Genomic DNA, 459,916 nt, shown 5'->3' on the forward strand with positions numbered 1-459,916 from the left:
GGACCCTTCACGCCCTGATCGCGACCTTAATGCTGCAAAGCGCCTAGACTCCAGAGTCACCTTGCCAGAGGAGACTGCCCATGCAACTCGAAGGTTCCTGCCATTGCGGCGCCGTGACGTTCAGCCTGACCAGTGCCCATCCCTACCCTTACCAGCGCTGCTATTGCTCGATTTGCCGCAAGACCCAGGGCGGCGGCGGTTACGCAATCAACCTGGCGGGCGACAGCAACAGCCTGAAAGTGCGCGGGCGCAAGCTGATCTCGATCTACCACGCCCGGCTCAAGCCCGAGGGTGCCAGCCGCGCCCATACCAGCAGTGCCGAGCGGCATTTCTGCTCACAATGCGGCAGCGCGCTATGGCTGTTCAGCCCGGAGTGGCCGGAGCTGATCCATCCGTTTGCCTCGGCCATCGACACGCCATTGCCGGTGCCGCCGCAACACACGCACCTGATGCTCGGCTCCAAGGCGCCCTGGGTCGAAGTCAGCGTGCGCAAGGGCGACCTGCAGTTCGATGAATACCCGCAGGAGTCGATCGCGCAGTGGCATGAACGGTTGGGGCTTAGCCGTTAACCGTCCGTGACGGCAGACTCGCAGGCGCGATTTTACCGTTGCGCCCAGCGTTGATCGCCCTCGCATTCCAGAGCGTCAAGCGTCATACGCCCAGCTCATCCGAAACGACGCCCCGCCCCACTCGGAGTCTTGCACTAGCACCTGCCCGCCATGCCATTGGCTGACCCGCTGCACCAGCGCCAGGCCCAGGCCGAAGCCGCCGGTGCGGCGGTCACGGCTGGCGTCGAGGCGTATGAACGGCTGGAAGATCTTCGCCCGGCCCTCCTCGGGTATGCCCGGGCCGTCGTCGCAGACCCGCACCTCATAACCGCTGCCGAACTTGACCAGCGACACTTCTACCCGGCGGTCGGCGTAACGGATGGCGTTACGCAGCAGGTTGATCACCGCGCGCGCCATGAAGCGCGGTTCGATCTGGATAACGTCGACCTCACACCTGCGCAAGGACAACTGCACGCCTTCCGCCTCAGCCTCCAGGGCGACGCTGCCGATCACGCTGTCGAGCCAACTGTGAGCCTCGATAGCCTCCCGCGTGACCTGGGTGGCGCCGCGCTCCAGGCTGGCGTAGGTCAACAGTTCAGAGACCATTTCCTCCAACTCGCAAAGGTCGGCGTACATGTCGGCGATCAGTGCACGGCTCTGCCGGGGATCGGCCTGTTGTTTGAGCTGGTCGAGCTCGAACGACAAGCGCGCGATAGGCGTGCGCAGTTCATGTGAGACCGCGTTGGTCAACTCACGCTGGTTGGCAATCAGGCTTTCGATGCGTTCGGCCATCTGGTTGAAATGCCCGGCCAGTTCGCGCACGGTGGAGCGACGTGGCAACAGGATGCGCGAGCAGAGGTCGTTGTCGCCGAAGCGTTGGGCGGCCAGGCGGATGTGTTCAAGGTCGCGCCAGTGCGGGCGTACCCAAAAGTACAGCACAAGAGCCAGGCACAACCCGAGAAAACCGTAGGCCCACAGGTACAGCCACTTGGGTTCCTCAGGCAGTTTTATTTCCAGCAACTGCGGGCCCGCGTCGATACGGGCGAGGAACTCCTTGAAGTCCCCGCGCACCACCAGCAAGCCGTCGCCCAGGAGTTTTTGTTCGCGCTCGGTCAGTGCCAGGGCGTCCTTTTCCACCAGTTTCAGAGGCAACCCATAGTGGGGTTGCAACTCGGCCAGCCGAGCTTGCCGCGCTTCGCCGAGCAGCGGCCGCAATTGCTCGACCAGGCCGTAGGCCGGGCCACGCAGGGCTTCGCGGTTATAGGTTTCGTTGGCTTCGGGCAGCAACTCATCGAACGTGTAGTTGACCAGCCAGATCGCGCCCGCCAGGCCCAGGGCCAGAATCACATACAGGCGTAGAAACAGGCGCAGCATCTAGACCTCCCACGCAAACGGATTGAACAGATAGCCCTTGCCCCAGATGGTCTTGATGCACACCGGTTCACGGGGGTTGTCGTTGAGCTTGCCGCGCAGTTTGCTGATGTACACGTCGACGCTGCGGTTCAGGCCGTCAAAGGCGATGCCGCGCATGCGGTTGAGGATGTCATCGCGGGAGAGGATCTTGCCGGCGCTGCTGGCAAGCAACCACAGCAGCTCGAATTCCATGGTGGTGAGGTCGATCTTCTCGCCGCCCAGGCTGACCACCCGGCAACTGCGGTCAATCGCCAGCCGCCCGAACTCGATGGCCCCGCGTACCGTCGGCTCCGGCGCCTGGCGACGTTGCAACGCACGCAGGCGGGCCAGCAACACCGGCGGTTTGATCGGTTTGATCACGTAGTCATCGGCGCCGGACTCCAGGCCGAGAATGTGGTCCAGGTCGTCTTCCTTGGCGGTGAGGATCACGATCGGCGTGTCGGACACCGTGCGAATCTCGCGACACACATGCAGGCCACTCTGGCCGGGCAGCATCAGGTCGAGCACGACAATCTTTGGCTTGAAATCGAGGAAGGCCGCCAAGGCTGCATCGCCGCGATGCACCACCCGCACTTCAAAACCGTGCTGTGCCAGAAAGTGCGCGACCAGCCCTGCCAGCTTCTCATCATCCTCAACGAGCAGGACCTTGCCCAGACCCAGGTTTTCCATAAGCTCTCAGTGTGCGACGCAGATTGAAGTGCGCGCAGTATAGAAGGCAAGCTGTCCGGCAACAGCGCTTGGTCGGCCACGCGCGATGAAACTTCATGCTTTTAAGAGTTTTTAACAAATAGCCTGCAATTTTTAACGCCATTACAGGCAGCACTATGCGCAAGGATGACCTGGCGTCGCCGCCGCCTCAGGTCGGTACGCCACTGTGAAAGCGGAACTCGACGTCCGGCGACTCGATCAGCGCCTGCTCGGCCGCCCTCACCCGCTCGATCACCTGGGCAACGTCCTTGGCCTCGCCGTACTGGTACGCCAGCTTCAAGTAACCCTGGTAGTGCCGCGCCTCGCTTTTCAGCAGGCCGAAGTAGAACTTGCCGAGTTCTTCGTCCAAATGCGGCACCAGGGCCTCGAAACGCTCGCAACTGCGCGCCTCGATAAAGGCGCCAACCACCAGGGTGTCCACCAGTTTGACCGGTTCATGGGTGCGCACCACCTTGCGCAGCCCCGAGGCATAACGCCCGGCGTGCAACTGGCGCAGCTCGACCTTGCGCTTCTTCATCAGGCGCATGACCTGTTCGTGGTGGACCAGTTCTTCGCGTGCCAGGCGCGACATCATATTGATCAAGTCAACATGGCTGTGATACTTAGCGATCAGGCTCAAGGCGGTGCTGGCGGCCTTGAATTCACAGTTTTTATGGTCGATCAACAGGGTTTCCTGATCGGCCAGTGCGGCCTGGACCCAGGCGCCAGGGGTGGGGCAGCCGAGGAATTCGTGGATTTCGGGCAGGTTCATCGGGCTCACGGGCAAAGGATCACAATAGGCCGCCGATTATACCGACCGCGCCGCAGACCACCAGCCACTGGCCTTGATGTGTATCAACATGACGTCTGGCGGGCAGCAACTATAGTTGCTCAACGCCCCCTTTCTGGAGAGTCCCGACCATGCAAGCCATCCGCAGCATCCTGGTGGTCCTTGAGCCCGAGCATTCGGAAAGCCTGGCCCTCAAGCGCGCCAAACTGATCGCCGGGGCCACCGGCGCGCATCTGCACCTACTGGTGTGCGACAAAAAGCGTGAGCATTCAGCGCTGTTGAGTCTGCTCAAGTCCGGCCTGACGGAAGACGGCTACAACGTCACGACCGAACAGGCGTGGAGTAACAGCCTGCATGAAACCATCATCGACGTGCAGCAGGCCGAAGGCTGTGGCCTGGTGATCAAGCAGCACTACGCCGACAGCCCACTGAAAAAGGCGCTGCTGACCCCGGCGGACTGGAAGCTGTTGCGCTACTGCCCTGCGCCGGTCCTGCTGGTCAAGACGGCAACCCCATGGAGCGGCGGCGTCATTCTTGCAGCCATCGATGTGGGCAATACCGACGCCGAACACCGCGCGCTGCACCACATGATCGTCGACTACGGCTTCGACATTGCCAGCCTGTCTAAGGCCTCACTGCATGTAATCAGTGCCCATCCATCGCCGATGCTCTCGGCCGGCGACCCGGTGTTTCAGCTCAAGGAAACCATCGAGGCGCGCTATCGCAAGCAGTGCACGGCATTCCAGACCGAATTTGATATAGACGACGCCCACCTGCATATCGAAGAAGGCCCGGCGGATGTGCTGATTCCCCATACCGCCTACACATTGAAAGCGGCAGTGACGATCATCGGCACCGTGGCGCGCACCGGGCTGACCGGGGCGCTGATCGGCAATACGGCGGAAGTGGTGCTGGATGCACTGGAAAGCGATGTGCTGGTGCTCAAGCCGCAGACACTGACGGATCAGCTGGAAAAGCTGGCCAACCAGGCCTGATCGTCAGGCACCCAACACATCCTTGAGAAACCCCGGCGCGATATAGCGCTGGTAATGCGCCTCGGACAGGATAAAAAACTCACGGTCGATGGCATCGCGCAGCTCCGGCAGGCTCCACTCGCGAAACTCCGGCAGCAGCACCATGCCATAGGCCTCCAGGTTGGAAATCACCCGCGCCCCGCGAGCGATCAACTGGTACGCCCAGCAGTACTCTGACTGGTGCGGTACAAAGCGAATCTTGCGTTGTTCCAGTTGGCCGCGCAGGGTCTTGGGGTCGAAAACCTCCAGCTTGCCGGCCATGACCTGCACCAGCAGTTGCTCGAGCCGTAGCCAGACCGCGCGTTTTTCCTCTTCGTTATAGCCATTCCACTGGATCACTTCGTGGTGGAAGCGCTTGCATCCGCGACACACGAGGTCACCGTAAACCGTGGAGCACAGGCCTACGCAGGGGGTCTTGATGGTGTGGTTGGACATGGGTGGCAACACGCAAATCAGCGAAACAGTGCACCATGTTAGCCCTTTGTCTAAGGTTCATCACCCCGCAAACTTGGCTTGGCAACTTACCTTTAGAAATTATTTGCCGTAGAATCAACCGGCCTTATAAGGCGCCAATAATCCGCTGGAAGCTGTTTTCAAAGCGTCACGAGCACAGTCGATCCTTCAGAACGGTATTGGCGATGGTCAATGACCCCGCAGGTCAAGCCAGCGCCAACCCTCATCAGCTCCGTTCTGCAGGCGTAAAACTTTGAAAGCAGCTTCTGTGAGGAATGTCGGCAGCGCAGGCTTTGCGGCCCAAAAGGCCCCCGAGCGCGTGCGTGCCGTTCATTTCTGGATGAGCGTCCCGTGGGACCACTGATGAGGGTAATAACTGTGCTTGAAGCGTATCGCAAACATATCGAAGAGCGTGCAGCCCTGGGTATTGTTCCCCAGCCGCTTAATGCCGAACAAACCGCAGGCCTGGTTGAGCTGCTGAAAAATCCTCCGGCTGGCGAAGAAGAATTCCTCGTTGACCTGATCACCAACCGCATTCCACCAGGTGTTGACGAAGCAGCCTACGTCAAAGCCGGTTTCCTGTCTGCCCTGGCCAAGGGCGAAGCCACTTCTCCCCTGATCGACAAGAAACGCGCCGTTGAACTGCTTGGCACCATGCAAGGCGGCTACAACATCGTGACCCTGGTCGAGCTGCTCGACAACGCCGAACTGGCACCTGTCGCCGCCGCTCAACTCAAGCACACCCTGCTGATGTTCGATGCGTTCCACGACGTGGCTGAAAAAGCCAAGGCTGGCAACGCACACGCCAAAGGCGTGATCCAGTCCTGGGCCGACGGCGAGTGGTTCAAGAACCGTCCGACCCTGGCCGACAAGATCAGCCTGCGCGTGTTCAAGGTCTCCGGCGAAACCAACACCGACGACTTGTCGCCTGCGCCGGACGCCTGGTCCCGCCCTGACATCCCGCTGCACGCCCTGGCCATGCTGAAAATGGCTCGCGACGGCATCGTGCCGGACGAGCAAGGCAAAACCGGCCCGATGAAGCAGATCGAAGAAATGCGCGGCCAAGGCTTCCCGATCGCCTACGTCGGTGACGTGGTCGGTACCGGCTCGTCGCGTAAATCGGCAACCAACTCCGTACTGTGGTTCTTCGGCGACGACGTTCCTTACGTGCCGAACAAGCGCGCCGGTGGCTTCTGCTTCGGCAGCAAGATCGCTCCGATCTTCTACAACACCATGGAAGATGCTGGCGCACTGCCGATCGAGTTCGACGTCACCAACATGAACATGGGCGACGTGATCGACCTGTACCCGCATGCTGGCAAAGTCTGCAAGCACGGTACCGATGAAGTCCTGACCACCTTCGAAATGAAGACCCCGGTGCTGTTGGACGAAGTCCGTGCCGGCGGCCGTATCCCGCTGATCATCGGCCGTGGCCTGACCGAGAAGGCGCGTGCCGAACTCGGCCTGCCACCGTCCGACCTGTTCAAGAAGCCGGAAGCTCCGGCCGAAAGCACCAAGGGTTTCACCCTGGCGCAGAAGATGGTCGGCAAGGCATGCGGCGTGGCTGGCGTTCGTCCAGGCACCTACTGCGAGCCTAAGATGACCACCGTGGGTTCCCAGGACACCACCGGTCCTATGACCCGTGACGAACTGAAAGACCTGGCGTGCCTGGGCTTCTCGACCGATCTGGTGATGCAGTCGTTCTGCCACACCGCGGCTTATCCTAAGCCGATCGACGTGACCACCCACCACACCCTGCCTGACTTCATCATGACCCGTGGCGGCGTGTCGCTGCGCCCAGGCGACGGCATCATCCACAGCTGGCTGAACCGCATGCTGCTGCCGGACACCGTCGGCACCGGTGGTGACTCCCACACCCGTTTCCCGATGGGCATCTCGTTCCCGGCCGGTTCCGGCCTGGTAGCGTTCGCCGCAGCCACTGGCGTAATGCCACTGGACATGCCGGAATCGATCCTGGTGCGCTTCAAAGGCAAAATGCAACCTGGCATCACCCTGCGTGACCTGGTTCATGCCATTCCTTACTACGCGATCCAGGCTGGCCTGCTGACCGTAGAGAAGAAAGGCAAGAAGAACGCCTTCTCCGGCCGCATCCTGGAAATCGAAGGCCTGGACAACCTGAGCATCGAACAAGCCTTCGAGCTGTCCGACGCCTCGGCTGAACGTTCGGCTGCCGGTTGCACCATCAAGCTGTCGAAAGAGTCGATCACCGAGTACCTGAACTCCAACATCACCCTGCTGCGCTGGATGATCGGCGAAGGCTACGGCGATGCACGCACCCTGGAACGTCGCGCCCAAGCGATGGAAGCCTGGGTTGCCAACCCGGAGCTGATGGTGGCCGATGCCGACGCGGAATACGCCGAAATCATCGAGATCGACCTGGCCGACATCAAGGAGCCTGTGCTCTGCGCGCCAAACGATCCGGACGACGCCCGTCTGCTGTCCAGCGTTGCTGGCGAGAAGATCGACGAAGTGTTCATCGGTTCGTGCATGACCAACATCGGTCACTTCCGCGCTGCCGGTAAACTGCTGGATCAGGTCAAGGGTCAGCTGCCAACCCGTCTGTGGCTGTCGCCGCCGACCAAGATGGACGCTCACCAACTGACCGAAGAAGGCTACTACGGCATCTACGGCAAGGCTGGCGCGCGCATGGAAATGCCGGGCTGCTCGCTGTGCATGGGTAACCAGGCACGTGTAGAGCCGAATTCGACCGTTGTGTCGACTTCGACCCGTAACTTCCCGAACCGTCTGGGCGATGGCGCCAACGTCTACCTGGCTTCGGCCGAGCTGGCGTCGGTGGCTTCGATCCTGGGTCGCCTGCCGACCGTCGAGGAGTACATGGAATACGCCGCGAAGATCAACACCATGGCCAGCGATGTGTATCGCTACCTGAGTTTCGATCAGATCGCCGAGTTCCGTGAAAGCGCTGCAAACGCCAACATCCCGGTGCTGCAAGCCTAAGGGTGTGTTGATGTAAAGGACGCCGCGTATCGCAAGATACGCGGCGTTTTTTTATGCCTGTGGATGGGCCCGCAGCGCCAGTTGCACCGCCCCATCGACGCTCAAGCCGCTGAGCAAAACCTCTGGCGCCTGCGCCTCGGGCAGCATCTGCAATACTTCATGGGCATCATGTCGCACCCGTGCCAGCACCAGTTGCTTGCCCTGTGCGCGTACCTGGGCAAAAAACGCGGCCAGCGCTTCGATGCTGGTGCCGTCGAGGTCGTGGGACTCTTCCAGGCTCAACACCACCATCTGCGCGGATGACTGGCGCATCAAGCGCAGGGCAGCGCCGAGGATGCGCTCGGCATTCGCGAAAAACAGCGCTTCGCTCGGCCGTATGATCAATACGCCGGGGATGGTCAGCGCATCGGCATGGTGTAGGCGGTCCACGAAGTCATGAGTGTCGCCCAGCCGCCCAAGCACCTGGATATCGGCTGCCGACATCTGGCGCAACATCAACACCACGCTGATCGCGACCGACAATAACAAGCCATCCAGCACACCGAGCACCAGCACGGCCGCCACCGCGCACACCGCCAGCAAACGGTCGCGCCGCCACAGGAAGTAACGCCCCAGGGGCTGCAAGCTCAAACCGCGGCCCAGGGCATAAATCACCACCGCCGCCAACACCGGCTCCGGCGTGAGCGCAACATACGGCAGCACCGTCAACACAATCGCCAGGATCACCAGCGCCGCGACAATCCCCGCCCAACGCGAATAGGCGCCAGCCGCCTCGTTCGCCGAGGTCGCCGAATACCCGGCGCCCGTCGGCATGCCGTGGAACAAACCGGACACCAGGTTAGCCGCCCCCAGCGCCAGCAAATCACGGTTGGACGACACCCGGTCGCCATGTTTAAGGGCGAACGAACTGATCGAGCCGTAGGACTCTGCATACAAAATCATGACCAGCGCAAACGCCAACTCGCCCAGGCGCAGCCAATCGGCAAACGGCAGCACCGGCAAATGCCCCAGCTCCAGGCGCAGGTCAATCAGGCCGATCAGCGCCACGCCCTGGGCCTGTAGGTTCAGGCTCTGGCCGGCAACAATGCCCAGCACTATCACCACCAACCCGCCGGGCAGGCGCGGAACGCGGTCGCATAGCCACAACACCAGCAATGCCACCGCGGCCACCATGGCGGCGGGCCAGTTCCAGTGCGGCAGTTGCTCCAGCAACTGCGGCAGGAAGCGGATCAGGTTGTTATCGGTCAGGTGAACACCCACCACACCGGCCAGTTGCTTGAGGATGATGGTCAGCGCCAGGCCGAAGGCAAACCCGCGCAACACCGGCTTGGCGATAAACGAGGTGACACCACCGAGCTTGAACAACCCGGCCAAGAGAAAAAACACGCCAATGATCAACACCAGCCCGAAAGCCAGGGACAGCCTCAGCGCCGGATCATCACCCGCCAGGCTGGCCGTTGCCGCCGCCAACACCGCCGCCGACGACGAGGTAGCCGAGACAATCGCGAAGCGGCTGGTGCCGAACAGGCCGTAGCACACCAGCCCGGCAAACAAGGCAATCACACCGGCCTGGGGCGGCAGCGCGGCAATGCTGGAATAGGCCACTGCCTCCGGCAGCAGCAAACCGGCAATCGATAAGCCGGCGAGTATGTCCTGGGTACGCTTCGACGCAGCGACAACGAGCGCATCGGTTTCAGTGTTCAATCGGCCCCACCCATCCTGGCTAAAAAAGTGCTCCAGCTTAGCGCCCATTGCCGTGCGGCGGTTGCGCCGTGTCAGGTTTTACGAGCGTAAAAAAGGGCTGATCCGCCATGTCTGCGAATCAGCCCTGGTTGGTGCAGCGCGCTGTCAGGACATCAGCGAGTAAATCAACGCGGTAATCGCCACCAGGCCAACCGCCGTGACAAACACATTGGACGCCTGCCCACGGTACTTGGCCATCGCCGGCACCTTGCGGATCGCGTACATCGGCATCAGGAACAGGATCGATGCAATGATCGGCCCGCCCAACGTCTCGATCATGCCAAGGATGCTCGGGTTAAGCGTAGCGACAATCCAGCACACCAGCAGCATGAAGGCGGCGGTCATGCGGTCCAGGCTCTTCGGTGCCGGACGGCGGCCGGTTTTCGCGACCAGGCCCTTGAGGCCTTCGCTGGCGCCGATGTAGTGGCCCAGGAACGACTTCGCAATTGCCACGAATGCAATCAACGGCGCGGCGAAGGCGATGGTCGGGTTGTCGAAGTGGTTGGCCAGGTACGACAGGATCGACAGGTTCTGCGCTTTCGCTTCGGCCAGTTGCGCTGGCGACAGGGTCAGCACGCAACTGAACACGAAGAACAGCACCATCACCACCATCAACAGATGCGCGCGCGACAGGATCTGCGAGCTGCGCTCATCGGCGTTCGCGCCGTACTGACGCTTCTGGTCCACGGCAAAGGCCGAGATAATCGGCGAATGGTTGAACGAGAACACCATCACCGGAATCGCCAGCCACAAGGTGCTGAGCAACGCCGAAGGCGCCGGGACCACGCTGGCGGTGCTGAGGATGCCACCATTCCAGTGGGGGATCAGGTACACCGCCAGAAACAGCAAGGCGACGATGAACGGATACACCATCAAGCTCATCGCCTTGACGATCGCCTGCTCACCGCAACGCACCACGGCCAGCAGGCCGAGGATCAGCACAAATGCCAGGATCGCCCGTGGCGGCGGCATGATGTGCAACTGGTGCTCCATGAAACTGCCGACGGTGTTGGTCAGCGCCACGCTGTAGATCAGCAGGATCGGGAAGATCGCAAAGAAGTACAGCAAGGTGATCAGCGCACCGGCCTTGACGCCGAAGTGCTCTTCGACCACGTCGGTGATGTCGGAACCTTCACGACCGGACAGCACAAAACGCGTCAAGCCACGGTGGGCAAAAAACGTCATCGGGAAGGCCAGCAGCGCCAGGACCACCAACGGCCAGAAGCCGCCAAGGCCGGCGTTGATAGGTAGAAACAAAGTGCCAGCACCAATCGCCGTGCCGAATAGCCCAAGCATCCAGGTGGTGTCCTGACGGCTCCAGCTTGTAAGGATTACAGGTGTCGTGACATAGCGTTCGTCGACGCTATTGGCCTGATCATTCATCCGATCGGATCTCCGCATTTCCACAGCAGGGACGAGTCAGAAAAACCTGACAGGCAGCGCCCCAACCATAACAGGGGCGCGATTGTCCGGGATTCTTTTGAATAAGCAAAGGCTTAGCTGAGGAACGGTTAAGCGGTGCAGAGGCTCAAGAGCGAGGTTTTCGGCTATTTTTGGCGCGCTCAGCGTGGAGCGCATCAGGGGCAGTGGCGTATCAGATGAATCCGTCATGAGTGCCAGAAACATCGTTATGCCTTGTAAGAGAATACCTGCGACTGTTGACTGTCAAACGCATGCCCAGCATGATCGGCCTATGAACCTATTTCAGCTACGCCTCACCCGCACCACCACAACGACCGCTTCCGGCGGGTCGTGCGGTTGCCGTGGGGGCTTGAACTAGACACCTCACAGATTCAACCCAAGGCCCCGCCAGCAATGGACGGGGCCTTTTTATTGCGCCTCCATCTGGCACACGCAAGGAGCAACACCATGGCTGACGCCCTGTTGATCATCGATATGCAAACCGGTTTGTACGATGGCCCGGACCAACCCTTCGAACGCGAGCGCGTGCTGGAGACCATTAACCAACTGATCCGTCGCGCCCGCACAGCCGGCGCACCGATCTTCGTCGCCCGTCACACTGGCCCGGCGGGCTCACCGATTGCAGCGGGCAGCCCGTATTGGCAGGTGTGGCACGCACTGGATGTCGATGAGGCTCGTGACCAGTTCTTCAATAAAACCCGCCCCAGTTGTTTCCTCGGTACCGATCTGGCGCAGCGACTGCGCGCGACACAGGTCAATGAACTGGTGATTGTCGGGATGAAAACCCAGTTCTGTATCGATACCACTTGCCGCGTAGCAGTAGAACTGGGGTTCTCGGTGATCCTGCCCGAAGACGGTCATACCTGCATGGACACCGCAACGCTGTCGGCGGCGGCGATCATCGAACATCACAATGCCACATTGGCCGGAGCGTTTGCGCAACGTGTGAGAGCGGCCGAGGTCAGTTTCTGACAACAGTAAATACTGTGGGACCGAGCTTGCTCGTCCCACTTCACACGCCTGCAACATTAAACATAACCTTAAAATTGCCCGACGGTTTTTATAGACCGTGCAATCGCAACCAACCCACCTTTATTTTATTAATTCAAAATATTTGAAAAACCCTTAACACAATCAACAGCGAATTTGTTACAACATTTTCCACCGCATTGAAACACTGCCTCATCACGCCTATATTTTATCCACCGCCGCACCAAACATTACAATCTATAAATAATAACGATAAAAACACCTCACACACCCTGGACCAGGAATTATTTCATGCATAAATACAAAATGATCCTTACAGGCTTTTTTCTGATTGGGTTTCTCTCGCCCCTGGCCAGTCATGGGCAGTCAATGAATACCAAAGCCGATGTCCAGGCGTTGGCCTCATCCCCCCAATGGCTGACCACTAAAGTTTATATAGAAGGCCACCCGGAAGTTGACGTCAAAGACAAGTATCCAGGCGTGGTGGGTATATCCATGTGGGACCCCATGCGCAATCGCTATGAGTTTTTCTACGCCGACACCGGGCAATCAAAGTATGACCATGGCGGCGGCGGTTACTTCCTTGTCACGGGCGATCAAAAAAACCATATCCTGGTGCCTGACAAAGGCCCGATCAGGACCGTCGTGCGGCGGCTGGAGACACTGAATAACGCGGAGTTCACCTATTCGCGGGAAGTGCCCCTAGACATGATCGAGACCAACGAGACTGTCCGTATCTATGTCGTTCATGCACCTTACAAAGGCGCTATAAAAACCGCGACCTCTCACTGAGTTATCCAAATATCAGCTCGATGCCGCCAGGCACTTGAGCCATTCCCTGAATAACCCCGACAACAAAACCAACAAAGAAATGTCCACTTATGAAAACACAACTCAAGTCATTACTGATATCCACCGTATTGCTGTCCACCTTTATATCGGCCGGCGTTAATGCGCAACCTAAAGCCCCGCCTATCGCAAAAGCGCCTGTCGCCACGCCGGACAATGCGATCATGCTGACGGTGTTTCTCAAACATGATCAATCACGCCCACTCAGCGAACTGAGGGCCCAACTCGCCAAACAAGAGTTTTATAAAGTTTTTCCACCGGAGGGGGTAGAAGTTGTCAGTTGGAACATCACCATGGGTATCGGGCAGGTGGTCGTCCTACGCTTACCCGCCTCACGCCTGTCGGCGGTAAACCTCGCATTGGAAAACAGCGCGTGGGGCTCCTACAAAACAGAGTTTTTCCCGACCTATGATTTCAGGGAAATCGCACAGGCAGAAATCAACAAGGTGAGGCAACCCCAGTAACACCCGAGGGCATGCACAGCATCTTCACCTAAGTAGACACCTGCATGTCTCGCCGAAATGCCTGGTGCATCCTCAGCCAAGGTCGTCCTTGATCCCCTTCAGGCGGGGAAATATCTTTCACCCCCAGGCATTTCGGACTACAAAAAAAACGCATAATCCAGGCATCACTCTCCACAGCAAGAGCTGCCCCATGCCCGCCACTGTTCTGGTTCTGGTCGAAACCATCAACGAATACCTGCCCATCATCGAAAGCAATGACTTTCATGTGATCCTGGCGCCAACGCCCGCCGAACGCGCACAGGCCATCAAGGCCCATGGCGGGCAGATCAAAGCCGTACTGACGCGTGGCCCACTGGGTCTGTATGCCGAAGAAATCGCCGCGCTGCCGCTGCTGGAGATCATCTGCGTGATCGGTGCCGGCTATGAGCATGTCGACCTGCAGGCAGCGAGCAATCGCGGGATCGTGGTGACCAACGGTGCCGGCGTGAACGCGCCGTCGGTGGCGGACCACGCTATGGCCTTGTTGCTGTCATTGGTACGCGGCATTCCACAAACGGACGCGGCAGTGCGCCACGGCGAGTGGCCCAAGGTGATGCGCCCTTCCCTGGGCGGCAAGCAACTGGGGATTCTCGGGCTCGGCGCGGTGGGACTGGAGATCGCCAAGCGCGCCGCCCTCGGGTTCGGCATGCAGGTGAGCTACCACAACCGCCAGCCGCGCGATGACGTGGACTACACCTATTGCTCGACCGCCGTGGAGCTGGCGCGCACCTCGGACTTCCTGATCCTGGCCACGCCCGGCGGCCCCAGCACGCGCCACTTGATCGATCGGCATGCCCTGGATGCGTTGGGGCCGAACGGCTACCTGGTGAATATCGGCCGTGGCAGCGTGGTGGTGACCGCCGACCTGATCGCCGCCCTGGAGCAGCGCCGTATCGGCGGCGCGGCACTGGATGTGTTCGACGACGAGCCCAAGGTGCCCGACGCCCTCAAGCGCCTGAGCAATACCGTGCTGACCTCCCATGTGGCCGGGCTGTCGCCGGAAGCCGCCCACGATACGGTGCAACGGGTGGCCGACAACCTGCTGGAGTACTTCGCCGGCCGTCCGGTGCTGACGCCGGTCGCCTTGCCGCCGCCCGAAAAATGACCGATCAGGCACGCTGATCATCATCCAACACGCGAACCTATTAAGCCGCCCCGACCTTGTGGCCGGGCGGCTGGGCGCATTAGATTAGCCAATAGTCCGAGGCCTTTAGAATAAGCAGAAGGGATAAGCATGGCGCTGAACGACCAATCGACCCAGATCCGCCCAGGCGAAGAACTTGATGCCAGCCTGATCGATCCCTACCTCAAGGCCCATATTCCGGGCCTGAGCGGCACGGTCAAGATCAGCCAGTTCCCCGGCGGCGCGTCCAACCTGACCTACCTGCTGGAATACCCGGGCCAGGAGTTCGTGCTGCGCCGCCCGCCGTTCGGGCACAAGGCCAAGTCCGCCCACGACATGGGCCGCGAATTCCGCATTCTCAATCAACTTAAAGACGGCTTTCCCTACTGCCCCAAGGCCTACGTGCATTGCACCGATGAATCGGTGATCGGCGCCGAGTTCTATGTGATGGAGCGCGTCAACGGCATCATCCTGCGCTCCGATCTGCCGGCCGAACTGGGCCTGAACGCGAGCAAGACCGAAGCGCTGTGCAAAAGCTTTATCGACAAGTTCGTCGAACTGCACCAAGTGGACTACAGCGCCTGCGGCCTGGCCGACCTGGGCAAGCCCGAAGGTTACGTGGCGCGCCAGATCCGCGGCTGGAGTGACCGCTACGAAAAAGCCCTGACCCCCGACGCGCCGCGCTGGGAGGCCGTGCGCGCCTGGCTCAACGACAAGATGCCGGCCGACCATCCCACCTCGAGCATCGTGCATAACGACTACCGCTTCGACAACGTGATCCTCGACCCGCACAACCCGATGCAGATCATCGGCGTGCTGGATTGGGAACTGACCACCCTCGGCGACCCGCTGATGGACCTGGGCAACACCCTCGCCTACTGGATCGAAGCCGCCGACCCGGCGCCCGTGCAACTGATGCGCCGCCAGCCGAGCAACGCGCCCGGCATGCTCACGCGCCGCCAGTTCGTCGACTATTACGCCGAGCGCGCCGGCCTTGAGATCGACAATTTCGACTTCTACTACACCTACGGCCTGTTCCGCCTGGCCGGCATCGTGCAGCAGATCTACTACCGTTTTTTCCATGGCCAGACCCAGGACAAACGCTTTGCGCAGTTCATTCAGATGAACAAGCTGCTGGAGCAGATGAGCCTGAATGTCATCGGCAAATCCGCCCTCTGATCGACCGAGCCAAGACCCACAAGGAACCCCCATGTCCAAGACCAACCTGTTCGACCTCGACGGCAAGATCGCTTTTGTCTCCGGCGCCAGCCGTGGCATCGGTGAGGCCATCGCCAAGTTGCTGGCCCAGCAAGGCGCCCATGTGATCGTCTCCAGCCGCAAGCTGGAAGGCTGCCAGCACGTGGCGGATGCGATCATCGCCGACGGCGGCAAGGCCACTGCGGTTGCCTGCCATATCGGTGAAATGGAGCAGATCACCCAGGTCTTCGCCGGCATCCGCGAACAGTTTGGGCGCCTGGACATCCTGGTCAACAATGCCGCGACCAACCCACAATTCTGCAACGTGCTGGACACCGACCTGGGCGCCTTCCAGAAAACCGTGGATGTGAATATTCGCGGCTACTTCTTCATGTCGGTGGAAGCCGGCAAGCTGATGCGCGAAAACGGTGGCGGCAGCATCATCAACGTGGCCTCGATCAACGGCATCTCACCGGGCGTGTTCCAAGGCATTTATTCGATAACCAAGGCCGCCGTGATCAACATGACCAAGGTGTTCGCCAAGGAATGCGCCGAATTCGGCATCCGCTGCAACGCCTTGCTGCCGGGCCTGACCGACACCAAGTTCGCCTCGGCGCTGGTGAAGAACGACGCGATCCTGAAAATGGCCCTGGCGCAGATCCCGCTCAAGCGCGTGGCGGACCCAAGCGAGATGGCCGGCGCGGTGCTGTACCTGGCCAGCGATGCATCGAGCTACACCACCGGTGTGTCGCTGAACGTGGACGGTGGCTTCCTGTCCTAACCACCTAAGCAGCACAATCCCCAGGTGGGAGCTGGCCCGCTCCCACTTTTTTTATCGCGTTGTCCTACCGCCCCTTTGGAGCAAGCGTCACCTGCGAGTAGTCTTGGAGCGATTCAGCCCCTCAGGACAAACATGGAACTGCACGTGATCATCAACGGCCGCAAGGACCTGGCCGAACAGCTCTACCAGCAACTGCGCGAAGCCATCGACTCCGGACGCCTGGCCGCCGGGGCGCAACTGCCGCCCAGCCGTCTGTTGGCCGCGCAACTGGGCGTGTCACGCAAGACCGTGTCCGACACCTACGCCACCCTGACCTACGAAGGCCTGCTGGTGGGCAGGATCGGACGAGGCACGTTCGTCAACGGCCGCACTCCGCCGACCGAACACCTACAAACCGCCACCGACCTGGCCTGCGCCGCCAACCTGGCGAAGTGGCAGGCGCTGCCCTCGCCCATGCATCACCCCACGCGCGACAGCGCCCTGCGCTACGAATTCCTCGGCGGCGCCACCAGCCGCCAGCAATTCCCCCAGGACGAATGGCGGCGCTGCACCCAGGACGCCCTGCGCCGTATTGCCCAGAACAGTGGTCTCTACAGCCAGCCCGAAGGCCTGCCGGCGTTGCGCAGCGCCATCGCCGGGCACATTGCGTTTTCCCGTGGGGTCAAATGCAGCGCCGACGACATTGTGGTCACCAACGGCGCGCAGCAGGCTCTCGACCTGATCGCCCGCGTGGTGCTGGAGCCGGGCAGCATCGTCGCCATGGAAGACCCCGGCTACAGTCCGGCGCGCCAGTTGTTCATGGCGATGGGAGCAAACGTTATCGGGGTGCCCATCGACGATCAGGGTATTCAGGTCGACCAGGTCCCTGACGGCGCGCGGCTGATCTATGTGACGCCGTCCCACCAGTTTCCCCTCGGCATGCCCATGAGCCTGGCGCGCCGCGAAGCCCTGCTGGCCCGCGCGTTCGAGCTGGGGGCGATCATTATCGAAGACGACTACGACAGCGAATTCCGTTACGAAGGCCGCCCCACCGACTCCCTGCAAAGCATGGACACCCGTGGCGTGGTCACTTACGTCGGCACCTTCTCCAAAACCCTGCTGCCGGAGTTGCGCCTGGGCTATGCGGTACTGCCGCCGGCGATTTATGGCGCGGTGCTCAAGGCCAAGCAATTGACTGATCAACACAGCTCCACCCTGCCGCAATGGGCGCTGGCCAAGTTCATCAGCGAAGGCTATCTGCTCAAGCACATTCGCCGCTGCCACAGCGTGTATGCCGGGCGCCGCGAACGCATTCTGCAACGCCTGGCGGGCGACCTGTCGCCGTGGTTCGACGCGGTGCCCACCGTGGCCGGCTTTCATATGGCAGCGCTGTGCAAGGTGGCGGTGGACATCCCGCGGCTGCGGGAACTGGCACGCCAGATGGAAGTGGGCCTGTATCCGCTCGATGTGTTCTTTCACGACACGCCGGTACGCCCGGGTTTGATCATCGGCTTCGGCGCGATCGAAACCCTGGACATCGACCCGGCGCTGGATAAGGTGCGCGACATTCTCCAGCACATTGGCTAACGGGCCTTCCCGCATGATTCAGGGGCGCCTGAACAGGCGGCGGTGGTCTTCGACCCGCTCACGACAGACGCAGCCTTCAAGGTGATCATTGACCATCCCCATCGCCTGCATCAACGCATACATCGTGGTCGGCCCCACGTAGGTCCACCCGCGTTTCTTCAAGGCCTTGGACAAGCGCACCGACGCCGGTGACGTCGGATTGGCCTTCCAGTAAGCCAGGTCCACTACCGCCGGGCGCTCTTCAGGCGCCGGTTCGAATGACCAGAGCCATTTCGCCAGCGAACCGCTCTCCTGCACCAACTCGCATGCCCTGCGCGCATTGTTGAGGGTCGAGATGATCTTCGCGCGGTTGCGCACGATGCCAGGGTCGACCATCAGGCGCTCGATATCCTCTTCGCCGTACTGAGCCACCCGGCGAAAATCAAAACCGTCGAACGCCCGCCGAAAGTGCTCGCGCTTGCGCAGGATGGTGATCCACGCCATCCCCGCCTGAAAACCCTCCAGGCAGATCTTCTCGTACAACTGAATGTCGTCCGCCACCGGCACGCCCCATTCGTGGTCGTGGTAATGCGGATATTCCGGCGCAGCGGTACGCCAACTGCAATGGGTCAGCCCTGCGTCGTTGGTGCTCAGTCCTGGTTTGTCCATCCGTCACCTCGCGTACTCAGCGGCGGATGATAAGCGAAAAAATTTGCGCCCCGCCAACCGCTCAAGCACCGCCCTCGCAAAGCAACTGGTCAGACCGGAACCCGCCAAGCGCGGAATATTTACTTGTGATCGGGAAAAACCCAAGCGTAGACTGGCCACGCACTGGACTTACCGGTATGACCACAATAATTAAGCCCTGGACCCACCAAGGCACCGAATAGAGATCCCTCCCATGTTCAGATGGTGCTCGCGTTCGATTTTCCTGCAAGTCGTGATCGGTCTGATGCTCGGCATCCTCTGCGGCTTGGTCCTTCCCGAATTCTCCTCGCAACTCAAACCCCTGGGTGACGGTTTCATCAAACTGATCAAGATGTTGATTGGCCTGATCGTGTTCTGCGTGGTGGTCAGCGGTATCTCCGGCGCTGGCGACTTGAAAAAGGTCGGACGCATCGGCTTGAAGTCAGTGATTTACTTTGAAGTGCTGACCACCGTCGCGTTGGTGATCGGCCTGATCATGGCCTTCAGCACCGGTATCGGTACTGGCGCGAATATCCACCTGGAGCAATTGTCCTCCGCCGGCTTGCATGAACTGGCCGACAAGGGCCAACACATCAAGGGCACCAGCCAGTTCTTGATGGACCTGATCCCCAACTCGGTGATCGGTGCGTTTGCCGACAACAACGTGCTGCAAGTGCTGCTGTTCTCGGTGCTGTTCGGCAGCGCCTTGAACCTGGTGGGTGAAGCGGCGTCGGGCATTTCGCGGCTGATCAACGAGCTGAGTCACGTGATCTTCCGCATCATGGGCATGATCGTGCGCCTGGCGCCGATCGGCGTGTTCGGCGCAATCGCCTTTACCACCAGCACCTACGGCCTGGACTCACTGCAGCACCTGGGCAGCCTGGTAGGCCTGTTCTACCTGACCTGCTTTATGTTTGTCGGGGTGATCCTCGGCCTGGTGATGCGCCTGTCCGGCCTGCGCATGCTGCCGCTGCTCAAGTACCTGCGCGAAGAACTGCTGATCGTGATGGGCACCGCCTCGTCCGACGCGGTGCTGCCACAGATCATGCGTAAACTGGAACACTTGGGCATCGGCAGTTCCACCGTGGGCCTGGTGATTCCGACAGGCTATTCGTTCAACCTCGACGGCTTCTCGATCTATCTGACCCTGGCCATCGTGTTTATCGCCAACGCTACCGGCACACCGCTGTCGATGACCGACTTGCTGACCATCCTGCTGGTGTCGTTGATCACCTCCAAGGGCGCCCATGGCATTCCGGGCTCGGCGCTGGTGATTCTGGCGGCGACACTCACGGCCATCCCGGCGATTCCGGTGGTCGGCCTGGTGCTGGTGTTGGCCGTGGACTGGTTCATGGGCATCGGCCGCGCATTGACCAACCTGATTGGCAACTGCGTCGCCACCATCGCCATTGCGCGCTGGGAAAAAGACATCGACATCCAGCGCGCCAACAAGGTACTCGCCGGCCAGCAGGGTTATGCGTTCCAGGCTAAAAAGCCGGTAGTGCCCGCGCACCAGGAGTTCTGACCCATTGGCATGAGCGACACAGATCACCTGTGGGAGGGGGCTTGCCCCCGATTGCGCTGGATCAGCCTCATCGCAGGTGACTGATACATTGCTATCTGGGGCAAGCCCGCTCCCACACTTAATCGTCGCCTTTGTGGCAATTGTATTCGCAATATCAAGGAGCCATCGACGTGATCACCCCCTCAACCGTCGTCAATTCAGTCGTAGAAAAACTCCGCGCCGCCCTGGCGCGGGGCCAGTGGCGCCGGGGCGAAATGCTGCCCGGCCAGCGTGAACTGGCCGAACAAATGGGCATCAGCCGCCCAAGCCTGCGTGAAGCCGTGATCGTGCTGGAAACCCTCGGCCTGGTGCGCGCCATGCCCGGCAAGGGCGTAGTGGTGTTGGAAACCAGCGTCAGCGAGCCGCAATCGAGCGACGCCGTGGCCGACGCCAGCCTCGAAGACATCCTGCAACTGCGCTACACCCTGGAGCCGTTCATTGTCGGCCTGGTGGCCCAATCCATCAGCAGCAAGGAAGTCGGCCAACTGCGCCTGACGTTGATGGACATGCGCGAAGCCTTGGACGCCGGCGACGCCGAAGCCGGCATGAACGCCTACATCGGTTTCCACGAAGAACTGTTCGCCCTCACCTCCAACCCAATCTTCCAGAACGTGGTGCAGCAAACCAGCAACGCCCTCAAGCAAAGCGCCCAGGTGCTGCGCAATTCTCCCGAACACCTCGCGGAGCGCCTGCAGGAAAACGACGCCGTGGTGCGCGCCATCCGCAACAAAAACAGCGCCTTGGCCAGTGCCGAGATGCGCCGACACATCCTCCAAGAAGGCCTGCGCATGGGCATTCGCTTGAACATCCCGGACGACCATCTGGGTAGCTGACTTTCTGGAGACCGGCCATGACCGCCCACGCCCTGCAACGCGACCCGATCCTCCCTGCCCTGCGCCTGGTGGCAGGTAAAAAGCCCGCCGTGGACGACATCTACCCTCGGCTGTTCGACGCCATCCTCGAACAACGCATCGGCCCCTCCAGCCGCTTTACCGAAGACGGCCTGGGCGAAACCTTTGGCGTGAGCCGCAGCGTGATTCGCCGGGTACTGGCCAAGCTATCCCAGCAACAAGTGATCATCCTGCGCCCCAACCAGCGTGCCCAAGTGGCTGCGCCAGATGCGCAGCAAACACGCCAGATTCTGGAAGCGCGGCGGATGACGGAGATCACGGTGGTGCAACTGGCCTGTGCCCAGGCAACGCCCGCGCAGATCCGCCAACTGCGCGAGCTGATTGCCCGCGAACGCGAGTGCATCCAGGGCGACCAGCGCGGGCCGGCGATTCGTTTGTCGGGGGAGTTTCACCTGCAATTGGCGGCCATTGCCGGCAATGGGCCGCTGGCACAGTTCCTCAATAGCCTGGTGCCATTGACGTCGTTGATCATTGCGCAGTTTGAAGCGAAAGCCTGCACGTACTGCGCGTGGCAGGAGCATGTGGCAATCGTCGAGGCGGTGGAGCAACAGGATGTCAGCGCAGCCGTGTCGTTGATGACCCAGCACCTGGATCAGCTGGAAACCAAACTACTCAAGCACCACTGATCTCCAGTAAACGCACAAACAAAAAGTGGGAGGGGGCTTGCCCCCTCCCACATTTTTTACCGCTGAATCAAGCCGATTGCAGCACCGGCTGACCACTCAACGCCAAGTCGAGCAACTCACGGTTGGCCACCGCATACATGGCGTAGTCCGTGCCGACCGCAGCACGGATTTCCACCATCATTGCGCGCCAGCGATCGGCCATGTCCTGGTGCTGCTCAAGCCACAGGGCCACGCGGGCTTCCATGTCTTGTGGCGCGTCGGCCATTTGCAGTACGGAAATGGTGATCGCCCGTTGCTGCCAGTCCACGTCGTCGCGGAAGGCTTCGCGGGCCTGGGCCTGCCAGTTGTTGGCTACCGGCAGATCGCTGATCTGCTGCAGGTACCACGGCAAGTCCAGGGCGCTGCCGACGGCGAAGTAGGCCTTGGCCACTTCGGCGGCGTCATGCCCGGTCACGTCGGCGGCTTCGATGATCGGCAGCAAGGTGTACAGGTGGGTAGTGCCTGCAACCATGCGTGCCAACAACTCGGGTACGCCGGCTTCGGTGTAGGCCTGATAGCGGTTCTGCCAACCTTCACGAGTCGGGCCTTCCAGCAGTTCGTCGAGCTTGAGGCCCAGTGCGGCCAGGTGCGGACCGAAGTGCGCGGTGTCACGCCCGGCGTCCTGCTCGTTGCGACGGCTGCGCAGGAACCAGCGCGTGGCACGACGGCCCAGGCGCATCAGCTCGTCCATCAACTCCAGTTGCACGTCGGCAGACACCTGGTGGTCCAGGGCTTCGATCTGACGGAACCAGTGCGGGAGATGGAAAATGTCGCGCACGATCACATAGGCGCCCGCCACGTTGGCCGGGCTCATGCCGGTCGACTCTTTGAGCCGCTGCACGAAGGTGATGCCCATGTGGTTGACCAGGTCGTTGGCGATCTGGGTGCTGACGATCTCACGCTTCAGACGGTGGCGACGCATCGCCTCGCCGAACTTGGCCACCAGGCTCGGTGGGAACGCGGTCTCCATGTCACGGGTCAGGTACTCGTCATCCGGCACCTGCGACTTGAGCAGGGCTTCCTTGAGGTCGATCTTGCTGTAGGAGATCAACACCGAAAGCTCCGGACGGGTCAGCCCCTTGCCGGTGCCGGCTCGCTCGACGAGCTGTTCCTCGGTCGGCAGGTACTCGATGGCGCGGTCCAGCTTGCCACGGCTTTCCAGGTCGCTCATCAGGCGCTTGTACTCGGCGGCACGCTCGTAGGCACGGCGCGCGGCCAGGGACAGGGCCTGGGTTTGCTTGTAGTTGTTGCCCAACACCAGGCTGCCGACTTCGTCGGTCATGCTCGCCAGCAACTGGTTGCGTTGCTTGTCGGTCATGTCGCCGGCCTGCACCACTTCGTTGAGCAGGATCTTGATGTTCACTTCGTGGTCGGAACAGTCCACGCCACCGGCGTTGTCGATGAAGTCGGTGTTCGAACCGCCGCCATTGAGGCCGAATTCCACACGCCCCAGTTGGGTCATGCCGAGGTTACCGCCCTCGCCCACCACCTTGCAGCGCAGCTCGTTGCCGTTGACGCGCAGCGCGTCGTTGGCCTTGTCGCCCACATCGGCATGGCTTTCGGTGCTGGCCTTGACGTAAGTCCCGATCCCGCCGTTCCACAACAGGTCTACCGGCGCCTTGAGCAAGGCGTTCAGCAGTTCGGTCGGGGTCAGCTTGTCGGCCTTGATGTCGAAGCGTTCTTTCATCTGCGCCGAGATGGCAATGCTCTTCGCGCTGCGCGAGAAGATGCCGCCGCCTTCGGACATGATGCTGGTGTCGTAGTCGGTCCACGCCGAACGCGGCAGCTCGAACATGCGCTGACGCTCGACGAAGCTGGTCGCCGGGTTCGGGTTCGGGTCGATGAAGATATGCAGGTGGTTGAAGGCCGCGACCAGTTGCAGTTTGTCGGACATCAACAGGCCGTTACCGAACACGTCACCGGCCATATCGCCGACACCAACCACCGTGATGCTGTCTTCCTGCACGTTGATGCCGCGCTCACGGAAGTGACGCTGCACACCGACCCACGCGCCCTTGGCGGTGATGCCCATTTTCTTGTGGTCGTAACCGGCCGAACCACCGGAAGCGAACGCGTCGCCCAGCCAGAAGCCGTAGTCGATGGCGATGCCGTTGGCGATATCGGAGAACGTCGCGGTGCCTTTGTCGGCGGCGACGACCAGGTACGGGTCATCGCCGTCATGCCGCACGACGTTGACCGGCGGCACCAGGGCGCCGTCCTTGAGGTTGTCGGTGATGTCCAACAGGCCGCAAATGAAGATGCGGTAGCAGGCGATGCCCTCGGCCGCAATCTCGTCGCGGCTGCCGCCCAATGGCAGGCGACGCGGCAGGAAGCCGCCCTTGGCGCCCACCGGCACGATCACCGAGTTCTTCACTTGCTGGGCTTTGACCAGGCCGAGCACTTCGGTGCGGTAGTCTTCTTCACGGTCGGACCAACGCAGGCCGCCACGCGCAACGTTGCCAAAGCGCAGGTGCACGCCTTCGACGCGTGGCGAATAGACGAAGATTTCAAACTTCGGCACCGGCTTGGGCAGCTCGGGAATGGCCCGCGGGTCGAACTTGAAGCTGAAGTACGCCTTGTTCTGGCCGTTGGCGTCGGTCTGGTAGAAGTTGGTGCGCAGGGTGGCCTTGATCAGATCCAGGTAGCGCCGCAGGATGCGGTCTTCGTTGAGCACCTGAACCTCGTCCAGGGCGCTGAGAATCGCTTGTTCCAGGCGTTGCTGCTTGTCTTCCAGGTCGTCGGCGGTGAGCTTGCGCGCCAGGTAGAAGCGCGTCTTGAACAACCGGGTCAACTCGCGGGCGATGTCGGTGTGGTTGTTCAGGGTGCTGGCGATGTAACCCAGGTCGAAGCCCAGGCGGATCTGCTTCATGTAGCGGGCGTAGGCACGCAGCAGCGCCACGTCGCGCCACGGCAGGCCAGCAGTGAGTACCAGGCGGTTGAACGCATCGTTCTCGGCGTCGCCATGCACGATATGCACGAACGCGTCCTGCAGGGTGTCGTTGAGCTGCTGGATATCCAGGTTCACGCCTTCGGCGGCAATGAACGCGAAATCATGGATCCAGAACTCGCGACCATTGGCGTGACGCAGGCGGTACGGGAATTCACCCAGCACGCGCAGGCCGAGGTTTTCCAGGATCGGCAATACGTCGGACAGCGCCAGCGGGGTGTCGGCATGGTAGAGCTTGCAATGCAGCTCACGCTGGCCGGACACCTGGCCCAGCGGCTGATAGAAGCTCATCACCAGCGGGTTGGCTTCAGTCAGGCTGAGCAAGTGCTGCATGTCGACCACGGCCGAATGCGCAGCAAAACGCTCGCGGTAGCCGGCCGGGAAACCTTTCGGGAAGTCCGCCAGCACGTTGGTGCCGTGGGCTTCGCCGAAACTTTCGACCACCAGGCTGGAGTAGTCGTCCTGCCAACTGCGACAGGCCTGCACCACTTCTTTTTCCAGCTGCAGCGTGTCGATGTCCAGGCGGTTTTTCGGGTCGACCCGCAGAATCAGTTGCACGCGGGCCAGCACGGACTCGGAGAAGAACGTCCAGAACTCGCAGTCCGAGGCTTTCAGGCGATCCATCAGCACTTGCTGGATCTTCTGGCGCACTTCAGTGGAGTAGATGTCGCGCGGCACGTAGGCCAGGCAGTAGCAGAAACGCCCGTAGGGGTCTTTGCGCAGGAACACGCGGATCTTGTTGCGTTCCTGGATCTGCACGATCGACATTACGGTGCTGAACAGCTCGTCGACCGGGGTCTGGAACAGGTCGTCACGCGGCAGTACTTCGACCACCTGCGCCAATTCCTTGCCCAGGTGCGCTTTGGCCTGGAAGCCCGAACGGCGCTCGATTTCCGCGACCTTGCGGCGGATATAAGGAATCACCCGCACGCTTTCGCCGTACACCGACGAGGTGTACAGGCCCATGAAGCGGCATTCCTTGATGACCTTGCCGTCGGCGTCGATCTCGCGGATCGACACGTAGTCCGGATAAGCCGGGCGATGCACGCGGCTCGGGTGCGCGGCCTTGGCGAACGACAGCACGGTCGGTTCGCGCAGGTACGACACAGCGTAGTCTTCGATGCGCAGGTCGTCGGCGGTGAGGCCGGCGCGCAGCAGCTTGGTCAGACCGAGGAAGGAGCCGGCGTCATATTCGATATGACCGCCGTCCGCCTCGTCACGTACCACAAACTCTTCATAGCCGAGGAAGGTGAAGTGGTTGCCCACCAGCCATTCCAGGAAGTTCTTGATCTCGGCTTTTTCTTCGCCGTCGATGCTGAACTGGCTGGCGTCGATACCGGCCAACAGTTCCTGGACCTTGGCTTTCATCGGCTCGAAATCGGCCACGGCCACGCGCACTTCGCCCAGTACCTGCTCCAGCTCTTTGCTCAGCACGTTCAGTTCGGCGGCGTTGGCGCAGCGGTCGATTTCCAGGTACATCAGCGATTCTTGCTGGATGCCTTCGCCCTGGGTGCCTTTAGGCAGGATTTCCAGCAACTCACCTTTTTTGCCACGACGCACGCTGAGCACGGTGGTTTGCAGGGTGTGGATGCTGTAGCCACGGCGGTTCAGCTCGGTGCGTACCGAGTCGACCAAAAATGGCAGGTCATGGTGCAGTACTTCGACCGCAGTGTGGGTCGACTGCCAGCCATGACGTTCGTAATCGGGGTTGTAGACCCGCACCTGGGGTTCGGTGTGGTCGAAGCGCTCAAGCAGGCGCCAGGCGGACAGGGTGCAACCGGCCAAGTCGGAAAGGCGACGTTGGGTCAGTTCGTCCAGGGAAATGATGCCGAAAAATTGTTCAGCGAACAGCGCCACTTGTGGCAGTGCCTGTTCACTGATGTGCTGCGCCAGTGCCGCTTGCAGTTGATGCTGGAAGTCGGCCTTGCTGGCTGCGGTGAAGAACGCCATCTGTGGTACTCCGCTTGGGCTTGTTATTGATGGAAGCGTCGCGTGTTATCCCCTTGCGGGGAGACCGTCAGCTCTGTTCGCAGGTAACGATGTAAGCACCATAAACGAATCAGGGTGACAGGTGGGTGAAGCTGGACAAGACGATCAGGTCACATACAACTTCCATTAGACGTACACCTTGCCAGGCGACGGTATGACGGGCAGGTCTGGCTCCCGACAGAGGGCACATCCGTTGCGCAGCTTAACGAGTGTAGGAAGACAGCTGCTTGCGGCGCTGCGACATATTCGGTCATCGGCTGGCAATGCAGGGTTGCACAAAGGGCAACCACACCCTCCCAGACTACAAAAAAACCGGTCACCGACGCCGATTTCAAGCCAATGATAGCCAACACACTCGAAGCCCGTCGGCACATACCTACAGCACATCAAGCAACAGACCTCGAACATCAGGGAACTTTTCCTGCGCCAACCGCCAATCAAAAAATACACAGGGAGCGTGGTTTACCGACTGTCATCTATTGCAGGCCCATCATGATTACGCCAACAACTCCCTCGCCCATCATTTCGCAACCCATCCCGTCACCGGACAACATCAAACCGCCGATTTCGTTCGCCGACAGCGGCGTATATTCGGCCGAGTGGGATAAATACAATCAGCCGGCCCCCAGGCCGCAGCCGACCAGTGATCAAGAGCGGTTCGAAACGTGGAAGCTGCAAAACGCTGGCAAATCGTCGCAATGGAAACTCGATAATCTCCCGGATTACGCGCCCCCCTCATACGCCGAAGAAATAAGAGCATTCCACGGACACCCTGGTGGAGCCCCCTCCTCCGACTACCGAGGTTCCTTCGTTCGAAACCCGGCGCTCGAAAACCACATAACGGATACCGTCCCCCCTGTTACGGGCCCGAGACACCTTGTGGCAGCGCACGTCAAACATCAGATAAAACAGCAATTTGGATTAGATGTTGATCCAGATAAAACCTACTTGACGACCATCGCTTACGACCACACTTCGCACAAGCGCCCCCACAAGGGATATATCATAAGAAAAATCTCACTCACCGATGCAGCCATGCGAAACATCCAGGGCGAAGAACTACCGTCAGGCATGCCGCTGTTTAGATATTCAACCTATAAGAACGGCAAGCCCAGCTTTGATATACAAGAAAGCTCAAGGCACTCTAAAGACCAGCCCAGTATCAACGGCGTCTTCAATGCGCCTGACGGAGAAAGGATTTCAACGCACTACACAGGCATTTATACCGAGCCCGGCAGTTCGTCTCCCAACGCATACAGCGCTGAAAACCAGGTTCCCCTGTCGCCTGACGACTTTATGAAAATGACGTGGGACCACGCCTATAAAAAGCCATACGACACATACATTGATCAGTATTGGGACACCAACCGAAAAGCGTATCCGACACGTATAAAGTTTAATTTCTTACAGGCCGCCAGCCAGCAATATCACAATCACTCCCTGAGCAAAGAAGACCTGCTACTCGCTGAGCGGGCGGCCGGAACGCCACACGGCAAATCATTCGCACAACTCACACCTGACGATCTCAACAAGCCCTATCAGCCAGACCCTGACCTGGAAATAAAATTCCTCAGTTACAGCGGCGCCCAGTCTTCAGACGTATTCTATGTTCGCGACAAGAAAACCCAGAGAACGCTGCTCTTCATGCCAGGAAACGACCCACAAATCATTCCGTCCGACTCACCCAAAGAAATGAATAAGTGGCTCGGCGCACACATTGCCGCCCCCCATAATGAAAACTCATTTTTAAGTCATTTCCTTATGGACGACGCACCCAGCACCCTGTTTTACGGCGGCATTCAAAAGCGCTTGCAGATCCACCAAAACCTGGCAAAAGAACAAGGTGCCGATGCCTACTACGAACGGCTCCACGCCTGGGAAGAAGGAGGTATGTTCGCCGGAAAGACCGTGGACGACCCCTTCAAGGAAACTCAGAAACGCACCGAGTCTGCCACTCGATCAGACGCGTATTACCAATTCGTGCTCAATTCAGACCATACAAAAAACACCGTCATCCGAGCGTTGGGGTATCTGAGTTTGGGCACCACGGTGCTTGCGCCACTAGGGTTCGCCTTCCCCCCTGTAGGTTATCTACTGACCGCTTTCTCGTTAGGGACGGGATTGGGGCGGGTGGGTATCGGAATAGATGACACGGTCAATAACCGGCCTGGCGGACCTGATCGCATACTCGACGGTGCCTGGCGAGCCGTGACACCCATTGCGACGAGCGCCCTTGGCAACGCAGCGGCGCCGTTCTCCAACGCGGTTAAAACCTTTGCACTCAAACCATGACGCACGGATTGAATTCATACCGACATAAATATGGCCGCAGTGGCAGAATCCTGCTTTTGCGGCCAATAAACTCATAGGACTGCCATGCAATTGATCACTACCAACCTGATCGTCAACCCATGTGACGAAGAAGAAGACAACATGGCCATGCTCTGCTGCCACGGTCAAAGCGGCGAGATGTTCATGCTGACCCGCTACCCCGATGAAGATGAAGTGGAGCTGACCTGGGATTACGAGCCGTCCACCCTGGATGGGCTGAAGGTCACGCTGAGTGACACGACCTTGCGGGTAGAGCTGGCAGCGGGTGATGCCGACGCAATGGGTGGCAAGGATCTCCTGGCGATCACCCACGCCACGGCCGCATCGGACCTGGCCGAGGTGGAGGAAACCTTGCAAAACATCCTCAAAGGCACTGGCACCTACGTCCGGGCGTGATTGCCTCCCACACAAAATTCCTACAGGTTTTGCCAAAAATACTCGTTACGCCGTTAGTCGCCACCCCCCTCGATGCATTAAAGTAAGCCTCCCAAGCCCGGCGTTGCGTCTCGACCACCGGGCTCATCTCTCCAGGAACCGTCATCGATGGAACATCGTGAAGCGCTGCTTGCGCTGCGAACTTTTCTTTCTACGCAGATTCTCGGCCAGGAAAAACTCATCGATCGCCTGTTGATCGCCTTGCTTGCCGACGGCCATATGCTGGTAGAAGGCGCGCCGGGCCTGGCCAAGACCAAGGCCATCAAGGAGTTGGCCGAAGGTATTGAAGCGCAGTTCCATCGTATCCAGTTCACCCCCGACCTGTTGCCCGCCGACATCACCGGTACCGAGATCTATCGCCCCGAAACCGGCAGTTTCGTGTTCCAGCAAGGGCCGATCTTTCACAACCTGGTGCTGGCGGACGAAATCAACCGCGCCCCGGCCAAGGTGCAGTCGGCCTTGCTCGAAGCCATGGCCGAGCGCCAGGTCAGTGTGGGCCGCAGTACTTACGAGCTGTCGCCGCTGTTTTTGGTGATGGCCACGCAAAACCCCATCGAGCAGGAAGGCACCTACCCGCTGCCCGAAGCCCAGCTCGACCGTTTCCTGATGCACGTCAAGATCGGTTTCCCGGACGCTGCCGTGGAGCGGCGCATCCTGCAGCAGGCCCGTGGCGAGGCGCTCAATGGTGAAACCAAACCCGAGCGCCGCGTCAGCCAGCAGGCGATCTTTGCCGCACGCAAGGAAATCCTCGGGCTGTACATGGCCGATGCGGTGGAGGAATACCTCGTGCAACTGGTCATGGCCACACGCACCCCGGCCAAATTCGACCCGGAAATGGCCGAGTGGATTGCCTACGGCGCCAGCCCACGCGGCTCGATCGCCCTTGACCGCTGCGCCCGTGCCCATGCTTGGCTGGCCGGGCGTGACTTCGTCAGCCCGGAAGATATCCAGGCGGTGCTGTTCGACGTGCTGCGCCATCGCATCATTCTATCGTTCGAGGCCGAAGCTGCCGGGATTGACCAAGACCGCGTAGTGCAACGCATTCTCGACGTCGTTGCCGTCGCTTGAAATCGATAAACGCAAGCTTAGGCGTCCGCGTCACGCTCGGCGAATTGATTGAGATGCGCCACCGCGTGCGCGAAGTGCAGCTGTTTTCCACGCCGAGCCAACGCAGCCCACTGATCGGCCTGCACCACTCCAAGCTGCGCGGGCGCGGGGTCGACTTCGACCAGGTACGCGTCTACCAGGCTGGCGACGATGTGCGCACCATCGATTGGCGCGTGACTGCGCGCACCCAGGAACCGCACACCAAGCTGTTCCACGAAGAGCGCGAACGCCCGATTTTCATCATGGTCGAGCAAAGCTGCCGCTTGTTTTTCGGTTCGGGACAGATGTTCAAGTCGGTGCTCGCAGCCCAGGCGGCCAGCCTGATCGGCTGGGCGGCGCTAGGGCATAACGACCGCGTCGGCGGGCTGGTCTTCGGCGACAACGAGCACTACGAAATCAAACCGCGACGCAGCAAGCAAAGCCTGCTGCAACTGCTCAACCGCCTGGTGCGGGTCAACCAGAGCCTGAACACCGAAAGCCACCCGGAAACCGACGCCCTGGGCATGGCCCTGCGCCGTGGCCGTGAAGTGCTGCGCCCGGGCAGCCTGGTGATCGTGATCTGCGACGAGCGCGCACTGACCGAAGGCGCCGAACAACAACTGAGCCTGTTGTCACGCCACTGCGACCTGCTGCTGTTGCCGATCTCCGACCCGCTCGACCATGCCCTGCCCGCCGCCGGGCTGCTGCGCTTTGCCGAGCGCGGTGCGCAACTGGAACTGGACACGCTGAACTTCGATTTGCGCCAGGCCTACAAGGCCCAGGCCGAAGCGCGCATCGCCCGCTGGGAGCTGCTCGCGCAGAAACTGCGGGTATTGCTGATGCCCTTGAGCACCCAGAGCGAAATGGTCGAGCAACTGCGCGAATACCTCAACCCGCAACGTCCGGTTAAAAAGCAATGAGCAGCCTCGACCAACTCCAACCGCTGATCGCCCCGCCCGCGATCAGCTTCTGGCCGCCCGCGCCAGGCTGGTGGCTGTTGCTGCTGGTGATCCCGCTGCTGGGCTGGGGCGTGTGGTCGCTGCGCCGTTTCCTGCCCGCGCAGCGCCCCATGTCCCGCGCCGAACAACCGCTGGACCCGCTGCGCATCGCCGCCCTGGCCGAACTGGCGCTGATGCCCAAACCCTACGACGGCGCGCCGGCCGGGGCCTGGTTGCAGCAACTCAATGGCTTGCTCAAGCGCTTATGCCGCAACGACTACCCCTACAGCCAGAGCCACACCCTCAATGGCCGCAAATGGCTGGCGTTTCTCGATAACCGCTGCCCCGCCGCCGGCCTCACGCGCTGGATGGTGCTGGTGGAAGGCGCCTATAAACCCGAATGCAAACTCGACGACAAAGCCATCGCCGGCCTGACCCAGGCGGTCGACACCTGGATTCGCAAACATGTTTGAGTTCGCCTGGCCGTGGATCTTCGCCCTGTTGCCACTGCCCTGGCTGATGCGCCTGTTGCTGCCGGCAGCCGACAGCGGTGAGCCAGCGCTGAAAGTCAGCTACCTCAGCGACCTCGAAGGCCTGGCGGGCCGCCGTGCCCGCTCGAACCTGCCGGGCTGGCGGCAACAGGCGCCTTTCGTCGTGCTGTGGCTGCTGCTGTTGACCGCCGCCGCCCGCCCGGAATGGCTCGGTGAGCCGCTGCCGATTGCCGCCAGTGGCCGCGATTTACTGGTGGCAGTGGACGTGTCCGGCTCCATGGATTTTCCCGACATGCACTGGCAGGACGAAGACGTCAGCCGCCTGACCTTGGTCAAGCACCTGCTCGGCGATTTTCTTGAAGGGCGCGAAGGCGATCGTGTCGGCCTGATCCTGTTCGGCAGCCAAGCCTACCTGCAAGCGCCGCTGACCTTCGACCGCCGCACGGTACGCACCTGGCTCGATGAAGCGCGCATCGGCATCGCCGGCAAGAACACCGCCATCGGAGACGCCATCGGCCTGGCCTTGAAACGCCTGCGCCAGCGCCCGGCACAAAGCCGTGTACTGATCCTAGTGACGGACGGCGCCAACAACGGAGGCCGGATCGACCCACTGACCGCCGCACGCCTGGCCGCTGAAGAAGGCGTGAAGATCTACCCGATCGGTATCGGCGCCGATCCTGAACAAACCGGCTCCCTCGGCATCCTGGGCGTCAACCCGAGCCTGGATCTCGACGAACCGGCGCTCAAGGCTATCGCCGAGACTACCGGTGGCCGCTACTTCCGTGCCCGCGATGGCGCAGAGCTGCAAGCGGTCAAGGAAACCCTCGACCAACTCGAACCCGTCGAACAGCAACCCACCCAGGCGCGCCCGGCGCAGGCGCTGTACAGCGGGCCCCTGGCATTGGCGCTGATTCTCAGCCTGTTGCTGGTGGTGCAGGAGCGCTGGCCGGACAACGCCCTGCAACGGCTGTTCGACAAACTGTCGAGCAAGGGGCATTTTCTGCAACAACACCCTGAATGGCGCCAGCGCCTCAAACGCCTGCGTTTGCGGAGGCGTCGATGATCGACCTGTGGCCGCACTGGTTCCGTCCCTGGTGGCTGTTGCTGCTGCCGCTGCTCGGCTGGTTGCTGTGGCAACTCTGGCATCGACAAAAGCGCGCCGGGCGCTGGCAGATGATCCTGCCGCCGGCGTTCCATGCCGTGCTGCTCAGCGGTGGCAACGGGCGCGAAAGCAAATCGCCGTGGGTGCTGCTCGGTATCGCCTGGCTGCTGGCGGTGCTGGCCTTGCTCGGCCCCAGTTGGCAACGGGTGGAGCAGGCCAGCCAGAAGCCTTCCGATCCGCTGGTGGTGCTGCTCGAACTGACCCCGCAAATGCTCGCCACCGACAGCCCACCCAGCCGCCTGGAACAGGCGCGGCGCAAACTGTATGACTTGTTGCAGGCGCGCAGCGACGCACAAACCGCCATCGTCGTGTATGCCGGCAGCGCCCACACCCTGGTGCCGCTGTCGGACGACCTGGCCACCAGCCGCAACCTGCTCGAAGCGCTACGCCCCTCGTTGATGCCTGAACCCGGCCACCGCGCCGACCTGGCCGTGGAGAAAGCCCTGGACCTGCTCAAGCACGGCGGCCTCGGCCAGGGCCGCCTGTTGCTGATCGGCTCATCGCTGTCCAAGCAGGAGCGCCAGGGCATCCGCTTGCTGCTGCAAGGCGGCCAGGCGCCAAGCCTGTCGATCCTCGGCATCGGCAGTCGCGAAGGCACCCCGGTGACCCTGGAGAGCGGCGAGTTCCTCAAGGACGAACAGGGTGCAATCCTAGTACCGCGCCTCGACAGCCCGACCCTCAAAGCCTTCGCCGACGAAATGGGCGGCCGCTACCGTGCCGCGCGCCTGGACGACAAGGACCTGCGCCAACTCGGCATGCTCGACGCGCCGCAGGCCCTGCGCAACGACGGCCAACTGCTGCACCTCGACACCTGGGCCGACCAGGGTTACTGGCTGCTGCTGCCGCTGTTGCTGCTGGCGGCCTGCGCCGGGCGCCGTGGCTGGCTGTTCTGCCTGCCATTGCTGCTATTGGGCGCGCCGCAGCCCAGCTATGCCTTCGAACTCCAGGACCTGTGGCTGCGCCCCGACCAGCAAGGCCAGTACCTGCTGAAGAAAAAACGCCCCGCCGAAGCCGCCGAACACTTCAAAGACCCGCAATGGCAAGGCGTGGCGCTGTACGAGGCGGGTAACTACGCCGAAGCCATCAAGCGCTTTGCCGAGGGCAGCGACGCCTACTCCCACTACAATCGCGGCAACGCGCTGGCCAGGTCCGGTGAGCTGGAAGCGGCCATCGACGCCTACGAGCAGGCGCTGGAAGCCCAGCCTGATCTGCTGCCGGCCCTGAAAAACAAGGCACTGGTGGAAAGCCTGATACAACAACAGGCGCAGCCCGAGTCGACCAAGCCTGCAAAAAACGAAGATGACGAAACCACCCAACCCGGCCAAACTGCGCAACCGGGCACCAGCGGGCAAAGTGCCACGAGTGGCGAGCCATCGTCCCCCAGCCAAGGCGAGGCCGGCACCGGCGACACCCAGGCCGGCGCCACGCCACAGGCGGGCGGTAATGACGTGCCAGGCAGCGAACTGGGGGATGAGCAAACCACCACCCCGCCGCTGCGCCCGAGCGACGCCAGCCTGGACGATGAACATCGCCAGGCCCTGGAACAATGGCTGCAGGAGATCCCGGACAACCCCGGCGAACTGCTGCGCCGCAAATTCTGGTACGAACAGCAACAGCATCAGGACAAGACTCGATGAGCCGCCGCACCACCCTTCTGCTTCTGCTCGCGTTATCGGCAGGCCACGCCCAGGCGGCGAACCTGGTCGCGAGCGTCGACCGCAGCCGCCTCAACGCCGGGGAAACGGTGGAGCTGACGGTGGAATCCAGCGACGTCACCCAGTTCGGCAAACCCGACCTGTCGCCGCTGGATGCGCAGTTCGAAGTCAGCGGCACCCGCCAGATCAACCAACTCACCACCCTCGGCGGCGACAACCACGCCACCACGCGCTGGATCATCACTCTGCTGCCCAAGGAAAACGGCACCGTGGTGATCCCGCCATTGCAAGTGGGTGAATACACGACCCAGCCGATCAGCCTGCAAGTGTTGGAAACCACCAGCCAGGACACCAACGCCGAACTCGCGCCGGTGTTCGTCGAGTCCAACCTCGACCAGAACAGCGTGTACGTTCAAGCCCAGACGCTGTTGACGGTACGCGTGTATCACTCGGTGTCGCTGTACGACGACAGCAGCCTCACACCGCTGCAGATTCCCGACGCGCGTATCGAGCAACTGGGCGAATCGCGCACCTACGAGAAAGTCATCAACAGCATTCGCCATGGCGTGATCGAAACCCGCTACGCGATCTACCCGCAGCACAGCGGCAACCTGACGATTGCGGCGCAGACCTTCAGCGCAACCTTGGTGGAATCGCGCCCGCCGCAGGAGAACACGCTGCAAGGCACCAAGCCGGGCAAGCTGATTCACGTCAGCACCGCGCCCATCGAGTTGACGGTCAAACCCAAGCCCGAGTTGTACCCCGCCGATGCGCCGTGGCTACCGGCACGCAGCCTGACCCTGAGCGAAAACTGGAACCCCGAGCCGGACCACGTGCAGATCGGCGATTCCCTGACCCGCAGCTTGACGGTCAAGGCCGAAGGCCTGTCCAGCGCACAACTGCCGGGGTTGCCGAGCACCGAGATCAATGGTCTGCGCCGCTACCCGGACCAACCGGTACTCGGCAACCAGAACAACGACCGTGGCCTGATCGGCAGCCGTGAAGACCGCGAAGCCCTGGTACCCACCCGCGCCGGCGCCCTGGAATTGCCGGCGGTGGAAGTGGTGTGGTGGAACACCCATGAAGACCACCTCGAACGCACCAGCCTGCCCGCCCGCACCCTGCAAGTGGCGAATAACCCGAGCCTGGTGGTGGACACGCCCGCCACACCGACCATCATCACCGCCCCCGACGATAGCCGCCTGTGGCTGTGGCAACTGAGCACCCTGCTCCTCGCCTGCACTACATTGCTGGGTTTCGGCCTGTGGTGGCGTGCGCGTCGCCAACCGGCGGTGCAGCGCGCCGCACAAACCGGCCCAAGCCCGCGCACCCTGCTCGACGACCTCAAGCGCGCGACCCAGGCCAACGACCCCCAGGCCACCCGCCAGGCCCTCGACGCCTGGGCCAGGCAACAACCGGAAACCCTGGCCGACATGGCCGCGCGCTTCGTGCCGCTGTCCGATGCACTGGACGGTCTGAACGGCGCGCTGTACAGCGAAAGCGGCCACTACTGGCTGGGTGAAGAACTGTGGCGCGCGGTTAAAGCCATTCCGATGGCCGAACGCGAGCAAGACCCGACGACCGATACCACCAGCTTGCCGCCGTTGTATCCCAAATAGCCCCCCTCCCGATACGTCGCGAATCGAGAGTCGGGTGCGGTGATTGGCCAGTCAACACTGAGCAAGCGGACCCACCGCCACCCCGATAGCGGTGTATCAGTCAATTATGATGTTGTCTGACACGCCGCCATCGGGGGCAAGCCCCCTCCCACATTCGATCTGCGTCGCCTGGTCGACAATGTCCCGAACCCTGTCCGACCGCGCCCTGAATTGCCTGCCAGCCAAGGCATAACACACACCGCATACCCCTGTGGGAGGGGGCTTGCCCCCGATGGCGGTGGGCCAGACAACACTGAGCAAGCGGACCACCGCCATCGCAGCAAGCCCCCTCCCACACTGGATCTGCGTCGTCTGGAGCAGCGTGTTCGCAATACAGGTAAACTCCTCTCCTTTTCATCTTCTCCACGGAGCTCGCCTTGCGTCTGTTTCACACCTCCGACTGGCACCTTGGGCAAAACCTGCATGGCCAGGAACGCGACTTCGAACACGCCTGTTTCCTCGAGTGGCTGCTGCGCCAGCTCGGCGCGCACACGCCGGATGTGCTGTTGATCGCCGGCGATATCTTCGACACGGTCAACCCGCCGCTCAAAGCCCAGGAGCGCCTGTACGATTTCATCATCAGCGCCCACGAACAAAACCCCAATCTCACGATTGTGATGATCGCTGGCAACCACGACTCCGGCTCGCGCATCGAATTGCCCGCACCGTTGATGCGCCGCTTGCGCACCCATGCCTTGGGCCGGGTGTTGTGGCTGGATGACGGGCAACTGGATGCCGAGCGGTTGCTGATCCCGCTGCCCGGCGCCGACGGCAAGATCGCCGCCTGGTGCCTGGCGCTGCCATTTCTGCGCCCGGCGGAAGTCACCGGGGCGCACCTGGGCGACGACTACCTGCGCGGCATTGGCCAGGTGCATGAATGGCTGATCGCAGCCGCCAACGCCAAGCGCCAGCCGGGCCAGGCGCTGGTTGCCATCAGCCATGCGCATATGGCCGGCGGTTCGGTGTCGGAAGACTCCGAGCGCAGCCTGATCATCGGCAATGCCGAAGCGCTGCCCGCCAGCCTGTTCGACGCCAGCGTCAGCTATGTCGCCCTCGGCCATCTGCACAAGCCGCAGCGGGTCAACGGCGAAGAACGCATTCGCTACAGCGGCTCGCCAATCCCATTGTCGTTTTCCGAAATCGGCTATCAGCACCAGATTCTCGACGTGACCTTCGACGGCGAAGCCCTGCTCAGCGTCGAACCGCGCCTGATCCCGCGCGCGGTCAACCTGCAACGCCTGGAAGCCGCGCCCCTGGCCGACATCCTCAAGCAATTGGGCGAGCTGCCCGACATCGACCTGCTCGCCGAAACCCAGCGCCAGCCCTGGCTGGAAGTGCGGGTACGCCTCGACGAACCGCAGCCCGACCTGCGCCAGCAAATCGAAACCGCCCTGCAAGGCAAAGCCGTGCGCCTGGTGCGCATCGCCGCCGAGTACGCCGGCAAACGCGGCAGCGACGACTCGAACGACGAGCGCTTGATCGAACTCGACCAGCTCACCCCTCAGGAGCTGTTCAGCCGCGCCTGGCAGGACAACTACGGCAGTGAAGTGGATGAACAGACCTTGAAGGATTTCGCGGTGCTGCTCCAGGAAGTGCAACAGGAGGGCGAACAGCCATGAAGATCCTCGCCATCCGCCTGAAAAACCTCGCCTCCCTGGCCGGCCCGTTTGAGATCGACTTTACCGCCGAGCCCCTGGCCAGCGCCGGTTTGTTCGCGATTACCGGGCCGACCGGCGCCGGCAAAAGCACCTTGCTCGACGCGCTGTGCCTGGCGCTGTTTGGTGCCGTGCCGCGCCTGGGCGATACCGGCCAGGCCAAGATGCCCGACGCCGACAGCGATATTTCCATCGGCGACCCGCGCACACTGCTGCGACGCGGCACCGGCGGCGGCTATGCGGAGGTGGATTTTGTCGGCGTCAACGGCCGCCGCTACCGCGCGCGCTGGGAAGCCAACCGCGCCCGCGACAAAGCCAGCGGCAAGTTGCAGAACAGCCGGCAGAGCCTGATCGACCTGGACAGCGACCAACTGTTGGCGAGCCAGAAAACCGAATACAAGACCCAACTGGAATTGGCCCTGGGCCTGAACTTCGAGCAGTTCACCCGCGCCGTGTTGCTGGCGCAAAGCGAGTTCAGTGCCTTCCTCAAGGCCAACGACAACGAGCGCAGCGAACTGCTGGAAAAGCTCACCGACACTGCGCTTTACACCCAGCTCGGCCGTCGCGCGTTCGACAAGGCCAAGGACGCCAAGGACGCCCACAAACAACTGCAGGACCAGGCCACCGGCGTGGTGCCCCTGGCCCCGGAGGCCCGCGCCGAACTGGACCAACAGTTGGCCCAGGCGCAACAACAGCTCAAGACCGAGCAAGCCCAGCTCAAGCAACTGGAGCTGCAGCACACCTGGCTCAAGGAACTGCGCGAATGGCAGGAGCGCCAGCTCAGTGCCGTCGAACAGTTGCAGCAAGCCCAGCAACACTGGGACAACCAAGGTCCGCAGCGCGAGGACTTGAGCCGCCTGGAACAGTTGGCACCGCAGCGCCATCACTTCGCGCGCCAGGCGGAACTCGACACCGTGCTCACGCCGCTGGCGGCGCACATTCAAGCGCATATCGAGCAGCAAACCGATCTGCATGAGCGCCAGGAACAAGCCCAACAGCAGCAGGCATCCGCCCAAACGGCGCTGGCCGCGGCCCTGAAAGATCAGGCCGACGCCGTGCCTTTGCTGCGCCAGGCCTTCGAGGAACAGAACACCCTCGCCCACTTGACCAAGGAACTGGCCAAGCGCAACGAGGACCAGCAACAGCACGAAACCGCCTGCGCCGAAGGTCAGGCCTTGCTCAAGGGGTTGCAGGAAAAGCACAGCCACGTCGCCGAGCGCCTGCAACGTCTGGCCACCGGCCTGGAACGCAGCGCCGCCCTCGCACCGTTGAGCGAGGCCTGGAACGTCTACCGCGACCGCCTGCAACAATTGATGCTGATCGGCAATCGCCTGAACAAGGGCCAGGCCGAACTGCCGCAACTTGAACAGCGCGCCACCGCCGCCGCCGAGAAGTTCGCCCAACAACGCGACGCCCTCGACTTGCTGTACCAGGAAGCCGGTGCCGAGCCTCACGCCGTCGCCGAACAGATCCAGTTGCTCGCCAGCCTGCTGCAAGACAATCGCAAGCAGCAACGCGCCTTTGAAGACCTGACCCGGCTGTGGGACAGCCAGCAACAGCTGGACCAGCAAGCGGCCTTATTGACGCAGAAACTGTCGGACGCCCAACAACAACGCGACCGGTTGAACCAGACCGGCCTGCACACCAAAGCCGAACTCACGGTCGCCGAACAAACCCTGACGGTGACCAAGCAGTTGCTGGAGCGCCAGCGTCTGGCGCGCAGTGCCAGCGTCGAAGAGTTGCGCGAGCAATTGCAGGATGGTCAGCCCTGCCCGGTGTGCGGCAGCCATGAGCATCCGTATCACCAGCCCGAAGCGTTGCTGCACAGCCTCGGTCGCCACGACGAAAACGAAGAGGCCATGGCGCAGCAAGCCGTCGACAGCCTCAAGGAAAAACTCACCGAACTGCGCGGCGAAGTCGGCGGCTTGATCGCCCAGCAAAAAGAATTCCTGCAACAACAGGAGCAACTGACGACGCAACAGCACGCCCTGGCGCCCAGCCTGGACGCGCACCCGCTGTCGGCCTCGTTGTTCAATCAGGACGGCGCCCGGCGCAGCGACTGGCTGGCCCAGCAGCTCAGTCAACTGACGCAAAACATCAGCCAGGACGAGCAACGCCAAGGCGCCCTGCTCAACCTGCAACAAAACGCCGGGCGCCTGCAGCAACAGCTACAAGCAGCCCAAGACGCCGGCCAGCAAGCTCGCCAACTGCTGATCGACCAGCAACGCGAGCTGGCCAACGACCGCGAACGCCTCGACGAAGAACTGCAGGCCTTCGCCAGCCTGTTGCCGACCGAAACACTGGAAGGGCTGCGCAGCGAACCGGCGGCGACCTTCATGCTGTTGGACCAACAGGTCAGCCAGCGTCTCGAAGAGCTGGCCCACCAGCGCGATGAACTGGCCGAGCAACAAGAGCGTCAGCAGGCGATCGAGAAAGCGCACACCCATCAGCAGCATCGCCAGCAGCAACTTGACGCGTTGCGCCAGCAGGTCAGCGAACTGGCCGCTCAGCAACACGCGGCCCAGGAAAAACTCAGCGGCCTGCTCGGTCAGCACCCGCGTGCCGAAGACTGGCAACAGCAACTCGAAGAGGCCGTGGCGCATTCACGCCAACGCGAAGCCGACGCCAACCAACAGGTGCAGGACATCCGCAACGCGTTGATCCAACTGGCCGCCGACCTCAAGGCCCAGCAGGACCGTCAGCACACGCTGCAATCCGAACAGCAAGCGCTCGCGACGCGCTTGTGCGAGTGGCGCGCCCTGCACCCCGACCTGGACGACGCCGGGCTCAAGCGCCTGCTGGCCTTCGACGACGCCCACGCCAGCGCACTGCGCCAGCAGCTACACAGCAGCGAAAAAGCCGTCGAGCAAGCCAGTGTGCTGCTGCAGGAGCGCGAACAACGCCTGGCCGAGCACCAGGCGCTGCACAACGGCAATCTGGAAGCAGAACAGTTGGACAGCAGCCTGGCGGCGCTCAACCAGCAACTGGCCGACGGCGAAAAACACTGCGCCGAACTGCGCGCGCGGCAATCCGAAGACCAGCGCCGCCAGGACGCCAACCACGCCCTGGACGAACAGATCGCCAAGGCCTATGACGAATGGCAACGCTGGGCGCGCCTCAACGCGCTGATCGGCTCGGCCACCGGCGACACGTTCCGCAAGATCGCCCAGGCCTACAACCTCGATTTGCTGGTGCACCACGCCAACGTGCAACTGCGCCAACTGGTGCGCCGCTACCGCCTCAAACGCGGCGGCAGCATGCTCGGCCTGCTGGTGATGGACACGGAAATGGGCGACGAACTGCGCTCGGTGCATTCATTGTCCGGCGGCGAGACGTTCCTCGTCTCGCTGGCGCTGGCGCTGGGCCTGGCATCGATGGCGTCGAGTACCTTGAAGATCGAGTCGCTGTTTATCGACGAAGGTTTCGGCAGCCTCGACCCGGAATCCCTGCAGTTGGCCATGGACGCACTGGACGGCCTGCAAGCCCAAGGCCGCAAGGTGGCGGTAATTTCCCACGTACAGGAAATGCACGAGCGCATCCCGGTACAGATCCAGGTCAAGCGCCAGGGCAATGGCTTGAGCACCGTGGAGGTGAAGTGAGCGAGGCGCTGCTGTACTCGTTTCGCCGTTGCCCCTATGCGATGCGCGCCCGCCTGGCTTTGCGCTATTGCGGTGTGCCGGTGCGGATTGTCGAAGTCAGCCTCAAGGCCAAGCCGGCCGAGATGCTCGCGCTGTCGCCCAAAGGCACGGTGCCGGTGTTGAGCGTCGACGGCCGGGTGATCGACGAAAGCCTGGACATCATGCGCTGGGCCTTGGCACAAAACGACCCGCAAGACTGGTTGCTCCAGGGTGATCCTGCGGTACTGGCGCTGATTGCCGAGAATGACCAGGGCTTCAAACATCACCTGAATCGATACAAGTATGCCGAACGCTACCCGGAGCAGCCGATGGAACATTATCGAGCCGAAGGTGAGGTGTTTTTGCAGAAGCTGGAGGGGTTGCTGGCAGACCGCGCGTATTTGCTGGCCGATCACCCGAGCCTTGCGGATATGGCCGTGGCGCCGTTTGTGCGGCAGTTTGCGCATGTCGATCGGGAGTGGTTTGCGCGCACGTCATACCGGCGGGTGCAGGCGTGGTTGCAATGGTTTCTGGAGTCGCCGCTGTTTATCGCGGTGATGGCAAAAACCTGAATCGGCCTAAATGAGTGTGGGAGCACGCCTGCTCCCACATGTCGCTCAGTACTGGGTTTTGTGATCCAGTGCGGCGTAGAAGTTGGCACTCTGTTGCAGGTATTTCTGGGTGTAGGCGCTGGTGCTGGATTGTTTGCCGATAACGTTCACGCTGGCGGCAGCCGGCAACGCGACAGTGGCGGAAACAGCGGAGGCGGCGATGATCGAGAAGAGATTGAAGTTCATGTCGGTAACCCTTGTGTTCGTTTGGTTGAGTGGCCGTGGAGGCCTTGGAACTCAACTTACGCCCGAGGGTTGGGCCTTAGAAATGCTTTGAAACAGTAGCTGTTATCAATCGAATTAATAAAGAGGATCAGGCCCCGCTGTGCGGGGCCTGTGGCTTATTGACGCAGCAGGAACTTGAGGTCGCTGGGCGCATCGATCGACAGTTTTTGCACGGTTTTACCGAGCAGGCCGGTTTTGGGGTCGCGTTCGACCACCACGATTTCATTGCTTTTCTGGTTCGCGATCAACAGGAACTTGCCGCTCGGGTCCAGGCTGAACTCGCGCGGGTGGTCGCCTTCCACGGAACGGCGCTGCAGTTCCTTGAGGTGTGCGGTGTCCGGGTCAATGCTGAACACCAGCAACTGATTGGCCGTGCCGCGATTGCTCACATACAGGAACTTGCCATCGCTTGATGCGTGCAACGCCGCGCCGGCCTTGTTGGACAGCGGTTGCCCGGCAGCGAAGTCCACCAGTTGGGTTTGCTTGAGCTGGCCGTCGTGGTAATCGAACACCGCGACCTGGGCGCTCATCTCGGTGGTCAGCCACGCGTGTTTACCGTCGGCGCTGAACAGCAAATGACGCGGGCCGCTGCCCGGTGGCAGTGGCACCGACGCCGGGTTGGCCGGGGTCAGGGGCCGTTCCGGGTTGGCCTTGGGGTCGTAGTGGTAGGCAAACACCTTGTCCGCGCCGAGGTCCTGCACAAACACGTACTTGCCATCCGGCGACGGCACCACCGAATGCACATGGTTGGACGCCTGGCGCTCCGGGTTGACCCGGCTCGCCGGATGCCCGCTCAACTGCACCGGCGCCGACAGCTTGCCTTGGGCGTCCAGCGGCAGAATCGCCAGGCTGCCGCCCGGGTCTTCGAGCACCGAGTAGTTGGCGACGAACAGGTAGCGGCCATCGGCGGCCACGCTGGAATGCGTCGGCTCGCTGCCCAGGCTTTGTACCTGGTTGATCAGCGTGAGCTGATGGTTCTGCGGGTCGATGCGGTAGCTGCTGACGCGACCGACCGCGTCCTGTTGGCCGGGGCCGTTTTCATTCACCACAAACAGATGCTGCTGGTCCTTGGAGACCGTCAGCCAGGACGGGTTGGCCGCTTTCGCCGCCAATACCGGCTTGCCTTGGAACTGCCCGGTGCGGCTGTCGAATTGCAGGCGATAGATCCCTTCGCTGCTGCCGGCGGTGTAGCTGCCGACCAACAGTTCATAGGTGTCGGCCGGTGCCGCCTGCACCGACATCGCCCCGACACTGCCCGCGATCAACAAGGGCCAGAACTTACGCATCATAATCCGCTTCATCCTCATCATGGTTATTGCCGGTGAAGGCGTTCACGCAGGACAGGCGGTGCTCGCCCACATCACCGGTGAGGGTCCAGCTGTTCGAGGTTTCATCGAAGACCGCCGCCTGCAGCTGTTCCAGGCTGAAACTCCAGCGTTTTTGCGCACGGCCATCCATGGCGATGATCAGCAGCTGTTCGTCCTCCAGTGTGAACTCGAAGGCGTGCAGCCCGTCGATTTCAAGCATGTCGCTGGTGGCAAGGACGGCCGTCAAAGTAGTAGTCATCACAGTCTTTCGTCAGGTTCAAAGGGCTAATCATAGGCCACTTTGTCGCCAGGGCCTAAAACCATAACCGGCTACCGCATCCAAGCCACACCGCGGATTACCGTGCAAGGGCACGTCTTTATTCAACGTAAAGGAATACCCATGCCAGACCGCAATCCCCCCCTCGCCGCCCACCCGCTCCGGGAAGCGGTTCAAGCCCAGTTTCTCAAGCGCCCGACCCTGCGCTCAGTCACCGCGCAAATGCTGGCGCGAAACCTGGCGGAAAAATACCCGCCGCTGACGCAACCCGTCGCCGACCTGCGCCTGGCCGTGCCCCGTGACGGTGGCGGGCGGGCGTTGCTGCCATTGCTGGAGGTCGCGCTGAGCCATCTCGCCGACGGCAGCTTTCCCGATGTGTCGGCGCGCCAAGGCCTGGATAGCTACTTGAGCGATACCAGCGGCGCGCGGCTCAGTTATCCGGCCAATGGCACCCACGCCTATGCTCTTGACGTCATCGAAGCCATCATTCGCGAACTGCCGTCGCTGCTGTTCATCGGCTTCCAAGACGCCTTGGCCGCCTATTGGGGCGAAGACAGCGACGCTGGCGGCAGCCGCTGGAAATGGCTGGCCAACGTGCTGCAAGGCGCGCTGCTCGACTCTGCCGCACGCCACGCCCAACCGCTGAACATCCTCAATACGCTGGCACGCTACCCCGACCGCACAACCCGCGCACGCCGCCCGGCCCCCGACAACACGATTCATGCCTATACGCTGCAAGCCCACCTGACGCACGCAGGCAGCCTGCTCACATTGCAAGCGAGCGACCTGCTGGTGGTGTGCCGCGAACAGGTGTTGCTGTGCCGTCTATCCGGCGAAATCGAGGCCTATCGGGACCTGGACACCTTCGGCCAAGCCTGGGCCGACCGCCTGCAACAGCGCTTCAGTGCCGACAGCATCACCTGGCAGCAGTACGAACCCGACGGCAATATTTTCGAGGTCCAGGCCGCGCTGATCCTCAACCAGCAATTGGAGGACCTGGCCGCCCTTCAACTCCCGGCCAACACCACGGTGCAGGCCCTGGAACAACGGTTTGCCGCGATCACCCAACCGGCGCGGGATTTCTCCAGCGCCAGCGGTACAGCGCTGGCTACGCTGGCATCCATCCAGGCCGCCCTGCCCGACTGGCTGCAACGCGCCAGCGCCGCCGACCGCCTGGCCTACCGCGAATGCCTGCTTGAACAGGCCGCGATCAAGCGCCAGACCCTCGGCGACTCAGATTTCGATGCCCTGGAAACCCTGCGCAGCTACGCCACCGAACACTTGAACCACCAGTTGTGCCTGGATCGCGCCGTCGCCCTGGGCAGCCAGCGCACCTGCAACGACGCGGCACGCGCCGCCGGCTACCGGGCCGATGAGTTGACCCTGACCTTTCATGTCGCGGTGGGCAGCCTTGCAGGCGGTTACATCGAGCCGGTCTCCATGAGCCTGGTGGACCTGGCGTTGAAGAACCTGTCGGGAAGCCCCAAAGGGCGCATGACCCTCAGCCATCGCACCGGCCGTGCGCTCGAAGCGTGGTTGACGCCCGCCTACGTGCTGCAACTGGTCCAGCGTGTGGACATCGGCAGCAACTACCCCGCCTACCTGCGTCGGGAGTTGATGAGCGACACGGAGGTGGCACGCAAACGCCAGCGCCTGTTCGCGCAACAGCGGCCCGTTCACCTGAAAACCCAGGCGTTGGAGCACGCGATCAGAGGCGAAGCGGGCCTGACCGCACGCGGCGCCCGCTGCGTGCGGGCGCTGCTCGCCGCCAACCCGCTGGCGCGCCGGGTCGATGGCGACGAAATCGTGATCCGCCCCCTGGCCTTTCTGCGCACGCCTGCGGCCACGGCGGATGTGGTGCAAAACATGTTCATCATCGAACCCCTCGACACCCGCCGAGGCCCGCACCTGCTGTACCGTCCGGCCTATCGCGATTCGCTGCTCGAATTCGCCAGCCGCGAGCAGCTGTTGGCGGCTATCGTGCAACCCGGTGCGCTACAGGAAAGCGTGCTGACCTGGCTCGCCGACCCGGCCAGGGCGATCTACAGCAACGGCGGGTTCAGCCAGCCGCACATCATACGCATCGGCATCGGCTCGGAGTTCGACCGGCTGCCCGAGGTGCCCAAACCCGCCGAACTGGCGGCGGCCGGCGATGCGAGCAGCGATGAAATCCTGCAAGCGCTCAGCCACGGCAGCCTGATGGACTATCTGTTCGGCTGCGAAACCCGCCAGTTGCTGGACCAGGCCGAGCGCGAGTCGACCTCGAACACACAAAGCCGCTGGGCGTTGATCCTCGAAGGCATGCAATTGGGCTTCAACACCTTGTTGATGGCCGTGCGCGGCCCCCTGGCGACGATCGGCTGGCTGATCCAGGCGACACAAAGCCTGACCCAGGACCTGCCGGCGCTGGAGAGCCCTGACCCCAGGGCGAAGGAGTTGGCGTGGGTCGACCTGCTGCTCAACATCGGCATGCTGCTGGTGCATCAAGGCCCCCTCAGCGCGCACACCGCCAGCCCTGCGCTCGACGAACAGCCCGCAACGCGCGCGCCCGGCCAGATCACCCGGCAGGCGGCGGTGGTCGAACGCGGCGTCATCGGCCTGCCCAGCGAACCACCCGGCGGCGGCCGCACCCTGTTGGACTTCGACCACTCATTGGCCGGCGACACGGCCGCGGCCGCGCTGCTGGAGAAACTGCGCGCCGTCAACGTGCCGTGGCCCGTGCCGGCTCCCGCGCCGATCGACATCGGGCCTCACCAAGGGTTGTACCGCATCGACGGCCTGTGGCATGCCTCGGTGGCGGGTCTGCTATTCCGGGTCAGCATTGTCCCGGGCTTCGGCGACGTGTTCATCATTCACCCACAAAAACCCGAGCATCCCGGGATTCAACTGAGGACCGACGGCAACGGTCATTGGACGCTGGACCGCGGGCTCAAACTGCTGGGTGGCGGCCCCAAACGTATGGCCGCCTTGCGCGAAGAAAACCTGCGCCGTAAAAAAGAAGTGATCGCCCGCGTGCAGGTGCTCAGCGAAGACATGCAGCACCTGATGGCGCCCTTCCAGGCCGCCGCGACGCAGATATCACCGGCCCTGGATACCTTGGTGAAACAACGTAAGACCGTGCAATTGGTGTGGAACCTCCTGCAAAAAGCCAGCGACCAACAAAGGCCTGCCCTGGAAGCACGGCATCAGCGCGAAACCCTCAAACATCAGCAATTGCGCACCGAGTTCAAGATTCTGCTGGAGAACCTGGAACTGCTGTTTGCCCAATCGCTGACCCCGCGCCTGGAAATGGTCAAATTGGGTGTGGAGCTGGAAAAGGTCGGCGGCGCCGGCATCCATGTGCATGATCGCGCCCAGATTCTCAAGACGATTTGGGATCAACAACTGTTTATCCATGAGCTGCTGTTGGGCCGGTTGAACGCCGTGCGTTTTTCCAGCGCCGGCGAACCCATGGCGCGGATGGCGCGCCGCATGTTCGTAAACAACTTGCTGGGCGACACAGCGGTCTACGACGAATACGTGCGCAACGCCATCGAGTCGGCGGACATTCGCCAGCACATGGCCGACGTCTCCACCGCCATGGAAACCACCCTGGAACAGCTGGAAAGCGATTCGCTGGCCGGGCGCACGATACGCCAGGCGCTGCTGGCACAGATCGAATACCCGCAGAATTTTTTCCCCGACAACCTGCGGCTCAACGCCCTCGACTACCTGGCCGTCACCAGCGTGGAGATGACCGACATACGCCTGCCGCCGCAGGAAGAACTGTACGTCAAACGCCTGGAGCAAACCGACCTGAGCGAGGCGTTGCTGTCTCACGTCGAAGTGCGCAGCAGCACCGAATACACCCTGGTCGAACAACGGGATGTGTACGAGAGCGTGCTGAAAAAGTACCGCCGTTATGAAGAGGCAATCCGCGTACTCAAGGCGCTCAACCCGAGCCGCCTGCGCCCGCAGGCCGAACGTCTGCTGGCGGGCCTCGAATACGCCCAGGCGCTGGCGAACAGTGAGCTGGAAGCGGTGGTGCGCAAGCAGGAAGCGTTGGAGGTGGTGCTGCCGCTGTCGAAAACCCTGCGCGCCAAGGCGCCGACAAAGCGCGTGTTCAAGACCCGCAAAAAAGAGTATTTGATCGGCGAACTCAAGCCGGCCGATGCGCAGCACCCCGAGGAACGCTTCACCCTCACCGATACGCTGACCGGTGAAGCCGTTGCCTCCTTCAACAAGCATGCGGACGGCTGGGCGACCACCGCCGAGCAGCCCTCCCCAGCCCCCATGCCGGCGCCGCGAGGCCGCACACTGGCGACCCTCAAAGGCCTGGCCCAGGACCTGATCGAACAGCGTAGCGGCATTGAGCGTGTCATTGCCAGCGACCAGCAAAAGCTCGATTCACCCCTCACACGCCAACAGGTCAACCCTGGCGACTGGGATGAGCTGCTCAGCGGGCACGCGAACAAACTCACGGCGCTGGCCGCGGAAATCCAGCGCGACCACCTCGACAAACCCTCGGCCCAGGACCTGATCGATGAGTACCAGGCCCAGGCCCGCGACATGCTGCGCCTGGCGGAACGGGTGTGCAGCGAAGGCTACAAGCGTCAGTGGCCGACCCAGGAAAGCCTCGACTACCTGTGGCAGCACCAGCAGATCGATATCAACCTGACCAGCCTGGCCGACCCGCAACGGCCAACCCTCAGTGGCGACTTCTTCACCGAATACGCGGTGTACGACAAAGCGCAAAAACCGCCGACGGTGCTGTGGTATGCCCACTTCCATTACGCCAGCGCCGACGCCCCGCCCGCGCACTATACCCGCGCCCATCTGAAACTGGCGGAGCAGCGCAAATACACGCAGAAGGATTTGCTCAAGCAACACGTCCAGGCCAGCTTGCGCAACCCCCAGGAGCCGGGCGCCGAGCCGATCAGGCGGATTGTCTACGTATTGATCACGCCGCCGGTGGATCAGCTGTTCCTGGCGATCGCGCCCACACCGCGCGCAAGCCGATAAGCGCGGCGTGACGTTGTCGGTGGGGGCGCAACCGCCCCCACCGCTGCACTCAGTGGGCGAACAGCGAATTGCCTTTCTGCCCGGCCAACTTCTCCGGTTTGATCAGGAACCTTGCCAGCGCCGGCAGCAGCCACAGCGCACCGAACATGTTCCACAGCAGCATGAAGGTCAGCATCAGGCCCATGTCGGCCTGGAACTTGATCGCCGAGAAGATCCAGGTACACACGCCTATCGCCAGGCACAACCCGGTAAACAGCACGGCCTTACCCGTGGACTTGAGCGTCTGGTAATACGCCTCTTGCAGCGGCAAACCGGCGCGCAGGTAACTTTCCAGACGGCTGTAGATGTAAATGCCATAGTCCACGCCGATCCCCACGCCCAGCGCCACCACCGGCAAGGTCGCGACCTTGACGCCAATGCCCATGAACGCCATCAGCGCGTTGCCCAGCACCGACGTCAGTACCAGCGGCAGCACGATGCACAGGGTCGCCGCCCAGGAGCGGAAGGTGATCATGCACATGGTCGCCACGCACAGGTACACCAGGGCCAGGATGGTCAGCTCCGACGCCTTGATCACCTCGTTGGTGGCCGCCTCGATCCCGGCGTTACCGGCGGCGAGGATGAATTCCAGGCCGTCCTTGTTGTTTTCCTTGGCGAAGTCCTGCACCGCATGCACGGCGCGGTCGAGGGTTTCGGCCTTGTGGTCGTTGAGGAACACCAGCACCGGCGCCAGGGAGCAGTTGTTGTTGTACAGGCCATCGGCGCGGGCGATGGAGTTGTTCAGCACGTCCGGGTTGCGCGACAGGGTTTCCCATTTCAGGTTGCCCTCGTTCATGCCCTTGATCATCTGCTTGGACACGGTCACCAGCGAGATCGCCGACTGCACGCCCTCGGTGTTCTGCATCTTCCACATCAACTGGTCGATGGGCGCCATGGCTTCATAACGCGAACAGCCTTCGGCCTTGGTCTTGACCATCACCACCAGCACGTCGGAACTGGTGGAGTAATTGCTGATGATGAAATTGTTGTCCTTGTTGTAGCGCGAATCCGGACGCAGCTCCGGCGCGCCTTGATCCAAGTCGCCGATCTTGAGGTTCTGGCTGTACCAGAGGCCGCCGCCAAACGCGACCAGCGCCAGGGCCACGGAAATCGGCGCGACTTTCGGGTTGGCGAAATTCGACAGCAGGCGCCAGAACGGGTGTTCGCGATTCGCGTCTTTCTTGCTCCTGGCGACGGCGCGCTTGCTGATACCGGCATAGGAAATCGCCACCGGCAGCAGGATCAGGTTGGTAAACACGATCACCGCCACGCCGATGGACGCGCCGATGGCCAGTTCCCGGATCACGCCGATGTCGATGATCAACAGCGTAATGAAACCCACGGCATCCGCCAGAATCGCGATCATCCCCGGCAGGAACAGTTGCCGGAAGGTACGCCGTGCGGCCGTCAGCGCGTTGTCTGCGTCGCTCGATTGCAGGGCGATACCGTTGATCTTCTGCACGCCGTGGGAAATACCGATGGCAAAGATCAGGAACGGCACCAGCATCGAATACGGGTCGAGCCCGAAGCCGAAGAAGTGCATCAAGCCGAGTTGCCAGACCACCGCCACCAACGTGGTGCTCAACACCGCGACGGTGCTGCGCAGGCAGTTGGTGAACCACAGCAACAGCACCAGGGTGATGACGAAGGCAATGCCGAAGAACAGCACGACCATCACCAGCCCGTCGATCAGGTCACCGACCTTCTTGGCGAAACCGACGATGTGGATCTTGACGTTGGGGTTCTGCGCTTCGAATTTGGTGCGGATCTTGTCTTCCAGTTCATGGGAGAACTGCCGATAGTCCAGCGCCAGCAACTTGCCCTGGTCCTGCGGGTCCGGGTAGGACTCCAGCAGCGGAATGTCGACGATGCTCGACTTGAAGTCGTTGGACACCAGCCGCCCAACCTGGCCGGACTTGAGCACGTTGTTGCGCAGTTGATCGAGGCTTTGCGGCGAACCGTTGTAGCTCTGCGGGATCACTTCACCGCCGGCAAAACCTTCTTCGGTCACTTCGGTCCAGCGCACGCTGGGGCTCCACAGCGACTTGAGGCCCGAGCGGTCGACGCCGGAGATATAGAACACCTCGTCGTTGATCTGGCGCAGGGTCTCCATGTAGTCCTTGGTGAAGATGTCACCGTCCTTGGCCTCCACCGAAATACGCACGGTGTTGCCCAGGTTGGCCAGGTCGTTGCGGTGCTCCATCATCTTTTCGATGAAGGGGTGCTTGAGCGGGATCATCTTTTCGAAGCTGGTGGACGGGCGAATCAACGTCGCCTGCCAGAACAGGAAAATGCTCACCAGCAGGCAGATGACGATCACTGCCGGGCGGTTGTTGAAGATCAGGCGCTCAAGAAAGGTCGCTTTATCGTTGTGATGACTGCTCATTCTTTCCCCGCCTTCTTATTGTTTTGTGGGTTCGGCGCCGGTTGGCGTAGCTACACGAACACCACCCTGCCCGACCAGAACCAAGTTGCCATTGCCCGCCGCCGTCACCGCCGAGAGTGAAATACGGTCCGGGCGATTGAACACGCTGAAGGTCTGGCCGTCGTCATGGCTGACCACCACGCTGCCGCCGTTACCGACCACCACCAGCGCGCCGTCAGCGAGCAAGGTCGCCCCGGACAAGCCGAACTCCAGGGCGCCGCGCGCCGCCTTCAGTTCGACCTGCGCCCAGGTGCTGCCGAAATCCGTGGAGCGGTAGAGGTTGCCGCGCAAGCCGTAGGCCAACAGGGTGTGCGGCTGGGCGGTGGCGATCACGCCGAACAGCGAGCCATTGTACGGGCCTTCGAGTTTTTCCCAGGTCTGGCCGTCGTCGCTGGAGCGGAACATGCTGCCCTGCTCGCCGACGATAAACAGGCCGGCGTCCTTGATAGAGGCGATGGCGTTGAGGTGGAACTGGTCTTCGTTGTCGAGGCGGTCGCTGACGTCCTCCCAGGTTTTACCGCCGTCGGTGGTTTCGATCAGCGCCCCATAGGCGCCGACGGCGAGGCCGTGGTGGGCGTCGTTGAACCACACGTCGAGCAACGGCGCTTCGCGCTTGAGGTCCTGGTATTGCTGGGTCCAGGTGGCGCCGCCGTCGGTGCTGGCCAGGATCTGCGCATCGTGGCCGACGGCCCAACCTTGCTGGTCATCGACAAAAAACACCGCCGTGAGCAACTGGCGGGTGGGGACTTTGGCTTGGGTCCAGGTGCTGCCCTGGTCATCGGAATAGAGGATGTGCCCGCGATCACCGACCGCCACCAGACGTGAGCCTGCGTGGACTACGTCGATCATCAGGCCTTTGGCGGCCTTGGGGGATTCAATCGCCAACACCGGCTGTAAGGGGGTATCGCTGGCTGCCAGCACGAGTGCCGGCAACGCGGCACCTGCAAACAGCGAGAGCGCTGTGGCCAGCAACGCAACCCTGCGTGCGGCACGTGGGCGGCAAACAACCCAACCCATGACAGGCTCACTCATAGACCTTTCTCCCATTTATTATTGTTAGGTCGTCTTACCTTCCCGGGCTCTGAAACCTGCAATCTAGAGCGCCTGGAGGAAGCAGGGGCCATCCTATCGGGGTTTCGAATCGTCTGACAATCGACGCTACGTTATCTTTTGTTAACTGGCGGCTTTTGGCCATGCGCTGAATGTAGCCCCATCAACCGCAATGATGCGGGCGCAGGAATGAATTATTTTTTCCATATCTTGAATTATTTGAATTTATATTCCATTAATAGCCTCCCTGAAAACAATAATCCAAAGGACCACGGCGATGCGCGAACTCGGAATCGGCCTGATCGGCACTGGCTTCATGGGCCGTGCCCATGCCTTGGCGTTCAATAACGCCCGCACGGTATTTGAACTGCCGGTCAGCCTCAAACTGGCCGCCCTGGCCGATGCCGACACCGAACGCGCCCAGCGCTGCGCCAACGCCTGGGGGTTTGCCCAGGCTCATGGCGACTGGCACGCACTGGTCAACGACCCCACGGTCGATGTGGTGGCGATCACCACGCCGAACCATTTGCACTACCCCATGGCCATGGCCGCGATGGCTGCGGGCAAGGCGGTGTACTGCGAAAAACCCCTGGCCGTCAGCCTCGAGCAGGCCGACGCGATGCGCCGTGCGGCCAGTGCGGCGGGCGTGGTGACGCGTGTCGGCTACAACTACCAGCACAACCCGATGATCGGGTGGGCAAAGCAGATCATCGCCAACGGTGAATTGGGCGACATCATCAGTTTCCAGGGCGAGTTCAGCGAAGACTTCATGGCCGACCCGACCTCACCCTGGTCGTGGCGCTGCGAAGTGGAACATGCCGGTGGCGCCCTGGCGGACCTGGGCAGCCACTTGCTGTCGATGGCACGCTATCTGGTGGGCGATGTGGTCAGCGTGTGTGCCGATACACAGACCGTGCATGCCCTGCGCCCCGCCGTCAAAGGCGGCGACACACTCAAATCCATCGCCGTGGATGACCAGGTGCACGCCCTGCTGCGTTTCGCCAACGGCGCGCGCGGCACAGTGAGCAGCAGTTGGCTCAAGCACGGCTACAAGAACCACCTGGCGTTTGAGATCAGCGGGACGCAAGGCTCGTTGGCCTTCGATCAGGAGCGCTTGAATGAACTGCGCCTGTGCCGCAAGGGCCAGGACGGTTTCCAACGCTTGCTGGCCGGCCCCGCCCTGCCCGGCTACGCGGCGTTCAGCCCGGCCGCCGGTCATCAGTTGGGCTACAACGAATTGAAAACGCTGGAAGTGCAGGAGTTGATCATGGCCGTGACCGGCCAGGGCGCGGACGGCAGCGACTTTGAAGCGGCGTGGGCGGTCGAGCGCCTGGCGGCGGCGATTCGGGTGGCGGCTCGGGAACAACGCTGGGTCAATGTGAACTCGGTCTGAAATGTGGGAGGGGGCTTGCCCCCGATGGCGGTGGGTCAGTCATGCATGTATTGACTGACACACTGCTATCGGGGGCAAGCCCCCTCCCACATTTTAATCACCAGCGCCTTTAGATTAGCGCAAGGCTCTTCGCAGCACCTTGCCCACCGTGGTCTTGGGCAGCTCTGTGCTGCGAAACTCCACAAACTTGGGCACCTTGTACCCCATCAGGTATTCCCGGCAATAGGCGTTGATCATGGCCGTGACCGGCCAGGGCGCGGACGGCAGCGACTTTGAAGCGGCGTGGGCGGTCGAGCGGCTGGCGACGGCGATTCGGGTGGCGGCTCGAGAACAACGCTGGGTCAATGTGAACTCGGTCTGAAATGTGGGAGGGGGCTTGCCCCCGATGGCGGTGGGTCAGTCATGCATGTATTGACTGACACACTGCTATCGGGGGCAAGCCCCCTCCCACATTTTAATCACCAGCGCCTTTAGATTAGCGCAAGGCTCTTCGCAGCCGTGGTCTTGGGCAGCTCTGTGCTGCGAAACTCCACAAACTTGGGCACCTTGTACCCCGTCAGGTATTCCCGGCAATAGGAGTTGATCATGGCCGTGACCGGCCAGGGCGCGGACGGCAGCGACTTTGAAGCGGCGTGGGCGGTCGAGCGCCTGGCGACGGCGATTCGGGTGGCGGCTCGGGAACAACGCTGGGTCAATGTGAACTCGGTCTGAAATGTGGGAGGGGGCTTGCCCCCGATGGCGGTGGGTCAGTCAGGCATGTATTGACTGACACACTGCTATCGGGGGCAAGCCCCCTCCCACATTTTGATCATCGACACCTTCGAATTAGCGCAGCGCGCAGCGCGCGGCACAGCACCTTGCCCACCATGGTCTTGGGCAGCTCTGTGCTGCGAAACTCCACAAACTTGGGCACCTTGTACCCCATCAGGTATTCCCGGCAATAGGCGTTGATCATGGCCGTGACCGGCCAGGGCGCGGACGGCAGCGACTTTGAAGCGGCGTGGGCGGTCGAGCGGCTGGCGGCGGCGATTCGGGTGGCGGCTCGAGAACAACGCTGGGTCAATGTGAACTCGGTCTGAAATGTGGGAGGGGGCTTGCCCCCGATGGCGGTGGGTCAGTCATGCATGTATTGACTGACACACTGCTATCGGGGGCAAGCCCCCTCCCACATTTTAATCACCAGCGCCTTTAGATTAGCGCAAGGCTCTTCGCAGCACCTTGCCCACTGTGGTCTTGGGCAGCTCTGTGCTGCGAAACTCAACAAACTTGGGCACCTTGTACCCCGTCAGGTATTCCCGGCAATGGGCGAGGAGCTGCTCCTGGGTCAGGTTCGGGTCCTTGCGCACCACGATGATCTTCACCCGCTCGCCGGTCACGCCATCTTCCACGCCGATCGCCGCCACTTCAGCGACGCCGGGGTGCAGCGCCACCACGTCTTCGATTTCATTGGGGTACACGTTGAAGCCCGAGACCAGGATCAGGTCCTTCTTGCGGTCGACCAGGCGGATATAGCCGCGCGCATCCATCACCCCGATATCACCGGTCGACAGCCAGCCCTCGGCATCCAGCACTTCGGCGGTTTCCTTGGGCCGCTTCCAGTAGCCCTGCATCACCTGCGGGCCGCGCACTTGCAGTTCGCCCTGCTCGCCAGGCGCGGCCAACTGGCCGTCTTCACGCATGAAACGCACCCAGGTCGATGGCAACGGCACGCCGATGCTGCCGGTGAATTCCATCTCGCGCATGCGTGAAATATCGATGGGGCTGATGCTCACCACCGGCGAGCATTCGGTCAGCCCGTAGCCTTCGATGATCGGCAGCCCGGTGACTGCCTTCCAGCGCTTGGCCACCGCCGTGTGCGTGGCCATGCCGCCGGCGATCACCATGCGCAGGGCGGAAAAGTCCCGCGCGCAGAACTCCTGGTTCTCCAGCAGGCCGTTAAACAGCGTGTTGACCCCGGCAATCCCGTTGAAGCGCTCCTTGCGCAGGATCATCTGCACGCGTTTCACGTCCCGCGGGTTGGCGATCAGGATGTTGCGCCCGCCCAGGCACATGAACATCAGGCAGTTCACCGTCAGGGAAAAGATGTGATACAGCGGCAGCAAGGTGACGTTGGTTTCCTGCTGATCCTGGTCCAATTGGTTGCCGACCCAGGCCTTGGCTTGCAGCAGGTTGGCGATGATGTTGCGATGGCTGAGCATCACGCCCTTGGCGTCACCCGTGGTGCCGCCGGTGTATTGCAGGAAGGCCAGGTCGTCGAGGTGCATGTCCACCGGAAAATGGTTCAGTGCCCGTCCTTGTTTCAGCGCCTGATTGAACCGCACCGACCCGCGCAGGTTGAACCTGGGCACCTGCTTCTGCACGCGGCGCAGGATGAAGTTCATCGCCGCGCCCTTGAAGGTGCCGAGCAAGTCGCCGATGGCCGCCACCACCACGCGCTTGACGCTGCTGCCGGGGATGACTTTTTCCAGGGTGTGCGCGAAGTTCTCGAAGATCACCACGGTCTCGGCGCCGCTGTCCTTGAGCAAATGCTTGAGCTCATGGGCGGTGTACAGCGGGTTGACGTTGACCACCACCGCGCCAGCCAGGATCGTCCCCAGCAGGCAGATCGGGTACTGCAAGCAGTTGGGCATCATCAGCGCCACACGGTCGCCGGTCTTCACGCCCTGGCCTTGCAGCCAGGCGGCAAACGCGACGCCTTGTACCTGCCAGTCGGCGTAGGTCATTTCAGTGCCAATGCTGACGTAGGCCACCCGTTCGCGGAATTTTTCCAGGTGCTCCAGGAACACCTCGCGCAGCGACGGGTAGTCCTCGATACCGGCATCGATGTCCGCCGGGACGCCGGGCAGGTAAGCGTTCAACCAGACCCGTTCGGTGTGTTCCAGGCTGATAGCGTTCATGGCAGTCTCCTTATTGTTGTTTTTGATAGCGCTACTTTTCGACGATGGCGGTAATGCCCAGCCCGCCCGCCGCACAGATCGAAATCAGGCCGCGACCGCCGCCGCGCTCGTGAATGGCCTTGGCCAACGCCGCTAATTGCCGGCCGCCAGTGGCGGCGAAAGGATGACCGCAGCCCAGGGAGCCACCGTTGACGTTCATCTTCGCGCGGTCGATGGCGCCCAGCGGCGCGTCCAACCCCAGCCGTTCGCGGCAGTAGTCGGCGTCTTCCCAGGCCTTGAGTGTGCAGAGCACCTGGGCGGCGAACGCTTCATGAATCTCGAAGAAATCGAAGTCGGCCAAGCCCAGGCCTTCGCGCTTGAGCATGCGTGGCACGGCGTAGGCCGGGGCCATCAGCAGGCCTTCGCTGCCGTCGACAAAGTTCACCGCCGCGGTCTCGCCGGTGCGCAGGTAGGCCAATACCGGCCAGCCGTGTTCGGCGGCCCACGCCTCGCTGGCGAGCAACACCACCGAGGCGCCATCGGTCAGGGGCGTGGAATTGCCCGCCGTGAGCGTGCCATGTTGCCGATCGTAAGCCGGGACCAGGCCGGCGAGTTTTTCCAGGCTGGTGTCGGCGCGCAGGTTGTTGTCGCGGGCCAGGTCGCGATGGGGGCTGATCAGGTCGTCGAAAAAGCCGCGCCGGTAAGCCGCGTCCAGCCGTTGGTGGCTGGTGAGGGTCAATTCATCCTGGGCCAGGCGCTTGATCTGCCAGCGCCTGGCCATTTCTTCGCAGTGCTCGCCCATGGACAGGCCGGTGCGCGGTTCGCCATTGCGCGGCAGCAGCGGCTTGAAGAACATCGACGGACGCACCTTCAGCAGCGTCTTGACCTTGTCGCCCAGGGCCTTGGCGCGATTGGCCGCAAGCAAGGTGCGGCGCAGCGCTTCATTGATGCCGATGGGAGCGTCGGACGTGGTGTCGGCGCCGCCGGCAATGCCCACCTCGATCTGGCCGAGGGCGATTTTATTCGCCACCAGCAAGGCCGCTTCCAAGCCGGTGCCGCAGGCTTGTTGCAGGTCGTAGGCCGGGGTTTGCGGGGACAGCGTGGTCGATAACAGCGACTCACGCGCCAGGTTGAAATCCCGCGAGTGCTTGATCACAGCGCCAGCGACAAACTCACCCAGACGCTGGCCGTGCAGGTTGTAGCGGTCGACCAGGCCTTGCAGTGCCGCCACCAGCAAATCCTGATTACTGTCGTGGGCATACACCGTGTTCGAACGGGCAAACGGAATACGGTTGCCGCCGATGATCGCCACGCGGCGAGTCGGGGCCGGGTTGAAGCTGTAGTCACTCATTTAAGGCTCTCATTCCAGATGAACAACCCGCGCATATGGGGCCTATCCCCGGCAACATTGCGCACTTCCAATTCACGGCGCGGGCCGGTTACCGGGCGATTCCACAGGGCAACCTGGCCGGGCAGGAAGATCGGCAGCTTGAAGTCGCAATGGGCTTCGGCCTGGTCCAGGCCACCGGGTGGCTGCTGGGAAGCCAACGCGCGGCCCAGGGTCCACATGCCATGGGCGATGGCGCGGCGAAAGCCAAACAGTTTCGCGCCGATCAGCGAGGTGTGGATCGGGTTGAAATCCCCCGAAACAGCGGCGAAACGCCGCCCCAAATCCGCCGGCAGCACCCAACGCTGGGTGCGCAACAGGCCCTCTTGCTGTAACGGCAGTCCGTCATTCCAAGGCTCCCCCAAGGGATTTTTAATCTCCCGGCGCAGGTACAGGCTGTCGCTTTCCCACACCAGGGTGCCGGCACTGTAGGCGCGGGTCGCGATGCTCAAGGCCTGCCCTTTGGGGTGGGCGACCCAGCGCTCGCAAAACACTTCCAGGCGCAGGGCCTGGCCTTCGTGCAAGCGCTGCTGCTGACGAATACGGTTGGCCAGGTGGACCATGCCGCTGGCCGGGTATGGGAAGCTCGGCCGGGTCAGCAACATCAGGTGCAACGGGAACGCCAGCACGTGGGGATAGGACAGCGGCACGCCTTGCTCACGCCGGAAACCACAGGCGCGGCCATAGGTGGCGATGTCGGCGGCCGACAACGCCACCGCCGAACGTACCAGGCGCGCCTTGGGCAACTCAGGCGCGCCGTCGAGCTTGGGTTTGCGCAGGGCGCGCACGCTGTCCAGCAGCAACTCGGTGCGCGACGGTAGCGGGTCGATGATCTGGGTCATGTCGTCCATGGTTCAGGCTCCCAGCAGGCTTTGGCCGCACACGCGCACGACTTGGCCGTTGACGCCGCCGGACGCCGGGTGAGCCAGCCAGGCGATGGTCTCGGCCACGTCGGTCGGCAGGCCGCCCTGGGACAGCGAATTCATGCGCCGCCCCGCTTCGCGGATCAGCAGCGGGATCGTTGCGGTCATCTGGGTTTCGATGAAACCGGGCGCCACCGCATTGACCGTAACCTGTTGCGCCGCCGCTAGCGGTGCCAGGCCATGGACCAGGCCGATGACACCGGCTTTGGACGTGGCGTAGTTGCTTTGCCCAAGGTTGCCGGCGATGCCGGAAATCGACGACACACAGACGATGCGCCCACCGGGGTTCAAGCCCTGGCCTTCCAGCAGCGCGTTACTCAGTTGCAACGGCGCTTCCAGGTTGACCGCCAACACACTGCGCCAGGCCACTTCGGTCATCTTGGCGATGGTCTTGTCGCGGGTGATCCCGGCGTTATGTACCACCACGTCGAAGGCGCCGTATTGGCTGACATGCGCCTGCAACAGCGCCACCGCATCCGCTGCGGTGATGTCCAGCGCCAGCGCCGAGCCACCCACACTGGCGGCGGCCTGCTGCAGCGCGTCCTGCGCCTGAGGCACGTCCACGCACACGACATGCGCGCCGTCCCGCGCCAACACCTGGGCAATCGCCAAGCCGATACCACGGGAAGCGCCAGTGACCAGTGCGCGGCGGCCGGCGAAGGGTTTGTCCCAGTTGACGCTGACGTGGCCGTCCACCGGCTTTTCCAGACGCACCACCTGCCCCGACACATAGGCCGAACGGCGCGACAGAAAGAAACGCAGGCTGCTGTCCAAGGCGTCTTCGGCCCCTGGTGCGACGTAGATCAATTGCACGGTGATCGCCCGGCGCAGTTCCTTGGCCAGCGAACGCACCAGGCCTTCGAGGGCACGCTGGGCGATGGCCTGGGGCAAGTCCTTGCAGTGTTCCGGGGCGGTGCCGAGCACCACCACGCGGCCATGCTGGGCGAGGCGCTTAGCGTTGGCGTGGAAAAATACGTAGAGCTCATCGAGCTGCTGCAGGTCGACTACGCCGGAGGCATCGAACACCGCCCCCTGCACCTTGACCGTGGACGGCGCCTTGAGGGTCGCCGCAGTGGCGGCGACCGTGTCGGTGGCGCTGAAAATCTGTTGCACTTGCGCAGTCAGGCGCCCTGCCCCGGCGACGATCACCGGGTTGGCCAGGCCTTGCTGGCCACTGCGATGGCGTTGCAGCGGCAACGGTTGCGGCAGGCCGATGGCCTGGGCCAGGCGTCGGCCCCAGGGGGAATTGACGAACGAAAGGTAGCTGTCACTCATATAAACATCCACTCTCAATACGGTATCGGCATGAGCACCCGAGCCATGTGGGCGCGTTCATTCAGTGCCATTCAAGTGACCGAAGCATTCTCGCCCTGGCTGGTACGACGCTTGGTGGACGGTTCCAACGCTTGCTTGCGTTGCTGCAACGCCTCCAGCAGGCCGAAGTCCTGCGCGAAGTCGTCGACCTGGATGGCGTGGTCGGCATATTCCACATAGCGTGCGAGCAAGGCGTCTTCGTCGCTGCTGATCAAGTCCAGCGCCCGCGCCTTGACGCGCCACGCGGCAAAGGCCGTGGCGGCGATGGGCATCGGTTCAAGCAAGCCCTGTTTGATCGCGGGCTTGAGCCGTGCTTCGATCAGCTCCACCTGCGGCAACAGGCGGAAAGCCAATTCGCCGTAGGCCAGCTTGTCGATTTCCGGACGTGGGATGTAGGAATTGGCCAGCAAGCGCTCACGGGTTTCACCGGGGGTCTGCACCACATCCGCCACCTGAGCCAGCAGCCGATCCGAGGGTTTGCGCAACGGCATGCCAAACGGAAAACTCAAGCCGCGCACCACCGCCGCCGCGGCTTTCGACGGATAGTTATCGAGTGTTTCGGCGAGGGCTTCATGGGCGCGCAGCAACGCATCCTGGGCCGACCAATGCACCAGCGGCAAATCCGCCTGGGGCCGGCCGTCATCTTCAAAGCGCTTGAGCACGCAGGACAGGATGTACAACTGCGACAGAATATCGCCCAGACGCCCGGTGATACTTTCCTTGCGCTTGAGCGCACCGCCGAGCACGCCCATGGAAACATCCGAGATCAATGCCAGCACCACCGACAGCCGATTGGCCTGGCGATAGTAGGACGCCAACGCCGGGTCGGTCTTCACCGGGGCGCCAATCAAGCGCCCGCCGGTCAACGCATGCACCGCTGCGCGTGTGGTGTTGGCGAGGACAAAGCTCACATGGCCGAACATCGCACTGTCGAACGCCTCCAGCGCCTTGCGTCGGTCGGGGTTGCGCGCGGCCTCCATCTCGCGGAACACATAGGGATGGCAACGAATCAGGCCCTGGCCAAAGATGATCAGGCAGCGCGTCATGATGTTCGCGCCTTCCACCGTGATCGCAATCGGGCTTTGTTGATAAGCACGGGCCAGGAAGTTATTCGGACCCATGCAGATGCCCTTGCCCGCGACGATATCCATGCCGTCGTTGACGATCATCCGTGCGCGCTCGGTGACGTGGTACTTGGCGATGGCCGAAATCACCGAGGGTTTTTCCCCCGCATCCAGGGACGCCACCGACACCTTGCGCACCGCATCGCAGGCATACAAATGCCCGGCCATGCGCGCCAACGGCGCCTGCACACCTTCGAACTTGCCGATGGGCAGGCCGAACTGTTTGCGCATCGCCGCATAGGCGCTGGTGCCGCGTACCGCGACCTTGCCCAGGCCGACGTTGGCCGATGGCAGGGAAATCGCCCGGCCGGCCGCCAGGCACTCCATCAACATGCGCCAGCCGTTGCCGACTTGTTCGCGGCCACCGATCACCCAGTCCAGGGGAATGAACACATCCTTGCCGGTGGTAGGACCGTTCTGAAACACCGCGTTGAGCGGCCAGTGCCGGCGACCGCTGTTGACGCCGGGATGGGACGTCGGGATCAGCGCACAGGTGATCCCCAGCGAACCGGGCTGCCCGAGCAAGCCATCCGGGTCTTCGGCGCGAAACGCCAGGCCGAGCACCGTGGCAATCGGGCCAAGGGTGATGTAGCGCTTGTCCCAGGTCACGTTGAAACCCAGCACTTCCTCGCCTTCGTGCAGGCCTTTGCAGACGATGCCCAGGTCTGGAATCGCCCCGGCGTCGGAACCGGCATACGGGCTGGTCAGCGCGAAACACGGGATGTCTTCGCCACGCGCCAGACGCGGCAGGTAGTAATTGCGCTGGGCATCGGTGCCGTAATGCAGCAGCAATTCCGCGGGGCCCAGGGAGTTGGGCACCATCACCGAAATCGCCGCCGCCGAGCAGCGTGTCGACAGCTTCATCACCACTTGCGAATGCGCGTAGTGGGAGAAGCCTTTGCCGCCGTACTGCGTAGGAATGATCATGCCGAGGAAACCGGCGTCCTTGGTGTATTGCCAGCCTGCGGGGGACATGTCTTGCCAGACCTGGGTGGTTTCCCAGTCGTTGGCGATGTCGCACAGGGTTTCGACTTCATTGTCGAGGAACGCTTGTTCCTCGGCACTCAGGCTGGCCGGCGCGGCTTGCAGCAGGCGTTGCCAGTCGGGTCGGCCGCTGAACAGTTCGGCATCCCACCACACAGTGCCGGACTCGATGGCCGCGCGCTCGGTGTCGGACATTGCCGGCATGATGGTACGAAACAGGCTCAGCGCCTGGCGGGTCAGCAGGCTGCGACGCAGCGGTTTGATGGTCATCAGCAACGCTGGCAACACCACCAGCAGCGCCACGACGGTGGTGCCGAAAACGGCGACCACGTTGAACAGGTAGCCGGCCGCCAGCCAGGCCAGGCCGGCGCCCAACCAGTGGATAGCGGCGGCTTGTCGATATGCCAGGGCAATCGCGGCTGCGAAACCCACCAATAACCAGATCACCATGGGGATACCTCAACTTGATTCAGGGGACGGCCAACGCCCAAACAGATCGGAATGACCTGTGACGTAAAGCCACACTACAAACTTAAAAAGACAATTTCAAATTTTGTTTTAAAATTTTTATTTAGTCATTTGACAAAAAAATTAACGGCCTAAAGAGTCAGCCGGGTTGATTAGTGGTGAAGGGATCGGAACGGGTCGCGTGGGCGACCCGTCGATGCAATGCCAGCCCCAGGCCGGGCAGAAAGATGCGCTGACTGCTCACGGACAGTGGCGTGGCGACAGTAGATCAAAACTCGTAGGTGACCCCCAGGCTGACTACGTCCCCATAAGCCTCCGCCTTGCCGTCCAAGGTTGCACCGCCCAGGCGATCCTGGTTGTGGGTTTGCAGCTTGGCCTTCTCAACAAACTGGTGGGAGTAAGAACCGTCGATGCCCAGGCCTGGGATAGCCCGGATCTTGTAGCCGAAGCCCAGGGACGTGAAAATCCGGTCGCCGTCTGGAATACGTGGGTCGCGGGTGGAGTCCCGGGTAGGCGTCTGGTCCGTTGCCACACCGGCGCGCAGAGTGAAGTCGTTGGTGAGTTTGTAGTCGCCACCGAGGGAGACCATCCAGGCATCCTTGTAGTTATAAGGAATGGCCACAATGGTGGAGCCTTCAGATTTCAAGGTCAGGTTTTTGAACGATGACCACTGGGTCCAGGTGACGCTGGCGCCGAGGGTGAATCGGTCGGTGAACTGGTGCACCCAGTCAACGGACGCGTTGGCGGGAACATCCAGTTGAGTGGTGGCATTGGCGCCATTCGAGTTAAGCGTAAGCCCCGGGTAGGCTTGAGAAGGAAGACCAGAGTCGATCAGTCCCTTGGAAAATGGATCAGCATAAATGCTGTACTTACCCTCTAGTTTGTTTTTAATTTTTGCATGATAGTTCAGGCCAATGGTGTCTTGCAGAGTGGGCTTCCAAGCCAAGCCTGCGAACCAGCCCACCGAGGTATTGTCGACCTTCACTCGTATCAGCGAGTATCCCGCACCGGAAGGAAACGCAGCGCCTATCGCTGGCGAAAGGGCTGCAGCGGCAAACAGGTCGATGTTCTGGCTCACAAAACCCTTGGTGTGCTGAACAATGGCGCCGCCACCGACAGAGAACTCATCATTGACCTTGAATGACAAGGAACCGGTCACCCCCACCGTTTCGATTCGGGTATCCACAGCAAAGTCGCGTCCGATCCAATCGTCGTCCCAAGTGGTACGCGCGCCCATCGGCACGACCTGGCTTAGACCGAAGGCGAAACGGTCACCCAGCGGCATAACCATAAAACCAGTAGGTAACCAGGCAGTGAAACCGCCTTGGCCACCGTCACCGGTACGCGGGACGGAGTCGAAAGTGCCGTTAACTGGATCAAGAGTGACTTTGGCCGGATCATTGCCAGCATAATCCTTGGCCGTTCCCTTGTATTTGATATTGATACGCGCGTAATCGATGTTGAATTGCGCGACATTGTGATCGATGAACGCCATGGCAGCAGGGTTGTTGTACGCCGATGACGGGTCATCTTTAAACATTGAACCACCACCAAATGCGCGACCCCACCCCTCTGCCCCGAAAGTTGGCGTGGCGAAGCCACCGGCCTGTGCTGAACTCGCGGCTACCAGTCCGCTCACTATAGCCAGCCCTAATAATGTGCGAGCGTGTTGTTTTTTATTTTTCATTTACCACTCCTGATTATTTTAAGCGCCGGTATTACCGGGTATGCCTTGTTCCGCAGGCCTTTCCAGTTATTCTCGAATCAAGTAACTACGCGACCCAACAGCGTTCTTTAAAGAAAAAACAGATTCAAAAAAACCAACAGCAGGCGCCCTATTAAAGACGCCTGCCTTTTAACGGGTGATCAGCCCTTAGTTCTCAAACCAGAATCAAGGAACAACGGTGATGGGTGTGGATGTGGCCGAGGTAACGGTCACGTTCAAGGTTTGCACTGTGCAATTTGGTGCCACAGCCTGACCGGACGCAGTCAGGACGTGCGTGGTATTGCTGTAACCGACCGAAATAGGCGACGGACCACAGGTAGTTACAGGCAGAGGGGCATGATTAATATTGAAGCCAACACCAGCGACGGTGCCAAGCGCAGCGGCGCCCGACAGACTTGTGGCGGTCAACGTCCAAGGCAAGTAAGGAGTTGTCTGTGGATAGTTACACACGTCGCTAGATCCGCTTACTACTGCACTGGTAATGATGCCGAGGCCAGCACTGTTGACAGACCCAGTAAAAGTCACGTTACAGGTAATCGGAATTTGGAACGAAGATGGAGACTTCGTGACAATGGTGCCTGTAGCAGTGAACCCTGTGTTGAGTGGGCTCAGACTAACAGCATTCGCCATCGAAGCAGCACCCATGCACACGGTCAAAGCGGACAACGATACGAGGGTTTTCAAACTTTTCATTATTTTTCCTCACATGTTATGGCGAATCATTTCGCCAGGGGTAATGGCCATGAACGAGAGGTCACGGAGAAACTGCAGAACTTCCCTTTCCAGCCAAATTTCAATTCAATTACCGCTGCAACTATCGGATGTAGTTATTCGACAACTTTGAAGTTGGCCGGCATCTTGATCGACACCGTCTTGATCTTGCAGTCTTCGCCAATCGGCACATTGGCGGCTTCCAACTTGCCGGTGGCGTTATCCCAGGTGCCGTCGGCCGTGGACGGGCCGCACTTGCCGCCCAGGCCAAAGGCGTGGACGTCCACGCTGATCTTCGACATCGAGCCGCTTTGGGTGTCTTTGGCCACTAATATCCACGGCAGGTTGATGGCTTCGACCCGGCTGCACTTGAGGCCGCCGTCGAATTCGACCTTGTCGACATTGACCGAGGAACCATCGGCGGCGACCTTGCCCGCCACCTTGATGGTGCAGTCGGCACTGATCAGTTTGCCTTTGGAAAAACTGATAGGGCCTTGCGCAGTAAACGTACTGCCGGCAGGTTCAATACGGGCAGCCTGGGCCTGTTGATAGACAATCAGACCCAATGCCGCCAATAGAATATGGGCGGTGAACTTGGCAGGTGCTTGCATGGTGGACGTCCTTCCCTTGCTTTTATTGTTGTGGGGTCAAACAACTTTCTTGCAATGAAATCAACAAACGACGGGCGATAAAAAACCGCGCGACACAAAGATCCCGAGCACGCTAGGTAACTTTCTCAGTTCATCTCAAAACGTCTTAGTATGGCCGCCGTATTGTGTCAGATAGTGCAAACGCTTGGACGGTTGAAGATTGGTCAGGGTGATATCCCCGGCATAATGCCTGAGCACTCGATGATCCATCCGTCGTCGCCACAAGTACGGTACATAAGCCCAGACAATCATGCTCGCATAACCGTAGGGAAGTTGCGGCGATTCATCGAAGTGACGCAACGATTGATAACTGCGCGTCGGGTTGGCGTGGTGATCGGAATGCCGTTGCAACTGGAACAGAAAGATATTGGTGACAATTCGATTACTGTTCCACGAGTGCCGCGGTGAGCAACGCTCATAACGCCCATTGGGCAACTTCTGGCGTTTAAGGCCGTAGTGTTCGACGTAGTTCACCACTTCCAGCAGCGAGAAGCCGTAGATGCCCTGGATGATCAGGAACGGAATCACCGCCGCCCCCAACCAGACAATCATCGCGCCCCACAACACCACGCTGTACAGCCAGGCGCTGAGCACCGCGTTTTTCCAGTGCCAGGCCGGCAAGCCGAGTTTGCGCAGGCGTTCGCGCTCCAGGTTCCACGCCGAACGTGTGCTGCCCCACACCGAACGCGGCAGGAAGGCCCAGAAACTCTCGCCAAGGCGCGAACTGGCCGGATCTTCCGGGGTGGCGACACGGACATGATGGCCGCGGTTATGTTCGGTGTAGAAGTGCCCATAGAACGTCGGCGCCAGGGTGACTTTGGCCAGGAACACTTCCAGCGGCTTGGGCTTGTGCCCCAGCTCGTGGGCAGTGTTGATCGCGATGCCGGTCGCGGCGCCCGTGGACATGGCCATGCCCAGGTACGTGAACGCACTGACCTCACCGTGAAGCTGGGTGCGCGAGGTGATATAGGCGGCCGTTTTTGCCAGCCCGCTCGAAGGCTCCAGTGCGGCGCTGGCCTGGAGCAAACCGCCGTGGATGATCCAGTCGATACCGCCGACCGCCAGCCAGCCGGTGATCACCACCGAAGCAATGACGAACAGCACGCCGGTGTAGATGATCCAGCGGTAGTAGCGTTGCGATTCGAGGTGGCCGACGGCGGACTCGGGCGGGTTACTCACGTCTTCGCCCAACAGGCCATCGATCAGCGGGATGAGGCCGAAGATCACCAATACGCCAACCCACCACAGTTGTTGCACGCCGCTGGTGATTGCCAGTGTGCCGGCGAGTAAAGGCGTTGCCAGGGGCAGGATGCCGAGCCACCACAGGTGGCGTTTGCCGTCGGCCCAGACCTGCGGAGTTGCCAGGGTCTGACTCATGGCAACCTCCGGACGAGGCAGGTGCAAAACAGGTTCGAGGAGCGCGAAAAGCTCCGGGAAATCAACCATGCGATAAAAGACGTTTTTTTCATTGTTATTCGCTCTTAGGCATTTCAAAAATCATTTCAAAACAAACATTGAAATATTTTTTTAAATAAATAACGCGGAATCATTAGGTCGTCAACTAGTTTTTCAAGCCCTTATTGACGTGACCGAGCAGTCTCTTTTCCCGCCACAGGGTCAGGTGTCTAGGACAAGCATTGACGCTGTTCAACCGCGGGTCGGAGGGCACAACTATTTGCTCGCCAGGGCGAACGGAGGATGCAACACCGTGGCGTTTTGCACCGCCCGGGCACGTTTAGCCACCTGTTCCACCACCGCCACCACGCGCTCCGTGGCGGTGATCGGCAGCATATGGCCGCGCCCTTCCACCAACTGCAGCTTGACGCCGGGCACCCGGCTCGCCAGGGCCTGGCCGTGCTTTTGAAAGTCCAGCACCTGGTCCTTTGCGCCGTATATCAGGCCAATGGGCAGGGTCAGTTGCGGGTAGCGCTTGACCATGCCCGGCAGGTAATCGTTGACCTGGTTGATCTCGGTGGAGGCCGCGTAGAAGTTGGCCGGGCGCATGCCGAGCAGCCCACCGCCGCGGGTGGCGAAGTCCGCTGGAGCGGGATCGGGGGCGAACACGCCTTTGACCACCGAACCTTTGGTCAGCAGGCCGATAGGCAGGGTCAGGGTATGCGACAGCCAGCGACGCAACCCTGCCGGGCGCACCGCCAATGACAGGAACACCAGCGGCAATAGGCGTTGGGGATGGGTCAACGGTGCCACCAGGATCAACCCCGAGACCGCGTGGGGATGGTCAAGCGCCAGTGCCAGGGCAATCGCACCGCCGAGGGAATGCCCCAGCACCAGCGGTTTTTCCAGGCCCAGCGTCTGAATAAAGGCAGCGATTTGCCGGGCCTGGGCCGGCAGGTCCGCCGCCGTACCCGGATGCCGGGAGGAATAGCCCGACCCCGGTCGGTCGACGCTGATGACGCGAAAATGCTGGCGTAACTGGCCGGACAAGGCGTAGGTCAGGTTGCGACTGCTGCCCATCAGCCCGTGAATCATCACCAGCGCCGGGCCCTTGCCCTCGTCGTAATAATGAAAGCGCTCGCCATCGACCTCGACGAAGCGCCCATTGCCTGGAACGGCCGCTTCAATGCGCCGTGTCATCCAGGCACTGAAGCCCCCTAACACAACGCTCGCTGCGACCAGCACACCCGCAGCAATAACCCATTCAACAGCCATAGCTCGGTCCTCTGCTTCCCTGCTGCCGACCGCCCGACCGGAATTGATCAAGGCCTCAGCCATCGTCCACACCCTGGACCTAAACTTCGTGCATACCGTCGGACACGTCGCACATGAGGAGCCAGGGACTAGCGTAGGCGATATTTTCAGGTAGATTATTTAAAATCTTTTTTAAAATAAGTAATTCAATTTTTCTTTGCAATGGTGTTCTATCTAAAAGACAAAACAAAAACAGGAGCACATCCGATGCCCATGCAGGACAGCCTATGAATGCCCACAGCGATTCCATCGACATCGCCATCATCGGTTCAGGCTTTGCCGGCCTGTGCATGGCGATCAAGCTCAAGCAAGCCGGGTTTACTGACTTCTTTATCGCCGAGCAGGCCGAGACACTCGGCGGCACCTGGCGCGACAACCACTACCCAGGGTGCGCCTGCGATGTGCAGTCCCATGTCTATTCGTTTTCGTTCGCGCCCAACCCGGACTGGACACGCCAATTCGCCCCGCAAGCGGAGATCCGCGCCTATCTGGAGCAATGCGCCCGACGTTTCGCGCTGGCGCCGTATCTGCGCTTCGGCATGGGCCTGCAACGGGCGGTGTTCGATGAGCAGCAACAACGCTGGCAACTGAGCTTCAGCAATGGGCGCCAGGTCAGTGCGCGGGTGCTGGTGTCGGGCATGGGCGGCTTGTCGCGCCCGGCGCTGCCGGATATCCCGGGGCTGGACAGCTTCAAGGGCCAGCGCTTTCACTCCCAGCAGTGGGACCACGCCTATGCCCTGAAGGGCAAGCGTGTGGCGGTGATCGGCACTGGCGCCAGCGCCATTCAGTTCGTGCCGCAGATCGCGCCGCAGGTGGCGCATCTCGACCTGTTCCAGCGCACCCCGCCGTGGATCATGCCCAAGCCCGACCGGCCGATTTCGCGGGTTGAGCGCTGGGCGTTCAAGCACCTGCCCTTCACCCAACGGCTGGTGCGCGGCGCCTTGTATTGGGCGCTGGAAGGCCGCGTGGTGGGTTTTGCCCGGCACCCACGGCTGATGCGGATGGTGCAGAAAATCGCCCTGCGGCATTTGCACAAACACGTCACCCGCCCTTCCCTGCGCAAGGCGCTGACGCCGGACTACACCCTCGGCTGCAAGCGCGTGCTGATCTCCAACGACTATTACCCGGCGTTGTCGCGCAGCAATGTGCAGGTGGTGACCGACAGCGTGCTGCGCATCGAAGCTGATGGCGTGATCACCGCCGACGGCGTCAAGCACCCGGCCGATTGCCTGATCTTCGGCACCGGCTTCCAGGCCACCGACCCGCTGCCCCGCGACTGCATCATCGGGCGTCACGGTGTCGACCTGATGGACGCCTGGCACGACGGCGCCCACGCCTACAAAGGCGCCACGGTGCCCGGCTACCCGAACCTGTTCCTGATCATCGGCCCCAACACCGGCCTGGGGCACAACTCGATGATCCTGATGATCGAAGCCCAGGTCGCTTACATCCTCGATGCGCTGCAACAGATGCAGCGCCACCGCATCGCCACGGTAGACGTCAAACCCTCGGTGGAACAGGCCTACAACCGCCAACTGCAGGACAAACTCACGCGCACCATCTGGAACACCGGCGGTTGCCGAAGCTGGTACCTCGACCCCCGCACCGGCAAGAACACCACCCTGTGGCCGGGCTCGACCTGGCGCTTCAAACAAATCACCCGGCATTTTGCGCTCAAGGATTATGTCGCCGGCATGGCGCCGATTGACGCGGCTCCCCGCGCAACGGCTGCGCCACACTCCACCGCAGAAGGGAGCCTGTCATGAAGTCATTCAACGGCCGCGTGGCGGCGATCACTGGCGCGGCATCCGGCATGGGCCGTGCGTTGGCCCTGGCCCTGGCGCGCGAAGGTTGCCACCTGGCGCTGGCGGACAAGAACAGCCAAGGCCTGGAGCAGACCTTGGCGTTGATCAAGACGTCGACGCTGTCACCGGTGCTCGTGACCACCCAAGTGCTGGATGTGTCCGACCGCCAAGCCATGGAGGCCTGGGCCGCGCGCTGCGTCGCCGATCACGGCCAGGTCAACCTGATCTTCAACAACGCCGGGGTGGCACTGTCGAGCACCGTCGAAGGCGTGGACTACAGCGATCTGGAATGGATCATCGGCATCAACTTCTGGGGCGTGGTGCATGGGACCAAGGCCTTCCTGCCGTATCTCAAAGCCAGCGGCGACGGCCATGTGATCAACACCTCCAGCGTGTTCGGGCTGTTTGCCCAGCCAGGCATGAGCGGCTACAACGCCAGCAAATTCGCGGTGCGCGGTTTTACCGAAGCCCTTCGCCAGGAATTGGACCTGCAACATTGCGGCGTCTCGGCCAGTTGCGTCCACCCCGGCGGCATCCGCACCGATATCTGCCGCAGCAGCCGCATCGACGCCAACATGACCGGCTTTCTGATCCACAGCGAACAGCAGGCCCGCGCCGATTTCGAAAAGCTGTTCATCACCGACGCCGACCAGGCCGCCAAGGTGATCCTGCAGGGCGTGCGCAAGAATAAACGGCGCGTACTCATCGGCCGCGATGCGTATTTCCTCGACCTGCTCGCCCGCTGCCTGCCGGCGGCCTATCAAGCGCTGGTGGTGTTCGCCAGCAAGCGTATGGCCCCCAAGCAACGCACGCCGGTGCTTGAAACCAACGACGAACCCCGTCTCTGAACAGGAGCAAGCCCATGCTGCCGATCCGTCGCGATATCCGTTTTGCCTTGCCCGCCGAACGCATCAAGAACTGGCACGAACAAGGCCCGTTCATCACGCATTTCTTCAATGCGCTGTCGCTGCTGTTTCCCCAGGGCGAACTGTTTTTCATGGACAGCGTGCGCCACTACCGCCAACGCATCGATGACCCGGCGCTGACACAAGAGATCCAGGGTTTTATCGGCCAGGAGGCCATGCACAGCCGCGAACACGTGGCCTACAACGACTTGCTGCACGCCGCAGGCCTGCCAGCACATCGCCTGGATCGACGCCTGAAATTCTTCCTCGACCTGCAGAAAAAACACCTGCCGCCGTCGTTCAACCTGGCGGTGACCATCGCCCTTGAGCATTACACCGCGATGCTCGCGGAAATCCTGCTGAGCGACCCCTCGCGCTTCGGCGATTCGCTCAAGGGCTACCAGCAGATGTGGTACTGGCACGCCCTCGAAGAAACCGAGCACAAGGCGGTGGCGTTCGATGTGTGGAACCGCGTGATCAAGCCAGGCCCGCTGCGCTACCTGCTGCGCACCGGGACGATGCTGACTACGACGCTGCTCTTCTGGCTGGTGGTGTTTGATTTCCACCTGCGCCTGCTGATTGCCGACCGCCAGCCCGGCGGGCACCTGCAAGGGTTCTGGCGCATGCTCAAGTTTTTGTATGGGCCCAAGGGCGTGTTCCCGCGGATGCTGCGGCCGTGGCTGCACTACTTCAAACCGGGCTTTCATCCGTGGGACCACGACAACCGTGCGCGCCTGGCACGGATCGATGGCTTGGTCGAAGAGATCGAGCAGACCCAGCGCGAATACCGCTCAGCCCAGGCCCAGGCTTAGGCCAACGCGGCGCGCTTGCGCACGAAACCTGGCAACTGATCGCCCCGCAGCGCCACTTGCAGCACCACGGTCGCCCGATCACCGTGGGTGCTCAGGATGGCGCAAACACTGTTCAAACTGCGCTTCACCGAGCGTCTGGCCGCCTTGGCCAGTGTTGCGGTCGCACACGTGCGTTTTCAGGTGCCTCAGCACGCTCACTGACGCGTTCGCTATTGAGCAATGGAACTTTCTGACAAGAACCAATCCCTAAGCCAGCTTCAAGAGGTAAAATCGGCGGCTTTTTCAGGATTCCCTGATACTCCAACCAGGGAACAGGCTGAAGTCGCAGGCAGCAAGGAGGTTGGCTTGAGATGCAACACAAGTGGTCGAATACTATGCACCCACTGATGTTTAACGCCGTACTGTGGTTATGTGGGGTTGCTCTGCTCTATCTGATCAAGGCGCTCGTGGAAGTGTTTTCAGGGCCCATCAGCGAAACCTGGATGGACCTGACGCTGGTGCTGACGGCGTACCTGTTACTCTTCGTTCTTGACCCCATACGAACCAGGATAAACCGCCGCCTGCACAAACGCGCCCGGCGTAAACAGGCTCGCCAGGACACCGGCACGGGTGCCTGACACTTTTCTAGGAGTAAACCTTTGTCCCAACCCGGCGATACCCATCAACTCGCGCTGGACAGATTCCTGCATGAGCACCCGGATGTACTCACCCAACTGGACACCCTGAACCCACTGGCCGCCCAGGCCAAAGGCGAAACCCTGGCGCAATACCGCGCCGAACGCCTGCATGAAGCGTTCGAAGCCGAAGCCGAGCGCCTGGGGCTGTTTGCCTGGGAGCTGACCCTCAAGCTGACGGCCGAATCCGCCCAGGCATTCGAAGCGCAACGCCTCGAAGTGCATAGGGAAGTGGCGCAGATGGCGGGGATGAGCTGGGACGAATACTGCGAGTTGCATGGTGTGAGCGGCTGACACCGCATGCCATGAACCCGCAGTGCCACGCGGGTTTTATCGCGTCACACCATCGCCAGCGGATGCTTGCGCTTGGGCGCCCCGAACACCCGGTCGATGGCATCGAGGTCGTGCTCGTCCAGCACCAGTTGAGCGGCCGCAGCGTTAAGCCGCACATGCTCCGGCGTAACGGCCTTGGGGATGGCGATCACCCCGTCCTGACGCACCACCCAGGCCAGCGCGACCTGCGCGGGCGTTGCCTGATGCCGATGGGCGATCTGTTTAAGGGTGGGGCTGGACAGCAACTCGCCACCTTGCGCGATCGGACAGTAAGCCATCAACGGCAAGTGATGTTGTTGCCACCACGGCAGCAGGTCGAATTCAATGCCGCGCTCTTGAATGTTGTAGAGCACCTGGTTGGTCGCGCAGGCCGGTGAAGCGAGTTCCTGCAGGTCTGCCACATCAAAGTTGGAAACGCCCCAGCGGCCGATTTTACCGGCTTCGCGCAAACGCTCGAACGCTTCGACGGTCTCTTCCAGTGGGTACTGACCGCGCCAGTGCAGCAGGTACAGGTCGATGTATTCGGTGCCCAGCCGTTGCAGGCTGGCGTCGCACGCACGCGGTATGCCCGTGCGACTGGCGTTATGGGGGTAGACCTTGCTCACCAGGAACACCTGCTCGCGCTTGCCGCGAATGGCCTCGCCAACCACGCTTTCGGCGCCGCCTTCGCCGTACATTTCCGCGGTATCGATCAGGCTCATGCCCTCCTCGATGCCGCACTGCAGCGCCGCGACTTCGGCGCGGCGCCGGTCCGGGTCTTCGCCCATGCGCCAGGTGCCCTGGCCGATGACAGGGACCGGAACACCGGCCAGATCAATGGTTCGCATGACAACCTCCTGATGTGTTCGCGGGTTAACAGTGTGGCATTCACCAGACAAAAGGGTTCAATCGAAGTATGGTTGCCCTTTGCCAAATCGCCGGGAAGGGCCTGCAATGCTGTTTGTCGTAATGCTCGGGGGTAAGCACCCACGGGCCAGGATCGAAGTCCATGACGTGGTATTCGCCGTGGCGGATACGCTGGACGCCACCTACCCACAGTTGCGCGACGCCTGGTTTGGCAGCCCCAAGGGTATGCATATCGATTCGTGGATGGCGGTCGATGGCGTCGACGGCTGGAAAGTCGAGCTCAGCCATTTGGCGCCCCAGGCCGGCGCGCACCACCTGTACTTCATCAACCTGGGCGGCTACGAGGCCAACCGCTTTGGCGAGGCGCATCACTACCTGCTGGTGGTTGCCCGCGACAAGAAGGAAGCGACGTGCAAAGGCAAGCAACAGTTGCTGCGCCACTGGTCACAGGCCCACACCGACGGTGTGCTGGACATCGACGACTGCCTGCCCATCGACCTGGTGGACGGCCGTTACCTTCACCTGGTCCAAGGCCAGCACCAGCCGGTGATCCAGCAGAACGACTACAGGGTGCTGGCGTGAGCGCCATGGCCGGATAGCTCATTTCATGAGAGGGGGAGCCTGCTCTAAAGTGCAGTGATGTTGTTCAGAATGATCGCGACGGCCTGGGCTGGGCTCATATGGGTTACCTGAAGATTCATCGCAAGGCGCAACTTTATCCTATAGACGCATGGCGATGCCGTGCATGATCGGTTCCACGCTCCCGGTCAGCACCACGCCGCCCTGCCCGTCCCACTGCACGGTGACCGTGCCGCCGTCACATTGCACCTCAACGCTATCGTCAAGCAGGCCGCGTCGAATTCCGTTCACCACGGCGCCACAGCAGCACGAGCCAGACCCCAGCGGCACCCCGCCCCCGCGCTCCCAGATACGCAGGCGAATATGCCCGCGATCAACAACCTGGACAAAATGCACATTGGTCCTGGCGGGAAACAGCGCGTGAACTTCCAGTGCCGGACCCAGGGTTTCCACGTCGACGGCGGCCAGGTCCGCGACAAAGAAGGTGCAATGGGGGTTGCCCATGCTGCACGCCGCGGGGTTACCTTCGAGTGGCAACCACAGGGTGTCCATCGACTCGGCCAGCGGCACTGTTTCCCAGCCCAGCGATGGCGCGCCCATATTCACCGACACCCGCCGCCCCGACGCACGCTCACACGTCAGTAAACCTCGGTCAGTACGCAGCACGATGGAATCGGTGCCGGCTTCGTGCATCAGCCGGTCGGCCACACCGCGCGTGGCGCTACCGCACGTTTGCAGCGGCGTGCCATCGGGGTTCCAGAATTTGATCCGCGCGGCGGCGTCTGCACAGTCGAGCACCACCGCCAACTGGTTGAAGCCGATACCGGTGTGACGATTACCGAGGCGACGAGCGAGTTGCGCGGTGATCGGATCATCCAGACCACGGCGATCGATGATGATGAAATCGTCGCCATGGGCGTGCATCTTCACGAAAGGCAGCGTCATGGGGTGTGCTGTGGACTGTGACAAATCAGAGCACGCTCCCCATCGCCTTCATCAACACCAGGTCGCGCCCATAAATATCCGGCGCATACACCAACCCACCCTGGCGATCCACTTCCACGGTCCAGTACCCGAGCAACACCGGCACCGGCGTGGCCAGGCGGAATTCATGGGTCACGCCGGTGGCCAGCAATTCATCGGTGCGAGTGCGTTCTGCCGGGGTCACCAGCAGGTCGCGCAGCAGCAAGGGTTGTTCAACCCGCACGCAACCCGAGCTGAACGCGCGCGGGCCTTTGGTGAACAGCGGTTGGCTGGGGGTGTCGTGCAGGTACACCGAGTACGGGTTGGGGAAACGCATGACGATCTTGCCCAGCGGGTTGCGCGGACCGGCGTCCTGGCGCAGCAGGATGTTGCCGGGGCGGGCCCAGTCGATGTGTTCGGGGGCCAGCGGGCGGCCCTCGGGGTCGAGCACTTGCAGGTTTTGCTGGCGCAGGTATTCGGGGTTGAGGCGGATGGCCGGGAGCTTGTCCTCGCGCATGATGGTGGGCGGGATGGTCCAGGTCGGGTTGAGGGTCAACCGGGTGATGCGCGACTTGAGCAGCGGTGTCTGGCGTTCGGCGCGGCCGACCTGCAGGCGGGTTTGCCACACCGGGATGCCACTCTGATAGACGCTCAGTTGCGCGGCGGCGACGTTGACCAGCACGCCTTCGGGCTCCAGGTCCTGGCTCAGCCAGCGGAAGCGCTCCAGGTTGATACGCAACTGTTCGCGGCGCATCAACGGGCTGATATTCAGTTCGGCCACGGTGCCGGCGCCGATCACGCCGTCGGATTGCAGCGAGTGGCTGACCTGGAAGGTCTTGACCGCCTGCACCAGTTCGTCTCGGTACTGCTTGTCGTTGCCCTTGGGTTCGCTAGCGAGGTAGCCGCCACGGTAGAGGCGCCGCGCCAGTTCCGGCACGCGCGGGTCTTCCATGCCGGGGCGCAACAGCGGCCCACTGGCGACCGCATCCCAATGGGGCAACGGCTGCTGGCGCAGCGTGGAGTAGACGTTACGCAGGCTGCGGTATAAATCCGCAGCGGGGCGGGCCTGGTCGAAGGCTTGCGCCATGTCGTGCAAGCCCGTGCTGGCGAAGGCCAACACCTCGGTATCCGGGTCGCGGGCGGGCGGCTGGGAATGCCACAGCGGTTCGAAGCGCGATTGCTGCAGGCGCCCATAATGCAAATCCTGCAGGGCGTGCAGGTACTGCTCGCTGGTGCCGATATCGCTGCACAGCACATTGGCCGCGGCATCCGCCGAGGGCAGGCTATAGTGGGTGGGGTCCAGGCCGTCGTCGGCCAGCATCAGCAACTGCGTTTGCAGTGCCTGGCGGCGTTCGGCGGCGGCCCACAGCGGCACATCACCCTGCTGCTGATAGAACGCCTGCAGGCGCGCCAATGTCGCCGCGTCGATGCGCGGGGCAAGGCTGGGGCAGACGCTGGGCAACTGCGCGAGGGCCTGTTGCACCGGGCTCGCCGGAATCACCGGCAACGCGTCCATCAGCACTTCGTCGGCTGTTGCGACCAGCGGTGCAACGAGCAAGCAAATGCTCAAGTAACATGCGTGTTTTTTGAACAATAGCTTTGCTCCAATCCACAGTGGGGGGATGTACTGTAGATGCTGACTTTTATGTGCCGCCTCGGCCTGATGACCTTGACCGTGGCTACGCTGAGCACCGTTGTGCTCGCCGCCGACGGCAACCCTGTTTCCTTGTATAGCAGCCTGGCGCGCTCGGCTCCAGAACTCAATCCCGCTGTACTGAAAAGCGCGCTGAGCGCGGTGCAGTGTGCGGTCAATAATGGCGAGGATCGTTCCGAGCGCCTGGCCGTGATTGACTATTCTCAGCCTTCGACCGCTCGTCGGCTATGGATTTTCGATTTGCGCAAAAAGACCCTGGTGCTGCGCGACCTGGTGGCCCACGGGGCCAAGTCCGGGGAAAACTTCGCCACCCAGTTCTCCAATCGTGAAGGCAGCCATCAGTCCAGCCTGGGCCTGTTCCGCACCCGGGAAAGTTACCTGGGCACTCATGGCTACTCACTGCGCATGGACGGCCTCGAGCCGGGCTTCAATGATCAGGCGCGTGACCGGGCCCTGGTGATTCACGCCGCCGACTATGTCAGCCCCTTGTGGAGCAAGCGCGAAGGCCGTATCGGCCGCAGCCAGGGCTGCCCGGCGGTGCGCCCGCAGGTGGCGCGCCAGGTGGTGGATAAACTCAAGGACGGGCAGTTCATGTTCTCGTGGTACCCGGACCAGCGCTGGTTGAAGTCTTCGACCTACCTCAACTGCAAACCCCAACAGGTGGCGAGTAGTCGTACAATCCGTGGCGGTTAGCCTGTCCCCACCGATAAGAGAGAGCGTCGCATGCTTCTACATAAGTCCACCTGGATCGAGATCGGCCAGTTTCTGGAGCGCAGCCGCACGGTGGTGATCCCCATCGGTTCGAATGAACAACATGGCCCCACCGGCCTGTTGGGCACCGACTGGATGTGCCCGGAAATCATCGCCCACCAAGCGCAAAAGCACGCCGACATCCTGATCGGCCCGACCTTCAATATCGGCATGGCCCAGCACCACCTGGGCTTTCCCGGCACCATTTCGCTGCGCCCATCCACCTTTATTGCTGCAATTGGCGACTGGGTACGTTCACTGGCCGGGCACGGTTTCGACAAGATCCTGTTTCTCAACGGCCATGGCGGCAACATCGCTACGATTGAAGCGGCGTTTTCCGAGCTGTACGCCGAAGCCAGCTTCGCCCGCCAACCGGCCGGGTTTGCGCTGAAACTGGTGAACTGGTGGGATCTGGAAGGCGTCAACGAGCTGGCTCACCGACAGTTCCCGGTCGGTCACGGCAGCCACGCCACGCCGTCGGAGATCGCCGTGACGCAGTGGGCTTATCCGGAGTCGATCAAGTCCGCCGATTATTCGCCGCAGATCGCCAACACCGGGCCGATCCGTGAAGCGCTGGACTTCCGCACGCGTTTCCCCGACGGGCGCATGGGCTCGGACCCGGCCCTGGCGACCGTGGAGAAAGGCGGTGAGTTGGTGGCGTTGGCCGCTCAAGGGCTGATCAAGGTTGTCGACAGCTTCAGTCACGAAGCAACACCTTAAACCATAGCCCCGCCCACAGGGTTTATCGGTGGCCTGCGGTCACTTGCACTCTTGTGCCGTCAACTCCAGGCGAGACGGTGTGATGGTCGACGCGAGCGGCTTGCGCTCATACAGGAACACCTTGGTGCCGTCCTGGGACTTGTAGGCCTCCAGTACATCATCGGCGGCAATCTTGCTGGTCAACACCACCCTGGCGTGGCGCGAGTTCTGCGTCACGGTCGAAGTGATATTGTATTTTTCTAGCTTGGGCAACACGCACTGCATATAACTTTCGGGGGTCTTGGCGGTTTGCAGGGTCAATGTCGGAGCATTCGGAGAAGACACACAACCGGCCATTAACAAGGAAGCAAAGGCCAGGGCCGGGGCGAAAAAAGAGCGCATAAAAATCCTGAATATATAAAAGGAAACGTTCACATCAACCCGCTCGGACTAACGCCTTGAGCGACACATCAAATTGTTTCAAGGCATCGAGCTGGACATCACGCTGCTGCTCGATCTGCGCGGCAATCTCCGGGGCGGCCTTGTCACGGGTCCACACCGATGGCACTTGCTTATGCACCGAGCCTTCGGCCTTGGCGATGTACTGCAGGTTCGCGTCGTAGAAGCGCGCGATAAAATGCGCCTCGACCTGATCGTTACGCGGGGTCAACAGTTGGTTATGGGTGTCGAGCATCACCACCACATCGGGGTGAGCCTGCACAAGCGCATCCAGCGTGTCGTAAACGGTCACCGACAAAAACGTACCTTGCAACGAACTCATCAACCAGTCGATGGCCAACTCCGGGTCGGAGCTGTTGACGAACGCCTCGCGGATGCGCCCATCGAGGGCATCCCTAGCGCCATTCAAGGCCGTGTCGTGGTAGCGTTCAAGGTAGCCGAGGTTGTCGACCGTGTTTTCGCTGTACAGCACCCCCACTGACTGCTCGTGCCGCAGGGAGTCTACGCTACCGTCGATTGATAGCAAATGGCCTGCACGCAGTTCATCGGCGATTGCCGGGTTGATCATGACCGCAGTGCTCATCATCAGGGTCATTAAAGCCAGTTGAATAAACGTCCTCATCGCGCGATTTCCTTGAACTGCGTCTCGATGGGGCGATTTTCCGCTTTTCCTGAAAAAACAGAACTTGCAATCCTCGATGATGACTATTATCTGAACCAATAGTGCTTACATAAAATCTATAAGGACCACGCTATGAAACCCCACCAGAAAACCTTCGACCGCATCCGCGAAGCCGTATTGCCGGAGTATCGCGAGCGGGTTGCCGATTACCTGGTCGACTATGAACGTGTCTTGCAAGACCCGACGGCCGACTCGGACGATGCCCAAGCCAGCGCCCAGCAATTGCTGGGCTATCTGCGAGGGTTGAACACCACTCGCGTGCTGGGCATGGCCGACTGGGAAGAGCTGGACCGGCGCGTAGCGCAGGAATGGCCTAAAGCGCGGGCCTTGGCAGATTGACCCATTCCTGCACCGATGGCCGCTGCCATTGGCGTTGCGCGTAGTCCACCAACTCGGCCGGTACGCTGTCGCCGTTGAGGATCAGGCGGTTAAGCATCACCGCCAGGTCCAAATCGGCAATCGACCACGCGCCGAACAAGTACGCCGGATTACCCGCCAACAGCACCTGCGCCGCACTGACCAGGCGGTGTGCAGCGGCCTCGGCCAGCGGCGACAACGGCGGCATCTGCTGCCCATAGAACACCACCAACGTCGAACGCTCCTGACGAATCGGCAGCAAATCGCTGCGCAACCACGCCTGAACCTGCCGCGCCCTCGCCCGCTGCTTTGGATCGGCCGGGTACACCGCGGTTTCGGGGTAGGCCTCGTCCAGGTATTCGCTGATCGCCGAGGACTCTGACAGGGCGAAGTCCCCGTCCACCAACGTCGGCACGCGCTGGGTCACGGACAGTCGGGCAAAGTCGTGCGTCTGGTGTTGCGCGGCATCCAAATCAAGGACCACGGTGTCGAACGCCAGACCTTTTTCGCGCAGGGTGACGAACACCGACATCGCATAGGGGCTGGCGAACAGCGAATCAACGTAAAGGCGCAGCGCGGCTTGGTTCATGACGGATCTCCTTGGGTGAAAGCCCACGCTACGAGAACGGCGGCGATAAAGACAATGCGCAGTTTTTATAGGGGCATTCCTCGGCGGAATAGCGGTTTAACCGGCAAACCCGCCCTGCTCCAGAAAGGCCCGTTCTTCCTCCGTGGTCAGCCTGGCCAGCACCTCATTGCGATGGGGAAAGCGCCCGAACTGTTCGATGATCCGCGCGTGTTCCTTGGCCCAATGGAACGTGTTGGCATCCAATGGCTGGTTGAGGACCAGGGAGCGTTGCTGGTCCTGCACGTTTTCAGAATGCTCAAACGGCAGATAGCAAAACGCACGCAATTGCGGCTCGATCAATTGATCCAGCCCGGCATCTACCATGCGCCGCGCATACAAGCGCGCCAATGGGTCCGTGGCAAACATATGCGCCGTGCCGCGAAATGCGTTGCGCGGGAACTGATCGAGCAGAATAAGCAAGGCCAGCGCGCCCTGCGCCGAGCTCAACCAGCCCTCCAGCTCACGCCGGGCCGCTTGCAGATGAGTGGCGTAGAAGGTGTCGCGAAACGCGGCGTCGAACGCAGCGTCCTTGGCGAACCAGCGCTTGGGGCCGGCTTGCGTCCAGAAGTCGACGACGGCATGCGGGGTATGGATTGCCTCGTTGTGTTGCTTGCTCATCAGCAGCCTCTTCCAGTGGTAGGCACGAGCGTCCTCGCCCTCAGTGACAACACGCAGCAGTGCGCATAAATACGTTATACGATAACATCCTGTTTTCGTCCTGCCCTTGTGAACGTCGACCATGAATGACGCTGTTTCCTTACGCCAACGCCTACTGTCCATCGACGCCCTGCGCGGTCTGGTTATCCTCATCATGTTGCTCGACCACGTGCGCGAGACCTTCCTGCTGCACCGTCAGGTCAGCGACCCGATGAGTATCGACAGCACCGAGCCTGCGCTGTTTATCAGCCGCACCCTCGCCCACGTGTGTGCGCCGGTGTTCGTGTTGCTCACCGGGCTGTCCGCCTGGTTGTACGGCCAAAAGTATCAGGGCCGTCGCGATGTGTCGGCCTTTCTGTTCAAGCGCGGGCTGTTCTTGATTGTGTTGGAGTTTAGCCTGGTCAACTTCGCCTGGACCTTCCAACTGCCGCCCAGCGTCATCTATCTGCAGGTGATCTGGGCGATTGGCCTGAGCATGATCGCCCTCGCCGCGCTGGTGTGGTTACCGCGCCCGCTGCTGATCACGTTGGCACTGGTGATCATGGCCGGGCATAACCTGCTGGACGCGCTGCACTTCGCTCCTGGGACAGTGCTGCAGACTGTGTGGGCGATCCTGCATGAACGTAGCTGGATCGAGGTGTCCGATCACCTGCGATTGCGCATCACATACCCGGTGTTGCCATGGATCGGTGTGATCGCGCTGGGTTACGGCCTGGGCCCGTGGTTTGCCAATGCCATGGCGCCGACCCTGCGTCAGCGCTACCTGTTGCGGGCGGGGCTCGGTGCGTTGGTCGGGTTCGTGTTGTTGCGGGCCGCCAATGGGTATGGCGAGAAGCCTTGGCAGATGTATGACAGCAGTCTGTCGACGCTGATGAGCTTTTTCAATGTCACCAAATATCCGCCTTCGCTGTTGTTTCTCGCGTTGACACTGGGCATTGGACTGTTATTGCTGCTGGCGCTTGAACGCGCGGGGCAGCGGTGCTGGATCGGCTTGCTCGCGGTATTTGGCGCAGCGCCGATGTTCTTTTACCTGTTGCATCTGTATGTGTTGAAAATCCTGTACATCGCGTGTGTGGCGCTGTTCGGCCTCGACCACGGCGACTACTTCGGTTTCGACAGTGTTGGCGCGATTTGGTGGGTGGCGCTGCTATTACCCATCGCACTGTATTGGCCAGTGCGCTGGTTTGCCGGGTTGAAAGCACGGCGGCGGGATATGGCGTGGCTCAAATACCTGTGACCCGTCGCCGCTCCGGATGCGGGAGGGAGCAAGTCCCCCGCCCGCATTTCTGTGAAATGTATTACGCCAGCTCGGCGCGCAGTTGACGCGCTGCCGTGACCATATGGATCAACGCCGCTTCAGTCTCCGGCCAGCCACGCGTTTTCAAGCCGCAGTCCGGGTTCACCCACAAGCGCTCTGCCGGAATCCGTTTGGCGGCCTTGCGCAGCAGGTTGGCCATTTCCGACGCGTCCGGCACCCGTGGCGAGTGGATGTCGTAGACGCCCGGGCCGATGTCGTTCGGGTAAGCAAAGGCTTCGAACGCGTCCAGCAACTCCATGTCCGAGCGCGAGGTTTCGATGGTGATCACGTCGGCATCCATCGCCGCGATGGACTCGATCACATCGTTGAACTCGCTGTAGCACATGTGCGTATGGATCTGGGTTTCGTCACGCACGCCGCAAGCGCACAGGCGGAATGCTTCGGTGGCCCAGTCCAGGTAGTGCTGCCATTGCGCCTGGCGCAACGGCAAGCCTTCACGGAACGCGGCTTCATCGATCTGCACGATCTGGATGCCGGCGGCTTCCAGGTCGACCACTTCGTCACGGATCGCCAGGGCGAGTTGACGCGCCTGCACTTCGCGGCTCACGTCTTCACGCGGGAAGGACCACATCAGCATGGTCACCGGGCCGGTCAGCATGCCCTTCATCACCTTGCGGGTCAGGCCTTGGGCGTAGCGTATCCAATCCACCGTCATCGCCTGCGGGCGGCTCAGGTCGCCGAAAATCACCGCCGGTTTCACACAGCGTGAACCGTAGCTCTGGACCCAGCCAAAGCGCGTGAAGGCGTAGCCGTCCAATTGCTCGGCAAAGTATTCGACCATGTCATTGCGCTCGGCTTCACCATGCACCAGCACGTCCAGGCCGATGTTTTCCTGCACTTCAACGGCGTGACGAATCTCGCTGTGCATCGCCTCGACGTATTCGGCCTCGCTCAACTTGCCCTGTTTGTAGGACTGGCGCGCCAGGCGGATCGACGCGGTTTGTGGGAACGAACCGATGGTGGTGGTCGGGAACGGCGGCAACTTGAGACCGGCGCGTTGTGTCTCGATGCGCTGGGCAAACGGCGACTGGCGCTGGCTGTCCTGAGCGGTGATCGCCGCCACACGGGCTTGCACCGCCGGTTTGTGAATGCGCGGCGATGCCGCGCGGGCCGCCTGTACGGCGCGGCTTTCGGCGAGGGCGGCGAGCACGTTCGGCGCTTCGGGCTGGTTGACGGCCTGGGCCAGCACGGCCACTTCGGCGCACTTCTGGACCGCGAACGCCAGCCAGCTTTTCAACTCGCTATCGAGCTGGTCTTCACGGCCCAGGTCGACCGGGCTGTGCAGCAACGAGCAGGACGGCGCCACCCACAGCCGATCGCCCAGCTTCTCATGGGCGTGCTGCAGGGTGCCGAGGGCGTGTTCCAGGTCGCAACGCCAGACGTTACGGCCGTTGACCACGCCCAGGGACAAGACTTTGTAGGCCGGCAGGCGGTCGAGGATGGTCGGGTACTGCTCCGGTGCGCGCACCAGGTCAATGTGCAGGCCATCCACCGGCAGGTTGGCGGCCAGGCCGAGGTTTTCTTCCAGGCCGCCGAAGTAGGTAGCGACCAATTTTTTCAGCGGATCGCGCTGGATCAGGTTGTAGGCGCGTTCGAAGGCGTTTTTCCACGCCTGCGGCAGGTCGAGTACGAGAATCGGCTCGTCGATCTGCACCCACTCCACGCCCAGGTCAGCCAGGCGCTGGAAGATCTGGCCGTACAGGGGCAGCAGGCGTTCGAGCAGGTCGAGCTTGTCGAAATCGCTGCCCTTGGCCTTGCCCAGCCACAGGTACGTCAGCGGGCCGATCACCACGGGCTTGACGGTGTGGCCCAGGTCACGCGCCTCCTTGACCTCGTCGAAGAGCTGCTCCCAACCGAGGTGAAAGTGCTGGTCGACGCTGAATTCAGGCACCAGGTAGTGGTAATTGGTGTCGAACCACTTGGTCATTTCCTGAGCGTGCGCCCCACCGCAGCAAGGGTCACTGACGCCGCGCGCCATGCCGAACAAGGTCTGCAAAGTGGCCTTGCCATCCGCCGGGCGGAAGCGCTCAGGGATCACCCCGAACATCAGCGAATGGGTGAGTACCTGGTCGTACCAGGCAAAATCACCGACGGGCAACAGGTCGATGCCGGCCTGTTTTTGCAAGGCCCAATGCGCCTTGCGCAAGTCACGGCCAACGGCGTGCAGGCCGGCTTCGTCGAGTTCGCCCTTCCAAAACGCTTCCTGCGCTTTTTTCAGTTCACGATCGCGTCCAATGCGTGGAAATCCGAGGGAATGAGCGACTGCCATGACTTACAACTCCAATACCGTTAGTGATGGCGGCCATTGTCGGCAGACTCGCATAGTGAGACAAACTCATTTTATTCCTGATGATCACAAGATCTACTCATGTTAATACCGCCCTCACGGCGCCTGAACACCTGACCCTTGTAGGAGCGAGCTTGCTCGCGAAGAACCTAAGTGCGCCGCGTACCGTCAGGCAGCCCGCATGATCGTTGGCGTTCTTCGCGAGCAAGCTCGCTCCTACAGGCTGTAACATCAACGGAATCGAATAGCTCACGAACAGCCGATTCTGGTCCTGGTCCCGCGCGACCTCACTGCGCGACACACCGTTACGCCAGCCGAACCCGACGTTCTTGAAGGTGCCGCTCTGCACCACATAATCCAACGAAATATCCCGCTCCCACTCGCTGGCGTTATTCCCGCTGGCGGTGAGGATATGGTCGCCTTTCAAATACATCATCGACGCCTTCAAGCCCGGCACGCCCAACGCCGCGAAGTCATAGGCGTATTGCGCAAAGGCCGTGCGCTCACCGGCCTGGATAAAGGTTTGCACCGTCCGGTCGGTGTAGAGGTACAGGCTGGAGCCACCCTCTCCTTTGTTCACCAGGCCGCCCTGGTTGAGTTGGGCAAAGTTGCTGTCATCGGACACTTGTTGGTAACCGGCGGTAATCGCGTGAGGCCCCAGGGAGTAGATGAAGGCCGCACTCCAGGTGTTGTTGTCGATTTCACCGCTGCCATTTTTGCTATAGCCGGCGAACTTGTAGCCTTCGGCGCGCCCGGCGGCGCTGCTGTTTTTGCCGTCGGAGGTGGTCTTGAAGTAACGCAGGTCGGTTTTCAACGAACCGTAGTCGCCCAGCGGCAATACATGAATCAAGCCGGCAAAGTGTTGTTGGTAATAGTCTTCGAGGTTGGCGTAGTAGTACTGGACCATCAGGTCCTTCGTCAGTTGGTAGTCGGCACCGGCGTAGGTGAATTTATTGCTTTCCTGGGTGCCGCCCGCCGCTGCCAGGTCGCTGGAGCCGCGCCCGGTGGTGTGATGATGGTTTGATGTCAGCGCCCTGGATACACCGCGATCCCAATGTGGGAGGGGGCTTGCCCCCGATAGCGTTGTGTCAGACACCCCATAGGCCAGCTGATCCACCGCCATCGGGAGCAAGCGTCCTCCCACATTGGGCCGGTGCATGCCGTTGGAGAGTCATATTCCGTGGCTATGCTTGGAAACCCGGCGCGCAAAATCCGCCCGCTAACCTTTCGATCTGCTCCAAGTGCGGGCACAATGCGTGTCCTTTTTTGGCAGGCACCGCCGCAGGCTCTCAAAAATGATCAAAACGCCGTACTACCTCATCGATAAACAGAAACTTCTGGTCAACATGCAGAAGATTGCTTACGTGCGCGAACAGTCCGGCGCCAAGGCGTTGCTGGCGCTCAAGTGCTTTGCCACCTGGTCGGTGTTTGACCTGATGCAGCAATACATGGACGGCACCACGTCGTCGTCGCTGTATGAATTGAAGCTCGGTCGCCAGAAGTTCGAAGGCGAGGCGCACGCCTACAGCGTGGCCTGGGCCGACGATGAAATCGAAGAGATGCTGGAAAACTGCGACAAGATCATCTTCAACTCCATCAGCCAACTGCAGCGCTTTGCCGAGCGTTCCGAGGGCAAGACCCGCGGCCTGCGCGTCAACCCGCAGGTGAGCAGTTCGGATTACCTGCTGGCCGACCCGGCGCGCCCGTTCAGCCGTCTGGGCGAATGGGACCCGATGAAAATCGAAGGCGTGATCGAGCAGATCTCCGGTTTCATGTTCCACAACAACTGCGAAAACGACGACTTCAGCCTGTTCGACAAGATGCTGTGTACCATCGAAGAACGCTTCGGTGCGTTGCTGCACAAGGTCAAGTGGGTCAGCCTCGGCGGCGGCATCCACTTCACCGGCGAAGACTATGCCGTGGACGCATTCTGTGCGCGCTTGAAGGCGTTCTCCGAGAAGTACGGCGTGCAGGTGTACCTGGAACCTGGCGAAGCCGCGATCACCAACAGCGCCTCGCTGGAAGTCACCGTGCTCGACACCCTCTACAACGGCAAACACCTGGCCGTGGTCGACAGTTCCATCGAAGCCCACCTGCTGGACCTGCTGATCTACCGCCTCAACGCCAAGCTGGCGCCGAGCGCGGGTGAACACACCTACATGGTGTGCGGCAAATCCTGCCTGGCCGGGGACATTTTCGGCGAGTATCAATTTGATCGTCCGTTGGCCATCGGCGATCGGCTGTCGTTCATCGACACCGCGGGCTACACCATGGTCAAGAAAAACTGGTTCAACGGCCTGAAAATGCCGTCCATCGTAGTGAAACAACTCGACGGTACAGTCGAGGTGGTTCGTGAATTTGGTTACGACGACTACCTGTCCAGCCTTTCGTAAGCTGGCGGATAAAGGAGAGATAAAGCAATTGAAAAAGAACGTTCTTATCATTGGTGCAGGAGGTGTCGCCAAGGTGGTGGCCCACAAGTGCGCGCAGCACAACGACGAACTCGGTCGTATTGCTATCGCGTCGCGCAACATCTCCAAATGCCAGGCCATCATCGACAGCGTCAAGGCCAAGGGTAGCCTCAAAGTACCCGCCGACATCCAAGCCTTTGCGCTGAACGCCCTGGACGTGGAAGCGACCAAGGCCCTGATCCGCGAGACACAATCGCAGATCGTCATCAACGTCGGCTCCGCGTTCCTCAACATGTCGGTGCTGCGTGCCTGCATCGATACCGGCGTGGCTTACCTCGACACCGCCATCCACGAAGAGCCGGGTAAGGTCTGCGAGACCCCGCCGTGGTACGGCAACTACGAATGGAACCACCTGGAAGAGTGCAAACAGAAGAACATCACCGCCATCCTTGGCGTGGGCTTCGACCCGGGTGTCGTCAACGCCTATGCCGCGCTGGCGCAGCAACAGCATTTCGACCGCATTGATTCGATCGACATTCTCGACGTCAATGCCGGCTCCCATGGCAAATACTTCGCCACCAATTTCGACCCGGAAATCAACTTCCGCGAATTCACCGGACAGGTGTGGAGCTGGCAGAACAGCCAGTGGACCAGCAACACCATGTTCGAAGTCAAACGCACCGACGACCTGCCGGTGGTCGGTTCGCAGAACCTGTACCTGACCGGCCACGATGAAGTCCACTCGCTGTCGAAAAACCTCGACGTGCCCAACGTGCGCTTCTGGATGAGCTTCGGCGAACACTACATCAACGTGTTCACCGTGCTGAACAGCCTCGGCCTGCTCTCCGAAAAGCCGGTCACCACCGCCGAAGGCCTGCAAGTGGTGCCGTTGAAAGTGGTCAAGGCCGTGCTGCCCGACCCGTCTTCGCTCGCCCCTGGCTACACCGGCAAGACCTGCATCGGCGACTTGGTCAAAGGCACCAAGGATGGCCAGCCGCGCGAGATGTTCATCTACAACGTGGCGTGCCATGAAGAAGCCTTTGCTGAAACTGAAAGCCAGGGCATTTCCTACACCGCAGGCGTGCCACCCGTCGCCGCTGCGCTGCTGGTTGCACGTGGCGAGTGGGATGTGAAGCACATGGCCAACGTTGAGGAGCTGCCGGCTGAGCCGTTCCTCAAGGCGCTGGACGTGATGGGCTTGCCGACTCGGATCAAAGACGAGCACGGTGATCGGGCTTGGGATGCGATGGCCTGATAGGCGATAGCTGACCGAACCAAAATGTGGGAGGGGGCTTGCCCCGATAGCGGTAGATCAGTCACAGCTGTATTGACTGACACACTGTAATCGGGGGCAAGCCCCCTCCCACATTTGGATTCGTGATGCTTCCTGCACACACGGGAGCGGCCTCAAAACACCGACCAGCCAATCCGCTCACTCAGCAACTCCAACGCCTTGATCCCTGCCAGCGAATTCCCCGCCGCGTTCAACTCCGGCGACCACACGCACACCGTGAACTGCCCCGGCACCACCGCGACAATGCCGCCGCCGACTCCGCTCTTGCCCGGCAAGCCCACGCGATAGGCGAAATTCCCCGCCTCGTCATACAGCCCGCTGGTGGCCATGATCGAGTTGACCTGCTTGGTCTGGCGCGCGGTCAGAATCTGCTCGCCGCTGTGGGCACTTACCCCCTCGTTGGCCAGGAAGCTGAACGCCCTGGCCAAATCCAGGCAGCTCATTTGTAGCGCACAGTAATTGAAGTAACTGTGCAGCACCGCGTCGACATCGTTATGGAAGTTGCCGAACGACTTCATCAGGTAGGCCATGGCCGCATTGCGTGCGCCGTGTTGCGCTTCCGACTCGGCGACGACGCTGTTGACCAGGATCTGCGGGTTGCCCGACAGGCGCCGCACAAAGTCGCGCATCGACAGAATCGGCACGGCAAAGCGTGACTGGTTGATATCGCAGATCACCAGCGCGCCGGCATTGATAAAGGGGTTGCGTGGGCGACCGCGTTCGAACTCCAGCTGCACCAGCGAGTTGAACGGCTGGCCCGAGGGCTCGTGGCCCAGGCGCTCCCAGATGGTTTCGCCGCCGTGGTCGATGGCTTGCACCAGGCTGAACACCTTGGAAATGCTCTGCACCGAGAACAGGGTATCGGCATCCCCGGCGCAGTAGGCCGTGCCGTCATTGCCGTACACAGCGATCCCCAGTTGATCGGCGGGCACGTCGGCCAGCGCGGGGATGTAGTCGGCGACTTTGCCGAGGCCGATCAGTGGACGAACTTCGTCGAGAATCGACTCCAACAGCGCCTGCATGTCTTGTCCTGTCATCGTTCTTTGAATCAGTGGTAAGCGGGGCGCGGAGGATACTTCAATGTACTCGGCAGGCCCACTGGCGGGAGGCGGTGTATGGCTTAGAAATACGTCACATCCGACACCTGCTCATCCAGCACATCCCGCGCCAGCGCCCATGCCTGGTCATTGGACCCCACCAGCAGCAGCGGATAACCCCAGGCCTGGCCGAAGGTCATGGCGAACGGCTTGAGTGCCCGGCGTTTGGCGGCGCAGGGCTCCACCTGGATCATGCCTTTGACATACGCACGCAGGGCCTGCCGGTGTTTCCTCATCCAGAGCGAGGCATGCTCGCGCTCTTCGTAGGAATGCGCGTGATTGAGTTCGTCCAAGGCTTTTTCATACAGCAACACAAAAGATTGCTGACGTGCCAGCAGGCCTTCGAACATCACGAAGCTGTCCTGCGACCCGCCTTCATTCGGCGCATCAAAAACGATCTTCACCACGGGAAATGTTGAACTGTCGAGGCGCATGGCAGAGCTCCTTAATGAGAATTGATCTCACTATAAAGCTCGCAAGGCTGGACGGCATTGCACAGAATAGCCAAAATGTTTCGCAATTCAGCCAAGCTGCGAGCCCGCTATGAAACGCCACCGCCTGGACCTGCATGATCCGCTATTGGCCAAGGATGCCGACGTAATCCCACGTGCCGTGGTGGCCGTAGGCGCGAGCAGTACGTCCGAGAGTTGGGAACACGTTCAGCACACCCACCGCAAAGGCCAGTTGATGTACACGCTGCGCGGGGTGATTCATTGCGAAATCGAGGCCGGTATCTGGATTGTGCCGCGCCAGTGCGCGCTGTGGATTCCCGGCGGTACGCCCCACGCCGCCCGTGGCTCCGGGGAAGCGGAGGTGTATTGCCTGCTGATCGACCCCGACGCTGCCAGCGCCCTGCCCTCGCAATGCTGCACCCTGGCGGTGTCCGGCCTGCTGCATGAGCTGATCGGCAAAGCGGTGAGCTTCCCGCAGTTGTATGAAGTGAACGGTGCGCAGGGACGTTTGATCGGCACATTGCTGGACGAGCTGGCCCAGGCGCGCATCGAAGGCCTGCACCTGCCGATGCCCCAAGACCCGAGGCTGCGCCGCATGGCCGACAGTCTGCTGGCCAACCCCGGCGATAAAGCCACGCTCGGACAATGGGCGGTGCGCATCGGCATGAGCGAGCGCAGCATGACCCGCCTGTTGCTGGAGGAGTCCGGCCTGAGCTTCGGCCGCTGGCGCCGGCAGTTGCATGTGATCCTGTCGCTGCAACGACTGGCCAAGGGCGAAAGTGTGCAGCGGGTCGCCCTGGATTTGGGCTATGAGAATGCCAGCGGTTTTATCACCATGTTCCGCAAGGCCGTAGGCCAGCCGCCGGCGCGTTACCTGGCGGACCGCGCCGGGGTGGCGACGTCAACCGCTGCCCCTGCGGCCATTGCATTGCACTCGCTGCAGCCGCTTGATCAGCGCTGAACCGGAATCCGGATATCCCCGCCCCGGCACTGGGTTTTCACACTCTTGGGGCAGCCGGCAAAACGCAGTTCCTTGCTCAGGCACACCCGCACTTCGGACAACACCTTGCCCTTGCAGATCACCGCCACGCCATGGTTGCCCATGGCCGGGTTACTCTCGCGAAACAGCGCCTCGATCTCCCGCGCCTCCAGGTAACCCGGCACGTTGAACGGCTGCAATTGCTGCGGGATCTGCACCGTGGCCAAGGCCGCATCGGTGGCTTGCAGGTAGCGCGAGGCGCCCAGACCGCTGCAGGTGCCATGTTTGGACCATTCATGCTTGAGCAATGCCTGCGTCGGGAACATCAACGCGCCTTTGGCCAGCTCATCGGCCGACAGCCGCGACTGCGCATCGCACGACGCCGGCCAGCCACCCCGCGCGTATTGCGGCCATAGCCCATGCAATACAAACCCATAGCCTTTGCCGCTGCATTGCTCGTTGTTCGGGTGCGCCAGGCAGAACGTCGGCGACCACGACAGCGACAGCACATAAAAATCAAAGTCCCCCGCCGGCCGCTGCTCCCGTGGCGCCGCCTGCGTCGCCATACTTGCCAGTACCCACCCCACGGCCAGCCAGGCTGCCTTGTATTTCATCCGTCTGTTCCTTGAAAAAATAAGCCCGCATTGTTAGCGCAGACCAACGCCCGGCGAAAGTCGTGAATGCAACACGTCGCCAAAGAAAACTACTCAGGATGGTAGGGATTGCGTTGCAGCACCTTGTCCAGAATCCGATCGGTCTTCAACGCCTCGATCGCCAGCGCAGGATGCTCGGCGTCGCCGCGAATATGCGCATTCATGCCCAACACATGGTGCCACTGGATATGCGTGTGGCAAGGCACCTCCAGCACTTCGTCGACTTCCCCTTCAAGCCGCAAGGGTTGGTCGTCGAACACCGCAAACGTGATACGACCCTGCGTGCCGATCAGCTCGACGCGATCTTCACGGCGGTCCGCGACAAAGTTCCAGCAGCCCATGCCCAGCGCGCCGGAGCTGAAGGTCCAGCAGGCGGTCACCGCATCTTCCGCCGCATACCGCCCGGCCTGTCGCGCGGTAAACCCGGCAACCTCGACAATGTCCCCGGCCAGGTACTGGAACAGATCAAAGCCGTGGCTGGCCAGGTCGGCAAAATAGCCGCCGCCGGCAATGGCCGGGTCGGTGCGCCAGTTGGCGGCGCTGGTGTCTTCGACGGCCGGCGGCTTGCACAGGGACCAGGTCAGGTGCCGCAATTGGCCGATGCGCCCGTCGCGCAGCCAGTCGCGCACTTGCTGGAACCGCGGCAGCGAACGGCGATAGTAGGACACAAACAAATGCAGCCCGGCACGTTCGAAGGTGCGCTGCATCAATGCGCCCTGCTCGGCATTCAGTGCCATGGGTTTCTCGACGCAACAGTGCTTGCCGGCAGCGGCGACCATCAGGCTGTATTCGAGGTGGCTGTCGGGCGGTGTGGCGATGTACACCGCGTCCACTTCAGGGTCGTTAATCAGTGCCTGCGCGTCGGTATAGAAACGGGCGATGCCGTGGCGTGCCGCATAATCGCGCACAACCTCTTCGCGGCGCCCCATCACGGCCACCAGAGCCGAACCTGGCGCTTTGTAGAAAGCAGGTCCACTCTTTAACTCAGTGACACTGCCACAACCGATCATGCCCCAACGTACGGTTTTCATCTGTTTACCTCGTGCGTTGTCGTCAATCGACCAGTATCCACGTCATCACACAGGTGCGCCACCATCACCCAGCACGACATTTGCATTACACTTTTATGACAGACATTTCGCTGCGGGGTACAGACGGTGAAAATACGCGCAACGGTGATTTGCGAACACGAGGGGCACATCCTCTTCGTGCGCAAGGCCAGATCGAAATGGGCGTTGCCGGGCGGCAAGGTCGAACGCGACGAGCGCCCGGTCGGCGCAGCCGAGAGGGAGTTGGAAGAAGAAACCGGGTTGAACGTCGACGGGCTGCTGTACCTGCAGGAATTGAAGGTGCGCGACACGCTGCACCATGTGTTCGAGGCGTCGGTCGTGAACATCGCGCAAGCGCGGCCATGCAATGAGATCACCGATTGCCGGTGGCACGCCTATGGTGCCCTGGACGAGCTGGACACCACCGACACCACGCGGCACATCGTCAAATCTTTTCTGCGACGCCTGTAGTTCCGCACTCTGCCCGCTCGCTTGAGCAGGCCATTTGCTTACTGCCGTTCGACGAAGGATTTGACGAACGTGCCAGTGGCGGTGTGCGCCACCGTGCCGCCGCTTCCCCCGTGAACATGCGCGTTGATGATTAGTCTGGCCAACGGCTCACAGAACTGCGACCAACTCCGGTACCAAGACAAACACAATAGACGGATGCACGCAGAGTTTGCCGAGATTTACGTTTGAAGTTGAGGTCAAATCCCAGGCAAAAAAAATCCCAAGTAGCTGATGGAAACTTGGGATTTAAAAATGCATAAACCGTGGGAGGTGAACGCGCGGCTATAATACCGATTGCCTAAACCTGTAACAAGATGGTTTTAATCCTTTCGTCGGACTGAAGTCGCTGTAAGTCATTCAATAACCACACATTTCTTAAGGTGGCCAGGTATATAAACGCCACTTTTTGGTGCAACTACCGGAGTGACTTGCGAACACTATCTCCCTTTATAAAGAGGGGTTATCAATCGATCGCTGTATAAGACTTTTCATCGACTGTCCTCTCAACTGGTTGCACCTCTCGCTAAGTTCAATCCTGTTTGTCGACGCCGCACTGGCCACGCGTTCCACTTGCCTGCAGAGGGCCAGGTGCTCGGCGGCCTCTTCACGCTGGCGGTCGACTTCGGTATTGAAGTGCACGAAATAGCTCCCCAACAACACCGCAATACACAGCACCGCGACCGCGAAGTAGCGCAAGCTGTCGGGCGACCGGGGCTCTGAAGGGTTCGTCACCTTATTGCGCCCTGCTCTTCTGCCGGCGAGCTTCGGGGATCAGGAACAGCGCGGCGAGATCACCCGACGTCGCCTCGGAAAAAAGCGTTTGCATACCTGCCTCCTAAATGCAGGACGCAATAGTATGCAAATTGAAATGCAGAGATTGTCGTGGATTTGTAAAACGCGCTGCCGAACAGCAAGAGCCTCCTTATTTACGCGCCACTTTGTAGCGCACGCAATCCTGATAAAAACTCTGGCGGATCGCCTCGGGTTTGAGCCGTGAACGACTGTCATAGGTCTGTTCGGTGATGCCCATGGCCATCATGCGCATCCATGATTTATTGAACTTGATGGTCTGGATCTTCTGCCGCGCGGCATACAGTGAGACGCCCGAGAGCTTGAGTTCCTGAGCCCTGGCAGCCGTGCCCGCGCCCCAACTGCACATGTACTTGTCACCCTCGCGCAGCTCCCGTGCCTGCACGGCAGCTGCGCCGCCGGCCAGGGAACAGGCGATCAGCATGATTCCAACAGTGCGCATTTGCTTCCTCACCTAACCACCTGAAAATAAAAGCGATTCTGGCGAGGATTTTGTTACAAAGGGGCCACTAAATTGCCTTACCGCACTGTATGAGTGGGTGCCTTCGTCGGAAATGGCCGGGTCTATATCGATATCACAATCAGTCGGATCGACATATTGGGTCGCCCTTTCAAGTCGTTTCATACGGTTTTTCCCCAGGCCGTGTCAGCCCCTTCTGATTTTTCCAGCCGTTCGTCCAGCGCCTTTTTTCCGCAGCAGACTCCGACGCCTTACCCTTTGCCGAGACGTCACGGATGACTAACGTTTCCCACATTGCCTTTATCAACCCTGAGCTGAACAGCATCGATCAACGCCCGGCCGAGTATCCCCAGCAGGTTAACGCCAGGTATGCCCACGCACTGGACTCCCTGAGACTGACCGATGCCGCACTGGACGGGATTTTGCCGTTTGAGTGGACGCGGTGGTACCACACCCGTGCGGTGGACGTAGACTGTGGATTGGGGTTTGGCTGGGGCCACTCGCTGGCACATCGGCTGACGCTGACGGACGACTCGGTGGTATGGATTGACCATGAGAACCGATCGACTGTCCTGCCCTTGCCGACTGAGGCGCGACCGACAATCAGCAATCGCCTGGCCGACGTCGCGATCTATCTGGGGGCTTGGCCTGATGAGCTGGTGCTGTCCCAGGCGTCACGTTTCTACCACTTCTACAACGGTGTGCTGACCGCAATCAGCGATGCCTACGACAACCGGCTGCGTGTTTTCCGCGATGCGTTGGGGCGCATTGAGCGATTGGATAACGGTGTCGGTCGCTCGCTGTTTTGGCGTTATGAGCACGGCCGCATGGTGGCGGTCGATTACCAGGTTGAGCGGGCCAAGGGGCGTGCGGACTGCGTCTGGGTGACCGAACAGACCGTGGTTTCCTACACCTATGACGACATTGGACGACTGGCTTCAGCGACCAATGCTGCCGGGGAAAGCGAGATCTATCGGTACGACCAGCAGCACCTCATTCTTGAGCGTCAGTTGGCCGGCGGCGCACGTTTCTTTTGGGCGTGGGAAGGGGCTGGGAAGGCTGCGCGATGTGTTCGGCATTGGGCCAGTTTTTTGCAGATGGACACGCGGTATGTCTGGGGCGACGACGGCAGCGTTACCCTTCACAACGCCGATGGGAGCCAGGAAATGTATGTTAATGCCCCACAGGCACGGCTGGTGCAGCGGGTTGATCCGGATGGCGCCAAGCATTTCAAATCCTACGACGACATGGGTCGGCTGACGGTCGAGCAAGACCCACTCGGCGCGGTGAAGGCGTATCAATACGACAACGCCGGACGCTTGGTGGCGTTTTTTCCAGGGGAGGATGAGCCAACGTCCTACGAGTATGCCAATGGATTTTTACGCGTAGTACGCCGTGGCCAGGCCGTTTGGAACTACGAGCATAATGACCAAGGCAATGTCATTCGTAAGACCGACCCCGATGGCAACGTGACCGACTATAGCTACAACAAATGTGGGCAGTTGATCGGGGTTTGGTTTCCTGACCACAGTTGCCTGCGGCGGGTGTGGAATGAGCGTGGGCAACTGCTTGAGGAACAGTGGCCGGACGGCGGCGGGAAGCGCTATCGCTATGACGATCTCGGTCGGCGGGTGGCGCAAGAGGACAAGCATGGGGCGCTGACCCAGTACCAGTGGGACAGTGTCGGACGGTTAGCGTGTGTGGTCATGCCCGACGGTGGCACGCGGGAATATAGCTACAACCCCTACGGAAAAATCACCGCCGAACGCGATGAACTGGGGCACGTCACTCGCTACGACTACATCGACGGTCTGCCCCTGATCAGCCGCCGCTTGAATGCGGACGGCACCCAGGTCAACTACCGCTATGACCACGTTCGATTGCTGCTCACCGAAATCGAAAACGAAATCGGCGACATCTATCGGTTCGACTACCACCCCAACGGCCTGCTCCAGCAGGAAATCGGCTTTGACGGCCGACGCACCGCCTACACCTACGACCTCAACGGTCACCTGCTGGAAAAAACCGAACACGGCGCCGACGGCAGTCTGCTGGTCACCCACTACCGGCGAGACCACGCCGGTCGGTTGACAAGGAAAACCCTGCCCGACGGCAGCATCGTTGAATATACCTACGACCGCCAAGGCAACCTTCTCAGCGTCAATGACGACCACCGGCCCCTCACTTTCGCCTATGACCGGCAAAATCGCCTGATCGCCGAACATCAGGGCTGGGGCACACTCCACTATGGCTACGACGCTTGCGGCCGGCTTAAACACCTGCGCTTACCGGACAACAACCAGTTGGTGTTCAACCATGACAAGGGCGGCCACTTGGCGACCGTCGAACTCAATGGCACGCTGCTGACTTCACACCTGTTCGACGCCGGCCGAGAACACCAACGCGCCCAAGGCAAACTGCTCAGCAGCTACCAATACGATGACCATGAACGCCTGTTCAACCATGGCATCTGCGATGTCCAAGGCACTCGCTACCGCCGCCAATACGGCTACGATCAAGCCGGCAACCTCAGCCGCTTGCTCGACACGCGCAAAGGCGAACATCGCTACCACTACGACACGCTAAACCGCCTGACCCGCGTCGATCACTCCCAGGCCGCGCAGGAACGCTTCGCCTACACTCCGGCTGGCAATCGTCTGACGCTCCAGGATAACCACTACTACGACTACGACGCCTTTGGCAACCTCGTCCGCGAACGGCACGGCAAGGACCACCCACTCATCACCGAATACCGCTACGACTGTCAGCACCGCCTGATCGGCCTCACCCGACCCAACGGCCAAACCGCCCACTACCGCTACGACCCGTTTGGTCGGCGCATCAGCAAAACCGTTGCCGGCACGACCCGCGAGTTTTTCTGGCAAGGCGACAAACTGATCGCCGAACACCACGCACAACTGCATCGCAGCTACGTCTACGAACCCGACAGTTTCCGCCCACTGGCCCTGCTGGAAGGCTTCGGTCCACACCACACCAAGCCGTTCCACTACCAACTGGATCACCTAGGCACCGCGCAGGAGCTGACCGCGCCCGACGGCGAAATCGTGTGGTCCGCGCACTACCGCGCCTACGGCCAGATCACCCGATTCGACATCGAAAAAATCGAAAACCCGCTGCGTTCCCAAGGTCAATACTTCGACCCGGAAAGCGGGCTGCACTACCACCGCCACCGCTACTACAATCCGCAGAGTGGTCGCTACCTGACGCCCGACCCGCTGAAAGGAGTGGGCGGGCTCAACGGCTATCGCTATGCGCCCAACCTCACAGGGAGGGCTCTGTCGGGGATGAACGCCTGCCACGCAAGTGAAGGGGCGCAAAGCGCAAACAAACTACAAAACGGGTGTGGAGGCTCGCTGCGTGATCAGCCGATCAACTCCATGCCACCACCAACAACCCGGCCCCCAGAACCAGGCACAACGGCGAATAAAAATACGTATCCCACCGCGCAAACCGCGAACCACCTACCTTCTTGAAAAAGCCCACCAGCTCCGAATCGCCGATCGCCCTGGCAAACATGATCACGGCGATCGCGCTGATGCCCCATTGCAATGCGCCATGGGACACCGCCGAAAAATACAGCCCGGCCCGCAGGCAAACGAGCAAGGCAATTGCCACTAGGCCCAGCGCCACCAGAAAGGTGCCCAACGCCGAGGGCTTGAACGCCGGGCGGGGTCCGCTGGCGAATTCGCCGGGGAGTTGGGGGATGGCGGCGAGGCTGCCGAGTTTGCCACCGGCGGCCCAATACAAATGCACCATGCTGACAAAGGTGAAAATACCGACGATCCATCGTGCGACGATAAAGCTCATGGCGGCCTCTCCCAGAATTTGTGCGATCTAGGATAGTCCCCCTGAGTTTTTTTGCAGGCATTTCGTCGGCGGCTGATGGTAAAGTGCCGCCCCATGAAAATCGCCCGTGCCGACCGTTCGCTCATTGCCTGGATGCTCTACTGCTGCGTCCTGTTCAATGTGTTCGCGTGCAGCATCGGTCATGGGCAGATGGTGGGCATGCAGCTCAATGGCATCGGCGGGCAGTTCTGTACCGTCGACCCACGCACCCAGGCGCCCAAACCGTCCAACTCCACCGATGAAAGCCTGCCGACGCTGTCCAAGGCGTTTGGTTGCCCGCTGTGTTCCACCGGCGGCATGGGCCCGGCGCTGAGCTCCAGCCTCAACGTCGCGGTGTTGCCGCAACCCCATGCACCGCCGCCGGCTATCGTACTGGCCGCTGACATCCCTGCCCGCTTCACCTGGCCCACGGCCCACCCACGGGCACCGCCCGCCCTCGCCTGATCCTCACGCTTTCTGATCTGCACTGACGCCGTTTCCGCAAGGAAGTACGGGCGACTGTGCGTTGTTTTCAAGCAGGTTTTCAGGATTCAAGCATGAAACATCTACCTCTGTTGGCGGGCCTGCTCGGCTGCCTGCCTGTCTGTGCCTGGGCGCTCGAACTCGCCCCGACTACCATCGATGGCGACCCCACCCGCGAACCCGGCCTGGCCCTGGACCAGTCCAGTGGCGTCGCTTCGCGGCTGGGGCTGAGCGTGCGCGAAACGCCTGCCTCGGTGGCTATCGCCAACCGCAATGACATCGAGCGCCATGGCGCCAAGACTTTCCGGGATGCGGCCAATACCTTGCCCGGCGTCAACGCCAGCGCGCCGCCGGGGTTTGGGGGCTTTGTCTCGTATCGCGGGTTTACCAGCAGCCAGATCACCCAGATGTTCAACGGCATCAACGTCGCCACGGGTCTGGCACGGCCGGTGGACGCGTGGATCTATGATCGGGTGGAGCTGGTCGGCGGCCCCTCGTCCTTGATCAATGGCGCGGGCTCCGTGGGCGGTTCGCTGAACTACGTGACCAAGCTGGCGACCCGCGAGGAACAGGCCGCCGAAGGCCAATTGACCTATGGCAGCTACGACACCGCCGGCATGGCGTTCGGCCTGAACCACGCGCTGACCGACCCCAGCGCCGACGTGCAGCATTACGCACGCCTGGACGTCAGCCGCAACACCAACCACAGCTACATCGACCGCGACCAGCGCGACGCCTGGAGCGTAGCGTTTTCCCTGCTCAGCGACCTCACCCCCAACCTGTCCCATACCCTGGCCCTGGAATACCAGGACGAGCATGAAGACAGTCCGTACTGGGGCACGCCGGTGCTGAACCCGAAGGCCGGCGAACTGAAGATCGATAAACACAACCGCTTCAACAATTACAACGTCGCCGACGGCCGTTACGAACAGCGCACGCTTTGGGCGCGCTCGATCATCGACTACCGGGTCAACGACAGCACCACGCTGAAAAATACCCTGTACCACCTGGACAGCCAGCGTGATTACCGCAACCTGGAGACCTACCAGTACAACGCCGATAACAGCGCGGTGAACCGCTCGACCGCGTATCAGGTACGTCATCAGGGCGAGCAGAATGGCAACCAGTTCGAACTGCGTCACGACGACAGCGTGTTCGGCCTCTCCACCACCTGGTCCGGGGGCTTCGAATACAAGGTCAACAGCACAACCAACAGCCCGCTGAGAGCCGCAGGCAACAGCACGGTCGATCCTGACCACTACGACCCTGGGCACTTTTACGATATCCCTGGCACCCGACCGGGCTTTATCAGGGACAAGACCAACGAGGTCACCACCAAAGCGCTGTTTGTGGAAAATCGCCTGGGCCTGACCGATAAGCTGACACTGCTGACGGGCCTGCGCTACGACGCCATCGACCTGGATGTCACCAACCACGGCGCGATAACCGCCAGCAGCCCACGGCACTTCACGCGCAGTTGGGAGCCGGTGACCGGGCGCGCAGGCCTGACCTACCAGTTCATCCCGACGGCCAATGTGTACGTGCAATACAGCACGGCCGCGGAACAGCCGAGCACCACCACCCAGGTATTCGACGTGTCGACCGGCAAGCAATGGGAAGTGGGGAGTAAATTCGACTACCTGGACGGTCGCGGTTCGGCCACCGTCGCCGCTTACAAAATCGAGCGCAAGGACTTTGCCGTCACCGACCCGTTGGACCCCATCAACAGCATCCCGGTAGGCGCGCAGTCGTCCAAAGGCATTGAGTTGGCCAGTTCGTTGCGCATCACGCCGCGACTACTCGCCGAAGGCAACTTCGCCTGGGTGGATGCCGAGTACGACCAGTTCAACGAGAAAATCGCCAGCGGCGCGGTGGTTTCGCGCAAGGGCAATACGCCGACCAACGTGCCCAAGCGTGTCGGCAACCTGTGGCTGACCTATGATTTTTCCGAGGATTGGCAAGGCGGTGTGGACGCGCGATATGTCGCCCAGGTGTATGCGGATAACGCCAACACCCAGACAGTGCCGGCCTACACCTTGTTCGGAACATTCCTGCGCTACCGGGTGGACGCCCACACCTCGGTGACCGGCCGCGTGCGCAACCTGACCAACGAGGTGTATGCCGAGTTCGCCCATGTGTCCCCGGCGTATTACCTGGGGGCGCCACGGACGTTTGAAGTGGCGGTGCAAACCCGCTTCTGACCCTGCAATACAAACCAATGTGAGAGCGGGCGTACTGTGGCACGCCCGCTTCCACATGCTTGATCTGCGTTCTGCAGCGGGATGGGCCGCTATTTCAGGCTGGCTTCAACCTTCTGCGCCACATCCTCCGTCAACCATGCCTTCCACACTTCGGGATGCGCCTTGAGGAACGCCAGCGCGACGTCCCGTGGCGCCGTGTGATTCTCGCTCATGGTCGCCAAGGCTTTGTTCAGCGGCTCAATCGGAAATTCGACCTTCTCGAAGAACCCGGCAATCCGCGGATGTTCTTTCTGGAACGGCGTAGACACCCCAATACTCAACTTGGACGCCAGAGACCGCGTCGGCTTCGGATCGGGATTGTCCGCATCCGTCAGCGTCTTCCACGCCTGTGCATCAAACGGCGGCTCTTCCAGTTGGATCAACTTGTAGCGCCCCATCAAGGGCGTCGGTGACCAGTAGTAGAACAGCACCGGCTTGCCACGACGAATCGAGGAGGCAATTTCGGCATCCAATGCCGCCCCCGAGCCACTGCGGAAGTTCACATAGCTGTCATCCAGGCCGTAGGCCTTGAGTTTCTGCTTGTTGACCACTTCCGAGGTCCAGCCAATGGGGCTGTTGAGAAAGCGCCCTTTGCCGGGGGATTCGGGGTCCTTGAACACGTCCTTGTAACGCGCCAGGTCCGCGACGCTTTTCAGGTCTGGCGCCAGCGGTTTGAGGCCTTTGGCAGGGTCGCCCTTGACCACGTACTCCGGCACCCACCAGCCTTCGGTGGCGCCCTTGACCGTATCGCCCAACCCGGCGACTTTGCCTTCGGCCTCGGCCTTGACCCACACCGGACTACGACCCGCCCATTCTTCGCCGATCACCTGGATATCATTCTTCGCCAGGGCGGTTTCCAGGGTGATGGTGGTGCCGGGCAAGGTGTCGGTAGGCAGGTCATAGCCCTTCTCGACGATATACCGCAGCACTTCGGTGATCAGACTGCCGCTTTCCCAGTTCAAATCAGCGAAATGCACAGGCGCCTGCGCAGCCGAAACGGGCAACGAAGCCACCGACAGACTCAAGGTCGCCAGGGACGCCGCCAACAGGGTTCTCAATCCTTTCATGCCTTTGCACCTCACGTGTTCGCAGCAAAAACGGACGGCTTTGCCGCCAATGCGCGAAGCCTCTGAATAGTTAAGTCAACTCAACTGTAGTAGAGGTTCCGGGAGATAAAGGCTGTTCGCTGTACGGCCGGGTTATTCGCTGGCCTTGAAGGTCACCAGTTCACCCTTGCGCCACTTGGCGGCCTTGCCGGTCACGGCCTTGAGGGTTTTGGTCAAGCCTTCCTGCAATTGTTCGTTGGCGGCAAACACCAGCATCACGCTGTGACCTTCCTTGAACACAATGCCCTGGCCTTCGGCCGAGGAAACAAAGGCATAGTCGCCCAAGCCATACACCGTCAACTTGATATCGCGGAACTTCAATTCAAACTTGCCACCTTCGCGACTGGGCAATACCGCTGCGCGAAAATGATCGCCTACCTTGAGTTCAAGGCGCTGTTTGTCATCCACGACCAACGCCGATTCGGTATCGATCTCGGCGATGTAGATGCCTTCCGGTGTTTGTTCAGTGATGTAAACAAAACGGGATTGAAACTGTTTGACCAACTTTGCGCGCAAATCACCCAGCACGAATAACGCGTGCATATCCAGATTACTGACTGCCAAGGAAACGCCCCCACATCAAAAAAAGCACTGTCCGCCGGAACGGGCAGCACAAAAAAACGGCCTTAACGGCACGCTCACACAACACATTTATTAAAAAACCTGAAAAAACGCCCCTTGCGCTGCCGTAAGACCAATACAGGCATACACGATAGGCCTTATGCAAGCCATCGATCTTCACAGCAAATCACAGGTTTAACGGCCCGAGAAGACGGGTCGAGCAGCTTCAGAGAATAACCCAATTAAAAAACGCAGTTTCCGACAATCTGCACAAAACAAAATACCTGGGTATGGAACCGAGTGCCGACCGCTGACGACAATACTAAAACAGCAACACGGGTCAAAACCACCCGTTCCGCTGCAGGCGGGCCAACCAGATCGATCGACAGGAGCTGACCATGCAACGACGTCAACACGACGCTACGTCTTCCGGCACTCATTCATCCTATCAAGACGAGCGCCAATACTACTGCTTGCAAAGCCATAATGGGTACTCGAACTCCGTGCTTTATCAAGTTGTACCCGCCGGCCGGAACTTCTTTCATATTCTGGAAGTAACCAGCGGCAGGATCAAAGGCTTTCGCAGCAACCATATCCGTGCCTGCGAACTGGCAAAAACCCTCGAAGCCGCACTGCACGCCCCTCATGGCGGGATCGTTTCGTCACCTGGATGACTTTACCGCGCCGCCGCCCCTCAACAACTGCCATACTGGTCCGTCGATTGAAGTTTGCCCCCTCGGGTCAGGTTTCATCAGTGCAGTTACCTTGAAGGGAAGGTTATACGTGACGGAATTTGATATTGGCGAATTTTTTATCCATGGCGAAGCCAGAGAAGTAGACGGTGAATTCCAAGCAGTTATCGTAATGCGTGCCAAGCCCCCCTTGACCACGATCACAATGCACCAAGTGGAAAAAGATCGTTGGTTCAAGACCGCAGACACCGCCGACATCGCGGCAAAAGAAGCCGCCAAGGCACTCAAGACTGCGGTGGACTCAGGGGCACTGACCACCTAAGAATCCGATCGAACTCTACTGCGCGAAAAGCCTCCGATGCATATCCCCCCAAACAACCGCACGGAGAACGATATGGACGCGCCAGTACCGACCCTTGAAACCCTGTTTGATCAACTGGGCCTGGATTCCACCCCGAAGGCCATCGATGCGTTTATCGCCGCGCATCCTTTGGCCGATGACGTGAAGCTGATCGACGCGCCCTTCTGGGCGCCCCAACAAGCTCAGTTGCTCAAGGAAGAACTCCGTGAAGACGCCGAATGGGCAATGGCCGTGGATGAACTGAACCAGCGTCTGCACCAAACGCAATAACGCCCCTCAATGCAGGCTGTCTGACTGTTCCATGCGCAACAGCGCTTGCCAGGCGGCCCTGCACTCCTCGGCTTCATCACGACTGGCGAAGGCCGTGCCACGCTGTTCACCGTTGAGCAGCACGACCCAACAAGCCTTTTGACCCCGCGCACGCAGGGTTTCGGGTACGCCACTGCCAATCATCACAGCGACATCGACTTTGTTTTGCATGGAGCTTCTCCGCGGCAATCGTTAGCTGACTAACAACGTCGGCCATGCTACGTTTTTCCTCCGGTCAGAAAAAGCTATCCCCTGAATAGTTCCATTGCATAAACCGCAACAATACTCAGCGCTTGGCCTTCGTGCTTTCGGGTTTATAGCCCAGGCGTAACCCACCCCAATGCCGGCCCTTGACCATGATCGGCACCGACAAGTCGTGCATCAGCTCGCCTGTATCGCGGGTGTAGGTCTGCAGCAGCACCGCTTGCTGATGGCTGCCACAGCGAATCCCGGTACGGTCGTCGAACTTGCGTTTGGTGCGATTCTGTACAGCGTCCACCTGTGCGTCGCCAGTCAACGGCTGGGAAAACGCCTTGTTGTGTGTCGGCACATACCCCTGCTGCGTACAGGCGATGGCAAATACCAGGCCCTCATGGCGCGGCAGCAGCGTCTCTTGAATCGCTGGCAATACCTGATCGGTGTAGCCGTCAAAGCGCGTGTGGAACTTGCTGGGGCGGGTGTTGGGGATCGACGTGTAGCTGCGGTCAAACAGATCCTCCAGGCTGATACGGTTTTGCAGTACATCCGCTTCGAACTGTTCAGCAATGCGGCTCGCGCCTTCGCGGGCGAGGTCGTAGATGCGTTGGTGATAGTCATCCAGCCCTACTTCGGCCAGGCGTTCGCTGATGGTTTCGGCCTGCCCTTCCATTTGCACGGCGGCATCGGCCAATTGACGGGTTTGCTCGTCGCTCACCGTCAGGTCGCTGCGCATTTGCTCCACGGCATGGAACAAGCTGTCGAGTTGGGCCCGGTTGGTATCGGTGCCCTGGGCGATTTCGTTGACCTGCCCTTCGACATCCGCCGCCAGGCTGGCGATGTTCTGCAACTGCTCACCCGCGTGCTCCACCTGCTCCACACCGGTTTGCAGGTCTGTCGACAGTTGGCGAATCTGTTCCACCACCTGGCCCGTGCGTTGCTGGATATCGGCCACCATGACCCCAACTTCCTCGGTGGCAGTTGCAGTACGGCCGGCCAGCCCGCGGACTTCATCGGCCACCACGGCAAACCCGCGCCCATGCTCGCCGGCACGGGCGGCTTCGATGGCGGCGTTCAAGGCCAGCAAGTTGGTCTGGCTGGCGATGGATTGGATCACCAGGGTCACCCGCTGGATTTCCTCGCTGCGCTGGCTCAGGGCTTCAATCATCTCGCGGCTGTCATTCGCACGTTGGCTGAGCTGGTGCATGCGGGTGATCGACTGGGCCAGCACTTCGCGGCCCTCGGTGCTGCGCTGATGCGCCTGGCTGGCGGCACCCAGTGCCTGGCGGCTGAGTTGGGAGGTGACTTGTTCGGTGCTGATCATCACTTCGGCGCTGCTGACGATCTGTTGGGCGGCGCTCAACTGCGACTGCAAGCGAGCAGCCAGTTGCTTGACCGAATAGGCCACGCCGGCCGCCGACAATGCGTTGTGGCTGGTGGTATGGGACAGGTCGCGGGTCAGGTCGCCAATGGCATCGGCCGCTTCAGACGGCGCCGCGCTAGGCGTGCGTTTTTTCAGGCGGGGCAGCCAGATCACCAGCAAGGCCAGTGTCAGGCAGAGATAAATCGGCAGGCTGGCAAACGCAAGGCCCAGCAGCACCAGCACCAGGGCGGTGCTCTGCAAGAGCGGCGTCAGCCAGCCGCGCAACCCGCTCACCATCGCTTGCGGTGGCACTGCTGCGCCCACCAGAGGTCCGTCCCCAGCCATCTTCGTCACCCCACTGCTTGTCATTATTGTCTCTGCATTAAACGCCACTATCCGGCCATTATCTATGGGCCTTTAGTGGGGGAGCTTGCAGCAGATCAATAGACCGGGCGTAACGGGTATTTTCCCTGGGGAGCGCAGTACTCGCCCCCCCGGCTTCAGCGCATCAGGCTTGGCGCTGGTGCTTGTCGATCTGCTCGTGGCGCTCTTGCGCTTCGATGCAGTACTTGGTGGTCGGGCTGATCAGCAGGCGCTTGAGGCCGATAGCCTCGCCGCTGTCATCGCACCAGCCAAAGGAATCTTCCTTGATGCGCTCCAGGGCGCGCTCAAGCTGCGGCAGCATGCGCTGGTCGCGATCAATGGCATTCACCAACCAGGTGCGCTCCTCTTCCACGGAAGCGGCATCCGCCGGGTCGGCCGGGGTGTCCAGGCTTTCAATGGCGATGCGGTTCTGTTCGATGCGCTCGTGGTGTTCCACTTTCATGTCTTGCAGCAACTGCTCAAAAAAAGCGTGCTGTTCGGCATTCATGTAGTCATCCGCCGGCATGGCCAGCAACTTTTCCTTTGTCATTGATTTCTCTATAAAAAATACGTGCATTAAGGCGAATAAGGGAGCGTTCCGGTCGACCTCTGCAGGTCTCGGAAAGGCGCCATCCATTCCAAGCGCCACCCGGCACTCAATTTACGAGGGGCGGCAGTCTAAGGCCGACTTGAGGGCGCAGCAACTGAAAAGACAGGCATTTTTTCCAAGATAACCGCCAAAGACACCAGGACGGGCTTGGCGAATGGTCATCGGAGTGCGTTTATAGCAAGAAATTCAGTGTTGTGGAGCTATATAGAAGACAAACGGTTAGATCTGATGAGCGCAGGTCTGAATGTGGGAGGGAACTTGCCTCCAATGGTGGAGTGTCAGTCGACACCTACTTGACTGATACACCGTCATCGGGGGCAAGCCCCCTCCCACATGTTGCACGGCGTCAGCGTTTGAGCTTGCGCTTGTTGCGATATTGGTCGATCACCACCGCCACCACGATAATCAGGCCCTTGATGATGTCCTGGATATACGCGTCGACCCCGACAAAGGTAAACCCGCTGGCCATCACCCCAAGGATCAGCGCGCCAATCACCGTGCCGGTGATGCGCCCTACCCCGCCGGCCAGGCTGGTGCCGCCGATCACAGCGGCGGCAATTGCATCCAGCTCGTAGGACATGCCCATGCCGGCCTGGCCGGTGGCGGCACGCGCCGAGGCCACCACACCGGCCAGGCCCGCCAGGAGCCCGGCGATGCTGTAGACGATGATCAGGTGGCGCTTGACGTTGATCCCCGAGGTGCGCGCCGCCTGCATATTGCCGCCGATGGCGTAGGTGTACTTACCGTACTTGGTGTAACGCAAGGCGATATGAAAGATCACCGCCACCACCAGAAAGATGATCACCGGCATCGCGCCATGCCCGATGGCCGTGTAGGAATCCGAGAGCATGCTCACCGGCTGACCTTCGGTGTAATAACGCGCCAGGCCACGGGCCGACACCATCATCCCCAGCGTTGCGATGAACGGCGGGATACCGGTCACCGCGATAATGCTGCCGTTGATCGCCCCCGCCAGCAGCCCCACACCGAGGCCAACCGCGACCGGAATCCACACCGGCAGGTCAGTCAGCGACGGAAACACCGCACGGGAAAAATCGGATGTTTGCGCAAGACTGGCAGCGATCATCGCCGATAACGCAAGGACAGAACCGGAAGACAGGTCGATGCCCGTAGTGATGATCACCTGGGTCACACCAATGGCCAACAGGCCGATGATCGACACTTGCAGGATCATCAGCACCAGGCGCTGGGAGTTCATCAGGAAGCTCTGGTCACGCACAATCCAGCCGAACACTTCAAACACCAGGCCGATGCCGATCAGCACCAGCAAGATGCTCAGCTCCGTCGGCAAGCGTCGACGGCGCTTGACCGTTGCCGTGGCAGGCTTGTTGTCTGTTATTGCATTCATAGCCAATCACCTTTTTATTCTATGGCGCGGGCCAACCGCAGGCCCGCGCGGCTGTTCGTCAGTGGACTGCGGTCATACCGGAGGCCAACTGCATGACTTTTTCCTGGGTCGCCTCTAAGCGGTCCAGGGTGCCCATCAGTTCGCCTTCATGCATCACCATCACCCGGTCGCTCATGCCCAGCACTTCAGGCAGCTCCGAGGAAATCATGATCACTGCCATGCCCTCGCTGGCGAGGAAAGAAATCAGACGGTAGATCTCGGCCTTGGCGCCGACGTCGATGCCACGGGTCGGCTCATCGAGAATCAGCAGGCGCGGCTTGGTCATCAGCCAGCGCGCCAGCAGGGCTTTTTGCTGGTTGCCGCCGGACAACGTGTCGATGCATTGCTCCAGCGACGGGGTCTTCACCCGCAGCTTCTTGCACATGTCTTCACACAGCGCACGCAGGGCTTTCTGCTGAATAAACCCATTGCCCGAATAATGCGGCAGCACCGCCATTTCCATGTTCTCCAAGACCGACAGGCACGGGAACAGCCCGCTGAGCTTGCGATCCTCGGTCAACAGCGCAAAGCCTTTGTCGATGGCCATGTGCGGGTCGGTAATACGCAGCGCCTTGCCATCGAGGGTTATCTGCCCGCGGGTGCTTGGGGTGATGCCGAAAATGGTTTCCGCCACGTTGGTGCGGCCCGAGCCCATCAACCCGGCGATGCCGAGGATCTCGCCGGCATGCAGGTCGAACGAGACGTTGTTGAACACGCCGTCCAGGCCCAGGTCGCGCACCGACAACAGCAACTCGCCGATGGGCGTTTCGCGTACCGGAAACAACTGGCTCAGTTCACGGCCGACCATCATCGAGATCAGGCTGTCGCCGTTCATGCTGTCGGCGCGCTGCAGGCCGATGTACTGACCGTCACGAAATACCGCCACTTCATCGGCGATGGCGAACACTTCATTCATCTTGTGCGTGATGTAGACGATGCCTTTGCCCTGGGCCTTGAGGTCGGCAATGATCGAAAACAGGTGGGCGACTTCCTTCTCGGTGATGGCGGACGTCGGTTCATCCATGATCAGGATGTCGGAATCGTAGGACACCGCCTTGGCAATCTCGACCATCTGCCGTTCGGCGATACTCAGGTTGCCCACATGCTCCTCGGGGTCGAGGTTGATGCGCAGGCGGGCGAGCAATTGCGCGGTGCAGCGGTGCATTTCGCGGTGGTTGACCATGCGCAGGCTGTTGAGCTGCTCGCGGCCGATCCAGATGTTCTCGGCGATGCTCATGTGCGGCATCAGGTTGAGTTCCTGGTGGATCATCGCGATCCCGGCCTTTTGCGCGGCCAGCGGCGTCTCAAACACAATCGGCTTGCCACGCAGGCGGATTTCGCCGGCGTCGGGCTGGTAGATGCCGGCGATGATTTTCATCAGCGTCGACTTCCCCGCGCCGTTCTCACCCATCAGCGCCAGCACCGAGCCTGGGCGCACGCGCAGTTGCACATCGGCCAGGGCCACCACACCGGGAAAACCTTTGCTGATGTTGAGGATTTCCAGCAGGTAGGGTTCTTCCAGCAGTGAAGGCTGGATACCGGGAGGCTGCGAGACAGTGGCTTGAGCAAGCATAGGACGGTACTCCATCGGCAGGGCGGGCACGACCGCCCTGCCGGCTTATTGTTGTGATGGTGGGGCTACTTGAAGTCTTTGACGTTGTCCGGGGTAATCAGCTTGAACGGGATGACAATGTTCTGCTCGATCGTCTCCTTCTTCGCCATCTTGCGCGCCGCCTCCACCGAGCCGACTGCCTGACCGTTGGCGTCCTGGAACACCGACACGGTCATTTCGCCTTTAGTGATCGCATTCAAGCCGTCCGGCGTGCCGTCGACCCCCGCAATCAAGACGCTGCCGGGCTTGGTGCCGGCCGACTTCAACGCCATGGCGGCGCCAATGGCCATTTCATCGTTATTGGCCAGCACGGCATTAAATTCGCGGCCCTGGGTCAACCAGTCGTTAACCAGGGTCATCCCGCGGTCACGCAGCCAGATACCGGTCTGTTCCTGCTCGATCTTGATCTGCGGGTACTTGGCCAGGACTTCTTTGATGCCCTTGGTCCGGTTGGTGGTGGAGTTGTTCGCCAAGTCACCGAGCAGGATCACGACCTTGCCCTTGCCGCCGAGTTTTTCGGCGATGTATTGCATTTGCATGCGGCCGGCCTCTTCATCATTGGAGGTCACGGCGGCCACGCCTTTGGGCAGATCTTTCTGGTCCGGTCGGCGGTTGACGTAGACCAGCGGAATACCCGCCTCGAGCGCTGACTTGCTGATTCGCGCCGTGGACGCCGTGTCCACCGGGTTGACGATGATCGCATCGACTTTCTGGCTGATAAAGTTCTCGACCTGGCTCAGTTGCTTGACCACGTCGGCGCGCGCGTCTTCGAACTGCAACTGCACACCATCGCCCTTGGGATAGGACTTGGCTTGCTTGTCCATGTACTCACGCACGTTGGTCAGGTAGGTGTCATCGAACTGCGACATGCTCACGCCGATCTTCAGATCGGCAGCTGTCGCAAAACCGCTGGCCAGCAGCAGGGACAACGCCAGCGCGGTAAAACGGATCGGGGTCTTCATGAACGGTCTGTCTCCACTTTCTTGTTGGTTTTCTGGACGTAGCGTTTATCAGAGCGAGGATGACGGCAGGCGGACGACCGGTGCTCCCGGAATGCAGCACACCAGGGCGCCTTGGTTTTCGACGCACAGCACATTAAGGAAGGAAAAGTAAAACGGCCGGGCGCGGGGCAGACCGCGTGGCGTGTGGGCAGGGCGTAAAACTCGCAGTACAGCGTTGAAGATTTTCATCTGACGGTACCTGGTTGTTTTTGATCTTGTTTTTGTTGAGTCGCCGGGATCGAATCCGGGCGTACTTTATGCAACCTGGAAAAGACTTTATTGGAAAATAATTTCTATATCAACATATTTTAGAATTTAATTCTATTTCCATTGAAACCACCTGCTGCCGCTCGGCGCTCAGGCGTGCAGCGTCCAGGACACGGGTGGTTTCCAGCGCCTCATAGGCGTCCACCGGCAGCGGCCCCTGCCCTTGCACGGCAGACTGCAACTGGCGATAGAACTGCGTCCAGCAGCCTTTCTCCGACGGCACACGCTCGCGCTCCGCGCCTTGTTCGAACCAGCCCCAGCGGCGGTGCTCCTCAAATCCCCAGTGCTCGCCCTCGGTTTTGGGCGACTTGCCGGCCATCAGTGCGTCTTCCTGGCCGTCCAGCCCTTCGATGGTGTAGCAACCCAGGGTGCCGCTGACCCGCAAGCGCGGTGCCGGGCTGTTCTGCAAGGCGTTGCCCCACAGGTGGGAAATCACCCCGTTGACGTGGGTCAGGGAGATAAAGAAGCCGTGGTCGATGCTGGGGTGTTCGGCGCTGTAGTGCAGTTGCGCGAAAACCCGATCCACCGGGCCGAACAGTTGCAGCGCCTGATCCACCAGATGGCTGCCCAGGTCGCGCAGCCAGCCGCCGCCACTGGCATTGCCCAGCGCTTGCGGGCTGAAACGCTCGACGCGGGATTCAAACCGGATGACAGCACCGAGGGCGCCGGCGTCGATCAGTTTGCGCAAGGTCAGGAAATCCGAATCCCAGCGCCGGTTCTGGTAGACGCTGAGCAACACGCCGTGGCGTTCGGCCGCAATGATCAGCGCCTGGGCCTGTTCTGCGTTGGCGGCAAAGGGCTTATCGCTGACGACGGCGACGCCGTGCTCGATGGCTTCGAGTACCAGTGCCGGGCGCCCTTTAAGCGTGGTGGAAATCACCAGGGCGTCGACGCCGGCCTCGACAATCTGGCCGATGCTGTCAAAGGCTTTAACCCCTGGAAAATCAGTGCTCAATTGCTCGCGGCGCTCGGGTGAGCGAGTCACCACACCAACAAAAGTAGCGCCTGGCAGGGTTGCAATCAGCGGCGCATGAAAAAAGCGCCCTCCATGGCCGTAGCCGACCAGTCCAATTCGCATACATTCACTCCTTCATTGAAGTGCACACCCAATCCAACTGTGGGAGGGGGCTTGCCCCCGATGGCGGTGGAGCAGATACAAACTTATTGGCTGACCCACTGCTATCGGGAGCAAGCCCCCTCCCACATTGACCGCGTGTTAGCCGTAGAAGGCAGGGTTGCCTCCATCGCCATAGCCGACCAGTCCGATTCGCATACATTCACTCCTTCATTGAAGTGCACACCCAATCCAACTGTGGGAGGGGGCTTGCCCCCGATGGTGGTGGAGCGGATAAAAATTTATTGGCTGACCCACTGCTATCGGGGGCAAGCCCCCTCCCACATTGACCGGGTGTTAGCCGTAGAAGGCAGGGTTGCCTCCGTGGCCATAGCCGACCAGTCCAATTCGCATACATTCACTCCTTCATTGAAGTACACACCCAATCCAACTGTGGGAGGGGGCTTGCCCCCGATGGCGGTGGAGCAGATACAAATTTATTGGCTGACCCACTGCTATCGGGGGCAAGCCCCCTCCCACATTGACCGGGTGTTAGCCGTAGAAGCGCGGACGCTCAGGCAGGCTGACTTGGACAATTTGCCCACTGCCTTGCGCTTCGATACACGCATCCGCCGCGACCGCCGCCGCAAACCCGTCCCACGCCGACGGCCCGCCCACTTGCCCGGCGCGCACGCTGTCGATGAACGCCTGCAACTCGACGTCATAGGCGCCGATAAAGCGGTCTTTCCAGTCCATCAGAATCGCATTGGACAGCTTGGCCTGGCTGCGCAATTGCACCTGCGACGGCTCCGGCAGCTTGGCGATACCGGTCTCCCCCACCACTTCGCACTGAATGTCATAGCCGTACTGGCAGTTCACAAACACTTCCACATCGATGCGCGTGCCCTTGGCGGTTTCCAGCAGCACGATCTGTGGGTCGCGCAGATGCGCCAACGCTTTGCTGGTCTTGCGCGGGAACACCACTTGCACGGAGACGTAGTCGTCATCGAGCAGCCAACGCAACACATCCAGCTCGTGGATCAAGGTGTCGGTGATCGCCATGTCGGTCTTGTAGTTCTCGCCCACCCGCGGGTTGCGGTGCGCGCAGTGCAGCATCAGCGGCTCGCCGATCTGGCCGCTGTCGATCACCGCTTTGAGGGCGCGATAACCTTCGTCATAAGGGCGCATGAAGCCCACTTGCACCAGGCGCTTGCCGTGCGCCACTTCAGCTTCGACGATCCTGCGGCAGCCGTCGGCGGTGACCGCCAGCGGTTTTTCGCAGAACACCGGTTTGCCAGCGGCGATGGCCGCGAGCACGAACTCCTCATGGCTTGGACCCCAGGAGGTGACGAGAATGGCCTCAACCTGAGGCGAATCGATCAGCGCATGGCCGTCCGCATACACCTCCGCGTCCAGTTTCAGATCCGCCACCACCTTGGCGGCCTGCGCAAGGTCGATGTCGGTCACCGCCACCACCTGGCTGTTGAGCAAGGTCTGGCTGCAACGACGAATATGGTCCCGGCCGATAGCGCCCGTACCGATAACACCCAGCTTCAACGACATACATTCACTCCTCTTGTTATTAGTACTGCCGGGCCTTGGCCAGCTGTTCATTGAGTTTTTTCGCCGCAGCACGGGTGCGTTCGCTGGTGGAGACCTGCGCCACGCCCACCCGCCACCACGACAGGTAGCCGTGGATCATGGTCTTGGGCAACACCTTGATATCGATCAGCGTCGACACCGTTTGCGTGCGCGCATCGGCCAGCGCCGCTTCGAGCTGCGCCACGCTGCTGACCTTGTAGGTTTTGCAGCCGTAGGCCGCCGCGCTCATGGCGAAGTCCACCGGCACCAGGCCGCCGTCGAGCTTGCCGCTCTCGGGGTTGCGGTAGCGGAACTCGGTGCCGAAGCTGTCCATGCCGTTGCCGATCTGCAGGTTGTTGATGCAACCGAAGGCCATGTTGTCCAGCAGCACCACGTTGATCTTGCGCCGCTCCTGGATCGAGGTGGCCAGCTCCGAATGCAGCATCATGTAGGAGCCATCGCCGACCAGCGCATACACCTCGCGCGTCGGCTCGGCCAGCTTCACGCCGAGCGCAGCGTTGATCTCGTAGCCCATGCACGAATAACCGTACTCGACGTGGTAGGTGTTGACGCCCTTGCTGCGCCAACTGCGCTGCAAGTCACCGGGCAGGCTGCCGGCGGCGGCGACGATGATCGCGTCGTCGGCCAGGACCTGGTTGAGCACGCCAAGGACGCGACTTTGGGTCAGGCACGAGCCGGTCAGCTCGATGAATTCGCGCAGCACAGCGCGGTCCAGGTGGTCGTTGACCTCCGGCACGAAATCGTCGCCCGCGTATTCCACCTGATGCACCCGGTCGACTTCCGCGTCCAGTTGCGCCCTGGCGTCGCGTACCTGCTCACCCCACCCGGAGCGATAATCCCCGAGTGCTGCGGCCAATGCCTCAAGGGCGACTTGCGCATCCGCCAGCACTTGCACGCCATCGAGCTTCAACGCGTCGCAGGGGCTGATATTGAGATTGAGGAACTGCACGTCAGCGTGCTTGAACAGCGACTTCGACGACGTGGTGAAATCGGTGTAACGCGTACCGATCCCGATGATCAGGTCGGCCTCAGGGGCCAACAGGTTCGCGGCCAGGCAGCCGGTCTCGCCGATCCCGCCGACGTTCAGCGGATGGCTGGACACCACCGCGCTCTTGCCCGCCTGGGTTTCGGCGAAGGGAATCTCGAAGCGTTCGGCAAACGCCTGCAAGGCGGCATTCGCGCCGGAGTACTTGACCCCGCCGCCGCAGATGATCAACGGCTTGCGCTTGCCCTTGAAGGCCGCCACGGCGTCGCCAATCATCGCCTCGGTAGCCGGGCGACGGTCGAGGCGGTGGACGCGTTTTTGCAAGAAATAATCCGGGTAATCCCAGGCCTCGGCTTGCACATCCTGCGGCAGCGCCAGGGTGACGGCGCCGGTTTCGGCCGGATCGGTGAGCACGCGCATGGCGTGGATCGCCGCGCTCATCAATTGCTCGGGGCGGTTGATGCGGTCCCAGTATTTGCTCACCGAACGGAAGGCGTCGTTGGTGCTGATGCTCAGGTCATGGAACTGCTCGATCTGTTGCAGCACCGGGTCGGGCTGGCGGCTGGCGTAGACATCGCCGGGCAACAACAGCAACGGGATACGGTTGGCCGTGGCGGTCGCGGCAGCAGTCAGCATATTCGCCGCCCCCGGGCCGACCGACGCGGTACACGCGTAGATCTTGCGCCGCAGGTGCTGCTTGGCAAAACCGATGGCAGCGTGGGCCATGCCTTGCTCGTTGCGGCCCTGGTGGACCACCAGGTCGCCGCTGTCCTGCGCCAGCGCCTGGCCCAGGCCAAGCACGTTGCCATGCCCAAAAATCGTGAACACCCCGGCGACAAACTTGCTCTGCACGCCATCGACTTCGATGTATTGGTTATCCAGAAACTTCACCAGGGCCTGGGCCATGGTCAATCGGGTGGTGGTCATGTCGCGCCCCTTAAAGGTCGAGCAGCCAGCTGTGCTGCGGGTCGTTATGAAAATGCCAGGCGCGCTTGGGGCCGGCCATCACATTGAGGTAATAGGACTCGTAGCCATACGGCACGCTGACCGGGTGATAACCCTTGGGCACCACCACCAGGTCGCTGTTTTCCACGGCCATGGCCTCATCGATGCTGCGGTCGTCGGTGTACACCCGCTGGAACACGAAGCCCTGGGGCGGGTTGATCTGGTGGTAATAGGTTTCTTCGAGAAAGCTCTGGTGCGGCAGGTCGTCGGTGTCGTGCTTGTGCGGCGGGTAGCTCGACGAGTGCCCGGACGGCGTGCGCACCTCCACCACCAGCAGCGAATGGGCGGGCTCGCTGTCGGGCAGGATGTCGCACACGTAACGGGTGTTGGCACCTTTGCCGCGCACGCTGCGTTTGCACTGTTCGGGGCGGATCAAGCGTGGCGCGAAACCCGTCGCGCCAGGCGCGGCGCAGACCGCGAGCTGTACGTCGCTCAATGCCGTCACCTGGGCGTCGGTGCCCGGCGGCAGGTAAGCGGCAAAGGGCGATTTGTCTTCAAATACCGACTGACGATCGCCGAGGTTCTGCCAGCTAAAACCGTCGCCTTCGATCGTCACCCGACCGCTGAGCAGCACCAGGCACAGCTCCTGATCGCCGGCGGTGACTGGCAGGGTTTCGCCCAGGCTCAGGCGGTAGGCGGCGAAGCCGACGTAGTCCAGGCGACCTTCTTCGAGGGCGACCATGGTTTGCCCGCGCTTATGGCTCTTGACCAGCAAGCTCATTGGCCCGTCCTCTCGTTGAGCAGCGCACGCAGGGTGTCATAGCCTTTTTTCGCATAGATATAGCTGGGCGCAACGGCTGGGTCCTGCTCGGCTTCGACCACCAGCCAGCCTTGGTAATCCGCGGCCAGCAGCACGTCGAGCAACGCGGCAAAGTCGATATCGCCGTCGCCCGGCACGGTGAAGGTGCCGTTGACGATGCAGTCGGGGAAGCTCCACATCTGGTTGCGCGCCAGTTGCACCACCGCTTTGCGCACGTCCTTGAAATGCACGTGGCACACCCGGTCGATGTGCTTGCGCAGTACTTCGAGGGGTTCGCCGCCGCCCATGTAGCAATGGCCCGAATCGAACAGCAGGCCGACTTCCGGGCCGGTGCGGCGCATCAGTTGATCGATGTCCTCCGGCGATTCGACATAGGCGCCCATATGGTGGTGGTAGGCCAGGCGCACGCCCTGGGACAGGGTAAAGCGCGCCAGTTCGGTGAGTTTATCGGCGTAGTCCTGCCAGGCCTGTTCGCTGTGGAAACGCGGGCGTTCGATCAGGCGGATGCGGGAGCCCTGGATCGAATCGGCGACTTCGCCGTACACCAGCACCGTAGCGCCATTGTGTCTGAGCAACTCGACGTGAGCGGCGATGGCTTCGATTTCCTGCGCCACCGAACGCTGGGCCAGGCGGCTCGAATACCAACCGGAGACCAGCGCCAGATCAAAGGGGCGCAACACATCGGCGACGCCCTTGGCGTCCTTGGGGAATTTGCCGTTGAGTTCAAAACCTTCGTAGCCAATCTGCTTGCCTTCGCTCAGGGCGGTGCTCAGCGGCGTTTCGCCGCCCAGGGCCGGCAGGTCGTCGTTGCTCCAGGAGATCGGGTTGATGCCAATTCGGATTGCGGGCATGGCTGCACCTTTATTATTTTCAGGTATCACTGAGATCTGCATTCTGTGGGAGGGAGCTTGCTCCCGATGGCGGTGGTGCAGTTACAGAAGTGTTGCCTGACACACTGCCTTCGGGAGCAAGCTCCCTCCCACATTGGATTACATTTCAAATTAAGCACTGCGCTCAGCTTCTGGCACTGCACCAGGCACTTATCAATTGCTCGAAAGTGGCCTGGACTTGCCGGATCAGGGTCTCGTCATCAATCTCCCCCGCCATCCACGCGCGGCTCGGTGCCTGGAAGATCGTGCGCCCCACCGCAAAACCACGGCAGGTGCGGCTCTGGCTGGCCTGGCGGAAGCCCTCGGCCAGGCGTTCGGCCGACGCATTCAGGCCCAGCAACACCACGCCACGGCAGTACGGGTCGCGTTCCTCGATCAGTTCGTCGAGTTTTTTCCAGTCCTCGGCCGACTGCGCCTCGATCTTCCACCACGCCGGGTAGATCCCCAGGTTGTACAGGCGCTTGAGGCTGCGGTAGAGCACATCGGGGTAGGTGGATGGGTGATCCTTGGGCGGGATGACTTCCAGCAACAGCTCATGTCCGCTGACCAGCGAAGCCTCGTACACCGCCTTGAGTTGCGCTTCCTGTTCCAGGCGCAGCAGCGGTTCGTCATCGGGGTGGTATTGCACCAGGCACTTGATGATTTGCTCCTGGGGCCAGGCGATCAGGTTGCTGCCGATCGAACGGCCGTGTTCGAACGCCAGGGGCCGCGAGTTCTGCACCTCCACCGGGCGTGCGATCCACCAGCCACGACCGCTGGCGGCGTTGAGCGCGTCCTGGCCGAAGCGCTGGTCGGCGAGCAAGCCCACATCGGCCTCGACGCCCTGCTCGCGCAGCTTCTTCTCCACGCGCTCGACGGCCTGGATAAACAGTTGCTTGATCGCGCTGATGCGGCTCGCGTCCTGGCCACCGCGTTGGGCCAGGTCGACCAGTTGCCAACGGTGGTCGAAGGCAAATACGAACAGCTGCTTCCAGGCCTTGCGCGGCACCGTGACGCGGTGCAGGCGTTGCAGAGTCGCGTCTTGATCGGGACGGGTGATCGGCACCGGGCTGTTGAACAGGTAATCCAGCTCGGCGGGCGTCGGCATGGCCGGTGCGCAGGCGTGGCGCGACACCACCAAACCACCGCAGGCATTGGCCAACTGGCTGCATCGCGCGTCGTTGGCATCGTTCAGCCAGCCGCTGAGAAAGCCCGCCATGAACGCATCGCCGGCACCCAGCACGTTTAGCACTTCGACGCGCACGCCGGGGTAGATCGCGCCGTCTTCCAAGCGTGCCGGGATCGCGCCGTGGATCACCGTGCAACCCTGCGGGCCGAGCTTGAGCACCAGGGTCGCCGGGGTCAGCTCACGGACCGTGCGCAGGGCGCTGAGCAAATCCTCACTGCCGCCGGCGATCAAGAACTCCTCTTCAGTACCGACGATCAGATCAAAGCGCGGCAGGATGTTCTGCACGTGCTGGCTGACACTGCGGTCGGCGACAAACCGGGTTTCCCCATCGGCCTTGCCTGCCAGGCCCCACAACACCGGGCGGTAGTCGATGTCCAGCACGCGCCGGACGTTGTGTTTGGCCGCGTAATCCAGGGCCTGGAGGCTGGCCTTGTACACGCCGTCGGTGGAGAAATGCGTGCCGGTAATCAACAGGGCCTTGCTGGAGGCGATAAAGGCTTCGCTGATGTCTTCGGCGCGCAGGGCCATGTCGGCGCAGTTTTCGCGGTAGAACACCAGCGGGAAGGTTTCGCGGTCCTTGAGGCCGAGCAACACCAGGGCGGTGAGGCGTTCCGGGTCGACCTTGATGCCGCTGACATCGCAGCCTTCACGGGCCAGGGATTCCGTCAGGAAGCGGCCCATATGGTCGTCCCCGACCCGGCTCAACATCGCCGACTTGAGGCCCAGGCGTGCGGTGCCGAAGGCGATGTTGGCGGAAGAACCGCCGAGGTACTTGGCAAAGCTGGAAACGTCCTCAAGCCGCGCACCGACTTGCTGTGCATAGAGGTCGACGCCCAGGCGCCCGAGGCAAATCAGATCCAATTGACGCCCACTGGCAAAACGAGTCTGGCCCATGCTGGCTCCTGTTATTTTTATCAGCCTGCGTTGTGCCACCGTGGCGACGGCAAACGCTCTTGGTGGAGCAGACTAGAACGTTCAGCGAACTCAATCAATATTTATTCCATAATTATTTTTAGTGGAATTTTTATTCCAATACGTCAGCATAGAGGCACGCCAGCGACACTGCATCGTTTCAGCCGCCCACTCGCTGGCGCATGCCGGGGTATTTTTTTGCGCCTACCCTGTAGACTTGCGCCCACCATCAGCGCACCAGATGAACCCGCCAAAAGGATTGCCCATGTCCCGCACCGATCAGCCGGCCACGCCCGAGACCGCTCCCCAAGACACTCTCGCCAGCCCCCCGATCAATGCCGAACGCCTGCTGCAGCTGATCACCGACGAATACGAAAGCCTGCCACGCCAGCTCAAGCGCATCGCCAGCTACATGAGCCAGCAGAGCGACCGGATCATGGTCGACCGTATCAGCGACATCGCCCGCGAATGCGAAGTGCATCCGTCGGCCATCGTGCGGTTTTCCCAGCGTTTCGGGTTCAGCGGGTTCAGTGAGATGCAGGCGCTGTTTCGCGAGGCGTACACCCACAAGACCACGCCGGTGCAGAACTATCAGCAGCGCATCCGCAGCATGATCGCCAACAAGTCGCAGAAGGCCAGTGGCGGCGACCTGGCGCGCGAGTGCGTCAACGCCACCCTCTCGGGCATTGAGCGCCTGGGCCTGGAACTGGATGACACGGCGTTCGAAAAAGCCGTGGACCTGGTGGTCAACGCCGACAACATCTACGTGGTTGGCGTGCGCCGTTCGTTTGCGGTGGCCGACTACCTGGTCTACAACCTGCAGCACACCAACAAGCGCATCCACCTGATCTCGGGCCTGGGCGGCAGCTACCGCGAGCAGATGCGCAGCGTGCGCGCCAATGACCTGGTGATCGCCATCAGCTTCACGCCCTATGGCAAAGAGACCCAGCACTGCCTGCGTATCGCCCAGCACCACCAGGCCAAGACCCTGATCATTACCGACAGCAACCTGTCGCCCCTGGCCAAGCGCGCGAACGCAGTGTTGCTGGTGAATGAAGGCTCATCGTTTGCCTTCCGCTCCCTGAGCGCCACGTTGTGCCTGTGCCAGGCGTTGTTCATCGCGGTGGCGTATCGCCTGGAGTTGAAGGTGGATGAGATTCATGAGCAGGTGGGCTTCGATGATTGACGGAGGATCTATCACCGGAGCAGCCGATTGACACGCCTTCATCGCAGGCAAGCCCGCACATAAGGGTAGGCGGTGTTTATGAAGACTGTGTCAGTTTTGCCAACATGAAGTTTTATTTAGGAAGCGTTCAGCCATTTCTTGGCAAAATGCCCACACTTCTAGTGTGAATCGCTCACCAGGTAATCCTATGACCCGTATTTTGACCATCGAGGATGACGCCGTAACGGCCCGCGAGATCGTCGCCGAGCTGAGTAGCCATGGACTGGATGTAGATTGGGTGGACAACGGTCGCGAAGGCCTGGTCCGCGCCGTGAGTGGTGATTACGACCTGATCACCCTTGACCGTATGCTGCCGGAACTCGATGGCCTGGCCATCGTCACCACCCTGCGCACCATCGGCGTGTCGACGCCGATCCTGATGATCAGCGCGCTCTCCGATGTCGACGAGCGGGTACGCGGCCTGCGCGCCGGTGGGGACGACTACCTGACCAAGCCGTTCGCCTCCGATGAAATGGCCGCCCGCGTCGAAGTGCTGCTGCGGCGTAAAAGCACGGTCAAGGAATTCGAAACCGCCCTGCGCGTGGCCGACCTTGAGCTGAACCTGATCAGCCGTGAAGCCAGCCGCGCCGAGCAGCCGCTGAGCCTGCTGCCCACCGAATACAAACTGCTGGAATTCCTGATGCGCAACACCGGGCAGATTCTGTCGCGGATGATGATCTTCGAGGAAGTCTGGGGTTATCACTTCGACCCCGGCACCAACCTGATCGATGTCCACATCGGGCGCCTGCGCAAGAAGATCGATCCACCGGGCCTCACGCCGCTGATCCGCACGGTACGAGGTTCCGGTTATGTCATTGCTGAACCCCTCTAAGGGCTGGCGCTCCTCCAGCAGCCGCTTGCTGGCGCTGTACAGTTCGCTGTTCGTGGCCTGGAGCTGCATCCTCATGGGGGTGCTGTATTACGAGGTGTCGGGTTATCTAAGCGACCTGTCGCGCCATTCGCTGATGCAGCGTCAGCACCTGTTCCAGCGCTTCGACGGCGACGAACTGGTGGAAGCGCTGACCACCAGCATGACCTTCGACATGAAGGGTGTAGACGCCTATGGCCTGTTCGATGAGCAATTTCGCCCATTGAGCGGGCCGATCCATGCGATCCCGTCCGACTTACCCCTGGACGGCAAGATCCATGCCCTGGCCAATTGCCTCGACTCCGACGACCCGAAACTGCCCAAAGACAGCTGCGACGCCGTCGCCACCCACACCGCGGACGGCCGCTGGCTGGTGCTGGTGCGCGCCAACGGCTCGCTGTTCGGGGTGACTCGGATCATCTGGCACGCGCTGCTGTGGGCGGTGTCCCTGACCATCATCCCCGGCGCCGCCGGCTGGCATTTACTGCGCCGCCGCCCGTTGCGAAGGATTCGCGGCATCCAGGCCAGTGCCGAGGCCATCGTCGCCGGCGACCTCACCCATCGCCTGCCGCTGTCGAACCGGCGTGACGAACTGGACATGCTCGCCGCCATCGTCAACGCCATGCTCGACCGCATCGAGAAGCTGATGAACGAGGTCAAAGGCGTGTGCGACAACATCGCCCACGACCTGCGTACCCCGCTCACCCGCCTGCGCGCGCAGTTGTACCGCATCAAGCAACAGGCCGAACAAGACTCGGCCCACGCGGTGCAACTGGACGACGCCATCGCGGAAACCGACACCCTGATGGCGCGCTTTCGCGGGCTGTTGCGCATCTCGGAACTGGAAGACCACCAGCGCCGCTCGGGTTTCCTGGTGCTGGACCCGCTACCGCTGCTGCGCGAACTGCACGACTTTTATCTGCCCCTGGCCGAGGAAGGCGAACTGCGACTAGTACTCGACACGCCGCCATCCCTGCCCTGGATCACCGGCGACCGGGCCTTGCTGTTCGAGGCCCTGGCCAACCTGCTGAGCAACTCGATCAAGTTCAGCCCACCGGGCGGCGAAGTGATTTTGCGCGGGGTCAACGATGCGGGCAGCACGCGTATCGAAGTCCACGACTCCGGCCCTGGCATTCCCGTAGCAGAACGCAAGGCGGTGTTCCAGCGGTTCTATCGCGTGGATGAAAGCGACCAGCAAGGCGGGTTTGGGTTGGGCTTGTCGATTGTCGCGGCAATCATCAATCTGCATGGTTTCAAGCTGGACGTCGGCACCAGCCAGCGCGGCGGTGCGCGGTTGGTGCTGGAGTGTCGCCAGCAACTGATGCCCGAAGCCTGAGACCTCCCACATTGGAGCTCAGTTGCCGGATCGGTCGGGTCAGGCCGGAAAATTGCCGCGCAGCGCCTCAAGCCCACCGCTGTAGACGCCGGCAAACAGCGCCTCCACCGCCTCGTCCGTGGTGCCCGCTGCCGCGGTAAACACCCCCGACCATGTCACCTTCGCCGACGACTCCGTCAGGGCTTCCACCTGCAACGTCGCCAAGTAGGCACTCACCGGAAACGGTGACTCCACGATGGTGTAGCTGTAAGTGCGCGCCACGTTATCAAAGGTCTGCAAACGCTCCACCACCACACCACCATCGGCGGTTTGCAGGTGACGCACGCGCCCACCTTCGCTCGGTTCGCTCTTGACGATCAGCGGCAGCCAGTCCGGCAAGGCGTTAAAACCGCCGACCAATTGCCACACCTGATCGGCCGAAACCGGGACTTCAATGACAGAAGAAGCTGTAGGCACAATCAATACTCCAGACAATAAAAATTCAGATCGCCAGATCCATCGCACCGACAGTCGCTGGCGACCGGGGTTAAACACTGTACGCCAGCCGATTCGTCACTTCACCCAGATTCGTGGTGCGACGGAGGCTCGATAAGCCCCTGCGCTCCTGACCATTCGTCGCCTTGTTTTCAGGCCCGGCGCAGACACTCTGCGTAGCCTCGTTCTGAAACCCGCACGCCAGAGCCGCCAAACAGCCCAAACAGCTGCCCATACGCGGTGCAGCAACTCGTTCTGTACCTGTTAAAAATGACAGTTGTAGGCCTGCTGACGGCGGCCTTCACTGTTACGCAAGGCCTGCGGGGCGTCCTTGTCCCCCGCAGATGGTTTCACCCACCAGGGAAGGACAGCCCATGCAGCGCACATTCAAGAAGCTAATGGTTCCAGTGCTATTAAGTGTTGGCGTATCGTTTTGCGGACATAGCGCAAGCGCCAACGCAGCCACATTCGTCAGTTCAGGTCACGCGGCCGGACCGCAATGCGCGACCTCCGGGATCAACGACAATGGTCAGGCGGTCGGTAACTGCAACTCGGCGACGCCGAGTACCAACCCCAACCCGTGGTTCTCATCGACACTGGCAGGTCCCCAACAAGTGCTGTTGCCATTGGTCACGGGACAACCGTGCAGCGTCAGCGCAATTGCCAACAATGGCTGGATGGTGGGGCTGTGCGCCAATGTCGGCAATGTCGCTTTGGGCGTGTATTGGAACGCGGCGACGCCCGGCAACCCGCCGACCGCCATGGCTCCGCTGCCTTTTTCATTGCTGTTGCCGCCGCTACGCCCCGCCGACAAGCAGACAGTCCCTACTGCGCAAAACCAGAACGGTATGGTGCTCGCACAGAGCCTGAGTGCAAACGAACAGGCAACGGTGGTGGTCTATGCTGCGGGTAGCGCGACGCCACAGCGTGTATCGGGCTGGGGTAACAACTGCTCCGGTGTGGACCTGACTGAAACCTTGACGAATGGCTGGCCACGCATCCTCATGAATTGCCCAGGAGCGAACGGTACGCCTGAGATCACCTCGGCCAGTTGGAGCGGGAGTGGATTTTCCCTCGTGACGCCGCCGCTTCCGGCAGGCGCCAGCTACTGTGAGGCCGTGGACATGAACGATGCGGGTCAGTTCGTCGGCACCTGCACGTTCCCCGGTTCGTCCCCCGATACGCTCCAGACCGCCTATTGGGCCTCTGCAACTAGCACACCGTTGCTGCTGACAATGCCGTTGAATGCACAGAACGTGGCAATGGCAATCAATGCCCGTGGGCATGTGGTGGCCTATGGCAGGAACCCTTTGGGCCTCCTGACACTTCTCTTCTGGCCAGACCCCACCAACTCTTTCACCGTAGCGCCCATCCAGCCATTGCCGGGCAGTAATCAGACCAACTTTGCAGGTTTTGGGGATAACGACAGCGTCGCCATGACTTGCCTGAACAGTAACCAATACCCCACTGCCTGCAGTTGGACGCCCTCGGGAGGCACCGTATCCGTGGTGGGTCTTGGCGGAACGTCCAGCGAGTCGAGCGGCATTTCGCCTAGCGGCGTATTTATTTTTGGTACGGCGACGGATACCTCCAACGATTTCAATGCGGTGGGAGCTACGTTGCCCTGAACAAGGAGCCCGTTTTGCGGCGTGGCCTGGCACAGACTGTTAAGTTGGAGGTGCGTGATGTCTCACAGACTACCGGCAAAACTCCCGGTCGCAATGTTATTTGCAATAGCTAGCACGTTGGCTGCGGATGCGATGGCCATTCCGTTAGCCGATGGAAAAAAACAGGCGTACCTGAGCTGCATAGCGAAACACGCCGCCCCGGACCTATTGCGGAAAGGGGCTAGCCTCAAGCAGTACGAAAAGGAGCAATTGCGCTCTTCCGTTTTGCCCTGCCTGTCAATGATTCGATAAAAGCTGGCAAGGCCCTTTCACAACGCGCCCCCAGCTACCAGGCAAGTTGCTCGCGCAACTTGAACCACAGCATCCCCAACGCCAACAACGGCGAGCGCAAGACCTTGCCGCCCGGAAAGGTCATGTGCGGGACCTGGCTGAACACCTCCAAGCCCTGACTGTGCCCGGCATGAATGGCTTCAGCCAGCAGCCGCGCACACCAATGGGTCACATTCAGCCCATGCCCGGAATAACCCTGGGCGTAGAACACATTCGGGTACTGCTTCAACCGCCCGACCTGGGGGAAGCGATTGGCGGTGATGCCGATCTTGCCGCCCCACTGGAACTCAATGGCGGTGTCGGCCAGTTGCGGGAATACCTTGAGCATCTTCGGTCGCATATACGCGGCGATGTCCTGCGGATCACGCCCCGAATAATGGCAGGCGCCGCCGAATAACAGGCGTCGGTCGGCGGTCAGTCGGTAGTAGTCCAAGCCGACTTTCTGGTCGCACAACGCCAGGTTCTGCGGGATCAATTGCTCGGCCAGCAACGCCGTTAACGGTTCGGTGGCGATGATGTAGCTGCCGGCGGGCAGTACCTTGCCGCTCAAGCGCGGCTCCAGTTCCTCCAGGTGCGCGTTGCAGGCCAGCACCAGATTGGCCGCGCGCACCGTACCGCCGGCGCAGCGCACCTGCACGGTGTCGCCGTGGAGCAGTTCCAACGCTGAGGTGTGCTCGAAAATCCGCACCCCCAGGGATTCGGCCACCCGCGCCTCGCCCAACACCAGATTCAATGGGTGCAGGTGCCCGGACCCCATGTCCACCAAGCCGCCGGCATAGACTTGCGAGCCGACGACCTGATGCATATCCTGCGGCCCCACCACACGCAACTCATGGTTATAGCCCTGCGCCAACAGGCGCTCCTGCTCGCCCTTGAACGCAGCGAACTGCGCCGGGGTATTGGCCAGTTCGCAAAAGCCCCAGCGCAGGTCGCAATCGATACCCTGCGTGCGAACGCGTTCCCCCACCAACGTGACCGAATCAATCCCGGCCCGCTCCAGATAACGCACACCCTCCTCGCCCACATACTTGGCAAAGCCCGACACGTCATGGCCGATGCCGCGAATCAATTGCCCGCCGTTACGCCCGCTGGCGCCCCAGCCGATGCGCCGCGCCTCCAGCAGGATCACCGACAGCCCGCGCTGGGCCAGTTCGATGGCGGTATTGACCCCGGTGAACCCACCGCCGATCACACACACATCCGCGCTCAAGTCAGCGGCCAAGGCCGGACGCTCAGGCATGGCATTGGCCGAGGCCCGGTAATAGGACCGGGCATGGTCGTTCGATTGGATCATTTGTCGGTCTTCACTTTGCTCCAGGCGCGGGTCATCAGGCGCATGGTCGCCGGGGTTGGCGTGGTGGAAATATAGAGTTTGTCGAGCACGGCCTGGGACGGGTACACCTCCGGGTTGTTCACCAGTTCCGGGTCCATGAAGGCCCTGGCTGCCGGGTTGGCGTTGGCATAGCCGACCGAGGCGCTGACCTTGGCGATGACTTCAGGGTCGAGCAGGTAGTTGATAAACGCGTGGGCTGCTTTCGGGTTGCTCGCATCGGCGGGGATCGCCAGCAGGTCAAACCACAGGTTGGAGCCTTCCTTGGGAATCGAATACGCAATGTTCACCCCATTCTTGGCTTCCTTGGCGCGGTTGGCGGCCTGGAACACGTCGCCGGAATAGCCGAAGGCCACGCAGATGTCGCCGTTGGCCAAGTCCGAGATGTACTTGGAGGAATGGAAGTACGTGATGTACGGCCGCAACTTCAACAGCTTGGCCTGCGCCTGTTTGTAGTCCTCGGGGTTCTCGCTGCGCGGGTCCTTGCCCATGTAGTTGAGGATCGCCGGGAACAGTTCATCCGCCGAGTCGAGGAAGGCCACGCCGCACTGGTTGAGCTTCTTGAGGTTCTCCGGCTCGAACAGCACCGCCCACGAATCGATATGGTCGATGCCGAGCACCTGCTTGACCTTGTCGACGTTGTAGCCGATGCCGTTGGTGCCCCACAGGTACGGCACCGAGTGCGCGTTACCCGGGTCGTTCTTCTCCAGCAGCGCGAGCAACTTGGGGTCGAGGTTCTTCAAGTTGGGCAGTTGCGAACGGTCGAGCTTGAGGAACGCGCCGGCCTTGACCTGGCGCGCCAGGAAGTGGTTGGACGGTACCACCACGTCATACCCGGTGCGCCCCGCCAGCAGCTTGCCCTCCAGGGTTTCGTTGGAGTCGAACACGTCGTAGATCACCTTGATCCCGGTCTTGGCCTGGAAGTCGGCCAAGGTGGTTTCGCCGATGTAGTCGGTCCAGTTGTAGACACTGACCGTTGGCTCCGCCTGCGCGGCGCTGCTGAATGCCGCCACCAGGGCCAGCGGGAGAAGTTTTTTCGTCAGACGCATATCGACACCCCTTTATGATTGTTTAGACGCTCAACAGCAGGAACTCACGCTCCCAGGAACTGATCACCCGCTTGAAATTCTCATGCTCGGCGCGTTTGACCGCGACGTAGCCGCGCACGAACTTGTCGCCCAGGTACTGTTTGACTGTGTCGCAATCCTCCATGCGCGCCAGCGCATCTTCGAGGGTGAACGGCAGGCGCAGGTTGCGGCGCTCGTAGGCGCGACCTTCCACCGGCGCGCTCGGCTCGATCCTTTCGATCATCCCCAGGTAACCACACAACAGGCTGGCGGCAATGGCCAGGTACGGATTGGCATCGGCGCCGGGCAGGCGGTTTTCCACGCGCATGGCGTCGGGGCTGGAGGTCGGCACGCGCAGGCCGACGGTGCGGTTTTCTTCGCCCCACTCGACGTTGACGGGTGCCGAGGTGTCCGGCAGAAAACGCCGGAACGAGTTCACGTTGGGCGCGAACATTGGCAGCAACTTGGGAATGTACTTCTGCAGGCCGCCGATGTGATGCAGGAACAGTTGGCTCATCTTGCCGTCGGCATCGACGAATACCGGCTTGCCGGTAGCGATGTCGACCACGCTCTGATGCAAATGCATGGCGCTGCCCGGCTCGTCGGCCACCGGCTTGGCCATGAAAGTCGCGGCCACATTGTGCTTGAGCGCGGCCTCGCGCAGGGTGCGCTTGAACACGGTGATCTGGTCGGCGAGGTCGAGGGCGTCGCCATGGCGGAAGTTGATTTCCATCTGCGCCGGGCCGTCTTCGTGGATCAGCGTATCGAGGTCCAGGCCTTGGAGTTCGCACCAGTCGTAGACGTCTTCGAACAGTGGGTCGAACTCGTTGGCGGCGTCGATGGAAAACGACTGGCGACCGGTCTCGGCGCGGCCGGAGCGGCCCACCGGGGTTTTCAGCGGCAGGTCGGGGTCTTCGCAGCGCTGAGTCAGGTAGAACTCCATTTCCGGCGCGACAATCGGCTGCCAGCCCTGCTCGGTGTAGAGCTGCAGCACCTTTTTCAGCACGTTGCGCGGCGACAGCTCGATGGGGTTGCCCTGCTTGTCGAAGGTGTCGTGGATCACGATGGCGGTGGGTTCTATGGCCCACGGCACCACATACGTAGCACTGGGTGACGGGCGGCAGACCATGTCGATGTCGGCTGGATCGAGCAGGTCGTAGTAGACATCGTCGTCGACAAAGTCCCCGGTTACCGTTTGCAGCAACACACTTTCCGGCAGGCGCATGCCTCGCTCATGCAGGAACTTGTTGGTGGGTGCAATTTTGCCGCGTGCGATGCCAGTCAAATCACTGATCACGCATTCGACTTCGGTAATCTTGTGTTCTTTCAGCCAGGCGGACAGCTGATCGAAGGGGGCGTTCATAAGGACCTCGTCATGGGTGGGAGACTGCACCGGCTTGTACTCCCGGCGCATTGAGGTCTATCTTGGGCTCGCCGCACCACGGCATCTATCCACTTTGCACCGAACACAACGCACCAATAGAGTGCGACCAGGTTCCCCATGACACAGGCTACCGCTTTGCGCGTACAGGCCTTCACCACCGGTGATGTGGCCGCCCAATGCCGTGCGACACCCGGCTGGGTGCAGCACTACCAGCAGATGTCCCCCGGGCATTTCGCCGGGCAGATTCGCTACCTCGACCTGCAAGGTGTGGAGGTCTACGAAGAGTGCATGAACACCCGGGTGGAGCAGCATTTCAACGCGCCGCCGGGGGCGCTGGCGTTCTGTTTCGACGGCAGCGACAACGCGCTGTACCTGCTCAATGGCGAGAGCCGCAACACCTGGATCACCCCAGAGAACTACCGCGAAGTCGCGGTGGTGTTCGGGCCGCAGTTCGTGCAGCGCCATGGGCTGGATGTGGCGAAACTCGAAGGCTTGTTCATGGCGCCGCTGAGCGGCCAGCAGAATGCGCTGTTCACCCGTTGGCTCAGTGGCACCCTGACCCGGTTATCCGCCACCACCGACCCGATCTGCCGCGATGCCCTCACCCAGCAGTTGCTCGACGACTGCCTGTTCATTCTCGACAACGCCTGCGTGTGCCTGGACCGCCAGTCATTGCAGCGGCGCAGCGAAGAGCGCCGGCTGATGACGCGCATTGGCGAATGGGCGGTAGATGCAGCGGATGACGCCGTCAACCTACTGGAACTGGCGCAGATCGCCGGTGTGCCGTTGCGCCAGTTGCAACAGGGCTTCAAGACCTACACCGGGATGAGCCCGGCGCAGTGGTTGCGCTTGCGCCGCTTGAACGGGGCAAGGCGGGAGTTGTTGAGTTCAACCGGGGCCACGGTGGCGGAAGTGGCGATGAACTGGTCGTTCTGGCATTTGGGGCGATTTTCCAATAGCTACCAGGCACTGTTCAAAGAACTGCCGAGCGCAACCCTCAAGCGCTCCCTTTGAAATGCAATCTAAATGGTGGGAGGGGGCTTGCCCCGATGGCGGAGGAACAGCCAGCTTATCTGTAGCTGACCCGCCGCTATCGGGGGCAAGCCCCCTCCCACAGTTTGATTGCGGGGTGTCAGCCCCGTCCCAGTGGCGCGAGTGACCACGCGATCATGGTTGGCTCGGTGAAGAACCTCATCGTGCCCCGGCAGAACGCCGGGCCACTGGTGTATTGCCCATGCCAGCCTAAGCCACACACAAAACTTTGTGGGAGGGGGCTTGCCCCCGATGGCGGAGGAACAGCCAGCTTATCTGTAGCTGACCCACCGCTATCGGGGGCAAGTCGAATCGTCGCACCGCCCCTCCCACATTGGACTGCATCAAGGCTGGGCGTTGAGGAAGGTTGCCATCAGTTGATTGACTCGCTCCGCCGCCTCCAACTGCACCATATGCCCCTGCCCCGGCAGGATTTCCACCTGGGCCTCAAGCCCCTCGGCATGCCTGGCCGGGATGATTGCATCATCGCTGCCCCAGATCACCAGGCTTGGCTGCTGCCCCACGACGTTGCGCAAATCCAGCTGCTGCCGCCCGCCATCAAAGAGCTGGGCATTGAGTTGGCGCAACGCCTGATCCACGCCTTCCAGGCGCTTGAACTTGAGCATGTCTTCGAGCATCTGCCGGGTGACCAGCGCCGGGTCGCTGAACAGTTGCACCAGTTGCGGCTTGAGCGCGTTGCGGTTGTTGGCCTCGGTGAAGCCTTGCAGGTAATCGCCGTTGATATCAGGCCCCAGGCCGGCGCTGGCGATCAGGGTCAGCGAAGCCACACGCGCGGGTGCCTGGCTCGCCACTGTCAGGCTCACCAGACCGCCCATGGAATGCCCGGCCAGGTGTACGCGGTCGAGCGTGAGATGATCGAGCAACGCCAACACCGCCTGGCTCAGTTCCTCGGCATCGGCGCTGTGCAACTGCTTGCCCGACTCGCCATGCCCCGGCAAATCCAATGCAATCACGCGTCGCTCCGTCGCCAGGGCCGGGTGGTTGAACAGCCAGTTATTCAAGTCGCCGCCAAACCCGTGGACCAGCACCAGCGGCGTGCCGCCCTCACCGAGGTCGAGATAGCGCAACAGCCGCCCGCCCACCTCGACTTTCTGCGCGCTGGGCCCGGACGCTTGCGCCTCGGCCGCACTCGACACGAAGCTGGCCTGGAAACGCTCGATCACCGCATCAATCTCGGCTTCCGTGGCCTCGCCCTCCACCACAATCCCGAGCAGCGCGCCCACCGGCAAGGTCTCGTCGCTCAGCGCCAGCACACGCCGCAGCACACCACTGAACGGCGCCTCGACGCTGCTGGAGATCTTGTCGGTCTCGACGTCGAGCACTTCTTCGCCCTTCTCCACCCGGTCGCCCGGCTGTTTGAGCCAGACATCCACCCGGCCTTCGGTCATCGACAAGCCCCATTTGGGCATGGTCAAGGTATGGATCATGCGGCATTCCTCTTGTCGGCGATCTTCAACACCGCGGCTTCGATCTTCGCGGCGTTGGGGATGTACAGGTCTTCCAGCGCATCGGAGAACGGCACCGGCGTGTGCGGCGCGGTGACCATTTCGATCGGCGCGCGCAAGAATGAAAACCCGCGCTGCGCCACCAGCGCACTGATGTCGGTGGCAATCGAACAGCGCGGGTTGGACTCGTCGATCACCACCAGGCGCCCGGTTTTCTCCACGCTTTCGAGGATGCTGTCTTCGTCCAGGGGGCTGGTGGTGCGCAGGTCCAGCACTTCGCAGTCGATGCCCTGGCGCGCCAGGTTGGCGGCGGCTTCCAGGGCGATGTGCACCATGCGCCCGTAGGTGACCAGGGTCACGTCATTGCCTTCGCGCACATAGTTGGCTTCGCCGAAGGGCACGGTGTACATCTCCTCCGGCACTTCGCCCTGCAGGCTGTAGAGCATTTTGTGTTCGAGAAAGATCACCGGGTCGTTGTCGCGGATCGCCTGGATCAGCATGCCCTTGGCGTCATAGGGCGTGGCCGGGCACACCACCTTGAGGCCGGGGATGTGCGTCCACATCGAGGTGAGCATCTGCGAGTGCTGCGCGGCGGCGCGCAGGCCGGCGCCGTACATGGCGCGCACCACCAGCGGCGTGGTGGTCTTGCCGCCGAACATGTAGCGGAACTTGGCGGCCTGGTTGAGCAACTGGTCGAGGCAGCAGCCGATAAAATCGACGAACATCAACTCGCACACCGGGCGCATGCCCCGGGTGGCCGCGCCGACCGCCATGCCGACGTAGCCGACTTCGGACAACGGCGCATCCAAGACGCGGTCGGGAAACTCCGGATACAGGCCCTTGGTCACGCCCAGTACACCGCCCCAGGCGTCCTGTTCACCCGGGGAGCCGGTGCCGCCGGACACGTCCTGGCCGATGATGAATACACTCTGGTCCCGGCGCATTTCCTGGGCCAGGGCTTCGTTGATTGCCTGCTGATAACTGATTTTTCGAGCCATGATCAATTCTCCACGGATTGTTTTTGTAGTGGGTGGCGATTAGCGGTAAGCAACATAGACATCGCTGAGCAGATCGGAGGCCTGGGGCTTGGGATCGGACTTGGCCAGGCGCACAGCGTCTTCGATCAGTTGCGCGACCTCCGCGTCGACGCGCTCGAATTGCGCGGCATCGAGCCAGCCTTCGGCGCTGCAGCGTTGGCGAAACAGCACCAGGCAATCGTGGGATTCGCGCAGGTTCTTCACTTCATCGGGGCCGCGATAGGTTTGCGCATCGCCTTCGAAGTGGCCGTAGAAGCGGCTCAACTTGACCTCCACCAGCGTCGGCCCCTGGCCGCTGCGCGCACGTTCCACGGCCACCCCAAGAGCCGCGTGTACGGCGAAGAAGTCATTGCCGTCGACGATCACCCCCGGCATGCCAAAACCCACGGCGCGCTCGGCGATGTCTTTGCATGCGACCGACCAGCCCGAGCCGGTGGCTTCGGCGTAGCCGTTGTTTTCCGCGACGAACAGGCACGGCAGTTTCATGATCGCGGCCAGGTTCATTGCCTCGAACACCGCGCCCTCGTTGGAGCCGCCGTCGCCGAAAAACGCCACGGCCACGCCCTGGCTGCCCTTGAGCTTGGACGCCAGCGCCGCCCCGGCCGCCAAGGGCGCGCCGGCACCGACGATACCGTTGGCGCCGAGCATGCCTTTCTCCTGGTCGGCAATGTGCATGGAGCCGCCCTTACCACCGCACACCCCGGTTTTCTTGCCGTAGATCTCGGCCATCATGCCGAACACGTCCACGCCCTTGGCGATGCAATGGCCGTGACCACGGTGGTTGGAGGCGATGCAGTCTTCATCGTTGAGGTGGGCCATGACTCCGGCGGCGCTGGCTTCCTGGCCGGCATACAGGTGGACGAAACCTGGGATCTCGCCGGTGGCGAATTCCACGTGCAGGCGCTCTTCGAAATCGCGAATAGTGCGCATCACGGTGTAGGCATGAAGCAATTGATCAGTGGACAGGTGAGTGGACATCTTGTTGTTCTCCAGGTTGTCTCGACACACAAAAGACTGGCTGCGGCCAGTTACAAAGCCATCAGCACAGCCTGTGCCAACACCTCGACAAACCTGGCAAAGGCTTGATCCAGAGCAGTGCCGTGCGGTTGTGCGGCGGCGACCGCCAACCGCAGAATGAGACGCGCCATTGCAACCTGCCCGTAACGTCTGCGGCCGAATGAGACGTTGCGTCTCACGCGGGGCAGTTGGTCAGGCCGCCCTTGTCCCTGTGCGCGCATGCGCGCTTAATGGCGGGCATAACAACAAAGATCGAGAACCGGAGGCCTTATGCTCGCCGCGAACTCCAAGGACCATGTCGACTGCGTCAGTCGTGTGGTACGCAATGCCGATCGCCTGCCTCAGGCGCCGGTGCCGTCGCTGATTTTCGATTCGTGGCGACGCTCCATGGAGCAACACCACCTCGACCCCGGCTCGCTGCAAGGGCCACGCATTCTCAGTGAGCCACTGCTCAAGGAATGCCGTGAACGCGCCGATCTGTTCATGCGCATCGCCAGCGAAGAAGTCGGTCAACTCCACCACCGCGTGCGCCATGCCGACTACTGCGTAATGCTCACCGACGCCCAGGGCCAGACCATCGACCACCGCGTGGACACCGCGATTCGCAACGATTGCCGCAAGGCCGGCCTGTACTTGGGCACCTGCTGGTCGGAAGCCGAAGAAGGCACCTGCGGCGTGGCCACGGTACTCACCAGCAAGGCTGCGGTGACGGTGCATAAGCGCGATCACTTTCGCGCGGCGTTTATCGGGCTGACCTGCTCTGCCGCACCCATCTTCGACCCCCAAGGCAACCTGCTCGGGGTGATGGACGCCTCGGCGCTCAAATCCCCGGATGACCGGCGCAGCCAGCACCTGGTGCGGCAGATGGTGGCGCAGAGCGCGCAAGCCATCGAAAATGCCTTCTTCATGCACAGCGCCCGTCAGCACTGGGTGCTCCAGGCCCACAGCACGCCCGGCTATGTCGACAGCCAGCCCGACCTGTTGCTGGCCTGGGACCAGGACGGTCGCCTGCATGCCTTGAACAGCAAGGCGCGCCAAGCCCTGCGCCGACGCTTTGGCCAGGTGCCGGTACATATCAGCGAGGTGTTCGACCTGGATGCGTTACGTGCGGTGAGCGATCAATCGGCGCAACAACTGCACTGGCTGGGCGAACCCGGCGCGTTGCATGTGCGGGTCAGCGCGCCGCAGCGCAAACCGGCGCGTCCCGTTAAGACGGCAAACAACCAAGTCGACCCACGGGTGGAAGAACACCTGCGCCTGGCCGTGCGGGTCAAGGACCGCAACCTGCCGGTACTGGTGCAGGGCGAAACCGGCGCCGGCAAGGAAGTGTTTGCGCGCCAACTGCATGAACGCAGCGCCCGTCGCGGCGGGCCGTTCGTGGCGGTGAACTGCGCGGCGATCCCGGAAAACCTGATCGAAAGCGAGCTGTTCGGCTATGTCGCCGGGGCCTTCACTGGCGCGTCGAGCAAGGGCATGACCGGGCTGTTGTTGCAGGCCGATGGCGGCACGCTGTTTCTCGATGAAATCGGCGATATGCCGCTGGCCCTGCAGACGCGTTTACTGCGGGTCTTGGCCGAAGGTGAAGTGGCCCCGCTGGGCGCGGCGAAAACCCGTGCGGTGGATATCCAGGTGATCTGCGCCAGCCACCGCGACCTGGCGGCGCTGGTCAGCGAGGGGCGTTTTCGCGAGGACCTGTACTTTCGCCTGGGCTGCGCGCGGTTCTGCCTGCCGCCCTTGCGCGAGCGCAGCGACAAGCTGGCATTGATCAATCGGCTGGTGGAACAGGAGGCACACCACAGCGGGATTGCCGTGGGTATCGGGCCTGCCGCGCTGGAGCTATTGCTGGGGTATGCCTGGCCGGGCAACGTGCGCCAACTGCGCCATGTACTGGCGTATGCCTGTGCGGTGTGCGACGGCGGTACCATCCAACTAGCGGACTTACCCGTGGAGGTGCGCGGCGAGCAGATCGAGGCCGACGTGCAAGAGCGTGTCAGCCCGGAACGCCAGGTGGTGCTGGATGCGCTGATCCGGCATCGCTGGAAGCCGTCGCCGACCGCCCAGGCGCTGGGGATTTCGCGGGCGACGCTGTATCGCCGGGTCAACCAGTTGGGCATCGACATGCCGGGCAAACATATCTGACACAGCACCGTCAAACATGTGGGAGCGGGCTTGCCCGCGAAGGCGATGCTGTGACTGAACCGCCGCCATCGCGGGCAAGCCCACTCCCACCGTTGAACCGCGTGTTTTCAGGGCTATCGGTACACAATCCCACCATCGATCAACGGCGATTGCCCGGTCATATAGTCCGCATCCGGCCCCGCCAGGTAAGACACTAGCCCCGCTACATCCTCCGGCGTTTGCGCACGGCCCAGGGCAATCCCGTCCACGTACTTCTTGTAGGTCGCGCCGACTTCGGCGCCGGTAATCTCGGCCATGCGCTTATCGATCTCGACCCACATATCGGTGCCGACCACGCCCGGGCAATAGGCATTGACGGTGATCCCGGCGCTCGCCAGTTCCTTCGCCGCCGCCTGGGTCAGGGCGCGCACCGCGAACTTGGTCGCCGAGTACACGCCCAGCAACGCAAAGCCTTCATGCCCGGCAATCGAGCAGGCGTTGATGATCTTGCCCTTCTGCTTGAGCGCCTTGAACTTCTTGCCGGCGGCCTGGATGCCCCACAGCACACCCTGCACGTTGATGCCGAGGGTGCGCTCGACCTGCTCCGGCGTCACCTCCAGCAGTGAATCGATCTGCGCCACCCCAGCGTTGTTGACGATGATGTCGAAGCCACCGAGGGTCTGGTATGCGTGTTCGACGGCAGCCACCACCTGTTCGCGTTTGGATACGTCGGCGATGAACACCGACGCCTTGCGCCCTGCCGCGACGATTTCAGCGGCCACGGCCTCGAGCTTGGCGCCATTGATGTCCACCAGCGCGATATCGGCACCGTCCCGTGCCAGGCGCAGGGCGATGGCCCGGCCGATGCCCTGCCCGGCGCCGGTCACCAGCGCTACTTTTCCAGCGATAACGTTTCCAGCGGTACTCATGACGACCTCCTGCAACGATGAGAGAAGCCTCGTCTATCGCAGATGCCTACCTGGCCTGTCGAGACGCGAGTGGATCGGCGTACACGCTGAGACGGGATGTCTCAATGCGCGAATCCTTGTAAATGCACGCACTTATGCCTAGCTTATGCGCCCCCCGTCCTGCGCTTTAAGGCCTTGCCCCATGGTTTTGCGTTTCCGCCCCGTCGCCACTTCACGTTTCGCCCTCGGCCTGCTGCTCAGCGGTGGCATCGGCAGCAGTCTGGCCGCGGAAATTGAACTGCCGGCGGTGCAGGTGCTGGGCCAGGATGAGTCCGGTTATCGCAGTGACACCGCCTCGGTCGGCGGCTTCAATGAAGCGCCGTTGCTGGACACTCCCGCCTCGATCAGCGTGATCAACGCCGCCCTGATCAAGGACCAGCAAGCCCGCCTGCTCAGCGAAGTGCTGCGCAACGACGCCTCGGTGGGCGACAGCTACGCACCGATCGGCTACTACGAAAACTTCGTGGTGCGCGGCTTCTCGCTGAACGCCGCGAGCAGCTACAAGATCAACGGGCGCACCATCACCGGCGAGCAGAACGTCGCCCTGGAAAACAAACAACAGGTGGAAGTGCTCAAGGGCCTGGCCGGCCTGCAAAGTGGGATTTCCGAGCCCAGCGGCGTGATCAACTACGTGACCAAGCGCCCGCAAGACGTGCGTTCGGTGACGGTGTCCAGCGACGACCGCGGCAGCGGTTATATCGCCACTGACGTCGGCGGCTGGTTCGGCAGCGAGCAGCAGTTCGGCCTACGCGCCAACGTGGCCCATGAAGACCTCAATGCCTACGTGGAACACGCCAACGGCCAGCGCGACTTCCTGTCACTGGCGTTCGACTGGAACATCAGCCCCGACGCGGTGCTGCAACTGGATGCGGAGTACCAGAACAAACAACAGCGCTCGGTGCCGGGCTACCAACTGCTGGGCGGCAGTGAAGTGCCCCACGATGCATCGCCGAAAAAGCTGCTGGGCCATCAAAGCGGTTCCAAGCAGGTTGGTATTGATTCGCTGAACCTCAACGGCAAGTTCGAATACCGCTTCAGTGACCAGTGGAAAGGCAGTGTCAGCGCGGCGCGCAGCAAGGTGGTGATCGATGACTACAGTTCGTTCGCCTGGGGCTGTTTCTACGTGAACACGTGCAACGCCAACACGTTCAGCCCCGAGGGTGACTACGACATCTACGACTACCGCAGCCCCGACGACACCCGCCGCGACGATGAAGTGCAGGCGGCCATGACCGGGCTGTTCGACACCGTCGGCCTGGGCCATGAACTGACCTTCGGCACCAGCGCGTTTCGCCGGGTGATCGACAAGCGCGAGGCGGTCAACGAATACATCGGCAGCGGCAATATCAACGACGACGCACCGACGTTTGCGCCGACCAACGTGCCGCTGCACGACAGTCATCGCAACCTCGACAGCCGCCAGTACGGCGTATTCGTCACTGACCGCATCCGCTTCAACGAGCAGTGGCAAACCCTCCTCGGCGGTCGCGAAGTGCGCCTCGATGAAAAAGCCTTTAACAGCAATGGCGACCAGGCGCGCCATACCCAGCAGTACGTGTTCCTGCCCCAGGCATCGCTGATCTATAAGCCGATTGAAAACATCTCGCTGTACACCAGCTACAGCAAGGGCCTGTCCCTGGGCGGCACGGCGCCGTGGTTCGCGAGCAACCCGAACGAGACCCTGGCCCCGACCGTGTCACGGCAACTCGAAGCCGGCGTGAAATACGACTGGCGCCGCATCAGCTTCGCCGCCGCTGTCTTCCAGACGCGCCAGGCCTACCAGTATGCCAAGCCGGATGGCGCTGGAAACTTCACCTACGTGCAACAAGGCGAACAGAAAAACACCGGGCTGGAACTGTCGGCCAACGGCTGGGCCACCGACCGCCTGCAGATCGCCACCAGCGTCGCGGCGATTCGTGCGCGGGTCAGCGGCAGCGGCACGCCGGACTACGAAGGTCACCAGGCGATCAACGTGCCCAAGCTGCGCGCCAGTGTCTACGCCGACTACGCGCTGCCGTGGGTGAACGGCCTGGCGGTACTGGGTGGCGTGCAATACAGCGCCAAGAAGTACGCCAACCGCAGCGGCAACGTCGAGGTCGGGGACTACGCGGTGGTCAACGTCGGCAGCCGCTACACCACCAAAATCGATGGCTATGAGACGGTGTTTCGCCTGAGCGTCGACAACCTGTTCGACAAGCGCTACTGGCGCGACGCAGGTGAGTACATGGGCGATGATTACCTGTTCCAGGGCGCGCCGCTGACGGCGCGCCTGAGTGCCTCGGTCAACTTCTGACCGCGCACGGCCTCGGGCTTACTTGGGCATCTTGCGAAAGCCCACCGCCAGGCGGTTCCAGCTGTTGATGGTGGCGATGGCCACGCTCAGATCGACCTGTTCCTGGGCGCTGAACTCGGCGGCGAGCGAGTCGTAATCTTCGTCTGCGGCGCGGGTCTGGCTGACCAGGGTCAGGCTTTCGGCCCAGGCCAGCGCGGCGCGTTCACGCGGGGTGAAGAACGGCGTTTCACGCCAGGCCGACAATGTGTACAGGCGGCGCTCGGTCTCACCGCCCTTGCGCGCATCGGCGGTGTGCATGTCGAGGCAGAAGGCGCAGCCGTTGATCTGCGACACGCGCAGGCGTATCAGTTCGAGCAGGGGCAATTCGATGGACAGTCTGCCCACTGCGGTTTCCAGGGCGAGCATGGCTTTCATGGCATCTGGGGAAGCGGTGTAGAAATCAGTACGGGGTTGCATGGTAGAGCTCCTGAACACTGGAAATTGGTGGCCAGGTTAGTCAGCGCAGCACTCGGGAGAAATAGCCAATTTCGGCAAAGATCAGGTAGCCAATGTGCGCATGGGCTCAGCCCGGCAACGGAATCACGCGCAACGGCCGCACCGACTTGTAGGAAAAGCTCGAGTAGATCTCTTTGACGCACGGCAACGTCTGTAACACCTCCCGCGCGAATTCGCCAAACGACTCCAGGTCCTTGGCCACCACCTCCAGCAGAAAGTCATAACGCCCCGAGACGTTATGGCAAGCCACGATTTGCGGAATGTCCAACAAGCGCTGCTCGAACGCCCGCGCGACCTCCTGGGTGTGGCTCTCCATCATGATGCTGACAAACGCCGTCACCCCATACCCCAATGCCTTGGGCGACAGGATCGCCTGATAACCGCTGATCACCCCGCTCTCTTCCAGGTTTCTGACCCGCCGCCAGCAGGGAGAGGTGGTCAGGGATACGCGCTCGGCGAGTTCGGCCACGGTCAAGCGGGCGTTGCCTTGCAGCGCGTTTAAAAGGGCCTTGTCGGTGCGATCCAGGCTGACGGGCATAACGTGCCTCTAATCATTATTTTTTGGGAGGTTTCATCCCGTAGCCCGGGACTTGTCAGCAAATATTGCAAAATTCAGCTGTGGTTATGAGCATAGCATTGTAGGAAATAAGGAGTATCCGACATGAACAATAAACACAATACATTCGGCTTTTCCACCCGCGCCATCCACCACGGCTATGACCCCAAGGACCACCACGGCGCCCTCGTACCGCCGATCTATCTCAGCGCTACGTTCGCCTTCCCCACCGCCGAATACGGCGCCGCGTGTTTTGCCGGTGAAGAAAGCGGGCACTTCTACACGCGTATTTCCAACCCGACCCTGGCCCTGCTGGAAGCGCGCATGGCCAGCCTGGAAAACGGCGAGGCCGCCGTCGCCTTCAGCTCCGGCATGGGCGCGATTGCTGCCACCTTCTGGACCCTGCTGCGCCCCGGCGATGAGGTGATCGTCAGCCAGACGCTCTACGGCTGCACCTTCGCCCTGCTGCACCATGGCATCGCTGAATTCGGCATCAAGGTGCGCCATGTCGACCTCACCGACCTGGACGCGCTGCACGCCGCACTGTCCCCGGCCACGCGCATGATCTACTGCGAAACCCCGGCCAACCCCACCCTGCAATTGGTCGATATCGCCGCCGTGGCGGCGCTTGCGCACCAGCAGCCCAACGTCATCGTGGTGGTCGACAACACCTACTGCACGCCCTACCTGCAACGGCCCCTGGACCTGGGCGCCGATGTCGTCGTGCACTCAGCCACCAAGTACCTCAGCGGGCATGGCGACATCACCGCCGGCATTGCGGTGAGCAACCAGGCGCTGGCGCAGCGCATTCGCCTGCAAGGGCTCAAAGACCTGACCGGCGCGGTCATGTCACCGCAAGACGCGTCGCTGCTGATGCGCGGCCTCAAGACCCTGGCGCTGCGCATGGACCGCCATTGCAGCAACGCCCAAGCGGTGGCCGAAGCCTTGCAGGCGCACCCGGCGGTGGAACGCGTGACGTACCCGGGGCTGCGCTCATTCCCTCAGTACGAACTGGCGGCGCGGCAGATGCGCATGTCCGGTGGGATGATTGCCTTCGAGCTCAAAGGCGGGATCGCGGCCGGCCGGCGCTTCATGAACGCGCTCAAGCTGTTCAGCCGCGCAGTCAGCCTGGGCGATGCCGAATCCCTGGCCCAACACCCGGCGAGCATGACCCACTCCACCTACACCCCGCAGGAGCGGGCAGCGCACGGGATCAGCGAAGGGTTGGTACGTTTGTCGGTCGGGTTGGAGGACATCGCCGACCTGCTGGCGGACGTGCAGCAGGCGTTGGCCAAGTGCACGCGGGCTGCACCGCGTGCGGCGCAGGTGGTTGAGCATGCGCTGAAATAGCGCTCAATCCACTGCCACGGTGGCCTCGCCGCAGGCCCCCGTTTGTGGCACCAGGTGAATATCCACGCGACGGTTCGCGGCGCGTCCGGCTTCGGTGTCGTTGCTGGCAATCGGCTGACTGGCCGCGAAGCCTTGGACGGCAAAGCAACTGTCGGCAATGTCGCCCATGCGCTGCATCCAGTCGCGCACGGCAGAGGCGCGGGCATGGGACAGTGTCAGGTTCTGTTCGACGGGACCGGTCGCATCCGTATGCCCGGCGATCACGATCAGCCAGCCGGGCTGGGCTTTGATGTCGACCAGGGCATTGATCAGCACCTTGGCCGAGCCCGGCTTGAGCGTGGCACTGCCGGCATCGAACAGCGACAGGCTGTCCAGTCGAACCGGGGCGGGCATAAGGGGTTCACTGCCTGGACCTGACAGCCACATGCGCCAACCGAATCCCGAGAGCACAACGACGATCAGCGCCCCGAGCAGCCACCACAGGCCGATGCGTGACCTGCGCGGCGCCACTTCGGGTGGCGGCAGAATCACCACGGGGGTCACCAACGCCGGCGCCATCAACCTGACCGGCGCGAGCTGCGTTTCGCCCGACGCGGGGCTCTGTTCCAGGCGCTGGATCAGACCGCCGACCTGATAACGCAGGGCTTGCAGCGATTGCAGAGGGCTGTCCAGATGAGTACGCAAACGCACCTGCAAACGCGCCAGTTCGATGTCCAATTGAACCAATGCGGCCACACTGTAGGCGTTCATCACCACACTGCGCAGCAGCAATTGCAGTTGGTCGAACAACCATCCCAGCAAGTCCAGGCGTGCCGACGCCATCGGTGGCCACAGGCGCGCCCACTCGCCGCCCAGCGCCTCGATCAACGCCACACCTTGCGTGATGCCCTCCACCCCGTGACGCTGGCCGCGGGCCAAGGCGTAAAAGCACGCGCTGTGCAACTCCGCGCCGTTTTGCTGGAACAGCACAAGGCAGCCTTGCTCGACCTTGGCCCAGTCCACATCCGGGCAGGCGGGATGGCTGAGCTTGGCCAACTCATCGCGCAAAGCGCTGAACTCACTGAAACCACGCGGATCACCGCCGACTTGAATACGCATCTCAAACAACGCCGTCATCGGGCTTCCCTTCCGTTATCGGTTCAAGGCTTCGACAGGTAATGCTGTCGCTTCAAGTGCCGCACCAGCACCTTGCCCTCGGGTGTCAAGCGGGTGCCGAAGTTCACGCGCTGCCCATCCTTCAATTGCAGGTCCAAGGCATACTCCAGATGACCCGGCAGCGCCTGGGGCAGCAGTTCGACGGTGATCGCCGCCAGACGCGGTTCGTACTTGAGCAGCGTGTCGGTCATGGTGCCGATCAAGTCATGGGCCGTGGCAGGCAGCCCTTGCAGGATCAGGCCCATGTCCGGCAACCCATAATCCGGCAGATGGCTGAGCGAGCCCGCTCGGCTGTTGAGGATGCGCTGCAGGTTGTCCAGCACGGAGAGCGTGTGCTGATCCGCCTCGCTGACCCGCTGCAAGTCCAACTCACCGTCGAAATTGTGCAGCAGGCGTTCGTAGAGCGAAGGGCTGTACTCGGTCATGGCTCAGTCCTTCGCCAGCGGGCGCAGGGTCAGGCGGTTATCGCCCAGTTCGATCACCCGCGCGCGGTCCGGCTCGAGGTCGTCACGCGCCAGGGTCAGGCGCCAGGTGTTCTGCCGGGTATCGGGGTCGCGAAACAGCGCCACCAGCGTGACAAATTGCGCGTCCTTGTGCATCGGCACATTCAGTTGCGCGCCCTCCTCCGGTTTCACCACCAGCGAGCGTTTGTCCAACAACGCACTCGCGAGCAAGCGCTCGTCATCGTCCAGCAAGCCTTCGTAGGTCGCCAGCGCCATGGCCTTGTTGTCACGCAATTGGTAAACCCGCACCAGGGTCGGTACCGACAAGGCACGCATGTCCGTGGCATCGGTGTTCAGCGCCGTGCGCGCGCTGAAATCCAGGTGCAGGGTTTTAACCTGCTTGTAGAAGATCGCCTTGGCGGTGGATGCCGTGCCATCCGCCACGGTCTGGGCCAACCCACAACCGCCCAGCGGTAGCGTGAATGCCGCTAGCATCATGAGATTAAAAACGGTATGCGACATGCTGTGTCTCCCTGTTGCGTGGGTTAATCGAAAGGCCTTGGTAGCGACCCAGGTTGATCGTCAGCGTGGCGTGCTCGGTCGCCCGCCAGGCAGCGCCTCCCAAGCCCAGCACGCCGGTCATGCCGAGCCGAATGACCGCCTGCCCCAACACCGGCGCAGGCAGGCTGTGCAGCGGCAGTGACAAGCGCAGTTTCGCCGTGCAACGCCACCCCAGGTACACACGCAACAGCACCCGCAGATCGCGGAGTAACTGGCCGTCGGGGAGCCAGCCACGGGCTTCCTGTGCGTGCTCGGTATAGAGCGTCAGGCCGAGTTGGCTGTTGGCGTCGTGGCCGACACGGCCCAGCGGCGTGCCCTGGGACAAGCTCACCGGACGTTGCCGGGAAAGGCTGGCCGGCGCCGGCAGCGCAATGGTCTGCGGCCAATGCGGGGTCACCTGCACCTGGGTGTCGGGGGCGAGCAATGTGACCAATGCGGCGATGCCTTCAGCATTACGCGTGGGCAGGCGCATCACACTGAGCAAGGCCAGAAAGCGCGAGACCGGCGTGCCGACCTGTTGCGCGGTGCCGGGAATGCCCAGGCCGATCAAGCCCAGCAGGCACTGCGAGGTGGCATCGGTGCCGCCCGCTTCGAACGTCGCCGGGTGGGAGTATTTGCGCCAGATCCGGTAGAACTGGGTGAAGATCCGGTGATTGAAAATATCCAGGAAGGCTTCCAACGCCGCATGCCCTTCCCGACGCTGCGCGATGTCGTCCAGATACACGGTCGGCATCGGCGAATCGACGCCGTACAACCCGAGCAAGCGAGTGCGTACCGTCGCCGCACGCTCCGGGTGTGCTTCATCGATTTCAATCGACTTCAACTCGCCGGCCGGAAACCCCATGCCCGGATCGGGCCGAAAGCGCACGGCGTCATCCGCCGGGTGCGCGGTACTGCCCAGGGGTGGGTGACCGGGCAAGGCCTGTTCCAGCAACTGGCAAAAACGCTGCAGATTGGCCTCGGCCACCTGCCCTTGCAAGGCGTCCAGCAAACCGCTGGTTTTCAGCCGGGAATACGCTGACTGTGATTCTCGTTCCATCGCAGGCACTTTCCAGTAGGTTGCAGGATCAGCGTGAGCTGGGTGTACAAATGAATGTCGGCATACAAGGCGAAGAAGCGATTGAGCATCTCGCCGAACAGGCTGATGTCGCCTTCCCCTGAAAAGCCATTGGCATCGAGGGTGATTTCGATATCCACCCCGCGTAGCAAAAAGCCTTTCTCGAAACGCTGGACCACGTGATGACGGACCTCGACGATCGCCGCCAGACGACGACGGTTGAGCTCGCTGCCCGTCCAGTCGTACAAGGCCAATGTGCCGCGCAACACCTCGGCGTTGTCGAGCATCGGCAGGAAGTTCGAGCCCAGGTGGCTCAGGACCCGCCAGTGAAAGCGGTCACGGTTCGGTGGGTAGCATGGCAAGCTCGGCGCGCACAGGTTGCGCACGCGCAAACCGGTCTGGGTGGTTTGCACCAGCGTATCGAGCAAGGTGCTTTGCAGCGCCTTGCGCGGCAACTGGCCGTGGGTGCCGGTCAAGCGCAACGACAGGCTTTCGCTGTTGCGCAGGCGGTCCTTATCGAAGCCGTCACCGCCCAGGATCAGCCAGGTGTCATGCAAGCCATTGGCGGCGCGCTTGAGGCGCGTATGAAAGTAGCGCTCGGGAGCCTCGTCGCGCAGCATGCCGCCCTTGTGGCGAAAGCTGCTGAACGGCACATAGTCATGACGCACGGCATTTTTTGACGAGGTGACCTGATCGACCGAATAAATTTCAGTATGACCGTCCTGCAACCGCATTGGCCGTAGCAGGTAGTCGCTTTGTAACGGCGCCAGCGTCAGCGGGTCAGCCTCCAGCGCAAACAGATTGATCACCGGCACGGCATGCAGGCGAATATGTTCGCTGCTCACACTGAATTCCTTTGGCCATGCTTCACGCAGCACCACGTCCAGTTCGAACCAAGGCACATCAGCGCTGATGCTCAAATGTTCCAGGCCACAGAGGGTTACGAACATGAATTTCTCGCGAAAGGTGAAGTACTCCAGCAGCAACTGATAACCGCTGAACGCACTGTCACCCTTGGGCCACAGCCGATCCTCGTCAGCAAACCCCCTGGGCGCAAAATGGCCGTCCAATGCCTGGCGCTCGTGCTGCTCCGGCAGGCGCACGTACAACGCCTGGGTGTTCAGCGTCAGCGCATGGTGCAAGGCGCTGGCCAGCGGTGCATCGGCACTCAGGTAAAGCGGCAGGCGGCTCAGTTCGATCTGGCTCCAGTCCGTCAACGCTCCGCAGGCAAAGCGCAGGCGCAACAGCGAGCGACCGTCCGGCTCGTAGGCCAGCCGCACCGACTCCAGGGCCAGCGGCTGCAACGTCAGGTCCTGAGTGGTGGTGTAACGACAACGGGTGCGTTGCGGACCAATGGGTTGGGATAACACCTCGAACCCCTTGCCGACCAACTCGCTACGTTTCATCTGCGCGAGCTCAGGGACAAGCTCGACAATCGACAACGACGGAATGGTGCGCAAATAGTGAGGCCACAACAGGCTGACCAGCCCTTCGGTCAACTCCGGTAAATCATCGTCGAGCTTCTCGCGCAGGCGTCCCATCAAGAACGCAAAGCCTTCGAACAGGCGCTCCACATAGGGGTCTTGCGCGCCCGGTTTGTCCAGGTTGAGCTGGGCCGCCCGATCCGGGAACGCTTCGGCGAATTCCTTGCCGGCTTCGCGCAGGTAACGCATTTCGGCGTCGTAGTAGCGCAGGGTTAAATTATCCATGTTCACAGATAGATTCCTGATGAATGAGGGTTAGCCGCAGAGCACGGCGGCGCGTACCGGGTCGATGGCGACCAATGCCGCCAACAGCGCTTCGGTGCGCCGGGCGAGCGTGGGTTTGTCTGCATCAGTGCGCTGCGCTTTTAGACGCAAGAGCTTGAGCAGCCGGGCCTTGACCTCGAAATTCAGCTCCGGCTCCCAGTCCGCCAGCGCGTGGTGCTGCGCGGTAGCGTCCAGTTCGGCCAATACGTGCAGGGCCAAGTCGCCCTTGCCGTATTGCTCGGCGACACGCGCCATCAGCAGGCGCAGCAGCCAGCGTTGGCGCCCGGTCTGCACGCCCGGCCGGGCCGCCAGCCAACCGAGCGCCACGTCCACGCCCTCTCTGTCGGCCTGGGCCACCGCCTCGTCCTCCAGCGACAAGATCTCGGCATCGCTCGTGGTCAGCACCGCCTTCGGTGCCGGTAGCCATTGCTGCGTGCGGTTGCCACTGACGTGCTGGGTGATCCAGTCGCGGGTTGTCTCATCGGCGAAGGGCGTGCCGTCGTTCCAGTGCAACAGTTCCAGCCCCGGCAAGCGTTCGAGGAACATGCCCAAGTCACGCTTGATGATGTCCGCCCAGCCGTCATGTGGTGCGGGTTGTTTGCTCAGCGCCTGGTACAAGTACCACTGCAAATCCAGCCAGAAGTGGTTCACGCCCTCGGCGTACATTCGTTCGACCTGATCGAGTAATTCAGCCCAGCGTTGTTGCAGGTAAAGGCGCTTGAGCTGCGCCCGATAATCACCCCGGGGAGACGCCAGCCGCGTATTGCCGCTGGCTTCCTCAGGCGGCACCTGGTGTACCGTGTCCCAACGCAAACTTTTCATCAGCCGATGCGCCGCCAGCCAGCCCTGGGGCTGCTCGCGTAGATAACCTGCCAACGCCCTGCCACTGTCCAGCAGGTCGCGCCCGGACTTGATGCCCGTGGCGCTCGGCGCCGCCGTCTGCACAGTCGATTCGTGACTGGCGCTATGCTGCGGCACGAGCGCGTCAACCCCTCCGGACTGCGTCAATCGAGCGGACAACGCGCCGTACAGCGCACCGAGTACCGGGCGCTGATCCTGCGGCCAGGCCTCAAGCCCACGCTCCAGCCAGGCCAGCGCCGCCACCGTGCGCTCGGCTTCGCTGCGCACCACTTCGGGGTACAGCGACAAACTGTCCAGCACCTTGCCGCCGGCCAGCCATTCCAGCGCCATCTTGCGGCTATTGGGCCGCGACGGCAGCACATCGGCGGCGAAACGTTCCACCAGCGCGGCGAGCAAACCGAGCCCATCCGCCAACCCGGCCTCGCCGTCCTTCTGCACGCGTGCCCACAGGTAATACGTAGCGACGCGCAGGTCTTTGCAGGTGTGGATCAGCAGCTGTTCTGCCAGTTGAACCACCCGTTCGGCATTCGCACCGGAGAGCTTGTTGACCTCCTCGCGCATGCGCTGGAAGTCATCGTCATAGCCTGGGTCTTCGCCGACAGGCGAGTCTGCGCTGATCGGTTGAAGCCACGTCTGCCAGCGCTCGGCTTGGCTTCTGGCCAGAGCTACGGGGTCGCGCTCGCCCAGGCAATGGGTGATCAAGGTGTACAGGCTCATTCAAAAACCCCGTTCTGCGCATACGGCACTTGCGCGGTGCCCTGGGTGAGGAAGATCTGTGGTGGCAACGTGAAGTGACGCAGCTTGAGCAAGGCCAAAGGCCCCGCGCCCAGTTCGGTACGCAGGTTCCACGTCAGGTTCAAACCATCGGGGGCCTTGAGGACCATGCGGTAGCGGCTATCGCCGTCGTCCAGGGCGGTGATTCGAGCTTTTTCCAGCAAGCGGATCAGGCCCCAAGTCCCCTGGTAATCACCGAACAGGCGCTCGCCCGTATGGATACTGGTCCAGCTCAGGCTGACGCCCGGATGGTCACCGCGCCCTGGCCAATTGAAACGCTGCCAACGCTCTTTCTGGTTGAAATACTGATGGTGTTCGCCATTGAGGATGAAGGTGGTTTGCACGACATCTCGCACCGGTTTGCCTTGAAGCTCGAAGCTCAAACCCATGCCGCCGTCGGTATAGATCACGTCGGCCAGATGGCTCAGTTGGTTAATCGCCGCCAGAAACTGCGGATTAATCCGCAACCCCTGGCTATGGCGCGGGTCGGCGACCCAGCGGCTGCCTTCCTTGCGCAGCACACCGCTCAGTTGGCTGCGTAAAAACTGCTCGATACGCCCGGAGTCGGCGCGAATCATCTGCCCCAGCATCGGCAACGAGGAATCGCTGACGGTTTGCGCAAAGGGGTAGCGCCCAGCGAAAGCACTCTGCCAATCACCAACGATTGAGCGTTGCCACTGACTATTGAGCCCGGCAGCCGAGGGTTGCAACACCCGTTGCCACGCTTCATCTAAAGGCTGCACAAAAAGCGTATGGCCGACCCTATTCCACTCTGCTCCCAGGCTGGCCGCAATCAGGCTGGCGTAGGACTGCGTGTCTGTCAGGTCGACGCTCTTGCCTTGAAACACGGTTTGCGCCAGGGCCTGGGTCATTTCCTGCGGATCAGGCGCATTGCTGACTTGCTGCAATTTCAGGCGCAGCCTGGTGACGCGGGTCAGGAACGCCTGCAGGCTCAAGCGGTCATTGTCGGCCCTGGCCTCGGGGTCTTTGCCGAGCAGGCTCAATAACGGCCCGAAAGTCGCCTCCAGCGGACTGCGCGGCGTTTGTGCCAGTTGATCAATCATCGGCCCATTGTCCTTGGCGATCAGCTTTTGCGCGGACTGTATCAACGAGTCGGCCAGGGCCTGGTTGCGAGTGCCGGCCTGCCCTTGATAGGCCAGCGTGTTCATCAGGGCAATCAGCGGCGATTGGCGCACATCAGCCATCAGGGTGAGTTGGTCGATCGCATCGGCCAAGGTATTGGCGGGGTTCCAGCGCAGGCTGTTGAGAAAGTCCAGCCAGGCACTGGCGTAATCCTGGAAGTAACGCTCGGTAAGCCGCTCTCTGAGTTCATCCGGGGTCAGCTCGGCGGCGATATCAGTCTGGTTGTCGCTGAGCACCCAGTCGATTTCTTCGCGGCGCGCGTCGGCGATCGCATCGATGGCTTGGCGCACCTGGCCCTCCCAGGCCTGGCGCGTGAACACGCCCGGCACACTGGCTTCGGTGTAGAACAGCGCCAGAACATCGGTTTCACCCACCATGTTTTGCACGCTTAGCGCTGGGTATTGATTGGCCGCTGTGTCGAGGACCTGCTGGTAAAGACTGGTTTCGGCATTGCGCTGGCCCAACAGCCCAAGCAGAACCTGTCGGGCCTGAGCAACCGGCCTCGGGTCAGCGTTGATCGCCCAGGCCGGGTGCGCCGCCAAGTGCTCGCCATAGAACTGCCACAGGTTAGGCGCCAGGCTTTGCCAAAGTCCCGGCGATACACCGTCGCGCACCGGTTCGGCGTTGCCCAGGGCTTTGGTCAGGAACGTGGCATCGGCTTTTTGCGGGCGCGCCATCATCAGGTAGGCCTTGAGCTGGTCGTAGGCCCCGCGGGCGCGTTCGGCGCGCTCGGGATTGTCCGGGGCCAGCTTGACCAGGGCCGTGAGCTGCTGGCGTAAAGCGGCGGCGGCCGGGTCGCGGATCAGGCGGTTGTTGGCGTCGACGTAGCGTGGCCACACCGTTTCAAGCAGCGCTGGGGTTTGATTCAGGCCGAAGCGTTGGTACCACGGAGCGCCGTGTTCGGCGCGGTAATCCAGGCGCGCCAGTTCGCGCATCAGATCGTTGAGTGCGCTGAGTTGCTCGTCGTTACTGCCCGACTGCTGCAATGCCGCCAACGAACTTTGCACCTGGGCGATTTGCGCACGGTTGCTGACAAACGACAGCAACAATCCGGCGCCCCATAACGTCGCCAAACCCAACACCAGCGCAAAGCCAGCGCGCGGCACGCTCCAGCCCAGCCGGCGGCCACTGGCGTTATCGCCGAGTACGCCGTGCCACACCGGGGCGACCGACCATTCCTGTTGTTTGTCATGCGGCGAGCGCTGTACCGGCAGGCTGAACCACAATCCACGCAACGGCACACCACGAGCAAAATCGCTGCCTAGGGGCGTCAGCGTATGACGCCAGCGGGCGATGCCTTCGCTCTTTAAATCGCGGGACAGGCGAAGCAGGAAGTCATGCTTCATCACACCGTTCATCTGCGCCAAGCCCTCGCGCCGCAAAGGCTCCAGCAAACGCGTCAGGGCGGTTTCCACTGCCGCCGCCGTGAAGCGCTCGGGCAACCGGCAGCCCACCGGCTGCGCCTTGTGCGTGTCCTGCGGCCATGTACTGTCGCAGACCTGCCACAGGTACAACGGCAACTGCCAGTGTAGGTCACGGGCAAGGCGCTGCACCTGGCGTACACCTTTACCCATCGCGGCATCGTCGGCGGCCTGGGTTTTGTTCAGCGCCCAAACCACCCCGTCCAGCGCACGCCAGCGGCTCAGCCCACGCCAGTGCTTAGGGAATGACTGATCCAGCGCGGCCTGGGCACTGCCACCCCACAACAGGACCGTGCCTTGGCCTTCGAGCCATTGCTGATCGGCCAGGGCTGGGGCGATGGCTTCGATTTCGGTGGGTTCGCCGATGACGAGAAGCAGGCGGGTTTTGCGGCGCCAGAAGAAGCCGTAGGCGTCGTGTAGGTGCTCGCGTAGCTCTGATAGGTGAGCAATCGGTTGGCGAGGCATAACCATCTGTGAGTCTGCCGGGGGATAGACCTTATCCGCCCGCCCCTGCTCGCGGTGGTTTTGACGTTTGAGATGCACTAACAACTGAGGTGCCAGAAAGCCCACCATTGCAATGGTGATAATCAGCAGAAAAACCAACAGCTTGTGGTGATTCTCAGCTAGCCCGACCTGATCGCCATAACGCCAGATCACCCAGCCCAGCGCGGCTAGCAGCGTAATGATCCACACTGCTGCCCCCGCGCGGCGCCATGAGTTACTCCAAACGTTCATGCCAACTCTCCCGTGGTAATAGTGCTCATCCAGTGCTGCGATTCTTCTCGTGCCAATACCAACAAAGGCTCACGCTGACGCCGGGATATTTCCACACCCAGCGCAGTTACTAGCCAGTGACCGAGCGGGCCCGATAGCCCGCACAGACTTTCCTGAATCCACTGCTGCTCCGCCTTGAGCGAAGCACCATGGGCGGCTGCTACGGCAAGTATTTTTCCGGTCAGTGGCTGCCAGTCGGTGGCGTCGACCAACATGCCGGTTGCTCGGCAAGCGCTCACTTGGGTTTGCAGAAACAACGGTAACTCGCTGTCCAGCGCGTCGATATCCAATGGCATTGGCCGCAACAAACCAGCCGTGATCGGTAGCTCCAAGACGATTGCCAGGCTGTCCGGGCATAGCAGCAAGGCGGCAAGCCCGTCGGAGTACGAGTCATCACCGTGCACCTGGAGCACCAGAATCAACTCAATGGCTGCGGTGGCGGCCTTCAACGTTTCATCGATCCACCAGTACGACAATTCGCTAGCCAAGGTGAGCGTTGCAGGTAGCGGTCGGCTCACCGTGATGGTCCAGGTCTGCTGCCAGGCATCGCGCAAGGCTTCATATTCGCTGGGATCAACATCACTCAGCAGTGTGACGTGCAGTTCTTGCCCCGTCGGTAACGCATGCAGTGCCGGCACCAATGCCTGAATCAACATCTGCAATCCGGCTTGATCACGTTCCGGCGCTACAGGCAAAGCCGCAATACGCCGTGCTTGCCCTGTGCGGGGAAGCAAATCAAAGGAACCCTGAGTTAATACGCTCGCAGACACCTGATCAGGCAGCAGCACACAACTGGCAGACACTGCCAGGTGGCGCTGAGCCCAACCCTGCCAGGAACGCTGCGAACTATGCGCCTCCTCCTCCAGAAACTGGCAATGGCTCAGCGCAGTCCCATAGGCATGGGCACGCGCAGCGAACGCCAGGATCCAGACCACCAATGGCGAGGCGGACAATGCCCAAATGTTGAGCGTACTCAGTAACGGCATCCGTTCGGAGGCATGCAGCAAAAACAGCAGCACACAGACCAGCACCGCCATGAGTGCCGCCAATAGCCAACGACCCAGCACCGGCGGTTTTGGAGCGCCCACCACATGAGGTGCCTGACGATCCCAGCCCATGACTAACCCACCCCGCAATCAGGAGCGCTGGAAATCACCTGGCAATCGCACTCACAGCGGCAGCCGTTGACCACCATCGCCCGATCACCCTCAGACCAGTCCGGACAGCCATCAACAATCTTGTTGATGCCATGCCCCGGCAGCGGGCAACTAACTTCGTCTCCGACCAGTGCTACTCGCTTGCCATTTACGATCATCGTGGATGAGGCCGATATCACTTCTCCACCATGGGTGGTTTTATCACCCAATAAAACAAATCCTTGGGACATAAACTTCTCGCTCCATGGGTCATGTACTCGGGCGCCCCATGCACTCGAGTTTTCTGCAATGCTTAAATCGGATAACGCAATCAATTAGCAGTCATTGGCTCGCTACGTTTAAATGAGCAAAAACTCACTTGAACTCAGAATTTGCGATACCGAATTTGTATGAGCAAGATCACCATCGCCATACTGGAAACTCGACTTCACGCAAGGGGTGGACGCTGATCGGCAAGGGTTGCGTTAGCCCATCACTGGTCGTACTTTCCCGGAATATCCGCCCGTCAGCACCGACCAATCGATAGTCATACACCGGCAGGGCATTACCCCATTCATCCACAATGAGGTAGTGACCGAAATCAGGTTTTTCAGGTGAGGGCAACCACTCAGGTAATAGTTGTGGGCGACGGTCCGGGCATTTTTCGTATTGCCAAACCGATAAACATTCGCGAGCACGCCCTGTCCGCAGGCTTTGTAGTTTCCAGAAGTCAGGGTTCGATTGACCATCTGCCACGACACTACCATCGGGATAGGTGAACTTAATGAAACTTCCAACCTTGTGTACCTTTGCCCCCTCCGAACTTACCACGAAGTCCGAATGTAGAGTGGGTTCGAAATATACTTGTCGTGCTTGTAGCGCCTGATACATGAGATAAGTATCTCCTTCACCTGCCAAACTAACGCGCTTACTGTATCCACTTAAAAAACTCTCATGTAACCAGGGGTAATATTCCTTCTTAATTATCAAATCCCCATCAACCTTTATATCAGGACCGCCCCGTGGCGAGTCGTTGTAGTCAAATATCACAACCACGCCCCCGCCTCCCCCAGAGGTCACATTCTCGCCAAAACGCGTCGGATCGGCATAAACCACACCAAATGTCACATTCGCCAAATGCCAGCGGCACGCGCCACCGCCATCTTTCGGCAGTTCTACTTGGTAGAGATCACTCTGCCCCTGGCGCTCCAGTTCCTTGTAAACCGAGTGATGACCATCCCGTTCAGTGCGCTGGCCGCTGGCGCCGTAGTCAACACGCTTACAAATGGGCGAGCGATACATCACCCACATGGTTTCGGTTTTCAGCTCCTTGGGCAGTTTCACGGTGACGGTTATTTTTTCGCTGTTGGCAGGCGGAGCTAGGCTGTAGTCCTGACGGCATCCACTGAGGCTGAAAAGCATCGCGCACACAACCATAGACATGCGGTGGAACATGCGCATGTTCTTGGCGACATCAACGGGGTCGACAACTGAATGCTGCATAGACGACATCACCACCTCCACACAGGGAACTCGACTTCGCGCAAGGGGTGGGCGCTGATCGGCAGCGGTTGCGTGAGCCCATCACTGGTCGTTTTTTCTAGAAATATCCGCCCGTCAGCACCGACCAATCGATAGTCATACACGGGCAGGGCATTACCCCATTCATCCACAATGAGGTAGTGCCCTAAATCAGGTTTGTCAGGTGAAGGCAGCCACTCAGGTAATAGTTGTGGGCGACGGTCCGGGCATTTTTCGTATTGCCAAACCGATAAACACTCGCGAGGACGTCCTGTGCGCAGGCTTTGTAGTTTCCAGAAGTCTGGCGTCGATTGACCATCTGCCACGACACTACCATCGGGATAGGTGAAAGCGGTGTGGTTTCCCTCCTTTTTTTCCTTTGGCCCCGCCGAATAAACTATGAAATCGGAATGTATGACTGGTTCGAAATATACCTGCCGCGCCTGTAATGCTTGGTAACTGAGGTAAATGCTGCCCTCGCCGGCCAAACCCACAGTTTTTTTGTAAGGCCCCAAAAACTCTTCATCGACCCAAGGGTAGTAATCCTTCTTGATCGTCAGATCGCCTTCAACCTTGATATCAGCCCCACCCCGTGGCGAGTCGTTGTAGTCAAATATCACAACCACGCCCCCGCCTCCCCCAGAGGTCACATTCTCGCCAAAACGCGTCGGATCGGCATAAACCACGCCAAAGGTCACATTCGCCAAATGCCAGCGGCACGCGCCACCGCCATCTTTCGGTAGTTCCACTTGGTAGAGATCACTCTGCCCCTGGCGCTCCAGTTCCTTGTAAACCGAGTGATGACCATCCCGTTCAGTGCGCTGGCCGCTGGCGCCGTAGTCGACACGCTTACAAATGGGTGAGCGATACATCACCCACATAGTTTCGGTTTTCAGCTCCTTGGGCAGTTTCACGGTGACGGTTATTTTTTCGCTGTTAGCAGGCGGGGCCAGGCTGTGGTCCTGACGGCATCCACTGAGACTGAAAAACATCGCGCACACAACCGTGAGCAGGCGGAGGAACCGGATTTCGTCCTTTCGCGTGTGAATAGGCTTAACCATAGGTTTTCTCGTAATAAGCTTTTGGGTCGGCAATGGCGTTAAAGCGCTGCAGCGCCTCGGCGCCACCTGCTACTTGCTGGGTGATATGCAGGGCTTGGTCTACCAGACGCTGTAAGTCGAGGAACACGCGATTGCGGGCCAGTTCGTCCTCGTGAATGCTCGCGTAGTAATCCTTTAGCTGTTGTTCGAACTTGCGCCGTTGGACCTGTCGCTCCAGCAATGGATCGCGCTCGGCGTCAATCGATTCCAGTAATTGGTTATGGATATAGGGTTGGTATTGCGACATGAAGTGATCGCCAATACGCGGCATTCGCCCCGTCGTCGGGTTGCTGTAGCGAGGGAAGAACCGGGCACGACTTTCGGCGTTCAGCGACGTGTTCAGGCACTGCGTGGCCTGCTCGACTTGCTGGTCACCGTCCTCGCTCAGGCTGGGGACCAAATACAGCTTGGCTTTTTCCGGCAGTTCGTAGGCGATAGTGCTGCGATAAGGCGTGCCATCGGGTTTGCGGTAAGCGGGGTATGGTGTGATCTCCTGTTGCTGGTGTTGCTCGGCCCGGAAAAACATGGCGATCTCACCGTGATGGCTGAACGGGTCTTCATGTTTGAATACTGCGCTGGAGACGGCTTGACGTAGCGACCAACTAAACCCGGCGAGCAGGCCGACAGGGCCATAGGCGTCATATAGGTAATTGTCCAACGCGGCCTCGGGGGGGACGCGAGGAATGGCGTCCATGTCATTGACATGGCGAAAGTGCCATAAGTCGCCCAAAAACTGTACGGCGTGGAGGGTGAAGGTGCGGGGCATGCCGTAGGTGTAGAGCAGGGGGTTATGGTTTTTCAGCGAGGCCGCGTGGATGAGGCCGAGGGCGCCGCCCAGGCTATGGCCGCAGATGAACAATTTTTTATCGCGAACACCACCAAGAATCGTCTTGCCAAAATCAGTATCAAAAACTCTTCTCGCTACCTCAAATGCATCGCGAAAGCCAAGGTGCACACTGCCCACAGCAGTAAGGTCAGGGCAAGGAACCTTAGGCTCGCAAACCGCAGCGATCTCCGGTTTCACAGGACGAAAGGTCGCATCGGTGATGAGGTCAGCAAGCCCTTCCATCTCAGTGCCACGCCAAGCCACCAACACTTGGGAAACACTGATAGCGTAAAACAACTGGGTATGACCTTCCGGCACGTCTGCCTTAGCGGTATCCAAGGCTTTGATCGTCAAATAACGATCACTGAAAGGCACATCAACCACCACACATGGCCATGCCTGGCCGTTATCCCAAACCCGAGGTGTACGTGACAAATCCAGGCATTGCTGCTCGAAAAACTCGTTGACGGAACCCAGTTCGCGTTCATCCCGCGTGCTATACGCCAGAATACTCATCAACCCCAGGTTGTAGGCATTGACCAGGCTGTACCCAGACTGGTGATGCAACATCAGAGACCAGGCGCGAAATGGGCAGACTTCCAGCACATGACGACGGTCCAGTTCATCGCCACTGACGGTGAAGCCACGATAATTCGGGTCTGGAAAGTGAAAGGTAGGTGGCCGCTTTGGGTCCGACACGGGTGGGTGAAGGGTCGGCAATTTGTCGCATAACTGGCCGACACGCAGATAGTGATAGCCATGCCCGGCAGCGAGCGCCTGCTTCTCGATAGGCGAGAAACCCGAGCGTTGCGGGCCATACATCGGTGTGCGCTCCCCAACACCCGGTCGGGGCGGCTCCGCACGTTCGGCGCGCAAGCGCCGGGTTTGCAGTTGCTCGGCTAAAGAATCGGCACCCATCAGCAGGGTAATGGGCAACGGGTGCAGGCCGTCGATGCGAATCACACCCTCGGCATCACTGCGCCCCACGAACTCAGGCATAAAGCCCTCGCGTGTGGCCTCATTACGTACACGATAGGGCAGATTCGCCAGGGGGTCACCCTGCTCGTCCAGCAACTGGAGTTCTATCCAATGCTGTTTCTGTTTCCCTCCGATGAAATCCTTGCTCGGATTGAGGGTATCCGTGCGGTGCATTGGATCGTTCATATAACCCCTTAAAAAATTAATGTTTCCTGAGCAATCACCCGGTCAATTGAGTCAATCGGGGTAATCAACCCCAAACTTCACAACACACCACTTCGGCCTAAAAACCCATTAATAAAAATTAATATCCCGAATAACAAAAAAACCGCCACTCCGACTGCCCAACCAAAACAATACCTGGTCGCGACTTATACCCGACAACACTTAAAGCTCTCAAATTCGCATCACGCCTCACTTTTGACCCTTTCGATTTCAGCCTTTAGCTCGGCCCACACTTTCGCACTAACAATCCGTATTAATCGCCCCATCACACCAGATAGACATTTACCGACCCTCCCCTGCTCGCCCCTCTTCTTGACCAAGGATTCAATATCAGCCACCAACTGCTCCTTATCGAAATACCAGCAAACAGGTGGCACTGGCGCCAGCATATTACTGACGCATACAGGAGCCACTCTCTCAAACAAAGCAAACTCAATCTCCTCAACGGAGTAATTCTTTGCCACCCCTGCAATGTGCTTGTAGTCAACATTGGTATCTACAAACAAATCAGAGAGTGCAGACCAGAGTTGATGCTGATCTAATTGACTTTCCATTTAGTAAACTCTTCTATTTCATCGTCGAGGGAGTCCGCTAGTTTCGAGGCCGCCCAGCCAGAGGCAATCCCGCCCGCCAGCATTAAACCGATCGCACAAAACGGCGCGCCGGGCCCGCATACGGTAGAGACGGCAAAACTCGCCAAGGTAGTTCCTGCAAAACCACCGCTTATCGCAATACCCTGCTTGATCAACTCTTTCTGCTTATTCTCTGCATTCGCGATCTCGTAGGTTGCATAAGCGACCGTCACGACAATCAAAACCTTACCAGAGATTTTTAACACTCGATTTAAAGTATTAAATCCCGTGTTAGGCCTCGCCGAAGACTCTACGATTTCGTAATACATGGCATTTTTTTGCTCAGCATTGAGCGCCGCAAAGCTTTTACCAAATTTTTTGCCGGCTTTTTCGTCCAATAGCTTTTCTAAATCCGGAGAAACAACCTTCCTTTTCTCTGCAATAGCCCGTCCGGGCACTGAGGTTTTCTGCCTGGTTTCCGCCATGATTTTATTTCGTGCTTCGTAGCAGAATTCCGCAGCCTCCTTTATTGACACTTCCCCCGCATTGACTTGCGCCAACACCTGCGCCTTGACTCGCTTGACATTGCTGTTGTAGTTATCACGCTGCTTCGCATCATTTATAAAGCCTGAAGAAAACTTGAGCGCTGCCCCCTCAAAACTTTCAAGAGCGCGTTCCAAAGTATCATCGTCAACCTGATGATCTTGTCGAGCCATATAGTTCTGGTAAAAAGCATCCATATTATTTACTCCCCTAGCTCTCGTAGCAGTTCGTCTGCAGTGCTAGGTAAGTCTTCTTGATGCTTCGGGCATTGCACCTCGAACTTGACGCAAGCATTACCCGTAAAAGAATAAAAACTTGCTTTGTTTTCACCATCAAACTCGCCCTCCAACACCTCGCCATCATCCATGGTCGCGGTGCATTTTATGCCTTGATAATTTGATTTCGACGGGGCAGAAAAGCTGATCCACTTTTCAGTCTCTGGCAGCTCGATTTTCAAGTTCCCCGGCAACGCGGTATGAACGCTCATCGTCTTGCCATGCTTGTCGGTTACTCCATTGAATACTTCACCTTGCTGAGTGGTTATCCGGTAGCGGCTGAATCGCAACGCTGCCTGGGCCGCGTCTTTCACGGTGTAGCTAGCCGCGTAACCCGTCGGCAACGCTGACGCTGGAGTATTGAGACTGGTGCTGCCAAACTTTTTTACATCGGTAGCTTTTAGGTAGATGTTGCCAGGTGCTCCCAGCTCTATATCGCCGTCCTTTAAACGGATATAGGCACCGCCACAGTTGAGCACCAGTTCTTGCGGGGCCTTGATTTCTATACGGCCTTCGATGCTTTCGATCTTAACGTCGGTCTTTGCCAACGCATGGAGGTTACTGCCCTGAGCGTGCAGTTCAACTTTGCCTTGAGCCGCCTTGAGTAGCAGCTCGGCACGTTGCGCAAATACGCTCACACCACCTTCAGCGGTTGCGGTGATGTCGTGCCCGGCGCTAATGTCCGTGTTACGTGCGGCCATAATGCCCACGCTCTCCCCTCCGGAAGACAGGCATATGGCCCTTGGACTGAGCACGCCAATACCCGCCGGGGCATGGAGCAGAATACAGGGCTGCGCTAACCCTTGGAGCCGTTGCTGAAGGCCAAGTTGGCTATCGGTATCACCGGGATTCACTTGGCCACTGCTGGCCGCTTGTGCCATTGAGCGAGCCAATGACAACGCACCCTCCAGTTGCGCGATAGCGGCAGCCATATCCAGTTGTTTACCTCGGACTTGATCCTGTTCGTCCGCACTGATAAACAAACCTTTCCCCCCACGGATCGCCCCCCACCCATCAGTACGCAACTCAAACCCTTCGCCACGTTTTTTACGCTTGGCATCCACCAGATGCCCCAGGTTGAGCTGGCTCTTACCACTGTGCTCAGTACTGACCTTGATATGCTCCTGCCCCCGCGTGTCATCCATGCGCAGCTTGTTATTCGCCGGAGTACGCAGCACGTTGCGTTTGTAATTGCGCAAGGTCACATGATCGACATGCAGGCTGTCGTGCAACGCGTGCGCAATGTAGGGCCGGTCCGGGTCGCCCTGCTCAAAGGCGATGGCGACTTCAGTGCCGGGGATCAACGGCAAGTGCAGGCCGTGGGTATCCCCGGCGTAGGGTCGGGCCAGGCGTAGCCAGAGGCTTTCTTCACCGGGTTTCCAGGCGTCGCGGTCGAACAGGAAGTTGACCTTGTAGCGCCCTTCGATGTCGATGTGCCCGTAGGGGTCGTTGGCCTGCGGGCTGGTGACGCGGGCCGGGACGGTGCCGGGGATTTGCGGTTTGGGCTGCAGCTCCGGGCGAAAGCACACGGTTTCCGAGTAGGGAATGGCCTCAAACGTCACTTCGTAACTGGCGTCGCGAGCGGCGCGGCTGATCAGTTGGGTGATCACCGCACCGGGGGCGAAAGCCTGTGGGACGCCGCCAGAGATGTTCAGGACCTGGCCGGGCTCCAGGGTGGCGCTACTGCTGATGCCGCTGAGTCGGGTCTGGCCGTTGAGGTAACGCTCGTGACGCAGGCGCGCGTAAAAATATCCGCTTTCGCTTTGCAGGTCTTCGTCATGGGCGTAGCGATCGCCCATGACGGTGTAGGGCTCGGCGTAGTGATACGCCTCGCCATAGGTGCCGCTGACGCCACGGGTTTGGTCGATGTCACCGTTCAGGTGAGCGTTGGCCACGCGGTGCTGGTAGGTGCGGATATTGACGTGCTGTTCCACCACCTGATGGCTCGATTGCAGGGCCCACACACCGTCCTGGCCACTGCTGCTGAGCCCGGATTGCGGGCGGTAGGCCAACGCCACGTCAAACTGGTAGTGACGCTGGTCATCGTGAAATTCCACCACGTCGATGTTCAGACGTTCGTCGCTGGTGAAGCGGTACCAGATGCCGACGTCGGCCAGCAGGCGCGAGATGAAGGCCAGATCGCTCTCGCCATACTGCATGACCTGTTCGCGCTTGGGGTATTCACGCACCAGGCTGAAAAGGAAGTCCTGGCCGTCAAAGTCGTGGCGGCTGCGCAGGATACTTTCGACGATCTGCGGCACCGATTGGTGCTGGTAGATGCGAAATTGTTTGCCTTGGCCGAGCAGGGCCAGGTGCGGTTGCAGGGTGATTTCGTAGCGGGCTTCATCAGCGGAGCCGGACAGGCGTTTGAAACCGGTGACTACCCCGTGAAGCGTGCGCAATGGGCCGCTCGCAGGAAGGTTAAAGCCACGCATGGACGCGTTTTGTGGGGCGCCATGCAAACTAAAACTGGCGTTTTGACCGAGCATCTTTTCGGCAGCGATATCGCCGTCGGTGCTGGTGAACTCTATGCGATAGGTGAACGGTTGGCTCAGTCCCTCTTTGCCCTCAAAGGCCAGGACGTCAAGCAGTGCATCGACGTCGCGCACGCTGAGTGTGTGCCGGCTGTGGTCGTAGAAGCTGCGCAGTGGGTTGAGCATGTTCAGGCCTCCATCGCAACGGGCGAAACAGCGTCTTGGGCGTCGATAAAATGCAGGACAATCCCTTCCTCAATGCTGTAGCCCAAGGTCACGCCAAAGGTTTTCTGCCGGGCGGCTTGGCGTTGCAGCAACTGCTGACTGAGGACCGGCAGAATCTGCTGATTGAGCAGGCTGTCGATGTTGCGCGCGCCTGTGTCGGGCAGCAGGCAGGCCGCAACCAGCGCCTCGTTGAGGGCAGTGTCGACCTGACAATCCAATCCGTAATGACGCTGCAAGCGCTTGGCAACGTGGGCAAGTTTGATGGCGACGATACGTTGGAGGGCATCGGCTTGAAGCGGGCGGTAAATCAGGGTTTGGAAACGAGCCAATAAGGCAGGCTGGAAGTGTTCGCGCAGGATCGGGCGCAGCAACGCGTGCAAGGTACTGTCGGGTGCGTCGGGGAACTCTTGCAGGCCAGTTTGAAGTTCATCGCTGCCAAGATTGGAAGTCATGAGGATGACGGTGTTGCGAAAGTCGATTTCCCGACCTTCGCCATCGCGCATGCAGCCCCGATCAAAGACCTGGTAAAAAATATTGAGAACGTCGCGGTGTGCCTTCTCGACTTCATCGAGCAGCACCACGCTGTAGGGGCGTTGACGCACGGCTTCGGTGAGCACGCCGCCCTGACCGTAACCGACGTAGCCGGGAGGTGAGCCTTTGAGCTGGCTGACGGTATGGGCTTCCTGATATTCCGAGAGGTTAATGGTGATCAGCGATTTTTCGCCGCCGAACAGCGTGTCGGCCAGGGCCAGGGCCGTTTCGGTTTTGCCGACGCCGCTAGTGCCGACCAGCAAAAATACGCCCAGCGGCGCTTTTTCGTCTGTCAGGCCGGTCCTAGCTGCGCGTAGGCGCTGGGCCAAAGCACTGAGCGCAAGGTCCTGGCCGATCACTTGCTCACCCAGTTGGTATTCCAGCTCAAGCAGGCTGGCTTGTTCGTCCTTGAGTAAGCTGCCCAGCGGTACGCCGGTCCAGTCAGCGACGACTTCGGCCACACTGCGCGCATCGACGTCGAGGGACAGCAGTGGCTGGTTGCCCTGGGCGTTGCTCAGTTGTTGTTGCAATTGCAGGCAGACGGCCCTTTGTGCGGGTTCTGCCTGACGGGCATCGCACAATTGCTGGGTAAGCTCGAGTTCGTTGCGGTATTGCGCCTCAAGCCCGACTAGCTGGCGGTGCAACTCGGCGTGCTGCGCGTCGATGATCGCCAGGCGCTCGCTGGCGGGGCTGCCGCTCAGTTGCTGGTCTTCTTCCAGGGCCTGGCGCTCCAGCTCCAGGGCCGTCTGCTGGGCCTTAAGGCGCACCAGTGCTTGCGGCTCGCAGTCCACGCTCATGCGTGCCCGTGCACTGGCGGTGTCGAGCAGGTCGATGGCTTTGTCGGGGAGTTCGCGGCCGGTCAGGTAGCGTCGTGAAAGAGTCACCGCGGCTTGTACCGCCGCGTCCTGGATGTGCACGCCGTGATGGCTGGCGTAGCGCGCCTTGAGACCGCGCAGCATCAGGCAGGCGTTGGCGTCGTCCGGCTCGTCGACCTTGACCATCTGGAAGCGTCGTTCCAAGGCGGCATCGCGTTCAAAATACTGTTTGTATTCACCCCAAGTCGTGGCGGCGACAGTGCGCAACTCGCCACGCGCCAGGGCCGGCTTGAGCAAGTTGGCGGCGTCCGCACCACCCGCCTGGTTACCAGCGCCAATCAGAGTGTGGGCTTCATCGATAAACAGCAGCACCGGGTGCGGCGACAGTTGCACGGCCTCGATGACGTTTTTCAGGCGTTGTTCGAATTCGCCTTTGACCCCGGCGCCCGCTTGCAACAAACCCAGGTCAAGGGTGCGTAAGGCGACCTGCTTGAGGCTGTCGGGGACATTGCCCTCTACGATACGTAACGCAAGACCTTCAACCAGAGCGGTTTTGCCTACACCGGGCTCCCCCACCAGGATCGGGTTGTTCTTGCGCCGACGGCTGAGAATATCGATCACCTGACGGATCTCATCGTCACGGCCAAACACCGGGTCGATCTGTCCCGCCCGCGCCTTGGCAGTAACGTCGTGGGTGAATTTGTCCAAGATGACTTTCAGGGCATCCGGTTCATCGGTGCCGGATAAAGCCGGCAGCTCAGTGTGGTCCCGTGTCGCTTCTTGCTGCACTTGCGCACGTTCTTCGGAATGCTGGTCGAGCAACACCAATAACCGCTGTAACTGGGCATCGCTGATACTAAGCAGCGGCCAAGTGGCGTCGCACACCAGCAGGCTCGGAGTTTCCAGCAGCGCACCGAGCAAATGGGCCGAGCGCAGGATCTCGTTATTGCCATCCAGGGATGCCAGCAGCCAAGCATTCTTGATCAGTTGTTGCAGCTTGCCGCACAGCTGTGGCTTGTTTTGCACGCTGCGCGGCAGGGTGTCGAGGTGGTCGATCAGGCCGCGCCAGAGTGCATCCATATCCCATTCGTAACGACGGGCGATAAGGGTCAGGTCGCCCTCGCCTTGCTCCAGCAACTTGAGCAGCCAGTGTTCAATGGTGACCTGCGCGTGGGCACGGCTTTGGCACAAAGTTGCCGCTGCACTCAACGCCTGGGTGCAATAAGGATTGAGACGGCGAAGCAAGCGCGTGGAATGTTGGGCCATACGGTTACATCCTTGTTCGGTGATGGTGGTGTGTCATCGTTAACGCCAGCCGCGGGTTGGAAACTCGATGTGTTTGGCTGAACGCCCGCGAACGGACGCTCAACCCAGCACACCGGGAGCCAGCAGGCAAAGGCCCACCTGCTGCTCCACGCATATCAAGCGCTTTGGCGTTCATTCCATGAATCGGAGTGGATGATGTTGCCGTCCTTGTAGGTCCAGGTGACCTTCTCGTAACGCAACTCCACCTGCTCGAGGTGGTTGTGCTTCTCTTTGCTGGGGTCTTTGACGTCGTGCATTTTCGGTGCGACCTTCACGACTTTGACCTCTTCGAGTTTGGTGATGAAGTACTCGACTTCCTGCCCCGCATCGTCGATGCGGTACCACTTGAACTCGGCGCTCTTGAGGGTTTGCCCGGTGGTGACCGCCTTGTAGAGATAGGGGCTGGACGCGTCGATTTCCTTGGAAAACAGAAACGGGGTGTGAACCCGCGTCCCGGTCAATTTCCCGGTGTTATTGTCGGTGGGGATGTACAGACTGTGATCCTGGGCAACCACCTCGATGCTGCCCTCGCGTTGTTGCACGTTCACCGAACCCTTGATATTTGCGCCGCCGTCGTCTTGCAGCCAGAGGTAAACGGGAATTGCCATGTGAAGCTCCTTTTTCTCGTAGATTTAAATGTCGCGGAATGCGACCGGGGGTTGCCTGTCCGGGTGTGCGACGGGAAGCACGCAGGCCCCCGCCTCAGGCACCAGACGGATATCAACGCGGCGGTTGGCTGCACGCCCCGCCTCGGTGTCGTTGCCGGCAATCGGCTGGCTGGCGCCAAAGCCCTGCACGGCAAAGCAGCTGTCGGGAATGCCGCCCATGCGCTGCATCCAGTCATGCACGGCAGCGGCGCGGGCGCGGGACAGTCGAAGATTGTTTTCGGGGTCGCCAGTGGTATCGGTATGCCCTGAGATGACGATCAGCCAGCCGGGCTGGGCCTTGATATCGACCAGCGCATTGATCAGCGTCTTGGCCGAATCCGGCTTAAGCAGGGCACTGCCGCTGGCGAACAGCGACAGGCTGTCCAGCCGCACCGGGCGGGCAGCCGGCGCCGGCGATGCGGCCGGTGGCGGTTCAACGTGAGCGGCCAGTACCGCCTGCAGCGCAGCGCGCATGCGTTCGCCGCGATACAGGCCCAAGCCAAATGCCAGGGGCGCACCGTGCCGGTAGTACGCGTCCAGTCGTTGGCCGTCCTGGCGCAGCACGGTCACGGCATTTTCACGCCAAAGAAACTCGCGCTGGTTACGCTGGGTCGGTTGCGGGATAGCCGAATAACGTCGCAGGTCATCACTAACTTGGCGTAGCAACAGGGCGTTCTGCCACGCCGAACTGGCGAGTGCGACAACAGCCGCCACGGCGAACAACCACAGCGCAATAACGCTTGCACATTGCACCGGGGAACGCAGCGGGCCGAGCGGCAGCAGGTTGAGTAAAGGGTCCGGGAACGGCAACACCGCATCCGTCACGGTCTCTCTGTGATCCGTCAGCGCCACTTTGCTGCGTAACCATTGCTGCCACAGGTTCCCCTTCACGGCATGCGGCAATGCCGGCACCCACGTGACTGCGCAGGTCGCCGCCAAGCCAGAAGCGTTGCGACTGACAAGGTGCGGCAGTACCGCGTCATGAAGCCAGGCTACGGTGCTGTTCAACTGAACACTTGCGTGCATCCGGGCAGCCTGCCTGGGCGAGTCAGCGGGTTGCTGTTGCCAGTCATCCAGGCTGACGCAAGCACCCGCATCACACACACGGACCTCGGCCTGCCCGTTGCCCCAACAGAACCAAGGCGCCTCGTCCCGCAAGGTTTGCAGGTAGCTCACCAACAACAGCGGCAGCGCAACGCCGCGCTTGCGGGCCAAGGCCATCTGATGACTGAAGGCGCGCACCTGACCGGCGAGTACGGCCCCATCACTTTGCGCACCCGGGCTGACGCTGAACATCACGCCCAGTTGCCCGGCCCAGCCCGGACGCACGGCCAGAACCTGATCAGTGACAACCAGCAGCTGCTCCAGGCTCGGTACGCGCACGTAGCACCCTTGCTCAGTCACGCGCAGGGCCAACTGCTCGGCGGCAACCCTGCCGAACAGCCCATCCAGGCCATCACCGCAGACCAGCACCACCGGATGACGAAACCCCGCAGCGGGCAGCACATTGCCCTCGGCCAACCTCAGCGACCCACGCTGCCGCTCGGCGCGCAGACGCAGTGATACCCAGGCCCACGCCACACAGCACACCGCGATCAACCCGCCGAGTACACGCACCCACAGCGCGAGCGGAATGATGAGCAGCAACGCGAGCACGAGGACACCCGCCCACAGGTAAAGGATGCGATGCAGATTGAAGGTCATCTGGCACTCACCCCTGATCAGGCAAGAGCGAGGCAATCGCATCGCTCAACAGATGATCCAATCCCCACCACGTCGCAACGAGCAACAGAACCACTGTCAGCAGATGAATCAAAGGTGAACGCAGCCAACCAAAGCCCGCGCTCAGTTCGCCACAGCCCACCTGCGTCGGCACGCGCTGACTGACCTTGAACGGCGCCACCTGTGCGTCGAGAGCCACCAGCAATTGCTCGCGTTCGGGGTCGCTCAAATCACGATAGCGCCCGCGAAAACCCAACATCAATACGCGCTGAAATACCGTCAGCACATGCCGGTCAGGCGCGGGCTCGCTCAATACGTCACGCATGGCCTCGTACAGGAACTCACCGGCCTGATGGCGATTGAAAAACTTGGCCTGCAACGGTGCGCTGGCCCAATCGGCACGGGCATCGACTTCGGAGCAGGTCAGCACGGCTTCGTCGAGCAGCGCGCATTGAGCATGACTGATGTGGTCGATACTGCGCTGACTCAGGCCCGCCCGCTCAAGGCGCTGCCGAGTCTGCTCAACCTGCTCGACACAAAGTTCGCCCAGCTCCCGGCCAGGTAGCACCGAGGCGCCCTAACGCAACTCGACCACCAACAGGTAGGTGTCCTGTAACAGCGCGTCAATATCCACCGCCGCTGCAGTTTGTGCGTTGGAAGGCGTCGGTTTCATGAGCGCAGCACCGCAAACAGTTCCAGCTTGACGTCGACCAAGCTGCTTGGAACGTAGAAAGCGCAGACCCCTTCGTCCAGCACCGCCTGCCCCTTGGAATGACCGAGATCCAGCGCGAAGTATTGATTTTCCAGACGCAACGGAATCGCCGCCGGCACATGGCTGAGGGACTGCAACGGCACCCCGTCGAGCGCCGCGTTGATCAAATAATCGACATCATCCGGCGTACCGATCTTGCACAGGCGCGGGAACTGATCCTGCACCTGCGCCGCCGGCAGCCGGCTGCGCACCGACAGATAGAAATCGGCCCCCTCACGCTCGCGCAAGCGCGGGTCATTCAGCGTGACCTGCCAACGGTTGGCCCCCTGCACTTCCAGCACCAGAGCAATGACCCGCGACGGTAGACTGGCCTCCAACAACAAGGAGAGGGAGTGCATCAGCGGCGGGAACACCGCTTCCAACGCCGTGTGCCGGTATGCGGGGATCTTGTCGACATCGTGTTCCAGCGAAAACGTGAGCAGGCTGCCGGCCAGCTTGATCAACTGCTGGTAGACCTGCTCGGGATGGCGTGCGGGGAACTCCAAAAGATCGGCCAATACCGGCTGATAGGTATTCAAGGCATTGAGCAGCCAGAACAGCGACACGTCGGCAACGGCAAAGTCGGCCATGCGCTGATTGCTTTCCCGCCGCATCCCCATGAGCCTTTGCCGCTTGGCGGACAACTGCGTCAACAGGTTGTCCAACTGGTTCAGCAGCCCCGGGTGCGCGGCGAAACTCAGCAACGGCGGCACATAGGCCGGGTCGAGGCTCCAGGCCCCCTGCCCGTCGCGCACCAGGCGTGCGACCGGGCACGTCATGTAATCCGCATTGTCGTCGCGCTGCAGACGCAGGCTCAGCGCATGCTCCAGCACGCCAATCGACTGCACCTCATCGGCGTAAATGTCTTGTACTTCGCGCCAAGACTGGCGATAGCGCATCGGTCGATCGTCCCGGCCGCCCTCGAACAGGCAGTTGTTGCCATTGGCCTGCTCCAGCGGCAAGGCCACGTGCAATAACACGGCCTGATCGTCGTCAGCCAGCAACTGTGCCAGCTCCAAGGCGGCAGGCAGGCGGTCCACCTGCTCAGTGTCGATCCAGGTGCCATCAGGCATGCGCACACGCAGTTGAGTCGCCTTGAGCTTTCCCAGCCGCAATGCGTCGAGGTCGAACCCCACCGCCTGGACACCCCAAGGGTGTGCCAGAGCCAGGTGCGCGAGCTGTTCGTTGGTACAAGCCTCCCAGCGTGCCTGTTGCTGGAATTGCTGCGGCGACAGCAACGCCCCGGCGGCCCACAGAGGGCGATCGATATTCATGGCATCGTTTCCCTGCGACTGAATCAGGCTTTGGCCTTGGGCATCTGCGAAACCAGCGACAAGTTCACGTCCATACCCTCGACCTGAAAGTGCGGCACGGCATACAACTTGACGCGGAAGAAACCGGGGTTGTCCTCGATGTCTTCCACCGTGACCTTCGCATCCCGCAGCGGGTGTGAGGCCTGCAAGTCATCGCCCGGATCAGTCATCTCGGTGACCAGCCCGCCGATCCACTTGTTCAGTTCCAGTTCCAGCAAACGCCGGTCCTTGGTGGTGCCAATGTTTTCGCGCTGGATCAGCTTCAGATAATGAGCAATGCGTGAGAGCAGAAAAATGTAAGGCAGGCGTGCGTTGATTCGACTGTTCGCCGTGGCATCGGCCGTGTCGTACAGCGCCGGCTTTTGCGCGGAGTTGGCCGAGAAGAAACACGCATAGTCGCGGTTCTTGTAGTACGAAAGCGGAATGAACCCGAGGTTGGCGAACTCGAATTCACGGGTTTCCGGAATCATCACTTCGGAAGGGATCTTGACCTGATTGCCGGTGCCCAGGTCGTACAAATGGATCGGCAGTTCAGTGACCGCACCACCCGATTGCGGCCCACGAATCTGCACGCACCAACCGTTGGTGATGAAGCTCTTGACCATGTTCGCGGCAAAGGCAAACGATGCGTTGGTCCACAGGTACTTGTTGTGATCCGGCCCTTTGACACTCTCGATGTAATTGAAACTGCGCACCGGAACAGTGTCGGGCCCATAGGGCAAGCGCCCCAGGACACGTGGCATCGTCAGGCCGATGTAACGCGCATCATCACTGTCACGAAATGACTTCCACTTGATGTATTCGGCACGATCAAAGTAGTTGCCGATGTCTTTGATCGCGGCCACCTCCTCCATGGTCTCTTTGCCGAAAAAGGCTGGGCCGACGGACCCCACGAACGGCATGTGGGCGGCGGCGGCGACTTTGGAAATATTGCGCAGCAGCGCGATGTCCTGAGGCCTACGATCGAATTCGTAGTTTGAGATAGCCGCCGCAATCGGCTCGCCACCCGGGGTGTCGTACTCCTGCGTGTAGGTATGCAGGTACAAGCCACTCTGGGCAATTTCTGGCGCATCCTCGAAGTCTTGTACCAAGTGGTCCTTGCTGACATCCAATAGTTCTATGCGAACGTTCTGGCGGAAATCCGTCTGATCAATCAGCGACTTCACACCGCGCCAGGTTGATTCGACGCGCTGGAAGTCCGGATGGTGCATGACCGCATCGAGCTGACGGCCAATCTGCCTGTCCAGCGAAGCGATATGTTCATCCAGCAGGACTTTATCCAAACGCTCGATTTTTTGCGGCGTTTGCTTAAGCAAGTTTAAAAACACACTAACCGCCGCCGTCACCCGCTCATCGGCGGACACCTCCGACAGCGCGTCCGAGTTTTGAAAGATATCAATGCCTGCCAACTCAGAAACAGGACTTAAATTGATTTTATTAAACAGCGCAGCATAAACACCACAGGACTCTTCAGACAACACTGTGGCGCCGCGCGATTGCACGTTGGAATTTTCTAAAGACATGATTTAACTTCCCTTTAAACTACCGCAATGAATTAACGTTCTTCTTCAGGCGCCAAGGCCGCCAACTCAGCGCGCAGTTCGTCACTGAGCGCATCATCCTTGAGGATGCGTTCCAATTCATGGCGGAAGGTCACGTTATCCAGCAGATTCGATTTGAGATCACGCAACAGGTTGCGCATCGCCAATAAGGCACGCAATTGTGGAATCTGCCGCGCCACCTGTTCGGGCTCGAAGTCCTTCATGCGCCGGAAACTCAGTTCGACAGCGGTGTCGGACTCATCGTCGTCCAAGGTGTTGTTGACGGCGAGCTTCAGACCCGGCGAGAACTCGCCCAGGACGCTGTCAAAGTTGTTTTTATTGATATCTACCTTGCTGCGCTCGGAGAGCGGACGCTGCTCCTTGCCGTTACTGTAGTCACCCATCACCATCAGTTTCAAAGGCAACTCAACCTTTTTCTGCGCACCGCCGGTATGCAGGTCGAGCTTGATATTAACCCTGGCTTTTGGCACTTCATTTTGAAAGCTGCTTAGCGTCATCGCTTCATTCCGTGAGTTTTCCAACAGCGCTGATCAGCCATTAGAGAAAAGTAAGACGGGAACTTAATGAAGTTAAATCCCCACTCTGGAACACCAATGAGCTACATGGCACATGGCATCCCCTTGCTCACTAGAATGAAGTATCACTGCGAGAATTTACCACCCCCCGAATCACGGACAGGAACTTTCCATTGCGCATCGGAGATATTTCCCACAAACCACGCAGACTATCTTTATTGCTAAGAATATTTAAGATTTAAACCTCAAACCGGGATTTAACTGTCAGATATTTCTTAACACCATAGGCACACAATAAAAGAACAGTAGACATATGGGGTTTTATATAAATCCATTTCGATTTTTTCCTATGCCCCCAGTACTAAAACTTATAAGCAAACCAACGCTCAGGGACCAGGAGATGCCCCCCCCCGCCGCGGTTTTACATCATAAACATTGAACCCCTGTAAAAAACGCCTAAACCTCCCGCGCCTTCACCTTCAAATGCCGCGCATACCACGGCCGCTTCGGCACCCACTTGAACAAGCCTTGCGGCGCGTCGTCTTGCGCAGCAAACGTAATTTCATGGTCTCTGGGTCCATCCCCATCTACCGCCCCTCTGCAAGCCCGGCGTGGTGCTGCAGCCAAAGGAACCACATGCGCTGCTGCGCGTAGGACAACGCCTGGCGATCCTGCGCCTCCCCCCCGGCCGGAATCGGAAACCGGGAAAAATCCACCCCTTCCTTCTGTAGCGTCTGCAGGAACAGTTGGCGTTTTTCCAGGGACAACCCGATAAACCGGCGAGCGCGTTTCAAGGAGTCTTCAGCATTCATTTCTTGGAGTCCGGAACGTCACGCTCAACGACCTGACGCACCAGGCGCTGAGTGAGTTTCTGCTACATCACTGCGCCGAACCTGCCCCGGCGCTTGGCTGACTAGCCCAACCGCCGACTCCCCAACACGGCCGCGCCAAGCACCACCGCTCCCGCCGCCAGCGCCACCCAGAAGCCGCTGGCCGCGCCGAAGTGGTCGATCATCCAGCCGGAGCTGGCGGCGCCGATCGCCACGCCGATGCTCAGGCCTGTGATCAGCCAGGTCATGCCTTCGGTCAGGCGGCTCGGCGGCACGATCCGCTCCACCAGAGCCATGGACACGATCAGGGTTGGGGCGAAGAACAGCCCGGAGATGAAGATTGCCACGGCGAGGCCGGGGATATTGGTCACCAGCAACAACGGCAAGGTCGTCAACGCCGTGGCCACCCCGCAGCACAGGAACTGGCGAGGCAACGCTGCTTTGAGCTTGAGGGTACCAAAGGCCAAACCGGCCAGACACGAGCCGATGGCATACACCGACAGCACAATACTTGCCGCCGCCGGTTGGCCCTGGTGCTGGGCGAAAGCGACGCTGACTACGTCCACCACACCGACAATCACCCCCATGGCCAGCAACAGGATCATCAGGATCAACACCGAAGGCGAAGCGATCAGCCAGCGGTCGTGATGATCATGGTGTTCATGCACGGGCGGCTCGCTCTGGCGTTGCATCACGAACGCAGTGACGCCGACCGCCAACAGCAACGCCGCCACCAAAGGCCCGGCCTCCGGAAACAGCACCACGCTCAACCCCACCGAAATCGGCGGGCCGATGATAAAGCACACCTCGTCGAGCACCGACTCCAGGGCAAACGCGGTCTGCAGCTTGGGCTGGCCCCGGTACAACTCGGTCCAGCGTGCCCGCACCATCGCCGACATGTTGGGCATGCAACCGGCCAGCGCGGCGAACACAAACAACACCCAGTTCGGCGCCTGCAAACGGGTACTCAGCAACAGCAACAACAACGCCCCACCACCGAGCAGCGCAGCGATCGGCAACACCCGCCCCTGGCCGTAGCGGTCGACCAGCCGTGACACCTGCGGCGCGCAAAATGCCGTGGCCAGGGCGAACACCGCCGCCACCGAGCCAGCCAGGCCGTAGCCGCCATGCACCTGCGAGAGCATGGTAATCAGGCCGATACCGGTCATGGAGATGGGCATGCGCGCGAGCATGCCCGCCAGTACAAAAGCCCGCGCACCAGGCGCCTGGAACAATTCGGCGTAGGGATTTGCCATGACTGAAACGCCTTCTTTCCTTGATTTGCGCAACCTTTTATCACACCAACCGGGTGATCTGTTTATGCCGCCACACCAACCGGTAATACGCGGTCTGCAAACCGAGCATCGCCAGGTACGTCAGCGGAAACGCCATCCACACCCCTTCCAGGCCGAACTGTGCATCGAGCAGGTAAGCCACCGGCAATTCCACGCCGAGCACACAGAAGATCGAAATCGCCACCGGCATCAGCACGACGCCGCTGGCGCGCATGATCCCGCCTATCACGGCCTGGAAGCCGAACACCAGAACGCTCCACAGCATGATATGCAGCAGGTGTTCGGCCTTGATCCGCGCAGCGTCGTCGGTGATGAACAGGCCGAGTAACCAGTGCGACAGCAGGTAGCCGAGCAGGATCAGGCCTCCGGTCAGGCAGGTATTGATCAGCAGCCCGGTGCGCAGGATCGGCCCGATACGTTCCAGGCGCCCGGCACCAATCGCCTGCGCACCGAGGATCGACGCAGTAATAGCAATCGACAGCGCCGGAAACTGCACATAGTTGACGATCTGCGTCACCGCGCCATAGGCCGCCGTGGCCTGGGAACCGTGGCTGTTGACCAGGGCCAGGATGACCAGCTCCGACAGCGACAGCACCACCATCTGTAGTCCGGTAGGCAGTCCAATGCGCAAGACTTTGCCAAGAATCACGCGGTCCAACCGCAAGGCCGCGAGCAATTCGCGGTCCGGCGCCATCACATGGTTTTTATGCCGCAGGCGCAGGATCAGATACAGCATGGCCGCTGCGTTCCCCACCAGGCCGGCATACACCGCACTCTGGATACCCATGGGCGGCAGGCCGATCCAGCCGCGGATCAGCGCCGGCGTCAGCAGCAGGCCGACGAACGTCGAGACCATCAACGCCAGCAACGGCGAAACCGTGTCACTGACACCGCGCAGCAACTGGGTGTAGAGGATAAACACCAGCAGCAGCGGCATGATCAGCATCATCACCTGGGCATAGCCTACCGCGTCGTCCAGCACGTCCCCCGGCGTGCCCAGGGCCTGGAGCGCCGGACGCGCAAACAGACTGCCGAGCACCGCCGCAACCAGGCCCACCAGCGCGCCCAGGGTCAGGGTGGCGCCGGTGATCGCCTTGACCATAGAGGTTTCCTTGGCCCCCCAGGCCTGACCGATCAACACCGAGGCCCCCGCCCCCAGGCCGATCACCAGAGCGATAAAGAAAAACACGATGGGGAACATCCCCGACACCGCCGCCAGCGCCTGGGTACCGAGCATTTGCCCGATATAGATGCCATTGAGCGTGCCGGAAAAGCCCTGCAGAAAGTTGGACAGCACCATCGGTGCAAGGAAGATCAGGTAGATCTGCCACAGCGGGCGTTGTTGGGTGACTTCCATGGTAATTCGGGTCCCTGGATGATAATCAGGCAGTAAAAGCGTTGCGCGACAGCCAGGCCAGGTACGTCTGCACGTCCACCGGCCAGAGCGAGATCTTATTCGAAAAGTCTGCGGCGTCCTGGGCAAACAGCGCCCGCGAGGCTTCTTCGAACCCCGGCAGGTCACCGCCGATGGCGCTCATGAAACGATAGCTGGCCTCCTTGGCCTGGCGCATTTGATCACGGCAGGCATGGGCATTGCGCGCTTCATCCACCAACCGCCGCAACGCGGCCGACGCACCGCCACGCTGCTGACCCAACCACTCCCAGTGGCGCGGTAGCAAAGTGACTTCGCGGGCGACCACGCCCAGCTTGGGGCGCCCGACCGCAGGGGCTGCGGGCGGCTCATCCTGCGCCTCTGTGGGCGCGGGTAGCGCGGGTGCATAACCTACGGGCCAAGGGTAATCGACCTGGGTGCCGCTGGCATCGTCGAATACCAGAAAGCTGCCGGAGGGCAGGTCAAGGTCCGCCAACGCCTGGGCAACGTGGGCATAGGGACCGTCCACCACACGTTGGTGGTGAACGAAAGCGGTGCAACGAGGGGGGGTTTGCGAATCCATGCTTTTATACCCGGGTAGTATTTGTTTTACCCGGGTTATATTAGCCAGAAATGTTCAGACTGCAAACCTATTGTGCAGAAACCACCCACTGGTCATCCGGCGGCGCCAGGTCCGATCCCGGATCAAGCCTCCATCTGCGCCAGCGCAGCGTCCTGACCGACGATACGGCTGCCCAGCAGGGAAAGGTCAAGCGCATGCCCTACCCCACGGTTTTTTCGTGACCGCCATGGGGCAGTTGCCCCACAGGGCATTCGGCGACGCCCACGGTGCTGCGGGTGATGTTCTCGACGTTCGCCTGGGCCTTTTGCGCATCCAGCACCCAGGTGCGATAGAACTCGAACGGGCAGTCGGCCACGCCCTTGTCGCCATCGCCCGAGGCATGTACGCCGCTGTAGCCACGGTGCAGCAGCTTGAACAGATGGTTCTGCGACTGGTCGTTGGCGCGCGCATCGCGGATCTGTGACACCGACAATTGAGCGTACTGAATGCCCATCTCCTCTTCACCGCACTCGCCGAGCGTGCGCCCGTCAAAACCAATGATCGCCGAATGACCGAAGTACGAATACACGCCATCGAACCCAGCGGCGTTGGCCACCGCCACGTAGCAATTATTGGCCCAGGCCATGCTCTTGGACATCTGCACCTGCTGCTCCTTGGCCGGGTACATATAGCCCTGGCAGCGCACGATCAACTCGGCGCCCTTCATCGCGCAATCGCGCCAGATCTCCGGATAGTTGCCGTCATCGCAGATGATCAGGCTGATCTGCATGCCTTTGGGCCCATCGCAGACGTAGGTGCGGTCGCCCGGGTACCAGCCTTCGATGGGGCACCAGGGAATGCACTTGCGATAACGCTGCACGATCTCGCCGAGGTTATTGATCAGCACCAGGGTGTTATAGGGCACCTTGTGCGGATGTTCTTCATGGCGCTCCCCGGTCAGCGAAAACACGCCCCAGGTATTAGCCTGGCGACAGGCGGCCGAGAAGATCGCGGTTTCTTCACCGGGAATGCTCGCGGCGGTCGCCATCATTTCGTCGTGGTCGTACATGATGCCCATGGTGCTGTATTCCGGGAACACCACCAGGTCCATGCCCGGCAGGCCCTGCTTCATGCCGAGGATAATCTCGGCAATCTTCTTCGCGTTCTCGATGACCTCGGCCTTGCTGTGCAGGCGCGGCATCTTGTAGTTCACTACCGCGACACCGACGGTGTCCGGGCTGCTGGAAATATCGCCATGACGCATTGCAACGCTCCTGGTCTAGTGACTGATCATCCACGGCCGTGGCCCGGTTTTGGTCTTGAGGCCCAGCGGGTTGGCCTTGCTCGGTTCAACCTTTTTACTGGCGCCGCAGCAGCCGCAGCCGGCTGGATGTCGGCGGTTTTCCTGGTACTCGCCGAGCGTTTGCGGCGCGTGGGCGCTGCGCTCGTTGCCGGCGATGGCCTTGCGCTGGTTGGCCGACAGCGTTTGCAAGGCCGGGGCCGACACCCGCAACTGGCCCCCCGGTCCCGCGCAGTACGGGCACTGGCTGGGTTCGTTGCGCTGGGCGATCGGCCGCAACATCGTGAAGGTGCCGCACGCCTCGCAGGCGTATTCGTAGGTCGGCATGGCTACAGGTCCGGGGCGATGGGCAGGTCGACGCTGCCGTCGAGGAACCGGGTCGGGCCGTTGGCGTTGGGGTTGATATCGAACTCGAAGATTTCCGTAGGCAGCCACAAGGTTGCGCATGCATTCGGAATATCCACCACGCCGCTGATATGCCCCTGCACCGGTGCCGAGCCGAGCAACGCATAACCCTGGGCCGGTGAGTAGCCGAACTTGGTCAGGTAGTTGATCGCATTCAGGCACGCCTGGCGGTACGCGACGTTGACGTCCAGGTAATGCTGCTGGCCCTGTTCGTCTACCGAAATGCCCTCGAAGATCAGGTAATTCTTGTAGTTCGGGGTGATCGGGCTCGGCTTGAACACCGGGTTCTTGATCCCGTACTTGGCCATGCCGCCCTTGATCAGCTCGACCTTCATGTGCACCCAGCCGGCCATTTCGATGGCGCCGCAAAAGGTGATTTCGCCGTCGCCCTGGCTGAAGTGCAAGTCGCCCACCGACAGCCCGGCGCCGTTGACGTAGACCGGGAAGAAGATCTTCGAGCCGCGCGACAAGTCTTTGATATCGCAGTTACCGCCATGCTCACGCGGCGGCACGGTGCGCGCGCCCGTGGCGGCGGCATCGTCGCGGGCCTGGCCCTTGAGCTTGCCCATGTGCGCGGTGGCGGCCAGCGGCGCGTTGGCCAGCGGCGGTACACGGGTCGGGTTGGTGTCAATCAGTTCCTGTTCACGGCGGTTCCAGTCGGCGAGCATCACCGGGTCCGGCAGGCAGCCGATCAGGCCAGGGTGGATCAGCCCGGCGAAGTTCACTCCCGGAATGTGCCGCGAGCTGGTGAACATACCCTTGAAATCCCAGATCGCCTTTTGCGCACTGGGGAAGTGATCGGTGAGAAAGCCACCGCCGTTCTGCCGCGAGAAGAAGCCGTTGAAGCCCCACTGGGAGTCGGCCTTGGCGCCGATGTCGAGCAAGTCCACCACCAGCAAATCGCCAGGCTCAGCGCCGTGCACACCCACCGGGCCGGACAGGTAATGCACGGTGGACAGGTCCACATCGCGCACGTCGCTGGCGTCGTCGTTGTTCTTGATCGCGCCGGCGGTCCAGTCGTAGGTTTCGAGGATGAAGTCATCGCCCGGCTTGACCCAGCAGGCCATCGGGATGTCCGGGTGCCAACGGTTGTGGATCTGCTCGTTTTCGGTGACGGGTTGGTTGAGGTCGACTTTGATCAGCGTTTCGGTCATGGACTGGCTCCTGGACGGATGGCTTGTGGCGTTGAAAGCAGTCTCGGGGAGCGGGGTAAAACGGGGAATACGTTGGATGACGTATGGCTCTGCCAGAGAGTGAAACCCAAACAAGAATGTAGGAGCTGGCTTGCCAGCGAAGGTCGTTAACGATGACGCGCGGCGCCAGGATGAACGCGGCGCCTGGACGTTTTTCGCCGGCAAGCCGGCTCCTACAAGTGGGTTCGCAGCCCTGCGTTTCTGTAGGAGCTGGCTTGCCAGCGAAGGTCGTTAACGATGACGCGCGGCTCCAGGATGAACGCGGTGCCTGGACGTTTTTCGCCGGCAAGCCGGCTCCTACAAGTGAGTTCGCAGCCCTGCGTTTCTGTAGGAGCTGGCTTGCCAGCGAAGGTCGTTAACGATGACGCGCAGCGCCAGGATGAACGCGGTGCCTGGACGTTTTTCGCCGGCAACCCGGCTCCTACAAGTGGGTTCGCAGCCCTGCGTTTCTGTAGGAGCTGGCTTGCCAGCGAAGGTCGTTAACGATGACGCGCGGCGCCAGGATGAACGCGGTGCCTGGGCGTTTTTCGCCGGCAAGCCGGCTCCTACAGGTGGGTTCGCAGCCCTGCGTTTCTGTAGGAGCTGGCTTGCCAGCGAAGGTCGTTAACGATGACGCGCGGCGCCAGGATGAACGCGGTGCCTGGACGTTTTTCGCCGGCAAGCCGGCTCCTACAGGTGGGTTCGCAGCCCTGCGCTTCTGTAGGAGCTGGCTTGCCAGCGAAGGTCGTTAACGATGACGCGCGGCGCCAGGATGAACGCGGCGCCTGGACGTTTTTCGCCGGCAAGCCGGCTCCTACAATCGGTCGCGGCTAGACGGACAGGTAGCGGCTGATGGTCGCCTCGTCCACCCGATCCCGCGTCTCTTCGATCACGAAGCGGCCCTTTTCGATCACCAAAAAGCGGTCGGCGATTTCCAGGGTGAACGACAGCACCTGCTCCGAGACCACGATAGTCAGATCGCGCAGGTTGCGAATTTCCTTCAGCGTGCGTGCGATGTCCTTGATGATCGACGGCTGAATGCCCTCCGTCGGTTCATCCAGCAGCAGCACCTTGGGGTTGGTCGCCAGCGCCCGCGCAATCGCCAACTGTTGCTGTTGCCCGCCGGACAGGTTGCCGCCTTTGCGCGATTGCATGTCGTACAAAACCGGAAACAGCGCGTACAAATCCTCCGGCACCTTGCCCCGCGCCGACGCCGGCAGGCCGGTCTGGATATTTTCCAGCACCGTCATGCTCGGAAAAATCATGCGGCCCTGCGGGACATAGGCAATCCCGCGCTCGACCCGTTCATGGGTTTCCAGCGCCGACACGTCGTGCCCGTCCACACTGACCTGGCCTTTCCACTGCGGCAGGATGCCCATCAAGCTCTTGAACAACGTGGTCTTGCCCATGCCATTGCGGCCCATCACCGCGACGATCTCGCGCTTGGCCACGTTCAGGTCCAGGTCGTGGAGGATCTGGCTCTGCCCGTAGCCGCATGACAGCTGGTCGATCTTGAACATGCCGGACTCCTCAGTGGCCCAAATACACTTCGATAACTTTCGGATTGCTTTGCACCGACTCCATGCTGCCCTCGGCGAGCACCTTGCCCTGGTGCAGCACCGTGACTTTGTGCGCGATGCTTTTGACGAACTCCATGTCGTGCTCGATCACCAGCACCGAGCGGCCCTGGCTGATGCGCTTGAGCAGTTCCGCCGTTTGCGCGCGCTCGTTGACGCTCATACCGGCCACGGGCTCGTCGAGCATCAACAGCTCGGGGTCCTGCATCAGCAGCATGCCAATCTCCAGCCATTGCTTTTGCCCATGGGACAGCAAGTCCGCCTGTTGTTGCAGCAACTCGCCAAGGAAGATCTCCCGCGCCACCTCTTCCACCCGTGCGATCACCTGGGCATTGCGCTTGAAAAACAGCGCACCCCAGACCTTGCGACCGGCCGGATAGGACATTTCGAGGTTCTCGAACACCGTGAGGTTTTCGTAGATCGACGGGTTCTGGAACTTGCGCCCGACGCCCGCGCGCACGATGTTGTACTCGCGCATTTTGGTCAGCTCCTGACCGTCGAACTGGATGCTGCCGCTGGTGGCGCGGGTCTTGCCGCAGATCAGGTCGAGCACTGTGGTCTTGCCGGCACCGTTGGGGCCGATGACCACGCGCACTTCGTTGCGGTCGATATACAGATTGAGGTTGTCGACCGCCTTGAAGCCGTCGAATGACACGGTCAGGCCCTCGATGGCCAAGACCGGTTTGTTCATTTCAAAGCCGACGGCGGTCATGGTTGGGTCTCCAGGATTTTGCTTTCCGTCTTGGGCTTGACCACCGGCGCCACGGCTTTCACCGGTGGTTGACGGCGCAGCAGACGGGCCAATGCCTGCCGACCATGGCTGTCCCACAAGCCGGCCAGGCCATTGGGGAAGTACATGACCACGGCGATGAACAGCCCGCCCATCAGGTACAGCCACAGCTCGGGAAAGGACTCGGAAAAGTAGGTCTTGCCATAGTTCACCAACAGCGCGCCATACACCGCGCCGAGCAGCGACATGCGCCCGCCCACGGCGGCAAAGATCACCATCTCGATCGACGGCACGATGCCGACGAACGACGGCGACATAAAGCCCACCTGCAAGGCGAACATCGCCCCGCCAATCGCCGAAAACGCCGCAGCCACGCAGAACACGAAGATCTTGAAGCTGGCCACGTCATACCCGGAAAAGCGCACGCGCTCTTCCTTGTCGCGCATGGCCATCAGCAGGCGGCCGAGTTTGGACGCGAGAATGAAGCGGCCGATAAAGATGCAGCCAAACAGCAAGCCGGCGTTGATGAAGTACAGGATCAGCTTCGCGCTGTCGGTGCGCAGGTCCCAACCGAGCAAGGTCTTGAGGTCGGTGATGCCGTTGACGCCGCCGGTCAGCCCTTGCTGGCCGACGATCAGCACTGTGAGGATCAGCGCAATCGCCTGGGTCACGATGGAGAAATACACATCGCCCACGCGCCGTTTAAACAGCGCCATGCCGATGATAAACGCCAGCAGCACCGGCACGGCGACCACCGCAACGACGGTAAAGCCAAAGCTATGGAACGGCTGCCACAGCCAGGGCAACTCGGTGATCTGGTTCCAATCCATGAAGTCCGGGATGCCCGGCGTGGACTGGATCTTGGTGCTTTGCGGGTCGGACGCCTCCAGCTTGAGGAACATCGCCATGCAGTAGCCGCCCACCCCAAAGAACACACCCTGCCCCAGGCTGAGAATACCGCCATAGCCCCAGCACAACACCAGCCCCACCGCGACAAACGCGTAGGTCAGGTACTTGCCGACCATGTTCAGCCGGAACGCATCCAACGTCAGGGGGAACACCACAAGAATCAGCAGCGCCAGCAGCACGATGCCGATCAGGTTTTGCTGGCCGCCCAGCAGCTTGTCTAAAGCCTTCATCTGCTCGCCTCTACTTGCGCACTTTGATGGAGAACAACCCTTGCGGGCGCAGCATCAGGATCAGAATCACCGAAGACAAGGTGAGTACCTTGGCCATCGAGCCACTGAGGAAAAACTCCGACAGCGATTGCGTCTGGGCGATCACGAACGCCGAGGCGATGGTGCCGAACAGGCTTTGCGCGCCGCCGAACACCACGACCAGAAAGGTGTCGACGATGTACTGCGAGCCCGCCGTCGGCCCGGTGGAACCGATGGTGGTGAACGCCGCACCGGCCACCCCGGCGACGCCGCAACCGAGGGCGAAGGTCATGCGGTCGACCTTGCGCGTATTGATCCCGACCGCGCGGCTCATCAGGCGGTTCTGCACCGTGGCGCGCACCTGCAGGCCCCAACGCGAGCGGTACAGCATCAGAAAGATCGCCGCCGTCAGCAGCACGGTCAGCGCCATCATGAACAGGCCGTTGCGCGGGATTTCAATCGCATCGGTGAAGTTCACCGAGCCCATCAACCAGGCCGGTGGCTCGGCGCTGACTTCGCGGGCGCCGAACACCGAACGGAAGGTTTGCTGCATGACCAAAGACAGGCCCCAGGTCGCCAGCAACGTGTCCAGCGGCCGCTTGTACAAGCGACTGATCATCGCCCACTCAACCAACCAGCCGACGGCGCCGGCAACGAGGAACGACAGGGCGATGGCGAAGAAGAAGTAATAGGGTTGAAAGCTCGGCGCAAAGTGCGCGGTGAGGCTGGAACACACATAAGTGGTGTAGGCGCCGATGGTCAGGAATTCTCCGTGGGCCATGTTGATCACGCCCATCTGGCCGAAGATGATTGCCAGTCCCAACGCCATCAGCAACAGCACGCAGAACACGGACAAGCCGTTGAACCCCTGCATCGCCGCGATGGCTCCAAATTCCGATAGCCATTCCATGATGATGGTCTCCTGAGAGCGGGAGGTGATAGTTGGAATGCGATGTGCTTTTGCTCTATGTGGGAGGGGGCTTGCCCCCGATAGCGGTGGTTCAGTTATAGAAATGTCGACTGACACTCCGCCATCGGGGGCAAGCCCCCTCCCACATTTGAATCGGTGTGCCTGAGGGTTATTGGTAACCCTTTGGAAACGGATTCGGTTCGATCAGATCCGACTCGTAGATCACCTTGAACTGGCCGTTGGGCTGCACTTCACCGATGCGCGACTTGCTCCACAGGTGGTGGTTCTCGTGAATCTTCACGTAGCCTTCCGGCGCGGTTTTCAGCTCGATGCCCGGGGAGGCGGCGACGACTTTATCCACGTCGAAACTGCCGGCCTTCTCCACCGCCGCTTTCCACAGCCACGGGCCGAGGTAGGCCGCCTGGGTCACGTCGCCGATCACTGCGTCCTTGCCGTACTTGGCCTTGAAGGCTTCGACGAAGGCTTTGTTGTTCGGGTTGTCCAGGCTCTGGAAGTACTTCATCGAGGCATAGAAGCCGGCCATGTTTTCGCCGCCGATGCCGAGCAACTCGTCTTCGGTGACCGACAGGGTCAGCAGGGTTTGCTTGGACGCGTTCACGCCCGCCGCGTTGAGTTGTTTGTAGAACGCCACGTTGGAACCGCCCACCACCGCGGCGAACACTACGTCAGGCTTTTTCAGCTTGACCTTGTTGATCAGCGAGCCGAACTGGGTGTTGCCCAGTGGGTAGTAGTCTTCGCCGACCACGGTGCCGTGCAGTACGTTTTCAATGTGCTTGCGCGCGATCTTCATCGACGTGCGCGGCCAGATGTAATCGGAGCCGACCAGGTAGAAGGTCTTGGCGCCTTTGGTCTTGGCGATCCAGTCCAGGCTGGCAAGGATCTGCTGGGTGGCTTCCTGCCCGGTGTAGATCACGTTTTTCGACTGTTCCAGGCCTTCGTAGAAGGTCGGGTAGTAGAGCAGGCCGTTTTCTTTCTCGAAGATCGGCAGCACGGCTTTACGCGAAGCCGAGGTCCAGCACCCGAACACGGCGGCGACTTTGTCGTTGACCAGCAGCTTCTTGGCCTTTTCCGCGAAGGTTGGCCAGTCGGAGGCGCCGTCCTCCTGGATCACTTTGATCTGGCGTCCCAGAATCCCGCCCGAAGCGTTGATTTGCTCGATAGCCAGGCGTTCGGCCTGGATCGAGCCGGTCTCGGAAATCGCCATGGTGCCGGTGGCCGAGTGCAACTGGCCGACGGTGACTTCGGTGGGCGTCACGGCCAAGCCTTCGTTATCGGCCAGCACGCCCTGGCTGAACAGGCTGGCCGCCAGCAGCGACAGAGCCAACAGCGGTGTGGAGCGGATCAATCGTGGTTCCATGGGGCGACTCCTGTGCAATGAGGGCTCCAGCATGGCGGCGGCAGGCCAGCGCGGGTATACGCAGCCTGACGTAACGCAGTACGTCATTTGACGTATGCCGTTGCGCACCAATGCAGGGCAGGATCGCGCTCCCCTCGCCACTGCGATCCCATGTGGGAGGGAGCTTGCTCCCGATGGCGGTGGGTCAGTTGCTCATCCGTTGACTGACACACCGCCATCGGGAGCAAGCGCCCTCCCACATTTGGATCTCAGCGCAGTCGAGGGCATGGAACTTGCTCACTCCCTTCGTCCACCCTGCGGAGCCTCACCACCGTGCAATCCCCACCCGGCACCCAGCGCATCGTCAAGATCCGCCGCGACTACAACTCCTGGGTCGCCGACGAGACCATGGAGGACTACGCCCTGCGCTACACCCCAAAATCCTTTCGCAAATGGTCGGAGCTGCGCATCGCCAACACGGCCCTGGGCGCGGTGTCGTTCCTGGCGCTGGAGGCGATTGGCGGCGTGTTGGCGCTGAGTTACGGCTTCACCAATACCTTTTGGGCGATCCTGGCCATCAGCCTGGTGATCTTCCTTACCGGTCTGCCCATCAGCTATTACGCCGCCCGCTATGGCGTGGACATGGACTTGCTGACCCGTGGCGCCGGTTTTGGCTATATCGGCTCGACCATCACGTCGCTGATCTACGCCAGCTTCACCTTCCTGTTCTTCGCCCTGGAAGCGGCGATCATGGCGTTGGCGCTGGAGTTGTATTTCCATATCCCGCTGGCCTTTGCCTATGTGATCTGCTCGCTGCTGGTGATTCCGCTGGTGGCCTACGGCGTCACGCTGATCAGTCGCCTGCAACTGTGGACCCAACCGCTGTGGCTGCTGTTGCTGGTGCTGCCCTACGCCTTCGTGTGGTGGAAAAACCCTGACGCCTTCAGCGACTGGACCAGCTTTGTCGGACGCAGCGGCGACGGCGGCGGCTTCAACCTGCTGGCGTTCTGCGCCGCCTGTACCGTGGCGCTGTCACTGGTGACGCAGATCGGCGAGCAAGTGGACTACCTGCGCTTTCTCCCGGAAAAAACCGCCGCCAACCGCAAGCGCTGGTGGGCCGCCCTGCTCTGCTCCGGCCCGGGCTGGATTATCCCCGGCGCGTTGAAGATGTTTGGCGGCGCGTTCCTGGCGTTCCTTGCCCTGCAACATGAAATCCCCATGGAGCGCGCCGCCGAACCGACCCAGATGTACCTGGTCGCCTTCCGTTATGTGTTCAGCTCGCCGGAATGGGCCATCGGCGCCATGGTGCTGTTTGTGTTCATCTCACAGATGAAAATCAACCTGACCAACGCCTATGCCGGTTCCCTGGCCTGGTCGAACTTCTTTGCCCGCGTCACCCACAGCCACCCCGGGCGCGTGGTGTGGCTGGTATTCAACGTGGCCATTGCGTTGATGCTGATGGAACTGGGCGTGTTCGATGTGATCGACCAGGTGCTGGGGCTGTACGCCAATATTGCGATTGCCTGGATTGGCACGTTGGTCGCCGACCTGGTGATCAACAAGCCCCTGGGCCTGTCACCCAAACACATCGAGTTCAAACGCGCGCACCTCTACGACATCAATCCGGTGGGCGTCGGCTCGATGCTGATTGCGTCGTTGCTGTCGATCCTCGCCCACTTCGGCCTGTTTGGCGCCCTGGCCCAGGCTGCGCCGCCCTTTGTCGCGCTCGGCACAGCGCTGGTGATGGCGCCGCTGTTGGCCTGGCTGACCCAGGGCAAGTACTACATTGCGCGCACCAGCGACGCTCAATTGATTCACCCGGTGGCACCGGCCACCCATGCGGTCTGCGGGCTGTGCAGCAACCCGTTCGAGACAGCGGACATGGCGTTCTGCCCGGCCTACAGCACGCCCATTTGCTCGTTGTGTTGTTCGTTGGATGCGCGCTGCGGCGACCGCTGCAAACCCCATGCGCGACTGGTCAGCCAGTTCGAAGGCGTACTGCGCCGGTTGCTCCCCAACAGCCTGATGCCGCGCCTGCATACGCGGCTGGCCCATTACCTGGGGCTGTTACTGGTCCTGGTGCTGCTGCTCGCCGGCGCGCTGGCCTTGATCTACGTGCAGGCGGCCCAGGGTTTGCCGCATTCGCAAACCCTGTACCAAGCGTTCTTCAAAGCCTTCCTCACCCTCTCGGTACTGGCCGCCGTGCTCGCCTGGTGGGTGGTGCTGACGCGTGAAAGCCGCCGCGTGGCCCAGCAAGAATCCGACCGCCAGACCCTGCTGTTGATGCAGGAAATCGACGCCCACAGTCTCACCGACCAGGCCCTGCAACAGGCCAAGGAAGCCTCCGAAGCTGCCAACGCCGCCAAGAGCCGCTACGTCACTGGGCTGTCCCATGAACTGCGCACACCGCTGAACAGCATCCTCGGTTTCACCCAGATTCTGCAGCGCGACAGCGCCATGCCCGAGCAGCACCAGGACGCGCTGGCGACCATCCTGCGCAGCGGCTCGCACCTGCTGTCACTGATCGACGGCCTGCTCGACGTGGCCAAGATCGAGGCCGGCAAGTTGCGCCTGGAACTCACCGAAATCCCCTTCCCCGAACTGATCCACGACCTGGAGCAGATGTTCACGCCCCAGGCCCAGGACAAGGGCCTGCGCTTTCGCCTGGACTGTGTCGGCAAGATCCCCGCGGTGGTGCGCGGTGATGAAAAACGCGTGCGCCAGATCCTGATCAACCTGCTCGGCAATGCGGTGAACTTCACCGACAGCGGCGAGGTGTGCCTGCGGGTCAGCTACATGCGCGAGACCGCCAACTTTGAAATCATCGACACTGGCATCGGCATCGACCCCGGGCAGATCGAGCGAATCTTCCAGCCGTTCGAACGCGGTGACCTGATGCGCCAGGACAAGGGCGTCGGCCTGGGGCTGACCATCACGCGCATGCTCACCGCGCTGATGGGCGGCGAGTTGCGCGTCACCAGCGAGCTGGACAAGGGCACCTGCTTCCAGGTGCGCTTGTTCCTGTCCCAGGTGCGCGCACCGCAGGCGGTGGTGCATGTGGAACACGACATCATCGGCTACCAGGGCGCACGCCGACGCATTCTGGTGGTGGACGACCATGTGGACCACCGCAAGGTGCTCAGCGGCATGCTCACGCCGTTGGGCTTTGAGGTGATCCAGGCGAGTAATGGCCAGGATGCGATTCGCCAGGTCGCGCTGCTGGCGCCGGACCTGATCCTGATGGACCTGTCGATGCCGACCCTGGATGGCCTGGAAACCAGCCGGTTGATCCGGCGCAATGCGCTGTCCACCGCGCCGATCATCGTGATCTCGGCCAACGCCTTTACCGACGACCGCGAACGCAGCATCGCCGCCGCCTGCAACGACTACCTGGCCAAGCCGGTGCGTACCCCGGAACTGCTCGGGCGCCTGCAACAACACCTCGGCCTGCAATGGCTGCGGCGTACCAAAACCTTCGTCGCGCCACCACCGCTCAGCGTGCTGCCGAGCGCCGATGACCTCGCCGCGCTCGCCGAACTCAGCGCGATCGGCTATGTGCGGGGCCTGCACGAAAAACTCGACACGATCCTCGAACACCGCCCGGACGCCGCACCGTTCATCAGCAAAGTGCGCGGGTTGCTCAAGGGTTTCCGCCTGGATGAACTCAACCGAACCCTCAAGGAGGCCGAAGATGAATGTACTCACTCGTAGCACCGAACCCGGCGTGGTACTGATCGTCGACGATACCCCGGACAACCTGGCCATGCTCTCCGACGCCCTCGACGATGCCGGCTACATGGTGCTGGTGGCGCTCGACGGGCTCAGCGCGCTGAACCGCGTGCAACGCCGGCGCCCGGACCTGATCCTGCTGGACGCGATGATGCCGGGCCTGGACGGTTTCGAAACCTGCCGCCGGCTCAAGGCGCTACCGGCCAGCGCGGACATCCCGGTGGTGTTCATGACCGGGCTGACCGACAGCAAGCATGTGGTGCAGGGCTTCGAGGTGGGCGGCAGCGACTATGTGACCAAACCGATCCAGACCGATGAAGTCTTGGCGCGGGTGGCGGCGCATTTGCGCACCTCGCGCATCCTGCTGTCAGCGCGGGCGGCGACGCAGCCGAGTGTGTTGACCCTGGAGGATGAACCGGCGCACAAGCTGTTGTCGGCGCGGTTTCAGTTGACCGAGCGTGAGGTCGAGGTGCTGCGCTGGGTCGCGTGCGGCAAGACCAATCGGGACATCGGCGATATCTTGGGGTTGAGCCCGCGGACGGTGAACAAGCACCTGGAACATGTGTACGTGAAGTTGGGGGTGGAGACGCGCACGGCGGCAACGTCGGTGGCATTGGCCGCAATGAGCCCAAGCCGGGCGCCCATGCTGGCGACGCCTTAATGTGGGGGCTGGCCAGCGCCCCCATTGGATTGTCGTTGTGTATGCGCGTCAGCCGGTTCGGCATCATCCTCAATGAGTTTTTCCACCTGACCAAAACAACGGCACATCACCGTCACCAACTCCGGATCAAAATGCACGCCCGACTGTTCAAGAATATAGGCCTGTGCCCGTTCAGGGCTCCAGGCACGCTTATAGGGCCGCTCCATACGTAACGCATCATAGACATCACACAGCGCAACAATCCGTGCCGAAAGCGGAATGTCCTTACCGGCAAGCCCTTGCGGATAGCCGCTGCCGTCCCATTTTTCATGGTGACCATAGGCAATGTCCGCGGCCATCTCGGTCAGCGCCGTGGAGTGAGCATCCTGCAGGATTGCATGCCCTATGCTCGGATGATCCATCATCTGCTGGCGTTCCTGCGCGGTTAATGGGCCTTCCTTATGCAAGATCCGATCAGGAATGCCGATTTTCCCCAAGTCATGCATCGGCGCCGCCAATCGAATAAGGTCGCACCACGGCTGCGGCATACCGATTGCCTCGGCCATCACGGCTGAGGTTTCGCCAATGCGTAATACATGGGCGCCCGTTTCATCATCGCGGTAGCAGGCAGCGCGACTCAATGCCCTGATCATTGCGCGATAGCTGTCCTGCAGCTGAACGGTGCGCTCAAGCACTCTTTGCTCCAGCTCACCGTTCAGGTCTTGCAGTTGGCGGGTGGCATGGGACAAGCGCAGGGCGTTGCGTATGCGCAATAGCAGCTCGGGCAAATCCAACGGCTTGGTCAGATAATCATTGGCCCCCAGTTCAAGGCCGAGACGGCGGCTCTGCGGCTCGCTCAATGCCGTCAAGATAATCACGGGAGACCTTGAGCGATCGCGCCCGCTGAGTTGGCGCAGAATCTCGAACCCATCGGGCGCGGGCATATCCAGATCCAATAGCAGCAAATCCCAGGGTTGCTCCTTGAGCCAAACCAGACCGCTGGCCGAGTCGGTAAAACTTACAACTTGGTGCAAACCGAAGGCTTTCAAGCTTGACTCCAGCAAGCGCAGGTTCGCAGCAACATCATCGATAATCACGATTCGGACATCTGCGGGAATATCACTAAACATTCGGTCTCTCCACTTGCATCATCGCGCGTATGAGTTCGCGTAGTTCATTGGGCTCCAGCGGTTGTTTTAGCACTGCTTGAAATTCGCACCCCAGCGTCGCGAGCATGCGTGGCGATGTACTCAGCAGAATAAAGGGGATTTGGTCTCCACCGGGCAAACGTCGTAACCGAGACAACGCGTCGATCACGTCATTTCCGAGTAAGTCGCAGTCAATCAGCATAACGTCCGGCGCCGTGTCGCGCCGGACATGCTCCAGACATTCCGAAAGCGTTCCGTGGCTCAACTGCACCATGCCCTTCAACGTGTCTTCAAGACAGCGCAGCGTCTCGCCGTCCTGCCCCACGAAGCACAACGACAGCAAACGCTTGCGCACCTTGGGTGCCGCAGTGCCTTGGGGCAGATCGACCCAAAAGCGACTGCCGACGCCGGTTTCGCTGATGAGCCCCATGCTGCCGTGCATCAACGTGGCGAGCTCTCGGCACAACGCAAGGCCGATACCGGTGCCTTGGATCGCGGTGTTTTCCTGGCCCAAACGCTGGAAGGGCTCGAACAGCGCGCCCTGCAAGGCCGGGGAAATACCGGCGCCGCCATCTTCGACAAACACCCTCACGCGTCCATTGCCATGGAGTTCAGCCCCCATGAACAAACGACCGTGAGGGCGGTTGTACTTGATGGCATTGGACAGCAGATTCAGCAGGATCTGGCGCAGACGCCTCGCATCGGCCAGAACACTCAGCGCCGGGATCGTCGACTGCAACTCAAGATCAAGACCCGCAGCCTTGGCCTGGGAACGGACCATTTCGGCACATTCGCGCATCAGTCCGTTGACCTCCAGGACACGCATCTGCAAGCGAGGCGCCTCCGCCTGCAGGCTCGACCAATCGAGCAAATCGTCGACCAGGTGGGCCAGGTGCTGGCTGGCGCCCAGGATCTCATCAAGGGATTTGGCCTCCTCCTGCCCATCGGCTACGTTCAGGCGCAATAGCTGGGCAAATCCATGAATCGAATTCAGCGGTGTGCGTAATTCGTGGCTCATGCTGGAGATAAAACGCGACTTCGCCTTGCTCGCCCCTTGCGCTTCAAGGGTGCGTCGGCGCAGATCCTCTTCAACCTGTTTAAGCGTATCGATATCGACGAACGTACCTGCGGACAAACGCATGCGCGTGTCGGCGGACTCGATCAGGCGGCCACGACACAAAAACCAGATCGGCGAGCCATCGGGCCGCAATAAACGTAACTCCAGGTCGATCACCGACGCCGTGCCTGACCGCAACGCGCTAAGTGCCTGATCAAGGGCCTGCACATCCTCGGCGTCGACGTAATCGTAAAACCGGACACGCTCCAGTTGAGACGCCGGTACGCCGAAACGCTTGCAGAACGCTTCGCTCAACGACAGGCAGTCAGTATCCAGGCGGTATTCCCAGAGCCCGGCGGTGACGCTTTCAACGACCAGATTGAGGCGATTCTGAGCGGCGTTGCGCCGTGCTTCACTGGATGACAGTTGAGCGCCCATTGAAAGCACGTTGCCTGCCATCTCATCCAGCTCACAAATGGTCGATCGTGCGCGCTGCGGGAGCCACTGGCCGTTACCAATTTGCTGCAGCATCTCTCTGATATCGTGGATCGGCCGCCGCAGGCTATGGCTCAATTTACGCGCACGAATCCACATGTAACTGAAGAACGCGAGGTAAAACATCACCAGGCCGGCAATCATCAAATAGCCGATGTTGCGGTAATGACGTGCCAGGCTGTTCGTGGCCGCCATGACGTCCTCTTCATCAGCGACCGCCAGCAATCGCCAACCCGCGGGTTGTACTTCGGCCCACGCGACAAAGTGTGCGCGCCCGTTGAGTACGACTTCGGCGTTGCCACGGCTATGCAGGGCGACAGCGGCGAGCAACTCCCGGGGGGTCACTGCGTCGGTTAAATCTTGACCCGTAGGGTTGACCGCACCTTCATTCGCGGCATTCGATCGCGAACGACCCCAGTCGCCTTTATCAAAATCATGTTCGGCTTCGGGCGGTAACACCATGATCTTCATATCCGCGCCGACGAGCATCAAGTACCCGCCCCACGGCACCTTAAGCGTGGAAATTTCTTTGAGCAGGTCGCCCACGGTGATATCCAGCCCGACCACGCCTTCGAGAAAGTTGTGCTCATAAACCGGCGCGATCGCAGACATCATCAAGCCATGACCCGCCGGATCGAGGTACACATCAGTCCAGCGAACCCCGCGCTGCGGGTTATGTTCGGCATCGGCCAGATAATAAAAGTTATAACTGGGTATCTGCATATCATGCGGATATTGTTCATCCGCACGAATCCACGGATAAATCCGGTTGTAACTATCCCATGCATTGAAATAAATACTGGCCACCATCGACTCATGATCGTTTATCGCACGCATCAATGGGTCGAGACTGGATAACTTCTGCACTTTACTCAGGTTTTGTTGCGCGACAGGTGTGACCGCCGAATAGAAAGACGCCGCTCCTCCCAGGTCTTGTCCACTGAACAGAGCCCCATCAACCGAGGTACTTAATGTTTCACTCAAGGGTGTTGAAGCGGCACGAAGTGCGTTAGCCGTCATATCCGCAAATATCTGAGTAACATCGGCGATATGGGTTAATTGATCCTGAATGATTCTAGCGTGCTGGTCGGCAGTTGCGCCGAGGCTTTCAATTGCACTGTGTTCCAAGTAATCAATTTGGGATTCACGGATCGCCTGATTGGTCAGCAAGTAACAAGCAATCAGAATCGTCTCCACCAAGACCAACGGGATTAATGCACTGTGCATAAATGCCCGCCAAATCCACTGACGCAAGCCTATTTGAGAAGAGCCTTCATTCACTACGAGCACTCCTGCAAATGGCATCAGCCTGTTATTTGAATGGTGGCAATACGATGTTAAAAAACGATAGCTCATCCGGTGAAGCGTTTCCATGCTTTTTATGTGGGAAATTTTCAAGATGACGTTTGCCGTAGCGCAAACCCTTGTTGTAGAGCGCTGAAAGACTGCCCGACGGGCATATCCGACTAAAGTTTGTGGAAAATAACTTGCCAAAATATGCGAGCCGGCAGGCTCACCTGGGTTTTGGTCAGGCCTGGAAGCGGTGCCAGGCCTTGCTTTCCGCACGTTCCGCTTCAATGGACGCTGAGCGCCAGCAGGTTGGTCGGCGGGGCGTCATCGCCTGGCATACGCTTGCCCGTGCCTACATAATGCCTGCACGATTACTCGCCGCCCGCCCCCTCGATCGATATATGATCGAGCCCAATGAATCAGATCCCCACGACTTATGGCCGTTGACCTCCAAGCGCTCTACCCCAAACTGATCCATCTGATGCTGGATACGGTGTTTGTGGTTGATAGAAACGACCAGATTGTTTTTGTGAGCGATGCCTGTGAGGCACTGCTGGGTTACCGTCCTGACGAGCTGAACGGCACCCCTATCAGTAACTATATGCATCCTGAAGACCTGACTGCCACACGGGCTTCGATTACCCGCGTCATGAATGGTCATTCTCACGTCGACTTCCGCAACCGTTACATCCGTAAGGATGGAGGAGTCGTATACATCCTGTGGGCTGCATTCTGGTCGGAAGAAGTTGGGGCAAGGATTGGAGTCGCGCGCAACGTGACGGCTTTAGCTCAAGCCGAGGAGGAATTACGTTTCCTCGCCCATCATGATCCGCTGACAAAATTAACCAACCGGTCGATTTTCAGTGACCGACTGAAATCTGCCCTGCACGTGGCGCACCGTCAAAATAGTCAGTTGGCTTTGCTATTTCTGGATATCAATGACTTCAAGAGTATCAATGATGTTCATGGCCACGCAGTAGGAGATCGTATTCTCTGCATGATTGCCCGACGTTTAGAAAGCTGCACGCGTGAGACGGACACCGTGGCCCGAATGGGCGGCGATGAATTTACGGTGCTGTTGACAGATATCCAGTCGCGAGACGCCGTTACCAAGAAGTTAGAACAGATTCACACCGTCATGGCCGAGCCACTGCCGCCTGAATTCGGCACACTCAAGATGCCGTCGTGCAGTATCGGCGCGGCCTATTATCCCAAGGACGGAAAGGACGCCGACACACTACTCACCTACTCGGATGATGAAATGTACCGGATGAAAAAGCAGCGTATTTTGGACAATAAAAAGCCCGGCGCATAAGTGAAACTTAAGAAGTGTATCCGTTCGGCCAAGTCATCTACCGGACTCCGCAAAACCAAGACATGGCACTCACTTAAGTGCTCACCAGCCAATCAGATGAGCAATCGTTGAGGGCCGTTAAGTTGTTGGATCAATCCGAGACTGGTGAGGGTTCTTGCTTCGGCTTACTCTTGCTGAGAACGAACCACACCGCTAAACAAATAAGCCCACCGCCGTACAAATGTGCGGCCGAAAGACGTTCATCCAGGAACATCACACCCCACAGCACGCCGAAGGGAGGGATAAGGAAGGTCACGGTCAGCGAACGCACCGGCCCGATATCCGCGATCAAGCGGAAATACAGAATGTACGCACACGCGGTGCAGATGAAACCCAGCGCAACCAGTGCTATCCAAACCTGCGGGTTACCCCAGGTCGCCGGTGGGTTTATTGCGGTTGCGATGCCAAAGAACGGCACGAGAAACAGCGTCGCGCCAATCTGACTGCCAAAAGCTACGAGTTTCGCGTCCAGCCCCCCTTTGTCAGCTACCCATCGTTTAGTCAGAAATCCTGCTGCACCGTAGCAACTGGTGGCGACTAAACACGCCAACGCGCCCATGACCACGCTCATTGAAAGTGTGACGGGGCCGGTACTGGTCAGCAACGTGATGCCCATGAACCCGATCAACACGCCGGCACCTTTTTTCAGTGTCAACGAATCGTTGAAACACATCCAACCGATCAAGACGCCCATCATCGGTGTGGTCGCATTGAAAATTGCTGAATAGCCGGCAGGTAACAGCAGTGCCGCCACGCTGTACATCAAAAATGGGATGCCCGAATTGATAACACCCAACACCATGATCTGCTGCAACTTGCCGTTGAAGTCGACTTTGGTTTTTAAAATGGCAAGAATAACGGCCAAGCCAATGGTGCCCAACAACACGCGGAAAAATGCAGTCGGCAATGCGCCCAGAACAGGAGCCGAGATGCGCATGAAGAGAAAACTCGCGCCCCAGATCGCCGCCAGAACAAATAGTCGAACATAATCGGATAATTTCAATGGTGGACGCCTCTAAGTTTGGAGTTTCACCGTAAAGCTGTTCGACATGTGCCCGCACTCCGATTCTTGCTGCCGAAAACGGATGTGCGTTTGGGCATCACGCCTTGCGTGATCAGACCGGTTGCCACTTATGCGGCAGCAACTGATCGATTTCACTCGCACGCTGCGTCGGCAGCCGTGTGAGAACGTCCTTCAAATAAGCATACGGATCATGACCATTGAGGCGTGCAGCGGGTCTTGGTATCTGGGCCGCACCGCTATCCTGGCGGTTAACCAGGCCGCTGCTTATCATTGGCTATCGGCTTTTTTGCCGCTGGCGCCCATATCTGGCATGGCTGCCCCATCCTGATGGCAGCCGCCGCTGCCGTGATGACAGCTGTACAACGTCGCAAACCAACCCTGCTCCAGGCAAGCGACGATCGAACGGCTGACGCCCTCGGCGTTCAGCTACTCGATGACGCAGGTGGACAGAGCAGGCTGAAGCCCAGGCGCGACCGGAGTGGAATGCGCGGTGGAGTCGGTCGATTGAGCGGTAGAACGCACTGACGGCTCGCGCCCAGGCGTTAGCGTGGGCGCGAATCTCGTCGCGTTTCTCTCGCACCTCTCGATGGCGCTAAGTGTCGAGTAGAACCCAACCTGTTCGACCGAGGCATTCGCGAAAACATCAAGCTAGAGGAACGATGGGCAGCGCACGCTTGTGCGCTGTCGTGTTGTACGCCCCTTCCACAATCGCCCTCACCCGCTCACTCACCCGCTCGCCCATCAGGTACGCGTCGATCTCTGCATAAGAACAGCCATAGGCATGTTCATCCAATTTGCCCGGCGCCAGCTCTTCAAGGTCGGCGGTGGGGTGTTTGTGTACCAGGTTCGTTGGTGCGCCAAGGGCGGTGGCGAGCAGGCGCACCTGAGTCTTGGTCAGGCCCGACAACGGGGCCAGGTCGCACGCGCCGTCACCGAACTTGGTGAAAAAACCCATCAATGCTTCGGCGCCATGATCGGTGCCGACCACCAGGCCATTGTGCAGGTTGGCCACGGCGTATTGCGCAATCATGCGGGTGCGCGCCTTGACGTTGCCTTTGATGAAGTCGACCTGTGCGGCGCTGGCTTCGGTGGCGGTCAGGCTGGCCATCAGGCCGTCGACGCTGGCGGCGATGTTGAGGGTGTCGATGTGGTCCGGGGTGATGAAGTCCAGGGCGGCCTGGGCGTCGCTTTCGTCGGCCTGGTTTTTGTAGGGCAGGCGCATCGCGATAAAGCGCGCGGCGTAGTCTTCGCTGCGCAGTTGCTCTACCGCCAGTTGGCAGAGGCGCCCGGCCGTCAGCGAATCGACGCCGCCGCTGATGCCCAGCACCAGGGCTTTGCAACCGGAGTGGCGCAGGGTGGTTTTGATGAAGTCGATACGCCGCTGGATCTCCCGGGGCTCTCCCCCTTTGACCAACGCGCGGTTGATATTCAGTTGCTGGGCAATACGGTCCTGGGTTTGCATGTCACACCTCCACGCTGCCGACATTGAACACGTGTGCTGCGTACTGCAAAAACGAGGGGTCTTCGCAGACATTCTTGATCGGGTCATCCGAGAATTTCACCACCGGTTCGCCGTGCACCCGCACCAGTTTCATCACGATGCTCAGCGGCTCGACGCCTTCCACATCGCAGGCCAGGCTGGTGCCCATGCCGAAGCCGAACTTGGCCTTGCCGCGCACGTGGCGCAGGATCGGCAGGCATTTCTCGAAGTTCAGGCCGTCGGAGAACATCAGGTCCTTGGTCATCGGGTCGATGCCCAGTTGCTTGTAGCGCGCCAGGACTTTGTCGGCCCAGACGATGGGGTCGCCGGAGTCCTGGCGCAGGCCGTCGTAGAGCTTGGCGAAGTACAGATCGAAGTCCTTCAGGAAGAAGTCAGTGCTGATGCAGTCGGTCAGCGCGATGCCCAGGCGGCCGCGGTATTCACGCACCCAGTGTTCCAGGGCGGCGTTCTGGCTTTCGCGCAGGCGGCCCAATTGCTGGTGCACCATCAACCATTGGTGGGCCATGGTGCCGATCAGCGGCAGGTCGAATTCGTAGGCCAGGTGCGCGTTGCTGGTGCCGACGAACTGGCCGGGGAAGTCGCGGCGCATGATGTCGACCACTTCGCGCTGGGCCTTGAACGACAGGCGCCGGCGTGTGGAAAAGTCGGAGACGCGCAGGTCGGCCAGTTCCTCGCGGCTGAGGTTTTTCTTCAGCCAGTCGAATTTCTGGTAGAGCTTGCGGGTGACGTCTTCGAGGGTCACGTCGGGATACTTGTCACGGTTGCGCAACTCGCTGACCAGCGCCAATACCGGCTGTTCGAACATGATGCAGTGCAGCATCGGGCCGACGACGCGGATGTTCAGTTGGCCGTCGACTTCGCTGACGTGGATATAGCGCAGGTTGAAGCGGAACAGGCCGAGGAAACGCTCGTAATCCGGCGTGAGGTATTCGCGAAAACGTGGGTTGAACAGAAAGCGCAGCTCACCTTCGCGCATCTGCAGGCCGGCGAGTTTTTCCAGTTCTTCGCGCAGTTGTGGGATCAAGTGGCCCAGTTTTTCCTTGGACCGGACGATGAAGTTGTACTCGACGTCGACATTCGGATACTGGTGCAACACGGCCTGCATCATGGTGAAGGTGTAGTAGTCGGTATCGAGCAGACCCTGGATCACCGGGGCTTCGTAGTCGTAGGCACTTTCCATGGTGTGTCTCCTTAACGCGTGGCCATCGCGGCCAGTTCTTCGCGGGTGCGGCTGATGCCGGCACCGGCCTTGAGCAACTCATTGACGGCCTGTACGCCGCCCTCCTGCGTAATTCCTCGGCACGCCGGCAGGTGCAGGACCACTTGCAGGCCGGCCTTGAGCAGTTGCAACGCGGTGGTCTTGACGCAGTAGTCGAGGGCCAGGCCGCCGACGATCACGCGGCTTACGCCCTGGGCTTTGAGGTACTCGATCACGCCCGTGGACAGCTTATCGTGCAGGTCGTGATAGCAGGCGCCGTAGGGGTGCAGGTCGGGTTCGACGCCTTTCCAGATGAAGTAATCGTAGTCATACGGGGTGGGCAGTTCGTCGAGCAGAGTGAAGCCCTCGGTGCCCGGCACGCAGTGGCTGACCCAGGTGACATCGGCGTGGGCCAGGCCGGTGGGTTGCAGCATCTCGCTGTGTTGCTTGACCACCCACGGCGCATGCGGAGTGTGCGCATCCTTGCTGCCGACACGGTAGCCCGCGAGGCTGGCCATGTAGTTGAGTTCGGCACCGATGAGGTCCCCTTCGGCCACTGGCAATTCGTTGGGGCACAGCGGCGTAAAGCTCTTCTGGGCGTCGACGTCGAATGAAGCGATGGCACGTTTCGAGAGGGTCATGGCGGGTCTCCTGTGGCCTGAAAACAAAAGTACACGTCATGTACTTTCATTGCAAGAAAGATTTATTTATCGAGGCTTTAGTCAGTACATGACATATTTGTTCGATCCGTTAGACTGTGCGCCACCGCTGTTTAGAAGGACTGCACATGCCACTTAGCGCCTACCTCCACACCGTCGACCTGTGCGTGCTGTTCTACTGCCGCGCGGCAGGAGAACTGAAGCTGCTGCTGAACAAGCGCGACACCGAACCCTTCGCCGGGCATTGGGCGCTGCCGGGTGTGGTGGTGAATGGCGGCGTGCAGGACCTGAGCCTCACGGATGCCGTGGAGCGCCTGCGCGCGAGTGACAAAGTCGGCCTCGACCTGGTGTGGAGCGAGCAAGTGGGTACGGTGGGCGATGCATTCCGCGACCCGCGTTGCTGGTCGTCGTCCACTTTCTACCTGGCGATCATCGCGGATGAGGTGACGCTGAGCGAGCATCAAGCCTGGTTTTCGCTGGATGCGGTAGCCGACGGCCGCATCAAGTTGCCGTTCGATCACAACACCATCGTGGCCGCCGTGCAGGAGCGGTTACTGTCCAAGTCGCTGTACAGCAGCTTGCCGCTGATGTTCCTGGGCGAGGAATTCAGCGCACCGCAAGCGACGGCGATCTTCTCGCTGGTGCTCGCGCGGCCGGTGTTGAAGAGCAGTATTCGCCAGCGCTTGCTGAAGCTGACCGAGGTGGGGTATTTGCGGGAAACGGGGCGCAAGAAACCAGGCGAAGGCGGCAGGCCCCAGGCGACGATGGAGAACTTGAAGCCGGGGAAGATTTATTTCTTCGATCGCAGTTTTGCCGACTAGCCCGGTATTCAAGAACAACCACGATCCAATGTGGGCCGGGGCTTGCTCCCTCCCACATGTTGATCGGTGCATGGCTTAACTCATCCAGTTACCGCCATCGACGTTGTAAGTCTGGGCGACGACATAGTCGGCGTCCTTCGACGCGAGGAAGATCGCCATACCGGTGAGGTCTTCAGCCGTGCCCATGCGCCCGAACGGCACCTCGTCGCCTACCCGCTTCTTTTTTTCGCCCGGCGCCAGGCCTTCGTGCTTGGCAAACAGCGCGTCCACCCCGTCCCAATGCTCGCCGTCGACCACGCCCGGGGCGATGGCGTTGACGTTGATCCCCTGCTTGATCAGGTTCAGCCCCGCCGATTGCGTGAGGCTGATCACCGCCGCCTTGCTCGCGCAGTACACCGCAACCAGCGGCTCGCCACGCCGCCCGGCCTGGCTGGCCATGTTGATGATCTTGCCGCCGTGGCCCTGGCGGATCATCTGCCGGGCTGCGGCCTGCAGGGTGAACAGCGTGCCGGCGACGTTGATCGAGAACAGCCGCTCGAAGCGCTCGCGGGTGATCTCGACAATCGGCGCCAGGTCGAACAACGCGGCGTTGTTGATCAGGATATCCAGCCGGCCCGCATGGGCCACCACGGCGGCAATCGCGGCGTCGATGGAGGCCTGGTCGGTGACGTCCATCGCCACCGCGTAGGCCTGCTGGCCCAGTTCGGCCGCCGTGGCCTGGGCCCGTTGCAGGTCGATATCGGCGATGGCAACCGTGGCGCCTTCACCGATATAGGCCTGGGCAAAGGCGCGGCCGATGCCACGCGCCGATCCGGTGATCAGCGCGCTCTTACCTTCCAGTCGTTTCATGGGGTGCGTGTCCCTTGGGCATTTATTTGGGATAACCGGCGCGGTTCATCTCGCGCTCGATGGTGGACTGAGCCTGGAATCGGTTGTTGTTATGGGTGAGGGCCGATTACAGCAGCTTGGCCAGGCCCTCACAAACCCATGGCGAATGCTCGGCTGATACTTTTTTGACCCTAGGCCCGAGCGCAAAAAAGTATCAGTACCGGGCAAAACCTTGGGTAGCGCCACTGTCGCCAACCCGCGTATTTTGAGGGAATTCCCCAAATACAAGAGGCATCACCATGCCCGTCAGTCGCGCCGAGCTGTTCGAGCACCGCCCCGCCGAACTCGAAGTGATCCTGCCCGAACCGGAGCACGGCTTTCGCTGGTTAGAACATGACTATCCCTACGCGTTGGCGCGCTGGAATCACCACCCCGAATTCGAGATCCACCTGATTCGCCAAGGCAGCGGCAAGTTGGTGGCGGGCGACTACATCGGCGCATTCAGTGCCGGGCATGTCGCGCTGATCGGCCCGGACCTGCCCCACGACTGGATCGGCGACCTGGCCCCCGGTGAGTACCTGACCGGCCGCGATGTGGTGCTGCAATTCGACGGCGCCGCCCTCCTCGCCCTGCGCAAGACCCTGCCGGAACTCGGCGATTTGCAGCCGTTGTTCGAACAGGCCCGGCGCGGCCTGGCGTTCAGCGGCGAGACTGCTGTGCAGGCGGCCCAACTGATGGAAGACATCGGCAGCGCCCACGGCCTGCAACGCCTGATCCTGTTCCTGCAACTGCTCGACACCCTCAACAACGCCCCGCCGCCGCAGGTCCAGGCCCTGGCCAGCGCGTGCTATGCGCCGACCCTGGACGCACGCAGCGCCGAGCGTATCAACAAGGCGTTCGACTACCTGATGCGTGAACTGACCGGGGATTTGCGCCTGTCGGTGATCGCCCGGCAACTGGAGATGAGCGAGCCAGGCTTCTCACGCTTCTTCAAGCGCAACACCGGCCATGGCTTTATCGACCTGATGCGCAAGTTCCGCATACAGCGCGCGTGCCGGCTGTTGCTGCAAAGCGAGCTGTCAGTGGCGGCTATCTGCTTTGAAGTGGGCTACGCCAACCTGTCCAATTTCAACCGGCACTTTCGCATCGAGATGCACCAGACGCCCAGCGAGTATCGGCGCGAAACGGCCATGCACCTGTTCAACCGCAGCGAAAAATGACACCGCGTCAATGCTGACCAAAAGGTCGATTAATTCTAGTTTTTTCAAAGCGATTCAAGCCATTGAGTAAAGTTGGTACAGCCTGTGCAAACGTTTGCGGAACGAACTTGACCGCCAAGTTCACCCCAACCCGAAGAATCGGGTCTAAACCGCGAATGAATAGGGATTTTCAATGCACTCCACCTCAAGGCGTTCCGCTTCCTTTGGTGTCTCCCTGCTACTGAGCGCCGTTACGGGAGTACTCAGCCCGTCCATTCTGGCGCAGGAACAACCCGTCGATGACTCAGCACAGGGCGAAACCCTGAGCCCTGAAGCCAGCCCGACGAAAAAAGGCGCGTACCTGTCGGACTGGTTCAACCAGGACCTGACATTGATCGGCAGCAAAGACATCAGCTTCGGCCCCAAGCCGGCCGATGACGTTTACCTGGAATACGAGTACTTCGGCCGCAAGGGCCCGTTCGAACTGTACGGCTACATCGACGTGCCGAAGATCCTCGGCATCGGTAACAGTAATGACAAAGGTGCGTGGGATCATGGCTCGCCGCTGTTCATGGAGCACGAACCGCGGATCTCCATCGACTACCTGGCCGGGCGCAGCCTGGCGATCGGCCCGTTCAAGGAATGGTATGTGGCCTTTGACTGGATCTACGACCACGGCAGCAACACCGCCAACCGCGCCAACACCTTGTACAGCGGCCTCGGCACCGACATCGATACGCACTCGCGGGTCAACCTGTCCGCGAACTTCTATGGGCGTTACCAGTGGGAAAACTATGGTGCCAGCAATGAATACTCGTGGGACGGTTACCGTGCGCAGATGAAGTACATCGTGCCCATCGACACGTTCGACAACGGCGCCTCGCTGACCTACATCGGCTTCACCAACTACGATTTCGGCTCGGACCTGCACAAGGACAACCCGGCACGCACCGCCAACGCGCTGGTAGCAACCAATGTGCTGCTGTATTCGTTCACCCACCTGCGCTTCACCCTGGTCGGTCGTTACTTTCATAACGGCGGTAACTGGGAAGATGGCAGCGAGTTGAATTTCGGCGACGGCAACTTCCGCGCCCGCTCCAACGGCTGGGGTTATTACGCCGGCGTGGGCTACCAATTCTGATCAAGGAGTCTTAGATGAAAGCGTTTAACCGTCTCTCGCTGGCCGTCGGCCTGGCCCTGCTGCCCCTCGTGGTGCTAGCGCAAGCGCCTGCGCCGATCAAACCGAAAGTGATGCTGATCACCATGTTCGCCCCCGAGGCGCAAACCTGGATCGATCGCCTGGCGCTCAAGCAGGAAGTCCGCGTGCCGGGCTTGTCCGCCGAATACCCGGTGATTCGTTGCAATACCGAAGAGGTGTGCCTGCTGGTAACCGGCATGGGCCAGACCAACGCCGCCGCGTCCACCCTGGCCCTGGCGTTATCGCCCAAGTTCGACCTGCGCCAGAGCTACTTTCTGATCGCCGGGATCGCCGGCATCAGCCCCAAACACGGCACCATCGGCACGGCGGCCTGGGCTCATTACCTGGTGGAGTTCGGCACCCAATGGGAGCTGGATTCGCGAGATGCGCCCAAGGATTGGCCGACCGGCTACATCGGTATCAACACCAAGGGGCCCAACGAAAAACCGCCGCTGGACTACAAGACCGAAGTGTTCGAACTGAACCCGAAACTGCAGGCCAAGGCGTTTACCCTGTCGCAGAAGGTGGAGCTGACGGAAAGCCAGGAATCCGCCGCCTGGCGTAAGCATTACCCTGCCGCACCGGCCAATCAGCCGCCGCAAGTCACCCGCTGCGACACACTGGCGGGCAACACCTGGTTCTCCGGCACGCGCCTGAGCGAGCGCGCCGAAGTCTGGACGCGCTTGCTCACGGACAACAAAGGCGAATACTGCACCACCCAGCAGGAAGACAACTCCACTTATGAAGCCCTGCTGCGCGCCAGTCGCGAGGGTCTGGTGGACATCCAGCGCCTGGCGGTGGTACGCGCCGGGTCGGATTTCGACCGGCCTTACCCGGGCTACAGCGAGGTCGATAACCTGCTGAAATATGCGGACCAGGGCGGGTTCGTCCCGGCACTGGAGAACCTGTACCGCACGGGTAACCCGTTGGTCCAGGCGATCCTGAAGAACTGGTCGGCGTGGGAAAAAGGCGTGCCCGAAGCCTAATAAAAACCCCGATGTGGGAGCGGCTTTGCTCCCACATTTTTAACCGCGTCAGGGCAGGAAGACGATCTTATCGGCACTGCCCGCATTCACCTCTTCGTAGCATTTCACCCCATCAGCCAACGCTACTTCGCGCAGGCCGGTCGGCAGCGGCAGCAGCCCTTCATCAAAGAAGCGCCCGAACTGCTCCAGCATCACCGCACACTGTTCGCAGGTGTAGAGCAACGAATTGATCCCCACCACCGAACCGCCCTTGCGGTACAGGGCCAGGGCCGGCAGTTGCACATGGCCGTCGACTGGCGCTGCGATGATTGCGATACGCCCGAACGGTGCCAGCCCGGCCACGGCAGCGGGTAACCAGAAACCGGTGGTGTCGAAGATCACATCCGCGCCGCCCTTGAAGAGGGCATTGACCTGCGCGCCCAAGTCCTCCGGCTGGCCCAGGGCAATCGCCTCGAAACCCTGCGCCAGCAACACCCCGACCTGCTCAGGGCGCCGCACCGCCGCGAGGACCTGTGCCCCGCGAATTTTCGCCAAGGCCAACGCCGCACTGCCGACAGCACCGTTCGCACCGATGACCAGCACCCGCGTACCCTCGCCGACACCGCTGCGCTCCAGGGCGTCCCAGGCGGTGGTGTACGGCACGCCGAGGCTGGCGGCCTGGGCAAAACTCAAGTGCGTGGGTTTGTGGGCCACGCCCTTGGCGGACACGGTGAGGTACTGGGCGTGGGAACCGTCGGCGAAGAAACCAAGGTCACGCCCAGTGCCCCAGACCGCCTGTCCCAGCCACTCCTGCGGGCCTTCGACCACCACGCCGGCAAAGTCGCGACCGGGAATGCGCGGCAGCGTGGTGTAGGGAAAGCGCCCGAGCACATTCTTCGCGTCGCTGGGGTTAAGACCGGCGGCCTTGATCTGTACCAGCACTTCACCGGCAGCAGGTACCGGGGTGGCGACGTCGACGAAACGCAGGGTGGAGAGGTCGCCGGTGGCGGTAAATTGCAGCGCTTTCATGAGCGGCATCCATCAAAAGGGAAAGGAAACTCAGGACAACCAACCACTGACCAACTGGCGCCCCATGGGCCACAGTTTTTCGCCGAGCAACATGCCCATCAGGCCGACCAGCGCGATGGCCGGCGGCGCGGGCGAGCGGAAGTCCAGCGCACCGTAGATCACGCCGACGAAGAGGCCAATGGCAAGGGAGATCAGGTAATTCATGGGGAGCAGCGCCTGGTGGTTGGATGGCGCTTAGTGTAGGAAGCCGCCGCCCACCTCGTCGGCCAAGTGCTTCAGGATTTCGGCCAAACCCTCAACCGCCGTACTGCGACGGTGCCACGCCGAGTTCCCGACGGAACATGTCGCTGAAACTGCTGGGCGAGTAACCCAGAGATCGCGCAATAGCGCTGACTGACTGGCCTTGGATCAACTCGGCCACCGCCGTGGCCAGTTGCACCTGGCGGCGCCATTGCGCGAAGCCCATCCCCAGGTGGTTCTGGAACAGCCGCGCCAAAGTACGCACGCTGGCACCGGCGGCCTCGGCATGATGTTCGAAGGGAATCGCCAGGGACGGCGCAGCCATCACCGCCTGGCAGGCGCTGATCAGGCGGCGGTCGGCCTCCAGCGGCATGGCGATGCGGATTGAGGCGCGACGTGCGCGCTGCAGTTCCAGCAAGGCCAGGCCGACCACTGCGTCGTAATAGACGGCATCGCCACTGTCGCCCTGCTCCACCAGCGTGACGATCAGCTCGCGCAGCAGCCCGCCGACTTCAATCACCTGCACCTGGCTGTCCAGCGTCGCCGCCAATGCCGGGCGCAGGTAGATATTGCGCATCTGCAAATCCGAAACCACACGTATCCCATGTTCCACACCCGGCGGCAGCCAGACGGCACGTTGGGGCGGCACCACCAGCGCTTCGCGTGGCGTCTCGACCCACATCACGCCGCTCATGGCGTAGAGCAACTGGCCCCAATCATGGCGATGGGGTTCCACATACAAACCACGCGGGTAGGTACGCGCCAGCGGCTGCACGGGGAAGGCGTGATCACTGAGGTCGGGGGGCGCGGCCAGGGCCATGGGTACACATCCGGCAAAGGTGAGCGGCCATGGTAATGACCACCGCCCGACAAACCGAGTGAATTTTTACCGCGTTCAGCCTTCAGCCGACTTGGCGCATTCGCAGCCTGTCGCCGCCGCACACGGCTCACCATGCGCATGGTGTTCGGCGCAGCCCTGGCAGCAATAGCCCTTACCGTCTTTCATCACCGCATCCACTCCCAGCACACATTTGCAGTGTGGGCAGGCACAGGTTGTATCTGGCATGGTCAGACTCCTTCTTCATGGTCGTCCCGGTGTGGCGAACGCCGACACCTTTAGCAGTGACTGCGGGCCGACGCAGGGGTTCCAACCATCAGTCGGTGCGGGTATTGCTGCGGTACATGAACACCAGCGCCAGTGCCAGGCAGGCCATCGCCACGATCCGGCTGGCCGACAGCTCGATGGCCGGGTTGCCCAGCCAGCCGAAGTTATCGATCAGCATGCCCATGCCCAATTGCCCGACGATCACCGCCACGGTGGCGACTGCCGCACCGACCACCGGCACCGCGCCGACCATCACCATCATGTACACCACCCCGAACAGGGCGCCGGTCAGTTGCCACTTCGGCACGTCCAGCAGGCTCACGGCCTGGGCCGGTTCGAAGAAGAAAATCAACAACGCGGTCGTCAGCGCGCCCACCGCAAAGGTCAGCAAGCTGCTGCGCAACACGCCCACCGTCTGGCCTAAACGGCCATTGATCGCCGCCTGCACACTCAACACCGCGCCCGCGGCGATCACCAGTACCAACAACAAAGTCAGATTCATCGCCTTAGCCTCGTGCAATCAAAACAAGCGCCGCCACAATCAACGCCAACGCAATCCAGCGCTCGCCGTTGACCCGCTTGCGCGCGGTGCCGAACCAGCCGAAATGGTCGATCAGCACGCTCTTGCCGACCTGCCCCGAGAGAATCGCGACCATCGTCATCGCGATGCCGATATGCGGCGTGGCCAGGGTCAGCACCACCACGTACATCGGCCCCAGGAACCCGCCGATCAACTGCCAGCGCGGCAGATCGGTCAACGCCGGGCCATTTTGCGGGCCGCTGAACAACAACAGCAGATACAAAATCGCCGAGCCGACGCCAAAAATGCTCAAGGTCGCCCACAAATGGCCCACCTGCACGCCCAGCGGGCCGAGCAAACCGGCCTCCACCGACAAGCCCATGCCGGCGAAGATCACCAGGGGCAACAACAGCAACCGCAGAAGGTTTTTTTCCGGCCGGGCCTGCGCCGCACCCTCGATAGAACTGGCTTGCATACATCACCTGCGTGTCAAAAAAGGAAACCTGGCGCGCATTATCCAGTGGCCGCGCTGTGCGATAAATGGGAGCATGCCTACAACACCTTTGCGTAATACGCACAGCCTGGAGGCATGATGCAGGGCTTGAATGAATTGAGTTTCAAGGCGCTGCGCCTGTTCGTCGCGGTGCTGGACCATGGCAGTTTTTCCGAAGTCGCGCGCCGTGAGGGCCTGGCGCCCTCTTCCATTTCCCGGCAGATCCAACTGATGGAACAGGCGCTCGGGCAACAGTTGCTCTATCGCCACACCCGCGCGGTCAGCCCCACCGAAGCCGGGCGCCTGCTCGGGCGGCATGCACGCTTGATGCTGGAACAACTGGAGGCCGCCGGCCAGGCCCTGCAGGAACAGGAAAGCGAGCCCAGCGGCCTGGTGCGGATCAACGCACCGATGGTGTTCGGTCAACGCCACCTTGCACCGTGGCTGGGGGAATTGTGCCGGCGCTATCCGAAGCTGCAGTTGGATATCCAGCAGACCGACACCTACGTCGACCCGCTGCAAGACGGCACCGATCTGCTGTTTCGCATCGGCGTACTCAACGACTCGGGCATGCAGGCACGCATCTTCGCTCCCCAGCGCTTTCGCATCGCCGCCAGCCCGGCGTACCTGGCAGAACATGGCAGCCCCAGCCACCCCGACGAACTGGTCAACCACCAGTGCCTGGCCTACAAAGGCATCACCGGCCAGCAGCGCTGGTTCTTTCGCCGCGACCAGGGCGACTGGACGCCCTACAGCGTCAAAGGCCCCATCACCGGCAACCACGCCGACACCCTGACCCACGCCGCCGAACAAGGCCTGGGGCTGGTGGTGTTTCCCTCGTGGCTGATCGGTGAAAGCCTGCGCGCCGGCACCTTGCAGGCGGTGCTGACGGAATACGACGTGGCAACCACCCTGGAGCCGCAGCAGATTGCAGCGTTGTGGCCCGGGAGCCGGCGGTTGTCGTTGAAGGTGCGCACGGTGATTGATTATTTTGTGGAGTGTTTTGGGGCGGTGCCGTACTGGGACCGATGAGCGAGCGAGATCCACCACAACCACGCTCATAAGGAAAACGCCTCGCGGCTAAATGTAGGTCCGTTCCGTTTTTTCGGGCCACTATTCCTAAGCCCCCCACGCTGCGACAGACTTTGGCGAATTCCTTGTTCGGAGAAATGCCATGGATGTCATGTACCGCTACCCGTCGCACTCAAAACGGTTGGCGTCAACCAGCGGTCAGGCCGTCTTTGATAGCGCCAGCAGTTTTGGCTATATTTGGCCAAAATATGCGGAGAACCACATGATGACCGTCCCGCTGGGTGAAGCAAAAAACACGTTGTCAAAACTGGTTGATGAGGCCGCGGCTGGCAACATCATCACCATCTCCAAGCATGGACGGGCGATGGCACAGCTTGTCCCTGTCGGAAAATCCAAAGGCCGGCGGATTGGTGCCATGAAAGGCAAGCTGGTGATCCCGGATGACTTTGACGCGCCTTTGTCTGACGACCTCCTCGATGCGTTCCAGGGCACTCATTCATGAGAGTGCTGCTGGATACCCACATCCTGCTGTGGGCGTTGAATGATGACCCCAAGCTATCCAGCAAAGCCCGAAAGCTGATTGAACATGCGGCAGAGATCTACATCAGTGCCGCCACATTCTGGGAACTGGCGATCAAGGTAGGCTTGGGGAAACTCACTGTCGATCTGGATGACATCCGTGAGTACTGCCTGCAAAGCGGTTTCGTCGAACTCCCCATCACGTCAGAACACGCCATTGCCGTAAAGGATCTTGAGCCTCATCACAAAGACCCTTTCGATCGGCTCATCGTTGCAACCGCCATGAGCGAACCAATGAAGCTATTGACGGCCGATCCGCAGATTGCCCAATACACATCGCTGGTGATCCTGGTGTAGATCGCCCCAGCGCCGCGAGCCTTGGATCAAAACAACCACTGCCCGATCAACCACGCGTTCGCCCCACTGATCAGCGCAAACAGAAACCACGCCAGCAACCGCGTCGGCAGGCGATTGACGAACGGGCCCATCAGTTGCGCGTCGCCGGTCATGCGGATCAGCGGATACAGCGCAAACGGCAACTGCAGGCTGAGCACCACCTGGCTGAGAATCAGCAGCTTGCCAATGGCATCGTCGCCCATCAGCCACACCCCCACAAACGCCGGGATCAGCGCCAGCCCACGGGTGATCAGGCGTCGCTGCCAGCAGGGAATACGCAGGTTGAGGTAGCCCTCCATGATCACTTGCCCGGCGATGGTGCCGGTGAAGGTGGAACTCTGCCCGGAGGCCAGCAAGGCGACGCCGAACAGAATGCTGGCGAAGGCGCCGCCGACCAGGGGATCGAGCAAATGATAGGCGTCCTGGATCTCGACCACATCGGTATGCCCGGTTTTATGGAACGCGGCGGCGGCCAGTACCAGGATCGCGGCGTTGACCAGCAACGCCAGGGCCAGGGAGCCGATGGTGTCGATACGCGCCAGCTTGACCGCGTCCTGCTTGCTGGCGAGGTCTTTGCCGATCAGCCGGGTTTGCACGATCGAGCTGTGCAGGTAGAGGTTATGCGGCATTACCGTGGCGCCGAGGATACCAATCGCCAGGTACAACGGCGCGGCATCGCTGATCGCCGACAGCGACGGCGCGAAGCCGCTGAACACGTCCGGCCAGTAAGGTTTGATCAGCATCAGTTCGATGAAAAAGCACACGCCGATGGTCGCGACCAGCGCCAGCATGATCGCTTCCAGGCGGCGGAAACCACGATTTTGCAGGGCCAGGACCAAGAGCGTGTCAAACGCCGTGATGACAATACCGGTGGTCAACGAAACACCCAGCAGCAAGTGAAACGCCAGAGCGCAGCCAAGCACTTCGGCGAGGTCGGTGGCGATGATGGAAATTTCCGCCAACACCCACTGGGTGCGGGCCGAGCGCTGGCTGTAGCGTTCGCGGCACAGTTGTGCCAGGTCCTTGCCGGTGGCGATGCCCAGGCGCGAGCACAGGCACTGCACCACCATGCCCGCCAGGCTGGCCAGCAGCACCACAAACAGCAGATTGTAACCGTAGCGCGAACCGGCCTCGATGGCCGTGGCCCAGTTGCCCGGGTCCATGTAGCCGATGGAAATCAGCAAGCCGGGGCCGGCAAACATCAGCATCCGTTTGAAAAACGACGCCTTGGGATCGACGATGACAGAGCCGGCCACTTCCGGCGGGCAGAACGGAGCGGTAGCGATTTTCGGCAGGCTGAATTTCACGCAGTATCCCAGGCAAACACGTTAGGCAAGCCCGCAGCTTATCAGTCGGACGTAACCGTGCGCATCACCGTGTCCCGCGGCAGGTCAAACGCTTCGACCACTTGCACCACCAGGTCCATCTCCTGGTTCAACGCTTCGCGCTCCATGCGCTGGCGGATTACCCCAATCACCAGCACCGCCAAGGTTGTGATCGAATACGCCGGGCCGGAAAACGCGCGCACCCCGCTTACCAGCAACATCGCCGCCGCCAGCGCCTGGCCCACCAGGGGAATCGCCGTGGCCGCGCCGCGCCGCAGGATGAACCCGGTCAGCCCCGCCAACGCCGTACCGCTCAACGCCGTGGCGGCCGAACGGCCGACATCGATGCGATGGAACAAGCCCTGCTCCTTTTGCGCCGCCGCCTGAAGCTCGGCATCGAACGCCTGGCGGTCGGCGTGGCTGAGTTTGTCCTTGTATTGCTCGATCAGTGTTTCCGCGACCTGCGCTTCGATGTCCGCCAGCGCGACGGTCTCCATCGGTTCATCGAACTTGATCCCCAGCCGCTGCGCCACATCCTCGGCGATCTGGCGATACCCCACGCCGTGCCCCCGGGCGAGGTTCATGAAGCTGTCACCGCCCATGCGCTGCAACTCGATGGCCAACTTCAGTGGCTCACGCACCGCCGCATCAATCGAGGCGCTGCGCTTTTGCGCGATCAATTCGGCGAGGAATTTCAGCTCGTCCGGGCGCGCCTGCACCAACGCCGGGAACAGCTCGCCATCTTCTTCGGCAAAACGCACTTCGGGACTGCGCTGGTCGGCGCGGATCATCCCGCGTCGCTCCTGCAGCAGGTCGGTGTACTGCACCACCGTCTGCAACTGTGGCCAATAGGCCGCGTGATCGAAGCTGGCCAGGTGAACGTTGGTCACCTTGGCCTTGAGCGCGGGCGTGATCGGGATGGCATAGCGGCCGATGCAACGCTCGGTATCCGGTTTCATCGCCAGGGCCCAGTCCTTGCTGGAATGACAGTTGATCACCCGCCCCGAGAGCGGTGCGCACACTTCATCCCAAGGGCTCGACGTACAGATCGCCCCACCCATCAACAGCAAATTGTTCAACGGCAGTTCGCGGGCGGTGTCGGGGTTGGCCAACACGCTCTTGACCAGGATGCGCGCGCCGAGGGAATGGCCGATCAAGTTGATGCGCCGCACCTGCAGCGACTCGCCGTGGAGGAACTCGGCCAATTCCGGCAACAGGCTGCGGGCCACTTCATCCACCCGGGCCTCGACACTTTTGTAATGGTCGAGAAAATACGCAATCGCCTTGCCCACCCCCACCGTCGCAGCGCCCAGGCCACCACCGCCGAGCATTGCGGTGATCACGTCCTTGAACGGTGCAAACAGGTTTTCCAGAAAATGCCCGGCAGGCCAGAACAGCATCAGGTTGGTCGAACCTTCGATACGTGCCAGTTGCGTCGTGAAGTTGCCCAGTTGCTGCCGGTCAAAGAACGCCGAGTAACCGTGCACATAGAGATTGAGCACGTCCCCCTGAGGCTCGCCGCACAGTACGAACGTGGGCTTGCGGGTACGGTGCATTTCATCCCACTGGTGCTGCATGGGCCGGTGACTCCTGGTGACGAGAGACGGCGATAGTAACAAAGGGTGGTGCCACAGGAAGATGAATCCTGACGGGCGTGGACGGCACAACAGCCTCAGAACAACGCCGCCGCCTTTGATTTAGCCAGATAACGCGCCGGGGTATCGCCCAGGTTGCGCCGAAACAGCGCAGTGAACGCGCTGGCACTGCTGAAGCCCAACTCAAACGCCACGTCGGTGATCGACACGCCGTGGCTGAGCCGGGCGGTGGCTTCCAGCAGGCAGACTTGCTGGCGCCAGGAGACGAACGTCATGCCCGTGCTCTCAAGGAAATGCCGGGTAAAGGTGCGTCGACTCATGCTCGACCAAGCGGCCATTTCGTCAATGGAGACGCTTTGCGTAGGCGCCTCCAGAAAACATTGGCAGGCGTGTGCCAACCGTGGCTCGTGGGGCAACGGCGCGCTGAGGGGCAGCTCGGGCATAGCCCCGATCTCATCGACCAGCAGCGTCAGCACGCAGGCCTGCCTGGCGCTGGGCAACGTCGATGGCTCGATGGCCAGCGCCGCCTGCAACAAATGCCTGAGCAGAGGCGACACTTCAAACACCTGGCAGCGCGCCTGCAACCCGGCCCGTGCGGCGGCGCCAGCGTCCAGGTAGGTATTGAGCATCACCACATCGCCGCGCATCTGCATTTCATGGGGCACACCGCCGGGAACCCAGATCGCCCGCTGCGGCGGCACCACCCAATTGCCCAGGTCGGTAAACATTTTCAGCGCACCGGTGGAGGCGTAGGCGAACTGACCTCTCGGGTGCGTGTGCCGCGCAAACACAGTGCCGCAAGGGTATTCGCGCAGCGTTACCAGCGCGTCGGGGCTGTCGGAATCAAAAGTCGGCATCATGGCCCGATCTTGTCAAATATTGACCTGACATAGCAAGTGGGCCACCGCCCTACCCCCTAACATCGACGCCTTTGAAGCTGCTCTCTGCCCAAAGGAAAACCCATGCTGAAAAAACACCTGGCGCTTGCCGTACTGGTTACGTTGGTCTGGGGCGTGAACTTCCCCCTCACAAAATTAGGCCTGCGCGCGATCGACCCCTTTGTCCTCACTGGCATACGCTTTGCCCTCGCCGCCCTGCCGCTGGTGTTTTTCATCAAGCGCCCCGCCGTGCGCTTCCACTATGTGGCGGCTTATGGGCTCATCTTCGGGCTGGGGATGTGGGGCGTGATCAACTATGGCATTCAGGTCGGTGTCAGCCCGGGAATCGCCTCGCTGATCATCCAACTCAGCGTGTTTTTCACCATGGGCTGGGGCTATGTACTCTTCAACGAAAAAATCCGCGAGGCCCAAGTGCTCGGCGCCGTACTCGCCGTGATCGGCCTGGCGGGGATTATCGCGACCCAACACGGCGAGCACGCGCTGCTGGGCATCCTGTTGATCGTCTTCAGCGCGCTGGCCTGGAGTGTCGGCAACGTCATCATCAAGCAATCGGGCGTGAAAGAGATCTTCTCGTTCATGGTGTGGGCCAGTTTGTTTCCACCGATCCCACTGTGGCTCATGGCCTGGTGGATGCGCGGCGGCGCAGCGTTCGACAACGTCGGCACCAACCTCGACCTGACGGCGGCGGGCTCCATCCTGTTCCAGGTCTACCTGGCCACGCACTTTGCCTACTGGGGCTGGAACTCACTGCTCAAGGCATACCCCGTATCCACCGTAGCGCCGCTGTCCTTGCTGATTCCCGTGTTCGGCATGACCAGTTCGATGTTGATCATCGGCGAGCGTATTTCCATGTCCAACCTGCTCTCGATTGCGCTCATCATCACGGGACTGGCCGTAGGGTTGTACCGCACGCCCGCAAGTGCGCGTGGCAAAACACTCAGCCAGTGAAAGACACGCCCGCGAGAACGCGGTCGCCCAGCAGAAAATCCCGCGCCCTGCACGATCACGCACTGCAAAAACACAATTATCGACAGGCAAAAAGCGCTCTAATAGCCGCCTGTTGACTGGTTTTAAAGATTTTGGAGTTCGCAATGCCCCATGAAGGCAACCTGTTACAAGCAGCCGTGGTGTTCCTGCTCGCCGCCGTGCTGACCGTGCCCCTGGCCAAGCGCCTGCAATTGGGCGCGGTGCTGGGCTATCTGTTCGCCGGTGTCATCATCGGCCCGTCGGTGCTGGGGTTGATCGGTAACCCGCAAAGCGTCGCGCAGTTCTCGGAGCTGGGTGTGGTGTTGCTGCTGTTCATCATCGGCCTGGAGTTGTCGCCAAAACGTTTATGGGTGATGCGCAAGGCGGTGTTCGGCGTCGGCCTGGCCCAGGTGCTGCTCACCGGCCTGGTGATGGGCGGAGTGGCGCTGTGGCTGTTTGGCCAGTCGTGGAACAGCGCGATCGTGCTCGGCCTGGGCCTGGCGCTGTCGTCCACCGCTTTTGGCCTGCAAAGCCTGGCCGAGCGCAAGGAACTGAACCAGCCCCACGGGCGCCTGGCCTTTGCGATTTTGCTGTTCCAGGACATTGCGGCGATCCCGCTGATTGCCATGGTGCCGTTACTGGCCGGGGGTGATCACCCAAGCTCGCAGGCCCAGGGCCTGCAGCACGTGTTGCAGATCCTCGGCAGCATCGCCGTGGTGATCATCGGCGGGCGCTATATGTTGCGCCCGGTGTTTCGCGTCGTCGCCAAGACCGGCCTGCGCGAAGTGTCCACGGCCACCGCGTTGCTGGTGGTGATCGGCACCGCTTGGCTGATGGAGCTGGTGGGCGTGTCCATGGCCCTGGGCGCCTTCCTCGCCGGCCTGCTGCTGGCCGATTCGGAATACCGCCACGAGCTGGAATCCCAGATCGAACCGTTCAAGGGCCTGCTGCTCGGCCTGTTTTTCATCAGCGTGGGCATGGGTGCCAACCTCAGCCTGCTGCTCAGCTCGCCGCTGGTGGTGATCGGCCTGACCCTGCTGTTGATCGGCTTGAAACTGCCGCTGCTGTATGCCGTCGGTCGACTGGTGGGCGATCTCAACCGCGAAAGCGCCTTGCGCCTGGGCGTGGTGCTGGCGGCAGGCGGTGAATTCGCCTTCGTGGTGTTCAAGATCGGCCGCGACCAGGGCCTGTTCGAACCGCACCTGTACGACATCCTGGTGCTGACCATCACCCTGTCGATGGCCGTGACGCCACTGCTGTTGCTGATCTGCCCGAAACTGTTCAAGCCCAGGGTCAAACCCGTGGAAGTCCCCGAGGAATATCGCACCATCCAAAGCGATGCACCGCGCGTGGTCATCGCCGGCATGGGCCGTATGGGTCAGATCGTCGCGCGAATCCTGCGCGCGCAAAACATTTCGTTTATCGCCCTGGACACCTCGGTGGAAACCATCGAGCTGACCCGCAGCTTCGGCGGCATGCCGGTGTTCTACGGCGACCCGCAACGTCCGGAAATCCTGCATGCGGCCAAGGTCGACCGGGCGGAGTTCTTCGTCATCGCCATGGATGACCCGGAGATCAACATCAAAACCGCCGAACTGGTGCGCAGCCTCTATCCGCACATGCAGATCATCGCCCGCGCCCGTAACCGTCAGCACGTCCACCGTTTGGTGGACCTCGACGCGTCACCGGTGCGCGAAACCTTCTATTCCAGCCTGGAGATGAGCCGTCGCACCCTGGTGGGTCTCGGCCTGAGCCAAGCCCAGGCCGATGCGCGCATCACCCGCTTCAAGAACCACGACCTGCAAGTCCTCGCCGCCCAGCACGCGGTGTACGACGACGCGGCCAAGGTCATGCAGACCGCCCAGGAAGCCCGTGCAGAACTGGCGCGGTTGTTCGAGATGGACCGGCTTGAGGAAGAGTCCGACAAGGTGTGATGGCGCGGATGAACGATCTTGCGAATTTTCTGACAGAATACGGCGCAATTTCGTTCATCTACCGGAGCGCTTCTTCATGGCCACTTTCACCAAGACCGCCGTCCTGCTGGCCCTGGCGCTTAGCGCCGGCAGCGTATTCGCCGCGGCCAAGCCGGCGGATCAGACCATCTCCACCCTGGGCGGCAAGTTCACCTTCAACTTGCCCAAGGCCTACGTCGCCGACCCCCTGCCAGCCGGCAAGGCGGCAGACGGCACCGGGGATACCCAAGGTACGATGTACGCGAACCAAACCACGAAAAGTGTGGTCATCGTCGCCGAAACCGTGCGCAACGACGGGGTAACCATTAAAGACAATGACCCGCAGTTCCTCGACGGTGCGGTAGCTGGCTTCATCAAGGACCAGAGCGCCGCCCTGCCCGACTTCAAGAAACAGAACGAAAAGAAACTCACCTTCAAGGGCCTTGGCCTGCGCCAGGTCGACAGCACGGCCACCCAGGGCGGCGGCAAGACCTTGAACTCCACCTTCCTCGGCGGTTCCGGCAATCACTTACTGGTGATCCAGGCCATTTCGCGGGCGGATGATGTGAAGGGGCATGCAGAATTGGTGAAACAGATCACCGGCGGCAAGTAAACCGCCCGTTAAAACCACACAGATCAATTGTGGGAGGGGGCTTGCCCCCGATGTCGGTGTGTCAGTCACAACATCTGTATCTGACCCACCACCATCGGGGGCAAGCCCCCTCCCACCTTTTTAGCGGTGTTCACTTCACATTGGTTTCCAACCAGGCCTTCAAATCCTGCACTTCCGCTGCACTGATGGTGTGGTTCATGCCCGGATAAGTATGAAACTCCGGCTTCAACCCCACCCCCGACAACACCTCGTTCGCCCGCGTCGCCGAGGCATACGGCAGCGCTTGGTCCAACGTGCCGTGGCCAATGAAAATCGCCAGTTGGCCCAATCGCTCATCCGGCTTGAGCTGCGCCTTGAGCACCGGCAGCACGCTGCCACTGAGCGCAGCAATCCCGCGCACCAACTCAGGGTCACGTAACGCCACCTCGTAAGACATGATCGCGCCCTGGCTGAACCCTACCAAAAACACCCGGTCAGGCTGGGTGTGGTATTTGGCGGTGGCCTTGGCGACAAACGCCTTGATCAGCCTGGCGCTGTTCTGCAGGTCCTCAGTCACCCCATCGTAATCGCCGTCGCCCGGGGTCTTGGTAAACCAGCGAAACCCATTGGGTTCCACCGGCGTCGGAGCCCGGGCCGACAGGTAGGTCCAGGTGGACGGCAGCGCATCCTTGATGCCAAACAGGTCTTCCTCGTTGCTGCCGAAACCGTGCAGGAAAATCACCAGCGGCTGGTTGCGCGCATCACCCTGGGTCTGTTCCAGGTACGACAGCGGCAAGTCGGTGTGCAGGCTGGAATCGGCATGGGCGACACCGGCCACCAGCGTCAGTGCCAGAGCGAACAGTTTGAACATGGGAATCGACCTCAGGGTTTGCGCAGCAAATAAGTGTCCATGATCCAGCCATTGGTCAGACGCGCAGCCTTGCGCACTCGTTGGATGTCTTCAGCGACTTCACTCACCTTGCCGCTGATGAGGATTTCATCCGGCGTGCCGAGGTAGGCCCCCCAATAAATGTCCAGATCCTGATCGGCCACGGTGCGGTAGGAATCTTCGGCGTCGAGCATCACCACCAGGGTGTCGGCATCGCTCGCCTGCCCCGCCGCCAAGCGGCGCCCGGTGGTGATCTCGATGGAGCGGCCGATGCGGTTCAGCGGCACTTTGTGCTGGGCCGCCAGGGCCTGCACGCTGGTAATGCCGGGGATCACTTCGAATTCAAAGACGCAGCGGCCACTGGCCAGGATCGCCTGCAAAATGCGAATGGTGCTGTCGTACAACGCAGGGTCGCCCCAAGCCAGGAAAGCCCCCACTTCACCGTCGGCCATTTCCTCGTTGATCATGCGCTCGAAGGTCTGCTGCTTGTCGCGATTGAGGTCCTGCACGGCGCTGGTGTAGTCGATGTCCCCGCGCACCCGCTCGGGGCAATCGGCCTCGACGAAGCGGTAGCCGGGCTTGGTGATGTAGGTCGCGCAGATCTCGCGGCGCAGGTCGATCAGCTTGTCTTTGCTCTGGCCCTTGTCCATCAGGAAAAACACGTCGGTGCGGTTCAGCGCTTTCACGGCCTGCATCGTGATGTAGTCAGGGTTGCCGGCGCCAATGCCGATGATCAGGATGCGTTTCATGGGTTGCTCTCATTGCGGGGCGTGGATTTTGCCATGTTCACGCACTCAGGCGTGAGTTTCCAGGCGCAGGCGCCAGACGCCGTTGAAGCGCAGTTCAGTGCAAGACAGCGGCGCCACATCGATGCGATAGAACATCGCGACAGGAAACTGCATGACGTACAGCATTGCGGCGCGGATGACAAACGGGTGGGTAACGGCCACGACATGGCCGGGTTCGGTTTGCAGCGACTGCATCCACTGCGCGACCCGTGCACAGAGCTGATCCACCGACTCGCCACCGTGAGGTGCGCTGGCGCTGTCGGTGAGCCAGGTGGTCAGTTCGGCGCTGTCGAGCGCGGCGATGTCCTGACCTTTCCAGTGCCCGACATCGCCATCGCGCAAGGCTTCGTCGATCACCGCCTGATTGCCGAACAAGCTCGCCGTCTGACGGGTTCGCGCCTCGGGCCCACAGCGCAGCCGCACACTTTTTTTAAAGCGACCGGCCAGGGACAATGCCGCGTGTTGCCAATCCATCGCCACCGATTCGTCATCGGCAAAGCAACCGCGCTTTTGCAACGGCGTGGCGGCATGGCAGATCAGTGTCAAACGGCTGGCTTGCATCGCAGATCGCAGCTAGGTGAAGGATAAGGCGACCAAGACTGGCGCAATTGGCGCCATGACGCAACGCCTTGAGCCAGACGGCGCTGCTGCGCTAATCAAACCACTCCCGCCGCCCTTCGAACGTACTGGCGATCAACTCGACAATCATCTGCACCGCTTCGGCATGCTGCACCCGCGCATTCACCGCCAGCCAAACCTGGCGCTGCATGGGCTCGGCGAGCAATCCCGGCAAGGCCACCAGGCCACGGTCGAAGCTGCCCATGTAGTGCGGCAGCAAACCGATGCAGGCACCGCAGCGGATCATCTCCAGCATCAGCGAATAGGCATGCACCTGCACCACCGCGGCCAGGCGCTGTGCTACTACGGTGTTCCACGGCTGCAACGCGTCCACCTGCCCATCCGGCTGCCACTGCACCAACATGTAGTCATCGAGGTCTTCGACACTGTCGGGGCGGGTCGTCAGCCGCGAGTAACGCTTGGCGATGTGCGGCAGGTAGTGCAAATGCGCCAGGAGCCGAGGCGGCTCGGTGGGAAAGCTCGGGCCGGGCGCGGAGCCTTCCGTGTCCGACAGCCACAGCACCACGTCAACGTCCACCGCTTGCAGGGACAGTTGGCTGTCGATGGAGATGATCTCCAGACGCACGCTGGCGTTGCGGCGCAGCAAGGCGATCAAGTCGCGTCCGAGGATGTCGTGCAGGATCGGCTCGGCCACGGCCAGGCGAATCAGTGGCTGCGCCACCACCGGCAGGCGCCGCGCGTGAGCCAGGGCCAGCAACTGCGCCTGCAACTGCTGGCCATCGCGGCTGAGTACCAGACCGTTGCCCTGGTAGCTGAACAACGCATGGCGCAGCTGCTCTTCCAGTTGTGCGAGGCGTTTGCGCAGCAGCGTCGCCTTGATATTCAGGCTGCGCGCCGCCTGCATGAAACAGCCGCAGCGCGCACTCACCAGGAAGTAGCGCGCGACCTCCGGCTCGATGTCGTTGGCCAGGGCCAGCCAGGCGCCGCGGGACTGACTCGGCTCGCGATAGGGTGCAGGCCCCGGGGGGCCAGACGGTTCTAGAAATGCCATGGGAGACTCCCTGTCTTGTGCATCCAATACGGTCGACGCGTGTTACTCCAGCAGCGTGTTCAACTGCGCGCCGTCGATACTCAACGTCGCGGTATTGAGCATGCCTTCCAGGTACGCCTTGGCGATCTGTTCCTGGCGTTGCGCGCGCAGGGCCTGGGTCAAGCGCTCACGCAGTTCGTCGAGGGTGGCGGTGCGCGCCGGTTGCTGGGCGGTGAGCTTGAGCACATGGAACCCCGCCGGGCTTTGCACCACCTCCGAGACCGCGCCGACCTTGAGCCGCGACACCGCTTCGCGCACCGCTGGCACCAGTTGCTGCAACGGCTGCAAGCCCGAGTCGCCGCCGCGCTGGGCGGTGTCCGGGTCTTGCGAGTATTGCGTGGCCAGGGCGGCAAAATCCCCCGGCGCGGCCTGGGCCTTGCGGCTCAGTTCCTGGGCCTGGCGCCGCACCGCGTCGACGCTTTGCGGGTCATTCAGCGCGAGGAAGATCTGGCTGACCCGGTACATTGGCGGCGTTATCCATTGTGCTTTGCCAGCGTCGTAGGCCTGCTGCAATTCAGCGGCACTGGGGTAGTCGGCCGGCACCTGGCTGACCGAGAGCATGTAGTCGCGAAACACGATCTGTTCGGTGGCGGCGCGGGTCTGTTGCTCCACCTCCGGGCGCTGGCGCCAGCCTTGGGCGTCGGCCTGTTCGAGCACGGCCTTTTGCGCCAGGCGTGAACGCAGCCAGCTCTCCAGGGCGCCACGGTTGCCGCGCAGTTGCTCGCGGGATTCGGCCGGCAGGCTCGCCAGCACGCTTTTCAGTTCAGGCAGGTCGATCTGCTGGTTGCCCAGGCGCGCCACAGCCGGCGCGCCGTGCTCGCTCGGCGAGGGCGTGACGACAGGCGCCGGTTGCTGAGCGGCGACCGGGTCGCTGCCCGGTCGCAGGCTCAACCCCACCGCCACCACCAGCAACGTCAGCGCCCCGGCGCCGACAACCACGGTTCGCTTCTTCACAGCACCGGTACCTCTTCAGCTACAGGTTCAGCCGCCTGGGCCTGCAACTGCGCGGCGTGCTGGCTGTACTCACGCAGATAGACGATAAATTCCTGCAGCAGACGGTCCCACAGTTCCAACTGACTGCGCAGGTGCGTGGCGCCAACACCGGCCACCACCACGTCCATTTCCATCAGCAGAAATTCGCCCTGCACGGACAGCCGGGCAAACCGGCGCGAGGCGTTCCACACCTGGGTCAGCCCTTCGGGCAAGTCGCCCTGCACGCGCAGCGCGCAGCTGTAGGTGAAATCCACGTAGCTGCCCGGCTCCGCCGCCGGGTTGCCGAAGCGCACGGCAAAGCCGATGCCCTGGCTGGCGCTGAGCAGTTGCACGATGCCGTTCTGTTCGCTTTGGTTGACCCGGTAGCCCGCTTCCTGCAACAGCTCGGTCAGGCTCAGGACGGTAACGCTGGTGATCAATTCGCTCATGGGATCTGTTCCTTGTCTATCAATGATTGGCGGCTGCCTGGGGCGCATCAAAACGGGTCTTGTACAATTCGTCGCCAAAGCCCTGGGCCAGTTCCTCGAACTTGACCCGCGCGCCGCTGGCGAAGGGCTGGCGAATACTCATCACCTCGGCCACATCGATTTTTTCGTAGGCCGCGAGCAACTGCTGGGCCACGCCGTACATCTGTTGATTCTTGGCTGAACATTGCTGCACTTGTGTGTCACGTTCGCTCAACTGCGCCTGCAGGCGCGCACGTTCGGTTTCTTTACCCTTGGCCAACACCAGCAGTTCGTCATAAGCCTTCTTGAACTTGCCGATCTGCTCGTTGCTCGCCGCTGCCTGGGCTTGCGCCTGGCTGTGCAGGTTCTGTTGCTGGCCGGCGAGTTGCTCGGCCACGCCACGGGCCTTTTCCAGCTCGGCGGTCAATTGCTTGATTTGCGCCTGGGCCTGCTTGGCCTGGTTTTCCGCCGCCAGGCGCGCGGCACTGGCCTGGGCCTGCTCGCTTTGCAGCGCCTGCAACTGCTGGGTGGTGCTGCGCAGTTGCGTGCGCAGGCGCTCTTCCATGCCTTCGGCCGAAGCGCCGGTGGTAACCAGCAGCAACAGCAGCGCGCATATTCGCGTGTTCATGGGGCATCTCCCTGCGCATCAGAAGCGCGTGTTGAGTTCCAGTTGCATCACATCGACTTCGAACGGCGCGCCATACACTTCCGACGCGCTCAACCAACGCGCACTGGCGTAGATGTTCTTGTCGATGCCGTAGTTGCCGCCAATGAAGTAGCCCTTGGCGTTGGTGCCGCCGAGGTGATACGAGGAGTCGTTGAAACCGTCGGGCAAAGCGTCAGGCTGGATGTACTTGTAGCCGGCCAGCACGTTCCAATCGCCACGTTTGCGCATCTCCAGCGCACTGCCGAGGGTGAACTGCACCATCATGGCGTTGCCGCCACTTTCAAACTGGCCCTTGCTGTTGATGTTGTTGACGATCTGGCCTTCGCTGCGCTTGAGCATTTCGCCTTTGTCGTAGGCCAGGTTGCGGATGTAGTTGCCTTGGGTGCGCAACTTGAAGTCGCTGGGCAGTTCGCTGTCCCAGACCAGGTTGAGGTCCAGCACGTCGAACTTGGACGCCAGGCCTACGTACTGCGGGTCTGGCGTTCTGACAGGGTCCGCCGGGTTGGTGGTGTTGTTACGCAGCAGGAACACACTGTTGCCTTTTTGCATAAAGGCCACACGCGTGCCGTCGGTGTCGCAACCGGGGGCGCCGGCCCACGGCGAACAAGGACTGGAGCGCTCGCCCTGGATGTCCTGGAACTGGTAGTAGGCCGCGGCGAGCTTAAGGCTGTTGCCGCGGTTGATCTTCCAATCGGCGCCGATTTGCCCGCCGAACAGCCATTTGGTCTGACTGTCTTCCTTGTCGATGCCGTTGCTGCTGGCGGCATCCGCGGTGTATTCGACCGGGAATGCGCCGAGAGTGCCGAACAGGCCCCACTCGTTGTTGAGCTTGTGGTTGAAGATCGCGGCCACGCCGTCGAAATTGAGCTCGTTGGAATACATCATGTCGGTGGCGTAGAACGGATTGGCGATTCGCCCGCCGGTCAAGGTCATGTAGTCGGTGGTTTTCCACCTCAGGTAACCCTGGTCGAGCCAGATGTCCTTCTTGCCGAAGCCACCGCCCAGGGTCTGGGTAGTGGACACCGGGTTATTGTCAGAGCCGGTACCCAGGCGAATGCCGGCGGTCCATTCCGGCGAAATCACCGCTTTCATGCCCAGGCGCGCACGCAGGCGGAACAGGCTTTCGCGGTCTTCACGGGTGTTGAGCAGCGGCGGCAACTTGGTGTTGGAGTTGCGGTTGACGTCGTAAGGCCCGTTCTCATTGAGCTTGGCGTAATCGAGGATTTCATTGCTGTTGCTCCCCGAGAAATAGCGCGACTCGTCACGCAGGCGGATATCGCCATCAAAGCTGATGCGCGAGACCCAATCCGGGAAGGTATTGGGCTGGGCCCAGTTTTCCTGCTTGGCGGTGGCCATGACTTCGGCTTTCACCTGATCGCGGATCTGATCGCGCACCGCTTGCGGCACGTACTGCACGCGCACATCGCCAGGCGCCGCCGTCGGGCCGCTGGCGACCACCGGGGCGGCATTCGCCTGGCGAGCCTGCTGGGCTTCTTTTTCCGCTTGGGCAATCAGCCCATTGGCGGTGTCCTGGGTGAGCACGCCTTGCTGCACCAGCAGGCGGATCAGGTTGATCGTGACGTTTTCCGAAGGGGCGACCGGGGCGGCCGTCGCCTGGCCGACCAGGGTCGCGATGACCATGCCAACCGCCAGGGTCAGCCGATTCACGGGGGAAATCATTCGTAAGCAACTCCTGTAAAAAACTGCAAAAAATGGGTTCGATCAATCCGGACGCCGGCCCTTGAGGGACAGGCGCACCGGCATGCTCACCGAGGCTGGAACGCGTTGCGCGGCATGCGGTACACGCAACGCCGCCAGCACCTGGGCGTCGGTCTCGCGGTCGCCGCTGGACTTGGCCAGCTCCACACGCGTGACCTGGCCCTCGGCGCTCAACCACACATCCGCCTGTACCGCGTAGGCCTTTTTGCGCAACTCCGGGTCTTCCCTCAGCAGGCGTTGAAACACCCCCGCCAGGTATTGCTTGTACGTGCCGGCACCCAGGCCTCCGCCGCCGGAACCGGCCATGCCGCCGCCTTTGCCCGCGCCGATGTTGAAGCCGTCGTTACCGGACTGCGCATCGCCATCGATCTGCATCGGGTTGGCCAAGTCGTCGGCCGGCGAAGGCGGCGCTTCTTCCGCCGGTTTCACCTCTTCGGGCTCCGGCGTGGGCACCGGTTCAGGGACTTTTTCTTCCACCTGGGGCTCGGGCTCCTTGGGTTTTTCCGGCGGCGGTGGCGGCGGTGGCGGCAACGGGATAATGGTCGGCACCTTGGGTGCTTCACGGCGTATCCCACTCATGTCATTGGCCCATTGCCAGAGGAACCAGGCGGCCACGGCACCCAGCAGCAGGCCGGCGCCCCACTTCAGCGGGCGCAACGACGGCTTGTTCTTCACGGGCAACGGCGGCATCGGGATCTGTGCGGTCATGACTCAGCCCTGGCTCGGTTTGCCGGTGACCAGCCCGACCTGGGACAGCTCCAGCCGCCGCAGTAAATCGAGCACCTCGATCACCTTCTGGTACTGCACGGTGGCGTCGCCGCGCACGATCACCGGGAAATCCGGATTCAACGCTTTCTCGATGCGCAGGCGCTCCTCCAGCTCGCCGAGGGTGACCGGGTAGGCATCGAGAAACACCTGGCCGCCGTCGTTGACGGAGATGGCCTTGGTCTTGGCCTCCGACAGCGACACCGAGGCACTGGCCTTGGGCAGGTGAATCTGGATGCCCGAGACCTGGGCGGTGGCGGTGAGGATGAACATCACCAGCACCACCATCAGCACGTCCACCAGGGGCGTGATGTTGATGCTGTCGACGGCGGCATCGTCGTCATCGTCGTGGGAGGCATTTACGGAAGCCATGGCGATTCTCCTCAGGCCGAAACCGGCGCGTGATGCGGCACGCGATGCGCCGTTTCACTGAACTGGCCCTCACCGTGCATCTCCGCCAGGCGCGTGATGAACTCGTCGACAAACACGCGCATGTCGGCGCTGACTTCCTTGTTGCGCGTGATCAGGCGGTTGTAGCCGAACAGCGCGGGGATCGCGACGAACAGGCCCATGGCCGTGGCCAGCAAGGCCGCCGCCATGCCCGGGGCGATCGCATTGATGTTCACGTCACCGGCCATGGCCGTGCCGAGGAACACCACCATGATGCCCAGCACCGTACCCAGCAGGCCGATGTACGGGCCGCCGGCGATGGCGTTGGACAGGGTCGACAGTTTGGAACTGAGTGCCTGGTTTTCGCGGGTGCGCACGCCGTCCATGGAGCAGCGGATGGCTTCGATGGTCGCCGCCGAGACCGACGAGGTGTCGGCGCCCTGGGCGCGGCGGGTGCGGATCTCCTTGACCGCCACGCAGTACAGGCGCCACAGCGAAGAATGGGTCAGGCGTTCGGCGAGTACGCTGTCGTCGTAGAACATTTCCAGGCGGGTGCCGATCTGCGCGAACTGCTCGCGAAACGCCTCGTTGGCACTGCTCACACGGCTGACCATACGGTTCTTGCGAATCATGATGACCCACGACTGGAACATCATCGCCACCAGCACCAGGATGATCACCCAGGCATCCATCGGCACCGCGTTGAGCAGAAAGCCCAGGCTGCCGAAACCGAAGCCCGACTGTTCTTCATCCACGCCGTAAGCGACCAGTTTCGACTCGGCGCCCTGGGCGCTCGCATCGGCCAGCAGCACGGTCGCCGGGCGGGCCACCTTGGACAGGCGCAGCTCATCCATCGCCCCGGCAAACGGCAGGTGCGTGCTGGCCGCTTCCGGCAGATCGGCACCGATCGCCAGTTGGGTGTTGAACGCCGGCATGGCCACCGCCAGGCTCGCGGTTTCGCGGCCGTTGACATACAGCGTGACTTTTTCACCCTCGGCGGTGAACGCCAGGTGCTGCCATTGACCGGGGTTCAGCGGCTGGGTCGAGACGCCGCGCTGACCGTCGATTTCCACGAACGGCATGCCTTGGTTCAACCCGAGCAACAGGCTATGCGGAGCCTCACGCCGGGCCAGGACGATCTGTTCGCCGCTGGCCTGGTCCAGACGCAGCCAGGCGCTGAACGTGAAGGCACCACCGGCAGCATGTTGCAGCGACGGGCTGGCCGGCAACAGCAAGGGCTGGCCACTGAACTGCAAGGCCCGCCCGACCACGCCGTCGATGCTGCTGCCGGTGGCATTCAGCGCAGTGTTGGCGTAGGCCGTGGTGTCCCGTGGCGGTGTGCCGCTGGCCCCGTCAAAGTGATACAGCGCAGTGTAATTCGGGTCGAAGGTCAGCTGGCCGTTGGCGGTGGCCGCGGCCTTCTGGTTACCGTAGTACATCCACAGGTCCTGGCGCTGAGCGCCTTCGACCTTGGGCACATCGACCCAGATCAGCGCCATGCCCATCAGCGGGTCGAAGCTTTCGATCTGGTGGTTGAACACGGTCTTGTCATCGGCACCGACAAAGCGCAGGTCGCTGCCGTCATCCTTGACCCCGTCAAAGGTGAAGTTGCCGGTGTGCAGGCGCACCAGCAGCGCGGTGCGGCCCAGGGCCTGGTTGATCGCGGCGCCTTGGGCGGTGGTGTCCACGCTGATCTGTTTGCGGTAATGCCAATCGTCCTGCCACCAGGCATGGGCGGTGGCCGGGAGCGCGAAGCCCAGGCAGATCAACAGGCTCAGGAATAGGCGTTGCATGGGAAGAATCTCCGGGAAAAAAGGTCAGAAGGTCGCCTGCACACTGAAGTGCAGTCGCGAGTCCTGTTTCTGGGTGTTTGGTCCGTCGAGCAGCGGGTAGCCCCAATCCAGGCTGCCGGACAACCATTTGCTCAAACTGGCGCGGGTGCCAAGGCCGACACTGGCCAGGCTGTATTCGTCTTCCTGCTCGGGCAGCGGGTCGTGCAGACGCAGGCGCGCACCTTCGGCGAACGCGTAGAAGCGCCACTCCTGCACGTAACTGCCGAGGAACTTGGCCAGCGACGGTGTGCGCAACTCCTGGGAGAGCAGCAACCCCTCATCCCCCGTGCGCTCCGCCGCCAGATAACCGCGCACCGAGGTGGCGCCGCCGGCAGAATATTGCTCGTTGGACACCAGCGGCCCCGACGCTAGTTGGAAGCCGGCCTTGGACGCCGACTGCCAGTCGTTGGCGAAGGTGTAGGTGTAACTGGCATCGCCCTTGAGCACGGCGAAACTCGGGCTGGAGTCCCAGCGCTTGGCGCGGAATTCCTCGGCATCGCTGCCGTAGCCGAAGAACGCCCGGGTGCCCACCACCAGGTTCAACCCCAGGCCCAGCTGGGATTTTTCGCTGTAGCGGTAGCCGTTGTAGCCAAAGGTGAACGGGGCATACTTGAGCGGCACCTGGTCGCTGCTGGCGCCGAATTTCAGTTGTTCGTCGAAGTCCTTGAAGTCGATGCCGAAGGAAAACGAGTTGGCCCAGTTCCCGTTCAGCGGCAGGTTGTAGATCGCAGATACCCCGTAGGAATGGCCCTTGCCCAACACGTTGCTGCCGCCGATGGTGGCGATGTTGCTGTCGGACTGGTAACCGGAGAACTGCAGGGTCCAGCGCTCATCCAGCGGCGCGCTGTAGGAACCCGACCAGACCTTGGCATTCGAGCTGTCCTGGGGCGCGGTGAAATACGTCAGCGAGAGGCTATGGCCCAGTTGCCAGAGGTTGTCGTAGCCCAGGGTGGCGACCGAGCGCAGCTTCTCGGTGTCGGCGCTGTAGTCGTTGTTCAGGCCGATACTGGCGTGCCACGGGTTCTGGTCTTCCACCTGCAAGTCGACGTCCATCGTGCCGGGGCGCTGGCCCTCGCGCACCAGCGGCGTGACCTGGCGTCCGGCCCCCCGATTGAGCCCGGCCAGCTGGGTTTGCACGCTGGCGAAATCCGGCACCGCGCCTTCCTTGAGCCCCGGTACTTCCTCGCGGATTTCCACCGGCGAATAATGCTTGGCCCCCACCACCCGCACGCGGCCGACCTTGGTTTCGCTGACTTGCAGGTAGACGATGCCGTCATCGACCTTCTGCTCCGGCAGTTCCACAAACACCGACTGGTAGCCACGCGCCTGGTAGATCTTCTGCAGCGCATCGCGGGCGCCTTCGATATCGTTCAGGGTTTTTTGCGGGCCGAGAAACGGGTACACCGCCTCTTCGATCGTTGCCGCATCGAGCACGGTATTGCCGCGCACGAAGTACTCGTTGACGTCCACCCGGCGCGCCGGGGCATCGCCCTCCTCGGCCAGCGCCGGCTGCACCAAGGTGCCCAGCGCCAAGCAACACAGCGCCAGCGTTGACTTGAACAGATGCTCCACACAGCCCCCTAAATATCTAAAATGTTGCGCCCTCGCCGATTGCACGGCGTTTGGCCTGCTCAATTGCCGGTTGTCGAAAGTTGGCTGTGCCGTGCCAGCCAGGTGTGCAACAAGGCGAAGTTCAACGAGAACTCCGGCATGTGCAGCAAGGCACCGCAAAACACGTCACCGATGATGGTCTGGATCAATTGCACCGCCCGTGGGTCGTTCAACAGGGTGGCGATATCGCGCTGCAGCGCCTGGATGCCCCACACCTTCTGGTGCAGGTCGAGGCCGACGAACCAGCGGAACAGCAGGTTGTAATTGAGCTGCTCGTGCAGTTGCTGTTCGCTGGGCACGGAATACAGCAGTTGCAGCAACAGGATCTGCAGCACGGTGCGCGGTGCGATCTGCATCCCGGGTGCGGGCCGCAGCAGGGCGTGGTGCCGGTCGAACATTTCGTCGATCTGCGGGCGCAACAACACCAGCGAATGGCCCGCGGGGATGTAGCTGGAGACTTCCTTCAAGGCGCCCTGCCAATCGTCCTGCGAAACGATCCACACCCAGGGCGCACCATAGCGGTACACCGAAACCGGCTTCTTGCGCGCGGCTTCGACAATCTTCGACAGGCGCTGATCGAGCTCCTGCATGCCGACTTTCGAGTAACGTTCCATAGTTCCCATGTGCCCCACTCCTGGCGTCCTGCTGACGGCTGGCGAGGCGACTTGTGGCCGCCTCCAGCGCGTTACATAGGCAAGACGGGCGTGGGTGGGAGCTACCGAACTTTTGTCATGAAAGCTTCATTTTGGATTGAGTGGGGGGCATTTTTTTGGGGGGGGAGCGGGTACATATCCGGTTCTTTGGGCGTGGCGGATGGTGGGTCGGTGGGTATATCCGGTTCTTCGGTAACGGCGGCTGGCGGTTCCGCTCTTACAGCGGGTCACTTTGGAAAAGCCCCAAAGTAACCAAAAGGCTCTTGCCCCACCACTCGGCACCTCGCTAGTGCTCGGTGTGCCCTCACTCCGGCTTGAATCCGTGGGCCGCCGTCATGGGCCATCCTTGGCCCAGGACGGCTAACCCGGCGTCCTGCCGGGTTACCCACGGATTCAAGCCTGCGTTCGGCCAGCGTGGTTTAACGGGGCGCCTAAGATCAAAATCAAAAGCCAGAGCAAAAGCAGAGCAAAAGCATAATGAGATCTATCTGATATATGGAGCCCCCTCCCACCTTTCCAACCGAGTTAGCCATGAAACACCAGCCGGCTATTAGGCCGCCGCGCCAACAGCAAAAAAAAAGGGGCAATCACTGATTGCCCCAAACGTACATCGAGAGGTCCTTCCACCTACAACGTGATCTGCTTGCGCTCCTCATCCGTCAACCGCGCACGCGCCTGTTCGCTCAGCGGCCCGGCGCCCAGTACCTGCACCGGGCTGTTGGGGTTGTACCCCGAGGTCTTCGGCTGTTCCTGCGGTTCGCGTTGCACCGGCTCGGAGCCAAAGCTCAACACTTCCACCGTCACGATCGACGCCCTGCCCTGCTTGGCCGCCGCCTGCTGGCTGCGCGCCGCGTCTTCCGCCGCCTGGGACGCCGCCGCCCCCGCGGCGCTGGCCGAGGTCATGGCGCCGGTATTGACGGTGGCCGTCACCGGCACCCCGGACGACTTGCCCTGGGTCTGGATGTTCGCCGCGTTGACCACATGCAAGGCGGCGATGTTGACGTTGCCCGAGACCCGAATGCCCGCCTCGCCCGCGTCGATGGTGCCGGCCGGAGCCAACAGGTCGATGTCACCGGCCGGCACTTCGGCAATCGGTGCCAGGGTGGCAATACCGGCACCGGCGCTTGGCACACTGGGTGACAAGGTCACGTTGCCCCAGGTGTCATAGAGCCGCTTGGGCGGCGTGTACAGCACGGTGGTTTTCGAGCCACGGCCGGCGTTGATGTCGCCTTCGTTGGACCAGGCGAGAATCGCCCCGCCAAAGGTGGTCATGATCCGGCTCTGGCCTAGCAGGATGCTGCCCCGGGAATACAATTGAATATCCCCGGCACCCTGCGTGAGGACCCCGGCACTGGCCGGCGGCACGTTGCCTTCAATCCCGAACACCTGCTGCCCGCCCGGGCTGAGCATCTGGATATTGCCGCCAAACAGGGTATGCACCCCGGCACCGCCGTACAGGGTAATGTCGCCGTTGTACATGATCGGGTTACCCGCCACGTCCTTGCTCGGCAACAGTGCGTTGATGGCCGCGCGGCTGCGGACAAAGCTACCGGAACGCGGGCCAGCGGCCAGGTTGTATTCGCGACCACCTTCGCGCACTTCGGCGAAGTACACCGAACGGGCAAAGATGCGTTGCTGCTCGTGGCCCAAGCCTGCAAAGTACGCCCGCGCCTGCTCGGCATCGCCGCTGAAGGCGTAGCGCTCGTTGAGCCATTGCAACAGTTCGGCCTCGTAGGTTTTCGCCACCTTGCCGGCTTGCGCGGCCAGCGCGACACCCTCGACCGCCTGATTGGCGCGGTCCAGGTAGGGCGTGACGAACTTCAGGTAATCCAGGCCGTTGAGCCCGACCCCGGCTTCCAGCACGATGGATGCCCCCGGACGGGAGTCGCCCACCGCCACCGGTCCCAGGCTGGTGATGGATGCTTTGTCGGCCATCAACAGGTTGCGCCCGGCACTGACTTCCAGGGTGCCGGGGCCGGCGACGTTGAAGCTGCTGTAGAGAATGTCGCGCCCGGCGGAAACCACCGACACGTCCTCTGGGCGGCTGTGAACGAACAGGTTGCCGCGGCTTTCACCCAAGTAATCGCCGTTGTAACCCAACAGTTTAGGAAGCACCGTCGACGAGCCCATATCGGTACCTGAACTGACAATGTCGCGCCCCGCCCGCATCCAGACCGGGCCTGCGGACTCATAGCGGACCTGGCCTTGACGCGGGCTGCCGAACGTCAGGATCTCACCGCTGCGCAGCCCCACGATGTCGCCCTGCTGGGCATAAAACCTGGCCGGCTCTGCCTGGGAAGCCGGACGCGCAAGATCAGTCGCGCTGCGGAAGGCGAACAAGGAAAGGTCGTCCTGTATCGCGTCACTGCCCAGGTTGTTGACGACCAGGCTGAACCCATTCCTGCCGACAAAGGCTGGCGCGAACGGCGTCGGTATAGCACCCTGGCTGTCACCCGACTGGTTGACCGCATAACCGCTGGCGTAAATTGAGTCCCCGGCCAACATGGCCAATCGTCCTTTGCTCGACGGCGCCAATAACAGCGAATAAGCGGGATTGTTAGGCAGCGGGCCAGCACCCAGCGCGGATGCGCCGAGATAAATACTGCCATTGGCTGCTACCACGCCGAGCTTGGAGGGGAAGATGAAACGCCCGTCCGAACTGGAGTAGTTTTGCTCGGGCAGAGGATTCAGCTGGCCATTGGCGCTCAGCGACATGCTCTGCACGCTAGGCGTCAAACTGCCACCTGCGGAGAACAAGTCGATGGCGGTACGTTCGGTCCATAATGAGAACCATGTGGTGCCATTGCCATAATCGCTACCGTTGTAACTGAACGCTTGGGTATTTTCGGTAGAGACGCGTCCAGGGTCGCCGGTCCCCGCCAACACCAGGTCACCTCGCGTCGACAGCGTGGCCGTGGCGTCGCCCAGCATCAAGGTGATCCCGCCCGTGGCCGTGCCCAGGCTTGCGGTGTACGGCGAGTAGGCTCGGCTTTCCTTGACATCCTGATCGTTACGCATACTGCCGTAATTCAAGGCAATGCCCCCCAGACTGCCTGCCTGCAGGTTCAAGGCGCCACGCAGGTTGGTCAGCACGCCATTGAGGCTGAGTGTTTGTGCCTTATAGTCGACTGATTGCAAGCTGGCGGTATTACTGCGGGTCGCACGAGCGTCCAGCCCAGGGTTCAAATCGCCTCCCATGCGTACATCCAGGTCGCCGCCCCCCGTCAACAGCAATTGACCGTCCACCACCCGCCCGGTACTCCCCACTGCCAACACCAGGCCTTCACTGCGCGGTGCTCTCAAGCCATCCACGGAGCCACGGCGCGTCTGCATGCCACCATCGCTGCCCAGGTCCAGGGTCAGATTGCCGCCGCCCAGCGTGCCGACACCGGTGAACCCCACCAGGCGTGGCAGCTGGTCTATCTGTGCAGCGTCGTCAAAATACCGGTTGGCAGTGCCGCTTTTGCCCTTTATATAAGTGCCAAAGTTGATCCACCAACTGGTCGGTATCGGGGTGACACCCGCCGTGCTGCCTGTGCCTTGGCGCCACAACCAGTTGCCCAGGTTCGCACTGTTGAGTTGGCTGCGACCGTCATTGTCCATTGGCCTATCTTGCATCGACGTCCAGACAGCGCCCGTCAGGCTACCGCCAGTGCGCAGCAACACGTTGCCGCCCCCGTCTGGGTACCAGGCGGCGTAAGGGCTGGCGCTGCTTTCATCGACCAAGGCTTCATACGCCTTGGCCGCGCTACCCAGTACCGCCCCATCCGCAGCGGTGGCGCGAGCCCGGTTGAAGTCGGCGGCGGCGCTGCCTGCGCGAGACGCGCTGGAGGCCCCTGCGGTGTACACGCCGTAGGGCGATTGCATTGAGACGTTGCCCGCAGCGATCAGATCCAGATCACCGGTGCCGGTGCGCAGCACACTGAAATGCTGACTCACGGGTGAAACCAGTTTGACCGGCCCGACGATCACCTGCTCAGGGATTGCTGGAGTGGGTTCGCCCAAGGAAACGCACAGATCTGCGTCGCACATGCTTTCGTTTTCGGGTGACACCGGCGCCCCGGGAGTAAAGCCAAACAACTCGGCTAAGTCGCTCCACACATAGTTGACGCGCACGCAAAAGTCCGGGCAAGAAGTCCACTCGGACTCCGGCACCGGAGTACCCGCCGTGACGCCGAACAGTTCGGCGGCAAAGTCACTCCAGTACCAGGCGCCGCCTGGCCGGGCCGGTTGCCCCGGGATGATGGTTTTACTGTGAGTCTCGTAAATGCCGTAGTGCGTGTCCGCCAGGGTCAGGTCGCCGGCAAAGGCCGGCTGGATCGAACGCGTGTCGGCCGCCTGGGTATCAGCACCGGACACCAAACGCAACGACCACGACTGCGAGCCTTCGGCCAACATCGGTGCCACAGCCCAGTTCTGGCGTGCCGTGGCGCCGGTCACGGTGCGCAACGGCACCGATAGCGCGCCGTTCGGCAGTTTGACGTCCGTGCCATAAGGAATCAGCGCGCCAACCTTGAGAGCCAGGTTCCCAGCCAGCAAAACACCGTCGGTCGCACTGCCGCTCAGCACCCCTCGGCTGGGTAACGGCACGCCGGCCGGCCAGGTCATCGCGCGCAGGGCGGCAGCGCCCGCCAATACCGTGCCGGCGTCCAGTCGTGTACCGGCAGCGAGCACCACAGGTTGTTGCAACAACGTGCCGGCGGCATACAGCAGGTTGCCGGCGCTGTCGCGCACCGCCGCGCTCAACACGGTATTGGCCGGCAGGGTCAGTGGCGCATCGAGGATGCCCTGCGTCGGCAGCACAGTGCCTTGCGCCAGCGTGGTGGCCTGGATCGGTAACGAGTAGTTGAGGGTCTTGCCAGTGGGGAATGCACTGCCCTCTGCCAGCACCACACCCGGGCCGGGCACGATCACATCGCTGCCGAACCCTTGCAGGCCGGGCGTCAGCACCCAGCCGTTGTCGTCCGGGGTGGGCGGCGGCGGGGCAAAACCGTCGTTGATGCTGCCGTAGACGTCCAGGTTGCCACCGGCACGCACCACCAGGCTGCCGACCTCGCCCGAACCATACACCGACGTCTTCGGCGTATTGCGGTTGAGGCTGGCATAGCGCATGCCCGACAGGTCCAGGTCGCCACTGACCACCAGATCGCCTTCGGTGACGATTTCCACGCCTGGGCGCAGGTGGAAGGCGTCGGCGTAGCGGCCGTTGTTCAAGCCCGCCAGCTTGCCTTGCGTCAACCCGAGGTTATTCAAGGCATTGTTGATAAAGGTTTCACTGAGCGCGTGTTTTTTATTCAGGTAATCCTGATCGATCACCTGATACGGCCGGCCACTGGCCGACGGCTCAACGCCGAGCGGCGCATCGGTGTAACGGGCGACGGCGTTCAGCGCGATGGAGCGGGCGCCAAGGATATCGACGCGCCCGCGCGCATCGATGGCCACATCATTGGCATTCAGCCGGGGGGCATTCAGTTCCAGGGTGCCACGGGCCAGGCCGTCGTATTGCCCCGGGCCACGGCCCAGGACCGCAGCCGTGCCGTGGCGCACGTCGATACGTGCGCCATCGGCCAAGGTCAATTGACCGTCACCGCTGTTGAGTTCAACCATCGCCCGGTTCGGCGCATCGATGATTTTGCCGTAGCTGTCGACCCGCAACGCCGTACCGTGGGCATCCAGCACCGCACTGCCGGCGAGGGTCAGGCCCTGCTTGCCGGCCAGGCGGATACTGCCGACCCGCTCACCACTGGCGTCGACAGTGCCTACCACCGTCAAACTGCCGTTATCCACCGAGACATTGACCTGATTGGCCTTGAGTTCATCGCCGATAACCAGGTTGCCCTGCTTGAGCTGGAAGCTGCGCGAACCCCACACCTGCCCCTGGTTCAAGCGTTGGTTCAACGCGTCGAAATCCCCCATCTGCTGCGCACGAATGTCCACCCCACCCGCCTGGTACGGCACCAGGGTGCCACCGGCATCGTAATAGCCGCTGCTACCGGCGCGGATCTGCCCTTGCAAGTCGACCTGCCCGGCTCCGGCGTCCACCGCCACGGCTTTGAGCAGGCCACCTTGGTTGTATCGGGCTGACAGGTCGACGAGTGCACCTGCCGCCTGATAAATGTTGCCGTGGCGGCTTTCCAGGCTGACGTCACCGCCCCAGCTGTATTTGCTCACGTCGTTGTTCCGCACGGTGCGACCACTGAGGTCCAGACGCGAAGAGGCGCCTAGGGTCAGCGCTTCGTCGGCGCTGAGGGTCAGCTTGCCGCTGGGCAACACCACCGCCGTATCGACCGCCACGCTACGCCCGGACAGCGATAACTCGGCGCCCAACGCGTCGATGGCCGCCGCATCCGCCGGGGCCGCACCGTTGGCCGGGGCCACTACGGTCACTGCGCCACCGGCGGTAATCCGGTTGACCGAACCGGCTTCACCGGTCAACAACGGCGCGGTGATGGTCAAGTTGCCGCCACTGTAGGCAAAGCCCTTGCCCGCTTCATAAGCGCCCTGGGACTGATGCACCGCCAGGCTGCCTTTGTGGTTGGCCGTAATGCGTTCGTCGGCGTTGAGGTGGACATTGGCAAAGCCCAGGGTCATGCGGCCATTCTCGGTCAGGCCATCGGGCTGGGCGTTGCGGCCATAGCCGAATTCGATGCGCCGGGCCTGCAGCTCCAGGGTGCCGCTGCCGGTGCCCGCACCTTGGTTGATCACGGCCGGCGGCGCATTGGTATCGCCTCCCCACACCAAGGTGCCGGTCTGGATCAACGCCACATCCGCCGCGTTGCCATAGCCATAGATCGCCGGAGTCGTCAGTAACAGTTCATCCAGCAGTGACTTACCCGAGCTGTCGAGGGTGCTCAGGGTGGCGCTGCCATAGAAGTTCAAGGATTGCCCAGCTGTCAGTGCCAGGCTTTTCAGGGCCGGTGCGCCGCGTGAGGTATCGCCGCGCAACAGGCGATCCATCACGTGCTGATTGAGGGTCAAGCCCGACGGCAACACGCCACGCGCGGCGGCCTCGGCCAACGCCTCGGGGCTGCCGACGTTGATCCCACCCACCGCCAGCGCCAGATGACGGGTGCCGTAGCGCACACCGTCACTCAAGGCAAAGCGGTTGGTGGTGGCAAAGGCGATCGAGCCCTCGGAATACAGCGACGTTTCACCGCTGCAAGCCCCTGGATTGCACTGGCCGATCAGGATGCTGCCTGGTCCTCTATTATTATCGCCAGCGGTTGGGGCCAGCATCTGCAAGCGCCCATTGGACACTGCCAGGACACTGTGAGCGCCTGGTCGATAGATAAAACCATCATCCGAGTCATAGGCAGCCTTGCCGAGCCCCAGGGTGTTGATCGATGCACCTTGTTCGATCTCAATGGCGCCCGAAGACGTACCCGTCATCAAGAACACTTCCGGCGCCGCCAAGCTCGCCCCCTGACGCACAACCACCGAGTTCGCGCTGGTTCCTGTGTCGAACCCGGCGAAATTACCACCCTGGCCGTACATCACCGTCATCACGCCGCCCACCACCAAACGGGCGGCCCCCAAGGCATTCAAATCACTGGCGCGTACTGCCACCGTCGACGGCGTGGCACTGGCTCGGGCGGTGTCAGAAATCACCTCGATGGCGTTGCCCTGCACCGCTACAGTGGCACCGAATCCACCCTCCGCGGGTTTAAAACGCCCCTCGCCATCAAAGGTGAACCCCACGTCTTTTTGACCGGCGATCAGTTGCAGCTTCAGGGTTTTGGCGTCGGCTTCAAGGGCCGCACGCGGGACGCCCAGGCGCGCAGCGTCAGCGCGCACGAAGTCTGCGTAACGGGTTTCGTTGTACTGGGAATACCGGCGCAATACCGCCGCCGGCGTGACGATCACCTGGCTCGACAGGCTGTCGCGAATGCCGGTGTGGGCAATCGACAGGAAGCCCTCGGTTGACCAGGAACCGTTATTCATGGCCGAGGCGTTCGGCGTCGAACCTGCGGCAAACGCCGTTGCCAAGCCGTTGATCTCGACCCGAAATGCCCCCGGCAACAAGGCATAAGTAGACGGCAGCAAGGTATAGGTCCCCGCCGGCAAGCCTGGAACCCCGGCGCCGATACTGATTTGTTGCCCCACCAGCGGCTGGGTCGCACCCGGCTCGCCACCGCTGGGCGCGACTCCCGGCTGGGCGCCGGGAACAATCGCATAGATCGGGTTGGTGGCCAGCCCCGGCAAGGTAAAGCGCCCGTCCGTACCGATTTGCACCAACGGGTTGTAGCGCGCATCGGTAGAGCCGCCGCGCCCGGACACAAACGCCGCGCCGAGCAACTCACCGCCACCGGCAAGGTCCAGCACCGCGTCCTGCTGCACATTCAGCGAGCGCCCGACCAATTGCAGACCAACGGCCAGACTGCCCGTGCTATAGGTGCCACCGACGCCCAGCAACTCCACCTGTTTGCCGTTGTACTGCCAAGTCACACCGTCGACTGTCCCGCCATACGGCAGCACCAGGCCACCGGCGCTGACGGAGGTCAGGCTGCCAGGCAACAGGTTGATCACTTTGGTGGATCGGACGATGCCGCCATCCACGCCCAAGGTCAGCACGCCCATGGGCGCCCGTAACACGCCGCCTTGTTCGATGGTCGAGGCACTCAACAGTAAGCTGCCAAACACTGAATAAGGTTGCGCCGGGGCCTCACTGCCGACCCGGCCGATGCGCAAGGTGCGTGTCGGGTCAAAGTCGCTGTTGGGCCCCGTGTAGCCGGCCGTGACCTCGGCAACGGCCCCCGTAGCCGGGTAAATCTGCGCCGCCGTCAGGCTCAAGTCGGCCTGGGTGGTCAAGGCGGTTTTAGTATTGTTGGCGCTGCGGGCCAGAAAGCGCATATCCCCCAGGCTGACCAACTGGGCCTGATCGAAGGCGCGTCGGTCAATGCCGTTGGCCAACGCCTTGGAGCGCTCGGCATGGGCACCGAAGTTGAGGCTATCACGCACATCCAGCACGTTTGCCGCTTCAACCCTCAAGAGCCCGGCTGTACCCTGCGTGGAAACGCCACCCTGGACGGTCGGACGAACGGCGCCGTCGCTGCCCTGGCTGTTGTTGCCAACCCCGGCCAGGCGTACATAAGGCGCCGCCAGGAGCACTTGGGACTGTCGGGGCGCGCCATCCGTCAACGCCATGGCCCCGGAATACAGGCTCAGGCTCTGCCCCAGACGCAGGGACACGTCACCGTCGAAGCTGATCAGACCATTGCTCAACAGCGACAGGTTATCGAAGCCGCCGGCGTCGACCTGGCTGACCGTGAGCCGGCCATGACCATAGGCCAGGCTGCCCGCGGCCGATTCGGGGGTGCTGCCGGCGGGCAACGGCACGCCCGCATCAGCGGCACTGACAATCAATTCGCGGGCTTGCCGCACGCGAGCCGCAGCCGATTCGGCGTACAGCGGCGTTTCCAAGGCCAGGCTCAGGGAACCACCCGCCGCACCGGCACCACCGCTGCTGGCCTTGAGCGTACCGTCGAGGTACACGCCGGTGTTGGATGCCAGGGAGATGTTGCCGCCACGGCTGGCGATCACGCTCGGGCCGGCACCGACCAGGTCCTGCACCGCCTGGCTGCCGGAAGCGTCAAGGCGCGCGCCTTCGCGCACCACCACAAACAGGTTGGCGGCGGAGGCGATCCCGGTGGCCGGGTCGATCACCCCGCCAATCACGATAGTGCCGCCCTGGCCGACCGTACCGTAGCGCCGGCCGAGACTGTCCACTGCGGTGAACGCCCGCCCGGCCACGTCCAGTACTGCGTGTTCACCGATCCAGATCGAACGGCCATGGCCTTGGTTTTCAACGTCACCGGCCACGTTGGGTTGCACGCTGACGGCGCCCAGCGTGATGCTGCCGCCCCAGGCATTCAGGCTGCCATCCACGGTCAACTGGCCAACGCTGCGTAGACTGATCGCTTGACCCGGATCAACCTCGATCCGCGCGCCCTGGCCGATGCGCAGTTGCGCCGACGCCATCTGCGCCGCTGTCGACAACAACGTACCGGCTTGCAAGCTCACGCTCGCGCCTTTGCGGGGGGTCAACAGGCCCTTGGTGGGGTTTTCCTGATACTGTGGCGCAGTCCAGATCTCCAGTGCGGTGCGTGGTGCTGCACCGCTCGCCACGCTTTGTGCGTTGTCATTGAGGCGGTACACCGGTGCTGTCACGGCAAGCTGGGTGCCATCGGCGACCACCAGACCTTCATTGCCCGTGATCTCATAGGCGCCAAAGCCCTTATTGAAGAACCCGCTGTTGAGCTGCAACGTCCCGGTACCTGGGGCAACCGCCGAATCGCTGATCAGCACCCGGCCGGCCTGCACACTCAGGCGCCCGCCGCCATTGACCCCATACCCGAGCAGCTCACCGTCGAGGGCCAGGCTGCCTCGGCTGTCGGCGCTATTGGCGTTGGCCGCGAGCGTCAGGTCACCGCCCTTGCCGCCAGTGAGCTGGCCCTTGGCATCCAGGGCTGCGCCGGATGAGACGTCGACCTGGCTACCTGCCGCCAGGGTCATATCACCGCTACTGCGCAACGCCACGCTGCCGCCGTTGAGATAGGGCAAACGGCTGCCATCGCCGGTGCCCAGCCGCTGATTGCTCCACAGGCCGCTGGCATCCAGGGACACGCCGTTGTTCACCGTCAGGCTGCCACGCCCGCCGAGCGTCACATCGACTTTGCCGGCAGGGGTGATCTGCGTTTGTACGTTACCCAGTTGCAGGCTGCCGGAATGCGCGGTCAGGTTGGCATTGACCTCGATTTTCGGAGCAAACAGGCTGATGTCGCCGGCGGCGGCCACTTCCAGCGCACCGTTGACCAGAATCGAACCGGTGCTGGCGATTTTGATCGCCCCCAGTTCCGTCGCGTTCAAGGCATCGGTGTCCAGATAGAGCGTGGACACCCGATCGGCCGGCAGTACGGTGGTCAAGTCCAGACCTGCGGCGATAGCCGCCCCCCGCTGCCCGAGCACGACGTTTTTTACGGTGCCGGCATCCGCTCCCAGGGCGTACTGCAACGTGGCGCTGTCCTTGACGTAATACGGCACGTAACTACCGACCACGAATTGGGCACCGCGGGCCACGGCTTTTTGCGATTGCACATAACCGTCCAGGCCTTTTTGCGCGGCCTGGGTCTGGCGTTCGCCCTGATAGGTGTCACCCACAACCTGGCCCTCCAGAACCGCACTGGCGGTACTGACGACCAGGCGTCCGGCATCGCGCCCCACGGTGTAGGCACCTTCTGAACGCTCACGCGGGGCGATCAAGGGGTTGTAGTAATACTCGGTCACGCCCCAGCGCTGGCTGTGGTCTTCATAGCCTTTGTAAATCCCGCTGTAGAGCAAGTCCCCCGGCGCGGTGGACAGTTCATACAAACGCCCGTCAGGCCCTTTGAGCCAGGTTTGCTGGACCTTGCCCGCCTGCACATCGAGGGTGCCGCCGGACAGGTTGATCTGCGACCCCTGTTGGGTCACCACGTCCTTACCGCTGAAGGTCACCGTACCGCCCTGGGCCATCCACTCGCCAATGCCGTGATTACGGGTGCCCAAATAACCGCCCACTTCCAGCAGGCCGCCCGCGGTGTACCAGCGGTCGGTGGCGTAGCCATTGGTGCCGGCCGCGACAAAAATCAAGTCGCGGACATCCACCCACACATCGTTGTTATTCAGGGACTTGCCGTCGCGATTGACCGCCGCATCGCGCTGCTCGTTGCCCTGGATATTGACCTTGACGCTATTGGACGCCATCGACACCTTGACCCCGGTGGCGCCGGACACGTCGATCACCGCGCCGTCGCGCACCAGGGTGCGCTGCGCAGCCTTGATACCGACCTGGCCGCCGGTGGCCAGGGTCACGGAACCGCTGCGAAAATCCACCGTGCCGTCGCTGGTGATTTCTACCAGGGACTGATCACGGCGGTAGGTATCGGCCGGCACAATGTTGCCGTCCTGATCAAGCGACGGCGTCATCAGCCCGGCGCGCTGGCTGTCGAGGGCGCTGCTGCTGTCGAGCATAATCGCGCTGAGGCTGCCCTCGCCCAGGGTCACGCTGGCGTTGTTGCCCGTGCCCTTTACATGCAGGGTACCCCGGGCTTCCACCGACGAACTGGCGAGTAACACACCGTTTTGCAACACCTGCTGGCCGGCCAGGGTGATGTCACCGGTGGAGGCCTGAATCAGCCCGCTGTTGCTGACCTTGCCGTTGCCGGTGACGCTGACTTCATTGCCCCGCGTGGTGGACGCGACATTGCCATCGGTGCTGTAGCCCTTCTTGATCACAAAGCTGTCGCCCGCCGCCAGGGTGGTCTGGCCTCGCGCGGTGGAAATGGTCCCGGCGTTCTCCACCTCTTTGCCGAGCAACAGCACATAACCGCCGCCCGCAGTGGAGGTGGCGGGCACCTGGGTCTGGATCTGCGCGCCGCGCTCGACCGTCACTTTGCCGGCGGCCTGGGTAAAACCGGGCGCGCTGTTGCTTGAACTGTACAGCCCCTTGGCGGTGAATTGCTCATCGCTGAAGCCCGTGGCGGCAGCCACCAGGTTGCGCACGTTGACCTGGCTGCTGCCGCTGAACACAACGCCGTTGCTGTTGAGGATCAGCACCGTGCCGTCAGCCTTGAGCGCCCCTTGGATCTGGCTCGGCGCCGTGCTGTTGTTGACCTTGTTGAGCGCGGCCCAATCGCTGTTCTGTTGGAACTGCACGGTGGTGTTGCGACCGATGTTGAAGGTGTCCCAATTGAGGATCGCCTTATCGGCCGTTTGCTTGATCGACACCAGCGTCTTGCCGTTGGCATCGGTTTGCACCGGCCCCTCGGCATTGACGAACAGCAGCTTGCCATCCGCGCCGATCACCACATTCAAGCCGTTGCCGCCCAGGCCGTTATGGATCGTCTCCGGCCCCGCGCTGGCGTTATTGCGGGCAGCGGCCTGCGCCGCCTGTTGCGCGGCAATTGCGGCGACGCTGGTGTTGAGGGTCTGAAAGGAGCGTTGCAACTGCTGACCAAGCGCCTGTTGCTGGGCCAACGGCGGCGGCGTTCCCGGCAACGTCGCGCCAGGGCGCGCGCCGCCATCGGCCTGCGTCACGCCCTTGGCGGCAAACCAACCCGAACTGAATGCCTGGGGTTGCGCCGCGTGGGCACCACCGGTAAACACCAGCAGTGCGATCACATGGGCCAGGGGTTTAAGGCGCAACACCGGTTGACCGGCAGTGGCAGGCACGTTGGCGGCGCGGTTGGCAGGCAGCTTCAGACGGGAACGCATCACTTACAGGTCCTTTTGACGGGGCAGGCGAACGACGGGCGCGCGAACACTGCGCGGGCACGTGTTGTGGTTATTGCTTAAGGCGGTTGCCGAGGGGGGCGACCGAACTGATGTCACACAATGTTCATACAACGCGGTTCAACTGGCAGGTCGCGATGCGCAACGACAAAACCGGCAATGACGCGAAGTCATTGCCGGTTGTGGGGCCAACCCTGTCGAGACGGGGTGTTACAGCGGACGACCGATACCGTTGCAGGTGTTGGTGTCGCCGATGCGCAGCGAGCTGGTGGTGGCAACGAAGTTGTCGTAGACCGCTTTCTGCCAGGTGGTGGACAACGGAATGAACGAGTGGCTGCTGATAGCAGCGTTGTTCACGCCGGTGTAGTGACGCTTCAGGAAAGTCTGGATGCGGGCGTTGTCATTGGTGTCTTTGTAGCACTGGCTGAAGACCAGGTTGGTGTAGCCGACGATGGGGTAGCCTGCGGTCGGGTTGGCAAACGTAGGGACCCAGTTCAACGGGTCGGCGGCGGCGGTGGAACCGACGGTCGGCGGCGCAATAGTATCGAGAGAAGCTTGAACGTTCACTTCAGTCGGCAGAAAGCCATTGACCGAGGCAACGGCGGCGGCGCTGTTGAACGCGGCGTAGTCAGGGCTGACGTAACCGATGGCACCGTTGTTATTGGTGATCGCGGTGGCGACACCTTGGCTACCGGTTACGGCGAGGTAGCTTGAACCGAGCGGAGCGCTGGTGGCTGGGTCAAAGCCGATAGCGGTGACGAAGCTGTTGCTGACATTCGGTACCGACGCGGGTTTTACCGCTTTGAGGTGGTTGGTAAAAATCTCGGTGGTCCCGCTGGTTTCATTACGGTAGACCACTTTGATCTGCAGGTCTGGACCGGCAACCCCGTTGAATTGCACGTCTTTCCAGTTAGTGATCTTGCCGGCGAAGATATCGGCCAACTGAGCACTGGTGAGCTGCAGCGAGGTTTTACCGTCGATGCGGTAAGGCACGGTCACCGAAGTGGCTTCAGCCGGGACTTGAACCAGCGGGCCATAAGCGGCGCGGCCTTTAACGGTATCAGCGTTGTAAGCAGCCAGTTCCGCGGCGCTCACCACCGAGTCGCTACCGGCATAGTCGACGGTGATACCGGCGGCCAATTTCAACTTGGTCGAATCGTTACCGAAGAACGCCTTCTTGCCGTCGCCACTGCCCACACCGATGTAGGGGCTAAAACCTGGAATGCTGGCAGAGAGGATGCCGGTAGCCGTCGTCGATGTGGCAGTGCTGCCGTAGAGTTTTTCCGGCAAGGTAGCCCCGCCACCGACCACTGCGGCCATGGATTGGGCCGAAGCCAGTGCTGCAACTGCCAAAGAGGCCGCGATCATAGTGCGCTTAAACATGAAGAATCTCCTTTCGTCGTGTTTGTACGTTTGAGGTAGATAGCTCTTGCATGACGCCATGGCTCCGGTCCCAAGCCGTGTTCCGGGGGTGGCTGGGGGTGAGGCCATGGCTAGAGAATTTCGCAGCTTCCGATGACAGCAATGGGAAAAAACCTCGGGAGGAAGGGCTTGATTTTTAAAAAGATTCTCGGGTGTTTTGGTCACGGTTTTGAGCGGTTTTGAGGCAGGTGACAGCGCGGTTTCAGTGGGGGTTTCGTCAAGGCGGCACGGGCTGTGGCGAGGGGGTTGGATGTGACGGAATGAGGAACCCGAGGTCTGGGGCTGGCGGTATCGGCCCACCCCGAAATCAACTGAACAGATAGGGTCCACTGTGGGAGGGGGCTTGCCCCCGATGAGGGAGTGTCAGCCACAGATGCATAAACTGACCCACCGCAATCGGGGGCAAGCCCCCTCCCACATTTTTGACCGCGTGTAGTCAGGTCACCAGTTGGTTGATCTCGATGATCGGCAACAGCACCGCCATCACGATCACCAGCACCACGGCGCCCATCACTACGATCATCAGTGGCTCGAGCAGCGCGGTCATGCCCATGGCGCGGCGTTCGATGTCGCGCGACAGGGTCTGCGCCGCGCGTTCGAGCATCGGCGGCAGTGAGCCGGTTTTTTCGCCGCTGGCGATCAGGTGGATCAGCACCGGCGGGAATACCTTCTCCACTGCCAGCGCCGGAGCGAGGTTGACGCCTTCGCGCACTTTGGCGGTGGCGTCGTTGACGCACTGGCTCAGGCGTTCGTTGGACAAGGTCTGGCGCGCCGCTTCGAGGGCGCGCAACAGCGGCACCCCCGCGCCGCCGAGGATCGCCAGGGTCGAGGCAAACCGTGCGGTGTTCAGGCCCAGCACAAAGCGCCCGATCAGCGGCAGGCGCAGCACCCGGCTATGCCAGTTCAGGCGCGCCACGGGGTTGCGCAGGTACAGGCGCCAGCCCCAGAAGCTGCCGACGATCCCGGCAAAACACAGCCACCCCCAGGCGCGGATGAAGTCGCTGGCGTTGAGCATCGCCAGGGTCAGCCCCGGCAGGTCCTGGCGCGCCTGGGAGAACGCGCTGACCACCTGGGGCACCACGTAGCTGAGCAGGAAAATCACAATGCCGATGGACACCAGCCCCACCACGCCGGGGTAGATGAATGCGGTGAGGATCTTGCCGCGCAGGTTGTTGCGCTCTTCGATGTAGTCGGCCAGGCGCTCCATCACCTGGGCCAGGTCGCCGGACTCCTCCCCCGCCGCGATCAGCGCACGGTAGATCGACGGAAAGTCACGAGGCCGCGCAGCCAGAGCATCGGCCAGGCGCATGCCGCCACGCACATCGGCGCGCACGGCGGCCAGGGTCTGGGCGATGTGCTTTTTCTCGGCCTGTTCCACCGTCGCGCTCAGCGCCGCTTCCAACGGCAGGCTGGCGCCGAGCAGGCTCGCCAGTTGCCGCGTGGCCCAGGCCAGGTCGTTGTCCGACAGCTTGGCGCTGAACAGGCTGCTGCCGCTCGCTGCCTGTTGACTGCCTTCGACCTGCACCAGAAGCGCGGTCAGGCCACGGCTGCGCAACGCGGCAAACGCCGCGCTCTGGCTGTCCGCCTCCAGGTGCCCGGCCTCGACCTTGCCGCTGGCGTCGGCGGCTTCATAGCGATAGCGATTCATCAGGCGTCCCGTGTCACACGCAGGATTTCTTCGGCGGCGGTGGTGCCGCTGCGCACCCAGCGCTCGCCGTCTTCACGCAGGCTGAACATACCGGCGCGGCGTGCAGCCAGGCGCAGTTCCTGCTCGCCAGCGCCCTGGTGGATCAGGCTGCGCACCTCGTCGTCGACGCAGAACAATTCATGGATACCGGTACGCCCGCTGTAGCCGATCTGGTTGCACTGCGCGCAGCCCACCGGGCGCCAGGTGCCCGGCACGGCCGGGTCTGCCTGCTTGCAGTGCGGGCACAGGCGCCGCACCAGGCGCTGGGCCAACACGCCCAACAGTGAAGACGCCAGCAGGAACGGTTCGACGCCCATATCGATCAGGCGGTTGACCGCCGACACCGCGTCGTTGGTGTGCAGGGTGGCGAGCACCAGGTGGCCGGTGAGCGAGGCTTGCACGGCGATCTGGGCGGTCTCCAGGTCGCGGATTTCGCCGATCATGATGATGTCCGGGTCCTGGCGCAGGATCGCGCGCAGGGCCAGGCCGAACGTCATGTCGATCTTGGCGTTGACCTGGATCTGGCTGATACCCGGCAGGTCGTACTCCACCGGGTCTTCGACGGTGAGGATATTGCTGGTGCTCGCATCCAGCCGCGCCAGCGCGGCGTAGAGGCTGGTGGTCTTGCCGCTGCCGGTAGGCCCGGTGACCAGCACGATGCCGTGGGGCTGGCGGATCAACGTGTCGAGGCGCGCCAACAGGTGCGCTTCCATGCCCAGGGTTTCCAGTTGCAGGCGCCCGGCCTGTTTGTCCAGCAGCCGCATCACCACGCGCTCGCCATGCCCGGTGGGCACTGTCGACACGCGGATATCAATCGGCCGCCCGGCCACGCGCAGGGCGATGCGGCCGTCCTGGGGCAAGCGTTTTTCGGCGATGTCGAGCTGGGCCATGATCTTGATCCGCGACACCAGCGCGCCATGCAGCGCCTTACGCGGCGAGACCACGTCGCGCAGGGTGCCGTCGACGCGGTAGCGCACCACCGAGTGGGTTTCGTAGGGTTCGATGTGGATGTCACTGGCCTCATCGCGGGCGGCCTGGGTCAGCAAGGCGTTGATCATGCGGATCACCGGCGCGCCGTCCTGGGTGTCGAGCAGGTCGGTGATCTCGGGCATGTCCTGCATCAGGCGGTCGAGGTCGACTTCGTTTTCGGCGGCGCCGACCACCGCGGCGGCGCTGCCGGTGTCGGCATAGGCACTGGCGAGCAGGCCGTCGAGTTCATCGTCGCGCACCTGTTCAAGGTGGCTCTGGCCGAACTGCCGCTGGACTTCGCTGATCGACCAGCCGGGGGTCGACGGGCAGACGGTCAGCCGCATGCCGGCCTCGCCGGGGCGCAGGAGGATGCGCTGGGATTTGGCCCAGGCGTAGGGGAGCAGGCTCATGGGGTTGACCCTTTTGGATTGAGTACATATCCGTTGCTGCGGTAACGGCGGCTTTACGGGGCGCTTAAGATCAAGATCAAAAACAAAGCCGAGGCGGCCTGATTTCGCAAGCGAACGCGCTCCCCCTGTGGGAGCTGACGCGCACTGTAAATGTGGGAGGGGGCTTGCCCCCGATAGCGGTGGATCTGTCATGCATGTATTGGCTGACACACTGCTATCGGGGGCAAGCCCCCTCCCACATTTTGAAGCGGTGAGTGCCCAGGAATTGGGGGCCTTCCAAAAGTGAGCCGCTGTAAGAGCTGAACCATAAGAGGCCGCTACCGCAACAACGGATATGTACTCCATCACCGCTGCGTCCCCCCCGAAGCCGGCACCGCCCTGATCACTGCCCTCGGTCCAGCCCCCGGAATCGCCTTCTCCACCGGCGGCAACTGCGGCGCCTGCACATCCGGCAGCGCCCAACTGCGCTCCGGCTGCAAGCCACCCTGCGCCCGGCGCATAAACTCATAGCGGTTCAACGTAATACTGCGCCCGGCGCCACTGTCGCGAATGATGTAGGGCCGCAAAAACACCATCAGGTTGGTCTTGTTCACACTGCGTTTTTCATTGCGAAACAACGCGCCCAACCCCGGGATATCCGACAGCCACGGCACCGCGTCATTGCTCTGGCTATAGCCGTCCTGCAACAACCCGCCGAGCACCATGATCTGCCCGTCGTCCAACAGGATGCTGGTATCGATCGCGCGCTTGTTGGTCACCGTGCCCGCGTCCACCGACGCCCGTGCGTCGACGCTGCTGACTTCCTGGTAGATATCCAGCTTCACCGTGCCGCCTTCGGAAATCTGCGGGCGCACGTTGAGCTTGAGCCCCACTTCTTCGCGCTGCACGGTCTGGAACGGATTGTTACTGGTGCCGCCGCCGCCCGTCACATAGCTACCGGTGACGAACGGAATGGTCTGCCCGACAAAAATGCTCGCGGCTTCGTTGTCCAGGGTCAACAGGTTCGGTGTCGACAGCACGTTGGTGCCGCCCTTGCTCTTCAAGGCGCGGGCCAGCACTTTGAGGTCGAGCACCTTGCCGATCCCGGGGATGTCGACGCTGCCATCGACCAGGCCGATATTCAGGCCCTTGGGCAGCACATCGATGCTGGTCTTGCTGGTCGATGTGCCATTCACCCCGCTGCCCCCCAGGTTCACCCCGCCAAAACCGCCCTTGCCGCCGAGGTTGCCGGCCTGCCATTGCACGCCGAATTCGCTGGCGTCGTCTTCGTTGACTTCGACGATCAGGCTTTCGATCACCACCTGAGCGCGGCGCTGGTCAAGCATGTCGATCACTTCGCGCAGGTTGCGGTACAGCGGGTCCGGCGCGGAGATCAGCAAGGTGTTGGTGGTGGCGTCGGCCTGGATCGTCACGCCGCCGGCGCTGAACGCGGTGTTCTGATCGCTGCCGGGGCTGCTGCCGGTCGCCGGTTTATCCTGGCCATACCCGGCCTGCACGCCGCTGCCGGTGGGCGTGCCGCTGCTGTTCTGCGCGGTGCTGTTGCCCTGGGTGCTCTGGGCATTGCCGCCCATGGCACTGAGTTTGCCCCGCGCCTCGTCGCTGACGCCGGCCTCGCTCTCGCCAGTGAGTAAGCCACGCAGCGACTGCGCCAACTTGCCCGCCTGGGCGTTGCGCAGGTAGACCACGTGCATGTTGCTCGGGTTGCTCTGGGCATTGTCGAGCTTGTAGATCAGGTTGCGCGCCAGCTCGGTACGCTCGGGGCTGCCGGAACGGATGATGATCGAGTTGGAGCGCGGGTCACCGATCACGTTGATCTTCTGGGTCTGATCGGCCCCTTGAGTTTCCAGGAGTTCACTGACCATGGCGGCGATGTCCACGGCGATGCCGTTCTGCACCATCACCACGTCGGTGTCGATGGCGCTGGGGGTGTCGATGCCGTCGATGATCTGCGCCACCCGCGCAAGGTTTTCCGCGTAGTCGGTGATGACGATGCTGTTGTTGCCGGGGTAGGCGTTGATCGGGTTGTTCGGCGAGACGATCGGGCGCAGCACCGGGATCAGGTTCACCGCGTTTTCATATTGCAGGCGGAAGGTGCGGGTCTGCATGCCGCTGCTGCCGGCGCTGTAGATCGGCCCGCCGAGCAACTTCGCATCGGCTTCCGGCACCACCTGCGCCACGCCGCCGACGTCGACCACGCTGAAGCCCTGCATGCGCAGCGCCGCCAGCAGCATGTCGTAGGCTTGATGCGCCGGCACCTGGCCTTCGCTGACCAGGGTCAGGTTGCCTTTGACCCGAGGGTCGACCAGAAACTGCTGGCCGGTGGCACGGGACAGCGCACGCACCACCGCCTGGATGTCGGCGTCGACAAAATTCAACTGCACCGGCTGATCACCCAGTGGGTTGCGCGTCTTGACCGCAGCCGGCGCGTGGCCACGGGCGCTGTTGGTCAGCGGATGCTGGACGCGGGGCTTGGGCGCCGGCTCGCGCTGGCGCTCCAGCACGCTCTCGCTGCTGCGCCGGGTGTCGGCCAGGGGTTGGCCGAGTTCGCTGTCCACCAGCAACGGTGTGGTCGGCGACGGGTGGTTGCTGCACGCGCTCAAGGCCAGTAACAGCAGCGGCGCGACCTTGCGAAAAGGCGCAGGGTGGGGGACTGACCACTTCATGAAGCTTCCTTAGCGCCAAGCGCCTGATCCATGCGAACGGTCCCGGACACAGTGCCGGCCGAGTTGTCGACAGCGTCCGCGCTACGCTGCAAGCGCGCCTCGGACACCTCCAGGGAAAACGAACGGGGATTGCCCAGTAACCAGTCCATCACCGCATCGGCCGGCGCGTTGTCGAAGCTCAGGCGCCAGCCACCGGCATCCAGCGCCTGCAACTGGTAACGACCTTGCAGGCCGGCGCTATCCAGGGCCTGTTGCAGCGCCGCGGCATCGGCGGGCCGAGGCGCCGCGACGCCCTGCAACAGCGCGTGCAAAGTGTCGGCCTGGGCGCGCAACTTGGGCGTTTCGGCCTGCCAATACGCAATCTTCTTCAAGGGTGGCTGAATCAGCACCAGCCAGGTCAACAGACTGGCCAACACCAGGCCGGCACCGCTGAGCATGCGTTGTTCGCGCAGGGCCAGGCCGCTCCAGAACGCCTGGACCTGGCTGCGTAGGCGGCGCCACTTATTCATCAGCCGCTCCCGGTTTTTCAGCGCCGTCCACCGGGCCGAGGGTCCAGCCGTGCTCATCGCGCGTCGCGCCAAACCCGGCCTGGGCCAGCGCCGCCTGCCAATCGCCTTGCAGGGCGGGGCTACGGCTGTCGGCCAGCAACCCGAGGTGCAAGCGGCCCTGTTCGAAGGTCAGGCTGTCGACGTTGCTCACCATGAACGGCAGACTGCTGCCGGCGACTTGCAGCAGACTGCCAAAGCGCTGGCCGGGGTCGGCAGCGGCGCCGGTTTGGCGGGCGGCCAACTGTTGGCGGGCCTGCTGCAAGGGGTTGAGGATCACCGGCAGTTCGGGGAAGGCCTGGCGCACTTGCTGGCTCAGCAGCGCCTTGAGTTGCTGGCCTTCGCTCGCCTGGCGGGCGGCGTACAGGTTCAGGCCCAGGGTCCAAATGGCAGTGGCCAGGGCGACAGCGGCCAGCGCCCTGCCCCAGCCGCCGCTCGCCGGTTGCCTGAGATGGCCGTGCAAGCCCCAGCCGGGTACGACGCCGCTCCAGCGCTGTGCCTCCTGCACCAGCGGCACCTCCAGCCCTTGATCCAACACCTGTTGCCCGAGCGGATGCACCGTCGCTTGTTGCACGCTATGGCGTGTCAGCAAATAACCGTCGTGCATGGCCGCAGCGCCTGGCGGCAAGGCATACGGCGCCGGGTACAGGCCGCGCAACGTGAGCTGCCCCTGCGCCAACACCTGGCCCAGTCGCGCCAACCCGGCCTTGGGCACCCAGGCCACCTGCACGCGCCCATCGCTGTCACGCGGGCCGTGGGCCACCTGCATCTGCTCCACCGGCCCGAGGATCAACGCCTGTGCGGCACAGGCCACGGCGGCGGCGGTTTTGGCGGCGGCCAGCGGCGGCAGGTCGAGGCCGGTCAGCAGGCTGTCAGCGGGGTGCAGAAAACACTCCACCTGCGGCTTGGACCGACCCAACTGCAGCAGGCTTTCACGGCCTTCGCTGACCACCGCGCCACGCTCCAGCCAGGCAAATTGCACCTGGCTGTCGGCCGTCAATTGATCGAGTGGCGGCAAGCCGATCCGCAGGCGTTTCATGCGCCCACCCGCGACCAGATCACTTGGGGCCGGCGGTCTTCGGGGCGATGCAACAACACGTCGAGCGTCACCCGCCTCTGTTCACGGCGGGCCTGGCCCTGCAGGCGAAACCACTCGCTGGTGATGCCCACCTGCACGCTCTCCACCGCCACTTGCGGCAGGTGCAGGCGGTTGACGAAATCGCCGCGGTTGATAAACCAGCGCCCGCTGTCGCGTTCAGCCACCAATGCCTGGGCCTGGGCCAGGCTGAGTTGCGGCACCACCGCGCTGAGCACTTCGGCGCTGGCGGTGTTGCCGTTGACCCAGGTATTGCCGGGCAGCACGCTGATGAAGGTCTGCAGGCGCCGTAGCAACAACGGGTCGAGGCCTTCGATGCCGCTCAAGTCATCCAGGCTGCGCAGCATCGGGTAGCGGGCCGGCAGCAGCGACGTGTCGGCACGTTGCTCATAGGACCCGATCACTCGCCGGCTGATGCGCTGGCTCACGGCCGCATCGATGCCGATCAGGCGGCACAGGCGCTCGAAAGCTTGCAGTTGTTCGGCGTCCAACCGCTGGCGATTGACCAGGTTGCGCAGGTTGAACTTGCCCTGCTCGTCCTCCAGGCGCCCTTCAAATGCGCCGCGCTGAGGACGTGCCCACGGTTGATCAAGACGGGTCAGCACGTCCTTCTGACGGGCATCCCAGAGCAACAGCCGGCTGTGTTCCAGGCTGCCTTGCAACAACCACTGGCCCTGAATGCGCAATTGCTCGGCCTCCACGCTGCGGGTGAATACGCTCTGACGCGTGAGCATGGCGCCGGCGATCACCGCCACCACCGCCGCGATCAGCAACGCGCTGATAATCGCCATGCCGCGCTGCTTCGCCGCTGCGGGCGAATGCCGTTTCATGGGGCGCCTTATAGCTGCCAGGAGCCAATATCGGCATTCACGCCGTCGCCATCCGGTTGGCCGTCGGCGCCCAGGGAGAACACATCCACCTCACCGTTGGCGCCCGGGTTGAGGTAGTGATAGGCGTGGCCCCACGGGTCATTCGGTAGACGGTCGAGGTAAGCGCGCCAGTTGCTGTTCTTCGCATCCGCCGGGCGCTCCACCAGGACTTTGAGGCCCTGGTTCATGCTCGGGTAGGTGCCGTGGTCGAGGCGATAGAGTTTCAGCGCCTGCATCAACCCGCCGATGTCCTGTTTCGCGGCGGTGGCACGTGCCTGGTCCGGGCGATCGAGCACCTTGGGCACCACCATCGCCGCCAGAATCCCAAGAATAACCACCACCACCATGATCTCGATCAGGGTGAAGCCACGCTGGCCGCGAGGGCCTGGCAGTGGGGATGTTAGGCGTGCGATATCCATCTCGACATTCCTTGGCTTGAGTGCATTTCGGGGCGCAGTGTTGCAAGAACACATGTCAGTCGTATTGAAAATCCTCGGGAGTTTCGGTCGCCAATCGGTCAACTGCCGGCGCTAGGCTGCGCACCTGTTTCCAGGCTTTGAGAACGCCATGCGCAGGCACCGCAACGAGCGAGGTTTTACCCTGATTGAAGTGCTGGTGGCGCTGGCGATCATCGCGGTGGCCATGGCCGCGGCCGTGCGCGTGGCCGGGCTGATGACCCAGAGCAACGGCCTGTTGCGCGACAAGTCGATGGCGATGCTAGCGGCGCAAAGTCGCCTGGCGGAGTTGCAGTTGGAGGGGCGTTTCCCGCCCGGCAAAAAGACCTTCGAGTGCGATCAGGGCCGCTTGAAACTGCGTTGCGAGCAGACCATAAGCAGCGGCTCCGATAGCCGGCTGGTGCAGGTCGATGTGCAGGTGCGGGACATCAGCCGCGAGGCGCCGCCGTTGGCCCGCGTGGAGACGTCGTTGGCCAGGCCACAGGTCAAGGCCGAGTGAGCCGTGGCAAAGCGGGTGCCTGCGGCAACGTGTCGAGCTGCACGCGCACCTTCTCGCCGCCGCGTTCGATCTCGACGCCGTCGCCCGCGATGGCCGTCAAGCGCACACCTGGGCTGAGGCGCTCGCCGAGCAAAAAGCTGCGCGGCGGGCCATCGTTGAGGCTGAGGATCGCCACCGCACCCCGCGCTCCGGCCAAGACCCCCGAGACCTTGACCTGCAATGCCGTCGGCGCCGTGGAAAACCACTGCAACGCCGGGTTATCGCTGCGCGCCGCCACATCGGTTGCGGCCGGCGGCGTGTGGGATTCGGCAGTGCTGAGCAGCAACGGCGTCCATACCGCCACGCCGGCCAACGCCGCAAGCAAGGCCAGCGCCTGCACGCCGTGGGCGGCAGAGAAACGAAGGGCAAATGTCATGGGGAGGACCTCCTGTTTGTCCGTGGCACCAGCCTACAGGCCAATTCGCACGTTTTTATTTCATAACCTCGCCAGCTTTCCAGGTGCCGCCCCATGAAACAGCAAGGTTTCACCCTGATCGAGTTGATGGTGGTGCTGGTGATCATCGGCATCGCCAGCGCCGCCATCAGCCTGACGATCAAGCCCGACCCGCTGCACCTGCTGCGCAAGGATGCCGAGCGTTTGAGCCAGTTGCTGCAAGTGGCCCAGACCGAAGCCCGCGCCGATGGGCGGCCGATCACCTGGCGCGCGGACGCCAAGGGGTTCCGCTTCAACCGCCGCAGCGACGACGGCCTGGGCGTGGAGTCGTTCCAGGGCGACGCCCAACTGCGCCCGCGCCTATGGGAGAGCACGCCGATGCAGGTGACGATCGAGCCCCGGCAAACCTTGGTGCTCGACGCCGAATGGATCAACCCGCCCGTGCGGGTCGAGCTGTCCGACGGGCAACACCGCCTTAGCCTGCAACGTGATGCCGCCGGTTTGATGCGCGTGGTGAGCCCGCCATGAGCCGCGCCCAGCAAGGCTTCACGCTGATCGAAGTGATGGTGGCGATCATGCTGATGGCGCTGGTCAGCCTCATCGCCTGGCGCGGCCTCGACAGCGTGACCCGCGCGGATCAGCACCTGCAGGCCAGTACGGAACAGACCGAGGCACTGTTGCGGGCGCTGAACCAGTTGCAGCGCGATCTCAACATGCGCGCCAGCGTTGAGTTGAGCGTGCCGGCTTCCCTGCAAGAGGAAAAATCCAAGCCCCGCGGGTTGGCGGCGGTGACGGTGCGCAGTTCCGACAGCAAGGGTTTTCGCCTGGACGTGATCCGCAGCGCGCCGGTCGCGGGGGATGGGTTGCAACGGGTGCGTTGGTGGCTCAAGGGCGACAGCCTGTACCGCGCAGCCGCACCGGCGCGGGATCGTTTTCCGTTGCCGGCGGCGAAGGATGGGGTGGTGGTGTTGACCGGGGTCAGTGATGTGCAGGTGCGGGTGTGGGAGGCGGACAAGGGCTGGCGGCAGTTGAGCGGGAATCGGCGGGAAGATCCGCTGGGGGTGGAGGTGAGTCTGGTGCGGCAGACGGCGCTGGGGGTGGAGCGGTATCGGCAGGTGGTGGGGCCGCTTTGGTAGGGTTGGGTGATGGGGGGATATTCGTTTTTTCGGTAATGGCGGCGGCTGAGTGCATATCCGTTTTTTTGGTAACGGCGGCGGCTGAGTACATATCCGTTTTTTTGGTAACGGCTGCTTATGGTTCCGCTCTTACAGCGGGTCACTTTGGAAAAGCCCCAAAGTAACCAAAGGGCTCTTGCCCCACCACTCGGCACCTCGCCTAGGCTCGGTGTGCCCGAACGCAGGCATTACTCCGCGGGCCGCCGTCACGGGCCATCCATGGCCCGGGACGGCTAAACCGGCATCCCTGCCGGTTTACCCGCTGCGTAATACCTGCGTTCGGCCAGCGTGGTTTTACGGGGCGCCTAAGATCAAGAGCCAGAGCCAGAGCCAGAGCCAGAGCCAGAGCCAGAGCCAGAGCCAGAGCCAGAGCCAGAGCCAGAGCAGAATGAGGTCTATCTGATCCATGGAGATCAAAATGTGGGAGGGGGCTTGCCCCCGATAGCGGTGGATCAGTCATGCATGTAGTGACTGACACACTGCCATCGGGGGCAAGCCCCCTCCCACATTTTTGACCGGGTTCGGCTTCCAGGATCAGGTCGGCTATAAGGCTGCCTCGCTTTTGCTTTGGCTTTTGATCTTAGGCGCCCCGTAAAACCACGCTGGCCGAACGCAGGCTTGAATCCGTGGGCAACCCGGCAGGACGCCGGGTTAGCCGTCCTGGGCCAAGGATGGCCCATGACGGCGGCCCACGGATTCAAGCCGGAGTGAGGGCACACCGAGCACTAGCGAGGTGCCGAGTGGTGGGGCAAGAGCCCTTTGGTTACTTTGGGGCTTTTCCAAAGTGACCCGCTGTAAGAGCGGAACCAATAGCCGCCGTTACCGCAGCAATGGATATGTACTCAATCCAACCCAAAAAACGTCGGTCAACCTAACTCAACAACACCACCCCCCCCGGCAATTCCGTACACTTCGCCCCATACGCATCACGAATCAACAACGCCACCCCCGCCAACTGCTGCAAATTGAACCGCGCCTGCACCCGGCGCTGGCCCAGTTCTTTGTTCAACAACACCAACATCCCCGGTCGATACCGGTTTATCTCATCCACCACCGTCGCCAGCGTCGCGTTGTTGAACACCAGCACCTGCTCACGCCAGGCCACCACCGCCTGGGTGTCCACCGTCGCCACCTCCCCGATCACGTCGGCGCCATAGGTGAGTTGCCGGCCACTCTCCATGTGCACAGTGCGCCCGGCGACATCCACCGACAGCCACCCTTCGATGCAGGTCACGCACACATTCCGATCGGTATGCCGCACATTGAACCGCGCCTGCGCCGCACTGACCCAGCCCGCGCCGGCCTGGACCTTGAGCGGTTGGGCCACGCGGGCGCGCACTTCGACTTCGCCTTCGAGCAATTCGATCCCCTGCCCCACCCGGCTGATGCGCGTCTGGGTATTGAGTTCCAGGCTCACGCCGTCGCTCAACAGGACCTGGCGCTGCTCGCCGACCTCGGTGCGATAGTCCGCCGTCAAGCCGGCCAACCCACCCGGTGCGCCGACGCCCACCATCACCAACGCCGCCGACGCCGCTATCGCACCGCCGAGGAAGGCCCGCCGGCCAAAAGGGCGCGGGCGCTGCGCCTGTTCAATCTCAATCGCCGTGCCCAATTGCCGCCACAACGCCTTGGTCTGCTCGAACGCCTGGGCATGCTCCGGGCTCTGGGCGCACCACGCCTTCAGGGCTTTGGCATCCGCCACGGTGGCGCGGCCCGAGGTCAGCAGGAGCAGCCAGTCGCGGGCTTCATCGTGCAATGGGCTGGCGGGGGTTGCCCGGGCGGTGGAGAGGCTAAAAATGTTCAAGCGCGCAAATACTCACGGTTTTATCAGGGACTCAACACTAAGACGGTTTTCCGGCCCCGGGACCGAACCGCTGGATGACTTTTCTTTCCAGACGCTTGGCGCAGTGGCCCAGGGCGGCCTTGATTTCTTTTTCGACCATGCGCGTGGAAATCCCGAAGCGCTGGGAGATTTCCAGGTGCGGCGCTTCTTCCAGGCGCGCGGCGATGAGGATCTTGCGCCGGCGTGCCGGCAGTTCGTAGAGGGCCTTGACCAGAGATTGGATTTCTTTTTGACCACCCACCACCCGCGAGGGGTCCTGGGCTTCGTCGGCGCTTTGCAGCAGCTCTTCAACCTCGCTGCCAGTCAACAGGCGGGCGTCGGCCTCGCGGCGGTCGGCAGCGATGTTCAAGGCCATGCGGTACAGGTAGGCATTGGGTTGCGCCAGGTTCGGCGGCACGTCCATGCGGTCGACACGCAGGTAGGTTTCGTGCAGGACGTCGTTGGCCAGGTCCTCCGAGCCCAGGCGCTTGCGCAAACGCACCTTGAAGTCCTCGTAGGACGCCAGGAACAAGCTGACCATCGTACTGTGCCCGGAATCTTTCATCCGCCCCAGGCTCCTGTCCCTGCTGTGCATTCCATGCGTGTTCCTGTTGTGTCGGGCATCAAAAGTAAAGTCACCGGCTGGCGCAGCGAACTGGGCGCCGGGCGTTCGACCCGGGCAGCGCCCAGGCTGCGCACCAGGGCTTCATCGCGTTGTTCATCGCCAGTGGAACTGACCAACCGGCTGTATTCGATCACCCCCTCAGGGCTGACCCAGAGTTGCACCAGCGCCCTGAAACTCCCGGGGCGGGTCAACGGCGAACGGCACAGGCTGGCTTCGATCGCCTGTTGCAACGCCGTGGCATAGCTGTTGTTGATCCGTGCAGCGTTGCGCGCCGATGCACCACGGCTGGCAGGCGGTGGGCTGACCTCGGGCAGCTGTAAGGTGAACGCATCACTGCGCGCATAGCGCGCCATCAGGCCACTCCCGGTCAGCAACATCGCCAAAGCCTCCTGCGCCGTGAAGCGCCCGCGCACGCTGATGGCGCGCCGGCCCCGCGTCAGTTCACGGTCGACCAGCACCGCCATGCCGGTGGCGCGGCTGTACGCTTGCAGTGCGTGCTCCAGATCTTGTGCCGGCAGGTCCAGTACCAACAGCGGCGGCTCTGCCCTGGCCGGGGTGCCCCACGCCAGCAGCAACAGCAAGGCCAGGGCGCCGATGGCACGCCGCAAGCCCCGCTGCTGCTCCCCCGCTCTGCATTGCTGCACGGCCAACGTGTCCTTGAAAACCGTCATCCTGAGGCCAATTTATGAACCTGATGTTACGGTGATAGCAAAAAAAACATCACGGTGATGGGAAACCCGCTGCACTACACTTTCAAGCCTTATCGGCCCAATTCCCCAAGGCCCGCCAGGAGGCCCCATGAAGCTGTTCCCAACCCTCGCCAGCCTGTTGCTGTGCGCCGCGCTGCCCCTGCTCGCCCACGCCGAAACCGCCGCCAAAGGCTGCACCGAGGTGACGGTGGATGGCTATAAGGCTCCCGACTATGGCTGCCTGGGCCAGCAGATGGGCAACAACGCGGACGCGGCCAAGGCGGCGCAGAAAAACCGCGAGGCGCAGAACGTACCGGTGCAGAAGCGGCCGCCGAATCAGGTCGGACTGTCCACCCCGGCGGCGACCAGCATTCGCATGGGCAATACGTTCGGGACGTCGGTCAAACCGCAGCGGCCTTGAGCCGCTGACTGGCCATCAACGCTGAACCGCTCAACCGAGCACGCCCATACAATTCGCTTGGCTGCCCTGCCCCCTAATCTCCTGACTTTCCAAAAAGGCGGGAGAGTAGGCATGTACAAAAAAGTCAGGACGGTATCGCTGGCATTGACGCTGTTGACCGGCGCCATGATGAACTGCGCCTTTGCGGCGACGCCAGCGGTCGCCGTGGCGCCGCAATATGACACTAGCCATGTGTACGTCGCCCCGGCCGATGTGGACCGTTTCACCCAGAGTTTCCTCGCCACTTTCGGCGGCAGGAGCACACCCCAGGTGGTGGTGAATGTGCTGCCGGTGCCCAGCAGCACTACCTCGCAGTTGCTGCAGACGCCAGCAGGCACGGTGTCGCTGTTTGGCTTCACCACCCCCATCCCGCATCCGTTCGGCCAGGAACGCAACGGCTATCTGGTCAAGGACATGGACGCAGCGCTCAAAGCCGCCCGGGACAACGGTGCGGCGGTGATCGTCAGCGACTTTCCCGACCCGATTGGCCGGGATGCGGTGATCCAATGGCCAGGTGGCGTGAACATGCAGCTCTACTGGCACACCAAGACCCCGGACTACACGGCGTTCCAGACCCTACCGGAAAACCGCGTTTACCTCTCCGCCGATCGGGCCGACACGTTCATCCGGTCGTTCCTGGGCTTCTCCCATGGCAAGGTGCTGGCCGATGACAAGCACGCATCCGCGGTCGATGTGGGCCAGGTCAGCGGTACCTACCGGCGCGTCGATATCGAATCGCCGTTCGGACGCATGGCGGTGCTGGTCACTAACGGCCAACTGCCCTACCCGTTTGGGCATGAAACCACCGGCTACCAAGTGGCGGACCTGACAGCCACGCTGGGTAAAGCCACCGGCTCGGGTGCCAAAGTGTTGGTGCCGACCTTCACCAGTAAAAACCGGCGCAGCGCATTGGTTGAATTCCCGGGCGGCTATATCGCGGAAATTCACCAGCTCAACACGGCGCAGTGAACCCATGCCCATGCCCATGACTCGACGCACCGGCTGGGGCCTGGCAGTGCTGTGGCCGCTGCTCGCCAGCAGTGGCCACGCAGACGAGTTGGCCACGCGACCGGCGATCAAGACCAACCGTTGGCAGGAAGACTGGTCCGTGCTCAGCGACCCGGCGCTGCGCACGCAACCACTGGACAGCTTGAAGTACCTCCCGCTGTCCAGCGCCAACCCATTCACCTACCTGTCCCTCGGCGCAACATTGCGCGAGCGCTTCGAGATGAACGATGCCAGCGGTTTTGGCGTACACAATGTGGCCCGTGATAGCTACTTGCTCCAACGCTTCCAGGTCCACGCCGACCTGCACTTGAATGAAAACTGGCGTGTGTTCACCCAACTCGAAGATGTGCGGGCCTACGACAAGACCACGATCGGCGGCGCCGATCAGAACCGCGTGGACCTGCGCCTGGCCTTCGCCGAATACGTCAACACCTTCGACGCCGGCACCTTCAAGAGCCGTATCGGCCGCCAGGACTTTGCCTTTGACTTGCAGCGTTTCATCTCGTCACGGGACGGCCCGAATGTGCGGCAATCCTTTGATGCGCTGTGGGCTGACTGGGAGACCCGTCAGTGGCGCTTTATCGGCATCGCCAGCCAGCCGGTGCAGTATCAGGACGGGCGGCACTTCGATGACAAATCCAACAGCGATGTGCGTTTTCACATGCTGCGGGTCGAGCGACTGGTGGGCGGCAAGAATGAGCTGTCGGCCTACTACGGCGTGTATGAGCGCAGCACCGCGCACTATCTGGATGCGGATGGCGATGAAACCCGCCATTTGCTCGACGTGCGCCTGGGCGGCGCAGCCCAGGGTTTCGACTGGGACATCGAAGCCATGCTGCAAAGCGGCTCGGTAGGCAACAAGGATATTCGCGCCTGGGCCGGCGGCAGCCGTACTGGATATACCTTCGATAGCCTGGCGTGGAAACCGCGCATCGGCCTGCAATTGGATATTGCCTCGGGCGACCGTAAAACCGGCGACGGCACCCTCGGCACGTTCAACCCGTTGTTTCCCAACGGCTACTATTTTTCCCTGGCGGGCTATACGGGCTACAGCAACCTGATTCACGTCAAGCCCTCGATCACCGTTCAGCCTATCGACAAGCTGAGCGTGCAGACCGCCGTCGGCCTGCTCTGGCGGCAGACCACCCACGACGCGGTCTACACCCAGCCGAACTTGCCGGTCGCCGGCACCGCAGGCCAGGGTGAGCGCTGGACCGGCGCTTACGCTCAACTGCGTACCGACTATGCGTTTACGCCAAACCTCAGCGGCGCGGTCGAAGCGGTGCATTACGCGGTCGGCCGGACCTTGCGCGATGCCGGAGGCGACGACAGCAATTACTTGGGGGTCGAGCTCAAGTTCAGTTGGTGACCCCAAGCAAGCACACCCATACAAGCCCTTTGCCCGGATTGGGGCAATAGTGATCCTGATGTTTTTCGTTCCTCAACCAAGGAGTTTTCCATGAGCACATTCGTTGCCAAAGACGGTACCCAGATCTACTTCAAGGACTGGGGCAGCGGTAAACCCGTGCTGTTCAGCCATGGCTGGCCGCTGGATGCCGACATGTGGGAATACCAGATGGAATACCTGAGCAGCCGCGGCTTTCGCACCATCGCGTTTGACCGCCGGGGTTTCGGCCGCTCTGACCAGCCGTGGACCGGTAACGACTACAACACCTTTGCCGACGATATCGCTCAACTGATCGAACACCTGGACCTCAAGGACGTGACCCTGGTCGGCTTCTCCATGGGGGGTGGCGACGTCGCGCGCTACATCGCCCGCCATGGCAGCGCCCGTGTCGCCGGCCTGGTGCTGCTGGGGGCGGTGACGCCGCTGTTCGGTCAGAAACCGGACTACCCGCAGGGTGTGCCCACCGATGTGTTCGACGGTATCAAGGCCGGCCTGCTGAAGGATCGGGCGCAGTTCATTGCTGATTTCAACCTGCCGTTCTTCGGCATCAACAAAGGCCAGAAAGTCTCCGACGGCGTACTGACGCAAACCCTGCAAATCGCCCTGCTGGCATCGCTCAAGTCGACCGTGGATTGCGTCACTGCCTTCTCCGAGACCGACTTCCGCCCGGACATGGCCAAGATCGACGTGCCGACCCTGGTGATCCACGGCGATGGCGATCAGATCGTGCCGTTCGAAACCACCGGCAAGGTGGCAGCCGAGATGATCAAGGGTGCCGAGTTGAAGGTCTACAAGGATGCGCCGCACGGGTTTGCAGTGACCCACGCCCAGGCCTTGAATGAAGACCTGCTGGCGTTCCTCAAGCGCTGAAGCGCTTAGACTCCCCTCTCCTTATTTTGGCCGGGCTTGCCCGGCCTTTTTTTGCTCAGGCAACACGCTGAGCGAGGGTGAAACGACCCGGCCCGGCGATCAGCACGCTGGTGAAAATGATCAACAGCAGCCAGCCGAACTGCCCCTCCAATAACGTCCACTCCGGGTGCACCACCAGCATCGCGATCAACAGCACCGCGAGGATCGGCAGGCAGGCCAGGCGCACCAGCACCCCGGCGATGATCAACAGCGGGCACAGTACTTCGGCGCCAATCGCCAGCAGCAACGTGATGTGGGCGCCGAGGTGAAACGGGTCTTCGATCAGTTTCAATTGCTCGCTGTAATTGAGCAGTTTGGGCATGCCATGCACCCAACACAGGAACAGCGCGCCGCTGACCCGCAGAAACAGCAGACCCACATCCTGATTTCTTGATTCGTTCATAAGCGACCTGTCCGTGAGATGACTGCCGCCGATTGTGTGCGCAAAGACGCCGGCGAGCTTGCAAGCGTGTGCTGACCTCAGTCCCCGGTGCCGGCGAACCCCGCGACGATTTCATCGATCACCACCCGCACCCGCGCGGTGTGGCGCAGGTCGGCGTGGGTCACCAGCCAGACGTCGTAGGGCATAGGCCGAGTGCGCTCCGGCCAGAGACGTACCAGCCCGTCGCGTTCGCCGGTACACACCGGTATCTCACCGATACCGATGCCGGCTGCAATGGAACGGCGCACCAGCAGGCCGGAGCTCAGGGTGGCTGCGATGCGGCCGCGGCCCAGGGGTTCGCAGACCAGGGTCATGTCCTTCTGGCTCTGCAGATAGGCGTGGTAGACCACCAGATCATGGCCTTCGAACAGGCTGCCGGGCTCCGGTGCGCCGTGGCGATCGATATAGGCCTGGGAGGCAAACAACCCAACCGGCCAACGGGCGATACGCCGCGCGATCAGGTCGGGGCTGTCCGGGCGCATGTTACGCACGGCGATGTCGGTTTCGCGCTTGGCCAGGCTGAGAAACTGGGTGGAGGCGTCCAGATGCACGCACACGTCGGGGTGCCGCTCGTGCAGGCGGGCAATCGCCGGGATCAGGAAGTCGATGGCCAGCGAGTCGGTGGTACTGACCCGCACGGTGCCGGTCAGGCGCTCGTCCAGGCCTTGTATCTGGCGCTCCAGGTCGAGGGCCGAGCGTTCCATTTTTTCCACGCTACGCAGGGCGGCTTCGCCGACGGCGGTCAGCGCGTAGCCTTCGGAAGTGCGCAGGAACAGGGTGGCACTCAAGGCCTTTTCCAGTGCGTTGATCCGCCGACCGACGGTGGCCTGGTCGACCCCCAATACCCGCGCCGCGCCACGTAAGGTCGACTCGCGGCAAACCGCCAGGAAAACCCGTGCATCATCCCAATTCATGCCCCCTCCTTATGCTGCATATATGCATCACTTAGCTGCATACTCGAAGCGTTATTGCATCATGCAACGGGGCTATGCTGAGCGCCAGAGAAAACCCTCAGGACCGCCGTCATGCCCGACACTCACACCCCTCCCCGCCGCGCACTGTGGTTACCGATCTTCGCCGGCCTGTGCGCCAGCCTGGTCAGTATCGGCCTGGCGCGCTTCGCCTATACCCCGCTGATCCCCTCGCTGATCCAGGCTCACTGGTTTGCCGCCAGTGACGTGGTGTACCTCGGCGCCGCCAACCTGGTGGGCTACCTGATCGGCGCACTGATCGGACGGCCCCTTGCCCGGCGCACCTCGAACACGGCCGCCTTGCGGCTGATGATGGTGGCCGTGACCCTGGCGTTCTTTGCCTGTGGCTTTCCCTTATCGTTGCTCTGGTTCTTTGCCTGGCGCCTGCTGTCGGGCATCGCCGGGGGCGCGATCATGGTGCTGGTGGCGGCGACGGTGTTGCCCCACGTACCCGCGGCGCGTCGGGGCCTGGCCAGCGGCGCGATCTTCCTCGGCATCGGCCTGGGCATTGCAGGCTCCGGGACGATTGTGCCGCCGTTGTTGAGCCTGGGTTTGCAACAGACGTGGTTCGGCCTGGGCCTGTTGGCGCTGGTATTGACGGCAGCGAGCTGGTTCGGCTGGCCTTCGGGCACCCTGCATGAAGCGGCACCGCAAGCCAACGCGTCCGCCGCGACCCCGCCGGGCGTATACCTGCTGTTTGGGCAATACGCGTTCATGGCCGCCGGGCTGGTGCCGGCCATGGTGTTCCTGGTGGACTACGTCGCCCGTGGCCTGGGGGCCGGGCCGCACGTCGGGGCGATGATCTGGGTAATGTACGGCCTGGGGGCGATTGTCGGCCCGGTCACGTATGGATTTCTCGCCGACAAGCTCGGTGCGCGCTTAAGCATCCGCCTGGTGCTGGCGGTGCAGGCGATTACGGTCGGCCTGCTGCCGGTCTCCCGTTCGTTCACCGCGTTGGCGCTGCTGGCGGTGATCCTCGGTTCGTTCCCGCCGGGTATCGTGCCGCTGGCACTGGCGCGGGTTCATGAGCTGGTGCCCAACCATCACCATCAACAGCTCGCCTGGAGCCGTGCTACGGTATCTTTCGCCACGTTCCAGGCGCTGGCAGGCTTTGCCTACTCGGCGCTGTTCAACGGCAGCGGCGGCCAGCATGCCCTGTTGTTCATGATCGCGGCCGGGGCCATCGTGGTCGCGCTGCTGCTGGAACTGGGCATGATCCTGCTGAACCGCCGCCCGTCAGACGCGGTCCCAACCCATACGCTCATCGCTACAGGAACTCTCGAATGACGCTCCCGCACGAAATGACCCTGATCGAAATCACCCAGCCCGGCGGCCCCGACGTCCTGCAACCGCGGCAGGTCGCCGTACCGGTGGCGGGCCCGGGCGAGATCCTGATTCGGGTGCAGGCTGCCGGGGTCAATCGCCCGGACGCGTTGCAACGCGCCGGCAAATACCCGCTGAAACCCGGTATGAGCCTGATTCCGGGGCTGGAAGTGTCAGGTGAAGTGGTGGCGCTCGGTGACGGTGTCAGCGCATACGCCCTCGGCGACAAGGTGTGTGCCCTGACCAATGGCGGCGGCTATGCGCAGTTTTGCGCGGTGCCCGCCAGCCAGGCGCTGCCGATCCCCGAAGGTATGGACTGGATTCAAGCCGCCGCCGTGCCGGAAACCTTCTTCACCGTGTGGGCCAACCTGTTCGGCCTCGGCGACGCGCACACAGGCCAGCGCGTATTGGTCCACGGCGGCACCAGTGGCATCGGCACCACCGCGCTGATGCTCTGCCGCGAGTTCGGCATCCAGGCCTTCGCCACCGCCGGCAGCGCCGACAAATGTGCGGCCATCGCCAAGCTGGGCGCCGAACCGATCAATTACCGCGAGCAGGACTTCGCCGACGTCATCGCGCAAAAGACCGATGACAACGGGGTTGATGTGATCCTCGACATCATGGGTGCCTCGTACCTGAACAACAACCTCAAGGCCCTGGCCATGGACGGTCACCTGGTGATGTTGGGCTTTCTCGGGGGTGGCAAGGCCAATGACGTCGACCTGCTGACGATCCTCGCCAAACGCGCGGTGATTACCGGTTCACTCTTGCGCGCACGCACCCGGGAGGAAAAGGCCGCGATTGCCGAACAACTGCGCGAATACATATGGCCCGTGCTGGCCGCCGGGCGTTGCCTGCCGATCATCGACAAGGTCTACGCATACACCGATGCCGCCCAGGCCCATGCGCGGATGGAAGGTGGGGAGCATATCGGCAAGATTGTGTTGCAGGTGGCGTGACGCCTAAACAGGCGCCTCGATGCAGAAACTGTCGGGCCTAGGCAGGGCTCGACAGTTTCCACAAAAACCGGCCTTTGCGACCCAGTCGACAACCTATTCGGCATGCACCGGGTAATCGATATAGCCCACCGCATTACCGCCATACATCCCCTCCGCCCGCAGCGGATTCAACGGCCAGCCATTGAAAATCCGTTGCGGTAAATCCGGGTTGGCGATGAATGGACGCCCGAACGCAATCAGGTCGGCCAGCCCCGCGTCGACCAACTGCGCACCGCGCTCGGCGGTGTAACGCCCGGCGTAGAAGATTCGGCCTTGGAAGGTGTCACGCACGGCCTGACGGAACGTGTCGGGCAAGTCGGGCGCGTTGTCCCAATCAGCTTCGGCAATGGAGACGTAGGCGATGCCCGCCGCTTGCAGCACCTTGATCGCTTCGAGGTAGGTGTGGTGCGGGTCGTCTTCCACCAGGCCGATGTACACCCGGTCCTGGTCGGTGCCGCTGAACAACGGCGAAAAACGTACACCAAGACGTTCCGGTCCAACCACCTTGCTGACCGCCTCGACAATCTCACGCAAAAAGCGCAGACGGTTGTGCAGCGAACCACCGTACTCATCGTCGCGCTGGTTGGCATGGGCCGAGATGAACTGGTTGACCAGATAACCGTTGGCCGCATGGATCTCCACCCCGTCAAACCCCGCGTCCAGCGCATTGCGTGCCGCCTGTGCGTAATGCCCGACCAGTTCCTTGACCTCAAGGGTGGTCAAGGCACGGGGCACGGGCGGTTGTACCAGCTCACCCACGCCAGGCCCGGTGGCGATAAACGCCTTCGCTTGCTCGGTCCGGATCGCGGACGGTGCGACGGGCGCGGCGCCGTCAGGCTGCAACGCGTTATGGGACACCCGGCCCACATGCCAGAGCTGAGCGAAGATCACCCCGCCTTCGGCATGCACCGCGTCGGTGACGGTGCGCCAGCCATCGATCTGCGCCGGGGTGTAGATGCCCGGCGTCCAGGCGTAACCCTGGCCACGCGGCTCGATCTGCGTGCCCTCACTGACCATGAAACCGGCCGAGGCGCGTTGACGGTAATACTCGGCCATCAACTCGGTGGCGATGTCGCCGGGTTGCGCGCTGCGTTGACGCGTCAGCGGTGGCAGCACGACACGGTTCTTCAAGGTGTGGTGCCCGAGTTGGATCGGGGTACTTAAAACACTGTGGGTCATTCGAAAGATTCCAAATTCAGGACGAACGAAAGCGTCGGCGGCTCCTGAGAGCCGCCAAGCAATGAAGCAGTAAAAGTGAGCGATTAACTTACGCGGTGAGTTTCAGCAGGGCCTTGGCCACAGCGCTGGAGCTGGCGGGGTTCTGCCCGGTGACCAGCAAACCGTCTTCAAGCACAAAGGATTGCCAATCGGCGCCCTTCTCATACTTGCCGCCCAGAGCCTTGAAATCGTTTTCAATCAGGAACGGCACCACCTCGGTCAGGCCGACTGCGGCCTCTTCCGCGTTGGAAAAACCGGTGACGCGACGGCCCTTGACCAGCGGCTCGCCATTGACCGCCTTGACGTGGCGCAAGGCGCCCGGTGCGTGGCAGACAAAACCGATGGGCTTGCCGGCCCGCTCGAACGCCTCGATCAGGGCGATGGACACCGGCGACTCCGCCAAGTCCCACAGCGGGCCGTGGCCACCTGGGTAGAACACGGTGTCGAAGTCGGCGGTGTTGACCGCGTCCAGCTTGACGGTGCTCGCCAAGGCCTGTTGCGCGGCCGGGTCGGCGGCAAAGCGGCGGGTCTGTTCGGTCTGCGCATCCGCTTGATCACTCACCGGGTCCAGCGGCGGCTGGCCACCGGCCGGGGAAGCCAGCACCACATCGGCGCCGGCGTCCTTGAACACGTAATACGGCGCCGCAAACTCTTCGAGCCAGAAGCCGGTCTTGCGGCCGGTATCGCCCAGCTGGTCGTGAGAGGTCAGTACCATTAATACTTTCATTTTCCAGTGCCTCGATAGGGTGAAGGTCAGTGTGTGTCAGGGCAACCCAACAGCTGTCGGGTCAGTAGCAGCGCCTGATCAAAAGGCGCGGATGTACGGGTGATCTTGCTCATGACGCTGGTCCCCAGCCATAACGCATACAGGCTGTGGGCCAGGCTTTGCGGGGCTTGTGTGACTGTCAGCGAAGCGTCTTCGACGCCGCGTCCAATCGCGTCGGCCAGCAAGGCGATGGTCCTCGACGTGCCGCGATCCAGGGCCAAGCGCATGGGCTCTGAAAGGTCTGACACTTCCGCACCGAGTTTGACGGCAAGGCATTTGCCCGCGTCGGTGCAACCGGTCTGATTGTCGATCCAGCATTGCCAATAGCGCATCAACTTGGCGTACTGGGATAACCCAGGCGCGTCGAACAGTTGCGCCATCCCCTGCACGTAGTGATCGAAGTAGGTATCGAGCAATACGACACCGAACGCATCTTTGGAGTGGAAGTAGTGATAAAACGAACCTTTCGGCACATCGGCAGCTTGAAGTATTTCGTTCAGGCCCACCGCAGAAAACCCTTTGGCGCCGACAATCGATTGCGCCGCCTCCAGAATGGTCTGCCGTGCACTTTTGGTTGCGCTGTTCATGCTCACTCCGTCCGATTAGACCAGTCGTCTAGTTCGTGGGGTGAATGTTAGGAGCCGGGCCGGACGCCCACAATGTCATATGCGCAAGGATTCCGGACATGAGGCGAACCCGGTTGCCGTTTTCCCGGCACGCGCCGACAATCGCCCCTCCTGCCCCCGTTGGAGAATGGCGATGCACAGCGTTGCGCTGATGGTTTACCCGAACTTCCAGTCCCTGAGCCTCAGCCTGGGCTCGGTGTTCGAGTGCGCGAACCTGCTGCGCGGCGAGCCGGCCTATGAGTTTCACTTGGTGTCGGAGAGCGGCGGCGCGGTGATGACGTCCCAGGGGTTCTCGGTGAATACCACGCCGATCCGGCCGCAGGGCTATGACACCCTGATCGTCAGCGGCTACCTGGAGTTTCGTCTGCCGGAGGCCAACCTGCTGGAGCTGGTCAAGGCTGCGTCGGCGCAATCGCGGCGTGTCGCCTCGCTGTGCACCGGCATTTTTGTGCTGGCCGAGGCCGGATTATTGGCGGGTAAGCGCACCACCACCCACTGGATTCACGCGCCGGCGTTTCGCAAGCGCTACCCGGATATCCAGTTGGAAGAAGACAAGTTGTTCGTCGTCGACGGTCAGATCTGGACCGGCGCCGGCATGAGCGCCGGGGTCGACCTGGCGCTGGCGATGGTGGAGAACGACCTGGGCAGCGACCTCGCCCGGCGTATCGCGCGCAAGCTGGTGATTGCCCAGCGCCGGGGCAGCGAACAGTCGCAGCTATCGGCGTTGCTGGAATTGGACCCCAAGTCCGACCGCATACAACTGGCCCTGGCCTACGCCCGCGAAAACCTGACCCACGACCTGTCGGTGGAAGCCCTGGCCGATGTGGCCAGGCTCAGCCCGCGCCAGTTCAGCCGGGTGTTTCGCGAAGAAACCGGGCAGACACCGGCCAAGGCCATCGAGTCACTGCGGGTGGAAGCCGCGCGGGCGATGATGGAAACCAGCCGCCACCCGGTCGAGGTGGTGGCCCGCGAAACCGGCTTCGGCGACCGCGAGCGCATGCGCCAGGCGTTTCTGCGCGCCTTTGGGCAACCGCCCCAGGCCATGCAACAGGCTTTTTTTGGCGAACGCAGCGCTTAGTGCAGCGACGCCCGCGTAATCAGGTAACTGGTCAGTTGCGGATCATCGTCCAGTTCGAGGGTCTGCACCGGGCGTGGCAGGTTATCCAGCACGGTGCGCCAGAACGCCTGGGACACTTCATCCTGATCATAGAAGCGCACCAGCCAGTTGGCCGCGCCGCTGCATAGCACCTGGGTGGCGATCGCGCTGCCGATGCCCTTGCGGCGGTAGCGCTTGAGGATGAACAGGTCGGCCAGTTCCAGGGCATCGATGCCCGGCAACTCACTGCCTTCGATCAGCAGGAAACCGGCGATATAGCCGTCGACCAGCAGCAGGTTGGCGCTCCATTGCGGGTCTTGCCAGTAGCGGTTCAGGTGTTCGTCATGGATGTAGAAGCGGCCGTCCGCCTCCACATCTTCTTGCTCCCAGTCCGAAGACTCATAGGCGTAGTACTGGTACAGGTTGCGGATCAGCTCGGACGCTTCCGGGCCGGTCTGGATCAATTCGACGGTGGTTTCAGGCATGAGGCTCTCGGTGAAAAAACGCAGGGCGCCATTGTTCACAAAACCCTGCCCCAGTCCAATAGCGGCATGAACCTTTCTACTTGCTGAACCGATTGCGAATAGGCGTGGCCTTGCCCGAACCCTCAAAATATTTCGAATAAACTTCGCCGGCTTGCCTCTTTTTTCTCAAGGACACGTACTTTGGCCGAACTGAGTGCGCGGCATACGCGGGAGGTGAGTGACATGCGCCTGCGCGACGCGCTGATCGTCGGCATCGCGCAGATTGGCGCCTTGATTCCTGGGGTCTCGCGCTCCGGTTCCACGCTGACCGCTGCGCTGTTCCTCAATTTCAAGCGTGAAGAGGCTGCGCGTTTCTCCTTTCTGCTGGGCCTGCCGGCGATCGCCCTCGCCGGCTTGAGTCGCCGCGTCTCGGCGTTCTTCGCGATCTGGGGCCTGATGAAGTTCCTGGAGCGGTTCTCCACCTGGCCGTTCGTGATCTACCGCGCGCTGCTGGGGATCTTCCTGATCGTGGCGGTCAGCACCGGGTTGTTGAGCTGAGCCTCAGGGGCGCAACGGCGCGGCATCGACCTTAACGCTCGAAATCGCGCGCATCGTGCCGCTCCCGCAACTGCTCTTCGAGCGGCCCGGACACCCGGTTGACCCGCCGTCCGCGCTGCACCGCCGGGCGCGCCTCGATCGCATCGGCCCAGCGCAGTACATGCTTGTAATCCTGCACCGAGAGAAACTGCGCCGCGTCATACAAGCGGCCTTTGACCAGGCCACCGTACCAGGGCCAGATGGCGATGTCGGCGATGGTGTAGTCGTCACCGGCAATGTACTCGCTCACGGCCAGGCGCTTGTCGAGCACATCCAGTTGGCGCTTGGTTTCCATGGCAAAGCGGTTGATCGGGTACTCCATCTTGCTCGGCGCATAGGCGTAGAAATGCCCGAAACCACCGCCCAGGTACGGCGCGCTGCCCATCTGCCAGAACAGCCACGACAGGCACTCGGCGCGGGCCGCAGGTTCGGTCGGGAAGAACGCGCCGAATTTCTCCGCCAGGTACTGCAGGATCGCGCCGGACTCAAACACGCGAATCGGCGTGGCGCCGCTGCGGTCGAGCAAAGCAGGGATTTTCGAGTTCGGGTTCACCGCGACAAAGCCGCTGCCGAACTGGTCGCCGTCACCGATCTTGATCAGCCAGGCGTCGTATTCCGCACCGGTATGCCCGAGGGCCAACAGCTCTTCGAGCAGGATCGTGACCTTCTGCCCATTCGGCGTGGCCAGCGAGTACAACTGCAACGGGTGTTTGCCGACCGGCAGGGCCTTGTCGTGGGTCGCCCCGGCGATGGGGCGGTTGATACTGGCGAACGTGCCGCCACTTTCGGCGTCCCAGGTCCAGACCTTGGGGGGTACGTATTCGGTCATGCTCACGGCTCCTGATGTGCTTGCGGTCAACGAATCGACCCAGACTAAACCAAAGGTTGGGGTGCGTCACAATCCCGTCTTCACCCTTGAACGCTGGGTGGACGCTTATCGGTAACGGCTTTCAACTGCCCAAGGTAGTCTTCCACTTCCTTGAACAACCACTGGGAAAACGCATGCTGCTTGGTGTGCGAACCTTCACGGGGCGGCCAGACCAGCCAGTAAGGATAAGCGTAAGGCGCACAGACATCGCCGAGCTGCACCAGTTCGCCACGCGCAATAGCGCCCTGCACCAGGCTGCGCCGCTCCAGGGCGATGCCCTGCCCCAGGCGCACAGCCTCCAGGATCAGGTTGGAGTCATTGCTGCATAAACCTGCGCGCTCGCCCGACATGTCGATTCCCGCCGCTTCGCACCACGGCAGCCAGGACTCGGTGCTATGGATGAGCGTGCTGTCGACAATCTGCTGTGGTGTCTGCGGCAACTGCCCGTGATTGAAATGAGGCGCGGCCACGGCGATCAATTCATCATGAAACAACAGCCGCTGCTCCACGCCCTCCCAATCGCCCTTGCCCATGCGGATGCCGATATCGACCGATTCCTGATGCAGATTGGAAATGCTCAGGCTGGCTTGCAAGCGAATGCGCATATGCGGGTACAGCGCCTGGAACGTCGGCAGGCGTGGGACCAGCCAGGAGCAGCCGAACGAGGGCAACACCGCTACCACCAGTTCATCGGTCTTGGGTTGGGCCTGGATCAAGCGCGTGGCTTCGGCGATATCTCCCAGCGCCTTGCGAATCTGCAAGGCGTAGAGGCGCCCGTCTTCGCTCACCCGCAGGCCGCGACCTTCGCGCACGAACAGGGTCAGACCGACGAGCTCTTCCAGCACCTTGATCTGCTGGCTGATGGCTGAGTGGGTAACGTGCAGTTCCCTGGCCGCCAAGGTCACGCTGCCCAATCGCGAGGTGGCTTCGAAGCTGCGCAGGCAGGTCAAGGGAGGAAATACGCTCATGTAAGCTCAGCTAACCTTTTACGGTAAAAATAATCGATATTGCAGGACCTCCAGCCGCTTTAAAGTTACCTAAATTAACCAATCCTGCCAACTACCCATTACCAAGGAGGCTTTATGAAACTGGTCGGCATGCTGGACTCGCCTTATGTACGTCGCGTGGCCATTTCCCTGGAACTGTACGGCGTGGATTTTGTGCATGCGCCCTTGTCCGTGTTCAGCACCTACAGCGAATTTGCGCGGATCAACCCCGTAGTCAAGGCCCCGACCCTGGTGCTGGACGATGGCACCGTGTTGATGGACTCCAGCCTGATCCTGGATTACCTCGAAGCCCTGGCGCCGGCCGACAAAAAATTGCTGCCGCAGGCCCCTACGGCACGCGCCAAAGACCTGCAACTGCTCGGGCTGGCCCTGGCGGCCTGTGAGAAAAGCGTGCAGATCGTCTATGAACACAACCTGCGGCCGGCCGAGAAGCAACATGCGCCGTGGCTCGAACGCGTCACCGCGCAATTGCTGGCCGCGTATACGCTGCTGGACCAACACCTGAGCCAGGCCGACAGCGAAGCGCTGACCCAGGCCTCGCTGACGGCGGCGGTCGCCTGGTCCTTCAGCCAGTTCACCGTGGCCTCGGTGGTCAAGGCGGATGCGTTCCCCCATGTGCAACGCCACGCCGAGCGCCTGGAGCAGCACCCGGCCTTCAAGCGCTACCCCATCGAGTGACCGGAGTTACACCCAGCCGCCATCGACAATGAAGTTCTGCGCCGAACACATCGCCGACGCCTGCGAGGCGAGAAACAGCGCCATGCTGGCGATGTGTTCCGGCAATACGCTGCCAGGCAGGCACTGGCTGCGGCTGATCAGTTCCTTGGCGGCGTCGTCGACCCACATCGTCAGTTGTTTTTCGGTCATCACCCAGCCCGGCACCAGCGTATTCACGCGGATACGGTCCGGGCCCAGCTCACGCGCCAGTGCCCGCGTCATGCCGTGGGCGGCGGCCTTGCTGGCGGCGTACACCGGGTAGCCGGCGGAGGCCATCATCCAGCCGACGGAGCCCAGGTTGATGATCGAACCGCCGCCCGCCCGCTTCATCATCGGCACCACGGCCTTGGCGGCAAAAAAGGCGTGCTTGAGGTTGACGGCAATCAGCTTGTCGAAGGTCTCCGAGTCGACTTCCTCCAGGGTATGACGCACGTCGTTGGCGGCATTGTTCACCAGCACGGTGATCGGCCCCAGGGCGTATTCGAAGCGCGCAATCGCGGCCTTGTAGGCAATCTCGTCGGTGATATCGCAATGCCCGAACTCGACGGTATGCCCCTGGGCACTCAACAACGCGGCCAGGCGCTCGCCCTGGCCTTGCGCGCGATCGACAAATGCCACCTTGGCCCCCTGCCCGGCGAAGGCACGCACCATGAATTCGCCGATCCCCGAAGCGCCTCCGGAAATCAACACGGTCTTGCCCTTAAGGTCGGGATAAACGGCCTGTTCAGTACTCATATCAAGGTTGCCTCGATCAATTAGTCTTATTTTATTTTACGAAATCGGCGTTTAAGGCTATAAATTTGCGGCCACACCGACAAAATATCGCACATTAGTAGAACTATTCCACTCAAAACAACAAAAGGAAGTTCGACCATGAAGCACCCTCGATACCTGCTGTCCGGCCTTGCCTTGTCCATGCTGATCGCCAGCGGTGGCGCGCAAGCGGCCGGTCTGTCCAGTGAACATAAACCGTTTGGGAAAACCAACGACGGCAGCGCCGTCGAGCAGTACATATTGCGCAACAGCCATGGCATGCAAGCCACGGTGATCACCTACGGCGGCGTGTTGCAGGCGCTGAAAGTGCCGGACAAGCACGGCAAGGTCGAGGACGTGGTGCTCGGCTTCGACGACGTGCAGGGCTATCAGCGCGGTACGGCGTTTTTTGGCGCGACCATCGGCCGCTTCGGCAATCGCCTGGCTGGCGGTGCGTTTGAACTCGACGGCAAGCGCTATCAGGTGCCGCTCAACGACGGTCCCAACGCGCTGCATGGCGGCGCCCAGGGCTTCGACAAGCGCGTGTGGCAAGCCAAGCCCGTCAAGGACAAGGACTCGGTCGGCGTGACCCTGACCTACCTGTCCAAGGACGGTGAGATGGGCTTTCCCGGCAACCTGACCACCGAAGTCACCTATCGGCTCAACGACAACAACGAACTGCACATCGACTACAAGGCCACCACCGACAAACCGACGGTGCTCAACCTCACCAACCACAGCTATTTCAACCTCGCCGGCGCGGGCAACGGCGACATCCTCAAGCAGGTGGCGACCTTGCACGCCAGCCACTACACGCCGGTGAATGCGACCTTGATCCCCACCGGCGAACTGGCGCCGGTCAAGGGTACGCCGATGGACTTTCTCCAGCCCACCGCCATCGGCCAGCACATCAAGGACAATCATCCGCAACTCAAATTCGCCGAGCCGAAACAGGGCGGGTTTGACTTCAACTGGGCGCTGGACACCCAGGGCGATCTCAAACAACTCGCCGCCGACGTGTACGACCCCGACTCCGGCCGCCGTTTGCAGCTCTACACCACCGAACCTGGGGTGCAGTTCTATACCAGCAACTTCCTCGATGGCTCGGTGAAGGGCAAGGCAGGCAAAACCTACCTGCATTGGAGCGGTTTCACACTGGAGACCCAGCACTTTCCTGACGCGCCGAACCAACCGAAGTTTGCCTCGACACGCTTAGACCCAGGGCAGACCTACACCCAGCGCACCGTCTTCAAGTTCTCCGCCGATTGAGGCTGGCGGCTGGCTTGCCGGCGACCAAAACACTGTCGCAGGCAAGCCGGCGTCCGGATCTATTGTGATGCAAATAGTCCCCAAAACCGTGCTTGGCTGCTATTGTGCCGCGCTTTGAAAAGCCGCCTACCAGCAAGGAAATGGACGTTGAACACTGACGAAAAAATGACCGGGGACCTGTTCGAGGTGGATAAGCGCCTGTCACTCAAACCCGTGGTGGACTTCAACGCCTACCTGCGCAACGCATTTGGCGACGGCCCCTGCACCTGCGTGCGCTGTGCTGCCAGTGGTGGGGATGAAACCGGCTATGAGTTCCAGCACACCTTCAACCTCGACGCCAAACCCACCCACCGCCGCTTTGCCTCGACGGCCGGCAGCGATGTGCTGTTGATGTTGAAAAAGGCGTGGCTGTCGTACACCAAGGCGGAGTTGCCGCTCAGCGGCGTGCTGGCGTTGCCGACGGTGAAGGAGTTTGTCGAGCCGCAGTTGCACAAACGCCTGGCGCCGCTGTTTCTGGCCAGTGGGTTGGCAAAGGAGGTGGACGGCGAACTGCGCATCCAACCGCAGGCGATGGCCTGATTCCGCCCTTGAGCCCGCCCTTGAATGTGCGGCTCAGACGTCGGGGTGATAAATCGAACCCTTGAGTGAGCGCAGTAGCGAGCGTCCTACCCAGGGACGCCGCTGTCCCTACGCCAATCCTGCCTATTTCGGCTTTTTCCTTGCGCAAGTTTCATCAGTGGGATCAGCATGGCCCACGATGAATAGCCGCTTGATCGAATAACGCGCCTTCACCACCAAAGCCGAACACCGTCGCACCGAGACGGGCATCCTGCGCGTGACGATGTCGCCCGACTGCCGCCGCGCAGGGTTGGCGCAGCGAAAGCACAGCTCAGGTTTTGCGTTGATCACAAGGAGTTCTGGATGGCCGCACCAAGCAAGAAGATGAGCCTGTTGGGCCTGACCACCCTGGTAGCGATCAACATGATGGGCTCGGGGATCATCATGTTGCCGGCCAGCATGGCGCAACTGGGCGCGATTTCGCTGCTGTCGTGGGTCGTCACCGCGCTCGGTTCGATGGCGATTGCCTACGGCTTCGCCCAATGCGGGCTGTTCTGTACCCGCAGCGGCGGGATGTCGGCGTATACCGAGGAGGCCCACGGCAAGTCGGGGTTTTTCCTGTGTTCGTTTCTGTATTTTCTGTCGCTGATTATCGCCAATGTGGCGATTGCGATTTCGGCGGTGGGCTATTTGTCATCGTTTATTCCGTGGCTGGGCAGCGGGCCGCTGCCGTTTTTCGTCGGCAGCCTGGCGCTGATCTGGCTGACCACCGTGGCCAACTTCGGCGGCCCGCGCATCACTGGGCGCATCGGTGTGGTGACGGTATGGGGCGTGATCATTCCAGTGGCGGGGCTCTGCGTGATCGGTTGGTTCTATTTCAAGCCCGAGGTGTTCACGGCCGCCTGGAACCCACACCAACGGCACCTGTGGGACGCCGTCAGTGCGAGTATTCCTCTGACCCTGTGGGCCTTTCTTGGCATGGAGTCGGCCGCCCAGGGCTACGACGCGGTGGAGAACCCCAACCGCACCGTGCCCCTGGCCTGCCTGCTCGGCACGCTTGGGGTGGCCGTGGTGTATGTGCTGTCGACCGCGGTGATCCAGGGCATCGTGCCCAATGCCGAACTGGCCGCGTCGTCCGCACCGTTTGCGCTGGTTTACGCGCAGATGTTCAGCCCCGGAGTCGGCAAGCTGATCATGGCGCTGGCGGTGGTGGCCTGTATCGGTTCGTTACTGGGCTGGCAATTCACCCTGGCGCAAACGGCCAAGATGTCGGCGGACCAACGCCTGTTTCCGCGCTTTTTCAGCCGCGTCAGCCCCGCGAATGCGCCGGTGCTGGGGTTGCTGGCCTGTGCCACGCTGCAAAGTCTGATTGCCTTGTCGACCATCTCGCCCACCGCCAGCGCACAGTTCAGCAAACTGGTGAACCTGGCGGTGGTGACTAATCTGCTGCCCTATGTGACCGCCCTCACCGGCCTGCTGGTGATGATGTTTAAGGCGCACGCCAGCGCGACGGTGCAGGCGCGCAATACGCTGGTGGTGCTGGTGGCCGTGGGGTATTCGCTGTATGCGATTTATGCCTGCGGTGAAGACGCGGTGTTTGGCGCAATGCTGGTGCTGGCGTTCGGGTATCTGTTGTATGGATTTCTGGCCAAGCGGTTTATTGGGGAACCGGTCTATCCCCCTGGCAGATGAAGATCAACATGTGGGAGGGGGCTTGCCCCCGATAGCAGTGGTTCAGTCAATGCATGTATCGACTGGCGCACCGCAATCGGGGGCAAGCCCCCTCCCACACTTTCTACCGGGTGCGTTTATTTACGCGCCGCCTCCCACTGCTTGAGCAGGTCGCCGTAGGCCACGGTTTCGCCTTTGGGTTTCTCGTTGGCCAGTTTCGGCTTCGGCGCGCCCGGCTGGTCGAACCAGTATTGGGCGTCACGTTCCGGGTTCATTTTCGGCCCGCATACCGGTTGCACTTTAGAACGCTCCAGGCGCGCCATGATCGCGTCTTGCTCCTTGGCCAGATTGTCGAGCGCCTGTTGCGGGGTTTTCTCGCCGCTGGCGGCCGCTGCGATGTTGCTCCACCACAGTTGCGCCAGGCGTGGATAGTCGGGCACGTTGGTGCCGGTCGGGGTCCACTCCACCCGGGCCGGGCTGCGGTAGAACTCCACCAGTCCACCGAGTTTCGGCGCCAGGTCGGTCATGGCTTGGGAGTTGATGTCGGACTCACGAATCGGCGTCAGGCCAACGATGGTTTTCTTCAGCGACACGGTTTTCGAGGTGACGAACTGCGCGTACAGCCAGGCCGCGAGTTTCTGCTTCTCAGGCGTCGACTTGAGGAAGGTCCAGGAACCCACGTCCTGATACCCCTTCTTCATGCCCTTTTCCCAATAAGGCCCGACGGGCGATGGCGCCATGCGCCATTTCGGCGTGCCGTCGGCGTTTACCACGGGCAGGCCCGGTTTGGTCATGTCGGCGGTAAACGCGGTGTACCAGAAGATCTGCTGGGCGATATTGCCCTGGGACGGCACCGGGCCGGACTCAGAGAAGGTCATGCCCGCCGCTTCCGGTGGTGCATAGGCTTTCATCCAGTCCACGTATTTTTGCGTGGCGAACACGGCGGCCGGGCCGTTGGTGTCGCCGCCACGGGTCACGCTGGAGCCCACCGGGTGGCAGTCCTCCACGCGAATGCCCCACTCATCCACCGGCAAACCGTTGGGCAAACCCTTGTCGCCACCGCCGGCCATGGAAAACCAGGCGTCGGTGAAGCGCCAACCCAGGGACGGGTCTTTCTTGCCGTAGTCCATATGCCCATAGATGCGCTTGCCGTCGATTTCCTTGACGTCTTCGCTGAAGAATTTGGCGATGTCTTCATAGGCCGACCAGTTCACCGGCACGCCGAGGTCATAGCCGTATTTTTCCTTGAACTTGGCTTTCAGCTCCGGACGTTCGAACCAGTCGGCGCGGAACCAGTACAGGTTGGCGAATTGCTGGTCGGGCAACTGGTAGATCTTGCCGTCCGGCGCGGTGGTGAAGGAGATACCGATGAAGTCCTTGATGTCCAGGGTCGGCGAGGTGAAGTCCTTGCCTTCGTTGGCCATCAGGTCGGTGATGGATTCGGTCTTGCCATAGCGAAAGTGCGTACCGATCAAGTCGGAATCGTTGACCCAGCCGTCATAGATATTCTTGTCGGACTGCATCTGGGTCTGCAGCTTCTCCACCACGTCGCCTTCCTGCAGCAGGTCGTGGGTCAGCTTGATGCCGGTGATTTCACTGAAGGCCTTGGCCAGTACCTTGGATTCGTACTCGTGGGTGGTGAGGGTTTCCGACACCACGTTGATCTTCATCCCACGGAACGGTTCGGCGGCCTTGATAAACCACTTGAGTTCCTCGAGCTGCTGGTCGGCCGTGAGGGTCGACGGTTTGAACTCGCTGCCGATCCATTTTTTCGCCGCCTCTTCATACGCATCGGCCCAGGCCGTGGCGCTCAAACCACTGAGGGCCAGTACGGCGGCCAATGAAATGCTATGTCGCAGCTTATTGTTTTTATCGAACATAGAGACCTCCTGGTTGATTTCAAAAGGGACTACAAACGCCACACACCCCTTGTAGGAGCGAGCTTGCTCGCGAAAAACGCCCAGACACCGCGCACTCCCAGAAACGCCGCGTTATCGTTGACGAATTTCGCGAGCAAGCTCGCTCCTACAGAGAATAGAGGCATCCGCACTAGCCCCAACGCATCACACACAACAGCCATACAAGGGAGAGCGCGGACGCCACCCAGATGCTCCAGTCGGTTACGCCGATCACCAGCAGGTGCAGGTAGGCGCTTCCGAGAAGACCGATAAACAAACGATCACCACGGGTGGTGCTGATCGGCAGAAACCCGCGCCGAGGGATACTCGGCGAGCGCAGTTCCCAGGTGGTCATGCCCGCCAGAATCAGGGCGATACCGCCAAAGAACAGCGCGGTGGGGGTGGTCCAGGCCATCCATTCCATCATCGACTCCTCAGACCCGGCCCAGGGCAAAGCCCTTGGCCACGTGGTTGCGTACAAACCAGATCACCAGCATGCCGGGCAGGATGGTCAACACCCCCGCCGCTGCCAGCACGCCCCAATCGATCCCCGACGCCGAGACGGTACGGGTCATCACCGCCGCGATGGGCTTGGCGTTGACCGAGGTCAGCGTGCGCGCCAGCAGCAGTTCGACCCAGGAAAACATGAAGCAGAAAAACGCCGTCACGCCGATGCCAGAGCCAATCAATGGGATAAAAATCTTCACAAAAAACTTGGGAAAGGAGTAGCCGTCGATGTAGGCCGTTTCGTCGATTTCCTTGGGCACGCCAGACATGAAGCCTTCGAGAATCCATACCGCCAATGGCACGTTGAACAGGCAATGCGCCAAGGCCACCGCGATATGCGTGTCGAATAGGCCGATGGACGAATACAGCTGGAAAAACGGCAGCAGAAACACCGCCGGCGGCGCCATGCGGTTGGTCAGCAGCCAGAAGAACAGGTGCTTGTCGCCCAGGAAGCGATAGCGCGAGAACGCATAGGCCGCCGGCAGCGCCACGCTCAGGGAGATCAGCGTGTTCAGGCTCACGTAGTACAGCGAGTTCAGATAACCGGTGTACCAACTCGGGTCGGTGAAGATCACCTTGTAGTTGGCCAGGGTAAAATCCTGCGGAAACAGCGTGAGCCCGCCGAGGATTTCGGTGTTGCTTTTGAAGGACATGTTCAGCAGCCAGTAGATCGGCACCAGCAGGAACAGCATGTAGATCAGCAGCGGTATGAGTTTGCGCTTGCTCATGTTGGCGGCCTCAGCGGTTGGCGTCGGAATGGGTCATGGCGGTGTAGAACAGCCAGGACACCAACAGGATGATCAGGAAGTACACCAGGGAAAACGCTGCGGCCGGGCCCAGGTCAAATTGGCCGACAGCCATCTGGGTCAGCGTCTGACTGAGGAACGTGGTGGCGTTACCCGGCCCGCCGCCGGTCAGTACGAAGGGCTCGGTGTAGATCATGAAACTGTCCATGAAGCGCAGCATCACCGCGATCAGCAGCACGCTTTTCAGCTTCGGCAACTGGATGTGTCGGAAAACCGCCCACGCCGACGCCCGATCAATACGCGCTGCCTGGTAGTACACGTCCGGAATGGCGCGCAGCCCCGAGAAGCACAGCAGCGCCACCAGGGACGTCCAGTGCCAGACGTCCATCACCAGCACCGTGACCCAGGCGTCCATGGTGTTGGCCGCATAGTTGTAGCTGATGCCCATGGCATTGAGGGTGGAACCGAGCAGGCCGATATCGGCGCGGCCGAAGATCTGCCAGATGGTGCCCACCACGTTCCACGGAATCAGCAGCGGAATGGCGAGGATGATCAGCACCAGCGATGACCAGCGGCCCTTGGTCGGCATGGTCAGGGCGATGGCGATGCCCAGCGGGATTTCGATCAGCAGCACGCACGCCGAGTAGATGAACTGGCGCAACAGCGAGTCGTGCAGGCGCGGGTCGAGCAGCACCTGCTTGTACCAGTCGGCGCCGACGAAATAGCGACTGGACTGGTCGAAAATGTCCTGCACCGAGTAGTTGACCACCGTCATCATCGGGATCACCGCACTGAATGCCACCAACAGGAACACCGGCAACACCAGCCACCAGGCTTTATTGTTCTGCACCTTGTTCATGGCAGCACCTCCAACAGGTAATCGTCGGCGTAGAGCATCAACCACTGCGTGGGGAAGCTGATGGAGGCACGGCCCGCGGGTACCGGTTTGTCTTCGGCCAGGCGTACTTTCAGCGGTGCGCCGTCGAGGTTGAGGGTCAGGATCTTGTAGGTGCCGAGGTCCTCCACATGAACGACGTCGGCCTGGAGGGCGTCGGGATTTGGCTCATCCCACACGTGAATGAATTCCGGGCGGATGCCCACCTGCAACGTCGTGTAGTGCGTGTCGGTAATGCGTTGCTGCAACGCGGCGGACAAGGGCAGATGGGTGCCGGCAAAGCGCACGCCGCCCGCCTCGGCCTGCACTTCAATCAGATTCATCCCTGGGCTGCCGATGAAATAGCCGACAAACGTATGGCTCGGCCGCTCGAACAACTCGCGTGGCGTGCCGAACTGCACGATCTGCCCGCCGTACATCACCGCGATCTTGTCGGCAAAGGTCGAGGCTTCCAGTTGATCGTGGGTCACGTAGACCATGGTGATATTGAACTGCTCGTGGATCTGCTTGAGCTTGCGCCGCAGTTTCCATTTGAGGTGCGGGTCGATCACCGTCAGCGGCTCATCGAACAGGATCGCCGAGACATCGTCGCGCACCAGACCGCGGCCCATGGAGACTTTCTGTTTTTCGTCGGCAGTGAGGTTGCGCGCCTTTTTGCCCAGCAGGCTTTGCAGGTCGAGGACTTCGGCGATTTCCTGCACCTTGCTGTGAATTTTCGCCTCAGCCATGCCCTGGTTACGCAACGGGAAAGCCAGGTTGTCGAACACCGTCATGGTGTCGTACACCACCGGAAACTGAAACACCTGGGCGATGTTGCGTTTCTCCGGGGTCAGCTCGTTGACCACTTTATGGTCGAACAGCACTTGCCCTTCGGACGGGCTGAGCAGACCGGAGATGATATTGAGCAGGGTCGACTTGCCGCAGCCCGAAGGCCCAAGCAAGGCGTAGGCACCGCCCTGCTCCCACACATGGTTCATTTCCCGAATAGCGTAGTCTTCAGGACCAGTCGGCGTAGGACTGTAGCTGTGCGCCAGGTTTTGCAAATGGATCTCGGCCATCAGGCAACCCTCGCGACACGGCGTCCGGGCGCCTGGACCAAGCGGCCCTGGCTGTCGAACACAAACAGTTTATGGGTGGGGATGTACACGCGGATCGGCGCGTCGACGTCGTACTCATGCACCCCCGGCAAGTGCAACACCAGCAGGAAATGCTCGCTGCGTACATGCAGGAAGGTTTCCGAGCCGCTGATCTCGGCGACTTCCACGGTCACCGCCAGTTCGAGGTCATCGTCGTTGCTGGGCACCAGGCTGATATGGCTGGGGCGCACACCAAAGCGGAACTCGCCCTCGCCGATGGGGCGCAGGTCGACGTTGAGCGGGAAGTGTATGAAATTGGCGAAGCTCACTTCGTTGCCGCTGATGCGTCCCGGCATCAGGTTGATCGGCGGTTCGGAAAACAACTCGGCGGCCAATACGGTTTGCGGCTGGTGGTAGACCTCGGCCGCCTTGCCGCTCTGGATCACCCGGCCTTCGTGGAGGATGGTGGTGGTGCCGCCGAGCGCCAGCGCTTCGTTGGGCTCGGTGGTAGCGTAGATGGCAATGGTGTGGCGGGCCTTGAACAGCTCGCGCATTTCCTGACGCAGTTCTTCGCGCAGTTTGTAGTCCAGGTTCACCAACGGCTCATCGAACAGGATCAGTTCGGCATCCTTCACCAACGCGCGGGCCATCGCCGTGCGTTGCTGCTGGCCGCCGGACAGCTCCAGCGGGTGACGCTTGAGGAATTTCTCGATGCGCAGCATCTGCGCGGTTTCCAGCACCTTGCTCTGGATCAGCTCGTTGGACACACCGGCCTGGCGCAACGGCGAGGCGATGTTCTCGAACACGGTCATGGTCGGGTAGTTGATGAACTGTTGATACACCATCGACACGTTGCGCAGGCGCACCGGTTTATGGGTGACATCCACGCCGTTCATCAGGATGCGGCCGCTGTCGGGCTTGTCCAGGCCGGCCATCAGGCGCATCAGGCTGGTCTTGCCGGACAGGGTGCGACCGAGCAGCACGTTGAAAGAGCCGGCCTCGAAACGCAGGTTGGCATCGTCGATCCAGGTCTGGCCTTCGATGACGCGGGAGACATGTTCCAGGGTCAATGACATGACACGCCCTTTTTTATTATTGGAATGAATCTGGCCAGTCGTCAGAGCGAGTTTCATGCCAACCGCAGCAGGTGCTTGATCCACAAGCAAATGCCCTGAAAACAATGTTCGGGAGTGAACAAAAATGAACAATACTGACTGAACAACTGAACACTCGCCGGGTTGACAATGAACAGTTCTGAACAACACTGTTTGAACCCGATTTATTGAACAGCGCCCCTCCCACATTGACCTGGTTACATCCGTTAGATTGTGCAAGACCCCAAAACAATAAAAAGAAGGTCACCATGGCCGAACCGCTGACTCACGACACCCTCATCCAGGACTCCTGGCGCCGCTGCCGCGCATTCGGCCTGGACCATCTGAGCCCACCCAGCTTTGACCAACTGCCCGCCGAGGGCATCAGCCAATTGCTGGAGAGCCAGCATTCCCTGGTGCAGACCACCCATCAGGAAGTATTGCCTTACTACGAGAACATCCTGAGCAACTCCAACTGCCTGATCATGCTGGCCGACAACCAGGGCCAGGTGTTGACGTCGTGGGGCACCCAACGCTTCATCGAACCCAAGTTGGCCCGCGGTTTCAGCGCCGGCGCCAGTTGGATGGAGCGCTCCAGTGGCACCAATGCCATCGGCACCGCGCTGGCCTGCGCCCAGGCGGTGCATATCGAACACGATGAACACTTCCTCAAGGCCAACCGCTTCATGACCGGCTCGGCGGCGCCGATCTTCGACGCCCAGCGCGAAATCATCGCGGTGCTGGACGTGTCCAGCGACAGCTACTTGCCGCCCTCCCACACCCTGGGCATGGTCAAGATGATGAGCCAGACCGTGGAAAACCGGCTGATCCTCAACCTGTTTCGCGGCGAGCATTTCCAGCTGACCTTCAACACCGGGCTGAACAACCTCGACAGTCAATGGGCGGGCCTGCTGATCTTTGATGAAAGCGGCCAGGTGTTGTCGGCCAATCGCCGCGCCGACAATTTGCTGGGCATCAGCCTGTCGCGGGTGATGATCGACCGCTTGTTCAAGGTGTCGATGCTGGAGTTACTGAATCAGCCGCAGGGTTTGCCGTTTTCCTTGCAGGCGGCAGGCCGCAATCGCTTCCAGTGTTTATTGAAGCGGCCCAAGCAGACGCCGGTACACGCGCGTATTTTCAGCCAACCGGCGCCGCCGAAAGCCGCATCGATCAGCCTCAACACCCTGCATTTCGGCGACGTGCGCGTAGAAAAGGCCGTGCGCCAGGCCGAACGCCTGCTGGAAAAAGACATTCCGCTGCTGATTCACGGTGAAACCGGCGTGGGTAAAGAGGTGTTCGTCAAAGCCCTGCACCAGGCCAGTTCCCGCAGCCAACAGGCGTTTATCGCGGTGAACTGTGCGGCGATTCCTGCTGAACTGGTGGAATCGGAACTGTTCGGCTACGAAAAAGGCGCGTTTACCGGTGCCAATCAAAAAGGCAGCATCGGCCTGATCCGCAAGGCCGACAAGGGCACACTGTTTCTCGACGAGATCGGCGATATGCCACTGCCGACCCAGGCCCGCTTGCTGCGGGTCTTGCAGGAGCGCTGCGTGCAACCGGTGGGCAGCAGCGAGCTGTTCCCGGTGGATTTGCGCATCATCTCCGCCACCAACCATGTGCTACGCGAGCAGGTGCAGGCCGGGCGCTTTCGTGAGGATTTGTACTACCGCATTGGCGGATTGACCCTGGAGTTGCCGCCACTGCGCGAGCGCACTGACAAGCAGGCGTTATTCCAACACCTGTGGCAGCAACACCGCGAACCGACCCAATGGGCCGGGCTGAGCGCCGAGGTGCTGGCGTTGTTCGAGCAGCACCCGTGGCCGGGCAATTTGCGCCAGGTCAGCAGTGTGTTGCAGGTGGCGTTGGCCATGGCCGAGGAGCAGGCGATCCGTGCGGAGCATCTGCCGGATGATTTCTTCGTGGATCTGAACGTGACGGCGCCGCTGCCCGCCAGCGAGTCTCTGAATGACAGCGTCGATCTGACGCTGCGCTTGAAAGCGGCGGGCGGGAATATTTCCCACCTTGCGCGGGAACTCGGAGTGAGCCGCAACACCTTGTACAAGCGCCTGCGCCAAGGTAACGACTGAAACCCGGGTAGCGAGCGCACGCTGCCTTCTCAGGCTTGAAACCGCCCCGCCCACACGCGACACTGCGCGGTTCCATCACGAGGACACCGCCGATGACCGCAACCGCCGCCACCGTTTCTGCACGGGAGGCTTATCAAGTGCTCAAGGATATGGCCCTGGAAACGCGGGTCATCAGCGCCTGTGCGGCAACGGATGACACCGTGAACGTGGAAATCGACGGTTGGCAGGTAGTGTTGCTGACCCACGGCGCGTTACTGGTGGGCTGCCAGCACTGCCGCTCACCCGACGGGCGCAATGGATCATTGGACAGCTGGCAACGCTATGGCACCAATCCGGTGGCGCTGATGAGTACGTGGGAGCAGGCGCAAGTCGAACGCCTGTTGTCGGTGTCTCAGCGCCAGCTCCACGACACGCCGGTGTAGATGCCCCGACCATCCCCAGGCGTGGAGCGGGCGGCGTCCAGGCCCTTGTCGTCATAACCCGGCGTGACGGTGTTGGCGTAGCGGCGGTTGGTCAGGTTGCGCAGGTCGACCCAGGCTTGCCAGTCCTGCTGCGGGGCGTCGTAGCCGAAGGTCGCGCCGAGTAAGGTATAGGCCGCCGCGTAGTAGGAATTGGCGTAATCCACCGCCACCCGCGAGGAATGCTCGGTATTGAGGCTGGTGTAGAAGCCGGTCGGATGGCTGTAGCGCAGTTGCGCCTGGTAGTAGTGCTTGGGAATGCCCGGCAAGGTGTTGTCGCCAAAGCGGTCATCGTCGCGGTAGTGGAAGTCACTGAAGGTGTAGGCCTGGCGCAGGGCGAGCTTACCGCTGCGGCCGCCGTCCCACAGCGGGCTGAGCAGGCTCAGTTCGACGCCTTGGTGAACCGTGGGGCTGGCGTTGGATTCGGCGACGATCGCGTTGCTGGTAGGGGTCTGGGCCTGGGTTTCGACGGTGAGCAGCTCGTGGCGCACTTCCGAGCGGTACAGCGCCAGGTCCCATTGGCCGAACCACGCATCACCCCGGCCACCGACTTCCAGGGTGGTGGCGGTCTGGTTTTTCAAACTCACGCCTTCGCGTTGCAGGCCGGTGGCCGGGCCGCTGCCCGACCCGAAGTATTTGTTGGAACCCCAGATCATCGACCAGGCATGCGGCGGCTCGACCGAGCGGCTCAGGTTGCCGTACACCTGCAATTGCGGGGTGAAGTCATAGCGCAGGCCGATGCGCGGCGCATAGTCCCAGTCATGTTGACTGAGCGGCGCCTGGCCGTCGGGATAGGTCACCTGGGTTTCGCGGCGGGTGTAGATCGCGGCCAGGCCGGTGGTCAGCCACAGGTCCGGGACCAGTTCCAGGTCGTTGCCGACATGCAGCACCGTGTCGGAACCCAGGTAGCTGTAGTCGCGGGTCTTGGTGCCAGGGGCGTAGCCTGCGGTATTGCCGACAGGAATACGCACGTATTCCGACGCGCCGTTGTTCGGCATCGCCTGGGTGGTGCGTAGGCCGATCGTGGTTTTGCTGTCGTGGCCGAACAGCGTGTCCTGGCGAATGTAGTTCAGCGTGCCGCTGATGTCGGTGTAGGCGACTTTCAGGCGATTGGTGCCTTCGCGCAGGTCCATCGGGTAGTCGTGATAGGCCAGGCCGACTTCGATCCGAGAGTTGTCGTCGAGCTGCAACGTGGTCTTGTTGGCGATCCAGGTGGAGCCCGGTTGCAGGCGTTTTGAGTCGCGGGCGGCGTTGAGGCTATTGGCGGCACGCGGATCGTGGCTGATCTGGTAGCGCGTGAGCTTGCCCGGCGTATCGTTGGTGGTTTCGCGGTAGCGCAAGTAGAAGCGCGTCTCCAGCGCGGGGTTGAAGCGGTAGCCGAAGTTGGCCGCGACACCCTTGCCCGTGCCGGCGCTCTGCTGCTGATAGCCATCGGATTCGGAATCGGTGAGGCTGATGTAATAGTCGGCATCCCCCAGCACCTGGCCCGAACTGATCTCGCGCTGGGCATAGCCACGGCTGCCCGCTTCATAGCGCACTTGCAACTTGGGCGCGTCGTAGCCGGTGTGGGTCACGTAATTGACCGCCCCACCCAGGGCCAGCGCGCCCTGGTCAAAACCGTTGGCGCCGCGCAGCACCTCGACGCGGCTTTGCCACAAGGGGTCCTTGAGTTCATAAGGCGTACCGCCGGGGCCTGTCAGCGGCAAGCCGTCGAGCATCTCGTACAACCCGGAAGCATGGGCGCCGGGGCTGCGATTCAGGCCCGAGCCACGAATCGAGAGCTTTACCCCTTCGTTATTCGCCGCCTTGGCGTACACCCCGGCCTGGTACTTGAACACGTCCTCGTTGGTGCTCACCCGCCCCTGTTGCACGCTGCCCATGTCGATGTAATTGGTACCGCCGGGCACGCTCTTGAGCTGCGCCTGCGCCACTTCACCCGCGCTGGCTTCGCGGGTGGTGACTTCGATCGGCGCCAATTGCAGGTCTTCGGCCTGCACAAGGGAGCTGAGGGTCAGGGCGGCAAAAAGCAGCGGAGGTTGGCGCAGCAGCATGGGGCGGGTCCTTGGAATGCGGGGGCGTGAAGGCCAGGCCTGGCACGCGAACTGTGATGGGAAGACAGGGATGCTCGCCAGGTCACGCTTTATTAACGAACCGGAGCCTTCCTACAACAGCATCGGACCCTGCCTGTTTTTAAACGCCATGGGATTGGGGAGTCGCGACCAGCCGAAAGGAAATAAGCGCTCCAATCATTGCAAAAGAAGCCCCGACGGTTCCCTAGTCAGCGGCGGGCTCCAACGCCCGCATGAAATCATCCGCCTCCGAGCCCGCCGGGAACCGGAAGCCGTACATTTCATCGGTGGCCAGAATAGCGCTGAGGGCGTCGCGAAACTGGGCTTCGGTCGGCGACTCCTGCAGCAGTTTGTGCGCCTGTAACAACAGGTCGGCAGAGACACCTTGAACACTTGCGGCGTCAATCACCGCAAACAGGATAAATCGCAGACGAATTTCGCGATCCGTGGGCCAAACCGTTTTTCGCTTACCCAAGGTAGGGCCTCATATTTAAGAAAAGTCCGAGGCTATTGCCGACGGGTGGGTGTTTCAAGCAGTGCAGTGCAAGATAGGGCACTTCCTACAGAGGAAACGGAAACTCCGCACTCAACCGTCCTGTCGACGCTGCCGAGTGGCTTGCCAGCACATCAGCGAGCTGGCCGTCACCAGCACGGCGCCTTGCCAGAATTGCGCGGTGAGGTGAGCCCCCAACCACAGCGCGGCGAATGCCGAGGACAACACCGCCCCCGATGTGTAGATCAACGCCGCGCCGCCCAACGGGCCGAAGCGTTCACTGACGCTGCGGATCAATCCAGCGGCAGTGCTCCACAGGAGAATCGCCACCAAACCGCATGCTGTGGCGGCACGCTCGCTGTTGATCTGCATGGTTACCCCTGACACCCGAAGAAATCTGGCGGTGATGCAACCAGCGATCCACGCGGGCCTGGGGATTCAAACCGGGCAACGTCAACGCTCACTGCACCGGCAGGAAATTCATCAGCAACAGGCTTTGCGCATAATTGACGCCCATACGTCGGTAGCGCTCATCGAGCATCCGGGTCAGCAGGTCGAGACGCGCGACGATCTTGCCGAACTCGACGGCGAAACTGAGGTTACTGCCCTCTTCCGAGATCTCGTTGGAAAACAGCAGCAGCACGCCGCTGGCGTCCTGACGCTGACTGAGCAGCCAGGTGGCCTTTTCGATATTGCGCGCTGCGTTGCTGACGAATTGCGGGTTGATCGAGTCAGAGATATAGAACTGGGTGCGCCCACCATGCGCGGTCACCAGCATGCTGCCAATCGCATAGATAAACGCTCCGACCCGATCGCCACGAAACTCAGGGCTCAAGGAATAGCTCAGGGCCGCCAGATCACGTCGATCCCCCAGGGCAGGCAGCGGTTGGCGGTTCTCGATGGCTTGACGGATTTCCCGCGACGCACTCACCGCGTCCGGATAACCCGACTGCCGCCACTGGTTGGGGTTACGCAGGTACAGCTTATTCATCAGCAGATACAGGCTTTGCAGGTTATCGCGCATGCCCAGGGTGGCCATGCGATCTACACTGGTCTGGAAGAACTCGTCAGGTTTGCCATCGCTGAGCTGCCTGGCGATATCCCGCCCCTGTTGCTGGCTGCAAGCGGTGGTGCAGAGCATGAACACGACAACCAGCCAAAGCGGACCGCTCATCAATCGGGGGATAAAAGGCGGGAACGTATGATTCATCTGCACCAGGTCTGGTTCTTATGTCCACACGCAGTATGGGTGTGGCTGGGTCAGAGATAGATCCGAAAAATCCGAAAAAGTGCAGGATTGGGCACCTTATAAATATACTGATAAGCACGCCCCCCCATTCACACCCGACACGACTCAACGGCAGAACACCGCTTTATGCAAACAAAACGGCCAGCTTCAGCAGGGCTGAAACTGGCCGTCATAGCATTGTGTCCTTCGGGCTTGGCCGATAGTCGTCCAATTAGAAAATCGAGATTGGATAATCCACGATCAGACGGGTTTCGTTGTAATCCCCTTCCGCCTGATCGGCGTTACCGCGGTGCCAGGCTTGACGCACTCGCATCGACAAGTCTTTGACTGGGCCGGTCTGCACCACGTACTTGGCTTCAAAGTTGGTTTCGTGGTGCTTACCGTCAGCGCCATAACCATAGGCTTGGTAGGCACTGCCGACCGGCATGTGCGTGCCGTCGATATTGTCACCGTTCAGGTAGCGCGTCATAAAGCTCAGCCCCGGCACACCGTAAGCCGCCATGTTCAGGTCGTAACGAGCCTGCCAGGACCTTTCGCCTGGGCCGTTAAAGTCAGAGTATTGAACCGAGTTGGCCAGGAAGATGGAGTCGGCCAAATCACCCGACTTGTTATTACCCACGGCCACATAGTCAAACGGGGTGTCGCCGTGAACTTTTTGGAACGCCAGTGTGACAGTGTGAGCACTCAGGAAAGAGTACGCCGCGGCCAACGACCAAGTGGTGTTGTCGATGGCACCGGCTTTGGCCTGGCCGGAATCGAGGGTGCGGTAGATATTGAAGTCCAGGTTCAGTGACTGATCGGCAGTGAACGGGATCGTGTAGTTGGCATTACCATAGTATTGATGCCAGACGTCTTTGAGGTCCGACGCAAACACGCTCATGGACAGGTTATCGGTCAGCGTGTATTTACCGCCGAGGTAGTCAATGCTCTTGGCCGACACGTTTGCATAACCGGCATACAATTCGTGGCTATTGTTGGTTGTGGTCGGACCGTTACTACTGGTGAAGTGTCCGGCGTCGAGGTTCAACCCTTCAATTTCGCTGCTCAACAAGTTGAAGCCAGTCGCTGTTTGAGGCGTGGCGCGAGTACCCGCCGTGGCCAGGACCGGGTTGTTGGGCTGCAAGTTGCCATAATGCAGTTCAGTCTTGGAAAAGCGGGCCTTGATCGACGCACCTGCGCTGCTGAAATCATTCTCCGGCCGGCCGTTGCTGTCGACCGGCAAGTTGCCAGAGCCTGCATTGCCTTTGCCACCATCCAGCTTCACGCCCCAGTATCCGTAAGCATCCACACCAAAGCCGACGGTGCCTTGGGTGAAGCCGGAGGTGAAGTTGCCTTGCATCACCTGCAACCAGTCCTGTTTGTCGCCCGCCGAATTCTTACCGTCACGATCAAAATAAAAGTTGCGAAGTAGAAGGTTCAAACTACTGCCTTCAACAAACCCCTTGGCAGTCGCTTGGTCCTCCACACCCGCGGCTGACGCTAGTTGACTAGCACCCAGCGAGACCGTCAGCGCCACCAAATTCCACTTAAAAGACATTGTTCGTTCCCCTGTTTTTAATAGAGCTGCCTCGTCTCTCAACGCACAGTCAGCAGGATCTCCCCTGAAGTCAGGCCGTCAAAAGCGAAGAGTCATAAGTCGATGGCAGATGAGAAGGTTTCTAAGTCGCAACGCATTGACTGCGCAGCGCAAGGTACCGTTTTATAACGGTTTATTTTTAGTACAGGGCAGAGCCTAAGGTGAAAAACTTATAACACTTTCCCGCCGATGGAATGACCTCGTTTCCCGTGAAAGTAATTTTCCATTTCTGTAACAATTCAGGTTTATACAAGAAAGCCGGACGCGTGAAATGAGCTGGACATCGATGTTTCGCATACATCTAAAATCCCAACTGCACGATGAAAACGGCACGCTCTGAGCCTGGATATCCGCAAAGGGCCAAACTGATTCAGGCGTTCTTGGGGCTCCCTTATCGAGAGCGGCGAATACCGCAATATTTACGAGGTAACCTGAAGCAACGTTGTGCTAGCGTACCTGTAGGACGGATTACATGATGGTCTTAGACGCATGCCTCGAGGTCGATACGACTATAAGCCTCGAGGCAGGACATCACATCGCTATAGAGCCAGCCTGCAGGTATCGCAGCGCCATGGGGGTACAGAACCTGATGACACTCATTGCCCCATTGCCCCCCCTTGATTCGAGTCACGATCACCCACTCATAACGGCCGCGCTGTGAACGCTGAGCTACCTCATTCAGGTTCGCAGACGCCGCTTGAGGGTTTGTGCGAGGCGCAGGTGCAGCAACGTCTGGCGCAGGACGGGCTGAACGAACTCCCCGCCTCCCGCCGACGCAGCGCCTTGCGCCTGATGTGTGACGTGGCCTTCGAGCCGATGTTTCTCCTGCTGGTCGCGTGCGGCGCTTTGTACATGGTGCTGGGCGATGTCCAGGAAGCCCTGATGTTGCTGGGCTTTGTCTTCGTCGTGATGAGCATCAGCTTTGTCCAACAGCGGCGCAGTGAACGCTCCCTGAATGCGTTGCGGGACCTCTCCAGCCCAAGGGCTAAAGTGCTAAGGGAAGGTAAAGAGTGCAGCGTTCCCTCGCGGGACCTGGTCGTTGGCGATGTTGTAATGCTGGCTGAAGGCGATCGCGTACCCGCTGACCTGCAACTGACAACATGCGCCAACCTATCAATTGATGAGTCCTTGCTGACCGGAGAATCCATGCCAGTCAGCAAGCTGGTCGCGCCGCAGTTTCATACACTTGGTGATCCAGCGCCGCCGCCAATGGATGCGACCCTTGCACAGGCATTTTCAGGCACATTGGTCACGTGCGGTACCGCCCAGGGACGTGTCACCGCCACAGGCGAGCGCAGTGCGCTGGGCCGGATTGGCCAGTCACTGGCAGACATCGAGGTGGAACCCACCCCGACACAACAGCAAACGCGTCGTGTGGTCAAGCGGGTCGCTGTCATAGGCCTGGCGCTGGCGGCGGCGCTCGCTATCGCTTTCGGGCTGCTGCGCGGTGACTGGCTGCATGGGATGCTGGCGGGCCTGACGCTGGCGATGGCAATCCTACCGGAGGAGTTGCCGGTTGTACTGACGCTCTTTCTAGGCCTCGGCGCCTGGCGACTCGCCCGTGAGAAGGTGTTAGCGCGTAGCATCCCTGCCGTCGAATTGCTCGGTGCGACCACCGTCTTATGCGTCGACAAGACCGGTACGCTGACGGCTAACAGAATGACGGTCAGGCGCCTTTGGTCCGAGGAGGCTGAGTATGAAGTCGCCAGAGATGGTACTGACGGCGGCACGCCTTTGCAGGAGGCACTCCATGGTGTGCTTGAGTACGCGGTTCTCGCCAGCCACCGCCATGCTTTCGACCCGATGGAGTCGGCCATCGGCGAGACCGGGCAGAGCCTGCTGGCACTCACCGAGCACCTTCACGCCGACTGGACGCTGATCGACGACTATCCCTTGTCACCCCAGATGCTGGCAATGTCGCGGGTCTGGCAATCGCCGAATCAACGAGAGCGACTCATTGCTGCAAAGGGAGCGCCCGAGGCAATCGTCGATTTGTGCCATATGGATCCCGTTCGCAGCGCGCGCATTGCGGCTCAGGTGCTGGCGATGGCGGCAGACGGGCTTCGCGTTCTCGGCGTCGCACAGGCGACCTTCGCCGCCGAGGTATTGCCCGGTTTACAGCACGACTTCGACTTCAGGTTTCTAGGATTGGTCGGGCTCGAAGATCCGATTCGTCCAGATGTGCCGCAGGCTATTGCCGAATGCCGAGCCGCAGGCATCCGTGTGGTGATGATGACGGGCGACCACCCGGCCACAGCGATGTCGGTCGCCAGGCAGGCCGGGCTGGGCACCGATGCGCCGGTGATCACGGGAACCGAACTGTCCACACTGAACGATTCTGAACTGGCCGCACGACTGATCACGACGCAGATCTTCTGCCGTGTTCAGCCAGAGCAGAAACTGCGCCTGGTACGCGCGTTCCGTGCACAGGGTGATGTCGTCGCCATGACCGGCGACGGTGTCAACGACGCGCCTGCGCTGAAGGCAGCCGATATTGGCGTTGCCATGGGTGCGCGTGGCACCGAGGTCGCACGCGAGGCGGCCGCGCTGGTTTTGCTCAATGATGATTTCGAGTCGTTGGTGACCGCCGTGCGCTATGGCCGCCGCATTTTCGCCAACTTGCGCAAGGCGATTGTGTTTGTGGTCGCCGTACACGTGCCGATCGTCGGCCTATCGATGCTTCCAGTGCTTTTCGGCTGGCCGATGGTGCTGATGCCGGCGCACATTTTGTTCTTGCAACTGATCATCGACCCCGCCTGCTCGGTCGTGTTCGAGGCCGAACCGCTTGAGCCGGATGCGATGAAGGCTCCTCCACGTCGAAAGGAGCAACGGTTGTTCGACAGCGCAGTGATGATACGCGGCCTCTGCCAGGGCATTGGCTTACTGATACTGCTTCTCGCGACGTATGCGGGTATGAGGTGCTTTGCGCCGGTTGCGTCTGAGCGAGATGAGCTTGCGAGAACACTGACCTTCGTCGTCCTGGCGCTGGCCAACCTCGCCCTGATCCATACCAATAAGTCATGGGGCCGCACGCGCTGGGTGGGGCCTGGCGTGTTTGGCACCCAGCTCAGTTGGATCGCTTTCGCAACGCTGGCCATGTTGGCGGTAGCGCTGTTTTTTCCGCCGGTTACCCAGTTGTTCTCATTCGTGACACCCGCGCCAGTACTGCTACTTTTCGCATTTGGCATCGTCGCGCTGAGCGTAATGTGGTTCGAAGTCGTGAAATGGCTAATACGAATGAGGAGCGAGCACAGCGACTGAGCGAAGCCTTTAGTGCTGATCCCCGCGTTCGCCAGGGGCTGCACATGTCGCAACCCAGGCGAGGTCTGTTCAGCAGTTAATCGCTTAGATTGGCTCCCCGCGTTGGAAAAACAAACCGGATCAGCAGCGCAGCATCGCGCCCTTCGCCCGTGAGAGTAATCTCTGCCCCTCTAACATTATCGGGTAACGCGGCAAGTGGACTCGTCACGTTGGCGAACCTCTTACTCGGGTCAACGCCTTCATAAAAGGTGTACGTCAGGATTCGAACCCTGGAATCGCCAGTAACGTTCACTAGCTTCCAGGAATCCAAAGTAACTTTTTAAAACAATACGTTAGATTCTAATAATTACCGCACCAAGGCACTTTTGAATGCGTTGGAGCCCGCGCCGATCATGGGGCGCATAAGGTTGCAGAAATCATTCCGCCCTCCCCCGCGTGCTGCCGATCGAACACTATCGCCAATAGTCGTAGTGAAACATCCGGGGGCCGCTGATAATCTGCGACCACGTTCGCCAGCCGTTTAGGGATGGAGGCGTAAATAGAAGCCCTGGAGCCGCGAACCTCCGGGGCTTTGCTTTTTTGGCGCAGGCTGACACCCAACTCTTCTGGGCATTTTTCCTTTGGCCCTAAATTGTTCAGGGCGCTGGGCGAAATCCCTTTCAGTACCGACATGGCCGAAATCGGAATGGTTGTGATGTGCCTTGATCTTTCCCGATAGACACGTTCGATTGCACCCGCCGGATTGTTTGGTTGTCATGGATTTGGTGTGTTTGTGCATCGGCGTAGCCGTGAAGCAAGCCTACGATCAGCCCCTGAGACAGCCGACCTTGCGATTGCTCATGGTCGCGTTTAGCGCGGATACAAAAACGCCCGCGTGGCGGCGGGCGTTTGGCATAGATCGTCGAAGCGTTATCGCCTTAATCGAAGGCGCCGTTGAGGACTTCGTAGATTATGCCGGAAGCAATTGCGACCAGTATCAAGTCCGTGCCTGCCTGCTGCCATTCGTAGCCGTCGTAATGTGGAAGTCTGCCCAACAATCGACCATCAAGTTTCTTGGCGATGCCTGGAGGAAGAGGCTTTCCTCTGGCTAGGTTCTTTTGTATTCCGGGTGGTAGTGAAGGACCTGGGCTCCAGTAGTCACGATAGCCACCGAGCACTCCCAATACGCTGCCGCGGTCAATGCTTGGCCCGCGAGCCCAATCGTCTCCGCTGGAACCTTTGCCCTTATTACCCTGGTTCCCATGACCTTGGCCGCCTTGTGAGTTGCCTTTTCCATTGCCTTGACCTTTCCCATTGCCAGGGTCTGCGAGTGCAGTCACCGAGCCAACGGCCAAAGTAAGGCAGGTAACAGCAACTACAAGCGAGCGTAATTTAAACATGACCGTCCTCTCTCCAAGGGAATGCTCCCTGAAATGTAGACGGTATTGCAGGTTTTAGTTCCGTAATACCCATCCCACTCACCGACATCGCCAATGTATCGGCCGCACGAAGAACAGATCGTTCGCCTGGAGACCACTACACGTTGACTGCTCGATGAGTGAAGGCTTGGCGAATGCGAAAGAAGTTCGCGTCGATAACGTCGCACCTGAATACGCAAGCCGCAGCAAGACCTCCAAAAAGCTACGAATCCGCCTGACTACAGACACGCTGGAGATCGTGAAGCCGACTCGTTGATCTAGAATCTGGCAGAGTTGCGGAAACCGCCTGAAATGATGCGGAAACGGTCAAGCGTTTTACTAAAAGCGTTTCAGGAAAGTTGCTTAATGAGGCCTTTGCACGAGAAGCCCATCATATTGAGATACTGCTTCGCAGACCTCACCGCCTGCTGGTTCCAATCAATGTTCATGCTGTCCACTGCTATCGTAGCGTCAGAAACGTCGAAACCCTCTCCAGCACAGCCCGGCACGCCTGGCTTTTACACACAAACGCAAGGATGCGAGCAATGCCATCGCTCAAGAAATACTTCTCCAAAGGCCTTATCGCGGTAATTGCCGCGGTGGGCGGCGCCTGCCTTGAAGCCACCACAGACATAATCAAGAAGAACTTCGAGCCAGCACTGGTTAGCGCTCGAAACAGCCTTGAGGATCGATTTTCGCCACTCCCGGAAAACGCGTTGATCGGGCTAAGTTTGGATTTCTACATGCCGTCGGCTTTGGGCAATGAGACCAAAGCTGAAGGTGTTTCAGCGTCCATCCCGGGAAAAAGCTGCCGCAAGCCTGACGGGCACGACATCGTTCGAGTATTTGACGAGTCAGCAAACGGTCATCGCACGAACGCCGTGATGATTATCCACTGCAGCCCCTCGGGGCGTGTTTCAGTAAGTCTTGCTCCGCAAAGCGGCCAGATTGTTTCAATTTATGAAGGCCGCTTCAGGGACGGTGAGAAACTTGGCTTCCCTGGAGTACCCGGCAGCTACTACGCCGGTGTTCTGACAATGCATCGCCTCGATGCGGTAGAGCCAAAGGGCCCCTGGATGTCGGTAAATAAATGTCAGATCGACAACAGCTGTAAACCTGAAGATTTTTCAATCAACTAGAACCCTATGTACAGATTGCTGTTCTAGCCATACACAAAGCCCCATTCTATACGGTATAGAATGGGGCTTTGTGTATGCCGGATTCAGCCTTCCAACATAGGAGATCAGCGTGCCCGAACCTACCCTCACCTTCAAATGCCTCGGTCACACCAAACGGGGTGACTTGATTGAGTCCTACCAGCTGGAAGTAACCGATACCCGCGATGGCACGACCGTAGAGATCTCAGTCCCGACGAGGCAGCTCATTTCAGCTCATAGCATGAAGAGCATTCTACTCGGCCGAAAAATGTTCTACTCCGTCACGCAGCGCAAGCACGCGAAAATGCTGAGCGAGATGTTCGATCAGCAGCTGCTTGAAGCAGTCGAAGACTAGCCCGGCCCGCCGGTTTTTTTCATGTCACTACTCCGAGCAATCATCAAAAGGACATTAGATGACAAGCAGATTGGCTCTTTTAAAACGTGTCTTATCCAGCCCATCCATCACAGATGGCTCAATAGACTCAGCTGACAACCTGCGCGACGGACTGATTGAAGCGCTTAAAGACTGGCCTGGAACTATGCTCTTGTGTTACGAAAAAATCCCATTCCGTAAGCCGCTTGAGAGCGACCACCGCCCCTTCGCAGAGGGCTTGATGAGCCAGTTGATCGATTACTTTCCGACCGCGACTAAACCGTACCCTCAAGTTCATCTGGATGGGTTCTGGATGCTCGCCGAAGCGAATGCCATATAGCGCCAGATGCAAAAAGCCCAGCGCAGGGCTTGGCTCGGCTCTTTTTTTCGTGGATGTTAAGAACGTTCGGGCTTTGCAGCAACGTATCCATTGACCACGTTATGGCAATCAACCGTCAGATCATTCAGAAAAGGGCTTATCTCCAGAAGCCCCATCAGCCGAAGCAGATCTGTAGCTGAATCACGGATGGGCTGCCAATCTTGATGATCGAATATCAACCGGTCGCCACAACGAAAAGCCTCTTCAGACAGGCCATTACATAGTTTCCACAGGTTTTGGAGGCCGCGCCTTACTTCGCCTGGCATGGCATTACCACAGGCCGCCAAGGTCTCGTTCAACGGCAACATTGTCATGGACCAGGCTTCGCATGCAGGGCAGTCAGGAATAGCTTCTCGCTGCTCATCTGCACTCATCGCCAAGAATTCCAGAGCAGGAAATACTTCACAAACGGCGAGTACCCGCTTGAACTCCCCCTGCCCATACCATTCCCAGAGCGTCGTTGCGAATCCCATCTTGAAGCTCCTAAACCGCTACCGCCTCTATCAAAATTCGCATGCTTGCTCCTAAAAAATTGATCCGCCGAAAGTGAAGAATTTGAACGATATCTTCTCGTCATTCACATCTCTCATTTCATAGCGAATTCTGTCGAGCCCATTATCTATACGAGCGGCTTCAAGATGCATGAATTGGGTCAACCCACCACCAAACCCGCTCAAATCAAGAGCGCTGACATCATGAAAAGTCAGTGTCACCGCATCCAAATCTGACCCATTGGCAGAAAGCACCAAAACCAAATCGTATTTGAAATCGTCGAATTTGATGTTGATCGACATAACACAATCATGCTCGCGCAGCAGATCGTTTAAGCGATCAAGCCTATCCATGTGTCAACCCGTCCGGGGTCAAATTCCATGCCATGCGCATGTCGTTCCCTCTTTGGTTTGGCGGGACTGTAGCATCAAGGAAACGGCTCCAGAAGGTCGCACGTTCTGTACATGAGGTTAAGCCTTAAATCTGAGTACACAAAAATAAAAAAGGCGCTACTAAGAGCGCCTTTTTTGATACCGCCAAGTTACTGCAAGCTAACCTGACGCAGCTCGGGAGTACCTTCGCTACCGATAGCAATTTTCTTAGGCTTGGCTTCTTCGGGCACCACACGCAGCAAGTGGATACTCAACAGTCCGTTGTTCATCGAAGCACCGCGCACTTCAATGTGATCTGCCAGTCGAAACGACAACCGAAATGCTCGTTGCGCGATACCCTGATGCAGATAGGTTACTTCTTTTTCGGTTTCGCGCTTGTCCCCAACGACTGTCAAAACACCCTTCTCGACCTGGATATCCAGATCCGCTTCTGTGAGCCCAGCTACTGCGATGACAATTCTATATTCGTCATCACCGTGCTTTTCCACATTGTGAGGCGGATAGGTATTCGGAGTCTCGCTGCGAAGCGCCGACTCAAATAGGTCATTGAAGCGATCGAAGCCAACAGATTGGCGGAACAAAGGGGCCAGCGAAAGGGTAGTAGCCATCTCAAAATCTCCTGATTAAATCCAAGTGATTAAGTGCGCGACCCTCATTCGGCGTCGCGTGATAAAAATTTATGTTGGCCGAAAAAAATTTCAAGAGGGCAGAAGAAAATTTTTACGCGGCCGAATCTTCACTCGCTGAAGCAGCGGTTCAGCATTAAGGAATGCTCGAACCGTTCTCCTGATTTGTCCACAGAGCTACGTCCTGGTGTGTTGCCTTAGCGCCGCATTCTTCCGCTCGCTTCCTGTCCAGGAATCCAGCGTGGATGGAATGCCAGTGGCATTACCATGGCGCGCGATAGTAGGCTCGCTCGCTCATAACCTCTCAATGGACTGAGCATGAAACAAGATAATGATTCGAACCACTTCAAGCGCTGGCCATATGTTCCAGAGCTGCGCGATGACGGCGACCGCAACAATGGCGCCGTAGATCTAATCGAAAACCCCGCGCAGATCGCGCTCATCCACGAGGCAACCGATGAAAACGGCCTTCGCCCTCTACTCGTTGAACTGAACAAGCCTGACGGAAGATTCATGTCTCTCGGCTGCGCATCGGGATTGGATGGAAATTATCACTCGTATGTCGAATTCACGCTCCGAGACCATTCACTTGCGATAAAAAAGGATGAGCTTGAGTCGATTTACTCTCGCTGGCTCGATTGGCAAAGCAAGGTGGACGCGAAACACCCAGGCTTTTCCAAAGCTCTTCGTGAAAATGTGGTATGGGAGACGCGTACATTTTCACTCCGTGGAAAAGAGCCGCAACATCTGATAACTGTCTTCCATCGCGCGCCGGATGAAGCAAATCATCGAACTCTTGCTGAGTACATGGTGATTTTTCTTCGTTCACTTGAATCATCCTCTTAAGACTCTGCGCGGTATCTCGCATCTTTGTGCCTGAGGATCAGGCGCGCTCGGTCGTGCCAGGGGCCGCCGAAAACTATGATTTCGGACGGCCTGCCGTATAGGTGGTGCAGTAGGAATGGGCCAGGCCCGAAGGTGCCCGGCTCTTCGCCGGGTAGCGCTGGGTCAGTGCCCAGGTAGATCCCCGCGTGATTAGGGTGAGCCGTCCGGCCGACCTGCATAACGATCAGATCCCCTCGCTGTGGTCGGTCGACGCGTACAAAGCCGGCGGCCTCGTAGTTGGCCTCGTACAGACTGACGTTCTCCGCACTCTCCCACCAGCCATCGACGCGCTGGAATGCTTCGAACTCCAGCCCCCATTCCCGCTGATACCATTCGGCGCATACAGCCCAACAGTCCCACACCCCATGAACAAATGGACGCTTGAGCAGTGGCGTGCTGCCGGTCGGCATGACCGTGCGCAAATCCCCTTCAGGCCACGACAATATGTACCAGGACAACGCCGTGGCCTCGCACATGGCCAGGTCATGCGGTGATGGTCTGCTGGTGGCGTCCGGATGCGAGTGAACGATCCCGATCACCTCGCCCAAATCTTCTGCCGCAGCGTAATCCTCGGGATCAAGCCGAAACTCTTCGTTCGGCTCCGTGGCGATGTTCCGGCACGGGAAGTACTTTTGCGCGCGCCCGACGCTCAGCAGCAGACCGCAGCACTCTTTCGGGTACTCGGTTGCAGCGTGCGCCTGGATCGCCGCGATGATGTGCTTGCGCATGGTCAGCTCCTCGCGATCAAGCTGACGGCGGGGAATCCACCGAAACTAAGCTCGTTGTTCTCGCCAAAGCGCAACTTGCACGACGACAGGCAGCCCTTGCACTGATCCTTGGCAGGGTCATCCGTGGGGTTACCGTCGATGCCGACTTTACCGATATAACCGGCCCCAGCGGTGACCAGTCCCATTCAGAGGAGGCTGCGTAGTGAGAACTGAGCTTCAGGGCACAGAAAAGTGGCATGCGGACCGATCTGGTCGCGTGACAGCCAGCCGCTTTAAAGACGTGATGGCCTGGAGGAAGCCTGACAAAAATGGTAAGCGCGAGCCTATGGGCGCGCGCACCTCGTACATGCGTGAGCTTTGCTTCGAGCGGCTGGCAAAGAAGTCCAAGCACAACGTCAGCAGCGCCTCTTTAAAGTGGGGCCACACCGAAGAACAAAAGGCCCAAGACGCCTACGAGATGCTGACGGGCAACATCGTCATACCGTCAGAGTTCATCGTCCACCCGAAGTACGACTGGCTTGGATGTTCGCCAGACGGACTTATCAACGATGACGGCGGTACCGAAACGTGGCGCGTGAATTCCGCAACAAAAGCCTGCTTGCCATCCAGAAAGACCCGGGTGACGAGATTATCGAGCCATCTATTTAACTGATGTTGGAGGCGCTTCGTTGGCAACAGGATCCGCAACATCCGCTGGCTGCCCAGTCTCCACGTCACGAACCTCGTATCTCCACCAAGACAGCGAAGAGATCCCATAGAGCCCATAAGTACGGCCGCCTACCAGATCAACAGTCATTTCAATCGGAGCAGTTTGCTGTTCCGCGGTAATAAATTTACGAACTTGAATCTTATGCCTGCCTGCACCCAGCCGGTATTCGCTTTGGCGGCTCAGCCAATAAAGGGTTTGATCGTCGTCAATCTTAAATATCGTCAAAGATTTGTCGAACTGCTGAATCGTAGCGATTTCGGAGTTTGATTTTCCTTCTGCACTTTTGTGTTCGTAATGAATACACCCGGTCAGCGTGAAGCTGAACAAAGTCATTGCTATACAGCGCCAAAAAATCTTATGTCGCATCAGTGCTCCTTATAGGCTCAAATCCAAGGTGCGGATTGATACCTTATCCTTTCCAAAATTCCATCCTGCTCGCTGCATCCGGTAACGGAGGACGCCGCCGGGACTGGAAGGACCGTAAATGTGAAGTAGCGACATGATCCGAATTGATCAGTGGCTCGATCTATAAATGAACGCCGGCCATCCACTAGCTTTGATTACTGGGCGCTAACACTTGGAACCCATAAAGTACATGCAGTCGCGGCCTGAGCAACGAGCCAATCATGCTCACGCTTTGCGAAGGGTCGAGGCATCTCATAAGAGATCCGAAGCGCAAAGTTATAGGCGCTAATGACTTCGTTTCCAGTCGGCATCGTTTCTTTCAATTTTGTGTTGGTTTTTAGTCCTTCTACCGCTCCATGTAGAGCTAGCGCCTGCGTGGAGGTGTCTGCGCTTTCCTCCAAGATATTTACCACGATAAAAGCTGCATTGGAGCAGCGATCCATCTTTTCCCACTGCTTCAGCTGTGCCTCATCACCGAGCGCTACAGCAGAGGTGAGCAGCATCAGTGATGCCAATCCAAATACGCATAGTTTTGATCCTTCAAAAATTTCGGCATTAATACCCCACCCCAAACCAAATTGCCACCACCGACTCACCGGAGGGCGGCGCCTGCACGAGGTAAACGAAATGCCTGTACGCCATAGCGCAATCCACAAGATCGACAAGAAGCCCGACGGCAGCCCAGCAGTTCTTCACCTGGCCTCCGCCGAACAGGTTGAAAGCCAAGCCCGCGACGACCTGATGCTGCAGTTCAACGAAAGCTACAACGCTACCGCCGGCAAGGCCTGGGGTTTCTTTCATCATGAGTCAGGCGCTCTGCCAGAAGAGTCGGCGCGCGAGAAGACCCAGGCGCTGGTCAGCTACTCCATAGCCCAGGCCAAGCTGGGCGAGCCGATCACCCTTGGCGAGCTGTCGGAGTTGATTGACGAAGATCAGCCGAAGAACTTCTACGACTTCATCAAGGCGAAGGACTACGGACTTTCCGAAACCCGTCCGCCGGACAAGAAGACCCTCAACAAATTCCGCCGCTTCACCGGCCGGGCTGAGGGCATGTCGATCAGCTTCGAGGCGCATCTGCTGGGCGACAAGATCGAGTTCAACGAAGCGGGCGGCACGCTGACGCTGCGCGGGTTGCCCACTCAGCTCACTGAACAGCTCAAGCGCGCAGCCGCCTAATCGGCTCGATTCGGGAGACGGAATTATTTCTCTTCAATAGCTTTGAACTGGCCGTAAGCAGACTCCAGCTCATTACAGGCGCTTGCAACGTGCGGATGACCAACATGTCGGTACTTGCTGTTATCCAGAATCAGCTCTTTGGATTTTTCGTACAGCTTGTGGTGATCAAGACCAAGTACTTCCGCGGCTCCGAACGCTGCAACAAGCGCCTGCTCCAATTGAATTTCACGATCTGTAGCTATCTGTCTCTCTCCTTGATCCGGCTCCATGCCGGTCACCCGTAATACCCCATATCAACGAATCACGCCAGCCGGCGAGGATCCCCTATGTCCGCACAACATAAGAAACACCCCTTCGATTTCAAAACCCAATACGGACTCGGCTTCAACCCTCAGGACGATGAGATCGTTGTCGACTTCTTCTGTGGTGGTGGCGGTGCCGGTACCGGCTTGGAGATGGGCCTGGGCCGCGCGGTGAACGTGGCGAAGAACCACAGCCCGCAAGCGATCAGCATGCACACCGTGAACCACCCGGGAGCCCAGCACTTCACCACCGACGTGTTCGATGGCGACCCGGACCGCCGCGCATGTACCAGCGGACGAGAAAGCGGAAAAACGGCACCATCTGGACCGCCTTCTATTACCGAGACACAACAGGAAAGGACGTACCGCTGGGCAAGGACCTGAACAAGGCGCGATTGAAATGGGCGGAACTGGAAGCGAAGGACAAGCCGGCGGACCTGACAACCATGAAGGGGATTTTCGACCGGTATGTGCGTGACGTCATACCGAAAAAGGGTGAGCGGACCCAGAAGGACAACCTGGCCGAACTGAAGCAGCTCCGGCCCATGTTTGATGATGCTCCCATCGACTCAATCACGCCGGCCAGCATTGCCGGATACCGCGACGCCCGCACAGCCAAGGTGCGGGCCAATCGTGAGATCGCGCTGTTGTCCCACGTCTTCAACATAGCCAGAGAATGGGGGCTCACCGAACGCGAGAACCCTTGCCAGGGCGTCAGGAAAAACAAAGAGACGCCCCGTGATTACTACGCAAATGCGGTGGTGTGGGATGCAGTCTACGGCATGGCTGGACCTGAACTCAGGGAGGCGATGGATCTGGGATACCTGACTGGCCAGCGTCCGGCTGACGTGATCGCCATGCGAATTGACGACGTGGATGGCGATTACTTCCTGGTCACACAGGGGAAAACAGGGCTAAAGCTCAGGATTCTGATGCGAACAAAGGAAGGGGAAAACAGTCTGGGAAGGCTGGTTCGGGAAATTTCCGAGAGGAATGCCGCCCACCCTTCCAAATATCTGCTGATCAACAAGCACGGAAAAAGGATGACGAAGGGGATGCTGCGCTTGCGCTGGGACAAGGCGAGAGAGATGGCTTGCGAGAAAGCTATCGAACAAGGAGATCCGATGCTCGCTGCAAAGATCGGCGGGGTTCAATTCCGACATATCCGACCCAAGGCGGCGTCTGAAATTGTGGATATCGGCGATGCGAGCCTGCTATTGGGGCATAGCAATCAGGAAATCACAAAGCGCGTTTATAGGAGACTCGGCGCCACCGCGAAGCCGTCAAAATAGAAAAGTTATGGAACGCTTCCATAATAGTTCTGGAACGCCGAGCAAATTAAGATCGGAAGTGTCCAAACCACAGAAACGCAAAAGCCCCGCATTGCGGGGCTTTCGTATGAATCTTGGCGGGAAACCAGGGATTCGAACCCTGGGAACGCTATTAACGTTCGCCGGTTTTCAAGACCGGTGCATTCAACCACTCTGCCAATTTCCCTTTTGCATCACAGGATTATAGCAGCCCATCCTGTCTCAGCGGGCGCCATAATACCCGAATGAAACACACTGTCAAACTCTCGCCATCGCTAGTTACAGAGCGTCTGTTATGATCTTTGCGACTGAACGTTTCAAAACCGAAGGAGTGTCGCCATGCGCGAACAGAATTACGCAGTGAATGGTAACGCGCAGGCTGAGCAGCTTGAAGTCAGCCGCGTCTTGCGCAACACCTATGGCTTGCTCGCCCTTACCCTCGCATTCAGCGGCGTGATGGCGTTCATGGCCCAGCAGATGCGCGTCGGCTACCCGAATATCTTTGTCGTGTTGATCGGCTTCTACGGTCTGTTCTTCCTGACCAACAAGCTGCGTGACTCGGCCTGGGGCCTGGTGTCGGCGTTTGCATTGACCGGTTTCATGGGGTTTATCCTCGGCCCGATCCTTAACCGCTACCTCGGCATGGCCGGCGGCGCGGAAGTGGTCAGCTCGGCGTTTGCCATGACGGCCCTGGTGTTTGGTGGTTTGTCGGCGTATGTGCTGATTACCCGCAAGGACATGAGCTTCCTGGGTGGCTTCATCACCGCCGGTTTCTTCGTGTTGCTAGGGGCAGTGGTCGCCGGCATGTTCTTCCAGATCAGCGGTCTGCAGTTGGCGATCAGCGCAGGCTTTGTGCTGTTTTCCTCCGTGTGCATCCTGTTCCAGACCAGCGCCATCATCCACGGCGGTGAGCGCAACTACATCATGGCGACCATCAGCCTGTATGTGTCGATCTACAACCTGTTCATCAGCCTGTTGCAGATCTTCGGCATCATGAGCCGCGACGACTGATTGCCAGCAGCATAAAAAATGCCCCGCATCGCGAGATACGGGGCATTTTTGTTTCAGGGGACTTTGTTCTGGGCTCAGTACTGGTTGGGCTCCATCTCCAGGTCGACCTTGAAACGTTCGGCAATATCCTGCTGGATACGTAGCGCCAGGTTCGCGATGTCATGTCCGGTGGCGCCGCCGTAGTTGACCAGCACCAATGCCTGCATCTTATGCACGCCGGCATCGCCATCGCGAAAGCCCTTCCAACCGGCCTTGTCGATCAACCAGCCGGCGGCGAGTTTCATCTGGCCGTCCGCCTGGGGATAGGCCACCAGGTCCGGATACACGCCTTGCAGCTCAGCCGCCAACGCCTGGGACACCAGTGGGTTTTTGAAGAAGCTGCCGGCGTTGCCCAGTTCTGCGGGGTCCGGCAGTTTTTCCCGACGAATGCTGCAGATTGCCCGACTGACATCGCTCGGAGTAGCTTCGGTAATCCCCTGCCCGGCCAGGCGCTGTTGCACTGGGCCGTAGTCGAGCTTGAGGTGGCTGACGCGGCTCAAGGCAAACCGTACTCGCAGGATCAACCAACGCCCGGTTTCGTGTTTGAACAGGCTGTCCCGGTAGGCGAAGTTGCATTCTTCCAGGTTGAAATCACGCAACTCGCCGGTCTGGCGGTCCAGGGCCGTCAAGCCGGCGAACACATCCTTGATCTCCACACCGTAGGCGCCGATGTTTTGCATCGGTGCAGCACCCACGGTGCCGGGGATCAAGCTGAGGTTTTCGAGGCCGCAGAGGCCATGTTCCAGGGTCCACAGTACAAACGGATGCCAGGCTTCGCCCGCTTCGGCCTCGACCAGCACGTGCTTGCCATCATCCTGTAGCACACGAATGCCCCGGGTCGCCATGCGCAATACCAGGGCTGGAATGTCCCGGGTCAGCAGCAGGTTGCTGCCACCACCGATCACCAGCAGCGGTACTGCCTGCGCGGCGGCGTAGGCCAGGGCTTCGCGAACATCCGCGTCGCTATGAGCCTCGGCGAAGAGCTGGGCACGCACGTCGATACCAAAGCTGTTGAATGGCTTGAGCGATACCTGCGCAAGTACTTGCAAGGTCATAACCGCCCCTTCAATTCGATCACCAATAAATCACAGGCTCGCTCGATCAGGTCCAGGACCCGCTCAAAGCCTTGTTCGCCTTCGTAGTAAGGATCTGGCACCTCGTCCACTTCCGAGTCGTAGCGGCGCAGGAACAGGTCCAGCTCGGCCTTGCCCTGCCCCGACTGCATGGCCTTGAGGTTGCGCAGGTTGCTGTGGTCCATCGCCAGGATCAGGTCGTAGCGCGCAAAGTCGGCGCTGCTGACCTGCTGCGCACGCTGGGCCGACAGATCATAACCCCGCGCCCGCGCTGCACGCTGGCTACGCTGGTCCGGTGGGTTGCCGACATGCCATTCGCCCGTGCCGGCAGACGCCACATCGACCTGGCCGGCCAAACCCGCTTCGGACAATTTATGACGCAATACGCCTTCAGCGGTTGGCGAGCGGCAGATATTGCCCAGGCAGACAAACAGAACCTCCATCAGGCCCCCAGCAGGCGGCGGACGCGGTCGAGGTCTTCCTGAGTGTCGACACCCGCAGGCGGTGCTTCCAGAGCGTCGGCGACGTGGATGCGCACGCCGTGCCACAGGGCACGCAGTTGCTCCAGGGATTCGGTGTTTTCCAGCCAGCACGGGCCCCAACTGACGAAGTCCTGCAGGAAACCGGCGCGGTAGGCGTAGATACCGATGTGACGGCGGTACGGCACGCCCTCTGGCAACAGGTCAGGATTCCTGGCAAAAGCATCCCGCGCCCAGGGCAACGTCGAGCGACTGAACGTCAGCGCCAGGCCGTTGATGTCGCTGACCACCTTGACCACGTTCGGATTGAACAGGGTGTCGATATCTTCGATGGGCTCGGCCAGCGTCGCCATGCGCGCTTCACCATGGGCAGCCAGGTTGGCGGCCACCTGGTCGATCACGCTCGGCGGGATCAACGGCTCATCACCTTGCACATTGACCACGATGGCATCAGGCGCCAGGCCAAGCTGTGTGGCCACTTCGGCCAGGCGGTCGGTACCGGAATTATGGTCTTCGCGGGTCAGTACCGCTTCGGCACCGAAGGTTTTGCAGGCGTCGATAATACGTGGATCATCGGTAGCCACCACCACGCGCTCGGCGCTGCTTTTGCAGGCCTGTTCCCATACCAACTGAATCATCGGCTTGTTGCCGATCAGTTGCAGCGGTTTACCCGGCAGGCGGGTCGAGGCGTAGCGCGATGGAATGACAACGGTAAAGGCTGTAGTCATTTATCCAGACGCTCGTCGGTGGTCAGCGTGCGGGCTTCGCTTTCCAGCATCACCGGGATGCCATCACGGATCGGGTAAGCCAGGCCGGCGCCTTTGCTGATCAGTTCGGTCTTGTCAGCGCTGAGCTTGAGTGGGCCTTTGCAGATCGGGCAAGCGAGGATGTCGAGCAGTTTGGTGTCCATGAGTGTTTCCTGGAATGAAGCGTTTAAGGCAAGAGACGGGCGGGCAACAGACGCATCAGTTGCGTGTCGAACCAGGCGACAAACGCCGGCGACGGCACCGCATCCACCGCAAGGTACCACCAGTCAGGCTGGGCAAAGACGCGGCACTTCACCGCGTCCTTCTCGGTCATGACCAGCGGCAATGATGGTGTGAAATTCAAGACCTCGGCGCTGTAGGGCGCATGGTCGGCAAAAACATGGGGTATCGGTTGCCAGTGTAGCGTTTCAAGGGTGTTGAAGAAACGTTGCGGGTTGCCGATCCCGGCGACCGCATGCACCTGCTGGCCTGCCGGGAAGTAATCGACCGGCTGACGCTCGTCGGTTTGCAAGTTGACCAACACCGTGGGCTGCAGGCAAAAGGCGAAGCCATCTTCGCGATCGGCGCCGGCGCCATTATAGAGCAGCGCATCCACGCTCTGCAGGCGCTCCGCCGGTTCGCGCAACGGCCCGGCAGGCAGGCAGCGGCCATTGCCCAGGCCCCTGGCGGCGTCGATCAGCACCAGTTCAAGGTCGCGAGCCAGGCGGTAATGCTGCAGGCCGTCGTCGGAGAGGATCAGGTCCAGGGTTTCGCTGGCCAGCAGCGTCTTCACTGCGCGACTGCGGTCAGGGTCGATCATCAAGGGAACGCCGCAGCGCTGCACGATCAGCAAGGGTTCATCGCCAGCCACTTCGGCGCTGTGGCCGGCCTCGACCCTCCACGGCAACTGCGGTGGCTTGGCACCATACCCGCGACTGACCACGCCCACGCGCAAACCGCTACGTTGGCAGTGCTCAATCAACCACAGGATCAAGGGTGTCTTGCCAGTCCCGCCCACGGTGATATTACCGACCACCACCACCGGCACCGGCGATTGGTAGATCTCGCCCTCGCCCGCCAGGAAACGCGCGCGCTTGCGCTGCACCACCGCGCGATACAACGACTCCAGCGGCCGCAACAACGTCAGCGCCGGATGGCCCTCGTACCAGGCCTTGAGCAAACGATCGGACATGGCCATCAGGGTTGGCTCGCCGCCTCGACGGTGCTCATGCGCAAGTGGCTGAACCCGAGCTTGCCGGCAGCGTCCATCGCGGTAATCACCGCCTGGTGCTGGGTCTTGCCATCGGCACTGATGGACAGCGGCATCTTGGTATCGCCACCGGACTCTTTCTGCAGAGCCTCCATCAGGATGTTGAGGTCGTTTTTCTCGAGCAACTGGTTATTCACCGAAAACACGCCGTCGGCACTGATGGCAATATCCAGTTGCTTGACCTCCTGGTCCTCGGCCGGCGAGCCGCTGACCGCTTCCGGCAAATCGACCCGCAGCTCGGTCTGCCGTGTAAAGGTGGTGGTCACGACAAAAAACAGCAGCAGGATAAACACCACGTCGATCAGCGACGCGAGGTTGATATCAACATTTTCCCGTTGCTTGCGGCGAAATTTCACGCTTTGCCCCCGACCAGATCCACGTCACGATCGCCCTGCACCACTTCCACCAGCTTGATGGCTTCCTGCTCCATGCCGACCACGAGTTCATCGATCCGGCGTTGCAGGAAACGGTGGAAGAACACCGAGGGAATACCGACCATCAGGCCCGCCGCCGTGGTGATCAGGGCCTTCGAGATACCACCGGCCAGCACCGCCGCGTTGGTGGTCATGCCCGAGCCCATGAACGAGCTGAAAATATCGATCATGCCCAGGACGGTGCCCAGCAGACCGAGCAACGGCGCCATGGCGGCGATAGTGCCGAGGGCGTTGATATAACGCTCCAATTCATGGATAACCCGCGCTGCGGCCTCTTCAATGCACTCTTTCATGATCTCGCGACCATGCTTGGAGTTGGCCAACCCGGCCGCGAGGATTTCACCCAGAGGCGAGTTGGCGCGCAGTTCCTTGAGTTTCTGCTTGTCGAGCTGCTTGTTCTTGATCCAGCCCCAGACCTGTCCCAGCAGATGCTCGGGCGTGACGCGACTGGCGCGCAGGGTCCACAGGCGTTCGGCAACGATGCCGAGTGCGGCGATGGAGCTCAAGATGATCGGCAACATCATCCAGCCGCCGGATTTGACCAATTCCCACACAGTGAATGTCCCCTCGAAAAAGTGCGCCACTTTACCATATAGGTCAGGCAGCGGGGCTCGTCGACCCACGACCCGCCTATCGCAGGCTTCGGTCATTGGTAACGCCCGGTTACGGTAACGCTTCTCGCCAGAAGCGGCGTTGACTGCGCGCAACAATCGGTGGTGCGAAGGCCCCTAATCGCAAACGCACCGCGCCCTGTTCGGCGCTGTCATACACCTGACTACCCAATGCTTGATAGCGTTCCACCACCTGCGGGTGAGGATGGCCGAACGCATTGCCACGCCCTCGGGAAATCAGCACCGACTTCGGCGCCAGCCGCTGCAGAAAGGGAGCGGATGAAGAGCTGCGGCTACCGTGGTGAGGTGCTTGCAGCCAATCGGTCGGCACCGCCAGGGCCGAGGCCAGAAACGCCTTCTCTGCGGCGCGATCGATATCGCCAGTGAGCAGCAGGCGTTCGCCATTGGCCTGCACCTGCAATACACAGGACTTCGGGTTGCGGCTAATGGCGTCGGGCCATTGCCAAAGTTCAAATGACACACCATCCCACACCCACTGCTCACCGCTGATACAAGGCTGAGTGTGAAGAAACGCCGGCAACCCTTCGGTTTCGCCACCGACGACCCGTTTGATCGGCAGCCCGCTGGCGACAGCGGCCGCACCGCCGGCATGATCGGCATCGGCATGGCTCAATAACATCATGTCCAAAGCGTCTATCCCGAGCTTCTTCAGCGACGGCAACACCACCCGCGCGCCGAGATCAACCGCCCCGGAGCGCGGGCCGGCATCGTAGAGCAAGGTGTGATGGCGGGTGCGCAGGATCAATGCCTGCCCTTGCCCGACATCCAACTGCAACACGTCCACCTGCCCGTGGGGCACCGGCTCGCGCGGCGGGAACACTGCCAACAACAGCATCGGCCAGCCCAGCAGCCGAAACGGCACGCCCTTGGGCAGCAGCAGCAACACCGCACCGACCAGGCTTACCAGCCAATACCCCACGGGCACCTCGGCCGGTATCCACGCAGGTAATTGCGCCGCCAGTAGCGCCAGGGCCTTGAACAGGCCGCCCAGCGCCCCACCCGCCAGCCACAACAAGCCCTCGCCCACAAACGGCAGCGTCAGCAGTGCAGTCCCAAGTAAGGCCAGGGGCAACACCACCAGGCTGATCCACGGCACCGCAAATAGATTGGCGAGCGGCGCGCTGAGACTGATGGGCAAACCGAGCACCAGCAACACCGGAAAAAGACCGATGGCAATCAACCATTGCGGACGGGTCCATGCCTGCCAGACGCTCCACCGCCCCAATCGCCCGCCGAAAGTCAGCGCCAGCACCGCCACCGCCGCAAAGGACAACCAGAACCCCGGCTGCAAGCTGGCCAAGGGTTCAAGGATCAGCACGCCATTAAACGCCAGCAACAGTGGCCACCAGATGCCCAAATGACGGAAACGCAAACGCCACAGCAACACCAGCCCCACCATCACACAGGCGCGCTGCACCGGCACGCCGAATCCCGCCAGCAGGCCGTACCCCAGCGCTGCGGTAAACGCCAGGCCACACGCCCACGGCAGCCACGGCCAGGTCCGCGGCCAGCAGCCGTAGCGCGCCAGAGCGGCGACGAGCGCGTAGATCAACCCCGCCAACAGGCCGATGTGCTGGCCGGAAATGACCAGCAAATGCACCGTGCCGGTGTCCTGCAAGACACGCCAGTCCTCGGCCGCCAGTCCCGATCCGTCCCCCAGCACCAGGGCCGCCAGTCCGGCCTCGCGCCCTTGGGCATCCACCGCCATCAAGCGCTGACGGACCCCGTCGCGCCAAGCATTGCGGGCCGGCGCCAGACGTTCACCGTCCTTCACCGAGCCGGTGGCGCCAATACGCTGGGCGAGCAGCCAAGCTTCATGGTCGACGCCATGGAAGTTGAGCAGGCCCGACGGACGTTTAAGCGTCACCGCGAGGCGCCAGCGTTCACCGCTGCGTACCGGTGGCCCACCGTGCCAGGACAGCCGAATCCGCGTGGGCAGCCGGGCTTTGCGCGACCGGCTGTCGGTTAGCTCGAAACGCACGCCGCTGTCGGTCTGCTGCGGCAACCCGGTCACGCGCCCCTCCAGCCAACGTGTCTGGCCGTCGAGCGCCGGACGCAAGCGATCATCCAGCGCCCACTGCGCGCTCATGCACGCCCAGCTCAAGCCGAATAGGAAAAACGCCAGCGGGTAGGTACGAAACGGCAGCAGCATCAACGCCACCAGCACCAGGGCCAACAGCGCCCCGGTAGGCGGCAGTGCGGGTAGAAATCGCAGCGCAAGCAGCCCGAGTGCAAGCGCGAACATCCCTGTCCTCATGGATCATTCCTTTGAAGTGATCCACTCAGTCTTAGCCGCCGCCCGGGCACCGCCTATGATGTTTTGTCACAAAGTCTGAATTTTCTGTTTATAGAATGCGGGCATACTTGCCCCTCGATCTGACCTGGACCCCTTATGCCCCGGCGCTTATTCAAACGGTACATGCCCGACCCCACGAGTATCAGGGAACACAAGTCATTACAGTTTCTTGGCACCTTGTTGCATGACCCGAACCTCTGGCACTTGAATCGGCACTCGGTGGCACGCGCCATGGCGGTGGGCCTGTTCGCGGCCTTTATCCCGATCCCCTTGCAGATGCTATTGGCGGCAGCGCTGGCAATCACCGTGCGTGGCAATATGCCGATTGCCATCAGCCTGGTGTGGCTGACCAACCCGATCACCATGCCGGTGGTATTTCTGTGTACCTACATGACTGGCGCCTGGCTGATGAATGTGCCACCGCGCAGCCTGCCTCACGACCTGTCCTGGGAGTGGATCAGCGGGCAGTTGAGCACGCTGTGGCAGCCGTTCCTGCTCGGCTCGGTGGTACTGGGTGCGGTGTTGGGCACGCTGGCTTATTGCCTGACCATGGGTTACTGGCGCTGGTGGGTCGCGCACCAATGGAAAAAACGCAAACAGCGTCGCGCTTGAGCCCTAGGTGGCCAGCATACGCAGATGCACACGCAAGCCTTGGCCGGTATTTTCCGCCCACAGGCAACCGTCCTGACGCTGCACCGCATTGCGCGCGATGCTCAACCCCAACCCGAAGCCACCGTCGCCAGGTCGTGAGCCATCCAAGCGGGTAAACGGCGCGAAGATCCGTTCCAGGTCGCGCTCATCAATGCCCCCGCCCTGATCCTCCAGCCATAGGTGCCAGTATTCGCCGTCACGGCGCCCATCCAGGCTGACGACACCGTCCACCGGTGAATGCCGTATGGCGTTGCGCAGGATATTTTCCAAGGCCTGGGCCAAAGCGTTCAGATTACCGCGTACCCAACAGTCCGGCCCCAGCAGGCATGGCAGCCGCGAGGCTGGCCAATCGCTTTCGAAACAGGCGTTTTCCTTGAGCATGTCCCACAGCGCCTGAACCTGAATATCTTCGACAGGCAGCGGCGTCCGCTCGGTATCCAGCCAGGCCAATTGAAGGCTGTCCTCGACCAGGCGCTGCATCGCGTCGATCTCTCGCCCCAACCGTTCACGCAGTTGCGCCAGATCCTGCTCGCTGTCACAGGCCACGCGCAACCGGCTCAGGGGGGTGCGCAGTTCATGGGACATGTCCCGCAACAACTGTTGCTGCAACACCACGGTGCCCTGCAAACGTTCGGACATATGGTCAAAGGCCCGACCCAGCTCGCCCAATTCATCCTGACGACTGGTGGCTGCGTAGGACAGCCGTGTGTTCAATTGATCGGCACGCCAGGCATTGGCCTGCTCGCGCAGCTGGTTCAGCGGCACGATCAACAGCCGATAGAGGCCGATGCACAACAACAGGGTAAACAGACCGGGAATCACGCCATTGGTCACCACCCGCCAAAACAGTTGGTAACGTCCCGGCATAAAGCGCTGGGGCAACTCGATCACCAGCGAGCCGACGCTGGGGTCCAGGGGAAACGGGATTTTCAACCATGGCAGGCCTTTGACGTGGCGGCTGACCGGCCAGTCCAGGCCACGCAGGAAGGTCAGGCGCTGGCTTTCCTTGTCGGTCAACGGCATGCTGCCAAGGGATTGCAGATCGTTGCCGATCACGCCGATCCAGGTGCTTTCACGCGCCGCCATCAGTTGCAGCCAGGCGTCCACGCCGGCACTGCCCTGGGTACTCCAGGCCAACTCTGCTCCCGCCGCATAAGCGCTGAGAATCTCGCGAGAGGTTTCGGACAGATAGGCGTTCTGCTGCTCCATGTACCGACCCCAGGACCAACTGAGCCAGATCATCAACAAACAGAAGGCAATCAGCAGGCAGGCCAGTTTCCAGAATAACGAGTGTTTACCCGGCAGCCGTTTCAAGCGCCCCTCAAAGGCTGTCATCGTGACCACTCAACACATAGCCCTTGCCCCACACCGTGCGCACTTCGCGCTCGCTGTAGCCGATAACTTTGAGTTTGCGGCGAATCTGGCTGATATGCATGTCGAGGCTGCGGTCATGGGGCGCATAACCACGCTGCAGCACATGCTGATAAAGGAAGGCCTTGCTCAGCACTTCCTCGCCGCTGCTGTGCAAGGTGTGCAGCAGGCGGTATTCGCTGCGGGTCAAGCCGGCCCAGTGTTGCTGGTAGAAGACGTCGGACAGTTCATCGTCAAAGCGCAGGCTACGGACGTCGTCGCGCACGGTCGGCAAACTCGCCAGCGGGCGGCGATCCAGGGCCACCCGGCGCAGGATGGCTTCGATACGCACCCGCAACTCGATCATGCTGAACGGTTTGGGCAGGTAATCGTCCGCGCCCAGGCGAAAGCCGTTCACGCGATCGGCTTCGGCGCCCAGGGCCGACATCAGGATCACCGGCACCGAATGGCTCTGGCGCAGGTGCGTGAGGATCTCCAGCCCATCCAGCCCAGGCAGCAGAATGTCCATCAACACCACGTCGAAGGCTTGCTCGCGGGCCATTTCCAGGCCTTGCTGACCGTTCTGGCACCACGTGACCTGAAAACCACAGCGCCCCAGATGCTCATGGACATAGGCGCCCAGCACGGGGTCATCTTCGATGGTCAGGATACTGGGTAGGCCAACTGTTGCGGGATTCATTAGCGTCTGCAAGTCATTCTCAATCACTGATTATTCAAGATTCCCCCCCGCCAGGCAATCGCCACGTCGCGCCAAATGGCTCGAAGATTGCCATCCGTGATTAATTTGCAAGATTCCAGACCGCGCAAATGGCTACACTGCGCGGGTAACGCGGGCCGGATGCCTGCACGGACGATTGATGACAACGTGGTTGCAGGAGAGTGGCGTGCTTACAAGAATGGGGATAAAAGGCCGCGTACTATTGCTGACCTTATTACCGACCAGCCTGATGGCCTTGTTGTTGGGCGGCTATTTCACCTGGATGCAGCTCTCGGAGTTGCAGTCTCAGTTGCTGCAACGCGGCGAAATGATCGCCGAGCAGTTGGCCCCGTTGGCGGCTCCCGCCCTGAGCAGCAAGAACACCGACCTGCTGGAACGCATCGCCACCCAATCTCTGGAACAACCGGACGTGCGCGCCGTTTCTTTCCTCGCACCGGACCGCTCGTCCATGGCCCACGCCGGCCCGACCATGCTCAACCCGCCGCCGGCGGGTAACAGCTCTCACCTGCTACAGCGCACCGGCAACGACGCCACCCGCTACCTGCTGCCGGTGTTTGGGCACCATCGCAACCTTGCCGGCGAGCTGATCCCCGATGAAGCCGACCGCCTGTTCGGTTGGGTCGAGGTGGAACTGTCCCACAATGGCATGTTGCTGCGCGGTTACCGCAGCCTGTTCGCCAGCCTGCTGTTGATTGCCATCGGCCTGATCTGCACGGCGGCCCTGGCCCTGCGTATCAGCCGCACCATCAATTCGCCGCTCGGCCAGATCAAGCAAGCCGTGGCCCAACTCAAAGACGGCAACCTGGAAACCCGCTTGCCTGCGCTGGGCAGCCAGGAACTGGATCAACTCGCCTCGGGCATCAACCGCATGGCCGAGACCCTGCAGAACGCCCGGGAAGAACTGCAGCACAGCATCGACCAGGCCACCGAAGACGTGCGCCAGAACCTGGAAACCATCGAAATCCAGAACATCGAGCTGGACCTGGCGCGCAAGGAAGCCCTGGAGGCCAGCCGCATCAAGTCGGAGTTCCTGGCCAATATGAGCCACGAAATCCGCACGCCGCTCAACGGCATACTCGGTTTCACCCACCTGCTGCAAAAAAGCGAGCTGACGCCGCGCCAGTTGGATTACCTGGGCACCATCGAAAAGTCCGCCGATAACCTGCTGGGCATCATCAACGAGATCCTCGATTTCTCGAAGATCGAAGCCGGCAAGCTGGTACTCGACAGCGTGCCCTTCAACCTGCGGGACTTGCTGCAAGACACCCTGACCATCCTCGCCCCCGCCGCCCATGCCAAACAGCTGGAACTGGTGAGCCTGGTGTACCGCGACACACCGCTGGCATTGGTGGGTGACCCGCTGCGCCTCAAGCAGATCCTGACCAACCTGATCAGCAATGCGATCAAGTTCACCCGCGAAGGCACCATCGTGGCCCGCGCGATGATCGAGGATGAACAGGAAGACAGCGTGCAACTGCGCATCAGTGTGCAGGACACCGGCATCGGCCTGTCCAACCAGGACGTGCGCACGCTGTTCCAGGCGTTCAGCCAGGCCGACAATTCGCTGTCGCGCCAACCGGGCGGCACCGGCCTGGGCCTGGTGATTTCCAAGCGCTTGATCGAACAGATGGGCGGCGAAATCGGCGTCGACAGCACACCGGGCGAAGGCTCGGAGTTCTGGATCAGCCTGAACCTGCCCAAGACCCGCGACGACGTCGAAGACCTGCCCTCTGCGCCGCTGCTCGGCCGCCGCGTGGCCGTGCTGGAAAACCACGAACTGGCGCGCCAGGCCTTGCAGCACCAACTCGAAGACTGCGGCCTGGAAGTCACGCCGTTCAATACCCTGGAAAGCCTGACCAACGGCATCACCAGCGCACACCAGACCGAACAGGCGATCGACTTGGCGGTACTCGGCGTCACCGCCAATGACATCCCGCCCGAGCGCCTCAACCAGCATCTGTGGGACCTCGAACACCTGGGCTGCAAGGTACTGGTGCTGTGCCCGACCACCGAGCAAATGCTGTTCAACCAGTCGGTGCCCAACCCCAACAGTCAGTTGCAGGCCAAGCCCGCGTGTACGCGCAAGCTGCGCCGCGCCCTGGCCGACCTGATCAGCCCGCGCCCCTCTCGCTGCGAGCCGGGCGAGCCACTCTCCAGCCGCGCACCCCGCGTGCTCTGTGTGGATGACAACCCGGCCAACCTGTTACTGGTGCAAACCCTGCTGGAAGACATGGGCGCCAAGGTGCAGGCGGTGGAAAGTGGTTACGCGGCCATCGAGGCAGTCAAGCAGGAGACCTTCGACCTGGTGCTGATGGACGTGCAGATGCCTGGCATTGACGGCCGTAAAAGTACCGAGGCGATTCGCCAGTGGGAAAGCGAGCGCCACGGCACGCCGCTGCCGGTGGTGGCCCTCACCGCCCACGCCATGGCCAATGAAAAGCGTGCGCTGCTGCAAAGCGGCATGGACGACTACCTGACCAAACCCATCAGCGAGCGGCAATTGGCCCAGGTAGTGTTGAAGTGGACCGGCCTGGCCCTGCGCAACCAAGGGCCGGAGCGCCCGACCGAAGGCCTCGGCCCAGGCGTGCGATTGCTCGTGCTGGACCACGAGGAAGGCCTGCGGCTGGCCGCGGGCAAGGCTGACCTGGCGGCGGACATGCTCGCAATGTTGCTCGCCTCCCTGGAAGCCGACCGCCTGGCGATTACCCTCGCCCGCGAAGCCAATGACAACCACGCCTTGATCGAACGCGTCCATCGCCTGCACGGCGCCACCCGTTACTGCGGCGTGCCGCAACTGCGCGCCGCCTGCCAACGCGCCGAAACCCTGCTCAAGCAGGACGACGCCAAGGCCATGGCCGCGCTGGACGAGCTGGACATGGCCATTGCCCGGTTGGCCAGTGAAGCGCGGGTCAGCGCCTGACACTTTTTATGGAGGCGAGCTTGTGTGGGAGCCGGGCTTGCTCGCTCCCACAGGGTTCGCGTTACCAAAACGTAGATTGCAGGGAGCATTTTAATGCGCGTCATTCTTTTCAGCAGCCAGACCTACGACCGCGACAGTTTTCTCGGCGTGCCGCTACCGCCCGGCCTGGAACTGCAATTCCAGCCCGCCCGGCTCACCCTCGACACCGTGGCCCTGGCCGAACACCACGAAGCGGTCTGCGCGTTTATCAACGATGACCTCAGCGCGCCCGTGCTCGAGCACCTGGCCAAGGGCGGCACTCGCTTGATCGCGCTGCGCTCGGCCGGTTACAACCATGTCGACCTCGCCGCCGCCAAGCGCCTGGGCCTGACCATCGTGCGGGTGCCCGCCTATTCGCCGCATGCCATCGCCGAACACGCCGTGGCGCTGATTCTCGCCCTGAACCGGCGCCTGCATCGTGCCTACAACCGCACCCGCGAGGGCGACTTCAGCCTGCACGGCCTGACCGGCTTCGACCTCGTCGGCAAGACCGTCGGTGTGGTCGGCACCGGGCAGATCGGCGCCACCTTCGCCAAGATCATGGCCGGCTTCGGCTGCCACCTGCTGGCCTACGACCCGTTTCCCAACCCGCTGGTCCAGGCCCTCGGCGCTCGCTATGTGAGCCTGCCCGAACTGCTGGCCGAGGCGCAGATCATCAGCCTGCACTGCCCGCTCACCGCCGACAGCAAGCACCTGATCAATGCGCGCTCCCTGGCGCAGATGCAAACCGGCGCGATGCTGATCAACACCGGGCGCGGTGGCCTGGTGGACACCCCCGCGCTGATCGAAGCACTCAAGGACGGCCAGCTCGGCTACCTGGGGCTGGATGTGTATGAAGAAGAAGCCCAGCTGTTTTTCGAGGACCGCTCCGACCTGCCCCTGCAAGACGACGTGCTCGCGCGCCTGTTGACGTTCCCCAACGTGATCGTCACCGCGCACCAGGCATTCCTCACCCGCGAGGCCCTGGCGGCGATTGCCGACACCACCCTGGCCAATATCGCGGCCTGGGCCGATGGCCGTGCGCAGAATCGTGTCGACGGATGATCAGCGGTCACATACCAGGCGCATGATCCACAGGCGCGCGTGCTAGGATGCCGCGCCTATTTGGAGGAACCATGGCCGAACACGATTTCCGCTTCAGCTTGCTGAGCCCGCAACACACCCTGATCGAATGCCGCGCCCTGGTGCCGGGCCGTTACCAGGTCACCGGCAACAGTGGTTCGATCAAGCATGGCGACGTACTGATCGTCACCTTGCGCGGCAGTAAAACCCTGTCGATGCGCCTCACCGTCGAAGGCGACGCGCGCTACTCCATCCGCCCGGCGGGCCAGTGGGTCGCCATGGCCCAAGGGCCGAAGTTCGGCGAGCTGGAGATTCACACCTGGAACGTCAACTGCGACAGCTGCGAGGCCGTGTTGGAGTTTGAATTCGCGGTGGAGACCAAGCTGACCAAGGAACCGCTGCAACCGGCCGCCAATGCGCGCATTGCCGAGTTGGGCTGGGCCAGCGAAGGCGCCAAGCACCGCTGCCCGAAATGCCAGAAGGCCGCGCAATGAAAGGCCTGCTTCTGCTGGCCGCCGTCGGGGCCGGCCTGATGGGCTGCGCCGGTGATGCGGTAAAGCTCGAGCAGGATCATAGCTACGTGGTGGAATGGATCGGTGAGCGGCCGCTGATGGATTACGCGCACCTGAGCGTCACCCTGGGCGCCGATGGTCGCGCCTACGGCAACGGCGGGTGCAACCACTGGTTTGCACCGTACACCGTGGAGGGCGACAAACTCAGCTTCGGCAAGATCGGCAGTACCCGCAAACTCTGCGGCGACGCCCTGATGGAGCAGGAACACCGCTTCTTCCAGGCCCTGCAAGGCGTTGAGCGCTGGGACATCTCGCCGATCGAGCAGACCCGTTTCTGGCCTGCCGAAGGCAAGCCCATTCGCCTGTGGCTGGAAGAAGGCTGATACCGCCGCCCGCAGGCTCAATGGGATCTAACTGTGGGAGGGAGCAAGCCCCCTCCTACATTTTCAACCGCGCAGGGCCTTGAGTTTGTCCAGCACGCCTTGCGCGGTCTGCTCGCCCATCAACTGCTCACGCACCTTGCCCTTGTCATCGATGATGTAAGTCACCGGCAACGCTTCGCTGCGTGGAATATCAAAGATCCCGTCCGGGTTCTGTGCCAGCACGGTGAACTTGATGCCCAGCTTGTCGCTGGCGTCCTTCAGTTCTGCACCCTGCACATTGTCGAAATTGACCCCGAACACGCCGACGTTCTGCCCTTTCAACTGTTCCGACAAGGCGTTGAGCTCAGGAATTTCCGTGCGACACGGGCCACACCATTCCGCCCAGTAGTTGACCACCAGCCATTGCTTGTCCAAGCGCTCGGCCGCCACTTTCTGGCCATATTGGTCAACGCCGTAGTCATTACCGCAGCCGCTGAGCAGCAGGGTTGTGATGATCGCCAATGCACCGATCAGTCGCCTTGTCATGGGGTAATCCTTCGCAAAAATGAACGTTGGCTGCGGCTGATCGCCTCTTACGGTTTAAGGACCGGGCGCAGCGCAGGTAGAATACCCGCCACCTTACGCAAGATGCGACCCGCACATGACCGATCTGACGCTTTATCACAACCCGCGCTGCTCGAAATCCCGCGGAGCGCTCGAACTGCTGGAAGCTCGCGGCCTCGCCCCGACGGTGGTGCGCTACCTGGAAACCCCGCTGAATGCCGCGCAATTGAAAGCCCTGCTGACCAAACTGGGGATCAGCGCACGCCAACTGCTGCGCACCGGCGAAGAGGAATACAAAACCCTCAACCTGGCTGACGCGACACTCAGCGAAACACAGTTGATCGCCGCCATCGCCGAGCACCCTAAGTTGATGGAACGTCCGATCCTCGAAACCACCGACAAAGCCATCATCGGCCGGCCGCCGGAGAACGTGCTGGAGCTCCTGCCGTGAGTACGCCGTATGTGCTGGTGTTGTATTACAGCCGCAACGGCTCGGTCAGCGAAATGGCCCGGCACATTGCCCGAGGTATCGAACAAGGCGGGATGGAAGCGCGCCTGCGCACCGTGCCGGCGATCTCCACCGAGTGCGAGGCAGTAGCGCCGAGCATTCCGGCCGAAGGCGCGCTGTACGCCAGCCTGGATGATTTGAAGCACTGTTCAGGCCTGGCCCTGGGCAGCCCGACCCGCTTCGGCAATATGGCCGCGCCGTTGAAATACTTTATCGACGGCACCAGCAACCTCTGGCTGACCGGCGCCCTGGTCGGTAAACCGGCCGGGGTATTCACCTCCACCGCCAGCCTGCACGGCGGCCAGGAAACCACGCTGATGTCGATGCTGCTGCCGCTGCTGCACCACGGCATGCTGATCACCGGCCTGCCTTACAGCGAACAAGCGCTGCTGGACACCCAGGGTGGCGGCACGCCTTACGGCGCCAGCCACCATGCCGGGCCAGACGGCAAGCGCCTGCTGGATCAACATGAAATCGCCCTGTGCAAGGCCCTTGGCCTGCGCCTGGCGAAAACCGCTGTGCTGCTGGAGAACGGCCGTGGCCAAAAAACCTAAAATCCTGCCACCCCAGGCATGGCTGGAGCCGCGGGTCAAAGTCGCACGCGCGCTGAGCCTGCTGGCGTTTTTCGGCCTGGTCGGTCTGCTCTGCGTGTATTACCTGTTCATCGCCGACCTGCACGGCGCACGCCCGTGGGTGATCCTGCTGATCGAGTTGGTGCCGCTGCTGGTGCTGGCGCCGGGTATGCTGATCGGCAGCGCGCGCGGACACTCGTGGATGTGCTTTGTGGTGAACCTGTATTTCATCAAGGGCGCGCTGGCGGCCTATGACCCGAACCGCCAGTGGTTCGGTGTGCTGGAAATGCTGGCGAGCCTGGCGCTGTTCTGTACGGCGCTGCTGTATGTGCGCTGGCGGTTCCAGTTGGATCGGCGCTTGGCCGGCGAGGGTCAGCCAGCCTGACCCGCCATCATCGCGGACAAGCCCACAGTTGAAATGCAGTTTCCTGTGGGAGTGGGCTTGCCCGCGATGGCATCACCTCGGTCTCAATGATTGACCGTATACGCCAGCATCATCGACAACTGACACATCGGCCGCCCACTCTCGGCATGCCACTGGTTGAACGCCCCCTGCACCGTCGCCAGGTCGCGCAGGCTGGTGGGGGCCTTGTCGACGATCTTCTGCGCATGCAGTGCCGCGACCACGTCATCGCTCGGCACGAAGGTATCCTTGCCCACCATGCGCAGGAAGCGCGGCGCCGACAGCCCGCCCAATTGATGGCCGTGCTTGCTCAGGTATTTCCACAACCCGACGATGTCGGTCACCGGCCAATCGGCGATAAACGCGCCGAAACTGCCCTTCTCATGGGCGATGTCGAGGATCATCTGCGCGTTACGCGGCACGCTCTTGAGCTTGCCCAAGTGGCGGATGATGCGCGTGTCCTGCATCAAGCGCTCCAGGTGTTCGGCGCCCATCAGCACGACTTTTTCCGGGTCGAAGCCAAAGAACACCTGCTCGAACGCGGGCCATTTGGCATCCACGACGCTGTGCTTGAGCCCGGCGCGAAAAACCCGCAGCGCCAGGGTCGACAGGTAACGATCATCACTGATCTGGCGCAATTGCGCCGGCGTCTTGGGGACAGGCAGACGGGCTTCCAGTTCGGCCGCCGAACCGAAGCGGTTCAGACAATATTCGTGCAGCCACTTGTAATCGCGCATGCCCTCTCCTGGGGATTGAAATCAAAACGGCGCCTGTGAGCGCCGTCGTTCAGAGCGTTGAGAAACGTCAGAGGTTCACCACGTTGACGAAGCGCGAAGCGGCGTTCTCGTCGATACGCAGGCTGGTGAAGTCGAACAGGTTACGGTCGGCCAACTGCGACGGGATCACGTTCTGCAAGCTGCGAAAGATACTCTCGGTCCGCCCTGGGGTCTTGCGTTCCCAATCCTGGAGCATCTCCTTGACCACCTGGCGCTGCAGGTTTTCCTGGGAACCGCACAGGTTGCACGGGATGATCGGGAATTGCTTGAAGTCGGAGTAAGCCTGGATGTCCTTCTCGTTGCAATACGCCAGCGGGCGAATCACCACGTTGCGTCCATCATCGGCGCGCAGCTTGGGCGGCATGGCCTTGAGGGAGCCGTTGAAGAACATGTTGAGGAAGAACGTCTCGACGATATCGTCGCGGTGATGCCCCAGGGCCATCTTGGTCGCACCGATCTCATCGGCAAACGTGTAGAGCGTGCCACGGCGCAGGCGCGAACACAGCGAGCAGGTGGTCTTGCCCTCCGGGATCAGCTCCTTGACCACCGAATAGGTGTCTTTTTCGACGATGTGGTACTCGATGCCCAATGCCTTGAGGTAGGCCGGCAGCACGTCTTCGGGGAAGCCCGGTTGTTTCTGGTCCATGTTGACGGCGACGATCTCAAACTTGATCGGCGCGACCTTTTGCAGGTGCAGCAGCACGTCGAGCAGGGTGTAGCTGTCCTTGCCGCCGGAGAGGCAGACCATGACCTTATCGCCGTCCTCAATCATGTTGAAGTCGGCGACCGCTTCACCGGCCAGGCGACGCAGGCGTTTTTGCAGTTTGTTCTGGTTGACCGTAAGAGTGCCCATGGCGCTTGGATCCGCTAGAGGTGTGTGACGAAAAGCCGGGTATTTTACCGGTAAGGTTGGTCAAGTTCCAATGTGGGAGGGAGCAAGCCCCCTCCCACACATGACTGCATTGCCAACTACAGACCGCGCCGCGATTAAGCCCACTGTTTACAGCGCAATTTGCTCTAAAGCCCTACGGTTTTTCCGGTCATCACTTCCTATACTGCGACTTGAGGTCGCACATAACTATCCAGACCTTTCAGGCCATCTGGCCCGTGGGCGCTCCGATGGGGGGCGATGGTAATAACAACAGGAGTGACTGGCATGATCCATCACGTCGTGGGGCTTTTTACCCATCCCGACCAGGAATGGCGGGAAATTCGTGGCGATAAAGAAGAAAGCGTCGGCCACATGTACCTCACACACACCTTGATCCTTGCGGCGATCCCCGCCGTATCAGCCTATATCGGCACCACTCAGATCGGCTGGGTCATCGGCAACCGCTCCCCGGTCATGCTGACCCAGGAAAGCGCCTTGTGGATGACCCTCATGTCTTACGTGGCGATGCTCGGCGGCGTAGCGGTCATGGGCGCCTTCATTCACTGGATGGCGCGCACCTACGACGCCAGCCCCAGCATGGCGCGTTGTATCGCCTTTGCCACCTACACCGCCACACCGCTGTTTATCGGCGGGCTGGCGGCGCTCTACCCGCACATGTGGCTGGGGATGGTCGTCGGCACGGCGGCGATCTGTTACACGGTGTACCTGCTGTATGTGGGGTTACCGACGTTCATGAGCATCGATCCGGACGAAGGCTTCCTGTTTTCCAGCTCGGTGTTGGCCGTGGGCCTGGTCGTGCTGGTGGCAATCATGGCGTTTACTGTGATCGTCTGGGGCCTGGGCGTTGGCCCGATCTATACCAACTAAGCGGTTTCACCCAGCAGGCAAGGCCACCGCAAGGTGGCTTTGTGCGTCATGCATGACCATTCGGCGCCTGACCGATTCGGAAACACCCGCCTTTGCGGCATACTGGGCATCTCTGGAGAGATGTACAGCATGCCCGAGCAACTCAATACCCGCGTCGAAGATTGTTTCCTGCTAGCCGAATCCTTTTTCAAACGAAGCTTCAAACGCCCCCAGGTCAGCCTCAAGTTGCGGGGCCAGAAAGCCGGTGTCGCGCATTTGCACGAAAACCTGCTGCGCTTCAACCCACAGTTGTACCGAGAAAACAGCCAACACTTCCTCAAACAGACCGTGGCCCATGAAGTGGCGCACCTGATCGCCCACCAATTGTTTGGCGAACGCATCCAGCCCCATGGCGAGGAATGGCAACTGATCATGCGCGGCGTGTATGAACTGCCGCCGGACCGTTGCCACACCTATGAGATCAAGCGCCGCCAGGTGACCCGCTATATCTACCGCTGCCCATGTGCCGACAGCGACTTCCCGTTTTCGTCACAGCGCCATGGGTTGGTGAGGCAGGGGCGGCGTTATCTGTGCAGGCGCTGTCGGCAGACGTTGGTGTTTACCGGGGAAACTCGCGTCGAGTGAAATATGCGGTGTGTGTGAGGGCCTCATCGGGGGCAAGCCCCCTCCCACATTTTGACCCTGTTCACAGAGCTAATTGTGGGAGGGGGCTTGCCCCCGATGAGGCCCTCACAGTCCCTACACAACCACCTTGGCCCTACGCAACTCGCTGATGCGCTGTGAGCTCAAGCCCAACTCCATCAGCACTTCATCACTGTGTGCGCCCACAGCGGCCCCAATATGCCGGGGAGCTGGCAGCCCCTCGGAAAACTTCAGCGGGCAAGCCATCTGCGCCTGGGTCGAGCCGTCGGCCCGAGGCACCTGGGCGACCAACTCCCGCGCCTTCAACTGCGGATGCTCCACCGCTTCGCTCAGACTCAACACCGGTTCCACGCATGCATCCACCCCGGCAAACAACTCGCACAGCTCCTCGAAGCTGCGCTTCTCGAACTCAACCTGCAGCGCCTGCTTGAGCGCCTTTTGCTGCGCAGGCTTGGGCGACAAGCCTTGTGCCGCCAACTCCGGTCGTCCCAACGTTGCGCACAATTGCTGCATAAACGCCGGCTCCAGACTGCCGACCGACATCCAGCGCCCATCACGGGAGCGGTAATAATCGTAGAAACTGCCACCATTGAGCACATGGGTCTCCCAGCCGGGCTCCACGCCGCAGGCCAGATATCCAGCGCCGGCCATCGCATTCAAGCTGAACGAGCAGTCGGTCATGCTCACATCCAGGTATTGACCGACGCCGCTCTGTTGCCGCGCAATCACCGCCGCGAGCAGGCCCACCACCGCGTGCAGCGAGCCGCCGGCGACATCTGCCAATTGCACGCCCAAGGGCAGCGGCCCGCTGTCCTGACGCCCGGTATGGCTGGCCACTCCGGCCAACGCCAGATAGTTGATATCGTGCCCGGCGCGATCCTTGTAGGGGCCGGTCTGACCGTACCCGGTGATCGACACATAAATCAGCCGCGGGTTGATCGCCTTCAACGCCGCATACCCCAGGCCCAGGCGTTCCATCACCCCAGGGCGAAACTGTTCGAGCACGATGTCGTAGCCCTTGACCAGCTCGCGCACAATCTCCAGCGCCTCGGCCTGCTTCAGATCCAGGGCGAGGCTGCGCTTATTGCGATTGAGGTAAGCATGGCTCGCCGAGGTCCCCTGATCATGGGGCGGCAGCACGCGGAGCAGGTCCATGCGCGTGGGCGATTCGATGCGCAGCACCTCGGCGCCCATGTCCGCCAGCATCAGCGAAGCGAACGGGCCGGGCAGCAAGGTGGAAAAATCCAGTACTTTAAGGGACGCCAAGGGACCTGACATGGAGACTCCGTTTCCGATTCGACAGACCACAGCGTAGTCAGCCTTCAGCGCCCAGGGCAATCGTCAGAACGATCAGCGGCCGTGACCGTTTTGATCACGGCGGGCTTTTTCCCGACGACGGCCTTATCATTGACCCACGTTTGCTTGCAGGGTGTTCCATGAAATTCGCGATAGCAGTGTTTTCCGCCGCCCATGCGCCCTCCTCGCGTCGCGCCTTGCTGTTCGCCCAGGCGGCGCTGGCCGGCGGGCATGAGATTGTGCGGCTGTTTTTTTATCAGGATGGCGTCTACAGCGCCTCCAACACCATCGTTACGCCACAGGATGAGCAAGACATCGCCCGCCAATGGCGTGAGTTTGTCAGCGCACATCAGTTGGACGCCGTGGTCTGCATCGCCGCAGCCCTGCGCCGTGGTGTGCTCAACAGTGAAGAAGCCGCGCGCTACCAACGCAGCGCGGTGAACGTGGAGGCGCCATGGGAGCTGTCGGGCCTTGGGCAATTGCACGACGCGAGCCAGATCGCCGACCGCTTGATCTGTTTTGGAGGGCCGTGACATGTCCACATCCTTGCTGGTGATCAGCCGCCAGGCACCGTGGTCCGGGCCGAGCGCGCGGGAAGCGCTGGATATCGTATTGGCCGGCGGCGCGTTCGATCTGCCCATCGGCCTGCTGTTTCTGGATGACGGCGTGTTCCAACTGGCACCGCACCAGGACCCCAAGGCCGTGCAGCAAAAAGACCTCGGCGCCAACCTGCAGGCGCTGGGGCTGTTCGGTATCGACGAGGTGTTTGCCTGCGAGCACAGCCTCGCCGCGCGCGGGCTGACGCACCCGGTCAATGCACAGCCGCTGAACAACGAACAGATTTCCCAGTTGATTGACCGTTACGACCAGGTGATAACCCTCTGATGTCGACTCTACATGTGGTGTCTCACTCCCCGTTTACCGATAGCCGCCTCGACAGCTGCCTGCGCATCTGCGGCAGCGACGATGCGATCCTGCTCTGTGGCGACGGCGCCTACGGGCTGCATCACCCGGCCCTGCAACTCAAGGGCGTGAAGGTGTTTGTGCTGGCCGAAGACAGCCTGGCGCGCAACCTGCCGCTGCCCGACTGGGCCGACTGCGTGGATTACCCAGGCTTCGTGCAGCTGTCGATCGACTACGACAAGGTCAACACCTGGCTATGAACACCCTGACCGTGGGCACGCACGCCCTCGAACTGGACAAGGACGGCTACCTCGTCGACCTGAACGAGTGGTCGGTCGACGTGGCCAACGCCCTGGCCGCCGCCGAAGCCCTCGAGTTGACCCCGGCGCACTGGGAAATCCTCGAGCTGCTGCGCCAGTTCTATCAAGAATTCCAGCTGTCCCCCGCCACGCGCCCGCTGATCAAATACACCGCCTTGAAGCTGGGCGCGGACAAGGGCAACAGCCTGCACCTCAACAAACTGTTCAACGGCACTCCCGCCAAACTCGCCGCCAAGCTGGCGGGCCTGCCCAGGCCGACGAATTGCTTATGACCGACTTTGCCCCGCTGCCCCTCGAAACCCCCGCCGAGCACCCGTTTGCGCCGTTCGTGCGCATCCTGGGCAAAGGCAAGCGCGGCGCGCGCAACCTGACCCGCGAAGAAGCCCGCGAAGCCATGGGCATGCTGCTTGACGAAAAAGTCGAAGACACCCAGCTCGGCGCCTTCCTCATGCTGCTGCGCCACAAAGAGGAAAGCCCGGAAGAACTCGCCGGTTTCACCGAAGCGGTGCGCGAGCGCTTGCACGCGCCGGCGCTGAAGGTGGATGTCGACTGGCCGACCTACGCCGGCAAAAAGCGCCACCTGCCGTGGTTCCTGCTGGCCGCCAAGTGCCTGGCGCAGAACGGTGTGCGCATCCTCATGCACGGCGGCGGCGCCCACACCGCTGGCCGGTTGTACACCGAACAATTGCTCGAAGGCCTGCAGATCCCGCTGTGCCGCAATTGGCAGCAGGTCGAGACGGCTTTCGAGCACGGCAACCTGGCGTTCATCCCACTGGGCGACTGGGCACCGCAACTGCAACGCATGATCGACCTGCGCAACACCCTGGGCCTGCGCTCGCCGATCCACTCCCTGGCACGCCTGCTCAACCCACTGAACGCCCGCTGCGGCCTGCAAAGCATCTTCCACCCCGGTTACCAGGGTGTACACCGCGATGCCAGCGGCCTACTCGGCGACAATGTGATTGTGGTCAAGGGCGATGGTGGTGAGATCGAGATCAACCCCGACACGATCAGCCACCTCTACGGCACCACCGGCGGCGAAAGTTGGGACGAAGAATGGCCCGCCCTCTCCGCCCAGCGCCATGTCAAACCGGCCAGCCTGGAGCCCGAGCAGTTGAAAGCGCTGTGGCGCGGCGATGTCGAGGACAGCTACCCGCAACTCGCCTTGATCGCCACCATGGCCCTGGCCTTGCGCGGTCTGGGTCATCCGCGGGAGCAAGCGTTCGAACTGGCCCAGCACTACTGGGATGCGCGGGATAAATCGATTTAATCGATCATTGCGCCGCAGTTTTTGCGCTTTTAGTTCGAACTCATCCCTTTAGACTGGGCTCTAACGCTTATTAGCCAAGGAGCCAGTCATGGGTTTGCTGATCGAAGGACACTGGCACGACCAGTGGTACGAAAGTAGCGCGGATGGCGCTTTCCAGCGAGAACAGGCGCAACGCCGCCACTGGGTGACCGCTGACGGCCAGCCCGGCCCCAGCGGCGAAGGTGGCTTCAAGGCCGAAGCCGGTCGTTACCACCTGTATGTGTCGCTCGCCTGCCCATGGGCCCATCGCACACTGATCCTGCGCAAACTCAAAGGCCTGGAAGATCTGATCGACGTGTCCGTGGTCAGTTGGCTGATGCTGGAAAACGGCTGGACCTTCGACAAGGCCCGCGGCTCCAGCGGCGACTCGCTGGATGGCTTCGCGTTCATGCACCAGCGCTACACCGCCGACACGGCCGATTACACCGGGCGCGTCACGGTGCCGGTGCTGTGGGACAAACACCTCAAGCGCATCGTCAGCAATGAATCGGCGGAGATCATCCGCATGTTCAACAGCGCGTTCAACGGGCTGACCGGCAACACCCTGGACTTCTACCCCGAAGCCCTGCGCGCGAGCATCGACGCGTTGAACGAGCGCATCTACCCCGCCGTGAACAACGGTGTGTACCGCGCAGGTTTCGCCACCTCGCAGCAGGCGTATGAACGTGCGTTCGATGATCTGTTTGCCGAACTTGACCACCTGGAACAGCACCTCGGCGAGCATCGCTACCTGGCCGGTGAGTACCTGACCGAGGCCGATGTGCGGCTGTTCACCACGCTGATTCGCTTTGATGCGGTGTATTACAGCCACTTCAAATGCAACCTGCGGCGGATTGCGGATTATCCGAATCTGTCGAACTGGTTGCGGGAAATGTATCAATGGCCGGGAGTGGCCGAGACGGTGGACTTTGCGCACATCAAGGGGCATTACTATGCCAGCCACCGCACCATCAATCCGACGGGGATTGTGCCCAAGGGGCCGTTGCAGGTGTTTGATGCCCCGCATGATCGTGGGCGGTTGAGCGGTAAGGGGGTCTGGCGCTGATCCAGAGGATGGGTTGGATCAAATGGCCGCATCGGGGGCAAGCCCCCTCCCACATTTTGGAATGCATTCCAATGTGGGAGGGGGCTTGCCCCCGATGCATTTAGGCTCAGACCTGGGCCTGGGCGCCTTCAAACCATTTGAGCTTCTCGCGCAGCACCACCACCTCACCGACGATCACCAGCGTCGGCGCATGCACTTCATGCTCCGCCACCATGCGCGGCAAGTCGGCCAGGGTGCCGGTGAACACGCGCTGGTTGGACGTGGTGCCCTGCTGGATCAACGCCGCCGGCGTGTCCGCCGAACGCCCATGCTTGATCAGCTGTTCGCAGATGATCGGCAAACCGATCAAGCCCATGTAGAACACCAGGGTCTGCGACGGGCCCACCAGATCACTCCAAGGCAGGTCGGAGGTGCCGTTCTTCAAGTGCCCGGTGATAAAGCGTACCGATTGCGCATAGTCGCGGTGAGTCAGCGGAATCCCGGCATACGCCGCGCAGCCGCTGGCCGCGGTGATGCCCGGCACCACCTGGAACGGAATGCCATGGGCCGCCAGTTCTTCGATCTCTTCGCCGCCACGGCCAAAGATGAACGGATCGCCACCCTTGAGACGCAGCACACGCTTGCCTTGCTTGGCCAGGTCGACCAGTTGTTGGTTGATCTGGTCCTGGGGCACAGCGTGGTCAGCACGACGCTTGCCCACGTACACGCGCTCGGCGTCACGCCGGCACAGCTCAAGAATCGCCGGGGCCACCAGGCGGTCGTAGAGCACCACATCGGCCTGCTGCATCAAGCGCAAGGCGCGGAAGGTCAACAGGTCCGGATCGCCGGGGCCGGCACCCACCAGGTAGACTTCGCCCGGCGCATACGGCGGTGCGCCGTTGACCTTTTCAATCAACAGGCGCTCGGCTTCATCGCCCTGCCCGGCCAGTTGCCGATCAGCAATCGGGCCCTGAAAGACTTCTTCCCAGAACGCGCGGCGCTGCTGCACATCCGGGTACAAGCGCTTGACCTGAGCCCGAAAGCGCGCTGCCAGCCCGGCCAGTTGGCCATACGTGGACGGAATCCAGGTTTCCAGCTTGGCCCGGATCAAGCGTGCCAGCACCGGCGCATCGCCGCCGCTGGACACCGCGATCACCAACGGCGAACGGTCGACAATCGCCGGGAAGATCACGCTGCACAGGGCCGGCGCATCCACCACATTGACCGGCACGCAACGGCGTTTGGCATCGCTGGACACTTGTGCGTTCAGCGGTTCGTCGTCCGTTGCGGCGATGATCAGGGTGCAACCGTCGAGGTCGGCCTCCTGATAACCGCGCACGATCAGTTCCCCGCCACTGCCCTGCACCAGTTCACGCAACTGGTTTTCGATCTGGGGAGCAACCACCCGCAGCAGCGCGCCAGCGTCGGCCAACAGCCGGGACTTGCGCAAGGCAATCTCCCCGCCGCCGACGACCAACACACGACTGCCGCGCAGGTTATGGAACAGCGGCAGAAATTCCATTTAACCGATGACCTCGATGCCCGCCATGTAAGGCTTGAGCACGTCCGGCACACGGATCGAACCGTCGGCCTGCTGGTAGTTTTCCAGCACGGCCACCAGGGTACGGCCTACGGCCAGGCCCGAACCGTTCAGGGTGTGCACCAGTTCCGGCTTGCCGGTTTCCGGGTTGCGGAAACGCGCCTGCATGCGACGGGCCTGGAAATCACCGCAGTTGGAGCACGACGAGATCTCGCGGTATTTGTCCTGGCTCGGCACCCACACTTCGAGGTCGTAGGTCTTCACGGCGCTGAAACCCATGTCACCGGTACACAGTGCCAGCACGCGGTACGGCAGTTCCAGCAGTTGCAGCACGCGTTCGGCGTTGGCGGTCAGGCCTTCGAGGGCTTCCATCGAGGTCGACGGCTCGACAACCTGCACCATCTCGACTTTGTCGAACTGGTGCTGGCGGATCATGCCGCGGGTGTCGCGCCCCGATGCTCCGGCTTCACTGCGGAAGCACGGCGTGTGCGCAACGAGCTTGAGCGGCAGGTGCTTGGCGTCGAGGATCTCGCCGGCCACGATGTTGGTCAGCGACACTTCGGCGGTCGGGATCAGGTACAGGTCGGCTTCGCCATCGCGGCTGATCTTGAACAGGTCTTCCTCGAACTTCGGCAACTGGCCGGTCCCCTGCAGGGCCGGGGCCTGAACCAGATACGGCGTGTAAGCCTCTTCGTAACCGTGTTCGCCGGTGTGCAGGTTGATCATGAACTGCGCCAGGGCGCGATGCAGGCGGGCAATCGGGCCACGCAGCAAGGCAAAGCGCGCGCCGGACAGCTTGGCGGCGGTTTCGAAATCCAGGCCACCGCTGAGTTCGCCCAGGGCGACGTGGTCCTTGATCTCGAAATCAAAGGCCTTTGGCGTGCCCCAGCGGCGCACTTCGACGTTACCCTCTTCGTCCGCACCGACCGGCACCGACTCGTGCGGCAGGTTCGGAATGCCCAGCAGGATCGAATCCAGTTCGCCTTGAATCTTGTCCAGTTCGACTTTGCCGTCGGACAACTCGGTGCCCATGCGCTCGACATCCGCCATCAACGGCGCGATGTCTTCGCCGCGCTGCTTGGCCTGACCGATGGACTTGGAACGCGCATTACGCTCAGCCTGCAGTGCTTCGGTGCGGGTCTGGACGGTCTTGCGCTGTTCTTCCAGCGCTTCGATGCGCGCAACATCCAAGGCAAAGCCACGGGATGCCAGGCGGTCCGCTACGTCCTGAAGGTTGCTACGTAACAGTTTGGAATCGAGCATGTCGGTCTCTCGTTTATCAAAGTTTGGTCAAGGACAGGCCGGCCCAGGTGGCGAGCAGCCCGCCGAACACGCTGATGCCCAGGTACCCGAAGGCGACCAGGACCTGCCCGCTTTCCAGCAGGCGCACCGTATCCAGTGAAAAGGATGAAAAGGTCGTCAGACCGCCTACAAAACCGACAATCAAGCCGGCACGAATTTCAATCGGCACTTCCGGGCGCAACAGGAACCAGCCATACAACAGCCCGATAATCAAGCAGCCCACCAGGTTGACCGCCAGGGTCGCGGCATAAAAATGCCTCGGCCAGTTGGCGTTTACCCAAGTACCAGTGGCGAAACGCAATAATGTACCAGCGATGCCGGCAACGGACACGGCAAGAATCGTCTTGAGCACTACTTTCTCCGCTGTTTGGGGCTGAGGCGGTCGAGTTGAGCGAGGTGATTGAGCTTTTCACCGATCTTCAGCTCCAGGCCACGGGGCACCGGCTGGTAGAACGGCTGCGGCTCAAGCTCGTCAGGGAAGTAATCTTCGCCGGCGGCATAGGCGTCCGGCTCATCGTGGGCGTAGCGGTATTCATCACCGTAACCCAGTTGTTTCATCAGCTTGGTGGGCGCATTGCGCAGGTGCAGCGGCACTTCGAGGGAGCCATGTTCGGCCGCGGCGCGCAGTGCCGACTTGAAGCCCATGTACACCGCGTTGCTTTTCGGCGCACACGCCAGGTAGGTAATCGCCTGGGCCACCGCCAGCTCACCTTCCGGACTGCCGAGGCGCTCCTGCACTTCCCACGCCGCAAGGCACAGGCTCAAGGCGCGGGGGTCGGCGTTGCCGATGTCTTCACTGGCCATGCGCACCACGCGGCGCGCCAGGTACAGCGGATCACAGCCACCGTCGATCATGCGAGCGAACCAGTACAACGCGCCGTCGGGGTTGGAGCCGCGTACCGACTTGTGCAGCGCCGAAATCTGATCGTAGAACGCTTCGCCACCCTTGTCGAAACGCCGGCGTGTGTCGCCGAGCAGGCTTTGCAGGAGTTCGACGCCAATCTCGCTGCCGTCTTCGGCCAGGTCGGACGCATTCTCCAGCAGGTTGAGAAAACGTCGCCCGTCGCCATCGGCGGCGCTGAACAGGATCTTGAAGCCTTCATCGCTGAGGCTCAACTGGCGCTTGCCCAAGCCCTTGTCTTCGCTCAAGGCGCGCTGCAGCAGCTTTCGCATCGCCGCTTCATCCAGGCTCTTGAGCACATACACCCGCGCCCGCGAGAGCAAGGCGTTGTTCAATTCGAAGGACGGGTTCTCGGTGGTTGCACCGATAAAAATCAGCGTGCCGTCTTCGACATACGGCAAGAACGCATCCTGCTGAGACTTGTTGAAGCGATGCACTTCGTCGACAAACAGGATGGTGCGCTTGCCATATTGCCCGGCCTGCTGCTTGGCCACTTCCACCGCCTGACGGATCTCCTTGACCCCGGCCAGCACCGCCGAGACCGTTTCGAAGTGGGCATCCGAGACTTTCGCCAGCAGCCGCGCGAGGGTGGTTTTACCCACCCCCGGCGGCCCCCAGAAAATCATCGAGTGCAGCGCACCCTGCTCCAGGGCTTCGCGCAAAGGCTTGCCGCGAGCGAGCAGGTGTTCCTGACCGACGTACTCATCCAGGTTGGTCGAACGCAAGCGTGCGGCCAGGGGTTGAGCGATCGGGGCACTTCGAAACAGGTCCATGGGCAGCGTTTGAAACCTCTAGGCAGGTTATTCCTGGATCACGTCGGCACCCTTGGGGATGTCGAACTTGAACTTGGAGGCGGGCACCGGCTCGTTGGCCTTGACCCCGGTGAACAGGATATTGGTGCGCTGGCCGACGCTGTCGACCAGTTGCATGTCATTGATCACACCGTTGCGGAACGACAGGCGCAGGCTGTCGAACAGCGTGTCCTTGGATTTCGGCTTGAGGGTGAAGTCGATCACATTGCTGGCTTGCTTGGAGGTGATGTCGAAACTGTCGCTGATTTTCGATACATCGCCCGACAGCAGCAGCGCCGGGGTCTGGTTCAGGCGCGGGTCGAGCTTCTTGATGGTCGCCTGTTCCAGGTCCGGGTCCCACAACGTGACTTTTTGGCCGTCCGAGACGATGGTCTGCTCATTCGGCGCGTCGGTCTTCCAGTAGAACAACCCTGGGCGTTGCACGGCCATTTCACCGGCGGTTTCCTGCAACTGGGTGCCGCCGCCGTCCAGGGTCAACTGGGAGAAGCGCGCAGTCAGGGTCTTGGATTTGTCCAGCAGGTTGGTCAGGCTGGCGACGGAGGCCGGATCAGCGTGAGCCGAAACAGCAGTCAGGGCCAGTGCCGGCAACAACAGCATGCGGATAAGACGCATGGGAGTCCTCATTGAGTCGTTAGGGCGTGCCGCGTGCTGCCACGCGGCGCGTGATCAGTCGCGCATCTGCCCGGGAGCGATGACTTCGCGCGAGCCGTTGGTGTTCATTGCGGTGACGACACCGGCATTTTCCATGGATTCAATCATGCGGGCGGCGCGGTTGTAGCCGATTTTCAGCTTGCGCTGTACGGCAGAGATCGAGGCGCGACGGCTTTCCAACACGAAGGCGACCGCTTCGTCGTACAGCGCGTCGGTTTCGGCATCATCGTCGCCACCGCTGCTGCCGCCATCGAAGCCGCTGCCGGCTTCTTCAACACCGGCGAGGATGTCGTCGTTGTATTCCGGCGCACCGCGCAGTTTCCAGGCTTCCACCACACGATGCACTTCATCGTCGGAAACGAACGCGCCATGCACGCGAATCGGCAGGCTGGTGCCCGGCGGCATGTAGAGCATGTCACCGTGGCCCAGCAGCTGTTCGGCGCCACCCTGGTCGATGATGGTCCGCGAGTCGATCTTGCTCGACACCTGGAACGCCATGCGCGTCGGGATGTTGGCCTTGATCAGACCGGTGATCACATCCACCGACGGCCGCTGGGTCGCAAGAATCAAGTGGATACCGGCGGCACGCGCCTTCTGGGCGATACGTGCGATCAACTCTTCAACCTTCTTGCCGACGATCATCATCATGTCGGCAAATTCGTCGACCACCACGACGATGGTCGGCAACTTGGTCAGCAATGGCGCTTCGTCGTGGATGCTTTCGCGCTTGTACAACGGGTCGGTCAGCGGCGTGCCGGCGTCCTGGGCTTCCTTGACCTTGGCATTGAAGCCCGACAGGTTGCGCACGCCCATCTTCGCCATCAGCTTGTAGCGCCGCTCCATCTCGGCAACGCTCCAGCGCAGGGCGTTGGCGGCGTCCTTCATGTCGGTGACAACCGGGCACAGCAGGTGCGGAATGCCTTCGTAGATCGACAATTCGAGCATCTTCGGGTCGATCATGATCAGCTTGGCGTCTTCCGGGCCGGACTTGAACAGGATCGACAGGATCATCGCGTTCACACCCACCGACTTACCCGAGCCGGTAGTACCTGCCACCAGCAGGTGAGGCATTTTCGCCAGGTCCGTGATCACCGGCTTGCCGCCGATGTCATGGCCCAGGGCCAGGGTGACCGGCGATTTGAAGTTGTCGTATTCCGGGGTCGACAGCACCTCGGAGAAGCGCACGATCTGGCGGTCTTCGTTGGGAATCTCGATGCCCACCGTGGTTTTGCCGGGGATCACTTCCACCACGCGCACGCTGGTCACGGCCAGGGAACGGGCGAGGTCTTTGGCCAGGTTGGAGATACGGCTGACCTTGACCCCGGCCGCTGGCTGGATTTCGTAACGGGTAATCACCGGGCCGGGGTGGATCGAGTCCACCGACACTTCGACACCGAATTCCTTGAGTTTGATTTCCAGCAAATGGCCGACGGCCGCCAGGGACTCAGGGGAATAGTTGAGTTGTTTCTTCTCGGCCGGGTCGAGAATCGAGATCGGCGGTAATGTGCCTTCGACCGCGCTGTCGACAAACAACGGCGCCTGTTTCTCTTTCTGCACGCGATGGCTCGGCTCGGGAGCCTTGATCGGTGCCGGGGCGATGACCGGCGGCACCTGTTTCTCGCGGTCCGACATGTGCTTGCTCAGGGCTTGCTCGCGCTCGATCAGGCGTTCCTTGACCTTGGCTTGTTCACGTCGGTCCGGCGTGCTCGGGGCCACGACCTCGTTGACGCGGGTGTCCACCTCGCGCAGTTGGGCCACCATGCGCTTGCGCTCGACCCGAGCCGACCACCAGCGGTTGGCGGCGCCCTGGAACAGTTCCAGCAGGTCGAGGGTGATTTTGCCGGTCACGTCCATCACCTTGAACCACGACAGGTCGGTGAACACGGTGAGGCCAAACAGGAACAGCGCGATAAACATCAGGGTGCTGCCCTGGATATTCAGGGTCTTGCGGGCCAGGTCGCCGAGACTCTCACCCAACGCACCGCCGGCTCCCGCCGGCAGGCCGGTTGGGGCATGGAAATGGATATGCGCCAATGCCGCACCGGACAGCACCAGGAACACCAGGCCGATCAGGCGCCAGGAAAACAGCCAACCGCTCCACTGCCACGGCTCATGACGCTGGCGGAAGATCTGCCAGGTCTTGATCGCCAGCAGCAACGGGAAGATGTAAGCGAAATAACCCAGCACCATGAACAGGATATCGGCGCTGTAGGAACCGGCAGGCCCACCGAAGTTCTGCACGTCTTCGATCTTGCTGTTGTGGCTCCAGCCCGGATCGTCCTTGCCATAGGTGAGCAAGGCCATCATCAGGAACAGGCACAGGGCGCCGATGGCGATCAGTGCACCTTCCTTGAGCCGATAATGCAGGTGCTGACGCCAGGCCGGCACGACTGTTTTTTGTGTCGCGGTGGATTTCTTCAAAACGGGTCTTTTCCTGCGCCTTTAGCGCGTCCATCTGTTGAATGACTGCACACTGCCGCCCAATCCGAGCAGCTGAAAAAATATACGAACGTCGTTAAATCTACCTTTAACACCGAGCGATTGACGAGTGAAACGGCGATAACGCCAGAATGCCCGCATTGTACGGGTTTGTGTCCCTGATGCCACGCACTTGCCCCTTGCGCGGCAGCCTGAACAATTCAAGTGTCACATACTGTTCAATTTGAGCACGCATTGCCTTTGCTGACAAAGGCTTATGCGCTGTTTCTAGCAATCCAGGCAAGGTTGGCAATTGGCCTGCATGGGGCAGTCCCGAATACGACCACGTCTCTGAGAGAGAGTTGCAGAAACACCCGTTCACGCTAATCCACACCAATGCCCGATTCGGGCTGGCTCCCTGGCGCCGGGTCGACAATAATCAATCTTCTCAGGGCAGGCCCCGTACCTGCCACTCCCCTCCCCTTCCGTAAGCCTGGATGCCATGCTGACCTGGTTACAACGCGACACCCTGACCTTCCCCCCGCTGGCCAAAGCCATGCGCGAACCCAATGGCCTGCTCGCCGCCGGTGGCGACCTGTCGGCCGAGCGGCTGATCCAGGCCTATCGCCACGGCTGCTTTCCGTGGTTCTCGCAAGGCCAGCCGATTCTCTGGTGGTCACCGGACCCACGCACCGTGATCTTCCCCGACGAACTGCACGTATCCCGCAGCCTGGGCAAATTATTGCGCCAGCAGCGCTACAGCGTGACCTTCGACCAGGACTTCGCCGCGGTCATCCAGGCCTGCGCCGCGCCACGCGCCTATGCAGATGGCACCTGGATCACCGAGGGCATCCAGAGCGCCTACCAGGAGCTGCACGCGCGGGGTTACGCGCATTCGGTAGAGGTCTGGGACAACGGCGAACTGGTGGGCGGCCTATATGGGCTGGCGATGGGCCGGTTGTTTTTTGGCGAATCGATGTTCAGCCGCGCCGATAACGCCTCGAAGTTCGGCTTTGCCACACTGACCCGGCAGCTACAGGCGTGGGGATTTGTGCTGATCGACTGCCAGATGCCCAATGATCACTTGCACAGCCTGGGCGCGCGGGCCATACCGCGCAGCGACTTCGCCGGTTTCCTGCGCGACTATCTGGACCAACCCAGCGCTGGACCGTGGGTTTCCTAGGCGACTTCCTCGCACCTGGCTTACACTTATTTCAAAGCTTATCCGAGGGTTGATCATGACCGAGCTGGCGCGATTGAAGTTTTATGCCACTCAAGCCCACGCTTGCAGCTATCTGCCCGACGAACAGGCCACCACGCTGTTCCTCGATCCCAGCCAGCCGATGGATGTGCATGTGTATGCCGACCTCTCGGAAATGGGGTTTCGGCGCAGCGGCGATCACCTGTACCGACCGCACTGCCAAAACTGCAATGCCTGCGTACCAGCCCGAATTCCGGCGGCGCAGTTTGTGCCAGACCGCAACCAGAAGCGCATCCTCAAGCGCAACGCGGACCTGACTGTCACGGCGGCCAATCCCAGGTTCAGTGAAGAGTATTTCGACCTTTACCAGCGCTACATCGAACAACGCCACGCCGACGGCGATATGTTCCCACCCAGTCGCGACCAGTTTTCCACGTTCCTGGTGCGTGAACTGCCCTTCTCGCGTTTCTACGAATTTCGACTCGACGGGCGCTTGCTAGCCGTCGCCGTGACCGATTTGCTGCCCAATGGCCTGTCGGCGGTGTACACCTTCTATGAACCGGCCGAAGAGCGGCGCAGCCTGGGGCGTTTCGCGATCCTCTGGCAAATCGGCGAAGCCCTGCGCCTGGAACTGGAGGCGCTGTACCTTGGATACTGGATCAAAAACTGCAAAAAGATGAACTACAAGACCCAATATCGCCCCATTGAACTGCTGATTAATCAAAGATGGGTCACGCTTAACTAGAACCCCTTGGCTTAAACACCCTTTTTCGGGCACAATGCACGCCGCTTTTGCCTGGCGCAGTTGCACCGGGCCATTCACTGGATACCGAGGGCTTTACTGCATGTCGAAAGAAGACAGCTTCGAAATGGAAGGCACTGTCGTCGACACCCTGCCCAACACCATGTTTCGTGTGGAGTTGGAAAATGGGCACGTCGTAACCGCGCATATCTCCGGCAAGATGCGCAAGAACTACATTCGTATTCTTACCGGTGACAAAGTGCGCGTCGAGCTGACGCCCTATGACCTGAGCAAAGGGCGCATCACTTACCGCGCCCGTTAATCAAGTCAATACAAGACGCCCGGTTATGCCGGGCGTTTTTGTGTGCTCAGGATTTACCTGAAACCCAATGTGGGAGGGAGCTTGCCCTCGATGGCGGTGTGCCAGTAGACACATCTGTTGCTGATACACCGCTATCGGGGGCAAGCCCCCTCCTACATTGGATCGCCATTGTTCTGGCAATTGCATTTCAAGGCAGCAAAAAGGCGCCTTTCGGCGCCTTTTGCGTAGTTGCAGAACAATCAGGCCATTTCGGCCGTGGTTTCGAACTCGAAGGTCAGCTCGCCGTCCTTCAGGTCGATATGCACCACGCCACCGTGGTCGGCAAGTTCGCCAAACAGGATCTCTTCGGCCAATGGCCGCTTGATCTTGTCCTGGATCAGACGCGCCATCGGGCGAGCGCCCATTGCCGCGTCGTAACCACCCTCGGCCAGCCAATTGCGCGCCGCGTCCGTCACCTCCAACTGCACGCGCTTGTCTTCCAACTGCGCTTGAAGCTCGGTGAGGAACTTGTCCACCACGTTTTTGATGACCTCATGACTGAGGCGACCAAACTGGATAATGGTGTCCAGACGGTTGCGGAACTCCGGCGTGAAGCTCTTCTTGATCACTTCCATCGCATCGGAAGAGTGATCCTGATGTGTAAAGCCGATCGAAGCCCGCGCGGCGGTTTCAGCACCGGCGTTGGTGGTCATGATCACGATCACGTTGCGAAAGTCCGCCTTGCGCCCGTTGTTGTCGGTCAGGGTGCCGTGATCCATGACCTGCAGCAGCAGGTTGAAGACTTCCGGGTGTGCCTTCTCGATTTCATCGAGGAGCAATACGCAATGCGGCTGCTTGGTGATCGCCTCGGTCAACAGACCGCCCTGATCAAAACCGACATAGCCCGGAGGCGCACCGATCAGGCGCGACACGGTGTGACGCTCCATGTATTCGGACATGTCGAACCGCACCAGCTCAATGCCCATGGCCTTGGCCAACTGCCGGGCCGCTTCGGTCTTGCCAACGCCGGTCGGACCGGCGAACAGGAACGAACCGACTGGCTTGTCCGGCGACTTGAGGCCCGCCCGCGACAACTTGATCGCAGTGGACAGCGAGTCGATGGCGGCATCCTGGCCAAACACGGTGAGCTTGAGGTCGCGCTCCAGGTTACGCAGCAGCTCTTTGTCGGAACTGCTGACGTGTTTTGGCGGAATCCGCGCGATCTTGGCCACTATCGCCTCGACCTGAGACACATCGATGCGCTTCACACGCTTCTCGACCGGCTGCAGGCGCTGATAGGCACCCGCCTCGTCGATCACATCGATGGCCTTGTCCGGCATGTGCCGGTCATTGATGTAGCGCGACGCCAGCTCGGCAGCGGCACGCAGCGCTTCATCGGTGTACTCGACGCCATGGTGCGCCTCGAAACGCCCCCTGAGGCCACGCAGGATACCGATGGTGTCCTCAACCGAAGGCTCGGACACGTCGACTTTCTGAAAACGACGCGCCAGGGCACGGTCTTTCTCGAAGATCCCGCGAAATTCCTGGAATGTGGTCGAACCGATGCAGCGAATATCACCCGACGACAACAACGGCTTGAGCAGGTTGGAAGCATCCATCACCCCGCCAGACGCCGCACCAGCACCAATGATGGTGTGGATTTCATCGATGAACAGGATCGCCTGCGGGCGTTTTTTCAGCTCGCCGAGCAACGCCTTGAAGCGCTTCTCGAAATCGCCACGGTACTTGGTCCCGGCAAGCAACGCGCCGAGGTCAAGAGAGTAGACGACGCTGTTGGCCAACAGGTCCGGCACCTGGTTGTCGACGATACGCTTGGCCAGGCCTTCGGCAATCGCGGTTTTACCCACGCCCGCCTCACCCACCAGCAACGGGTTGTTCTTGCGACGACGCGCGAGGATCTGCGCCACACGCTCAACCTCAGACTCACGCCCCACCAGCGGATCGATCCGCCCCTGGCGCGCCAGCTCATTGAGATTGCTGGCATAGGCATCCAATGGATTGCCCGAAGAAGAAGACTCACCGCCCTCGTCGTCCTGCATATCCTGCTCACCCTCGGAATGTTCGCCGTGCCCAGGCACTTTGGAGATACCGTGGGCGATGTAGTTGACGACATCGATACGGGCAACGCTCTGCTGTTTCAGCAGAAACACTGCCTGGCTTTCCTGTTCACTGAAGATGGCGACGAGCACGTTGGCGCCCGTGACTTCACGCTTACCGGAGCTCTGCACGTGGAAAACAGCACGCTGCAATACCCGCTGAAAGCCCAGGGTCGGCTGGGTTTCACGGTCCTCGTCATGCACGGGGATCAGTGGCGTCGTGGAGTCGATGAACTCCTGCAGGTCATGCTTGAGTTTGTCGAGATTGGCGCCGCACGCACGCAGAACGGTGGCGGCAGCTTCGTTATCCAAAAGTGCCAGCAGCAGGTGCTCGACGGTCATGAATTCATGACGCTTCGAACGAGCCTCCTTGAAGGCAAGATTGAGGGTGACTTCGAGCTCGCGGTTTAACATAGCTTCACCTCATACCCAAGTGGTCGGCGTTAACCGTCCTTCTCGATTTCACAGAGTAGCGGATGCTGGCTTTCCCTGGCGTACTGGTTGACCTGCATGGCCTTTGTCTCGGCGATGTCGCGGGTAAACACTCCACATACTGCCCGTCCTTCTGTGTGAACGGCCAGCATTACCTTGGTCGCCAACTCGCGGTTCAGGTTAAAAAACACCTCGAGCACTTCGACCACGAAATCCATCGGTGTGTAGTCATCATTGAACAAAACCACCTTGTACATCGGCGGCGCCTGTAGAGCAGGCTTAGCCTCCTGGACAGCAATGCCTGCAGAACCGTCGTCATCGTGTTCGTGATCCGGTCGATCCTGATTGAATGTTAGTCGAATCTGGCTGATTGCATGCATGGAAAGAAAGGTTCGTCAGTGGTTCAAATACAGTGGTGGGGGCGACCTGTCAGAATTTCAACTCTGACCCTTCGGTCACCTTGACTATCGGTAAATCAGTGTTACAACCAATAGAACCCACAGTGGGTAAAAAAGGTCCGCGCAGTCAACCTTATTATTCGGGTTAGGACGGATAAACTGGATGATACTCCAGTGATGGAGTCTGGTGCAGAGGGATATGGGTATGTCTGGCGTCAAGATCAGTGGCAAGGTCAAGTGGTTCAATAACGCCAAGGGATATGGCTTTATTAACGAAGAAGGTAAAAGCGAGGACCTTTTTGCACACTATTCGGCGATCATCATGGATGGGTACAAAACGCTGAAGGCGGGGCAAGCTGTGAGCTTTGAAATCATTCAAGGACCGAAAGGGCTGCACGCCGTAAATATTGATGCAGTGAAAACTGGAACACCGGAAAAGCCCGCAGCATCGCACGCTCATAAAGAAAAGAAACAAACGGCCTGATTCGCCGCCGAGCATGCAGTCTTGCAATACGAAAACGGCCACCCCAGTCAATCCAGGGTGGCCGTTTTTTATGCCACTTTGCTTACATATGCGAAATCAACGCATCGCCAAACCCCGACGAAGACAGCAACTTGGCACCGTCCATCAAGCGATGGAAATCATAGGTCACGGTCTTGGCCGAGATCGCGCCATTGGTGCCCTTGATGATCAAGTCAGCCGCCTCGGTCCAGCCCATGTGGCGCAGCATCATTTCCGCCGACAGAATCAATGAGCCCGGGTTGACCTGGTCCTTGCCCGCATACTTGGGCGCAGTACCGTGGGTAGCCTCGAACATGGCGATGGTATCGGACAGGTTGGCCCCCGGCGCAATGCCGATGCCCCCTACTTCCGCCGCCAGCGCATCGGAAAGGTAGTCGCCGTTGAGGTTCAACGTGGCGATCACATCGTATTCGGCCGGGCGCAGCAGGATCTGCTGAAGCATGGCGTCGGCAATTGCATCTTTAACCACTACGTTCTTGCCGGTTTTTGGATTCTTGAACTGCATCCATGGACCGCCGTCGAGCAGGGTCGCGCCGAATTCTTTCTCGGCGATGCCGTAGGCCCACTCCTTGAAGGCACCTTCGGTGAACTTCATGATGTTGCCTTTGTGCACGATGGTCAGCGACTCACGATCGTTATCCACGACGTATTGCAGCGCTTTGCGCACCAGACGCTCAGTACCCTGCTTGGAGACCGGCTTGATACCGATGCCGCAATCCTGGTCGAAACGGATCTTGGTAACGCCCATTTCTTCCTTGAGGAACTTGATCACTTTGATCGCTTCCGGCGAACCGGCTTTCCACTCGATCCCGGCGTAAATATCTTCGGAGTTTTCGCGGAAGATGGTCATGTCCACGTCGCCAGGCTTCTTGACCGGGCTTGGCACGCCTTCGAACCAGCGCACCGGGCGCAGGCACACATACAGGTCGAGTTGTTGGCGCAGGGCCACGTTCAACGAACGGATGCCACCACCGACCGGGGTGGTCAGCGGGCCTTTGATGGACACCACGTAATCCCTGACCGCGTCCAGGGTTTCCTGGGGCAGCCAGGTGTCCTGGTCGTAGACTTGGGTCGCTTTTTCGCCGGCGAAAACTTCCATCCACGAAATCTTGCGCTTGCCGCCGTAGGCTTTTTCAACAGCTGCGTCGACCACCTTGATCATCACCGGGCTGATGTCGACGCCAATACCGTCACCTTCGATATAAGGGATGATCGGTTGGTCAGGAACATTGAGAGAATGGTCTGCATTGACGGTGATTTTGTCGCCGACTGCCGGAACCTGAATCTTCTTGTATCCCATGCTGAACTCCATCTATGGATTGAACATCTGGCTGCGTTCGAGCCTACTCCAGATAAATGACGACTGAAACCTCACGCCACGCTCATTTGCAGCGAAAACAGCATATTTAGTTGCCTACTAGCTTGAAAGCAAAGGGAAAAGCGCCAATCTTGAGCACATCATGCGACTTTAGGCGCGATTTGGTCCCTGCGACCTTTAGACCAATGGACGACCCACCTTTTGTATGAGAGCTCGGCGTAAGCATAGCGACCTATGTATAATGCCGCCGCTGACCAAAGAGTCACGACGGCCGACCGCCTGCTTCTTCAATAGAAAGCAACGCCCCGCGCCTGAAAAGCCGGACTAAACAATAGTCCACCCGCTTGACGCTCGACTGATGCAACCCAACATCACCGCGAAGAAATCTCGACCTTTCGCTCATGGATGACTTTGAACGAACGCGCTCTACCCGGCGCATCTCGAGTTTCTGCGCACGCTTTCAGCAAAGAAGAGAGTTAATCCGAATATGCCCACCCGCTCGAAGATCATCTACACCTTCACCGACGAAGCACCAGCCCTCGCCACCTATTCACTGCTGCCTATCGTAGAGGCCTTCACCGCTTCCGCTGATATTGCCGTGGAAACCCGCGACATCTCCCTCGCCGGGCGCATCCTCGCAAGCTTCCCCGAGCAACTGGGCGCCAAAGCCGTACCGGACCACCTCGCCGAACTGGGCGCCCTGGCCGTTACGCCTGAAGCCAACATCATCAAGCTGCCTAACATCAGTGCCTCGACCCCTCAACTGCAGGCGGCGATCAAGGAACTGCAAGCCAAGGGCTACGCCCTGCCGGACTACCCGGAAACCGTAACCACCGACGCGGAAAAAGAAACCCGCGCACGTTACGACAAGATCAAGGGCAGCGCCGTGAACCCGGTACTGCGCGAAGGCAACTCTGACCGCCGCGCACCGCTGTCGGTCAAGAACTATGCACGCAAGCACCCGCACAAGATGGGCGCCTGGGCCGCCGACTCCAAGTCCCACGTCGCCTACATGAGCCACGGCGACTTCTACGGCAGCGAAAAAGCCGTACAGATCGAGGCAGCCGACGCTGTCAAAATCGAGCTGATCGCTAAAGACGGCACCGCAACCGTACTGAAGGAAAAGACTTCGGTACAAGCTGGCGAAATCATCGACAGCTCCGTGCTGAGCAAGAACGCCCTGCGCAGCTTCATCGCCGCTGAAATCGAAGACGCCAAGAAACAAGGCGTGCTGCTGTCGGTTCACCTGAAAGCCACCATGATGAAGGTCTCCGACCCGATCATGTTCGGCCAGATCGTTGCCGAGTTCTATAAAGACGCCCTGGCCAAGCACGCCGTCGTGCTGGAACAGATCGGCTTCAACCTGAACAACGGCATCGGCGACCTGTACGCTCGCATCAAGGCCCTGCCGGCCGAGCAGCAAGCGCAGATCGAAGCCGATATCCAGGCGGTCTACGCCGCGCGCCCATCGCTGGCGATGGTCAACTCCGACAAAGGCATCACCAACCTGCACGTGCCGAGCGACGTCATCGTCGACGCCTCGATGCCGGCCATGATCCGTGACTCCGGCAAAATGTGGGGCACCGACGGCCAGCTGCACGACACCAAGGCTGTGATCCCGGATCGCTGCTACGCCACCATCTACCAAGCCGTCATCGAAGACTGCAAGGCTCATGGTGCGTTCGATCCGACCACCATGGGCAGCGTACCGAACGTTGGCCTGATGGCACAGAAAGCCGAAGAGTACGGCTCTCACGACAAGACCTTCCAGGTCAAGGCTGACGGCGTCGTTCGCGTCACCGACAGCAAGGGCAACCTGCTGATGGAACAGCCCGTCGAAGCCGGCGACATCTTCCGCATGTGCCAGGCCAAAGACGCGCCGATCCAGGACTGGGTCAAACTCGCCGTCAACCGTGCCCGCGCCAGCAACACCCCGGCCATCTTCTGGCTCGACCCACAACGCGCCCACGACGGTGCGGTGATCGAGAAAGTCCAGACCTACCTGAAAGACCACAACACCGACGGCCTGGACATCCGCATCATGTCGCCGGTCGACGCGATGAAGTTCACCCTGGAGCGCACCCGCAAGGGCCTGGACACCATCTCGGTGACCGGCAACGTACTGCGCGACTACCTGACCGACCTGTTCCCGATCATGGAACTGGGCACCAGCGCCAAGATGCTGTCGATCGTGCCGCTGATGAACGGCGGCGGCCTGTTCGAAACCGGCGCCGGCGGTTCGGCACCGAAACACGTGCAGCAGTTGCTGGAAGAAAACTTCCTGCGCTGGGATTCCCTGGGCGAGTTCCTGGCCCTGGCCGCATCGCTTGAGCATTTGGGTGTGACCTACAACAACCCGAAAGCCCTGGTACTGTCCAAGACCCTGGACCAGGCCACCGGCCAGTTCCTCGACAACAACAAGTCGCCATCGCGCAAAGTCGGCAACATCGACAACCGCGGCAGCCACTTCTACCTGGCGCTGTACTGGGCCCAAGCCCTGGCCGCGCAGACTGAAGACACCGCGCTGCAAGCGCAATTCGCCACACTTGCCAAGACCCTCGCCGCGAACGAGGCAACCATCGTTGCCGAACTCAACGCCGTACAAGGCAAGCCCGTGGACATCGGCGGCTACTACGCGCCGAACCCGGAGCTGACCAGCAAGGTCATGCGCCCGAGCAACACCCTCAACGCGGCAATTGCCAAGCTGAAGTAAGGTTGTAAGGATGCAAACAAACCCCGGCCCCGTGCCGGGGTTTGTGTTTCCAGCGAATAAACCGGATTCAAATGTGGGAAGGAGCTTGCTCCCGATAGCAGTGAGTCAGCTACCAATAAGTCGACTGCCTCACCGCCATCGGGAGCAAGCCCCCTCCCACACCGACTGCAATCCTGCCTGAAGACCGCACCGCACTCAGAATCGAGAGGCATCCAATGACCTGGCAACCCCACATCACCGTCGCCACCATCGTCGAAGACAACGGCCGCTTCCTGATGGTCGAAGAACTCAAAGGCGGCCGCGCCGTGCTCAACCAACCCGCCGGCCACCTCGACCCGCACGAAACGCTGACCGAAGCCGCCGTGCGTGAAACCCTCGAAGAAACCGGCTGGGACGTCGAAGCCACCGGCATCGTCGGCATCTACCTGTACACCGCCCCGAGCAACGGCGTGGCCTACCAGCGGGTCTGTTTCACCGCCAAGGCGCTGAAACACCACCCGGACTATCAACTAGACGACGGCATCGTGCGCGCCCGCTGGCTGACCCGTGAGGAGCTGATGGCCCTGCGCGACACCTGGCGCAGCGAGCTGATCATCCGCTGTATCGACGATTATCTGGCCGGCTTTCGCCACAGTCTCGAATTGATCCGACCTTCTCTTTAGCCTTGAAGGCTTGGGCCTGTTAGAATCGCGTCCTTTTTCAAGACACCCGTTGAAACCCTATGCGTGATCCAGCCCCTTCTGACACACAAAAGAAGCGCGTCATCGTCGGCATGTCCGGCGGCGTGGATTCTTCCGTTTCCGCCGTTCTGCTCATGGAGCAGGGTTATGAGGTGGAAGGCCTGTTCATGAAGAACTGGGAAGAAGACGATGGAACGGAATATTGCACCGCCATGGACGACCTGGCAGATGCCCAGGCCGTGTGCGACAAGATCGGCATCAAGCTGCACACCGCCAATTTCGCGGCCGAGTACTGGGACAACGTGTTCGAGCACTTCCTGGCCGAATACAAGGCCGGCCGCACGCCGAACCCGGACATCCTGTGTAATCGCGAGATCAAGTTCAAGGCGTTCCTCGACTACGCCATGATGCTCGGCGCGGACCTGATCGCCACTGGCCACTACGTGCGCCGTCGCGATATCGACGGGCGCACCGAACTGCTCAAAGGCCTGGACCCCAACAAGGACCAGAGCTACTTCCTGCACGCCGTCGGCGGCGAACAGATCGCCAAGACCCTGTTCCCGGTCGGCGAACTGGAAAAGCCCGAAGTGCGCAGGATCGCCGAGCAGCACGACCTGGCCACCGCCAAGAAGAAGGATTCCACCGGGATCTGCTTTATCGGCGAGCGCCGCTTCAGCGATTTCCTCAAGCAATACCTGCCGGCGCAACCGGGCGAGATCAAAACCACCGAAGGCGAGGTCATCGGCCGCCACCACGGCCTGATGTACCACACCATCGGCCAGCGCCAGGGCCTGGGCATCGGCGGCTTGAAAGACGCCGGTGACGAGCCGTGGTACGTGCTGGTCAAGGACCTGGAGCACAACGAACTGATCGTGGGCCAGGGCAATGAGCACCCCTGGTTGTTCTCCCGCGCGCTGCTCGCTTCGGATATCTACTGGGTCAACCCGGTGGACCTGAGCGCGCCGCGCCGCCTGACCGCCAAGGTGCGCTATCGCCAGAGCGACCAGCCCTGCACCCTGGAAAAAACCGCCGACGGTTACCGCGCCACCTTCGACGACCCGCAGCGCGCGGTCACGCCTGGCCAGTCCGTGGTGTTCTACGATGGCGAGGTGTGCCTGGGGGGCGGCGTGATTGAAGTCGCCGAACCCTGGAGCAGCCCGGCATGAGCCCGACCCAGGAGCAATTGACGGCGCTTGGCGGGGTCTTCCTCGCCGCGGTGCTGGTGGACAAGATCGCCAAAACCGGCCAGGTCACCGAGGCCGGCCTGACCTGCATGCTCGGCAGCCTGCTGATTCGCGACCCCAAGGACACCCTGGAAGTCTACGGCGGTGACGACCTGGCGCTGCGCGAAGGCTACCGTGCGCTGGTCGGCGCACTGGAACGCGACCCGAGCACCTTGCAGCGCGAACCACTGCGCTACGCCCTGTCGATGCTCGGCCTTGAGCGCCAACTGGCCAAGCGTGACGACCTGCTCGAGACCATCGGCAAGCGTCTGCCGCAGATCCAGTCCCAGGTTGAACACTTCGGCCCGGCCCACGAAAACGTCATCGCCGCTTGCGGCGCGCTGTACCAGGACACCTTGAGCACGTTGCGCCAGCGCATCCAGGTGCATGGCGATATGCGCAACCTGCAACAACCGAACAACGCCTCGAAGATCCGTGCCCTGCTCCTGGCCGGTATTCGTTCGGCGCGGTTGTGGCGCCAGTTGGGCGGTCATCGTTGGCAGCTGGTCATCAGCCGTCGCAAATTGCTCAAAGAGCTTTACCCGTTGATGCGCAAAGAATAAGTCGCAGCCACGGGCTATTTTCAAGCCGTTACGCGTAATACGCCGGTCAGTTGGCAACGGACCGGCGGATTTTTTCATGTATGATACGCGCCCCATTTCGTTGCCCGACTGTCCGAGAACACCCCATGCAGCTCTCTTCGCTCACTGCGGTTTCCCCTGTTGACGGCCGCTACGCCGGCAAGACCCAGGCCCTGCGCCCGATTTTCAGTGAATACGGCCTGATCCGTGCCCGCGTACTGGTTGAAGTGCGCTGGCTCCAGCGCCTGGCCGCTCACCCCGCCATCAGCGAAGTGCCGGCGTTCTCCGCCGAAGCCAACGCTGCATTGAACACCCTGGCGGAAAACTTCTCTCTGGAGCACGCCGAGCGTGTCAAAGAGATCGAGCGCACCACCAACCACGACGTCAAAGCCATCGAATACCTGCTCAAAGAGCAAGCGGCCAAGCTGCCGGAACTGGCCAAGGTCAGCGAATTCATCCACTTTGCCTGCACCAGCGAGGACATCAACAACCTGTCCCACGCCCTGATGCTGCGCGAAGGCCGTGATGACGTGATGCTGCCGCTGATGCGCCAGACCGCCGAAGCCATCCGCGAACTGGCGATCCGCTTCGCCGCTGTGCCGATGCTGTCGCGCACCCACGGCCAACCGGCCTCGCCGACCACACTGGGTAAAGAGCTGGCCAACGTGGTGTACCGCCTGGAGCGCCAGATCGCTCAAGTCGCTGCCGTGCCGCTGCTGGGCAAGATCAACGGCGCCGTAGGCAACTACAACGCCCACCTGTCGGCCTACCCGGAGATCGACTGGGAAGCCAACGCCCGCGCCTTCATCGAAGACGAACTGGGCCTGGGCTTCAACCCGTACACTACGCAGATCGAACCGCACGACTACATCGCCGAACTGTTCGACGCGATTGCGCGCTTCAACACCATCCTGATCGACTTCGACCGTGATGTCTGGGGCTACATCTCCCTGGGCTACTTCAAGCAGCGCACCATTGCCGGTGAAATCGGTTCGTCGACCATGCCGCACAAGGTCAACCCGATCGACTTCGAAAACTCCGAAGGCAACCTCGGCATCGCCAACGCGCTGTTCCAGCACCTGGCCAGCAAGCTGCCGATCTCCCGCTGGCAGCGCGACCTGACCGACTCCACCGTACTGCGCAACCTCGGCGTGGGCTTTGCCCACAGCGTGATCGCCTACGAAGCCAGCCTCAAAGGCATCAGCAAGCTGGAACTCAACGAGCAGAAAATCGCCGCTGACCTGGACGCATGCTGGGAAGTACTGGCCGAGCCGATCCAGACCGTGATGCGCCGCTACAACATCGAAAACCCGTATGAGAAGCTCAAAGAGTTGACGCGCGGCAAAGGCATCAGCCCTCAAGCACTGCAAACTTTCATCGACGGCCTGGACATGCCCGCCGCTGCCAAGGCCGAGCTGAAGCTGCTCACCCCGGCCAACTACATCGGCAACGCCGTGGCCCAAGCCAAGCGCATCTGATCATCGCAAGCCCCTTTGAGACGCCCGGCCGCGCCGGGCGTTTTTATTCCAGTCTGAAAAGTGCTTTTTTTCAATAGGTTACACATGAATCCTGATATCCCTCTTCAACTTCTGGGCGGCATCACGGCACGGGAATTCCTGCGCGACTACTGGCAGAAAAAACCGCTGCTGATCCGTCAGGCCATTCCTGACTTCGAAAGCCCGATCGACGCCGATGAACTGGCCGGCCTGGCCCTGGAAGAAGAAGTCGAGTCGCGCCTGGTGATCGAACACGGCGAGCGTCCGTGGGAACTGCGCCGCGGCCCGTTCGTCGAAGACACCTTCAGCACCTTGCCCGAGCGCGAGTGGACCCTGCTGGTGCAGGCGGTCGACCAGTTCGTGCCGGAAGTCGCCGAATTGCTTGAGCAGTTCCGCTTCCTGCCTAGCTGGCGCATCGACGACGTGATGATCAGCTTCGCCGCGCCCGGCGGTAGCGTGGGTCCGCACTTCGATAATTACGACGTGTTCCTGCTGCAAGCCCACGGCAAGCGCAACTGGAAGATCGGCCAGATGTGCAGCTCTGAAAGCCCGATGCTGCAACACGCCGACCTGCGCATCCTCGCCGAATTCGAAGAGAGCGCTGAATGGGTGCTGGAACCGGGCGACATGCTCTACCTGCCGCCACGCCTGGCCCACTACGGCATTGCAGAAGATGACTGCATGACCTACTCGGTAGGCTTCCGCGCACCAAGCGCTGCCGAAGTACTGACCCACTTCACCGACTTCCTGAGCCAGTACCTGAGCGACGAAGAGCGTTACACTGACGCCGATATTCAGCCAGTCAGCGACCCGCACCAGATCCAGAGCGACGCCCTCAACCGTCTCAAAAGCCTGCTGGCCGAGCACATGAGCGACGAGCGCATGCTACTGACCTGGTTCGGCCAGTTCATGACCGAGCCGCGCTACCCGGAACTGGTCGCCGGCCCGGAAGAGCTGCTGGAAGAAGACGTGGTCGGCAGCCTGGAACACGGCGGCGTACTGATCCGCAACCCAAGCGCGCGCATGGCCTGGTCCGAAGTGGACGACGACCTGCTGCTGTTTGCCAGCGGCCAGAGCCGTTACCTGCCGGGCAAACTGCGCGAACTGCTGAAAATGATCTGCGCAGCCGACGCCCTGCACATCGACAACCTCAGTGAATGGCTGACGGACGAAGATGCCCGCGACCTGCTGTGCGAACTGGTCAAGCAAGGAAGCCTGGGGTTTGCCGATGAATAGGATTCACGTAAGTGTCGCGGACTGGCATAAGGATATCGCCGAGATTCGGCGCATTCGTGAAGCGGTATTTATCGCCGAACAATCGGTTCCACCCGAACTGGAATGGGACGCAGACGACGCGGATGCCGTGCATTTCCTCGCGTTCGAGGGCGACTTTCCGATTGGCACCGCGCGCCTGCTGCCCAGCGGCGAGATCGGCCGCGTGTCGGTCCTCAAGGACTGGCGCGGGCTGAAAGTCGGCGACAAGCTGATGGAAGCGGTGATCGGCGAAGCCGAAAAACGCGGCCAGCACAAACAGTTCCTCAGCGCACAGGTCTATGCCGCGCCGTTCTATGAGCGACTGGGCTTCAAGATTGTCAGCGAGGAATTCCTTGAAGTCGGGATTCCGCACGTCGATATGGTGCGCGAGGGCTGATCCTAGACCGCGTCGTTGCTATCGGGGGCAAGCCCCCTCCCACATTCGACCGCATTCCAAGGGATGCTCTCGGTCAAAATGTGGGAGGGGGCTTGCCCCCGATAGCTATTTTCAGCAACACCAAAAATACCCTGCCCCGCCAGGGTGTTTTGCCATCTACGATTCAACTTGCGACCCGCCAGGCCGACAAACTGGCACTATCAAGCCTTATGACTCGCAGAGATAACGGACATGTCCCTACGCACCCTGCTCACAGCCCTCCTCCTGACCGCCAGCTTCACGGCAGCGGCCGACACCGAAGTCGTCAACCTGAGCAACCGCACCAGCGCCGACCTGCTGCCCGTGGCGCAGAACTTCCTCGGTAAGGATGGCACCGTCAGCGCCTACGGCAATCAACTGATCGTCAATGCCGACCCTGCCAAGATCCAGAACCTGCGCGCCCTGCTCGCGCAATTGGACACACCGGCCAAGCGCCTGCTGATCACCGTCGACACCAACGAAAACAACCAGCAAAACAGTGGCGACAGCCAAACCCGCATCATCAGCTACGGTACCGCCAGCCGCGACGGCGGGATCCAGCAGATCCAGGCCAGCGAAGGCGTGCCCGCACTGATCCAGGTGGGCCAGAGCGTGCCGCTGACCACCACCCAGCCCGATGCCTATGGCCGCCCGCAAAACCAGACCCAGTACCGCAACGTCACTCAAGGCTTCTACGTGACCGCCAGCGTGACAGGCGACACCGTGCACCTGGCGATCAGTACCAACCGTGACCGCATGAGCCAGGAGCGTCCCGATGTAGTGAACGTGCAGAGCACCGACACAAGCGTCAGCGGTCGCCTGGGCGAGTGGATTCCGCTGGCCGGCATCAATCGCGAAACCCAGGCCGACAAAACCTCTCAAACCCGCACCTACACTACCCAGGGCCGCGACGACCTGACTTTACGCGTTAAAGTCGAGACCTTGAACTGAAGCACCAATAACTGACTGACGAGTCGTATGAGACTAAAGATGTAGTGCCAGAAAAAAAGCACTACAAAACATTTGACGATCCAAAAAAGCATGGGCATGATGGCCTCGCTCCCGCTAATCAGAGGCCCTGGCAAGGGCCTTCGGATCGTCACTCTAAGTTACCCACCTGAGCCGATTCGTGTCTGTACCGCCCACAAGGTGTGTTTGACGAGGTTGCGACTGGAACGAAGTTGTCCCGAGGGACGGAAGCTAACCAGGTAACGCGGCTACACACTGTTGGATCGCCCAAAGGCCCACGACGCCTGAAGACCGTTCGCAGTTCGCCCTTACCTGCCCAACTCCCCTCTCGCCCTTCGTTCATCCCGTCGCCTCCCCGCCAGACTTGACTTGAACACCGGTGCTTCTGGTCAGCGAGCAGCCATGCCCACGCACTGTATACGTGGCTGGCAAACGGAATTTTCCACCCAGACCTATGCGACGAGGTTTATCTCCATGGCACTGACACGCGAACAGCAAATTGCAGCCCTTGAAAAAGATTGGGCTGAAAACCCACGCTGGAAAGGCGTGACCCGCGCTTACTCCGCTGCTGACGTCGTCCGCCTGCGCGGCTCGGTTCAACCTGAGCACACCTTTGCAAAACTCGGCGCCGAGAAGCTGTGGAACCTGGTCACCCAGGGCGCCAAGCCTTCCTTCCGTCCCGACAAAGATTTCGTCAACTGCATGGGCGCCCTGACCGGTGGCCAGGCAGTCCAACAGGTAAAAGCCGGTATCCAGGCGATCTACCTGTCCGGCTGGCAAGTGGCTGCGGACAACAACTCCGCCGAATCCATGTACCCCGACCAATCGCTGTACCCGGTAGACTCCGTGCCAACCGTGGTCAAGCGCATCAACAACTCGTTCCGTCGCGCCGACCAGATCCAGTGGAAAGCCGGTAAAGGTCCAGGCGACGAAGGCTACATCGACTACTTCGCACCGATCGTGGCTGACGCCGAAGCCGGTTTCGGCGGCGTGCTGAACGCCTACGAGCTGATGAAGAGCATGATCGAAGCAGGCGCCGCCGGCGTTCACTTCGAAGACCAACTGGCCTCGGTAAAAAAATGCGGCCACATGGGCGGCAAAGTACTGGTACCGACCCAGGAAGCCGTGCAGAAGCTGACCGCTGCCCGTCTGGCTGCTGACGTTGCTGGTACACCGACCATCATCCTGGCCCGTACCGACGCCAACGCTGCCGACCTGCTGACGTCGGACTGCGACCCATACGACCAACCGTTCGTCACTGGCGAGCGTACCCAGGAAGGCTTCTACAAAGTGCGCGCCGGTCTCGACCAGGCCATCGCTCGCGGCCTGGCCTATGCCCCTTATGCCGACCTGATCTGGTGCGAAACCGCCAAGCCGGACCTGGCAGAAGCCCGTCGCTTCGCCGAAGCGATCAAAAAGGAATACCCGGACCAACTGCTGTCCTACAACTGCTCGCCTTCCTTCAACTGGAAGAAAAACCTGGACGACGCGACCATCGCCAAGTTCCAGCGCGAACTGTCCGCCATGGGCTACAAGCACCAGTTCATTACCCTGGCCGGCATCCACAACATGTGGCACAGCATGTTCAACCTGGCGCACGACTACGCCCGCAACGACATGACCGCCTACGTGAAGCTGCAGGAGCAGGAATTCGCTGACGCCGCCAAGGGTTACACCTTCGTGGCTCACCAGCAGGAAGTGGGCACCGGCTACTTCGACGACATGACCACCGTGATCCAGGGCGGCACCTCGTCCGTGACCGCGCTGACCGGTTCGACCGAAGAAGAACAGTTCCACTGAGTGACTGAGCAAACGGCCATTGCGGGCACGGTAAAAAGCTAACCGCAATGCCGCTCGATCTACGCCCCGACTGGTTCGGGGCGTTTTTTTTGCCCGAAAAAACGCCCCCTGACACCACACAAATCAAAAATGTGGGAGGGGGCTTGTCCCCGATTACGGTGTGTCAGTCAATACTTCGCTGCTGATCCACCGCAATCGGGGACAAGCCCCCTCCCACACTGGGAAATGCGTCCAACCTGAAAATTTTGGGCAAAATATTGATCCAAAGCGGTATTTTGTTCAGATAAATCAGCTAAAAGATCCGCACCGGCAACTAGCGGTAATCAAGCAAGTAACGACAACTTCCTGCACCACACCGCAACCATCCGCTTAACGCCCACCCAAATAACATTCATTATCATTTGGACCATAAAAGCGTCGTTACAGGTTAAACAAAACATATTTGATAAAAAGCCCGCTAATGCCCGTAACTCAAGGGCTGCAGCCCTACGGAGGTGTACTATGTGCTTATTCCACCGAATAATTTCGCTATAGGAATTTTACTTGCCCGGTGTTTAGCCATAAAATCACCGCGATTGATTCCGCTGCGACATATCGTCACTGCATTGTTACTTTTTCGAGCTCAGAGACCTTTGCTCTCTGTTAAGGATTACCAGCATGACCGAAGCGACAGGACTCATGGCCCACAACTGGGGCTTTGCCATTTTCCTCCTCGGTGTTGTCGGCCTCTGTGCCTTCATGCTCGGCGTCTCCAGCCTACTCGGGTCAAAAGCCTGGGGCCGCAGCAAAAACGAACCGTTCGAGTCCGGCATGCTGCCCACAGGTGGCGCCCGCTTGCGGCTCTCAGCCAAATTCTATCTGGTCGCGATGCTGTTCGTGATCTTCGATATCGAAGCCCTCTTTCTCTTTGCCTGGTCTGTGTCCGTCCGCGAAAGCGGCTGGACCGGATTCGTCGAAGCCCTCGTTTTCATAGCAATTCTGTTGGCAGGCCTTGTCTACCTATTTCGAGTGGGCGCCCTTGATTGGGCTCCGGAAGCTCGTCGCAAGCGGCAAGCGAAGCTGAAACAATGAGGCTTTGGCGATGCAATACAATCTCACCAGGATCGACCCGGATGCTCCTAACGAGCAGTACCCCATCGGCGAACGGGAAACCGTTTCCGATCCGTTAGAAGACCAAGTCCACAAAAACATCTACATGGGCAAGCTGGAAGACGTGCTGAGCGGCGCGGTCAACTGGGGGCGTAAAAACTCCCTGTGGCCGTACAACTTCGGTCTGTCCTGCTGCTACGTGGAAATGACCACCGCCTTCACGGCGCCCCACGACATCGCGCGCTTTGGCGCCGAAGTGATCCGGGCCTCGCCGCGTCAGGCGGATTTCATGGTTATCGCCGGAACCTGCTTTATCAAGATGGCGCCGATCATTCAGCGTCTCTACGAGCAAATGCTCGAGCCAAAGTGGGTTATCTCCATGGGTTCGTGCGCCAACTCCGGTGGCATGTACGACATCTATTCCGTTGTTCAGGGGGTGGACAAGTTCCTGCCCGTGGACGTCTACGTGCCTGGCTGCCCGCCCCGCCCTGAAGCATTTTTGCAAGGCTTGATGCTGTTGCAGGAATCGATTGGCAAGGAGCGTCGCCCACTTTCCTGGGTTGTCGGAGATCAAGGCGTTTACCGCGCCGAGATGCCGTCACAAAAGGAACAGCGCCGCGAACAGCGTATTCAGGTCACCAACCTGCGCAGCCCCGACGAAGTCTGATCCAGAGCCGCTTCTTTTATAGAACGAAAACCTGGCTTCATTCTTTACGTTGACCGAAAGCGATAAAAAACCATGACTACAGGCAGTGCTCTGTACATCCCGCCTTATAAGGCAGACGACCAGGATGTGGTCGTCGAACTCAATAACCGTTTTGGCCCTGACGCCTTCACCGCCCAGGCCACACGTACCGGTATGCCGGTGCTGTGGGTGGCGCGTGCCAGGCTCGTCGAAGTCCTGACCTTCCTGCGCAACCTGCCCAAGCCATACGTCATGCTCTATGACCTGCATGGCGTGGACGAGCGCCTGCGCACCAAGCGCCAGGGACTGCCGAGCGGCGCCGATTTCACCGTGTTCTACCACCTGATGTCGCTGGAACGTAACAGCGACGTGATGATCAAGGTCGCCCTGTCCGAGAGCGATCTGAGCGTGCCGACCGTGACCGGTATCTGGCCAAACGCCAACTGGTACGAGCGCGAAGTGTGGGACATGTTCGGCATCGACTTCCCAGGCCACCCGCACCTGTCGCGCATCATGATGCCGCCGACCTGGGAAGGTCACCCGCTGCGCAAGGACTTCCCTGCCCGCGCCACCGAATTCGATCCGTTCAGCCTGACGCTTGCCAAGCAGCAGCTTGAAGAAGAAGCCGCGCGCTTCCGTCCGGAAGACTGGGGCATGAAGCGTTCCGGCACCAACGAGGACTACATGTTCCTCAACCTGGGCCCGAACCACCCTTCAGCGCACGGTGCCTTCCGCATCATCCTGCAACTGGACGGCGAAGAAATCGTCGACTGCGTGCCAGACGTCGGTTACCACCACCGTGGTGCCGAGAAGATGGCCGAGCGCCAGTCCTGGCACAGCTTCATCCCGTACACCGACCGTATCGACTACCTCGGCGGCGTGATGAACAACCTGCCTTACGTGCTCTCGGTCGAGAAGCTGGCCGGCATCAAGGTACCGGACCGCGTCGATACCATCCGCATCATGATGGCCGAGTTCTTCCGGATCACCAGCCACCTGCTGTTCCTGGGTACCTATATCCAGGACGTCGGCGCCATGACCCCGGTGTTCTTCACCTTCACCGACCGTCAGCGCGCCTACAAGGTCATCGAAGCCGTCACCGGTTTCCGCCTGCACCCGGCCTGGTACCGCATCGGCGGTGTGGCCCATGACCTGCCCAATGGTTGGGAGCGTCTGGTCAAGGAATTCATCGACTGGATGCCCAAGCGTCTGGACGAGTACCAGAAAGCCGCCCTGGACAACAGCATCCTCAAGGGCCGCACCATCGGCGTCGCGGCCTACAACACCAAAGAGGCCCTGGAATGGGGCGTCACCGGTGCAGGCTTGCGTTCCACCGGTTGCGATTTCGACCTGCGTAAAGCGCGCCCGTACTCCGGCTACGAGAACTTCGAATTCGAAGTCCCGCTGGCGGCCAACGGCGATGCCTACGACCGTTGCATCGTGCGCGTCGAAGAAATGCGCCAGAGCCTGAAAATCATCGAGCAGTGCATGCGCAACATGCCGGCCGGCCCGTACAAGGCGGATCACCCGCTGACCACGCCGCCGCCGAAAGAGCGCACGCTGCAGCACATCGAAACCCTGATCACGCACTTCCTGCAAGTTTCGTGGGGCCCGGTCATGCCGGCCAACGAATCCTTCCAGATGATCGAAGCGACCAAGGGTATCAACAGTTATTACCTGACGAGCGATGGCGGCACCATGAGCTACCGCACCCGGATTCGTACTCCAAGCTTCCCGCACTTGCAGCAGATCCCTTCGGTGATCAAAGGCGAGATGGTCGCGGACTTGATTGCGTACCTGGGTAGTATCGATTTCGTTATGGCCGACGTGGACCGCTAAGCATGAATAACACGCTTATCCAGACAGACCGTTTCACCTTGAGTGAAACCGAGCGCTCGGCCATCGAGCACGAGCTCCATCACTATGAAGACCCGCGCGCGGCGTCGATCGAAGCCTTGAAGATCGTCCAGAAGGAACGTGGCTGGGTGCCGGACGGCGCCCTCTACGCCATCGGCGAGATCCTCGGCATCCCCGCCAGCGATGTTGAAGGCGTGGCCACGTTCTACAGCCAGATCTTCCGCCAGCCCGTGGGCCGCCACATCATTCGCGTTTGCGACAGCATGGTCTGCTACATCGGTGGTCACGAGTCGGTGGTCAGCGAGATCCAGAACAAGCTGGGCATCGGCCTCGGCCAAACCACCCCGGACGGCCGCTTCACGCTGCTGCCGGTGTGCTGCCTGGGCAACTGCGACAAGGCGCCGGCGTTGATGATCGACGACGACACATTCGGTGACGTGCAGCCTGCTGGCGTGACCCAATTGCTCGAGGGCTACCCATGACCCTGACTTCCTTCGGCCCGGCCAACCGCATCAAGCGGTCGCCCGAGACTCACCCGCTGACCTGGCGCCTGCGTGACGATGCCGAGCCCGTATGGCTCGAGGAGTACCAGGCCAAGAACGGTTACGCGGCTGCGCGCAAAGCGTTTGCCGACATGGCTCAGGACGATATCGTCCAGACCGTGAAGGACGCCGGCCTCAAGGGCCGCGGCGGTGCAGGCTTCCCCACTGGCGTGAAGTGGGGCCTGATGCCCAAAGACGAATCCATCAACATCCGCTACCTGCTGTGCAACGCGGATGAAATGGAGCCGAACACCTGGAAAGACCGCATGCTGATGGAGCAACTGCCCCATCTGCTGATCGAAGGCATGCTGATCAGCGCCCGCGCGCTGAAAACCTACCGTGGCTACATCTTCCTGCGTGGCGAATACACCACCGCCGCCAAGAACCTCAACCGTGCGGTACAAGAAGCCAAGGCTGCAGGCCTGCTGGGCAAGAACATCCTCGGTTCGGGTTTCGACTTCGAACTGTTCGTACACACCGGCGCCGGGCGTTATATCTGCGGTGAAGAAACCGCACTGATCAACTCCCTCGAAGGCCGCCGCGCCAACCCGCGTTCCAAGCCGCCCTTCCCTGCCGCCGTTGGCGTGTGGGGCAAGCCGACTTGCGTGAACAACGTCGAAACCCTGTGCAACGTGCCGGCGATCATTGCCGACGGCGTGGACTGGTACAAATCGTTGGCCCGCGAAGGCAGTGAAGACATGGGCACCAAGCTCATGGGCTTCTCCGGCAAGGTCAAGAACCCTGGCCTGTGGGAACTGCCATTCGGCGTGACCGCGCGCGAGCTGTTCGAGGACTACGCCGGCGGCATGCGCGACGGCTACACCCTCAAGGCCTGGCAGCCAGGCGGCGCCGGCACCGGCTTCCTGCTCCCCGAGCACCTCGACGCACAGATGTATGCCGGCGGCATCGGCAAGGTCGGCACCCGGATGGGTACTGGCCTGGCGATGGCGGTGGACAACACCGTGAACATGGTCTCGCTGCTGCGCAACATGGAGCAGTTCTTTGCCCGTGAATCCTGCGGTTTCTGCACCCCGTGCCGCGACGGTCTGCCGTGGAGCGTCAAGCTGCTGATGGCCCTGGAAAAAGGCGAAGGCCGCGAGGGTGACATCGAAACCCTGCTGGGGCTGGTCGGTTTCCTCGGCCCAGGCAAGACCTTCTGTGCTCACGCACCGGGCGCCGTGGAGCCATTGGGCAGCGCAATCAAATATTTCCGCTCGGAGTTCGAAGCCGGCATCGCGCCTACCAGCGCCGCCGTCCCGCCTCTGGCGAGGCCGATCGTAGTCGGCGCGTAACGCTTAAACAGGCGAAGGGTCCGTGCCCCTCGCCTCGTCATGTGCTGACGCCGTCAAGGCTGTGTTGATGCACATGAATAACAAGATTCCATTAGCCACGCCCGCTGACAACGGGCCAACGAAGATCTTTGAACCATGGCCACTATCCACGTAGACGGCAAAGCGCTCGAAGTCGATGGGGCGGACAACCTGTTACAGGCGTGTCTGTCACTAGGCCTCGACATCCCTTATTTCTGCTGGCACCCCGCGCTTGGTAGCGTCGGTGCCTGTCGCCAGTGTGCGGTCAAGCAGTACACCGACGAAAACGACACCCGTGGTCGCATCGTCATGTCCTGCATGACCCCAGCCACCGACAACACCTGGATCTCCATCGACGATGAAGAATCCAAGGCGTTCCGCGCCAGTGTCGTCGAATGGCTGATGACCAACCACCCGCACGACTGCCCGGTCTGTGAGGAAGGCGGTCACTGCCACCTGCAAGACATGACGGTGATGACCGGCCACAACGAGCGCCGCTATCGCTTCACCAAGCGCACCCACCAGAACCAGGAACTGGGCCCGTTCATTTCCCACGAAATGAACCGCTGCATCGCCTGCTACCGCTGCGTGCGCTTCTATAAAGACTACGCCGGCGGCACCGACCTCGGCGTATTCGGCGCCCACGACAACGTGTACTTCGGTCGCGTTGAAGACGGCGTACTGGAAAGCGAGTTCTCCGGCAACCTCACCGAGGTCTGCCCGACCGGCGTGTTCACCGACAAGACTCACTCCGAACGCTACAACCGCAAGTGGGACATGCAGTTCGCACCGAGCATCTGCCATGGCTGCTCCAGCGGTTGCAACATCTCCCCGGGCGAGCGCTACGGCGAACTGCGTCGCATCGAAAACCGCTTCAACGGTTCGGTCAACCAGTACTTCCTGTGCGACCGTGGCCGTTTCGGCTATGGCTATGTCAACCGCGAAGACCGCCCACGTCAGCCACTGCTGGCCGGCGGCGCGAAGCTGAACACCGACGAAGCCCTGGATAAAGCCGCCGACCTGCTGCGCGGTCGCAACATCGTCGGCATCGGTTCGCCACGCGCCAGCCTCGAAAGCAACTACGCGTTGCGCGAACTGGTCGGCGCCGAGCACTTCTACTGCGGTATCGAAGCCGCTGAACTGGAGCGCATCCGCCTGGTCCTGCAAGTGCTGAACGACAGCCCGCTGCCCGTGCCGAACATGCGCGACATCGAAGACCACGATGCAATCTTCGTGCTCGGCGAAGACCTGACCCAGACCGCCGCGCGTATGGCTCTGTCGCTGCGCCAGTCGGTCAAAGGCAAGGCCGAAGCCATGGCCGACGCCATGCGCGTACAGCCTTGGCTCGACGCCGCGGTGAAAAACATCGGCCAGCACGCGCTGAACCCGCTGTTTATCGCCAGCCTGGCCGAAACCAAGCTCGACGACATCGCCGAAGAATGCGTACACGCAGCGCCAGATGACCTGGCCCGCCTCGGTTTCGCCGTGGCCCATGCCCTTGACGCCAGCGCGCCTGCCGTTGAAGGCCTGGACGCTGAAGCCGTGGCACTCGCCCAGCGCATCGCCGACGCCCTGCTGGCGGCCAAGCGCCCACTGATCATCGCCGGCACCTCGCTGGGTTCCAAGGCGCTGATCGAAGCGGCGGCCAACATCGCCAAGGCTTTGAAGCTGCGCGAGAAGAACGGTTCCATCAGCCTGATCGTGCCGGAAGCCAACAGCCTCGGCCTGGCCATGCTCGGTGGCGACTCCGTCGACAGCGCCCTGCAAGCCGTGATCGACGGCAAAGCCGACGCCCTGGTAGTGCTGGAAAACGACCTGTACACCCGCACGGATTCGGCCAAGGTCGACGCCGCGCTGAACGCTGCCAAAGTGCTGATCGTCGCCGACCACCAGAAGACCGCTACCAGCGAGCGTGCCGACCTGGTCTTGCCGGCCGCGACCTTCGCTGAAGGCGACGGCACCCTGGTCAGCCAGGAAGGCCGCGCCCAGCGCTTCTTCCAGGTGTTCGATCCGAAGTACATGGACGCCAGCATCCTGGTTCACGAAGGCTGGCGCTGGCTGCATGCCCTGCGCTCGACTCTGCTCAATCAGCCGATCGACTGGACCCAACTCGACCACGTCACCGCAGCCGTCGCGGCGAGCGCCCCGCAACTGGCGCGCATCGTTGACGCTGCACCGTCCGCCGCGTTCCGCATCAAGGGCATGAAACTCGCCCGTGAGCCGCTGCGTTACTCCGGTCGTACCGCCATGCGCGCTGACATCAGCGTGCATGAACCGCGTACTCCGCAAGACAACGACACCGCGTTCGCCTTCTCCATGGAAGGTTACTCGGGTTCGGTCGAGCCACGTCAGCAGGTGCCATTTGCCTGGTCGCCGGGCTGGAACTCGCCGCAGGCCTGGAACAAGTTCCAGGACGAAGTCGGTGGTCATATCCGCGCTGGCGACCCGGGCACCCGCCTGATCGAACCCCAGGGCGACGCGTTGAACTGGTTCGCCGCCGTACCGCGGCCGTTCAACCCGGCCCAGGGCACCTGGCAGGTTGTGCCGTTCTTCCACCTGTTCGGCAGCGACGAGACCTCGTCCAAAGCCGCACCGGTTCAAGAACGCATCCCGGCGGCCTACGTGTCCCTGGCCAAGTCCGAAGCCGACCGTCTCGGCGTCAACGATGGTGCCCTGCTCAGCCTGAATGTCGCTGGCAAGACCCTGCGTCTGCCGCTGCGCATCAACGACGAGTTGGGTGCCGGCCTGGTTGCACTGCCAAAAGGCATCGCTGGTATTCCACCGTCGATCTTTGGCCAAACCGTTGACGGTCTGCAGGAGGCAGCGCAATGACCTGGTTCACCCCTGAAGTCATCGATGTGATCATTGCGGTCGTCAAGGCCATCGTGATCCTGTTGGCCGTGGTCGTGGCGGGCGCTTTGCTCAGCTTCGTCGAACGTCGCCTGCTGGGCTGGTGGCAGGACCGTTACGGTCCGAACCGCGTTGGCCCGTTCGGCATGTTCCAGATCGCTGCCGACATGCTGAAAATGTTCTTCAAGGAAGACTGGACGCCACCGTTTGCCGACAAGGTGATCTTCACCCTGGCACCGGTCGTGGCCATGAGCGCCTTGCTGATCGCCTTCTCGATCATCCCGATCACCCCGACCTGGGGCGTGGCGGACCTGAACATCGGCTTGCTGTTCTTCTTCGCCATGGCCGGCTTGTCGGTCTACGCGGTACTGTTCGCCGGTTGGGCCAGTAACAACAAGTTCGCCCTGCTGGGCAGCTTGCGGGCCTCGGCCCAGACCGTGTCCTACGAAGTGTTCATGGGCCTCGCGCTGATGGGCATCGTGGTGCAGGTCGGCTCGTTCAACATGCGCGACATCGTCGAGTACCAGGCGCAGAACCTGTGGTTCATCATTCCGCAGTTCTTTGGCTTCTGCACGTTCTTCATCGCTGGCGTCGCCGTGACTCACCGTCACCCGTTCGACCAGCCGGAAGCGGAACAGGAACTGGCCGACGGTTACCACATTGAATATGCCGGCATGAAGTGGGGCATGTTCTTCGTCGGTGAGTACATCGGCATCATCTTGATCTCGGCCCTGCTGGTCACGCTGTTCTTCGGCGGCTGGCACGGTCCGTTCGGCATCCTGCCACAGCTGGCGATCTTCTGGTTCTTACTGAAGACCGCGTTCTTCATCATGCTGTTTATCCTGCTGCGCGCTTCCATTCCGCGTCCACGGTATGACCAGGTGATGGATTTCAGCTGGCGCTTCTGCCTGCCGCTGACCCTGATCAATTTGCTGGTGACTGCTGCCGTTGTGTTGTTGAACACGCCAGCGGGCGCGGTTCAGTGAGGATTTGACCCATGTTCAAATATATTGGCGACATCGTTAAGGGTACCGGTACCCAGTTGCGAAGCCTGGTGATGGTGTTCGGTCACGGCTTTCGCAAACGCGACACCCTGCAATACCCGGAAGAAGCGGTGTACCTGCCGCCGCGCTATCGCGGCCGCATCGTACTGACCCGCGACCCCGATGGCGAAGAGCGTTGCGTAGCCTGCAACCTGTGCGCCGTGGCATGCCCGGTGGGTTGCATCTCCCTGCAGAAAGCTGAAACCGAAGACGGTCGCTGGTACCCGGACTTCTTCCGCATCAACTTCTCGCGCTGCATTTTCTGCGGCCTCTGCGAGGAAGCTTGCCCGACCACCGCGATCCAGCTCACACCGGATTTCGAGATGGCCGAGTTCAAACGTCAGGACCTGGTGTACGAGAAAGAAGATCTGCTGATCTCTGGTCCCGGTAAAAACCCTGATTACAACTTCTATCGTGTTGCAGGTATGGCCGTTGCCGGTAAGCCGAAAGGCACCGCACAAAACGAAGCCGAGCCGATCAACGTGAAGAGCTTGCTGCCTTAAGGAAGAAAGATGGAATTCGCTTTCTATTTCGCATCGGGTATTGCAGTGGTGTCCACGCTTCGCGTGGTCACTAACACCAACCCCGTGCACGCCCTGCTCTACCTGATCATTTCGCTGATCGCCGTGGCCATGACCTTTTTCAGCCTCGGCGCACCGTTCGCCGGTGTACTGGAAGTGATCGCCTACGCTGGCGCCATCATGGTGCTGTTCGTGTTTGTGGTGATGATGCTCAACCTAGGGCCGGCCTCGGTCGCCCAGGAACGCGTCTGGCTCAAGCCCGGCATCTGGCTCGGCCCGGTGATCCTCGCCGCGCTGCTGCTGGCTGAACTGCTGTATGTCCTGTTCGCTCACCAGAGCGGCCAGGCCATCGGCCACACCACCGTTGACGCGAAGGCCGTGGGCGTCAGCCTGTTCGGCCCGTACCTGCTGGTGGTCGAACTGGCTTCGATGCTGCTGCTCGCCGCGGCCATCACCGCCTTCCACTTGGGCCGTAACGAAGCCAAGGAGCAATGACGATGCCTGCTATCCCTTTGGAGCATGGTCTGGCGGTCGCCGGCATCCTGTTCTGCCTTGGCCTGGTCGGCCTGATGGTTCGCCGTAACATTTTGTTCGTGTTGATGAGCCTGGAAGTCATGATGAACGCTGCGGCACTGGCGTTCATCGTGGCAGGTAGCCGTTGGGGCCAGCCGGATGGACAAGTCATGTTCATCCTGGTGATCAGCCTGGCAGCCGCCGAGGCCAGTATTGGCCTGGCGATCCTGCTGCAACTGTATCGTCGCTTCCACACGCTTGATATCGACGCTGCCAGTGAGATGCGCGGATGAACATGATCTTTCTGACTTTCGTATTTCCCCTGATCGGTTTCCTGCTGCTGTCGTTCTCTCGTGGACGCTGGTCGGAAAACCTCTCGGCCCTGATCGGCGTGGGCTCCATCGGCCTGTCGGCGATTGTCACCGCCTACGTCATCTGGCAATTCAACGTTGCGCCGCCGGAAGGCGGTCACTACACCCTGGTGTTGTGGCAGTGGGTGTCGGTGGAAGGCTTCAAGCCTAACTTCGCCCTCTACATCGACGGCCTGTCGATCACCATGCTTGGCGTGGTGGTGGGTGTAGGCTTCCTGATCCACCTGTTCGCGTCCTGGTACATGCGCGGTGAAGCCGGTTACTCGCGCTTCTTCGCATACACCAACCTGTTTATCGCCAGCATGCTGTTCCTGGTGCTGGGCGATAACCTGTTGTTCCTGTACTTCGGCTGGGAAGGCGTGGGCCTGTGCTCGTACCTGTTGATCGGTTTCTACTACAGCAACCGCAACAACGGTAACGCAGCACTCAAAGCCTTTATCGTGACCCGGATCGGCGACGTGTTCATGGCCATCGGCCTGTTCATCCTGTTCCAACAGGTGGGCACGTTGAACATCCAGGAACTGCTGGTGCTGGCACCGCAGAAATTCCAGGTCGGCGACTTCTGGATCACCCTGGCGACCCTGATGCTGCTGGGCGGCGCTGTCGGTAAATCCGCGCAACTGCCACTGCAAACCTGGCTGGCGGACGCGATGGCTGGCCCGACGCCTGTTTCGGCACTGATCCACGCCGCAACGATGGTGACCGCCGGTGTCTACCTGATCGCCCGGACCCACGGCCTGTTCACCCTGGCGCCGGACGTCCTGCACCTGGTGGGCCTGGTCGGCGGCGTGACCCTGGTACTGGCCGGCTTCGCCGCGCTGGTGCAGACCGACATCAAGCGTATCCTCGCCTACTCGACCATGAGCCAGATCGGCTACATGTTCCTGGCCCTGGGCGTCGGTGCCTGGGACTCGGCGATCTTCCACCTGATGACCCACGCCTTCTTCAAGGCCCTGCTGTTCCTCGCCTCCGGTGCGGTGATCGTTGCCTGCCACCACGAGCAGAACATCTTCAAGATGGGCGGTCTGTGGAAGAAATTGCCACTGGCCTACGCCAGCTTCATCGTCGGTGGCGCCGCACTCTCTGCGCTGCCATTGGTGACCGCCGGTTTCTACTCGAAAGACGAAATCCTCTGGGAAGCCTTTGCCAGCGGTAACCAGAACCTGCTCTACGCAGGCCTGGTGGGTGCGTTCATGACCTCGCTGTACACCTTCCGCCTGATCTTCATCACCTTCCACGGTGAAGCCAAGACCGAAGCACACGCAGGCCACGGCATCTCCCATTGGCTACCGCTGTCGGTGCTGATCATCCTGTCGACCTTCATCGGCGCCTTGATCACTCCGCCACTGGCCGGTGTACTGCCGGAAAGCGTCGGCCATGCCGGCGGCGATGCCAAGCACAGCCTGGAGCTCGCTTCAGGCGCCATCGCGGTGGCCGGTATCCTGCTCGCAGCCCTGCTGTTCCTCGGCAAGCGTCGTTTCGTCACCGCCGTCGCCAACAGTGGCATTGGTCGCTTCCTGTCGGCTTGGTGGTTCGCCGCCTGGGGCTTCGATTGGATCTACGACAAACTGTTCGTCAAGCCTTACCTTGCGATCAGCTTTGTGCTGCGCAAAGACCCGCTCGACCAGACCATCGGTTTGATCCCGCGCGCCGCCAAGGCTGGCCACACCGCCCTGAGCCGCAGCGAGACTGGCCAATTGCGTTGGTATGCAGCTTCCATGGCGGCGGGTGCCGTTCTGGTGATCGGCGCCATCGTTGTGGTAGCGGTCTGACCATGTCTAAGTACATTGCGAACTTTGCGAACTTGCGAAAGGAAACGAGCCCGTCATGATTCTGCCCTGGCTAATCCTGATCCCCTTTATCGGCGGCCTGCTCTGCTGGATGGGTGAACGCTTCGGCGCCACCCTCCCCCGCTGGATTGCGTTGCTGACCATGTCCCTGGAACTCGCTCTCGGCCTCTGGCTGTGGGCCCATGGCGACTATTCATTTGCTCCGGCGCCTGGCGCCGATCCGACCTGGGCGCTTGAGTTCAAGCACGTCTGGATCCAGCGCTTCGGCATCAACGTACACCTGGCCCTCGACGGCCTGTCGTTGCTGATGATCCTGCTGACCGGCCTGCTGGGTGTCCTCTCGGTACTCTGCTCCTGGAAAGAGATTCAGCGTCACGTGGGCTTCTTCCACCTGAACCTGATGTGGATCCTGGGCGGCGTGGTCGGCGTGTTCCTCGCCCTCGACCTGTTCATGTTCTTCTTCTTCTGGGAAATGATGCTGGTGCCGATGTACTTCCTCATCGCGCTCTGGGGTCATAGTTCTTCGGACGGCAAGAAAACCCGGATCTACGCGGCGACCAAGTTCTTCATCTTCACCCAGGCTTCCGGCCTGATCATGTTGGTGGCGATCCTGGGTCTGGTATTGGTCAACTTCAACAGCACGGGCGTGATTACCTTCAACTACGCCGATCTGTTGAAAACCAAGATGTCCCTGACCACCGAGTACATCCTGATGCTGGGCTTCTTCATCGCCTTCGCGGTGAAGCTGCCGGTGGTGCCGTTCCACTCCTGGCTGCCGGATGCTCACGCCCAGGCGCCGACCGCCGGTTCCGTGGACCTGGCCGGTATCCTCTTGAAGACGGCGGCCTACGGCCTGCTGCGTTTTGCGCTGCCATTGTTCCCGAATGCCTCGGCCGAGTTCGCGCCGATCGCCATGACCCTGGGTCTGATCGGGATCTTCTACGGTGCATTCCTGGCCTTCGCGCAAACCGACATCAAGCGTCTGATTGCCTTCTCGTCCGTTTCCCACATGGGTTTCGTACTGATCGGCATCTACTCCGGCAGCCAACTGGCCTTGCAAGGCGCCGTGATCCAGATGTTGGCCCACGGTATTTCGGCCGCCGCGCTGTTTATCCTCAGTGGCCAGTTGTACGAGCGCCTGCACACCCGTGACATGCGTGAGATGGGTGGCGTGTGGTCGCGCATCGCCTACCTGCCGGCGATCAGCCTGTTCTTTGCCGCCGCGTCCCTGGGCTTGCCGGGCACCGGTAACTTCATCGGCGAGTTCCTGATCCTGATGGGTACCTTCGTACAAACGCCGTGGATCAGCGCCATCGCCACTTCCGGCCTGGTATTCGGTTCGGTTTACTCGCTGATCATGATCCACCGTGCGTACTTCGGTCCGGCCAAATCCGACACCGTCCTGCACGGGATGGATGCTCGCGAACTGATCATGGTGCTCGGTCTGGCGGTCCTGCTGATCTACATCGGCGTGTACCCACAACCGTTCCTGGACACTTCTGCCGCAACGATGCATGGCGTGCAGCAGTGGTTCGGCACCGCCTTCTCTCAACTCGCTTCGGCCCGGTAAGAGCGCTATGGAATTCACGATCCAACACTTTATCGCGCTTGCGCCGCTGCTGATCACCAGCCTCACCATTGTGGTGGTGATGCTGGCGATCGCCTGGCGTCGCAATCACGCGCAAACCTTCCTGCTGTCCTGCGCGGGTTTGAACCTGGCCTTGCTGTCGATCATCCCGGCACTCAAGGTCGCCCCCCTGGCGGTGACCCCGCTGATGATGATCGATGACTTCGCGCTGCTGTATATCGCGTTGATCCTCGTCGCCACCCTGGCCTGCGTCACCCTCGCCCACGCCTACCTCGGCGAAGGCGGCACCGGCTACCCGGGCAACCGCGAAGAGCTGTACCTGCTGATCCTGCTGGCTGCGGCCGGCGGTATCGTGCTGGTCAGCGCGCAGCACCTGGCCGGCTTGTTCATCGGCCTGGAACTGCTGTCGATCCCGACCTACGGCCTGGTGGCCTACGCCTTCTTCAACAAGCGCTCCCTGGAAGCCGGCATCAAGTACATGGTGCTGTCGGCCGCCGGCTCCGCGTTCCTGTTGTTTGGTATGGCCCTGCTCTACGCCGAAGCCGGCAGCCTGAGCTTCACCGGTATCGGCCACGCCCTGGCGGCCACCAGCATGCCTGCGCCGATCGCCCAACTGGGCCTGGCGATGATGCTGATCGGCCTGGCCTTCAAACTGTCGCTGGTGCCCTTCCACCTGTGGACGCCGGACGTGTACGAAGGCGCTCCGGCGCCGGTGGCTGCGTTCCTGGCCACGGCGACGAAAGTGGCGGTGTTTGCGGTGGTGGTGCGTCTGTTCCAGATCTCCCCGGCGGCCAACACCGGCGTGTTGAGCGACGTACTGAGCGTGATCGCCGTTGCGTCGATCCTGTTCGGTAACCTGCTGGCGCTGACCCAGAACAACCTCAAGCGTCTGCTGGGTTACTCGTCCATCGCCCACTTCGGCTACCTGCTGATCGCCCTGGTGGCGAGCAAAGGTCTGGCCCTGGAAGCGATCGGCGTGTATCTGGCCACCTACGTGATCACCAGCCTCGGCGCCTTCGGTGTCATCACCCTGATGTCCTCGCCTTACAAAGGCCGTGACGCCGACGCCCTGTACGAGTATCGCGGCCTGTTCTGGCGCCGTCCGTACCTGACCGCCGTGTTGACCCTGATGATGCTGTCCCTGGCCGGTATCCCGCTCACTGCGGGCTTTATCGGCAAGTTCTACATCATCGCGACCGGCGTTGAAGCGCATCAATGGTGGCTGGTTGCCTCGCTCATCCTGGGTAGCGCCATCGGCGTGTTCTACTACCTGCGCGTGATGGTCACCCTGTTCCTGATCGAGCCAAACCTGCGCCGTGTGGATGCTGAGCTGCACTGGGAACAGAAAGCCGGCGGCGTGATGCTGCTGGCCATCGCCCTGCTCGCCTTCTTCCTCGGCGTGTACCCGCAACCGTTGCTCACGCTGGTGCAGCACGCGGTGCTGGGCGTTTGATCGCTTAGCGGTATGTGGTAAACAAAAACGGCACCTTCGGGTGCCGTTTTTGCATTTCTGGGGCAGAGAACGCGCGCGCTCAATGGCTCTAAAGATCGGCCAACACTAAACCATCGAGCGTTTCGCGCAGTCGCTGATGGACCGGCAGACGAAGGCCAAAGGTGCCGCGCAGCAAATCAAGCAGTTCATCGGCACTCGCTATCGCACGTTTTTCGCTGGGACCGTCCAGGGAGTGCATCGCGTAGTGGCCGTTGTTCAAGGTATGACGCTTACCCGGCGCTAACAGCGCGACTTTCAACTGACCGAGAAACGGCGAACCCGCATGCGTGGAGACATACCAGTTGCCGATTTCATAGTCGATGTCTGCCTGCACCAGCAGGTCGAACACATATAAGCCACGCCACTCCCCACCGACCTGGGCCCACAAGGTGTAGCTGCCTTGCTTGCAGGTCAGGCGATAGGGTTCGTGGGCGGTGGCCTGGATCGCTTCGCAGTCCAGGCGCAACGGGCTGCTCGGCACCATGCCGCCAAAGCCGACGTCGCTGATATAGCGCACACCGTCCACCGTCACCAGGCTCAGGCGATGGGTACGCGCGGTGTGTGCGTCCGGCGGCCCGCCCATCACAACCCGTCCGGTGATACCGCGTGCGTCGAAGCCCAGTTCCTGCAGCAGTTCCAGGAACAGTTGATTCAGCTCATAGCAATACCCACCACGGCCATCGAGCAACACTTTTTGCTCGACACTGGGCAGGTCGATCGGCACTGGCAAGTGCAACAGGGTCGACAGGCTTTCAAAGGCGAACGTACACACATGCCGCAATTGCAGGTCTTGCAAGGTTTGCAGGGTCGGCGGCGGTGGTGCATCGTAGCCCAGGCGTTGCAGGTACAGATGGCTATGGGTCAGGCGGGACATGACGCGATCCTTGGGCGCGTGGCGAAGGCCTCACTATGACGCCCGGCGCAGTAATTTGTCATTTTGAATGAACCTTTTTGAACGCTTTCCTATCCATCTATAACAAGACAGGGAGGCAACATGATTACCGCAAAAATCTACACCATTACCTACCAACTGCACGGTCAACCGAAGTCCTTCGTAGTGCGTGCAGAAGTGATGAATAACGCCGAGGCCTGGCACTGGGCAGCGGTTGATGCCGATATTGCACACGTCAGCCGCATTGGTCGGGTCGGCCATGAACAAGTGAAAAAAACCACCCGGCCCTGGGCCGAGAAGTACGGCATCACCGACGTCAACTGGACACCGCCCAAATAAGCAAAACCCCGCTCGATGGCGGGGCTTAGGTTACTTTTTCAAGTCGCCCAAGGGATCGTAGGGCGGCTTTTTTTTCGCCTCATGCTTATCCTCCTTATCCAACGGCGCGATGGCCGGTCCTATCGGATCGACCTGGGGATCTGCCACATCCGGCGAGTCCGGGTCGAAACCCAGTTCGTCCGCGCCGCTTGCGTGTTCGTTGGAAGGCGGACCATCCGAGCGCTTGGTCATCACGGTCTCCTCTTATAGCGGGCGTGCCTTGTCATGGAGGTTTTCCAGGTCGTCCTCGACGCGCTGCACGTCGTCTTGTTGCTCACGCTCTTTCGGGTCATTGGGACGCAACGCATCGTTGTCGCGCTCTTCTTCACCGGGGGTGCGATCCGGGTCGGGTGTACCGGGCGGGGGCTGCTTGTAATCGGTCATGATGGTTCACCTCACAGGGATTGGTGGCCTACACCGATTTAGAGAACGCCGCATCAGCCATCGTTCAACTTGTTTAGCGCACACCCGTCGCCAAGCATGAGAAGATGCCGCCCTGCTCTATCCCCTACAAACGCCAAGGAGATTTCCCCCGGATGTTCGAGCTCAAACCCTGCGACCCCATCACCTACCGCCAGCAGACCCGCCGCAGTACGTTAATCGTGGCTGTGTTGTTCGTGGCCCTGGCGATGCTGTTGTCGAGCCTGGCGGTGATGCTGTTCGGCGAAGCTGGCGGCGACAACTTTCGCTACAACGTGGGTGGCGTGTTTGCCGGGGTGTTGATCACCCTCGCCCTGGTGCGTGGCCCGTTCTGGACCCAGCCATGGCTGGCGCCGGCGGTGTATGGCTGGCAGCTCAAGCGCAGCCTGATGCGCGTGACCAACGTGATGCACAAGGTCACCGACCGCGTGCAGGCCAATGACCCGATGGCGCTCAAGGTCCTGCGTTTCTATCACCTGGGGCTGACGCAAATGCATGAGCTGGACGCCAACTCCAGCGCCCAGGCACAGTTGGTCGGCGAGATCGAGGCACATAAGGCGAAGATGCAAGCGTTGGGGCTCGATACCGAGCAAACCCGTTTCGACCCGTCCTGGCTGGTCAGTTTCAAAGGCGCTTAAGTTAACACCCCGATGCGCTGCGCATCCGGCCAGAACAGCGCCGCCTGCCCACACGGCAGGCCGGCGGCATCGAGCAACGTCCACACCACACCGGCATGGATCATGAACGGCTGCTGATGCGCATCCACCCGCCAGCCGCTGTAGCCGTGGGCGATACCATTGGCGCTGACGTGCTCCAGCAACACCTGGCGCGCGGCGCGGTCGAGTTCCGAAGCACTGAAGCGTGACGGCATGCCGATGAAGGTCTCGCGCGGGTATTTGAAGCACTGCACGGCGCACGCATTGACGTAGGTAAACCGCGGGTCCGCCGCGCCGTCGTGGGCCAGCAGGCTGTAGGGCGCATCGGCGTGCAGCCAGCTCAGGCGTTGCTGTGCGTCCAGATGCTCGGGGGCCGGCAAGCCCTGGCCGGTCCAGTGTCGGTAGGCGTCATCCAGCACGCGCACGAAGTCTTCTTGTCGGGTCACACACTGCCTCTCATTGTCAGTTGGAACACTTTGCCCGCCAGCAGAACACGGCGCTCACGGCTATCGCTGCGCCCGCCAGGCCAAACACCCAAGGGGCCGCGGCTATCGGCAGCAACAACCCCGCCAGCAGCGGCCCGAGGCCGGCGCCGATATCGCGCCACACCGCATTGGAGGCCAATGCCGACACGCGCATCGAACCGGGGTTGCGCTCGGCCACCAAAGTCGTCACCAGGGGCAATTGCAACGCCCGCAACACCAGCACCGCGGCCGCGCCGACGATCACCCAATAACTGCCGAAAGCAGCCAGGGCCAACGCGCTCAGGAATGAAAACAGCAACAGCATCGACGTCGCACCGAAGCGTTGCGCCGCGCGACCGCCCAACGGGCTCAGGAGCATTTCCGAGACATAACGCAAGGCCATCAAGCCACCGGCGATCAACACCGCGTCGCCACCGAGGAGCTTCTGTGCCTGGATCGACAGGCCAAAGATAAACAGCCCATCCAGCGCCACACCTTCGATAAACGACCACAGCGCCACACTGTCGGGCCACTTGAAACGGCGCCCCGGACTGCTGTGCAAATCATGGCCGACAGTAGGCAACCCCCGCGCCATCCACAAGCCCAGCAGGCAGCAGCCGGCGAGAATCAGAAAGATCGGACGCGGCCCGGCCGATAAGGTCAGCCAGCCCCCGAGTGGCAATGCAAGCATCGGCCCGAGGGCGATCAATGCCCGCGAGCGCCCTGCCCGGCGTGCGGCGCCCGTCGGCTCGGCGGTCGCCAGTACTTGGGTCGACAGATTCAACGCGGCAAAACACAAGCCCCAGACCAGCCGCAAGCCCAACAATGCAGCGAAGCCCGACAGCAGCGAGTTACCCAGGGCGCACAGCATCGCGGCACCGGCGGCGATCATGCAGGTCAGACGATCGCCGTGGCGGGCATAGAAATTAAGCACATGCCGGTAACCGAAAATCCGCACCAGTCGGTTGGCCGCCAGCAGCACCCCGGCCTGGGCCAACGTGATGCCGAACGCCTGGGATTCCATGGGCAGCAGCAGATAAAGCAACACGTCACTGGGCAGGCATAAAGCCAAGGTCAGCGCGGCGCGGCGGGAGGTGATGTCGGCAGTGCGTTGGGCCTGGCTTGACATAAATCTGAAACATCCCGAAATATTCAGGTCGCCACCGTAGCCTCCTCGAATAGCTTTTTACAACGCTCGATTAAACCTTTTTGTCATACGGCAACAACCGCAGGCCGCTGGCCACACAGCCCACCAACGCAAACGCACAGCCCAACCACAACGCGTAGTGCGGGCCGCTGCCCAGGGACCAGTGAAAACACAAAGCCACCAGCGACGCTCCCAGCGTCTGCCCCAACAACCGCGAGATCGCCACAATGCCACTGGCCCCACCACTGCGCGCCAAGGGTGCGCTGGTCATCAACGCCTTGAGGTTGGGTGACTGGAAGAACCCGAAACCGGCCCCGCACAAGGCCATGCGCCAGCCGATCTCGAACGCCGATGCGTCATTGTGCAACGTCGCCAGGGCCGCCATGCCCACGCTCAGCATCAACAGGCCGATCCCGCACAACAGGCCCAGGGACACGCGGTCTGCCAGGCGCCCGGCGACCAACGCCATCACCGCCACGACCGCGGGCCAGGGCGTCATCAGAAAACCGGTTTCCACCTGGCTGTGCCCAAGCACCGCCTGCAGCAGAAACGGCAGCGACACAAAGGCCAGGCCCTGGGCGCTGAAGGCGCAGATCGCCGTGAGCGAAGACAGCGCAAACACCGGGCGCCTGAACAAGTCCACTGCCAGCATCGGCGCCGGGTGCCCGGCCTGACGGCGCAGTAGCAACGCGCCGCACACCAGCGCCAGCGCGATCAGGCCCAGGGTCAATGCGCCTTGGGCGCCATGCACCGCCGTCCCCAGGCCAAGCACCAGCAAGGCGAACAGCCCGGCACACAACAGCGCGGCGAGGCGATCGAAGGCATGCCCGGCCACGGGAATAACCGGCAATGAGCGCAGGCCCAACATCAACGCCAGCAACCCCAGCGGCACGTTGATCAGGTACAGCCAGTGCCAGCTCGCCACCGACAGAATCGCCGACGCAGCCGTCGGCCCGAGCGTAAACGCCAGCCCGACCACCAGCGAGTTATAGCCCAGGCCGCGCCCGAGCATGCGCGACGGGTAGATATGCCGCAGCAACGCCGTGTTGACGCTCATGATCGCCGCCGCACCGAGCCCCTGCACCACCCGCGCCGCCGTGAGCGCCACCAGCGACCCGGCGATCCCGCAAAACAGCGACGAAACAATAAACAGCAGCAAACCACCGAGGTACACCCGGCGGTGCCCGAGCACATCACTCAGCGAAGCGAAGGGCAGTACCGTGGCAATGATCGCCAACTGGTAGGCATTGACCACCCAGATCACCGAAGCGGAGTCGGTGCCAATGCCGTCGGCCAGGGTCGGCAGCGCGGTGTTGACGATGGCCGTGTCCAGGGTCGCCATGCCGATGCCCAGGGAAATGGCGATCACCGCCGGCAGGCGCTTATTCAAGGGTAACCCATCGACAGCAGAAGACATGAGCGACACTCAGGTGAAAAAGGGCTCTAGATTAAGGGCTGCAGTGATTTTTTTTCAGAGACCAATGCGCTAACTGTCAAAAATTTCATGTTGAATGCACCGCCACGCGCTTACACACAGAAACCTCCTACTGCTTTTACGGAGCATCCTTTGCACCCTTGGCGCTCTTTCTCTAACGTCCTACGTCGAGGCCCTTGTCAATGTGCAACACTCGCAAGCCCGCTGATACCCCGTTTAACCATGGCCGACGAAATTTCCTGCGTCTGACCTCCGTTGGCGCAAGCGCGCTCCTGCTGGCTGGCGCGCTGCCCCCAACCACGGCACACGCCGCACCGGCACCAGCACCGAAACCGGCCAACACACTCAACCCAGAGCAGGCCCTGACACGTTTGATCGAGGGCAACCAGCGGTATACCGAAGGGATTACCAAGCGCCATGATTTCATGAGCGAGCGCGAGGCCTTGGTGGGCGGGCAGAATCCGTTCGCCGCCGTACTGAGCTGCGCCGATTCGAGAATTGCCCCCGAATACGCCTTCGACACCGGCCGCGGCGATCTCTTCGCCGTGCGGGTGGCGGGTAATTTCGTGACCGATGACGGCCTCGCCAGCCTCGAATATGCCGTGGCCGTGCTGGGAACACCGTTGATCATGGTATTGGGGCACGACAGCTGCGGCGCCGTTGCGGCTGGGGTCAAGGCGGTCAAAGACAACGCCAGGTTTCCCGGAAAGATCCAACACCTGGCCAACGTATTCAAGCCGGCAGTGAACAAAGTACTGAACGCGCCCGGTGATGTGCTCGAAAACGCCATCGCGCAAAATGTCATCGACACCGTGGCAAGGCTCAAGGCGGAATCGAGCCTGCTGGCCGACGCCCTGACCACGGGAAAACTGAATATCGTCGGCGGTGTCTACAGGCTGCACAGCGGCAAGGTCGAGGTAATCGGCTAGGCGTTCGCGCCATTGGCCCATCTTGGCCGAGCGTCAGTAACGCCCGAGCTTGAAAAGGGCGTTACCTCCGGATGCGACTGAGGTCCAGGCGCCCATCCTTGAGCGGCGGGCACCAGTAATAGCCGCCGGTCAGCGGTGTGCTGATGCGGTACAGGCCGTCGACGATGCCGTCTTCCAACCCGCTCATGCGGCGCAGTTGCGCTTCAAACGCATCGAAGGAATGCCCGAACGCGAGGAACATCAAGCCGGCCTGACCGTTTTCCGCCCAGGGCATCGAGCGGCGCACCACGAACGCTTCCGGGGTGAAGCTTTCCTGGGCAGTGCGTTTGGTGTGGGCGGATTCGGGCGCGTCTTCCAGTTCTTCGTTGTCGCCGTGGCGGCGACCGATGATGTGGTCGCGTTCCTGGGCAGGCAACGCGGCGAAACCATCGAGGTCGTGCTGCCATTGCTGGATCGCGGCGAAGCTGGCGCCGCTGTCGGTCAGCGCGGCTTCGACGGCGGCCTCGTCGTGGGGGTTTTCGGTGCCGTCTTCGTAATCGGTCAGGTCAAAACCGCTCTTGTAGCGGAAGCCTTCGATCGACTGCACCAAGCGGAACCCCGGGGCCAGGGCTTTCTCGAGCGCACGGCTGCGCAAGAGCAATTCACCGCGATCCACGCCATGCAGCCACACCCACAACGCCTGCTGGGTGGAGGGGTTCTGCGCGCCCGGCCCGCTGATGGCCGGGAATGCGCGCAGCCCTTCGATCCGCGCGCCCAGTGCGTTGACCAGCGGCTCACCCAGACCGACCACTGCGGCCGAATCCACCCACTGCGCCAGTGCGTCCAACGCAGCAGGTACAGCGGCCAGGGAGTCCACGGCAAAAAACAGATGACGTGCCTGCAAAGGCACCGGTGCGGCAAGAATGCCCGGCTGGTACTGGCTCATGTGAACTCCTTCAAGAAAGCCTCGCAGTTTACCCGCCACGCGCCGCCGTGCGTACAAGAAAGCGCGCAAGCCTTGCCACAGAAGCCGTTGTTGGGTGACTCTCTAGTCATGTTTTGCAACTATTCCAGGGGTAGCAACATGACCACCGATAACCTGCTCGCCCAACTGTTTCCCACCCGTGCCGCCGATATTCCCGAGCAATTTCGCCTGGCTGCGCCCATTGAACAGCGTGATTACCTGGTCGACGGCCAGTTGCGGGTATGGAACGGCCCCTTGGCCCAGGTCCTCAGCCCGGTGCAACTGGGGGACGAACGCGTGAACATCGGCAGCACCCCGCTGCTGGATGCCGACACCGCCCTCAGCGCCCTCGACGCCGCCGTGCGCGCCTATGACCGCGGCCAGGGGGAATGGCCGACAATGCGCGTGGTCGACCGCATCCGGCACGTCGAAGCGTTTTTGCGGCGCATGCGCGAACAGCGTGATGCGGTGGTCAAGTTGTTGATGTGGGAAATCGGCAAGAACCTCAAGGACTCGCAGAAAGAGTTCGACCGCACCTGCGACTACATCACCGACACCATCAATGCCCTCAAGGAACTCGACCGCCGTAGCAGCCGCTTCGAGCTGGAACAGGACACGCTCGGCCAGATCCGCCGCGTGCCGATGGGCGTGGCGCTGTGCATGGGGCCTTATAACTACCCGTTGAACGAGACGTTTACCACGCTGATCCCGGCGCTGATCATGGGCAACACCGTGGTATTCAAGCCGGCCAAGCTCGGCGTGCTATTGATCCGCCCACTGCTGGAAGCGTTCCGCGACAGCTTCCCGGCCGGGGTGATCAACGTGATCTATGGCAGCGGCCGCGAAACCGTCAGCGCGCTGATGGCCAGCGGCAAGATCGATATCTTCGCGTTCATCGGCACCAACAAGGCCGCCAGCGACCTGAAAAAACTGCACCCACGCCCGCACCGCCTGCGTGCTGCCCTGGGCCTGGACGCGAAGAACCCGGGCATCGTGCTGCCCCAGGTCGACCTGGACAATGCCGTCAGCGAAGCCGTCACCGGCTCACTGTCGTTCAACGGCCAGCGCTGCACCGCGTTGAAAATCCTGTTTGTGCATGAAGACGTGGTCGACAGCTTCATCCAGAAATTCAACGCCAAGTTGGCGACATTGAAGCCCGGCATGCCGTGGGAAGACGGCGTGGCACTGACGCCGCTGCCGGACGCAGGCAAGATCGATTACCTCAACGCGCTGGTCGCCGATGCGGCCCAACACGGCGCCCGCGTGGTGAATGCCAATGGCGGCGTCAGTCGCGGTACCTTTTTCTACCCGGCGGTGCTGTACCCGGTAAACCCGCAGATGCGCGTGTACCACGAGGAACAGTTCGGCCCGGTGGTGCCGATCGTGCCCTACCGTGACCTGGAGACAGTGATCGATTACGTACTGGACTCGGATTTCGGCCAGCAACTGAGCCTGTTCGGCACCGACCCGGCCGAAATCGGACGGTTGGTGGACACCTTTGCCAACCAGGTCGGCCGTATCAATATCAACGCCCAGTGCCAGCGTGGCCCGGACACGTTCCCCTTCAACGGCCGCAAGAACTCGGCCGAAGGCACGCTGTCGGTACATGACGCCTTGCGCGTGTTCTCGATCCGCACCCTGGTGGCGACCAAGTTCCAGGACAACAACAAGGCACTGCTCAGCGAGATCCTGCGCAACCGCGACTCGAACTTCTTGACCACTGACTACATTTTCTAGAGGACTGCTTGCCGTTGATTAACCTGCATTTGCCTGTGTTTGCGCGGCGCTTGCTGCGCCCGCTGCTCGACCCTTACCGCCGCTATCGCCATGCCAAGCTGATCCACGCCGTGCGCGTGTCCATCGGTTTGCTGGCGACGATCCTGCTGACCACCGGCATCAACCTGCCCCACGGCGAGTGGGCGTCGGTGACCATGCTGGTGGTGATCGGCGGCCTGCAGCACCACGGCAATATCGGCAAGAAGGCCATGGAGCGCGCCTACGGTACGCTGATCGGCGCCAGCGTCGGTTTGCTGCTGGTGGTGCAGGAGGCGTATGTGGGGCAGCCGCTGCTGACGTACTTGTTGATGTCGGTGGTGTGCGGGTTCTTCTCCTATCACGCCATCGGCAAGGGCGGGTACACCGCGTTGTTGTCGGCAATCACCGTGTTTATCGTCGCCGGGCATGGCGACAATCCGCTGTCAGACGGGTTGTGGCGCACGGTCGATATCCTGATCGGTATTGCCTTGGCCCTGGCGTTTTCCTTCGCCCTGCCGCTGTATGCCGTGTACTCCTGGCGCTACAACCTGGCCAGCGCCTTGCGCGACTGTGCCGCGATCTATAGCCGCATCATCAGCGGCCAATCGGTCACCGACGACGCACACCTCAAACTGCTCAGCCGCGTGAATACGGCGATGCTGCAACTGCGTTCGTTGATGCCCTCGGTGTCCAAAGAGGTGCGGATCTCCATGACCGAACTGGACACGATCCAACGGCATTTGCGCATGTGCATCAGCACCCTGGAGATTCTGGGCAACACCCGGCCGGACCCTCGCGACGAACAGGCAATGGCGCGGATGCAGGTGATGTTGAAAGCCGAGCACCGGCAGATTCGGGTGCAATTGGTCGGAATGGCGCGAGCGCTGAGGTCCGGCGTGACACCACGGTTGGAGCGGCCGAGCCAGGCTGTTGCCAGCGAGCCGACATTGGATGCGCCGGTCTACAGTGCATTGGATGGGTATCGGTTGTTGACCGTGCAATTGGCGGCGAATGTGGATGAGATGCGCCAGCGGTTGGCCAAAAGTGCTGGCCATTGGAAGATCTGATCCTTAGGTTTTTTAGCGCGTTTACCCGCGCCAACACTTTCACACTTTCTCTTACATATTTTTCACGATTTATTCACATGGCGAGCCGTAGGGTGAAGCCTCATCCGTTACAAACGTTGCACATCAAGCCCGCCGCCCCAGCGGGCTTTTTTTTGCCCCGGATTCGGGCTAGCGCGCCGCCTTGCCGGCGGGCGCTGTCGCTTGCTCGCGAATCGCGCGCTGGGTATCGAGCACCTTGGCCAACGCCACTTCCGCCTCGGGGCTTTGCTGCGGCACACGAATCGCCGCCGAGACCAGCGTAATCAACTTGGCCATCACTTCGGCATCCGTGGCCGGGCGGCCCAGGCTCATGGAGTTCATCAACAGGCGCAGTTCGGTACCGGCCATCACACCGGAAATCGCCTTCAGGGCAAACTGCAGGCGTACCCCCAGTTCATTGCGCGGCAAGTCCGGCAAGGCCAGGGCGAAGGCTTCGAAGAAGCGCTGAAACACCGGCTGATAATGCACCTTGAGGTATTCCTGGATAAACGGCGACGTATCGCTGTAGACCCGCCCGAGGAAACGAATGAATGAACGCCCTTCCCCGCTCGCCGGGTCGCTGCGCTCCAGGCCCATGGCCGGAGCGAACAGCACGCCGAGCAGCGTGTCGCAATCGAGAGGGCCATCGGATTCGGCTTCGCAGCGTGCCAGCAGTTCCAGGCGCTGCTCGTTGAGCGGCTCCAGGCGCTGCATCAGCAGGGTTTTCATCAGGGAATCCTTGTCCCCGAAGTGATAGTTCACGGCGGCCAGGTTCACCTGGGCACGCTCGGTAATCTGCCGTAACAAAACGGCGTCATAACCATATTTGATGAAGAGAGCCTCTGTCGCATCCAGCAATCGAGTCTTGGTAATGTTTGGAGAGCTGACTTTCTTCACGACCATAAAAGTTCCAAGCGGGAAATATTGTTTTAAAAATAAATTTGATTTTTTATACCGGGGCCATCGCTCGAAAGCAAGCAGTGACACTCCACCATCTCATCGCAAGCCCTTGCATTCCGGCTCGTTGAGCCTAGCCAAAGGATTTTTGAGCGGTCGATTTCGCTCCCGGTGCATTTATTTCAAAGGGTAAAAACCCTCTACAACGATGGCTGGCGGAGCCGGTTGAACGCGGTTAGTATTCAAACAATATTTTAAAAATAAGAAATCAAACCAGTCCGCGACGCATTCCAGGCAGCTCCCGAACTTGTTACAAATCTTTACAGGGGCAGCACGGCGGCGTCGAGACTGCAGGCGTAGTCATGATGACAGACACCCCCGCGCACCCAGGCTTGATCTCCCTGCAAGGCATCGGCAAAAGCTATCAGCTCGCCGGTCAGCACCTGTCCATCCTCAATGATGTGTGCCTGTCCATCGCCCGCGGCGACAGTTGCGGCATTCTCGGCGCCTCCGGCTCCGGCAAAAGTACCCTGCTCAACATCCTCGGCCTGCTGGACTTGCCCGACGGCGGCCAGTACCGCTTTGCCGGCCACGATATTTTCAGTGCCAGCCCGGATGAACTGGCGGCAATCCGCAACCAGCAGATCGGCTTCGTCTTCCAGAGTTTCAACCTGCTGCCGCGCCTCAGTGCCCTGGACAACGTCGCCCTGCCTCTGAGTTATCGCGGGGTGTCGCGCCACGAGTCGGTGGAACAGGCGATGCGCATGCTCGAGCAGGTCGGCCTGGCCGAGCGCGCCCACCATCGCCCCGCCGACCTCTCCGGTGGCCAGCGCCAGCGTGTGGCGATTGCGCGTGCGCTGGTGGGCAAGCCCTCGGTCATCCTGGCCGACGAGCCCACCGGCAACCTCGACAGCAGCACTGCCCAGGACATCATGGACCTGCTCCTGGCGCTGAACCACGAGCAACAGGTCACGCTGATCATCGTCACCCACGACGCGCACATCGCCGAGCGCCTGGAGCGCAAGATCCTGGTGCGTAACGGCGTGGTGCACGAGGCCGGTCGCCCATGAGCCTGCGCGTCGAGCAGAGCCTGAGCCAATTGCTGCATGAAGCGTTCGTCAGCCTGCGCACCCTGGGTAAACGCTCGATCCTCGCACTGCTGGGCATCGTGATCGGCAGTTCGTCGGTGGTGGCGCTGATCAATATCGGCCATAACGCGGCGATGGACGCCGCGCTGATTTTCAAGGACATGGGCACCGACACCCTGGTCGCGCAGTTTCCGCCCAAAGGCGACAGCAACGTACCGATGCGCTCGCGCCTCGACCTCGACGCCGTGCGCCAGGCCGTGCCCGGTATCGCGCACATCGGCGCGCTGAGCCTGTTCAGCGGCCCCATCGTGTTCCATGGCCGCAGCGTCAACGCCAACTTTGTCGGCAGCACGCCGGATATCCCGGCCGCCCTGCGCCTGGTGCTGCGCGAGGGGCGCTTGCTGTCGACCTTCGACGCCAATGAAACCTACGGCGTGATCGGTGACCAGATCGCCCAAGCCCTCGGTGCCCCCGGTGAGCCGCTGAAACTGGGCGACCGCGTGCGCATCAACGACTACCTGTTCCTGGTGGTCGGCATCCTGCACAACCAGCCCCGGGCGATGCTGATGCCGGTGCAAGCCAACGAATCGCTGTTCATTCCCGCCGACGGCATGCGCCGCATCTACGCCAGCCCGCAAATCGGCAACGTGATCATCCGCGCCGCGCCGGGGCAGGACATGGAACGCATCGCACGGGACGCCGCTGCCGCGCTGCAACGCCAATTGACCGAGCACACCGTCGACATCACCGTACCCCAGCAAATGATCGACGGCATGACCCGCCAGAGCCGCACCTTCGCCTACCTGCTGCTGGCACTCGGCGCAATCTCCCTGGTGGGCGGCGGTGTCGGGGTGATGAACGTGATGCTGATGAACGTCTCCGAACGCCGCCGCGAGATCGGCATTCGCATGGCCCTCGGCGCGCGCCAACGGGATATCCGCAACCTGTTCCTGCTCGAAGCCATCACCCTCACCGCCGTCGGCGCGCTGTGCGGCGCGGTGCTCGGCATGACCGCCGCCTGGCTCTATGCCTGGCTGTCGGGCTGGGCCTTCGCCCTGGCGGTCGCCGCCCTGCCCCTGGGGGTGGGCAGCACCTTGCTGGTGGGCTTGTTCTTTGGCATCTACCCGGCGGTCTCGGCCTCGCGGTTGCAGCCGGTGGAGGCGTTGCGCGATGAATAAACGCCTGCTGCTGCTCCTGGCCCTGATCAGCCTGCCGAGTGTCGCCGCCGACGTGGTGATCCGCCCCGCAGCGCCCAGCACCACGCGCAGTGGCTACGATCGCGGCGTCTCGCTGAATGCCCAGGTCACCGCCATCACCCTGGGCGATGCGGTATACCTGGGCCTGCGCAACAACCCGGCGATTCGCAGCGCCTACCTGCAGCGGGTCGCGCAGAAGTTCGACCTGCGCGTGGCCGAAGACGTGTTCAACCCCAAGCTCAGCCTCAATAGCTATTACCGCAGCACCCGTGGCTCCGCCGACAACGCACGCAATGCCAACGTGGCACCGGCCACCAGCCTGCTGGGTGAGTACGGCACGCGCCTGAGCATGGCCTGGACCCAGCAACTGAATAACGCCAACCGTGCCGGTCGCTACCGCAGCGACGGCCTCGACCTGGCGCTCATCCAGCCGCTGATGCGCGGCGCCGGCTGGGATGCGACCACCGCGCCGCTGCGCCTGTCGCGCCTGGCGGAGCAGGCCAACCGCCTGAATCTCAAGACCACCGTGGCGCAAACCATCAGCCAGATCATCGCCACCTACCGCGAGTTGCTGCGCGCCCAGGAGCAACTGAGCATCGTCCAGGACGCGCTGAAACGCTCCGGCACCTTGCTGGAAGTGAACAAGGCGCTGATCAGCGCCGGGCGCATGGCCGAGTTCGAGATCGTGCAGACCGAAGCCGATATCGCCACCCAGCAACTGGGTGTGGAAGAAGCGCAGAACCAACTCGACAGCAGCCGCCTGGCCTTGCTGCGCCTGCTGGCCCTCGACCTGTCGACACCGATCCGCGCCACCGAGGCCCTGGAGGCCAAGCCCATGCAGGTCGACAAGCGCGAGGCGTTCAACCTGGCGCAGAACCAGCAACCGGAATACCTCGCCACCCTGCTCGGCAGCCAGCAGGCCGACCTCAACCTGGTGATCGCCAAAGACTCCGGGCGCTGGCAAGTGGACCTCGTGGCCGGGGCGAACCAGTTGCGCGACAACTACAACAACGACGCCGGCAGCGGCAACAACCGCAGTTGGGACAGCTACGCCGGGGTGCAGGTGCAAATCCCCATCGGCGACATCAGCACGCGCCAGGCCGAAGTGCGGGCACGGGTGAATGTGGAGGATCAGACCATCCGCATCACCGACGCCCGCCAGGAGCTGGAACGCAGCGTGAACAACGTAGTACGCGACCTCGGCACGCGCTGGCGCCAGTATGAAATCTCCCAGCGCGCCGTAGAGCTGTCGCGGCGCAAGATCGAAATCGAGCGCGAAAAGCTCAGCGCCGGGCGCTCCACCAACTTCCAGGTGCTGAGTTTCGAAACCGACCTGCGCAACGCCGAAAACGCGCAGCTCAATGCGCTGATCGCTTATTTGAACGCCCAGACCCAGCTCGATCTGACCCTGGGCATGACGCTGGAAAGTTGGGAAATCGCCCTCAATGACTACTAACCAAAAACGCCTGCTGGCGGCTGGATTGATCGTGCTGCTGGCGGGCGCGGGAATTGCCGTGCAAAGCCATCGCAGCGCCGCCGAACCGCTGAACACCGCCGAGCAGTGGCTGGCGGTCAAGCCTGACGCGCTGGTACACCAGATCGGCCTGGTGGGCAAAATCGAGCCCGACACCACCCTCATCCTCACCGCGCCGTTCGACGGCAATGTGCAGGCCAACCTGGTGGAGCAAGGCCAGCGCGTCGACGCCGGGCAAGTGCTGCTGCGCATGGACCCGGCCCTGCTCGAAGTGCAACTGCGCGATGCACTCTCCGCCCAACTCAAGGCCCGGCGCACCGTGCAGGACATGCAGAACTGGGACAACAGCCCCACCGTCAGCCGTGCGCGCCGCAGCCTGCGCACCGCGCAGATGACCGCCGGCAACACCCAGCGCAAACTCACCGAAAGCGAAAACCTGTTTCAGCGCGGCATCATCCCGCGCAACGAACTGGACGACCTCAAGCAGCAGACCCAGCAGCAACAGCTGGACCTGATCGCTGCGCGCGATGAACTGCAACAGGCATTGGAGCAAGGCAAAGGCGAATACCGACAAATCGCGGAGATGGAGCTGACCAATGCCACGGTGAAGTACGACGCCCTGTACCAGCAGCTCGAAGGCAAGGAGGTCAAGGCGCCCTTCTCCGGCATCGTGGTGCCCGCACCCGGAAGCGGCAACGCGGCACAAGGCGCTGGCAACACCAACGCCCCGGTGCAGGCCGGCAGCAAGGTCGGCCAGGGCCAGGTGCTGTTCGGCCTGGCCAATATCGAACGGCTGAAAATCGTCGCCAAGGTCTCCGAGCTGGACATCAACCAACTGCACCAGGGCCAGGCGGTGGAAGTGATGGGCGATGGCTTCGACGGCGAACGGCTGAGCGGCTCGGTGAGTGTGGTCAGCGGCTTGGCGATTGCCGGCGATACCCAGGGCAGCGCGCAGTTTCCGGTGACCCTGTCGATCCCCAAGCTGACCCCACAGCAATTGCAACGGGTGCGGCTGGGGATGAGCGCGCGACTGACCGTCGTCACTTACAACAATGCACAGGCGATCGTGATTCCGAGCCAGGCGATCCAGCCGGACAGGACGGTCGAATATCGGCCCGCGATGGACAAGCCGGTGGAACGCGTGACCGTGACCACCGGGCAATCGACGCCGCAGGGCGTCGAGGTATTCGGGCTAAAACCCGGCTTTGTGAAGACCCCAAGGTAGAGGGAGATCCCCCTCCCACATTTGGATCTCCATGGATCAGATAGATCTCATTTGGCTTTTGATATTGGCGAGGCGGCCCTATAACTGACCTGGTACTGGAAGCCGAGCGTGGTCAAAAAGGTGGGAGGGGGCTTGCCCCCGATAGCGGTGGGTCAGTCAGCTTGTTTGTAACTGATCCACTGCCATCGGGGGCAAGCCCCCTCCCACATTCAGATGTTTGTCAGTTTCAACGCCAGCGCCTTGGCCTGAAGCGCCACATCGGTCACCGCCGTGCTCTCCCACCACATCCCGCGCAACGGCGGGCCCATGGCGAACAGGCGCCGGCTGGCCTGGCCCTGCGCATCCAGCACCGCACCCGAGGCATCCGCCGCAATCCCCAGCGCCAACGGCCCCGGCTGGATCAACCCGCGCTTGAGCAACTGCTGGGGCAACGGCCGGGCCACGCGGCGCCAGTCGTATTCGATACCGCTGGAATTGATCAGCGCCGCGCCCGCGACCTCGGTGATCGTTTGCTCGCCACGCTGACGCAAGCGGATGCTGACCCCGTTGACCGCAGGCGCCAAGCCCTTGAACGACGCCGCACGAATGCGCAGGCGCCCCTCTTCATGCAGGCGCGCCACCAACTGCGCGCTCAGCGGCGGCGAACGGTGGTGATGACTTTCCCACCACGGCCGCACATGCCGCACGAACTGGCGCTTCTCGCGTTCACTGGCCTGGCTCCACAACCGGCCGATATGCGCGCGCACGGTGTCCAGCGGCGCCTGCCAATCGATGCCCTGCGCCGTCGCGATGCGGCATTGCCGACGCACCTCACGCAGCAACTGCCGAGGGCTGCGCAGGCGGTGGTCGGCGGCGAGAAAATCGTCCCAGGCCGGGGGTTGTCGACGCACATGGGGCAGCAGACCGTGGCGCGAGAACACCTCGATCGGCCCCCGGTGCCCGGCCTGTTCCAGCGACACCACGGCGTCGACCATGGTCAGCCCGGAACCGATGATCAGCACCGTCGAGCCGGGGTCGAGTTGAGTCATGGCCTGCACGTCCCACGGGTCTACCGCGGCGGCGTTCAAGCCGCTGGATTCGGTCTGCGGCGTGCGCGCCGCCGGAAACATCCCGGTGGCCAAGACCGCCTGGGCGCCGCGCAGTTGCTGGCCGTTGTCCAGGGTCAGCAGCGTCGAGGCGTGCTCCACTTGCAGGTCGACCACTTCGGCGCGGATATGCTCGACGGTAGAGGCCGACAGCGCCTTGGCCTCAGCCAAGCGCTGCTGCGCGTACAGCCCGAAAATCCCGCGTGGCGGGAACAGCTCACTGATCGGCACGTGCTGCTGGTCCGACTCCGGCCAGCCACCGGCGCCGATGTACTCGGTAAGCCATTGGGTCAAGTCGTCGGCGTTGTCCGGGTCGACACTCATGCGCGCCGCATTGCCGTTCAAGGTATGGCCCAGCTCGACCGCGCTGTAGGCCTCGCCGCGGCCAAGTTCGGCGCGCGGTTCGATCACCAGGATCTGCCGCGAACCGGGCCGGCGCAGCAGTTGCACGGCCAGCATCGTGCCGCTCAGGCCGCCACCGATGATCAGGACATCAGCGTTGCGGATGGATTCAGTCATGCCTGTTCGCCTTTACTGTTTACCCAGATAAATGTCATGCAAATCGCCGCGCGCCAACAGTTCAACGACACTGCCGCTCAAGACCACGCGAACAGTATCCAGCACATAGCCCTGGGACGCATAGTTGAGCGCGACGTTGATGTTCTGCTCGGCGATCAGGAAGCTCACCTGCTGCTCGCGGTTGAGCGGCGCGATGATCTCGAATAATGGGGGTTGAACGGAAAGTCGATAGCATTTATTTAAAGGCTAAGCAGGAACCGTGCCGATATAAAACGCCGTAAAACCCAAGCGTTCATCAATAGTGAGAGGCGGGCACAGCACAAAGTGCTTCTTCGCTGTTGCTGAAGCAACAGTGAATATCCTGTCGAGCGGGGCCGGAATTGATGGTTGAGCGGCGTTCAAGCACGGGTTCCAAATAGACACTTTCGCGATTAAAAACAATCACGTTAAACCTGTCATCTTTGACAGTAGATATTGTATTGCCCGCTTAATAAACTCAGGCCGAACCCGAACCCGAACCACAACAAAGGAGCGCCGCTCATGAACAGCTCGAGTAAAGCCAAGTCAAAAGCCACTTCAGGCACAGCCAGTGCAATAGTGGAACGCGACGATGATTATAAAAGTTTCGAGGGCGCACGCTTCTTTTTCTATCTGGATGAAAAAATAAACAAATGGTACATATCGGCCGGCAGCGCTAACGACGAGCAGGGAAACAATCAAATCATTGTACTGCTGTTGCCTGATGATGGAAATGTTGAAGGAAAAACCTACGACATCGTTTCCGACCCCGAGAAACCAGGGGCAGCCTATGCGTTTTGGGCAAAAGCAGGGCACTCATTTTATCAACCTTACTCCGCCACCGGTGGGAGTGTGACGGTCACGCTGAACAAAAACCTACAGACAGTGGAGTTAACATTCGAATTTGATGCAGAGCACGCTTCAGCCCACGTTTCCCTTACCCAAGGCAAAATGCAACTTGAAGGGTTTACCAGGGAAAGAAAAACCAGAACCAGCAGTTCAATGAAGTGTGACCTTAGCCAGTCGATTAATGGACCTTATCAGTCTACCGAGACAGCCCTCAGAAAAAGGATAGGGACAGGCGGTTTCCCTGACTACCTCCAGGCCTGGTCGCAACAGCTTTCTTCGAAACCCGACATTAAAAATTATCAAATATCAATCAATATCGCCAACGATCTTACACCCGGAACTTACAGCTTCCACCCAAACAGTAACCAGGTCCGGATATTTTTCAGCAACCTCCTTGAGAGCATCACCTGGCTCGCCGACAAAGGTGAGATCAAACTTGAATCCATTCCGGATTTCACGGACCTTACAGGAAAGCTCTTGGGTGAGTTCAACTTTGAGGCCACCGCCAAACTTGCCGATGGCAGCGTACGCTTATTAAAGGTAGAAAATGGAATATTCGACATGGAACAGGAGGACCGTTAGTCGTCGAGTTTTGCGAATGATTCAAAACACCCGCCCCCTCACACGGTGAGTCAGGCACGCTCAACAGCCCTGTCGTTCTGTACATTCGCCAACACCGCCTGGGCGCCGCGCAATTGCTGACCGGTATTCAAGGTCAGCAGCGGCGAGGCGGCGTCCACTTGCAGGTCGTCCGCTTCGTGATGGTTGAGCGGCGTTCAAACACGGGTTTCGAATAGTCAATTTCGCTATTAAAAACAATCACGTTAAACCTGTCATCTTTGACAGTAGATATTGTATTACCCGCTTAATAAACTCAGGCCGAACCCACACCACAACAAAGGAGCGCCGTTTATGAACCGTTCGAGTAAAGCCAAGCCAAAAGCCACTTCAAACACAGCCAGTGCAATAGTGGAGTGCGACGATGATTTTAAAAGTTTCGAGGGCGCACGCTTCTTATTCTACCTGGATGAAAAAACAAAAAGATGGAACATATCGGCCAGCAGCGCTGACAGCGAGCAGGAAGTATATCAAATAATTTCACTGCACTTTCCTGATGATGGAAATGTTGAAGGAAAAACCTACGACATCGTTTCCGAACACAATAAACCGGGGGCAGCCAATGCGTTTTGGGCAAAAGTATGGCACTCAATCTATCAACCTTACCCCGCCAACCGTGGGCGTGTGACGGTCACGTTGAACAAAAACCTACAGACAGTGGAGTTAACATTCGAATTTGATGCAGAGCACGCTTCAGACCAGGTTTCCCTTACCCAAGGCAAAATGCAAATCCAAGGGTTTATCGAGGAAATAAAAACCAGAGCCAGCAGTTCAATGGCGTGTGACCTTAGCGGGTCGATTAATGAACCTTATCAGTCTACCTCGACAGGCTTCAATAAAAAGGGAGAGACCGGCAGTTTCCCTGCCTACCTCCAGGCCTGGTCGCAACAGTTTGCTTCAAAACCTGACCGTAAGAATCGACACATATCAATCAATATCGCCAACGGTCTTTCACCCGGAACTTACGAATTCCACCCAAACAGTAACCAGGTCCGGATTTTTTTCAGCAACGTCCTTGAGGGCACCACCTGGCGCGCCGACAAAGGTGAGATCACATTTAAATCCATTCCGGATTTCACGGACCTTACAGGAAAACTCTTGGGCGAGTTCAACTTTGAGGCCACCGTCGAACTTGCAGATGGCAGCATACGCTTCTTAAAGGTAGAAAATGGAAAATTCGACATGGAACAAGAGGACAGTTAGTCGTCGAGTTTTGCGAATGATTCAAAACACCCGTCCCCTCACACGGTGAGTCAGGCACGCTCAACAGCCCTGTCGTTCTGTACATTTGCCAAGACCGGCGTGATAGCAGGAGTCGTGCCTGAAATTAATCCTCAAAAAATCTGGCTGTTGTCGGTATTTTAAAGGAACGAATCCGCCAGCGATCGAGCATAGTGCCCATCCACTGTTGTCCGGTAAACAGTTAGATCACCACATTGCGTACAAAGCGCACCGCCACGTCGCCGTCATTGCGATAGGCGTGGGCCTGGCGGCTGGCGAACATGAAGAACTCACCGGCGGCGACCGGTTTTTCCTGGTCATCCAGCACCAACGTCAGGCTGCCTTCGAACACGAACAACTGCACGCTCCAGCCATCCGGGTCCGGCTCGGGGCTGTAGCGGTCGCCCGGCTCCAGGCGCATTTCCCACAGTTCGACTTCACGCCGCGCCGTGGCTTTGGCGAGCAGCACGGCTTTGCTGCCGGGGATGTCACCGGCCCAGGCCAGTTCGTTGATGCGGCTATGGTCAGGTGCGTCCGGGGCCTGGATCAGGTCGCTGAAGGCCACGTCCAGCGCTTCGGCGACGCGGTCGAGGGTGGACAGGCTGACGTTTTTCTCGCCGGCCTCGATGGCCACCAGCATGCGCCGGCTGACCCCGGACTTTTCCGAGAGCGCTGTCTGGCTCAAGTCGGCGGCATGACGCAGGCGACGCACATTCTGGCTGACGTGCTGCAGGACCGAGGCCCGTTGCGGATTTTCTTTGTGCACTATATTGCTCAATGGGTGGGTGTGCGCAGTATACTGCCCAGCGTGCGACGCATTGTGCGTTCCGCGCCCTTCCCTTGCAAGACTGAGCCGCCATGACCACCCCGAATGCTCCCTCGCGTTTCAACCGCTTCAGCAAAGCCGAATGCATTCTGGTGTTCATCACCATGATCTGGGGCGGCACCTTTTTGCTGGTGCAGCACGCCATGACGGTCAGCGGGCCGATGTTTTTCGTGGGCCTGCGGTTTGCCGCGGCGACGCTCGCGGTCGGTTTTTTCTCTTTGCGCACCCTGCGCGACCTGACCCTGTTCGAGTTGAAAGCCGGGGTATTTATCGGCGTTGCGATCATGTTCGGCTACGGGTTGCAGACCATCGGCCTGCAGACGATTCTGAGCAGCCAGTCGGCATTTATTACCGCGCTCTACGTACCTTTCGTGCCGTTGTTGCAATGGCTGGTGCTGGGCCGTCGGCCGGGGTTGATGCCGAGCATTGGCATCATGCTGGCGTTCGCCGGCTTGATGCTGTTGACCGGCCCTGCCGGCGCCTCGCTGAATTTCAGCCCCGGCGAAATCGCCACGCTGATCGGCGCGGTGGCGATTGCCGCCGAGATCATCCTGATCAGCGCGTTTGCCGGGCAAGTGGACGTGCGTCGGGTGACCGTGGTGCAACTGGCCACCGCGTCGTTGTTGTCGTTCCTGATGGTGGTGCCGATGGGCGAGGCGCTGCCGGGGTTCTCTTGGTTGCTGTTGTTCAGTGCGGTGGGCCTGGGCTTGACCAGCGCAGTGATCCAGGTGGCGATGAACTGGGCGCAACAGAGCGTTTCGCCGACGCGGGCCACGTTGATTTATGCCGGGGAACCGGTGTGGGCCGGCGTGGTTGGGCGGATTGCCGGGGAGCGGTTCCCGCCGATTGCGATGGTCGGGGCGGCGTTGATCGTGGCGGCGGTGGTGGTGAGCGAGCTGAAGACGCGCGGACAGAAAGCCATCGAATTGCAAAATGCCAAGGAACAGGAGCAGCAGGGGTAAGGTCCGAGCGGTAGCGGAGGCAGTCAAGTCGCCATCGCGGGTAAATCCGGCGCCCACCTGGGGCGGTGTCGTTTGTGGGAAAGGGTATTTGGAACAATGCCAAATGGGCGTTTTCAGCCTACCTTGTAGGATCCTGCCACACGTTGCCGTTTGGTGATCAAGAAAGCGGCACGTATGATGCATCCCAAACTCCCGCAGATTAGAGCCCTATGTCCCTGATAGTTCTACTGCTTCTGCCTTTTATCGGCAGCTGTCTGGCGGCCTTGCTGCCGCACAATGCGCGTAACACCGAATCCCTGCTGGCCGGCCTTATTGCCCTGGCCGGTACCATTCAAGTCGCCCTGCTCTACCCTCAAATCGCCCACGGCGGGGTGATCCGCGAAGAATTCATGTGGTTGCCCAGCCTCGGCGTGAATTTCGTCTTGCGCATGGATGGCTTCGCCTGGTTGTTCTCGATGCTGGTACTCGGCATCGGCACGCTGGTGTCGCTGTATGCGCGTTACTACATGTCGCCGGACGATCCGGTGCCACGCTTCTTTGCGTTTTTCCTGGCATTCATGGGGGCCATGCTCGGCCTGGTGATCTCCGGCAACCTGATCCAGATCGTGTTCTTCTGGGAACTGACCAGCCTGTTCTCGTTCCTGCTGATCGGCTACTGGCACCACCGCGCCGATGCGCGACGCGGCGCCTACATGGCGTTAATGGTCACCGGCGCGGGCGGTTTGTGCCTGCTGGCCGGTGTGATGCTGCTCGGGCATATCGTCGGCAGCTATGACCTGGACCGGGTTCTGGCGGCGGGCGATCAGATTCGCGCGCACTCGCTGTACCCGGTCATGCTGGCCCTGGTGCTGGTCGGTGCGCTGAGCAAAAGCGCGCAGTTCCCGTTCCACTTCTGGCTGCCCCACGCCATGGCGGCACCGACGCCGGTATCGGCCTATCTGCATTCGGCGACGATGGTGAAGGCCGGCGTGTTTTTGCTGGCCCGCCTGTGGCCGTCACTGTCCGGCAGCGAAGAATGGTTCTGGATCGTCGGCGGTGCCGGCGCCGTGACCCTCCTGCTCGGTGCTTACTGCGCCATGTTCCAGAACGATCTCAAGGGCCTGCTGGCCTACTCCACCATCAGCCACCTCGGGCTGATCACCCTGCTGCTCGGCCTCAACAGCCCGCTGGCCGCCGTCGCTGCGGTGTTCCATATCCTCAACCATGCCACCTTCAAGGCCTCGCTGTTCATGGCGGCCGGCATCATCGACCACGAAAGCGGCACCCGCGATATCCGCAAGCTCAGCGGCCTGGTGCGCTTGATCCCGTTTACCGCGACCCTGGCGATGGTGGCCAGTGCGTCCATGGCCGGCGTGCCGTTGCTCAATGGCTTTCTGTCCAAAGAGATGTTCTTCGCTGAAACCGTGTTTATCTCAGCGACCGCCTGGGTGGAAATCGCCCTGCCGGTGATCGCGACCATCGCCGGCACGTTCAGCGTGGCCTACGCGCTGCGCTTTACGGTGGATGTGTTCTTCGGCCCGCCCGCAACCGACCTGCCCCACACCCCGCACGAGCCTCCACGCTGGATGCGCGCGCCGGTGGAACTGCTGGTGTTCACCTGCCTGCTGGTGGGGATCTTCCCGGCCCAGGTGGTCGGTTCGATCCTCGCCGCCGCCGCGCTGCCGGTGGTCGGCGGGGTGCTGCCGGAATACAGCCTGGCCATCTGGCACGGCTGGAACGCACCGATGATCATGAGCCTGGTGGCGATGTCCGGTGGCGTGGTGCTTTACCTGCTGTTGCGCAAGCAACTCAAGCGCGGACGCTTCAAGTACCCGCCGATCATCAGCTACTTCAATGGCAAGCGCGGCTTCGAACGCTGCCTGGTGGTGATGATGCGCGGCGTGCGCAGGATCGAGAAACGCATCAGCACCAAGCGCCTGCAGACGCAGCTGTTCCTGCTGGTGCTGGTCGCCGTGATCGGCGGCATGATCCCGATGCTCAACAGCGGCCTCAGTTGGGGCGACCGGCCGAAGATCCCGGGTTCCATCGTATTCGTCACCCTGTGGCTGCTGGCGATTGCCTGCGCCCTCGGTGCCGCCTGGCAAGCCAAGTACCACCGGCTGGCGGCCCTGACCATGGTCAGCGTGTGCGGCATGATGACCTGCATCACCTTCGTGTGGTTCTCGGCGCCGGACCTGGCGCTGACGCAGTTGGTCGTCGAAGTGGTGACCACCGTGCTGATCCTGCTGGGCCTGCGCTGGCTGCCACGGCGGATCGAAGAAGTCTCGCCACTGCCCAATACGTTGCGCAAGGCACGCATTCGCCGCTTGCGCGACTTCCTGCTGTCCACCGTGGTCGGTGGCGGCATGGCGCTGCTGTCCTACGCCATGCTGACCCGCCAGACGCCCAACGATATTTCCTCGTTCTACCTGAGCCGCGCCCTCCCCGAAGGCGGCGGCAGCAATGTGGTAAACGTGATGCTGGTGGACTTCCGTGGCTTCGACACCCTGGGCGAAATCACCGTACTCGGCGCCGTGGCGCTGACCGTGTACGCCCTGCTGCGGCGCTTCCGCCCCTCCAAGGAAAGCATGCAATTGCCCGCGCAACAGCGCCAACTCGCGCCGGACGTGGCCACCGACCTGGTCAACCCACGCCAGGCCAGCGACACCGCCCTGGGCTACATGATGGTGCCGGCGGTGCTGGTGCGCCTGCTGCTGCCGATTGCGCTGGTGGTGTCGTTCTATCTGTTCATGCGTGGCCATAACCAGCCGGGCGGTGGTTTCGTCGCCGGCCTGGTGATGTCGGTGGCGTTTATCCTGCAATACATGGTCGCCGGCACCCAGTGGGTCGAGGCGCAGATGAGTTTGCGGCCGATGCGCTGGATGGGCTTCGGCCTGTTCTCGGCGACCCTGACCGGGCTCGGTGCCTTGTTCGCCGGCTACCCGTTCCTCACCACCCATACCTGGCATTTCAGCTTGCCGGTGCTGGGCGACATCCATATCGCCAGCGCGCTGTTCTTCGACGTCGGCGTGTACGCCATGGTCGTCGGCTCGACGCTGCTGATGCTCACCGCTCTCGGTCACCAATCGGTGCGAGCCCATAAACCGAGCAACCAGCCGAAAACCGTTGCTACACCGGAAGGAGCCGCCTGATGGAAGAAGTCATCGCAATTGCCATTGGGGTCCTGGCGGCCTCCGGCGTCTGGTTGATCCTGCGACCACGGACGTTCCAGGTGGTGATGGGCCTGTGCCTGTTGTCATACGGGGTCAACCTGTTCATTTTCAGCATGGGTAGCCTGTTTATCGGCAAGGAGCCGATCATCAAGGACGGCGTGCCGCAAGACCTGTTGCACTACACCGATCCCCTGCCCCAGGCGTTGGTGCTGACGGCGATCGTGATCAGCTTCGCCATGACCGCGCTGTTCCTCGTGGTACTGCTGGCGTCGCGGGGCCTGACCGGCACCGACCATGTGGACGGCCGGGAGCCCAAGGAATGACGTGGGTCAATCAACTGATCGTCGCGCCGATCCTGCTGCCGTTGCTGACCGCCGCCCTGATGCTGATGCTCGGCGAGAAGCACCGCCCGCTCAAGGCGCGTATCAACCTGTTCTCGAGCATGCTCGGCCTCGCTATCGCCATCCTGCTGCTGTACTGGACGCAACAAGGCGGCCCCGGTTCGATCGGCGTGTACTTGCCCGGCAACTGGCAAGTGCCGTTCGGCATCGTGCTGGTGGTGGACCAACTGTCGGCGCTGATGCTGGTACTCACCGGGATCATCGGCGTGAGTGCGCTGCTGTTCGCCATGGCCCGCTGGGACCGCGCGGGCACCAGTTTCCATGCGTTGTTCCAGATCCAGATGATGGGCCTCTACGGCGCCTTTCTCACCGCCGACCTGTTCAACCTGTTCGTGTTCTTCGAGGTGTTGCTGGCGGCCTCCTATGGCTTGATGCTGCACGGTTCCGGCCGGGCGCGGGTGTCGTCGGGGCTGCATTACATCGCGATCAACCTGCTGGCGTCGTCGCTGTTCCTGATTGGCGCGGCAATGATCTATGGCGTCACCGGCACACTGAACTTCGCTGACCTGGCGCTGAAAATCCCGCTGGTGCCCGAGGCCGATCGCGGCCTGTTGCACGCGGGGGCGGCGATCCTCGCCACCGCATTCCTGGCCAAGGCCGGCATGTGGCCGCTGAACTTCTGGCTGGCGCCGGCGTACTCATCGGCCAGCGCGCCGGTGGCGGCGATGTTCGCGATCATGACCAAGGTCGGCGTGTACACCGTGCTGCGCCTGTGGACCCTGCTGTTCTCCGGCCAGGCCGGGGCCTCGGCGCTGTTCGGCGGCGACTGGCTGGTGTACGGCGGCATGGCGACCATCCTCTGCGCGGCGCTGGCGATGCTGGCGGCGCAGCGCCTGGAGCGCATGGCCAGCCTGAGCATCCTGGTTTCGGCCGGCATCCTGCTGTCGTCGGTGGGGTTCGCCCAGCCGAGCCTGACAGCCGGGGCACTGTTCTATCTGATCAGTTCCACACTGGCCTTGAGCGCGCTGTTCCTGCTGGCCGAATTGATCGAACGCTCGCGCTCGGCCAACGACCTGCCGCTGGATGAAGAGATCGATGCGCTGCCCAAGGCCATGGAATCCCTGCATCCACGCCCCGGCGTCAATCTCGATGACGAACAGAAAGCCGTGGTCGGCCAGGTGATTCCCTGGACCATGGCCTTCCTCGGCTTGAGCTTTGTCGCCTGCGCGCTGCTGATCATCGGCATGCCGCCGCTGTCGGGGTTTATCGGCAAGCTCAGTCTGTTGAGCGCGCTGGTCAATCCGTTGGGCTTGGGCCATGCGCTGGATGAGCCCGTCCGCCCTGCCGCGTGGGGCCTGGTGGCGCTGCTGATCCTGTCCGGCCTGGCCTCGCTGATCGCCTTCGCCCGCCTGGGCATCCAACGCTTCTGGACCCCGGAAGAGCGCCCTTCACCGCTGCTGCGCCGTTACGAGTGCGTGCCGATCTTCTTCCTGCTCGGCCTGAGCATCCTGCTGACCTTCAAGGCCGAGCCGCTGATGCGCTACACCCTCGACACCGCCAAGAGCCTGAACAACCCGGAACAGTATGTGATGGCGGTCATGGCCACACGCCCGGTGCCCAGCCCTGAAGCCAGGACCGCCGCGCTGGAGGTGCAGCCATGAAGCGCCTGTTCCCGGCCCCGTGGTTGTCGCTGGCGTTGTGGGTGTTGTGGCTGGTGCTGAACCTGTCCGTGAGCCCTGGCAACCTGCTGCTGGGCGCGCTGTTGGGTTTTCTCGCGCCGCTGCTGATGGCGCCGCTGCGCCCGTTGTCGATTCGTATCCATCGTCCCGGAGTGATCATCCGCCTGTTCTTTCGGGTGGGGCGTGATGTGATCGTCTCCAACCTGCAAGTCGCCTGGGGCGTGCTGGTGTGCGGCTCGCGGCCACCGCGTTCGCGCTTTATCAAAATCCCCCTGGACCTGCGCGACGCCAACGGCCTGGCCGTGTTGTCGATGATCACCAGCGTGACCCCCGGCACCGTCTGGTCGGAACTCGCCCTGGACCGCAGCATCCTGTTGTTGCACGTCTTCGATCTGGACGATGAAGCGCAGTTTATCCAGCACTTCAAACACGACTACGAACGGCCCTTGATGGAGATCTTCGAATGAGCGCCCTGCTCTCCAATGCGATCCTGTTCAGCCTGTTCCTGTTCTCGCTGGCCATGGCGCTGACCCTGATCCGCCTGTTCAAAGGCCCATCGGCCCAGGACCGGGTCCTGGCGCTGGACTATCTGTACATCCTGGCGATGCTGATGATGCTGGTGCTGGGCATTCGGTATGCCAGTGATACCTACTTCGAAGCGGCGCTGTTGATCGCGCTGTTTGGCTTTGTCGGGTCATTTGCCCTGGCCAAATTCCTGCTGCGTGGCGAGGTGATCGAATGATGCCGTTATGGATTGAAGTGTGCGTGGCCGTGTTGCTGGTGCTGAGCAGCGTGTTTGCGCTGATTGGCGCAATCGGGTTGCTGCGCATGAAGGATTTCTTCCAGCGCATGCACCCGCCGGCACTGGCCTCGACGTTGGGCGCGTGGAGCGTGGCGTTGGCGTCGATCATCTATTTTTCGATGCTCAAGTCCGCGCCGGTGCTGCACGGCTGGCTGATCCCGATCTTGTTGTCGATCACCGTGCCGGTGACGACGCTGCTGCTGGCGCGCACGGCGTTGTTCCGCAAGCGCATGGCCGGGGATGACGTGCCGGCCGAGGTCAGCAGCCGTCGCTGAGTTCTGAAGCGACACGGTCAAAAAAATGTGGGAGGGGGCTTGCCCCGGTACAGACCGGAGACATCCTTTACGTTTGAAACCGGAGACATCGTTTACATGTATTAATCATGGCCAGGAGGTAACTGGCCATGTCATGGAATCGAGAGTCCCCGATGGATCAAAAAGTCAGATTGATAGGCGACTGGCTGTCCGGCGCCTATTCAAAACGTCAACTGGCATTGAGCTACGGCATTAGTCGACCGACCTTGGACAAGTGGCTGCAACGGTATGCCACTGCTGGCCTGGACGGGCTCAAGGACGCCTCACGCCGTCCACTCTCAAGCCCTTTTCAAACGTGCGATGCGCATATTGCTGCTCTAATCGAGCTCAAGCATCAACACCATGACTGGGGCCCCAAAAAGCTGGTCAAGGTCCTTTCCAATCGCTATCCGGAATGTCATTGGCCGGCACCCAGCACGGCGGGGGAATGGCTCAAACGAGCGGGACTGGTTCAAGAGCGGCGCAAGCGCAATCGCCCGCCTACCGGCCCCGTCAAACTTCGCCCGGCAGATCTCCCCAATCAAACGTGGGCCGCTGACTTCAAAGGCGACTTTTTAATGGCGGATGGCCGACGCTGTTACCCGCTGACGCTCACGGATCAGGCCAGCAGATTCATATTGTTGTGTCGTGCGCAGCCCAGTGTGGCTGGGGCCCGCGAGGGTTTTGACTGGGCTTTTCGCGAGTACGGTCTGCCTGATGTCATCCGGACTGACAACGGTTCACCTTTCGCCTCAACCGGTCTCAGCAGGCTCTCCAGTCTGGCCGTCTGGTGGATACGACTGGGTATCTACCCAGAGCGTATTCAGCCGGGGCGACCCGATCAGAACGGGCGGCATGAGCGTATGCATCGCTCACTCAAGGCCGCGTTACTGAAGACGCCAGAAGCCAATATGGTGCAGCAGCAGTTGGCGTTTGAACGATTTCGACAGGAATTCAATCATGATCGGCCGCACGAGGCGTTAGACATGAAGGTGCCGAACGATCTGTACGATAAATCGCCAAGGATCTATACAGGCTGGGTACCTCCTGCCGAATATGGAGCGGATATGGAGGTACGCAAAGTCAGAACAGACGGGTCAATGAAGTGGAGGGGCAGGATGATCTTTTTGAGTGAGTCACTGGTAGGAGAGTCCGTTGGACTGCGAGAAGTGGACGACAACGTGTGGGACATGTACCTATGTAACTATCCACTGGGTAGGCTAGACAGCGGTGCAAGCAGGCTATCCAGCACCCAGAAACGTAAAGGATGTCCCCGGTCTCGTTTGTAAAGGATGTCTCCGTTCGTACACCCCGATAGCAGGGTGTCAGTGAGTGCAGCTGTCGCTGACACACCGCTATCGGGGGCAAGCCCCCTCCCACAGTTTGATTGAGGCTAGGCGAAGGATCGGATTCGTGCCGCCAACTCCGCCAATTCGGCATCATCCGCCCGACCCGAATCGTGCGACGAGATATACCCTTCATAGGCCTCAAAGAACTTATCCACCTTCGAGCTCAACGGCTTGAACGTGCTGTCCTGCCCCGTCCCATGCATGGGAAACAGCTTCGCATGCAGGTGATCCACCCCGTAGCCTTCCAGGATCATCCCCGTGCGCGCCACATCGGGAAACGCCCGGTCGATCTGCTGCGCAGTTTTCTTCGCCGCCACCACCAGACCTGACAGCACTTCATCCGACTGCGCAAACGCATAACTGCCGTAATGTTGCTTGGGGATCACCACGCTGAAGCCTGGGGTGTTGGGGAAAATAGACAGGAAGGCCATATGGTGTTCGTCTTCCCACAGAATATGGGCCGGGGAGGTTTTTCGGACAATGCTGCAGAAAATACAATCCATTTGAATCACCGTCAGTTTCATCATGGGTTGGGTTGTGGCGACTATCTAAAAGTAAGCGTCGGCCGGCGTCAAAAAAACCGTAGAAACGAGAACTTTCCGACATCTTTTTAGGGTTGCCCCTCGGACGATGCATCACTAATCTTCGGCGGTCGCTGCAAATTCAGCGACCGGGTTTCGCAGCCCGGTTAAACTCTAGACGCACAGCGTCCACCTCAGATAGCGGGCGTTTTTTAATGCCTGATGTTATGGCGGCTGTGCGCGGGATACCTTCGGGTATGCCGGGTGCCTAGAGTCCCGGTCTGCGAACCTGCGTACAGCTGCCACCCGGGTATCGTTTCGCAGCGATGGGTGGTGGCTCCAATACTCTAGGAGCTAAATCATGATTAAAGACAGTCCGAATCCGCCGTCGAATTCAAGCGCGTTTCAAGCTGCTGCTCATCGAGCGATTAACCATTATTTGAACTCACCCAAGAACACCGAACAGCCTGCACCAAACCATGGCCTCTTTGCCGTGCGCGATAACGTGGATGCCGAGACACTGCTGGTCAATGCGTCGGAGGATCTTGCGTCAGCTCAGGCACTGGCGAGCCATTTGGCGTTCGAAATTGATGGCGCTTCGCGTAGCGTGGCGCTAGGAATTTGCCGGATGCTGGAGGGAATTGAATTATTAGTGGATAGAGCATTGGATCAGTATCCACTCCCAGCTCAGCGTTAGGACCAGAGCGGCCTTACAACTGGCGTATCTATGAGGGGAGTAAATAGATACGCTCCTGCTACTTGATCGCTGCCGACGTGAACCTGATCTAGGGTTTTGATATTTTGCGGATTGAAGCGGTTAATTTCTGTACCAACATTCCAACTGGATCGCTTGGATAGCCCAAGGAAAAACTCACTAACGCGTCTTAAAAAGCCAAAAGGAAACAGGGCAAATGGATTCACGCACCTTCAACATCCAGCAGATGTTTCAAGACAGGCGTCAGTATCGAGTTCCGTTCTACCAACGGCCCTACGTATGGAGTCGAGAAGACCAATGGGAGCGCCTTTGGGAAGACATACGCGACAAAGCAGAATCTCGTCTTACAGGCGATAAGGCAGTGCCTCATTTTATGGGGGCCGTCGTGCTGGAACCCCAAAAGAAGACAGGCCTGTTAGGAGTCGAGCGACACCACATCATTGATGGACAACAACGTTTGACAACGATGCAATATGTACTGACTGCATTGACGCACGCTTTGCGCGAATGGGAACAGCCAAATTTCCTGCCCGTCATCGAAACCTGTCTACGCAACAGCAACCAAGAGACCATGGAAGAAAAAGAGGTAGAGCTTTTCAAGCTCTGGCCCACATTTCGAGACCGTCATCAATATACCCAAGCGATGACGGCTATATCGATCGACGACCTGCGTGAAAGATTTCCTTCGAGCTTTACGCAAAGCGGCAGTATTCGAAAAATAGGCATTAACCATCCTCCAGCACTAGAAGCGATTGTATTTTTCCGTAATGCGATGATCGAATGGGGAGAGAGTCAGACGGAAGAGTCTTACCTCTCCGTCGCAGTGGCTTTAGCGACAGCTGTCCTTACAGACCTTTCAATAGTATGCATTTCACTGGGTGAAGACGACGACGCCCAAGTCATATTTGAAACACTCAATGGTCATGGTGCACAACTCCATGCGACCGATTTAATTCGCAACTTCATTTTTATGCGTGCTGGATTGAATGCTGATGATCTTTACAAAAATCTCTGGTCCAGATTTGAAGATGAATTATGGTCAGAGCCACAGTCACGTGGCCGACTCAACCGGCCCCGACTGGAGTGGTTCGTACAAACCGTACTGCAAGCAGAAACTGCTGAAGAAATTGATATCGGACGATTATACGCTGGCTATCGCCGTTTTGTGGATGACACACCGAAACTATACAGCGCAGACGCCCAACTTGAGTTGCTCAACAGCCACGCCGAACACTATCGTAATTTGGTAAAAGGCACTGGAGAGACACCCATTGGCATATTCGGTCGACGCGTTGCCGCGTGGGATGCGTCTCCTACGCACGCCTTGGCGCTCAAGGTTGCTTCATCGTATCTTTCGTTTGAAGACCAGCACAACATTTTTGACTGCATAGAATCATATCTAGTGCGCCGGGCGGTATGCGGACTCACCAGAAAAAGCTACAACAAAGTTTTTTCACAACAACTGAAAAAACTTCAAGCTGGAGAGCTAAGCGCCACTGCGTTTCGAAAAAACTTGGCTGAACCGCTTGGGGACGCTTCGCGCTGGCCAACTGACGAAGAGTTTCTACACCATTGGCTGGAAGGTGATATTTATCCAGGTCGCCTCGATGCGATAAAGCTACGGACCACCTTCCACCGTCTAGAAACGGCACTCCGTACAGAGCGAAGTGAAGAGCGCGTGCCATTGGCGTTGGATACCTTAGACATCGACCACATCCTTCCTCAGTCTTGGTATGCGCACTGGTCACTCTCCGACGGTACACTTTCAACCGCTGCTGAAGCAACTGAAGCGTACAAACTTGAATATGTATCAGGCCACTTAGACAATCGCTCACAAGCCATTCTTAATCGTGAGTACTCCGTACCTCGCATGGGCAATCTCACTCTCGTACACTATGGAGTTAACCGTTCACTGCAAAATCATGCATATTCTCAGAAGCGACAGGCATTGTTTGAACACTCAAATCTTCATCTAAATCGTGAGTTGATGCAAATAACTCAGTGGAACGAAACAACTATCACTGAACGTGGCGCCAAATTATTTGAGGTCGCACGGACATTGTGGATTGGTCCAAGTACGTGACGCAGGCCAGCACCTATATTTGATTGGAGCTCTGTCACGGTTTCAGACGCTTAGCCCCATTAAAAAAACGCCCCGAACCAGTCGGGGCGTTTTTCATTCAGCGCTTACAGATCAAGCCTGATCAGCCAACCGCCACGTCGTCCCACCCTTGCCGTCTTCCAACACCACACCCATCGCGGTCAGTTGGTCACGGATGCGGTCGGACTCCGCCCAGTCCTTGTTGGCCCGAGCCGCCAAACGCGCCTGGATCAGCGCGTCTACTTCAGCCGCATCCACACGCCCTTCGGCGCCGGCTTGCAGGAAGTCATCGGCTTCCATCTGCAACACGCCCAGCACGCTGGCCAGTTCTTTCAGGCGTGCAGCCAGACCGGCTGCGGCGTCGAGATCGCTCTCACGCAGGCGGTTGATCTCGCGCACCATCTCGAACAGCACCGCGCAGGCTTCCGGGGTGCCGAAGTCGTCGTTCATCACTTCGGTGAACCGGGCCACGAACGCTTCGCCGCCGGCCGGGGCCACGCAGGGCAGGCCTTTCAACGCGTGGTAGAAACGCTCCAGAGCGCCTTTGGCGTCCTTGAGGTTGTCTTCCGAGTAGTTGATCGCGCTGCGATAGTGGCTCGACACCAACAGGTAACGCACCACTTCCGGATGGTACTTTTCCAGCACGTCGCGGATGGTGAAGAAGTTGTTCAAGGACTTGGACATCTTCTCGCCATTGATGCGGATCATGCCGCAGTGCATCCAGGCGTTGGCGTAGGTCTTGCCGGTGGCGGCTTCGCTTTGGGCGATTTCGTTTTCGTGGTGCGGGAACTCGAGGTCGCTGCCGCCACCATGAATGTCGAAGGTCTCGCCCAGGCAGCAGGTGGACATCACCGAGCACTCGATGTGCCAGCCCGGACGCCCGGCGCCCCAAGGTGATTCCCAGCTTGGCTCGCCGGGCTTGGTGCCTTTCCACAGCACGAAGTCGAGCGGGTCTTGCTTGGCTTCGTCGACTTCGATGCGCGCGCCGATGCGCAGGTCTTCGATTTTCTTGCGCGACAGCTTGCCGTAGCCCATGAACTTGGCGACGCGGTAGTACACGTCGCCATTGCCTGGGGCGTAAGCGTAGCCCTTGTCGATCAAGGTCTGGATCATCGCGTGCATGCCCGGGATATGGTCCGTGGCGCGCGGTTCCATGTCCGGCTTGAGGATGTTGAGGCGCGCCTCGTCCTCGTGCATCGCGGCGATCATGCGCGCGGTCAGGGCGTCGAACGACTCGCCGTTTTCCTTGGCGCGGTTGATGATCTTGTCGTCGATGTCGGTGATGTTGCGCACATAGGTCAAGTCGTAGCCGCTGAAACGCAACCAGCGGGTCACCAGGTCAAAGGCGACCATGCTGCGGCCGTGGCCGATGTGGCAGTAGTCGTATACGGTCATGCCGCATACGTACATGCGCACCTTGTTGCCATCCAGCGGCTTGAAGACTTCTTTGCTCTTGCTGAGCGTGTTGTAGATCGTTAGCACGACAAATCCCTTAAATCACTGGCCCCACGAATCACGCAAGGTCACGGTACGGTTGAATACCGGATGACCAGGTTTCGAGTCCTTGATATCCGCGCAGAAGTAGCCTTCGCGCTCGAACTGGAAACGGTCTTCCGGCTGTGCATTGCCAAGGGATGGCTCGGCACGACAACCCGTGAGTACTTGCAGGGAGTTCGGGTTGATGTTGTCGAGGAAGCTCGCGCTGTCTTCGGCTTTCTCAGGGTTCGGCGAACGGAACAGACGATCGTACAGACGCACTTCGCACTCGACGCTGGCGGCGGCCGGCACCCAGTGGATCACGCCTTTGACCTTGCGGCCTTCAGGGTTCTTGCCCAGGGTCTCTGGGTCATACGAGCAACGCAGTTCGACGATATTACCCGCGGCGTCCTTGATCGCCTCGTCGGCGCGGATCACGTAGCTGCCGCGCAGGCGCACTTCGCCGGCGGGTTCCAGGCGCTTGTAGCCTTTTGGCGGCTCTTCCATGAAGTCGTCACGGTCGATGTAGATTTCACGGGCAAACGGCAGTGCGCGCACGCCCATGTCTTCTTTCGGGTGGCGTGGCAGTTCGAGGTTCTCGACCTGGCCTTCCGGGTAGTTGGTGATCACGACTTTCAGCGGGCGCAGCACACACATGGCACGCGGGGCGCTGTGGTCGAGGTCGTCACGGATGCTGAATTCGAGCATACCGAAGTCGACCACGCCGTCGGAACGGTTGGTGCCGACCATTTCGCAGAAGTTGCGGATGGATTTGGGCGTGTAGCCGCGACGACGGAAGCCCGACAGCGTCGACATGCGCGGGTCGTCCCAGCCGTTGACGTGCTTTTCATCCACCAGTTGCTTGAGCTTGCGCTTGCTGGTGATGGTGTAGTTCAGGTTCAGGCGGCTGAATTCGTACTGGCGCGGCTGTGCCGGAACCGGCAGGTGCTCCAGGAACCATTCGTACAGCGGACGGTGGCTTTCGAACTCCAGGGTGCAGATGGAGTGGGTGATGCCTTCGATGGCGTCCGACTGACCGTGGGTGAAGTCGTAGTTCGGGTAGATGCACCACTTATCACCGGTCTGGTGGTGATGGGCATGGCGGATGCGGTACATGATCGGGTCGCGCAGGTTCATGTTCGGCGAGGCCATGTCGATCTTGGCACGCAGTACACGGGCGCCGTCCGCGAACTCACCGGCGCGCATGCGGGCGAACCAGTCCAGGTTCTCTTCCACCGAGCGGTCGCGGAACGGGCTGTTCTTGCCCGGCTCGGTCAGCGTGCCACGGTATTCCTTGGCCTGTTCAGGGGTGAGGTCGTCGACGTAGGCCTTGCCGGCCTTGATCAGTAAGATGGCCCAGTCGAACAACTGGTCGAAATACTTGGACGCATAGCGCACTTCACCGGACCATTCGAAGCCCAGCCACTTGATGTCGCTTTCGATGGCGTCGATGTATTCCTGGTCTTCCTTGGCCGGGTTGGTGTCGTCGAAACGCAGGTGCGTGACGCCACCGAACTCCTGGGCCAGACCGAAGTTCACACAGATCGACTTGGCGTGACCGATGTGCAGGTAGCCGTTGGGCTCTGGCGGGAAGCGGGTGACGATCTGCGTGTGCTTGCCCGAATCCAGGTCCGCCTGGATGATCGGGCGCAGGAAGTTGACCGTGGCGGCAGGGCCGGCCTTGGCGTTCGAGGTAGGGTCGACAGTGGGCTTGCTCATAATATCCTTGAACAGACGAGTACGTGGCCTTGGTCAGGCCAGATAAAACAAAGGGCTTATCATAGCCGAAGCGGTCAACCGCCTGACAGAGCGCGACCCAAAACTGCTGCTTTAATTGCCCGGGCGGTAAAAAACCACCTCGAAATTCCCGCAGGGCACGCTAAACTGCGCGTCTTGGCCACCGTTTAGCCAAACAGGTCAGGCGCATAGGCGCCCGAACCCACGAATTTCCTGAAAAGAGTAGTACACATGACTCAAGTCAAACTGACCACCAACCACGGTGACATCGTCATCGAACTGAACGCCGAGAAAGCGCCAATCACCGTCGCCAACTTCATTGAATACGTGAAAGCCGGCCACTACGAAAACACCGTTTTCCACCGTGTCATCGGCAACTTCATGGTCCAGGGCGGCGGTTTCGAGCCTGGCATGAAAGAAAAGAAAGACAAGCGCCCAAGCATCCAGAACGAAGCGGACAACGGCCTTTCCAACGACAAATACACCGTCGCCATGGCCCGTACCATGGAGCCGCATTCGGCCTCCGCGCAGTTCTTCATCAACGTCGCCGACAACGCCTTCCTCAACCACAGCGGCAAGAACGTGCAGGGCTGGGGCTACGCGGTGTTCGGTAAAGTCACCGAAGGCACTGACGTCGTCGACAAGATCAAAGGCGTTGCCACCACCAGCAAAGCCGGCCACCAAGACGTGCCAACAGACGACGTGATCATCGAGAAAGCCGAGATCGTTGAGTGATATTGCTGATTTCAGACTTGCATCTGGAAGAAGATCGCCCGGACATTACCCGGGCGTTTCTGGATTTACTCCACGGCCGCGCCCGTGGCGCCCAGGCGTTGTACATCCTCGGGGACTTCTTTGAAGCCTGGGTTGGCGACGATGGGATCACCCCTTTCCAGCGCTCGATTTGCGCGGCCCTGCGCGAGTTGAGCGACAGTGGCACACCGATTTTCATCATGCATGGCAACCGCGACTTCCTGATCGGCAAGGCGTTCTGCAAAGCTGCGGGCGCCAAGCTGCTCAAGGACCCGAGCGTCGTGCAACTCGCCGGCGAGCCCGCGCTGTTGATGCACGGCGACAGCCTCTGCACCCGCGACATCGGCTATATGAAGCTGCGGCGCACCCTGCGTAACCCGATTGTGCTGTTTATCCTGCGTCACCTGCCCTTGCGCACCCGCCACACACTGGCGCGCAAGCTGCGCAGCGAAAGCCGGGCGCAGACGCGGATGAAGGCCAACGACATTGTCGATGTCACCCCCGAGGAAGTGCCGCGGGTGATGCAGCAGTTCGGCGTGCGCACCTTGGTCCACGGCCATACGCACCGCCCCGCCATTCATAAGTTGCAGATTGGTGACCAGGCGGCCAGGCGCATTGTGCTGGGGGATTGGGACAAGCAAGGCTGGGCATTGCAGGTGGATGAGCAAGGGTTTCAGTTGGCGGCGTTTGACTTCGTCAATCCGCAACTGGCACTGCCCGGCGCCTGATCAACTGTGGGAGGGGGCTTGCCCCCGATGGTGGTGTATCAGTCAGCCTGTTTGAAGCTGACCCACCGCTATCGGGGGCAAGCCCCCTCCCACAGTTGATTGCATTCCAACCTTGGTTGATCAGTGCCCTGATGCAGCCGGCCCCGCCTTCGCGGTGAACGGCGGCTTGGCCAGCCACACCAGCAGCATCAAGCCCATGAACATCCACCCCAGCAACGTGAAGTAATCCACGGTGGACATCATGTATGCCTGGCTGGTGAGGATCTGGTCCAACTGCGCATAAGCCTTGTGCCCTGCCCCTCCGAGTGCTTCCAGTGCATTGCGGGTGGCCGAGTCATAGGTGGTCATGTTCTCGCTCATGTACGCATGGTGCTGGTCGGCGCGGCGAATCCAGATCCAGGTGGTCAGCGAGGCCGCGAAGCTACCGCCCAGGGTCCGCAGGAAGGTCGCAAGACCTGCGCCGTCGGCGATTTGGTGCGGCGGCAGGTCGGACATCAGGATGCTCAAGGTCGGCATGAAGAACAGCGCCACGCCGATGCCCATGAACAGCTGCACCAGGGCGATATGCTGGAAGTCCACCTCATTGGTGAAACTGGCGCGCATGAAGCAGCTCAGGCCAATCGCCAGGAACGCCAGGCCTGCCAGCAGGCGCAGGTCGAACCTGTGCGCATACTTGCCGACAAACGGCGACATCAGCACCGGCAGAATACCGATCGGCGCCACGGCCAGGCCGGCCCAGGTTGCGGTGTAGCCCATCTGGGTTTGCAGCCACTGCGGCAGGATCAGGTTGATGCCGAAGAAGCCCGCGTAGCCGAGGACCAGCACGATGGTGCCGATGCGGAAGTTGCGGTAGGCGAACAGCCGCAGGTTGACCACCGGGTGTTTGTCGGTCATTTCCCAGATGATGAACACCGCCAGGGCAATCACCGAAATCGCCGCCCCCACAATGATGAAGTTGGACTCGAACCAGTCCAGGTCGTTGCCCTTGTCGAGGATGATCTGCAACGCGCCGACCCCGACGATCAAGCTCAACAGCCCCACATAGTCCATCGGCTGGTAGCTGGTGACCACCGGGCGTTTCTTCAACTGCGAACGCACCACCATCACCGCAAAGATGCCGATGGGCACGTTGATAAAGAAGATCCACGGCCAACTGTAGCTGTCGGTGATCCAGCCGCCGAGGATGGGACCGGCAATCGGCGCCACCACCGTGACCATCGCCAGCAGTGCCAGGGCCATGCCGCGCCTCGCCGGTGGGTAGACCGCGATCAGCAACGTCTGGGTCATCGGGTACAACGGCCCGGCCACCAAACCTTGCAGCACCCGAAAGCCAATCAGCTCGGGCATCGAAGTGGAAATACCGCAAAGAAACGAGGCCAGCACGAACAGAATGGTGGCCCAGAGAAACAGCTTCACCTCGCCAAAGCGTCGGCTCAACCAGCCGGTCAACGGCAAGGCAATGGCGTTGCTCACCGCGAACGAGGTGATCACCCAGGTGCCCTGCTCCGAACTCACGCCAAGGTTGCCGGAAATGGTCGGCAACGCCACGTTGGCGATCGTGGTATCGAGCACCTGCATGAAGGTCGCCAGCGACAGGCCAATGGTGGCCATCAATAAGCTGGGCGGCGAGAAGGACGCGTTATGGCTCATCAGCGTTGCGCAGCCTTGGGCGCGGCGAGGCTGTTGTCATGAATCAACTGAGTGATCATGGCATCGGCTTCGGCCAATTGGCGGTCATACACGTTGGTGGTGAACGAGGCCTTTTGTGGCGCCTGTTGCGCCAGCACCGGGCCGCTCTGGTCGTGCAGGTCGACGTTGACCAGGGTGCTCAAGCCCACGCGCAGCGGGTGCTTGGCCAGTTCTTCGGCATTGATATGGATGCGCACCGGCACCCGTTGCACGATCTTGATCCAGTTGCCGGTGGCGTTCTGCGCAGGCAGCAAGGCAAACGCGCTACCGGTGCCGGCGCCGAGGCTGTCGATGGTGCCGCTGAACTTCACATCGCTGCCGTAAATGTCCGCTTCGATGTCCACCGGTTGGCCGATACGCATATTGCGCAGTTGGGTTTCCTTGAAGTTGGCGTCGATCCACAGCTGGTTCAGCGGGATCACCGCCATCAACGCCGTGCCCGGCTGCACGCGCTGGCCCAGTTGCACGGTGCGCTTGGCTACATAGCCGGTGACGGGGGCAATCAAGGTGCTACGCGCATTGGCCAGGTAGGCTTGGCGCAGTTGCGCGGCGGCGGCTTGCACGTCCGGATGGGACGAGATCACCGTGTCATCCACCAGCGCGTTGCTGCTTTTGAGCTGTTGTTCAAGGTTGGTCAGGGCGTTCTTGGCCGCGGTCAGGCTGTCGCGGGCGTGGGATAGTTCCTCCTGGGAAATCGCCCCACCCTGGGCCAGGGTTTTACGCCGATTGAAGTTGTCCTGGGCGGTTTGCACATCCGCCTTCTGCGCATTGACCTGGGCTTTCATGCCATCGACGTTGCTGTACAAACCCCGCACCTGGCGCACGGTGCGGGCCAGGTTGGCCTCGGCACTTTGCAGGCCGACGGCTGCGTCGTTGGGGTCGAAGTTGATCAGCACCTGGCCTTCGTGGACCAGGTCGCCATCGTCGGCGCCGATGCTGACCACGGTGCCGGTGACCAGCGGGGTGATTTCCACCACGTTGCCGTTGACGTAGGCGTCGTCGGTGCTTTCATTGAAGCGGCCGTAGAGTTCATACCAACCCCAAACCCCGACGACGCTGAGGATGACGATCAGCGTCAGGCCGATCAGCATCACTTTGCGTTTGCGTGGGTTGTTATCGGGCTTTCCCGTTGCGGTGTTGCTTTCGGCAGTGGCCATGTCAGTTACCTCAAATTATTCCGTGCGTGTAGCTGGGGTGGTCGATGCCACATTTGCGGCGTCGTAGCCGCCACCCAGGGCTTGCATCAGTTGGATCGACAGGTCGATTTGCGCGGCATTCAGGGTCGCTAGCTGGCGCTGGGCTTGCAGCAATTGCTGCTCGATGCTGAGCACGTCCAGGTAGTTGCCGATCCCCGAGCTGTAACGCTGCATCGCGGTGTCGTAGGACTGCTGGGCAATGTCCGCGGCGTGTTGCTGGGCCTGGATCTGCCGACCGGTTTCGCGCAGTTGTGAAAGGCTGTTGCCAATATCGCCCAGGGCTTGCACCAGGGTTTTGTTGTACTGGGCCACGGCCAGGTCATAGTCGGCATCACGCGCATCGAGGTCGGCGCGCAGGCGACCGCCGTCGAAGATCGGCAGCGAGATCGTCGGCGCAATGTTGAAGAAGCGGCTGGCCGAACCGAACATCGCATCGCCCAGCAACGACTCGGCCCCGGCGCTCGCGCTCAGGTTGAGGTTGGGGTAGAAGTTGGCCTTGCCGGCGGCAATGTTCTTGCTTGCCGCTTCCACACGCCAACGTGCGGCGATCAGGTCCGGGCGACGGCCCAGCAATTCGGCGGGCAGCACCGAGGGTACGGCGACGGCGCTGGGCTTGAGTACATTCGGACGCACCAGCTCGTTACCCCGGTCGGGGCCTTTGCCGAGCAATACCGCCAGGGCGATTTTTGCGCTCTGCAGTTGTTTTTCCGCATCGATCAGTTGCGACTGGGAGCTGGCTTCCAGGCTTTCGGTCTGTTGGAACTGGTACTGACTGTCGATGCCCGAGTTCAGGCGGCGCTGGCTCAGGTTGAGCATTTGCCGGGTGCGCTTGAGATCGTCATTGGCCAGGTCGCGCACGATATGCGCCTGGCCCAGGTCGCTGTAAGCCTTGGCCACATCGGCCGCCAGGGTCAGGCGCGCGGCCTGCTGGTCGACTTCGGCGGCCCGGGCCTGGCCCAACGCGGCTTCCCAGGCAGCACGCTGGCCGCCCCAGAGGTCGAAGTTGTAGTTGAAGCTGGCGCCGATATTTCGCACCGTCGAGTAGGCATCGCCCTGCCCCAGCGGGTCCTTGTCTTTCGCCAGGCGCGAACGGCTGACACCGGCGCTGGCGTCCAGGGTCGGCATGCGTGCGGCGTTCGCCGCATAGGCGGCGGCTTCGGCCTGGTGGGCACGGGCGCTGGCCACTTGCATGTCGGGGCTGTTTTGCAGGGCTTCCTGGATCAAGCCGTCGAGTTGCGGGTCGCCGAGGCTTTTCCACCAGTCGGCACGGGGCCAGGCGGCGCTCGACAGGGTCACGCCGGTCAACGACTGACCGGTCTGCAGGGTGTTCGCGTCGAGGCGTCGGCCCTGGGTGTCGAGGCCGCTGAAATTGGCGCAACCGGCCATGCTCATGGCCGCCAGCACCAGGCAAAGGGCACGTGCGTTCATGCTTTACCTACCCGCTGAAGGGTGATGGGATCACCGGCAGCTATGAGCATTTTCTTGAGGATCTTTTCCAGGGTTTGCAATTCACCTGGCTCCAGTGCGCCAGCCAACTGGTTCAATGCCTCGGCGCCGATGTACGGCAGCCTGTCCGCCAGGCGCTGGCCGTCGTCGGTCAATACCAATTGCACTTGGCGACGGTCCAGCGCCGAACGCTTGCGACCAAGCAGGCCTTTTTGCTCCAGGCGATCGAGCATGCGGGTCATCGAACCGCTGTCCAGCGACAGGTGGCGGCACAGTTCCGCCGGGGTGTCGACACCGAACTGCGCCATGATGATCAACACCTTGAACTGCGCGGCAGTGATGCCGTGCGGCTCCATATGGGTGTCGATGATCTTGTCTTTAAGGATGGCGGCACGCCCCAGCAACAGCCCGAGGTGGCAGTTGTGGAAGTTGTCCGGGGTGAAGTGTTTCATCGGAAGTCACCTTATTACTGCCTAGGCAGCGAATGTGTGACGAGATATTACTGCTTAGGCAGCGAATGTCAAATGAAATGATTAGCTTGCTTGGTATGTGCGAGCGAGCAAGCCCGCTCGCACTTTTTCATCGAGGGCGGATCTAGAAATCCCGCTTATAGAAAATATCCAACGAACTGGCCACACCACTGGCCACCTCCAGATACACCTTCTTGCTCAACAGGTAGCGCAAAGCAATGGTGCTGGCCGGCTCGAACACCCCAACCCCATAACGCAGGCTGAGTTTCTCCGAGATCTTGCCGCTGGCGACCACGGCGGTGTTGGTGCCGCTGCCTTGGGTATCGAGTTCGAAATCCTGGATGCCGAGGTTCTTGGCAATGTCCGAGGTCACCCCGGCACTGCCCATCAAGCCCAGGCCCAGGGCGGCTTGGGCGAGCATATTGTTGTCTTCACCGGTGGTGCTCAGCGGACGGCCGAGCACCAGGTAGGACAGCGCCTGTTCCTGGCTCATGGCCGGCTCGGAGAAGATCTGCGTAGTGGGCTGTTCGGCGCTGCCGCTCAAGCGGATACCGGCGACGACATCGCCGGTCTTGCGGATCGCTTCGATATCCAGATAAGGCTGGTCGAGCGGCCCGGCGAACAGCAAACGCGCACGGCGCACATCCAGCTTCTGGCCGTAGGCACGGTAGCGGCCGTCGTTGAGCCACAGCTCGCCGCGGGTGTCCAGGTTGTCGCCGATATGCACATGCCCCTGCACCTTGGCGGTGAGGCCGAAGCCCGAGAAGTTGAGCTGGTCTTCACCCACCGCCACGTCGATATCCATCGCCATTGCCATCGGCGGCTTGCCCTCTTCGGTCTGGCTGCCGACGATCACCGTGTCATCGGAGACCTTGACCGTCGACGGCGGCAGTTCGCGCACGGTGATGTCACCGCGCGGGATCTGCACCTTGCCGGCGATCGCGAGCTTGTCGTTCTTCAGGCTGATTTTCAGGTCGGGCGCGACTTCCAGCACCGCGTAAGGCTCGACGGTGACCGGCAGTTGCGAGCCTTGCAAGCTGAGGTCGACCACCAGGGCGCGCCCCCAGTCGATATGACCCTTGAGGCTGCCCTGCCCGGCCTTGCCGCTGCGCCAGCGGCCATCGAGTTGCACGCTTTCGCCAGCAATCAGCGCCTGCACGTTCAAACCTTCGAGGCTGATGGGCAGTTCCGGTCCGGAAATCTCGCCGCCCACCAAGTTCACGTTGCCGTTGACCAGCGGCGCCAGCAGGCCGCCGGAGATGCGGCCAGTACCGTTGAGCTTGCCGTGGAGTTTTTCCACCATCGGCACAAACGGCCGCGCCACAGCAAGGTCGAGACCGGTGAGGCTGAAGGTGCCGCTGATCGGCTTGTTTTTCGCCAGCGGGCTGATCTGTGCCTGCAACAGCAACTCACCGAGTTTGCCGCCCTGGAAGTTGAGCCGGGTGTCGATGCGCTTGGGGTTGAGAGTGGCGTCCAGTTTCAGCGTGTCGTAGGGGAAATCCAGCCACTGGTGCTTATCCTTGACGCGCAAAATGCCGCCGCTGGCATCCACCGCGATCACGCCTTTGGGGCCGCTGGCCGGTAGGTCGAGCTGTACGTCGGCGTTGAGCGTGCCCTGCCAGGCGAAGTCCTTGGGCAACCAGGCGGCCAGGCTGTCGATGGGGAATTGCTTGAGGTGATAACGCAGCTTCGGCTCGGGCATCAGCCGCTGGTCTTCACCGCACAGGCTGGCCGTGCCTGCGACCCAGCAGTGAGCGGCGAAGGTCAACTTGCCATCGGCCAGCCGCTCGATTTTCGCCGGGGCCTGCAGCTTCCAGTCCTGGCCACCGGCTTGCACGTCGCCGCTGGCCAGGCGCCCACGCCAGTTGCCTTGGTCGAGGTTGCCGTCCAGGGCCAGGGCCAGCTTGACCAGTGGGCCGGCCAGATCCAACTGGACCTTCTGCTGCCTGACATCGCCCTGGGCGCTGGCAGTCAGGGTGCCGACTTGGGTGTCGCCGCTTTGGATGCCGCTGCCCTTGAGGTCGATCTTCGCGCGCTGGGCGTTGTCGAGCGTGGCGTCGAGGCTCAGGCTTTGCAGGCGATTGTCGGCAAACGCCAGTTGCTGGCCCTTGAGGTCGAGTTTGCCTTGCGGCGCTTTGAGGCTGCCGGCCACATCGAGTCGGCCATTGACCTGCCCGCGCAACTGCGGCCACAGCTGGGCCAGGCGCGTCAGTTTGATATCGATCTGCCCGGCCAGGCGTTGTTGCAGGCTGCCGCTGCCGTTGATGCGGTTGTCACCCAGGCGGATATCCAGGTTGGCCAGGGTCCATTGCTCACCCGCGCCTTCGGCCTTGGCGGCCAACACGGCGGGCTGCCCGCGAAGACGGCCCTTGAGGTCGAGGTCGGCGTTCAGCTTGAGCTGTTCGTTTTTGAACTCGCCTTTGCTGCGCAGCGGTCCGGCCAGGGTGCCCGGCAATTCCGCGAGCCAGTACGCCGGATTCAGCGCCGACAGGTCGAGCGCCGTGTCCCAGGCGATGCCGTCGGCGAACTGCAGGTTGAGGTGACCCTCGGCCTTGCCTTGGCCGGCAGCCAGTTTCAGCTCGGGCAGGAACACTTGCTTGAGGTCGCCGCTGAACGGTGTGACCACATTGAATTTACCCGCGGGGCCATCGAGGTCGGCCTTGAGGTTGCCGAGGTAATTGCCGTCCTTATAGGAAATTTCGCCATTGAAGGTGCGCAAGATGACCTGCGGCTCGTCGATCACTGGGTAGAGGCGATGCCAGGGGAAGTCCAGCCAATCGATCTTGGCGTCGGCACTGAAGCCTTGTTGCCAGTCCAGTTGTGCCGTGAGTTTCAGGCTTTGTTTGTCGCCAGCCATCAGATCCAGGCCGGCGATCTGCGCGCCCTTGGCGTCCACCCGACCTTGCAGCAGCATCTCCACTGGGCCTTTTTCCGCTGGCAGTACGGCTTTGCCGAGCAATTGGTAACCGCTGTTCAGGTCGCCTTTGGCGGTCAGGTCGAGTTGATTGAGTTGCAGGGTGTCCGGCAAATCGGCGCTGGGTTTGAAGGCGTCGGCGGTGATGTGCAGTTGCGCCGGCAGGTTTTCCACCAGCGGCTGCAACTCGCCGCTGAGCTTGGCCGACAGGTAACCGCTGCTGTCGGCGTCGAGCTTGAGGGTCTTGAGCAAGTCGCCGTCGACCTTGAGCGCGACTGTCCACGGCGCGCTGCCTGGCGCGTAGGGCAGGCTCAGGTTGCCGCTGGCGGTCAACGGCCAGTCGCCGACAGGTTGCAGCAGGCCGGACAGGTCCAGCACGAGGTCCTCGCGTTGCAGGTGTACGGCGTCGATCTGCAGGCCGGCGGCGGTCCAATGTGCGGCCAATTGCAGGTCCTTGAGCTCTTCACTGCCGTTAAATAGCAGGCTGCCGACGCGAACGTCGCCCAACTGGAGCGCAACCGGCAACCTCAGCGCTGGCAACTGAATCGGCCCGTTGCTCTCTTCCGTGCTTGGCGCAAATTGCAGGCTGACTTGGTCCACATCCAACCGATCAATGCACAGCGTCATGCGCAACAGGCAGGCTGGCGACCAGTCGAACGTCGGCGCGTTGAGCTCGACACGGTCGCTACCCTGCTGCCACACCAACCGCTCGGCACTCCACTGACCGCCCAAACGGCCCTGGAAATTGTCCACGCTCAAGCCCGGCACCTGGCCCAACGCCCAACGGCTGCCCGCCTGGGTCCCGAGTACCGTCCACAACGCCAGCAACACCAAGCCCAGGAGGGCGACGGCAACCAGCCCGGCTCTTTTCAAACCACGCATCACAGCTCAGGCCCCATGGAAAAGTGCAAACGAATACCGCCCGGGTCTTCCAGGGCATGGGCCAGGTCGAGGCGAATCGGCCCGACGGGAGACACCCAGCGCAGGCCGACGCCCACGCCGGTTTTCAGGCTTGGCATTTCCAGGGTGTTGAAGGAGTTGCCCTGGTCGATAAAGGTCGCGATCCGCCATTTTTCGGCGATGGAATATTGATACTCAGCGCTCAAGGCCACCATGTAGCGGCCACCGATGCGGTCGCCGCGGTCGTTCTCCGGCGACAGGGTCTGGTACTCGTAGCCACGCACGCTCTGGTCGCCGCCGGCAAAGAAGCGTAGCGACGGCGGCACCGACTTGTAGCCGTTGGTGGCGCTGCCGCCGATCTGCGCCCGCCCGAGGAAACGGTGGTTGTCCCACACGGTGGTCAGGCCTTTGACCATCGCCGTGCCGTAAAGCAGGTTGGTGTCGGAGCCGAGACCTTCCTTGGCCAGCTTGGTGTCGAATTGCAGGTGGTAGCCGTGGTGCGGATCGATGCGGTTGTCGCTGCGCAGATAGGAATAGCTGAGCCCCGGCATCAGCAGGTTGCTGAGGCCCGAATCGTCGCCCAGGCGATACTCCTCACGCTGCCACTTGAGGGAGACCACCCGGGTCCAGCCGCTGGGCAACTTGCTGTGCCATTCCGGGCCGAGGGTGAGCAATTTACTCAGGGTGTCGGTGTTGGCCAGCTCTTCATTCTGGTAGCCGCCGGCGAAACGCAGCTTGTCGGTAAGCGGTGGGTCGAGCGGGATGTCGTACCACAGGCCAACGTTCTGCCGTGGCGCCGACAGTTCGGCTTCCCAGCCGTAACTGTGACCCTGGGGGTTGACCCAGTGGCGCGTCCAGTTGGCCTTGCCCCGCGGGCCGACGTCGGTGGAAAAACCCAGGCCCAGGCCCATGGTGCGTGGCTTGCGGGTTTCCAGTTGCACCGCGACCGGGATCACATCGTTGGCCGACGCAGCCGGCGCGGCGTCCACCCGCACGCCCTCGAAAAAGCCGCTGCCTTGCAGGTTCTGGTTCAGCTCGGCGATCAGTTCGGAATCGTAGGGCGCACCGTTTTTGAACGGCACCATGCGCTGCAGCAGCTCTTCATCAAAGGGCGTATTGCCGGCAAAGCTGACCTTGCCCAAGGTGTAACGCGGGCCGCTGTCATACACCAGTTCGATATCGGCGACGCCCGCCTTGGGGTCGACCGACAGGGTCTGGCGGGTAAAGCGCCCACTGAAGAAACCGTAGCGCGAGGCCTGGTTCTGGATCAGACGCTTGGCGTCTTCGTAATGGCCGTGGTTGAGCACGGCACCGGTTTGAAGGTCGTGACTGGCGGGCACACGAAAGGCTTTGAGGGCCGCCGCAGGGCCATCGACCCGAATGGTCACGTTGCGCAAATGCACCGGTTCCCCGGGGTCGATGGTGAGGGTCAGGCGCGGGTTCTTGCCGCCCTGCACATCACTGCTGATCTGCGGCTGATAGAAGCCCAAGGCCTGGGCCGCTTTGCGCGCCTGCTCTTCGGCGCCACGGCTGAACCGCAGCAACGCTTCTTCATCGCGATCGCCTACCCCGCCGATGTAGCCTTCGATGTTGGCTTTCAACGCGTCGTTTGAGGGTTTGACGCGCACGTCCAGTTCGCTTTGCGCCAAAGCGCCGCAGCTTGTGAACAGCAGAATCAAGCCGCTGGTAAATCTTCCTGGAAACTTCATAGGCGCGGATGCTACACGAGCTGGAGAGACTCTTTGAACTCAGATTTATCTGAAAATCCTGACTCAAGTCGTTACAGCCTGTAACGGCTGTGGATTGGCATGAAAAAACACATGCTCCAGGATCGGTCCTACAGCAACTTCGCCGATTTCCTCATAACCCTGACGCTTGTAGAACTCCAGGTAACGCGAGTTGCCGGTATCGAGCACCACGCCGGACGAATGCGGGTCCTCGGCGCACCAGTTGTGTACCGCGCCGAGCAGTTGCTCACCGAAGTGCTTGCCTTGGAATTGCGGGTGAATGCCCAGCAACGGCAATACATGCACCGACTCGCTGGGCAGGCACGCCAACACCGCTTGGTGATAATCCAGGTAACGCCGCGTACCGCGCACACCGGTGCTCAACCACATGCGCAATTGCCAGGCCCAGCTCTCGGTGATGCCCAGGCGCCGCTGGGGCGGCGCGATCAACGCAATGCCGATCAAGCGGTCGTCGACGAACAGGCCGATGGCGGGGAGTTTCTGGAAGAAATGCTGTTTGACCAGCTCGCGCACGGTGGCACGCACCCGCTGCTCATACCCCGAGCGCTCAGCTTCGAAGATGTAGGCGAACGTCGGCTCATGGCGATAAGCCTGGTACAGCAGGGAGCGTGCTTCGCTGGAATAGTCGCTATTGAGCAGACGGATTTCGGCAATCGCAGTTGAAGTGTCAGGCATACGGTGAATCTCCCTGGGCGCCATTCAAAAGACGGCGTTCTTATGGGTACGAACTTACGCAGCGCAAGTCGTTCCCAGACATTAGCAGCGCATCCGTCCTACCGCCACGCTGGCCCCCGTCCGACTTGTCGGCTAGCATCGCCCTTTTGCCAGACTGGACAGCCGACCATGAAAATCGTCTCTTTCAATATCAACGGGCTACGGGCTCGCCCGCATCAGTTGGCGGCGCTGATTGAAAAGCATCAACCCGATGTGATCGGCCTGCAGGAAACCAAGGTCCACGACGACCAGTTCCCATTGGCCGACGTGCAGGCCCTGGGGTATCACGTGTACTACCACGGCCAGAAAGGCCATTACGGTGTCGCCCTGCTCTCGCGCAAAGAAGCATTGAGCGTACACAAAGGTTTTGCCAGCGATGAAGAAGACGCCCAGCGCCGCTTTATCTGGGGCACCTTCGCCGATGCACAGGGCAACCCGGTCACCATCATGAACGGCTATTTCCCCCAAGGCGAAAGCCGCGACCACCCCACCAAGTTCCCGGCCAAGCAGCGCTTCTACGCAGACTTGCAACAGTTGCTGGAAAGCCAGTTCAGCAACGACCAGGCGTTGGTGGTGATGGGCGATGTGAATATTTCCCCGGAAGACTGCGACATCGGCATTGGCCCCGACAACGCCAAGCGTTGGCTGAAAACCGGCAAGTGCAGCTTCCTGCCGGAAGAGCGCGAGTGGATGGCCCGCCTGAAGAACTGGGGCCTGGTGGACAGCTTCCGCCACCTCAACCCCGACGTGACCGACCGTTTCAGTTGGTTCGACTACCGCAGCCGTGGGTTTGAAGATGAGCCCAAGCGTGGCCTGCGTATCGACGTGATCCTGGCGTCCAACGGCTTGCTGCCCAGGATCAAGGATGCGGGGGTGGACTACGAACTGCGCGGCCTGGAAAAACCCTCGGACCATGCGCCGATCTGGCTGGAATTGAGCTGATTTCAAGTACGACGCGCTTAAACCATGTGGGAGCAAGCGCCCTCCCACATTTTTACAGTTGAGCGTCAGTCATATTACTGAAACCCAACTGACTTAATCTCGCGGCACTCCCTTTGCCTCGAGACGGTGCCGGCATGATCCCGCGCGTTCTGTTACTGCTGACCCTTTTTCCCCTGTTTGCCGTTAGCGCGCCGCTGCCCGTTCCCGATCAAGGCCCCGCCTTGCGCATCCAGGGCTCCAACACGATTGGCGCGGCGCTTGGCCCGGCGCTGGTCAAGGGGTTGATGGAGCAGCAGGGACTGCAAGGGGTACACGCTGAACCCGCCGAAGGCGCCAATGAACTGCGCGTGATCGGCAAGACTCGCCAGGGCAAGACGCTGACCATCGAGGTCGCGGCCCATGGTTCCAGCACCGGGTTTGCCGCGCTGCACAAAGCCAGCGCCGACCTTGCCGCCTCATCCCGCCCGATCAAAGACAGCGAACTGGTGGACCTCGAACCCCTGGGCGACCTGAAAAGCCCCGAGGCCGAACAGGTGATCGCCATCGACGGCCTGGCCATCATCCTCAACCCACGCAACCCGCTGAATACGCTGAACACCGAGCAACTGGCGCAGATTTTCAACGGTGAGATCAGTACCTGGGAGGCACTCGGCGGCATCGGCGGAGCGATTCATTTATATGCACGGGATGACCGGTCGGGCACCTATGACACGTTCAAGGACCTGGTGCTCAGCCGTCGCGGCAAGCCCCTCGCCGCGTCGGCCAAGCGCTTCGAGGCCAGCGAGCAACTGTCGGATGCGGTGAGCCAGGACCCGCAAGGCATCGGCTTTATCGGCCTGCCCTATGTGCGCCAGGCCAAGGCGGTGGCGATCGTCGACGGTGACTCGCAACCGATGTTGCCGCTCAACAGCCTGATTGCCACCGAGGACTACCCGCTGTCGCGCCGCCTGTTCTTTTACCTGCCGCCGACCACACACAACCCGTGGGCCAAGGCGCTGGTGGACTTTACCCAAAGCAGCAAGGGCCAGGCGATCGTGGCGGCCAACGGGTTTATCGCGCAGCGGGTCCAGGCGATGGGCGTGGAGCCGCGCCCTTCGATGCCCGAGGACTATCAGGCAATTGCCCGCGAGGCCCAGCGCCTGACGGTGAATTTTCGCTTCGAAGAAGGCAGCGCCAGCCTGGACAACAAAGCGCGCCAGGATGTGCAACGCGTGGTGGCGTATATAAAAAGCCACGACAAGCTCGACAAGCAGGTGACGCTGGTGGGGTTCGGCGATATCAAGAATGACCCGCAACGCGCGGCGCTGTTGTCCAAGCTGCGGGCGATGGCGGTGCGTCGGGAACTGGTCAAGAACGGCGTGGTGCTGCGCGATATTCGCGGGTTCGGCGCGCAGATGCCGGTGGCGGCAAATACGGCGGATGAAGGCCGGATCAAGAATCGGCGGGTGGAGGTGTGGGTGTACTGAGGTTTGGGTTTGGTGTTGTTCGCATGGGCCTCGTCGCGGGCAAGCCCCCTCCCACAGTCGACCGAGTTGTGCATGAGAACGCGGTCCAGTGTGGGAGGGGGCTTGCCCGCGATAGCAGGCGACGCGGTGTTACTACCCGCCGCGCATCAGCTCTTTAGGCACATACTTGCCAATCTCGAACTTGCCGATCGCCGCACGGTGGACTTCGTCCGGGCCGTCGGCCAGGCGCAGGGTGCGTTGCATGGCGTACATGTAGGCCAGCGGGAAGTCGTTGGAGACGCCCGCGCCGCCATGGATCTGGATCGCGCGGTCGATCACCTTCAACGCCACGTTCGGCGCCACGACCTTGATCTGCGCGATTTCGCTTTTCGCCACTTTGTTACCCACGGTGTCCATCATGTACGCCGCCTTCAGGGTCAGCAGGCGTGCCATGTCAATTTCCATCCGCGAGTCGGCGATCTTGTCGATATTTCCGCCCAGGCGCGCCAACGGTTTACCGAACGCGGTACGGCTGATGGCGCGTTTGCACATCAGTTCCAGCGCGCGCTCGGCCATGCCGATGGAGCGCATGCAGTGGTGAATGCGGCCAGGACCAAGGCGCCCCTGGGCAATTTCAAAGCCACGGCCTTCACCCAGCAGGACGTTTTCATACGGCACACGCACGTTATCGAACAGCACTTCGGCGTGCCCGTGGGGCGCATCGTCGTAGCCGAATACCGGCAGCGGGCGCACGATTTTCACGCCAGGGGCGTCCACCGGCACCAGGATCATCGAGTGCTGCTGATGGCGCGGCGCATCGGGATTGCTCAGGCCCATGAAGATCAGGATTTTGCAGCGCGGGTCACAGGCGCCGGAGGTCCACCATTTTTTGCCGTTGATTACCCACTCGTCGCCCTGGCGCTCGGCGCGGGCAGCCATGTTGGTGGCGTCCGAGGAGGCCACGTCAGGCTCGGTCATGGCGAAAGCCGAGCGGATCTCGCCACGCAGCAGCGGTTCGAGCCAGCGCTGTTTCTGTTCGGCGTTGGCATAGCGCACCAGCACTTCCATGTTGCCGGTGTCCGGCGCGGAGCAGTTGAACGGCTCCGGACCTAGCAGCGAACGGCCCATGATTTCCGCCAGCGGCGCGTATTCAAGGTTGGTCAGGCCGGCGCCCAATTCGGATTCGGGCAGGAACAGGTTCCACAGGCCTTCGGCTTTCGCCTTGGCTTTCAGCTCTTCCATGATCGCGGTGGGCTGCCAGCGGTCGCCTTCGCTGACCTGGCGTTCGAACACCGGTTCGGCTGGGTAAACATAAGCGTCCATGAACGCAGTGACGCGTTCACGCAGTTCCTGAACCTTGGGCGAATAGGCGAAATCCATGAGCAGCTCCCTTCTTTGAGAGGTTGTTTAGGTCATGCAATCGATGCTAGAACAGCGTTGATAATTTACCTAGCCTATTCTCGGCGTGTATTAACATTCATCACCGATATATGATCGGGGCATGGCCACCTAACAATAAGAGCGCAACGAAATGAATCTGAGCAAGGTCGACCTCAACCTGTTTATCGTCTTTGACGCGATCTACACCGAAGCCAACCTGACCCGTGCCGGGCAGATTGTCGGCATCACCCAACCGGCGGTGTCCAATGCTCTGGCACGCCTGCGCGAGACCTTCAACGACCCGCTGTTCGTGCGCACCGCCCAAGGCATGGTGCCCACGCCGATGGCGCAGAACATCATCGGCCCAGTGCGCAATGCGCTGTCATTGCTGCGGGTGTCGGTGCAGGAAAGCCGGATTTTCAACCCGCAGCAGGCGGCCAAGACCTACCGCATCAGCATGACCGACTTGACCGAGGCGGTAATCCTGCCGCTGCTGTTCCAGCGCCTGCGTCGCCTGGCGCCGACGGTGGTGATCGAGAGCTTCCTGTCCAAACGCCGCGAGACCACCAAAGAGCTGGCCGCCGGGCGCCTGGATTTTGCCGTCGATGCGCCGCTCAACACCGACCCGCAGGTGCGCCACGTCAAGCTGATGGAAGACCGCTACGTGTGCGCCATGCGCAAGGGTCACCCGATGGCGGGCAAGGCCACGTTCAGCCTGGATGATTACCTGTCGCTGACCCATATCCATATCTCCAGCCGCCGCAACGGCCTGGGCCATGTCGACCTGGCCCTGGGCAAGATGGGCATCCAGCGCAAGATCGCCCTGCGCTCCCAGCATTACCTGATGGCCTCGCAAGTGTTGCAGCAGACCGACATGGTAATGACCGTTCCCGAACGCTTCGCCCGCCGTCATGAACTGCACTGGTTCAATCTGCCGGTCAACGACGTGCCAGCGGTGGAAACCCACCTGTACTGGCACGAAAGCACCGACCAGGACCCGGCCAACCGCTGGATGCGTGAGCAAATGATCGAGTTGTGCCAGCAGGTCACAGCCCATGAAAATAAGCTGGATAAACAACAGGCCTGAGGTTGAAGAACGCCCCCTGTGGGAGGGGGCTTGCCCCCGATGGGCTGCGCAGCGCCCCTTGACGTTTACGTAAACCTGCCATTAGCTTAGCGCCAAGACCTTCTTGAGCGCCCTCATGAGCACGACCTACAGCATTTCCGACCTCGCCCGCGAGCTCGACATCACCACCCGCGCCATTCGCTTCTATGAAGAACAAGGCCTGCTGGCCCCGGAACGCCGGGGCCAGGAGCGCATCTACTCGGCGCGGGACAAGGTCAGCCTCAAGCTGATCCTGCGGGGCAAGCGCATCGGTTTTTCCCTGGCCGAATGCCGTGAACTGATCGAACTCTACGACCCCACCAGCGGCAACCATATCCAACTCAACAGCATGCTGGTGAAGATCGCCGAGCGTCGCGAACAGTTGGAGCAGCAGTTGCTGGATATCGAACAAATGAAGCTGGAACTGGACACCGCCGAAGAGCGCTGCACCCAGGCCCTGGCCGAAACCATCCAAGGCCAGGCTGGCCGTTGATCATAAGGTAGTTGCCATGTCCCTCCCCTCCCATGTGCGCCTGGTCGAAGTCGGCCCGCGCGACGGATTGCAGAACGAAGCCCAACCCATCAGCGTGGCCGACAAGGTGCAGTTGGTGGATGCCTTAAGCGCCGCCGGCCTGAGCTATATCGAAGTCGGCAGTTTTGTCTCGCCTAAATGGGTGCCGCAGATGGCCGGCTCCGCCGAAGTCTTTGCGCAGATCCAGCGCAAGCCCGGCGTGACCTATGGCGCGCTGGCGCCGAACCTGCGCGGTTTTGAAGATGCGCTGGCCGCCGGGGTCAAGGAGGTCGCGGTGTTTGCCGCCGCATCCGAGGCGTTTTCCCAGCGCAACATCAACTGCTCGATCAGTGAAAGCCTGGCGCGCTTCGTGCCGATCATGGCGGCCGCCAAACAGCAGGGGGTCAGTGTGCGCGGCTATGTGTCCTGCGTGCTGGGGTGTCCCTATGAAGGCGCGGTCGCCCCGGAACAAGTGGCGGCGGTGGCCCGCGAACTGTTTGCCATGGGCTGCTATGAAGTGTCCCTGGGCGACACCATCGGCACCGGCACGGCGGGGGCCACGCGCCGGTTGTTCGAGGTGGTGGGCGCACAGGTGCCACGGGACAAGTTGGCGGGGCACTTCCATGACACCTATGGCCAGGCCGTCGCCAACGTCTATGCCAGCCTGCTGGAAGGAATCAACGTGTTCGACAGCTCTATCGCGGGCCTGGGCGGTTGCCCCTACGCCAAAGGCGCCAGCGGTAACGTCGCCACCGAAGATGTGGTGTACCTGCTCAACGGCCTCGGGATCGAGACCGGCATCGACCTGGAGCGATTGATTCTCGCGGGCCGGCAGATCAGCGACGTACTCGGCCGGCCCAGCGGCTCGCGCGTTGCCAGGGCGCGTAACGCCAGTTGAGTAGCTTAGCCGTGACAATGTGTTACCGCAGGCTGGCCGGACGAGTAACACGGGAACATATTTTCCCGCGTTTACCGTAGGCCATTTCTCAAAAAAACTCAAACCATTGATTTTAAACGATTTTTAAAAGTTGGCACGGCTTCTGCTATCTCTATGGCATAACAAGAATAAAAAGCGCCAAACCTAATAAAAATAAGACGAAACGACTCTGACATAACAAAAACAACACGGCAGAGACGCAGCTAACAGATTTTTTTGGAGAAGATGTGCTTCGCAGGGTACGGCTTGCCGAAACCCGCAACCGGATAGAGAACAATAAAACTACCTCAGGTAGCTACCCACTGGTTGGATCGCGTGCGAAGAAGCAGATCAGCGCTCAAAAAAATACGTTTGCTCTTGACCCTGAATGGGGGTCGCCAAAAACAGCGGTAAAGGGTAACGGTTGCTAACAACAACAATAGACCGCCCCTCAATAATAAAAAAAGAGCACGTAACAACAAATTAAAGGGGACCTTAGGGTCCCCTTTGTGCTGTCTGCACCCTTCGTTCAGAGCGATGTCCCTTCCATGGCCGCAAAGTTATTGAGCACCTTGCGCGTCAGGGCTTTCAGCGCTCGTTGTTCCAGCTCCCGTCGCTCCCACCCCAATAGGCTGAGCTCGCTCTCGAAAAAGGCACTTTGCATCGAGCCGTCCACCAGAATGTCAGCCCGACGCTGGCCCAACAGGCCCGCCAACCGGTCGGCCGCCGCGTCATACTTTATCTGCCACTGATTCCTTGTGCTCTCGTCCGCGTCGCTGAGCGGCTCTCCTTGCAGATCCGAAAGCTCAAACAACGCAGTGCTTTTCTGCTCGATCAGATCAACCGCCGGCACCATCAACGCCTTGAGCGCTTGCGGGTATTGGGTACGCAGGTGTTTCTCCCAGAACATGCGTCCGACAAAAAAGACTTCCTCGGCAGCGGCATTACCCTCATCCCTCAGCACTTGCGCATAGGCCTCATCAATCGCCGCCTGACTCACGTTCGCCTGCTCGAAAAACAACATGTCCCGGGATATGACCGGCAAGTCCAGTTTTTCCGCCAGCCGGGTCCGATACGCGAGGATCACTTCGACCTGCTCGGTAAACCCCGGCCCTCGCGACGCGACATCCCGTTGGGCAATGGCGTCCACCAGCGTTAACCGGAACAACCTCTTCGCCGTGGATATCAGCGGCCTCTCGGCATTCTGCGCGCCCGCCAACTCAAGCGCCCTGGCTGCCATCAGCTCACTTTCAAGGTTCATGAACTCGACCGAGCTGCCATCGCCACAGGTGACTCGGTCGTCGGCAACCGCGAATAACGACTCGCGAATCTCTTGGCTTTCACTCGCCGCCTCCAGCATGTCCCACACTCGCTGCGCCAGTGCCGGGCGGGTCACTTCGCTGACGTATTCGGCACTGCGGGTGGTGTCGGCCAATACCGTAAAAAAATCGGCCGACTCAGGGCTGGCCCTGAGTCCGTCCCACACACCACCACGCCGCACCAGCTCTGCGGGCGAAGCCCCCTCCAGCCACAAACCGCGTGCTTCGTCCACGGAGATGTGCTCACCCCATTGCGCCGGGCTCATTGGCCTGTCCAAACGAAGTCGCTCGAGGGTAGCCGCCGACAGAGGATTGTCATGCACGTTGATGCGCTCCAGATGCTCGTAAGCGTATTCGGGCAACTGGGTGATCCGGTTCGTATGCAGGTCGATGTGGGCCAGGTGCGGCACCCGTTCGGCCCCCACAGGAAACCTGATGGTGCCCGTATTCGGTAGATAAAGTTGATTCAGATTTCGCAAGCCGCGCAGATCGGCCTGCCATCCCAAGCGGGAATTATCCCCCAGATTCAGAATCTTCAAGCTCTGCATAGCCTCCAGGCGCACGCGGCTTTGTTCGGTCAGTTGGATATCATTTCGACTCAGGTTGAGCTTGGTCAGCCCTGCTCCGCCATTCTTGAACTCCGGCAGTTGCGTGAGGTTGTTCTCGCTCATGTTCAGCCAGCGCAATCCGCCAAATGCATTCAGAAAAGAAGAGGTGCTGTCCGAAAGCCCCATCCGACGTAACACCAGGCGGCCCACATGGTCCATGTTCGCGGTGATCGCCGGCAGTTCGCCGACCACCTCATCCGACAGATCCAGCACGTGACCGATCGGTGTTTGATCCCCTGCGAACGCCTGTGCGGAGCCTCGCCGCCAAGCGTTCTTGATCGCGCCCGCGACTCGGCGCCTGGTCATTGCGTAGCCTGAGCCCGCCTCCTGCTGCCAACTGACCAGCGTCCTGTCCAGTTCTGCGAACTCCACTTCCAGGTGAGTCAGCCTCTCCAGAAGCGTGGCGTCGCCGGCGCCTAGAAGGCCAAGCATTGCCTCGACCTCTTCCAGGGACTTTGATGGATAGAGCGACATCGCTTTCATCTTACAAACAAACGGCCGCCCGTCCGCGCCGCCCACCGGACTTAGCGGATAACCGATGCGTCCGTCGGCCAGGCGCATCGGTGATTTGAACCCCGGCCTGATTGTTTGCAAACCAAGCGCACGCCGGCTTGCCTGTTCGCTCAGTGGCAGTTGCGTAAGCCGAACTTTCAGGGTTTGAGTAGACGTCTCGAACGCTGACCAAGTGGTGAACTTACCGCCGCTGCCTAACCAGAGCATACTGAAAAAGGCGTTCTCGCCTGTGCCCCGGTACACAAGGTCTTCCGCCGTGCGGTAGAGCGCCCACTCCTTCATGTCGGTGCAGATCAGGCGAAATCGTGTGGGGGCGCTCACATCTCCCACCTGGTCCAGTACAGGGCCATCGTTCGTATCCGCACGCAACTCAATACACACATCACTCAAAAATTCCGGTAATGAGGCCAGTTTGTGCAGGGCCAGACGCACGCCGTCCATCGTGAGTTGATTGCCGAACAGAAGATCCGCATGCGCCCGCATGACACGCGCCTTCTGCGCGTAGTAGCGCGCCTCCTCAGCCAAACGCAACGGCAAGCGTGACGTAGACGTCATGCTTGCCAACTCCCGGCTGCTGGCATGGATCACTATTTGCTCGGCAGCCAGTTTAGGCACACCGGGAACGCTGCTCTGGATCAACTGCACGTTTGCATCACCGGAAACTTCACCGGCCGACATCTCCATATTGAACAGCTTGCCTCTGTTGCTTTTGGCTAATTCCAGCAAATAGTCGCGGTATCTCAATGCCCTGCCGGCAGGTGTACGCCGTTTTAGCATCTCCAGTTCGAGCAGGGAGTCGAGCGTTGGGGCGGCGGCGCCAGCAGGTTGATGTGCCGGTGGCCGACGGAGCGCTTCGATGATAGGCCGAGTCCTGCGCTCAATCAGTTCTTCATTCAACAAGTGGCGTATTTCGGGCTCGCTCAACTGGTTTAATAATGTAGGAAAGAGCAGGCCGCTCTGGACCTGCTCATGCTTGAGCGTGACCACCCGAGCGGAGTCCGTCACAGGGCCGGATCTCCACACCTGGTTACCCCCTTCATCAACGGCCACCAGCACCCGCGATTCAGGCCACCGACCACTGTCAATCAACAACCTGACTTGCATAAACCAGTCGACCCGGGCAAAAACCTCAGGATCCGAGTGGCCCAAGCGGTCGATAAAGGCCTGTTGCCTGGCGTTGAATTCAAATCGCCGGAGCATGTCCTTGAACAGTGGCGCAGGCTCCCGATGCTCGGTAAATACCTGACGCAACTCGTCATCCGACACACCGCTCATCGCTCTGGCGTGCTCAAGCTGGCTATCGCTCAGGTGATCGACTGTATGGCCGATACGACGCAGCAGGGTCTTGCGATCCCACGTCAACGGCTGTTCAAACTCATGCACCCAGGCCCCCTCATTGTTGTGACGCAGCCGTGGCGCATAACGTGAATCGCCATCGGGGTGAAGGAGCTTGAATTCGTGTGCGGTGTCGCTGGCCTCAACCTTGTAGTACCCCCCATCCGTTGCCGACAGGTACAGGCCTCGTTCATGCGCATAGAGCCCCTGGGCGTTCGCCTTGAGCCCGTCGGGCAACGTAACCTGGTGCAGGTATTCCCTCGGTTTGAAATCATACAAACGTGTGCGTCCACCGAACTCCACATGCACCAGACGTTTGACAAATGCCGTGTCTTTCGCCGCCATCAGCCCCACGGGTACCGCCAGCATCGCCAGGTTGAGCCCCACCACCGAAAAATGCGCCCAGGCCGCTTGAGCATCGTCTTCAGACCAGGCTTCAATCCCTTCGCCGATCTCATAGACCATCTGTACGGCCGCGACGACCAACATGACTTCACCGAGAAACGGCACCACCGCAGAGGCAAGATTGAGAATATCCAGCGCCGTACCGCCCCACGACCAGAGCCAGGCCTTATAAGCCCGATCAGTGACGTCCTGAGTCGACACCGCACAGGAACTGGCATTGTTCATGATCATCTGGATGCGCTGCTTCGCGCAGTCCATCCACATATCTCGCCACGACGTCGCGTAGGTTCCCTGGTGATTGATCCGGCCTTTTTTGGCAGGGGCAAAATCGTCGCCGTCGGAGTAGGCCGCATCCGGATCGAGCAAAGCTTTGAGTTGCGTAAAGAACCCGTCCTGATGGGCAAGCGGCACGAACTGACTGAAGAATTTCCGGTAGTCGGCACTACACAAGCGTGTCGTCAGGTGGTCGGTAAAGGCCGCAATGTTGCTATAGGCTCTGAGCGGATGGAGGGGATCGCCAGGGATGTACACCATGCACCGTCGCGGCAAGAGTTCGGCATTTCTCAGGTTGGCGCGCCATATGACCGGTCCGATGATCAGGATGTTCTCGAGAACGAAGGTGCATAACCGCAGCGGCGAAAATTTTACCGTCTCCTGTGCTTGCTTGGCCCCCAACTGGTCAATCAAAATGTCCTTGATCAGTTGGTAATCATCGGGCTGGATGTCGCCCTTCATCAAGGCAATCTCGGCTGCCAGCTCCAATTGATGCCGATGGCTGATGATCAGGTTGCTGTACAGTTTGCCAATCCGTCCTTGCGTTGCGTCTGTCTGTATCTGGCTATTGATAAAGGCTCGTACATGTTCGTAGTACGAGTGCCCCAGATCCAGCTCCCTGCACAGTTGGGCAAACTCATGGGCCTTGATGCCCAACTTCGCCACCCGAACGTTTCCCGCCGGATGAAGCCTCGTGCTTGAATATTGGTAAAAGTTGTATCGCGTGAGCAGGTGACAGTCCTGGCAAACCGGCTCGATTGCCTCGTCCGGGGTGAAGTTGTTCAGCGCTGCCTCCAGCAGGCTGATTCCGCGGTAGAAATAGTACTCCGAGGCCAATTCGCTGACGCGAGTGGTCAGGACCTCATTGGGCTCGGTGCTGCATTCTTTCTGCTCCATCTTGCGGGCATAAAACACCGCTCTGACGTCCAGCCGTTGGCCGAACTTTTTTTCGATTGCGGCCACCAACAACGGCTCGGCATACTCCGTCGGCCCTTGCAGCCCACTGAACATTTGATCCACCTGGTTCAAGGAGTGCCTGCTGCGCGTGTGGACGGCCTTCATGCGGTCCCTCGCACTCGTCGAGGCTTTTTTGTACCAGGGGGGAATATTCAGGCCCAACGACGCCAACTCGGTTTTGCGCTCATCCAGCGCCTCGGTGTACCAGTCTGGGGTGTTGCTCCTGATTACCTGCACATGTGGGCTCTGCTCATCAGGAACCGGGCGTGCGCGCGGGGTAATTGTGCTGCCTGTCATCGTTACAACCTTCAAGTGGCGAAATAATCCGCCACTTTAGGTAACGCGTGTCAGCGGGAAGCAGTAGGCATGTACCTCAATTCAGCGCTCGGCGTGCAGCTCTTCGATGCCGATTTCGCGCATGCGGAATTTCTGGACCTTGCCCGTCACCATAATCAGGAATTCCTCCACGATTCTGAAATGCTTGGGCGTCTTGAAATGCGCAATGCGGCCTTTGCACCACGCTTGCAGTTCCAGCTCGCTGGCCGATCACGCTGTAGCCTCGGGTACACCGCTCACCCCTGTTGTCTTTTTTGCAGGTTGACGTATACGTAAACTACGATTGACAGCGCCGCGACACAGGCTTACGTTAACGTAAAGGTTAGCGCCCCTCCCCCGGCGCCGTCACCCCACAACAACAAAGCTCAATAATAAAGGTGCCTTCCATGAGTTACCCCTCCCTGAACTTCGCCCTCGGCGAAACCATCGACATGCTGCGCGACCAAGTGCAGTCCTTCGTGGCCAAGGAGATTGCTCCGCGCGCGGCACAAATCGACATCGACAACCTGTTCCCCGCCGACCTGTGGCGCAAGTTCGGTGACATGGGCCTGCTGGGCATTACCGTGGCGGAAGAATACGGCGGTGCCGGCCTGGGTTACCTGGCGCATGTGGTGGCCATGGAAGAAATCAGCCGGGGTTCGGCGTCGGTGGCGTTGTCCTACGGAGCCCACTCCAACCTCTGCGTGAACCAGATCAACCGCAACGGCAGCCATGAACAGAAACTCAAGTACCTGCCGAAACTGATCAGTGGCGAACACGTCGGCGCCCTGGCCATGAGCGAGCCGAATGCCGGTTCCGACGTGGTCTCGATGAAACTGCGCGCCGACAAGCGCGGCGACCACTACGTGCTCAACGGCAGCAAGACCTGGATCACCAACGGCCCCGACGCCAGCACCTACGTGATCTACGCCAAGACCGACCTTGAGAAAGGCGCCCACGGCATCACCGCGTTTATCGTCGAGCGCGACTGGAAAGGCTTCAGCCGCAGCAACAAGTTCGACAAGCTCGGCATGCGCGGCTCCAACACCTGCGAGCTGTTCTTCGATGACGTGGAAGTGCCGCAGGACAACATCCTCGGCATACTTAACGGCGGCGTCAAAGTGCTGATGAGCGGCCTGGACTACGAGCGCGTCGTACTTTCAGGCGGCCCGACCGGGATCATGCAAGCCTGCATGGACCTGATCGTTCCCTACATCCACGACCGCAAGCAGTTCGGCCAGAGCATCGGCGAATTCCAACTGATCCAAGGCAAAGTCGCCGACATGTACACCCAGCTCAACGCCAGCCGCGCCTACCTGTACGCGGTGGCCCAGGCCTGCGAGCGCGGCGAAACCACGCGCAAGGACGCGGCCGGGGTGATCCTCTACAGCGCCGAACGCGCCACGCAAATGGCCCTCGACGCGATCCAGATCCTGGGCGGCAATGGCTACATCAATGAATTCCCCGCCGGACGCCTGCTGCGTGACGCCAAGCTGTACGAAATCGGTGCCGGCACCAGTGAGATCCGACGCATGTTGATCGGTCGCGAACTCTTCAACGAAACCCGCTGAAGGAGCGCGTCATGGCCACCTTGCACACCCAGCTCAACCCGCGCTCGGCGGAATTTGCCGCCAACAGCGCGGCGATGCGCCAACAGGTCGACGCCCTGCACACCCTGCTCGCCCGGGTGCAGCAAGGCGGCGGCGCCAAGGCTCAGGAGCGTCACACCTCGCGTGGCAAACTGCTGCCACGTGAGCGGATCAACCGCTTGCTCGACCCGGGCTCGCCGTTCCTGGAACTCAGCCAACTGGCCGCCCACCAGGTGTATGGCGAAGACGTGCCCGCCGCCGGGGTGATTGTCGGGATCGGCCGGGTCGAAGGCGTCGAATGCATGATCGTCGCCAACGACGCCACGGTGAAAGGCGGCTCCTACTACCCGCTGACGGTCAAGAAACACCTGCGCGCCCAGACCATCGCCGAACAGAACCGCCTGCCGTGCATCTACCTGGTGGATTCCGGCGGCGCCAACCTGCCGCGCCAGGATGAGGTCTTCCCGGACCGCGAGCACTTCGGGCGGATCTTCTTCAACCAGGCCAACATGAGCGCCCAGGGTATCCCGCAGATTGCCGTGGTGATGGGCTCGTGTACCGCTGGCGGTGCCTATGTGCCGGCGATGGCGGACGAAGCAATCATGGTGCGCCAGCAAGCCACCATCTTCCTCGCCGGCCCGCCGCTGGTGAAAGCCGCCACTGGCGAGGTGGTCAGCGCCGAAGACCTCGGCGGTGCCGATGTACATTGCAAGATCTCCGGCGTGGCCGACCACTATGCCGACAGCGATGAACACGCCCTGGCCCTGGCACGGCGCAGCGTAGCCAACCTCAACTGGCGCAAACAGGGCCAGTTGCTGCAACGCACACCGGTGGCGCCGCTGTACAGCGGCGACGAGTTGTACGGCGTGATCCCGGCGGATGCCAAGCAGCCGTTCGATGTGCGCGAAGTGATTGCGCGGCTGGTGGACGGCTCGGTATTCGATGAGTTCAAAGCGCTGTTCGGCACCACCCTGGTCTGTGGTTTTGCGCACTTGCACGGCTACCCGATAGCGATCCTGGCCAACAATGGGATTCTGTTCGCCGAAGCCGCACAAAAAGGTGCGCACTTTATCGAGCTCGCCTGTCAGCGCGGGATTCCGTTGTTGTTCCTGCAAAACATCACCGGTTTTATGGTCGGCCAGAAGTACGAAGCCGGCGGCATCGCCAAGCACGGCGCCAAGCTGGTCACGGCGGTGGCCTGCGCCAAAGTGCCGAAATTCACCGTGATCATCGGCGGCAGTTTTGGCGCCGGTAACTACGGCATGTGCGGCCGCGCCTACGACCCGCGCTTTTTGTGGATGTGGCCCAACGCGCGCATCGGCGTGATGGGCGCCGAACAGGCGGCCGGCGTGCTGGTGCAGGTCAAGCGCGAGCAGGCCGAACGCGCCGGCAACGGGTTCAGTGCCGATGAGGAAGCGGCGATCAAGCAGCCGATCCTCGACCAGTACGAAACCCAGGGCCACCCCTATTACTCCAGCGCACGCCTGTGGGATGACGGCGTCATCGACCCGTTGCAGACCCGCGACGTGCTGGCCCTGGCCCTGTCTGCCGCGCTGAACGCCCCCATCGAGCCGAGCCGCTTCGGCGTGTTCCGCATGTAAATGGAGCTGTACCCCATGAACGATTTCAACACCCTCGAACTGATCACCGACAGCCGTGGTTTCGCCACGCTGTGGCTCAGCCGTGAAGCCAAGCACAACGCGTTCAATGCCCAGATGATCCGCGAACTGATCATCGCCCTCGACCACGTGCAGGGCGATGCGTCGTTGCGCTTTCTGGTCCTGCGCGGGCGCGGCAAACACTTCAGTGCCGGCGCCGACCTGGCCTGGATGCAGCAATCGGCCGAACTGGATTACGCCACCAACCTCGACGACGCCCGCGAACTGGCGGAGCTGATGTACAACCTGGCCAAGCTGAAAATCCCGACCCTGGCGGTGGTGCAAGGCGCCGCCTACGGTGGCGCGCTGGGCCTGATCAGTTGCTGCGACATGGCGATTGGGGCGAATGAAGCACAGTTCTGCCTGTCGGAAGTGCGCATCGGTTTGGCGCCTGCGGTGATCAGCCCGTTTGTGGTGCAAGCCATTGGGGAGCGCGCCGCGCGTCGTTATGCGCTGACCGCGGAGCGCTTTGGCGGCGAGCGAGCGCGCGACCTCGGCCTACTGGCGGAAAGCTATCCGGCCGCAACCCTGGATCAACAGGTCGACCACTGGATTACCAACCTCCTGCAAAACAGCCCGGCGGCGATGCGTGCGAGCAAGGACTTGCTGCGCGAAGTCGGTAACGGCGCCCTCACCCCGGCGCTGCGGCGCTATTGCGAAAATGCCATCGCACGGATCCGCGTCAGCGCCGAGGGCCAGGAAGGTTTACGCGCATTCCTGCAAAAACGCCCGCCCAGCTGGCAGTCGCAGGAGCCACGTTCATGAACACACTGACCAGCGTGCTGGTGGCCAACCGTGGCGAAATTGCCTGCCGGGTGATGCGCACCGCCAAAGCGATGGGGTTGACCACCGTGGCGGTACACAGCGCCACCGACCGCGAGGCGCGCCATAGCCGCGAAGCCGATATCCGCGTCGACCTCGGCGGCAGCAAAGCGAGCGACAGCTACCTGCAAATCGACAAGCTGATCGCCGCCGCCCAGGCCAGCGGCGCCCAGGCGATTCATCCGGGCTACGGCTTCCTTTCCGAAAACGCCGGTTTTGCCCGCGCCGTCGAGGCCGCCGGGTTGATCTTCCTCGGCCCGCCCGCCTCGGCGATCGACGCCATGGGCAGCAAGTCGGCGGCCAAGGCCCTGATGGAAACCGCCGGCGTGCCGCTGGTGCCGGGCTACCACGGCGAGGCTCAGGACCTGGAAACTTTCCGCGCCGCCTGTGCGCGTATCGGTTACCCGGTGCTGCTCAAGGCCACGGCCGGGGGCGGTGGCAAGGGCATGAAGGTGGTCGAGGACGTCAGCCAACTGGCGGAAGCCCTGGCCTCCGCCCAGCGGGAGGCGTTGTCGTCGTTCGGCAACGCGCAGATGCTGGTGGAGAAGTACTTGCTCAAGCCACGCCATGTGGAGATCCAGGTGTTTGCCGATCAGCACGGGCACTGCCTGTACCTCAATGAGCGCGACTGTTCGATCCAGCGGCGCCACCAAAAGGTCGTCGAGGAAGCCCCGGCGCCCGGCTTGAGTGCCGAACAACGCCGGGCGATGGGCGAATCCGCAGTGCGTGCGGCCCAGGCCATTGGTTATGTGGGCGCGGGCACGGTGGAGTTTTTGCTGGATGCCCGGGGCGATTTTTTCTTTATGGAGATGAACACGCGGCTGCAGGTGGAGCACCCGGTGACCGAGGCGATTACCGGCCTCGACCTGGTGGCCTGGCAGATTCGCGTGGCCCAGGGCGAAGCGCTGCCGATCACCCAGGCGCAGGTGCCGTTGATCGGGCATGCGATCGAGGTACGCTTGTACGCCGAAGACCCGGCCAATGATTTCCTCCCCGCCACCGGCCACCTGACGCTGTACCGTGAATCCGCACCCGGCCCGGGTCGTCGCGTGGACAGCGGTGTCGAGCAAGGCGACAGCGTTTCGCCCTTCTACGACCCGATGCTCGGCAAACTGATCGCCTGGGGCGAGGACCGCGAACAAGCGCGGCTGCGGCTGTTGAGCATGCTCGACGAGTTCGCCGTCGGCGGACTCAAGACCAACCTGGGCTTTGTGCGACGCATCATCGCCCATCCGGCGTTTGCCGCCGCCGAGCTGGATACCGGCTTTATTCCGCGCTATCAGGACGAACTGTTGCCGGCGCCCGGAGCGTTGAGCGACGCGTTCTGGCAGGCCGCAGGTTCGGCCTTCATGCAGAGCCTGCCAGCGGGTAACGGGCCATGGGCGGACACCCGTGGCTTTCGCGCGGGGCTGCCCGCCGAAGTCTCGCTGCACTTGAGCAGCAACGGCCAGGATCGCCTGGTGACGTTGGCGCAGCACGCGCCGCGACTGCAAGGCGAACAGCTGCTGATCGAGCACCAGGGGATGCGCCGCGCCCATCTGGCAGTGCGCAGCGCCGGCACGCTGTTCCTGCGCTGGGATGGCGAAATGCATGCCATCAGCCTGTTCGATCCGATTGCGGCGGTTGAGGCCAACCAATCCCACCAAGGCGGCCTCACCGCACCGATGAACGGCAGCATCGTGCGTGTGCTGGTGGACGTCGGCCAGACCGTCGAAGCCGGCACGCAATTGGTGGTGCTGGAGGCGATGAAGATGGAGCACAGCATCCGCGCGCCCCAGGCCGGCGTAGTCAAGGCATTGTTCTGCCAGGAAGGCGAAATGGTTGCCGAAGGTTGCGCGCTGGTGGAACTTGAAACAGCGGACTAGAACTTAGCCGAGGCCTGCACGACGACGCCGAGGATGCGGCAATCGTCGCTGAACAGCCGCTTGGGGTAAGTCGGATTGAGCGGCACCAGGTACAGCTGGCCGCTCTCTTCGCGCAATTGGCGGAAGGTCGCCTGCGTGCTGTGCGCACACTGCGCGACCACCAGCTTGCCGGGTTCGGCGTCGATGGCCGGGTCCACCAGGATGATCATGCCGTCACCGATGCTCAGGCCACTGGGCGCGGTCATGGCATCGCCGACCACGGGCAGCCAGTAAGCCTCGCCCTGGGCGTGATAATCCGTCAGTTCAAAGCGTGCCGCGCCGTAGGCCGGGCGCTCTTCGCGAAGTTCGCACACACCTTTCCAGTCACTGACCGGGTAGCGAAAATACGGATTGTAATGTTGTAGCCCGGCCGGCTGTGCATCGGTCTTCTGGCGAATATCCAGCGCAACTTCCAGGTCGCCCAGCCCCAGTGCTTCCAGCACCCGGTTCATGTCCGCCAGGCTTGGCACCCGGCGCTTGTTCAGCCAATGCCCCACACCGCCCTGGGACATGCCCAGGCGTTCGGCCAGTTCATCCTGCGTGACCTTGCGGTCTTTCATGTTGGCCCTGACCAACGCTATCCAGTTATCCATGGGGCCTGACAATACGTTGCGTATTTTTCAGGGCAATAAACAGTTTGTAGTAATCCATAAAACGACATAAATACGATACGTACTATTATCGGGCATCAGCGTTTCGACACCCAACCCGAGTACCGACCTATGACGACAAGCCCCTATCGCCTGCCCGGCGAACCCGAATCCCATGAACTGCTCGACATGCGCAGCAGCGGCGCCGCTCAACGTGCGCTGGACTATTATTTGAAAGAAGAGATGTGCGACTCGGCCCCGAATGACGCCTTCTTCAGCATCAAGCCCGGCATCAGCCCGGAGGAAGCCCTGGTGCATGCCTCGGACCTGTTGCGCAGCGCGGCTGCCACGGCCTACGAATCGGCGAGCAGCCATCAAGGCAACCAGCGTGACCTGGCATTTTCAGTGGTGTATTTGATTGATATGGCGAAGGCGATGGTGGAGCGATCGTTGCAGGCGCCGCAGGCTCAGGACGATGCATGAGCCACGCGAAAGAAAAATAGTTCTATCCCTCGGATAAAAACATTTGACTTGCAAATGATAATGATTATTATTGGACCCAGCTGATCGCGAGATCAGTCGATAGACCAAGGGACCTTAGGTCGGACTCTTGGAATATCTCCTCATCAGGCTAATCACGGTTTTTGACCCGGCTCTTTGGCCGGGTCTTTTTTTTGCCAGTTTTCCTGGCATGGCTTCAGGCTAATGAAGACTGTGTTGCTTGATGGCACGCATGATAGCAAAAGACCATCGTCAAAAGAAAGTCAGGCGACCGCTCTGGCGTAGACCTTTGCGAAATAGCACTTGAGAATCAATCTCATAAATTCTAAGCTGCCGCGGCGTCAAGGATGACGCCCCCCCCTCCCCGCAACAATTTTGCATCCGGATTTTGCCCGGCCTCTGTGTAAGATAACCGCCACAACACTCCTACTCAGGCAGCCAGACTATGACCGTGGCCTTGACCTCCATCAAAATCAGCACCGACTTCGACAGTGGCAACATCCAGGTTCTGGATGCCAGCGATGCCTATCACTTGTTGCTGGCAATCAAACCCGATACCCGCAGTCACCATTTCCAATGGTTCCACTTCAAGGCCGAAGGCATGCATGTGGGCCACACCCACACCTTCCGCCTGAGCAACGCCGGGCAATCGTCCTATAAGCACGCCTGGAGCGGCTATAACGCCGTGGCGTCGTATGACCATGTCACTTGGTTCCGGGTGCCTACGCGCTTCGACGGCGAAACCCTGCACATCAGCCTCGAAACCCGCGAGAAGCATGCCTGGTTTGCCTACTTCGAACCCTACAGCCGCGAGCGCCACGACTGGCTCATCGACCAGGCGCTGAGCCATGCGGGCACCCGCTTGCTGGCCACCGGTAAAAGTGTCGAAGGCCGTGATATCCAACTGTTGCGCCGTGGCAAAGGTGGCGAAGGTCGGCGCAAGGTGTGGATCATCGCCCAGCAGCACCCCGGCGAGCACATGGCCGAATGGTTTATGGAAGGCATCATCGAACGCCTGCAGCAGGACCGTGACACCGAGCTGAAAAAGCTGCTGGCCGTCGCCGACCTGTACCTGGTGCCGAACATGAACCCCGACGGCGCGTTTCACGGCCACCTGCGCACCAACGCCATGGGCCAGGACCTCAATCGCGCCTGGCAGAACGCCAGCCAGGAGATCAGCCCTGAAGTGCTGTTCGTCCAGACGCAAATGGAAAAGTATGGTGTCGACCTGTTCCTCGATATCCACGGTGACGAGGAAATCCCCTACGTATTCGCCGCCGCCTGCGAAGGCAACCCCGGCTACACCCCGCGTATCGAAGGCCTGGAAAAACACTTCCGCAGCCACCTGAGCGCCTTGACCCGTGACTTCCAGACTACCCACGGCTACACCCGCGACCTACCGGGCGAAGCCAATATGACCCTGGCCTGCAATGCCGTCGGGGAGAAATACGACTGCCTGTCGCTGACCCTGGAGATGCCCTTCAAGGACAACGACGACGCGCCCAACCCGCACACCGGCTGGTCGGGCAAACGGTCGATGCAGTTGGGCAAGGATGTGTTGAGCAGCGTGGCCGATATCGTCAGCCTGTTGCGCTGAATGCGGCGAGCGTACTCGCCACAACCATCGAGCGCGGGCCTCAGTCCTGGGTGCCCGTCATGCTCTGCAGCACGCCGTCACGGCGAATCAACCCATGGAACAGCGCCGCCGCCAGGTGCAATAGCACCGTGAGAAACAGCACGTAGGCAAGATAGCCATGGGCCTTGCGCAGCACCGCGAACAACGGCGCGTTGGCCGCCACCAGCGCCGGCAGTTGCACCGAACGGCTGAGCATCACCGGGTCGCCCGCCGCCGAAATCATCGCCCAACCGAGCAGCGGCAACACCAGCATCAAGGCATACAGCAGCCAATGGGAAGCCTTGGCCGCCAACACTTGCCATCGCGGCAAATCGCTAGGCAACGGCGGTTGGCGCGTGGAAAAGCGCACTGCCAAGCGCACCATCACCAACGCCAGAATCGCGATACCCAGCGGCTTGTGCAGGTGAATCAACCATTCATGCCGTTCGGAAACCGACGCTGCCAGCCCCGCTCCGATAAACAGCATGGCGATGATCATCAGCGCCATCAGCCAGTGCAGCAAGCGCGCCAGCGGGGCGAAAAACCGTGGTTGGGCATTCATGGCTTCGACTCCTGAGGGCTGCGGTGCAACGGGCTGACTTCTGCGGCGCGGCGCAGGTAGGAACTGGCGTAGGCGGCCGAACGCGCGGCCAGCAACGGGTCATTCGAGGCTTCGATACCGCTTGGCAGAATCAGCGGATCGAAGTTGATGTCGCGGCAATCGCCGTCTGCTTGCGCTTGGCTGCTTTGCAGCACCAGGGTGCCGGCGTTCAACACGGTGTGCTCACCGATCCAGGGTTTGCTTGCATCGTCGAGCGGATCGCCGGGGTTGGCCAGGGTCAGCTTCAACTGCCAGCGCAGCGGTCCGGAAGCCAGGCGTTGCACCAGGTCTTTTTCCAGGAAGTCACTGCCGGCTGGCGCGGTATCGCCCACAGCATCCTGGCTCTGCGCGACAACCGCCCAACGCACGGCCTGGCGCTTGCCATCGGCGCCCACCAGGAAAAACGCGTTGATACCGTTGTAGGTTTCCGTCGCATAGCTGGCGGATGGCTTGGCCGTCTTGACCCACGCCAGGAACGGCGCGGCCTCGGGATGGGCCGCAAAGAACGCCGGCATATTCGCCGGGTTCGGCTTGCCGGTGGCTGGATCGGGCGCGCCGGCCTTGAGCAGTTGGTAGAACGCCTCAGGGGTGCCCACCGGAAACACCGGCATGCTGTTCATCCCGGTGCGCCACTGCTGGCCGTTGGCCTGGCTGAATTGCACGGCAAAACTGCGGATCGGCACGCTGCTGTCCGGCGCGTAGGGATTACCGCTGGGCAAGGCAAACCGGCCGATCAATGGGGTCTTGGCCGCGCTGAATACCTGGGCACTGGAGTAGGCCCGCGCCTCGGCGCTGCTCTCGAAGTACCCCGCGACACACACGCCCTTGGCATGGTTGCGCCGGAACCCCGGGTGGACGCCGTTATTGGTTTCCAGGGCATTGACCAGGGTTTTGGGCTGCAGGCGTTGTGGGTCGAAGGTGCCGTTGACGTAGGCAAACGCCCCGGCGACAGCCGCTACCACGCCACCGATACACGCCAGCCTAAGCACCAGGCTAGCCGTGCCGAGTGGCCGACGGGGCGGTGATGAGTGATCTACCATGAAAGCTCCAGGGCACGTGGCCAGGGGGGAATTGAGCTATGAGACGAATCCCGTGTAGGTTTATTCCCCTTCCGCTGTAGTTTTTTTCAGAGTAGCCCCAGCACTGGGTCCTGCGCCCTCCTAGACCTGATTAAACACGGCCGCTCGCTTGTCGAGAAACGCCCGCATGCCCTCCTGCTGATCAGGCGTGGCGAACAGACTGTGGAACAGCCGGCGTTCCAGCCGCACGCCCTCGTGCAAGCCCAGCTGCAGGGATTGCTCGACCGCTTCACGCGCCGCCCGCGTGGCCAGGCGAGAAAAACCGGCGATTTGCGCGGCCACCACCAGCGTCTGCTCCAACAAGCTCGTCGCCGGATAGACACGCGACACCAGCCCGGCCTGTTCAGCCTCCTGAGCGCTCATCGGCCGCCCGGTCAGCACCAGGTCCATGGTCTTGGCCTTGCCGATCAAGCCTGTCAGACGCTGGGTCGCGCCCATGCCTGGGATCACGCCGAGCTTGATCTCCGGCTGGGCAAAGGTGGCGCTATCGGCAGCAAAAATCATGTCGCACATCAGCGCCAGCTCACAGCCGCCACCGAAGGCGTAACCGTTGACGGCGGCGATGGTCGGCGTGCGCAGGCGGGTAAATGCCTCCCAGCCGACGAAGTAATCCTCGTTGAGCATGTCCTGATAGGTCTTGCCGCTCATCTCCTTGATATCGGCTCCGGCGGCAAAATACTGCGCACCGCCGGTGATGACAAAACACCCGACCTGGGGGTCTTGGTCCAGAGCCTCCAGACAGGAAACCAGCTCGGTCATCAGCGCCGAGTTCAGCGCATTCTTGACCTGGGGACGATTGAGCCTGACCAGGACCACCCGACCCTGACGCTCGATCACTACATTCATAGGCACCTCCAGTGATTGATATTGTTGAATGAACACGCGCTTTTCAGGAATCCCAGATCGCGCCATAGGCGGGTATGCCCCGGGCTTCCAGCGCTTGCACCACCTGTCGCGTCAGTCGTTGGTTGGCGATACAGATCACAGCCTCCGCGCCAAAGGCTTGCACCGCGCCGTAGGCCAACTGCACCAGGTCCGGTTTGCCGCGCGCATCGGTGTCCCAGATCAACGCGCCGGGCTGGGCGCGCAGGATCTCGTCGACCCATTCGTCGCCGTAGGTCTTCCTTGGGCTGCGGGTCGACCAGATCAGTTGAATCGGCAGCCGCGCCGCGAGTAAATGCGGCATGACCGGACCGATCCCGCTGCCGGTAGCGACGTACACCACCGACTTGAACAGGGTTTCCACATTGGCCACGCCGGCAGTGGTGATGCCCTTGACCCATACATGGCTCGGCAAGTCCTCGATAAACCGCCCCGTCCAATCCCCGGCGCGGGAGATGGTCAGACGAAACCCGGCCTGGCCCGGCGTAGGGATGTTGGCAAAGGAGTGCCACTCCAGCAGCGGATGCCGGCTGATCGCAGTCGACGAACCGGCGAAAGGCGTGGTGTGGGTAAAACGCGTAATCACCGCATGCCCGGAAGGCCGCGTGTGTTCAACGGCAACCTTGCGCAGCCGCAGCCAGGGCAGCGCGATGCTCAGCGTCAACAGCACCAGCATCCAGAACGCGCAACTGCGCAACAGGCTCGCAAAGCTATCGACGGACGCCAGCACCGTCAGCCCCCAAAACAACAGCAACGCGCCCCAACCCGCAAACCGATGAACCCGCTCGAAGCCATTGTGAAATCGCCCCCGAATGCGCGGTTGCGCCATGACCACCATCAACAGCAACACACCGAGCAACGTAGCGCCGAGCCACAACCCGGCGAGCGAAACACTGCCCGGCTGCTGCAGATAGTCCGTGGCCCGCACACCGACCCACCCCGCGAACCAACCCGTGGCCGCCAGGGCCGCGCCGCTGTGCAGCCCGCCGACGTGGTACACCTTGGCCGCGCTGCGCCGCACACGCAGCGGCCAGGTGACGGGGACACGCGTCGCCAACCAGAACAACGCATTGATCAGGTATTGCTGGCGAATCAGGATCGCCAGCGACAGGTTGATCAGCACCAGCTCCGACAACGTCTGCGCGGTGATGCCCGGCAGGCCGACGCCGAACACGGCAAACGCGAGGTTGCTGATCAACACCAGCGCCATCAGGCGGTTGTAGTAGGAAAATACCGGCAACGCCGTCCAGCGCCGCCAGAGCGCCGGCTTGGGCGGCACCACGGTTTGGCTCAGCGCATCAAGCATGGCCAGACTCCCGCGGCGCGAACGCCTGCAATGCCACCCACCGTTGGCGCGCCCGTTGCAGCAACAGCGCCTTGTCGATCTTGCCCCTGGCGGTCAGTGGAAAATGCTCCACCACGTCAATCAGTGACGGCACGCAGTAATAGGCCAGGCGTTGCTCGCACTGCAATCGGCAAGACGCGACGTCGGCGCCGGCCGGCGAAACAAAGGCCACCAAGGTGCGGCTGTCGAGCTTCAGCGTGACCGCCCGCGTGCAGCCATCGCCGGCCTCCAGGGCGGTGGACACCGCGTCCAGTTCCACGCGGAACCCGCGGACTTTCACTTGGTCATCGACGCGGCCCAAGTGCTCGAGTTGTCCGTCGGCGGTCCAGCGCCCTAGGTCGCGCGTGCGGAACATCATGGCGTCGCCGCCCAGAAAGGGGTCCGGGCGGTACCGTTCGTGGGTCAGTGCGCGGTTGTTCAGGTAGCCCGCCGTCACCCCGGCGCCGCCCGCCCACATTTCCCCGGTTTGCCCCAACTCACAGGGGCGGCCCTGTTCGTCGAGCACGTACACGCTGTTGTTGGGTGTCGGCTGGCCAATGGTCAATGGCGCGCCAGGCACATGCCGATGCAGCGTGTTGACGATGGTGGTTTCGGTGGGCCCGCAGCCGTTGTAGAACGTGCAGTGCTCGGCCCAACGCTCGGCCAGGGCCTGGGAACAGGGTTCTCCGGCGACCGCGACCACCTGGAGATCGGGGCACTGCCGAGGGTCGAGGCGCGCCAGTATCGAGGGGGTTGCAATCAACACATGGCACTGTGCAGCGGTCTGTGCAATGGCTTTGCCGCGAATCAGCAACGTCGCGCCATGGGCCAGGCAGCCGAGTATTTCCCAGGCCGCCATGTCGAACCCGATATTGAGGATCTGCCCCACGTTGCGGCCCGGCGCCATGCCCATCCGCCCGGGCTGCGTCAGCAGGATGTTGCAGACGTTACGGTGACTGACACACACGCCGTTGGGGCGCCCTGTCGTGCCGGACGTGAACAGCACGAAACACAGGTCATGGGTGTCGGCGGCGGCGAACGCGGGATGATGGTCCTGGGAGATCCAGGGCTCTTCGGCCAGGAAGGTGTCCAGGCACAGGCGGCGCTGGGCGGCGTCCGGCGGAATGCGATCCGCGAGGTTCGACAGGGTCAGAATCACCGGGCTGGTCAAGGACTCGAGGACCATGGCCAGTTGCAGGGGCGGTACGATTCTGGCGTCCTGCGGCACATACGCGGCGCCGACCTTCAACACCGCCAACAGGCCCACCACCATGGGGATCGAACGCTCGACGAACAGCGCCACCGTGTCGCCGCGTTGCACGCCCTGCTCGACCAGACGCGCGGCCAAACGATTGGCTTGGCGGTTGAGTTGTTCGTAACTGATGCGCTGTCCCGCGCACACCGCCGCCGTCGCGTGTGGCGCCAGCGCCGCTTGCGCTTCGATGGCGTGGTGGATACAGCCGTAGCCCGGAGGGGTTGACGGGCCAAAGCCCCATTGCTCAAACAAGACTCGCTGCAGGACAGACAGATGCGCCAGCACCGGGTGGGAAAAAAGCTGCTTGTCGGTCGGTGAAAACGTCATGGATACACCCTTATCGGTTGACTGCCGAAAAATAGCTGGCAGGTACGAGGGTGGATTGAGGCGCGAGCCGGTGATTACAGGTGCTCAGGATTTACAGAAACGTCTCACCGTCACGCGTAAAGTTTCTTTTCATCGCGAGTGGAATAACCTACAGGGAGCAGCGTCTACCTGCATACAACCGGCTAGACTCGATTCCCCATGCATGAACTCGACGAACAGTTACGTGAACTCATCCCCAGGCTGCGGCGTTTTGCCGTGTCCTTGAGCCGTAACGCCAGCAGCGCCGACGACCTGGTGCAATCGACCCTGGAACGGGCGATCACGCGCTGGGCCGACAAAACCGTCGACGGCGACCTGCGCGCCTGGCTGTTCTCGATCCTCTACCGGCAGTTTCTCGATGCCCATCGGCGCACCCGTCGCTATGCACGCATGCTTGAGTTGTTTACTGGCCGCGATGATGTGCAGCCCTCGGTCGAACGCACGGTGATCGCCCAGTCGACCCTGCAAGCCTTCGACCAGCTCAACAGCGAACAGCGCGCCTTGCTGTTGTGGGTGTCGGTCGAAGGCTTGAGCTACAAGGAAGTCGCGCAGATTCTCGATGTGCCCATCGGCACCGTAATGTCGCGCCTGTCCAGGGCGCGCCAAGCCCTGCGTCAACTCAGCGATGGCGAAATTAGCAGCCCTTCCCTGCGGATACTCAAATGATCAGCCTGCCCCCCAGCGAACACGATTTGCATGCCTACGTCGATCAGCAACTGCCGCAGAGCGATCGGCGCGTGCTGGAAACCTACTTGGCGGCCCACCCCGAGGTCGCCGCTCAGGTCCATGCCTGGCAGCAGGACGCACACGTATTGCGCGCCGCCTTGAGTGGCGCACTCCAGCAGCCGGCCAACCCGAATCTGGACCCGGCGCTGATCCGCCAGCGCATCAAGCAGCAGTCGCGCCGCCATTTCGCCACGGCGGCGCTGCTGCTGATAGCGATCAGCCTTGGCGGTCTGGGCGGCTGGCAGGCCCGCGAAGCCACGCAACCGTCCATGTTGCCCATGACTGACGCCATGCAGGCCTACCGCCTGTTTGCCCAGGACGGCGTGCTGCCCGCCGACTATCACGCCCAGGGCAGCGACACGATGCAAGCCTGGCTCGACCGCTATTTCAACCAGGCCCAGCGCCTGCCAGACCTGAGCCAGGCGGGCTTCAGTCCCGTCAGCGGGCGCTTGCTCAGCACCGAACAAGGCGCGGCGGCGATGGTGCTGTACGAAGATCTGCAAGGCCGGCACATCAGTTTTTATATCCGCCCACCTGGCCCGGAAAATAACTTCCTGCCCCGTGGCAGCCGCAGCGCCGATGGCTTGCAGGCCGAGTACTGGTCCGGCGGCGGGTACAACTACGCGATGGTCAGCCCGGTGGATCAGCCGACCACGCCGCTGCTGCGCTTCTAGAAACCGACAGCCATGCGGTTTCGAGATAGCTGGCGGCGCGCTTCTCTATTGGTCAAATCCAAGGTATCGCCCTAAAGTGAGCGACCACCGCACACAGAGTGACTCCCTTTGGCGCCGCGTTCCCTGATCCGTCGTTTGCTCGGTAAAAAAACCCACACCCACGACGACTCGCCCATCCCGACGTTCTTTCAGACCAAGGCCGAGCAGCACGGCTATACCCTCAGCGCCGCACAGGCCCAGGCGATTGCCGCGATGGCGCGTGAGACCCGGCACCTGCTCGCCGGCCAGCCCACCCGCAGCCTGTATTTGCACGGGCCGGTGGGGCGCGGCAAAAGTTGGCTGCTGGATGGGTTTTTCCAGGCGTTGCCGATTGCCGAAAAACAACGTGTGCACTTCCATGACTTTTTCGCCCACCTGCACCGGGGCATGTTCGCCCATCGTCAGCACCACGACGCACTGGCCGTGACCCTTGATGCGCTGCTGGACGGCTGCCGCGTGCTGTGTTTCGACGAGTTCCACGTCCACGATATCGGCGATGCAATGCTGATCAATCGCCTGTTCAAGGCGTTGTTCCAACGTCGCGTGCTGGTGCTGGTGACGTCCAATTACCCGCCGCAAGGGCTATTGCCCAACCCGCTGTACCACGAGCGCTTCAAACCGGTGATCGAGCTGATCGCGGCGCGCATGGACGTGCTGGAAGTCAGCTCGCCCGAGGACTTCCGCAGCCTGCCCCAGGCCCATGCCGAACAGCGCTTCAGCAGCGGTCAGTACGTGTGGCCAGGCACGACGGCGCAGCGCACCGCGCTCGGGCTGCCGGCCACGGATTGCCTGGCGCAGGTGCTGAAAGTCGGCAACCGCCCGTTGCGCTGCCGCAGCCAGCAGGCACGGCGCATCGCCTTCACGTTCGCTGACCTCTGCGAACAACTCACGGCGGTGATGGATTACCTGCTGCTGTGCCAGGACTTCGACCACTGGATCATCGACGGGCTGCCGCACCTGGCAGACTGTCCGATTGCCGTGCAACAGCGCTTTATCAATTTGGTGGACGTGCTCTACGACCAGGATAAACAGCTGATCCTGATCGGTGCGCACCCGCTGGAGCAGGCGTTGAGCGGCCAAGCCATCGATCTGGCGCGTACTGCCAGTCGCCTGAACCAATTGCAAGCGGTCCACCCGCAACACACGCCCGACCCGCTATCATGAGCGCCGTTTACACCCCCCTTGCCGAGTGACCGCGCCGTTCATGAATACCCTCGCCCAACTCAAGGCCGGCCAATTGGCCGGCATCCAGCGCCTGGACCTGTCCTGCGGGCTGACCGAATTCCCCCGGGAAATCTTCGAACTGGCCGACTCCCTGGAAATCCTCAACCTCAGTGGCAACGCCCTGAGCAGCCTGCCCGACGACCTGCACCGCCTGCCGCACCTGCGCGTGCTGTTTTGCTCGGACAACGCCTTTACCGAGCTGCCGGCCTGCCTGGGCCAATGCGCAAAGCTGAGCATGATCGGCTTCAAGGCCAACCGCATCCGCCACGTACCGGCCGCCGCGCTGCCACCGCTGTTGCGCTGGTTGATCCTCACCGACAACTGCATCAGCCAACTGCCCGACGAATTGGGCCAGCGGCCGCTGCTGCAAAAACTGATGCTGGCCGGCAACCACCTGGCGCACCTGCCGCCAAGCCTGGCCAATTGTCGCAACCTGGAACTGATCCGCATCGCCTCCAACCGCCTCACCGGCTTGCCGCACTGGCTCCTGGCACTGCCCAGCCTGACCTGGCTGGCCTACGCCGGCAACCCGGTGGAAATGGCGGTAGACGTGGCTGACGACGACGCGACGCCAGATATTCCGTGGTCGGCACTGGAACTGGCCGAGGTTCTCGGAGAAGGCGCCTCCGGGGTGATTCGCAAGGCGCTCTGGCAACCCTCGGCCAAGCCGGTGGCGGTCAAGCTGTATAAAGGCAGCATCACCAGCGATGGCTCACCGCTGCACGAAATGCAGGCGTGCATTGCCGCCGGGCTGCATCCGAACCTGATCAAGGTGGAAGGCCGCGTGGTTGGCCACCCGGATGACCAGGCCGCACTGGTGATGGACCTGATCGAGCCGAGCTACCGCAACCTCGCCGCCCTGCCGAGCCTGGCGTCCTGCACCCGCGATATCTACGAACCGGCCACCCGCTTCAGCCTCGCCGTGGCATTGCGCATGGCACGCGGCATCGCCTCGGTGGCCGCGCACCTGCACCGCCACGGCATCACCCATGGCGACCTGTACGCCCACAATATTCTGTGGAACGCGGCGGGCGACTGCTTGCTCGGGGATTTCGGCGCGGCGTCGTTCCATGCCTCGGCGGACACCGTGGAAACCAGGGCGCTGCAACGCATTGAAGTGCGTGCGTTCGGGGTGTTGCTCGGGGAGTTGCTGGAGCGGATTGACACGGGCTTGAGCGACGCCGCACGCCAGATCCTGGAAGGCTTACAGGCGCGCTGCTGTCAGCCCGAGGTGTTGGCCCGGCCGAGCTTCAAAGAAGTCGAAGCGCTGCTGCAATCTATTCCACACCACTGAACCCAATGTGGGAGGGGGCTTGCTCCCGATGGCAGTGGCCCATTCAACATCGTCGTTGACTGACACACCGCTATCGGGAGCAAGCCCCCTCACACCGTTTGAAGCGCGTTTATTCAGCCACGAATCAGCCGGCCAGGCCGACGAACATATCCTGCACGTCATCATGGTTGTCCAGGCCTTCGAGGAAGGCTTCGACTTCAGCCATCTGCTCGTCGGTCAAACCCGTCACCGGGTTCTTCGCGATATAGCCCAGTTTGGCCGACAGCACGGTAAAACCCTGCTCCGGCAGCGCTTTCTGCACGGCGTCGAGGTCGGTGGTTTCGGTGATGAACAGGGTGGTGCCCGCTTCTTCGCCCTCTTCGAAATCCTGGGCGCCGGCTTCAATGGCCGCCATTTCAGGATCGGCGTCCGGGCTGTCCGGCGCGGCTTCGATCAGGCCGACGTGGTTGAAGTCCCAGGCCACGGAGCCGGAAGCGCCCAGTTGGCCCTTGCGGAACGCCACGCGGATTTCGGCCACGGTGCGGTTGATGTTGTCGGTCACGCATTCAACGATCAACGGCACCTGATGCGGGGCGAACCCTTCGTAGGTCACGCGGTGGTACTGCACGGTCTCACCGAGCAGACCGGCGCCTTTCTTGATGGCGCGGTCCAGGGTTTCCTTGGGCATCGAGGCTTTTTTGGCCTGCTCCACCACCAGACGCAAGTGGGCGTTGGTCGCGGTGTCGGCACCGTTACGGGCAGCGATAGTGATCTCTTTCACCAGTTTGCCGAAGATCTTGCCCTTGGCATTGGCTGCCGCTTCTTTATGTTTGACTTTCCACTGTGCGCCCATGACTTGCTCTCTTCCTCATGCATCGCGCCGAGACGTCTACTGGCCGGCGCTTTGGGGGCAGAGTTTATAGGGCAAAAACGCAACGTTCCACCAAAAAACCTTCACGGCGCCAGCTCGAAAAACGCCTGAATCAAACGCAGCGACCGACGGCGCTCCATGCACCCCAGGCTGTGTCGGTTGACCAGCCCCTCCCCGTGGATCGGCAGCGCACGCACGCGTGGGTCCGGGCTGACCTCCATCGAGGACACCACGCCCACCCCCAACTGCGCAGCAACGGCTTCGGTCACCGCCTCGCGGCTGTCCAGCTCCAGCAGTACTTTCGGTTGCACACCCGCGCTCAGACAGGCGTGGTCAAAGGTGCGCCGAGTGATGGACCCGGGCTCGCGCAGCACCATGATCACCTCGTGCAGTTGCGCCAGTTGAATGCCCTCGGCCAGCATCGCCCACGGGTGGCCAGCCGGCACCAACGCGCAGATCCGCGACTCGCTCAACGCTTGCAGGTGCAGGCCGTTGCGCGGTTCAACTTCGGTGAGCACCGCCACATCCGCATGCTCGGACAGCAGCGCCGCCAGGGTTTCCTGGGCATTGCCCAGCCGCAGGTTGACGGTAATGCCCGGGTAGCGCGCGCGCAGGCTGGCGATCATCGGCATCACCAGGTGCGGGCCATCCGCCGCCACTTCGAGGCGCCCGGTGAGCAACTGCCGATTAGCCTCCAGCAGCGCCTGGGCTTCGTCCACCAGGCCGAAGATCGCCCGGGTGAGCGCCGCCAGGCGTGTGCCCTCTTCGGTCAACTCCACGCGTCGCGCAGTGCGGCGCAACAACGGGATCTGGTAGTGCTCTTCCAGAGCCTTGATGTGCCCGGTCACCGCCGGCTGGCTGATGAACAACCGCGCCGCTGCACGGGTAAAGCTGCCCTCGCGGGCCACCGCATCGAATGCGCGTAGTTGGAACAAGTTCATGCTGACTGACCCGACTATCGGCCTAACTGATAGCTCGCATAACAACAAACAATTTGATTGATGACAAGCCAAACTGCAATTTAGGCGCCGTAACGTCAACCCCCGACACCTTGCAAGGACTTGAGATGAGCACCGCCGCGCCGATCCTGCTGACCCCTGGCCCCCTGACCACCTCTGCCCGCACCCGCCAGGCAATGCGGGTGGATTGGGGTTCATGGGATGAGCGTTTCAACCAGTTGACCGCCAGCGTCTGCGCGCAACTGTTGGCGATCATCAACGGCGCAGACAGCCACCATTGCGTGCCGTTGCAAGGCAGCGGCACGTTCGCCGTCGAAGCCGCCATCGGCACCCTGGTGCCACGCGACGGCAAGGTGCTGGTGCTGATCAATGGCGCCTATGGCAAGCGCCTGGCGAAGATCTGCGAAGTGCTCGGCCGCGACTTCAGCACCGTTGAAACCGCCGAGGACGTACCCGCCAGCGCCGCCGACGTCGACCGCCTGCTGCACGCCGACCCGGCCATCACCCACGTCGCGTTGATCCACTGCGAAACCAGTACCGGCCTCCTCAACCCGCTGGCGCAGATCGCCCAAGTGGTCAAACAGCATGGCAAGCGCCTGATCGTCGACGCGATGAGTTCCTTCGGCGCGCTGCCGATCGATGCCCGCGAAGTACCGTTCGACGCCCTGATCGCCGCTTCAGGCAAATGCCTGGAAGGCGTGCCAGGCATGGGGTTTGTCTTCGCCGAAAAACACGCATTGGGCGCCGCCCAAGGCAACTGTCACTCCCTCGCGATGGACCTCTTCGAGCAGCACCACTACATGGCCAAGACCGGCCAGTGGCGCTTTACCCCGCCGACCCACGTGGTCGCCGCGCTGCACGAAGCGCTGCTGCAATACCACGAAGAAGGCGGCCGGCCCGCGCGCCACCGACGCTACGCCAACAATTGCCAAGTGCTGCTCGACGGCATGGCCGAACTGGGCCTGCGCAGCTTTCTGCCGGCGGCGATCCAGGCCCCCATCATCGTCACCTTCCATGCGCCGAAAGACCCGCGCTACCAGTTCAAGGCGTTCTACGAACGGGTCAAGGCCAAGGGTTTCATTCTGTACCCGGGCAAATTGACCCAGGTGGAGACCTTTCGCGTGGGCTGCATCGGCCACGTCAATGCGCCCGAGATGCGTGCGGCGGTCGCGGCCGTTGCGCAGGCGCTGCAAGAAATGCAAGTGCTGGACATCTGATTGCCCTTTACCCACAGGATCTGAACCATGAACTATCAACACCCCGACACCCTGCAGGCCGTCATCCTCGACTGGGCCGGCACCGTGGTCGACTTCGGCTCGTTCGCCCCGACGCAGATCTTTGTCGAAGCCTTCGCCGAGTTCGATGTGCACGTCTCCATCGAAGAAGCCCGTGGCCCGATGGGCATGGGCAAATGGGAGCATATCCGCACCCTGTGCAACCAGCCGCAGGTTGCCGAGCGTTACCGCAAAACGTTCGGCCGCACGCCAACCGATGACGACGTAACCGCCATCTACCAGCGCTTCATGCCGCTGCAGATCGAAAAAATCGCCGAGCACTCGGCCCTGATCCCCGGCGCCCTCGACTGCATCGCTGCGCTGCGTGCGCAAGGGCTCAAGATCGGCTCCTGTTCCGGCTATCCCAAGCAAGTGATGGACAAGGTCGTCGCGCTGGCCGCCACCAACGGCTACGTCGCCGACCACGTGGTCGCCACCGACGACGTGCCCAATGGCCGCCCATGGCCGGCGCAGGCGCTGGCCAACGTGATCGCCCTGGGGATTGACGATGTAGCGGCGTGCGTCAAGGTCGACGACACCGTGCCGGGCATTCTCGAAGGCCGTCGCGCCGGGATGTGGACCGTGGCCCTGACCTGCTCCGGCAACGCCCTGGGCCTGACCTACGCGCAGTTCCGTGCCCTGGACAGCACCGCCCTGGCCCGCGAGCGCACGCGTATCGAAGCCATGTTCGAAGGTTCGCAGCCGCACTACCTGATCGACACCATCACCGACCTGCCAGCGGTGATCGCCGACATCAACCGGCGCCTGGCGCGTGGTGAAATGCCGCAAAGCCACTGATCAAGGTCAACTCAACGGCATTCACGTCGGGCAAACCCCGCAAAACAGGCTTAAAGTAAAAGAACTTCGTCGCCAAAGAACGGAGATTTGCCCTGATGAGAGAGGAACCAAGCAATGCCGTGGAAAAATTCCGAGTCACGTTACAGCACTATGTCGATTGCGTTGCACTGGTTGATGCTTGTGCTGCTGGCGGTGGTTTACGCCTGTATTGAGTTTCGCGGGATCTTCCCCAAAGGCAGTGGCGGGCGCACGTTGATCGTGGAAATGCACTTCATGCTCGGCCTGACCGTGTTTGTGCTGGTCTGGCTGCGCCTGTTTGCGCGCTCGCTGGGGGTGGCGCCGAAGATTGTACCGGCACCGCCACAATGGCAGAGCCTACTGGCGACCCTGATGCACTTTGCGCTGTATGCGTTCATGATCGGCATGCCGATTGCCGGCTGGCTGATCGTCAGTGCCCAAGGGCACTCCGTGATGTTCTACGGAATCGAGTTACCGCCCTTGATCGGCGAAAACAAGGACTTGTCCAAGCAGATCAAAGAGTGGCATGAACTGGGCGGCTCCATCGGTTATTGGTTGATTGGCCTGCATGCCGCGGCCGGTCTGTACCACCACTACTTCATGCGTGATAACACCGTGTTGCGCATGATCCCCAAACGCTAGGCAGCCAACCCTCGGCGGCCTTGCAAGCCGCCGGTGTGAACGAAGATCAGACGCGTGCCCGCAGGGAAGCGTCCGGCTGCGACCTGTTGCTTCAACGCCAGCAGTGCTTTGCCGGTGTAGAGCGGCTCCAGCGGTAAGCCGCAAGCCTGTTGCGTGGTCTCGATAAAGTCGAGCAATAACCGGTCGACCTTGGCGAAGCCGCCCCGACTGGCGTCCAACAACTCATACCCGCCCTGCACAATGGCGCGCACGTTCTGTGCTACGCCGTGGTCGTCCGGCACCGCCATTGCGCCGTACACCGGATGCGCCCCCGCCTCGGCCAGTGCCAGCCCGGCCAGGGTCGTGCCGGTGCCTGCCGCCAGCCACCATGCGTCGTAATCGTCCCACCCCACGTTGCTCAACTGCGCGCGCGCCTGCTCGACCAATACGCCGCAACCCAACGCGCCGGCGATACCCCCGCCGCCTTCGGGCACTGGATAAAGATGGGGATATTGCTCGCGCCACGGCAGCCAGAAACCTGGCTCATGCCGCGCACGGTAGCCGCCATAACCCAGCCAATCCAGCTGCATGCCGAAGGCCTTGAGGTCGAGGACGGTGGGCGTGTCTTGGGGATGGCCGCGCAACAGGCCGACGGTGGGAAAATCAAAACGTTTGCCGGCCGCCGCCAGCGCATGCAGATGGTTGGAGTATGCCCCTCCAAGGCTGATGATCCCGCCAGCACCGGCCTGTTGCGCCTGGGCCAGATGCTCGGTGAGCTTGAACCACTTGTTGCCGCTGATCAGCGGGTCAATGCGGTCCAGGCGCAGCACGGCCAACTCAACCCCGTTCAGCCAATCCAGCGGCAGCGGTTCCAGGGGCGCATGGGGCAGCCAATCGAAAGGGCCCATCGGGGCAAGTCCGCATGAAAAAAAGGGACGGTAGTCTAACACCGCCCCTTCCGGGCATTTTACAACTCAGCCGCCAGGCGCGAGCCCTGGTTGATGGCGCGCTTGGCGTCCAGTTCGGCCGCTACATCGGCGCCACCGATCAGGTGGACGTTCTGGCCCGCCGCGACCAGGCCGTCCTGCAATTCGCGCAACGGGTCCTGGCCAGCGCAGATCACAATGTTGTCCACCGCCAACAGCTGCGGCTCGCCCTCGGCGCCGATGCGGATATGCAGGCCCTCATCGTCGATTTTCAGGTACTCGACGCTGTTGAGCATCTGCACCTGCTTGTTCTTCAAACCGGTGCGGTGAATCCAACCGGTGGTCTTGCCCAACCCATCGCCGACCTTGGAGGCCTTGCGCTGCAACAGGAACACCTCGCGCGCCGGCGGGTGAGGTTGAGGCTTGATCCCGGCGACACCGCCACGCGCTTGCAACTGCGTGTCGATGCCCCACTCTTTCCAGAACGCGTCGCGGTCCAGGCTGGTGGACACACCCTGATGCACGAGGAACTCCGACACGTCGAAGCCGATACCACCGGCACCGATCACCGCGACGCGCTTGCCCACCGGTTTGCGCTCGAGAATCACGTCGAGGTAGCTCAGCACCTTGGGGTTATCGATGCCCGGAATCGCCGGCGTGCGCGGTGCGATACCGGTGGCCAGGATGATCTCGTCGTACCCGCCCGCCGTCAGTTGCGCGACGTCGACACGGGTGTTGAGACACAGCTCCACATGGGTGGTCTGCAACTTGCGATTGAAGTAACGCAGGGTTTCGAAAAACTCTTCCTTGCCCGGCACGCGCTTGGCGATGTTGAACTGGCCGCCGATCTCGCTGGCCGAATCGAACAATGTCACCTGATGGCCACGCTCGGCCGCCACCGTGGCCGCGGCCAGGCCCGCAGGACCGGCGCCGACCACGGCGATTTTCTTGATCTGCTTGACCGGCAAGTAGTTGAGTTCGGTCTCGTAGCACGCGCGCGGGTTGACCAGGCAGGTGGTCAACTTGCCGGCGAAGGTGTGGTCCAGGCAGGCCTGGTTACAGCCGATGCAGGTGTTGATTTCATCGGCACGGCCGGCGGCGGCCTTGTTGACGAACTCTGGGTCGGCGAGGAACGGCCGCGCCATCGAGACCATGTCGGCATCGCCTGCGGCGAGGATCTGCTCGGCAATCTCCGGGGTGTTGATGCGGTTGGTGGTGATCAGTGGGATCTGCACCGCGCCACGCAATTTGGCGGTGACTTTACTGAACGCGCCACGCGGCACCTTGGTGGCGATGGTCGGAATGCGCGCTTCGTGCCAGCCGATCCCGGTGTTGATAATGCTCGCACCAGCCTGCTCGATGGCCTTGGCCAGTTGCACGATTTCTTCCCAGCTGCTTCCGCCTTCCACCAGGTCGAGCATCGACAGGCGGAAGATGATGATGAAATTCGGGCCGACGGCTTCGCGCACCCGGCGCACGATTTCTACCGCCAGGCGCATGCGGTTTTCGTAGCTGCCGCCCCAACGATCGGTACGGTGGTTGGTGTGGGCGGCGAGGAACTGGTTAATGAAGTAGCCTTCGGAGCCCATGATTTCGACGCCGTCGTATTCGGCGGACTGGGCCAGCAGCGAGCAGGTGACGAAATCCTGGATCTGCTTCTCGATGCCCGCTTCGTCCAGCTCCTTGGGCTTGAACGGGTTGATCGGCGCCTGGATCGCGCTCGGCGCCACCTGCTTGGGGCTGTAGGCATAACGACCGGCATGGAGGATCTGCATGCAGATCTTGCCGCCGGCGGCGTGTACGGCGCGGGTCACGATCTTGTGCTTCTGCGCCTCTTCGTCGGTGGTCAGCTTGGCCGCGCCGGAATACACCCCACCTTCATCGTTCGGGCCAATGCCGCCGGTGACCATCAGGCCCACGCCACCACGGGCGCGCTCGGCAAAATAGGCCGCCATGCGTTCGAAACCGCCCGGTTTTTCTTCCAGGCCCGTGTGCATCGAGCCCATCAGGGTACGGTTGCGCAAGGTGGTAAAACCCAGGTCCAACGGGGTCAGCAGGTGGGGGTACGCAGCAGCGGTCATGGTCAAGCTCCACAACGGATCATCACGGGACGTGGCACGCTCTAACGGCTTGCCATCGGTTTATGTCCCACAGACTATAGAGGCGATCGGCCAGGGCTCAATGACTGAAACTGACAAGTTATTGATCCAAATGCACAGCCCCCCTTGGCAAGCAGACCCACGGGCCCTACCCTAGTCGCGAACCCTGCACTTGGTCCGTTGTCTGTTCCCCCATGCGTAAACTTCTAGCTTTTACCGTCACCATGGCGTTGGTTGCCGCCGTCGCCGCCTATCTGGTCTGGACCCAGGAGCGCCCCGTGGCGCATTACCTGTCCGACCTGCGCATCACCCTGGCCGTCAACGAGGGCCAGCCTGCCGATCGCGGCAACCTGCTGGGCATCCAGCCGGAACTGTTCCCCGGCGATTACCAGAGCCTGGAACGCTTGCACCTGAAACTCGCGGCCTACCTGCAAACGGCCCGAGACCAGGGGCTGCTCAATGAAAAAACCATCGTAGTGCTACCGGAACACATCGGCACCTGGCTGATGCTCAGCGGCGAAAAAAACGAGCTGTATCAGGCGCCCCATCTGAAAGATGCGATGAACTGGCTGTCGATCAGCAATCCGGTGCAATTCATGCGCGCCTGGATCAACGCCACTGGCGACAACCGCATGGACGACGCTTACTTGCGCATGAAAGCCCCAGCGATGGCGCGGGACTACCAGGTGCTGTTCGGCGGCCTGGCCAAGGAGTTTGGCGTGACCCTGGTGGCCGGCTCCATCGCGCTGCCCAACCCCAGCGTGAGCCAGGGGCAACTGCAGGTCGGGCATGGCGCGCTGTACAACGCCAGCCTGGTGTTTGCGGCCGACGGCCTGCCCCTGGGCCAGCCGCAGCGTCAGCTCTACCCGATCTACGACGAGCGCGGTTTCATTGCGCCAGGCGATGAAAACACCGTCAGCGTGGTCGACACCCCGGCCGGACGCCTGGGCATCCTGATCGGCAGCGACAGCTGGTACCCGGACAACTATCGCAAGCTCAATGAGCAAGGCGCCCAGTTGATCGCCGTCCCCGCGTTTGTCATCGGGCGTGACACGTGGGACCGCCCATGGCGCGGCTTCAAGAGCGTGTCGACGCCCACGGAAATCAGCCTCAAACCCGAAGAGCTCAGCGAAGGCGAAGCCTGGCGGCGCCTGACCTTGATCAGCCAGCAACCCATCAGCCAGGCCACCGCGGGCATGAGTGTGTTTTTGCGCGGGCAGTTCTGGGACCTGGGCAGCGCCGGCCGAAGCTTTCTCAGCAGCAACGGTCAAGTGTTCGCCGACGGCGACGCCCGTGGTGCGCGCTTGCTGAATCTCTGGCTGTAACGCCGTGAAGCCGGTACGCCTGGGGGATATGTCGGTGGGCTTCGTACACACCCTGGCCGACGCAATCACCCACCACGGCCTGGACCCGCAACCGCTGTTGCTGCAATACGGCCTGGACCCGGCGCGGCTCGCCGAAGCCGGCGCACGCTTGTCGATCCCGCGATATATGCGCCTGGGGCACGCCGCCATCCAACTGACCGGCGACCCGGGCCTTGGCCTGCGCATGGGCCAATTGAGCCGCTTGAACCAGGCCGGCCTGGCGGGCGTCACGGCCGCCCAGGCGCCCAACGTGCGCGAAGCGGCCCGCACCCTCACGCGCTTTGAAGCGCTGTATGGCTCCAACTATCGCGGGCAATCGAGCTTTCATGAAGACGCCGAAGGCGCCTGGCTGCGTTTCTATTCCATCAGCCCCTACAACGCCTATAACCGCTTTGTGGTCGACTCGATCATCGCCGGCTGGCTGCACCAACTGTCGAGTCTGGCCCAGCAACCGGTGCAGGCGCAGCGCATCGAGATCGAATTCGAGGCACCGGACTACAGTGAACAATACCGCGCGTTGGGCGACAGCCCGGTCCACTTCGGCGCCGACGCCAATCAACTGCGCCTGAGCCAACCAACCCTGGCGCTGCGCAACCCGCAGCATTGCCCGAGCACCTGGCACCTGCTGTTACAGCTATGTGAAAGAGAGTTGGAGCAGTTGACCCGCACCCGCAGCCTGCGCGAGCGCATTACCCGTTTGCTCGGGCCGATGCTCAATGGTGGCCGGGAACCCGACCTGGAAGAAGTGGCGGCGCGCTTGAAGCTGCCGACCTGGACCCTGCGCCGCAAACTGGCCGAAGAAGGCACTCAGTTCCGGGCGATCCTCAACGATACCCGCCGCGACCTGGCCATGACCTACATTCGCGATACGGAACTGGCATTCGGCGAGATCGCCTACTTGCTCGGCTTTGCCTCGGCTCAAGCCTTTCAACGAGCGTTCAGGCGGTGGAACAACCAGACCCCAGGGGAATTTCGCCGCAGTCAGCGGCATTCCGCCTGAAGCCGGTTTTACAGCTCGGTGGCATCGTCGGCGGGGTCCAAAGGGTCCCATTCAAAGGCCTGGTACTCGAGCAGTTCTTCCTGATAATCGTCCATATTAAGCTCCTTTAGGGTGAAAGCGGCTGCAGGTTGATGACCTGCAAGACCAGCCTAAAGTGCCGTCATGACGAAAAAATGTCAGCGCCATGACGTTCCTGCACTACAGGATTAAACGTAGCAGCGCTGCAAGAATTTATCAGGTGCCAATCAGCCCCGCCCCGTCGAAGGCCGTCGGTGTCACTGGGACGGCGTCGGCAGGGGCGGAATAGCCTCCGTCGGCGGCGGCAGCGTGGGTGCAGCAGGCTCTTGTTGCGGAGCAATCGGTGCGGGCTCGGTCGGAGGTGCGACCGGCTCGGAAACAACCGGTGCGGCGAGCTCCTGCTTCGGTGCTTCGACTTTTTCGGCGGCCGGCGCGGCTTTAGGCTCAGGCACGCCCAACTCCGCCTTAGGCTGCTCGGGAATATGTTCGGCCTTCTTCACCTCTTGGGGCAGGAACACATCCACCAGTGAGAAGTAACGCTCATAGAACTTCGGTGCCGAGACAGTCTCACTCGCCACCTTCACCATCGAGTCGTCGGTGGAGCCGATCGGCATCGATACCGAG

The 459,916-nt window shown here is 61.2% G+C and carries 400 protein-coding genes, 1 tRNA gene and 17 pseudogenes (2 of these 418 only partly in view); 185 read left to right on the forward strand and 233 right to left on the reverse strand.

Features of this window, described 5'->3' with window-relative positions:
• Both J2Y83_RS14920 and J2Y83_RS14925 read left to right on the forward strand, forming a co-directional pair.
• Positions 1–47 (forward strand): annotated as a pseudogene (locus J2Y83_RS14920) (LysR family transcriptional regulator) (its annotated part extends 58 nt beyond the left edge of the window); the annotation flags it as partial.
• 33 nt (positions 48–80) lie between these two features.
• Positions 81–569, forward strand: coding sequence for a GFA family protein (locus tag J2Y83_RS14925; protein ID WP_253396316.1), 489 nt, complete (start codon positions 81–83; stop codon positions 567–569).
• A gap of 75 nt (positions 570–644) precedes the next feature.
• Here the strand turns inward: J2Y83_RS14925 and J2Y83_RS14930 are convergent, their stop codons facing one another.
• The 3 genes from J2Y83_RS14930 to J2Y83_RS14940 form a co-directional block, all read right to left on the reverse strand.
• Positions 645–1,922, reverse strand: coding sequence for an ATP-binding protein (locus J2Y83_RS14930; RefSeq protein ID WP_253396318.1), 1,278 nt, complete (start codon positions 1,920–1,922; stop codon positions 645–647).
• Complete coding sequence (locus tag J2Y83_RS14935) at positions 1,923–2,630, reverse strand: winged helix-turn-helix domain-containing protein (protein ID WP_247401615.1); 708 nt, start codon at positions 2,628–2,630, stop codon at positions 1,923–1,925. It lies immediately after the preceding gene.
• A 187-nt stretch (positions 2,631–2,817) separates the two neighbouring features.
• Positions 2,818–3,420, reverse strand: coding sequence for a tRNA-(ms[2]io[6]A)-hydroxylase (locus J2Y83_RS14940; protein ID WP_253396320.1), 603 nt, complete (start codon positions 3,418–3,420; stop codon positions 2,818–2,820).
• 149 nt (positions 3,421–3,569) lie between these two features.
• Between J2Y83_RS14940 and J2Y83_RS14945 the strand changes: the two genes are divergently transcribed.
• Positions 3,570–4,433 carry a universal stress protein gene (locus J2Y83_RS14945; protein ID WP_253396321.1) on the forward strand — a complete coding sequence of 288 codons (864 nt, stop codon included), beginning with the start codon at positions 3,570–3,572 and terminating at the stop codon, positions 4,431–4,433.
• A gap of 3 nt (positions 4,434–4,436) precedes the next feature.
• Here J2Y83_RS14945 and J2Y83_RS14950 read toward each other — a convergent pair whose 3' ends face one another.
• On the reverse strand, positions 4,437–4,907 hold the full coding sequence (locus tag J2Y83_RS14950) for a DUF1289 domain-containing protein (protein WP_247401612.1): 471 nt from the start codon (positions 4,905–4,907) through the stop codon (positions 4,437–4,439).
• A 396-nt stretch (positions 4,908–5,303) separates the two neighbouring features.
• On the opposite strand from J2Y83_RS14950, the gene acnB reads away from it, so the two are divergent.
• Positions 5,304–7,904 (forward strand): bifunctional aconitate hydratase 2/2-methylisocitrate dehydratase, encoded by a 2,601-nt coding sequence (acnB, locus tag J2Y83_RS14955; RefSeq protein WP_253400396.1) that lies wholly within the window; start codon positions 5,304–5,306, stop codon positions 7,902–7,904.
• A 51-nt stretch (positions 7,905–7,955) separates the two neighbouring features.
• Here the strand turns inward: acnB and J2Y83_RS14960 are convergent, their stop codons facing one another.
• Positions 7,956–9,608: a SulP family inorganic anion transporter gene (locus tag J2Y83_RS14960; RefSeq protein ID WP_253396322.1), complete on the reverse strand. Its 1,653-nt coding sequence runs from the start codon at positions 9,606–9,608 to the stop codon at positions 7,956–7,958.
• Positions 9,609–9,752: 144 nt separating this feature from the next.
• Positions 9,753–11,030, reverse strand: coding sequence for a serine/threonine transporter (locus J2Y83_RS14965; RefSeq protein ID WP_253396323.1), 1,278 nt, complete (start codon positions 11,028–11,030; stop codon positions 9,753–9,755).
• Between the two features lie 486 nt (positions 11,031–11,516).
• On the opposite strand from J2Y83_RS14965, the gene J2Y83_RS14970 reads away from it, so the two are divergent.
• The 7 genes from J2Y83_RS14970 to J2Y83_RS15000 all read left to right on the forward strand — a co-directional run bounded on the left by J2Y83_RS14970 (position 11,517) and on the right by J2Y83_RS15000 (position 18,078).
• Positions 11,517–12,041: a cysteine hydrolase family protein gene (locus tag J2Y83_RS14970; RefSeq protein WP_253396324.1), complete on the forward strand. Its 525-nt coding sequence runs from the start codon at positions 11,517–11,519 to the stop codon at positions 12,039–12,041.
• 309 nt (positions 12,042–12,350) lie between these two features.
• A complete protein-coding gene (locus tag J2Y83_RS14975) occupies positions 12,351–12,851 on the forward strand; it encodes a DUF4822 domain-containing protein (RefSeq protein WP_253396326.1) in 501 nt (166 codons plus the stop codon).
• Between the two features lie 89 nt (positions 12,852–12,940).
• A complete protein-coding gene (locus J2Y83_RS14980; RefSeq protein ID WP_253396328.1) occupies positions 12,941–13,372 on the forward strand; it encodes a hypothetical protein in 432 nt (143 codons plus the stop codon).
• A 190-nt stretch (positions 13,373–13,562) separates the two neighbouring features.
• A complete protein-coding gene (locus tag J2Y83_RS14985) occupies positions 13,563–14,516 on the forward strand; it encodes a 2-hydroxyacid dehydrogenase (protein ID WP_253396330.1) in 954 nt (317 codons plus the stop codon).
• 129 nt (positions 14,517–14,645) lie between these two features.
• Complete coding sequence (locus J2Y83_RS14990; protein WP_253396332.1) at positions 14,646–15,713, forward strand: phosphotransferase family protein; 1,068 nt, start codon at positions 14,646–14,648, stop codon at positions 15,711–15,713.
• A gap of 31 nt (positions 15,714–15,744) precedes the next feature.
• Positions 15,745–16,512 carry an SDR family oxidoreductase gene (locus tag J2Y83_RS14995; protein WP_253396334.1) on the forward strand — a complete coding sequence of 256 codons (768 nt, stop codon included), beginning with the start codon at positions 15,745–15,747 and terminating at the stop codon, positions 16,510–16,512.
• A gap of 132 nt (positions 16,513–16,644) precedes the next feature.
• The gene (locus J2Y83_RS15000; RefSeq protein ID WP_253396336.1) at positions 16,645–18,078 is read left to right on the forward strand and encodes a PLP-dependent aminotransferase family protein; all 1,434 of its coding nucleotides are present in this window, start codon (positions 16,645–16,647) and stop codon (positions 18,076–18,078) included.
• A gap of 18 nt (positions 18,079–18,096) precedes the next feature.
• Here J2Y83_RS15000 and J2Y83_RS15005 read toward each other — a convergent pair whose 3' ends face one another.
• The gene (locus J2Y83_RS15005; protein WP_253396337.1) at positions 18,097–18,726 is read right to left on the reverse strand and encodes a DNA-3-methyladenine glycosylase I; all 630 of its coding nucleotides are present in this window, start codon (positions 18,724–18,726) and stop codon (positions 18,097–18,099) included.
• Positions 18,727–18,943: 217 nt separating this feature from the next.
• Between J2Y83_RS15005 and J2Y83_RS15010 the strand changes: the two genes are divergently transcribed.
• From J2Y83_RS15010 to J2Y83_RS15020, 3 genes are all read left to right on the forward strand, one after another.
• The gene (locus tag J2Y83_RS15010) at positions 18,944–20,269 is read left to right on the forward strand and encodes a C4-dicarboxylate transporter DctA (RefSeq protein WP_253400397.1); all 1,326 of its coding nucleotides are present in this window, start codon (positions 18,944–18,946) and stop codon (positions 20,267–20,269) included.
• Between the two features lie 170 nt (positions 20,270–20,439).
• Positions 20,440–21,141, forward strand: coding sequence for a FadR/GntR family transcriptional regulator (locus tag J2Y83_RS15015; protein WP_253396339.1), 702 nt, complete (start codon positions 20,440–20,442; stop codon positions 21,139–21,141).
• Between the two features lie 17 nt (positions 21,142–21,158).
• Entirely contained in the window at positions 21,159–21,845 is a 687-nt protein-coding gene (locus J2Y83_RS15020) for a GntR family transcriptional regulator (RefSeq protein ID WP_253396341.1), read from the forward strand.
• A gap of 67 nt (positions 21,846–21,912) precedes the next feature.
• Here J2Y83_RS15020 and J2Y83_RS15025 read toward each other — a convergent pair whose 3' ends face one another.
• Complete coding sequence (locus tag J2Y83_RS15025; RefSeq protein ID WP_253396343.1) at positions 21,913–26,781, reverse strand: NAD-glutamate dehydrogenase; 4,869 nt, start codon at positions 26,779–26,781, stop codon at positions 21,913–21,915.
• A 531-nt stretch (positions 26,782–27,312) separates the two neighbouring features.
• Between J2Y83_RS15025 and J2Y83_RS15030 the strand changes: the two genes are divergently transcribed.
• The 11 genes from J2Y83_RS15030 to J2Y83_RS15080 all read left to right on the forward strand — a co-directional run bounded on the left by J2Y83_RS15030 (position 27,313) and on the right by J2Y83_RS15080 (position 42,420).
• Positions 27,313–29,112, forward strand: a complete 1,800-nt coding sequence (locus J2Y83_RS15030; RefSeq protein WP_253396344.1) for a dermonecrotic toxin domain-containing protein — start codon at positions 27,313–27,315, stop codon at positions 29,110–29,112.
• A gap of 84 nt (positions 29,113–29,196) precedes the next feature.
• Positions 29,197–29,547, forward strand: a complete 351-nt coding sequence (locus J2Y83_RS15035; protein WP_253396345.1) for a hypothetical protein — start codon at positions 29,197–29,199, stop codon at positions 29,545–29,547.
• Positions 29,548–29,694: 147 nt separating this feature from the next.
• Entirely contained in the window at positions 29,695–30,654 is a 960-nt protein-coding gene (locus tag J2Y83_RS15040; RefSeq protein ID WP_017739127.1) for an AAA family ATPase, read from the forward strand.
• Positions 30,655–30,659: 5 nt separating this feature from the next.
• Positions 30,660–31,592, forward strand: coding sequence for a DUF58 domain-containing protein (locus J2Y83_RS15045; protein ID WP_247401648.1), 933 nt, complete (start codon positions 30,660–30,662; stop codon positions 31,590–31,592).
• Complete coding sequence (locus J2Y83_RS15050) at positions 31,589–32,083, forward strand: DUF4381 domain-containing protein (protein WP_253396346.1); 495 nt, start codon at positions 31,589–31,591, stop codon at positions 32,081–32,083. The genes J2Y83_RS15045 and J2Y83_RS15050 overlap by 4 nt, the downstream gene beginning before the upstream one ends.
• Positions 32,076–33,164 carry a vWA domain-containing protein gene (locus tag J2Y83_RS15055; protein WP_253396347.1) on the forward strand — a complete coding sequence of 363 codons (1,089 nt, stop codon included), beginning with the start codon at positions 32,076–32,078 and terminating at the stop codon, positions 33,162–33,164. Before J2Y83_RS15050 ends, J2Y83_RS15055 begins: the two co-directional genes overlap by 8 nt.
• The gene (locus J2Y83_RS15060; protein WP_253396348.1) at positions 33,161–34,900 is read left to right on the forward strand and encodes a tetratricopeptide repeat protein; all 1,740 of its coding nucleotides are present in this window, start codon (positions 33,161–33,163) and stop codon (positions 34,898–34,900) included. Before J2Y83_RS15055 ends, J2Y83_RS15060 begins: the two co-directional genes overlap by 4 nt.
• Entirely contained in the window at positions 34,897–36,537 is a 1,641-nt protein-coding gene (locus tag J2Y83_RS15065; protein WP_253396349.1) for a BatD family protein, read from the forward strand. The genes J2Y83_RS15060 and J2Y83_RS15065 overlap by 4 nt, the downstream gene beginning before the upstream one ends.
• A 416-nt stretch (positions 36,538–36,953) precedes the next feature.
• Positions 36,954–38,195, forward strand: a complete 1,242-nt coding sequence (locus J2Y83_RS15070) for an exonuclease SbcCD subunit D C-terminal domain-containing protein (RefSeq protein ID WP_253396350.1) — start codon at positions 36,954–36,956, stop codon at positions 38,193–38,195.
• Complete coding sequence (locus J2Y83_RS15075) at positions 38,192–41,830, forward strand: AAA family ATPase (protein ID WP_253396352.1); 3,639 nt, start codon at positions 38,192–38,194, stop codon at positions 41,828–41,830. Before J2Y83_RS15070 ends, J2Y83_RS15075 begins: the two co-directional genes overlap by 4 nt.
• Complete coding sequence (locus tag J2Y83_RS15080) at positions 41,827–42,420, forward strand: glutathione S-transferase (RefSeq protein WP_253396354.1); 594 nt, start codon at positions 41,827–41,829, stop codon at positions 42,418–42,420. Before J2Y83_RS15075 ends, J2Y83_RS15080 begins: the two co-directional genes overlap by 4 nt.
• Positions 42,421–42,465: 45 nt before the next feature.
• Here J2Y83_RS15080 and J2Y83_RS15085 read toward each other — a convergent pair whose 3' ends face one another.
• The 3 genes from J2Y83_RS15085 to J2Y83_RS15095 form a co-directional block, all read right to left on the reverse strand.
• Entirely contained in the window at positions 42,466–42,645 is a 180-nt protein-coding gene (locus J2Y83_RS15085; protein WP_247407075.1) for a hypothetical protein, read from the reverse strand.
• A 155-nt stretch (positions 42,646–42,800) separates the two neighbouring features.
• Complete coding sequence (locus J2Y83_RS15090; protein ID WP_307513320.1) at positions 42,801–43,976, reverse strand: lactonase family protein; 1,176 nt, start codon at positions 43,974–43,976, stop codon at positions 42,801–42,803.
• A complete protein-coding gene (locus J2Y83_RS15095) occupies positions 43,963–44,250 on the reverse strand; it encodes a DUF5629 family protein (protein ID WP_253396358.1) in 288 nt (95 codons plus the stop codon). The genes J2Y83_RS15090 and J2Y83_RS15095 overlap by 14 nt, the downstream gene beginning before the upstream one ends.
• Positions 44,251–44,391: 141 nt before the next feature.
• Here J2Y83_RS15095 and J2Y83_RS15100 point away from each other — a divergent pair, with 141 nt between their 5' ends.
• Positions 44,392–49,269, forward strand: a complete 4,878-nt coding sequence (locus tag J2Y83_RS15100) for a dermonecrotic toxin domain-containing protein (RefSeq protein ID WP_253396360.1) — start codon at positions 44,392–44,394, stop codon at positions 49,267–49,269.
• A 49-nt stretch (positions 49,270–49,318) separates the two neighbouring features.
• Here J2Y83_RS15100 and J2Y83_RS15105 read toward each other — a convergent pair whose 3' ends face one another.
• Together J2Y83_RS15105 and J2Y83_RS15110 are read right to left on the reverse strand one after the other, a co-directional pair.
• Positions 49,319–51,694: an efflux RND transporter permease subunit gene (locus tag J2Y83_RS15105; RefSeq protein ID WP_253396362.1), complete on the reverse strand. Its 2,376-nt coding sequence runs from the start codon at positions 51,692–51,694 to the stop codon at positions 49,319–49,321.
• Between the two features lie 15 nt (positions 51,695–51,709).
• Positions 51,710–52,750 (reverse strand): WD40/YVTN/BNR-like repeat-containing protein, encoded by a 1,041-nt coding sequence (locus J2Y83_RS15110; protein ID WP_253400398.1) that lies wholly within the window; start codon positions 52,748–52,750, stop codon positions 51,710–51,712.
• 310 nt (positions 52,751–53,060) lie between these two features.
• Between J2Y83_RS15110 and J2Y83_RS15115 the strand changes: the two genes are divergently transcribed.
• Positions 53,061–54,176, forward strand: coding sequence for a Gfo/Idh/MocA family protein (locus J2Y83_RS15115; protein WP_253396364.1), 1,116 nt, complete (start codon positions 53,061–53,063; stop codon positions 54,174–54,176).
• 114 nt (positions 54,177–54,290) lie between these two features.
• Here J2Y83_RS15115 and J2Y83_RS29595 read toward each other — a convergent pair whose 3' ends face one another.
• On the reverse strand, positions 54,291–54,413 hold the full coding sequence (locus tag J2Y83_RS29595) for a hypothetical protein (RefSeq protein ID WP_301295013.1): 123 nt from the start codon (positions 54,411–54,413) through the stop codon (positions 54,291–54,293).
• On the opposite strand from J2Y83_RS29595, the pseudogene J2Y83_RS15120 reads away from it, so the two are divergent.
• Positions 54,406–54,537, forward strand: a pseudogene (locus J2Y83_RS15120) (gfo/Idh/MocA family oxidoreductase); the annotation flags it as partial. The gene J2Y83_RS29595 and the pseudogene J2Y83_RS15120 overlap by 8 nt on opposite strands.
• Before the next feature lie 215 nt (positions 54,538–54,752).
• Positions 54,753–54,887: pseudogene (locus J2Y83_RS15125) on the forward strand (gfo/Idh/MocA family oxidoreductase); the annotation flags it as partial.
• A 97-nt stretch (positions 54,888–54,984) separates the two neighbouring features.
• Here the strand turns inward: J2Y83_RS15125 and J2Y83_RS15130 are convergent.
• Complete coding sequence (locus J2Y83_RS15130; RefSeq protein WP_253396366.1) at positions 54,985–55,131, reverse strand: hypothetical protein; 147 nt, start codon at positions 55,129–55,131, stop codon at positions 54,985–54,987.
• Between J2Y83_RS15130 and J2Y83_RS15135 the strand changes: the two are divergent.
• Positions 55,124–55,255, forward strand: a pseudogene (locus J2Y83_RS15135) (gfo/Idh/MocA family oxidoreductase); the annotation flags it as partial. The gene J2Y83_RS15130 and the pseudogene J2Y83_RS15135 sit on opposite strands and share 8 nt — an antisense overlap.
• Positions 55,256–55,369: 114 nt before the next feature.
• On the opposite strand, the gene J2Y83_RS15140 reads toward J2Y83_RS15135, so the two are convergent.
• The 10 genes from J2Y83_RS15140 to J2Y83_RS15185 all read right to left on the reverse strand — a co-directional run bounded on the left by J2Y83_RS15140 (position 55,370) and on the right by J2Y83_RS15185 (position 69,009).
• Positions 55,370–57,073 (reverse strand): AMP-binding protein, encoded by a 1,704-nt coding sequence (locus J2Y83_RS15140; RefSeq protein WP_253396368.1) that lies wholly within the window; start codon positions 57,071–57,073, stop codon positions 55,370–55,372.
• Positions 57,074–57,104: 31 nt separating this feature from the next.
• A complete protein-coding gene (locus tag J2Y83_RS15145; protein ID WP_253396370.1) occupies positions 57,105–58,403 on the reverse strand; it encodes an acetyl-CoA C-acetyltransferase in 1,299 nt (432 codons plus the stop codon).
• The gene (locus J2Y83_RS15150; protein WP_253396372.1) at positions 58,400–59,290 is read right to left on the reverse strand and encodes a MaoC family dehydratase; all 891 of its coding nucleotides are present in this window, start codon (positions 59,288–59,290) and stop codon (positions 58,400–58,402) included. Before J2Y83_RS15150 ends, J2Y83_RS15145 begins: the two co-directional genes overlap by 4 nt.
• 3 nt (positions 59,291–59,293) lie before the next feature.
• A complete protein-coding gene (locus J2Y83_RS15155) occupies positions 59,294–60,637 on the reverse strand; it encodes a 3-oxoacyl-ACP reductase (protein WP_253396374.1) in 1,344 nt (447 codons plus the stop codon).
• Positions 60,638–60,708: 71 nt separating this feature from the next.
• Positions 60,709–63,234, reverse strand: coding sequence for an acyl-CoA dehydrogenase (locus tag J2Y83_RS15160; RefSeq protein ID WP_253396375.1), 2,526 nt, complete (start codon positions 63,232–63,234; stop codon positions 60,709–60,711).
• A gap of 286 nt (positions 63,235–63,520) precedes the next feature.
• On the reverse strand, positions 63,521–64,939 hold the full coding sequence (locus J2Y83_RS15165; protein WP_253396377.1) for an outer membrane protein transport protein: 1,419 nt from the start codon (positions 64,937–64,939) through the stop codon (positions 63,521–63,523).
• Positions 64,940–65,143: 204 nt separating this feature from the next.
• Positions 65,144–65,671, reverse strand: a complete 528-nt coding sequence (gene praB, locus J2Y83_RS15170) for an alkane oxidation protein activator PraB (RefSeq protein ID WP_253396379.1) — start codon at positions 65,669–65,671, stop codon at positions 65,144–65,146.
• Positions 65,672–65,805: 134 nt separating this feature from the next.
• The gene (gene praA, locus J2Y83_RS15175) at positions 65,806–66,300 is read right to left on the reverse strand and encodes an alkane oxidation protein activator PraA (protein ID WP_253396381.1); all 495 of its coding nucleotides are present in this window, start codon (positions 66,298–66,300) and stop codon (positions 65,806–65,808) included.
• A 135-nt stretch (positions 66,301–66,435) separates the two neighbouring features.
• Positions 66,436–67,716, reverse strand: a complete 1,281-nt coding sequence (locus J2Y83_RS15180; protein WP_253396383.1) for an alkane 1-monooxygenase — start codon at positions 67,714–67,716, stop codon at positions 66,436–66,438.
• A 294-nt stretch (positions 67,717–68,010) separates the two neighbouring features.
• A complete protein-coding gene (locus J2Y83_RS15185) occupies positions 68,011–69,009 on the reverse strand; it encodes an alpha/beta fold hydrolase (protein ID WP_253396385.1) in 999 nt (332 codons plus the stop codon).
• A 266-nt stretch (positions 69,010–69,275) separates the two neighbouring features.
• Here J2Y83_RS15185 and J2Y83_RS15190 point away from each other — a divergent pair, with 266 nt between their 5' ends.
• The 3 genes from J2Y83_RS15190 to J2Y83_RS15200 are packed head-to-tail and all read left to right on the forward strand — an operon-like array spanning position 69,276 to position 72,570.
• The gene (locus J2Y83_RS15190; protein WP_253396387.1) at positions 69,276–70,814 is read left to right on the forward strand and encodes a flavin-containing monooxygenase; all 1,539 of its coding nucleotides are present in this window, start codon (positions 69,276–69,278) and stop codon (positions 70,812–70,814) included.
• Entirely contained in the window at positions 70,811–71,701 is an 891-nt protein-coding gene (locus J2Y83_RS15195) for an SDR family NAD(P)-dependent oxidoreductase (protein ID WP_253396389.1), read from the forward strand. Before J2Y83_RS15190 ends, J2Y83_RS15195 begins: the two co-directional genes overlap by 4 nt.
• 14 nt (positions 71,702–71,715) lie before the next feature.
• Positions 71,716–72,570, forward strand: a complete 855-nt coding sequence (locus J2Y83_RS15200) for a metal-dependent hydrolase (protein WP_253396391.1) — start codon at positions 71,716–71,718, stop codon at positions 72,568–72,570.
• Here the strand turns inward: J2Y83_RS15200 and J2Y83_RS29600 are convergent.
• Complete coding sequence (locus tag J2Y83_RS29600; protein ID WP_301295014.1) at positions 72,567–72,698, reverse strand: hypothetical protein; 132 nt, start codon at positions 72,696–72,698, stop codon at positions 72,567–72,569. The genes J2Y83_RS15200 and J2Y83_RS29600 overlap by 4 nt on opposite strands.
• A gap of 222 nt (positions 72,699–72,920) precedes the next feature.
• Between J2Y83_RS29600 and J2Y83_RS15205 the strand changes: the two genes are divergently transcribed.
• Both J2Y83_RS15205 and J2Y83_RS15210 read left to right on the forward strand, forming a co-directional pair.
• The gene (locus tag J2Y83_RS15205) at positions 72,921–73,187 is read left to right on the forward strand and encodes a hypothetical protein (protein WP_247403933.1); all 267 of its coding nucleotides are present in this window, start codon (positions 72,921–72,923) and stop codon (positions 73,185–73,187) included.
• 21 nt (positions 73,188–73,208) lie between these two features.
• Complete coding sequence (locus J2Y83_RS15210; RefSeq protein WP_253396393.1) at positions 73,209–73,538, forward strand: DUF6388 family protein; 330 nt, start codon at positions 73,209–73,211, stop codon at positions 73,536–73,538.
• A gap of 44 nt (positions 73,539–73,582) precedes the next feature.
• Here J2Y83_RS15210 and J2Y83_RS15215 read toward each other — a convergent pair whose 3' ends face one another.
• Positions 73,583–74,404 (reverse strand): aldo/keto reductase, encoded by an 822-nt coding sequence (locus J2Y83_RS15215; protein ID WP_253396395.1) that lies wholly within the window; start codon positions 74,402–74,404, stop codon positions 73,583–73,585.
• Between the two features lie 106 nt (positions 74,405–74,510).
• Here J2Y83_RS15215 and J2Y83_RS15220 point away from each other — a divergent pair, with 106 nt between their 5' ends.
• The gene (locus tag J2Y83_RS15220; protein WP_253396397.1) at positions 74,511–75,005 is read left to right on the forward strand and encodes a DUF1543 domain-containing protein; all 495 of its coding nucleotides are present in this window, start codon (positions 74,511–74,513) and stop codon (positions 75,003–75,005) included.
• A gap of 138 nt (positions 75,006–75,143) precedes the next feature.
• On the opposite strand, the gene dapF is transcribed toward J2Y83_RS15220, so the two are convergent.
• Both dapF and J2Y83_RS15230 read right to left on the reverse strand, forming a co-directional pair.
• On the reverse strand, positions 75,144–75,947 hold the full coding sequence (gene dapF, locus J2Y83_RS15225) for a diaminopimelate epimerase (RefSeq protein ID WP_253396399.1): 804 nt from the start codon (positions 75,945–75,947) through the stop codon (positions 75,144–75,146).
• A gap of 25 nt (positions 75,948–75,972) precedes the next feature.
• A complete protein-coding gene (locus J2Y83_RS15230) occupies positions 75,973–77,559 on the reverse strand; it encodes a L,D-transpeptidase family protein (RefSeq protein ID WP_253396401.1) in 1,587 nt (528 codons plus the stop codon).
• Between the two features lie 39 nt (positions 77,560–77,598).
• Between J2Y83_RS15230 and J2Y83_RS15235 the strand changes: the two genes are divergently transcribed.
• Positions 77,599–78,312 carry a murein L,D-transpeptidase catalytic domain family protein gene (locus J2Y83_RS15235; RefSeq protein WP_253396403.1) on the forward strand — a complete coding sequence of 238 codons (714 nt, stop codon included), beginning with the start codon at positions 77,599–77,601 and terminating at the stop codon, positions 78,310–78,312.
• A gap of 30 nt (positions 78,313–78,342) precedes the next feature.
• On the forward strand, positions 78,343–79,089 hold the full coding sequence (locus J2Y83_RS15240; protein ID WP_253396405.1) for a creatininase family protein: 747 nt from the start codon (positions 78,343–78,345) through the stop codon (positions 79,087–79,089).
• A gap of 39 nt (positions 79,090–79,128) precedes the next feature.
• Here the strand turns inward: J2Y83_RS15240 and J2Y83_RS15245 are convergent, their stop codons facing one another.
• Entirely contained in the window at positions 79,129–79,470 is a 342-nt protein-coding gene (locus J2Y83_RS15245) for a hypothetical protein (protein WP_253396407.1), read from the reverse strand.
• 34 nt (positions 79,471–79,504) lie between these two features.
• On the reverse strand, positions 79,505–80,149 hold the full coding sequence (locus J2Y83_RS15250) for an ATPase (RefSeq protein ID WP_253396409.1): 645 nt from the start codon (positions 80,147–80,149) through the stop codon (positions 79,505–79,507).
• Between the two features lie 132 nt (positions 80,150–80,281).
• Between J2Y83_RS15250 and J2Y83_RS15255 the strand changes: the two genes are divergently transcribed.
• Positions 80,282–80,548 carry a hypothetical protein gene (locus J2Y83_RS15255; protein ID WP_247403901.1) on the forward strand — a complete coding sequence of 89 codons (267 nt, stop codon included), beginning with the start codon at positions 80,282–80,284 and terminating at the stop codon, positions 80,546–80,548.
• On the opposite strand, the gene yfcF is transcribed toward J2Y83_RS15255, so the two are convergent.
• Both yfcF and J2Y83_RS15265 read right to left on the reverse strand, forming a co-directional pair.
• Complete coding sequence (gene yfcF, locus J2Y83_RS15260) at positions 80,523–81,155, reverse strand: glutathione transferase (RefSeq protein WP_253396411.1); 633 nt, start codon at positions 81,153–81,155, stop codon at positions 80,523–80,525. The genes J2Y83_RS15255 and yfcF overlap by 26 nt on opposite strands.
• A gap of 96 nt (positions 81,156–81,251) precedes the next feature.
• Positions 81,252–81,812, reverse strand: coding sequence for a DUF924 family protein (locus tag J2Y83_RS15265; RefSeq protein ID WP_253396413.1), 561 nt, complete (start codon positions 81,810–81,812; stop codon positions 81,252–81,254).
• A 121-nt stretch (positions 81,813–81,933) separates the two neighbouring features.
• On the opposite strand from J2Y83_RS15265, the gene J2Y83_RS15270 reads away from it, so the two are divergent.
• Positions 81,934–83,088 carry a DUF1624 domain-containing protein gene (locus J2Y83_RS15270; RefSeq protein WP_253396415.1) on the forward strand — a complete coding sequence of 385 codons (1,155 nt, stop codon included), beginning with the start codon at positions 81,934–81,936 and terminating at the stop codon, positions 83,086–83,088.
• A 61-nt stretch (positions 83,089–83,149) separates the two neighbouring features.
• On the opposite strand, the gene metE is transcribed toward J2Y83_RS15270, so the two are convergent.
• Both metE and J2Y83_RS15280 read right to left on the reverse strand, forming a co-directional pair.
• A complete protein-coding gene (gene metE / locus J2Y83_RS15275; RefSeq protein ID WP_253396416.1) occupies positions 83,150–85,438 on the reverse strand; it encodes a 5-methyltetrahydropteroyltriglutamate--homocysteine S-methyltransferase in 2,289 nt (762 codons plus the stop codon).
• A gap of 247 nt (positions 85,439–85,685) precedes the next feature.
• Positions 85,686–86,468: pseudogene (locus J2Y83_RS15280) on the reverse strand (OprD family outer membrane porin); the annotation flags it as partial.
• 283 nt (positions 86,469–86,751) lie between these two features.
• On the opposite strand from J2Y83_RS15280, the gene J2Y83_RS15285 reads away from it, so the two are divergent.
• Both J2Y83_RS15285 and J2Y83_RS15290 read left to right on the forward strand, forming a co-directional pair.
• On the forward strand, positions 86,752–87,849 hold the full coding sequence (locus J2Y83_RS15285; protein ID WP_253396419.1) for a carboxynorspermidine decarboxylase: 1,098 nt from the start codon (positions 86,752–86,754) through the stop codon (positions 87,847–87,849).
• Positions 87,850–87,877: 28 nt separating this feature from the next.
• Positions 87,878–89,122 (forward strand): saccharopine dehydrogenase family protein, encoded by a 1,245-nt coding sequence (locus tag J2Y83_RS15290; protein WP_253396421.1) that lies wholly within the window; start codon positions 87,878–87,880, stop codon positions 89,120–89,122.
• 152 nt (positions 89,123–89,274) lie between these two features.
• Here the strand turns inward: J2Y83_RS15290 and glsB are convergent, their stop codons facing one another.
• Positions 89,275–90,183, reverse strand: coding sequence for a glutaminase B (gene glsB, locus J2Y83_RS15295; RefSeq protein ID WP_253396422.1), 909 nt, complete (start codon positions 90,181–90,183; stop codon positions 89,275–89,277).
• 98 nt (positions 90,184–90,281) lie between these two features.
• The gene (locus J2Y83_RS15300) at positions 90,282–90,692 is read right to left on the reverse strand and encodes a hypothetical protein (RefSeq protein ID WP_253396424.1); all 411 of its coding nucleotides are present in this window, start codon (positions 90,690–90,692) and stop codon (positions 90,282–90,284) included.
• Between the two features lie 109 nt (positions 90,693–90,801).
• Between J2Y83_RS15300 and J2Y83_RS15305 the strand changes: the two genes are divergently transcribed.
• Entirely contained in the window at positions 90,802–91,671 is an 870-nt protein-coding gene (locus J2Y83_RS15305) for an AraC family transcriptional regulator (protein WP_253396426.1), read from the forward strand.
• Here J2Y83_RS15305 and J2Y83_RS15310 read toward each other — a convergent pair.
• Positions 91,662–92,303 carry a ribonuclease T2 gene (locus tag J2Y83_RS15310; protein WP_253396428.1) on the reverse strand — a complete coding sequence of 214 codons (642 nt, stop codon included), beginning with the start codon at positions 92,301–92,303 and terminating at the stop codon, positions 91,662–91,664. The genes J2Y83_RS15305 and J2Y83_RS15310 overlap by 10 nt on opposite strands.
• A gap of 89 nt (positions 92,304–92,392) precedes the next feature.
• On the reverse strand, positions 92,393–93,373 hold the full coding sequence (locus tag J2Y83_RS15315) for a Gfo/Idh/MocA family protein (RefSeq protein WP_253396430.1): 981 nt from the start codon (positions 93,371–93,373) through the stop codon (positions 92,393–92,395).
• Between the two features lie 126 nt (positions 93,374–93,499).
• On the opposite strand from J2Y83_RS15315, the gene J2Y83_RS15320 reads away from it, so the two are divergent.
• Positions 93,500–93,862 (forward strand): NUDIX hydrolase, encoded by a 363-nt coding sequence (locus tag J2Y83_RS15320; protein WP_253396432.1) that lies wholly within the window; start codon positions 93,500–93,502, stop codon positions 93,860–93,862.
• 961 nt (positions 93,863–94,823) lie between these two features.
• Here the strand turns inward: J2Y83_RS15320 and J2Y83_RS15330 are convergent.
• Positions 94,824–95,153: a hypothetical protein gene (locus J2Y83_RS15330; RefSeq protein ID WP_026136677.1), complete on the reverse strand. Its 330-nt coding sequence runs from the start codon at positions 95,151–95,153 to the stop codon at positions 94,824–94,826.
• Positions 95,154–95,560: 407 nt separating this feature from the next.
• Here J2Y83_RS15330 and J2Y83_RS15335 point away from each other — a divergent pair.
• Positions 95,561–98,461 (forward strand): annotated as a pseudogene (locus J2Y83_RS15335) (RHS repeat-associated core domain-containing protein); the annotation flags it as partial.
• A gap of 100 nt (positions 98,462–98,561) precedes the next feature.
• Here the strand turns inward: J2Y83_RS15335 and J2Y83_RS15340 are convergent.
• Entirely contained in the window at positions 98,562–98,999 is a 438-nt protein-coding gene (locus tag J2Y83_RS15340; RefSeq protein ID WP_253396436.1) for a DUF3995 domain-containing protein, read from the reverse strand.
• 93 nt (positions 99,000–99,092) lie between these two features.
• Between J2Y83_RS15340 and J2Y83_RS15345 the strand changes: the two genes are divergently transcribed.
• Complete coding sequence (locus J2Y83_RS15345; protein ID WP_253396438.1) at positions 99,093–99,482, forward strand: DUF2946 domain-containing protein; 390 nt, start codon at positions 99,093–99,095, stop codon at positions 99,480–99,482.
• A 92-nt stretch (positions 99,483–99,574) separates the two neighbouring features.
• A complete protein-coding gene (locus tag J2Y83_RS15350) occupies positions 99,575–101,701 on the forward strand; it encodes a TonB-dependent receptor (protein ID WP_253396440.1) in 2,127 nt (708 codons plus the stop codon).
• An 89-nt stretch (positions 101,702–101,790) separates the two neighbouring features.
• On the opposite strand, the gene J2Y83_RS15355 is transcribed toward J2Y83_RS15350, so the two are convergent.
• Both J2Y83_RS15355 and J2Y83_RS15360 read right to left on the reverse strand, forming a co-directional pair.
• The gene (locus tag J2Y83_RS15355; protein ID WP_253396442.1) at positions 101,791–102,807 is read right to left on the reverse strand and encodes an ABC transporter substrate-binding protein; all 1,017 of its coding nucleotides are present in this window, start codon (positions 102,805–102,807) and stop codon (positions 101,791–101,793) included.
• 132 nt (positions 102,808–102,939) lie between these two features.
• Positions 102,940–103,389, reverse strand: coding sequence for a hypothetical protein (locus J2Y83_RS15360; RefSeq protein ID WP_017846547.1), 450 nt, complete (start codon positions 103,387–103,389; stop codon positions 102,940–102,942).
• A gap of 416 nt (positions 103,390–103,805) precedes the next feature.
• Here J2Y83_RS15360 and J2Y83_RS15365 point away from each other — a divergent pair, with 416 nt between their 5' ends.
• From J2Y83_RS15365 to J2Y83_RS15375, 3 genes are all read left to right on the forward strand, one after another.
• On the forward strand, positions 103,806–104,081 hold the full coding sequence (locus J2Y83_RS15365) for a hypothetical protein (protein WP_247402420.1): 276 nt from the start codon (positions 103,806–103,808) through the stop codon (positions 104,079–104,081).
• A gap of 109 nt (positions 104,082–104,190) precedes the next feature.
• On the forward strand, positions 104,191–104,421 hold the full coding sequence (locus tag J2Y83_RS15370) for a hypothetical protein (protein ID WP_247402423.1): 231 nt from the start codon (positions 104,191–104,193) through the stop codon (positions 104,419–104,421).
• Positions 104,422–104,493: 72 nt separating this feature from the next.
• Complete coding sequence (locus J2Y83_RS15375) at positions 104,494–104,730, forward strand: DUF2789 domain-containing protein (RefSeq protein WP_253396444.1); 237 nt, start codon at positions 104,494–104,496, stop codon at positions 104,728–104,730.
• 6 nt (positions 104,731–104,736) lie between these two features.
• On the opposite strand, the gene J2Y83_RS15380 is transcribed toward J2Y83_RS15375, so the two are convergent.
• The 13 genes from J2Y83_RS15380 to J2Y83_RS15440 form a co-directional block, all read right to left on the reverse strand.
• Positions 104,737–104,940, reverse strand: coding sequence for a hypothetical protein (locus J2Y83_RS15380; RefSeq protein ID WP_247402428.1), 204 nt, complete (start codon positions 104,938–104,940; stop codon positions 104,737–104,739).
• A 115-nt stretch (positions 104,941–105,055) separates the two neighbouring features.
• Entirely contained in the window at positions 105,056–106,696 is a 1,641-nt protein-coding gene (locus tag J2Y83_RS15385) for a methyl-accepting chemotaxis protein (protein WP_373423753.1), read from the reverse strand.
• A gap of 139 nt (positions 106,697–106,835) precedes the next feature.
• Positions 106,836–107,240 (reverse strand): TraR/DksA family transcriptional regulator, encoded by a 405-nt coding sequence (locus tag J2Y83_RS15390; protein ID WP_078742055.1) that lies wholly within the window; start codon positions 107,238–107,240, stop codon positions 106,836–106,838.
• Between the two features lie 406 nt (positions 107,241–107,646).
• Positions 107,647–108,669 carry an ABC transporter permease gene (locus tag J2Y83_RS15395; protein WP_247402430.1) on the reverse strand — a complete coding sequence of 341 codons (1,023 nt, stop codon included), beginning with the start codon at positions 108,667–108,669 and terminating at the stop codon, positions 107,647–107,649.
• Positions 108,670–108,727: 58 nt separating this feature from the next.
• Positions 108,728–110,281, reverse strand: a complete 1,554-nt coding sequence (locus J2Y83_RS15400; protein ID WP_253396446.1) for a sugar ABC transporter ATP-binding protein — start codon at positions 110,279–110,281, stop codon at positions 108,728–108,730.
• A 65-nt stretch (positions 110,282–110,346) separates the two neighbouring features.
• Complete coding sequence (locus J2Y83_RS15405; RefSeq protein WP_253396448.1) at positions 110,347–111,282, reverse strand: sugar ABC transporter substrate-binding protein; 936 nt, start codon at positions 111,280–111,282, stop codon at positions 110,347–110,349.
• A gap of 48 nt (positions 111,283–111,330) precedes the next feature.
• Positions 111,331–111,510: a hypothetical protein gene (locus J2Y83_RS15410; RefSeq protein ID WP_076952495.1), complete on the reverse strand. Its 180-nt coding sequence runs from the start codon at positions 111,508–111,510 to the stop codon at positions 111,331–111,333.
• A gap of 109 nt (positions 111,511–111,619) precedes the next feature.
• Positions 111,620–112,666 (reverse strand): Gfo/Idh/MocA family protein, encoded by a 1,047-nt coding sequence (locus J2Y83_RS15415; RefSeq protein ID WP_253396450.1) that lies wholly within the window; start codon positions 112,664–112,666, stop codon positions 111,620–111,622.
• 528 nt (positions 112,667–113,194) lie between these two features.
• On the reverse strand, positions 113,195–114,205 hold the full coding sequence (locus J2Y83_RS15420) for a Gfo/Idh/MocA family protein (protein WP_253396452.1): 1,011 nt from the start codon (positions 114,203–114,205) through the stop codon (positions 113,195–113,197).
• Positions 114,206–114,224: 19 nt separating this feature from the next.
• Entirely contained in the window at positions 114,225–116,156 is a 1,932-nt protein-coding gene (gene iolD / locus J2Y83_RS15425) for a 3D-(3,5/4)-trihydroxycyclohexane-1,2-dione acylhydrolase (decyclizing) (RefSeq protein WP_253396454.1), read from the reverse strand.
• Between the two features lie 10 nt (positions 116,157–116,166).
• Positions 116,167–116,955 carry a 5-deoxy-glucuronate isomerase gene (iolB, locus tag J2Y83_RS15430; protein ID WP_253396456.1) on the reverse strand — a complete coding sequence of 263 codons (789 nt, stop codon included), beginning with the start codon at positions 116,953–116,955 and terminating at the stop codon, positions 116,167–116,169.
• Positions 116,952–117,845 (reverse strand): myo-inosose-2 dehydratase, encoded by an 894-nt coding sequence (iolE, locus tag J2Y83_RS15435; protein WP_253396458.1) that lies wholly within the window; start codon positions 117,843–117,845, stop codon positions 116,952–116,954. The genes iolB and iolE overlap by 4 nt, the downstream gene beginning before the upstream one ends.
• Before the next feature lie 163 nt (positions 117,846–118,008).
• Positions 118,009–119,946, reverse strand: a complete 1,938-nt coding sequence (locus J2Y83_RS15440; protein WP_253396460.1) for a bifunctional 5-dehydro-2-deoxygluconokinase/5-dehydro-2-deoxyphosphogluconate aldolase — start codon at positions 119,944–119,946, stop codon at positions 118,009–118,011.
• A 283-nt stretch (positions 119,947–120,229) separates the two neighbouring features.
• Here J2Y83_RS15440 and J2Y83_RS15445 point away from each other — a divergent pair, with 283 nt between their 5' ends.
• From J2Y83_RS15445 to J2Y83_RS15455, 3 genes are all read left to right on the forward strand, one after another.
• A complete protein-coding gene (locus J2Y83_RS15445) occupies positions 120,230–121,150 on the forward strand; it encodes a MurR/RpiR family transcriptional regulator (RefSeq protein WP_253396462.1) in 921 nt (306 codons plus the stop codon).
• Between the two features lie 187 nt (positions 121,151–121,337).
• Positions 121,338–122,021, forward strand: coding sequence for a response regulator transcription factor (locus J2Y83_RS15450; RefSeq protein WP_003219726.1), 684 nt, complete (start codon positions 121,338–121,340; stop codon positions 122,019–122,021).
• The gene (locus J2Y83_RS15455) at positions 121,999–123,393 is read left to right on the forward strand and encodes a sensor histidine kinase (protein WP_253396464.1); all 1,395 of its coding nucleotides are present in this window, start codon (positions 121,999–122,001) and stop codon (positions 123,391–123,393) included. The genes J2Y83_RS15450 and J2Y83_RS15455 overlap by 23 nt, the downstream gene beginning before the upstream one ends.
• 39 nt (positions 123,394–123,432) lie before the next feature.
• Here J2Y83_RS15455 and J2Y83_RS15460 read toward each other — a convergent pair whose 3' ends face one another.
• A complete protein-coding gene (locus J2Y83_RS15460) occupies positions 123,433–123,849 on the reverse strand; it encodes an SRPBCC family protein (RefSeq protein WP_253396466.1) in 417 nt (138 codons plus the stop codon).
• A gap of 392 nt (positions 123,850–124,241) precedes the next feature.
• Between J2Y83_RS15460 and J2Y83_RS15465 the strand changes: the two genes are divergently transcribed.
• Positions 124,242–125,495 carry a hypothetical protein gene (locus J2Y83_RS15465; RefSeq protein ID WP_079444056.1) on the forward strand — a complete coding sequence of 418 codons (1,254 nt, stop codon included), beginning with the start codon at positions 124,242–124,244 and terminating at the stop codon, positions 125,493–125,495.
• Between the two features lie 325 nt (positions 125,496–125,820).
• Here the strand turns inward: J2Y83_RS15465 and J2Y83_RS15470 are convergent, their stop codons facing one another.
• Genes J2Y83_RS15470 through J2Y83_RS15480 form a run of 3 tightly spaced genes read right to left on the reverse strand, consistent with a single transcriptional unit; the run spans position 125,821 to position 129,585 of the window.
• Entirely contained in the window at positions 125,821–127,119 is a 1,299-nt protein-coding gene (locus J2Y83_RS15470) for an NAD(P)/FAD-dependent oxidoreductase (protein ID WP_253396468.1), read from the reverse strand.
• The gene (locus J2Y83_RS15475) at positions 127,116–128,204 is read right to left on the reverse strand and encodes a polyamine ABC transporter substrate-binding protein (RefSeq protein ID WP_253396470.1); all 1,089 of its coding nucleotides are present in this window, start codon (positions 128,202–128,204) and stop codon (positions 127,116–127,118) included. Before J2Y83_RS15475 ends, J2Y83_RS15470 begins: the two co-directional genes overlap by 4 nt.
• 22 nt (positions 128,205–128,226) lie before the next feature.
• The gene (locus tag J2Y83_RS15480; protein WP_253396472.1) at positions 128,227–129,585 is read right to left on the reverse strand and encodes a glutamine synthetase family protein; all 1,359 of its coding nucleotides are present in this window, start codon (positions 129,583–129,585) and stop codon (positions 128,227–128,229) included.
• Between the two features lie 138 nt (positions 129,586–129,723).
• On the opposite strand from J2Y83_RS15480, the gene J2Y83_RS15485 reads away from it, so the two are divergent.
• Positions 129,724–130,620 carry a helix-turn-helix domain-containing protein gene (locus J2Y83_RS15485; protein ID WP_253396473.1) on the forward strand — a complete coding sequence of 299 codons (897 nt, stop codon included), beginning with the start codon at positions 129,724–129,726 and terminating at the stop codon, positions 130,618–130,620.
• Positions 130,621–130,763: 143 nt separating this feature from the next.
• Positions 130,764–130,838: pseudogene (locus J2Y83_RS15490) on the forward strand (flavin reductase family protein); the annotation flags it as partial.
• Positions 130,839–130,982: 144 nt separating this feature from the next.
• Here J2Y83_RS15490 and J2Y83_RS15495 read toward each other — a convergent pair.
• Genes J2Y83_RS15495 through J2Y83_RS15505 form a run of 3 tightly spaced genes read right to left on the reverse strand, consistent with a single transcriptional unit; the run spans position 130,983 to position 134,119 of the window.
• The gene (locus tag J2Y83_RS15495; protein ID WP_253396474.1) at positions 130,983–132,086 is read right to left on the reverse strand and encodes an acetoin dehydrogenase dihydrolipoyllysine-residue acetyltransferase subunit; all 1,104 of its coding nucleotides are present in this window, start codon (positions 132,084–132,086) and stop codon (positions 130,983–130,985) included.
• Positions 132,083–133,102: an alpha-ketoacid dehydrogenase subunit beta gene (locus J2Y83_RS15500; protein ID WP_253396475.1), complete on the reverse strand. Its 1,020-nt coding sequence runs from the start codon at positions 133,100–133,102 to the stop codon at positions 132,083–132,085. Before J2Y83_RS15500 ends, J2Y83_RS15495 begins: the two co-directional genes overlap by 4 nt.
• A 39-nt stretch (positions 133,103–133,141) precedes the next feature.
• Positions 133,142–134,119 (reverse strand): thiamine pyrophosphate-dependent dehydrogenase E1 component subunit alpha, encoded by a 978-nt coding sequence (locus J2Y83_RS15505; protein WP_253396476.1) that lies wholly within the window; start codon positions 134,117–134,119, stop codon positions 133,142–133,144.
• A 309-nt stretch (positions 134,120–134,428) separates the two neighbouring features.
• Here J2Y83_RS15505 and J2Y83_RS15510 point away from each other — a divergent pair, with 309 nt between their 5' ends.
• Entirely contained in the window at positions 134,429–136,297 is a 1,869-nt protein-coding gene (locus tag J2Y83_RS15510; protein WP_253396477.1) for a sigma-54-dependent Fis family transcriptional regulator, read from the forward strand.
• Positions 136,298–136,410: 113 nt separating this feature from the next.
• On the opposite strand, the gene J2Y83_RS15515 is transcribed toward J2Y83_RS15510, so the two are convergent.
• Positions 136,411–137,205 carry an acetoin reductase gene (locus J2Y83_RS15515; RefSeq protein ID WP_253396478.1) on the reverse strand — a complete coding sequence of 265 codons (795 nt, stop codon included), beginning with the start codon at positions 137,203–137,205 and terminating at the stop codon, positions 136,411–136,413.
• Positions 137,206–137,386: 181 nt separating this feature from the next.
• Here J2Y83_RS15515 and J2Y83_RS15520 point away from each other — a divergent pair, with 181 nt between their 5' ends.
• Positions 137,387–139,537 carry a TonB-dependent siderophore receptor gene (locus J2Y83_RS15520; RefSeq protein ID WP_253396480.1) on the forward strand — a complete coding sequence of 717 codons (2,151 nt, stop codon included), beginning with the start codon at positions 137,387–137,389 and terminating at the stop codon, positions 139,535–139,537.
• An 18-nt stretch (positions 139,538–139,555) separates the two neighbouring features.
• On the opposite strand, the gene J2Y83_RS15525 is transcribed toward J2Y83_RS15520, so the two are convergent.
• Positions 139,556–139,993 carry a carboxymuconolactone decarboxylase family protein gene (locus J2Y83_RS15525; protein WP_253396482.1) on the reverse strand — a complete coding sequence of 146 codons (438 nt, stop codon included), beginning with the start codon at positions 139,991–139,993 and terminating at the stop codon, positions 139,556–139,558.
• Between the two features lie 106 nt (positions 139,994–140,099).
• Complete coding sequence (locus tag J2Y83_RS15530) at positions 140,100–140,570, reverse strand: Lrp/AsnC family transcriptional regulator (RefSeq protein ID WP_247403316.1); 471 nt, start codon at positions 140,568–140,570, stop codon at positions 140,100–140,102.
• A gap of 123 nt (positions 140,571–140,693) precedes the next feature.
• Here J2Y83_RS15530 and J2Y83_RS15535 point away from each other — a divergent pair, with 123 nt between their 5' ends.
• The gene (locus J2Y83_RS15535; RefSeq protein WP_253396484.1) at positions 140,694–141,938 is read left to right on the forward strand and encodes a methionine gamma-lyase; all 1,245 of its coding nucleotides are present in this window, start codon (positions 140,694–140,696) and stop codon (positions 141,936–141,938) included.
• A 3-nt stretch (positions 141,939–141,941) separates the two neighbouring features.
• Here the strand turns inward: J2Y83_RS15535 and J2Y83_RS15540 are convergent, their stop codons facing one another.
• The 34 genes and pseudogenes from J2Y83_RS15540 to urtA all read right to left on the reverse strand — a co-directional run bounded on the left by J2Y83_RS15540 (position 141,942) and on the right by urtA (position 183,599).
• The gene (locus tag J2Y83_RS15540) at positions 141,942–143,054 is read right to left on the reverse strand and encodes an OmpA family protein (protein ID WP_253396486.1); all 1,113 of its coding nucleotides are present in this window, start codon (positions 143,052–143,054) and stop codon (positions 141,942–141,944) included.
• A 23-nt stretch (positions 143,055–143,077) separates the two neighbouring features.
• The gene (gene tssE / locus J2Y83_RS15545; protein ID WP_253396488.1) at positions 143,078–143,518 is read right to left on the reverse strand and encodes a type VI secretion system baseplate subunit TssE; all 441 of its coding nucleotides are present in this window, start codon (positions 143,516–143,518) and stop codon (positions 143,078–143,080) included.
• 3 nt (positions 143,519–143,521) lie between these two features.
• The gene (gene tssJ / locus J2Y83_RS15550) at positions 143,522–144,058 is read right to left on the reverse strand and encodes a type VI secretion system lipoprotein TssJ (RefSeq protein WP_253396490.1); all 537 of its coding nucleotides are present in this window, start codon (positions 144,056–144,058) and stop codon (positions 143,522–143,524) included.
• Positions 144,039–145,136 (reverse strand): type VI secretion system baseplate subunit TssG, encoded by a 1,098-nt coding sequence (gene tssG, locus J2Y83_RS15555; RefSeq protein WP_253396492.1) that lies wholly within the window; start codon positions 145,134–145,136, stop codon positions 144,039–144,041. Before tssG ends, tssJ begins: the two co-directional genes overlap by 20 nt.
• Complete coding sequence (gene tssF / locus J2Y83_RS15560) at positions 145,100–146,869, reverse strand: type VI secretion system baseplate subunit TssF (protein ID WP_253396494.1); 1,770 nt, start codon at positions 146,867–146,869, stop codon at positions 145,100–145,102. The genes tssG and tssF overlap by 37 nt, the downstream gene beginning before the upstream one ends.
• A gap of 24 nt (positions 146,870–146,893) precedes the next feature.
• Positions 146,894–148,480 carry a type VI secretion system protein TssA gene (gene tssA / locus J2Y83_RS15565; RefSeq protein ID WP_253396495.1) on the reverse strand — a complete coding sequence of 529 codons (1,587 nt, stop codon included), beginning with the start codon at positions 148,478–148,480 and terminating at the stop codon, positions 146,894–146,896.
• Positions 148,477–151,572, reverse strand: coding sequence for an ImcF-related family protein (locus tag J2Y83_RS15570; protein ID WP_373423761.1), 3,096 nt, complete (start codon positions 151,570–151,572; stop codon positions 148,477–148,479). Before J2Y83_RS15570 ends, tssA begins: the two co-directional genes overlap by 4 nt.
• Before the next feature lie 260 nt (positions 151,573–151,832).
• Entirely contained in the window at positions 151,833–152,993 is a 1,161-nt protein-coding gene (locus J2Y83_RS15575) for a hypothetical protein (protein WP_253396496.1), read from the reverse strand.
• A 2-nt stretch (positions 152,994–152,995) separates the two neighbouring features.
• A complete protein-coding gene (locus J2Y83_RS15580) occupies positions 152,996–153,262 on the reverse strand; it encodes a PAAR domain-containing protein (protein ID WP_253396497.1) in 267 nt (88 codons plus the stop codon).
• 169 nt (positions 153,263–153,431) lie between these two features.
• Entirely contained in the window at positions 153,432–154,523 is a 1,092-nt protein-coding gene (locus J2Y83_RS15585; protein WP_253396498.1) for a hypothetical protein, read from the reverse strand.
• Complete coding sequence (locus tag J2Y83_RS15590) at positions 154,523–155,593, reverse strand: hypothetical protein (RefSeq protein ID WP_253396499.1); 1,071 nt, start codon at positions 155,591–155,593, stop codon at positions 154,523–154,525. Before J2Y83_RS15590 ends, J2Y83_RS15585 begins: the two co-directional genes overlap by 1 nt.
• Positions 155,586–157,622 (reverse strand): lipase family protein, encoded by a 2,037-nt coding sequence (locus J2Y83_RS15595; RefSeq protein WP_253396500.1) that lies wholly within the window; start codon positions 157,620–157,622, stop codon positions 155,586–155,588. The genes J2Y83_RS15590 and J2Y83_RS15595 overlap by 8 nt, the downstream gene beginning before the upstream one ends.
• 221 nt (positions 157,623–157,843) lie before the next feature.
• Entirely contained in the window at positions 157,844–158,215 is a 372-nt protein-coding gene (locus J2Y83_RS15600) for a DUF7079 family protein (protein WP_253396502.1), read from the reverse strand.
• Entirely contained in the window at positions 158,200–158,973 is a 774-nt protein-coding gene (locus tag J2Y83_RS15605) for a hypothetical protein (RefSeq protein ID WP_253396504.1), read from the reverse strand. Before J2Y83_RS15605 ends, J2Y83_RS15600 begins: the two co-directional genes overlap by 16 nt.
• Positions 158,974–158,978: 5 nt before the next feature.
• Complete coding sequence (locus tag J2Y83_RS15610; protein WP_253396505.1) at positions 158,979–161,711, reverse strand: type VI secretion system Vgr family protein; 2,733 nt, start codon at positions 161,709–161,711, stop codon at positions 158,979–158,981.
• A 2-nt stretch (positions 161,712–161,713) separates the two neighbouring features.
• Positions 161,714–164,362 (reverse strand): type VI secretion system ATPase TssH, encoded by a 2,649-nt coding sequence (gene tssH / locus J2Y83_RS15615; protein ID WP_253396506.1) that lies wholly within the window; start codon positions 164,360–164,362, stop codon positions 161,714–161,716.
• A gap of 155 nt (positions 164,363–164,517) precedes the next feature.
• Complete coding sequence (locus tag J2Y83_RS15620; protein WP_253396507.1) at positions 164,518–165,009, reverse strand: Hcp family type VI secretion system effector; 492 nt, start codon at positions 165,007–165,009, stop codon at positions 164,518–164,520.
• Between the two features lie 24 nt (positions 165,010–165,033).
• Complete coding sequence (locus J2Y83_RS15625) at positions 165,034–166,752, reverse strand: OmpA family protein (protein ID WP_253396508.1); 1,719 nt, start codon at positions 166,750–166,752, stop codon at positions 165,034–165,036.
• Positions 166,753–166,759: 7 nt separating this feature from the next.
• A pseudogene (gene tssL, locus J2Y83_RS15630) lies at positions 166,760–167,443 on the reverse strand (type VI secretion system protein TssL, short form).
• On the reverse strand, positions 167,440–168,795 hold the full coding sequence (tssK, locus tag J2Y83_RS15635) for a type VI secretion system baseplate subunit TssK (RefSeq protein WP_253396509.1): 1,356 nt from the start codon (positions 168,793–168,795) through the stop codon (positions 167,440–167,442). The pseudogene tssL and the gene tssK overlap by 4 nt, the downstream one beginning before the upstream one ends.
• 23 nt (positions 168,796–168,818) lie before the next feature.
• The gene (gene tssC / locus J2Y83_RS15640) at positions 168,819–170,357 is read right to left on the reverse strand and encodes a type VI secretion system contractile sheath large subunit (protein WP_253396510.1); all 1,539 of its coding nucleotides are present in this window, start codon (positions 170,355–170,357) and stop codon (positions 168,819–168,821) included.
• A gap of 32 nt (positions 170,358–170,389) precedes the next feature.
• Complete coding sequence (gene tssB, locus J2Y83_RS15645) at positions 170,390–170,893, reverse strand: type VI secretion system contractile sheath small subunit (protein WP_253396511.1); 504 nt, start codon at positions 170,891–170,893, stop codon at positions 170,390–170,392.
• A gap of 641 nt (positions 170,894–171,534) precedes the next feature.
• Positions 171,535–171,723, reverse strand: a pseudogene (locus tag J2Y83_RS29895) (hypothetical protein); the annotation flags it as partial.
• Between the two features lie 101 nt (positions 171,724–171,824).
• Entirely contained in the window at positions 171,825–172,997 is a 1,173-nt protein-coding gene (locus tag J2Y83_RS15655) for an MFS transporter (RefSeq protein ID WP_253396512.1), read from the reverse strand.
• 40 nt (positions 172,998–173,037) lie between these two features.
• Positions 173,038–174,393, reverse strand: a complete 1,356-nt coding sequence (locus J2Y83_RS15660) for an MATE family efflux transporter (RefSeq protein ID WP_253396513.1) — start codon at positions 174,391–174,393, stop codon at positions 173,038–173,040.
• A gap of 25 nt (positions 174,394–174,418) precedes the next feature.
• The gene (locus J2Y83_RS15665; RefSeq protein ID WP_253396514.1) at positions 174,419–174,991 is read right to left on the reverse strand and encodes a DUF2239 family protein; all 573 of its coding nucleotides are present in this window, start codon (positions 174,989–174,991) and stop codon (positions 174,419–174,421) included.
• 199 nt (positions 174,992–175,190) lie between these two features.
• Positions 175,191–176,234, reverse strand: a complete 1,044-nt coding sequence (locus J2Y83_RS15670) for an aliphatic amidase (RefSeq protein WP_253396516.1) — start codon at positions 176,232–176,234, stop codon at positions 175,191–175,193.
• A gap of 15 nt (positions 176,235–176,249) precedes the next feature.
• Positions 176,250–176,597 carry an FmdB family zinc ribbon protein gene (locus J2Y83_RS15675; RefSeq protein WP_253396519.1) on the reverse strand — a complete coding sequence of 116 codons (348 nt, stop codon included), beginning with the start codon at positions 176,595–176,597 and terminating at the stop codon, positions 176,250–176,252.
• Positions 176,598–176,599: 2 nt separating this feature from the next.
• Positions 176,600–177,829, reverse strand: a complete 1,230-nt coding sequence (gene fmdA / locus J2Y83_RS15680) for a formamidase (protein ID WP_253396521.1) — start codon at positions 177,827–177,829, stop codon at positions 176,600–176,602.
• A gap of 848 nt (positions 177,830–178,677) precedes the next feature.
• Entirely contained in the window at positions 178,678–179,367 is a 690-nt protein-coding gene (gene urtE / locus J2Y83_RS15685; protein ID WP_046383753.1) for an urea ABC transporter ATP-binding subunit UrtE, read from the reverse strand.
• A gap of 10 nt (positions 179,368–179,377) precedes the next feature.
• Positions 179,378–180,136, reverse strand: coding sequence for an urea ABC transporter ATP-binding protein UrtD (urtD, locus tag J2Y83_RS15690; protein ID WP_247399797.1), 759 nt, complete (start codon positions 180,134–180,136; stop codon positions 179,378–179,380).
• Positions 180,133–181,293: an urea ABC transporter permease subunit UrtC gene (gene urtC / locus J2Y83_RS15695; RefSeq protein ID WP_247399794.1), complete on the reverse strand. Its 1,161-nt coding sequence runs from the start codon at positions 181,291–181,293 to the stop codon at positions 180,133–180,135. Before urtC ends, urtD begins: the two co-directional genes overlap by 4 nt.
• A gap of 10 nt (positions 181,294–181,303) precedes the next feature.
• Positions 181,304–182,221, reverse strand: coding sequence for an urea ABC transporter permease subunit UrtB (urtB, locus tag J2Y83_RS15700; RefSeq protein ID WP_010564283.1), 918 nt, complete (start codon positions 182,219–182,221; stop codon positions 181,304–181,306).
• A 169-nt stretch (positions 182,222–182,390) separates the two neighbouring features.
• Entirely contained in the window at positions 182,391–183,599 is a 1,209-nt protein-coding gene (urtA, locus tag J2Y83_RS15705) for an urea ABC transporter substrate-binding protein (protein ID WP_253396523.1), read from the reverse strand.
• Between the two features lie 312 nt (positions 183,600–183,911).
• Here urtA and J2Y83_RS15710 point away from each other — a divergent pair, with 312 nt between their 5' ends.
• Positions 183,912–187,289, forward strand: coding sequence for an ATP-binding protein (locus tag J2Y83_RS15710; protein WP_253396525.1), 3,378 nt, complete (start codon positions 183,912–183,914; stop codon positions 187,287–187,289).
• On the forward strand, positions 187,270–187,968 hold the full coding sequence (locus J2Y83_RS15715) for a response regulator (protein WP_253396527.1): 699 nt from the start codon (positions 187,270–187,272) through the stop codon (positions 187,966–187,968). Before J2Y83_RS15710 ends, J2Y83_RS15715 begins: the two co-directional genes overlap by 20 nt.
• Here J2Y83_RS15715 and J2Y83_RS15720 read toward each other — a convergent pair.
• Positions 187,965–189,077 carry an HD domain-containing phosphohydrolase gene (locus J2Y83_RS15720; protein WP_253396529.1) on the reverse strand — a complete coding sequence of 371 codons (1,113 nt, stop codon included), beginning with the start codon at positions 189,075–189,077 and terminating at the stop codon, positions 187,965–187,967. The two genes, J2Y83_RS15715 and J2Y83_RS15720, sit on opposite strands and share 4 nt — an antisense overlap.
• Positions 189,070–192,045, reverse strand: coding sequence for an ATP-binding protein (locus tag J2Y83_RS15725; RefSeq protein WP_367399736.1), 2,976 nt, complete (start codon positions 192,043–192,045; stop codon positions 189,070–189,072). Before J2Y83_RS15725 ends, J2Y83_RS15720 begins: the two co-directional genes overlap by 8 nt.
• Before the next feature lie 328 nt (positions 192,046–192,373).
• Here J2Y83_RS15725 and J2Y83_RS15730 point away from each other — a divergent pair, with 328 nt between their 5' ends.
• Positions 192,374–193,252 carry a sensor domain-containing diguanylate cyclase gene (locus J2Y83_RS15730; RefSeq protein ID WP_253396531.1) on the forward strand — a complete coding sequence of 293 codons (879 nt, stop codon included), beginning with the start codon at positions 192,374–192,376 and terminating at the stop codon, positions 193,250–193,252.
• A 130-nt stretch (positions 193,253–193,382) separates the two neighbouring features.
• On the opposite strand, the gene J2Y83_RS15735 is transcribed toward J2Y83_RS15730, so the two are convergent.
• Positions 193,383–194,294, reverse strand: coding sequence for a DMT family transporter (locus J2Y83_RS15735; RefSeq protein ID WP_253396534.1), 912 nt, complete (start codon positions 194,292–194,294; stop codon positions 193,383–193,385).
• Between the two features lie 112 nt (positions 194,295–194,406).
• Positions 194,407–194,526: pseudogene (locus tag J2Y83_RS15740) on the reverse strand (transposase domain-containing protein); the annotation flags it as partial.
• On the opposite strand from J2Y83_RS15740, the pseudogene J2Y83_RS15745 reads away from it, so the two are divergent.
• Positions 194,519–194,725: pseudogene (locus J2Y83_RS15745) on the forward strand (DUF393 domain-containing protein); the annotation flags it as partial. The pseudogenes J2Y83_RS15740 and J2Y83_RS15745 overlap by 8 nt on opposite strands.
• A gap of 233 nt (positions 194,726–194,958) precedes the next feature.
• Here the strand turns inward: J2Y83_RS15745 and nadE are convergent.
• Genes nadE through J2Y83_RS15760 form a run of 3 tightly spaced genes read right to left on the reverse strand, consistent with a single transcriptional unit; the run spans position 194,959 to position 197,655 of the window.
• On the reverse strand, positions 194,959–195,777 hold the full coding sequence (gene nadE, locus J2Y83_RS15750) for an ammonia-dependent NAD(+) synthetase (protein WP_253396535.1): 819 nt from the start codon (positions 195,775–195,777) through the stop codon (positions 194,959–194,961).
• A gap of 1 nt (position 195,778) precedes the next feature.
• Complete coding sequence (pncB, locus tag J2Y83_RS15755) at positions 195,779–196,996, reverse strand: nicotinate phosphoribosyltransferase (RefSeq protein ID WP_253396537.1); 1,218 nt, start codon at positions 196,994–196,996, stop codon at positions 195,779–195,781.
• Positions 196,997–197,007: 11 nt separating this feature from the next.
• A complete protein-coding gene (locus J2Y83_RS15760) occupies positions 197,008–197,655 on the reverse strand; it encodes a nicotinamidase (protein ID WP_253396539.1) in 648 nt (215 codons plus the stop codon).
• Between the two features lie 146 nt (positions 197,656–197,801).
• On the opposite strand from J2Y83_RS15760, the gene J2Y83_RS15765 reads away from it, so the two are divergent.
• Positions 197,802–198,494 (forward strand): NUDIX hydrolase, encoded by a 693-nt coding sequence (locus J2Y83_RS15765; protein ID WP_253396541.1) that lies wholly within the window; start codon positions 197,802–197,804, stop codon positions 198,492–198,494.
• A 75-nt stretch (positions 198,495–198,569) separates the two neighbouring features.
• Here J2Y83_RS15765 and J2Y83_RS15770 read toward each other — a convergent pair whose 3' ends face one another.
• Complete coding sequence (locus tag J2Y83_RS15770) at positions 198,570–199,343, reverse strand: L-iditol 2-dehydrogenase (protein WP_253396543.1); 774 nt, start codon at positions 199,341–199,343, stop codon at positions 198,570–198,572.
• A 278-nt stretch (positions 199,344–199,621) separates the two neighbouring features.
• Between J2Y83_RS15770 and J2Y83_RS15775 the strand changes: the two genes are divergently transcribed.
• From J2Y83_RS15775 to J2Y83_RS15785, 3 genes are all read left to right on the forward strand, one after another.
• Positions 199,622–200,542 carry an AraC family transcriptional regulator gene (locus tag J2Y83_RS15775; protein ID WP_253396546.1) on the forward strand — a complete coding sequence of 307 codons (921 nt, stop codon included), beginning with the start codon at positions 199,622–199,624 and terminating at the stop codon, positions 200,540–200,542.
• Between the two features lie 172 nt (positions 200,543–200,714).
• Entirely contained in the window at positions 200,715–201,662 is a 948-nt protein-coding gene (locus tag J2Y83_RS15780) for a nucleoside-specific channel-forming protein Tsx (RefSeq protein WP_247408040.1), read from the forward strand.
• A 14-nt stretch (positions 201,663–201,676) separates the two neighbouring features.
• Positions 201,677–202,705, forward strand: a complete 1,029-nt coding sequence (locus J2Y83_RS15785) for a purine-nucleoside phosphorylase (protein ID WP_253396548.1) — start codon at positions 201,677–201,679, stop codon at positions 202,703–202,705.
• A 48-nt stretch (positions 202,706–202,753) separates the two neighbouring features.
• On the opposite strand, the gene J2Y83_RS15790 is transcribed toward J2Y83_RS15785, so the two are convergent.
• The 6 genes from J2Y83_RS15790 to J2Y83_RS15815 all read right to left on the reverse strand — a co-directional run bounded on the left by J2Y83_RS15790 (position 202,754) and on the right by J2Y83_RS15815 (position 206,053).
• On the reverse strand, positions 202,754–203,713 hold the full coding sequence (locus tag J2Y83_RS15790) for a quinone oxidoreductase family protein (RefSeq protein ID WP_253396550.1): 960 nt from the start codon (positions 203,711–203,713) through the stop codon (positions 202,754–202,756).
• A 30-nt stretch (positions 203,714–203,743) separates the two neighbouring features.
• Complete coding sequence (locus tag J2Y83_RS15795) at positions 203,744–203,917, reverse strand: DUF1427 family protein (protein WP_010564275.1); 174 nt, start codon at positions 203,915–203,917, stop codon at positions 203,744–203,746.
• Between the two features lie 91 nt (positions 203,918–204,008).
• Positions 204,009–204,773: an AraC family transcriptional regulator gene (locus J2Y83_RS15800; RefSeq protein ID WP_253396552.1), complete on the reverse strand. Its 765-nt coding sequence runs from the start codon at positions 204,771–204,773 to the stop codon at positions 204,009–204,011.
• A 75-nt stretch (positions 204,774–204,848) separates the two neighbouring features.
• Positions 204,849–205,019: a metallothionein gene (locus J2Y83_RS15805; RefSeq protein WP_247401727.1), complete on the reverse strand. Its 171-nt coding sequence runs from the start codon at positions 205,017–205,019 to the stop codon at positions 204,849–204,851.
• A gap of 88 nt (positions 205,020–205,107) precedes the next feature.
• On the reverse strand, positions 205,108–205,560 hold the full coding sequence (locus tag J2Y83_RS15810) for a DMT family transporter (protein WP_253396553.1): 453 nt from the start codon (positions 205,558–205,560) through the stop codon (positions 205,108–205,110).
• A gap of 4 nt (positions 205,561–205,564) precedes the next feature.
• The gene (locus J2Y83_RS15815) at positions 205,565–206,053 is read right to left on the reverse strand and encodes a DMT family transporter (RefSeq protein ID WP_253396554.1); all 489 of its coding nucleotides are present in this window, start codon (positions 206,051–206,053) and stop codon (positions 205,565–205,567) included.
• Between the two features lie 117 nt (positions 206,054–206,170).
• Between J2Y83_RS15815 and J2Y83_RS15820 the strand changes: the two genes are divergently transcribed.
• The 3 genes from J2Y83_RS15820 to J2Y83_RS15830 all read left to right on the forward strand — a co-directional run bounded on the left by J2Y83_RS15820 (position 206,171) and on the right by J2Y83_RS15830 (position 207,979).
• Entirely contained in the window at positions 206,171–207,103 is a 933-nt protein-coding gene (locus tag J2Y83_RS15820; RefSeq protein ID WP_253396555.1) for a LysR family transcriptional regulator, read from the forward strand.
• Between the two features lie 142 nt (positions 207,104–207,245).
• Entirely contained in the window at positions 207,246–207,605 is a 360-nt protein-coding gene (locus tag J2Y83_RS15825; protein WP_253396556.1) for a type II toxin-antitoxin system Phd/YefM family antitoxin, read from the forward strand.
• Entirely contained in the window at positions 207,602–207,979 is a 378-nt protein-coding gene (locus J2Y83_RS15830; protein WP_253396557.1) for a type II toxin-antitoxin system VapC family toxin, read from the forward strand. The genes J2Y83_RS15825 and J2Y83_RS15830 overlap by 4 nt, the downstream gene beginning before the upstream one ends.
• Before the next feature lie 26 nt (positions 207,980–208,005).
• Here J2Y83_RS15830 and J2Y83_RS15835 read toward each other — a convergent pair whose 3' ends face one another.
• From J2Y83_RS15835 to J2Y83_RS15845, 3 genes are all read right to left on the reverse strand, one after another.
• Positions 208,006–209,325: an Nramp family divalent metal transporter gene (locus tag J2Y83_RS15835; protein WP_253396558.1), complete on the reverse strand. Its 1,320-nt coding sequence runs from the start codon at positions 209,323–209,325 to the stop codon at positions 208,006–208,008.
• A 41-nt stretch (positions 209,326–209,366) separates the two neighbouring features.
• Positions 209,367–210,920, reverse strand: coding sequence for a DUF726 domain-containing protein (locus J2Y83_RS15840; protein ID WP_253396559.1), 1,554 nt, complete (start codon positions 210,918–210,920; stop codon positions 209,367–209,369).
• Between the two features lie 95 nt (positions 210,921–211,015).
• Positions 211,016–211,798 carry an AraC family transcriptional regulator gene (locus J2Y83_RS15845; RefSeq protein WP_253396560.1) on the reverse strand — a complete coding sequence of 261 codons (783 nt, stop codon included), beginning with the start codon at positions 211,796–211,798 and terminating at the stop codon, positions 211,016–211,018.
• Between the two features lie 102 nt (positions 211,799–211,900).
• Here J2Y83_RS15845 and J2Y83_RS15850 point away from each other — a divergent pair, with 102 nt between their 5' ends.
• From J2Y83_RS15850 to J2Y83_RS15860, 3 genes are all read left to right on the forward strand, one after another.
• Positions 211,901–212,785 carry an EamA family transporter gene (locus J2Y83_RS15850; RefSeq protein WP_253396562.1) on the forward strand — a complete coding sequence of 295 codons (885 nt, stop codon included), beginning with the start codon at positions 211,901–211,903 and terminating at the stop codon, positions 212,783–212,785.
• 143 nt (positions 212,786–212,928) lie between these two features.
• A complete protein-coding gene (locus J2Y83_RS15855) occupies positions 212,929–214,737 on the forward strand; it encodes a monovalent cation:proton antiporter-2 (CPA2) family protein (protein WP_253396564.1) in 1,809 nt (602 codons plus the stop codon).
• A gap of 76 nt (positions 214,738–214,813) precedes the next feature.
• Positions 214,814–215,368, forward strand: coding sequence for a hypothetical protein (locus tag J2Y83_RS15860; protein ID WP_253396566.1), 555 nt, complete (start codon positions 214,814–214,816; stop codon positions 215,366–215,368).
• A 130-nt stretch (positions 215,369–215,498) separates the two neighbouring features.
• Here J2Y83_RS15860 and J2Y83_RS15865 read toward each other — a convergent pair whose 3' ends face one another.
• The 22 genes from J2Y83_RS15865 to gspG all read right to left on the reverse strand — a co-directional run bounded on the left by J2Y83_RS15865 (position 215,499) and on the right by gspG (position 251,115).
• Entirely contained in the window at positions 215,499–216,218 is a 720-nt protein-coding gene (locus J2Y83_RS15865; protein WP_253396568.1) for an alpha/beta hydrolase, read from the reverse strand.
• Positions 216,219–216,229: 11 nt separating this feature from the next.
• Positions 216,230–216,985 carry a precorrin-6A synthase (deacetylating) gene (gene cobF / locus J2Y83_RS15870; protein WP_253396570.1) on the reverse strand — a complete coding sequence of 252 codons (756 nt, stop codon included), beginning with the start codon at positions 216,983–216,985 and terminating at the stop codon, positions 216,230–216,232.
• Positions 216,986–217,030: 45 nt separating this feature from the next.
• Positions 217,031–217,585 carry a histidine phosphatase family protein gene (locus tag J2Y83_RS15875; protein ID WP_253396573.1) on the reverse strand — a complete coding sequence of 185 codons (555 nt, stop codon included), beginning with the start codon at positions 217,583–217,585 and terminating at the stop codon, positions 217,031–217,033.
• 91 nt (positions 217,586–217,676) lie between these two features.
• Positions 217,677–218,654: a LysR family transcriptional regulator gene (locus tag J2Y83_RS15880; RefSeq protein WP_253396575.1), complete on the reverse strand. Its 978-nt coding sequence runs from the start codon at positions 218,652–218,654 to the stop codon at positions 217,677–217,679.
• A gap of 42 nt (positions 218,655–218,696) precedes the next feature.
• Positions 218,697–219,647 carry a peptidylprolyl isomerase gene (locus tag J2Y83_RS15885; RefSeq protein WP_253396577.1) on the reverse strand — a complete coding sequence of 317 codons (951 nt, stop codon included), beginning with the start codon at positions 219,645–219,647 and terminating at the stop codon, positions 218,697–218,699.
• Positions 219,644–220,114 (reverse strand): YbjN domain-containing protein, encoded by a 471-nt coding sequence (locus J2Y83_RS15890; RefSeq protein WP_253396579.1) that lies wholly within the window; start codon positions 220,112–220,114, stop codon positions 219,644–219,646. Before J2Y83_RS15890 ends, J2Y83_RS15885 begins: the two co-directional genes overlap by 4 nt.
• 19 nt (positions 220,115–220,133) lie before the next feature.
• Positions 220,134–220,760, reverse strand: coding sequence for a DNA repair protein (locus tag J2Y83_RS15895; RefSeq protein ID WP_253396581.1), 627 nt, complete (start codon positions 220,758–220,760; stop codon positions 220,134–220,136).
• A gap of 18 nt (positions 220,761–220,778) precedes the next feature.
• Entirely contained in the window at positions 220,779–222,479 is a 1,701-nt protein-coding gene (locus tag J2Y83_RS15900) for a putative porin (protein WP_104902988.1), read from the reverse strand.
• A 42-nt stretch (positions 222,480–222,521) separates the two neighbouring features.
• Positions 222,522–223,226: an energy transducer TonB family protein gene (locus J2Y83_RS15905; RefSeq protein WP_253396584.1), complete on the reverse strand. Its 705-nt coding sequence runs from the start codon at positions 223,224–223,226 to the stop codon at positions 222,522–222,524.
• A 3-nt stretch (positions 223,227–223,229) separates the two neighbouring features.
• Positions 223,230–223,655: an ExbD/TolR family protein gene (locus J2Y83_RS15910; protein WP_017849147.1), complete on the reverse strand. Its 426-nt coding sequence runs from the start codon at positions 223,653–223,655 to the stop codon at positions 223,230–223,232.
• Between the two features lie 11 nt (positions 223,656–223,666).
• The gene (locus J2Y83_RS15915) at positions 223,667–225,466 is read right to left on the reverse strand and encodes a DUF2341 domain-containing protein (RefSeq protein WP_253396586.1); all 1,800 of its coding nucleotides are present in this window, start codon (positions 225,464–225,466) and stop codon (positions 223,667–223,669) included.
• A 24-nt stretch (positions 225,467–225,490) separates the two neighbouring features.
• Complete coding sequence (locus tag J2Y83_RS15920; RefSeq protein ID WP_253396588.1) at positions 225,491–227,077, reverse strand: ShlB/FhaC/HecB family hemolysin secretion/activation protein; 1,587 nt, start codon at positions 227,075–227,077, stop codon at positions 225,491–225,493.
• Between the two features lie 59 nt (positions 227,078–227,136).
• Positions 227,137–227,730: a transposase gene (locus J2Y83_RS15925; RefSeq protein WP_253400402.1), complete on the reverse strand. Its 594-nt coding sequence runs from the start codon at positions 227,728–227,730 to the stop codon at positions 227,137–227,139.
• 666 nt (positions 227,731–228,396) lie between these two features.
• Positions 228,397–241,017, reverse strand: coding sequence for a filamentous haemagglutinin family protein (locus tag J2Y83_RS15930; RefSeq protein ID WP_253396590.1), 12,621 nt, complete (start codon positions 241,015–241,017; stop codon positions 228,397–228,399).
• 228 nt (positions 241,018–241,245) lie between these two features.
• The gene (locus J2Y83_RS15935) at positions 241,246–242,418 is read right to left on the reverse strand and encodes a substrate-binding domain-containing protein (RefSeq protein ID WP_253396592.1); all 1,173 of its coding nucleotides are present in this window, start codon (positions 242,416–242,418) and stop codon (positions 241,246–241,248) included.
• A 475-nt stretch (positions 242,419–242,893) separates the two neighbouring features.
• Positions 242,894–244,105: a type II secretion system inner membrane protein GspF gene (gspF, locus tag J2Y83_RS15940; RefSeq protein WP_253396594.1), complete on the reverse strand. Its 1,212-nt coding sequence runs from the start codon at positions 244,103–244,105 to the stop codon at positions 242,894–242,896.
• Positions 244,105–245,523: a type II secretion system ATPase GspE gene (gene gspE / locus J2Y83_RS15945; RefSeq protein WP_253396596.1), complete on the reverse strand. Its 1,419-nt coding sequence runs from the start codon at positions 245,521–245,523 to the stop codon at positions 244,105–244,107. Before gspE ends, gspF begins: the two co-directional genes overlap by 1 nt.
• 344 nt (positions 245,524–245,867) lie before the next feature.
• Positions 245,868–248,186 (reverse strand): type II secretion system secretin GspD, encoded by a 2,319-nt coding sequence (gene gspD / locus J2Y83_RS15950; protein WP_253396597.1) that lies wholly within the window; start codon positions 248,184–248,186, stop codon positions 245,868–245,870.
• Positions 248,183–248,695, reverse strand: coding sequence for a type II secretion system protein GspM (gene gspM, locus J2Y83_RS15955; protein ID WP_253396599.1), 513 nt, complete (start codon positions 248,693–248,695; stop codon positions 248,183–248,185). Before gspM ends, gspD begins: the two co-directional genes overlap by 4 nt.
• Positions 248,688–249,770, reverse strand: a complete 1,083-nt coding sequence (gene gspL / locus J2Y83_RS15960; RefSeq protein ID WP_253396601.1) for a type II secretion system protein GspL — start codon at positions 249,768–249,770, stop codon at positions 248,688–248,690. The genes gspM and gspL overlap by 8 nt, the downstream gene beginning before the upstream one ends.
• Positions 249,767–250,657, reverse strand: a complete 891-nt coding sequence (gspK, locus tag J2Y83_RS15965; protein ID WP_253396603.1) for a type II secretion system minor pseudopilin GspK — start codon at positions 250,655–250,657, stop codon at positions 249,767–249,769. Before gspK ends, gspL begins: the two co-directional genes overlap by 4 nt.
• An 8-nt stretch (positions 250,658–250,665) precedes the next feature.
• Complete coding sequence (gspG, locus tag J2Y83_RS15970) at positions 250,666–251,115, reverse strand: type II secretion system major pseudopilin GspG (protein ID WP_253396605.1); 450 nt, start codon at positions 251,113–251,115, stop codon at positions 250,666–250,668.
• 148 nt (positions 251,116–251,263) lie between these two features.
• Here gspG and gspI point away from each other — a divergent pair, with 148 nt between their 5' ends.
• Positions 251,264–251,650 carry a type II secretion system minor pseudopilin GspI gene (gene gspI, locus J2Y83_RS15975; protein ID WP_253396607.1) on the forward strand — a complete coding sequence of 129 codons (387 nt, stop codon included), beginning with the start codon at positions 251,264–251,266 and terminating at the stop codon, positions 251,648–251,650.
• Here gspI and J2Y83_RS15980 read toward each other — a convergent pair.
• Positions 251,637–252,065 (reverse strand): type II secretion system protein N, encoded by a 429-nt coding sequence (locus J2Y83_RS15980; protein WP_253396609.1) that lies wholly within the window; start codon positions 252,063–252,065, stop codon positions 251,637–251,639. The genes gspI and J2Y83_RS15980 overlap by 14 nt on opposite strands.
• A 93-nt stretch (positions 252,066–252,158) precedes the next feature.
• On the opposite strand from J2Y83_RS15980, the gene gspH reads away from it, so the two are divergent.
• Positions 252,159–252,611: a type II secretion system minor pseudopilin GspH gene (gspH, locus tag J2Y83_RS15985; RefSeq protein WP_253396611.1), complete on the forward strand. Its 453-nt coding sequence runs from the start codon at positions 252,159–252,161 to the stop codon at positions 252,609–252,611.
• Positions 252,608–253,219, forward strand: coding sequence for a type II secretion system protein GspJ (locus J2Y83_RS15990; protein ID WP_253396614.1), 612 nt, complete (start codon positions 252,608–252,610; stop codon positions 253,217–253,219). Before gspH ends, J2Y83_RS15990 begins: the two co-directional genes overlap by 4 nt.
• A gap of 910 nt (positions 253,220–254,129) precedes the next feature.
• On the opposite strand, the gene J2Y83_RS15995 is transcribed toward J2Y83_RS15990, so the two are convergent.
• From J2Y83_RS15995 to J2Y83_RS16005, 3 genes are read right to left on the reverse strand one after another with little or no spacing between them, the layout of a single operon-like run.
• Positions 254,130–255,062 carry a FecR family protein gene (locus tag J2Y83_RS15995; protein ID WP_253396616.1) on the reverse strand — a complete coding sequence of 311 codons (933 nt, stop codon included), beginning with the start codon at positions 255,060–255,062 and terminating at the stop codon, positions 254,130–254,132.
• 37 nt (positions 255,063–255,099) lie between these two features.
• Entirely contained in the window at positions 255,100–255,645 is a 546-nt protein-coding gene (locus tag J2Y83_RS16000) for an RNA polymerase sigma factor (protein WP_247408728.1), read from the reverse strand.
• Positions 255,642–256,286 (reverse strand): secretin and TonB N-terminal domain-containing protein, encoded by a 645-nt coding sequence (locus tag J2Y83_RS16005; protein WP_253400403.1) that lies wholly within the window; start codon positions 256,284–256,286, stop codon positions 255,642–255,644. The genes J2Y83_RS16000 and J2Y83_RS16005 overlap by 4 nt, the downstream gene beginning before the upstream one ends.
• A 217-nt stretch (positions 256,287–256,503) precedes the next feature.
• On the opposite strand from J2Y83_RS16005, the gene J2Y83_RS16010 reads away from it, so the two are divergent.
• The 4 genes from J2Y83_RS16010 to J2Y83_RS16025 all read left to right on the forward strand — a co-directional run bounded on the left by J2Y83_RS16010 (position 256,504) and on the right by J2Y83_RS16025 (position 260,140).
• Positions 256,504–256,815 carry a hypothetical protein gene (locus J2Y83_RS16010; protein WP_253396618.1) on the forward strand — a complete coding sequence of 104 codons (312 nt, stop codon included), beginning with the start codon at positions 256,504–256,506 and terminating at the stop codon, positions 256,813–256,815.
• Between the two features lie 111 nt (positions 256,816–256,926).
• Complete coding sequence (locus J2Y83_RS16015; protein ID WP_253396620.1) at positions 256,927–257,823, forward strand: glyoxalase; 897 nt, start codon at positions 256,927–256,929, stop codon at positions 257,821–257,823.
• 16 nt (positions 257,824–257,839) lie between these two features.
• The gene (locus tag J2Y83_RS16020) at positions 257,840–259,231 is read left to right on the forward strand and encodes an alginate export family protein (RefSeq protein WP_253400404.1); all 1,392 of its coding nucleotides are present in this window, start codon (positions 257,840–257,842) and stop codon (positions 259,229–259,231) included.
• 90 nt (positions 259,232–259,321) lie between these two features.
• On the forward strand, positions 259,322–260,140 hold the full coding sequence (locus J2Y83_RS16025; RefSeq protein ID WP_253396622.1) for an alpha/beta fold hydrolase: 819 nt from the start codon (positions 259,322–259,324) through the stop codon (positions 260,138–260,140).
• A gap of 55 nt (positions 260,141–260,195) precedes the next feature.
• Here the strand turns inward: J2Y83_RS16025 and J2Y83_RS16030 are convergent, their stop codons facing one another.
• Together J2Y83_RS16030 and J2Y83_RS16035 are read right to left on the reverse strand one after the other, a co-directional pair.
• The gene (locus J2Y83_RS16030) at positions 260,196–260,582 is read right to left on the reverse strand and encodes a DoxX family protein (protein WP_253396624.1); all 387 of its coding nucleotides are present in this window, start codon (positions 260,580–260,582) and stop codon (positions 260,196–260,198) included.
• Between the two features lie 77 nt (positions 260,583–260,659).
• Positions 260,660–261,535, reverse strand: a complete 876-nt coding sequence (locus J2Y83_RS16035) for a LysR family transcriptional regulator (protein ID WP_253396626.1) — start codon at positions 261,533–261,535, stop codon at positions 260,660–260,662.
• 111 nt (positions 261,536–261,646) lie between these two features.
• On the opposite strand from J2Y83_RS16035, the gene J2Y83_RS16040 reads away from it, so the two are divergent.
• Positions 261,647–262,879 carry a YbfB/YjiJ family MFS transporter gene (locus tag J2Y83_RS16040; protein ID WP_253396628.1) on the forward strand — a complete coding sequence of 411 codons (1,233 nt, stop codon included), beginning with the start codon at positions 261,647–261,649 and terminating at the stop codon, positions 262,877–262,879.
• Positions 262,876–263,874 (forward strand): NAD(P)H-quinone oxidoreductase, encoded by a 999-nt coding sequence (locus J2Y83_RS16045; RefSeq protein WP_253396630.1) that lies wholly within the window; start codon positions 262,876–262,878, stop codon positions 263,872–263,874. Before J2Y83_RS16040 ends, J2Y83_RS16045 begins: the two co-directional genes overlap by 4 nt.
• Positions 263,875–263,967: 93 nt before the next feature.
• On the opposite strand, the gene J2Y83_RS16050 is transcribed toward J2Y83_RS16045, so the two are convergent.
• From J2Y83_RS16050 to J2Y83_RS16060, 3 genes are all read right to left on the reverse strand, one after another.
• Positions 263,968–265,092 (reverse strand): alkene reductase, encoded by a 1,125-nt coding sequence (locus J2Y83_RS16050; RefSeq protein WP_253396632.1) that lies wholly within the window; start codon positions 265,090–265,092, stop codon positions 263,968–263,970.
• 88 nt (positions 265,093–265,180) lie between these two features.
• A complete protein-coding gene (locus J2Y83_RS16055) occupies positions 265,181–265,858 on the reverse strand; it encodes a type 1 glutamine amidotransferase domain-containing protein (RefSeq protein ID WP_253396634.1) in 678 nt (225 codons plus the stop codon).
• Between the two features lie 26 nt (positions 265,859–265,884).
• Complete coding sequence (locus J2Y83_RS16060) at positions 265,885–266,484, reverse strand: TetR/AcrR family transcriptional regulator (protein ID WP_253396636.1); 600 nt, start codon at positions 266,482–266,484, stop codon at positions 265,885–265,887.
• Between the two features lie 172 nt (positions 266,485–266,656).
• Here J2Y83_RS16060 and J2Y83_RS16065 point away from each other — a divergent pair, with 172 nt between their 5' ends.
• Entirely contained in the window at positions 266,657–267,601 is a 945-nt protein-coding gene (locus J2Y83_RS16065; RefSeq protein WP_253396638.1) for a GlxA family transcriptional regulator, read from the forward strand.
• Here the strand turns inward: J2Y83_RS16065 and J2Y83_RS16070 are convergent.
• Positions 267,598–268,104 (reverse strand): GNAT family N-acetyltransferase, encoded by a 507-nt coding sequence (locus tag J2Y83_RS16070; RefSeq protein ID WP_247408585.1) that lies wholly within the window; start codon positions 268,102–268,104, stop codon positions 267,598–267,600. The two genes, J2Y83_RS16065 and J2Y83_RS16070, sit on opposite strands and share 4 nt — an antisense overlap.
• Before the next feature lie 183 nt (positions 268,105–268,287).
• Here J2Y83_RS16070 and J2Y83_RS16075 point away from each other — a divergent pair.
• A pseudogene (locus J2Y83_RS16075) lies at positions 268,288–268,641 on the forward strand (undecaprenyl-diphosphate phosphatase); the annotation flags it as partial.
• A gap of 31 nt (positions 268,642–268,672) precedes the next feature.
• Here the strand turns inward: J2Y83_RS16075 and yghU are convergent.
• Together yghU and J2Y83_RS16085 are read right to left on the reverse strand one after the other, a co-directional pair.
• Positions 268,673–269,509 carry a glutathione-dependent disulfide-bond oxidoreductase gene (gene yghU / locus J2Y83_RS16080; protein ID WP_253396640.1) on the reverse strand — a complete coding sequence of 279 codons (837 nt, stop codon included), beginning with the start codon at positions 269,507–269,509 and terminating at the stop codon, positions 268,673–268,675.
• An 80-nt stretch (positions 269,510–269,589) separates the two neighbouring features.
• The gene (locus J2Y83_RS16085; protein WP_253396642.1) at positions 269,590–270,516 is read right to left on the reverse strand and encodes a LysR substrate-binding domain-containing protein; all 927 of its coding nucleotides are present in this window, start codon (positions 270,514–270,516) and stop codon (positions 269,590–269,592) included.
• A gap of 114 nt (positions 270,517–270,630) precedes the next feature.
• Here J2Y83_RS16085 and J2Y83_RS16090 point away from each other — a divergent pair, with 114 nt between their 5' ends.
• The gene (locus J2Y83_RS16090; RefSeq protein ID WP_253396645.1) at positions 270,631–271,233 is read left to right on the forward strand and encodes a glutathione S-transferase family protein; all 603 of its coding nucleotides are present in this window, start codon (positions 270,631–270,633) and stop codon (positions 271,231–271,233) included.
• 6 nt (positions 271,234–271,239) lie between these two features.
• Here J2Y83_RS16090 and J2Y83_RS16095 read toward each other — a convergent pair whose 3' ends face one another.
• Positions 271,240–272,007: an SDR family NAD(P)-dependent oxidoreductase gene (locus tag J2Y83_RS16095; RefSeq protein ID WP_017846701.1), complete on the reverse strand. Its 768-nt coding sequence runs from the start codon at positions 272,005–272,007 to the stop codon at positions 271,240–271,242.
• Positions 272,008–272,145: 138 nt separating this feature from the next.
• Here J2Y83_RS16095 and J2Y83_RS16100 point away from each other — a divergent pair, with 138 nt between their 5' ends.
• The 3 genes from J2Y83_RS16100 to potE all read left to right on the forward strand — a co-directional run bounded on the left by J2Y83_RS16100 (position 272,146) and on the right by potE (position 275,544).
• Positions 272,146–273,294, forward strand: a complete 1,149-nt coding sequence (locus J2Y83_RS16100) for an aldose epimerase family protein (RefSeq protein ID WP_253396647.1) — start codon at positions 272,146–272,148, stop codon at positions 273,292–273,294.
• A gap of 147 nt (positions 273,295–273,441) precedes the next feature.
• Positions 273,442–273,873, forward strand: a complete 432-nt coding sequence (locus J2Y83_RS16105; RefSeq protein ID WP_253396649.1) for a hypothetical protein — start codon at positions 273,442–273,444, stop codon at positions 273,871–273,873.
• A 342-nt stretch (positions 273,874–274,215) separates the two neighbouring features.
• On the forward strand, positions 274,216–275,544 hold the full coding sequence (potE, locus tag J2Y83_RS16110; protein ID WP_253396651.1) for a putrescine-ornithine antiporter: 1,329 nt from the start codon (positions 274,216–274,218) through the stop codon (positions 275,542–275,544).
• A 116-nt stretch (positions 275,545–275,660) separates the two neighbouring features.
• Here potE and J2Y83_RS16115 read toward each other — a convergent pair whose 3' ends face one another.
• The 6 genes from J2Y83_RS16115 to J2Y83_RS16140 form a co-directional block, all read right to left on the reverse strand.
• Entirely contained in the window at positions 275,661–277,403 is a 1,743-nt protein-coding gene (locus tag J2Y83_RS16115) for an ABC transporter substrate-binding protein (RefSeq protein ID WP_247397799.1), read from the reverse strand.
• A 169-nt stretch (positions 277,404–277,572) separates the two neighbouring features.
• Positions 277,573–277,845 (reverse strand): DUF2160 domain-containing protein, encoded by a 273-nt coding sequence (locus J2Y83_RS16120; RefSeq protein WP_253396653.1) that lies wholly within the window; start codon positions 277,843–277,845, stop codon positions 277,573–277,575.
• A 10-nt stretch (positions 277,846–277,855) separates the two neighbouring features.
• The gene (locus J2Y83_RS16125) at positions 277,856–278,656 is read right to left on the reverse strand and encodes a carbohydrate ABC transporter permease (protein WP_253396655.1); all 801 of its coding nucleotides are present in this window, start codon (positions 278,654–278,656) and stop codon (positions 277,856–277,858) included.
• A 10-nt stretch (positions 278,657–278,666) separates the two neighbouring features.
• Positions 278,667–279,533 (reverse strand): carbohydrate ABC transporter permease, encoded by an 867-nt coding sequence (locus tag J2Y83_RS16130; protein WP_247397808.1) that lies wholly within the window; start codon positions 279,531–279,533, stop codon positions 278,667–278,669.
• Complete coding sequence (locus J2Y83_RS16135; RefSeq protein WP_253396657.1) at positions 279,530–280,627, reverse strand: ABC transporter ATP-binding protein; 1,098 nt, start codon at positions 280,625–280,627, stop codon at positions 279,530–279,532. Before J2Y83_RS16135 ends, J2Y83_RS16130 begins: the two co-directional genes overlap by 4 nt.
• Positions 280,627–281,721, reverse strand: a complete 1,095-nt coding sequence (locus J2Y83_RS16140) for an ABC transporter ATP-binding protein (protein WP_247397812.1) — start codon at positions 281,719–281,721, stop codon at positions 280,627–280,629. Before J2Y83_RS16140 ends, J2Y83_RS16135 begins: the two co-directional genes overlap by 1 nt.
• A gap of 287 nt (positions 281,722–282,008) precedes the next feature.
• Between J2Y83_RS16140 and J2Y83_RS16145 the strand changes: the two genes are divergently transcribed.
• Both J2Y83_RS16145 and J2Y83_RS16150 read left to right on the forward strand, forming a co-directional pair.
• The gene (locus J2Y83_RS16145; RefSeq protein ID WP_253396658.1) at positions 282,009–283,826 is read left to right on the forward strand and encodes a sigma-54-dependent Fis family transcriptional regulator; all 1,818 of its coding nucleotides are present in this window, start codon (positions 282,009–282,011) and stop codon (positions 283,824–283,826) included.
• Positions 283,827–283,918: 92 nt separating this feature from the next.
• Positions 283,919–284,248, forward strand: a complete 330-nt coding sequence (locus tag J2Y83_RS16150; protein ID WP_253396660.1) for a DUF7693 family protein — start codon at positions 283,919–283,921, stop codon at positions 284,246–284,248.
• Here J2Y83_RS16150 and J2Y83_RS16155 read toward each other — a convergent pair.
• The 5 genes from J2Y83_RS16155 to J2Y83_RS16175 form a co-directional block, all read right to left on the reverse strand.
• Positions 284,218–286,335, reverse strand: a complete 2,118-nt coding sequence (locus J2Y83_RS16155; protein WP_253396663.1) for a TonB-dependent receptor family protein — start codon at positions 286,333–286,335, stop codon at positions 284,218–284,220. The genes J2Y83_RS16150 and J2Y83_RS16155 overlap by 31 nt on opposite strands.
• A gap of 223 nt (positions 286,336–286,558) precedes the next feature.
• Positions 286,559–286,828 carry a hypothetical protein gene (locus tag J2Y83_RS16160; protein WP_247397819.1) on the reverse strand — a complete coding sequence of 90 codons (270 nt, stop codon included), beginning with the start codon at positions 286,826–286,828 and terminating at the stop codon, positions 286,559–286,561.
• 111 nt (positions 286,829–286,939) lie between these two features.
• Positions 286,940–287,218 carry a hypothetical protein gene (locus J2Y83_RS29605; RefSeq protein WP_301295017.1) on the reverse strand — a complete coding sequence of 93 codons (279 nt, stop codon included), beginning with the start codon at positions 287,216–287,218 and terminating at the stop codon, positions 286,940–286,942.
• Between the two features lie 88 nt (positions 287,219–287,306).
• Positions 287,307–288,020 (reverse strand): hypothetical protein, encoded by a 714-nt coding sequence (locus J2Y83_RS16170; protein WP_253400405.1) that lies wholly within the window; start codon positions 288,018–288,020, stop codon positions 287,307–287,309.
• A 286-nt stretch (positions 288,021–288,306) separates the two neighbouring features.
• Positions 288,307–289,632: an OprD family porin gene (locus J2Y83_RS16175; RefSeq protein WP_253396665.1), complete on the reverse strand. Its 1,326-nt coding sequence runs from the start codon at positions 289,630–289,632 to the stop codon at positions 288,307–288,309.
• Between the two features lie 696 nt (positions 289,633–290,328).
• Here J2Y83_RS16175 and J2Y83_RS16180 point away from each other — a divergent pair.
• On the forward strand, positions 290,329–292,932 hold the full coding sequence (locus tag J2Y83_RS16180) for a cation-translocating P-type ATPase (protein WP_307513990.1): 2,604 nt from the start codon (positions 290,329–290,331) through the stop codon (positions 292,930–292,932).
• 390 nt (positions 292,933–293,322) lie between these two features.
• Here the strand turns inward: J2Y83_RS16180 and J2Y83_RS16185 are convergent, their stop codons facing one another.
• The 3 genes from J2Y83_RS16185 to J2Y83_RS16195 form a co-directional block, all read right to left on the reverse strand.
• Positions 293,323–293,604: a hypothetical protein gene (locus J2Y83_RS16185; RefSeq protein WP_253396669.1), complete on the reverse strand. Its 282-nt coding sequence runs from the start codon at positions 293,602–293,604 to the stop codon at positions 293,323–293,325.
• 245 nt (positions 293,605–293,849) lie between these two features.
• Entirely contained in the window at positions 293,850–294,311 is a 462-nt protein-coding gene (locus tag J2Y83_RS16190) for an anti-virulence regulator CigR family protein (protein WP_253396670.1), read from the reverse strand.
• A 368-nt stretch (positions 294,312–294,679) separates the two neighbouring features.
• Positions 294,680–294,778, reverse strand: coding sequence for an Ltp family lipoprotein (locus tag J2Y83_RS16195; protein ID WP_253396671.1), 99 nt, complete (start codon positions 294,776–294,778; stop codon positions 294,680–294,682).
• 96 nt (positions 294,779–294,874) lie between these two features.
• Between J2Y83_RS16195 and J2Y83_RS16200 the strand changes: the two genes are divergently transcribed.
• The 3 genes from J2Y83_RS16200 to J2Y83_RS16210 all read left to right on the forward strand — a co-directional run bounded on the left by J2Y83_RS16200 (position 294,875) and on the right by J2Y83_RS16210 (position 296,199).
• Positions 294,875–295,468 (forward strand): hypothetical protein, encoded by a 594-nt coding sequence (locus J2Y83_RS16200; protein ID WP_253396672.1) that lies wholly within the window; start codon positions 294,875–294,877, stop codon positions 295,466–295,468.
• A gap of 109 nt (positions 295,469–295,577) precedes the next feature.
• On the forward strand, positions 295,578–295,841 hold the full coding sequence (locus J2Y83_RS16205) for a hypothetical protein (protein ID WP_253396673.1): 264 nt from the start codon (positions 295,578–295,580) through the stop codon (positions 295,839–295,841).
• A 58-nt stretch (positions 295,842–295,899) separates the two neighbouring features.
• Positions 295,900–296,199: a hypothetical protein gene (locus J2Y83_RS16210; RefSeq protein WP_253396674.1), complete on the forward strand. Its 300-nt coding sequence runs from the start codon at positions 295,900–295,902 to the stop codon at positions 296,197–296,199.
• Positions 296,200–296,255: 56 nt separating this feature from the next.
• Here the strand turns inward: J2Y83_RS16210 and J2Y83_RS16215 are convergent, their stop codons facing one another.
• The 3 genes from J2Y83_RS16215 to J2Y83_RS16225 all read right to left on the reverse strand — a co-directional run bounded on the left by J2Y83_RS16215 (position 296,256) and on the right by J2Y83_RS16225 (position 297,730).
• Positions 296,256–296,711: a hypothetical protein gene (locus tag J2Y83_RS16215; RefSeq protein WP_253396675.1), complete on the reverse strand. Its 456-nt coding sequence runs from the start codon at positions 296,709–296,711 to the stop codon at positions 296,256–296,258.
• Positions 296,712–296,762: 51 nt separating this feature from the next.
• Positions 296,763–297,083, reverse strand: coding sequence for a hypothetical protein (locus J2Y83_RS16220; protein WP_253396677.1), 321 nt, complete (start codon positions 297,081–297,083; stop codon positions 296,763–296,765).
• Between the two features lie 188 nt (positions 297,084–297,271).
• Entirely contained in the window at positions 297,272–297,730 is a 459-nt protein-coding gene (locus J2Y83_RS16225) for an Hsp20 family protein (RefSeq protein WP_122676438.1), read from the reverse strand.
• 336 nt (positions 297,731–298,066) lie between these two features.
• Between J2Y83_RS16225 and J2Y83_RS16230 the strand changes: the two genes are divergently transcribed.
• Positions 298,067–298,594 carry a hypothetical protein gene (locus J2Y83_RS16230; protein ID WP_253396678.1) on the forward strand — a complete coding sequence of 176 codons (528 nt, stop codon included), beginning with the start codon at positions 298,067–298,069 and terminating at the stop codon, positions 298,592–298,594.
• On the opposite strand, the gene J2Y83_RS16235 is transcribed toward J2Y83_RS16230, so the two are convergent.
• The gene (locus J2Y83_RS16235; protein ID WP_253396680.1) at positions 298,591–299,361 is read right to left on the reverse strand and encodes a C40 family peptidase; all 771 of its coding nucleotides are present in this window, start codon (positions 299,359–299,361) and stop codon (positions 298,591–298,593) included. The two genes, J2Y83_RS16230 and J2Y83_RS16235, sit on opposite strands and share 4 nt — an antisense overlap.
• A 2-nt stretch (positions 299,362–299,363) precedes the next feature.
• Positions 299,364–299,522, reverse strand: a pseudogene (locus J2Y83_RS16240) (phage minor tail protein L); the annotation flags it as partial.
• A gap of 41 nt (positions 299,523–299,563) precedes the next feature.
• Here J2Y83_RS16240 and J2Y83_RS16245 point away from each other — a divergent pair.
• On the forward strand, positions 299,564–300,013 hold the full coding sequence (locus J2Y83_RS16245; protein WP_253396682.1) for a YqaJ viral recombinase family protein: 450 nt from the start codon (positions 299,564–299,566) through the stop codon (positions 300,011–300,013).
• Here the strand turns inward: J2Y83_RS16245 and J2Y83_RS16250 are convergent.
• Both J2Y83_RS16250 and J2Y83_RS16255 read right to left on the reverse strand, forming a co-directional pair.
• Positions 300,002–300,436 (reverse strand): hypothetical protein, encoded by a 435-nt coding sequence (locus tag J2Y83_RS16250; RefSeq protein ID WP_253396684.1) that lies wholly within the window; start codon positions 300,434–300,436, stop codon positions 300,002–300,004. The genes J2Y83_RS16245 and J2Y83_RS16250 overlap by 12 nt on opposite strands.
• Positions 300,437–300,630: 194 nt before the next feature.
• A complete protein-coding gene (locus J2Y83_RS16255) occupies positions 300,631–301,071 on the reverse strand; it encodes a hypothetical protein (protein WP_253396686.1) in 441 nt (146 codons plus the stop codon).
• Positions 301,072–301,279: 208 nt separating this feature from the next.
• On the opposite strand from J2Y83_RS16255, the pseudogene J2Y83_RS16260 reads away from it, so the two are divergent.
• A pseudogene (locus J2Y83_RS16260) lies at positions 301,280–301,651 on the forward strand (nucleoid-associated protein); the annotation flags it as partial.
• 23 nt (positions 301,652–301,674) lie between these two features.
• Here J2Y83_RS16260 and J2Y83_RS16265 read toward each other — a convergent pair.
• The gene (locus tag J2Y83_RS16265; protein ID WP_253396689.1) at positions 301,675–301,920 is read right to left on the reverse strand and encodes a hypothetical protein; all 246 of its coding nucleotides are present in this window, start codon (positions 301,918–301,920) and stop codon (positions 301,675–301,677) included.
• 57 nt (positions 301,921–301,977) lie between these two features.
• On the opposite strand from J2Y83_RS16265, the pseudogene J2Y83_RS16270 reads away from it, so the two are divergent.
• Both J2Y83_RS16270 and J2Y83_RS16275 read left to right on the forward strand, forming a co-directional pair.
• Positions 301,978–302,229, forward strand: a pseudogene (locus J2Y83_RS16270) (DNA cytosine methyltransferase); the annotation flags it as partial.
• Positions 302,230–302,237: 8 nt separating this feature from the next.
• A complete protein-coding gene (locus J2Y83_RS16275; protein WP_253396691.1) occupies positions 302,238–303,245 on the forward strand; it encodes a tyrosine-type recombinase/integrase in 1,008 nt (335 codons plus the stop codon).
• A gap of 114 nt (positions 303,246–303,359) precedes the next feature.
• On the opposite strand, the gene J2Y83_RS16280 is transcribed toward J2Y83_RS16275, so the two are convergent.
• Positions 303,360–303,450 (reverse strand) — tRNA-Ser (locus tag J2Y83_RS16280).
• 152 nt (positions 303,451–303,602) lie between these two features.
• On the opposite strand from J2Y83_RS16280, the gene J2Y83_RS16285 reads away from it, so the two are divergent.
• Positions 303,603–304,274 (forward strand): Bax inhibitor-1/YccA family protein, encoded by a 672-nt coding sequence (locus J2Y83_RS16285; RefSeq protein ID WP_247404731.1) that lies wholly within the window; start codon positions 303,603–303,605, stop codon positions 304,272–304,274.
• Between the two features lie 74 nt (positions 304,275–304,348).
• Here J2Y83_RS16285 and murB read toward each other — a convergent pair whose 3' ends face one another.
• The 8 genes from murB to J2Y83_RS16325 form a co-directional block, all read right to left on the reverse strand.
• Positions 304,349–305,368 carry a UDP-N-acetylmuramate dehydrogenase gene (gene murB, locus J2Y83_RS16290; protein ID WP_253396693.1) on the reverse strand — a complete coding sequence of 340 codons (1,020 nt, stop codon included), beginning with the start codon at positions 305,366–305,368 and terminating at the stop codon, positions 304,349–304,351.
• Positions 305,365–305,829 carry a low molecular weight protein-tyrosine-phosphatase gene (locus tag J2Y83_RS16295; RefSeq protein WP_253396694.1) on the reverse strand — a complete coding sequence of 155 codons (465 nt, stop codon included), beginning with the start codon at positions 305,827–305,829 and terminating at the stop codon, positions 305,365–305,367. Before J2Y83_RS16295 ends, murB begins: the two co-directional genes overlap by 4 nt.
• Entirely contained in the window at positions 305,829–306,593 is a 765-nt protein-coding gene (gene kdsB / locus J2Y83_RS16300) for a 3-deoxy-manno-octulosonate cytidylyltransferase (RefSeq protein WP_253396696.1), read from the reverse strand. Before kdsB ends, J2Y83_RS16295 begins: the two co-directional genes overlap by 1 nt.
• A complete protein-coding gene (locus J2Y83_RS16305; protein WP_003174668.1) occupies positions 306,590–306,775 on the reverse strand; it encodes a Trm112 family protein in 186 nt (61 codons plus the stop codon). The genes kdsB and J2Y83_RS16305 overlap by 4 nt, the downstream gene beginning before the upstream one ends.
• A gap of 23 nt (positions 306,776–306,798) precedes the next feature.
• Positions 306,799–307,809: a tetraacyldisaccharide 4'-kinase gene (gene lpxK / locus J2Y83_RS16310; protein WP_253396698.1), complete on the reverse strand. Its 1,011-nt coding sequence runs from the start codon at positions 307,807–307,809 to the stop codon at positions 306,799–306,801.
• On the reverse strand, positions 307,809–308,237 hold the full coding sequence (locus tag J2Y83_RS16315) for an ExbD/TolR family protein (protein ID WP_253396700.1): 429 nt from the start codon (positions 308,235–308,237) through the stop codon (positions 307,809–307,811). The genes lpxK and J2Y83_RS16315 overlap by 1 nt, the downstream gene beginning before the upstream one ends.
• Positions 308,234–308,869, reverse strand: a complete 636-nt coding sequence (locus tag J2Y83_RS16320) for a MotA/TolQ/ExbB proton channel family protein (protein ID WP_247407985.1) — start codon at positions 308,867–308,869, stop codon at positions 308,234–308,236. The genes J2Y83_RS16315 and J2Y83_RS16320 overlap by 4 nt, the downstream gene beginning before the upstream one ends.
• A gap of 109 nt (positions 308,870–308,978) precedes the next feature.
• Positions 308,979–311,204 carry a DNA internalization-related competence protein ComEC/Rec2 gene (locus J2Y83_RS16325; RefSeq protein WP_253396702.1) on the reverse strand — a complete coding sequence of 742 codons (2,226 nt, stop codon included), beginning with the start codon at positions 311,202–311,204 and terminating at the stop codon, positions 308,979–308,981.
• A 135-nt stretch (positions 311,205–311,339) separates the two neighbouring features.
• On the opposite strand from J2Y83_RS16325, the gene J2Y83_RS16330 reads away from it, so the two are divergent.
• The gene (locus J2Y83_RS16330; RefSeq protein WP_253396704.1) at positions 311,340–311,855 is read left to right on the forward strand and encodes a DUF2062 domain-containing protein; all 516 of its coding nucleotides are present in this window, start codon (positions 311,340–311,342) and stop codon (positions 311,853–311,855) included.
• Between the two features lie 3 nt (positions 311,856–311,858).
• On the opposite strand, the gene J2Y83_RS16335 is transcribed toward J2Y83_RS16330, so the two are convergent.
• Together J2Y83_RS16335 and J2Y83_RS16340 are read right to left on the reverse strand one after the other, a co-directional pair.
• Positions 311,859–313,229, reverse strand: coding sequence for a sensor histidine kinase (locus J2Y83_RS16335; RefSeq protein WP_253396706.1), 1,371 nt, complete (start codon positions 313,227–313,229; stop codon positions 311,859–311,861).
• A complete protein-coding gene (locus J2Y83_RS16340) occupies positions 313,216–313,944 on the reverse strand; it encodes a response regulator transcription factor (protein WP_253396708.1) in 729 nt (242 codons plus the stop codon). Before J2Y83_RS16340 ends, J2Y83_RS16335 begins: the two co-directional genes overlap by 14 nt.
• Positions 313,945–314,149: 205 nt before the next feature.
• On the opposite strand from J2Y83_RS16340, the gene J2Y83_RS16345 reads away from it, so the two are divergent.
• The 4 genes from J2Y83_RS16345 (at position 314,150) to J2Y83_RS16360 (ending at position 318,899) form a co-directional block, all read left to right on the forward strand.
• Positions 314,150–316,903 carry a response regulator gene (locus J2Y83_RS16345; protein ID WP_253396710.1) on the forward strand — a complete coding sequence of 918 codons (2,754 nt, stop codon included), beginning with the start codon at positions 314,150–314,152 and terminating at the stop codon, positions 316,901–316,903.
• 93 nt (positions 316,904–316,996) lie between these two features.
• On the forward strand, positions 316,997–317,986 hold the full coding sequence (locus tag J2Y83_RS16350) for a 2-hydroxyacid dehydrogenase (RefSeq protein WP_253396712.1): 990 nt from the start codon (positions 316,997–316,999) through the stop codon (positions 317,984–317,986).
• Between the two features lie 71 nt (positions 317,987–318,057).
• On the forward strand, positions 318,058–318,498 hold the full coding sequence (locus J2Y83_RS16355; RefSeq protein WP_253396714.1) for a hypothetical protein: 441 nt from the start codon (positions 318,058–318,060) through the stop codon (positions 318,496–318,498).
• Positions 318,495–318,899 carry an META domain-containing protein gene (locus J2Y83_RS16360; RefSeq protein WP_253396716.1) on the forward strand — a complete coding sequence of 135 codons (405 nt, stop codon included), beginning with the start codon at positions 318,495–318,497 and terminating at the stop codon, positions 318,897–318,899. The genes J2Y83_RS16355 and J2Y83_RS16360 overlap by 4 nt, the downstream gene beginning before the upstream one ends.
• Before the next feature lie 63 nt (positions 318,900–318,962).
• On the opposite strand, the gene J2Y83_RS16365 is transcribed toward J2Y83_RS16360, so the two are convergent.
• Entirely contained in the window at positions 318,963–319,424 is a 462-nt protein-coding gene (locus tag J2Y83_RS16365) for a TlpA disulfide reductase family protein (RefSeq protein WP_253396718.1), read from the reverse strand.
• 115 nt (positions 319,425–319,539) lie between these two features.
• On the opposite strand from J2Y83_RS16365, the gene arsC reads away from it, so the two are divergent.
• The 3 genes from arsC to J2Y83_RS16380 are packed head-to-tail and all read left to right on the forward strand — an operon-like array spanning position 319,540 to position 320,907.
• Positions 319,540–319,893 carry an arsenate reductase (glutaredoxin) gene (gene arsC, locus J2Y83_RS16370; RefSeq protein WP_253396720.1) on the forward strand — a complete coding sequence of 118 codons (354 nt, stop codon included), beginning with the start codon at positions 319,540–319,542 and terminating at the stop codon, positions 319,891–319,893.
• Positions 319,890–320,504 carry an NAD(P)H:quinone oxidoreductase gene (gene wrbA / locus J2Y83_RS16375; protein ID WP_253396721.1) on the forward strand — a complete coding sequence of 205 codons (615 nt, stop codon included), beginning with the start codon at positions 319,890–319,892 and terminating at the stop codon, positions 320,502–320,504. The genes arsC and wrbA overlap by 4 nt, the downstream gene beginning before the upstream one ends.
• A complete protein-coding gene (locus tag J2Y83_RS16380) occupies positions 320,488–320,907 on the forward strand; it encodes a DUF2069 domain-containing protein (RefSeq protein WP_253396723.1) in 420 nt (139 codons plus the stop codon). Before wrbA ends, J2Y83_RS16380 begins: the two co-directional genes overlap by 17 nt.
• An 83-nt stretch (positions 320,908–320,990) precedes the next feature.
• On the opposite strand, the gene J2Y83_RS16385 is transcribed toward J2Y83_RS16380, so the two are convergent.
• Both J2Y83_RS16385 and ttcA read right to left on the reverse strand, forming a co-directional pair.
• Positions 320,991–321,662, reverse strand: a complete 672-nt coding sequence (locus J2Y83_RS16385) for a DNA-3-methyladenine glycosylase I (protein WP_253396725.1) — start codon at positions 321,660–321,662, stop codon at positions 320,991–320,993.
• A 67-nt stretch (positions 321,663–321,729) separates the two neighbouring features.
• Positions 321,730–322,554 (reverse strand): tRNA 2-thiocytidine(32) synthetase TtcA, encoded by an 825-nt coding sequence (ttcA, locus tag J2Y83_RS16390; RefSeq protein ID WP_253396727.1) that lies wholly within the window; start codon positions 322,552–322,554, stop codon positions 321,730–321,732.
• Positions 322,555–322,857: 303 nt separating this feature from the next.
• Here ttcA and J2Y83_RS16395 point away from each other — a divergent pair, with 303 nt between their 5' ends.
• Entirely contained in the window at positions 322,858–323,460 is a 603-nt protein-coding gene (locus tag J2Y83_RS16395) for a Yip1 family protein (RefSeq protein WP_247405141.1), read from the forward strand.
• A gap of 129 nt (positions 323,461–323,589) precedes the next feature.
• Positions 323,590–324,084: a SprT family zinc-dependent metalloprotease gene (locus tag J2Y83_RS16400; RefSeq protein ID WP_026140162.1), complete on the forward strand. Its 495-nt coding sequence runs from the start codon at positions 323,590–323,592 to the stop codon at positions 324,082–324,084.
• 114 nt (positions 324,085–324,198) lie between these two features.
• Here the strand turns inward: J2Y83_RS16400 and J2Y83_RS16405 are convergent, their stop codons facing one another.
• On the reverse strand, positions 324,199–325,380 hold the full coding sequence (locus J2Y83_RS16405) for a CaiB/BaiF CoA transferase family protein (RefSeq protein WP_253396729.1): 1,182 nt from the start codon (positions 325,378–325,380) through the stop codon (positions 324,199–324,201).
• A gap of 158 nt (positions 325,381–325,538) precedes the next feature.
• On the opposite strand from J2Y83_RS16405, the gene tusD reads away from it, so the two are divergent.
• The 6 genes from tusD (at position 325,539) to J2Y83_RS16435 (ending at position 328,975) form a co-directional block, all read left to right on the forward strand.
• A complete protein-coding gene (gene tusD / locus J2Y83_RS16410; protein WP_253396731.1) occupies positions 325,539–325,931 on the forward strand; it encodes a sulfurtransferase complex subunit TusD in 393 nt (130 codons plus the stop codon).
• A gap of 1 nt (position 325,932) precedes the next feature.
• Entirely contained in the window at positions 325,933–326,283 is a 351-nt protein-coding gene (gene tusC, locus J2Y83_RS16415; RefSeq protein ID WP_253396733.1) for a sulfurtransferase complex subunit TusC, read from the forward strand.
• The gene (gene tusB, locus J2Y83_RS16420) at positions 326,283–326,561 is read left to right on the forward strand and encodes a sulfurtransferase complex subunit TusB (RefSeq protein ID WP_253396735.1); all 279 of its coding nucleotides are present in this window, start codon (positions 326,283–326,285) and stop codon (positions 326,559–326,561) included. Before tusC ends, tusB begins: the two co-directional genes overlap by 1 nt.
• Positions 326,558–326,893: a TusE/DsrC/DsvC family sulfur relay protein gene (locus tag J2Y83_RS16425; protein ID WP_247404614.1), complete on the forward strand. Its 336-nt coding sequence runs from the start codon at positions 326,558–326,560 to the stop codon at positions 326,891–326,893. The genes tusB and J2Y83_RS16425 overlap by 4 nt, the downstream gene beginning before the upstream one ends.
• Positions 326,890–327,891 carry a glycosyl transferase family protein gene (locus J2Y83_RS16430; protein ID WP_253396738.1) on the forward strand — a complete coding sequence of 334 codons (1,002 nt, stop codon included), beginning with the start codon at positions 326,890–326,892 and terminating at the stop codon, positions 327,889–327,891. Before J2Y83_RS16425 ends, J2Y83_RS16430 begins: the two co-directional genes overlap by 4 nt.
• An 88-nt stretch (positions 327,892–327,979) precedes the next feature.
• Positions 327,980–328,975, forward strand: a complete 996-nt coding sequence (locus tag J2Y83_RS16435) for a glutathione S-transferase family protein (protein WP_253396740.1) — start codon at positions 327,980–327,982, stop codon at positions 328,973–328,975.
• A 106-nt stretch (positions 328,976–329,081) separates the two neighbouring features.
• Here J2Y83_RS16435 and cysG read toward each other — a convergent pair whose 3' ends face one another.
• The 6 genes from cysG to J2Y83_RS16465 are packed head-to-tail and all read right to left on the reverse strand — an operon-like array spanning position 329,082 to position 336,581.
• Complete coding sequence (cysG, locus tag J2Y83_RS16440; protein ID WP_253396742.1) at positions 329,082–330,476, reverse strand: siroheme synthase CysG; 1,395 nt, start codon at positions 330,474–330,476, stop codon at positions 329,082–329,084.
• Entirely contained in the window at positions 330,477–331,757 is a 1,281-nt protein-coding gene (serS, locus tag J2Y83_RS16445; RefSeq protein ID WP_253396745.1) for a serine--tRNA ligase, read from the reverse strand. It lies immediately after the preceding gene.
• Between the two features lie 16 nt (positions 331,758–331,773).
• Entirely contained in the window at positions 331,774–332,148 is a 375-nt protein-coding gene (gene crcB / locus J2Y83_RS16450; protein ID WP_247404599.1) for a fluoride efflux transporter CrcB, read from the reverse strand.
• Entirely contained in the window at positions 332,148–333,470 is a 1,323-nt protein-coding gene (locus J2Y83_RS16455) for a replication-associated recombination protein A (protein WP_253396747.1), read from the reverse strand. Before J2Y83_RS16455 ends, crcB begins: the two co-directional genes overlap by 1 nt.
• 27 nt (positions 333,471–333,497) lie before the next feature.
• Positions 333,498–334,121, reverse strand: a complete 624-nt coding sequence (lolA, locus tag J2Y83_RS16460; protein ID WP_247397136.1) for an outer membrane lipoprotein chaperone LolA — start codon at positions 334,119–334,121, stop codon at positions 333,498–333,500.
• Positions 334,122–334,175: 54 nt separating this feature from the next.
• A complete protein-coding gene (locus J2Y83_RS16465; RefSeq protein ID WP_253396749.1) occupies positions 334,176–336,581 on the reverse strand; it encodes a DNA translocase FtsK in 2,406 nt (801 codons plus the stop codon).
• Positions 336,582–337,080: 499 nt separating this feature from the next.
• Here J2Y83_RS16465 and aat point away from each other — a divergent pair, with 499 nt between their 5' ends.
• The 3 genes from aat (at position 337,081) to infA (ending at position 338,843) form a co-directional block, all read left to right on the forward strand.
• Positions 337,081–337,761, forward strand: coding sequence for a leucyl/phenylalanyl-tRNA--protein transferase (gene aat, locus J2Y83_RS16470; RefSeq protein ID WP_253396751.1), 681 nt, complete (start codon positions 337,081–337,083; stop codon positions 337,759–337,761).
• Positions 337,762–337,816: 55 nt separating this feature from the next.
• Complete coding sequence (locus J2Y83_RS16475) at positions 337,817–338,524, forward strand: arginyltransferase (RefSeq protein WP_253396753.1); 708 nt, start codon at positions 337,817–337,819, stop codon at positions 338,522–338,524.
• Positions 338,525–338,624: 100 nt separating this feature from the next.
• Entirely contained in the window at positions 338,625–338,843 is a 219-nt protein-coding gene (gene infA / locus J2Y83_RS16480; RefSeq protein WP_002553999.1) for a translation initiation factor IF-1, read from the forward strand.
• Between the two features lie 239 nt (positions 338,844–339,082).
• Here the strand turns inward: infA and clpA are convergent, their stop codons facing one another.
• Positions 339,083–341,353, reverse strand: coding sequence for an ATP-dependent Clp protease ATP-binding subunit ClpA (clpA, locus tag J2Y83_RS16485; protein WP_247397124.1), 2,271 nt, complete (start codon positions 341,351–341,353; stop codon positions 339,083–339,085).
• Between the two features lie 29 nt (positions 341,354–341,382).
• On the reverse strand, positions 341,383–341,751 hold the full coding sequence (clpS, locus tag J2Y83_RS16490) for an ATP-dependent Clp protease adapter ClpS (protein ID WP_010567912.1): 369 nt from the start codon (positions 341,749–341,751) through the stop codon (positions 341,383–341,385).
• 223 nt (positions 341,752–341,974) lie between these two features.
• On the opposite strand from clpS, the gene cspD reads away from it, so the two are divergent.
• A complete protein-coding gene (cspD, locus tag J2Y83_RS16495) occupies positions 341,975–342,253 on the forward strand; it encodes a cold shock domain-containing protein CspD (protein WP_301295020.1) in 279 nt (92 codons plus the stop codon).
• Between the two features lie 82 nt (positions 342,254–342,335).
• On the opposite strand, the gene icd is transcribed toward cspD, so the two are convergent.
• Positions 342,336–343,592: an NADP-dependent isocitrate dehydrogenase gene (gene icd / locus J2Y83_RS16500; protein WP_253396755.1), complete on the reverse strand. Its 1,257-nt coding sequence runs from the start codon at positions 343,590–343,592 to the stop codon at positions 342,336–342,338.
• Positions 343,593–344,097: 505 nt separating this feature from the next.
• On the opposite strand from icd, the gene J2Y83_RS16505 reads away from it, so the two are divergent.
• The 22 genes from J2Y83_RS16505 to nuoN all read left to right on the forward strand — a co-directional run bounded on the left by J2Y83_RS16505 (position 344,098) and on the right by nuoN (position 370,353).
• Entirely contained in the window at positions 344,098–346,323 is a 2,226-nt protein-coding gene (locus J2Y83_RS16505) for an NADP-dependent isocitrate dehydrogenase (RefSeq protein ID WP_253396757.1), read from the forward strand.
• A gap of 215 nt (positions 346,324–346,538) precedes the next feature.
• Positions 346,539–346,985: an NUDIX hydrolase gene (locus tag J2Y83_RS16510; RefSeq protein WP_253396759.1), complete on the forward strand. Its 447-nt coding sequence runs from the start codon at positions 346,539–346,541 to the stop codon at positions 346,983–346,985.
• 59 nt (positions 346,986–347,044) lie between these two features.
• Positions 347,045–348,169 (forward strand): tRNA 2-thiouridine(34) synthase MnmA, encoded by a 1,125-nt coding sequence (mnmA, locus tag J2Y83_RS16515; protein ID WP_253396761.1) that lies wholly within the window; start codon positions 347,045–347,047, stop codon positions 348,167–348,169.
• Positions 348,166–348,789 (forward strand): high frequency lysogenization protein HflD, encoded by a 624-nt coding sequence (hflD, locus tag J2Y83_RS16520; protein WP_253396763.1) that lies wholly within the window; start codon positions 348,166–348,168, stop codon positions 348,787–348,789. The genes mnmA and hflD overlap by 4 nt, the downstream gene beginning before the upstream one ends.
• A 125-nt stretch (positions 348,790–348,914) precedes the next feature.
• Positions 348,915–350,285: an adenylosuccinate lyase gene (gene purB, locus J2Y83_RS16525; RefSeq protein WP_247397111.1), complete on the forward strand. Its 1,371-nt coding sequence runs from the start codon at positions 348,915–348,917 to the stop codon at positions 350,283–350,285.
• An 84-nt stretch (positions 350,286–350,369) separates the two neighbouring features.
• Entirely contained in the window at positions 350,370–351,539 is a 1,170-nt protein-coding gene (locus J2Y83_RS16530; protein WP_253396765.1) for a ribosomal protein uL16 3-hydroxylase, read from the forward strand.
• Complete coding sequence (locus J2Y83_RS16535) at positions 351,532–351,954, forward strand: GNAT family N-acetyltransferase (RefSeq protein WP_253396768.1); 423 nt, start codon at positions 351,532–351,534, stop codon at positions 351,952–351,954. Before J2Y83_RS16530 ends, J2Y83_RS16535 begins: the two co-directional genes overlap by 8 nt.
• Before the next feature lie 231 nt (positions 351,955–352,185).
• Positions 352,186–352,923, forward strand: a complete 738-nt coding sequence (locus J2Y83_RS16540) for a secretin N-terminal domain-containing protein (RefSeq protein ID WP_253396770.1) — start codon at positions 352,186–352,188, stop codon at positions 352,921–352,923.
• 492 nt (positions 352,924–353,415) lie between these two features.
• A complete protein-coding gene (gene aceA, locus J2Y83_RS16545; protein WP_024076175.1) occupies positions 353,416–354,741 on the forward strand; it encodes an isocitrate lyase in 1,326 nt (441 codons plus the stop codon).
• A 657-nt stretch (positions 354,742–355,398) separates the two neighbouring features.
• Positions 355,399–355,812 carry an NADH-quinone oxidoreductase subunit A gene (locus tag J2Y83_RS16550; RefSeq protein ID WP_003219575.1) on the forward strand — a complete coding sequence of 138 codons (414 nt, stop codon included), beginning with the start codon at positions 355,399–355,401 and terminating at the stop codon, positions 355,810–355,812.
• A 10-nt stretch (positions 355,813–355,822) separates the two neighbouring features.
• Entirely contained in the window at positions 355,823–356,497 is a 675-nt protein-coding gene (locus tag J2Y83_RS16555; RefSeq protein ID WP_003219572.1) for a NuoB/complex I 20 kDa subunit family protein, read from the forward strand.
• Positions 356,498–356,569: 72 nt separating this feature from the next.
• Positions 356,570–358,354: an NADH-quinone oxidoreductase subunit C/D gene (gene nuoC, locus J2Y83_RS16560; protein ID WP_253396773.1), complete on the forward strand. Its 1,785-nt coding sequence runs from the start codon at positions 356,570–356,572 to the stop codon at positions 358,352–358,354.
• Between the two features lie 2 nt (positions 358,355–358,356).
• Positions 358,357–358,854 carry an NADH-quinone oxidoreductase subunit NuoE gene (gene nuoE, locus J2Y83_RS16565; RefSeq protein WP_017848059.1) on the forward strand — a complete coding sequence of 166 codons (498 nt, stop codon included), beginning with the start codon at positions 358,357–358,359 and terminating at the stop codon, positions 358,852–358,854.
• Entirely contained in the window at positions 358,851–360,206 is a 1,356-nt protein-coding gene (gene nuoF / locus J2Y83_RS16570; RefSeq protein WP_247397094.1) for an NADH-quinone oxidoreductase subunit NuoF, read from the forward strand. The genes nuoE and nuoF overlap by 4 nt, the downstream gene beginning before the upstream one ends.
• 135 nt (positions 360,207–360,341) lie before the next feature.
• The gene (gene nuoG, locus J2Y83_RS16575; protein ID WP_108525105.1) at positions 360,342–363,056 is read left to right on the forward strand and encodes an NADH-quinone oxidoreductase subunit NuoG; all 2,715 of its coding nucleotides are present in this window, start codon (positions 360,342–360,344) and stop codon (positions 363,054–363,056) included.
• Positions 363,053–364,060 (forward strand): NADH-quinone oxidoreductase subunit NuoH, encoded by a 1,008-nt coding sequence (gene nuoH / locus J2Y83_RS16580; RefSeq protein WP_017848062.1) that lies wholly within the window; start codon positions 363,053–363,055, stop codon positions 364,058–364,060. The genes nuoG and nuoH overlap by 4 nt, the downstream gene beginning before the upstream one ends.
• Positions 364,061–364,071: 11 nt before the next feature.
• On the forward strand, positions 364,072–364,620 hold the full coding sequence (nuoI, locus tag J2Y83_RS16585) for an NADH-quinone oxidoreductase subunit NuoI (RefSeq protein ID WP_253396775.1): 549 nt from the start codon (positions 364,072–364,074) through the stop codon (positions 364,618–364,620).
• Positions 364,621–364,629: 9 nt separating this feature from the next.
• Entirely contained in the window at positions 364,630–365,133 is a 504-nt protein-coding gene (gene nuoJ / locus J2Y83_RS16590) for an NADH-quinone oxidoreductase subunit J (protein WP_247396832.1), read from the forward strand.
• Between the two features lie 2 nt (positions 365,134–365,135).
• Complete coding sequence (nuoK, locus tag J2Y83_RS16595; RefSeq protein WP_026140165.1) at positions 365,136–365,444, forward strand: NADH-quinone oxidoreductase subunit NuoK; 309 nt, start codon at positions 365,136–365,138, stop codon at positions 365,442–365,444.
• Positions 365,441–367,294: an NADH-quinone oxidoreductase subunit L gene (nuoL, locus tag J2Y83_RS16600; protein WP_253396777.1), complete on the forward strand. Its 1,854-nt coding sequence runs from the start codon at positions 365,441–365,443 to the stop codon at positions 367,292–367,294. Before nuoK ends, nuoL begins: the two co-directional genes overlap by 4 nt.
• 55 nt (positions 367,295–367,349) lie before the next feature.
• On the forward strand, positions 367,350–368,882 hold the full coding sequence (gene nuoM / locus J2Y83_RS16605; RefSeq protein ID WP_247396842.1) for an NADH-quinone oxidoreductase subunit M: 1,533 nt from the start codon (positions 367,350–367,352) through the stop codon (positions 368,880–368,882).
• Between the two features lie 7 nt (positions 368,883–368,889).
• The gene (nuoN, locus tag J2Y83_RS16610; RefSeq protein ID WP_253396779.1) at positions 368,890–370,353 is read left to right on the forward strand and encodes an NADH-quinone oxidoreductase subunit NuoN; all 1,464 of its coding nucleotides are present in this window, start codon (positions 368,890–368,892) and stop codon (positions 370,351–370,353) included.
• A gap of 88 nt (positions 370,354–370,441) precedes the next feature.
• Here the strand turns inward: nuoN and J2Y83_RS16615 are convergent, their stop codons facing one another.
• Positions 370,442–371,266 carry an arylamine N-acetyltransferase family protein gene (locus J2Y83_RS16615; RefSeq protein ID WP_253396781.1) on the reverse strand — a complete coding sequence of 275 codons (825 nt, stop codon included), beginning with the start codon at positions 371,264–371,266 and terminating at the stop codon, positions 370,442–370,444.
• A gap of 120 nt (positions 371,267–371,386) precedes the next feature.
• Between J2Y83_RS16615 and J2Y83_RS16620 the strand changes: the two genes are divergently transcribed.
• Positions 371,387–371,623 (forward strand): DUF6555 family protein, encoded by a 237-nt coding sequence (locus J2Y83_RS16620; RefSeq protein ID WP_247396850.1) that lies wholly within the window; start codon positions 371,387–371,389, stop codon positions 371,621–371,623.
• A gap of 30 nt (positions 371,624–371,653) precedes the next feature.
• On the opposite strand, the gene J2Y83_RS16625 is transcribed toward J2Y83_RS16620, so the two are convergent.
• The gene (locus J2Y83_RS16625) at positions 371,654–371,854 is read right to left on the reverse strand and encodes a DUF6021 family protein (RefSeq protein ID WP_253396784.1); all 201 of its coding nucleotides are present in this window, start codon (positions 371,852–371,854) and stop codon (positions 371,654–371,656) included.
• 12 nt (positions 371,855–371,866) lie between these two features.
• The gene (locus J2Y83_RS16630) at positions 371,867–372,046 is read right to left on the reverse strand and encodes a hypothetical protein (protein WP_247396853.1); all 180 of its coding nucleotides are present in this window, start codon (positions 372,044–372,046) and stop codon (positions 371,867–371,869) included.
• Positions 372,047–372,198: 152 nt separating this feature from the next.
• On the opposite strand from J2Y83_RS16630, the gene J2Y83_RS16635 reads away from it, so the two are divergent.
• The gene (locus J2Y83_RS16635; protein WP_253396786.1) at positions 372,199–372,720 is read left to right on the forward strand and encodes a DUF3087 domain-containing protein; all 522 of its coding nucleotides are present in this window, start codon (positions 372,199–372,201) and stop codon (positions 372,718–372,720) included.
• On the opposite strand, the gene J2Y83_RS16640 is transcribed toward J2Y83_RS16635, so the two are convergent.
• The 3 genes from J2Y83_RS16640 to J2Y83_RS16650 form a co-directional block, all read right to left on the reverse strand.
• Complete coding sequence (locus tag J2Y83_RS16640; protein WP_373423812.1) at positions 372,717–373,157, reverse strand: MEKHLA domain-containing protein; 441 nt, start codon at positions 373,155–373,157, stop codon at positions 372,717–372,719. The two genes, J2Y83_RS16635 and J2Y83_RS16640, sit on opposite strands and share 4 nt — an antisense overlap.
• Positions 373,158–373,200: 43 nt before the next feature.
• Positions 373,201–374,331: an MFS transporter gene (locus tag J2Y83_RS16645; protein WP_253396790.1), complete on the reverse strand. Its 1,131-nt coding sequence runs from the start codon at positions 374,329–374,331 to the stop codon at positions 373,201–373,203.
• Between the two features lie 70 nt (positions 374,332–374,401).
• Complete coding sequence (locus tag J2Y83_RS16650) at positions 374,402–375,766, reverse strand: MFS transporter (protein WP_253396793.1); 1,365 nt, start codon at positions 375,764–375,766, stop codon at positions 374,402–374,404.
• A gap of 200 nt (positions 375,767–375,966) precedes the next feature.
• On the opposite strand from J2Y83_RS16650, the gene J2Y83_RS16655 reads away from it, so the two are divergent.
• A complete protein-coding gene (locus J2Y83_RS16655) occupies positions 375,967–376,713 on the forward strand; it encodes a carbonic anhydrase (RefSeq protein WP_253396795.1) in 747 nt (248 codons plus the stop codon).
• Between the two features lie 61 nt (positions 376,714–376,774).
• On the opposite strand, the gene J2Y83_RS16660 is transcribed toward J2Y83_RS16655, so the two are convergent.
• Positions 376,775–377,638, reverse strand: a complete 864-nt coding sequence (locus tag J2Y83_RS16660; protein ID WP_253396797.1) for a Dyp-type peroxidase — start codon at positions 377,636–377,638, stop codon at positions 376,775–376,777.
• A gap of 138 nt (positions 377,639–377,776) precedes the next feature.
• Here J2Y83_RS16660 and J2Y83_RS16665 point away from each other — a divergent pair, with 138 nt between their 5' ends.
• Together J2Y83_RS16665 and J2Y83_RS16670 are read left to right on the forward strand one after the other, a co-directional pair.
• Positions 377,777–379,393, forward strand: coding sequence for an NADP-dependent glyceraldehyde-3-phosphate dehydrogenase (locus tag J2Y83_RS16665; protein WP_253396799.1), 1,617 nt, complete (start codon positions 377,777–377,779; stop codon positions 379,391–379,393).
• Between the two features lie 23 nt (positions 379,394–379,416).
• Positions 379,417–380,478: an FUSC family protein gene (locus J2Y83_RS16670; RefSeq protein ID WP_247406098.1), complete on the forward strand. Its 1,062-nt coding sequence runs from the start codon at positions 379,417–379,419 to the stop codon at positions 380,476–380,478.
• Positions 380,479–380,646: 168 nt separating this feature from the next.
• Here the strand turns inward: J2Y83_RS16670 and J2Y83_RS16675 are convergent, their stop codons facing one another.
• Positions 380,647–381,399 carry a TetR/AcrR family transcriptional regulator gene (locus J2Y83_RS16675; RefSeq protein ID WP_253396800.1) on the reverse strand — a complete coding sequence of 251 codons (753 nt, stop codon included), beginning with the start codon at positions 381,397–381,399 and terminating at the stop codon, positions 380,647–380,649.
• A gap of 356 nt (positions 381,400–381,755) precedes the next feature.
• On the opposite strand from J2Y83_RS16675, the gene J2Y83_RS16680 reads away from it, so the two are divergent.
• From J2Y83_RS16680 to J2Y83_RS16695, 4 genes are read left to right on the forward strand one after another with little or no spacing between them, the layout of a single operon-like run.
• Entirely contained in the window at positions 381,756–382,463 is a 708-nt protein-coding gene (locus J2Y83_RS16680) for an ABC transporter ATP-binding protein (RefSeq protein ID WP_253396802.1), read from the forward strand.
• Positions 382,460–383,659 (forward strand): ABC transporter permease, encoded by a 1,200-nt coding sequence (locus J2Y83_RS16685; RefSeq protein WP_253396804.1) that lies wholly within the window; start codon positions 382,460–382,462, stop codon positions 383,657–383,659. The genes J2Y83_RS16680 and J2Y83_RS16685 overlap by 4 nt, the downstream gene beginning before the upstream one ends.
• Positions 383,652–385,133: a TolC family protein gene (locus J2Y83_RS16690; protein WP_253396805.1), complete on the forward strand. Its 1,482-nt coding sequence runs from the start codon at positions 383,652–383,654 to the stop codon at positions 385,131–385,133. Before J2Y83_RS16685 ends, J2Y83_RS16690 begins: the two co-directional genes overlap by 8 nt.
• Positions 385,123–386,376: an efflux RND transporter periplasmic adaptor subunit gene (locus J2Y83_RS16695; RefSeq protein ID WP_253396806.1), complete on the forward strand. Its 1,254-nt coding sequence runs from the start codon at positions 385,123–385,125 to the stop codon at positions 386,374–386,376. Before J2Y83_RS16690 ends, J2Y83_RS16695 begins: the two co-directional genes overlap by 11 nt.
• Positions 386,377–386,585: 209 nt before the next feature.
• On the opposite strand, the gene J2Y83_RS16700 is transcribed toward J2Y83_RS16695, so the two are convergent.
• Positions 386,586–387,980, reverse strand: coding sequence for an FAD/NAD(P)-binding protein (locus J2Y83_RS16700; protein ID WP_253396807.1), 1,395 nt, complete (start codon positions 387,978–387,980; stop codon positions 386,586–386,588).
• A gap of 12 nt (positions 387,981–387,992) precedes the next feature.
• Positions 387,993–388,187: pseudogene (locus tag J2Y83_RS16705) on the reverse strand (ABC transporter ATP-binding protein); the annotation flags it as partial.
• A 333-nt stretch (positions 388,188–388,520) separates the two neighbouring features.
• On the opposite strand from J2Y83_RS16705, the gene J2Y83_RS16710 reads away from it, so the two are divergent.
• The gene (locus J2Y83_RS16710; RefSeq protein WP_253396808.1) at positions 388,521–389,429 is read left to right on the forward strand and encodes a hypothetical protein; all 909 of its coding nucleotides are present in this window, start codon (positions 388,521–388,523) and stop codon (positions 389,427–389,429) included.
• A gap of 330 nt (positions 389,430–389,759) precedes the next feature.
• Positions 389,760–390,668 (forward strand): hypothetical protein, encoded by a 909-nt coding sequence (locus tag J2Y83_RS16715; RefSeq protein ID WP_253396809.1) that lies wholly within the window; start codon positions 389,760–389,762, stop codon positions 390,666–390,668.
• 220 nt (positions 390,669–390,888) lie between these two features.
• Here the strand turns inward: J2Y83_RS16715 and J2Y83_RS16720 are convergent, their stop codons facing one another.
• On the reverse strand, positions 390,889–391,452 hold the full coding sequence (locus tag J2Y83_RS16720) for a helix-turn-helix domain-containing protein (protein ID WP_247403865.1): 564 nt from the start codon (positions 391,450–391,452) through the stop codon (positions 390,889–390,891).
• Between the two features lie 92 nt (positions 391,453–391,544).
• On the opposite strand from J2Y83_RS16720, the gene J2Y83_RS16725 reads away from it, so the two are divergent.
• The 8 genes from J2Y83_RS16725 to J2Y83_RS16760 all read left to right on the forward strand — a co-directional run bounded on the left by J2Y83_RS16725 (position 391,545) and on the right by J2Y83_RS16760 (position 400,030).
• Entirely contained in the window at positions 391,545–392,474 is a 930-nt protein-coding gene (locus tag J2Y83_RS16725) for a DMT family transporter (protein ID WP_253396810.1), read from the forward strand.
• 209 nt (positions 392,475–392,683) lie between these two features.
• Complete coding sequence (locus J2Y83_RS16730; protein ID WP_253396812.1) at positions 392,684–395,605, forward strand: monovalent cation/H+ antiporter subunit A; 2,922 nt, start codon at positions 392,684–392,686, stop codon at positions 395,603–395,605.
• Positions 395,605–395,949, forward strand: coding sequence for a Na+/H+ antiporter subunit C (locus J2Y83_RS16735; RefSeq protein WP_007986256.1), 345 nt, complete (start codon positions 395,605–395,607; stop codon positions 395,947–395,949). Before J2Y83_RS16730 ends, J2Y83_RS16735 begins: the two co-directional genes overlap by 1 nt.
• Positions 395,946–397,628, forward strand: a complete 1,683-nt coding sequence (locus tag J2Y83_RS16740; RefSeq protein ID WP_253396813.1) for a monovalent cation/H+ antiporter subunit D — start codon at positions 395,946–395,948, stop codon at positions 397,626–397,628. Before J2Y83_RS16735 ends, J2Y83_RS16740 begins: the two co-directional genes overlap by 4 nt.
• Complete coding sequence (locus tag J2Y83_RS16745; RefSeq protein ID WP_253396814.1) at positions 397,625–398,113, forward strand: Na+/H+ antiporter subunit E; 489 nt, start codon at positions 397,625–397,627, stop codon at positions 398,111–398,113. The genes J2Y83_RS16740 and J2Y83_RS16745 overlap by 4 nt, the downstream gene beginning before the upstream one ends.
• Complete coding sequence (locus J2Y83_RS16750; protein WP_253396815.1) at positions 398,110–398,388, forward strand: K+/H+ antiporter subunit F; 279 nt, start codon at positions 398,110–398,112, stop codon at positions 398,386–398,388. Before J2Y83_RS16745 ends, J2Y83_RS16750 begins: the two co-directional genes overlap by 4 nt.
• Positions 398,385–398,723, forward strand: coding sequence for a Na+/H+ antiporter subunit G (locus J2Y83_RS16755; protein WP_253396816.1), 339 nt, complete (start codon positions 398,385–398,387; stop codon positions 398,721–398,723). Before J2Y83_RS16750 ends, J2Y83_RS16755 begins: the two co-directional genes overlap by 4 nt.
• 128 nt (positions 398,724–398,851) lie before the next feature.
• On the forward strand, positions 398,852–400,030 hold the full coding sequence (locus tag J2Y83_RS16760; protein ID WP_425262813.1) for an integrase core domain-containing protein: 1,179 nt from the start codon (positions 398,852–398,854) through the stop codon (positions 400,028–400,030).
• A gap of 104 nt (positions 400,031–400,134) precedes the next feature.
• Here J2Y83_RS16760 and J2Y83_RS16765 read toward each other — a convergent pair whose 3' ends face one another.
• Positions 400,135–400,593: an HIT family protein gene (locus tag J2Y83_RS16765; RefSeq protein WP_253400406.1), complete on the reverse strand. Its 459-nt coding sequence runs from the start codon at positions 400,591–400,593 to the stop codon at positions 400,135–400,137.
• A 379-nt stretch (positions 400,594–400,972) separates the two neighbouring features.
• Between J2Y83_RS16765 and J2Y83_RS16770 the strand changes: the two genes are divergently transcribed.
• Together J2Y83_RS16770 and J2Y83_RS16775 are read left to right on the forward strand one after the other, a co-directional pair.
• Entirely contained in the window at positions 400,973–401,308 is a 336-nt protein-coding gene (locus J2Y83_RS16770; protein WP_253396817.1) for a DUF6124 family protein, read from the forward strand.
• A 214-nt stretch (positions 401,309–401,522) separates the two neighbouring features.
• Positions 401,523–403,409, forward strand: a complete 1,887-nt coding sequence (locus J2Y83_RS16775) for a DUF262 domain-containing protein (RefSeq protein WP_253396819.1) — start codon at positions 401,523–401,525, stop codon at positions 403,407–403,409.
• Positions 403,410–403,520: 111 nt separating this feature from the next.
• Here J2Y83_RS16775 and cysS read toward each other — a convergent pair whose 3' ends face one another.
• The gene (cysS, locus tag J2Y83_RS16780; RefSeq protein WP_253396821.1) at positions 403,521–404,909 is read right to left on the reverse strand and encodes a cysteine--tRNA ligase; all 1,389 of its coding nucleotides are present in this window, start codon (positions 404,907–404,909) and stop codon (positions 403,521–403,523) included.
• 15 nt (positions 404,910–404,924) lie between these two features.
• On the reverse strand, positions 404,925–406,622 hold the full coding sequence (locus J2Y83_RS16785; protein WP_253396823.1) for a glutamine--tRNA ligase/YqeY domain fusion protein: 1,698 nt from the start codon (positions 406,620–406,622) through the stop codon (positions 404,925–404,927).
• A 249-nt stretch (positions 406,623–406,871) separates the two neighbouring features.
• Here J2Y83_RS16785 and J2Y83_RS16790 point away from each other — a divergent pair, with 249 nt between their 5' ends.
• Both J2Y83_RS16790 and lpxH read left to right on the forward strand, forming a co-directional pair.
• Entirely contained in the window at positions 406,872–407,375 is a 504-nt protein-coding gene (locus tag J2Y83_RS16790; RefSeq protein WP_253396825.1) for a peptidylprolyl isomerase, read from the forward strand.
• Positions 407,372–408,121 (forward strand): UDP-2,3-diacylglucosamine diphosphatase, encoded by a 750-nt coding sequence (lpxH, locus tag J2Y83_RS16795; RefSeq protein ID WP_253396828.1) that lies wholly within the window; start codon positions 407,372–407,374, stop codon positions 408,119–408,121. The genes J2Y83_RS16790 and lpxH overlap by 4 nt, the downstream gene beginning before the upstream one ends.
• A 120-nt stretch (positions 408,122–408,241) precedes the next feature.
• On the opposite strand, the gene J2Y83_RS16800 is transcribed toward lpxH, so the two are convergent.
• The 7 genes from J2Y83_RS16800 to J2Y83_RS16830 all read right to left on the reverse strand — a co-directional run bounded on the left by J2Y83_RS16800 (position 408,242) and on the right by J2Y83_RS16830 (position 419,159).
• A complete protein-coding gene (locus tag J2Y83_RS16800; RefSeq protein WP_253396830.1) occupies positions 408,242–409,771 on the reverse strand; it encodes a DHA2 family efflux MFS transporter permease subunit in 1,530 nt (509 codons plus the stop codon).
• Entirely contained in the window at positions 409,771–410,967 is a 1,197-nt protein-coding gene (locus tag J2Y83_RS16805; protein WP_253396833.1) for an HlyD family secretion protein, read from the reverse strand. The genes J2Y83_RS16800 and J2Y83_RS16805 overlap by 1 nt, the downstream gene beginning before the upstream one ends.
• 15 nt (positions 410,968–410,982) lie before the next feature.
• Positions 410,983–412,434, reverse strand: a complete 1,452-nt coding sequence (locus J2Y83_RS16810) for an efflux transporter outer membrane subunit (RefSeq protein ID WP_253396834.1) — start codon at positions 412,432–412,434, stop codon at positions 410,983–410,985.
• Positions 412,431–412,904: a MarR family winged helix-turn-helix transcriptional regulator gene (locus J2Y83_RS16815; protein ID WP_253396835.1), complete on the reverse strand. Its 474-nt coding sequence runs from the start codon at positions 412,902–412,904 to the stop codon at positions 412,431–412,433. The genes J2Y83_RS16810 and J2Y83_RS16815 overlap by 4 nt, the downstream gene beginning before the upstream one ends.
• Before the next feature lie 142 nt (positions 412,905–413,046).
• Entirely contained in the window at positions 413,047–416,718 is a 3,672-nt protein-coding gene (locus tag J2Y83_RS16820) for a translocation/assembly module TamB domain-containing protein (RefSeq protein ID WP_253396836.1), read from the reverse strand.
• Entirely contained in the window at positions 416,718–418,445 is a 1,728-nt protein-coding gene (locus J2Y83_RS16825) for an autotransporter assembly complex protein TamA (RefSeq protein WP_253396837.1), read from the reverse strand. Before J2Y83_RS16825 ends, J2Y83_RS16820 begins: the two co-directional genes overlap by 1 nt.
• A 63-nt stretch (positions 418,446–418,508) precedes the next feature.
• Complete coding sequence (locus J2Y83_RS16830; protein ID WP_253396838.1) at positions 418,509–419,159, reverse strand: GNAT family N-acetyltransferase; 651 nt, start codon at positions 419,157–419,159, stop codon at positions 418,509–418,511.
• Between the two features lie 168 nt (positions 419,160–419,327).
• Between J2Y83_RS16830 and xthA the strand changes: the two genes are divergently transcribed.
• On the forward strand, positions 419,328–420,140 hold the full coding sequence (gene xthA / locus J2Y83_RS16835; protein ID WP_253396839.1) for an exodeoxyribonuclease III: 813 nt from the start codon (positions 419,328–419,330) through the stop codon (positions 420,138–420,140).
• 134 nt (positions 420,141–420,274) lie between these two features.
• The gene (locus J2Y83_RS16840) at positions 420,275–421,606 is read left to right on the forward strand and encodes a substrate-binding domain-containing protein (protein ID WP_253396841.1); all 1,332 of its coding nucleotides are present in this window, start codon (positions 420,275–420,277) and stop codon (positions 421,604–421,606) included.
• Between the two features lie 132 nt (positions 421,607–421,738).
• Here J2Y83_RS16840 and J2Y83_RS16845 read toward each other — a convergent pair whose 3' ends face one another.
• Positions 421,739–422,965 (reverse strand): acyl-CoA dehydrogenase, encoded by a 1,227-nt coding sequence (locus J2Y83_RS16845; protein ID WP_253396843.1) that lies wholly within the window; start codon positions 422,963–422,965, stop codon positions 421,739–421,741.
• Between the two features lie 151 nt (positions 422,966–423,116).
• Between J2Y83_RS16845 and J2Y83_RS16850 the strand changes: the two genes are divergently transcribed.
• The 3 genes from J2Y83_RS16850 to J2Y83_RS16860 all read left to right on the forward strand — a co-directional run bounded on the left by J2Y83_RS16850 (position 423,117) and on the right by J2Y83_RS16860 (position 425,479).
• A complete protein-coding gene (locus J2Y83_RS16850) occupies positions 423,117–424,052 on the forward strand; it encodes a LysR family transcriptional regulator (RefSeq protein ID WP_253396845.1) in 936 nt (311 codons plus the stop codon).
• A gap of 115 nt (positions 424,053–424,167) precedes the next feature.
• A complete protein-coding gene (locus J2Y83_RS16855) occupies positions 424,168–424,563 on the forward strand; it encodes a MerR family transcriptional regulator (RefSeq protein WP_253396847.1) in 396 nt (131 codons plus the stop codon).
• 16 nt (positions 424,564–424,579) lie between these two features.
• The gene (locus J2Y83_RS16860; protein ID WP_253396849.1) at positions 424,580–425,479 is read left to right on the forward strand and encodes a hydroxymethylglutaryl-CoA lyase; all 900 of its coding nucleotides are present in this window, start codon (positions 424,580–424,582) and stop codon (positions 425,477–425,479) included.
• Between the two features lie 547 nt (positions 425,480–426,026).
• On the opposite strand, the gene J2Y83_RS16865 is transcribed toward J2Y83_RS16860, so the two are convergent.
• Both J2Y83_RS16865 and J2Y83_RS29900 read right to left on the reverse strand, forming a co-directional pair.
• Entirely contained in the window at positions 426,027–431,204 is a 5,178-nt protein-coding gene (locus tag J2Y83_RS16865; RefSeq protein WP_253396851.1) for an NEL-type E3 ubiquitin ligase domain-containing protein, read from the reverse strand.
• Positions 431,205–431,285: 81 nt separating this feature from the next.
• A pseudogene (locus J2Y83_RS29900) lies at positions 431,286–431,453 on the reverse strand (hypothetical protein); the annotation flags it as partial.
• Positions 431,454–431,629: 176 nt separating this feature from the next.
• Between J2Y83_RS29900 and J2Y83_RS16870 the strand changes: the two are divergent.
• The 4 genes from J2Y83_RS16870 to J2Y83_RS16885 are packed head-to-tail and all read left to right on the forward strand — an operon-like array spanning position 431,630 to position 437,156.
• On the forward strand, positions 431,630–432,793 hold the full coding sequence (locus J2Y83_RS16870; protein ID WP_253396853.1) for an isovaleryl-CoA dehydrogenase: 1,164 nt from the start codon (positions 431,630–431,632) through the stop codon (positions 432,791–432,793).
• Between the two features lie 11 nt (positions 432,794–432,804).
• The gene (locus J2Y83_RS16875; RefSeq protein ID WP_253396856.1) at positions 432,805–434,412 is read left to right on the forward strand and encodes a carboxyl transferase domain-containing protein; all 1,608 of its coding nucleotides are present in this window, start codon (positions 432,805–432,807) and stop codon (positions 434,410–434,412) included.
• Between the two features lie 15 nt (positions 434,413–434,427).
• On the forward strand, positions 434,428–435,234 hold the full coding sequence (locus tag J2Y83_RS16880; RefSeq protein WP_253396858.1) for a gamma-carboxygeranoyl-CoA hydratase: 807 nt from the start codon (positions 434,428–434,430) through the stop codon (positions 435,232–435,234).
• The gene (locus J2Y83_RS16885; RefSeq protein ID WP_253396860.1) at positions 435,231–437,156 is read left to right on the forward strand and encodes an acetyl/propionyl/methylcrotonyl-CoA carboxylase subunit alpha; all 1,926 of its coding nucleotides are present in this window, start codon (positions 435,231–435,233) and stop codon (positions 437,154–437,156) included. Before J2Y83_RS16880 ends, J2Y83_RS16885 begins: the two co-directional genes overlap by 4 nt.
• On the opposite strand, the gene J2Y83_RS16890 is transcribed toward J2Y83_RS16885, so the two are convergent.
• The gene (locus J2Y83_RS16890; RefSeq protein WP_253396862.1) at positions 437,153–437,788 is read right to left on the reverse strand and encodes a LexA family protein; all 636 of its coding nucleotides are present in this window, start codon (positions 437,786–437,788) and stop codon (positions 437,153–437,155) included. The genes J2Y83_RS16885 and J2Y83_RS16890 overlap by 4 nt on opposite strands.
• Before the next feature lie 129 nt (positions 437,789–437,917).
• Here J2Y83_RS16890 and J2Y83_RS16895 point away from each other — a divergent pair, with 129 nt between their 5' ends.
• Both J2Y83_RS16895 and J2Y83_RS16900 read left to right on the forward strand, forming a co-directional pair.
• Positions 437,918–438,268 carry a DUF6124 family protein gene (locus J2Y83_RS16895; RefSeq protein ID WP_253396863.1) on the forward strand — a complete coding sequence of 117 codons (351 nt, stop codon included), beginning with the start codon at positions 437,918–437,920 and terminating at the stop codon, positions 438,266–438,268.
• A gap of 463 nt (positions 438,269–438,731) precedes the next feature.
• A complete protein-coding gene (locus J2Y83_RS16900; RefSeq protein ID WP_253396865.1) occupies positions 438,732–439,883 on the forward strand; it encodes a M14 family metallopeptidase in 1,152 nt (383 codons plus the stop codon).
• Between the two features lie 40 nt (positions 439,884–439,923).
• Here J2Y83_RS16900 and J2Y83_RS16905 read toward each other — a convergent pair whose 3' ends face one another.
• The 5 genes from J2Y83_RS16905 to J2Y83_RS16925 form a co-directional block, all read right to left on the reverse strand.
• Entirely contained in the window at positions 439,924–440,463 is a 540-nt protein-coding gene (locus J2Y83_RS16905; RefSeq protein WP_253396867.1) for a cytochrome b, read from the reverse strand.
• On the reverse strand, positions 440,460–441,542 hold the full coding sequence (locus tag J2Y83_RS16910) for a catalase family peroxidase (RefSeq protein WP_253396869.1): 1,083 nt from the start codon (positions 441,540–441,542) through the stop codon (positions 440,460–440,462). The genes J2Y83_RS16905 and J2Y83_RS16910 overlap by 4 nt, the downstream gene beginning before the upstream one ends.
• A gap of 120 nt (positions 441,543–441,662) precedes the next feature.
• On the reverse strand, positions 441,663–442,427 hold the full coding sequence (locus tag J2Y83_RS16915) for an enoyl-CoA hydratase-related protein (RefSeq protein ID WP_253396871.1): 765 nt from the start codon (positions 442,425–442,427) through the stop codon (positions 441,663–441,665).
• Positions 442,428–442,470: 43 nt separating this feature from the next.
• Positions 442,471–443,769: a hypothetical protein gene (locus tag J2Y83_RS16920; protein WP_253396873.1), complete on the reverse strand. Its 1,299-nt coding sequence runs from the start codon at positions 443,767–443,769 to the stop codon at positions 442,471–442,473.
• Positions 443,762–445,369, reverse strand: coding sequence for an amino acid adenylation domain-containing protein (locus J2Y83_RS16925; protein ID WP_253396875.1), 1,608 nt, complete (start codon positions 445,367–445,369; stop codon positions 443,762–443,764). The genes J2Y83_RS16920 and J2Y83_RS16925 overlap by 8 nt, the downstream gene beginning before the upstream one ends.
• 198 nt (positions 445,370–445,567) lie before the next feature.
• Between J2Y83_RS16925 and J2Y83_RS16930 the strand changes: the two genes are divergently transcribed.
• The 4 genes from J2Y83_RS16930 (at position 445,568) to J2Y83_RS16945 (ending at position 449,365) form a co-directional block, all read left to right on the forward strand.
• Positions 445,568–446,074, forward strand: a complete 507-nt coding sequence (locus J2Y83_RS16930) for a sigma-70 family RNA polymerase sigma factor (protein WP_253396877.1) — start codon at positions 445,568–445,570, stop codon at positions 446,072–446,074.
• On the forward strand, positions 446,071–446,808 hold the full coding sequence (locus J2Y83_RS16935) for an anti-sigma factor family protein (protein WP_253396879.1): 738 nt from the start codon (positions 446,071–446,073) through the stop codon (positions 446,806–446,808). The genes J2Y83_RS16930 and J2Y83_RS16935 overlap by 4 nt, the downstream gene beginning before the upstream one ends.
• Positions 446,809–446,916: 108 nt before the next feature.
• The gene (gene zapE / locus J2Y83_RS16940; protein ID WP_253396881.1) at positions 446,917–448,011 is read left to right on the forward strand and encodes a cell division protein ZapE; all 1,095 of its coding nucleotides are present in this window, start codon (positions 446,917–446,919) and stop codon (positions 448,009–448,011) included.
• A 40-nt stretch (positions 448,012–448,051) separates the two neighbouring features.
• A complete protein-coding gene (locus tag J2Y83_RS16945; RefSeq protein WP_253396883.1) occupies positions 448,052–449,365 on the forward strand; it encodes a protein kinase in 1,314 nt (437 codons plus the stop codon).
• Between the two features lie 124 nt (positions 449,366–449,489).
• Here J2Y83_RS16945 and J2Y83_RS16950 read toward each other — a convergent pair whose 3' ends face one another.
• Positions 449,490–450,197 (reverse strand): YebC/PmpR family DNA-binding transcriptional regulator, encoded by a 708-nt coding sequence (locus J2Y83_RS16950; protein WP_253396885.1) that lies wholly within the window; start codon positions 450,195–450,197, stop codon positions 449,490–449,492.
• A 101-nt stretch (positions 450,198–450,298) separates the two neighbouring features.
• Positions 450,299–451,156, reverse strand: a complete 858-nt coding sequence (locus tag J2Y83_RS16955; protein ID WP_253396887.1) for a LysR substrate-binding domain-containing protein — start codon at positions 451,154–451,156, stop codon at positions 450,299–450,301.
• A gap of 125 nt (positions 451,157–451,281) precedes the next feature.
• On the opposite strand from J2Y83_RS16955, the gene J2Y83_RS16960 reads away from it, so the two are divergent.
• The 3 genes from J2Y83_RS16960 (at position 451,282) to J2Y83_RS16970 (ending at position 453,906) form a co-directional block, all read left to right on the forward strand.
• The gene (locus J2Y83_RS16960) at positions 451,282–452,391 is read left to right on the forward strand and encodes a 2-aminoethylphosphonate--pyruvate transaminase (RefSeq protein WP_253396889.1); all 1,110 of its coding nucleotides are present in this window, start codon (positions 451,282–451,284) and stop codon (positions 452,389–452,391) included.
• Between the two features lie 27 nt (positions 452,392–452,418).
• Positions 452,419–453,246, forward strand: coding sequence for a phosphonoacetaldehyde hydrolase (gene phnX / locus J2Y83_RS16965; protein ID WP_253396891.1), 828 nt, complete (start codon positions 452,419–452,421; stop codon positions 453,244–453,246).
• A gap of 114 nt (positions 453,247–453,360) precedes the next feature.
• On the forward strand, positions 453,361–453,906 hold the full coding sequence (locus J2Y83_RS16970) for a cytochrome b (RefSeq protein WP_253396893.1): 546 nt from the start codon (positions 453,361–453,363) through the stop codon (positions 453,904–453,906).
• On the opposite strand, the gene J2Y83_RS16975 is transcribed toward J2Y83_RS16970, so the two are convergent.
• Entirely contained in the window at positions 453,903–454,793 is an 891-nt protein-coding gene (locus J2Y83_RS16975; protein WP_253396895.1) for a 1-aminocyclopropane-1-carboxylate deaminase/D-cysteine desulfhydrase, read from the reverse strand. The two genes, J2Y83_RS16970 and J2Y83_RS16975, sit on opposite strands and share 4 nt — an antisense overlap.
• Positions 454,794–454,852: 59 nt before the next feature.
• The gene (locus tag J2Y83_RS16980) at positions 454,853–456,892 is read right to left on the reverse strand and encodes an NADPH-dependent 2,4-dienoyl-CoA reductase (protein WP_253396897.1); all 2,040 of its coding nucleotides are present in this window, start codon (positions 456,890–456,892) and stop codon (positions 454,853–454,855) included.
• A 212-nt stretch (positions 456,893–457,104) separates the two neighbouring features.
• Here J2Y83_RS16980 and J2Y83_RS16985 point away from each other — a divergent pair, with 212 nt between their 5' ends.
• Positions 457,105–458,235, forward strand: coding sequence for a carbon-nitrogen hydrolase family protein (locus J2Y83_RS16985; RefSeq protein ID WP_253396899.1), 1,131 nt, complete (start codon positions 457,105–457,107; stop codon positions 458,233–458,235).
• 4 nt (positions 458,236–458,239) lie between these two features.
• Positions 458,240–459,274 (forward strand): AraC family transcriptional regulator, encoded by a 1,035-nt coding sequence (locus tag J2Y83_RS16990; protein ID WP_253396901.1) that lies wholly within the window; start codon positions 458,240–458,242, stop codon positions 459,272–459,274.
• A 275-nt stretch (positions 459,275–459,549) separates the two neighbouring features.
• On the opposite strand, the gene J2Y83_RS16995 is transcribed toward J2Y83_RS16990, so the two are convergent.
• On the reverse strand, positions 459,550–459,916 hold the final stretch of the coding sequence (locus J2Y83_RS16995; protein ID WP_253396903.1) for a DUF2242 domain-containing protein. The gene runs 404 nt beyond the window's last position; 367 of the gene's 771 nt are visible here — the last part of the coding sequence; its start codon lies off the right edge, out of view — the gene reads right to left on this strand; it ends in the stop codon at positions 459,550–459,552.

Origin of the sequence: Pseudomonas marginalis (genome assembly GCF_024169655.1) — a bacterium.
Taxonomy (GTDB): domain Bacteria; phylum Pseudomonadota; class Gammaproteobacteria; order Pseudomonadales; family Pseudomonadaceae; genus Aquipseudomonas; species Aquipseudomonas paraveronii.

What these genes read in the sequence shown, in the direction of transcription:
- J2Y83_RS14925 (WP_253396316.1), top strand. Translation starts at nt 81, where the DNA reads ATGCAACTCGAAGGTTCCTGCCATTGCGGCGCCGTGACGTTCAGCCTG.
- J2Y83_RS14930 (WP_253396318.1), bottom strand. Translation starts at nt 1,922, where the DNA reads ATGCTGCGCCTGTTTCTACGCCTGTATGTGATTCTGGCCCTGGGCCTG.
- J2Y83_RS14935 (WP_247401615.1), bottom strand. Translation starts at nt 2,630, where the DNA reads ATGGAAAACCTGGGTCTGGGCAAGGTCCTGCTCGTTGAGGATGATGAG.
- J2Y83_RS14940 (WP_253396320.1), bottom strand. Translation starts at nt 3,420, where the DNA reads ATGAACCTGCCCGAAATCCACGAATTCCTCGGCTGCCCCACCCCTGGC.
- J2Y83_RS14945 (WP_253396321.1), top strand. Translation starts at nt 3,570, where the DNA reads ATGCAAGCCATCCGCAGCATCCTGGTGGTCCTTGAGCCCGAGCATTCG.
- J2Y83_RS14950 (WP_247401612.1), bottom strand. Translation starts at nt 4,907, where the DNA reads ATGTCCAACCACACCATCAAGACCCCCTGCGTAGGCCTGTGCTCCACG.
- J2Y83_RS14965 (WP_253396323.1), bottom strand. Translation starts at nt 11,030, where the DNA reads ATGAATGATCAGGCCAATAGCGTCGACGAACGCTATGTCACGACACCT.
- J2Y83_RS14970 (WP_253396324.1), top strand. Translation starts at nt 11,517, where the DNA reads ATGGCTGACGCCCTGTTGATCATCGATATGCAAACCGGTTTGTACGAT.
- J2Y83_RS14975 (WP_253396326.1), top strand. Translation starts at nt 12,351, where the DNA reads ATGCATAAATACAAAATGATCCTTACAGGCTTTTTTCTGATTGGGTTT.
- J2Y83_RS14980 (WP_253396328.1), top strand. Translation starts at nt 12,941, where the DNA reads ATGAAAACACAACTCAAGTCATTACTGATATCCACCGTATTGCTGTCC.
- J2Y83_RS14985 (WP_253396330.1), top strand. Translation starts at nt 13,563, where the DNA reads ATGCCCGCCACTGTTCTGGTTCTGGTCGAAACCATCAACGAATACCTG.
- J2Y83_RS14990 (WP_253396332.1), top strand. Translation starts at nt 14,646, where the DNA reads ATGGCGCTGAACGACCAATCGACCCAGATCCGCCCAGGCGAAGAACTT.
- J2Y83_RS14995 (WP_253396334.1), top strand. Translation starts at nt 15,745, where the DNA reads ATGTCCAAGACCAACCTGTTCGACCTCGACGGCAAGATCGCTTTTGTC.
- J2Y83_RS15000 (WP_253396336.1), top strand. Translation starts at nt 16,645, where the DNA reads ATGGAACTGCACGTGATCATCAACGGCCGCAAGGACCTGGCCGAACAG.
- J2Y83_RS15005 (WP_253396337.1), bottom strand. Translation starts at nt 18,726, where the DNA reads ATGGACAAACCAGGACTGAGCACCAACGACGCAGGGCTGACCCATTGC.
- J2Y83_RS15020 (WP_253396341.1), top strand. Translation starts at nt 21,159, where the DNA reads ATGACCGCCCACGCCCTGCAACGCGACCCGATCCTCCCTGCCCTGCGC.
- J2Y83_RS15025 (WP_253396343.1), bottom strand. Translation starts at nt 26,781, where the DNA reads ATGGCGTTCTTCACCGCAGCCAGCAAGGCCGACTTCCAGCATCAACTG.
- J2Y83_RS15030 (WP_253396344.1), top strand. Translation starts at nt 27,313, where the DNA reads ATGATTACGCCAACAACTCCCTCGCCCATCATTTCGCAACCCATCCCG.
- J2Y83_RS15035 (WP_253396345.1), top strand. Translation starts at nt 29,197, where the DNA reads ATGCAATTGATCACTACCAACCTGATCGTCAACCCATGTGACGAAGAA.
- J2Y83_RS15040 (WP_017739127.1), top strand. Translation starts at nt 29,695, where the DNA reads ATGGAACATCGTGAAGCGCTGCTTGCGCTGCGAACTTTTCTTTCTACG.
- J2Y83_RS15050 (WP_253396346.1), top strand. Translation starts at nt 31,589, where the DNA reads ATGAGCAGCCTCGACCAACTCCAACCGCTGATCGCCCCGCCCGCGATC.
- J2Y83_RS15055 (WP_253396347.1), top strand. Translation starts at nt 32,076, where the DNA reads ATGTTTGAGTTCGCCTGGCCGTGGATCTTCGCCCTGTTGCCACTGCCC.
- J2Y83_RS15060 (WP_253396348.1), top strand. Translation starts at nt 33,161, where the DNA reads ATGATCGACCTGTGGCCGCACTGGTTCCGTCCCTGGTGGCTGTTGCTG.
- J2Y83_RS15065 (WP_253396349.1), top strand. Translation starts at nt 34,897, where the DNA reads ATGAGCCGCCGCACCACCCTTCTGCTTCTGCTCGCGTTATCGGCAGGC.
- J2Y83_RS15075 (WP_253396352.1), top strand. Translation starts at nt 38,192, where the DNA reads ATGAAGATCCTCGCCATCCGCCTGAAAAACCTCGCCTCCCTGGCCGGC.
- J2Y83_RS15085 (WP_247407075.1), bottom strand. Translation starts at nt 42,645, where the DNA reads ATGAACTTCAATCTCTTCTCGATCATCGCCGCCTCCGCTGTTTCCGCC.
- J2Y83_RS15095 (WP_253396358.1), bottom strand. Translation starts at nt 44,250, where the DNA reads ATGACTACTACTTTGACGGCCGTCCTTGCCACCAGCGACATGCTTGAA.
- J2Y83_RS15100 (WP_253396360.1), top strand. Translation starts at nt 44,392, where the DNA reads ATGCCAGACCGCAATCCCCCCCTCGCCGCCCACCCGCTCCGGGAAGCG.
- J2Y83_RS15105 (WP_253396362.1), bottom strand. Translation starts at nt 51,694, where the DNA reads ATGAGCAGTCATCACAACGATAAAGCGACCTTTCTTGAGCGCCTGATC.
- J2Y83_RS15110 (WP_253400398.1), bottom strand. Translation starts at nt 52,750, where the DNA reads ATGGGTTGGGTTGTTTGCCGCCCACGTGCCGCACGCAGGGTTGCGTTG.
- J2Y83_RS15115 (WP_253396364.1), top strand. Translation starts at nt 53,061, where the DNA reads ATGCGCGAACTCGGAATCGGCCTGATCGGCACTGGCTTCATGGGCCGT.
- J2Y83_RS29595 (WP_301295013.1), bottom strand. Translation starts at nt 54,413, where the DNA reads ATGATCAACGCCTATTGCCGGGAATACCTGATGGGGTACAAGGTGCCC.
- J2Y83_RS15130 (WP_253396366.1), bottom strand. Translation starts at nt 55,131, where the DNA reads ATGATCAACGCCTATTGCCGGGAATACCTGATGGGGTACAAGGTGCCC.
- J2Y83_RS15140 (WP_253396368.1), bottom strand. Translation starts at nt 57,073, where the DNA reads ATGAACGCTATCAGCCTGGAACACACCGAACGGGTCTGGTTGAACGCT.
- J2Y83_RS15145 (WP_253396370.1), bottom strand. Translation starts at nt 58,403, where the DNA reads ATGAGTGACTACAGCTTCAACCCGGCCCCGACTCGCCGCGTGGCGATC.
- J2Y83_RS15150 (WP_253396372.1), bottom strand. Translation starts at nt 59,290, where the DNA reads ATGGACGACATGACCCAGATCATCGACCCGCTACCGTCGCGCACCGAG.
- J2Y83_RS15155 (WP_253396374.1), bottom strand. Translation starts at nt 60,637, where the DNA reads ATGAGTGACAGCTACCTTTCGTTCGTCAATTCCCCCTGGGGCCGACGC.
- J2Y83_RS15160 (WP_253396375.1), bottom strand. Translation starts at nt 63,234, where the DNA reads ATGGTGATCTGGTTATTGGTGGGTTTCGCAGCCGCGATTGCCCTGGCA.
- J2Y83_RS15165 (WP_253396377.1), bottom strand. Translation starts at nt 64,939, where the DNA reads ATGAAAAATAAAAAACAACACGCTCGCACATTATTAGGGCTGGCTATA.
- praB (WP_253396379.1), bottom strand. Translation starts at nt 65,671, where the DNA reads ATGAAAAGTTTGAAAACCCTCGTATCGTTGTCCGCTTTGACCGTGTGC.
- praA (WP_253396381.1), bottom strand. Translation starts at nt 66,300, where the DNA reads ATGCAAGCACCTGCCAAGTTCACCGCCCATATTCTATTGGCGGCATTG.
- J2Y83_RS15180 (WP_253396383.1), bottom strand. Translation starts at nt 67,716, where the DNA reads ATGAGTCAGACCCTGGCAACTCCGCAGGTCTGGGCCGACGGCAAACGC.
- J2Y83_RS15185 (WP_253396385.1), bottom strand. Translation starts at nt 69,009, where the DNA reads ATGGCTGTTGAATGGGTTATTGCTGCGGGTGTGCTGGTCGCAGCGAGC.
- J2Y83_RS15190 (WP_253396387.1), top strand. Translation starts at nt 69,276, where the DNA reads ATGAATGCCCACAGCGATTCCATCGACATCGCCATCATCGGTTCAGGC.
- J2Y83_RS15195 (WP_253396389.1), top strand. Translation starts at nt 70,811, where the DNA reads ATGAAGTCATTCAACGGCCGCGTGGCGGCGATCACTGGCGCGGCATCC.
- J2Y83_RS15200 (WP_253396391.1), top strand. Translation starts at nt 71,716, where the DNA reads ATGCTGCCGATCCGTCGCGATATCCGTTTTGCCTTGCCCGCCGAACGC.
- J2Y83_RS15205 (WP_247403933.1), top strand. Translation starts at nt 72,921, where the DNA reads ATGCAACACAAGTGGTCGAATACTATGCACCCACTGATGTTTAACGCC.
- J2Y83_RS15215 (WP_253396395.1), bottom strand. Translation starts at nt 74,404, where the DNA reads ATGCGAACCATTGATCTGGCCGGTGTTCCGGTCCCTGTCATCGGCCAG.
- J2Y83_RS15220 (WP_253396397.1), top strand. Translation starts at nt 74,511, where the DNA reads ATGCTGTTTGTCGTAATGCTCGGGGGTAAGCACCCACGGGCCAGGATC.
- dapF (WP_253396399.1), bottom strand. Translation starts at nt 75,947, where the DNA reads ATGACGCTGCCTTTCGTGAAGATGCACGCCCATGGCGACGATTTCATC.
- J2Y83_RS15235 (WP_253396403.1), top strand. Translation starts at nt 77,599, where the DNA reads ATGCTGACTTTTATGTGCCGCCTCGGCCTGATGACCTTGACCGTGGCT.
- J2Y83_RS15240 (WP_253396405.1), top strand. Translation starts at nt 78,343, where the DNA reads ATGCTTCTACATAAGTCCACCTGGATCGAGATCGGCCAGTTTCTGGAG.
- J2Y83_RS15245 (WP_253396407.1), bottom strand. Translation starts at nt 79,470, where the DNA reads ATGCGCTCTTTTTTCGCCCCGGCCCTGGCCTTTGCTTCCTTGTTAATG.
- J2Y83_RS15250 (WP_253396409.1), bottom strand. Translation starts at nt 80,149, where the DNA reads ATGAGGACGTTTATTCAACTGGCTTTAATGACCCTGATGATGAGCACT.
- J2Y83_RS15255 (WP_247403901.1), top strand. Translation starts at nt 80,282, where the DNA reads ATGAAACCCCACCAGAAAACCTTCGACCGCATCCGCGAAGCCGTATTG.
- yfcF (WP_253396411.1), bottom strand. Translation starts at nt 81,155, where the DNA reads ATGAACCAAGCCGCGCTGCGCCTTTACGTTGATTCGCTGTTCGCCAGC.
- J2Y83_RS15265 (WP_253396413.1), bottom strand. Translation starts at nt 81,812, where the DNA reads ATGAGCAAGCAACACAACGAGGCAATCCATACCCCGCATGCCGTCGTC.
- J2Y83_RS15270 (WP_253396415.1), top strand. Translation starts at nt 81,934, where the DNA reads ATGAATGACGCTGTTTCCTTACGCCAACGCCTACTGTCCATCGACGCC.
- metE (WP_253396416.1), bottom strand. Translation starts at nt 85,438, where the DNA reads ATGGCAGTCGCTCATTCCCTCGGATTTCCACGCATTGGACGCGATCGT.
- J2Y83_RS15285 (WP_253396419.1), top strand. Translation starts at nt 86,752, where the DNA reads ATGATCAAAACGCCGTACTACCTCATCGATAAACAGAAACTTCTGGTC.
- glsB (WP_253396422.1), bottom strand. Translation starts at nt 90,183, where the DNA reads ATGCAGGCGCTGTTGGAGTCGATTCTCGACGAAGTTCGTCCACTGATC.
- J2Y83_RS15300 (WP_253396424.1), bottom strand. Translation starts at nt 90,692, where the DNA reads ATGCGCCTCGACAGTTCAACATTTCCCGTGGTGAAGATCGTTTTTGAT.
- J2Y83_RS15305 (WP_253396426.1), top strand. Translation starts at nt 90,802, where the DNA reads ATGAAACGCCACCGCCTGGACCTGCATGATCCGCTATTGGCCAAGGAT.
- J2Y83_RS15310 (WP_253396428.1), bottom strand. Translation starts at nt 92,303, where the DNA reads ATGAAATACAAGGCAGCCTGGCTGGCCGTGGGGTGGGTACTGGCAAGT.
- J2Y83_RS15315 (WP_253396430.1), bottom strand. Translation starts at nt 93,373, where the DNA reads ATGAAAACCGTACGTTGGGGCATGATCGGTTGTGGCAGTGTCACTGAG.
- J2Y83_RS15330 (WP_026136677.1), bottom strand. Translation starts at nt 95,153, where the DNA reads ATGCGCACTGTTGGAATCATGCTGATCGCCTGTTCCCTGGCCGGCGGC.
- J2Y83_RS15340 (WP_253396436.1), bottom strand. Translation starts at nt 98,999, where the DNA reads ATGAGCTTTATCGTCGCACGATGGATCGTCGGTATTTTCACCTTTGTC.
- J2Y83_RS15345 (WP_253396438.1), top strand. Translation starts at nt 99,093, where the DNA reads ATGAAAATCGCCCGTGCCGACCGTTCGCTCATTGCCTGGATGCTCTAC.
- J2Y83_RS15350 (WP_253396440.1), top strand. Translation starts at nt 99,575, where the DNA reads ATGAAACATCTACCTCTGTTGGCGGGCCTGCTCGGCTGCCTGCCTGTC.
- J2Y83_RS15355 (WP_253396442.1), bottom strand. Translation starts at nt 102,807, where the DNA reads ATGAAAGGATTGAGAACCCTGTTGGCGGCGTCCCTGGCGACCTTGAGT.
- J2Y83_RS15360 (WP_017846547.1), bottom strand. Translation starts at nt 103,389, where the DNA reads ATGCACGCGTTATTCGTGCTGGGTGATTTGCGCGCAAAGTTGGTCAAA.
- J2Y83_RS15365 (WP_247402420.1), top strand. Translation starts at nt 103,806, where the DNA reads ATGCAACGACGTCAACACGACGCTACGTCTTCCGGCACTCATTCATCC.
- J2Y83_RS15375 (WP_253396444.1), top strand. Translation starts at nt 104,494, where the DNA reads ATGGACGCGCCAGTACCGACCCTTGAAACCCTGTTTGATCAACTGGGC.
- J2Y83_RS15380 (WP_247402428.1), bottom strand. Translation starts at nt 104,940, where the DNA reads ATGCAAAACAAAGTCGATGTCGCTGTGATGATTGGCAGTGGCGTACCC.
- J2Y83_RS15385 (WP_373423753.1), bottom strand. Translation starts at nt 106,696, where the DNA reads ATGACAAGCAGTGGGGTGACGAAGATGGCTGGGGACGGACCTCTGGTG.
- J2Y83_RS15390 (WP_078742055.1), bottom strand. Translation starts at nt 107,240, where the DNA reads ATGACAAAGGAAAAGTTGCTGGCCATGCCGGCGGATGACTACATGAAT.
- J2Y83_RS15395 (WP_247402430.1), bottom strand. Translation starts at nt 108,669, where the DNA reads ATGAATGCAATAACAGACAACAAGCCTGCCACGGCAACGGTCAAGCGC.
- J2Y83_RS15400 (WP_253396446.1), bottom strand. Translation starts at nt 110,281, where the DNA reads ATGCTTGCTCAAGCCACTGTCTCGCAGCCTCCCGGTATCCAGCCTTCA.
- J2Y83_RS15405 (WP_253396448.1), bottom strand. Translation starts at nt 111,282, where the DNA reads ATGAAGACCCCGATCCGTTTTACCGCGCTGGCGTTGTCCCTGCTGCTG.
- J2Y83_RS15410 (WP_076952495.1), bottom strand. Translation starts at nt 111,510, where the DNA reads ATGAAAATCTTCAACGCTGTACTGCGAGTTTTACGCCCTGCCCACACG.
- J2Y83_RS15415 (WP_253396450.1), bottom strand. Translation starts at nt 112,666, where the DNA reads ATGCGAATTGGACTGGTCGGCTACGGCCATGGAGGGCGCTTTTTTCAT.
- J2Y83_RS15420 (WP_253396452.1), bottom strand. Translation starts at nt 114,205, where the DNA reads ATGTCGTTGAAGCTGGGTGTTATCGGTACGGGCGCTATCGGCCGGGAC.
- iolD (WP_253396454.1), bottom strand. Translation starts at nt 116,156, where the DNA reads ATGACCACCACCCGATTGACCATGGCCCAGGCCCTGGTGAAGTTTCTG.
- iolB (WP_253396456.1), bottom strand. Translation starts at nt 116,955, where the DNA reads ATGAGCTTGCTGGTCAAGAGCCATAAGCGCGGGCAAACCATGGTCGCC.
- iolE (WP_253396458.1), bottom strand. Translation starts at nt 117,845, where the DNA reads ATGCCCGCAATCCGAATTGGCATCAACCCGATCTCCTGGAGCAACGAC.
- J2Y83_RS15440 (WP_253396460.1), bottom strand. Translation starts at nt 119,946, where the DNA reads ATGGGCCAGACTCGTTTTGCCAGTGGGCGTCAATTGGATCTGATTTGC.
- J2Y83_RS15445 (WP_253396462.1), top strand. Translation starts at nt 120,230, where the DNA reads ATGTCCCGCACCGATCAGCCGGCCACGCCCGAGACCGCTCCCCAAGAC.
- J2Y83_RS15450 (WP_003219726.1), top strand. Translation starts at nt 121,338, where the DNA reads ATGACCCGTATTTTGACCATCGAGGATGACGCCGTAACGGCCCGCGAG.
- J2Y83_RS15455 (WP_253396464.1), top strand. Translation starts at nt 121,999, where the DNA reads ATGTCATTGCTGAACCCCTCTAAGGGCTGGCGCTCCTCCAGCAGCCGC.
- J2Y83_RS15465 (WP_079444056.1), top strand. Translation starts at nt 124,242, where the DNA reads ATGCAGCGCACATTCAAGAAGCTAATGGTTCCAGTGCTATTAAGTGTT.
- J2Y83_RS15470 (WP_253396468.1), bottom strand. Translation starts at nt 127,119, where the DNA reads ATGATCCAATCGAACGACCATGCCCGGTCCTATTACCGGGCCTCGGCC.
- J2Y83_RS15475 (WP_253396470.1), bottom strand. Translation starts at nt 128,204, where the DNA reads ATGCGTCTGACGAAAAAACTTCTCCCGCTGGCCCTGGTGGCGGCATTC.
- J2Y83_RS15480 (WP_253396472.1), bottom strand. Translation starts at nt 129,585, where the DNA reads ATGAACGCCCCCTTCGATCAGCTGTCCGCCTGGCTGAAAGAACACAAG.
- J2Y83_RS15485 (WP_253396473.1), top strand. Translation starts at nt 129,724, where the DNA reads ATGACACAGGCTACCGCTTTGCGCGTACAGGCCTTCACCACCGGTGAT.
- J2Y83_RS15495 (WP_253396474.1), bottom strand. Translation starts at nt 132,086, where the DNA reads ATGATCCATACCTTGACCATGCCCAAATGGGGCTTGTCGATGACCGAA.
- J2Y83_RS15500 (WP_253396475.1), bottom strand. Translation starts at nt 133,102, where the DNA reads ATGGCTCGAAAAATCAGTTATCAGCAGGCAATCAACGAAGCCCTGGCC.
- J2Y83_RS15505 (WP_253396476.1), bottom strand. Translation starts at nt 134,119, where the DNA reads ATGTCCACTCACCTGTCCACTGATCAATTGCTTCATGCCTACACCGTG.
- J2Y83_RS15510 (WP_253396477.1), top strand. Translation starts at nt 134,429, where the DNA reads ATGCTCGCCGCGAACTCCAAGGACCATGTCGACTGCGTCAGTCGTGTG.
- J2Y83_RS15515 (WP_253396478.1), bottom strand. Translation starts at nt 137,205, where the DNA reads ATGAGTACCGCTGGAAACGTTATCGCTGGAAAAGTAGCGCTGGTGACC.
- J2Y83_RS15520 (WP_253396480.1), top strand. Translation starts at nt 137,387, where the DNA reads ATGGTTTTGCGTTTCCGCCCCGTCGCCACTTCACGTTTCGCCCTCGGC.
- J2Y83_RS15525 (WP_253396482.1), bottom strand. Translation starts at nt 139,993, where the DNA reads ATGCAACCCCGTACTGATTTCTACACCGCTTCCCCAGATGCCATGAAA.
- J2Y83_RS15530 (WP_247403316.1), bottom strand. Translation starts at nt 140,570, where the DNA reads ATGCCCGTCAGCCTGGATCGCACCGACAAGGCCCTTTTAAACGCGCTG.
- J2Y83_RS15535 (WP_253396484.1), top strand. Translation starts at nt 140,694, where the DNA reads ATGAACAATAAACACAATACATTCGGCTTTTCCACCCGCGCCATCCAC.
- J2Y83_RS15540 (WP_253396486.1), bottom strand. Translation starts at nt 143,054, where the DNA reads ATGACGGCGTTGTTTGAGATGCGTATTCAAGTCGGCGGTGATCCGCGT.
- tssE (WP_253396488.1), bottom strand. Translation starts at nt 143,518, where the DNA reads ATGACCGAGTACAGCCCTTCGCTCTACGAACGCCTGCTGCACAATTTC.
- tssJ (WP_253396490.1), bottom strand. Translation starts at nt 144,058, where the DNA reads ATGTCGCATACCGTTTTTAATCTCATGATGCTAGCGGCATTCACGCTA.
- tssG (WP_253396492.1), bottom strand. Translation starts at nt 145,136, where the DNA reads ATGGAACGAGAATCACAGTCAGCGTATTCCCGGCTGAAAACCAGCGGT.
- tssA (WP_253396495.1), bottom strand. Translation starts at nt 148,480, where the DNA reads ATGAGCCTGTACACCTTGATCACCCATTGCCTGGGCGAGCGCGACCCC.
- J2Y83_RS15570 (WP_373423761.1), bottom strand. Translation starts at nt 151,572, where the DNA reads ATGGTTATGCCTCGCCAACCGATTGCTCACCTATCAGAGCTACGCGAG.
- J2Y83_RS15575 (WP_253396496.1), bottom strand. Translation starts at nt 152,993, where the DNA reads ATGGGCTGGGATCGTCAGGCACCTCATGTGGTGGGCGCTCCAAAACCG.
- J2Y83_RS15580 (WP_253396497.1), bottom strand. Translation starts at nt 153,262, where the DNA reads ATGTCCCAAGGATTTGTTTTATTGGGTGATAAAACCACCCATGGTGGA.
- J2Y83_RS15585 (WP_253396498.1), bottom strand. Translation starts at nt 154,523, where the DNA reads ATGTCGTCTATGCAGCATTCAGTTGTCGACCCCGTTGATGTCGCCAAG.
- J2Y83_RS15590 (WP_253396499.1), bottom strand. Translation starts at nt 155,593, where the DNA reads ATGGTTAAGCCTATTCACACGCGAAAGGACGAAATCCGGTTCCTCCGC.
- J2Y83_RS15595 (WP_253396500.1), bottom strand. Translation starts at nt 157,622, where the DNA reads ATGAACGATCCAATGCACCGCACGGATACCCTCAATCCGAGCAAGGAT.
- J2Y83_RS15600 (WP_253396502.1), bottom strand. Translation starts at nt 158,215, where the DNA reads ATGGAAAGTCAATTAGATCAGCATCAACTCTGGTCTGCACTCTCTGAT.
- J2Y83_RS15605 (WP_253396504.1), bottom strand. Translation starts at nt 158,973, where the DNA reads ATGGATGCTTTTTACCAGAACTATATGGCTCGACAAGATCATCAGGTT.
- J2Y83_RS15610 (WP_253396505.1), bottom strand. Translation starts at nt 161,711, where the DNA reads ATGCTCAACCCACTGCGCAGCTTCTACGACCACAGCCGGCACACACTC.
- tssH (WP_253396506.1), bottom strand. Translation starts at nt 164,362, where the DNA reads ATGGCCCAACATTCCACGCGCTTGCTTCGCCGTCTCAATCCTTATTGC.
- J2Y83_RS15620 (WP_253396507.1), bottom strand. Translation starts at nt 165,009, where the DNA reads ATGGCAATTCCCGTTTACCTCTGGCTGCAAGACGACGGCGGCGCAAAT.
- J2Y83_RS15625 (WP_253396508.1), bottom strand. Translation starts at nt 166,752, where the DNA reads ATGACCTTCAATCTGCATCGCATCCTTTACCTGTGGGCGGGTGTCCTC.
- tssK (WP_253396509.1), bottom strand. Translation starts at nt 168,795, where the DNA reads ATGAATATCGATCGCCCTCTGTGGGCCGCCGGGGCGTTGCTGTCGCCG.
- tssC (WP_253396510.1), bottom strand. Translation starts at nt 170,357, where the DNA reads ATGTCTTTAGAAAATTCCAACGTGCAATCGCGCGGCGCCACAGTGTTG.
- tssB (WP_253396511.1), bottom strand. Translation starts at nt 170,893, where the DNA reads ATGACGCTAAGCAGCTTTCAAAATGAAGTGCCAAAAGCCAGGGTTAAT.
- J2Y83_RS15655 (WP_253396512.1), bottom strand. Translation starts at nt 172,997, where the DNA reads ATGGCAAATCCCTACGCCGAATTGTTCCAGGCGCCTGGTGCGCGGGCT.
- J2Y83_RS15660 (WP_253396513.1), bottom strand. Translation starts at nt 174,393, where the DNA reads ATGGAAGTCACCCAACAACGCCCGCTGTGGCAGATCTACCTGATCTTC.
- J2Y83_RS15665 (WP_253396514.1), bottom strand. Translation starts at nt 174,991, where the DNA reads ATGGATTCGCAAACCCCCCCTCGTTGCACCGCTTTCGTTCACCACCAA.
- J2Y83_RS15670 (WP_253396516.1), bottom strand. Translation starts at nt 176,234, where the DNA reads ATGCGTCATGGCGATATTTCCAGCAGCCCGGACACCGTCGGTGTCGCG.
- J2Y83_RS15675 (WP_253396519.1), bottom strand. Translation starts at nt 176,597, where the DNA reads ATGCCGACCTACGAATACGCCTGCGAGGCGTGCGGCACCTTCACGATG.
- fmdA (WP_253396521.1), bottom strand. Translation starts at nt 177,829, where the DNA reads ATGACCGAAACGCTGATCAAAGTCGACCTCAACCAACCCGTCACCGAA.
- urtE (WP_046383753.1), bottom strand. Translation starts at nt 179,367, where the DNA reads ATGTTCAAGATCGACCAGCTGTCATGCGGCTACGGGCAGAGCCAGATC.
- urtD (WP_247399797.1), bottom strand. Translation starts at nt 180,136, where the DNA reads ATGACCGCCGTCGGCTTTGAAATGAACAAACCGGTCTTGGCCATCGAG.
- urtC (WP_247399794.1), bottom strand. Translation starts at nt 181,293, where the DNA reads ATGAAGGCTTTAGACAAGCTGCTGGGCGGCCAGCAAAACCTGATCGGC.
- urtB (WP_010564283.1), bottom strand. Translation starts at nt 182,221, where the DNA reads ATGGAATGGCTATCGGAATTTGGAGCCATCGCGGCGATGCAGGGGTTC.
- urtA (WP_253396523.1), bottom strand. Translation starts at nt 183,599, where the DNA reads ATGGAACCACGATTGATCCGCTCCACACCGCTGTTGGCTCTGTCGCTG.
- J2Y83_RS15715 (WP_253396527.1), top strand. Translation starts at nt 187,270, where the DNA reads ATGAATGTACTCACTCGTAGCACCGAACCCGGCGTGGTACTGATCGTC.
- J2Y83_RS15720 (WP_253396529.1), bottom strand. Translation starts at nt 189,077, where the DNA reads ATGTTTAGTGATATTCCCGCAGATGTCCGAATCGTGATTATCGATGAT.
- J2Y83_RS15730 (WP_253396531.1), top strand. Translation starts at nt 192,374, where the DNA reads ATGGCCGTTGACCTCCAAGCGCTCTACCCCAAACTGATCCATCTGATG.
- nadE (WP_253396535.1), bottom strand. Translation starts at nt 195,777, where the DNA reads ATGCAAACCCAGGACCGTATTGCCCAGCAACTGAATATCAACCGCGCG.
- pncB (WP_253396537.1), bottom strand. Translation starts at nt 196,996, where the DNA reads ATGGAAAGTGCCTACGACTACGAAGCCCCGGTGATCCAGGGTCTGCTC.
- J2Y83_RS15760 (WP_253396539.1), bottom strand. Translation starts at nt 197,655, where the DNA reads ATGACCCTCTCGAAACGTGCCATCGCTTCATTCGACGTCGACGCCCAG.
- J2Y83_RS15765 (WP_253396541.1), top strand. Translation starts at nt 197,802, where the DNA reads ATGCCACTTAGCGCCTACCTCCACACCGTCGACCTGTGCGTGCTGTTC.
- J2Y83_RS15770 (WP_253396543.1), bottom strand. Translation starts at nt 199,343, where the DNA reads ATGAAACGACTGGAAGGTAAGAGCGCGCTGATCACCGGATCGGCGCGT.
- J2Y83_RS15775 (WP_253396546.1), top strand. Translation starts at nt 199,622, where the DNA reads ATGCCCGTCAGTCGCGCCGAGCTGTTCGAGCACCGCCCCGCCGAACTC.
- J2Y83_RS15780 (WP_247408040.1), top strand. Translation starts at nt 200,715, where the DNA reads ATGCACTCCACCTCAAGGCGTTCCGCTTCCTTTGGTGTCTCCCTGCTA.
- J2Y83_RS15785 (WP_253396548.1), top strand. Translation starts at nt 201,677, where the DNA reads ATGAAAGCGTTTAACCGTCTCTCGCTGGCCGTCGGCCTGGCCCTGCTG.
- J2Y83_RS15790 (WP_253396550.1), bottom strand. Translation starts at nt 203,713, where the DNA reads ATGAAAGCGCTGCAATTTACCGCCACCGGCGACCTCTCCACCCTGCGT.
- J2Y83_RS15795 (WP_010564275.1), bottom strand. Translation starts at nt 203,917, where the DNA reads ATGAATTACCTGATCTCCCTTGCCATTGGCCTCTTCGTCGGCGTGATC.
- J2Y83_RS15800 (WP_253396552.1), bottom strand. Translation starts at nt 204,773, where the DNA reads ATGGCCCTGGCCGCGCCCCCCGACCTCAGTGATCACGCCTTCCCCGTG.
- J2Y83_RS15805 (WP_247401727.1), bottom strand. Translation starts at nt 205,019, where the DNA reads ATGCCAGATACAACCTGTGCCTGCCCACACTGCAAATGTGTGCTGGGA.
- J2Y83_RS15810 (WP_253396553.1), bottom strand. Translation starts at nt 205,560, where the DNA reads ATGAATCTGACTTTGTTGTTGGTACTGGTGATCGCCGCGGGCGCGGTG.
- J2Y83_RS15815 (WP_253396554.1), bottom strand. Translation starts at nt 206,053, where the DNA reads ATGCAAGCCAGTTCTATCGAGGGTGCGGCGCAGGCCCGGCCGGAAAAA.
- J2Y83_RS15820 (WP_253396555.1), top strand. Translation starts at nt 206,171, where the DNA reads ATGCAGGGCTTGAATGAATTGAGTTTCAAGGCGCTGCGCCTGTTCGTC.
- J2Y83_RS15825 (WP_253396556.1), top strand. Translation starts at nt 207,246, where the DNA reads ATGGATGTCATGTACCGCTACCCGTCGCACTCAAAACGGTTGGCGTCA.
- J2Y83_RS15830 (WP_253396557.1), top strand. Translation starts at nt 207,602, where the DNA reads ATGAGAGTGCTGCTGGATACCCACATCCTGCTGTGGGCGTTGAATGAT.
- J2Y83_RS15840 (WP_253396559.1), bottom strand. Translation starts at nt 210,920, where the DNA reads ATGCAGCACCAGTGGGATGAAATGCACCGTACCCGCAAGCCCACGTTC.
- J2Y83_RS15845 (WP_253396560.1), bottom strand. Translation starts at nt 211,798, where the DNA reads ATGATGCCGACTTTTGATTCCGACAGCCCCGACGCGCTGGTAACGCTG.
- J2Y83_RS15850 (WP_253396562.1), top strand. Translation starts at nt 211,901, where the DNA reads ATGCTGAAAAAACACCTGGCGCTTGCCGTACTGGTTACGTTGGTCTGG.
- J2Y83_RS15855 (WP_253396564.1), top strand. Translation starts at nt 212,929, where the DNA reads ATGCCCCATGAAGGCAACCTGTTACAAGCAGCCGTGGTGTTCCTGCTC.
- J2Y83_RS15860 (WP_253396566.1), top strand. Translation starts at nt 214,814, where the DNA reads ATGGCCACTTTCACCAAGACCGCCGTCCTGCTGGCCCTGGCGCTTAGC.
- J2Y83_RS15865 (WP_253396568.1), bottom strand. Translation starts at nt 216,218, where the DNA reads ATGTTCAAACTGTTCGCTCTGGCACTGACGCTGGTGGCCGGTGTCGCC.
- cobF (WP_253396570.1), bottom strand. Translation starts at nt 216,985, where the DNA reads ATGAAACGCATCCTGATCATCGGCATTGGCGCCGGCAACCCTGACTAC.
- J2Y83_RS15875 (WP_253396573.1), bottom strand. Translation starts at nt 217,585, where the DNA reads ATGCAAGCCAGCCGTTTGACACTGATCTGCCATGCCGCCACGCCGTTG.
- J2Y83_RS15880 (WP_253396575.1), bottom strand. Translation starts at nt 218,654, where the DNA reads ATGGCATTTCTAGAACCGTCTGGCCCCCCGGGGCCTGCACCCTATCGC.
- J2Y83_RS15890 (WP_253396579.1), bottom strand. Translation starts at nt 220,114, where the DNA reads ATGAGCGAATTGATCACCAGCGTTACCGTCCTGAGCCTGACCGAGCTG.
- J2Y83_RS15895 (WP_253396581.1), bottom strand. Translation starts at nt 220,760, where the DNA reads ATGAACACGCGAATATGCGCGCTGCTGTTGCTGCTGGTTACCACCGGC.
- J2Y83_RS15900 (WP_104902988.1), bottom strand. Translation starts at nt 222,479, where the DNA reads ATGATTTCCCCCGTGAATCGGCTGACCCTGGCGGTTGGCATGGTCATC.
- J2Y83_RS15905 (WP_253396584.1), bottom strand. Translation starts at nt 223,226, where the DNA reads ATGACCGCACAGATCCCGATGCCGCCGTTGCCCGTGAAGAACAAGCCG.
- J2Y83_RS15910 (WP_017849147.1), bottom strand. Translation starts at nt 223,655, where the DNA reads ATGGCTTCCGTAAATGCCTCCCACGACGATGACGACGATGCCGCCGTC.
- J2Y83_RS15915 (WP_253396586.1), bottom strand. Translation starts at nt 225,466, where the DNA reads ATGCAACGCCTATTCCTGAGCCTGTTGATCTGCCTGGGCTTCGCGCTC.
- J2Y83_RS15925 (WP_253400402.1), bottom strand. Translation starts at nt 227,730, where the DNA reads ATGGAACGTTACTCGAAAGTCGGCATGCAGGAGCTCGATCAGCGCCTG.
- J2Y83_RS15930 (WP_253396590.1), bottom strand. Translation starts at nt 241,017, where the DNA reads ATGCGTTCCCGTCTGAAGCTGCCTGCCAACCGCGCCGCCAACGTGCCT.
- J2Y83_RS15935 (WP_253396592.1), bottom strand. Translation starts at nt 242,418, where the DNA reads ATGTTTAAGCGCACTATGATCGCGGCCTCTTTGGCAGTTGCAGCACTG.
- gspF (WP_253396594.1), bottom strand. Translation starts at nt 244,105, where the DNA reads ATGAATCGCTATCGCTATGAAGCCGCCGACGCCAGCGGCAAGGTCGAG.
- gspE (WP_253396596.1), bottom strand. Translation starts at nt 245,523, where the DNA reads ATGAGCCTGCTCCCCTACGCCTGGGCCAAATCCCAGCGCATCCTCCTG.
- gspD (WP_253396597.1), bottom strand. Translation starts at nt 248,186, where the DNA reads ATGAAGTGGTCAGTCCCCCACCCTGCGCCTTTTCGCAAGGTCGCGCCG.
- gspM (WP_253396599.1), bottom strand. Translation starts at nt 248,695, where the DNA reads ATGAATAAGTGGCGCCGCCTACGCAGCCAGGTCCAGGCGTTCTGGAGC.
- gspL (WP_253396601.1), bottom strand. Translation starts at nt 249,770, where the DNA reads ATGAAACGCCTGCGGATCGGCTTGCCGCCACTCGATCAATTGACGGCC.
- gspK (WP_253396603.1), bottom strand. Translation starts at nt 250,657, where the DNA reads ATGAAACGGCATTCGCCCGCAGCGGCGAAGCAGCGCGGCATGGCGATT.
- gspG (WP_253396605.1), bottom strand. Translation starts at nt 251,115, where the DNA reads ATGGATATCGCACGCCTAACATCCCCACTGCCAGGCCCTCGCGGCCAG.
- gspI (WP_253396607.1), top strand. Translation starts at nt 251,264, where the DNA reads ATGCGCAGGCACCGCAACGAGCGAGGTTTTACCCTGATTGAAGTGCTG.
- J2Y83_RS15980 (WP_253396609.1), bottom strand. Translation starts at nt 252,065, where the DNA reads ATGACATTTGCCCTTCGTTTCTCTGCCGCCCACGGCGTGCAGGCGCTG.
- gspH (WP_253396611.1), top strand. Translation starts at nt 252,159, where the DNA reads ATGAAACAGCAAGGTTTCACCCTGATCGAGTTGATGGTGGTGCTGGTG.
- J2Y83_RS15990 (WP_253396614.1), top strand. Translation starts at nt 252,608, where the DNA reads ATGAGCCGCGCCCAGCAAGGCTTCACGCTGATCGAAGTGATGGTGGCG.
- J2Y83_RS16000 (WP_247408728.1), bottom strand. Translation starts at nt 255,645, where the DNA reads ATGAAAGATTCCGGGCACAGTACGATGGTCAGCTTGTTCCTGGCGTCC.
- J2Y83_RS16010 (WP_253396618.1), top strand. Translation starts at nt 256,504, where the DNA reads ATGAAGCTGTTCCCAACCCTCGCCAGCCTGTTGCTGTGCGCCGCGCTG.
- J2Y83_RS16015 (WP_253396620.1), top strand. Translation starts at nt 256,927, where the DNA reads ATGTACAAAAAAGTCAGGACGGTATCGCTGGCATTGACGCTGTTGACC.
- J2Y83_RS16020 (WP_253400404.1), top strand. Translation starts at nt 257,840, where the DNA reads ATGACTCGACGCACCGGCTGGGGCCTGGCAGTGCTGTGGCCGCTGCTC.
- J2Y83_RS16025 (WP_253396622.1), top strand. Translation starts at nt 259,322, where the DNA reads ATGAGCACATTCGTTGCCAAAGACGGTACCCAGATCTACTTCAAGGAC.
- J2Y83_RS16030 (WP_253396624.1), bottom strand. Translation starts at nt 260,582, where the DNA reads ATGAACGAATCAAGAAATCAGGATGTGGGTCTGCTGTTTCTGCGGGTC.
- J2Y83_RS16035 (WP_253396626.1), bottom strand. Translation starts at nt 261,535, where the DNA reads ATGAATTGGGATGATGCACGGGTTTTCCTGGCGGTTTGCCGCGAGTCG.
- J2Y83_RS16040 (WP_253396628.1), top strand. Translation starts at nt 261,647, where the DNA reads ATGCCCGACACTCACACCCCTCCCCGCCGCGCACTGTGGTTACCGATC.
- J2Y83_RS16045 (WP_253396630.1), top strand. Translation starts at nt 262,876, where the DNA reads ATGACGCTCCCGCACGAAATGACCCTGATCGAAATCACCCAGCCCGGC.
- J2Y83_RS16050 (WP_253396632.1), bottom strand. Translation starts at nt 265,092, where the DNA reads ATGACCCACAGTGTTTTAAGTACCCCGATCCAACTCGGGCACCACACC.
- J2Y83_RS16055 (WP_253396634.1), bottom strand. Translation starts at nt 265,858, where the DNA reads ATGAAAGTATTAATGGTACTGACCTCTCACGACCAGCTGGGCGATACC.
- J2Y83_RS16060 (WP_253396636.1), bottom strand. Translation starts at nt 266,484, where the DNA reads ATGAACAGCGCAACCAAAAGTGCACGGCAGACCATTCTGGAGGCGGCG.
- J2Y83_RS16065 (WP_253396638.1), top strand. Translation starts at nt 266,657, where the DNA reads ATGCACAGCGTTGCGCTGATGGTTTACCCGAACTTCCAGTCCCTGAGC.
- J2Y83_RS16070 (WP_247408585.1), bottom strand. Translation starts at nt 268,104, where the DNA reads ATGCCTGAAACCACCGTCGAATTGATCCAGACCGGCCCGGAAGCGTCC.
- yghU (WP_253396640.1), bottom strand. Translation starts at nt 269,509, where the DNA reads ATGACCGAATACGTACCCCCCAAGGTCTGGACCTGGGACGCCGAAAGT.
- J2Y83_RS16085 (WP_253396642.1), bottom strand. Translation starts at nt 270,516, where the DNA reads ATGAGCGTATTTCCTCCCTTGACCTGCCTGCGCAGCTTCGAAGCCACC.
- J2Y83_RS16090 (WP_253396645.1), top strand. Translation starts at nt 270,631, where the DNA reads ATGAAACTGGTCGGCATGCTGGACTCGCCTTATGTACGTCGCGTGGCC.
- J2Y83_RS16095 (WP_017846701.1), bottom strand. Translation starts at nt 272,007, where the DNA reads ATGAGTACTGAACAGGCCGTTTATCCCGACCTTAAGGGCAAGACCGTG.
- J2Y83_RS16100 (WP_253396647.1), top strand. Translation starts at nt 272,146, where the DNA reads ATGAAGCACCCTCGATACCTGCTGTCCGGCCTTGCCTTGTCCATGCTG.
- potE (WP_253396651.1), top strand. Translation starts at nt 274,216, where the DNA reads ATGGCCGCACCAAGCAAGAAGATGAGCCTGTTGGGCCTGACCACCCTG.
- J2Y83_RS16115 (WP_247397799.1), bottom strand. Translation starts at nt 277,403, where the DNA reads ATGTTCGATAAAAACAATAAGCTGCGACATAGCATTTCATTGGCCGCC.
- J2Y83_RS16120 (WP_253396653.1), bottom strand. Translation starts at nt 277,845, where the DNA reads ATGGAATGGATGGCCTGGACCACCCCCACCGCGCTGTTCTTTGGCGGT.
- J2Y83_RS16125 (WP_253396655.1), bottom strand. Translation starts at nt 278,656, where the DNA reads ATGAGCAAGCGCAAACTCATACCGCTGCTGATCTACATGCTGTTCCTG.
- J2Y83_RS16130 (WP_247397808.1), bottom strand. Translation starts at nt 279,533, where the DNA reads ATGAACAAGGTGCAGAACAATAAAGCCTGGTGGCTGGTGTTGCCGGTG.
- J2Y83_RS16135 (WP_253396657.1), bottom strand. Translation starts at nt 280,627, where the DNA reads ATGGCCGAGATCCATTTGCAAAACCTGGCGCACAGCTACAGTCCTACG.
- J2Y83_RS16140 (WP_247397812.1), bottom strand. Translation starts at nt 281,721, where the DNA reads ATGTCATTGACCCTGGAACATGTCTCCCGCGTCATCGAAGGCCAGACC.
- J2Y83_RS16145 (WP_253396658.1), top strand. Translation starts at nt 282,009, where the DNA reads ATGGCCGAACCGCTGACTCACGACACCCTCATCCAGGACTCCTGGCGC.
- J2Y83_RS16150 (WP_253396660.1), top strand. Translation starts at nt 283,919, where the DNA reads ATGACCGCAACCGCCGCCACCGTTTCTGCACGGGAGGCTTATCAAGTG.
- J2Y83_RS16155 (WP_253396663.1), bottom strand. Translation starts at nt 286,335, where the DNA reads ATGCTGCTGCGCCAACCTCCGCTGCTTTTTGCCGCCCTGACCCTCAGC.
- J2Y83_RS29605 (WP_301295017.1), bottom strand. Translation starts at nt 287,218, where the DNA reads ATGCAGATCAACAGCGAGCGTGCCGCCACAGCATGCGGTTTGGTGGCG.
- J2Y83_RS16170 (WP_253400405.1), bottom strand. Translation starts at nt 288,020, where the DNA reads ATGAGCGGTCCGCTTTGGCTGGTTGTCGTGTTCATGCTCTGCACCACC.
- J2Y83_RS16175 (WP_253396665.1), bottom strand. Translation starts at nt 289,632, where the DNA reads ATGTCTTTTAAGTGGAATTTGGTGGCGCTGACGGTCTCGCTGGGTGCT.
- J2Y83_RS16185 (WP_253396669.1), bottom strand. Translation starts at nt 293,604, where the DNA reads ATGTCGGTACTGAAAGGGATTTCGCCCAGCGCCCTGAACAATTTAGGG.
- J2Y83_RS16190 (WP_253396670.1), bottom strand. Translation starts at nt 294,311, where the DNA reads ATGTTTAAATTACGCTCGCTTGTAGTTGCTGTTACCTGCCTTACTTTG.
- J2Y83_RS16195 (WP_253396671.1), bottom strand. Translation starts at nt 294,778, where the DNA reads ATGAACATTGATTGGAACCAGCAGGCGGTGAGGTCTGCGAAGCAGTAT.
- J2Y83_RS16200 (WP_253396672.1), top strand. Translation starts at nt 294,875, where the DNA reads ATGCCATCGCTCAAGAAATACTTCTCCAAAGGCCTTATCGCGGTAATT.
- J2Y83_RS16210 (WP_253396674.1), top strand. Translation starts at nt 295,900, where the DNA reads ATGACAAGCAGATTGGCTCTTTTAAAACGTGTCTTATCCAGCCCATCC.
- J2Y83_RS16215 (WP_253396675.1), bottom strand. Translation starts at nt 296,711, where the DNA reads ATGGGATTCGCAACGACGCTCTGGGAATGGTATGGGCAGGGGGAGTTC.
- J2Y83_RS16220 (WP_253396677.1), bottom strand. Translation starts at nt 297,083, where the DNA reads ATGGATAGGCTTGATCGCTTAAACGATCTGCTGCGCGAGCATGATTGT.
- J2Y83_RS16225 (WP_122676438.1), bottom strand. Translation starts at nt 297,730, where the DNA reads ATGGCTACTACCCTTTCGCTGGCCCCTTTGTTCCGCCAATCTGTTGGC.
- J2Y83_RS16230 (WP_253396678.1), top strand. Translation starts at nt 298,067, where the DNA reads ATGAAACAAGATAATGATTCGAACCACTTCAAGCGCTGGCCATATGTT.
- J2Y83_RS16235 (WP_253396680.1), bottom strand. Translation starts at nt 299,361, where the DNA reads ATGCGCAAGCACATCATCGCGGCGATCCAGGCGCACGCTGCAACCGAG.
- J2Y83_RS16250 (WP_253396684.1), bottom strand. Translation starts at nt 300,436, where the DNA reads ATGCGACATAAGATTTTTTGGCGCTGTATAGCAATGACTTTGTTCAGC.
- J2Y83_RS16265 (WP_253396689.1), bottom strand. Translation starts at nt 301,920, where the DNA reads ATGGAGCCGGATCAAGGAGAGAGACAGATAGCTACAGATCGTGAAATT.
- J2Y83_RS16275 (WP_253396691.1), top strand. Translation starts at nt 302,238, where the DNA reads ATGTACCAGCGGACGAGAAAGCGGAAAAACGGCACCATCTGGACCGCC.
- J2Y83_RS16285 (WP_247404731.1), top strand. Translation starts at nt 303,603, where the DNA reads ATGCGCGAACAGAATTACGCAGTGAATGGTAACGCGCAGGCTGAGCAG.
- murB (WP_253396693.1), bottom strand. Translation starts at nt 305,368, where the DNA reads ATGACCTTGCAAGTACTTGCGCAGGTATCGCTCAAGCCATTCAACAGC.
- J2Y83_RS16295 (WP_253396694.1), bottom strand. Translation starts at nt 305,829, where the DNA reads ATGGAGGTTCTGTTTGTCTGCCTGGGCAATATCTGCCGCTCGCCAACC.
- kdsB (WP_253396696.1), bottom strand. Translation starts at nt 306,593, where the DNA reads ATGACTACAGCCTTTACCGTTGTCATTCCATCGCGCTACGCCTCGACC.
- J2Y83_RS16305 (WP_003174668.1), bottom strand. Translation starts at nt 306,775, where the DNA reads ATGGACACCAAACTGCTCGACATCCTCGCTTGCCCGATCTGCAAAGGC.
- lpxK (WP_253396698.1), bottom strand. Translation starts at nt 307,809, where the DNA reads ATGGCCATGTCCGATCGTTTGCTCAAGGCCTGGTACGAGGGCCATCCG.
- J2Y83_RS16325 (WP_253396702.1), bottom strand. Translation starts at nt 311,204, where the DNA reads ATGAGGACAGGGATGTTCGCGCTTGCACTCGGGCTGCTTGCGCTGCGA.
- J2Y83_RS16330 (WP_253396704.1), top strand. Translation starts at nt 311,340, where the DNA reads ATGCCCCGGCGCTTATTCAAACGGTACATGCCCGACCCCACGAGTATC.
- J2Y83_RS16335 (WP_253396706.1), bottom strand. Translation starts at nt 313,229, where the DNA reads ATGACAGCCTTTGAGGGGCGCTTGAAACGGCTGCCGGGTAAACACTCG.
- J2Y83_RS16340 (WP_253396708.1), bottom strand. Translation starts at nt 313,944, where the DNA reads ATGAATCCCGCAACAGTTGGCCTACCCAGTATCCTGACCATCGAAGAT.
- J2Y83_RS16350 (WP_253396712.1), top strand. Translation starts at nt 316,997, where the DNA reads ATGCGCGTCATTCTTTTCAGCAGCCAGACCTACGACCGCGACAGTTTT.
- J2Y83_RS16355 (WP_253396714.1), top strand. Translation starts at nt 318,058, where the DNA reads ATGGCCGAACACGATTTCCGCTTCAGCTTGCTGAGCCCGCAACACACC.
- J2Y83_RS16360 (WP_253396716.1), top strand. Translation starts at nt 318,495, where the DNA reads ATGAAAGGCCTGCTTCTGCTGGCCGCCGTCGGGGCCGGCCTGATGGGC.
- J2Y83_RS16365 (WP_253396718.1), bottom strand. Translation starts at nt 319,424, where the DNA reads ATGACAAGGCGACTGATCGGTGCATTGGCGATCATCACAACCCTGCTG.
- arsC (WP_253396720.1), top strand. Translation starts at nt 319,540, where the DNA reads ATGACCGATCTGACGCTTTATCACAACCCGCGCTGCTCGAAATCCCGC.
- J2Y83_RS16385 (WP_253396725.1), bottom strand. Translation starts at nt 321,662, where the DNA reads ATGCGCGATTACAAGTGGCTGCACGAATATTGTCTGAACCGCTTCGGT.
- ttcA (WP_253396727.1), bottom strand. Translation starts at nt 322,554, where the DNA reads ATGGGCACTCTTACGGTCAACCAGAACAAACTGCAAAAACGCCTGCGT.
- J2Y83_RS16395 (WP_247405141.1), top strand. Translation starts at nt 322,858, where the DNA reads ATGATCCATCACGTCGTGGGGCTTTTTACCCATCCCGACCAGGAATGG.
- J2Y83_RS16400 (WP_026140162.1), top strand. Translation starts at nt 323,590, where the DNA reads ATGCCCGAGCAACTCAATACCCGCGTCGAAGATTGTTTCCTGCTAGCC.
- J2Y83_RS16405 (WP_253396729.1), bottom strand. Translation starts at nt 325,380, where the DNA reads ATGTCAGGTCCCTTGGCGTCCCTTAAAGTACTGGATTTTTCCACCTTG.
- tusD (WP_253396731.1), top strand. Translation starts at nt 325,539, where the DNA reads ATGAAATTCGCGATAGCAGTGTTTTCCGCCGCCCATGCGCCCTCCTCG.
- tusC (WP_253396733.1), top strand. Translation starts at nt 325,933, where the DNA reads ATGTCCACATCCTTGCTGGTGATCAGCCGCCAGGCACCGTGGTCCGGG.
- tusB (WP_253396735.1), top strand. Translation starts at nt 326,283, where the DNA reads ATGTCGACTCTACATGTGGTGTCTCACTCCCCGTTTACCGATAGCCGC.
- J2Y83_RS16425 (WP_247404614.1), top strand. Translation starts at nt 326,558, where the DNA reads ATGAACACCCTGACCGTGGGCACGCACGCCCTCGAACTGGACAAGGAC.
- J2Y83_RS16430 (WP_253396738.1), top strand. Translation starts at nt 326,890, where the DNA reads ATGACCGACTTTGCCCCGCTGCCCCTCGAAACCCCCGCCGAGCACCCG.
- J2Y83_RS16435 (WP_253396740.1), top strand. Translation starts at nt 327,980, where the DNA reads ATGGGTTTGCTGATCGAAGGACACTGGCACGACCAGTGGTACGAAAGT.
- cysG (WP_253396742.1), bottom strand. Translation starts at nt 330,476, where the DNA reads ATGGAATTTCTGCCGCTGTTCCATAACCTGCGCGGCAGTCGTGTGTTG.
- serS (WP_253396745.1), bottom strand. Translation starts at nt 331,757, where the DNA reads ATGCTCGATTCCAAACTGTTACGTAGCAACCTTCAGGACGTAGCGGAC.
- J2Y83_RS16455 (WP_253396747.1), bottom strand. Translation starts at nt 333,470, where the DNA reads ATGGACCTGTTTCGAAGTGCCCCGATCGCTCAACCCCTGGCCGCACGC.
- lolA (WP_247397136.1), bottom strand. Translation starts at nt 334,121, where the DNA reads ATGCGTCTTATCCGCATGCTGTTGTTGCCGGCACTGGCCCTGACTGCT.
- aat (WP_253396751.1), top strand. Translation starts at nt 337,081, where the DNA reads ATGCTGACCTGGTTACAACGCGACACCCTGACCTTCCCCCCGCTGGCC.
- J2Y83_RS16475 (WP_253396753.1), top strand. Translation starts at nt 337,817, where the DNA reads ATGACCGAGCTGGCGCGATTGAAGTTTTATGCCACTCAAGCCCACGCT.
- infA (WP_002553999.1), top strand. Translation starts at nt 338,625, where the DNA reads ATGTCGAAAGAAGACAGCTTCGAAATGGAAGGCACTGTCGTCGACACC.
- clpA (WP_247397124.1), bottom strand. Translation starts at nt 341,353, where the DNA reads ATGTTAAACCGCGAGCTCGAAGTCACCCTCAATCTTGCCTTCAAGGAG.
- clpS (WP_010567912.1), bottom strand. Translation starts at nt 341,751, where the DNA reads ATGCATGCAATCAGCCAGATTCGACTAACATTCAATCAGGATCGACCG.
- cspD (WP_301295020.1), top strand. Translation starts at nt 341,975, where the DNA reads ATGTCTGGCGTCAAGATCAGTGGCAAGGTCAAGTGGTTCAATAACGCC.
- icd (WP_253396755.1), bottom strand. Translation starts at nt 343,592, where the DNA reads ATGGGATACAAGAAGATTCAGGTTCCGGCAGTCGGCGACAAAATCACC.
- J2Y83_RS16505 (WP_253396757.1), top strand. Translation starts at nt 344,098, where the DNA reads ATGCCCACCCGCTCGAAGATCATCTACACCTTCACCGACGAAGCACCA.
- J2Y83_RS16510 (WP_253396759.1), top strand. Translation starts at nt 346,539, where the DNA reads ATGACCTGGCAACCCCACATCACCGTCGCCACCATCGTCGAAGACAAC.
- mnmA (WP_253396761.1), top strand. Translation starts at nt 347,045, where the DNA reads ATGCGTGATCCAGCCCCTTCTGACACACAAAAGAAGCGCGTCATCGTC.
- hflD (WP_253396763.1), top strand. Translation starts at nt 348,166, where the DNA reads ATGAGCCCGACCCAGGAGCAATTGACGGCGCTTGGCGGGGTCTTCCTC.
- purB (WP_247397111.1), top strand. Translation starts at nt 348,915, where the DNA reads ATGCAGCTCTCTTCGCTCACTGCGGTTTCCCCTGTTGACGGCCGCTAC.
- J2Y83_RS16530 (WP_253396765.1), top strand. Translation starts at nt 350,370, where the DNA reads ATGAATCCTGATATCCCTCTTCAACTTCTGGGCGGCATCACGGCACGG.
- J2Y83_RS16535 (WP_253396768.1), top strand. Translation starts at nt 351,532, where the DNA reads ATGAATAGGATTCACGTAAGTGTCGCGGACTGGCATAAGGATATCGCC.
- J2Y83_RS16540 (WP_253396770.1), top strand. Translation starts at nt 352,186, where the DNA reads ATGTCCCTACGCACCCTGCTCACAGCCCTCCTCCTGACCGCCAGCTTC.
- aceA (WP_024076175.1), top strand. Translation starts at nt 353,416, where the DNA reads ATGGCACTGACACGCGAACAGCAAATTGCAGCCCTTGAAAAAGATTGG.
- J2Y83_RS16550 (WP_003219575.1), top strand. Translation starts at nt 355,399, where the DNA reads ATGACCGAAGCGACAGGACTCATGGCCCACAACTGGGGCTTTGCCATT.
- J2Y83_RS16555 (WP_003219572.1), top strand. Translation starts at nt 355,823, where the DNA reads ATGCAATACAATCTCACCAGGATCGACCCGGATGCTCCTAACGAGCAG.
- nuoC (WP_253396773.1), top strand. Translation starts at nt 356,570, where the DNA reads ATGACTACAGGCAGTGCTCTGTACATCCCGCCTTATAAGGCAGACGAC.
- nuoE (WP_017848059.1), top strand. Translation starts at nt 358,357, where the DNA reads ATGAATAACACGCTTATCCAGACAGACCGTTTCACCTTGAGTGAAACC.
- nuoF (WP_247397094.1), top strand. Translation starts at nt 358,851, where the DNA reads ATGACCCTGACTTCCTTCGGCCCGGCCAACCGCATCAAGCGGTCGCCC.
- nuoG (WP_108525105.1), top strand. Translation starts at nt 360,342, where the DNA reads ATGGCCACTATCCACGTAGACGGCAAAGCGCTCGAAGTCGATGGGGCG.
- nuoH (WP_017848062.1), top strand. Translation starts at nt 363,053, where the DNA reads ATGACCTGGTTCACCCCTGAAGTCATCGATGTGATCATTGCGGTCGTC.
- nuoI (WP_253396775.1), top strand. Translation starts at nt 364,072, where the DNA reads ATGTTCAAATATATTGGCGACATCGTTAAGGGTACCGGTACCCAGTTG.
- nuoJ (WP_247396832.1), top strand. Translation starts at nt 364,630, where the DNA reads ATGGAATTCGCTTTCTATTTCGCATCGGGTATTGCAGTGGTGTCCACG.
- nuoK (WP_026140165.1), top strand. Translation starts at nt 365,136, where the DNA reads ATGCCTGCTATCCCTTTGGAGCATGGTCTGGCGGTCGCCGGCATCCTG.
- nuoL (WP_253396777.1), top strand. Translation starts at nt 365,441, where the DNA reads ATGAACATGATCTTTCTGACTTTCGTATTTCCCCTGATCGGTTTCCTG.
- nuoM (WP_247396842.1), top strand. Translation starts at nt 367,350, where the DNA reads ATGATTCTGCCCTGGCTAATCCTGATCCCCTTTATCGGCGGCCTGCTC.
- nuoN (WP_253396779.1), top strand. Translation starts at nt 368,890, where the DNA reads ATGGAATTCACGATCCAACACTTTATCGCGCTTGCGCCGCTGCTGATC.
- J2Y83_RS16615 (WP_253396781.1), bottom strand. Translation starts at nt 371,266, where the DNA reads ATGTCCCGCCTGACCCATAGCCATCTGTACCTGCAACGCCTGGGCTAC.
- J2Y83_RS16620 (WP_247396850.1), top strand. Translation starts at nt 371,387, where the DNA reads ATGATTACCGCAAAAATCTACACCATTACCTACCAACTGCACGGTCAA.
- J2Y83_RS16625 (WP_253396784.1), bottom strand. Translation starts at nt 371,854, where the DNA reads ATGACCAAGCGCTCGGATGGTCCGCCTTCCAACGAACACGCAAGCGGC.
- J2Y83_RS16630 (WP_247396853.1), bottom strand. Translation starts at nt 372,046, where the DNA reads ATGACCGATTACAAGCAGCCCCCGCCCGGTACACCCGACCCGGATCGC.
- J2Y83_RS16635 (WP_253396786.1), top strand. Translation starts at nt 372,199, where the DNA reads ATGTTCGAGCTCAAACCCTGCGACCCCATCACCTACCGCCAGCAGACC.
- J2Y83_RS16645 (WP_253396790.1), bottom strand. Translation starts at nt 374,331, where the DNA reads ATGTCAAGCCAGGCCCAACGCACTGCCGACATCACCTCCCGCCGCGCC.
- J2Y83_RS16650 (WP_253396793.1), bottom strand. Translation starts at nt 375,766, where the DNA reads ATGTCTTCTGCTGTCGATGGGTTACCCTTGAATAAGCGCCTGCCGGCG.
- J2Y83_RS16655 (WP_253396795.1), top strand. Translation starts at nt 375,967, where the DNA reads ATGTGCAACACTCGCAAGCCCGCTGATACCCCGTTTAACCATGGCCGA.
- J2Y83_RS16660 (WP_253396797.1), bottom strand. Translation starts at nt 377,638, where the DNA reads ATGAGCCAGTACCAGCCGGGCATTCTTGCCGCACCGGTGCCTTTGCAG.
- J2Y83_RS16665 (WP_253396799.1), top strand. Translation starts at nt 377,777, where the DNA reads ATGACCACCGATAACCTGCTCGCCCAACTGTTTCCCACCCGTGCCGCC.
- J2Y83_RS16675 (WP_253396800.1), bottom strand. Translation starts at nt 381,399, where the DNA reads ATGGTCGTGAAGAAAGTCAGCTCTCCAAACATTACCAAGACTCGATTG.
- J2Y83_RS16680 (WP_253396802.1), top strand. Translation starts at nt 381,756, where the DNA reads ATGATGACAGACACCCCCGCGCACCCAGGCTTGATCTCCCTGCAAGGC.
- J2Y83_RS16685 (WP_253396804.1), top strand. Translation starts at nt 382,460, where the DNA reads ATGAGCCTGCGCGTCGAGCAGAGCCTGAGCCAATTGCTGCATGAAGCG.
- J2Y83_RS16690 (WP_253396805.1), top strand. Translation starts at nt 383,652, where the DNA reads ATGAATAAACGCCTGCTGCTGCTCCTGGCCCTGATCAGCCTGCCGAGT.
- J2Y83_RS16695 (WP_253396806.1), top strand. Translation starts at nt 385,123, where the DNA reads ATGACTACTAACCAAAAACGCCTGCTGGCGGCTGGATTGATCGTGCTG.
- J2Y83_RS16700 (WP_253396807.1), bottom strand. Translation starts at nt 387,980, where the DNA reads ATGACTGAATCCATCCGCAACGCTGATGTCCTGATCATCGGTGGCGGC.
- J2Y83_RS16710 (WP_253396808.1), top strand. Translation starts at nt 388,521, where the DNA reads ATGAACAGCTCGAGTAAAGCCAAGTCAAAAGCCACTTCAGGCACAGCC.
- J2Y83_RS16715 (WP_253396809.1), top strand. Translation starts at nt 389,760, where the DNA reads ATGAACCGTTCGAGTAAAGCCAAGCCAAAAGCCACTTCAAACACAGCC.
- J2Y83_RS16725 (WP_253396810.1), top strand. Translation starts at nt 391,545, where the DNA reads ATGACCACCCCGAATGCTCCCTCGCGTTTCAACCGCTTCAGCAAAGCC.
- J2Y83_RS16730 (WP_253396812.1), top strand. Translation starts at nt 392,684, where the DNA reads ATGTCCCTGATAGTTCTACTGCTTCTGCCTTTTATCGGCAGCTGTCTG.
- J2Y83_RS16735 (WP_007986256.1), top strand. Translation starts at nt 395,605, where the DNA reads ATGGAAGAAGTCATCGCAATTGCCATTGGGGTCCTGGCGGCCTCCGGC.
- J2Y83_RS16740 (WP_253396813.1), top strand. Translation starts at nt 395,946, where the DNA reads ATGACGTGGGTCAATCAACTGATCGTCGCGCCGATCCTGCTGCCGTTG.
- J2Y83_RS16745 (WP_253396814.1), top strand. Translation starts at nt 397,625, where the DNA reads ATGAAGCGCCTGTTCCCGGCCCCGTGGTTGTCGCTGGCGTTGTGGGTG.
- J2Y83_RS16750 (WP_253396815.1), top strand. Translation starts at nt 398,110, where the DNA reads ATGAGCGCCCTGCTCTCCAATGCGATCCTGTTCAGCCTGTTCCTGTTC.
- J2Y83_RS16755 (WP_253396816.1), top strand. Translation starts at nt 398,385, where the DNA reads ATGATGCCGTTATGGATTGAAGTGTGCGTGGCCGTGTTGCTGGTGCTG.
- J2Y83_RS16760 (WP_425262813.1), top strand. Translation starts at nt 398,852, where the DNA reads ATGTCATGGAATCGAGAGTCCCCGATGGATCAAAAAGTCAGATTGATA.
- J2Y83_RS16765 (WP_253400406.1), bottom strand. Translation starts at nt 400,593, where the DNA reads ATGGATTGTATTTTCTGCAGCATTGTCCGAAAAACCTCCCCGGCCCAT.
- J2Y83_RS16770 (WP_253396817.1), top strand. Translation starts at nt 400,973, where the DNA reads ATGATTAAAGACAGTCCGAATCCGCCGTCGAATTCAAGCGCGTTTCAA.
- J2Y83_RS16775 (WP_253396819.1), top strand. Translation starts at nt 401,523, where the DNA reads ATGGATTCACGCACCTTCAACATCCAGCAGATGTTTCAAGACAGGCGT.
- J2Y83_RS16785 (WP_253396823.1), bottom strand. Translation starts at nt 406,622, where the DNA reads ATGAGCAAGCCCACTGTCGACCCTACCTCGAACGCCAAGGCCGGCCCT.
- J2Y83_RS16790 (WP_253396825.1), top strand. Translation starts at nt 406,872, where the DNA reads ATGACTCAAGTCAAACTGACCACCAACCACGGTGACATCGTCATCGAA.
- J2Y83_RS16800 (WP_253396830.1), bottom strand. Translation starts at nt 409,771, where the DNA reads ATGAGCCATAACGCGTCCTTCTCGCCGCCCAGCTTATTGATGGCCACC.
- J2Y83_RS16805 (WP_253396833.1), bottom strand. Translation starts at nt 410,967, where the DNA reads ATGGCCACTGCCGAAAGCAACACCGCAACGGGAAAGCCCGATAACAAC.
- J2Y83_RS16810 (WP_253396834.1), bottom strand. Translation starts at nt 412,434, where the DNA reads ATGAACGCACGTGCCCTTTGCCTGGTGCTGGCGGCCATGAGCATGGCC.
- J2Y83_RS16815 (WP_253396835.1), bottom strand. Translation starts at nt 412,904, where the DNA reads ATGAAACACTTCACCCCGGACAACTTCCACAACTGCCACCTCGGGCTG.
- J2Y83_RS16820 (WP_253396836.1), bottom strand. Translation starts at nt 416,718, where the DNA reads ATGCGTGGTTTGAAAAGAGCCGGGCTGGTTGCCGTCGCCCTCCTGGGC.
- J2Y83_RS16825 (WP_253396837.1), bottom strand. Translation starts at nt 418,445, where the DNA reads ATGAAGTTTCCAGGAAGATTTACCAGCGGCTTGATTCTGCTGTTCACA.
- J2Y83_RS16830 (WP_253396838.1), bottom strand. Translation starts at nt 419,159, where the DNA reads ATGCCTGACACTTCAACTGCGATTGCCGAAATCCGTCTGCTCAATAGC.
- xthA (WP_253396839.1), top strand. Translation starts at nt 419,328, where the DNA reads ATGAAAATCGTCTCTTTCAATATCAACGGGCTACGGGCTCGCCCGCAT.
- J2Y83_RS16840 (WP_253396841.1), top strand. Translation starts at nt 420,275, where the DNA reads ATGATCCCGCGCGTTCTGTTACTGCTGACCCTTTTTCCCCTGTTTGCC.
- J2Y83_RS16845 (WP_253396843.1), bottom strand. Translation starts at nt 422,965, where the DNA reads ATGGATTTCGCCTATTCGCCCAAGGTTCAGGAACTGCGTGAACGCGTC.
- J2Y83_RS16850 (WP_253396845.1), top strand. Translation starts at nt 423,117, where the DNA reads ATGAATCTGAGCAAGGTCGACCTCAACCTGTTTATCGTCTTTGACGCG.
- J2Y83_RS16855 (WP_253396847.1), top strand. Translation starts at nt 424,168, where the DNA reads ATGAGCACGACCTACAGCATTTCCGACCTCGCCCGCGAGCTCGACATC.
- J2Y83_RS16860 (WP_253396849.1), top strand. Translation starts at nt 424,580, where the DNA reads ATGTCCCTCCCCTCCCATGTGCGCCTGGTCGAAGTCGGCCCGCGCGAC.
- J2Y83_RS16865 (WP_253396851.1), bottom strand. Translation starts at nt 431,204, where the DNA reads ATGACAGGCAGCACAATTACCCCGCGCGCACGCCCGGTTCCTGATGAG.
- J2Y83_RS16870 (WP_253396853.1), top strand. Translation starts at nt 431,630, where the DNA reads ATGAGTTACCCCTCCCTGAACTTCGCCCTCGGCGAAACCATCGACATG.
- J2Y83_RS16875 (WP_253396856.1), top strand. Translation starts at nt 432,805, where the DNA reads ATGGCCACCTTGCACACCCAGCTCAACCCGCGCTCGGCGGAATTTGCC.
- J2Y83_RS16880 (WP_253396858.1), top strand. Translation starts at nt 434,428, where the DNA reads ATGAACGATTTCAACACCCTCGAACTGATCACCGACAGCCGTGGTTTC.
- J2Y83_RS16885 (WP_253396860.1), top strand. Translation starts at nt 435,231, where the DNA reads ATGAACACACTGACCAGCGTGCTGGTGGCCAACCGTGGCGAAATTGCC.
- J2Y83_RS16890 (WP_253396862.1), bottom strand. Translation starts at nt 437,788, where the DNA reads ATGGATAACTGGATAGCGTTGGTCAGGGCCAACATGAAAGACCGCAAG.
- J2Y83_RS16895 (WP_253396863.1), top strand. Translation starts at nt 437,918, where the DNA reads ATGACGACAAGCCCCTATCGCCTGCCCGGCGAACCCGAATCCCATGAA.
- J2Y83_RS16900 (WP_253396865.1), top strand. Translation starts at nt 438,732, where the DNA reads ATGACCGTGGCCTTGACCTCCATCAAAATCAGCACCGACTTCGACAGT.
- J2Y83_RS16905 (WP_253396867.1), bottom strand. Translation starts at nt 440,463, where the DNA reads ATGAATGCCCAACCACGGTTTTTCGCCCCGCTGGCGCGCTTGCTGCAC.
- J2Y83_RS16910 (WP_253396869.1), bottom strand. Translation starts at nt 441,542, where the DNA reads ATGGTAGATCACTCATCACCGCCCCGTCGGCCACTCGGCACGGCTAGC.
- J2Y83_RS16915 (WP_253396871.1), bottom strand. Translation starts at nt 442,427, where the DNA reads ATGAATGTAGTGATCGAGCGTCAGGGTCGGGTGGTCCTGGTCAGGCTC.
- J2Y83_RS16920 (WP_253396873.1), bottom strand. Translation starts at nt 443,769, where the DNA reads ATGCTTGATGCGCTGAGCCAAACCGTGGTGCCGCCCAAGCCGGCGCTC.
- J2Y83_RS16925 (WP_253396875.1), bottom strand. Translation starts at nt 445,369, where the DNA reads ATGACGTTTTCACCGACCGACAAGCAGCTTTTTTCCCACCCGGTGCTG.
- J2Y83_RS16930 (WP_253396877.1), top strand. Translation starts at nt 445,568, where the DNA reads ATGCATGAACTCGACGAACAGTTACGTGAACTCATCCCCAGGCTGCGG.
- J2Y83_RS16935 (WP_253396879.1), top strand. Translation starts at nt 446,071, where the DNA reads ATGATCAGCCTGCCCCCCAGCGAACACGATTTGCATGCCTACGTCGAT.
- J2Y83_RS16945 (WP_253396883.1), top strand. Translation starts at nt 448,052, where the DNA reads ATGAATACCCTCGCCCAACTCAAGGCCGGCCAATTGGCCGGCATCCAG.
- J2Y83_RS16950 (WP_253396885.1), bottom strand. Translation starts at nt 450,197, where the DNA reads ATGGGCGCACAGTGGAAAGTCAAACATAAAGAAGCGGCAGCCAATGCC.
- J2Y83_RS16955 (WP_253396887.1), bottom strand. Translation starts at nt 451,156, where the DNA reads ATGAACTTGTTCCAACTACGCGCATTCGATGCGGTGGCCCGCGAGGGC.
- J2Y83_RS16960 (WP_253396889.1), top strand. Translation starts at nt 451,282, where the DNA reads ATGAGCACCGCCGCGCCGATCCTGCTGACCCCTGGCCCCCTGACCACC.
- phnX (WP_253396891.1), top strand. Translation starts at nt 452,419, where the DNA reads ATGAACTATCAACACCCCGACACCCTGCAGGCCGTCATCCTCGACTGG.
- J2Y83_RS16970 (WP_253396893.1), top strand. Translation starts at nt 453,361, where the DNA reads ATGCCGTGGAAAAATTCCGAGTCACGTTACAGCACTATGTCGATTGCG.
- J2Y83_RS16975 (WP_253396895.1), bottom strand. Translation starts at nt 454,793, where the DNA reads ATGGGCCCTTTCGATTGGCTGCCCCATGCGCCCCTGGAACCGCTGCCG.
- J2Y83_RS16980 (WP_253396897.1), bottom strand. Translation starts at nt 456,892, where the DNA reads ATGACCGCTGCTGCGTACCCCCACCTGCTGACCCCGTTGGACCTGGGT.
- J2Y83_RS16985 (WP_253396899.1), top strand. Translation starts at nt 457,105, where the DNA reads ATGCGTAAACTTCTAGCTTTTACCGTCACCATGGCGTTGGTTGCCGCC.